The organism is Micromonospora sp. NPDC020750 (genome assembly GCF_044334565.1).
Lineage (GTDB): Bacteria > Actinomycetota > Actinomycetes > Mycobacteriales > Micromonosporaceae > Micromonospora.
The window spans coordinates 1-453,489 of sequence record NZ_JBIRTH010000002.1; the positions used below are offsets into that span (position 1 = coordinate 1).

At 73.3% G+C, this 453,489-nt stretch carries 418 protein-coding genes, 4 tRNA genes, 1 rRNA gene, 1 other RNA gene, 15 pseudogenes and 2 riboswitches; of the genes and pseudogenes, 259 read left to right on the plus strand and 180 right to left on the minus strand.

The window, feature by feature from the left end; all coding sequences use genetic code 11:
- Nucleotides 1–93: ribosomal RNA gene (gene rrf, locus ACH4T9_RS05085) — 5S ribosomal RNA — on the plus strand; the annotation flags it as partial.
- 252 nt (nt 94–345) lie between these two features.
- Nucleotides 346–972: an NADPH-dependent F420 reductase gene (locus ACH4T9_RS05090; RefSeq protein WP_396670711.1), complete on the plus strand. Its 627-nt coding sequence runs from the start codon at nt 346–348 to the stop codon at nt 970–972.
- A gap of 95 nt (nt 973–1,067) precedes the next feature.
- Here the strand turns inward: ACH4T9_RS05090 and ACH4T9_RS05095 are convergent, their stop codons facing one another.
- Nucleotides 1,068–2,882: a VanW family protein gene (locus ACH4T9_RS05095; RefSeq protein ID WP_396670710.1), complete on the minus strand. Its 1,815-nt coding sequence runs from the start codon at nt 2,880–2,882 to the stop codon at nt 1,068–1,070.
- A gap of 699 nt (nt 2,883–3,581) precedes the next feature.
- Between ACH4T9_RS05095 and ACH4T9_RS05100 the strand changes: the two genes are divergently transcribed.
- Nucleotides 3,582–4,124: a DUF6230 family protein gene (locus ACH4T9_RS05100; protein ID WP_396670774.1), complete on the plus strand. Its 543-nt coding sequence runs from the start codon at nt 3,582–3,584 to the stop codon at nt 4,122–4,124.
- Between the two features lie 78 nt (nt 4,125–4,202).
- Nucleotides 4,203–5,798: a DUF6114 domain-containing protein gene (locus ACH4T9_RS05105; protein ID WP_396670709.1), complete on the plus strand. Its 1,596-nt coding sequence runs from the start codon at nt 4,203–4,205 to the stop codon at nt 5,796–5,798.
- Nucleotides 5,799–5,903: 105 nt separating this feature from the next.
- On the opposite strand, the gene ACH4T9_RS05110 is transcribed toward ACH4T9_RS05105, so the two are convergent.
- Both ACH4T9_RS05110 and ACH4T9_RS05115 read right to left on the minus strand, forming a co-directional pair.
- Nucleotides 5,904–7,574 (minus strand): DUF885 domain-containing protein, encoded by a 1,671-nt coding sequence (locus ACH4T9_RS05110; RefSeq protein WP_396670708.1) that lies wholly within the window; start codon nt 7,572–7,574, stop codon nt 5,904–5,906.
- Between the two features lie 52 nt (nt 7,575–7,626).
- The gene (locus ACH4T9_RS05115; RefSeq protein ID WP_396670707.1) at nt 7,627–8,226 is read right to left on the minus strand and encodes a Uma2 family endonuclease; all 600 of its coding nucleotides are present in this window, start codon (nt 8,224–8,226) and stop codon (nt 7,627–7,629) included.
- 116 nt (nt 8,227–8,342) lie between these two features.
- On the opposite strand from ACH4T9_RS05115, the gene ACH4T9_RS05120 reads away from it, so the two are divergent.
- On the plus strand, nt 8,343–9,410 hold the full coding sequence (locus ACH4T9_RS05120; RefSeq protein ID WP_396670706.1) for a DMT family transporter: 1,068 nt from the start codon (nt 8,343–8,345) through the stop codon (nt 9,408–9,410).
- Here ACH4T9_RS05120 and ACH4T9_RS05125 read toward each other — a convergent pair whose 3' ends face one another.
- The 3 genes from ACH4T9_RS05125 to ACH4T9_RS05135 form a co-directional block, all read right to left on the minus strand.
- Nucleotides 9,411–10,475, minus strand: a complete 1,065-nt coding sequence (locus ACH4T9_RS05125) for a PHP domain-containing protein (RefSeq protein ID WP_396670705.1) — start codon at nt 10,473–10,475, stop codon at nt 9,411–9,413.
- Between the two features lie 70 nt (nt 10,476–10,545).
- Nucleotides 10,546–13,449 carry a glycosyl hydrolase gene (locus ACH4T9_RS05130; protein WP_396670704.1) on the minus strand — a complete coding sequence of 968 codons (2,904 nt, stop codon included), beginning with the start codon at nt 13,447–13,449 and terminating at the stop codon, nt 10,546–10,548.
- Nucleotides 13,450–13,657: 208 nt separating this feature from the next.
- Nucleotides 13,658–14,419, minus strand: a complete 762-nt coding sequence (locus tag ACH4T9_RS05135) for a M23 family metallopeptidase (protein ID WP_396670703.1) — start codon at nt 14,417–14,419, stop codon at nt 13,658–13,660.
- A gap of 136 nt (nt 14,420–14,555) precedes the next feature.
- Here ACH4T9_RS05135 and ACH4T9_RS05140 point away from each other — a divergent pair, with 136 nt between their 5' ends.
- The 4 genes from ACH4T9_RS05140 (at nt 14,556) to ACH4T9_RS05155 (ending at nt 16,631) form a co-directional block, all read left to right on the plus strand.
- Nucleotides 14,556–14,945 carry a hypothetical protein gene (locus ACH4T9_RS05140; RefSeq protein ID WP_396670702.1) on the plus strand — a complete coding sequence of 130 codons (390 nt, stop codon included), beginning with the start codon at nt 14,556–14,558 and terminating at the stop codon, nt 14,943–14,945.
- A 174-nt stretch (nt 14,946–15,119) separates the two neighbouring features.
- The gene (locus ACH4T9_RS05145) at nt 15,120–15,287 is read left to right on the plus strand and encodes a hypothetical protein (protein ID WP_387026420.1); all 168 of its coding nucleotides are present in this window, start codon (nt 15,120–15,122) and stop codon (nt 15,285–15,287) included.
- A gap of 128 nt (nt 15,288–15,415) precedes the next feature.
- Entirely contained in the window at nt 15,416–15,946 is a 531-nt protein-coding gene (locus ACH4T9_RS05150; protein WP_396670701.1) for a tRNA adenosine deaminase-associated protein, read from the plus strand.
- A gap of 211 nt (nt 15,947–16,157) precedes the next feature.
- On the plus strand, nt 16,158–16,631 hold the full coding sequence (locus tag ACH4T9_RS05155; RefSeq protein WP_396670773.1) for a nucleoside deaminase: 474 nt from the start codon (nt 16,158–16,160) through the stop codon (nt 16,629–16,631).
- A 132-nt stretch (nt 16,632–16,763) separates the two neighbouring features.
- Here ACH4T9_RS05155 and deoD read toward each other — a convergent pair whose 3' ends face one another.
- The gene (gene deoD, locus ACH4T9_RS05160; protein WP_396670700.1) at nt 16,764–17,471 is read right to left on the minus strand and encodes a purine-nucleoside phosphorylase; all 708 of its coding nucleotides are present in this window, start codon (nt 17,469–17,471) and stop codon (nt 16,764–16,766) included.
- A gap of 75 nt (nt 17,472–17,546) precedes the next feature.
- Between deoD and ACH4T9_RS05165 the strand changes: the two genes are divergently transcribed.
- Nucleotides 17,547–17,633, plus strand: a tRNA-Ser gene (locus ACH4T9_RS05165).
- Nucleotides 17,634–17,707: 74 nt separating this feature from the next.
- Here the strand turns inward: ACH4T9_RS05165 and ACH4T9_RS05170 are convergent.
- Nucleotides 17,708–18,463: pseudogene (locus tag ACH4T9_RS05170) on the minus strand (tyrosine-type recombinase/integrase); the annotation flags it as partial.
- 25 nt (nt 18,464–18,488) lie between these two features.
- Here ACH4T9_RS05170 and ACH4T9_RS05175 point away from each other — a divergent pair.
- The 4 genes and pseudogenes from ACH4T9_RS05175 to ACH4T9_RS05190 form a co-directional block, all read left to right on the plus strand.
- Nucleotides 18,489–18,950: pseudogene (locus tag ACH4T9_RS05175) on the plus strand (IS5 family transposase); the annotation flags it as partial.
- 445 nt (nt 18,951–19,395) lie between these two features.
- Nucleotides 19,396–19,638 carry a hypothetical protein gene (locus tag ACH4T9_RS05180; protein WP_396670699.1) on the plus strand — a complete coding sequence of 81 codons (243 nt, stop codon included), beginning with the start codon at nt 19,396–19,398 and terminating at the stop codon, nt 19,636–19,638.
- Between the two features lie 237 nt (nt 19,639–19,875).
- Nucleotides 19,876–21,012, plus strand: a complete 1,137-nt coding sequence (locus tag ACH4T9_RS05185) for a YaaC family protein (RefSeq protein ID WP_396670698.1) — start codon at nt 19,876–19,878, stop codon at nt 21,010–21,012.
- A gap of 205 nt (nt 21,013–21,217) precedes the next feature.
- Complete coding sequence (locus tag ACH4T9_RS05190; protein ID WP_396670697.1) at nt 21,218–22,249, plus strand: hypothetical protein; 1,032 nt, start codon at nt 21,218–21,220, stop codon at nt 22,247–22,249.
- Between the two features lie 477 nt (nt 22,250–22,726).
- Here the strand turns inward: ACH4T9_RS05190 and ACH4T9_RS05195 are convergent, their stop codons facing one another.
- The 9 genes from ACH4T9_RS05195 to ACH4T9_RS05235 all read right to left on the minus strand — a co-directional run bounded on the left by ACH4T9_RS05195 (nt 22,727) and on the right by ACH4T9_RS05235 (nt 31,128).
- Complete coding sequence (locus ACH4T9_RS05195) at nt 22,727–23,518, minus strand: ABC transporter permease (protein WP_396670696.1); 792 nt, start codon at nt 23,516–23,518, stop codon at nt 22,727–22,729.
- Entirely contained in the window at nt 23,515–24,471 is a 957-nt protein-coding gene (locus ACH4T9_RS05200) for an ATP-binding cassette domain-containing protein (protein WP_396670695.1), read from the minus strand. The genes ACH4T9_RS05195 and ACH4T9_RS05200 overlap by 4 nt, the downstream gene beginning before the upstream one ends.
- A 25-nt stretch (nt 24,472–24,496) precedes the next feature.
- Nucleotides 24,497–25,345, minus strand: a complete 849-nt coding sequence (locus ACH4T9_RS05205; protein ID WP_396670694.1) for a DUF4097 family beta strand repeat-containing protein — start codon at nt 25,343–25,345, stop codon at nt 24,497–24,499.
- A gap of 77 nt (nt 25,346–25,422) precedes the next feature.
- On the minus strand, nt 25,423–25,941 hold the full coding sequence (locus ACH4T9_RS05210; RefSeq protein WP_396670693.1) for a ribbon-helix-helix protein, CopG family: 519 nt from the start codon (nt 25,939–25,941) through the stop codon (nt 25,423–25,425).
- Nucleotides 25,942–26,217: 276 nt separating this feature from the next.
- A complete protein-coding gene (locus tag ACH4T9_RS05215) occupies nt 26,218–26,769 on the minus strand; it encodes a DUF5872 domain-containing protein (RefSeq protein WP_387026436.1) in 552 nt (183 codons plus the stop codon).
- 150 nt (nt 26,770–26,919) lie between these two features.
- Nucleotides 26,920–29,019 carry an NACHT domain-containing protein gene (locus ACH4T9_RS05220; RefSeq protein ID WP_396670692.1) on the minus strand — a complete coding sequence of 700 codons (2,100 nt, stop codon included), beginning with the start codon at nt 29,017–29,019 and terminating at the stop codon, nt 26,920–26,922.
- Between the two features lie 80 nt (nt 29,020–29,099).
- A complete protein-coding gene (locus tag ACH4T9_RS05225; RefSeq protein ID WP_396670772.1) occupies nt 29,100–29,633 on the minus strand; it encodes a hypothetical protein in 534 nt (177 codons plus the stop codon).
- A 32-nt stretch (nt 29,634–29,665) separates the two neighbouring features.
- Nucleotides 29,666–30,280, minus strand: coding sequence for a hypothetical protein (locus ACH4T9_RS05230; protein ID WP_396670691.1), 615 nt, complete (start codon nt 30,278–30,280; stop codon nt 29,666–29,668).
- A gap of 335 nt (nt 30,281–30,615) precedes the next feature.
- Nucleotides 30,616–31,128 (minus strand): NUDIX domain-containing protein, encoded by a 513-nt coding sequence (locus ACH4T9_RS05235; protein ID WP_396670690.1) that lies wholly within the window; start codon nt 31,126–31,128, stop codon nt 30,616–30,618.
- Between the two features lie 549 nt (nt 31,129–31,677).
- Here ACH4T9_RS05235 and ACH4T9_RS05240 point away from each other — a divergent pair.
- Nucleotides 31,678–31,944, plus strand: coding sequence for a hypothetical protein (locus ACH4T9_RS05240; protein WP_396670689.1), 267 nt, complete (start codon nt 31,678–31,680; stop codon nt 31,942–31,944).
- A 221-nt stretch (nt 31,945–32,165) separates the two neighbouring features.
- On the opposite strand, the gene ACH4T9_RS05245 is transcribed toward ACH4T9_RS05240, so the two are convergent.
- Nucleotides 32,166–32,253: transfer RNA gene (locus tag ACH4T9_RS05245), tRNA-Ser, on the minus strand.
- 82 nt (nt 32,254–32,335) lie between these two features.
- Here ACH4T9_RS05245 and ffs point away from each other — a divergent pair.
- The 4 genes from ffs (at nt 32,336) to recR (ending at nt 35,997) form a co-directional block, all read left to right on the plus strand.
- Nucleotides 32,336–32,425: signal recognition particle sRNA small type (gene ffs / locus ACH4T9_RS05250), an RNA gene on the plus strand.
- A gap of 107 nt (nt 32,426–32,532) precedes the next feature.
- Nucleotides 32,533–34,971: a DNA polymerase III subunit gamma and tau gene (locus tag ACH4T9_RS05255; protein WP_396670688.1), complete on the plus strand. Its 2,439-nt coding sequence runs from the start codon at nt 32,533–32,535 to the stop codon at nt 34,969–34,971.
- A 111-nt stretch (nt 34,972–35,082) separates the two neighbouring features.
- The gene (locus ACH4T9_RS05260; RefSeq protein ID WP_201754419.1) at nt 35,083–35,391 is read left to right on the plus strand and encodes a YbaB/EbfC family nucleoid-associated protein; all 309 of its coding nucleotides are present in this window, start codon (nt 35,083–35,085) and stop codon (nt 35,389–35,391) included.
- A 12-nt stretch (nt 35,392–35,403) separates the two neighbouring features.
- Nucleotides 35,404–35,997 (plus strand): recombination mediator RecR, encoded by a 594-nt coding sequence (gene recR, locus ACH4T9_RS05265; protein ID WP_350881190.1) that lies wholly within the window; start codon nt 35,404–35,406, stop codon nt 35,995–35,997.
- Nucleotides 35,998–36,491: 494 nt separating this feature from the next.
- On the opposite strand, the gene ACH4T9_RS05270 is transcribed toward recR, so the two are convergent.
- Both ACH4T9_RS05270 and ACH4T9_RS05275 read right to left on the minus strand, forming a co-directional pair.
- Complete coding sequence (locus ACH4T9_RS05270; protein WP_396670687.1) at nt 36,492–36,722, minus strand: hypothetical protein; 231 nt, start codon at nt 36,720–36,722, stop codon at nt 36,492–36,494.
- A gap of 18 nt (nt 36,723–36,740) precedes the next feature.
- Nucleotides 36,741–37,103, minus strand: a complete 363-nt coding sequence (locus ACH4T9_RS05275; protein ID WP_396670686.1) for a hypothetical protein — start codon at nt 37,101–37,103, stop codon at nt 36,741–36,743.
- A gap of 311 nt (nt 37,104–37,414) precedes the next feature.
- Here ACH4T9_RS05275 and ACH4T9_RS05280 point away from each other — a divergent pair, with 311 nt between their 5' ends.
- The 7 genes from ACH4T9_RS05280 (at nt 37,415) to ACH4T9_RS05310 (ending at nt 44,631) form a co-directional block, all read left to right on the plus strand.
- Nucleotides 37,415–37,849, plus strand: a complete 435-nt coding sequence (locus ACH4T9_RS05280) for a hypothetical protein (protein WP_396670685.1) — start codon at nt 37,415–37,417, stop codon at nt 37,847–37,849.
- A gap of 59 nt (nt 37,850–37,908) precedes the next feature.
- Nucleotides 37,909–38,379, plus strand: coding sequence for a hypothetical protein (locus ACH4T9_RS05285; RefSeq protein WP_396670684.1), 471 nt, complete (start codon nt 37,909–37,911; stop codon nt 38,377–38,379).
- 316 nt (nt 38,380–38,695) lie between these two features.
- Nucleotides 38,696–40,360 carry an ABC transporter substrate-binding protein gene (locus ACH4T9_RS05290; protein WP_396670683.1) on the plus strand — a complete coding sequence of 555 codons (1,665 nt, stop codon included), beginning with the start codon at nt 38,696–38,698 and terminating at the stop codon, nt 40,358–40,360.
- Nucleotides 40,361–40,438: 78 nt separating this feature from the next.
- Entirely contained in the window at nt 40,439–41,443 is a 1,005-nt protein-coding gene (locus tag ACH4T9_RS05295; protein WP_396670682.1) for an ABC transporter permease, read from the plus strand.
- Nucleotides 41,440–42,402 carry an ABC transporter permease gene (locus tag ACH4T9_RS05300; protein ID WP_350881200.1) on the plus strand — a complete coding sequence of 321 codons (963 nt, stop codon included), beginning with the start codon at nt 41,440–41,442 and terminating at the stop codon, nt 42,400–42,402. The genes ACH4T9_RS05295 and ACH4T9_RS05300 overlap by 4 nt, the downstream gene beginning before the upstream one ends.
- A 10-nt stretch (nt 42,403–42,412) precedes the next feature.
- A complete protein-coding gene (locus tag ACH4T9_RS05305) occupies nt 42,413–43,531 on the plus strand; it encodes an ABC transporter ATP-binding protein (protein ID WP_396670681.1) in 1,119 nt (372 codons plus the stop codon).
- Nucleotides 43,528–44,631, plus strand: a complete 1,104-nt coding sequence (locus tag ACH4T9_RS05310) for an ABC transporter ATP-binding protein (RefSeq protein WP_396670680.1) — start codon at nt 43,528–43,530, stop codon at nt 44,629–44,631. The genes ACH4T9_RS05305 and ACH4T9_RS05310 overlap by 4 nt, the downstream gene beginning before the upstream one ends.
- A gap of 49 nt (nt 44,632–44,680) precedes the next feature.
- On the opposite strand, the gene ACH4T9_RS05315 is transcribed toward ACH4T9_RS05310, so the two are convergent.
- On the minus strand, nt 44,681–45,106 hold the full coding sequence (locus tag ACH4T9_RS05315; RefSeq protein WP_396670679.1) for a hypothetical protein: 426 nt from the start codon (nt 45,104–45,106) through the stop codon (nt 44,681–44,683).
- Nucleotides 45,088–45,723 carry an HNH endonuclease family protein gene (locus ACH4T9_RS05320; protein ID WP_396670678.1) on the minus strand — a complete coding sequence of 212 codons (636 nt, stop codon included), beginning with the start codon at nt 45,721–45,723 and terminating at the stop codon, nt 45,088–45,090. Before ACH4T9_RS05320 ends, ACH4T9_RS05315 begins: the two co-directional genes overlap by 19 nt.
- A gap of 166 nt (nt 45,724–45,889) precedes the next feature.
- Here ACH4T9_RS05320 and ACH4T9_RS05325 point away from each other — a divergent pair, with 166 nt between their 5' ends.
- Nucleotides 45,890–47,344 (plus strand): MFS transporter, encoded by a 1,455-nt coding sequence (locus ACH4T9_RS05325; protein WP_396670771.1) that lies wholly within the window; start codon nt 45,890–45,892, stop codon nt 47,342–47,344.
- Nucleotides 47,345–47,381: 37 nt separating this feature from the next.
- Here ACH4T9_RS05325 and leuA read toward each other — a convergent pair whose 3' ends face one another.
- The 3 genes from leuA to ACH4T9_RS05340 form a co-directional block, all read right to left on the minus strand.
- The gene (leuA, locus tag ACH4T9_RS05330) at nt 47,382–49,139 is read right to left on the minus strand and encodes a 2-isopropylmalate synthase (RefSeq protein WP_396670677.1); all 1,758 of its coding nucleotides are present in this window, start codon (nt 49,137–49,139) and stop codon (nt 47,382–47,384) included.
- Nucleotides 49,140–49,459: 320 nt separating this feature from the next.
- Complete coding sequence (locus ACH4T9_RS05335; protein WP_396670676.1) at nt 49,460–50,143, minus strand: nitroreductase family protein; 684 nt, start codon at nt 50,141–50,143, stop codon at nt 49,460–49,462.
- Nucleotides 50,144–50,228: 85 nt separating this feature from the next.
- On the minus strand, nt 50,229–51,017 hold the full coding sequence (locus ACH4T9_RS05340; protein WP_396670675.1) for a hypothetical protein: 789 nt from the start codon (nt 51,015–51,017) through the stop codon (nt 50,229–50,231).
- A gap of 246 nt (nt 51,018–51,263) precedes the next feature.
- Between ACH4T9_RS05340 and ACH4T9_RS05345 the strand changes: the two genes are divergently transcribed.
- Nucleotides 51,264–52,529 (plus strand): aspartate kinase, encoded by a 1,266-nt coding sequence (locus ACH4T9_RS05345; RefSeq protein ID WP_396670674.1) that lies wholly within the window; start codon nt 51,264–51,266, stop codon nt 52,527–52,529.
- 5 nt (nt 52,530–52,534) lie between these two features.
- Entirely contained in the window at nt 52,535–53,599 is a 1,065-nt protein-coding gene (locus ACH4T9_RS05350; RefSeq protein ID WP_396670673.1) for an aspartate-semialdehyde dehydrogenase, read from the plus strand.
- Nucleotides 53,600–53,750: 151 nt separating this feature from the next.
- Here the strand turns inward: ACH4T9_RS05350 and ACH4T9_RS05355 are convergent, their stop codons facing one another.
- Complete coding sequence (locus ACH4T9_RS05355) at nt 53,751–55,127, minus strand: diguanylate cyclase (protein WP_396670672.1); 1,377 nt, start codon at nt 55,125–55,127, stop codon at nt 53,751–53,753.
- A 268-nt stretch (nt 55,128–55,395) separates the two neighbouring features.
- Here ACH4T9_RS05355 and ACH4T9_RS05360 point away from each other — a divergent pair, with 268 nt between their 5' ends.
- The 5 genes from ACH4T9_RS05360 (at nt 55,396) to ACH4T9_RS05380 (ending at nt 58,798) form a co-directional block, all read left to right on the plus strand.
- Nucleotides 55,396–56,040: a histone deacetylase gene (locus ACH4T9_RS05360; protein ID WP_396670671.1), complete on the plus strand. Its 645-nt coding sequence runs from the start codon at nt 55,396–55,398 to the stop codon at nt 56,038–56,040.
- A 196-nt stretch (nt 56,041–56,236) separates the two neighbouring features.
- Nucleotides 56,237–56,695: a lamin tail domain-containing protein gene (locus tag ACH4T9_RS05365; RefSeq protein ID WP_396670670.1), complete on the plus strand. Its 459-nt coding sequence runs from the start codon at nt 56,237–56,239 to the stop codon at nt 56,693–56,695.
- Between the two features lie 198 nt (nt 56,696–56,893).
- A complete protein-coding gene (locus tag ACH4T9_RS05370; protein ID WP_396670669.1) occupies nt 56,894–57,367 on the plus strand; it encodes a hypothetical protein in 474 nt (157 codons plus the stop codon).
- Nucleotides 57,368–57,507: 140 nt separating this feature from the next.
- Nucleotides 57,508–58,002 (plus strand): GNAT family N-acetyltransferase, encoded by a 495-nt coding sequence (locus ACH4T9_RS05375; protein WP_396670668.1) that lies wholly within the window; start codon nt 57,508–57,510, stop codon nt 58,000–58,002.
- Between the two features lie 136 nt (nt 58,003–58,138).
- Nucleotides 58,139–58,798, plus strand: coding sequence for an HNH endonuclease family protein (locus ACH4T9_RS05380; protein WP_396670667.1), 660 nt, complete (start codon nt 58,139–58,141; stop codon nt 58,796–58,798).
- Between the two features lie 135 nt (nt 58,799–58,933).
- Here the strand turns inward: ACH4T9_RS05380 and ACH4T9_RS05385 are convergent.
- Nucleotides 58,934–59,010, minus strand: a tRNA-Pro gene (locus tag ACH4T9_RS05385).
- A gap of 343 nt (nt 59,011–59,353) precedes the next feature.
- Entirely contained in the window at nt 59,354–60,247 is an 894-nt protein-coding gene (locus tag ACH4T9_RS05390; protein WP_396670666.1) for a metallophosphoesterase, read from the minus strand.
- A 25-nt stretch (nt 60,248–60,272) separates the two neighbouring features.
- Between ACH4T9_RS05390 and ACH4T9_RS05395 the strand changes: the two genes are divergently transcribed.
- Both ACH4T9_RS05395 and ACH4T9_RS05400 read left to right on the plus strand, forming a co-directional pair.
- The gene (locus ACH4T9_RS05395; RefSeq protein ID WP_396670665.1) at nt 60,273–60,728 is read left to right on the plus strand and encodes a GatB/YqeY domain-containing protein; all 456 of its coding nucleotides are present in this window, start codon (nt 60,273–60,275) and stop codon (nt 60,726–60,728) included.
- A gap of 64 nt (nt 60,729–60,792) precedes the next feature.
- The gene (locus ACH4T9_RS05400) at nt 60,793–61,434 is read left to right on the plus strand and encodes a vancomycin high temperature exclusion protein (protein WP_396670664.1); all 642 of its coding nucleotides are present in this window, start codon (nt 60,793–60,795) and stop codon (nt 61,432–61,434) included.
- Between the two features lie 158 nt (nt 61,435–61,592).
- On the opposite strand, the gene ACH4T9_RS05405 is transcribed toward ACH4T9_RS05400, so the two are convergent.
- A complete protein-coding gene (locus tag ACH4T9_RS05405) occupies nt 61,593–64,028 on the minus strand; it encodes a penicillin-binding protein (protein WP_396670663.1) in 2,436 nt (811 codons plus the stop codon).
- A 397-nt stretch (nt 64,029–64,425) separates the two neighbouring features.
- Between ACH4T9_RS05405 and ACH4T9_RS05410 the strand changes: the two genes are divergently transcribed.
- Nucleotides 64,426–64,743 (plus strand): WhiB family transcriptional regulator, encoded by a 318-nt coding sequence (locus ACH4T9_RS05410; RefSeq protein ID WP_350881258.1) that lies wholly within the window; start codon nt 64,426–64,428, stop codon nt 64,741–64,743.
- A gap of 6 nt (nt 64,744–64,749) precedes the next feature.
- Here the strand turns inward: ACH4T9_RS05410 and ACH4T9_RS05415 are convergent, their stop codons facing one another.
- From ACH4T9_RS05415 to ACH4T9_RS05425, 3 genes and pseudogenes are all read right to left on the minus strand, one after another.
- On the minus strand, nt 64,750–65,901 hold the full coding sequence (locus ACH4T9_RS05415) for an ArsA family ATPase (protein WP_396670662.1): 1,152 nt from the start codon (nt 65,899–65,901) through the stop codon (nt 64,750–64,752).
- Nucleotides 65,902–65,954: 53 nt separating this feature from the next.
- Nucleotides 65,955–66,932: an ArsA-related P-loop ATPase gene (locus tag ACH4T9_RS05420; protein ID WP_396670661.1), complete on the minus strand. Its 978-nt coding sequence runs from the start codon at nt 66,930–66,932 to the stop codon at nt 65,955–65,957.
- A 78-nt stretch (nt 66,933–67,010) separates the two neighbouring features.
- Nucleotides 67,011–67,574 (minus strand): annotated as a pseudogene (locus tag ACH4T9_RS05425) (hypothetical protein); the annotation flags it as partial.
- Between the two features lie 638 nt (nt 67,575–68,212).
- Here ACH4T9_RS05425 and ACH4T9_RS05430 point away from each other — a divergent pair.
- The 7 genes from ACH4T9_RS05430 (at nt 68,213) to ACH4T9_RS05460 (ending at nt 76,151) form a co-directional block, all read left to right on the plus strand.
- Nucleotides 68,213–68,698 (plus strand): hypothetical protein, encoded by a 486-nt coding sequence (locus tag ACH4T9_RS05430; protein WP_396670660.1) that lies wholly within the window; start codon nt 68,213–68,215, stop codon nt 68,696–68,698.
- Between the two features lie 44 nt (nt 68,699–68,742).
- Entirely contained in the window at nt 68,743–68,898 is a 156-nt protein-coding gene (locus ACH4T9_RS05435; protein ID WP_013736319.1) for a DUF4177 domain-containing protein, read from the plus strand.
- 5 nt (nt 68,899–68,903) lie between these two features.
- Nucleotides 68,904–69,365 carry a RidA family protein gene (locus ACH4T9_RS05440; protein WP_396670659.1) on the plus strand — a complete coding sequence of 154 codons (462 nt, stop codon included), beginning with the start codon at nt 68,904–68,906 and terminating at the stop codon, nt 69,363–69,365.
- 122 nt (nt 69,366–69,487) lie between these two features.
- Nucleotides 69,488–70,300, plus strand: a complete 813-nt coding sequence (locus ACH4T9_RS05445; protein WP_396670658.1) for an MBL fold metallo-hydrolase — start codon at nt 69,488–69,490, stop codon at nt 70,298–70,300.
- Complete coding sequence (locus tag ACH4T9_RS05450) at nt 70,297–73,875, plus strand: adenylate/guanylate cyclase domain-containing protein (RefSeq protein ID WP_396670657.1); 3,579 nt, start codon at nt 70,297–70,299, stop codon at nt 73,873–73,875. The genes ACH4T9_RS05445 and ACH4T9_RS05450 overlap by 4 nt, the downstream gene beginning before the upstream one ends.
- A 183-nt stretch (nt 73,876–74,058) precedes the next feature.
- Complete coding sequence (locus tag ACH4T9_RS05455) at nt 74,059–74,538, plus strand: hypothetical protein (RefSeq protein ID WP_396670656.1); 480 nt, start codon at nt 74,059–74,061, stop codon at nt 74,536–74,538.
- Nucleotides 74,539–74,567: 29 nt separating this feature from the next.
- Nucleotides 74,568–76,151 carry a serine/threonine-protein kinase gene (locus ACH4T9_RS05460; protein ID WP_396670655.1) on the plus strand — a complete coding sequence of 528 codons (1,584 nt, stop codon included), beginning with the start codon at nt 74,568–74,570 and terminating at the stop codon, nt 76,149–76,151.
- Here the strand turns inward: ACH4T9_RS05460 and ACH4T9_RS05465 are convergent.
- Both ACH4T9_RS05465 and ACH4T9_RS05470 read right to left on the minus strand, forming a co-directional pair.
- Nucleotides 76,138–76,491: a hypothetical protein gene (locus ACH4T9_RS05465; RefSeq protein WP_396670654.1), complete on the minus strand. Its 354-nt coding sequence runs from the start codon at nt 76,489–76,491 to the stop codon at nt 76,138–76,140. The two genes, ACH4T9_RS05460 and ACH4T9_RS05465, sit on opposite strands and share 14 nt — an antisense overlap.
- Before the next feature lie 138 nt (nt 76,492–76,629).
- The gene (locus tag ACH4T9_RS05470; protein ID WP_396670653.1) at nt 76,630–77,106 is read right to left on the minus strand and encodes a MarR family winged helix-turn-helix transcriptional regulator; all 477 of its coding nucleotides are present in this window, start codon (nt 77,104–77,106) and stop codon (nt 76,630–76,632) included.
- A gap of 78 nt (nt 77,107–77,184) precedes the next feature.
- Here ACH4T9_RS05470 and ACH4T9_RS05475 point away from each other — a divergent pair, with 78 nt between their 5' ends.
- The 4 genes from ACH4T9_RS05475 to ACH4T9_RS05490 all read left to right on the plus strand — a co-directional run bounded on the left by ACH4T9_RS05475 (nt 77,185) and on the right by ACH4T9_RS05490 (nt 82,266).
- Nucleotides 77,185–78,120 carry a zinc-binding alcohol dehydrogenase family protein gene (locus ACH4T9_RS05475; protein ID WP_396686815.1) on the plus strand — a complete coding sequence of 312 codons (936 nt, stop codon included), beginning with the start codon at nt 77,185–77,187 and terminating at the stop codon, nt 78,118–78,120.
- 220 nt (nt 78,121–78,340) lie between these two features.
- Nucleotides 78,341–80,152 carry an alpha/beta hydrolase gene (locus ACH4T9_RS05480; protein WP_396670652.1) on the plus strand — a complete coding sequence of 604 codons (1,812 nt, stop codon included), beginning with the start codon at nt 78,341–78,343 and terminating at the stop codon, nt 80,150–80,152.
- Nucleotides 80,153–80,284: 132 nt separating this feature from the next.
- Nucleotides 80,285–81,223: a transporter substrate-binding domain-containing protein gene (locus tag ACH4T9_RS05485; RefSeq protein WP_396670651.1), complete on the plus strand. Its 939-nt coding sequence runs from the start codon at nt 80,285–80,287 to the stop codon at nt 81,221–81,223.
- Nucleotides 81,223–82,266, plus strand: coding sequence for a hypothetical protein (locus ACH4T9_RS05490; RefSeq protein WP_396670650.1), 1,044 nt, complete (start codon nt 81,223–81,225; stop codon nt 82,264–82,266). The genes ACH4T9_RS05485 and ACH4T9_RS05490 overlap by 1 nt, the downstream gene beginning before the upstream one ends.
- Before the next feature lie 12 nt (nt 82,267–82,278).
- Here ACH4T9_RS05490 and ACH4T9_RS05495 read toward each other — a convergent pair whose 3' ends face one another.
- Nucleotides 82,279–83,019: a hypothetical protein gene (locus ACH4T9_RS05495; RefSeq protein ID WP_396670649.1), complete on the minus strand. Its 741-nt coding sequence runs from the start codon at nt 83,017–83,019 to the stop codon at nt 82,279–82,281.
- 149 nt (nt 83,020–83,168) lie between these two features.
- Here ACH4T9_RS05495 and ACH4T9_RS05500 point away from each other — a divergent pair, with 149 nt between their 5' ends.
- Nucleotides 83,169–83,618 carry a helix-turn-helix transcriptional regulator gene (locus ACH4T9_RS05500; RefSeq protein WP_396670648.1) on the plus strand — a complete coding sequence of 150 codons (450 nt, stop codon included), beginning with the start codon at nt 83,169–83,171 and terminating at the stop codon, nt 83,616–83,618.
- 5 nt (nt 83,619–83,623) lie between these two features.
- Nucleotides 83,624–84,034, plus strand: coding sequence for a VOC family protein (locus ACH4T9_RS05505; RefSeq protein ID WP_396670647.1), 411 nt, complete (start codon nt 83,624–83,626; stop codon nt 84,032–84,034).
- Nucleotides 84,035–84,158: 124 nt separating this feature from the next.
- Here ACH4T9_RS05505 and ACH4T9_RS05510 read toward each other — a convergent pair whose 3' ends face one another.
- Complete coding sequence (locus tag ACH4T9_RS05510; protein ID WP_396670646.1) at nt 84,159–84,977, minus strand: peptidoglycan DD-metalloendopeptidase family protein; 819 nt, start codon at nt 84,975–84,977, stop codon at nt 84,159–84,161.
- A gap of 217 nt (nt 84,978–85,194) precedes the next feature.
- Here ACH4T9_RS05510 and ACH4T9_RS05515 point away from each other — a divergent pair.
- Both ACH4T9_RS05515 and ACH4T9_RS05520 read left to right on the plus strand, forming a co-directional pair.
- Nucleotides 85,195–85,368, plus strand: a pseudogene (locus ACH4T9_RS05515) (sigma factor); the annotation flags it as partial.
- A gap of 379 nt (nt 85,369–85,747) precedes the next feature.
- Complete coding sequence (locus ACH4T9_RS05520; RefSeq protein ID WP_396670645.1) at nt 85,748–85,981, plus strand: hypothetical protein; 234 nt, start codon at nt 85,748–85,750, stop codon at nt 85,979–85,981.
- 101 nt (nt 85,982–86,082) lie between these two features.
- Here ACH4T9_RS05520 and ACH4T9_RS05525 read toward each other — a convergent pair whose 3' ends face one another.
- On the minus strand, nt 86,083–86,439 hold the full coding sequence (locus ACH4T9_RS05525) for a hypothetical protein (RefSeq protein WP_396670644.1): 357 nt from the start codon (nt 86,437–86,439) through the stop codon (nt 86,083–86,085).
- A 65-nt stretch (nt 86,440–86,504) separates the two neighbouring features.
- Nucleotides 86,505–86,699 carry a hypothetical protein gene (locus tag ACH4T9_RS05530; RefSeq protein ID WP_396670643.1) on the minus strand — a complete coding sequence of 65 codons (195 nt, stop codon included), beginning with the start codon at nt 86,697–86,699 and terminating at the stop codon, nt 86,505–86,507.
- A gap of 114 nt (nt 86,700–86,813) precedes the next feature.
- On the opposite strand from ACH4T9_RS05530, the gene ACH4T9_RS05535 reads away from it, so the two are divergent.
- The gene (locus ACH4T9_RS05535) at nt 86,814–87,740 is read left to right on the plus strand and encodes an endonuclease/exonuclease/phosphatase family protein (RefSeq protein ID WP_396670642.1); all 927 of its coding nucleotides are present in this window, start codon (nt 86,814–86,816) and stop codon (nt 87,738–87,740) included.
- 30 nt (nt 87,741–87,770) lie between these two features.
- Here the strand turns inward: ACH4T9_RS05535 and ACH4T9_RS05540 are convergent, their stop codons facing one another.
- The 3 genes from ACH4T9_RS05540 to ACH4T9_RS05550 form a co-directional block, all read right to left on the minus strand.
- On the minus strand, nt 87,771–88,007 hold the full coding sequence (locus ACH4T9_RS05540) for a hypothetical protein (RefSeq protein ID WP_396670641.1): 237 nt from the start codon (nt 88,005–88,007) through the stop codon (nt 87,771–87,773).
- 72 nt (nt 88,008–88,079) lie between these two features.
- Nucleotides 88,080–88,424 (minus strand): transposase, encoded by a 345-nt coding sequence (locus tag ACH4T9_RS05545; protein ID WP_396670640.1) that lies wholly within the window; start codon nt 88,422–88,424, stop codon nt 88,080–88,082.
- Between the two features lie 94 nt (nt 88,425–88,518).
- Nucleotides 88,519–89,418 carry a sulfotransferase domain-containing protein gene (locus ACH4T9_RS05550; RefSeq protein ID WP_396686821.1) on the minus strand — a complete coding sequence of 300 codons (900 nt, stop codon included), beginning with the start codon at nt 89,416–89,418 and terminating at the stop codon, nt 88,519–88,521.
- 157 nt (nt 89,419–89,575) lie between these two features.
- Here ACH4T9_RS05550 and ACH4T9_RS05555 point away from each other — a divergent pair.
- A pseudogene (locus ACH4T9_RS05555) lies at nt 89,576–89,830 on the plus strand (endonuclease/exonuclease/phosphatase family protein); the annotation flags it as partial.
- A gap of 93 nt (nt 89,831–89,923) precedes the next feature.
- On the opposite strand, the gene ACH4T9_RS05560 reads toward ACH4T9_RS05555, so the two are convergent.
- From ACH4T9_RS05560 to ACH4T9_RS05570, 3 genes are read right to left on the minus strand one after another with little or no spacing between them, the layout of a single operon-like run.
- Complete coding sequence (locus tag ACH4T9_RS05560; protein WP_396670768.1) at nt 89,924–90,172, minus strand: hypothetical protein; 249 nt, start codon at nt 90,170–90,172, stop codon at nt 89,924–89,926.
- Nucleotides 90,173–90,189: 17 nt separating this feature from the next.
- The gene (locus ACH4T9_RS05565) at nt 90,190–90,408 is read right to left on the minus strand and encodes a hypothetical protein (RefSeq protein ID WP_396670639.1); all 219 of its coding nucleotides are present in this window, start codon (nt 90,406–90,408) and stop codon (nt 90,190–90,192) included.
- The gene (locus ACH4T9_RS05570; protein WP_350881307.1) at nt 90,405–90,590 is read right to left on the minus strand and encodes a hypothetical protein; all 186 of its coding nucleotides are present in this window, start codon (nt 90,588–90,590) and stop codon (nt 90,405–90,407) included. Before ACH4T9_RS05570 ends, ACH4T9_RS05565 begins: the two co-directional genes overlap by 4 nt.
- A 216-nt stretch (nt 90,591–90,806) precedes the next feature.
- Here ACH4T9_RS05570 and ACH4T9_RS05575 point away from each other — a divergent pair, with 216 nt between their 5' ends.
- The gene (locus tag ACH4T9_RS05575) at nt 90,807–91,637 is read left to right on the plus strand and encodes a helix-turn-helix domain-containing protein (RefSeq protein WP_396686816.1); all 831 of its coding nucleotides are present in this window, start codon (nt 90,807–90,809) and stop codon (nt 91,635–91,637) included.
- A gap of 14 nt (nt 91,638–91,651) precedes the next feature.
- Nucleotides 91,652–91,885: a DUF397 domain-containing protein gene (locus tag ACH4T9_RS05580; protein ID WP_396670637.1), complete on the plus strand. Its 234-nt coding sequence runs from the start codon at nt 91,652–91,654 to the stop codon at nt 91,883–91,885.
- Nucleotides 91,886–92,096: 211 nt separating this feature from the next.
- Here ACH4T9_RS05580 and ACH4T9_RS05585 read toward each other — a convergent pair whose 3' ends face one another.
- The 10 genes from ACH4T9_RS05585 to ACH4T9_RS05630 form a co-directional block, all read right to left on the minus strand.
- Complete coding sequence (locus ACH4T9_RS05585) at nt 92,097–93,401, minus strand: DNA sulfur modification protein DndB (protein WP_396670636.1); 1,305 nt, start codon at nt 93,399–93,401, stop codon at nt 92,097–92,099.
- Between the two features lie 659 nt (nt 93,402–94,060).
- Nucleotides 94,061–95,224: an acyl-CoA dehydrogenase family protein gene (locus ACH4T9_RS05590; RefSeq protein WP_396670635.1), complete on the minus strand. Its 1,164-nt coding sequence runs from the start codon at nt 95,222–95,224 to the stop codon at nt 94,061–94,063.
- Nucleotides 95,221–97,212, minus strand: a complete 1,992-nt coding sequence (locus ACH4T9_RS05595; RefSeq protein ID WP_396670634.1) for an acetyl/propionyl/methylcrotonyl-CoA carboxylase subunit alpha — start codon at nt 97,210–97,212, stop codon at nt 95,221–95,223. The genes ACH4T9_RS05590 and ACH4T9_RS05595 overlap by 4 nt, the downstream gene beginning before the upstream one ends.
- A 13-nt stretch (nt 97,213–97,225) precedes the next feature.
- Entirely contained in the window at nt 97,226–98,827 is a 1,602-nt protein-coding gene (locus tag ACH4T9_RS05600; protein ID WP_396670633.1) for an acyl-CoA carboxylase subunit beta, read from the minus strand.
- Nucleotides 98,824–99,963 carry an acyl-CoA dehydrogenase family protein gene (locus ACH4T9_RS05605; protein WP_396670632.1) on the minus strand — a complete coding sequence of 380 codons (1,140 nt, stop codon included), beginning with the start codon at nt 99,961–99,963 and terminating at the stop codon, nt 98,824–98,826. Before ACH4T9_RS05605 ends, ACH4T9_RS05600 begins: the two co-directional genes overlap by 4 nt.
- The gene (locus ACH4T9_RS05610; RefSeq protein ID WP_396670631.1) at nt 99,960–101,723 is read right to left on the minus strand and encodes an acyclic terpene utilization AtuA family protein; all 1,764 of its coding nucleotides are present in this window, start codon (nt 101,721–101,723) and stop codon (nt 99,960–99,962) included. The genes ACH4T9_RS05605 and ACH4T9_RS05610 overlap by 4 nt, the downstream gene beginning before the upstream one ends.
- Nucleotides 101,720–102,577: a TIGR03084 family metal-binding protein gene (locus tag ACH4T9_RS05615; protein ID WP_396670630.1), complete on the minus strand. Its 858-nt coding sequence runs from the start codon at nt 102,575–102,577 to the stop codon at nt 101,720–101,722. Before ACH4T9_RS05615 ends, ACH4T9_RS05610 begins: the two co-directional genes overlap by 4 nt.
- 41 nt (nt 102,578–102,618) lie before the next feature.
- Entirely contained in the window at nt 102,619–103,224 is a 606-nt protein-coding gene (locus ACH4T9_RS05620) for a TetR/AcrR family transcriptional regulator (protein ID WP_396670629.1), read from the minus strand.
- A 672-nt stretch (nt 103,225–103,896) separates the two neighbouring features.
- A complete protein-coding gene (locus ACH4T9_RS05625) occupies nt 103,897–104,640 on the minus strand; it encodes a metallophosphoesterase family protein (protein ID WP_396670628.1) in 744 nt (247 codons plus the stop codon).
- Nucleotides 104,641–104,735: 95 nt separating this feature from the next.
- On the minus strand, nt 104,736–105,413 hold the full coding sequence (locus ACH4T9_RS05630; protein WP_007073398.1) for a Crp/Fnr family transcriptional regulator: 678 nt from the start codon (nt 105,411–105,413) through the stop codon (nt 104,736–104,738).
- A gap of 217 nt (nt 105,414–105,630) precedes the next feature.
- On the opposite strand from ACH4T9_RS05630, the gene ACH4T9_RS05635 reads away from it, so the two are divergent.
- The 6 genes from ACH4T9_RS05635 to ACH4T9_RS05660 all read left to right on the plus strand — a co-directional run bounded on the left by ACH4T9_RS05635 (nt 105,631) and on the right by ACH4T9_RS05660 (nt 111,015).
- Nucleotides 105,631–106,323 (plus strand): adenosylcobinamide amidohydrolase, encoded by a 693-nt coding sequence (locus ACH4T9_RS05635; RefSeq protein WP_396670627.1) that lies wholly within the window; start codon nt 105,631–105,633, stop codon nt 106,321–106,323.
- Between the two features lie 55 nt (nt 106,324–106,378).
- On the plus strand, nt 106,379–107,539 hold the full coding sequence (locus ACH4T9_RS05640) for a CapA family protein (RefSeq protein WP_396670626.1): 1,161 nt from the start codon (nt 106,379–106,381) through the stop codon (nt 107,537–107,539).
- A 106-nt stretch (nt 107,540–107,645) separates the two neighbouring features.
- A complete protein-coding gene (gene nth, locus ACH4T9_RS05645) occupies nt 107,646–108,434 on the plus strand; it encodes an endonuclease III (RefSeq protein WP_396670625.1) in 789 nt (262 codons plus the stop codon).
- Nucleotides 108,431–109,084 (plus strand): TlpA family protein disulfide reductase, encoded by a 654-nt coding sequence (locus ACH4T9_RS05650; protein ID WP_396670624.1) that lies wholly within the window; start codon nt 108,431–108,433, stop codon nt 109,082–109,084. The genes nth and ACH4T9_RS05650 overlap by 4 nt, the downstream gene beginning before the upstream one ends.
- On the plus strand, nt 109,081–109,779 hold the full coding sequence (locus ACH4T9_RS05655; protein ID WP_396670623.1) for an NUDIX hydrolase: 699 nt from the start codon (nt 109,081–109,083) through the stop codon (nt 109,777–109,779). The genes ACH4T9_RS05650 and ACH4T9_RS05655 overlap by 4 nt, the downstream gene beginning before the upstream one ends.
- A gap of 57 nt (nt 109,780–109,836) precedes the next feature.
- Nucleotides 109,837–111,015 carry a MarP family serine protease gene (locus ACH4T9_RS05660; protein WP_396670622.1) on the plus strand — a complete coding sequence of 393 codons (1,179 nt, stop codon included), beginning with the start codon at nt 109,837–109,839 and terminating at the stop codon, nt 111,013–111,015.
- Between the two features lie 37 nt (nt 111,016–111,052).
- On the opposite strand, the gene ACH4T9_RS05665 is transcribed toward ACH4T9_RS05660, so the two are convergent.
- The 4 genes from ACH4T9_RS05665 to eccCa form a co-directional block, all read right to left on the minus strand.
- Nucleotides 111,053–111,760: a phosphatase PAP2 family protein gene (locus ACH4T9_RS05665; RefSeq protein WP_396670621.1), complete on the minus strand. Its 708-nt coding sequence runs from the start codon at nt 111,758–111,760 to the stop codon at nt 111,053–111,055.
- Nucleotides 111,761–111,790: 30 nt separating this feature from the next.
- A complete protein-coding gene (locus tag ACH4T9_RS05670; RefSeq protein ID WP_396670620.1) occupies nt 111,791–112,603 on the minus strand; it encodes a phosphatase PAP2 family protein in 813 nt (270 codons plus the stop codon).
- 71 nt (nt 112,604–112,674) lie between these two features.
- Nucleotides 112,675–114,048, minus strand: coding sequence for a type VII secretion-associated serine protease mycosin (gene mycP, locus ACH4T9_RS05675; protein WP_396670619.1), 1,374 nt, complete (start codon nt 114,046–114,048; stop codon nt 112,675–112,677).
- A gap of 109 nt (nt 114,049–114,157) precedes the next feature.
- Nucleotides 114,158–118,144 carry a type VII secretion protein EccCa gene (eccCa, locus tag ACH4T9_RS05680; protein WP_396670618.1) on the minus strand — a complete coding sequence of 1,329 codons (3,987 nt, stop codon included), beginning with the start codon at nt 118,142–118,144 and terminating at the stop codon, nt 114,158–114,160.
- Between the two features lie 101 nt (nt 118,145–118,245).
- On the opposite strand from eccCa, the gene eccD reads away from it, so the two are divergent.
- Nucleotides 118,246–119,646 carry a type VII secretion integral membrane protein EccD gene (eccD, locus tag ACH4T9_RS05685; RefSeq protein WP_396670617.1) on the plus strand — a complete coding sequence of 467 codons (1,401 nt, stop codon included), beginning with the start codon at nt 118,246–118,248 and terminating at the stop codon, nt 119,644–119,646.
- Nucleotides 119,647–119,679: 33 nt separating this feature from the next.
- Here the strand turns inward: eccD and ACH4T9_RS05690 are convergent, their stop codons facing one another.
- Nucleotides 119,680–120,186, minus strand: coding sequence for an inorganic diphosphatase (locus ACH4T9_RS05690; protein ID WP_387014221.1), 507 nt, complete (start codon nt 120,184–120,186; stop codon nt 119,680–119,682).
- 155 nt (nt 120,187–120,341) lie between these two features.
- Here ACH4T9_RS05690 and dacB point away from each other — a divergent pair, with 155 nt between their 5' ends.
- The 3 genes from dacB to tilS all read left to right on the plus strand — a co-directional run bounded on the left by dacB (nt 120,342) and on the right by tilS (nt 124,377).
- Nucleotides 120,342–122,156: a D-alanyl-D-alanine carboxypeptidase/D-alanyl-D-alanine-endopeptidase gene (dacB, locus tag ACH4T9_RS05695; protein ID WP_396670616.1), complete on the plus strand. Its 1,815-nt coding sequence runs from the start codon at nt 120,342–120,344 to the stop codon at nt 122,154–122,156.
- An 81-nt stretch (nt 122,157–122,237) separates the two neighbouring features.
- Nucleotides 122,238–123,305 carry a zinc-dependent metalloprotease gene (locus ACH4T9_RS05700; RefSeq protein ID WP_396670615.1) on the plus strand — a complete coding sequence of 356 codons (1,068 nt, stop codon included), beginning with the start codon at nt 122,238–122,240 and terminating at the stop codon, nt 123,303–123,305.
- 10 nt (nt 123,306–123,315) lie between these two features.
- Nucleotides 123,316–124,377 (plus strand): tRNA lysidine(34) synthetase TilS, encoded by a 1,062-nt coding sequence (gene tilS / locus ACH4T9_RS05705; RefSeq protein ID WP_396670614.1) that lies wholly within the window; start codon nt 123,316–123,318, stop codon nt 124,375–124,377.
- Nucleotides 124,378–124,475: 98 nt separating this feature from the next.
- Here tilS and ACH4T9_RS05710 read toward each other — a convergent pair whose 3' ends face one another.
- On the minus strand, nt 124,476–125,438 hold the full coding sequence (locus tag ACH4T9_RS05710) for a GlxA family transcriptional regulator (RefSeq protein WP_396670613.1): 963 nt from the start codon (nt 125,436–125,438) through the stop codon (nt 124,476–124,478).
- A gap of 152 nt (nt 125,439–125,590) precedes the next feature.
- Here ACH4T9_RS05710 and ACH4T9_RS05715 point away from each other — a divergent pair, with 152 nt between their 5' ends.
- From ACH4T9_RS05715 to folE, 4 genes are all read left to right on the plus strand, one after another.
- Nucleotides 125,591–125,728, plus strand: a complete 138-nt coding sequence (locus ACH4T9_RS05715) for a hypothetical protein (RefSeq protein WP_396670612.1) — start codon at nt 125,591–125,593, stop codon at nt 125,726–125,728.
- Nucleotides 125,729–125,827: 99 nt separating this feature from the next.
- The gene (gene hpt / locus ACH4T9_RS05720; RefSeq protein WP_161686501.1) at nt 125,828–126,400 is read left to right on the plus strand and encodes a hypoxanthine phosphoribosyltransferase; all 573 of its coding nucleotides are present in this window, start codon (nt 125,828–125,830) and stop codon (nt 126,398–126,400) included.
- A gap of 440 nt (nt 126,401–126,840) precedes the next feature.
- Nucleotides 126,841–128,856, plus strand: coding sequence for an ATP-dependent zinc metalloprotease FtsH (gene ftsH / locus ACH4T9_RS05725; RefSeq protein ID WP_396670611.1), 2,016 nt, complete (start codon nt 126,841–126,843; stop codon nt 128,854–128,856).
- Nucleotides 128,857–128,927: 71 nt separating this feature from the next.
- Nucleotides 128,928–129,554: a GTP cyclohydrolase I FolE gene (folE, locus tag ACH4T9_RS05730; RefSeq protein WP_396670767.1), complete on the plus strand. Its 627-nt coding sequence runs from the start codon at nt 128,928–128,930 to the stop codon at nt 129,552–129,554.
- A gap of 105 nt (nt 129,555–129,659) precedes the next feature.
- Here folE and ACH4T9_RS05735 read toward each other — a convergent pair whose 3' ends face one another.
- The gene (locus tag ACH4T9_RS05735) at nt 129,660–130,634 is read right to left on the minus strand and encodes a hypothetical protein (RefSeq protein WP_396670610.1); all 975 of its coding nucleotides are present in this window, start codon (nt 130,632–130,634) and stop codon (nt 129,660–129,662) included.
- Nucleotides 130,631–133,453 carry an FtsK/SpoIIIE domain-containing protein gene (locus ACH4T9_RS05740; protein WP_396670609.1) on the minus strand — a complete coding sequence of 941 codons (2,823 nt, stop codon included), beginning with the start codon at nt 133,451–133,453 and terminating at the stop codon, nt 130,631–130,633. The genes ACH4T9_RS05735 and ACH4T9_RS05740 overlap by 4 nt, the downstream gene beginning before the upstream one ends.
- A gap of 311 nt (nt 133,454–133,764) precedes the next feature.
- Between ACH4T9_RS05740 and ACH4T9_RS05745 the strand changes: the two genes are divergently transcribed.
- Entirely contained in the window at nt 133,765–134,328 is a 564-nt protein-coding gene (locus ACH4T9_RS05745; protein ID WP_396670766.1) for a hypothetical protein, read from the plus strand.
- Between the two features lie 6 nt (nt 134,329–134,334).
- Here ACH4T9_RS05745 and ACH4T9_RS05750 read toward each other — a convergent pair whose 3' ends face one another.
- Genes ACH4T9_RS05750 through ACH4T9_RS05780 form a run of 7 tightly spaced genes read right to left on the minus strand, consistent with a single transcriptional unit; the run spans nt 134,335 to nt 142,790 of the window.
- Nucleotides 134,335–134,934 carry a hypothetical protein gene (locus ACH4T9_RS05750; protein ID WP_396670608.1) on the minus strand — a complete coding sequence of 200 codons (600 nt, stop codon included), beginning with the start codon at nt 134,932–134,934 and terminating at the stop codon, nt 134,335–134,337.
- Between the two features lie 13 nt (nt 134,935–134,947).
- The gene (locus tag ACH4T9_RS05755; protein ID WP_396670607.1) at nt 134,948–136,099 is read right to left on the minus strand and encodes a M23 family metallopeptidase; all 1,152 of its coding nucleotides are present in this window, start codon (nt 136,097–136,099) and stop codon (nt 134,948–134,950) included.
- Nucleotides 136,096–136,653, minus strand: a complete 558-nt coding sequence (locus ACH4T9_RS05760; RefSeq protein ID WP_396670606.1) for a hypothetical protein — start codon at nt 136,651–136,653, stop codon at nt 136,096–136,098. The genes ACH4T9_RS05755 and ACH4T9_RS05760 overlap by 4 nt, the downstream gene beginning before the upstream one ends.
- The gene (locus tag ACH4T9_RS05765) at nt 136,650–138,647 is read right to left on the minus strand and encodes an MFS transporter (protein ID WP_396670605.1); all 1,998 of its coding nucleotides are present in this window, start codon (nt 138,645–138,647) and stop codon (nt 136,650–136,652) included. Before ACH4T9_RS05765 ends, ACH4T9_RS05760 begins: the two co-directional genes overlap by 4 nt.
- A 1-nt stretch (nt 138,648) precedes the next feature.
- Nucleotides 138,649–142,053 (minus strand): ATP-binding protein, encoded by a 3,405-nt coding sequence (locus ACH4T9_RS05770; RefSeq protein ID WP_396670604.1) that lies wholly within the window; start codon nt 142,051–142,053, stop codon nt 138,649–138,651.
- A 49-nt stretch (nt 142,054–142,102) separates the two neighbouring features.
- On the minus strand, nt 142,103–142,465 hold the full coding sequence (locus ACH4T9_RS05775) for a hypothetical protein (RefSeq protein WP_350881378.1): 363 nt from the start codon (nt 142,463–142,465) through the stop codon (nt 142,103–142,105).
- 10 nt (nt 142,466–142,475) lie between these two features.
- Entirely contained in the window at nt 142,476–142,790 is a 315-nt protein-coding gene (locus ACH4T9_RS05780) for a hypothetical protein (protein ID WP_350881380.1), read from the minus strand.
- A gap of 354 nt (nt 142,791–143,144) precedes the next feature.
- Here ACH4T9_RS05780 and folP point away from each other — a divergent pair, with 354 nt between their 5' ends.
- The 7 genes and pseudogenes from folP (at nt 143,145) to ACH4T9_RS05815 (ending at nt 147,949) form a co-directional block, all read left to right on the plus strand.
- The gene (folP, locus tag ACH4T9_RS05785) at nt 143,145–144,038 is read left to right on the plus strand and encodes a dihydropteroate synthase (RefSeq protein WP_387014251.1); all 894 of its coding nucleotides are present in this window, start codon (nt 143,145–143,147) and stop codon (nt 144,036–144,038) included.
- Nucleotides 144,035–144,388: pseudogene (gene folB / locus ACH4T9_RS05790) on the plus strand (dihydroneopterin aldolase); the annotation flags it as partial. The gene folP and the pseudogene folB, both read left to right, overlap by 4 nt.
- Before the next feature lie 137 nt (nt 144,389–144,525).
- Nucleotides 144,526–145,053: a 2-amino-4-hydroxy-6-hydroxymethyldihydropteridine diphosphokinase gene (folK, locus tag ACH4T9_RS05795; RefSeq protein ID WP_396670603.1), complete on the plus strand. Its 528-nt coding sequence runs from the start codon at nt 144,526–144,528 to the stop codon at nt 145,051–145,053.
- 19 nt (nt 145,054–145,072) lie between these two features.
- Nucleotides 145,073–145,612, plus strand: coding sequence for a DUF3180 domain-containing protein (locus tag ACH4T9_RS05800; protein ID WP_396670602.1), 540 nt, complete (start codon nt 145,073–145,075; stop codon nt 145,610–145,612).
- A gap of 118 nt (nt 145,613–145,730) precedes the next feature.
- Nucleotides 145,731–146,948 (plus strand): ABC transporter permease, encoded by a 1,218-nt coding sequence (locus ACH4T9_RS05805; RefSeq protein WP_396670601.1) that lies wholly within the window; start codon nt 145,731–145,733, stop codon nt 146,946–146,948.
- A 129-nt stretch (nt 146,949–147,077) separates the two neighbouring features.
- On the plus strand, nt 147,078–147,386 hold the full coding sequence (locus ACH4T9_RS05810; RefSeq protein WP_396670600.1) for a hypothetical protein: 309 nt from the start codon (nt 147,078–147,080) through the stop codon (nt 147,384–147,386).
- 62 nt (nt 147,387–147,448) lie between these two features.
- Nucleotides 147,449–147,949, plus strand: coding sequence for a hypothetical protein (locus ACH4T9_RS05815; RefSeq protein WP_396670599.1), 501 nt, complete (start codon nt 147,449–147,451; stop codon nt 147,947–147,949).
- 50 nt (nt 147,950–147,999) lie between these two features.
- Here the strand turns inward: ACH4T9_RS05815 and ACH4T9_RS05820 are convergent, their stop codons facing one another.
- Nucleotides 148,000–148,989, minus strand: coding sequence for an ATP-binding cassette domain-containing protein (locus tag ACH4T9_RS05820; protein ID WP_350881394.1), 990 nt, complete (start codon nt 148,987–148,989; stop codon nt 148,000–148,002).
- A 2-nt stretch (nt 148,990–148,991) separates the two neighbouring features.
- Between ACH4T9_RS05820 and ACH4T9_RS05825 the strand changes: the two genes are divergently transcribed.
- The 4 genes from ACH4T9_RS05825 (at nt 148,992) to ACH4T9_RS05840 (ending at nt 153,566) form a co-directional block, all read left to right on the plus strand.
- A complete protein-coding gene (locus ACH4T9_RS05825) occupies nt 148,992–149,675 on the plus strand; it encodes an ABC transporter permease (protein WP_396670598.1) in 684 nt (227 codons plus the stop codon).
- Between the two features lie 94 nt (nt 149,676–149,769).
- Entirely contained in the window at nt 149,770–150,495 is a 726-nt protein-coding gene (locus tag ACH4T9_RS05830) for an ABC transporter permease (RefSeq protein WP_396670597.1), read from the plus strand.
- A gap of 326 nt (nt 150,496–150,821) precedes the next feature.
- Nucleotides 150,822–151,688, plus strand: a complete 867-nt coding sequence (locus ACH4T9_RS05835) for a glycine betaine ABC transporter substrate-binding protein (protein WP_396670596.1) — start codon at nt 150,822–150,824, stop codon at nt 151,686–151,688.
- 102 nt (nt 151,689–151,790) lie between these two features.
- Nucleotides 151,791–153,566 carry a hypothetical protein gene (locus ACH4T9_RS05840; RefSeq protein WP_396670595.1) on the plus strand — a complete coding sequence of 592 codons (1,776 nt, stop codon included), beginning with the start codon at nt 151,791–151,793 and terminating at the stop codon, nt 153,564–153,566.
- Nucleotides 153,567–153,612: 46 nt separating this feature from the next.
- On the opposite strand, the gene ACH4T9_RS05845 is transcribed toward ACH4T9_RS05840, so the two are convergent.
- Complete coding sequence (locus tag ACH4T9_RS05845) at nt 153,613–154,782, minus strand: NADH-quinone oxidoreductase subunit D (RefSeq protein WP_396670594.1); 1,170 nt, start codon at nt 154,780–154,782, stop codon at nt 153,613–153,615.
- Nucleotides 154,779–155,813: an SAM-dependent methyltransferase gene (locus ACH4T9_RS05850; protein ID WP_396670593.1), complete on the minus strand. Its 1,035-nt coding sequence runs from the start codon at nt 155,811–155,813 to the stop codon at nt 154,779–154,781. Before ACH4T9_RS05850 ends, ACH4T9_RS05845 begins: the two co-directional genes overlap by 4 nt.
- Nucleotides 155,814–155,867: 54 nt before the next feature.
- Between ACH4T9_RS05850 and ACH4T9_RS05855 the strand changes: the two genes are divergently transcribed.
- From ACH4T9_RS05855 to ACH4T9_RS05905, 11 genes are all read left to right on the plus strand, one after another.
- On the plus strand, nt 155,868–157,142 hold the full coding sequence (locus ACH4T9_RS05855) for a phytase (protein ID WP_396670592.1): 1,275 nt from the start codon (nt 155,868–155,870) through the stop codon (nt 157,140–157,142).
- A 143-nt stretch (nt 157,143–157,285) separates the two neighbouring features.
- Nucleotides 157,286–158,263 carry a Rossmann-like and DUF2520 domain-containing protein gene (locus tag ACH4T9_RS05860; protein WP_396670591.1) on the plus strand — a complete coding sequence of 326 codons (978 nt, stop codon included), beginning with the start codon at nt 157,286–157,288 and terminating at the stop codon, nt 158,261–158,263.
- A 58-nt stretch (nt 158,264–158,321) separates the two neighbouring features.
- The gene (gene panC / locus ACH4T9_RS05865; RefSeq protein ID WP_396670590.1) at nt 158,322–159,170 is read left to right on the plus strand and encodes a pantoate--beta-alanine ligase; all 849 of its coding nucleotides are present in this window, start codon (nt 158,322–158,324) and stop codon (nt 159,168–159,170) included.
- A gap of 26 nt (nt 159,171–159,196) precedes the next feature.
- Nucleotides 159,197–159,622, plus strand: coding sequence for an aspartate 1-decarboxylase (gene panD / locus ACH4T9_RS05870; RefSeq protein WP_350881414.1), 426 nt, complete (start codon nt 159,197–159,199; stop codon nt 159,620–159,622).
- Between the two features lie 113 nt (nt 159,623–159,735).
- Entirely contained in the window at nt 159,736–160,632 is an 897-nt protein-coding gene (locus ACH4T9_RS05875; RefSeq protein WP_396670589.1) for a septum formation family protein, read from the plus strand.
- An 80-nt stretch (nt 160,633–160,712) separates the two neighbouring features.
- Complete coding sequence (locus ACH4T9_RS05880; RefSeq protein ID WP_396670588.1) at nt 160,713–162,407, plus strand: L-aspartate oxidase; 1,695 nt, start codon at nt 160,713–160,715, stop codon at nt 162,405–162,407.
- 41 nt (nt 162,408–162,448) lie between these two features.
- Nucleotides 162,449–163,354: a carboxylating nicotinate-nucleotide diphosphorylase gene (gene nadC / locus ACH4T9_RS05885; RefSeq protein WP_396670587.1), complete on the plus strand. Its 906-nt coding sequence runs from the start codon at nt 162,449–162,451 to the stop codon at nt 163,352–163,354.
- Between the two features lie 89 nt (nt 163,355–163,443).
- Complete coding sequence (locus ACH4T9_RS05890; protein ID WP_396670586.1) at nt 163,444–164,202, plus strand: type III pantothenate kinase; 759 nt, start codon at nt 163,444–163,446, stop codon at nt 164,200–164,202.
- Nucleotides 164,203–164,394: 192 nt separating this feature from the next.
- Entirely contained in the window at nt 164,395–165,903 is a 1,509-nt protein-coding gene (gene lysS, locus ACH4T9_RS05895; RefSeq protein ID WP_396670585.1) for a lysine--tRNA ligase, read from the plus strand.
- A 114-nt stretch (nt 165,904–166,017) separates the two neighbouring features.
- Complete coding sequence (locus ACH4T9_RS05900) at nt 166,018–166,362, plus strand: Lsr2 family protein (RefSeq protein WP_396670584.1); 345 nt, start codon at nt 166,018–166,020, stop codon at nt 166,360–166,362.
- A gap of 545 nt (nt 166,363–166,907) precedes the next feature.
- Nucleotides 166,908–169,439, plus strand: a complete 2,532-nt coding sequence (locus tag ACH4T9_RS05905; protein WP_396670583.1) for an ATP-dependent Clp protease ATP-binding subunit — start codon at nt 166,908–166,910, stop codon at nt 169,437–169,439.
- 159 nt (nt 169,440–169,598) lie between these two features.
- Here ACH4T9_RS05905 and ACH4T9_RS05910 read toward each other — a convergent pair whose 3' ends face one another.
- Nucleotides 169,599–170,510 carry an A/G-specific adenine glycosylase gene (locus ACH4T9_RS05910; RefSeq protein WP_396670582.1) on the minus strand — a complete coding sequence of 304 codons (912 nt, stop codon included), beginning with the start codon at nt 170,508–170,510 and terminating at the stop codon, nt 169,599–169,601.
- Between the two features lie 96 nt (nt 170,511–170,606).
- On the opposite strand from ACH4T9_RS05910, the gene ACH4T9_RS05915 reads away from it, so the two are divergent.
- From ACH4T9_RS05915 to ACH4T9_RS05925, 3 genes are all read left to right on the plus strand, one after another.
- Nucleotides 170,607–171,119: a glycine cleavage system protein R gene (locus tag ACH4T9_RS05915; protein ID WP_396670581.1), complete on the plus strand. Its 513-nt coding sequence runs from the start codon at nt 170,607–170,609 to the stop codon at nt 171,117–171,119.
- The gene (locus tag ACH4T9_RS05920; protein WP_396670580.1) at nt 171,116–171,676 is read left to right on the plus strand and encodes a peptide deformylase; all 561 of its coding nucleotides are present in this window, start codon (nt 171,116–171,118) and stop codon (nt 171,674–171,676) included. Before ACH4T9_RS05915 ends, ACH4T9_RS05920 begins: the two co-directional genes overlap by 4 nt.
- 161 nt (nt 171,677–171,837) lie before the next feature.
- Nucleotides 171,838–172,587, plus strand: a complete 750-nt coding sequence (locus tag ACH4T9_RS05925; RefSeq protein ID WP_396670579.1) for a hypothetical protein — start codon at nt 171,838–171,840, stop codon at nt 172,585–172,587.
- 51 nt (nt 172,588–172,638) lie between these two features.
- On the opposite strand, the gene disA is transcribed toward ACH4T9_RS05925, so the two are convergent.
- From disA to ACH4T9_RS05945, 4 genes are all read right to left on the minus strand, one after another.
- The gene (gene disA, locus ACH4T9_RS05930; protein ID WP_387014323.1) at nt 172,639–173,823 is read right to left on the minus strand and encodes a DNA integrity scanning diadenylate cyclase DisA; all 1,185 of its coding nucleotides are present in this window, start codon (nt 173,821–173,823) and stop codon (nt 172,639–172,641) included.
- A gap of 142 nt (nt 173,824–173,965) precedes the next feature.
- Nucleotides 173,966–175,414 carry a DNA repair protein RadA gene (gene radA, locus ACH4T9_RS05935; protein WP_396670578.1) on the minus strand — a complete coding sequence of 483 codons (1,449 nt, stop codon included), beginning with the start codon at nt 175,412–175,414 and terminating at the stop codon, nt 173,966–173,968.
- A gap of 91 nt (nt 175,415–175,505) precedes the next feature.
- A complete protein-coding gene (locus ACH4T9_RS05940) occupies nt 175,506–176,276 on the minus strand; it encodes a hypothetical protein (RefSeq protein ID WP_396670577.1) in 771 nt (256 codons plus the stop codon).
- A 136-nt stretch (nt 176,277–176,412) separates the two neighbouring features.
- On the minus strand, nt 176,413–177,243 hold the full coding sequence (locus ACH4T9_RS05945; protein WP_396670576.1) for a UbiA family prenyltransferase: 831 nt from the start codon (nt 177,241–177,243) through the stop codon (nt 176,413–176,415).
- A 45-nt stretch (nt 177,244–177,288) separates the two neighbouring features.
- Here ACH4T9_RS05945 and ACH4T9_RS05950 point away from each other — a divergent pair, with 45 nt between their 5' ends.
- The 3 genes from ACH4T9_RS05950 (at nt 177,289) to ACH4T9_RS05960 (ending at nt 180,111) form a co-directional block, all read left to right on the plus strand.
- Nucleotides 177,289–178,059 (plus strand): methyltransferase domain-containing protein, encoded by a 771-nt coding sequence (locus ACH4T9_RS05950; RefSeq protein WP_396670575.1) that lies wholly within the window; start codon nt 177,289–177,291, stop codon nt 178,057–178,059.
- A gap of 194 nt (nt 178,060–178,253) precedes the next feature.
- The gene (locus tag ACH4T9_RS05955) at nt 178,254–179,312 is read left to right on the plus strand and encodes a type III polyketide synthase (RefSeq protein WP_396670573.1); all 1,059 of its coding nucleotides are present in this window, start codon (nt 178,254–178,256) and stop codon (nt 179,310–179,312) included.
- A 133-nt stretch (nt 179,313–179,445) separates the two neighbouring features.
- Nucleotides 179,446–180,111, plus strand: a complete 666-nt coding sequence (locus ACH4T9_RS05960) for a hypothetical protein (RefSeq protein WP_396670572.1) — start codon at nt 179,446–179,448, stop codon at nt 180,109–180,111.
- An 8-nt stretch (nt 180,112–180,119) separates the two neighbouring features.
- On the opposite strand, the gene ACH4T9_RS05965 is transcribed toward ACH4T9_RS05960, so the two are convergent.
- Nucleotides 180,120–180,851 (minus strand): hypothetical protein, encoded by a 732-nt coding sequence (locus ACH4T9_RS05965; RefSeq protein ID WP_396670571.1) that lies wholly within the window; start codon nt 180,849–180,851, stop codon nt 180,120–180,122.
- A 328-nt stretch (nt 180,852–181,179) separates the two neighbouring features.
- Here ACH4T9_RS05965 and ACH4T9_RS05970 point away from each other — a divergent pair, with 328 nt between their 5' ends.
- The 5 genes from ACH4T9_RS05970 to ACH4T9_RS05990 all read left to right on the plus strand — a co-directional run bounded on the left by ACH4T9_RS05970 (nt 181,180) and on the right by ACH4T9_RS05990 (nt 185,793).
- On the plus strand, nt 181,180–181,665 hold the full coding sequence (locus ACH4T9_RS05970) for a CarD family transcriptional regulator (RefSeq protein WP_350881453.1): 486 nt from the start codon (nt 181,180–181,182) through the stop codon (nt 181,663–181,665).
- A 54-nt stretch (nt 181,666–181,719) separates the two neighbouring features.
- A complete protein-coding gene (ispD, locus tag ACH4T9_RS05975; protein ID WP_396670570.1) occupies nt 181,720–182,415 on the plus strand; it encodes a 2-C-methyl-D-erythritol 4-phosphate cytidylyltransferase in 696 nt (231 codons plus the stop codon).
- Between the two features lie 16 nt (nt 182,416–182,431).
- Nucleotides 182,432–182,914 (plus strand): 2-C-methyl-D-erythritol 2,4-cyclodiphosphate synthase, encoded by a 483-nt coding sequence (gene ispF / locus ACH4T9_RS05980; protein ID WP_396670569.1) that lies wholly within the window; start codon nt 182,432–182,434, stop codon nt 182,912–182,914.
- Nucleotides 182,915–182,921: 7 nt separating this feature from the next.
- Complete coding sequence (locus tag ACH4T9_RS05985) at nt 182,922–184,037, plus strand: tetratricopeptide repeat protein (protein WP_396670568.1); 1,116 nt, start codon at nt 182,922–182,924, stop codon at nt 184,035–184,037.
- A gap of 178 nt (nt 184,038–184,215) precedes the next feature.
- The gene (locus tag ACH4T9_RS05990) at nt 184,216–185,793 is read left to right on the plus strand and encodes a chitinase (RefSeq protein ID WP_396670567.1); all 1,578 of its coding nucleotides are present in this window, start codon (nt 184,216–184,218) and stop codon (nt 185,791–185,793) included.
- A gap of 108 nt (nt 185,794–185,901) precedes the next feature.
- Here ACH4T9_RS05990 and ACH4T9_RS05995 read toward each other — a convergent pair.
- The 4 genes and pseudogenes from ACH4T9_RS05995 to ACH4T9_RS06010 form a co-directional block, all read right to left on the minus strand.
- A pseudogene (locus ACH4T9_RS05995) lies at nt 185,902–186,058 on the minus strand (homogentisate 1,2-dioxygenase); the annotation flags it as partial.
- An 80-nt stretch (nt 186,059–186,138) separates the two neighbouring features.
- Nucleotides 186,139–186,342 carry a hypothetical protein gene (locus tag ACH4T9_RS06000; RefSeq protein WP_396670566.1) on the minus strand — a complete coding sequence of 68 codons (204 nt, stop codon included), beginning with the start codon at nt 186,340–186,342 and terminating at the stop codon, nt 186,139–186,141.
- Between the two features lie 101 nt (nt 186,343–186,443).
- The gene (locus tag ACH4T9_RS06005) at nt 186,444–187,373 is read right to left on the minus strand and encodes a hypothetical protein (protein WP_396670565.1); all 930 of its coding nucleotides are present in this window, start codon (nt 187,371–187,373) and stop codon (nt 186,444–186,446) included.
- Between the two features lie 60 nt (nt 187,374–187,433).
- Nucleotides 187,434–188,600, minus strand: a complete 1,167-nt coding sequence (locus ACH4T9_RS06010; RefSeq protein WP_396670564.1) for a homogentisate 1,2-dioxygenase — start codon at nt 188,598–188,600, stop codon at nt 187,434–187,436.
- Nucleotides 188,601–188,694: 94 nt separating this feature from the next.
- Between ACH4T9_RS06010 and ACH4T9_RS06015 the strand changes: the two genes are divergently transcribed.
- From ACH4T9_RS06015 to ACH4T9_RS06035, 5 genes are all read left to right on the plus strand, one after another.
- A complete protein-coding gene (locus tag ACH4T9_RS06015; protein WP_396670563.1) occupies nt 188,695–189,561 on the plus strand; it encodes a hypothetical protein in 867 nt (288 codons plus the stop codon).
- On the plus strand, nt 189,558–190,754 hold the full coding sequence (fahA, locus tag ACH4T9_RS06020) for a fumarylacetoacetase (RefSeq protein WP_396670562.1): 1,197 nt from the start codon (nt 189,558–189,560) through the stop codon (nt 190,752–190,754). Before ACH4T9_RS06015 ends, fahA begins: the two co-directional genes overlap by 4 nt.
- 198 nt (nt 190,755–190,952) lie before the next feature.
- On the plus strand, nt 190,953–191,162 hold the full coding sequence (locus ACH4T9_RS06025) for a DUF397 domain-containing protein (protein WP_396670561.1): 210 nt from the start codon (nt 190,953–190,955) through the stop codon (nt 191,160–191,162).
- A 120-nt stretch (nt 191,163–191,282) separates the two neighbouring features.
- Nucleotides 191,283–191,765, plus strand: a complete 483-nt coding sequence (locus ACH4T9_RS06030) for an SRPBCC domain-containing protein (RefSeq protein ID WP_396670560.1) — start codon at nt 191,283–191,285, stop codon at nt 191,763–191,765.
- A gap of 49 nt (nt 191,766–191,814) precedes the next feature.
- Nucleotides 191,815–193,068, plus strand: a complete 1,254-nt coding sequence (locus ACH4T9_RS06035) for a pyrrolo-quinoline quinone (protein ID WP_396670559.1) — start codon at nt 191,815–191,817, stop codon at nt 193,066–193,068.
- 36 nt (nt 193,069–193,104) lie between these two features.
- Here the strand turns inward: ACH4T9_RS06035 and hisC are convergent, their stop codons facing one another.
- From hisC to hppD, 4 genes are read right to left on the minus strand one after another with little or no spacing between them, the layout of a single operon-like run.
- Entirely contained in the window at nt 193,105–194,208 is a 1,104-nt protein-coding gene (gene hisC / locus ACH4T9_RS06040; protein WP_396670558.1) for a histidinol-phosphate transaminase, read from the minus strand.
- A complete protein-coding gene (locus tag ACH4T9_RS06045; RefSeq protein WP_396670557.1) occupies nt 194,205–195,311 on the minus strand; it encodes an RDD family protein in 1,107 nt (368 codons plus the stop codon). The genes hisC and ACH4T9_RS06045 overlap by 4 nt, the downstream gene beginning before the upstream one ends.
- Nucleotides 195,308–196,084 carry an RDD family protein gene (locus ACH4T9_RS06050; protein WP_396670556.1) on the minus strand — a complete coding sequence of 259 codons (777 nt, stop codon included), beginning with the start codon at nt 196,082–196,084 and terminating at the stop codon, nt 195,308–195,310. Before ACH4T9_RS06050 ends, ACH4T9_RS06045 begins: the two co-directional genes overlap by 4 nt.
- 22 nt (nt 196,085–196,106) lie before the next feature.
- A complete protein-coding gene (gene hppD / locus ACH4T9_RS06055) occupies nt 196,107–197,312 on the minus strand; it encodes a 4-hydroxyphenylpyruvate dioxygenase (RefSeq protein WP_396670555.1) in 1,206 nt (401 codons plus the stop codon).
- Between the two features lie 139 nt (nt 197,313–197,451).
- Here hppD and ACH4T9_RS06060 point away from each other — a divergent pair, with 139 nt between their 5' ends.
- The 3 genes from ACH4T9_RS06060 to ACH4T9_RS06070 all read left to right on the plus strand — a co-directional run bounded on the left by ACH4T9_RS06060 (nt 197,452) and on the right by ACH4T9_RS06070 (nt 201,270).
- Nucleotides 197,452–197,955: an Lrp/AsnC family transcriptional regulator gene (locus tag ACH4T9_RS06060; protein ID WP_396670554.1), complete on the plus strand. Its 504-nt coding sequence runs from the start codon at nt 197,452–197,454 to the stop codon at nt 197,953–197,955.
- 109 nt (nt 197,956–198,064) lie between these two features.
- Nucleotides 198,065–199,525, plus strand: coding sequence for a PQQ-binding-like beta-propeller repeat protein (locus ACH4T9_RS06065; protein WP_396670553.1), 1,461 nt, complete (start codon nt 198,065–198,067; stop codon nt 199,523–199,525).
- A gap of 80 nt (nt 199,526–199,605) precedes the next feature.
- Complete coding sequence (locus tag ACH4T9_RS06070; protein WP_396670552.1) at nt 199,606–201,270, plus strand: fumarate hydratase; 1,665 nt, start codon at nt 199,606–199,608, stop codon at nt 201,268–201,270.
- 78 nt (nt 201,271–201,348) lie between these two features.
- On the opposite strand, the gene ACH4T9_RS06075 is transcribed toward ACH4T9_RS06070, so the two are convergent.
- Nucleotides 201,349–202,644: a hypothetical protein gene (locus ACH4T9_RS06075; RefSeq protein ID WP_396670551.1), complete on the minus strand. Its 1,296-nt coding sequence runs from the start codon at nt 202,642–202,644 to the stop codon at nt 201,349–201,351.
- A gap of 395 nt (nt 202,645–203,039) precedes the next feature.
- Between ACH4T9_RS06075 and ACH4T9_RS06080 the strand changes: the two genes are divergently transcribed.
- The 3 genes from ACH4T9_RS06080 to ACH4T9_RS06090 all read left to right on the plus strand — a co-directional run bounded on the left by ACH4T9_RS06080 (nt 203,040) and on the right by ACH4T9_RS06090 (nt 208,416).
- Nucleotides 203,040–206,021 carry a BTAD domain-containing putative transcriptional regulator gene (locus ACH4T9_RS06080; protein ID WP_396670550.1) on the plus strand — a complete coding sequence of 994 codons (2,982 nt, stop codon included), beginning with the start codon at nt 203,040–203,042 and terminating at the stop codon, nt 206,019–206,021.
- Nucleotides 206,022–206,056: 35 nt separating this feature from the next.
- On the plus strand, nt 206,057–207,466 hold the full coding sequence (locus ACH4T9_RS06085; RefSeq protein ID WP_350881497.1) for a class II fumarate hydratase: 1,410 nt from the start codon (nt 206,057–206,059) through the stop codon (nt 207,464–207,466).
- Between the two features lie 506 nt (nt 207,467–207,972).
- Nucleotides 207,973–208,416, plus strand: a complete 444-nt coding sequence (locus ACH4T9_RS06090; protein WP_396670549.1) for a pyridoxamine 5'-phosphate oxidase family protein — start codon at nt 207,973–207,975, stop codon at nt 208,414–208,416.
- A gap of 89 nt (nt 208,417–208,505) precedes the next feature.
- Here ACH4T9_RS06090 and ACH4T9_RS06095 read toward each other — a convergent pair whose 3' ends face one another.
- A complete protein-coding gene (locus ACH4T9_RS06095; protein WP_396670548.1) occupies nt 208,506–209,051 on the minus strand; it encodes a CGNR zinc finger domain-containing protein in 546 nt (181 codons plus the stop codon).
- Between the two features lie 75 nt (nt 209,052–209,126).
- Here ACH4T9_RS06095 and ACH4T9_RS06100 point away from each other — a divergent pair, with 75 nt between their 5' ends.
- The 3 genes from ACH4T9_RS06100 (at nt 209,127) to ACH4T9_RS06110 (ending at nt 212,668) form a co-directional block, all read left to right on the plus strand.
- Nucleotides 209,127–210,101, plus strand: coding sequence for an EamA family transporter (locus tag ACH4T9_RS06100; protein WP_396670547.1), 975 nt, complete (start codon nt 209,127–209,129; stop codon nt 210,099–210,101).
- Between the two features lie 39 nt (nt 210,102–210,140).
- The gene (locus ACH4T9_RS06105; protein ID WP_396670546.1) at nt 210,141–210,842 is read left to right on the plus strand and encodes an HAD family hydrolase; all 702 of its coding nucleotides are present in this window, start codon (nt 210,141–210,143) and stop codon (nt 210,840–210,842) included.
- Nucleotides 210,843–210,991: 149 nt separating this feature from the next.
- Nucleotides 210,992–212,668, plus strand: a complete 1,677-nt coding sequence (locus tag ACH4T9_RS06110) for a S8 family serine peptidase (protein ID WP_396670545.1) — start codon at nt 210,992–210,994, stop codon at nt 212,666–212,668.
- A gap of 64 nt (nt 212,669–212,732) precedes the next feature.
- Here ACH4T9_RS06110 and ACH4T9_RS06115 read toward each other — a convergent pair whose 3' ends face one another.
- Both ACH4T9_RS06115 and ACH4T9_RS06120 read right to left on the minus strand, forming a co-directional pair.
- Nucleotides 212,733–213,998 carry an endonuclease domain-containing protein gene (locus ACH4T9_RS06115; RefSeq protein ID WP_396670544.1) on the minus strand — a complete coding sequence of 422 codons (1,266 nt, stop codon included), beginning with the start codon at nt 213,996–213,998 and terminating at the stop codon, nt 212,733–212,735.
- Nucleotides 213,999–214,224: 226 nt separating this feature from the next.
- Entirely contained in the window at nt 214,225–214,914 is a 690-nt protein-coding gene (locus tag ACH4T9_RS06120; protein ID WP_396670543.1) for an IclR family transcriptional regulator, read from the minus strand.
- A gap of 62 nt (nt 214,915–214,976) precedes the next feature.
- Here ACH4T9_RS06120 and cysS point away from each other — a divergent pair, with 62 nt between their 5' ends.
- Nucleotides 214,977–216,392 carry a cysteine--tRNA ligase gene (cysS, locus tag ACH4T9_RS06125; RefSeq protein WP_396670542.1) on the plus strand — a complete coding sequence of 472 codons (1,416 nt, stop codon included), beginning with the start codon at nt 214,977–214,979 and terminating at the stop codon, nt 216,390–216,392.
- Nucleotides 216,392–217,525: a 23S rRNA (guanosine(2251)-2'-O)-methyltransferase RlmB gene (gene rlmB / locus ACH4T9_RS06130; RefSeq protein ID WP_396670541.1), complete on the plus strand. Its 1,134-nt coding sequence runs from the start codon at nt 216,392–216,394 to the stop codon at nt 217,523–217,525. Before cysS ends, rlmB begins: the two co-directional genes overlap by 1 nt.
- A gap of 189 nt (nt 217,526–217,714) precedes the next feature.
- Here rlmB and ACH4T9_RS06135 read toward each other — a convergent pair whose 3' ends face one another.
- Complete coding sequence (locus tag ACH4T9_RS06135; RefSeq protein ID WP_396670540.1) at nt 217,715–218,806, minus strand: ABC transporter ATP-binding protein; 1,092 nt, start codon at nt 218,804–218,806, stop codon at nt 217,715–217,717.
- Nucleotides 218,807–219,170: 364 nt separating this feature from the next.
- Between ACH4T9_RS06135 and ACH4T9_RS06140 the strand changes: the two genes are divergently transcribed.
- From ACH4T9_RS06140 to ACH4T9_RS06155, 4 genes are all read left to right on the plus strand, one after another.
- A tRNA-Thr gene (locus ACH4T9_RS06140) sits at nt 219,171–219,247 on the plus strand.
- Between the two features lie 162 nt (nt 219,248–219,409).
- Nucleotides 219,410–219,808 carry a helix-turn-helix domain-containing protein gene (locus ACH4T9_RS06145; protein ID WP_396670539.1) on the plus strand — a complete coding sequence of 133 codons (399 nt, stop codon included), beginning with the start codon at nt 219,410–219,412 and terminating at the stop codon, nt 219,806–219,808.
- A gap of 35 nt (nt 219,809–219,843) precedes the next feature.
- On the plus strand, nt 219,844–220,263 hold the full coding sequence (locus tag ACH4T9_RS06150; RefSeq protein WP_396670538.1) for a VOC family protein: 420 nt from the start codon (nt 219,844–219,846) through the stop codon (nt 220,261–220,263).
- Between the two features lie 63 nt (nt 220,264–220,326).
- Nucleotides 220,327–220,950 (plus strand): histidine phosphatase family protein, encoded by a 624-nt coding sequence (locus ACH4T9_RS06155; RefSeq protein WP_396670537.1) that lies wholly within the window; start codon nt 220,327–220,329, stop codon nt 220,948–220,950.
- Between the two features lie 54 nt (nt 220,951–221,004).
- On the opposite strand, the gene ACH4T9_RS06160 is transcribed toward ACH4T9_RS06155, so the two are convergent.
- The gene (locus tag ACH4T9_RS06160; RefSeq protein ID WP_396670536.1) at nt 221,005–221,547 is read right to left on the minus strand and encodes a hypothetical protein; all 543 of its coding nucleotides are present in this window, start codon (nt 221,545–221,547) and stop codon (nt 221,005–221,007) included.
- A 167-nt stretch (nt 221,548–221,714) separates the two neighbouring features.
- Between ACH4T9_RS06160 and ACH4T9_RS06165 the strand changes: the two genes are divergently transcribed.
- Together ACH4T9_RS06165 and ACH4T9_RS06170 are read left to right on the plus strand one after the other, a co-directional pair.
- Nucleotides 221,715–224,093: a M4 family metallopeptidase gene (locus ACH4T9_RS06165; protein WP_396670535.1), complete on the plus strand. Its 2,379-nt coding sequence runs from the start codon at nt 221,715–221,717 to the stop codon at nt 224,091–224,093.
- A 128-nt stretch (nt 224,094–224,221) separates the two neighbouring features.
- Complete coding sequence (locus ACH4T9_RS06170; RefSeq protein WP_396670765.1) at nt 224,222–224,995, plus strand: enoyl-CoA hydratase/isomerase family protein; 774 nt, start codon at nt 224,222–224,224, stop codon at nt 224,993–224,995.
- A 132-nt stretch (nt 224,996–225,127) separates the two neighbouring features.
- Here the strand turns inward: ACH4T9_RS06170 and ACH4T9_RS06175 are convergent, their stop codons facing one another.
- From ACH4T9_RS06175 to ACH4T9_RS06190, 4 genes are all read right to left on the minus strand, one after another.
- Nucleotides 225,128–225,571 (minus strand): HNH endonuclease, encoded by a 444-nt coding sequence (locus ACH4T9_RS06175; RefSeq protein WP_396670534.1) that lies wholly within the window; start codon nt 225,569–225,571, stop codon nt 225,128–225,130.
- A gap of 222 nt (nt 225,572–225,793) precedes the next feature.
- Nucleotides 225,794–227,005 (minus strand): hypothetical protein, encoded by a 1,212-nt coding sequence (locus ACH4T9_RS06180; RefSeq protein ID WP_396670533.1) that lies wholly within the window; start codon nt 227,003–227,005, stop codon nt 225,794–225,796.
- A gap of 77 nt (nt 227,006–227,082) precedes the next feature.
- Nucleotides 227,083–228,624: an FAD-dependent oxidoreductase gene (locus ACH4T9_RS06185; protein WP_396670532.1), complete on the minus strand. Its 1,542-nt coding sequence runs from the start codon at nt 228,622–228,624 to the stop codon at nt 227,083–227,085.
- 70 nt (nt 228,625–228,694) lie between these two features.
- Nucleotides 228,695–229,177 (minus strand): MSMEG_6728 family protein, encoded by a 483-nt coding sequence (locus tag ACH4T9_RS06190; RefSeq protein ID WP_396670531.1) that lies wholly within the window; start codon nt 229,175–229,177, stop codon nt 228,695–228,697.
- An 80-nt stretch (nt 229,178–229,257) separates the two neighbouring features.
- On the opposite strand from ACH4T9_RS06190, the gene ACH4T9_RS06195 reads away from it, so the two are divergent.
- The 3 genes from ACH4T9_RS06195 to ACH4T9_RS06205 are packed head-to-tail and all read left to right on the plus strand — an operon-like array spanning nt 229,258 to nt 231,939.
- Nucleotides 229,258–231,063, plus strand: coding sequence for an NAD-binding protein (locus ACH4T9_RS06195; protein WP_396670764.1), 1,806 nt, complete (start codon nt 229,258–229,260; stop codon nt 231,061–231,063).
- A gap of 52 nt (nt 231,064–231,115) precedes the next feature.
- Nucleotides 231,116–231,589, plus strand: coding sequence for a hypothetical protein (locus ACH4T9_RS06200; RefSeq protein ID WP_396670530.1), 474 nt, complete (start codon nt 231,116–231,118; stop codon nt 231,587–231,589).
- A complete protein-coding gene (locus ACH4T9_RS06205; protein WP_396670529.1) occupies nt 231,586–231,939 on the plus strand; it encodes a hypothetical protein in 354 nt (117 codons plus the stop codon). Before ACH4T9_RS06200 ends, ACH4T9_RS06205 begins: the two co-directional genes overlap by 4 nt.
- Here ACH4T9_RS06205 and ACH4T9_RS06210 read toward each other — a convergent pair whose 3' ends face one another.
- The gene (locus ACH4T9_RS06210) at nt 231,940–232,731 is read right to left on the minus strand and encodes a phosphatase PAP2 family protein (protein WP_396670528.1); all 792 of its coding nucleotides are present in this window, start codon (nt 232,729–232,731) and stop codon (nt 231,940–231,942) included. It lies immediately after the preceding gene.
- Between the two features lie 77 nt (nt 232,732–232,808).
- Here ACH4T9_RS06210 and ACH4T9_RS06215 point away from each other — a divergent pair, with 77 nt between their 5' ends.
- Complete coding sequence (locus ACH4T9_RS06215; protein WP_396670527.1) at nt 232,809–234,032, plus strand: DUF4032 domain-containing protein; 1,224 nt, start codon at nt 232,809–232,811, stop codon at nt 234,030–234,032.
- Between the two features lie 302 nt (nt 234,033–234,334).
- Here ACH4T9_RS06215 and nagA read toward each other — a convergent pair whose 3' ends face one another.
- Genes nagA through ACH4T9_RS06230 form a run of 3 tightly spaced genes read right to left on the minus strand, consistent with a single transcriptional unit; the run spans nt 234,335 to nt 237,290 of the window.
- Nucleotides 234,335–235,444, minus strand: a complete 1,110-nt coding sequence (gene nagA / locus ACH4T9_RS06220; RefSeq protein ID WP_396670526.1) for an N-acetylglucosamine-6-phosphate deacetylase — start codon at nt 235,442–235,444, stop codon at nt 234,335–234,337.
- The gene (locus tag ACH4T9_RS06225; protein WP_396670525.1) at nt 235,444–236,364 is read right to left on the minus strand and encodes an ROK family protein; all 921 of its coding nucleotides are present in this window, start codon (nt 236,362–236,364) and stop codon (nt 235,444–235,446) included. The genes nagA and ACH4T9_RS06225 overlap by 1 nt, the downstream gene beginning before the upstream one ends.
- Complete coding sequence (locus tag ACH4T9_RS06230; protein ID WP_396670524.1) at nt 236,361–237,290, minus strand: SIS domain-containing protein; 930 nt, start codon at nt 237,288–237,290, stop codon at nt 236,361–236,363. Before ACH4T9_RS06230 ends, ACH4T9_RS06225 begins: the two co-directional genes overlap by 4 nt.
- 197 nt (nt 237,291–237,487) lie before the next feature.
- On the opposite strand from ACH4T9_RS06230, the gene ACH4T9_RS06235 reads away from it, so the two are divergent.
- The 16 genes and pseudogenes from ACH4T9_RS06235 (at nt 237,488) to ACH4T9_RS06310 (ending at nt 248,295) form a co-directional block, all read left to right on the plus strand.
- Nucleotides 237,488–238,273 (plus strand): DeoR/GlpR family DNA-binding transcription regulator, encoded by a 786-nt coding sequence (locus tag ACH4T9_RS06235; RefSeq protein WP_396670763.1) that lies wholly within the window; start codon nt 237,488–237,490, stop codon nt 238,271–238,273.
- Between the two features lie 184 nt (nt 238,274–238,457).
- Nucleotides 238,458–239,381: an ATP-binding cassette domain-containing protein gene (locus tag ACH4T9_RS06240; protein ID WP_396670762.1), complete on the plus strand. Its 924-nt coding sequence runs from the start codon at nt 238,458–238,460 to the stop codon at nt 239,379–239,381.
- The gene (locus ACH4T9_RS06245; RefSeq protein ID WP_396670523.1) at nt 239,378–240,397 is read left to right on the plus strand and encodes an ABC transporter permease subunit; all 1,020 of its coding nucleotides are present in this window, start codon (nt 239,378–239,380) and stop codon (nt 240,395–240,397) included. Before ACH4T9_RS06240 ends, ACH4T9_RS06245 begins: the two co-directional genes overlap by 4 nt.
- Nucleotides 240,398–240,521: 124 nt before the next feature.
- Nucleotides 240,522–240,974 (plus strand): DUF3263 domain-containing protein, encoded by a 453-nt coding sequence (locus ACH4T9_RS06250; protein WP_396670522.1) that lies wholly within the window; start codon nt 240,522–240,524, stop codon nt 240,972–240,974.
- 88 nt (nt 240,975–241,062) lie between these two features.
- The gene (locus ACH4T9_RS06255) at nt 241,063–242,016 is read left to right on the plus strand and encodes a hypothetical protein (protein ID WP_396670521.1); all 954 of its coding nucleotides are present in this window, start codon (nt 241,063–241,065) and stop codon (nt 242,014–242,016) included.
- 171 nt (nt 242,017–242,187) lie between these two features.
- Nucleotides 242,188–242,697: a GNAT family N-acetyltransferase gene (locus ACH4T9_RS06260; RefSeq protein WP_396670520.1), complete on the plus strand. Its 510-nt coding sequence runs from the start codon at nt 242,188–242,190 to the stop codon at nt 242,695–242,697.
- A 280-nt stretch (nt 242,698–242,977) separates the two neighbouring features.
- Entirely contained in the window at nt 242,978–243,436 is a 459-nt protein-coding gene (locus ACH4T9_RS06265) for a hypothetical protein (RefSeq protein ID WP_396686817.1), read from the plus strand.
- Nucleotides 243,437–243,438: 2 nt separating this feature from the next.
- Nucleotides 243,439–244,587: an SRPBCC family protein gene (locus ACH4T9_RS06270; protein WP_396670519.1), complete on the plus strand. Its 1,149-nt coding sequence runs from the start codon at nt 243,439–243,441 to the stop codon at nt 244,585–244,587.
- Between the two features lie 35 nt (nt 244,588–244,622).
- A pseudogene (gene gvpJ, locus ACH4T9_RS06275) lies at nt 244,623–244,826 on the plus strand (gas vesicle protein GvpJ); the annotation flags it as partial.
- Between the two features lie 168 nt (nt 244,827–244,994).
- A complete protein-coding gene (locus tag ACH4T9_RS06280; protein ID WP_396686822.1) occupies nt 244,995–245,750 on the plus strand; it encodes a GvpL/GvpF family gas vesicle protein in 756 nt (251 codons plus the stop codon).
- 3 nt (nt 245,751–245,753) lie between these two features.
- Entirely contained in the window at nt 245,754–246,047 is a 294-nt protein-coding gene (locus ACH4T9_RS06285) for a gas vesicle protein GvpG (RefSeq protein ID WP_396670518.1), read from the plus strand.
- A 16-nt stretch (nt 246,048–246,063) separates the two neighbouring features.
- Nucleotides 246,064–246,417 (plus strand): gas vesicle protein, encoded by a 354-nt coding sequence (locus tag ACH4T9_RS06290; RefSeq protein WP_396670517.1) that lies wholly within the window; start codon nt 246,064–246,066, stop codon nt 246,415–246,417.
- A 1-nt stretch (nt 246,418) separates the two neighbouring features.
- Nucleotides 246,419–246,619, plus strand: a pseudogene (gene gvpJ / locus ACH4T9_RS06295) (gas vesicle protein GvpJ); the annotation flags it as partial.
- A 157-nt stretch (nt 246,620–246,776) separates the two neighbouring features.
- Nucleotides 246,777–247,625, plus strand: coding sequence for a GvpL/GvpF family gas vesicle protein (locus tag ACH4T9_RS06300; RefSeq protein WP_396670516.1), 849 nt, complete (start codon nt 246,777–246,779; stop codon nt 247,623–247,625).
- Nucleotides 247,619–247,879: a gas vesicle protein gene (locus tag ACH4T9_RS06305; RefSeq protein WP_396670515.1), complete on the plus strand. Its 261-nt coding sequence runs from the start codon at nt 247,619–247,621 to the stop codon at nt 247,877–247,879. The genes ACH4T9_RS06300 and ACH4T9_RS06305 overlap by 7 nt, the downstream gene beginning before the upstream one ends.
- Complete coding sequence (locus ACH4T9_RS06310; protein WP_396670514.1) at nt 247,876–248,295, plus strand: gas vesicle protein K; 420 nt, start codon at nt 247,876–247,878, stop codon at nt 248,293–248,295. The genes ACH4T9_RS06305 and ACH4T9_RS06310 overlap by 4 nt, the downstream gene beginning before the upstream one ends.
- Nucleotides 248,296–248,372: 77 nt before the next feature.
- On the opposite strand, the pseudogene ACH4T9_RS06315 reads toward ACH4T9_RS06310, so the two are convergent.
- From ACH4T9_RS06315 to ACH4T9_RS06350, 8 genes and pseudogenes are all read right to left on the minus strand, one after another.
- Nucleotides 248,373–249,995, minus strand: a pseudogene (locus ACH4T9_RS06315) (AAA family ATPase); the annotation flags it as partial.
- A gap of 95 nt (nt 249,996–250,090) precedes the next feature.
- Nucleotides 250,091–250,670, minus strand: a pseudogene (locus ACH4T9_RS06320) (ATPase); the annotation flags it as partial.
- A gap of 143 nt (nt 250,671–250,813) precedes the next feature.
- A complete protein-coding gene (locus tag ACH4T9_RS06325) occupies nt 250,814–251,689 on the minus strand; it encodes a hypothetical protein (protein WP_396670513.1) in 876 nt (291 codons plus the stop codon).
- A gap of 44 nt (nt 251,690–251,733) precedes the next feature.
- A complete protein-coding gene (locus tag ACH4T9_RS06330) occupies nt 251,734–252,519 on the minus strand; it encodes a GTP-binding protein (protein ID WP_396670512.1) in 786 nt (261 codons plus the stop codon).
- On the minus strand, nt 252,497–252,985 hold the full coding sequence (locus tag ACH4T9_RS06335; protein ID WP_396670511.1) for a DUF742 domain-containing protein: 489 nt from the start codon (nt 252,983–252,985) through the stop codon (nt 252,497–252,499). Before ACH4T9_RS06335 ends, ACH4T9_RS06330 begins: the two co-directional genes overlap by 23 nt.
- Complete coding sequence (locus ACH4T9_RS06340; protein ID WP_387014522.1) at nt 252,982–253,455, minus strand: roadblock/LC7 domain-containing protein; 474 nt, start codon at nt 253,453–253,455, stop codon at nt 252,982–252,984. Before ACH4T9_RS06340 ends, ACH4T9_RS06335 begins: the two co-directional genes overlap by 4 nt.
- A complete protein-coding gene (locus tag ACH4T9_RS06345; protein WP_396670510.1) occupies nt 253,452–256,322 on the minus strand; it encodes a nitrate- and nitrite sensing domain-containing protein in 2,871 nt (956 codons plus the stop codon). Before ACH4T9_RS06345 ends, ACH4T9_RS06340 begins: the two co-directional genes overlap by 4 nt.
- On the minus strand, nt 256,309–257,544 hold the full coding sequence (locus tag ACH4T9_RS06350; protein WP_396670509.1) for a hypothetical protein: 1,236 nt from the start codon (nt 257,542–257,544) through the stop codon (nt 256,309–256,311). The genes ACH4T9_RS06345 and ACH4T9_RS06350 overlap by 14 nt, the downstream gene beginning before the upstream one ends.
- 375 nt (nt 257,545–257,919) lie before the next feature.
- On the opposite strand from ACH4T9_RS06350, the gene ACH4T9_RS06355 reads away from it, so the two are divergent.
- From ACH4T9_RS06355 to ACH4T9_RS06365, 3 genes and pseudogenes are all read left to right on the plus strand, one after another.
- Nucleotides 257,920–260,790, plus strand: coding sequence for an alpha/beta fold hydrolase (locus ACH4T9_RS06355; RefSeq protein WP_396670507.1), 2,871 nt, complete (start codon nt 257,920–257,922; stop codon nt 260,788–260,790).
- Nucleotides 260,790–261,662 carry an ABC transporter permease gene (locus tag ACH4T9_RS06360; RefSeq protein WP_396670506.1) on the plus strand — a complete coding sequence of 291 codons (873 nt, stop codon included), beginning with the start codon at nt 260,790–260,792 and terminating at the stop codon, nt 261,660–261,662. Before ACH4T9_RS06355 ends, ACH4T9_RS06360 begins: the two co-directional genes overlap by 1 nt.
- A 377-nt stretch (nt 261,663–262,039) precedes the next feature.
- Nucleotides 262,040–262,276: pseudogene (locus ACH4T9_RS06365) on the plus strand (PIN domain nuclease); the annotation flags it as partial.
- Nucleotides 262,277–262,328: 52 nt separating this feature from the next.
- Here the strand turns inward: ACH4T9_RS06365 and ACH4T9_RS06370 are convergent.
- The gene (locus tag ACH4T9_RS06370; protein ID WP_396670505.1) at nt 262,329–262,787 is read right to left on the minus strand and encodes a GNAT family N-acetyltransferase; all 459 of its coding nucleotides are present in this window, start codon (nt 262,785–262,787) and stop codon (nt 262,329–262,331) included.
- A 184-nt stretch (nt 262,788–262,971) separates the two neighbouring features.
- On the opposite strand from ACH4T9_RS06370, the gene ACH4T9_RS06375 reads away from it, so the two are divergent.
- Nucleotides 262,972–263,421, plus strand: a complete 450-nt coding sequence (locus ACH4T9_RS06375; RefSeq protein WP_396670504.1) for a DoxX family protein — start codon at nt 262,972–262,974, stop codon at nt 263,419–263,421.
- A 15-nt stretch (nt 263,422–263,436) separates the two neighbouring features.
- Here ACH4T9_RS06375 and ACH4T9_RS06380 read toward each other — a convergent pair whose 3' ends face one another.
- Both ACH4T9_RS06380 and ACH4T9_RS06385 read right to left on the minus strand, forming a co-directional pair.
- Nucleotides 263,437–264,147 (minus strand): hypothetical protein, encoded by a 711-nt coding sequence (locus tag ACH4T9_RS06380; protein WP_396670503.1) that lies wholly within the window; start codon nt 264,145–264,147, stop codon nt 263,437–263,439.
- A 236-nt stretch (nt 264,148–264,383) separates the two neighbouring features.
- Nucleotides 264,384–264,839 (minus strand): hypothetical protein, encoded by a 456-nt coding sequence (locus tag ACH4T9_RS06385; RefSeq protein WP_396670502.1) that lies wholly within the window; start codon nt 264,837–264,839, stop codon nt 264,384–264,386.
- A gap of 197 nt (nt 264,840–265,036) precedes the next feature.
- Nucleotides 265,037–265,168: riboswitch (SAM riboswitch) on the plus strand.
- 12 nt (nt 265,169–265,180) lie between these two features.
- Between ACH4T9_RS06385 and thrC the strand changes: the two genes are divergently transcribed.
- From thrC to paaN, 3 genes are all read left to right on the plus strand, one after another.
- Nucleotides 265,181–266,467 (plus strand): threonine synthase, encoded by a 1,287-nt coding sequence (gene thrC / locus ACH4T9_RS06390; RefSeq protein ID WP_396670501.1) that lies wholly within the window; start codon nt 265,181–265,183, stop codon nt 266,465–266,467.
- Nucleotides 266,468–266,855: 388 nt separating this feature from the next.
- Complete coding sequence (locus tag ACH4T9_RS06395; protein WP_396670500.1) at nt 266,856–267,875, plus strand: GNAT family N-acetyltransferase; 1,020 nt, start codon at nt 266,856–266,858, stop codon at nt 267,873–267,875.
- A gap of 121 nt (nt 267,876–267,996) precedes the next feature.
- Complete coding sequence (gene paaN, locus ACH4T9_RS06400) at nt 267,997–269,670, plus strand: phenylacetic acid degradation protein PaaN (protein ID WP_396670499.1); 1,674 nt, start codon at nt 267,997–267,999, stop codon at nt 269,668–269,670.
- 120 nt (nt 269,671–269,790) lie between these two features.
- On the opposite strand, the gene ACH4T9_RS06405 is transcribed toward paaN, so the two are convergent.
- Nucleotides 269,791–270,384, minus strand: coding sequence for a GNAT family N-acetyltransferase (locus ACH4T9_RS06405; protein ID WP_396670498.1), 594 nt, complete (start codon nt 270,382–270,384; stop codon nt 269,791–269,793).
- A 224-nt stretch (nt 270,385–270,608) separates the two neighbouring features.
- Between ACH4T9_RS06405 and ACH4T9_RS06410 the strand changes: the two genes are divergently transcribed.
- Nucleotides 270,609–270,812, plus strand: coding sequence for a cold-shock protein (locus tag ACH4T9_RS06410; RefSeq protein ID WP_007073263.1), 204 nt, complete (start codon nt 270,609–270,611; stop codon nt 270,810–270,812).
- 1,068 nt (nt 270,813–271,880) lie between these two features.
- Nucleotides 271,881–273,503, plus strand: a complete 1,623-nt coding sequence (gene groL, locus ACH4T9_RS06415) for a chaperonin GroEL (protein WP_396670497.1) — start codon at nt 271,881–271,883, stop codon at nt 273,501–273,503.
- Between the two features lie 75 nt (nt 273,504–273,578).
- On the opposite strand, the gene ACH4T9_RS06420 is transcribed toward groL, so the two are convergent.
- From ACH4T9_RS06420 to ACH4T9_RS06430, 3 genes are all read right to left on the minus strand, one after another.
- On the minus strand, nt 273,579–273,824 hold the full coding sequence (locus tag ACH4T9_RS06420) for a hypothetical protein (protein ID WP_396670496.1): 246 nt from the start codon (nt 273,822–273,824) through the stop codon (nt 273,579–273,581).
- A gap of 194 nt (nt 273,825–274,018) precedes the next feature.
- Entirely contained in the window at nt 274,019–274,957 is a 939-nt protein-coding gene (locus tag ACH4T9_RS06425) for a GNAT family N-acetyltransferase (RefSeq protein WP_396670495.1), read from the minus strand.
- A 157-nt stretch (nt 274,958–275,114) separates the two neighbouring features.
- Nucleotides 275,115–277,604 carry a S8 family serine peptidase gene (locus tag ACH4T9_RS06430; RefSeq protein ID WP_396670494.1) on the minus strand — a complete coding sequence of 830 codons (2,490 nt, stop codon included), beginning with the start codon at nt 277,602–277,604 and terminating at the stop codon, nt 275,115–275,117.
- A gap of 27 nt (nt 277,605–277,631) precedes the next feature.
- Between ACH4T9_RS06430 and ACH4T9_RS06435 the strand changes: the two genes are divergently transcribed.
- Nucleotides 277,632–279,500 (plus strand): glycerol-3-phosphate dehydrogenase/oxidase, encoded by a 1,869-nt coding sequence (locus tag ACH4T9_RS06435; protein WP_396670493.1) that lies wholly within the window; start codon nt 277,632–277,634, stop codon nt 279,498–279,500.
- A gap of 24 nt (nt 279,501–279,524) precedes the next feature.
- Here ACH4T9_RS06435 and ACH4T9_RS06440 read toward each other — a convergent pair whose 3' ends face one another.
- Nucleotides 279,525–280,925, minus strand: coding sequence for an FAD-binding oxidoreductase (locus tag ACH4T9_RS06440; RefSeq protein WP_396670492.1), 1,401 nt, complete (start codon nt 280,923–280,925; stop codon nt 279,525–279,527).
- 35 nt (nt 280,926–280,960) lie between these two features.
- Here ACH4T9_RS06440 and ACH4T9_RS06445 point away from each other — a divergent pair, with 35 nt between their 5' ends.
- On the plus strand, nt 280,961–281,233 hold the full coding sequence (locus ACH4T9_RS06445; RefSeq protein WP_396670491.1) for a DUF4031 domain-containing protein: 273 nt from the start codon (nt 280,961–280,963) through the stop codon (nt 281,231–281,233).
- Between the two features lie 276 nt (nt 281,234–281,509).
- On the opposite strand, the gene ACH4T9_RS06450 is transcribed toward ACH4T9_RS06445, so the two are convergent.
- Complete coding sequence (locus ACH4T9_RS06450) at nt 281,510–282,172, minus strand: metal-dependent phosphohydrolase (RefSeq protein ID WP_396670490.1); 663 nt, start codon at nt 282,170–282,172, stop codon at nt 281,510–281,512.
- Between the two features lie 66 nt (nt 282,173–282,238).
- On the opposite strand from ACH4T9_RS06450, the gene ACH4T9_RS06455 reads away from it, so the two are divergent.
- Nucleotides 282,239–283,498 (plus strand): aromatic acid exporter family protein, encoded by a 1,260-nt coding sequence (locus tag ACH4T9_RS06455; RefSeq protein ID WP_396670760.1) that lies wholly within the window; start codon nt 282,239–282,241, stop codon nt 283,496–283,498.
- 6 nt (nt 283,499–283,504) lie between these two features.
- On the opposite strand, the gene ACH4T9_RS06460 is transcribed toward ACH4T9_RS06455, so the two are convergent.
- On the minus strand, nt 283,505–284,776 hold the full coding sequence (locus tag ACH4T9_RS06460) for an aminotransferase class V-fold PLP-dependent enzyme (RefSeq protein ID WP_396670489.1): 1,272 nt from the start codon (nt 284,774–284,776) through the stop codon (nt 283,505–283,507).
- Nucleotides 284,777–284,823: 47 nt separating this feature from the next.
- Nucleotides 284,824–284,943, minus strand: a riboswitch (SAM riboswitch).
- A gap of 24 nt (nt 284,944–284,967) precedes the next feature.
- On the opposite strand from ACH4T9_RS06460, the gene ACH4T9_RS06465 reads away from it, so the two are divergent.
- Nucleotides 284,968–286,461: a PrsW family intramembrane metalloprotease gene (locus tag ACH4T9_RS06465; RefSeq protein ID WP_396670488.1), complete on the plus strand. Its 1,494-nt coding sequence runs from the start codon at nt 284,968–284,970 to the stop codon at nt 286,459–286,461.
- Nucleotides 286,462–286,515: 54 nt separating this feature from the next.
- Here the strand turns inward: ACH4T9_RS06465 and ACH4T9_RS06470 are convergent, their stop codons facing one another.
- Together ACH4T9_RS06470 and ACH4T9_RS06475 are read right to left on the minus strand one after the other, a co-directional pair.
- Nucleotides 286,516–286,683, minus strand: coding sequence for a hypothetical protein (locus ACH4T9_RS06470; protein ID WP_350888362.1), 168 nt, complete (start codon nt 286,681–286,683; stop codon nt 286,516–286,518).
- Nucleotides 286,684–286,820: 137 nt separating this feature from the next.
- Entirely contained in the window at nt 286,821–287,168 is a 348-nt protein-coding gene (locus tag ACH4T9_RS06475) for a GroES family chaperonin (RefSeq protein ID WP_396670486.1), read from the minus strand.
- Between the two features lie 141 nt (nt 287,169–287,309).
- Between ACH4T9_RS06475 and ACH4T9_RS06480 the strand changes: the two genes are divergently transcribed.
- The gene (locus ACH4T9_RS06480; RefSeq protein WP_396670485.1) at nt 287,310–288,671 is read left to right on the plus strand and encodes an AI-2E family transporter; all 1,362 of its coding nucleotides are present in this window, start codon (nt 287,310–287,312) and stop codon (nt 288,669–288,671) included.
- Nucleotides 288,672–288,769: 98 nt separating this feature from the next.
- Here ACH4T9_RS06480 and ACH4T9_RS06485 read toward each other — a convergent pair.
- Nucleotides 288,770–290,959: pseudogene (locus ACH4T9_RS06485) on the minus strand (ATP-dependent DNA helicase); the annotation flags it as partial.
- A gap of 110 nt (nt 290,960–291,069) precedes the next feature.
- Between ACH4T9_RS06485 and ACH4T9_RS06490 the strand changes: the two are divergent.
- From ACH4T9_RS06490 to ACH4T9_RS06505, 4 genes are all read left to right on the plus strand, one after another.
- Nucleotides 291,070–291,576, plus strand: a complete 507-nt coding sequence (locus tag ACH4T9_RS06490) for a DUF402 domain-containing protein (RefSeq protein ID WP_396670484.1) — start codon at nt 291,070–291,072, stop codon at nt 291,574–291,576.
- Between the two features lie 139 nt (nt 291,577–291,715).
- Nucleotides 291,716–292,672, plus strand: a complete 957-nt coding sequence (locus ACH4T9_RS06495; RefSeq protein WP_396670483.1) for a PPK2 family polyphosphate kinase — start codon at nt 291,716–291,718, stop codon at nt 292,670–292,672.
- Nucleotides 292,673–292,826: 154 nt separating this feature from the next.
- Nucleotides 292,827–293,453, plus strand: coding sequence for a DUF47 domain-containing protein (locus ACH4T9_RS06500; protein WP_161686268.1), 627 nt, complete (start codon nt 292,827–292,829; stop codon nt 293,451–293,453).
- A gap of 4 nt (nt 293,454–293,457) precedes the next feature.
- Entirely contained in the window at nt 293,458–294,465 is a 1,008-nt protein-coding gene (locus ACH4T9_RS06505) for an anion permease (protein WP_396670482.1), read from the plus strand.
- Nucleotides 294,466–294,512: 47 nt separating this feature from the next.
- Here ACH4T9_RS06505 and ACH4T9_RS06510 read toward each other — a convergent pair whose 3' ends face one another.
- Complete coding sequence (locus tag ACH4T9_RS06510) at nt 294,513–295,481, minus strand: Gfo/Idh/MocA family protein (protein ID WP_396670481.1); 969 nt, start codon at nt 295,479–295,481, stop codon at nt 294,513–294,515.
- Nucleotides 295,482–295,562: 81 nt separating this feature from the next.
- Between ACH4T9_RS06510 and ACH4T9_RS06515 the strand changes: the two genes are divergently transcribed.
- A complete protein-coding gene (locus tag ACH4T9_RS06515; RefSeq protein WP_396670480.1) occupies nt 295,563–296,396 on the plus strand; it encodes an NUDIX hydrolase in 834 nt (277 codons plus the stop codon).
- A 118-nt stretch (nt 296,397–296,514) separates the two neighbouring features.
- Here ACH4T9_RS06515 and pstB read toward each other — a convergent pair whose 3' ends face one another.
- The 7 genes from pstB to ACH4T9_RS06550 all read right to left on the minus strand — a co-directional run bounded on the left by pstB (nt 296,515) and on the right by ACH4T9_RS06550 (nt 303,760).
- Entirely contained in the window at nt 296,515–297,291 is a 777-nt protein-coding gene (pstB, locus tag ACH4T9_RS06520; RefSeq protein WP_387014599.1) for a phosphate ABC transporter ATP-binding protein PstB, read from the minus strand.
- 20 nt (nt 297,292–297,311) lie between these two features.
- Nucleotides 297,312–298,400, minus strand: a complete 1,089-nt coding sequence (gene pstA / locus ACH4T9_RS06525; protein ID WP_396670479.1) for a phosphate ABC transporter permease PstA — start codon at nt 298,398–298,400, stop codon at nt 297,312–297,314.
- On the minus strand, nt 298,397–299,488 hold the full coding sequence (pstC, locus tag ACH4T9_RS06530; RefSeq protein ID WP_396670478.1) for a phosphate ABC transporter permease subunit PstC: 1,092 nt from the start codon (nt 299,486–299,488) through the stop codon (nt 298,397–298,399). Before pstC ends, pstA begins: the two co-directional genes overlap by 4 nt.
- 46 nt (nt 299,489–299,534) lie before the next feature.
- On the minus strand, nt 299,535–300,641 hold the full coding sequence (gene pstS, locus ACH4T9_RS06535; protein ID WP_396670759.1) for a phosphate ABC transporter substrate-binding protein PstS: 1,107 nt from the start codon (nt 300,639–300,641) through the stop codon (nt 299,535–299,537).
- A 283-nt stretch (nt 300,642–300,924) separates the two neighbouring features.
- On the minus strand, nt 300,925–301,851 hold the full coding sequence (gene mshD / locus ACH4T9_RS06540; RefSeq protein ID WP_396670477.1) for a mycothiol synthase: 927 nt from the start codon (nt 301,849–301,851) through the stop codon (nt 300,925–300,927).
- A 130-nt stretch (nt 301,852–301,981) separates the two neighbouring features.
- Complete coding sequence (locus tag ACH4T9_RS06545) at nt 301,982–302,872, minus strand: polysaccharide deacetylase family protein (RefSeq protein ID WP_396670476.1); 891 nt, start codon at nt 302,870–302,872, stop codon at nt 301,982–301,984.
- Between the two features lie 219 nt (nt 302,873–303,091).
- Nucleotides 303,092–303,760, minus strand: coding sequence for a winged-helix domain-containing protein (locus tag ACH4T9_RS06550; protein ID WP_396670758.1), 669 nt, complete (start codon nt 303,758–303,760; stop codon nt 303,092–303,094).
- Between the two features lie 298 nt (nt 303,761–304,058).
- On the opposite strand from ACH4T9_RS06550, the gene ACH4T9_RS06555 reads away from it, so the two are divergent.
- The 5 genes from ACH4T9_RS06555 (at nt 304,059) to ACH4T9_RS06575 (ending at nt 307,612) form a co-directional block, all read left to right on the plus strand.
- Nucleotides 304,059–305,114, plus strand: a complete 1,056-nt coding sequence (locus tag ACH4T9_RS06555) for a hypothetical protein (RefSeq protein ID WP_396670475.1) — start codon at nt 304,059–304,061, stop codon at nt 305,112–305,114.
- A 148-nt stretch (nt 305,115–305,262) separates the two neighbouring features.
- The gene (locus ACH4T9_RS06560) at nt 305,263–306,051 is read left to right on the plus strand and encodes a DUF2993 domain-containing protein (RefSeq protein ID WP_396670474.1); all 789 of its coding nucleotides are present in this window, start codon (nt 305,263–305,265) and stop codon (nt 306,049–306,051) included.
- A 111-nt stretch (nt 306,052–306,162) separates the two neighbouring features.
- A complete protein-coding gene (locus ACH4T9_RS06565; protein WP_387016000.1) occupies nt 306,163–306,234 on the plus strand; it encodes an Ms5788A family Cys-rich leader peptide in 72 nt (23 codons plus the stop codon).
- A gap of 205 nt (nt 306,235–306,439) precedes the next feature.
- Nucleotides 306,440–307,288: a sulfurtransferase gene (locus tag ACH4T9_RS06570; RefSeq protein ID WP_396670473.1), complete on the plus strand. Its 849-nt coding sequence runs from the start codon at nt 306,440–306,442 to the stop codon at nt 307,286–307,288.
- A gap of 3 nt (nt 307,289–307,291) precedes the next feature.
- The gene (locus tag ACH4T9_RS06575; protein WP_396670472.1) at nt 307,292–307,612 is read left to right on the plus strand and encodes a DUF1416 domain-containing protein; all 321 of its coding nucleotides are present in this window, start codon (nt 307,292–307,294) and stop codon (nt 307,610–307,612) included.
- A gap of 50 nt (nt 307,613–307,662) precedes the next feature.
- Here the strand turns inward: ACH4T9_RS06575 and ACH4T9_RS06580 are convergent, their stop codons facing one another.
- Together ACH4T9_RS06580 and ACH4T9_RS06585 are read right to left on the minus strand one after the other, a co-directional pair.
- Nucleotides 307,663–307,923: a hypothetical protein gene (locus tag ACH4T9_RS06580; protein WP_396670471.1), complete on the minus strand. Its 261-nt coding sequence runs from the start codon at nt 307,921–307,923 to the stop codon at nt 307,663–307,665.
- On the minus strand, nt 307,920–308,306 hold the full coding sequence (locus ACH4T9_RS06585) for a DivIVA domain-containing protein (protein WP_396670470.1): 387 nt from the start codon (nt 308,304–308,306) through the stop codon (nt 307,920–307,922). Before ACH4T9_RS06585 ends, ACH4T9_RS06580 begins: the two co-directional genes overlap by 4 nt.
- 242 nt (nt 308,307–308,548) lie before the next feature.
- On the opposite strand from ACH4T9_RS06585, the gene ACH4T9_RS06590 reads away from it, so the two are divergent.
- Nucleotides 308,549–308,788 carry a winged helix-turn-helix domain-containing protein gene (locus ACH4T9_RS06590; protein ID WP_396670469.1) on the plus strand — a complete coding sequence of 80 codons (240 nt, stop codon included), beginning with the start codon at nt 308,549–308,551 and terminating at the stop codon, nt 308,786–308,788.
- A gap of 386 nt (nt 308,789–309,174) precedes the next feature.
- Complete coding sequence (locus ACH4T9_RS06595) at nt 309,175–309,357, plus strand: GntR family transcriptional regulator (RefSeq protein WP_396670757.1); 183 nt, start codon at nt 309,175–309,177, stop codon at nt 309,355–309,357.
- Nucleotides 309,358–309,532: 175 nt separating this feature from the next.
- On the opposite strand, the gene ACH4T9_RS06600 is transcribed toward ACH4T9_RS06595, so the two are convergent.
- A complete protein-coding gene (locus tag ACH4T9_RS06600) occupies nt 309,533–309,952 on the minus strand; it encodes a hypothetical protein (protein WP_396670468.1) in 420 nt (139 codons plus the stop codon).
- An 80-nt stretch (nt 309,953–310,032) separates the two neighbouring features.
- Between ACH4T9_RS06600 and ACH4T9_RS06605 the strand changes: the two genes are divergently transcribed.
- Complete coding sequence (locus ACH4T9_RS06605; protein ID WP_396670467.1) at nt 310,033–310,239, plus strand: hypothetical protein; 207 nt, start codon at nt 310,033–310,035, stop codon at nt 310,237–310,239.
- A gap of 317 nt (nt 310,240–310,556) precedes the next feature.
- Here the strand turns inward: ACH4T9_RS06605 and ACH4T9_RS06610 are convergent, their stop codons facing one another.
- The 3 genes from ACH4T9_RS06610 to ACH4T9_RS06620 are packed head-to-tail and all read right to left on the minus strand — an operon-like array spanning nt 310,557 to nt 311,661.
- On the minus strand, nt 310,557–310,979 hold the full coding sequence (locus ACH4T9_RS06610; protein WP_350888336.1) for an SHOCT-like domain-containing protein: 423 nt from the start codon (nt 310,977–310,979) through the stop codon (nt 310,557–310,559).
- A gap of 11 nt (nt 310,980–310,990) precedes the next feature.
- Nucleotides 310,991–311,248, minus strand: coding sequence for a hypothetical protein (locus tag ACH4T9_RS06615; RefSeq protein WP_396670466.1), 258 nt, complete (start codon nt 311,246–311,248; stop codon nt 310,991–310,993).
- On the minus strand, nt 311,248–311,661 hold the full coding sequence (locus ACH4T9_RS06620; RefSeq protein ID WP_396670465.1) for a DUF2089 domain-containing protein: 414 nt from the start codon (nt 311,659–311,661) through the stop codon (nt 311,248–311,250). Before ACH4T9_RS06620 ends, ACH4T9_RS06615 begins: the two co-directional genes overlap by 1 nt.
- 107 nt (nt 311,662–311,768) lie before the next feature.
- Between ACH4T9_RS06620 and ACH4T9_RS06625 the strand changes: the two genes are divergently transcribed.
- Complete coding sequence (locus ACH4T9_RS06625; RefSeq protein ID WP_396670464.1) at nt 311,769–312,620, plus strand: hypothetical protein; 852 nt, start codon at nt 311,769–311,771, stop codon at nt 312,618–312,620.
- A gap of 31 nt (nt 312,621–312,651) precedes the next feature.
- Here the strand turns inward: ACH4T9_RS06625 and ACH4T9_RS06630 are convergent, their stop codons facing one another.
- Entirely contained in the window at nt 312,652–313,014 is a 363-nt protein-coding gene (locus ACH4T9_RS06630) for a DsrE family protein (RefSeq protein WP_350888332.1), read from the minus strand.
- A 23-nt stretch (nt 313,015–313,037) separates the two neighbouring features.
- Between ACH4T9_RS06630 and mtfM the strand changes: the two genes are divergently transcribed.
- The 6 genes from mtfM to ACH4T9_RS06660 all read left to right on the plus strand — a co-directional run bounded on the left by mtfM (nt 313,038) and on the right by ACH4T9_RS06660 (nt 317,488).
- Nucleotides 313,038–313,142 carry a small membrane protein MtfM gene (gene mtfM / locus ACH4T9_RS06635; protein ID WP_036376929.1) on the plus strand — a complete coding sequence of 35 codons (105 nt, stop codon included), beginning with the start codon at nt 313,038–313,040 and terminating at the stop codon, nt 313,140–313,142.
- Between the two features lie 55 nt (nt 313,143–313,197).
- On the plus strand, nt 313,198–313,791 hold the full coding sequence (locus ACH4T9_RS06640; RefSeq protein WP_396670463.1) for an FABP family protein: 594 nt from the start codon (nt 313,198–313,200) through the stop codon (nt 313,789–313,791).
- Between the two features lie 110 nt (nt 313,792–313,901).
- Nucleotides 313,902–314,333: a Fur family transcriptional regulator gene (locus ACH4T9_RS06645; protein WP_396670462.1), complete on the plus strand. Its 432-nt coding sequence runs from the start codon at nt 313,902–313,904 to the stop codon at nt 314,331–314,333.
- Nucleotides 314,330–315,442 (plus strand): YgfZ/GcvT domain-containing protein, encoded by a 1,113-nt coding sequence (locus ACH4T9_RS06650; RefSeq protein ID WP_396670461.1) that lies wholly within the window; start codon nt 314,330–314,332, stop codon nt 315,440–315,442. Before ACH4T9_RS06645 ends, ACH4T9_RS06650 begins: the two co-directional genes overlap by 4 nt.
- A gap of 56 nt (nt 315,443–315,498) precedes the next feature.
- Nucleotides 315,499–316,329, plus strand: a complete 831-nt coding sequence (locus ACH4T9_RS06655; RefSeq protein WP_396670460.1) for a 3-keto-5-aminohexanoate cleavage protein — start codon at nt 315,499–315,501, stop codon at nt 316,327–316,329.
- A gap of 199 nt (nt 316,330–316,528) precedes the next feature.
- On the plus strand, nt 316,529–317,488 hold the full coding sequence (locus tag ACH4T9_RS06660; RefSeq protein WP_396670459.1) for an asparaginase: 960 nt from the start codon (nt 316,529–316,531) through the stop codon (nt 317,486–317,488).
- A 52-nt stretch (nt 317,489–317,540) separates the two neighbouring features.
- On the opposite strand, the gene ACH4T9_RS06665 is transcribed toward ACH4T9_RS06660, so the two are convergent.
- Entirely contained in the window at nt 317,541–318,338 is a 798-nt protein-coding gene (locus ACH4T9_RS06665) for an alpha/beta fold hydrolase (RefSeq protein WP_396670458.1), read from the minus strand.
- 112 nt (nt 318,339–318,450) lie between these two features.
- Here ACH4T9_RS06665 and ACH4T9_RS06670 point away from each other — a divergent pair, with 112 nt between their 5' ends.
- The 4 genes from ACH4T9_RS06670 to ACH4T9_RS06685 all read left to right on the plus strand — a co-directional run bounded on the left by ACH4T9_RS06670 (nt 318,451) and on the right by ACH4T9_RS06685 (nt 321,084).
- Nucleotides 318,451–319,068 (plus strand): helix-turn-helix domain-containing protein, encoded by a 618-nt coding sequence (locus tag ACH4T9_RS06670; protein ID WP_396670457.1) that lies wholly within the window; start codon nt 318,451–318,453, stop codon nt 319,066–319,068.
- Nucleotides 319,065–319,802, plus strand: a complete 738-nt coding sequence (locus tag ACH4T9_RS06675; protein ID WP_396670456.1) for a hypothetical protein — start codon at nt 319,065–319,067, stop codon at nt 319,800–319,802. Before ACH4T9_RS06670 ends, ACH4T9_RS06675 begins: the two co-directional genes overlap by 4 nt.
- An 80-nt stretch (nt 319,803–319,882) precedes the next feature.
- Nucleotides 319,883–320,200 (plus strand): DUF2516 family protein, encoded by a 318-nt coding sequence (locus ACH4T9_RS06680; protein WP_396670455.1) that lies wholly within the window; start codon nt 319,883–319,885, stop codon nt 320,198–320,200.
- Nucleotides 320,197–321,084 (plus strand): alpha/beta fold hydrolase, encoded by an 888-nt coding sequence (locus ACH4T9_RS06685; RefSeq protein WP_396670454.1) that lies wholly within the window; start codon nt 320,197–320,199, stop codon nt 321,082–321,084. The genes ACH4T9_RS06680 and ACH4T9_RS06685 overlap by 4 nt, the downstream gene beginning before the upstream one ends.
- A gap of 7 nt (nt 321,085–321,091) precedes the next feature.
- Here ACH4T9_RS06685 and ACH4T9_RS06690 read toward each other — a convergent pair whose 3' ends face one another.
- On the minus strand, nt 321,092–321,784 hold the full coding sequence (locus tag ACH4T9_RS06690) for a DNA polymerase beta superfamily protein (RefSeq protein ID WP_396670453.1): 693 nt from the start codon (nt 321,782–321,784) through the stop codon (nt 321,092–321,094).
- A gap of 77 nt (nt 321,785–321,861) precedes the next feature.
- Between ACH4T9_RS06690 and ACH4T9_RS06695 the strand changes: the two genes are divergently transcribed.
- Entirely contained in the window at nt 321,862–322,779 is a 918-nt protein-coding gene (locus tag ACH4T9_RS06695) for an SDR family oxidoreductase (RefSeq protein ID WP_396670452.1), read from the plus strand.
- Nucleotides 322,780–322,809: 30 nt separating this feature from the next.
- Here the strand turns inward: ACH4T9_RS06695 and ACH4T9_RS06700 are convergent, their stop codons facing one another.
- Nucleotides 322,810–323,787 carry a helix-turn-helix transcriptional regulator gene (locus ACH4T9_RS06700; RefSeq protein ID WP_396670451.1) on the minus strand — a complete coding sequence of 326 codons (978 nt, stop codon included), beginning with the start codon at nt 323,785–323,787 and terminating at the stop codon, nt 322,810–322,812.
- Between the two features lie 64 nt (nt 323,788–323,851).
- Between ACH4T9_RS06700 and ACH4T9_RS06705 the strand changes: the two genes are divergently transcribed.
- From ACH4T9_RS06705 to ACH4T9_RS06715, 3 genes and pseudogenes are all read left to right on the plus strand, one after another.
- Nucleotides 323,852–324,721 (plus strand): EI24 domain-containing protein, encoded by an 870-nt coding sequence (locus ACH4T9_RS06705; protein ID WP_396670450.1) that lies wholly within the window; start codon nt 323,852–323,854, stop codon nt 324,719–324,721.
- Between the two features lies 1 nt (nt 324,722).
- Nucleotides 324,723–325,236, plus strand: a pseudogene (locus tag ACH4T9_RS06710) (O-acetyl-ADP-ribose deacetylase).
- Between the two features lie 103 nt (nt 325,237–325,339).
- Entirely contained in the window at nt 325,340–325,864 is a 525-nt protein-coding gene (locus ACH4T9_RS06715; protein WP_396670449.1) for a hypothetical protein, read from the plus strand.
- 52 nt (nt 325,865–325,916) lie between these two features.
- On the opposite strand, the gene ACH4T9_RS06720 is transcribed toward ACH4T9_RS06715, so the two are convergent.
- The 5 genes from ACH4T9_RS06720 to ACH4T9_RS06740 form a co-directional block, all read right to left on the minus strand.
- On the minus strand, nt 325,917–326,813 hold the full coding sequence (locus tag ACH4T9_RS06720) for a GNAT family N-acetyltransferase (RefSeq protein WP_396670448.1): 897 nt from the start codon (nt 326,811–326,813) through the stop codon (nt 325,917–325,919).
- The gene (locus ACH4T9_RS06725; RefSeq protein ID WP_396670447.1) at nt 326,810–327,226 is read right to left on the minus strand and encodes a RidA family protein; all 417 of its coding nucleotides are present in this window, start codon (nt 327,224–327,226) and stop codon (nt 326,810–326,812) included. The genes ACH4T9_RS06720 and ACH4T9_RS06725 overlap by 4 nt, the downstream gene beginning before the upstream one ends.
- A 59-nt stretch (nt 327,227–327,285) precedes the next feature.
- On the minus strand, nt 327,286–328,293 hold the full coding sequence (locus ACH4T9_RS06730) for a LacI family DNA-binding transcriptional regulator (protein WP_396670446.1): 1,008 nt from the start codon (nt 328,291–328,293) through the stop codon (nt 327,286–327,288).
- A 19-nt stretch (nt 328,294–328,312) separates the two neighbouring features.
- Nucleotides 328,313–329,692: a GH1 family beta-glucosidase gene (locus ACH4T9_RS06735; RefSeq protein ID WP_396670445.1), complete on the minus strand. Its 1,380-nt coding sequence runs from the start codon at nt 329,690–329,692 to the stop codon at nt 328,313–328,315.
- Between the two features lie 128 nt (nt 329,693–329,820).
- Nucleotides 329,821–330,579, minus strand: coding sequence for a maleylpyruvate isomerase family mycothiol-dependent enzyme (locus ACH4T9_RS06740; RefSeq protein ID WP_396670444.1), 759 nt, complete (start codon nt 330,577–330,579; stop codon nt 329,821–329,823).
- A 68-nt stretch (nt 330,580–330,647) separates the two neighbouring features.
- Here ACH4T9_RS06740 and ACH4T9_RS06745 point away from each other — a divergent pair, with 68 nt between their 5' ends.
- Nucleotides 330,648–331,739 (plus strand): UDP-N-acetylmuramate dehydrogenase, encoded by a 1,092-nt coding sequence (locus ACH4T9_RS06745; RefSeq protein WP_396670443.1) that lies wholly within the window; start codon nt 330,648–330,650, stop codon nt 331,737–331,739.
- A 7-nt stretch (nt 331,740–331,746) separates the two neighbouring features.
- Here ACH4T9_RS06745 and ACH4T9_RS06750 read toward each other — a convergent pair whose 3' ends face one another.
- On the minus strand, nt 331,747–332,526 hold the full coding sequence (locus ACH4T9_RS06750) for a class I SAM-dependent methyltransferase (protein ID WP_396670442.1): 780 nt from the start codon (nt 332,524–332,526) through the stop codon (nt 331,747–331,749).
- A 42-nt stretch (nt 332,527–332,568) separates the two neighbouring features.
- On the minus strand, nt 332,569–333,336 hold the full coding sequence (locus ACH4T9_RS06755) for an SDR family oxidoreductase (RefSeq protein ID WP_396670441.1): 768 nt from the start codon (nt 333,334–333,336) through the stop codon (nt 332,569–332,571).
- 190 nt (nt 333,337–333,526) lie between these two features.
- Between ACH4T9_RS06755 and mshA the strand changes: the two genes are divergently transcribed.
- The 3 genes from mshA to ACH4T9_RS06770 all read left to right on the plus strand — a co-directional run bounded on the left by mshA (nt 333,527) and on the right by ACH4T9_RS06770 (nt 336,709).
- Nucleotides 333,527–334,891, plus strand: a complete 1,365-nt coding sequence (mshA, locus tag ACH4T9_RS06760; RefSeq protein ID WP_396670440.1) for a D-inositol-3-phosphate glycosyltransferase — start codon at nt 333,527–333,529, stop codon at nt 334,889–334,891.
- 97 nt (nt 334,892–334,988) lie between these two features.
- Nucleotides 334,989–335,525 carry a YbjN domain-containing protein gene (locus ACH4T9_RS06765; protein WP_396670439.1) on the plus strand — a complete coding sequence of 179 codons (537 nt, stop codon included), beginning with the start codon at nt 334,989–334,991 and terminating at the stop codon, nt 335,523–335,525.
- A gap of 188 nt (nt 335,526–335,713) precedes the next feature.
- Nucleotides 335,714–336,709 (plus strand): hypothetical protein, encoded by a 996-nt coding sequence (locus ACH4T9_RS06770; protein ID WP_396670756.1) that lies wholly within the window; start codon nt 335,714–335,716, stop codon nt 336,707–336,709.
- A gap of 538 nt (nt 336,710–337,247) precedes the next feature.
- On the opposite strand, the gene ACH4T9_RS06775 is transcribed toward ACH4T9_RS06770, so the two are convergent.
- Together ACH4T9_RS06775 and ACH4T9_RS06780 are read right to left on the minus strand one after the other, a co-directional pair.
- A complete protein-coding gene (locus ACH4T9_RS06775; protein ID WP_396670438.1) occupies nt 337,248–338,558 on the minus strand; it encodes an MFS transporter in 1,311 nt (436 codons plus the stop codon).
- A gap of 78 nt (nt 338,559–338,636) precedes the next feature.
- Nucleotides 338,637–340,022 (minus strand): MDR family MFS transporter, encoded by a 1,386-nt coding sequence (locus ACH4T9_RS06780; RefSeq protein ID WP_396670437.1) that lies wholly within the window; start codon nt 340,020–340,022, stop codon nt 338,637–338,639.
- Nucleotides 340,023–340,173: 151 nt separating this feature from the next.
- On the opposite strand from ACH4T9_RS06780, the gene ACH4T9_RS06785 reads away from it, so the two are divergent.
- Complete coding sequence (locus tag ACH4T9_RS06785) at nt 340,174–340,941, plus strand: phosphoglyceromutase (protein ID WP_396670436.1); 768 nt, start codon at nt 340,174–340,176, stop codon at nt 340,939–340,941.
- 61 nt (nt 340,942–341,002) lie between these two features.
- Here the strand turns inward: ACH4T9_RS06785 and phoU are convergent, their stop codons facing one another.
- Nucleotides 341,003–341,656 (minus strand): phosphate signaling complex protein PhoU, encoded by a 654-nt coding sequence (gene phoU, locus ACH4T9_RS06790; protein WP_396670435.1) that lies wholly within the window; start codon nt 341,654–341,656, stop codon nt 341,003–341,005.
- Nucleotides 341,657–341,868: 212 nt separating this feature from the next.
- On the opposite strand from phoU, the gene ACH4T9_RS06795 reads away from it, so the two are divergent.
- Both ACH4T9_RS06795 and ACH4T9_RS06800 read left to right on the plus strand, forming a co-directional pair.
- On the plus strand, nt 341,869–343,170 hold the full coding sequence (locus ACH4T9_RS06795; RefSeq protein WP_396670434.1) for a sensor histidine kinase: 1,302 nt from the start codon (nt 341,869–341,871) through the stop codon (nt 343,168–343,170).
- 22 nt (nt 343,171–343,192) lie between these two features.
- On the plus strand, nt 343,193–343,876 hold the full coding sequence (locus ACH4T9_RS06800) for a response regulator (protein WP_396670433.1): 684 nt from the start codon (nt 343,193–343,195) through the stop codon (nt 343,874–343,876).
- A gap of 60 nt (nt 343,877–343,936) precedes the next feature.
- On the opposite strand, the gene ACH4T9_RS06805 is transcribed toward ACH4T9_RS06800, so the two are convergent.
- Nucleotides 343,937–344,743, minus strand: coding sequence for a hypothetical protein (locus ACH4T9_RS06805; protein ID WP_396670432.1), 807 nt, complete (start codon nt 344,741–344,743; stop codon nt 343,937–343,939).
- Nucleotides 344,744–344,817: 74 nt separating this feature from the next.
- On the opposite strand from ACH4T9_RS06805, the gene ACH4T9_RS06810 reads away from it, so the two are divergent.
- Both ACH4T9_RS06810 and ACH4T9_RS06815 read left to right on the plus strand, forming a co-directional pair.
- A complete protein-coding gene (locus ACH4T9_RS06810; protein WP_396670431.1) occupies nt 344,818–345,762 on the plus strand; it encodes a Ppx/GppA phosphatase family protein in 945 nt (314 codons plus the stop codon).
- 76 nt (nt 345,763–345,838) lie between these two features.
- Nucleotides 345,839–346,645 (plus strand): sugar phosphate isomerase/epimerase family protein, encoded by an 807-nt coding sequence (locus ACH4T9_RS06815; protein ID WP_396670430.1) that lies wholly within the window; start codon nt 345,839–345,841, stop codon nt 346,643–346,645.
- Nucleotides 346,646–346,776: 131 nt separating this feature from the next.
- Here ACH4T9_RS06815 and ACH4T9_RS06820 read toward each other — a convergent pair whose 3' ends face one another.
- Genes ACH4T9_RS06820 through ACH4T9_RS06830 form a run of 3 tightly spaced genes read right to left on the minus strand, consistent with a single transcriptional unit; the run spans nt 346,777 to nt 348,806 of the window.
- Nucleotides 346,777–347,349: a CGNR zinc finger domain-containing protein gene (locus ACH4T9_RS06820; protein ID WP_396670429.1), complete on the minus strand. Its 573-nt coding sequence runs from the start codon at nt 347,347–347,349 to the stop codon at nt 346,777–346,779.
- A gap of 19 nt (nt 347,350–347,368) precedes the next feature.
- Nucleotides 347,369–348,535 carry a glutathionylspermidine synthase family protein gene (locus ACH4T9_RS06825; protein WP_396670428.1) on the minus strand — a complete coding sequence of 389 codons (1,167 nt, stop codon included), beginning with the start codon at nt 348,533–348,535 and terminating at the stop codon, nt 347,369–347,371.
- A 1-nt stretch (nt 348,536) separates the two neighbouring features.
- On the minus strand, nt 348,537–348,806 hold the full coding sequence (locus tag ACH4T9_RS06830) for a hypothetical protein (protein ID WP_396670427.1): 270 nt from the start codon (nt 348,804–348,806) through the stop codon (nt 348,537–348,539).
- Between the two features lie 109 nt (nt 348,807–348,915).
- On the opposite strand from ACH4T9_RS06830, the gene ACH4T9_RS06835 reads away from it, so the two are divergent.
- Both ACH4T9_RS06835 and ACH4T9_RS06840 read left to right on the plus strand, forming a co-directional pair.
- On the plus strand, nt 348,916–349,836 hold the full coding sequence (locus ACH4T9_RS06835) for a proline dehydrogenase family protein (RefSeq protein WP_396670426.1): 921 nt from the start codon (nt 348,916–348,918) through the stop codon (nt 349,834–349,836).
- 62 nt (nt 349,837–349,898) lie between these two features.
- Nucleotides 349,899–351,203, plus strand: coding sequence for a hypothetical protein (locus tag ACH4T9_RS06840; RefSeq protein WP_396670425.1), 1,305 nt, complete (start codon nt 349,899–349,901; stop codon nt 351,201–351,203).
- A gap of 22 nt (nt 351,204–351,225) precedes the next feature.
- On the opposite strand, the gene ACH4T9_RS06845 is transcribed toward ACH4T9_RS06840, so the two are convergent.
- The gene (locus ACH4T9_RS06845) at nt 351,226–352,221 is read right to left on the minus strand and encodes a helix-turn-helix transcriptional regulator (protein WP_396670424.1); all 996 of its coding nucleotides are present in this window, start codon (nt 352,219–352,221) and stop codon (nt 351,226–351,228) included.
- Nucleotides 352,222–352,283: 62 nt separating this feature from the next.
- Between ACH4T9_RS06845 and ACH4T9_RS06850 the strand changes: the two genes are divergently transcribed.
- The 9 genes and pseudogenes from ACH4T9_RS06850 (at nt 352,284) to ACH4T9_RS06890 (ending at nt 364,778) form a co-directional block, all read left to right on the plus strand.
- A complete protein-coding gene (locus ACH4T9_RS06850) occupies nt 352,284–352,859 on the plus strand; it encodes a DinB family protein (RefSeq protein ID WP_396670423.1) in 576 nt (191 codons plus the stop codon).
- Nucleotides 352,856–353,317, plus strand: coding sequence for a VOC family protein (locus ACH4T9_RS06855; protein WP_396670422.1), 462 nt, complete (start codon nt 352,856–352,858; stop codon nt 353,315–353,317). Before ACH4T9_RS06850 ends, ACH4T9_RS06855 begins: the two co-directional genes overlap by 4 nt.
- Nucleotides 353,318–353,402: 85 nt before the next feature.
- Nucleotides 353,403–353,560, plus strand: a pseudogene (locus tag ACH4T9_RS06860) (ABC transporter ATP-binding protein); the annotation flags it as partial.
- Nucleotides 353,561–353,992: 432 nt separating this feature from the next.
- Nucleotides 353,993–360,745, plus strand: a complete 6,753-nt coding sequence (locus tag ACH4T9_RS06865; protein WP_396670421.1) for an RHS repeat-associated core domain-containing protein — start codon at nt 353,993–353,995, stop codon at nt 360,743–360,745.
- Nucleotides 360,746–360,783: 38 nt separating this feature from the next.
- The gene (locus ACH4T9_RS06870) at nt 360,784–361,362 is read left to right on the plus strand and encodes a hypothetical protein (protein ID WP_396670420.1); all 579 of its coding nucleotides are present in this window, start codon (nt 360,784–360,786) and stop codon (nt 361,360–361,362) included.
- 557 nt (nt 361,363–361,919) lie between these two features.
- Entirely contained in the window at nt 361,920–362,129 is a 210-nt protein-coding gene (locus tag ACH4T9_RS06875) for a helix-turn-helix domain-containing protein (protein ID WP_007465625.1), read from the plus strand.
- A 237-nt stretch (nt 362,130–362,366) separates the two neighbouring features.
- Nucleotides 362,367–362,468 carry a 30S ribosomal protein bS22 gene (locus tag ACH4T9_RS06880; protein WP_007465623.1) on the plus strand — a complete coding sequence of 34 codons (102 nt, stop codon included), beginning with the start codon at nt 362,367–362,369 and terminating at the stop codon, nt 362,466–362,468.
- Nucleotides 362,469–362,586: 118 nt separating this feature from the next.
- Complete coding sequence (locus tag ACH4T9_RS06885) at nt 362,587–363,660, plus strand: NAD-dependent epimerase/dehydratase family protein (RefSeq protein WP_396670419.1); 1,074 nt, start codon at nt 362,587–362,589, stop codon at nt 363,658–363,660.
- Between the two features lie 233 nt (nt 363,661–363,893).
- On the plus strand, nt 363,894–364,778 hold the full coding sequence (locus ACH4T9_RS06890) for a lysophospholipid acyltransferase family protein (RefSeq protein ID WP_396670755.1): 885 nt from the start codon (nt 363,894–363,896) through the stop codon (nt 364,776–364,778).
- A 94-nt stretch (nt 364,779–364,872) separates the two neighbouring features.
- Here ACH4T9_RS06890 and ACH4T9_RS06895 read toward each other — a convergent pair whose 3' ends face one another.
- From ACH4T9_RS06895 to ACH4T9_RS06905, 3 genes are all read right to left on the minus strand, one after another.
- Complete coding sequence (locus ACH4T9_RS06895; protein WP_396670418.1) at nt 364,873–365,748, minus strand: HAD family hydrolase; 876 nt, start codon at nt 365,746–365,748, stop codon at nt 364,873–364,875.
- Between the two features lie 200 nt (nt 365,749–365,948).
- Nucleotides 365,949–366,842 carry a DUF5667 domain-containing protein gene (locus ACH4T9_RS06900; RefSeq protein ID WP_396670417.1) on the minus strand — a complete coding sequence of 298 codons (894 nt, stop codon included), beginning with the start codon at nt 366,840–366,842 and terminating at the stop codon, nt 365,949–365,951.
- A 374-nt stretch (nt 366,843–367,216) separates the two neighbouring features.
- Nucleotides 367,217–368,179 (minus strand): ECF subfamily RNA polymerase sigma factor, BldN family, encoded by a 963-nt coding sequence (locus tag ACH4T9_RS06905; protein WP_396670416.1) that lies wholly within the window; start codon nt 368,177–368,179, stop codon nt 367,217–367,219.
- An 884-nt stretch (nt 368,180–369,063) separates the two neighbouring features.
- On the opposite strand from ACH4T9_RS06905, the gene ACH4T9_RS06910 reads away from it, so the two are divergent.
- From ACH4T9_RS06910 to ACH4T9_RS06920, 3 genes are all read left to right on the plus strand, one after another.
- Nucleotides 369,064–369,243, plus strand: a complete 180-nt coding sequence (locus ACH4T9_RS06910; RefSeq protein ID WP_396670776.1) for a hypothetical protein — start codon at nt 369,064–369,066, stop codon at nt 369,241–369,243.
- Complete coding sequence (locus ACH4T9_RS06915) at nt 369,233–369,487, plus strand: glutaredoxin family protein (RefSeq protein ID WP_350887738.1); 255 nt, start codon at nt 369,233–369,235, stop codon at nt 369,485–369,487. The genes ACH4T9_RS06910 and ACH4T9_RS06915 overlap by 11 nt, the downstream gene beginning before the upstream one ends.
- A gap of 66 nt (nt 369,488–369,553) precedes the next feature.
- Nucleotides 369,554–370,204, plus strand: a complete 651-nt coding sequence (locus ACH4T9_RS06920) for an HAD family hydrolase (RefSeq protein ID WP_396670415.1) — start codon at nt 369,554–369,556, stop codon at nt 370,202–370,204.
- A gap of 10 nt (nt 370,205–370,214) precedes the next feature.
- Here ACH4T9_RS06920 and ACH4T9_RS06925 read toward each other — a convergent pair whose 3' ends face one another.
- Nucleotides 370,215–370,871, minus strand: coding sequence for a response regulator (locus ACH4T9_RS06925; RefSeq protein WP_387016010.1), 657 nt, complete (start codon nt 370,869–370,871; stop codon nt 370,215–370,217).
- A 47-nt stretch (nt 370,872–370,918) separates the two neighbouring features.
- Entirely contained in the window at nt 370,919–372,214 is a 1,296-nt protein-coding gene (locus ACH4T9_RS06930; RefSeq protein ID WP_396670414.1) for a sensor histidine kinase, read from the minus strand.
- Between the two features lie 352 nt (nt 372,215–372,566).
- Between ACH4T9_RS06930 and ACH4T9_RS06935 the strand changes: the two genes are divergently transcribed.
- From ACH4T9_RS06935 to ACH4T9_RS06960, 6 genes are all read left to right on the plus strand, one after another.
- A complete protein-coding gene (locus ACH4T9_RS06935; RefSeq protein ID WP_350887746.1) occupies nt 372,567–373,340 on the plus strand; it encodes a redox-sensing transcriptional repressor Rex in 774 nt (257 codons plus the stop codon).
- On the plus strand, nt 373,337–374,680 hold the full coding sequence (locus ACH4T9_RS06940; RefSeq protein ID WP_396670413.1) for a glutamyl-tRNA reductase: 1,344 nt from the start codon (nt 373,337–373,339) through the stop codon (nt 374,678–374,680). Before ACH4T9_RS06935 ends, ACH4T9_RS06940 begins: the two co-directional genes overlap by 4 nt.
- Nucleotides 374,677–375,645, plus strand: a complete 969-nt coding sequence (gene hemC, locus ACH4T9_RS06945) for a hydroxymethylbilane synthase (RefSeq protein WP_396670412.1) — start codon at nt 374,677–374,679, stop codon at nt 375,643–375,645. Before ACH4T9_RS06940 ends, hemC begins: the two co-directional genes overlap by 4 nt.
- Nucleotides 375,642–377,222 (plus strand): uroporphyrinogen-III synthase, encoded by a 1,581-nt coding sequence (locus ACH4T9_RS06950; protein WP_396670411.1) that lies wholly within the window; start codon nt 375,642–375,644, stop codon nt 377,220–377,222. Before hemC ends, ACH4T9_RS06950 begins: the two co-directional genes overlap by 4 nt.
- Nucleotides 377,223–377,240: 18 nt before the next feature.
- Entirely contained in the window at nt 377,241–378,224 is a 984-nt protein-coding gene (gene hemB / locus ACH4T9_RS06955) for a porphobilinogen synthase (RefSeq protein WP_396670410.1), read from the plus strand.
- A 644-nt stretch (nt 378,225–378,868) separates the two neighbouring features.
- A complete protein-coding gene (locus ACH4T9_RS06960) occupies nt 378,869–379,369 on the plus strand; it encodes a multiprotein-bridging factor 1 family protein (RefSeq protein ID WP_396670409.1) in 501 nt (166 codons plus the stop codon).
- A 56-nt stretch (nt 379,370–379,425) separates the two neighbouring features.
- Here ACH4T9_RS06960 and ACH4T9_RS06965 read toward each other — a convergent pair whose 3' ends face one another.
- From ACH4T9_RS06965 to ACH4T9_RS06975, 3 genes are all read right to left on the minus strand, one after another.
- The gene (locus ACH4T9_RS06965; protein ID WP_396670408.1) at nt 379,426–382,701 is read right to left on the minus strand and encodes a lamin tail domain-containing protein; all 3,276 of its coding nucleotides are present in this window, start codon (nt 382,699–382,701) and stop codon (nt 379,426–379,428) included.
- Between the two features lie 122 nt (nt 382,702–382,823).
- On the minus strand, nt 382,824–383,840 hold the full coding sequence (locus ACH4T9_RS06970; RefSeq protein ID WP_396670754.1) for a GNAT family N-acetyltransferase: 1,017 nt from the start codon (nt 383,838–383,840) through the stop codon (nt 382,824–382,826).
- Nucleotides 383,841–383,912: 72 nt separating this feature from the next.
- Complete coding sequence (locus ACH4T9_RS06975; protein WP_396670407.1) at nt 383,913–385,484, minus strand: lytic murein transglycosylase; 1,572 nt, start codon at nt 385,482–385,484, stop codon at nt 383,913–383,915.
- A gap of 38 nt (nt 385,485–385,522) precedes the next feature.
- Here ACH4T9_RS06975 and ACH4T9_RS06980 point away from each other — a divergent pair, with 38 nt between their 5' ends.
- Nucleotides 385,523–385,738: a zinc ribbon domain-containing protein gene (locus ACH4T9_RS06980; RefSeq protein ID WP_396670406.1), complete on the plus strand. Its 216-nt coding sequence runs from the start codon at nt 385,523–385,525 to the stop codon at nt 385,736–385,738.
- Nucleotides 385,739–385,952: 214 nt separating this feature from the next.
- Nucleotides 385,953–388,835, plus strand: coding sequence for an ATP-binding protein (locus ACH4T9_RS06985; protein WP_396670405.1), 2,883 nt, complete (start codon nt 385,953–385,955; stop codon nt 388,833–388,835).
- A gap of 54 nt (nt 388,836–388,889) precedes the next feature.
- Here ACH4T9_RS06985 and ACH4T9_RS06990 read toward each other — a convergent pair whose 3' ends face one another.
- Nucleotides 388,890–390,557 carry a glycoside hydrolase family 10 protein gene (locus ACH4T9_RS06990; protein WP_396670404.1) on the minus strand — a complete coding sequence of 556 codons (1,668 nt, stop codon included), beginning with the start codon at nt 390,555–390,557 and terminating at the stop codon, nt 388,890–388,892.
- A 332-nt stretch (nt 390,558–390,889) separates the two neighbouring features.
- Here ACH4T9_RS06990 and ACH4T9_RS06995 point away from each other — a divergent pair, with 332 nt between their 5' ends.
- The gene (locus ACH4T9_RS06995) at nt 390,890–392,377 is read left to right on the plus strand and encodes an amino acid permease (protein WP_396670403.1); all 1,488 of its coding nucleotides are present in this window, start codon (nt 390,890–390,892) and stop codon (nt 392,375–392,377) included.
- A 20-nt stretch (nt 392,378–392,397) separates the two neighbouring features.
- Here the strand turns inward: ACH4T9_RS06995 and ACH4T9_RS07000 are convergent, their stop codons facing one another.
- From ACH4T9_RS07000 to ACH4T9_RS07010, 3 genes are all read right to left on the minus strand, one after another.
- Entirely contained in the window at nt 392,398–393,123 is a 726-nt protein-coding gene (locus tag ACH4T9_RS07000) for a methyltransferase domain-containing protein (RefSeq protein ID WP_396670402.1), read from the minus strand.
- Between the two features lie 111 nt (nt 393,124–393,234).
- A complete protein-coding gene (locus ACH4T9_RS07005; RefSeq protein WP_350887773.1) occupies nt 393,235–393,552 on the minus strand; it encodes a hypothetical protein in 318 nt (105 codons plus the stop codon).
- A 39-nt stretch (nt 393,553–393,591) separates the two neighbouring features.
- A complete protein-coding gene (locus ACH4T9_RS07010; RefSeq protein WP_396670401.1) occupies nt 393,592–395,229 on the minus strand; it encodes an ABC-F family ATP-binding cassette domain-containing protein in 1,638 nt (545 codons plus the stop codon).
- A gap of 108 nt (nt 395,230–395,337) precedes the next feature.
- On the opposite strand from ACH4T9_RS07010, the gene ACH4T9_RS07015 reads away from it, so the two are divergent.
- From ACH4T9_RS07015 to ACH4T9_RS07030, 4 genes are all read left to right on the plus strand, one after another.
- Nucleotides 395,338–396,102, plus strand: a complete 765-nt coding sequence (locus ACH4T9_RS07015) for an ROK family protein (protein ID WP_396670400.1) — start codon at nt 395,338–395,340, stop codon at nt 396,100–396,102.
- 110 nt (nt 396,103–396,212) lie between these two features.
- On the plus strand, nt 396,213–396,581 hold the full coding sequence (locus ACH4T9_RS07020) for a tetratricopeptide repeat protein (protein WP_396670399.1): 369 nt from the start codon (nt 396,213–396,215) through the stop codon (nt 396,579–396,581).
- 146 nt (nt 396,582–396,727) lie between these two features.
- On the plus strand, nt 396,728–396,982 hold the full coding sequence (locus ACH4T9_RS07025) for a Smr/MutS family protein (protein ID WP_117664998.1): 255 nt from the start codon (nt 396,728–396,730) through the stop codon (nt 396,980–396,982).
- Between the two features lie 314 nt (nt 396,983–397,296).
- Complete coding sequence (locus ACH4T9_RS07030; RefSeq protein ID WP_396670398.1) at nt 397,297–397,659, plus strand: hypothetical protein; 363 nt, start codon at nt 397,297–397,299, stop codon at nt 397,657–397,659.
- A gap of 340 nt (nt 397,660–397,999) precedes the next feature.
- On the opposite strand, the gene ACH4T9_RS07035 is transcribed toward ACH4T9_RS07030, so the two are convergent.
- Entirely contained in the window at nt 398,000–400,396 is a 2,397-nt protein-coding gene (locus ACH4T9_RS07035) for a M28 family peptidase (RefSeq protein ID WP_396670397.1), read from the minus strand.
- Between the two features lie 273 nt (nt 400,397–400,669).
- On the opposite strand from ACH4T9_RS07035, the gene ACH4T9_RS07040 reads away from it, so the two are divergent.
- From ACH4T9_RS07040 to ACH4T9_RS07070, 7 genes are all read left to right on the plus strand, one after another.
- The gene (locus ACH4T9_RS07040) at nt 400,670–401,869 is read left to right on the plus strand and encodes a fused response regulator/phosphatase (protein WP_350887781.1); all 1,200 of its coding nucleotides are present in this window, start codon (nt 400,670–400,672) and stop codon (nt 401,867–401,869) included.
- On the plus strand, nt 401,866–403,623 hold the full coding sequence (locus ACH4T9_RS07045) for an ATP-binding protein (RefSeq protein WP_396670396.1): 1,758 nt from the start codon (nt 401,866–401,868) through the stop codon (nt 403,621–403,623). Before ACH4T9_RS07040 ends, ACH4T9_RS07045 begins: the two co-directional genes overlap by 4 nt.
- The gene (locus ACH4T9_RS07050) at nt 403,620–404,072 is read left to right on the plus strand and encodes a response regulator (RefSeq protein ID WP_387014811.1); all 453 of its coding nucleotides are present in this window, start codon (nt 403,620–403,622) and stop codon (nt 404,070–404,072) included. Before ACH4T9_RS07045 ends, ACH4T9_RS07050 begins: the two co-directional genes overlap by 4 nt.
- On the plus strand, nt 404,065–404,874 hold the full coding sequence (locus tag ACH4T9_RS07055; protein ID WP_396670395.1) for an inositol monophosphatase family protein: 810 nt from the start codon (nt 404,065–404,067) through the stop codon (nt 404,872–404,874). Before ACH4T9_RS07050 ends, ACH4T9_RS07055 begins: the two co-directional genes overlap by 8 nt.
- 282 nt (nt 404,875–405,156) lie before the next feature.
- Nucleotides 405,157–406,119, plus strand: coding sequence for a coiled-coil domain-containing protein (locus ACH4T9_RS07060; protein WP_396670753.1), 963 nt, complete (start codon nt 405,157–405,159; stop codon nt 406,117–406,119).
- A 36-nt stretch (nt 406,120–406,155) separates the two neighbouring features.
- Nucleotides 406,156–407,709 (plus strand): fused MFS/spermidine synthase, encoded by a 1,554-nt coding sequence (locus ACH4T9_RS07065; RefSeq protein WP_396670394.1) that lies wholly within the window; start codon nt 406,156–406,158, stop codon nt 407,707–407,709.
- 70 nt (nt 407,710–407,779) lie between these two features.
- Nucleotides 407,780–409,453: a protein kinase gene (locus ACH4T9_RS07070; protein WP_396670393.1), complete on the plus strand. Its 1,674-nt coding sequence runs from the start codon at nt 407,780–407,782 to the stop codon at nt 409,451–409,453.
- A 47-nt stretch (nt 409,454–409,500) separates the two neighbouring features.
- Here the strand turns inward: ACH4T9_RS07070 and ACH4T9_RS07075 are convergent, their stop codons facing one another.
- Together ACH4T9_RS07075 and ACH4T9_RS07080 are read right to left on the minus strand one after the other, a co-directional pair.
- On the minus strand, nt 409,501–410,130 hold the full coding sequence (locus ACH4T9_RS07075; RefSeq protein WP_396670752.1) for a potassium channel family protein: 630 nt from the start codon (nt 410,128–410,130) through the stop codon (nt 409,501–409,503).
- 28 nt (nt 410,131–410,158) lie between these two features.
- On the minus strand, nt 410,159–411,493 hold the full coding sequence (locus tag ACH4T9_RS07080; RefSeq protein WP_396670392.1) for a TrkH family potassium uptake protein: 1,335 nt from the start codon (nt 411,491–411,493) through the stop codon (nt 410,159–410,161).
- Between ACH4T9_RS07080 and ACH4T9_RS07085 the strand changes: the two genes are divergently transcribed.
- Entirely contained in the window at nt 411,473–412,150 is a 678-nt protein-coding gene (locus ACH4T9_RS07085; RefSeq protein ID WP_396670391.1) for a type II toxin-antitoxin system RelE/ParE family toxin, read from the plus strand. The genes ACH4T9_RS07080 and ACH4T9_RS07085 overlap by 21 nt on opposite strands.
- Before the next feature lie 583 nt (nt 412,151–412,733).
- Here ACH4T9_RS07085 and ACH4T9_RS07090 read toward each other — a convergent pair.
- Nucleotides 412,734–412,973 (minus strand): GntR family transcriptional regulator, encoded by a 240-nt coding sequence (locus tag ACH4T9_RS07090; protein WP_396670390.1) that lies wholly within the window; start codon nt 412,971–412,973, stop codon nt 412,734–412,736.
- A 289-nt stretch (nt 412,974–413,262) separates the two neighbouring features.
- On the opposite strand from ACH4T9_RS07090, the gene ACH4T9_RS07095 reads away from it, so the two are divergent.
- From ACH4T9_RS07095 to ACH4T9_RS07110, 4 genes are all read left to right on the plus strand, one after another.
- Nucleotides 413,263–413,613 (plus strand): DivIVA domain-containing protein, encoded by a 351-nt coding sequence (locus ACH4T9_RS07095; protein WP_396670389.1) that lies wholly within the window; start codon nt 413,263–413,265, stop codon nt 413,611–413,613.
- Complete coding sequence (locus tag ACH4T9_RS07100; RefSeq protein ID WP_396670388.1) at nt 413,610–413,957, plus strand: hypothetical protein; 348 nt, start codon at nt 413,610–413,612, stop codon at nt 413,955–413,957. Before ACH4T9_RS07095 ends, ACH4T9_RS07100 begins: the two co-directional genes overlap by 4 nt.
- 117 nt (nt 413,958–414,074) lie before the next feature.
- Complete coding sequence (locus tag ACH4T9_RS07105) at nt 414,075–416,234, plus strand: DEAD/DEAH box helicase (RefSeq protein WP_396670387.1); 2,160 nt, start codon at nt 414,075–414,077, stop codon at nt 416,232–416,234.
- A gap of 284 nt (nt 416,235–416,518) precedes the next feature.
- On the plus strand, nt 416,519–417,535 hold the full coding sequence (locus tag ACH4T9_RS07110; protein ID WP_396670386.1) for a hypothetical protein: 1,017 nt from the start codon (nt 416,519–416,521) through the stop codon (nt 417,533–417,535).
- Between the two features lie 163 nt (nt 417,536–417,698).
- Here ACH4T9_RS07110 and ACH4T9_RS07115 read toward each other — a convergent pair whose 3' ends face one another.
- Entirely contained in the window at nt 417,699–418,115 is a 417-nt protein-coding gene (locus ACH4T9_RS07115; RefSeq protein WP_350887816.1) for a helix-turn-helix domain-containing protein, read from the minus strand.
- 289 nt (nt 418,116–418,404) lie between these two features.
- Between ACH4T9_RS07115 and ACH4T9_RS07120 the strand changes: the two genes are divergently transcribed.
- A complete protein-coding gene (locus ACH4T9_RS07120) occupies nt 418,405–418,857 on the plus strand; it encodes a hypothetical protein (RefSeq protein WP_396670385.1) in 453 nt (150 codons plus the stop codon).
- Between the two features lie 27 nt (nt 418,858–418,884).
- Here ACH4T9_RS07120 and ACH4T9_RS07125 read toward each other — a convergent pair whose 3' ends face one another.
- The 4 genes from ACH4T9_RS07125 to ACH4T9_RS07140 all read right to left on the minus strand — a co-directional run bounded on the left by ACH4T9_RS07125 (nt 418,885) and on the right by ACH4T9_RS07140 (nt 423,470).
- Nucleotides 418,885–420,036 (minus strand): class I SAM-dependent methyltransferase, encoded by a 1,152-nt coding sequence (locus ACH4T9_RS07125; RefSeq protein WP_396670384.1) that lies wholly within the window; start codon nt 420,034–420,036, stop codon nt 418,885–418,887.
- A gap of 131 nt (nt 420,037–420,167) precedes the next feature.
- Entirely contained in the window at nt 420,168–421,886 is a 1,719-nt protein-coding gene (locus ACH4T9_RS07130) for a DEAD/DEAH box helicase (RefSeq protein ID WP_396670383.1), read from the minus strand.
- 652 nt (nt 421,887–422,538) lie between these two features.
- Nucleotides 422,539–422,766 (minus strand): DUF3107 domain-containing protein, encoded by a 228-nt coding sequence (locus ACH4T9_RS07135; protein WP_387014848.1) that lies wholly within the window; start codon nt 422,764–422,766, stop codon nt 422,539–422,541.
- Nucleotides 422,767–422,831: 65 nt separating this feature from the next.
- A complete protein-coding gene (locus ACH4T9_RS07140; RefSeq protein ID WP_396670382.1) occupies nt 422,832–423,470 on the minus strand; it encodes a TetR/AcrR family transcriptional regulator in 639 nt (212 codons plus the stop codon).
- Nucleotides 423,471–423,619: 149 nt separating this feature from the next.
- Here ACH4T9_RS07140 and ACH4T9_RS07145 point away from each other — a divergent pair, with 149 nt between their 5' ends.
- From ACH4T9_RS07145 to ACH4T9_RS07170, 6 genes are all read left to right on the plus strand, one after another.
- Complete coding sequence (locus tag ACH4T9_RS07145) at nt 423,620–426,805, plus strand: hypothetical protein (protein WP_396670381.1); 3,186 nt, start codon at nt 423,620–423,622, stop codon at nt 426,803–426,805.
- Nucleotides 426,806–427,004: 199 nt separating this feature from the next.
- Nucleotides 427,005–427,979 (plus strand): alpha/beta fold hydrolase, encoded by a 975-nt coding sequence (locus ACH4T9_RS07150; RefSeq protein WP_396670380.1) that lies wholly within the window; start codon nt 427,005–427,007, stop codon nt 427,977–427,979.
- A gap of 107 nt (nt 427,980–428,086) precedes the next feature.
- Complete coding sequence (locus ACH4T9_RS07155) at nt 428,087–428,956, plus strand: DUF3152 domain-containing protein (protein ID WP_396670379.1); 870 nt, start codon at nt 428,087–428,089, stop codon at nt 428,954–428,956.
- A 167-nt stretch (nt 428,957–429,123) separates the two neighbouring features.
- A complete protein-coding gene (locus ACH4T9_RS07160) occupies nt 429,124–429,951 on the plus strand; it encodes a DUF3152 domain-containing protein (protein ID WP_396670378.1) in 828 nt (275 codons plus the stop codon).
- Nucleotides 429,952–430,060: 109 nt separating this feature from the next.
- The gene (moeZ, locus tag ACH4T9_RS07165) at nt 430,061–431,242 is read left to right on the plus strand and encodes an adenylyltransferase/sulfurtransferase MoeZ (RefSeq protein WP_396670377.1); all 1,182 of its coding nucleotides are present in this window, start codon (nt 430,061–430,063) and stop codon (nt 431,240–431,242) included.
- A gap of 128 nt (nt 431,243–431,370) precedes the next feature.
- Entirely contained in the window at nt 431,371–431,685 is a 315-nt protein-coding gene (locus ACH4T9_RS07170; RefSeq protein WP_396670376.1) for a hypothetical protein, read from the plus strand.
- A gap of 47 nt (nt 431,686–431,732) precedes the next feature.
- Here the strand turns inward: ACH4T9_RS07170 and ACH4T9_RS07175 are convergent, their stop codons facing one another.
- Nucleotides 431,733–432,977, minus strand: coding sequence for a glutamate-5-semialdehyde dehydrogenase (locus ACH4T9_RS07175; protein WP_396670375.1), 1,245 nt, complete (start codon nt 432,975–432,977; stop codon nt 431,733–431,735).
- A 36-nt stretch (nt 432,978–433,013) separates the two neighbouring features.
- Complete coding sequence (proB, locus tag ACH4T9_RS07180) at nt 433,014–434,171, minus strand: glutamate 5-kinase (protein ID WP_396670374.1); 1,158 nt, start codon at nt 434,169–434,171, stop codon at nt 433,014–433,016.
- 36 nt (nt 434,172–434,207) lie between these two features.
- Here proB and ACH4T9_RS07185 point away from each other — a divergent pair, with 36 nt between their 5' ends.
- The 6 genes from ACH4T9_RS07185 to ACH4T9_RS07210 all read left to right on the plus strand — a co-directional run bounded on the left by ACH4T9_RS07185 (nt 434,208) and on the right by ACH4T9_RS07210 (nt 440,314).
- Entirely contained in the window at nt 434,208–434,519 is a 312-nt protein-coding gene (locus ACH4T9_RS07185) for an MGMT family protein (RefSeq protein ID WP_396670373.1), read from the plus strand.
- 32 nt (nt 434,520–434,551) lie between these two features.
- Entirely contained in the window at nt 434,552–435,961 is a 1,410-nt protein-coding gene (locus tag ACH4T9_RS07190) for an MFS transporter (protein ID WP_396670372.1), read from the plus strand.
- Nucleotides 435,961–437,502, plus strand: a complete 1,542-nt coding sequence (locus ACH4T9_RS07195; RefSeq protein ID WP_396670371.1) for a pyridoxal phosphate-dependent decarboxylase family protein — start codon at nt 435,961–435,963, stop codon at nt 437,500–437,502. Before ACH4T9_RS07190 ends, ACH4T9_RS07195 begins: the two co-directional genes overlap by 1 nt.
- A gap of 62 nt (nt 437,503–437,564) precedes the next feature.
- Nucleotides 437,565–438,125, plus strand: a complete 561-nt coding sequence (locus ACH4T9_RS07200; protein ID WP_396670370.1) for an NADH-quinone oxidoreductase subunit B — start codon at nt 437,565–437,567, stop codon at nt 438,123–438,125.
- 159 nt (nt 438,126–438,284) lie between these two features.
- Entirely contained in the window at nt 438,285–439,601 is a 1,317-nt protein-coding gene (locus ACH4T9_RS07205; protein ID WP_396670369.1) for a DUF2252 domain-containing protein, read from the plus strand.
- 5 nt (nt 439,602–439,606) lie between these two features.
- Nucleotides 439,607–440,314 (plus strand): hypothetical protein, encoded by a 708-nt coding sequence (locus ACH4T9_RS07210; protein WP_396670368.1) that lies wholly within the window; start codon nt 439,607–439,609, stop codon nt 440,312–440,314.
- Between the two features lie 26 nt (nt 440,315–440,340).
- Here ACH4T9_RS07210 and ACH4T9_RS07215 read toward each other — a convergent pair whose 3' ends face one another.
- Entirely contained in the window at nt 440,341–441,387 is a 1,047-nt protein-coding gene (locus ACH4T9_RS07215; RefSeq protein ID WP_396670367.1) for a glucose 1-dehydrogenase, read from the minus strand.
- Nucleotides 441,388–441,555: 168 nt separating this feature from the next.
- Between ACH4T9_RS07215 and ACH4T9_RS07220 the strand changes: the two genes are divergently transcribed.
- Together ACH4T9_RS07220 and ACH4T9_RS07225 are read left to right on the plus strand one after the other, a co-directional pair.
- Nucleotides 441,556–442,335, plus strand: a complete 780-nt coding sequence (locus ACH4T9_RS07220) for an NADH-quinone oxidoreductase subunit C (RefSeq protein WP_396670366.1) — start codon at nt 441,556–441,558, stop codon at nt 442,333–442,335.
- A complete protein-coding gene (locus ACH4T9_RS07225) occupies nt 442,335–443,297 on the plus strand; it encodes an NADH-quinone oxidoreductase subunit H (RefSeq protein WP_396670365.1) in 963 nt (320 codons plus the stop codon). Before ACH4T9_RS07220 ends, ACH4T9_RS07225 begins: the two co-directional genes overlap by 1 nt.
- 137 nt (nt 443,298–443,434) lie before the next feature.
- Here the strand turns inward: ACH4T9_RS07225 and ACH4T9_RS07230 are convergent, their stop codons facing one another.
- Nucleotides 443,435–444,460, minus strand: a complete 1,026-nt coding sequence (locus ACH4T9_RS07230) for a glutathione S-transferase family protein (RefSeq protein ID WP_396670364.1) — start codon at nt 444,458–444,460, stop codon at nt 443,435–443,437.
- A gap of 147 nt (nt 444,461–444,607) precedes the next feature.
- On the opposite strand from ACH4T9_RS07230, the gene ACH4T9_RS07235 reads away from it, so the two are divergent.
- Entirely contained in the window at nt 444,608–445,030 is a 423-nt protein-coding gene (locus ACH4T9_RS07235) for an ester cyclase (RefSeq protein ID WP_396670363.1), read from the plus strand.
- Here ACH4T9_RS07235 and ACH4T9_RS07240 read toward each other — a convergent pair.
- Nucleotides 445,011–445,586 (minus strand): Uma2 family endonuclease, encoded by a 576-nt coding sequence (locus tag ACH4T9_RS07240; protein WP_396670362.1) that lies wholly within the window; start codon nt 445,584–445,586, stop codon nt 445,011–445,013. The genes ACH4T9_RS07235 and ACH4T9_RS07240 overlap by 20 nt on opposite strands.
- Before the next feature lie 105 nt (nt 445,587–445,691).
- Here ACH4T9_RS07240 and ACH4T9_RS07245 point away from each other — a divergent pair, with 105 nt between their 5' ends.
- The 7 genes from ACH4T9_RS07245 to htpX all read left to right on the plus strand — a co-directional run bounded on the left by ACH4T9_RS07245 (nt 445,692) and on the right by htpX (nt 453,429).
- Nucleotides 445,692–446,369 (plus strand): NuoI/complex I 23 kDa subunit family protein, encoded by a 678-nt coding sequence (locus ACH4T9_RS07245; RefSeq protein WP_396670361.1) that lies wholly within the window; start codon nt 445,692–445,694, stop codon nt 446,367–446,369.
- Nucleotides 446,366–446,905 (plus strand): NADH-quinone oxidoreductase subunit J, encoded by a 540-nt coding sequence (locus tag ACH4T9_RS07250; RefSeq protein WP_396670360.1) that lies wholly within the window; start codon nt 446,366–446,368, stop codon nt 446,903–446,905. Before ACH4T9_RS07245 ends, ACH4T9_RS07250 begins: the two co-directional genes overlap by 4 nt.
- Nucleotides 446,902–447,282 carry an NADH-quinone oxidoreductase subunit NuoK gene (gene nuoK / locus ACH4T9_RS07255; RefSeq protein ID WP_396670359.1) on the plus strand — a complete coding sequence of 127 codons (381 nt, stop codon included), beginning with the start codon at nt 446,902–446,904 and terminating at the stop codon, nt 447,280–447,282. The genes ACH4T9_RS07250 and nuoK overlap by 4 nt, the downstream gene beginning before the upstream one ends.
- Nucleotides 447,279–449,186: an NADH-quinone oxidoreductase subunit L gene (locus ACH4T9_RS07260; RefSeq protein ID WP_396670358.1), complete on the plus strand. Its 1,908-nt coding sequence runs from the start codon at nt 447,279–447,281 to the stop codon at nt 449,184–449,186. Before nuoK ends, ACH4T9_RS07260 begins: the two co-directional genes overlap by 4 nt.
- Complete coding sequence (locus ACH4T9_RS07265) at nt 449,183–450,688, plus strand: NuoM family protein (RefSeq protein WP_396670357.1); 1,506 nt, start codon at nt 449,183–449,185, stop codon at nt 450,686–450,688. Before ACH4T9_RS07260 ends, ACH4T9_RS07265 begins: the two co-directional genes overlap by 4 nt.
- A gap of 214 nt (nt 450,689–450,902) precedes the next feature.
- The gene (locus ACH4T9_RS07270; protein WP_396670356.1) at nt 450,903–452,375 is read left to right on the plus strand and encodes an NADH-quinone oxidoreductase subunit N; all 1,473 of its coding nucleotides are present in this window, start codon (nt 450,903–450,905) and stop codon (nt 452,373–452,375) included.
- A 175-nt stretch (nt 452,376–452,550) separates the two neighbouring features.
- Entirely contained in the window at nt 452,551–453,429 is an 879-nt protein-coding gene (gene htpX, locus ACH4T9_RS07275) for a zinc metalloprotease HtpX (RefSeq protein WP_387014911.1), read from the plus strand.
- Nucleotides 453,430–453,489 lie beyond the last annotated feature (60 nt).

Genomic DNA, 453,489 nt, shown 5'->3' on the forward strand with positions numbered 1-453,489 from the left:
ACGCCCGGTTACATTCCGAACCCGGAAGCTAAGCCCTCCAGCGCCGATGGTACTGCACTCGGGAGGGTGTGGGAGAGTAGGACGCCGCCGGACATTTTTCGGTCAGGGCCACCCCTTCGGGGGTGGCCCTGACGCGTTTCCGTGACCATTTCCGTGAACGCCTCCCGTCGGTGCCACCGGGCTCGGTAGCGTCGCTGAGGGACGCGCCGACGCGGCGTTCCCCGCGATCGTGGCCGGAAAACCGTACGTGGCGTATGCCTCCAGCACTCTTGGGACGCGCGGGTCGGGGTACCTGCCCACAGTTCGACCGGATCTGACCGCCGACAGGCGGAGGCAGGAGTGGTCATGAAGATCGGAATTATCGGGTCGGGGCACATCGGTGGCACCCTCACCCGTCGGCTGCGCGCCCTGGGTCACGACGTGACGGTGGCCAACTCACGCGGGCCGGCGTCCCTCACCGAGCTTGCCCAGGAAACAGGGGCGACCGCAGGGACCGTGGAGCAGGCCGCCGACCATGCCGACCTGGTGGTGATCGCGATTCCGCTGCTGGCGGTGCCGGCGCTGCCCGCGGAACTCTTCGAGGGCAAGGTCGTAGTCGACGCCGACAACTACTACCCGCAGCGGGACGGGGACATCGCCGAGCTGCTGGACCGCAGCCTCAGCTCCAGCCGGTGGACCGCCGAGCACCTCAAGGGCGCCCGGGTGGTGAAGGCGTTCAACAACATCCAGGCCCAGCACCTGCTGGAGAACGGTCACCCTGCCGGCGCGGCCGATCGGATCGCCCTGCCGGTGGCCGGCGACGACGCCGAGGCCAAGCGGATCGTGATGGAGCTGGTCGACGCACTCGGCTTCGACCCGGTCGACGCCGGCACCCTCGACGAGAGCTGGCGGCAGCAGCCGGACACCCCCGTCTACGGCACGAACCTCGACGCGGCCGGCGTACGCCAGGGGCTGGCCGCAGCGCGGCCCTGAGCGACCGCCGGGGCGACGTTCCGCGTACCCGATAGAGAAGAATGCCCCGCTGGCGTTGCCGGCGGGGCATTCGTGTGCTGGGGTCCGACGGGCGCTCAGTCGCCGGCCCGGCCGCAGACGTAGCGGGGCTCGGCCAGGTATCGCCAGGTGAACTTCTCCCGCTTGATTACCTTGCCGGCCTTCTTGATGATCCGGAAGGCGTCCTGGGTGAAGCCGTCGATGCCGTTGCTGGAGATGCAAGACGGGCCGGCTTCCAGCTGGATCGTCTTCGGGCTGGTGATGCCCCGGCGGGGGCCGTACTCCGTCTTGACGCTGTCGTAGATCTTCGTGCTCCAGATCGACACAGTCACCGAGCCGGCGGTGTGCGAGGTGTCGATGAGGACGCCGTACGGGGTGTTGTTGCGGAACTTGAAGTCGAGGTTCGGCCAGAAGATCGTCGACTCGATGACCGCCGGGTACCGGCTGAACCAGTACGAGTGCGGCTTGTGCTCGACGTCTTCCAGCCCGGCGTAGTAGGTCGCGTTGAACAGGGTGGTGGTGAACTGGGAGACGCCGCCGCCCACACCGGGGACGAGCTTGCCGTCGAGGATCACCGGCGCGTCCTGGTACCCCTGGTCGTAGCCGCGCTCGCCGGTGTGGCCGTTGAGCGAGAACGTCTCGCCGGGCAGCACGACGGTGCCGTCGACCTCCTTGGCGACCTGGACGATGTTCTGGCTGCGGGGCGAGGAGAGGCCGCCGGTGAAGTGGGTGGTGAAGCGGGACACCCGCTCCTTGATGCCGAGCCCGGCCAGCTTCGCCGTGGTCACCTTTGGCTGGGTCTCCGTGAGCTGGCCGGTGACGGTGCGGTCGTCGGTGCGGGGCAGCACGGCGAGCAGGTCGCGGCTGAGTGCGGTCGCGTCGAGCTGCTTGCCGGGCCGGCCGTCGATCGGCGTCGGCTTGCCGCCGGTGACGGTCATCCGGGCGTCGCGGGGTTCCACCTCGATGGCGTCCAGCTTGCCGCCGAGGGCGGAGCGTAGCCGCTTCACGTCGATGCGGGGGCTGAGCTTCCCGCTGTCGTCGGCGGTGAAGCGCAGGCCCCGGGCGATGGCGGTGGGCGGGATGGTGACCGCGCCCTTGGGCGTGCGGAGCGTCACCGGGGCGGCGACAGCGGGGCGGGCCAGCTCGGCGACGAGCCGGCTGACCTCCTCGTCGGTCGTCGTCGGCCGGGTCTCCACCAGCGGCACGGTCACCGGCTGGCCGGTGAGCCAGCCGTCCCGGACCGCCTGGGCCGAGCGCTGCGGGTCGAGCGCGAGGCCGGGTTTCGGGCGGACCGGCTTCGGGGTCGTACCGGTGAAGATGATCGCCGGCACGGTCCATTCGCGGGTCTGGTCGCCGGCGGCCTTGCGCAGGGCGGCGTCGAGCCGGGCGGGGTCGACGGTCACCACCGGCGCGACGGTGCGGGAGCCGACGAGGCGGCTCACCGGGTGGGCCCGTGCTTTGGCTGCCGCGTCGACGGTGGCCTCGACGTCCACCGTGAGCCCCACGTCGGCGGGCTTGACCTCGACGGTCCGTTCCCCGACGGTCAACCGCAGCGGGGCGGTGAGAGAGCTGGCCCGGTCCAGCTCCGTGCGCAGGTCCCGGATCGCGTCGGTGCGGCTGCGTCCGCCGAGTTCGGTGCCGAGGACGCTGGTGCCGCGCGGGACGTCGCCGGCGTAGGCGTACGCGCCGGCACCGGCCACGGCGCCCAGGACCACCGTGGTGACGCCGGCGGCAAGCAGGATCCGCAGTCGCCGGGAACGGGGGCCCGGCCCGCCGCCGCCGGGGACGGTCGCCGCGCTGGGCTCCGGCTCGTCGTCCGGCCAGCTCACCGCGGTCACCTTGACGGTGGGCCGGTCATCGGCGGGCGGTCGTGTTTCGCCGTACAGAGTCACAGCAACCTCGATCGGTACGTACCACGTGGGGTGGCCCCCACCCGGAGGACACCTACGGTAACCAACGGCCGGGCGGAGCGGCAGTCTGCGCCCCGGCCTCGTCCGCGCAGCGTGTCGACGCCCGCCGCACCGGGTGTGCGTCGCCGCCCCGGTGCCGGTTCGTTCCGGGCCAGGCGGCCGTTGCAGGGTGGGCGGAGACGGACGAGCGGATGCTGGCGTACGGAGGCGGATGTCTCGACCGGGCGGCCGCGCTGCGCGGGGACCCGGAGTGGGCCTCGGCGCGGCTGGCGGAGCCGGCGAATCACTTGCAGCGACTTTTCAGCCTCTCGTTACCAAAAAGTTACCGCCGGGTCTCGCGACTACCCCACGTGAAGCATTGGGCGCACCCTGTTGCACTCTGCCCGATTTGCCCGGGTGGATTCTCCGGCGGGCGTTGACTCATGGTGATCGATGTCGATCTCCGTGTCGCGAGATGGTTACCGGTCAGTAGCAAGGGGCTTGTGAGCCGGCTCCCTTCGCGGGAGCATCCAATCCGCAGCCCGCGCCGTCCGCCGGGTACGGCGGACCCCGGCACCACCACCCGCAGCTTCCCCTCCCGAGCGGCCACCGCGCTCGGTGGGCTCCGTCCCAGGAGGACCCGTGAAGGAATCGGAAGACCGTCTGTCGCAGGGCGGCACCCGTTGGTGGCGTTTCGCCGCGATGATGGTGCCCGCGACCGCCGTCGCCGGCGCCATCGTCTTCGGCATGGCCAACGGCGCGATCGCGGCCTCGTTCGCCGTCTCCGGCCAGACCTTCAAGGTCGGGGCCTCGAAGCTGGAGGGCGACGGCTTCAAGCAGTACGGCGGGTTCGTCAGGGAGAAGGACGGCACCGCACACCCGGTGGCCGTCTCCGAGATCACCAGCGCCGAACTCTACGACCTCTGCCAGTCGGTGAAGGTGCCGGACATGCCGATCGTGCTCACCATCAACGCCGGGGGCGGGGGCAAGCCGGCGACCGCCAGGGGCCTGCTGATCGACATGGACTCCCTCGGTGGCGACGCCACCTTCGAGAACATCAAGATCGGCCGGGACGCCACCGACCTGAATTCCGGGGCCACCCCCAAGTCCTTCGGGCAGAGCGCCGACCACGTCACGATCATCGGGGTCGAGCAGGTGACCCGCTCCACCAGCGCCGCGATCTTCACCCTCAACGGGCTGAAGCTGAAGGTCAACATGGGCAAGGACGCCAAGGAGTGCTTCTGAGCCGCCCCCGACCGTGGAGGGCGCCCTCCACCGGCCTCGGTCCTGCCCCGTGACCAGCGAACACCGCCAGGAGGAGTAGTGACGACCGCCAACCCGCAGCACGCCCGGTCGGGCAGGCTCAGTCAGGCGTGGCGCGGCTTCCGCCGCTGGCGACGGAGCCGACCCTTCTGGGGCGGGCTGTTCACCGCGCTGGCCGGGGTGGAGATCTTCTTCACCACCCAGATGAGCCTCAGCGACCTCACCTTCCAGACGGGGCCGACCGGCTTCCTGTCCTGGCTGATCCCGGTCATCCTGGTGGCCTGCGGGATGCTGATGTGGTTCACCCCGCAGCAGCGGATGTTCTACGCGATCGTCGGCGCGGTCACCGCCGTCTTCTCACTCATCGGGGTCAACCTCGGCGGCTTCTTCGTCGGCCTGCTGTTCGGCATGGTCGGCAGCGCCCTCGGCTTCGCCTGGGTGCCGTACCGCCGGCCGGCCACCGCCACCGCACCGGCCGAGCCGGACCCGACCGCCCGGCCGGACGACGGTGAGCGCGACGACGAACCGGCGCTCGTCGACGAGCTGATGCCCCGGTCGGAGCCGGGCGAGGACATCACCGGCCCGCTCACCGACACCCCGCCCCGACCCCGAAACCCGCTGCGCGAGCCGTCGCCCGCCGACCGGGACCACGACAGCACCCAGTTGCTGCCGCCGGTCGGGCCGGTCGGCCGGCAGCAGGGCGGCCCGTACCAGGACTCGAAGCTGCTCGCGATCACCCTGGTGCTGCTCAGCGTCTCGGCCGTCGGGGCGCTCGCGCTGCGCGACCACAGCCCCGTGCAGGCCGCGCCGGCCACGCTCTGCCCCACCCCGTCACGGACGAGCGCGAGCCCGACCGCCGTGAGTCCGTCGGTGTCCGACCCGGCCGGCGAGAGCCCCACCTCCACCCCGAGCCCGAGTCCCAGCCCGGGGAAGACACCGGGCGGCAACCTGATCACCGACACCATCGACGGCATCGGCGACCTGCTCACCGGCGGCGACGGCGCGCCGGCGGCCGGCGGGACCGGGGCCGCCGGGGTAACGGCGCGGGCCACCACTGCGGCGACCGCCGCCCCGACCCGCAGGCCGACCTCGTCGGCCGAGCCCACCCCGGACGCACCGGCCGGCACCGGCAAGCCCACCCCCGACGGCCCCGGGTGCGCCACCCCGAAGCCCACCGATCCGGGCGAGGTGAAGCCCGGCAAGCCGCTGCCCCGGATCGCGGCCGAGCCCGGCCAGCCCCGGGTCGCGGCGGAGCCGTCGAAGCTCACCGGCTCCGAGGTCACCATGACCGGGCTGCGGTTCGAGGGGATCGTCGAGCTGGACACCGGCGCGGGCAAGCTCAGGACGCTCAAGTTCAGCATGGACAAGGCCGTCACAGACGACTTCCTGCTCCAGGCCGGCGGCCCTGGCGGGAAGACCATGCGGTACGCCACCGACCGGCTGACCGTCCAGGGCGACGTGGCCTTCTACGCCACCCGGTTCGTCGGGCGACTGCTCGACATCAAGATCACCCTCGCTCCGGACCTGCCGTTCCCGGACGGGATCCCGATCACCTCGCCGATTCCGATCACCTTCACCGACCCGGTCATCGACCTGGCGTACGTCGACAGCGACGTCCTGACCGCGAAGCCGGAACTCAAGCTCAGCCTGGCCTGACCCGGCCACCCGCCGGACGGGGACCAGCGGCCACGCCGGCCCCGGACACCGCGCGGCGGCCGGGAGCCAAGGGTTCGCCCCTGGCCCCCGGCCGCCGTCGTCGCCTCAGATCCGGGCCAACGCCCGGCGTAGCGGGTCGAGCCCCAGCGCCCCGAGGTCCAGCGCCTGCCGGTGGAACTCCCTGAGGTCGAAGTCGGCGCCCTTGCGGGCCTTGGCGTCCTCGCGGGCCTGGAGCCAGATCCGCTCGCCCACCTTGTACGAGGGGGCCTGCCCCGGCCAGCCGAGGTAGCGGTTCAGCTCGAAGCGCAGGTTCTCGTCCGGCACCCGGCAGTGCGCCCGCATGAACTCCCAGCCCAGTGCCGGGGTCCACCGCTCCCCGGGGTGGAAGCCGAACGGGTTGTCCTTCGGGATCTCCAGCTCCAGGTGCATGCCGATGTCGACGATCACCCGGGCGGCCCGGAACGCCTGCCCGTCGAGCATGCCGAGCTTGTCGCCCGGGTCATCCAGGTAACCCAGCTCGTCCATCAGCCGCTCCGAGTAGAGCGCCCAGCCCTCGCCGTGCCCGGAGACCCAGCAGAGCAGCCGCTGCCAGCGGTTGAGCAGGCCGGCCCGCACGGCGGTCTGCCCGATCTGGAGATGGTGGCCCGGGACGCCCTCGTGGTAGACCGTGGTCACCTCGCGCCAGGTGGAGAAGTCGGTGATTCCCTGCGGCACCGCCCACCACATCCGCCCGGGGCGGGAGAAGTCCTCGCTCGGGCCGGTGTAGTAGATCGCTCCGTCGCTGGTCGGGGCGAGGCAGCACTCGATGCGGCGGACCTGCTCCGGGATGTCGAAGTGGGTGCCGTGCAGCTCGCTGACCGCCTTGTCGGCAAGGGCCTGCATCCAGTCCCGGAACGCCTCCTTGCCCTGGATCGTGCGGGCCGGGTCGGCGTCCAGCGCGGCCACCGCCTCGTCGACGGTCGCGCCCGGCCCGACGATCCGGCCGGACACCGTCCGCATCTCGGACTCCAGCCGGGCCAGCTCGGCGAACCCCCAGGCGTACGTCTCGTCGAGGTCGACCTTCGCGCCGAGGAAGTACTGCGAGGCCAGCTCGTACCGCTCCCGGCCGGCGGCCTGCTTGTCCCGCCCGAACGGGGCCAACTCGTCGCGGAGGAACTGGCCGAACCCGGCGGTGGCCGCGGTGGCCGCCGCCGCGCCCCGGCGCAGCTCCGCGCCGAGCGTGCCGTCCGCGCCGAGCCGCTCGACCAGGCCGTGGAAGAAGTTGTCGCCGTTTGGATCCGTCCAGACGTCGCACTGCTTCGCGACCTCGACGAGTTGGGTCTTCGAGCTGACCTTCCCGGACGAGGCCGCCTCACGCAGCGTCGTCTTGTAGCCCTCCAGGGCGCCGGCGAACCGGTTGAGCCGGGTGGCGATGTCGGCCTGCGCGTCGGCGCTCCCGGTCGGCATCAGGTCGAACACCATGCGGAGTTCGTGCAGGCCGCTGGCGATGACGTTGACCTCGCTGGTCGTCTCGCCGGTGTCGTACCGGGCGAGGTCCAGGCCGAGGCGCTCCTGCATGGCCTCCTTGGCGGTCCGCTCCGACTCCGACTCGGGTTCGGTGACGTCGAGATCGGCGAGGGTGCGCCGGGTCAGGTCGGCCCGGGCCGCATAGCCCTCCGGCGACAGGTCGTCCAGTTGATCGTCGTGTCCGGCGATGCCGACATAGGTCGCGCCGGTCGGGCTCAGCGGAGCCCAGTCTGCGACGTACCGGTCGGCGAGGTCATCGATTCGTCCCACGGCTGCGACCCTACGCGACCACGCCGCCGCCCCGTCGACCTGTTTGGCGTGTTCAGGGCAGCAACCCGGCCGGGTCGAAGTCGATCGGGAACGGCGCGTCGGCCTGGAGCCGCTCCCCGCTGACCGCCCGCGTGACGGTGTCGTAGCCACCGAACTTGCCGAGGGTGAACAGCTCGACCGCCGCGTGCCGCAGCCGGCGGGAGATCTCGACCCGCATGAAGTACGGCACCCGACCCTCCGCGCACCGGCGCGGCTTGTCGACGAAGTCCTGCCGGCGGCTGCCGGGCGAGACGAACTCGACGGCCATCGTGCACAGATGGACCGGGATCCACCGGTCCTCCTCGTCGGTCTTCGGCAGGTCGTGCAGCACCGTGACGTCCGGCTGGATCCAGCGCTGCGGCGCGAAGGTCAGGTTCACCTGGCCGTACACATAGAAGCCGGCGGCCTCGGCGGTGGGCCCCAGGATGCGGATCAACTTGCCCTCGCCGTAACTGTTCGTGCCGACCTCAGCGGGCGTCATGACCAACCTTCCGTCGATGCACTCGTACCGCGCATCGGGCAGCTCCGGCAGCGGGAGGTAACGCTCCGCGAGCTGGGTCGTCCAGATCCCGTCGAGGTCGACGAGCGGGTCGAAACGCATCGGCATCGCCATCGGGGGCACCTCCTCGGCTGGTCAACGCACCACCACTCTAGGTGGTTTCTGTGGCGCGGGACACGACGGCCGAAAAGCGCGGGACTTCGTCGTACGGCTCCGGCAGAGTGTCAGGAGTGACACCGGACATCACCCCTGACAGGTCGGCGCTGCGCAGCTGGCTGCCGGGTTTCCTCGCGCTCGCCGCGATCTGGGGCTCCAGCTTCCTGTTCATCAAGATCGGCGTCCGCGAGCTGCACCCGCTGCACCTCACCCTCTACCGGGTCGCCGCCGGGGCGCTGACCCTGCTCGTCGTGCTCCCGCTGCTGCGCGACCGGCTGCCCCGGGAGCCCCGGGTGTGGGCCCACCTCTTCGTGGCCGCGGCCCTCGGCGTGGCCCTGCCGTTCACCCTCTTCGGGTACGGCGAGCAGCGGGTCGAGTCGATGCTCGCCGGGATCTGGAACGCCACCACGCCGCTGGTCGTGCTGCCGATGGCGGTGCTGGTGTTCCGCACCGAACGGTTGACCCGGCGCAGCGCGGTCGGGCTGGGGCTGGGCTTCGCCGGGGTGCTCGTGGTGCTGGGCGTCTGGGAGGGCGTCGGCGGGGCGCACTTCACCGGCCAGCTCATGTGCCTCGGCGCGGCGGTCTGCTACGGCATCGCCATCCCGTACCAGAAGCGGTTCATCGCGGGCAGTTCCCACTCCGGGGTGTCGCTGTCGGCGGCCCAGCTTCTGCTGGCGACCGCCCAACTCGCCGTGGTGGGGCCGCTGGTGGCGGGGGCGCCGCCGCTGCCCACCGGCCTCTCGGCCGAGGTGCTCGCCAGCGTGCTCGCGCTGGGCGCGCTCGGCACCGGGCTCGCCTTCGTGATCAACCTGCGCAACATCCGGGTCGCCGGGGCGAGCACCGCCTCCACGGTGACCTACCTGATTCCGATCTTCGCGGTGCTGATCGGGGCGCTGGCGCTCGACGAGCGGCTGAACTGGCACCAGCCGGTCGGCGCGCTGGTCGTGCTGGCCGGGGTGGCGGTGACGCAGGGCCTGCTCGGCCGGCGCAGGCGACCGGCGGGGGCTCCCGGCCCGACCGGGACTCCTCCCGGCCCGGCGGCGGTCGGGAAGACGGCCGCCCCCGCGGTCGACGGGCGGGCCACCCCGGCCGCCGACGGGGGCGGCCGGGGTGTGCCGGCCACCGGGCCCGCCGTCGGCTGATCAGCCCCGGGCCCACTCCACCAGGCGGTCCGCCGGCCAGGTGTTGACCACCCGATCGGCGGGGACGCCGCACAGCGCCGCCCGCTCGCAGCCGAACCGCTGCCAGTCGAGCTGCCCCGGGGCATGGGCGTCGGTGTTGATCGCGAACCGGCAGCCGGCCTCCAGGGCCCGGCGGATCAGCCGCTTCGGCGGATCCTGCCGCTCGGGGCGGGAGTTGATCTCGACGGCGACGTCGTGCTCGGCGCAGGCGGCGAAGACGGCGTCCGCGTCGAAGTCGCTCTCGGCCCGGGTACGCGGCCGGTGCGCCCGGTCGCCCGGCCCCTTCACCCCGGCGGGACGGGAGGCGACCATCCGGCCGGTGCAGTGGCCGAGGATGTCCAGGTGCGGGTCGGCGATCGCGGCCAGCATCCGCCGGGTCATCCTGCCCCGCTCGTCGCTCAGTCCGCTGTGCACCGAGCCGACCACCACGTCGAGGCGGGCCAGCAGCTCCTCGTCCTGGTCGAGTGAGCCGTCGGCGAGGATGTCCACCTCGATCCCGGTGAGGATGCGGAACCCCTCGGGCAGCGCCGCGTTGACCGCCGCCACGTGGTCGAGTTGCTTGCGCAGCCGGTCCGCGGTCAGCCCACGGGCCACCTTCAGGCGGGGGGAGTGGTCGGTCAGCACGACGTACTCGTGGCCCAGCTCGACCGCCGCGAGCGCCATCTCCTCGATCGGCGAGCCGCCGTCGGACCAGTCGGAGTGGGTGTGGCAGTCGCCGCGCAGCGCCGTGCGCAGCGCGGTGGCCGCGGCGTCCAGGTCGGTGCCCTCCGTGGCGACCAGTCGGCGCAGGTAGACCGGCTCCTCACCGGCCAGCGACTCGGCGACGCAGCGTGCGGTGACGTCGCCGACCCCGGCCAGGTCGGTGAGCGTCCCGGCGCGGGCCCGCTCGGCGGCCTCCTGTGCCGGCAGCGCGGCCAGGACCTTCGCCGCCGACCGGAACGCCCGGACCCGGTACGTCGCCTCGTTGGCCCGTTCCAGCAGGAAGGCGATGCGGCGGAGGTCGGCGACGGGGTCCCGGGCGGTCATGTCCTGCAACCTACGCGCCCGCGCCGCCGGTCGGGGACGACCGGCGGCGCGGGGGTGGTGGTGCGTCGGATCAGGAGTACGGCAGTTTCACGACCGACTGGTTGCCGAGCCCGAGGGTGGTGGGGTTGTTGCCGATCGCCGACCAGACCTCCACCCTGACCGTGCCGCCGGTCAGGTTGCCGAGCGTCCCGCTGCTGGAGGCCAGCCCGGCGGCCTGGGTGTAGTGCTCGTATCCGGTGACCGGGTCGGTGGCGAAGTAGCGGTACGTCTCCACCCGGTCCCAACTCCCGTTGCCGGTCAGGTCGTAGGAGACCCGCACCTGCACCCCGTTGCCGACCGCGGCGCCGGCGTCGAGGAACAGGTCGAATGACGTCTGCCCGCCGACGTACCCGAGGTTGAGGCCGGTCGCGGTGAACACCCGGGCGTTGGTCGGGGTGCCGTCGTGGTTGCCGTTCGCCGCCACCACCGTCGTGGTGGCCGCGCCGCCGGCCGCGCCGAGGCCGCCGCCGGTGAGCAGGTACCGCGTCGACGAGCCGGACGGCGACGGGGTGGTGGTGGGGGTCGGGGTCGGCGTCGGGCTGGTCGGAGTCGGGGTCGGCGACGGCCCCGGGCCGCCGCCGGTCGCGTTGCCGCCGCTCCAGGTGTACGCCCCGGTGGTGGCCGTCTTCCCGGCCGCCACCGCGAGCGTGGTCCCGTCGGAGAACCGGACGGTGATCGGCGCCGCGGTGATGTTCGACGCCACGTACGTCCGTGCCCCGTTGCGGGTGAAGACGGCGCTCAGCGGGTGGTTCGCGCTGACCGTGGTGTCGACGGTGCCGAGCGCGGCGAGGTTGCGGATCCAGTGGAAGGTGTGCGCCCGGCTCTCGCCCTCCTCCGGTGTGTAGCCGGGGTTCGCCCGCAGGCTCGACAGCGCCGCGTTGCCGTCGCCGAGCGCCTGGAACTGCCAGAGGATGTCCTGCCACACCGTCGGCTGCCCGCCGTTGTTGCGGACCAGTTCCGCCCAGTTGGTCCGGACGTACGCCGGGTCGTAGCCGAGGTAGAGGTGGCCGCCGGTGACCGGCAGCAGGTTGATGCCCTGGATCATCTCCGGCTCGGCGCTGAACCAGGTCGAGTACGCCCCGCCGTCGCCCCACACCATGCCGACCGTGGAGTGCCCGAAGGCGGCCGGGAAGTTCTCGTTGGCGTGGTCGAACCAGTACTCCTGGATCGTCGCCGCCTGGGTGGTGTAGAGGAAGATGCCGGCGTCGCGGACGGCGGTGTCGCCGGTGGCCTGGCCCCACTGGATCAGGGCGTTGGCGAAGTTCATCCCCTCCGACGAGGACTCCTGGTTGTTGCCGGCGCCGAACGAGCCGTGCCCGGAGGCCCAGTCGTGGCCGGCGTAGATGTCGAAGTCCCGCAGGTACGGGAACCGGGTGTCGTTGCGGTCGTAGTTGTCGGCGTCCCGGATGAGCAGGTCCACCATGCCGCCGTAGCGGGCGTCGGTGGCCCACTGCGGGTCGTACTTGGCCAGGGTGGCCGCCGCGGCGATGAAGTAGCCGTAGTGGAAGTGGTGGTCGTTGAGCTCCTGGTCGGACCCGTACGACGCCGGGTAGCCGATCAGGGTGCCCCAGTTCTGGTCGTAGTAGAAGACCTTCGCGGCCTTGCCGGGCGAGGCGGTGAACCAGTCGGTGAGGGTGGCCCGGATGGCGTTCAGCGCGCTGTCCCGGGTGGCGGTGTCGTTGACCAGGTCGGCAACCTCGGCGATCCGGGCGGCCCGGCCGAGGCCCTTGCCGGTCCAGTACGTGTCCCCGCCCCGCTGGTCCATCGGGTTGCCCCGGACGGCGGCGAGCTGGTCGCGCAGCGTGGTCAGGTCGGCGCCGGAGCCGTCGCCGACGGCGGGCAGTTCGGGCAACACCCCCTGGAAGGTCATGGCGGTGCGGAACTGGCTGACGCCGGTGAGCACCTTCATCCGGCCCCGCGCCGACGGGTAGCTCTGGGTGATCGGGGTGGACCCGGTCAGCGCCTTCCACTGGTGCGGGTAGAGGCTCACCACGGTCTGGGTGGCGGTGCCCTCCCGGGCCGTGGTGGTGAACGCGTACGTGGTGGTCATCCGGCTGCTCGCCTGGTCGTAGGCGTACGAGACCCGGGTGCCGGTGACGTGGGCGTGCGCGTACCGGCCGTAGGAGGCGGCCAGGTCGGCGCGCTCCTGCGCGGTGCTGCTCGCGGTGGTGGGCAACAGGGCGAGGGAGAAGTAGCCCTTGCCGGCCAGCGTGGACGAGATCCGGCCGCCGCTGACCGTCCAGCTCGCCCCGGTCGGGGCGTATCCGACGTAGTCGTGGCCGGCGACGGTGAAGCCGATGGTGGCGCCGCTGTTCGACCAGACGGTCGGGGTGCTGTTGGCGCTGACCACCGCGTCACCGCCGGTGGTCTGGAAGTACGCGAGCGGCAGCCCGTGGCCGATGGTGGCGCGCATGGTCCGGGCCCCGTCGCTCCAGTACGGAGTGACGGTCCAGTCGGTCCAGTTGGCCACCTTCACGGTCGGCGCGGCCAGTCCGGCCACCCCGACGCGGATGTCCTGCACGTACGGGTAGTGGAACTCGCCGACGCCGGTGGCGGTGCCGCTGATCGCCGGGGTCGAGTTGGCGGAGAAACCCAGCCCGTCGGTGAACGTGTCGTAGGAGAGCGGATGGGCGTGCAGCGGCTCGCTGTAGGCGCAGTCGGTGCGCTTGAACAGCAGCGACGACCACCAGTCGTTGGTGGGCACGGCACCGGCGGGCGCGTCGGCGGTGACGAACTGCCGGGGGTTGGTGGAGAGCTGGCCGCACCCGGAGGGCAACGGGCCGACCGGGGTGGTGGTGTAGCTGCCCGCGCCGACCGGGGCGGCCTCGGCGGGGGCGGTGTCGGCGGCGACGGCGAGGCCGCCGGCGACGAGGGCGAGGACGGTGGTCGAGGCGAGGGCCCAGAGGCGGTGGCGGTGTGGTGCGGGAGGTGTCACGGGTGCCTCCATCGCGCGGGGACGCCGGACCGGCCGGCGGCGGCGTTTGGTGGTAATCGGGAGGTTCGTCTTCTGTGAGAGCGCTCTCTCATCAATGGACGTTAACCGCTTGCCAAGACATGCGTCAATGTGTCCGACCGGTTAAGCCGTGATGTCGCGATTGGCCGAAGGGCGGGCCCGCTCCCGTCGGGCGGCCCGTCCGGGCTGGTCAGCCCGCTGTCGGGGCCTTCGGGCACCCGTGTTTCCGCCGCCACGCGCCCACCTCGGCGGCCGGCTCCCGGTTGCCGTGCCGCCGCCACGAGTCGAGGTAGCGGGCCGGCCAGACCACCCCGCGCCGGATCCACCAGTCGCCCCGGCCCGTGCAGGCAGGCGAGATGCCGAAGTGCACATGGCAGACGTTGTTCGCGTTGCCCGTCCGTCCCACCCTGCCGATCTGCTGGCCGGCCCGCACCCGGTCCCCCGCGTCGATCCCCGAGGTGATCGCGCTGAGGTGCGAGCCGTAGTAGCGCACCCCGTCGTCGCCCAGCAGCGACACCGACAGGCCCCCGTTGTTCGGCCCCAGCGGTCCCCGCCGGTCGAACCGGTCCACCCGACTCACCTCGAGAATCGTCCCGTCGGTGACCGCCACCACCGGATCGCCGCAGTCGGCGAAGATGTCCGTCCCGGGGTACGCGGAGTGGGTCGGGTGGTAGTCGACGTTGCTTGCGCGCACCGGGAAGACGTGCCGCAGGCCGGCCCGGGTCGGCGAGGCCGACGCCGACGCCGACGGCCGGGCGGCCGTCGGCGCCGGCGAGGCCGTCGGCGTGGCCGGCTGATCGGCGGTGGCCGGGGCCGTTGGCCCGCCCCACCCGCCGCTGCTCGGCGCGGCGGACGGCGGCGCCGAGCAGCCGGCGGCCAGCACCGGCGCGAGCAGCAGCAGGACCGGGTACGCCGCACGCTCGCTGCGCCGGCGCGAGAAGGGCGAGGACATCCGATCATCCTGACAGAACGGTTACGGTTGGGCCGGTACGGTCCGGGGCGCCGCCGGCACCCGTCCCGCGCGCCGGCCGGACCGCTCAGGCTGGCCGACCGCTCGGTGCGGTAGCGCCGGCTCGGAAGGAGTGACGGTGACGACGTGGCAGCCTGCCCTCCCGACCCACCCGGAACCGGGGCGCCCCGGTTCGCGTACCCCCTCGGGGCTCTTCCCCTCCGGGCCGCCGGCCCGGCCGACCTGGCGCGAACCGCACCCCGTCACCGGGGCGGGCGTCGCCTCCGGCGGCGCGCTCGCCGCCGCCTGGCTGGTGCTGTTCGGCCTGCTCGGCCGCGACGTCCCCGGATACGCCTGGTGGACCGTCCTCGCCGGCGGGCTGGCCTGGCTGGCCGCCCTGGCGCTCGTCCGGTTCGGCGACCGGGGGGTGGCCACCGGGGTCGCCATCGTCACCGCCGGAGGCTGGAGCGTCGCCGCCGCCGTGGTCGCCGTGCGCTGGGCGAGCGTCGGCGACTGGCCCCTGTGGTGAGACCGCAACGGGCGGCGCGAGGTCGGTGACCGCACCCCGCCGCGCCACCACCAGCCCTGCGGCAGGGACCCGCCGCCGGCTCCGGCCGGGTCGCCGAGCACCGACGGTCACGGCCCGGCTGCGCACGGAAGTCCCGTCTTGACGTACCCGCTCCGACGGCGCACCCTCGGCGGTATGGCCTGGACCACCTCCCGCCCCGATCCCGAGCGGAGCCGCCGCCGCCTACAGATCCTCGCCGAGCTGGCGGGGGCCCGGGCGGTACGCAGGCAGGACCGGCCGCAGCGCGCCCGCACCGAGCAGTTGCGGCAGCTGATCGCCACCCGGCGTCGCGTCGACGGCTGAACCGGCACACCACACTTTCCACGGATTGACCGGCCCTTCGGGGCGTTGACCGGTCGCGTGCCGATCCGACCGGTTACCGTGCACGCGTAACAAGTCGGCGAGTAGTGCCGAGGCTATTTGGGGGGACCGTGTCGTACTTCGCTGCCGCCGTGGTGCGCGACGAGGGCGGCTGGACTGCCGCCGAGGTGAACCTGCGCGGCGCCACCGACATCGACGAGGTCGCCGACCGGCTGCGCGACGTCGAGCCGGACGCCGACCTGTCGCTGCTCTTCGTCGAGGCCGACGATGCCTACCTGGTCGTCCTGCGCCTCGACGAGGCCGAGGACCTGCGGGTCTTCGGATCCGACTCCGCGTACGCCGAGGAGTCCCGGCTCGGCGCCCTGCTGGTCGGGGACCTCAAGGGGTCGGTCACCGACTTCGACGACACCGAGGAGCCCCGGTCGAACGCGACCGGAGGCGACGACGACAACGAGCAGCCGGCGGTCGACCCGGAGGCCGACCCGGTCGGCGACGCGGACCTCCTGGCTGACCTGGGTATCTCCGCGCAACGGCTGCTGGCCCTCTGCACGCACGAGGGGATGCTGCCGGCCGACGTCACCGCCGAGGTGTGTCAGATCCTCGGATGCGTGGACGAGGTCGAGGAGTTGCGTGGCGTCTGATCCGCCGCCCTCCACCGACGGGGCCGGGCTGGCCGGGGGCGGGTCGGCGGCGACGGGTGCCGCCGAGCCGGCCGATGCGACCGACCCGGCGCTGGGGACCGTGCGACCGGGCCAGCCGGCCCCGGGCGCGGTCGGGCGGGTCGGCCCGGGCGCGGACGAGGGCCTGGCGGAGCTGGACGGGCCCGGCCGCCGGCAGCGGCACGAGCTGTGGATGCGCCGGGCGCTCCAGGTGGCCGTCACCGGCCCGGAACCGACCGTCACCGGCCCGGCGGCGGGGGACATGGCGGCGGAGGCCATGGGGGTGGACGACGTGCCGGTGGGCGCCGTGGTCTACGGCCCGGACGGGACCGAGCTGGCCGCCGGGCGCAACGAGCGGGAGCTGACCGGGGATCCGACCGCGCACGCGGAGGTGCTGGCGCTGCGCCGGGCCGCCGAGCGCCTGGGCCGCTGGCGGCTCGACGACTGCACCCTGGTGGTGACCCTCGAACCGTGCACGATGTGCGCCGGGGCGATCGTGCTGGCCCGGATCCCGACCGTGGTCTTCGGGGCGTGGGAGCCCAAGACCGGGGCCGCCGGCTCGCTCTGGGACGTGCTGCGCGACCGCCGCCTCAACCACCGCCCCGAGGTGTACGGGGGAGTGCTGGAGGCCGAGAACTCCGCCGTCCTGCGAGCCTTCTTCCGCTGAAGCGCGGCTCCGCCGGTGGCGTGGCCCGTGGGCCGTGGGCAGGATCGCGCTCGATCCCGGATGTGGTGTCCTCCGGGGCAACCGGACGCCACCGTTTCCCGGATCGAGCGCGACCCTGGGGTACGGGAGTGGTCAGGCGATGATGGTGTCCAGGCCGATCTCCACCATCTGGGAGAAGGTCTGCTCGCGCTCCTCCGAGGTGGTCTTCTCGCCGGTCTTGATGTGGTCGCTGACCGTGAGGATGGTCAGCGCCCGGGCCTTGAACCGGGCGGCGATCGTGTAGAGCGCCGCGGACTCCATCTCCACGGCCAGCACGCCGTAGTCGGCGAGCGTGTCGTACAGGTCGGGGCGGTCGGTGTAGAAGGCGTCCGCCGCGAGGATCGGGCCCACCCGCATGGCGACGCCGCGCCGCTCGGCCACCTCGACCGAGGTACGCAGCAGCCCGAAGTCGGCGACCGGGGCGTAGTCGATCAGCCCGTCGAAGCGCATCCGGTTCATGTTCGAGTCGGTGGAGGAGCCGATCGCCGCCACCACGTCCCGCAGTTGGAGGTCCTCGGCGAGCGCCCCACAGGAGCCGACCCGGATCAGGGACTTCACGCCGTAGTCGTTGACCAGCTCGTGGGCGTAGATGGAGGCCGACGGCATGCCCATGCCGGAGCCCTGGACGGAGACCTCCACGCCGTTCCAGCGGCCGGTGAAGCCCAGCATGCCCCGAACCGTCGAGTAGCACCTGGCACCCTCGAGGTAGGTCTCCGCGATCCACTTGGCCCGCAGCGGGTCACCCGGCATCAGGACCCGTTCGGCGATCTCTCCCGGCTTCGCGCCGATGTGCGTACTCATGGCAAAGATCCTGCCAGGCCGGTCCGGGTGATACCGGTTCGGCGTCCAGACCCGGCGTCCTGTACCCTTCTCGGCGGTGGCGTGTCCGAGTGGCCTAAGGAGCACGCCTCGAAAGCGTGTGAGGGTTTACGCCCTCCGCGGGTTCAAATCCCGCCGCCACCGCTCGTGACATGCGAGAACGCCCGGACGATCCGCGAGGATCGGCCGGGCGTTCTGCATGTGGTCTCAGTTTGTGCTCAAGAGGCCGTCTCCGACTCCTCTGCCGGGCTGTCCCAGAGCAGCCGGCCGACGCGCTTGGCGATGTCTCGACGCACCTGCGAGGTGAGGTGCTGGTACCGGGCGGCCATCGCCGAATTCGACCAGCCCATGATGCCCATCACCGCTCGTTCGGCCACGCCGAGGATCAGTAGCACCGTCGCGACGGTGTGGCGGGCGTCATTCAGCCGGCCGTCTCGCAGTCCGGCGAGCTTGAGTAATCGTTTCCACTCGTCGTAGTCCGTCCGCGGGTTGACCGGGCCGCCGGTTGGCGTGGCGAACAGCCAGTCGCCACCCTCCCAGAGCTGGGCGGCAGTGAAGCGCTCCTGCTCCTCTTCCCCGCGGCGCTTGCGGAGCAGCGCCACCAGCTCGTCAGGCAGCCCGATGCTGCGCCACCCGGCCCGCGACTTGGTCTCAGCGGTGTCCGCGCGTACCTGTCGGCGATCCGGGCAGTGCCCGCCGTGCTTCCGTCCGCACGGCGAACTGCACCCGTGCTTCCACCTCGGCCGCTGTCGGCCGCGCCGAACGGTCAGCGTCCCGGCGTCGAGGTCGACGTCTGACCACCGCAGGCCGAGCGCTTCCCCTTGGCGTAGGCCGAGGGCCAGCGCGACCGCCCACCGCGCGCTGTAGCGCCGACCGCGGGTGGCAGCCATCAACCGTTGTACGTCGGAGACCGAGTACGGCTCGATTTCACTCTCTGGTGGGCGGGGAGCCTTGGCGAGGGTCGCCGCGTTCTTACAACTCCTAACTCAAGGGCGGCCCAAAACAGGTCCGAGCCCGGTCGACCGCCGCAAGCCGGGCTCGAAACACCACGTCATCACCGACGCGGGCGGCATCCCCCTCGCCGCGAGTCTGACCGGCGGCAACCGTCACGACGTCACCCAGCTCATGCCCCTGGTCGACAAGCTTCCCAAGATCAGGGGCATCCGCGGCCGTCCCCGGCAACGACCGCAGCGGCTCTACGTCGACCGTGGCTACGACTACGACTGCTACCGCCGACAGCTTCGGGCCAAGGGCATCACCCCGGTCATCGCCCGACGCGGCATCGGACACGGCTCTGGACTCGGCGCCCGACGGTGGGTCGTCGAGCAGACCATCGCCCTGCTGCACTGGTTCCGCCGCCTGCGCATCCGCTGGGAGATCCGCGACGACATCCAAGAAGCCTTCCTCACCCTCGCCTGCGCCATCATCTGCTGGCGCCGACTCCAAAACTCAAAGAGTTAGGAGTTGTAGTGCTGAGGAGTTGGGGTCCTCTCCCATTCGACCACCACCAGCATCGGATGCCGGCTGGTTCGAGGAGGAGCCACAGCCCATCGCGGTATGGGTGCATCCCGTCAGGAAGGCCGACCATGCCCTTCTCGCTCTGTCGCAGTGGAGCCGGATCGCCGTGGAGGCGCAGGCACCTGTCGTAGGCGATAGCCTGCGTGACATGCCCGGTGAGTACTGAGAGCTTGGCGAAGTCATGGAGACGTCCGTTCGGTCGGCTGTCGGTCTTGACCTCGATCGCAAGTAGGTTGCCGGCCGGACCTCGGTCGCGCCGTCGATGGAAGACGAGGTCCGGGACAACCTTCCGGGCCCGCAAACCCTTACCAACCAGTCTTTTCGTCACATGACCAGCGCGCTCATAGTCCTGGTCGAGCACTAGGCCGTCCTGCGACAGAGGAGCTAGGTGCCTATCGAGGTAGACCATCAGGCGGCCGACGACTGCGCGTTCAGTCGTTCCGAGCAGATTCGAGTCGCGAGTGTAGAGGTCATCCATGGCAGCCCGAACCGCATCCCAGAGCTGGATGAACGATGGAATGGAATCCTCCCTGAGGTTGCCGTCGATCGGCACCCCAGTCGCACGCCAATCAACCCCGAGTGGTCCACCGACTGGCCGCTGCGCTGTCGCCACACCTCATTATTGCGCTGAGCACCGACGGCCGCGGCCTGCGCCGAGCAGCCAGGCGAGCAAACGGCGGTGTGGCGAAGGGCCCGACGGCCGGCATCAGCCAGGCATTCGTCGGACCATCAGCCACGGACACGGTACGCCTCGCTCTCAGCCGTCCCCGGGAGAGCAACCTAGCGGCAGGGTGCGACACGGTGGAAGGCGTGGGTTCGGTGGTCAGAGGGGGAGTGAGAGGCAAATGATGCCAGTTTAGACGGTCCCGTGGCTGTTGAGATGAAATGGGGCCCTGACCTCTATCCGACGAGCACTGCCGGATATGTGGCTGGACACCCGACCCCGCAGCAGTTCAAGATCGTGCTTGTGAGAATCCGTACCGACGACATCTGGTCGGAGCTGCGCGGTACCCGGTATAACCCACCAGGGGCGGCAGCTGGTGATGATCGTCGTCGTGCAACATATGTTGCTGCTTTGCAGCAGGCTGAGGAGCTGTTCCGAGCGGCCCGGACCGCTGGCCCTGCATCGAGTCCGCTCTTGCAGTTCTACGGCCTGTCACAGGCAGGACGCGCCATTGCCGCCGCAGCCGAAGATTCGGGTGATGGTGAATGGAACCTGTCCGGCCACGGAATCCAAGCACGGAACCTGACTGCCGACCTGCCGGACATTGCGGTCCTCACCGACACGGCAGACAAGCCCCGATCTAGGCAGACCAGTTTCGTCCGCCTGTCGTTGATCCTGGGTTCCCCGTTGTGGGGCAAGCCCCAGGCACCGACGTTCGCCCAGCTATGGGATACCTTGCCAGAGCTCATCAATAAGCCGCTGAGGGCCAGTGGCGACCGTCGGACTGCCCTGATCGCCGATCCTCTAAGCGGGGCGGAGCAGCACCCCCTGGTTAGTGCCGATGTGTCCGGCATTCCTGGATACCTAGCCCGATTGGACGCAACCGCCGATGGCTTCCACAAATTTATGGCGGCTTACCCGACGGCTGTCGGTTACGTCCCGGTTACTACCCAGCTAGGCGTGCCACAGTATTGGAGCGAGGCAGGCTACGACACAGTTCGTGTCCGGCTCAACTGGTACGCGGGACCGAAGTACCCAGTCGCTGAGGAGGTTCGTCGCGACCAGCTCCATGCGGTGCTCACTCCTTACGGTCAAGGCTCGTACTATCTTCTGCCCGAGGTTCTGCCGGGAACAGGTCCGCTCCATCCGCTGATGGCCTGGTGGGTCGTGCTTTACACCCTGTCGATGCTCGCGCGCTATCAGCCGGCAGAGTGGGCCGCCTGCATTGACATCAATGCAAGTCCATATGCGGCGGCCGTCGAGTATTTGCTGCACGAATCCCGCACGGCCTTGCCTGATTTGCTGCTTATAACGTTGCGACAAGTCGCGGGCGCCTGCTAAGAGCCCAACTCGAAAATAGGTGGTGACCGTGCATCTGCTATCCAGTAGACACCGATCGGAGTTCCTGGCAACGCCGTCGTTGGTGCGGATGACGATGGCTAGGGGGCAGGGCGGTGGGCGGGAGCCAACTCTGCTCATAAAGGCCGAGTCCTTGCTCCTGAAGTATCTCATGATGAGCTCCACCTTGGATCTAGTCACAATCCGCGTGCGTGACAACCTGGCCGTATTTGGGGTGGATATGAAGGACGACCCTGAGCGGTCTGGCATGGCTTGGTCTTACATAGAATCAGACGATGAAGCTACCGCGCTCAAGTTGGCCCTTGTAAGTAGTCAATGCGAAGTCTTTCTTTTCAACGAGCTTGCAGTAAACGTTGCTTATGCCAGATTTAATCTTCGCATCAAAGCGGGAGATCTCAACGAGTTCATGCACGGGACGGAGATTTTTGACTCGGGTATGGAGGGGTGGGAAGCGGCCGCGCGTGAAGCGTTTAACGCGTGGCGCAAGGGGGCGGCAGAAACCGTAACTGTGGAAGGCGAACGTATTTCGTCCTGGACGACAATCAACGCGAATCTCATTCTTAATCGCGGCGGCGCAAGTGGGCTCTCTATCTCCTTGGACAATGAGGGATTGCACCAAGAAAAACTGGCGGTCTGGCTGGTGGATAACCTCCATCCTGCAGGTGTCGTGCACAGCCCCCAGGTGGAGGAGAACGGTCAGTACCGCGAGTTGACTGATTTGCTACTAGCGTACCCCCTCGGGTGCTTCTTCGTCGAATCTAAGACGTTGACGATTTTTGGGCGACCAACGCTTCCCGACCGGAGGCGCCTGTCTCGGGATATAGCGAAGCATGTCGAGAAAGCCTCCAAACAGCTTTTGGGGGCAGTGCGCAGTGTGCGGCGTGGCTTGCCGGTCCTCGACGAAGCTGGCAGACAACTTCCGGTAAGCACCGATCAACCTCCACACCTAATCGTTTTGGTTCCAGACTTATCCCTCCTTGCGGGGGCTGACAAGTATGACTCCTCGTTCTTCGCCGGAATTGCCGAAGAGAATGAAGTTTTCTTTCATATCCTGGACCCCGTCGAATTGCTTAGAGTCGTTCAGGCGGCCGAGATGATCGCGGATCTTGGTGACGGGTCAACCACCAAAATGATGGCCTTCGACTTCTATCTAATGGAGCGAGTAAAATACTCCATGAACGCTCAAGATCCCAATTTCCGGGTACTCTTCCGGGGGTAGGCTTGGCCGAATACGTTCGGCGAATATCCCCTATTGCTCTGAGGTCTTGGTCAGCGGCAGGTCGTCGTGACGCTGGTGCCCGAGCTGGGATGAGATGCACGGTGGCGCGGGGCGTTTGAACGAGTGAGGGCCGTTCATGCCGGCTGGGCCTTATCCCGAGCTAGGGCCGCAACCTCGAGCTAGGCAGGCCGGCTTCCCGCACTTGGCCGCGCACCTCCCTTCAAACTGGCACGCGTGGTCTCAGTTCCGGTCTCGTTCACACATGTACGGCCTCGTTTGATCGCAGTTGGGGAGAGCCGTCGTCCGCTGGTTGGTACGTGCTCGACCCTTCACGAACGGAACCTTGCAGACCTCGATAGCGTGTGAGGGTTTACGCCCTCCGCGGGTTCAAATCCCGCCGCCACCGCCATATAGCAGGGCGAAATGCCCGGCGGCTCCGCTCGGAGCCGCCGGGCATTTCCTCGTCCAGTCTTAGCTTTATCGGGTGGACTCGCGGTTGAACAGCTTCTTCGACCAGAGGTAGCCGCCGAGGGTGATGACGACGCACCAGCCGATGGCGATTACGGCGCTGTTCCCGATCGGAGTGCCCATCAGGAGACCGCGAATGGTCTCGATGAGCGGGGTGAACGGCTGGTACTCGGCGAACCAGCGCAGCGCGGTGGGCATCGAGTCGGTCGGGACGAACCCGCTGCCGAGGAACGGAAGCAGGATCAGCGGCATGCCGACGTTGCTCGACGACTCGACGGTCTTGCTGGCCAGACCGAATGCGACCGACAGCCAGATGAAGGCGAAGGCCATCATCACCAGGACGCCGGTGAGGGCGAGCCAGTCGCCGAGACCTGCCGACGGCCGGAAGCCGATGAGCAGTGCGACGCCGATGACCGCCGCGATGCTGAGCATCGTCTGGACGAGACTGCCGACGACGTGCCCTGTCAGGACGGAGATGCGGGCGATGGCCATGGTGCGGAACCGGTCGACGATGCCCTCGGTCATGTCCATGGCGACCGAGATGGTGGTGCCCTGAACCGCGGCGGTGATCGTCATCAGGATGATCGCGGGGGTGACGTAGTTGACGTACTCCGCCCGCCCGCCGGAAGGGCCGCCGAGCCCGGCGCCGAGTGTGCCGCCGAGGACGTAGACGAACAGCAGCAGGAAGACGATCGGCATGCCGATGAGCATCACCGTCATGGACGGATAGCGCACCATTCGCTTGAGGTTGCGGCGCAGCATCGTCGCCGAGTCGGTCAGTGCGTACGACATGGTGCTCATCGCGTGGCCACCTTCTCGTTCCTGGGGTTGCCGGTGAGGGCGAGGAAGACGTCGTCGAGGTCGGGGGTGTGCATGCTCAGCGAGTCGACCTCGACCGCGTTCTCGTCAAGCCGGTCGAGCAGGGCCTTCAGCGCACGGAGGCTGCCGTCGTGCGGCACCCGCAGGGCGAGCGCGTCGCTGTCGCGGGACGTCTGGCCCACGGCGCGTACGGCGGACTCGAGGTCGCCGAGGCCGGCGAACCGCAGCAGGATGTGGCCGCCGGGGATGCGGCGCTTGAGTTCGTCCGCGGTGCCTTCGGCGACGATCTTGCCGTGGTTTAGTACCGCGATCCGGTCGGCGAGCTCGTCGGCCTCCTCCAGGTACTGCGTGGTGAGGAAGATGGTGACGCCACCCGCGACCAACTCCCGCACGATCTGCCACATGCCACGGCGGCTGCGCGGGTCCAGCCCGGTGGTCGGCTCGTCGAGGAAGATCACCTGGGGTGTGCCGACCAGGGTCATCGCGAGGTCAAGCCGCCTGCGCATGCCGCCGGAATAGGTCGCGGCCGGCTTCTTGGCCGCGTCGACCAGGTCGAACTGGTCGAGCAGTTCGGCCACTCTGCGCCTGCCCGCCGCCCGGCCAAGGTGGTGCAGGTCGGCCATCAGGGTCAGGTTCTCCTGGCCGGTGAGCAGGTTGTCGACCGCAGAGAACTGGCCGGTTACGCCGATCGCGGCGCGGACCGCGTCGGGCTCGGCGGCCAGGTCGTGGCCCGCGATTCGCGCGCTGCCCCCGTCGGCGCGGATCAGCGTGGACAAGATCTTGACCGTGGTGGTCTTGCCCGCTCCGTTCGCGCCGAGCAGCGAGAAAACGGTGCCCCGCGGGACGTTCAAATCGATTCCGTCGAGCACGACGTGGTCGCCGAACGACCTGCGTAGTCCGGTCGCCGTGATCGCCGACTCCGATGGCATGGTCATGGGAGGTCCCCTTCGAGAGTTCTGGTCAGGAACGGCGGACGGTGATGTCGCCGAAGGAGGTGTTCGCACGGACTTCGACGGTCTCCTCGGACTTCTCCGGTCCTTGGGCGATGTCGGCCAGCGCGTTGTGCACTCGCCCGTGCCCGGTTTTCAGGTCGAGCCAGGCGGCGGTGCCCGTGGCGACACCGATCTCCAGGTCGCCGGTCGCGGTGTGCAGCGTGACCGAGCCGCGCGCGACCTCGCCGATGCGAATGGTTCCGTTGGAGGTCTTGGCTTCCACTGCGGCCTCGGCCCGGTCGACGGAGATGTCGCCGTTGGCCGCACGTACACGCAGTTCGCCGGTGACGGTGCCGATGTCGGTGTTGCCGTTGGAGTTCTTGATGACCGCGGCCCCGCCGATCTCGCCGATGTGAACCCGTCCGCTGCCGGTGGCGACTTCGGCGTTACCGGCGATCGTGTCGACCGCGATGTGGCCACCGGAAGTGTCCAGGCGAAGCTGGCCGATCCGGTCGAGTCGGAAGTGACCGACGGACGTCTTGAACCGGCACTCCCCCAACACGCCGGTGCTGTGGAAGTCCCCGACCGACACGTCACCGTGCACCGCCGAGCCAGTGGGGAGTTCGACGAGCACGGCGACCGACCTGGTCTTCTTGGAGAAGTCGAACACCCGGGCCTTCGGCCCGCGCACGGTCAACGTGCCGTTGGCGTACTCGACGCGGGTCTGCTGCGCGGCCTCCACGTCGGAGTTGTCGGACTCGTCGCTCGGCCGTACCTCGACGACGGTGTCGGTGCGGTCGCTCGCGATGAGCCGCACGTCGCCGACGGAGATATCAATCGTGACGGAGATCGGTTCCGGGGTGGCGAAAACAGGCATGGCTGTCCCCTCGAGATGAGTCGGAAGAGCATCCCCGCTGGTAGGGGACGTGAAAGGAAGGTGGGGGCCGGGTTCGGCTAACGCGCCCAGCCGGTGTAGCGCTGCGCACTGGGCTTGCCGCGCCGGTCGGAGACGTGGTCGCGCTCCGAGGCTCGCAGCGCGGTCGAGGCGGCACGCACCAGCCACGCGTTGACCGACCGGCCCTCCTTGCCGGCCGCTTCCTCGACGGCGGCCTTGAGCTGCTCCGGGAGTCGGACGTTGATGCGCGTCGTGGCACCGTCCTCGAAGCCCATCGCGGCATCGTCGGCCGGCGCCGCGCCCCGGTCGGTCGGGTCTTCCCGTGGCTGCTCCACCTGGTGAGGTGCCACGACGAATTCCGGGTCACGGCCACGCAGGCGAACCTGGACCGAGCCGGGAGCCAGCTCCCTGGTGATCTCGTCGGCGGCGGCCGACAGTGCTTCGAGCAGGGCGAGCCGGATCGCCGACTCCATCGACACGGTCAACCGCTCGATCAACGCGGTGTCGTTGTCACCACCGGTCTCCGCGGCCGTCAGCAGCTCACGACCCAGAGAGGCCACGTACGGGGTCAGGTTCATGGCACCACTATGGCACACGATGGCACCATGGGCAACCAATCTGGCTCAGATTGGCAGCAGGCTGGCTCCAGGCTCGCGTTCGGTAACTCCCGGCGGTCGAGTTCTAGCCGAAGGTTCAACTCCCTCCGTCACCGCTCCGGAAATGCGAGAACGCCCGGACGATCCGTCAGGATCAGCTGGGCGTTCTCGTTTGTGGTCTCCCCAGGGTCCCGGTCGGGGGAACACAAGGGCCGACCGAATCATCGCGTTCCGGTGACTGGCTCACGGCCACGCCGCTCAGCGCCGGGCGAGTGCCGACTCCAGTCGCTGGATGAGCGTCTTGCGCCCCTTGCCGTCGCGCTCGTGCCGCAGTGCGGTCTTGAGCTGACCCGTATCCAGGTCGCGGACGAGCTTGGCCGCCTCGGCGACCGGCAGCTCCGACAGCCGTTCGGCAGAGGTGGCGTTCCGGCGGGCGCGTTTGGCCGGCCCGGTGTTGGACACGTACTGCTTGCCGGACCTTGATGCCTTGCGCTTCTTGGCGTCAGTCTCGCGCCGTTGCTTGTCGGAAAGCTGTTCCCAAGCATGTTTGGGTAGATAACGGTCCGTCTCGCCCGCTCGGCGGGCACGGGTGCCGCCGTCCTTGGTCTGCCAGTGCTCGCCGCCCCAACGTTGCAGGGACTTCTGGCGTTCGTCCTTCGGGCCTTCGAAGCCGCCGCCGCGCTTCTCGTATTCCCGGGTGAGCAGCTGCGACTTGCGCGCCGACCACTGCCCCGGCCGGCCGCCCTTGTCGGAGGCCTTGATCTCCTCCTTGATCTGCTCCCTGAGCTCGGGCTTCGTGTATTGGGCCATGCTCGGCGGTTACCCGGCACCCCGGGGCTCATGCTTCGTCCGGGAAGGGCCAGCAGCACCGGCGCCGGGCCTCCGGCGGCTCACCTCTGGGTTGCCGCGGTAGCCGCCGTCAGCCATCACCGGACGCCTGTTCAGCTTCTCCTCGATCGTTCAGCCGTCCTTGAGGACGATGCTGTCGACGGGTGGCGGCCGGAGCGGCCTCAGCCGTCCCGCCGCCACCTGGTCCGCGAAGAACTCCAGCAACTCCCGGTGGACGAAGATGTATCCGTCTCCGACGTCACGCAGGAAGAGGCACTGCACCGCGTAGTCGAGGAACGGCCGTAGCGGCCGGGGCAGCTCGTTGTCGCGGGCGAGTTGCCGGCGGACCAGCCACTGCTCCACGATCGGCCCGACCGCGACTGACACCAGCAGGTACAGCGCCGCCGCCGTCCCGACGAGCAGGCCGTACCGGACGCCGTCGGCGTCGGTCCGTGGCCAGGTGACGAGCACCCCGGCCGGGGCGCCGGTGATCACGCCGAGGGCCGGTGCCACGCGAAGGGCGAAGCGGAGCCGCTGGCGCAGCGCGGGGCTCGGGATCTCGCGGCGCGGGGCGCCCCCGGGAGGCCCCACGACGTAGAGGTGGAACGCCACGGTGTTGCCGACGCCCAGGGCGAGCAGCGCGGCCAGCGCGAAACCGATCCAGTACGCCAGGCCGGTGAGCAGGCCCGCCCAACCGCCGGAGAGGCCGAAGACCGCCCCGACCGCGAGCGTGCCGGCGACGAACGATCCGCCGACGGCCGGCTTGTACAGGACATCCGTGAACTCCTCGGCCGTGGCGGTCAGCCAGTTGACCCGGATCGCACGACGGCCCTCGGGCGGTCGTCCCCACCGCGCGATCAGGGTGAGGTTGTCGTACTCGCCGAAAGTGAGGCCGAGCGCCGTCATGACGGCGGCCACCGGGCCGGCGGGGACGCCGGCCCAGCCGGCCAGCAGCGCACCACAGAGCGCGACCAGCAGACCCACGGCGATGCTGGACGCGGTCCGGCTGCGCAGGTCGGCGTTCCTGCGCGGCCAGGTTCGTGACCAGTCCGGTGCCACCAGGTCCAGGACGAAGATGGACTGCTGTCGTTCCCGCATCTGGTGGCCGAGCAGCGAGAGGTACCGGGTGGCCTGCTCGGGACGGTAGCCGGGGTGCGGCCGGTGGCGCAGCATGGTCTCGGTGTACCGGGCGAAGAGCCGGTTCCGCCGGCTGCCGGTGCCGGTCTCCGGGCCGGGTCCGTCGGCGTAGGCCAGCGCCATGATGCTGAGCAGCAGCGGCGACCCGGTGAACTCCCACAACTCCTCGTCCGCCGCGAGGGCGGCCCGCAGGCCGGCGAGGGCGGGCCCGGACCGGTCCAGGTGTCGCTCGATCTGCGGCCGGGTCAGCGGCTCGATCGTCACGGTGCCGTAGACGGGCAGGCTGGTCCGGAGCCTTTGGTACTCCGCCGCACGGCAGCAGAGGGCGATCGGGGTGAGGGGCTGCTGGGCGTGGAACGCGGCGATCGCCGCCACGCATTCGTCGCGGCGCGCCTCGACCACCTCGTCGAGGCCGTCGAGCAGGGGCAGGATCTCGCCGCCCGCGACCCAGGCCGCAGCCTGGGCCGACGGTATCCCGTACCGCTCGGTGAGCTGCTCGGCGAGCCACTGGGCGAGGGGCTGGCGGCGCGTCGCCCACGACGAGAGGTTCAGGACCACCGGGACGGGCGCGTCCCGGTCCGTCTCGGCCCCGTCGAGCAGCTCGCGCGCGAGTTCGAGCAGCGTGGTCGTCTTGCCGGCCCCGGGTGCCCCGAGGATCACCATGGCCCGGTCGAGCCGCTCGAAGAGCGCGGCGACCGACGTCCGGTCGTCGAGGACACCGGTGAAGCCGTCCCGGTGGCTGGCCCGCAGCGTCCACGGGTACCGGCGGTCGTCGGTGGACGCCGTGATGCCCAGTTGGAGCCGCGCCTCCACGTGCAGCGAGCGGTCCAGCACGCTGGTGATCCAGTAGCGGCGTACCCGGTCGAGCAGCACCCGGCGGGCCCGCGCCGCGCTCGCGCCGCCGACCGGACCGGGCTCGCGGGCCCGGCGGATCTCGACCGCCGTCAGCGCCGTGGCCACGAAGGCGAGCAACGGCCAGGCGAGCCACAGGTACGGGGACCAGCGGTCGGGCAGCACCCCCGTGGCGACGTTGGTGACGACCCCCAGCAGGGTCACGCAGACCACCGTGAGGACGATTGTGGTTACCCGACGCATGCGTCGTCTCTACCGTCCGCCGCCGTGGCGCACAACCCGTGATCGGGTACGCCCTCACACCGGGCGGGCGGTCGCTTCGGTCAGCAGGGGCCGTGGCCCTCGGCGAAGAGGCGGCGGGCCCAGTTGGCGTACCCCGCGATGATCTTCCGGACCGTGCGGCCGTCGTGCAGGAAGAGGTACGCGCGGTCGCCGCGTCGGGCCAGCAGGCCGTCGAACCGGTACGTCCCGTGTGGAGCGACCAGCCGGCTGACCTGCGCGTAGCGGGCCCCGACCTGGCCGACGGGTGTACCGACGGTGACGCCCTCCGGGGTGCGGACCGGGTCGTCGAGCCAGAGCAGCACCAGCCGGTCGTCGACGAAGACCGGGCTGGTCTCCTCGTGTCCGGCGAGCGTCGGCCCGCACGCGTCGACCTCGGCGCGGAGTATGCCGCGCCGGGTCAGGTCCGCCCCGGTGTCGCCGAACTCGACGTTGCGCAGCCCGCGTAGGTTGACGACCTCTGCGGGGCGGTCCGGGCGGCCGACGCCGGACGGCGGGTCGGGCGGGCGAAGGTCGCCGCCGACCTTATTCGGCCCCTGTGGACATGCGCCGCTGCCGGCAATCGAGGCAGCTGCCAGTAGTGTCGCAATGAAAACGAATTGTCGCAATCTCATGGAATCCCCCAGTCCCCAACGGGACCGGGGCGCTCAGGTTGCTGCCGATCGACGGATTCCCTGATTTCCCATTCCTCGGCCAGCTCGTCCCAGTAGTCGGCGGTCAGTCCGCGCCGGCCGTGGATCAGCCAGCCGTCGGTGTTCCGCTCCAGGTGCAGGCCCAGCTCGGCGAACGGGTCGATCCACCGGCCCGGCTCCGCGCCGAGGCGGGCCAGCGCGGCGTTCAACGGCCACTGCTCGCGCGGGGAGCCCAACACGTCGTCGAAGCGCGGCCCCCAGCTCACCGCGCCGCCCAGCCAGACCACCGACGCCTGGCGGCCGACGCCGCCGGAGAACTCGGCCTCCAGGTACGCCACCGGCCCGAGCCGCGACCACCCGGCGAACAGCGCGTTCAGGGCCGGCGAGAGCACCAGCTCGAACGGCTGGTCGGGGCCGGGCCTGTCCACGACGAAGTCCGGCAGCGCCCCGGTGAGCTCCTCGACGAGCTGCGGGGTGACCGGCAGCAGCGCGAAGTCCTGGCGCAGCGCGGCGAGCACGGCGTGGTCCAGGTCGGCGGTCTGCTCGCGGAGCAGCTCGCCATCGGCGACGACGGCGCTGAGCTGGTAACTCATCGGCCCCCTCCGGCGACTGCCAGCGCTCGTCACCGGCGAATGTCCACAGCCTGTGGATAGAACATTTGTACGACCGGGAACGGAGTGCCGGCGCTGCCCCGGAACGTACCGGGTGTGCGACGGATCAAACGAGCTGATCCAGTCCGAGGTCGACTCGTCCGTGGCCCTGCGGTGGCCTGCCGACGTGGACCGGCCCCAGCCACACCAGCCCAGTGCCTTGGTCGCCGACGTCGAACTGCTCCGCAAACCTGGACCATGCGAGGGGATGACCGGATCGCCGCGCCCCACCTCCTAGCGGCACCCGGCCCCGCGCCCGGCATGGGCGCGGGCTGACGTCAGGAGCCGTTGACGAGGTAGCGGGGCGAGCCGGTGGCCAGGGCGATGACCGCCTGGTCGAGACGTTGCCAGACGTAGGGGCGCAGCAGCCTGGCGGCGTCGGGGAGCGGGGTGAACCGGCAGTCCGACAACTCGCCGTCCGTCGGGCGTAGCTGATCCGCGCCCGCCTCGACCGTGCCGCCGTCGAAGATGAACATCAGGCTGTCGTCCCACGGATCGTGGGGTGGGACCCAGTCGACGACGAGTAGCATCCCCATCCGTACCACCAGCCCCAGTTCCTCGCGCAGTTCCCGTTCGGCCGCGTGGTGCGGCGGCTCGTTCGCCTCCGCCATACCGCCGGGAAGGTCCCAGTCCGGCTTGTAACGCGGGTCGACCAGCAAGACGTCACCCCGACGGTTGCGGATGAGGACGTCCGCGCCCACCCTCTTGCGGGCCTGCCGGGCGTTGCCCTCGGCGAGGTACGCACGCCACGCGGCCGGGTCCCGCTCGTACAGAGGTATGTCGTCCGCCACCCGATCATTGTCGGCCCTGCGGGTGCTTGGCAGTCTCGGTGGCGCGACCAGGCGATCCCGCTCGGCGGCCTGGCATGGGGCGCAGCGCCCACTGCTGTTGTCGCGCGCCAACCTCCCGCCGCACCGGGGACAGACGGATCGCGTCGCCATGGACGGTGGCTCCTTGGGTTGCTGCGGACTCAGACCCTGATTCAACTGCTCGAAAGGGCTGGGCGGTATGCATGCCGTGTATATGGGGAGCATTCCGAAGACGTCGGCGTGGTGACCATCTCGGCTACGACTCCGGCACCGAAAACGACAGCGACCACCGGCAGGGGTAGGTCGTGGTGGTCGCGAGGGTCGCGCCCCTCCTCGCTGCCGGAGCAGGGCAGGGCAGGGCAGCATCCCGCTGGTCCATCGCCACTCGCGTTCGCGCTGCCTGAGCAGACAAGGCGAGCCGCGAGCGCGACCACCGCGCGGGCCGATTGTATATTGACCTCGATGGCGAATAGTTTCTGCTCCCAAGAAAGGACACGAGTGAAACGTCGACTTCTGCATGCACTGGCGGCCATGACTGTCATAATCGCCGGTACGGGCGTGGTGGCCACGCCAGCCTCGGCGAGCGACGCGTGGGGCATTGTCTGCAACCTCAGGGAGAACACCTGGCTCCGTGCCGCACCCCAGAGCGGCTTCGTGCTGCGCACCCTGACGGCCGGGCGTGGATTCCGCTGGCACGGTCAGGTCTGGGCCGTCGACGCCGACTCCTGGCTCTACGGCCATGGCGCCGAGGATCCGTCACTGGACGGTTGGGTGCCGGCCGGCAACACCACCTGCTGAACCCATAGCTGACAGGGGTGGCCGCAGTCGCCTCTTCGCCGCAGACCCCTACCAGACGCCATCGCTGTCCGCCTGAACGCTGTGTTGCCGGCTGGTCCAGGCGAGCTGTGGTTAGGAGCCCTCGCCGACAGCGCATGACGCTTGAGTCGGCCGACTGAGACCAGAGACGAGTCAGGGCCGGTCCCCGGTGGGGCCGGCCCTGCTGTCGTGCCTGGTGAGGCTGGCGGAGGATACGAGATTCGAACTCGTGAGGGTGTAAACCCAACACGCTTTCCAAGCGTGCGCCCTAGGCCTCTAGGCGAATCCTCCGTGGGACAGGATACAGGTCCGTCGTGGCCCCACCACCCCACCACCCCCCGAAGATCGACCGGCGGTCGGGTAGGGTGGGTCTCACCTCCCGTGCGGCGGTATCTCGTGAACCTCCCCAGGGCCGGAAGGCAGCAAGGATAAGCGAGCTCTGCCGGGTGCACGGGAGGCCTTTTTGTCTCCGGGCGCCGGTACCGTACCCGAGGTCAGGGTCACGGGGTGGTGGGTGGTCACGCGTGCCCGACCGGCGCAGAATGGCTCGGTCGAGAGGAGGCGGGACGGGTGGCACTGGCGCTCTACCGCAAGTACCGGCCGCGCACCTTCGCCGAGATCATCGGGCAGGAGCACGTCACCGAGCCGCTGTCGCAGGCGCTGCGCAGCGGGCGGCTCAACCACGCCTACCTCTTCTCCGGCCCGCGCGGCTGCGGCAAGACCTCCAGCGCACGCATCCTGGCCCGCTCGCTGAACTGTGAGCAGGGCCCCACCCCGGAGCCGTGCGGGCAGTGCGAGTCCTGCCGCTCGCTGGCCACCGACGGCGGCTCCATCGACGTGCTGGAGATCGACGCGGCCAGCCACGGCGGCGTCGACGACGCCCGGGAGCTGCGCGAGAAGGCGTTCTTCGCGCCGGCCCACAGCCGGTTCAAGATCTACGTCATCGACGAGGCGCACATGGTCTCGTCGGCGGGCTTCAACGCCCTGCTCAAGCTGGTCGAGGAGCCCCCGGAGTACGTCAAGTTCATCTTCGCCACGACCGAGCCGGAGAAGGTCCTCGGCACGATCAAGTCGCGGACCCACCACTACCCGTTCCGGCTGATCCCGCCGAAGGTGCTCCGGCCGTACCTTGAGCAGCTCTGCGAGGCCGAGGGGGCCACCGTCGAGCCGGCGGTCTTCCCCCTGGTCGTGCGTGCCGGCGGCGGCAGCGCCCGGGACAGCCTCTCCGTGCTCGACCAGCTCATCGCCGGCGCGGGTCCGGAGGGGGTCAGTTACGCCCGGGCCGCCGCGCTGCTCGGCGTCACCGACTCGGCTCTGATCGACGAGATGTGCGACGCGCTGGCCGCCGGGGACGGCGCGGCGGCGTACGCGACCGTGGACCGGGTGGCCGAGGCCGGGCACGACCCGCGCCGGTTCGCCTCGGACCTGCTGGAGCGGCTGCGCGACCTGATCGTGCTCCAGCAGGTGCCCGATGCCGCCACCAAGGGCCTGATCGACGGGCCGGCCGACGAGATCGAGCGGATGACCGCCCAGGCCCAGCGGCTCGGCCCGGCCACCCTGTCCCGGTGCGCCGACATCGTGCACAACGGCCTGGTGGACATGCGCGGCACCACCGCGCCCCGGCTGCTGCTGGAGTTGATCTGCGCCCGGATGCTGCTGCCGGGGGCGGACGACTCGACCGGTGCCCTGCTTCAGCGCCTGGAGCGGATGGAACGCCGGCTCACCCTCGGCGGCACCGAGTCGCCGCCGGCCGCCGCCGGCCCCGCGCCGGTCGCCCCGGCCCCTCCGGTACGCCCCGAGCCGGCCACCCCGCCTGCGGCTGCCGCGTCGTCCGCGCCGGCGGCGGCGTCCGCCGCCCCGGCGGGTGGCCCGCCTCCGCCCGCCGCTCCCGTGGCGGCGGCTCCGGCCGCCCCGGTCGCGCCTCGGCGGGAGGTCCCGCCGGAGGCGGTCATGCCCGACCCGGGCACCCTCGCCCCGCCCCGTCCCGGCGCGGCTGCCCCGGGAGCGCTGGACGCCGTGGCGGTGCGTCGGGCGTGGCCCGAGGTGGTCGGCAAGGTCAACCGGACCAACAAGCGGATTGCGGCGCTGATGCGTGACGCGGTGGTCCGGGAGTTGGACGGCGACGTGCTGCTGCTGACCGTGAAGTCGACGGTGCTGGCCAAGATGATGTCCGACCATGCTCAGGTGCTCACCGACGCCCTCTACGAGGAGTTCGGCGGGCGTTGGCAGATCCGCTGCGAGGTCTCCGGCGAGCGGGGCGGCGGCGGCCCTCGGGCGGCGGCTCCCGCGGCGGCCCGCCCGACCCCACAGGCACCGACCGCCCCCGCCGCCCGCCCGACGTCCGGCGTACCGAACGGCCGGGCCGGCGCGGCTCCGGGCGGGCCGGCCACGTCGGCCGGTGGGAACGAGGAGTGGCCCGAACCGGCCCGCCCCGGCGGGGCCGCGCCGGCCGTGAACGCGACCCAGGAGGACGACTGGCCGGAGGCGGCCCGCCCGGGCGGGACCGACCCCGCCGGGCCGCCCGCTGACGGCGCGGGGGCGACCGTCCCGCCCCGGACCCCCGCCGCCGCTGCCCCGACGCGTGAGCCCGCACCCGCCGTCCCGGCTCGGGGCGCGGGCCCGGAGCCGACCGTCCCGCCGGCCAACGGCTCCGCCGGCAACGGTGGCGGTGCGGGCGGTGCACCGGTCAGCAGCGCCATCGCCGCCGCGCGGGCGGCGGCGGCCGGCCGCGGCCCGCGTACCCAGAACGGGGCCCGGCGGTCCGCGGACGCGGACTGGGCCGGCGAGCCGCCCTACGACCCCGACTACGACGGGCCGGTGCGCGGCGGTGGACGCCCTGGTCCGGCTGCGCCGGCCACCCCGAGCTACGAGGGCTTCGACCCGGGCGACGAGCCGCTCGACGAGGTGATCGACGAGCGGACCGCCCGGCAGTCCAGCGAGGAGCAGGCGGTGCAGCTGCTCCGGGAGGCGTTCGGCGCCGAGAAGATCGACGAGGTGGACGCCCGCTGACGCGGGTGTCGCCCGTACCCGAGAACGGGCCACGCCCCCGACTAGGCTGGGCGCGGCCGAGCAGACGAGTGTGAGAAGGAGCCATCCGTGCGCCCAGGTGGACAGCCGAACATGCAGCAGATGCTGAAGCAGGCGCAGAAGATGCAGCAGCAGATCGCCAAGGCCCAGGCCGAGCTGGCCGAGGCAGAGCTGACCGGCACCGCCGGCGGCGGCCTCGTCACCGCGACCGTCTCCGGCTCCGGCGACATCAAGAGCATCAAGATCGACCCGAAGGCGGTCGACCCGGAGGACGTGGAGACGCTGGAGGACCTGGTGGTCGCCGCGCTGCACAACGCCGCCGAGGCGGCCCGGGTGCTGACCGAGCAGAAGATGGGTCCGGTCGCGGGCGGCGCGGGCGGCCTCGGCCTCCCCGGTTTCTGAGCCGGCGACCAGATGTACGAAGGTGCCATCCAGGACCTGATCGACGAGCTGGGGCGGCTGCCGGGCGTCGGCCCGAAGAGCGCCCAGCGGATCGCCTTCCACGTCCTGTCGGCGGACCCGGCCGACGTCAACCGGCTGGCCGGCGCGCTGCGCAAGGTCAAGGATCTGGTGCGGTTCTGTACCACCTGCTACAACGTCGCCGAGTCCGAGCAGTGCCGGATCTGCCGGGACCCGCGCCGCACCGACGAGGTGCTCTGCGTGGTCGAGGAGCCGAAGGACGTGGTGGCGGTCGAGCGGACCGGCGAGTTCCGGGGCCGCTACCACGTGCTCGGTGGGGCGATCAACCCGCTGGAGGGGATCGGCCCGGACAACCTGCGCATCCGGGAGCTGCTGACCCGGCTGAGTGGCGGCGCGGTGCGTGAGCTGATCCTCGCCACCGACCCGAACACCGAGGGCGAGGCGACGGCGACGTACCTGGCGCTGATGGTCAAGCCGATGGGCATCGCGGTGACCCGGCTCGCCAGCGGCCTGCCGGTCGGCGGCGACCTGGAGTACGCCGACGAGATCACCCTCGGCCGCGCCTTCGAGGGCCGCCGGGCGGTCTGAGAGTCCGGTTCCCGATGGCGAAACGGTGGGCCGCTGGTGGCGTGGGTGGGCCGCTGGTGGCGTGTCGGTGACCTCCGTCGCGAGGCTGGTGCTTCTCGCACCCCGCGACGGCGGTCACTGTGCGGAGAATCTTGATACCTGTGCTCGGACTGGCGGTGCTGATGCCGTTGGTCCCTCACGGACGACCGGCATCGGCGGCACCCCCCACTCCGGCCCGGACCGAGCGCCGCCGCCCCACAGGACGACCGTAGCGCGCCGGTGGCGCCCGACCGCGTCCTCGAATTTGACCGGAGTCTCGGGCCTGGCTGGCGACGGTCCACCGACCGGGCGGTCACCACCTCTGCCGACGAGACCGGCCTGCACGTGCTCGTGGCGGACACCAAAGCGGCGTACCAGTGGCGGACCGCCGCGACTCTCGCCGAGCCGGGCGTGACGACGGACCAGTGGACGGGCCAACTCTGCGTCACCGGCTCCGGCCGGCGAGCCGTCGTGGTCTACGCCCCGCGACAGTTCGCCAACAAGGAGAACCTGCTCAACGCGGGCGCTTTCGCGGCCGTGGTGGACCTGAGCACCGGCGTGGTCACCAAGCTGCCCGAGCGGTACTCCCTGGCGTACCACAACCCGGGCTGCGCGGCCGGTGAGAGCGTGGTGCTGACCCGGCTGGAGTTGCCGGCCACGGCGAATGGGAACGCGGCGGCCCGGACGGTGCTCACCACGGTGGACACCCGCCGGCCCCTCGCTGGTCACCGGGTGTACGCGTCCGGCCAGCTCACCTCGGCTGTCCCGGTCGAGGGCTCGATCCTCGCCGCGAAGGGGGACGCGCTGGTCACGGTCGACAGGAAGGGGACGGTGCGGCCAGCGGCCCGGACCGGTGGGACGCCCTTCCGGCTGATGCCGGACGGGTCGCGGGGCGTCGCCTTCCAGGTGGCCCGGACCGACAAGGTCGACCTGCTCCGCTGGACCGGCGGCCGGCTCGCCACCGTGGCCACCGTGCCGAGCGGGACGGTGAAGCTGCGGGCCAGTGGGCAGGGCCGGGTCTTCGCTGTGGGGGCCCGGGCCGGCGCGAGACTCGCCGGACGGAGCCTGCCACCCGGCTGGCGTTCCATCGACGCGCCACCTGACAGCGACGTTTCGCGGACCGGGGACCTGGTCGTGACCCGGGCGGGCACGGGTCGGGAGGCCGCAGGGCCGACGGCCGGCGGCGGAACCGGCGACGGCCGGGCGGACCGGGTCCGGATCACGGCCCGGGTCCGCAGCGGCGCGCAGGTCGAGTTCGACGTGGAGCCGTCGGTCGGCGCGGCCGGCCGGCGGCTGTCGCCCGCCGTGGGCGGGACGATCGGCGTGGAGGAACCGCGGGCCACGCTCACCGGTCCCGACCCTGCCACGGTCGCCTGGGGACGAGGACCGTTCCTGCGCGGTGCCCCGCAACGACCCGATGACCCAGGCGTACCAGCCCAACCGGGAGCAGATGGAGTGGGCGGCCGACCTGGCGGTACGGGGGCAGCTCACCTTCCAGCGGCCGGCCAACTGGTCGAACAACGGGCTGCCGGCGTACTCCCCGCAGGGGATGTTCCCATCGCTTGCCCTCTCCGGCGGCGGGTTCGTGCCGGCGCAGGTGTTCCTCGGGATCCTGGCACAGGAGTCGAACCTGCTGCAGGCCAGCTTCCACGTGGTGGACGGCCTCGCCGGCAACCCGTTGACCAGCCTGGGCTACTACGGGCTCGATCTGATGAACCCCGACGTCACGAAGAACGTCTGCATCAGCCGGGCGTCCTTCCACTCGAAGGACACCGGTGCGGTGACGTATGCCAACGCCGTATCCTCCCGACTGTCGGCGGTGGGCTACAACTGATCCAGGCCCGTGGGCACCTCGCCGATCGGCGAGGTGCCCACGGACATCGGGAGGTGGCTGTGAAACGGCGGCCGGATGAGCGGGAGCCTCTGGCACCGGGGGTCCTGACGGCCCTGCTGCTGATCGCCTTCGTGGGCGGTGCGGTGTGGCTGGAGGCGAAGGCGCGGCAGCACGGAAAGGCCAGCCGGGCGGGCGAGGCGCGGGCGGAGGCGGCGCTGGCACAGCGAGCGCGGGAGTACGGCGACGCGGTGCTCGCCACGGGGGCGACGGCCCCGACCGACGACCGTGTCCTGGCGATCGCCGACGAGATGGGTGTGGAGGTGCGGGAGATTCACCGGACGCCGGACCTGTCCGTGGTCCTGCACGACGCCCAGGGGCACGGCCCGGGTCCCCTGCCCACCGTCGTGACGCAGTGCCACCGGATCACGTTCCGCCACCCGGCGGTGGCGACCCCCGCCGCGCAGGTCGAACTACTGCCGACCTGTCCGACCGTGACCGCCATCCCGACTCCCTCCCGTTCTGGATCCTGATCCCGCATTCGCCGCTGGCTGAAGTACGCCGGCCGTCGGTCCTTCCGGCGTCCCGATTCACTGTGGGGTGTCTGACATCTGGTCGGACGGGGGCGACGGTCGATGTAACAAATTCGCATCTATGAACCGGTGCATATCGTCCCTTTGGTGGCGGCCCGCCGGGCCGGCGCGTGCGGGGCGCACCGGTTAAGACACGATCCGATACCAACCGCTTCCTCGGCGGTTTCCCGGGGGTCCGAACGGCAGCTAAGGTCACGCCCATCGGTGACCCCTGTCACCACGTTGTCCGTACCCCCAAGGACGAGGTGAAGCACCCATGCGTGCACCCAGGCCGAAGGTCGCAATTGCGGCCGTCGCGGTCGCGGCCCTCGCGGTAGCAGGCTGCGCCGAGAGCGACCGCGATGACAGTTCCGGCGGTAGCAAGAAGGACACTCTGGTCTTCGGCGTGGCCGGCGACCCGAAGGTCCTCGACCCCAGCTTCGCCAGCGACGGCGAGTCGCTGCGCGTGGCGCGTCAGGTCTTCGAGACCCTGGTCCGGCCGGAGGAGGGTGGCACCAAGGTCACCCCGGGGCTGGCCGAGTCGTGGACCCCGGACGCAGCCGGCACCACTTGGACGTTCAAGCTCCGCTCGGGCGTGAAGTTCCACGACGGCGCCGACTTCAACGCCGACGCCGTGTGCGTGAACTTCAACCGCTGGTACAACGCCAAGGGCCTCATGCAGAGCCCGGACGTGACCGCGTACTGGCAGGACGTCATGGGCGGGTTCGCCAAGAACGAGAACGCCGACCTGCCGCCGAGCCTGTTCAAGTCGTGCACCGCCAAGGACGCCACCACGGTCGACCTGGCGTTCACCCGGGTCTCCAGCAAGATCCCGGCCGCGCTGATGCTGCCCTCGTTCTCCATCCACAGCCCGAAGGCGCTGGAGCAGTACGACGCCAGCAACGTGGGTGGCACCGCCGAGGACATCAAGTACCCGGCGTACGCGATGGAGCACCCGACCGGCACCGGCCCGTTCAAGTTCAAGGCCTGGGACGTCGCCAACAAGACGCTCACCATCGAGCGCAACGACGACTACTACGGCAACAAGGCCAAGCTGAAGACCCTGATCTACAAGACCATCTCGGACGAGAACGCGCGCAAGCAGGCGCTGCGCTCCGGCGACATCCAGGGCTACGACCTGGTCGGCCCGGCCGACGTCGAGCCGCTGAAGTCCGAGGGCTTCAACATGCTCACCCGCCCGGCGTTCAACGTTCTCTACCTGGCGATCAACCAGAAGGGGAACCCGAAGCTCGCCGACGTCAAGGTTCGCCAGGCGATCGCGTACGCGCTCAACCGCCAGGCACTGGTCGACTCGAAGCTGCCCCCGGGCGCCAAGGTCGGCGTGAACTTCATGCCGGACACCGTCGAGGGCTTCAACGGCGACGTGGCCAAGTACGACTACAACCCGGAGAAGGCCAAGGCGCTGTTGGCCGAGGCCGGCGCGTCGAACCTGACTCTGCGGTTCCACTACCCGACCGAGGTCACCCGGCCGTACATGCCGAACCCGAAGGACATCTTCGAGCTGCTCTCGGCAGACCTCAAGGCGGTCGGCATCAAGGTCGAGGCCATCCCGCTCAAGTGGAGCCCGGACTACCTGAACGCCACCACCTCGGGCAACAAGCACGACATCCACTTCCTCGGCTGGACCGGTGACTACGGCGACGCCTACAACTTCATCGGCACCTTCTTCGACCGGCCGAAGGACGAGTGGGGCTTCACCGACAAGGCCCTCTTCGACCAGTTCAAGGACGCGGACACCACCGCCGACCAGGCGGCCCGGGTGGAGAAGTACAAGGCTCTGAACAAGGCCATCATGGAGCTCGTGCCGGGTGTGCCGATCTCGCACTCGCCGCCGGCGATCGTGTTCGGCAAGGACGTGACCGGGATCAAGGCGAGCCCGCTCACCGACGAGCGGTTCGCTACCGCCGAGTTCAAGTCCTGATCTGACGCAACGAACGCGGGCGGGTGCTGTTACCACGGCACCCGCCCGCACCCCTCCGCACCCCTTTCCGAGGCCGCCGTGTTCCGGTTCATCGTCAGACGCCTGCTACAGCTCATACCGACGCTGATCGGGCTCTCCCTTCTGCTGTTCATCTGGCTGCGCCGGCTGCCGGGCGGCCCCGAGACCGCCATCCTGGGTGAGCGCGGCACGCCGGAGATGCGCGCCGCCATCCGCCGCAACTTCGGTCTCGACGAGCCGATCCTGATCCAGTACGGCCGGTTCGTCCGGCGGCTGATCAAGCTGGACCTGGGCACCTCGACCTCCACCAAGCGCCCGGTCGTCACCGAGTTCATCGAGCGGTTCCCCGGCACCGTCGAGCTGACCGTGATGGCCATGGTGATCGCGATCGGGATCGGCATCCCGCTGGGCTACCTGGCCGCCCGCCGTCGGGGCCGGATGCTCGACCACCTCTCGGTCGGCGGGTCGCTGATCGGCATCTGCATCCCGGTCTTCTTCCTGGCGTACGTGCTGAAGGCGATCTTCTCGGAGAACCTCGGCTGGTTCCCGTCCAGCGGCCGGCAGGATCCGACCCTCGGGGCGACCCGGATCACCAACTTCTTCGTCTTCGACGGGCTGATGACCCGGGAGTGGGACGCCGCCGCCGACGCGCTCTGGCACCTGGTGCTGCCGGGCCTCGCGCTGGCCAGCATCCCCCTGGCGATCATCGTCCGGATCACCCGGGCCAGCGTGCTGGAGGTGCTCAACGAGGACTTCGTCCGCACGGCCGAGGCCAAGGGCCTGACCGAGAACACGGTCCGCCGCCGGCACGTGCTCCGCAACGCCATGCTGCCCGTGGTCACCTCGATCGGCCTGCTCACCGGCGGCCTGCTCTCCGGCGCGGTGCTGACCGAGACCGTCTTCGCCTTCAGCGGCATCGGGGCGTTCGTCGCCGAGGCGATCGGCCAGCGCGACTACCCCGTGCTGATGGGCTTCATCCTGATCATCGCGGTGGTGTACGTGCTGGTGAATCTCCTGGTGGACCTCTCATACAGCGTGATCGACCCGAGGGTGAGGGTGCGATGACGGCCATCAGCGGCAAGAAGCGCGAGAAGATCGACCGGCTCGCCGAGTTGGCCGCCCGGGACGACGAGCGCGGCGTGAGCCTCTGGCAGGAGGCGTTCCGCCGGCTGCGGCGCAACCCTGCCGCCATCGTCGGCGCGGTGATCCTGGGCCTGTTCCTGCTGGTCGCCATCGTCGGGCCGTTCCTGGTCCCGCACCCGGCGGACGCCCAGCTCTGGAAGGGCGAGATCCGGGACAACATCGGCTACTTCCCGGGCCCCCGGGCGGAGAACTGGTTCGGCGTCGACCACATCGGCCGCGACGAGTTCAGCCGGATGATCGTCGGTGCCCGGCAGACCCTGCTGGTCGGCATCATCTCCACCCTGATCGGGCTGGCCGTCGGGTCGCTGCTCGGCGGCGTCGCCGGCGCCGCGGCCGGCCTCGGCGGCAAGTGGGGCCGGGCCCTCGACAACGTCATCATGCGCTTCGTCGACATGCTGCTGGCCATGCCGAGCCTGCTGCTCGCGATCAGCATCGCCGCGCTGCTCGGCTCCGGCCTGACCACCGTGATGATCGCGGTCGGCGTGGTCTCCGTGCCGGTCTTCGCCCGGCTGCTGCGCGGCTCGATGATCTCCCAGGCCAACAGCGACTACGTGCTGGCCGCGACGTCGCTGGGCGTGAAGAAGCCGAAGATCGCGCTGACCCACGTGGTGCCGAACTCGCTCGCCCCGGTGATCGTCCAGGCGACGCTGACCCTGGCCACCGCGATCATCGAGGCCGCCGCGCTCTCCTTCCTCGGCCTCGGCAACAACGACGCGTCCATCCCGGAGTGGGGCGTCATGCTCGCCGACGCGCAGCGCTACCTCGACGCCGCGCCCCGGCTGGCCGTCCTGCCCGCCCTCGCGATCATCGTCACCGCGCTCGGTTTCACCCTGCTCGGCGAGGCGATGCGCGAGGCCCTCGACCCGAAGCTGCGGAAGTAGGCCGTCTGTCATGGCACTGCTCGAAGTGGACGACCTCTCCGTCACGTTCGCCCGGCGCGGTCAGCGCACCGTGCACGCCGTCGACGGGGTGTCCTTCGCGGTCGACGCCGGCGAGGTGGTCGGCCTGGTCGGCGAGTCCGGCTGCGGCAAGAGCGTCACCTCGTTGGCCATCATGGGCCTGCTGCCCAAGCAGCCCGGCCTGAAGGTCGGAGGCAAGGCGGTCTTCGACGGCACGGACCTGCTCCAGCTCGACGACCGGTCCCGCCGGGACATCCGGGGCCGGGACGTCGCGATGATCTTCCAGGACCCGCTCTCCTCGCTGAACCCGGTGATCCCGATCGGGTTGCAGGTGACCGAGGTGCTGACCCGGCACCGGGGGATGCGGGGGGAGGCGGCCAAGAAGGAGGCCGCCGACCTGCTCGACCGGGTCGGCATCCCCGACCCGCGCCGCCGGCTCAAGGAGTACCCGCACCAGCTCTCCGGCGGCATGCGGCAGCGCGCCCTGATCGCCATGGCGGTGGCCTGCCAGCCCCGGCTGCTGATCGCCGACGAGCCGACCACCGCGCTGGACGTCACCATCCAGGCGCAGATCCTGGAGCTGCTCAAGGACCTGGTCCGGGACTCCGGCACCGCGCTCGTGATGATCACCCACGACCTGGGGGTGGTCGCCGGCATGTGCGAAACGATCAACGTGCTGTACGGGGGCCGGGTGGTGGAGACGGCCCGCCGTCGCCCGCTGTTCCGCGAGCCGCGGCACCCGTACACGGTGGGTCTGCTCGGCTCGGTGCCGCGCCTGGACGCCGGGCGTGGCGAGCGGCTGAACCCGATCCCCGGCTCGGTCCGGGACCTGCTGGCCTGGCCGGACGGCTGCGCCTTCGCCCCACGCTGCACCCGCCGCATCGACGAGTGCGTGGGGGAGCCGCCGGAGCTGGTGCTCGCCCACGACGGCCGCAGCTACCGGTGCCTCAACCCGGCCCCGGTCCCCGGCACGGTGCCCCCGGGCGTCACCGGCGGCCGGGCCGCGACCGCCCCGGGCACCGCCCCGGCGGCCGGTGCCGCCGCCCCTGCGGCGGCCGACGACGCGACCACGGGTTCGGTGCCCGCCCCGCGCGAGGAGGAGAAGCCGTGACCGAGAGCGACATCCTCGTCGAGGTCCGCGACCTGAAGGTGCACTTCCCGATCAAGCGGGGAATCCTCCTCGACCGGGTGGTGGGCCACGTCAAGGCGGTCGACGGGGTCGACCTGAGCATCCCGCGCGGGAAGACGTACGGACTGGTCGGCGAGTCCGGCTGCGGCAAGTCCACGCTCGGCCGGGCCCTGCTACAGCTCACCCCGCCCACCGCCGGCGAGGTCCGCTTCGACGGCGTCGAGCTGACCACGCTTCCGGCCGGGAAGCTGCGCGCCATGCGCCGACGGATGCAGATGATCTTCCAGGACCCGATGTCGAGCCTGGACCCCCGGCAGAACGTCGAGTCGATCCTGGTCGAGGGGTTGCAGACCCACGGCATCGGGACCGACCGGGACGACCGGCGGCGGATCATCGGCGAGACCCTCGACGCGGTGGGGCTGCCCCGCTGGGCGCTGTCCCGTTACCCGCACGAGTTCTCCGGTGGCCAGCGGCAGCGCATCGGCATCGCCCGGGCCCTGGTGCTCGGCCCCGAGCTGATCGTCGCCGACGAGCCGGTCTCCGCCCTGGACGTCTCCATCCAGGCCCAGGTGGTGAACCTGCTCGACGAGCTTCAGGACAACCTCGGCCTGACCTACCTGTTCATCGCCCACGACCTTGCCGTGGTCAAGCACATCTCCGACGTGGTCGGCGTGATGTACCTGGGCGCGCTGGTCGAGGAGGCACCGAGCGACCGGCTGTACAGCGAGCCGCTGCACCCGTACACCCGGGCGCTGATGTCGGCCGTGCCGGTGCCGGACCCGGACGTGGAGGACCGGCGGGAGCGGATCCTGCTCGCCGGGGACCTGCCGTCGCCGGCCAACCCGCCGTCGGGCTGCCGGTTCCATACCCGCTGCCCGTGGGCCCAGCCCACCCGCTGCGCCGACGAGCGGCCGGCGCTGCGGGACATCGGCGGCAGCCGGGTCGCCTGCCACTTCGCGGAGCAGATCGCCACCGGCGAGCTGCGCCCGCACAAGGTGAGCGTGCAGATCGTCCGGCCCGAGGACGAGGGTGCGGCCCCGGCCGTCGTCTCCGCGCCCACCGAGCCCGGCTCGTACGTGTGAGCGAGGGGCCCTTGTCGGCGCGGCTCGCGTCGCGGGGGCCCCGGCCAGGTCAGCCCTCCGGGCGGTTGAGCAGGCCGACCGCGATCGTGTGTACGGCGTCCAGCCCGGCCGGGTCGGCCAGCGGGGCCGTTCCGCCGGTCACGACGTACCACTCGTCGGCCTCCCGGTACTGCACGCGGAGGACGACCTGGCCGTCGGCGTACTCCGTGCGCAGGGTCAGTTCACCGGTCACCACGCCGGCCTCGTCGGTCATCACGCCGCCCGGGCCGGGGACGACATCGGCGGTACGGTTCTGCGCCCCGCCGCCGGCCGGAGCGCCCGTGGGCGGGGACGCCGCGGCGCTGGTGGCCCCCGCGTCGGCGGACATGCCGGCGCCCGAGACGTCGGCCGGACCCGTCGGGGTGCCGTCCGCGATCATCCCGGCCGTGGTGGCACCCTCGCTCGTCCCGGCCCCGGTCACGGCTTGCTCGCCCATGTGCAACCCTCCAGCATGTCGGTCAGGGCGGCCTTCTCGGCACTGGTCACCGTCAGCCGCCAGTGGTGCTTGACCGTCACCCAGTTCTCGGCGTACTTGCACCAGTACGATCGGTTCGCCGGTTTCCACTGGGACGGATCCTGGTCACCCTTTGCCCGGTTGGAGGAGGCGGAAACCGCGAAGAGCTGCGGTCTCGTGAGATCGTTCGCGAAGTCGCCCCGCTTGGCGTCGTCCCACTCGTCCGCCCCCGAGCGCCACGCGTTGGCCAGCGGCACGGTGTGGTCGATGTCCACGTCCGAGGGGTCGGTGAAGACCCGGCCGTCGTACACGCTCTCCCAGTGGCCGGCGACCACGTTGCAGCCGGAGAGCCGGATGTCCTCACCGTCGCGCTTGAGGACGCTGTCCCGCACGTCGCAGTTCTTCCCGGTGTTCCGCCAGTGCGGGAAGTGGTCGCGGCTGTAGCCCTTCATCGAGCCGGCGCTGGCGACGGTCAGCTGGCCCAACTGCTCGCTGACGTTGCCGCCGCCGCCGCTGGGCGGGGCCTCGGGCTCGTCGACCGCCGAGCAGCCGGCGGACACGAGGGCGAGCGCCGCGGCAAGCACGGCAGCCCCGGCCACACGACGTCCTGATCTGGTTCGCACAGACGACACCTCTCCAGCTTGCGGGCTCCCGGCGATTGCGCACAGTACCCCGGCACCGTTTCCATGAATCGTGGCGTCCGGCAAATCGACCGGAGGAGGATGGATACCCGTGACCGAATCCGCATCCCCGTCCGCGCTCCGGATGGGCACCCCTGCCGCCCGGGGGACGCTGCTCGCCGCGATCCTCGCCTCCGGCATGGTCTTCCTGGACAGCACCGTGGTCAACGTGGCCCTGCCCCGCCTCGGCGCGGAACTCGACGCCACGGTGGCCGGTCTCCAGTGGACCGTCAACGGGTACCTGCTCATGCTGGCCGCGTTCGTGCTGCTCGGCGGGGCGCTCGGCGACCGGTTCGGGCGGCGGCGGGTGTTCCTGATCGGGGTGGTCTGGTTCGCCGTCGCCTCGGCGCTGTGCGGCCTGGCCCAGGGCACCGGCTGGCTGGTCGCGGCCCGGTTCCTCCAGGGCGCCGGGGGTGCGCTGCTCACCCCCGGCTCGCTGTCGGTCATCCAGTCCAGCTTCCACCCCGACGACCGGGGCCGGGCGATCGGGGCATGGTCCGGGCTGGCCGGGGTCTCCACCGCGCTCGGCCCGCTCGTCGGGGGCTGGCTGATCGACGCCCTGTCCTGGCGGTGGATCTTCTTCATCAACCTGCCGCTGGCCGTGCCGGTGGTGCTGGCCGCGCTGCGCTGGGTGCCGGAGAGCCGCGACGAGGACGCCTCGCGTACCGGGGCCGGGCGGCGGCGGTTCGACGTGGCCGGCGCGCTGCTCGGCGCGCTCGGCCTGGGCGGCGTCACGTACGCCCTGATCGACGCGCCGGCCCGGGGCGGTTCGCTGCCGGTGTTGGCGTCGGCGCTGGTCGGGGTGCTCGCCGCCGTCGCGTTCGTGCTGGTGGAACGGCGTCGGGGCGACACCGCCATGCTGCCCACCGCCTTGTTCGGCAGCCGGCTCTTCTCGGTGCTGAACGTCTTCACCGTGATGGTGTACGCGGCGCTGGGCGGGTTCACCTTCTTCCTCGCCGTGTACCTGCAGAACGTGGTGGGCTGGTCGGCGCTGCTCACCGGCCTGGCCACCGTCCCGATGACGGTCCTGCTGCTGGTCGGCTCGTCCCGCGCCGGGGCGCTGTCGGCCCGGATCGGCCCCCGGCTGCCGCTGACCGTGGGCCCGGTGGTGGCCGCGATCGGCCTGCTGCTGCTGCGCGGGGTGCGGCCGGGCGCGTCGTACTGGACGGATGTGCTGCCCGGAGTGACCCTCTTCGGCCTGGGCCTGACCCTGGTGGTGGCGCCGCTGACCGCCTCGGTGCTGGCCGCCGTGGCGGACCGGTTCGCGGGGGTGGCCAGCGGATTCAACAACGCGGCGTCCCGGGCCGGCGGCCTGCTCGCGGTGGCCGCGCTGCCCCTGCTGGTCGGCCTCAGCGGCACCGGGTACGAGCAGAAGGCGGCGCTGACCGACGCGTTCCGGGGCGCGCTGGCCTGGTGCGCCGGGCTGCTGCTGGTCGGGGCGGCGCTGGCCGGGCTGTTGATCCATCGCCCGCCCCGCGAGGCGCCAGGCTCGCAGCCGTGTCCGTCGCTGCCCGCCTCGACCCCACCCGACAGCCGGTAGGCGGCGCCCGGCGGGTGCCGGACGCCGCCGGGCGACCTCAGGCGCGGGCGCGGTTGACGGCGCTGGTGACCGCCTTCACGGAGGCGGTGACGATGTTCGCGTCCACCCCGACGCCCCACACGGTGCGGCCGTCGACCTCGCACTCGACGTACGCGGCGGCCTGCGCGTCCCCGCCGGAGGAGAGCGCGTGCTCGTGGTAGTCGAGCACCCGTACCGCCACGCCCACCGATCCGAGCGCGTTGACGTACGCGTCGATCGGGCCGTTGCCGACGGCGGCCAGCGACCGGACCTCACCGCCGACGCCCACCCGGGCCTCGATCTCGACCTTGCCGTCGGCGGTGCCGATGGCGTAGCCGGCCAGGGTGACGGCTGGGTCGGGCTGGTGGTCGAGCAGGTAGTGGCCCGCGAAGATCTCCCACATGGTGCTCGGGTCGACCTCGCCGCCGTCGTGGTCGGTGACCTGCTGGACCACGCCGGAGAACTCGATCTGGAGCCGGCGCGGCAGGTCGAGCTGGTGTTCGCTCTTCATGATGTACGCGACGCCGCCCTTGCCGGACTGCGAGTTGACCCGGATGACCGCCTCGTAGGTCCGGCCCAGGTCCTTCGGGTCGATCGGCAGGTACGGCACCGCCCAGGTGTGCTGGTCGACCGGCACACCCGCCGCCGCCGCGTCGGCGTGCAGGGCGTCGAAGCCCTTCTTGATCGCGTCCTGGTGGGAGCCGGAGAACGCGGTGTAGACCAGGTCGCCCGCGTACGGGTGGCGCTCGTGCACCGGGAGCTGGTTGCAGTACTCCACGGCCCGCTTGACCTCGTCGATGTCAGAGAAGTCGATCATCGGGTCGATGCCCTGGGAGAACAGGTTGAGCCCCAGCGTCACCAGGTCGACGTTGCCGGTGCGCTCGCCGTTGCCGAACAGGCAGCCCTCGATCCGGTCGGCGCCGGCCAGCAGGCCCAGCTCGGCGGCGGCCACGCCGGTGCCCCGGTCGTTGTGCGGGTGCAGGCTCAGCACCAGGCTGTCCCGCCGGGGCAGGCGCCGGTGCATCCACTCGATCGAGTCGGCGTACGCGTTCGGGGTGGCCATCTCGACGGTCGCCGGCAGGTTGATGATCAGCTTCCGGTCCGGCGTCGGGTCGATCGCGTCGATCACCGCCGAGCAGACCTCCAGCGCGTACTCCAGCTCGGTGCCCGTGTACGACTCCGGAGAGTACTCGTAGTAGATGTCCGTGTCCGGGGCGTGGATCTCCGCGTACTTCTGGCAGAGCCGAGCGCCGGTGGTGGCGATGTCGGTGATGCCGTCCCGGTCCAGCCCGAAGACCACCCGACGCTGGAGGGTGGAGGTCGAGTTGTAGAAGTGCACGATCGCCCGCTTCGCGCCGCGCAGCGACTCGAAGGTCCGCTCGATCAGGTGCTCCCGGCACTGGGTGAGCACCTGGATGGTCACGTCGTCGGGGATCAGGTCCTGCTCGATGAGCTGCCGCACGAAGTCGAAGTCGGTCTGGCTGGCCGACGGGAAGCCGACCTCGATCTCCTTGTAGCCCATCTGCACCAGGAGCTGGAACATCCGGCGCTTGCGCTCCGGGGACATCGGGTCGATCAGCGCCTGGTTGCCGTCGCGCAGGTCGACGGCGCACCAGCGGGGCGCCGCCTCGACGTGCCGGGTCGGCCAGGCGCGGTCGGGCAGGTCGATCCGGAACTGCTGCTGGTACGGCTGGTACCGGTGGTACGGCATCCGGCTGGGACGCTGCTGGGCGATCGGATCGGTGTCAGCGTCGGTGGTGCCGGTGGGTTGAGCCATGACGGAGTGCTCCCCTGAACATGTGGCGTCAGCAATCGGAAGGTCGGCGACGATGCCGGGTCGGCGCGAGGCGCCGATGAGAAAGCTCGAATGTGCTGGACGGCGCGGTTCGACTCCGCGACGAGGTGCCGGCCGGTCAGGCCTCGTCGCGGCGACCAAGGAGAAGGTGCGCCTGCCACATGACAGAGTGACCCTACGTGATGAGGTGAGGGGTGGGAAGGTCGGTCCGGAGTTTGAGATCGACGTCGCAGCCGCCGACCGGTCCACGCCGGCCGGGTCAGGGCGACCGGGTCAGGGCGACCGATCTCCACGCCGGCCGGTCAACACAGCAGCAGCTCGGCCAGCGGGCGGCGGCGGCGCAGGCCGGTCTCCTGCCGGCGCAGCTCCTCGGGCAGGCTGAACGGGTCGCCGAGCCGGCCGACCGCCGCCACCACCAGGGGGCGGATCCCGGCCGGCAGATCCAGGTCGGCGGTGAGCCCGGCGGCGTCGAAGGCGGCCAGCTGGCGCACGTACAGCCCGAGCGCGGTGGCCTGCACGGTGAGGTGCGCCACCGCCTGCCCCAGGTCGTATGCGGCTCGGCCGGCGGGACCGGGCGCCGCCGGCCCGCGATGGCCGCCGACCCCGGCCGACCGGTCCGGCCCGGGGGCGGGGCCCCCCGCGCCGACCCCGTCGGCCGCTCCCGCGCCGTCGGCGTCGCCGGCCCCGGGCGGGCGGCCCGGCGCCGCGGCGACGGCCGGGTCGGCCGTCAGGTGGGCGCCGAGCAGCAGGGTGGCGGCGTGCCGGGCCCACCGCTGCTCGGCCGCCGGCAGGTTGACCAGGATCCGCTTGTACGTCTCGTCGTCGCGGTGCCCGAGGGCGAACCGCCACGGTTGACGGTTGCCGGCGGAGGGCGCCCAGCGGGCCGCCTCCAGCAGCGAGTCCGCCTCGGCGGAGGACAGCGCGGCGGTCGGGTCGAATGCCCGGGGGCTCCAGCGGAAGGCGAGCAGCGGGGTGAGGTCGGCCATGGGGCAAGCGTCCCGTATCGGGCATTTTGCCCTTAGGCCGGGGGTGAGGAAATGTGGTCAGAAGCACCCGTAACGGGAGGAAGGGTCAGGGCGTTCCCGTGGACCGGGGCGTCGGCTCGTCCACGTTCGGCGCCGCGACACCGAGCGGCTCGCCGTCGGTCACCGGCCCGGCGAGCTGCACGGTCGCCGGGGCCGACGCGGCCGGACCGGCCAGGACGAGGGTGCCGGTCACGGTCCGCACGGCGGTCGGCGTGCCGTCCGGGGCGTAGCAGTAGATCCCGACGTCCAGCGGGGGGTTCAGCGAGGCCGAGGTCGAGTCGACCGAGTAGCAGGCCCCGGTCGCCCCCGCCGGCGGCCGGGCCGGGGAGACCGCCAGCGGGGCCAGCCGGTCGGTGAGCACCTCCAGCCAGTCGGTGAACGGGTGCTGCACCCGGGGATCCAGCCGGCTCGGGACGGTGTCGTCCGGGTCGCCGAGGCGTACGCAGCTCGCCGGCTCGCGCCGGGCGGCCGACGGCAGGCCGCACTGGAAGAGCCCGTCGGTGGTGCCGGCGAACGAGACGTCCGCAGTTCCGCCCAGCGCCCCACCCGGGACGTCGACCCGCCAGGTGCCGTCGTTCGCGCTGGTCACCGTGATCGTGCGGTCGGGGCCGTCGCCGGTGAGGGTGTACCGGGCGGTGAAGTGCCGGTCCTGGGCCGCCGCGGCCAGGGCGGCCAACTCCTCACGGGCGGAGTCGATGGCGGCGGGCGCTGGGTCGCCCGACGGCGGCGAGGTCGTCGCGGCGGGCGGGTCGCCGACGCAGGCGGCGAGCAGGGCCGGCAGGGTGAGCGTGAGGGCGCCGATCAGGCGCCGGGCCACGCGGAGGTGGGCATGCACCGGGTCATTCTGCGGTGTGCCGCCCCCGCCCGGGGACCCCTGCGACGCCGGTCGGCCGGCGTGTCGCGTACCCCCTGCCGACCTGGTGGGACGGCGGCCGGGCCGGCCCGCGTCGGCCGGATGGTGGGATCACCCGATCCGGCCGTGTGGGGCGCCAGATACCCTGATGTGGTCTGACACGCGCCGCCGACCGGTTTCCCGGCGGCGTCGGCATGCTCAGGGACTGCTGGGAGGGAGTGCGCCGTCGTGGCACTCGTAGTGCAGAAGTACGGCGGGTCCTCCGTCGGGAACGCCGAGCGGATCAAGCGGGTGGCCGAGCGGATCGTCGCCACCCGCAAGGCCGGCGACGACGTGGTCGTGGTCGTCTCCGCGATGGGTGACACCACCGACGAGCTGCTCGACCTGGCCAACCAGGTCAGCCCGCTGCCGCCGGGCCGTGAGCTGGACATGCTGCTCACCGCCGGGGAGCGGATCTCCATGGCGCTGCTCGCCATGGCCATCCACAACCTGGGGTACGAGGCCCGCTCGTTCACCGGCTCGCAGGCCGGCGTGATCACCACCTCGGTGCACGGCCGGGCGCGGATCATCGACGTCACCCCGGGGCGGCTCAAGGGCGCGCTCGACGAGGGCGCGGTCGTCATCGTGGCCGGCTTCCAGGGCGTCTCGCAGGACACCAAGGACGTCACCACGCTCGGCCGGGGCGGCTCGGACACCACGGCGGTGGCACTGGCCGCCGCGCTGCACGCCGACGTCTGCGAGATCTACACCGACGTCGACGGCGTGTTCACCGCCGACCCGCGGATCGTGCCCAACGCCCGGCACATCCGGGACATCACCTACGAGGAGATGTTGGAGCTGGCCGCCTGCGGCGCCAAGGTGCTGCACCTGCGCAGCGTCGAGTACGCCCGGCGCGCGGGGTTGCCGATCCACGTCCGTTCGTCATACTCGACCAACACCGGCACCATGGTCACCGGATCGATGGAGGACCTTCCCGTGGAACAGGCACTGATCACCGGGGTCGCCCACGACCGCAGCGAGGCGAAGATCACCATCGTCGGGGTCCCGGACGAGCCGGGCGCCGCCGCGCGGATCTTCGACACCGTCGCCGGTGCCGAGATCAACATCGACATGATCGTGCAGAACGTCTCCACCGAGGGCACCGGCCGCACGGACATCTCGTTCACCCTGCCGAAGACCGACGGCCCGACCGCCATGGCCGCGCTCAGCAAGATCCAGGAGCCGGTCAAGTTCAAGGGCCTGCTCTACGACGACCACGTCGGCAAGATCTCGCTGGTCGGCGCGGGAATGCGGTCGCACCCGGGCGTGGCGGCCGGCTTCTTCGCCGCCCTCGGCACCGCCGGGGTCAACATCGAGATGATCTCCACCTCCGAGATCCGGGTCTCCGTGGTCTGCCGGGACACCGACCTCGACAAGGCGGTCCGGGCCATCCACGACGCCTTCGAGCTGGGCGGCGACTCCGAGGCCGTCGTGTACGCGGGGACCGGGCGGTAGCGGCGATGCCGTCGCTGCCCACCCTTGCCGTGGTCGGGGCGACAGGTGCCGTCGGAACCGTGATGTGCGAGCTGCTGTCGTCCCGGCGCAACGTCTGGGGCGAGATCCGGCTGCTCGCCTCCGAGCGGTCGGTGGGGCGGCAGGTGCGCTGCCGGGGCGAGGAGTTGACCGTCGGCGCGCTCACCCCGGAGGCGTTCGACGGCGTCGACGTGGCGATGTTCGACGTGCCGGACGACGTCTCCGCGCAGTGGGCACCGGTCGCGGTCAGCCGTGGCGCGGTGGCGGTGGACAACTCCGGGGCGTTCCGGATGGATCGGGACGTCCCGCTGGTGGTCCCCGAGATCAACCCCGAGCAGGTGCGTAACCGGCCGAAGGGGATCATCGCCAACGCCAACTGCACCACCCTCGCCATGATCGTCGCGATCGCCCCGCTGCACCGCGAGTACGGCCTGCGCGAGCTGGTGCTCGCCTCGTACCAGGCGGTCTCCGGGGCGGGCCGGGCCGGGGTGGACGCCCTGCACCTCCAGCTCGGCAAGATCGCCGGGGACCGGGCGCTCGGCTCCCGGCCGGGTGACGTGCGGCAGGCCGTCGGCGACGAGATGGGGCCGTTCCCGGCCCCGGTGGCGCTCAACGTGGTGCCCTGGGCCGGCTCGCTCGCCGACGACGGCTGGTCGTCCGAGGAGCTGAAGATGCGCAACGAGTCACGCAAGATCCTCGGGCTGCCCGACCTGAAGGTCTCCGCGACCTGCGTCCGGGTGCCGGTGGTGACCGGGCACTCGGTGGCCGTGCACGCCGTCTTCGCCACCGAGGTGGACGCCGAGGGCGCCCGCGAGGCGCTACGCAACGCCCCCAGCGTGATCCTCGTCGACGACCCGGCCACCGGGGAGTTCCCGATGCCGATCGACGCCGTCGGCACCGACCCGTCCTGGGTCGGCCGCATCCGCCGCGCCGTCGACGACCCGCGCGCCCTCGACCTCTTCGTCACCGGCGACAACCTCCGCAAGGGCGCCGCCCTGAACACAGCCCAGATCGCCGAACTCCTGGCCAAGGAACTAACCCCCCACCCCTGACCCCTCCCGCCCCCGACCCCCCGCCCCCGACCCCCCACCCCCGACCCCCCACCCCCGACCCTCCCGCCCCCGCACTTTCAGAGAAAGAGTGCCTCTGCGGCGGCGGATGGCCACGCATTCACTGAAAGTGCGGGCGATGGGGTGGGGTGGGTCAGGTGGTGGATAGGTGGACGGCGTCGCGGCCCTGGCGCTTGACCGCGTAGAGGGCCTGGTCGGCGCGGCGGAGGGTCTGCTCGGGCGACTCGCCGGGGTGGGACAGTGCGACGCCGACGCTGATCGTGCGACCGGTGCCCCGGGCGGCCTCGGCCAGCCGCTCGGCGATCCGGACCGCCTCCTCGGGGCGGCTCACCTCGATCACCGCGACGAACTCGTCCCCGCCGATCCGGTACAACTCGTCGCCCTGACGCAGCGCCGCCTCCAGCGCCCGGGCCAGCCCGACCAGCAACCGGTCGCCGGCCTGGTGGCCGTACGTGTCGTTGACCGCCTTGAAACCGTCCACGTCGATCGCCAGCAGGGCCGTACGCCCCGGCGTGGCACGAGCGATCCGCTGCCCGAACGGCCCGGTGTGCCGCAGCCCGGTGAGCGGGTCGGAGCTGGCCTGCTCGCGCAGCCGGGCCAGCGTGCGTAGCCGGTCCAAGCAGGTCCACGCCTGCCCGGCGAGCAACTCCATCAGGTTGACGGTGGTCGGGTCGGGCCGCAACAGCCGCTCATCGGCGACCAGCAGCACCCCGCCGGAGGCCGGGGGGCCGACCGGCACCGCCACCAGGGTGCGCACTCCGGCGTCGGCGAGCGGGCGGTACTCCGCCGTGGGCGGGTGCCCCGTCTCCCCGAGGGTGTAGCCGGTGCCGTGCCGGTGGGTCCGGGCGATCATCCCGTGCAGCGCCGGGGCGTCCATCTCGGTCAGCTCGGCCCGGACGCGGGACTCCAGCTCGCCGGTCGCGCCGGTGGGAGCGCCCAGCCGGGGGCCGGTCTCGCCGGCCAGCAGCAGCACCGCCGCGGAGAGGGTGGAGACCTCCCGGGCGGCGCAGATCGCCGCGGTCATCAGGTCCCACTCGGTGGGGGCTGTGGTCAGCGCGGCGGCGTGCCGTAGCAGCTTCTCGCTCCGGCTCTCCGCCGGTGGGCCGCCCAGCGCCGTGATCCGCGCGCCGAGCCGGCCGGCGACGCGCTCGGCGGTCTGCCGCCACAGGTCCAGCTCGACCGGCCCGCTCCACTGGAGGTCGAGCACTCCGATCGGGCGGCCCGCCGGGTCGAGCACCGGCACGCAGATCTCGGCGGTCACGTCGGGGCGGGCCGGGAGTGAGTCGGGGGCGGCGGCGACGTCGGGGACGGTGGCGCCGATGCCGGAGGCGTACACCCGGCCGACGATGCCGGCTTCCGGCGGGACGGTCGAGAAGACCTGCCAGGCCCCGGTTGCCGCGACGCAGCGGAGCCGGTCCGGCCCTGGGAGCAGGACGGAGATGGTGGCCGGCGCGTACCGGGCGAGCGCGGTGACGGTCCACCGGCACGCCTCGACGGCGGTCGACGCCATCGGCAGGCGGACCGTGACGTCCCGGACGAGCCGGTGGTGATCTACGCGCACGTGGGTCCAGACAGGGGAGGGGCGGCTGTCCGATCAAGCGTACTCACCGCAGCTCAGGGGTGGTCTTTCAAGATCAGTTCCGTCGTACACATGTGCTATCCACAGGGTGTGGATGGAGCCTGTGGATGCAGGCGGCTGGCGTTAGCCTGGACCCTCCGGTCGACGTGGAGGACTCGATGCTCATCGCCCAGCTCAGCGACACCCACCCGACCGGGGCGTGCTGACGGCCGTGGACGCCCTGCTCTGGTACGTCGCATACGGGTCCAACATGCACGCCGACCGGCTGAACTGGTACCTGGGCGGGGGCCGCCCCCCGGGCGGGCTGCGGACGTACCCCGGCTGCCGGGACTGCCGGCCGCCGCGCCGGTCGGCGGCGGTGCTGGTGCCCGGCGGGATCTACTTCGCCGGGGAGTCCCGGGCCTGGACCGGCGGGATGGCCTTCTACGACCCGGAGCTGCCCGGGGTGGCCGCGGCCCGGGCCTGGCTGCTCACCACGGAGCAGTTCGCCGACCTCGCCGCGCAGGAGATGTACCGGGAACCCGGCGCGGACCTTGACCTGATCAAGGTCGCCGTCGCGCGGGGGCGGGCGACCCTCGGCCCCGGCCGGTACGAGACGCTGGTCCGCACCGGCGTCCGGGACGGCGTGCCGATGCTGACCTTCACAGCGCCCGGGCGGGCGGCGGACGTCGAGTGGAACGCGCCCGCGCCGGTGTACCTCGCGATGCTCGCCGGGGGCCTACGCGAGGCGCACGGCTGGGACGCGCCGCGGATCGCCGGCTACCTGGCGGACCGGCCCGGGGTGGCCGGCCGGTGGGAGCTTCCCGCCATCGAGTCGTTGGTCGCCGGGGCACTCGACGGGTGACGCGCGGCACCGTTCGCGTCGGGCCCGGGCGCCGTTCGCGCCGGCCGGGGACGCCATTCGGCCGCGATCGGTCGACCCGCGGCCGGTAGTTGGCGGTGCGGGCTTCGCACAGTCCATAGTGGCCGGACGAGTCGGTAGCCTCGTGCACGTTCCACGCCGGCACCGCCAGAGGCCGGCCGTCTACAGGTGGGGGATCGTGTTGAAGAAGAGGCTGATCGGTATCGCCATGGCCGTCGCCGTCGCCGTCACCGGCTCGTTCGCCGTGGCCGGGCCCGCGCAGGCCGCCACCCCGGCCCTCCAGATCACGAAGGCGTACTACGACTCGCCGGGCACCGACAACCGGTCGAACAGCAGCCTCAACGCCGAGTACGTGAAGCTGACCAACCGCCTGTCCTCAACCGTCAACCTGAAGTCCTGGACCCTGCGCGACAAGTCGAGCCACGTCTACAAATTCACCAGCGACTTCCGGCTCGCCGCCGGCGCCAGCGTTTACATCCACACCGGCAAGGGCACAAACACCTCGACCGACCGCTACTGGGGGTCGGGTGCGTACATCTGGAACAACACCGGTGACACCGCGTACGTACGCAACTCCGCCGGCACCCTGATCGACTCCTGCTCGTGGGGGAGTAGCGGCAGCTACACCAACTGCTGACCGCGGGGGCCGGACCCGTCCGGTCGGTACGGCGGTCGGCTCTCGTGAGGGGGGAGCCGACCGCCGTACCGTCGTATCAGCCGAGCAGGCCGCGGCGCAGCTCGGGGGCGAGCGTCGCCAGGGCGGCGAGGAACGCCCCGAGGGAAGCCCGTAGAGGTGGCCCGCCGCCGGCCGCGCCGATCTGCGATCCTGGTCGGGATGACGACGACCTGGCGACACCTGCCCGCACCGGCCCGCGAGATCGCCGTGGCGGCCACCGAGGCCGTGGACGCGGCCCGGGCCCGCGACCGGGAGGCGTACGACGAGGCGGTCGACCGGCTCGCGGCGGCGGACCGGTCCGGCCTGGTGCTGGGCGCGGTGGTCCGGCTGCTGCTGGAGGAGACCCACCCCGACGGGCTGGACGGCGACGACATCCGGCAGGTGCTGGAGGCCTGCGTGCGGGGCGCGGCGAGCTGGCAGCCGGACGTCGACCCGCACGTGGTGCTGGTGCTGTTGGCCGGCGCCCTCGGCGTGTACGACCCGGACGACGACGCCACCCCGCCCGACCCGGCCGCACTGGCCCGACACGCCCCGCTGCTGCTCGCCGACCTGCTGGCCGGGATCGACCGGCCGCTCGACGGCTGGCTGACCGCCGCGTTCGCCGAGATCCGGCGCACGGAGCTGCACGACTGAACCGCGGAGGGGCCGGCGTGGTCGCCGAGCCCCAGTGCGTCGCGGGCGGTCAGGGGGACCCCGGTACGGGTGTGGCGGCGGGCGCATCAGACCGTGGCGGCTACCGTCGGAGCCAGTCGCCTGATCCGAGGGAAATGCGGATGCTTCTTCGTGACGTCGACGCCGGTGACGTCGACGCGTACCGCCGGATGCGCTGCGATCCGGTGATGATGGCCGACCTCGGCGGGCCGATGCCGCCGGAGTCCGTGCCGGGCCAACTCCGGCATGACATCGACCTGGTGGCGCGGGGCGTCGGGCTGATCAGGATGATCGTGCCCGACCCGGCCGACCCGTCGACGGTGGCCGGCACGGTGACCCTCCACCGGCACGAGATCGACGGCGAGCCCGGTGGCGAGATCGGCTGGATGGTGCTGCCGGAGTGCCAGGGGCGGGGAGTGGCCAAGCGGGCGGTCCGGCTGCTGCTCGAGGAGGCCCGCGAGGACGGGCGCTGGTCGCGGGTGCACGCCTTCCCCGGGGTCGGCAACGGTCCCTCGAACGGCATCTGCCGGTCGCTCGGGTTCGTTCTCCTCGGTGAGCGCGAGACGCCGTTCCGGGGCCGGATTTTCCGTACCCGGCACTGGGTGATCGACCTCTGACCAGGTGACCGGTCCCGGTCGGGACGCTGCCGCCCGGCGGGTTCGCGGAGGGTTCACCTGGGAGTCCCGGTTGTGGGAATGCCACGTCTGTCTATATACATGACGGACGATAGTTCGCCGACCCGGACGGAGCACCATGAACCGTACGCTGCGCATGGCCGCGACCACCCTCGCCGCCACTCTCGCCGCCACCGTCGGACTGGCCAACCCCGCCTGGGCCGCCAGCTACTCCGCCCCACTGCGGACCGCGGTCGCGGCCTTGCCGGTAGCCACCGAGGTACGCACCGGCTACAGCCGGGACCTGTTCCCGCACTGGATCGACGCCGACGGCGACCGCTGCAACACCCGCAACGAGGTCCTGCTAGCCGAGGCGGTCTCCGCGCCGACGGTCACCGGCACATGCACCCTCTCCGGCGGGCGCTGGTACTCCTACTACGACAACGCCTACTGGACGGCGACCGGCGACGTCGACATCGACCACATGGTCCCGCTCGCCGAAGCCTGGGACTCCGGCGCCCGCAACTGGTCCACCAGCCGCCGCCAGGCGTACGCCAACGACCTGGGGGACTCCCGCCCGCTGATCGCCGTGACCGACAACGTCAACCAGTCCAAGGGCGACCAGGACCCGGCCACCTGGATGCCGTCGTACAGTTCCGCCCGGTGCCGCTACGTCAAGGAGTGGGTGGTCACCAAGACCCGCTGGCGGCTCACCGTCGACACGGCCGAGAAGAACGCCCTGACCAGTCTGGCCAATTCCTGCTCCAACGTCACCATCTCGGTCACGTACGCGTACTGACCCGTCATGCTGCCGGCCCGTCAGCCACACCGCGACGGCACAGCGTTGACAGCCGTCCACCGCTGCCCTGTCGCTCACGTGGTCACCCAGAACGCACTAGAGGGCACATCCATCGATCGGATGTGCCCTCTTACCTGGTCGGGGTGGCCGGATTCGAACCGACGACCTCTTCGTCCCGAACGAAGCGCGCTACCAAGCTGCGCCACACCCCGAGGCGTGCGGACAAATACTAGCCCACCCCGTCCGATGGTCAAACTCGGTACCCCGTCCGCAGCTCGCCACCCCGCCGGGCCCCGGGCTGCCCAGGGGTCGATGTCGCAGACGACTCAGCTCCAAAGGTGCGCCGACCAGCCTGCCGTCCCCGCCGGGCCGCCGCCTAGGGTGGCGGATGCGCCCGACGAACCCGTCGCCCGAGCCTGACCGCCCGCCGGCCAGCCCGGGGCGGTGCCCGTAACTGGCCGGCGGTAGCGCACACGGGGCAGCGCCCAAGCGGCGCAGATCACACCCCGACCCGGATCGCCGGGCCATGCCGGGCCGCGCCGATCCCCGCGTGGGTCAGCGGGGAATCAGGGTGAGGATGCTTGCCTCCGGGCGGCAGGCGAACCGGATTGGCGCGGTCGGGTGGGTGCCCAGGCCGGCGGAGACGTGCAGCCAGGAGTCGGAGCCGGGCCAGCGGTGCAGGCCCTTCGCCATCGACCGGGGCAGCCCGCAGTTGGTCACCAGCGCCCCGTAGCCGGGCACGCAGACCTGGCCGCCGTGGGTGTGGCCGGCGAGCAGCAGGCCGAAGCCGTCCTCGGCCATCCGGTCGAGCACGGCCGGCTCGGGGGAGTGGGCCAGGGCGATCGACAGGTCCGCCGAGGCGGAGACCGGGCCGGCGACGGCGGGGTAGTCGTCCCGCGCGACGTGCGGGTCGTCGACCCCGACCAGCTCGATCAGCCGGCCGCCTGCCTTGACCGTCGTCCGGGCGTTGTTCAGGTCCGCCCAGCCGGCCCCGGTGAGGACGTCACGCAGCTCCTCGTACGGCAGCTCGACGCCCTCGGTGTACTCCCGGTCGGGAAGGAGGTAGCTGAACGGGTTCTTCAACACCGGCCCGGTGTAGTCGTTCGAGCCGAAGACGAACGCGCCGGGCAGGTCCAGCAGCGGGTGTAGGGCGCGCAGCACGCCGGGCACCGCGCCCGGGTCGGCCATGTTGTCCCCGGTGACCACGACCAGGTCCGGGTCCAGCGCCGCGAGCGACGCCACCCATTCCTGCTTGCGTCGCTGCTCCGGCATCATGTGCAGGTCCGACAGGTGCAGGACCCGCAGCGGCTCGGCGTCGGCCGGCAGCACCGGGACGTCGAACCGACGCAGGGTGAACATGTTGCGCTCGATGAGTGACGCGTACGCCAGGGTTGCCGCTCCGGCGGCGGCGGTCCCGAGGGCGAACCGGAATAGTGTGCGCTTTCGCATGCCAACCAGGGTAGTTTCACCGTTCATGAGCACGCTGAAGGACCGCCTCACCGCCGACATGCGCGCCGCACTCAAGGCGCGCGACGAGCTGACCACCTCCACCCTGCGGATGGCGCTGGCCGCCGTCGGCACCGCCGAGGTCGCCGGCAAGGTCAAGCGCGAGCTCACCGACGACGAGGTGCTCGCGGTGCTGACCAAGGAGGCGAAGAAGCGGCGCGAGGCCGCCACCGCCTTCGCCGAGGCCGGTCGCGCCGAGCAGGCCGCGAAGGAGACCGCCGAGGGCGAGGTGCTGGACGGCTACCTGCCGAAGCAGCTCTCCGACGAGGAGTTGGCCGAGCTGGTCGCGGGGGCGCTGGCCGCCGGCGGGTTCAGCGGCAAGGCCCAGATGGGCCAGGCCATGAAGGCAGCCCAGGCCGCGGTGGCGGGCCGGGCCGAGGGGGGCCGGGTGGCCGCCGAGGTGCGCCGCCAGCTCGGCCTCTGACGTGGCGCCCCCGGCCGCGCGGATCGGCCGGGCGCGTCGTCTGCTCGGGGGACGGCGACGCCTGATGCGCCTGGCCGCCGCGGGCGTCGTCGTACTGCTTCTCGTCAGCGCCCCCTGGCTGTGGACGAAGATTGCCGCGCACGGTCACGTGTACGGCGAGGCCGATGCGCCGGCTGCGGACGTCGTCATCGTCCTGGGGACCGAGGTGGCGGCGGACCGCCGCAGACCGGCGGAACGGCTCGCCGGCCGCCTGGAGACCGCCGCCGCGCTCGTACGCGACGGACGGGCCCGGGTCATCCTCGTGTCCGGGGACGGTGGCGGCGCGTCCGGCGACGAGCCGGCGGTGATGACGTCGTACCTGACGGGGCTCGGCGTCGACCCGCGGCGCGTGGTGGCTGACCCGTTCGGCCTGGACACCTATGACAGCTGCGCCCGGGCGCGCGAGGTGTACGGGGTCACCCGGGCGCTGATCGTGACGCAGTCCTACCACCTGTCGCGGGCGGTGACGCTGTGCCGGCACCTCGGTCTCGACGTCGACGGGGTGGCCGCCCGCTGTGCCGGCTGCGCTGCCACCCTGCTCGCGGAGAAGGCGGTTCGCGACTACTTCGCCAGCGGGAAGGCGGCGTGGGACGCTGCGCGGCGCAGGCCGCCAGCGGTCCGCTCGCCCGCAGACCCTGCTGTCCAGGATGCGCTACGGGACAGCTGAGCCCGTTCGGGCCGCACCGGCCGGGACTGTCGTGGTTGCGCCTCTGCTGAGTGGTGTACCGGTTGCGGTGATCCAACTCATGGCCGGTGACGGAACGGGAACGGGCGGGCACCCCCGAAGGGATGCCCGCCCGTCGCATCGTGCCCAGAGCTGGTGGGTCAGCCGGGGCGACCCGGGCGGCCGCCCTGGCCGGGCGCGTTGCCGGTGCCGTCGTTGTTCGGCGGGTTGACCGGTTTGCCGCTGCCGCTGCTGACCTCGATGGTCACCACTCCGCCCTTGATGGTGCGGCCGTTCGGGCTGGTGCCTGCGGCCTTGCCGGCCGCGCAGCTCGACGCCACCCGGCCGGAGGAGACCACCACGTCGAAGCCGGCGCCCTTGAGCCGGTTCTTGGCGGTCTCGAGGTCCTGGCACTTCACGTCGGGGATCGAGCGCTGGTCACCCTCCATGATCTTGCCGCTGGGCGGGGTGAACTCGATGCCCTTCTTGCCCTTCATGGCGTCGCGCAGCGTCTCGTAGACCGGGGGGTTGATGCCCGTCGAGACGTCGTGACCCATCTTCTGGTTGGTCTGCGGCCAGTCCGGGTCGGCCTGGATGCCGGCGACCGCGTACTGCTTGGTCATCGCGACCAGGGAGGAGGTCTTCTCCGAGTCGGTGGTGCCGGACTTGCCGGCCACCGGCTTGCCGACGATGCTGCGCACGTTCGGGGCGGTCGCGCCGGCACACTTGGAGGTCGACGAGCGGTCGCCGACCGGGCAGCGGGCCGCGTCCACGGCGGCCCGGGCGACCTCGGTGCTGATTCGCTGCTCGCACCGTGGGTTGGCGATGTCCAGCTTCTTGCCGTCCGGGCCCTTGATCTCCTGCACCGGGATCGGCTCGCAGTACTTGCCGTCGGCCGCCAGGGTTGCGTACGCGTTGGCCAGGTCCAGCGGCGTGGTGGCCGAGACGCCCAGGGTGAACGCGCCCCACTGGTGCGCCGCCTCCTTGTTGTTGGCGAACTTGGCGTCCTCGTCCGAGCGGAACTGGATGCCCAGCTTCTGCGCCGCCTTGACCACGTTCTCCGAGCCGACCTGCTGCTGGAGCGGGACGAAGAAGGTGTTCACCGATCGACCGAACGCGCTCCACATGTTGTGCACGCCGGCCATCGACTCCACGGAGTTGGTGGGGCAGTAGAAGTGCGTGCCCGGGCAGGCCGCGTTGCTGCCGCTGTCGATGATGTATTCCGACTTGAACTGCTTCGGTGAGTTGATCGTGTAGCTGAGCGGGATGCCCTTCTCCAGGGCGGCGACGATCGTGAAGATCTTGAAAGTCGAGCCGGCCTGGTACCCCTTGATGTCGCCGCCGCCGGTGAGCAGCGGGATCACCGTGTTGGGATAGTTGCCCCGGATCTTCTTCTTGGCCTTCGCCGGGTCGCTGTTGATCTTGTTCTGCGGCTTCTTCGGATCGTCGATCTTGAAGTTCCGGTTCACCGCGAGCGCCCGGACCCGCCCGGTGCCCGGCTCGATCGCCGAGACCATCCGGGCCGCCTTGCTGTTGACCCCGAGGCCCTTGCGGACCGCCTTGTCGGCACCGTTCTGCGCCTGCACGTCGAGGCTGGTGACGATGGTGTAGCCGCCGCTCTTGAGCCGCCGCTCCCGGTCGTACGAGGTCGAGCCGAACGTCTCCTGCTGCAACCACCAGCGGTAGAAGTAGTCGCAGAAGAAGCCCCACTCCTTCTTGTTGGTGGCGACGCAGCCGTTCGGGGTCTTCTTGTCCTTGACCACCATCTTGGTGGCCTTGGCAGCCTCGCCCTCCTCCTTGGTGATGGCGCCGATGTCGACCATGTTCCCGATGATGTAGTCACGTCGGGCGAGGGCCAGCGGGTACCCGGCCTTGGTGGTCGGGTCGTTGGTGGTCGGGGCCTTCACCATGCCGGCCAGCATGGCCGCCTCGTCGATCCTGAGCTTGCTCGGCGGCTTGCCGAAGTAGACCTGGCTGGCGGCGTAGACGCCGTACGCGCCGTTGCCGAAGGCGGCGATGTTGAGGTAGCGCTCCAGGATCTCGTCCTTGGAGAGCTCCTTGTCGACCTGGAGGGCCAGCCGCATCTCCTTGAGCTTGCGGGCGCTGGTGTCCTCGGTCGCGGCGACCACGTCGGCCGGGTGGGTGGCCGAGTACGCGATGGCCAGCCGGACGTACTGCATCGTCAGGGTCGACGCCCCCTGCTGGGAGTTGGCGCCGGACTGGTTGTTGACGAACGCGCGGGCGATGCCGTTGAGGTCGACGCCGTTGTGCTTGTAGAACTCGTGGTCCTCGGCGGCGATGATCGCCTTCTGCATGTACGGCGAGATGTCGGCGAGCTTCGCGTTGCGCCGGTTCTCGTCGTACATGGTCGCCAGCGGTGTCTTGCCGTCGGAGGCGAGCAGGTGGCTGATCTGGGGCGGGAGGCCCACCATCAGCTCCTTGGGCAGCGCTCCGAAGGTCTCCGCGCCGGCCTTGGCGGCCAGCCCGGACATCGCTACCGCGGGGAAGGCCGCCGCCGCGACCACCACGCCGGCCAGCAGGCCACAGATGAGTAGCGATGCGGCGTTGGTCAGCACATTGTGGTCACGTTTCCGCATCCAGGTCACCTCGACAGGGTACGCGAGTAGGGAATGAGGGGCGCTGGGGCGTCTTTCTCCCATTTCCTGCGCGCGCCGACCTCGTTGTGCTAAACGCACGAACCCTGGTGCGAGGTTGCGTGGATCCGGCGACGAGTCTTCACCGATCGGAGGAGCGGCGCGGCGTTTTCACGTACCCCGGCCGGGTAGACGGGGGCCGAAGGCCCGGGAAGCCGGGAGTGTCCGTAATAGTGGATTTTGCCGACAACGTTGCGTAATCAGTCGACTACAGAGCATGATGGTGGCGGTGACCCAGCCACGCGTCGTCCGGGCCGCCCGGGGGGTCGGGCGGACGGCAGGAGTATTCGACGGCTGGTCGCGCGACGTCGGTAGGTACTGCAAGGGGGGACGTGTACACATGGGCATGATCACTGACTGGCCGTCGCTGGCGGCGTGTCAGAACGGGGACCCGGACGCGCTGTTCGTACAGGGCGCTGAACAGAACGTGGCGAAGCGGATCTGCCGGAGCTGCCCAGTTCGGTACGAGTGCCTGGCCGACGCGCTCGACAACCGGATCGAGTTCGGGGTGTGGGGTGGCATGACCGAGCGGGAACGCCGGGCCCTGCTGCGCCGGCACCCCCAGGTCGCGAGCTGGCGGAAGATGTTCGAGGCGGCCATGAAGAAGAACGCCAAGGACAAGCCCGGCAAGGACAAGGTCCTGGTCACGGCCGGTTGACGCCGGTCACGGCCGGCTGATCGCCGCGCCGATCGTCCGCAGCCCGTCGATGTCGTGCACGTCGGCGGGCTGCGCCGTCACCGACACCGCCGGCACCTGCGGGAACGCCTCGCTGAACCGGGCCGCCACCCGCTGCTCGCGGTGCGCCTGCTGGGCCAGCGCGGCGTGGGCCCGCAGCACGTCGACGGTCCCGGACTGCCCGCCGGCCTCGGCCAGCCGGTCGGCGGCGGCCAGGCTGGTCGCCGCGTCCAGGGTGTCGACCGCCGGCCGGTGCACCCGGTTGAGCACCAGGCCGGCCAGCGGCATCCGCTCCTCGCCCAGCCGCCCGGCGAAGTACGACGCCTCCCGAACCGCGTCCGGCTCCGGGGCCGCGACCAGCAGGAAGGCCGTCTCCCGCGCCTGCAGGATCCGGTACGTCTGCTCGGCCCGCTGCCGGAATCCGCCGAACATCGAGTCCAGCGCGGCCACGAAGCCGGACAGGTCGGTGAGCAGCTGAGCGCCGAGCACCTTCTGCACCACCTTCGAGAACATGCCGAAGCTCGCGGTGACGAGGCTGAACATGCTCCGGCCCCCGCTGCGCGCCGGCGCCATCAGCAGCCGCAGCATCCGCCCGTCGAGGAAGCGGGACAGCCGGGCCGGCGCATCCAGGAAGTCCAGCGCCGAGCGGGACGGCGGGGTGTCCACCACGATCAGGTCCCACTCGCCCCGGGCGTGCAGCTGGCCGAGCTTCTCCATCGCCATGTACTCCTGCGTGCCGGCGAACGTGGAGCTCATGGCCTGGTAGAAGGGGTTGGCGAAGATGTCCGCCGCCTTCGCCGGGTCGGTGTGCTGGAGCACCACGTCGTCGAAGGTCCGCTTCATGTCGAGCATCATGGCGTGCAGCTCGCCCCCGCTGGCCTCGACGTCGATGTCCTTGACCTGGCGGGGTGTGTTGTCCAGCTCGGTCAGGCCGAGCGACTGGGCCAGCCGGCGGGCCGGGTCGATGGTGAGCACCACCGTACGCCGACCGTGCTGCTCGGCGGCCCGCAGCGCGAGCGCGGCGGCGGTGGTCGTCTTGCCCACCCCGCCCGCCCCGCAGCACACCACGATCCGCACGCCGGGGTCGGCGAGGATCTGGTCGACGTCCAGCTGCGGCGCCGCGTCTTCGGAAGGCACCAATCGAGCGTATCGGGCTTCGGGGGATCTCCGCGCCGTGCTGGCTGCAGTGTGCGTCACTCCGCCCGGACGAGCGCCCGGGCCAGCGTCTCGAGGCCCGCCCGGTCGACCCCGTCGGGCAGCAGCGGCAGCTCGGTCAGGGTGAGCCCCAGCTCGACCAGTTCGGTGCGGAGCGAGTCCTCCAACTCCCGGCGGATCAGCTGGTCGCGCGCCTCGGCGGCGAGCCCGGCGACGGTGTTCCGGTCGGCGGGCAGCCCGGCGGCGACCAGCCCGCGCTTCAGCTCCGCCGCGCTCACCGCCCGGCCCGCGGGTCGCGGCGGCCGGGCCGCGTTGACGATCACCCGGCCCACCGGGAAGCCGAGCTGGGTCAGCTCGGCGATCGCGTCGACGGTCTCCTGGACCGGCATCTCCTCGAGGAGCGTCACCACGTGCACCGCGGTCATCGGGGAGCGCAGCAGCGCGGCGACCCCCTCACTCTGGGTCTTGATCGGGCCCACCTTGGCCAGTCGGGCCGTCTCCGCCGTCACGTTGAGGAACCGGCCGATCCGCCCGGTCGGCGGCGCGTCCAGCACCACCGCGTCGTACGCCCGGCGCTGCCCGGCGGTGCGGGTGGTGGCCTCCTTGACCTTGCCGGTCAGCAGCACGTCGCGCAGGCCGGGGGCGATGGTGGTGGCGAAGTCGATCGCGCCGAACTTGCGCAGCGCCCGGCCGGCGGCGCCGAGCTTGTAGAACATGGCGAGGTACTCCAGCAGCGCCTCTTCGGCGTCCACCGCCAGGGCACGCACCTCGCCGCCGCCAGGGGCGGTGGTCAGGTGCCGCTCGGCGTACGGCAGCGGGTCGGTGCCGAAGAGCTGGGCGATGCCCTGCCGCCCCTCGACCTCCACCAGCAGGGTGCGCCGGCCCTCGGTGGCCAGCGCCATGGCCAGCGCCGCCGCCACGCTGGTCTTGCCGGTGCCGCCCTTGCCGGTCACCACGTGGAGGCGCGCCGGCCACTCGGCGCCGGTCGGGTCGGCCCGCCGTTCAGCTGCTCGCACCCGTCGAGCCTATCCACCCGGCGGCCCGGGCGACGGCGGCCGGCCCCTGGTGGTCCGGGCCGGCCGCCGCCCGAGCGGTCAGGCGATCTCGCAGACCCACCAGCCGGTCTTCCGCACGACCGTGAAACGGAGATCCTGGTCGGCGACCTTCTCGTCGGACGTGGTCATGGTCACCTTGGTGCTGACCGTGGCCCGGTCGCCGGTCTGGTTGTCCACCTTCGGGGTGGGCCAGGAGAACCGGGAGCTCTTGTGCTGCTCGACATACCCGCGCACCTCCGCCACCTTCGCAGCGATCTTCTTGTCGTCCCGCGACGCGGCGCAGACGTGGCTGGCAGCCTTCTTCGCGTCCCGCTCGCGGTAGACGCTGATGAGGAAGGCGTCCACCGCCTCGGCCGGCTCCTTCGCGCCCTCGCCACTCTCGACGTTTCGCAGGGTGAGGAAGGCGGCGGCTCCACCGCCGCCGCACAGCAACAGCGCCAGGGCGGCCACGATCGAGACGATCAGCACGCCGCGCCGCTTCTTCGGCGCTGCCGGGGCAGCGGCGGGGTACGGCGGGGGCGGCGGGATCGCGCCCGACGCGGGGCTACCCGGGCCGCCGGGCGCAGCGAACTGGGCCGGGCCGCCGAACTGGGGTGGTCCGCTGACCTGGGGTGGTCCGCCGAACTGGGCGGGGCCGCCGACCTGGGGTGGTCCGCCGAACTGGGCGTGGCCGCCGACCTGGCCGGATGTGGTGCCGGGCGGGAGGTGGCCGGGCGGGACCTGGCCAGGAGGGAGGTGGCCGGGCGGGACCTGGCCGGGCGGGATCTGGCCAGGAGGGAGGTAGCCAGGCGGGGCCTGCTGGGGTGGGGCCTGGCCGGGCGGGCCGGGGGCGCGGTCGCCGGAGGGCGGACCGCTGGGCGTGCCGGTGGCGTCGCCGTCGGGCGGTTGGGTCATGTCGATCCCCCGGGGTGCGGCCCGTCGTCGTCGCTCGGACGCGAGGGCTGGTCGAACGAAGGCGGACGGGCCGTGCGCGTCGTCCGTCGGAAGGGTAGCGGTGAACGGCCCGGCGGGTGGGTCCCCGGGCCGGGTGGGGCGCTGCTTCGATCATGGAGTGCCGATCCCCGCCATCCGGTACCGGACCCCCGATCTGTCGCATATGTGACTTGAGGTGCCCGGACATGCGCGTCCCGTTGTTCCTGTCGGGAATCGGTCCTACGTTCGTGCCGGCGCGGGGGACGGATCGGCAGATGTCCGAGCCACATGGTGACGACTTGATCAGGTGCGAGGCCCGGAGGCAGTACATGCGCGACACCGAGAACATCTCCCGAGCCCAGTTCCCGCCCTGCGGCAGCGCCCGGCGGGGCGGGACCGGTTCCGCGGGCGAGGAGGGACCGGTCACGGGCCTGCCGTTCAACGAACGGTCCTACCGGCGGCTGACCGACCCGGGGGAGATGCTGCGGACCCTGAGCCGCCCGGCCGAGCGCTCCCGGGACGAGGAGGAGCCGGGGTACGTCATCCATCTGCCGATCCGGGTGGCAGACCTGGCGGCGGCGGCGGCGCTGGCCGGCAAGGTCGCGATCTCGCTGGGCTTCCTGCCCGAGCTGGACGCCGGCGAGACCACCGTCTCCACCGCCGACGACCAGAACAACCGGCACCGGGTCTTCTGCGACCTCCTGCTGCCCGACCGGTCCCGCTGCCCCCAGCGGTACGACCACGAGGGGCCCTGCGGCGAGCCGCCGGCCGCCCCGGAGCAGCGTCCCGCGCCGCCCGGCGGCGTCGGATCGTAGGCTGTGGGCGGAAACGTCACCGCCTTCTAGGGAGCCCTGCGCCGATGCAGAAATGGGAATACGCGACCGTGCCACTGCTGGTCCACGCGACCAAGCAGATCCTCGACAACTGGGGTGAGGACGGTTGGGAACTCGTGTCCGTGGTCCCCGGCCCCAACCCGGAGCAGCTCGTCGCGTACCTCAAGCGCCCGAAGGCGTGAGCGACGTGAGCAACGGACCACACGCCAAGCTCGCCGAGCTCGGGCTGACCCTGCCCGAGGTGGTGCCCCCGGTGGCCAGCTACGTGCCGGCCGTCCAGTCCGGGCAGCACGTCTACGTCTCGGGGCAGCTCCCCGTGGCGCAGGGCAAGCTGCTGGCCACCGGGAAGGTGGGCGCCGGGGTCTCCGCCGATCAGGCCAAGGACCTGGCGCAGCGGTGTGCCCTGAACGCCCTCGCCGCCGTCGACGCGCTGGTCGGCCTGGAGAACGTCGTCAAGATCGTCAAGGTGACCGGGTTCGTGGCGAGCGCCCCGGGCTTCACCGGCCAGCCGGGCGTGATCAACGGCGCGTCCGACCTGTTCGGCGCGGTCTTCGGCGAGGCAGGCCGGCACGCCCGCTCCGCAGTGGGTGTCGCCGAACTCCCCCTCGACGCCCCCGTCGAGGTCGAGCTGATCGTCGAGGTCGCCTGATCCCCCGCCGCTCCCCGCGATCATGCACTCAGCGCCCGGATCAAAGCCGTGAACGGGCACAAATCCCGAGCCGTAAGTGCAAGATCGCGGGGAGCGGCGGGCGGGGTCGTACGATCGCTGACATGACGGGGCACATCACGGCGGCCGTGGGGGCGCTGGCGGGCGAGCTGCCCGGGTGGGTGACGCTGCTGCGCGCGCCGAACCCGGGGCCGATGACCCTCGACGGCACCAACACCTGGGTGCTGCGGGCCGGCCCCGGCGAGCCGGCCGTGGTGATCGATCCCGGGCCGGCCGACGACGGGCACCTGGCCGCGATCGCGGCGCACGGCCCGGTCGCCACCGTGCTGATCACTCACGGCCACCCGGACCACACCGAGGGCTCGCCCCGGCTGCGCGAGCTGCTCGGGGGCGCGCCTGTGCGGGCCGTCGACCCGGCGCACAGCCACGGCGGGCCGCCGCTCGACCCGGGCGGCGACCTAGACCAGGCGGGCCTGGTCATCCGCCCGCTCCCCGCGCCGGGCCACACCGCCGACTCGATCTGCTTCCTCGTGGAGCACGACGGCGGGCGGGTGGTGCTCACCGGCGACACCATCCTGGGCCGGGGCACCACCGTCGTCGCCCACCCGGACGGGCACCTCGGGGACTACCTGACCAGCCTGGAGCTGCTGTCGACGTACCGGGGGGTGCCGGCGCTCCCGGGGCACGGCCCGGCGCTGGCCGACTGTGGGGTCGCCGCCGAGTTCTACCTCGCCCACCGCCGCTCCCGGCTCGACCAGGTCCGGCGGGCGGTCGCCGAGGGAGTTACCACCGCGCCCGAGGTGGTGGCGCGGGTGTACGCCGACGTGGACCGCTCGCTGTGGTGGGCGGCCGAGTGGTCGGTCCGGGCCCAGCTGGAGTACCTGGGGGTCGCCCCGGACGGGGTGGAGCGGCCGTGACCTGCCCGGTCTGCGGCACGCTGGCCGTCCCGGGGGCGCGGTTCTGCCACAACTGCGGCGTCGCCCTGCCGGCCGCCGCCGCCCTGCCGACCGCCGAGCGGCGGGTGGTCACCGTGCTCTTCGGCGACCTGTCCGACTTCACCTCATGGTCGGAGGACCTCGACCCGGAGCGGGTCGGCGCGGTCACCGACCGGGTGCTCGCCTCCCTCGCCGGGGCGGTGAAGACCTTCGGCGGGCACGTCGACAAGCTGACCGGCGACGGGATCATGGCGGTCTTCGGCGCCCCGGTCGCCCACGAGGACGACGCCGAACGGGCCGTCCGCGCCGCGCTGTCCATGCAGCGGGCGGTGCGCCGGGTGCTCGACGACGAGCGGGGCGGCGGTGCGCCGCTCGGCCTGCGGGTCGGGCTGAACACCGGCGACGTGATCGCCGGCATCCAGGCGGCGATCGAGTACACGGTCATCGGCGACACGGTGAACACCGCCGCCCGGCTCGCCGACGCCGCCGCCGTCGGCGCGGTCTACGCGGGAGCCCGTACCTCCGCCTCGACCCGGCACGTGGCGTCCTGGCGGACACTGCGCCCACTGCGGCTCAAGGGCAAGCGTGAGCCGGTCGAGGCGTACGAGCTGCTCGGCCTGCTCGACGCGCCGGGCACCCGGTCCGGCCTCGGCGACGAGGCGCCGTTCGTCGGCCGGGAGACCGAGGTCGGCCGGGTGGCCGGCCGGCTCGCCGAGGTGATCGACCGGGGCGAGCCCCGGGTGCTGCTGATGACCGCCGAGGCGGGGATCGGCAAGTCCCGGTTCTCCGCCGAGGTGGAACGCCTCGCCGCCGGCTACGACGTCGGCGCAGGCCGGTACGCCACGCACACCGGCGCCCGGGTGCTCTCGGTGCGCTGCGCCGCGTTCGGCGAGCGCCGCCGGCTGGCGCCCCTGGCCGACCTGGTCCGGGCCGCCGTCGGCCTGCCCAGCGACCCGGCCACCGCGCTGACCCGCCCGGCCGTGGAGGAGCGGCTGCGCCGGCTCGGCCACCGCCTCGGCCGGCTCGGCGACGACGTCGCCCCGGTCGCCGTCGACCAGCTCCTGGCCCTGCTCGGGTACGCCGACCTGCCCGCCGGGAGCCCGGCCGACCAGGGCGAGTGGGGTTCCGCCCAGCCGCCCGTCGACGCGGACGCCGTGCCGAACGCGGTGGCCGACCTGCTCAGCGCCCTGGCCGCCGAGGCGCCCCTGGTGGTGATCGTCGACGACCTGCATGACGCCACCGCCGAGACCATCCGGGCGCTCGGGCTGGCCCTGTCCCGGATCACCGGCCCGGTGCTGGTGCTGCTGCTCGGCCGCCCCGAGCTGGTACGTACCGCCGGGGCGCTGACCCGGGTGGCGGACGCCGAGGTCCACGCGCTGCCCCCGCTGCGCGGCGCCGATGCGGCCCGGCTGCTCACCAGCTACCTTGGCGGCGGGAAGCTGCCACAGCCCGACGCCGACCGGCTGCTCATCACGGCCCAGGGCAATCCGTTCTACCTCGCCGAGCTGGTCACCCTGCTGATGGAGCGGGGCGCGCTGACCGCCGTGGCCGACCGGTCCGCCCCCGCCAACGCAGGCTGGCGGCTCGCGCCCGGCTCGCTCGGCAGTCGGCTGCTCTCCCGGGACCTTGCCGCCGTGCTCGCCGCCCGGATCGACGCGCTGCCGCCGGACGCCCGGTCGGTGCTGCGGGACGCCGCCGTGGTCGGCGACACCGTGCCGGCGGGTGCCCTGGAGGCGCTGCGCGAGCAGCGCGCCGGGTGGGCCGGCCGGCCGGCTGCCGTGGTGGCCGTGGAGCTCGACCGGGCCGTCGAGGAGCTGCTGCAACGCCGGATGCTGCACCGGACCCGCACCGGCTACTCCTTCGCCACGCCGCTGATGCGGGAGGCCGCGTACTCCGGGGTGAGCAAGGCCGAGCTGGCCGAGCGGCACGCCGCGCTGGCCCGCTGGGCGGTGCCCGGCGGGCCCGCCGCCCCGGGCGGGTTCACCGACGCGGCCCGGGACGCGTTCGTCGCCGAGCACGTGGAGCGGGCCGCCGCGCTCGCCGACGCGGTGAAACTGCGCCCGGACGCGCCGGCGCGCACCGTCGCCACGCTCGGGGTGACCGCGCTGGGCCGGGCCGCCCGCCGCTCGTTGCAGGCCGGGGAGCCGGCCGTGGCCGTCGAGTACGCCGAGCGCGCCGCCGAGCTGGCCCGGGACGGGTTGCCGGCGGCCGACCGGGTGGCGCACGCCCGCGCCCTGCTCCAGGTGGGCCGGGCGGCCGACGCGCTCGCCTACGCGGAGAAGATCGCCGCCAACGCCGGGGACGACGCCGTCGCCCGGACCAGCGCCCTGCTGCTCGCCGGGCAGGCCCACCAGGCCCAGGGCGACCAGGCCAGGGCGGCGGCCTGCTGGCAGGAGGCGTTGCAGGTGGCCACGGCCGGCGAGCTGCCGGCCCTGCGCGCCTCGGCGATGCGCCGGCTCGGCATGGCCGACTTCGTGGCCGGCCGGCTGGGTCAGGCGAGCAGCCGGCTCGCGGCGTCGTACCAGGTCAGCCTGACCGCGCAGGACCGGCGGGGGCAGGCGTGGTCGTTGCAGAACCTGGCCTGGGTGACCACCACCCGGGGTGACTTCGCCGGCACCGACGCGGTGCTCGGCCGGGCCGCCCGGCTCTTCGCCGAGTTGAAGGACCCGTACGGCCGGGCCTGGCTGCGCGGCACCACGGCGTTCGCCCGGCTGCTCGCCGGCCGGCTGGGGGAGGCGTGCCGGCTCGCGCGGGTCTTCCTCCCGTTCGGCGAGCGGGTCGGTGAGGCGTGGGCGGTCGGCACGCTGCGCGCGGTCGAGGCGTTCGCCGGCGCGGAGCTGGGCGAGATCGCCGAGGCCGACCGGGCGGCCCGCCGGGCGTACCGGGACTTCGCCGAGGTCTCCGACGACTGGGGGCAGGGCTTCGCCCTGGTGGCGCGCGGGGTGGTCGCCCGGGGGCTGGGCGAGCCGGAGCACGCCGCGGACCTGCTCGGCGACGCGATGTCGTACGCCGAACGGACCTCGCACCCGCTGCTCACCGGGATGGCCGGCACGCTGCGCGGCTTCGTGGCGCTGGACATGGGCGACTGCGACACCGCCGAGCGCTCGGCGCGCGCGGTGCTGACCGCCGTCGAGCCGCACAACCCGCAGGCGCCCGCTCAGGTGGGCCCCCGGGTGCTGCTGGCCACCGCCCGGCTGGCCGCCGGTGACTCCGCCACCGCCGTGGGGCTGCTCGCCCCGGTGGCCACCGCCTCCACGAACGCGCCGTCGTTGCTGTTCTCCCGCCGTCAGACCATGGCCCGGTACGCCTCGGCATTGCTCGCCCACGGCCAGCACGAGCAGGCCCTGGACTGGGCCCAGCGGGCGGTTGCCGTCCCGGCGGAGGACGTGCGCAGCCAGGTGATCGCGGCGAGCGTGCTGGCCGAGGCGCTGGACGCCTGCGGCCGGCCCGCCGAGGCGCTAACCAGTGCCGAGGAGGCCGTCCGACTGGCGTACGCCACGGAGCAGCGCAGCGAGCGGCTGGCGGCGGACGCGTTGCGGGTCCGCCTGCGGGGGTGAGCGAGACGCCGGTCCGGTGCGTTCGGCGCGTCGCGGGGGCCTCGTCGCGTCCCGCCGGACGGCCGGCCCCCGGGTCGGTTAGTCTGCCGGTTCCGCCGATGCGACGGCGGGTGGCACCGGTTACGGTGTCATTTCCGAGTGGCGGTCCACTGTGGCGACCGTGCCGGTCCTGGGGAGGACGCGATGAGGCTGCCACGCTCCAGCGCCGGCTGGACGATCGCGGTCTTCGGCGTCCTGGCGCTGCTGATGGGCGCGCTCGGGCTGCTCTGGCCGGAGGCCCAGCTGCGGATGCTCGGCTTCGAGGTGCCGCAGAGCCGGGCCGCCGGTGACTACACGGGCACCTTCCTGACCGCGTCCTCCATGGCGTCGTTCAACATGGGGGTCTACTACCTGCTGGCGACCGCCACCGAGTGGCGGCCCTTCTACCGGTTCACGGTCCTCTTCCGGCTGGTCACCTTCACCGTGTTCACCATCGCGGTGCTGGCCGACATCGCGCCGGGCCGGTTCTTCACGGTGGCGCTCTGGGAGGGGCTGGGCGCGGTCGCGACCGCCGTGGCCCTGCGCTGGGACGCCCGCCGGCCTGCCACAATGCCACCGGCCACGAACGGCGACCGGTCGGGCGCGGTGGACGGTGTCGTCCCGCCCGCTGGCGCGAACCGCTGAGCGGCCGGGCCGTTGGGTATTTTCGAACAGTGACCGACACCTCGCCCGGCGCCCTGCGGCTGCCCATCGTGCCCGGTCTAACCGATTTGGAGGCATTTGCCCGGGGTGGCTATGCCACCGTGTACCGGGCCACCCAGATCTCCGTCGGGCGCGAGGTCGCGGTCAAGGTGGAGAACCGCACCCTGGACAACGACCGGGACCAGGCCCGGTTCCTGCGCGAGGCCCGGGCGGCCGGGAGGATGTCGTCGCACCCGCACGTGGTGGACCTGTTCGACGTCGGGGTCACCGTCGACCGGCACCCCTATCTGATCATGGAGTTGTGCGACGGGTCGTACGCCGAGCGGATGCGCACCTCGCCGCTGGGCCCGGCGGAGACCCGCGACCTCGGTGTGAAGATCGCCGACGCGCTGGCCCACTCGCACGCCAACGGGGTGCTGCACCGCGACGTCAAGCCGGCGAACATCCTGCACTCCCACTTCAACCCGGCGGTGCTGGCCGACTTCGGGCTTGCCGTGCTGGCCGAGGTGCGTGACGCGTCGGTCACCCTGGAGGTGCTCACCCCCGCGTACGCGCCGCCGGAGATGTTCAACCACAGCCCGCCGTCGCCCGCGGTCGACGTGTACGCCCTCTGCGCCACCCTCTACGCCGTGATGCACGGTCGCCCGCCCCGCTGGCAGTCCGAGCGCAACCCCAGCCTGGTCACCGTGCTGGAGTTGTTCCACCAGCCGATCCCCGGGCTGCCCGGGGCGCCGGAGGAACTGCTCGACGTGCTCCGGGCGGGCATGGCGAACGACCCGGGCGCCCGCCCGTCCGCGGTGGAGCTGCGCGGCCTGCTCGCCGCCCTGCCGCTGGACCCGGTCAGCGCGCCGGTCAGCGGGGCTCCCGTGTCCGGCGGCCCGTCCTCGGGCGGCCCGTCCGGCCCGACGACCGGCACCGTCACCGGCAGCCCGTCCACCTCGGGCGGCCTGTACGGCACCAGCCGGCCGGGCCCGCCCGCCCAGCGTCCCCCGGTCGAGGACGACCACCCCACCGTGTCGACGACGTCCGGCCGGCGCTGGCGGCGGCGCTGGTTCCTCGGCGGGGCCGGGGCGCTCGCGCTGGCCGCGTCGGCCGGCGGCGGAGCCTGGGTGGCCGGTGGCGCCCCGGCCGTCCTGACGCCCACGCCGGTCGCCAGCGCGGTCGCCACGTCGGCGATCGGGCCGTGGGGCGCGCTGCCGGGCTGCGTGCCGGGTTCGCCGGGAACCGGCGGGCTGCCGACGGGCGCGCGGTGCGTCGCCGAGCTGGAGTGCTTCGGGCCGGTGCGTCTGGTGCGCGGCACCCGGGCCGAGGCCCCCCGGCTGCCCTGCGACGGCCGGCACACCTGGGAGACCTACGCGGCCGGCGAGCTGCCCGCCACCCTGGTCGGCGCGGGACACGCCCAGGTCAGCGCCGACCCGGCCGTGCGGCGGGTCTGCAACCCGATGACGTTCCGGCTGACCAGCGGCATCGCGTCCACCAGCGGCTGGCACCTGGAGGTGCTGCCGCCGGAGGAAGCGGACACCGACCGGACATACCGCTGCCTGGCCGGGCGCGGCGTCGACGGGCTCGACGAGCCGACCCTCACCGGTCGCTGAACCCGCCCTGGTGCCGGCGGCGTTCCTGGACCGCCCGGAGCGCGCTCCGGCTGTCCAGGGCCTCCAGCGTGTCCGCGTCGACGCCACCCAGGCCGGCGATCCCCGGGGTCGGCCACTCCGCCGGCCCGTCGCCCGTGCGCTCGCGGGCCTCGTCGCGGCGCTGCCGCGCCTCCGTCACCAACACCCCGGCGACCATCACCAGCAGGACGCAGAGCAGGGCGAGCACCACCGCCAGGATGCTGCGCGGACGCCACCAGGCCAGCGTTACCAGCAGGGTGAGCGCCGCGACCGAGGCGGCGACCGCCCCGGCGAGCGCGTCGGGCCGAGGGAATCGGGTCACCCGTCAAGGATGGCAAAGCCGGCGCGCGTGTCAACCGCCGTCCCGGGCTGCGACCTTCCCGGGCCGCTCGCCCGAACGGCCGGATGCCCTTCCGCAGTGGACGACGGCGCAGCCGGACGCGAGGCGCGGCGGAGGGCGTCATCGACCAGGCGTCTCGTCCGATGGTTGACAGGCTTCGACTGGCGACACGATGCGTTCGAGCAGGCGGACGAGTTGCTCGCGTTCAGCTGCGGTAAGAGCGGCGGTCAGTTGGTCGTTGGCGTCGTCGCCGAGTTTCTGGGTGCGCCGCAGGAGCCGGGTGCCGGCCTCGGAGATGGACACGGCGTTCTTTCGCCGGTCGCCCGGGTCGGGAGCCCGAACGATCAGGCCGTCTTCGTGTAGATCGTTCAGGATCGCGACCATGTCCTTGGGGTCAACCCGCAGGGACCGGCCAAGGTCGGCCTGTGAAACCGGCTCCCGCTCCGCCACGGCGCAGAGCACCGCGTGGTGCATCATTCTCACCCCCGCCTGCGCCAACGCCTCGGCCACGAGCCGGTGACCACGAGCTGCGGCGCGACCCAGCAGCCAACTGGGCAGGGTGCGGATACGTGCGGGAGCCTGCGAACCGTCTGTCACCCCGCCATGCTAACTATCCGTTGGGACTCCCCAAGGATATTCGATACCATGGGGTACACCCAACATTCTGGAGGGGGCATGCGTCGAGTCCGCTACTACCAGCACGGCGGCCCGGAGGTGCTCCGCCTCGAATCGGCACCCACCCCTCGGCCGGGGCCTGGCGACCTCCTGGTGCGCACCGAGGCGATCGGCGTGACGCTGCCCGTGGTCCGAAAGGTCCGAGACGGCGGCGACAGCGCGTCACTACCCGGCATCCTCGGCGGCGAGATCGCCGGCCGGGTGATCGCCATCGGCTCGCAGGTGTCCGGCTTCGCAGTCGGTGATCGCGTCACCTCGTTGACCTTCACCGGCTCCTACGCCGACGAAGTGCTCGCCCCGGCCTTCATGGCAAGCCGCATCCCGGACGATGCCAGCGCGAAACAGGCGGTGGCGCTGGTACGCAGCGGGCATGTCGCGCTCGCCGCCCTGGCCGCCGCCCGCGTCACACCCACCGACTCGGTGCTCGTCACCGGAGCGGCCAGCGGGGTGGGCCACCTCGCGATCCAGCTTGCCAAGCACAGGGGAGCCGGACGGGTCGTGGCGGCCGTCAGCTCCCGGGCCAAGGCCGACTTCCTGTACGGCCTCGGCGCCGACCACGTCGTCACGTACGGCAGCGACAACTGGGGGGACCCCGTCGACGTCGTTCTCGACGGCGTCGGAGGTGACCTTCTCCGCCCCGCCGTGGCAGCACTGCGCCCTGGTGGATGCCTCGTCTTCTTCAACTCCGGGGGCGGCACCATACCCGCCTACGAACTGCTCGCCGGCTCCAAGACCATCACAGGGCTGGCCATGGCCCACTTCGCCCAGACCCACCGCGAACTCTACGACCAACACCATCAGCAACTGTGGCAACTCAGCCGAACGACTCAGCTACGTGCCGCCGTACACGCGGAGATACCCCTCGCCGATGCTGCGACAGCACACCGCATCATCGAGGCTCGCGCGAACCTCGGCAAGGTCGTCCTCATCCCCTGACCGATCCGTGGCGGCTGGTCGTCAAGCACTCCGGAAACCACGCACGGCTCACAGCGGACGAGCGCCGGTGCAGCGTCAAGGCTGCGGGATCCGTTACAACAGTCGGGGAAATGACCCTTTCCTGGGCCTTTTGTGGGCGGTACTCCTGGGCTCGGGTCCCTAGAGTGACGCAGGTCGAGGTTTTCTCGACGCGTCCTGTTCCCCACCGGAAGGCAACCGCATGCCACGGAGAACCCGGTCCCTGGCCGCAGCAGGAATCGCCGGCGTCGTCCTCGCCGGAACGGCGTTCGCGCCCGCCTCGGCGGCGCCGACCACCACCGGCTGGGGTCGTCCGGCCACGTCGGACCGGACCGACCCGGTCGAGGCCCGGCGGGTCGACCGCGTGCCCACCCCGAAGCTCGACTGGTACGCCTGCTACGACTACGCCGAGTGCGCCACCGTCGACCTGCCGCGCGACTACGACTCCCCGACCGGCGCCACCACCGAGGTGGCGGTGCTGCGGGTCAAGGCCCGCGACCAGCAGCGCAGGATCGGCAGCCTCTTCGTCAACCCGGGTGGCCCCGGCGGCTCCGGGACGGACATCGCGCTCGCCGCGCCGTACTTCCTCGGCGACGACCTGCTGGACCGGTTCGACATCGTCGGCGTCGACCCGCGCGGCGTCGCGGCCAGCCAGAACGTCCGGTGCTTCCCGTCGGTCAAGGAACAGACCAAGGCGTACGCGGGGCTGAACGTGGCCTTCCCGTGGACGAAGGCCGAGGAGAAGGCGTACGTCGCCGCGTCGAAGGCGGTCGGCAAGGGCTGTTCCACCACCGGCAGGCCGCTGACCGGCGCGATGTCCACGGCCGAGGTCGCCCGGGACATGGACGTGCTGCGGCGGGCGGTCGGCGACCCGAAGCTGAACTACCTCGGCTTCAGCTACGGCACCGCCCTGGGCCAGTACTACGCCAACATGTTCCCCGACCGGGTTCGCGCCCTGGTCGTCGACGGCGTGCTCAACCCGAACGCCTGGGTGGGGCAGGGCAAGGCGCGCAACCAGCTCCAGGAGACCCGGCTGCGCAGCGCCGACGGCGCGTACGCGGCGCTGCGCGAGATCCTGGTGCGCTGCGACAAGGCCGGGGCGGAGGCCTGCCCGCTCGCGGCCGGCGACCCGGTCGCCTCGTTCGAACTGGTGGCGAAGCGCCTGCGCAAGAAGCCGGTGGTGCTCACCGACCCGGACACCGGGGAGACGTTCACGGTCGGCTACGCCGACTTCGTCGGGGCCGCGCTGAACGCCCTCTACAGCCCGTCCGGCTACGAGGACATCGTCGCGATCATCGCCGAACTGCTGGTACTCACCGACCCCGCGTCGGCCACCGCCGCCCGTCGCGCCGAGGCCCGGACGGCGATCGCCCGGCGGGCCGCCACCGCCCGCCAGCAGGTGCGTCGGGGGTACGACTTCCCGTACAACAACGGCCTGGAGACGTTCCTCGGGGTGGACTGCACCGACGCGTACCACCCGAAGGACGCCGGTGCCTGGCCGGCGCTGGCCGCCAAGGAGGACGAGCGGGCACCGTACTTCGGCCGGCTCTGGGCCTGGATTGCCGCGCCGTGCGCCCGCAACACCTGGACGGTCCGCGACGAGGACGCCTACACCGGCCCGTTCACCAGGCGGACCAGCGCCCCGGTGCTGGTGGTCGGCAACTACTGGGACCCGGCGACCAACTACCAGGGCGCGGTCGGCTCGGCGGCGCTGCTGCCGAACAGCCGCCTGCTCAGCAGCGACAGTTGGGGGCACACCGCGTACGGCACCTCGGCGTGCGCGACCGGCGCGATCGACGCCTACCTGATCAGGGGCACCCTGCCGGCCAAGGGCAAGGTCTGCGTCGGTGACATCCAGCCGTTCGCGGAGCAGCCCGGGGAGGCGGCGGCCGAGCGGGCCCCGGCGTCCAAGAGCGCCCTGGCCAACCGGGGCGCCCCGGCCCGGGGCGAGTCGAAGCGGCTGCCGCCGGTGGTGGCCCCGCTGCCCGGGATCGGATCGCTGACCGTCCGTTGAGGACAACTCGGGGGTACGGCGGCGATCGGTCGTCTGTCGTACCCCCGGGCCTGGCCGCGCGGATGACCACGCGGATGGACGTGAGCCGCTACTCTCGGTGTCCCGCAGGTGCACCCGTCAGCGAGGTCGCCGATGAAAATGTTCCTCACCCGGTCCCGGGTCCGCTCGGTCGCCACCACCCTGGCGGTCTCGCTGACCCTGACCCTTGCCGCTGCCGCCGGTTGCGACAGCCGGCAGGAGCCGCAGATCCCGTCCGTGAAGGAGACGCTGAGCAAGACGCACATCTACGGCCAGCCGACGCTGAAGATCGGCGTCTCCACCACCGGCCCGCTGATGGGCGAGCTGCACGGCGGCACCTACAGCGGGTTCGACGTCGAGATCGCCCGGTACATCGCCGCCCAGCTCGGCTACGAGGGCGACAAGCGGATCGAATGGGTGCCGGTGGCCACGGAGGACCGCATTCCCGCCCTCCAGGGTGGAGCGGTCGACCTGGTGGTCTCCACCTTCTCGATGACCGAGGAGCGCGAGAAGCTGGTCAGCTTCGCCGGGCCGTACCTGGTGACGACCCAGGAGGCGATGGTCCCGACCCGGCTGAAGGACAGCATCCACACCATCGAGGACCTGCGCGACCCCCGCTACAAGGTCTGCACCAGCGGCGGCTCGACCACCGAGGCCGAGCTGGGAAGGCACCAGATCAGGGTGTTCGTGGTCAAGGAGGTCGGCGACTGCATCGACGGCATCCTCGAGGGGCGCTACGACGCGGTCAGCTCGGACGAGACCATCCTCGCCGGCTTCCTCTCCAAGCACCCGAAAGACTTCACGATCATCGACATGCCCTTCGGCACCAGCGAGCAGATCGGCGTCGGGGTGCCGATCAGCGACCCGGCGCTGCGCGACCTCGTCGCGTTCTTCCTCGACAAGAGCTACCAGCAGGGGCGTAAGGGGCTGAGCAGCCCCTGGCTCACCGCGTACCACCAGACCCTCGGGCCGTGGCTGAGGGCACCCAAGGTCCAGCCCCCGCCGCTGAAGGTGCCGGAGCTGGTGGACTTCGATGACAAGGCACCCCGGTAATGACCGCCCCGCCCGTCACCGACGCCGACGTGGACGCCGGAACGCCGACGCCCCGGCCCGGCGAGGCGCGGCACCTGGACGAGCGCCGGGCCCGGGCCAGCCAGTCGTTCTGGACGGCCGTGGTGGCCGTGCCCGCCGTGTTCTCGGTGCTCCGGCTCGGCGTGGAGGCCGGCGGGGAGCTTCAGACCACCCTGCTGCTGGTCGCCAACGTCGGGCCGGTCAACCTGCTCGCCGGCTTCCTCACCACGGCGGCCCGGTTGCTCTCCACCGGCCTGGTCGCGGTGTTCGCCCTCGGCGCGGTCCTCGGGGTCAGCGTGGACCGGCTGCCCGGGTACCGCCGCCCGCTCTTCGCCCGCTGGGCGGACATCACCCCGGCCTGGTTCGTGGTGGCCAGCTTCCTGCTCGCCCTGATCACCTGGCCGCTGCTCTACCTGCCGCTGCTGCTGCCCGCGTTCGCCGCCGCGTTCCAGCTCCGCCCGGAGCGGCTGCACGACCTGCGCGCGGCCCGGGCGCTGATCGTCGCGGCCCTGCTCGGCGGGTACCTTTTCCTGCTGACGCCGACCCTGCTCGACGCCTGGCAGCAGCGGGAACAACTGGTCATGGCGCTGCTCGTCGTCCCGCCGGTGCTCGCGCTCGGCATCGCCGGGCCGCTGCCCGGGGCGGTGATCCGGCCGCTGGCCTCGGCCACCGAGGCCGCCGTGCTGGCCATGCTGGTGTGGGCGGCGCTGCCGGTCATCAGTACGCCGGTGCTGCCGCTGACCGTCAGCACCGTGCAGACCGAGTCCGGCGCGATGGAGGACGTGCGCGGCCACGTGGTCGTCGTCGACGACGTGAACATGGTGCTGCTCCAGGAACAGGGCGGCGTGCGGTACGTGCCGATCGACCAGGTGAAGGCGCAGGTGCTCTGCCCGAGCGAGGAGGAACTGCCCCGGCACCGGTTGCGGGTGCACCACTTCCACGTGGAGGACTCGCTGCTGGAGGGGCTCGGACGCCGGGTCCGCCCGCTGCACCGCATCGACGCCGCCTGCCGCGCGACGGGCTGACTTCTCCTTCGGTCAGCGCTCGGGGACGGCGTCCGGCAGCACGCCTTTCCTGAGCAGGCTCTCCCCGATGAGGCAGGCGTGCTCGGCGGCCTCGGCCAGTTCGGCGGCGATCTCCGGACTGGCCGAGGCAACCGCTGCGGACAGCAGTACGTCGACCGGCGTCGGGCCGGCCAGCCAGCGTCGCATCGACTCCTCCGCGTCGCCGTGCAGGGAGCCGCCGTACGACCAGTGGTCGATGACGTCGGCCAGGTGTCGGGCGGGGGCCTCGCCCGGGACGCCCGCGAACCCGGCCAGATACGGCCCGACGTCGACCCCCAGCTCAGCGACCGCGTCCAGCAGGTCCTGAGCGGGCGGGGCGGACGGGTACCCGTCGAGGGTCCGGCACCACCAGACGTGCACGAAGTGCTCGACCGCGTCCCGCTCAGCGGCCGGCCAGTTTTGCCACCGGCCGCTGATCCGGCGGGTCACGCGGTCCGGCCAGAGCCAGTGCTCCATCTCGCCGGTCGCGTACGCCTCCAGCAGCCGGGGCAGCAGGTGCGGGAACTCCGTCTCGTCCCCCCAGGTGCCCGGGTTCATCAGGTAGGTGCCGAGCTGGTCCGGGGTCAGCTTCCGCAGCGGCGTACGCGCGAACAGCGCCACGTCGGCCGGGTCCACGCAGTGCTCGCAGGCGGTCATGTCGGCTGGCAGCGGGTGGTGGGCGAAGGCGGCGTACAGCCGCTCCACCGCCCGCTCGAACTCGACATCCTCCCGCACGACCCCAGTATCCCGGCCCGGTCAACGCGAATCTTGGAAGGAAATGGCCCCTCCGGGGGCCCGCTTCCTTCCAAGATCTCGATCGTCCCGATCTTGACGGCCGTCGGCGGTGCTGGGTGACTCACGGTGGGCGTGGCAGGATCGCGCAGGTGACCAGCAGACCCACCGCCGCGCAGCACCTGCTCGACCTCGCGCGGCTGCGCCGTGTCCGCGACCGGATCGACCGGGAGTACGCGCAGCCGCTGGACGTCGAGGCTCTCGCCCGGGGCGCGCACATCTCGGCCGGTCACCTCAGTCGCGAGTTCCGGCTCGCCTACGGTGAGTCGCCGTACAGCTATCTGATGACGCGGCGGATCGAGCGCGCGATGGCGCTGCTGCGCCGCGGCGACCTCAGTGTCACCGAGGTCTGCTTCGCGGTCGGCTGCTCGTCGCTGGGCACCTTCAGCACCCGCTTCACCGAGCTGGTCGGCGTGTCGCCCAGCATCTACCGCCGCGAGGCGGCAGCCGCGACGGCGGGCATCCCGTCGTGCGTGGCGAAACAGGTGACCAGACCGATCAGGAATCGAGAAGCGCAGGTCACGGCGCTGCACCTAGCCTGATTACCATGGATATCACCATTCACACGACCTTCCTGCCGCACACCGACCCGGACGCCTCCCTGGCCTTCTACCGCGACACCCTCGGCTTCGAGGTCCGCAACGACGTCGGCGGCGGCAAGATGCGCTGGATCACGGTCGGCCCCGCCGGCCAGCCCGGCACGTCCATCCTCCTGGCGCCGCCGGCCACCGACCCCGGCATTACCGACGACGAGCGCCGCATCATCACCGAGATGATGGCCAAGGGCACGTACGGCTGGATCATGCTGGCCACCCCCGACCTCGACGGCGTCTTCGAGAAGCTGCAGGCCGGCGACGCCGAGGTCGTCCAGGAGCCGACCGAGCAGCCGTACGGCACCCGCGACTGCGCCTTCCGCGACCCCGCCGGCAACCTGATCCGCATCCAGGAGACCCGTTAACCGTACGGCGATCGCGCAGTCCCGACCTGCGTGGACGGCACGGTGAAGGAGCCCGCACCAGACGTCGGTGGCCGCCAGCCTGGCGGCCACCGAGGTTCTGCTCGGGCTCCTTCGGCGGCTCCGGTCAGCCGTTCTTGCTGACCGGAGCGCTACCCACCACGTACCTGGTGCCGACCTCGACGCTGTTGGGGATCTCGCGGCTGGTCTGCGAGTCGCAGTTGACGATGTTCCAGTGCAGGTGGGGGCCGGTCACGTTGCCGGTTGCCCCGGATGTTCCGATCCGCTGTCCCTGGGCTACGCGGTCACCGTTGTTGATGATGGTGGCGCTCAGGTGTGCGTACTGTGAGCATCGGTTGTTGCCGTGGTCGACGAGTGCCATGATCCCGCCGCCGCCCGCCCAGCCCTCGAAGCGGATGGTGCCCGCGGCGGACGCGAGGATCGGCACGCCAACCGGCATGCCGAAATCGATGGCGTGCCGGTTGTAGGCATCGTTGTGGGAGAAGTTGCTGCCCGCCGCCTGGGTGATCGTGTAGGCACGTCCAGCGCCGAACGGCAGCTTGAACTGGGCGGAGCTTCCGCAGAGCGGGACGACGGGACCGTTCGAGCCGGTCTCCAGGAATCCGTCGGTGAGCCACCCGCCGCTCGAAAGCCGATTCCAGATGTTGGTGACACCGGCGAAGCCCTGGACGGAATCCCCCCGAACGTGGCAGGTGATGGTGACGACGTTGCCGTTGGGGACACTGCCGATCACCGCCCCGCTCAACGCCGGGGCGTTACGGATGTTCAGCGGAAGCCCGCTGGGCACATGCACCCTGACCTGGGCGGCGGCGTGTGCCGGTACGGCGGACAGGGCTATGGCCAGACAGGAAACCACGGCAGTGACCAGGATCTGCGTTAAGCGGCGCAGGGGACTCACCTCCGACGAGCCCACCGAGGCGGGCAATCGACGATCTTCGACAGGGGGATGGTATAGACCGATGGTGGTCAGGTCGAGGGGGCGAGGGCCAGGCCAGCTGGGGCGGCTGGTAGCGCCCTGGATCGCCGGAAGGCGTTCTCGGTCCGGGCTGCAGTCGATGAGGCCTTCGGCGTGACGAGGGTGTGCCGGTCAAAGTGCCCAGTCTGTGTCTACGGAGGGGTCGCACCACAACGTTTGATAGGGCGTGACGTTCGAGGAGTACGCCTTCGCCCGCAGCCCGGCGCTGATGCGACTGGCCCGCCTGCTCACGGGTGATGAGCACCGGGCTGAGGACCTCGTCCAAGAGGCTCTCGCCAGGGCGTATGCCCGCTGGGGCTCGACGGACCCGGCGTCTTCGCCGAAGGTTCGCTCGTGGTGGGTGAGGTGTCCGGTCGTTGGTTCACCGTTCGGGCGCAGCGAACGCCCGCCGGGGCCAGGGGCGGGACAGGTGAACTCGCCGCCGGACCGTATCGGGTGCGCCGGCAGGGCAGCGCGGTGCTGCAGATGTCGGTCAGGCCGTGCCAGGTCGAGGTGTTCCTCAAGGGCCGGGGGAGGGCTACCCGGAGGTGGACGGCCTGATGGTGCTGGGCGGGTACCGGGCGGCCAACGACATAGACGACGCCAACACCTGGTGACGCGAGGGAGCGGACCGGTCAGGAATCAAGAAGCGTGGGTCGTCGTGCCGCGCCTAGCGTGATGGCCATGAACATCACCATTCACACGAGCTTCCTTCCGCACGATGATCAGAGGAGATTCCGTTGAGCTGGAACAAGGGGGTTCGACAGCTCCACCGGTGGGTGTCCATCGCCTTCACGGTGACCGTGGTCCTCGGCTTCGTCGCGGCGAGCGGGGCGCTGCCCGACTGGGTGTTCTACCTGCCGCTGCTTCCGCTCGCCCTGCTGCTCTTCACCGGCCTGTACATGTTCGTGCTGCCGTACGCCGCCAAGCGGCGCGGCGGGCGAGGCGCGGTGTCGAGGCCAGCCGCGTCGTGACGGCCCGGCCGCCGACGTCGAGTGGTGGCTCGGGGATGTCCTGCCCGTGCATGCTCCTGAGGCAGAACGGGGACCGGTCGGTTCACGGCCGAGCCGGCCGGTCAGTGGCAGAGCACCGCCACGTTGACGAAGAGGCCGCACGAGGCGATCGTCGTCAACGTGATCGCGCCGGCCGCCCGGAGCGCGAAGTCGGCGCGACCACGTCCGCGCCGGGTGATCGACAACGTCTGTTCCAGGACGACCAGGACCAGCCAGCCGAACAGCAGGACCATCAGGTAGAAGTCCCAGGCGGGATTCGCGAACGCGCTCGCGTTGCCGTTTCCGCCGTAGTTGGGGCAGTCCTCGTAGCGGGTGATCGGCTGGAGGACCGCCAGCAACGCGAGGAAGAAGGCGCCGCCGAGGAGACAGACCCGGAAACCGCTGAGACGGGAGGGCCGCTGGCGGTCTTCGACCATCATCAGCTCAGCCTAGTGCGGGCCGGAGTTTGGCAAATGTTGGAGTTTGCTGTCACAGCAAACTCGCGCTACGAGCAAACTCGATGGCGCGAGGAGGCGGATCCGGGTGGACTCGGTCGTCGTACCGGAACGGTTGGTGGTTGGAGGACCAACCCCGCCGGCTGTACGAAGATCGACCGTTGCGCCACCGCGTCGCCCTTGGCGTTGAGCTGGTAGCCGTCGAGCCAGATCCAGCCGTCGTAGGTGATCCAGTCCTTGTGCACCCTGCAGGCTCCGTGATCGGGCTGTGGGGTCCACTGTGTAGGGCTCGCCTGATCGATCTGCTTGTGTCATCATCTCCGATGAATCGGTGATGATCAGTTCGTTGGGGGAGACGCATGCGGTTGATGAGGCTCTGTGTCGCCGTGTTCGGCGCGTTCGTCCTCGCCCTCACCTCGGCGGTCCCGGCCTCGGCGGCCACCACGGCAACGTACGACCTCTGGGTCTGGAACGTCGCGGGCTGGACCATGCACCGGGCCTCGACCACCGACGGCCTCATTCCGGCCCTGACCGGCTCGATCCGCGCCCGGGGCGCCGAATTCGTCGGCCTCAACGAGCTCTGCTACCAGCAGTACCAGGCGATCGTCGCCGATCTGAGGGCCTCCGGCTGGCCGCAGGACTCCACCAACTTCGCCCGCTTCGAGTCGTCCCGCGACACGGTCTGCAACGGGCAGGCGTTCGGCAACGCCATCTTCAGCAAGGCGCCGCTCGGTGCGGCGAACCGCTACACGCTGCCATCGGACGGCAGTGCCGAGCGGCGGACCCTGCTCTGCGCCCCGCTGTCCGCCCGCCCGCACCTGCGGTTCTGCGCCACGCACATCACGCCGTCGAACACGGTCATCAACGGCACGGCGATCAACGTGCAGCAACTGAACTCGGTACGCAGCCGGCTGGAGGCCTTCGCGGCGAGCGGTGACACGGTGCTCATCGCCGGGGACTTCAACGCCCAGCCCAACTATGGCCGGCTGAACAACTGGTACGCGCCAAGTCTCAACGTGGCCAACAACGCCAGCAACACCGGCTTCTACCGGGAGTTGGACGACCTGGACTCCCGCTGCGTCGGCTACGGCGAGACCACCGTCGCAGCCGGCAGCACCGGCGGGCCGTGCGGCCTCGGCAACAAGATCGACTTGATCTTCGTACGGGAGAACAAGCTCGCGGGCAGCTACACCGCCGACTCGCTGGCCATTCCGACCACCTGCACGATCGGCGCCTGTTCGGATCACCGCGTGGTGACTGGCACGGTGACGGTCAGCATCAACTGAGCATGGCCGTGTCCTGCTGACCCGGGCGCACTAGGCTCGCGCAACGGATCTGCGCGGTCCCGGGCGGTGTGCCGGGAGTGGCTGCGTCTGGACGATCAAGCCCGCCGGCTGTACGAAGATCGACCGTTGCGTCACCGCGTCGCCCTTGGCGTTGAGCTGGTAGCCGTCGAGCCAGATCCAGTGGTCGTAGGTGATCCAGTCCTTGTGTACCCGGATCAGCCGGAAGAAGATCGGCTGAACGAACTGCGGGCTCGCCGCCCGGGTCACGTGAGCCGCCGCGGTCGGCGATCGCGTGGATCTTGGAGCCGGGCTTGCCTCGGTCGACCGGGCTGGGTCCGGTCAGGTTTCCCTTTTGACCGCCCGTACGTTCATGGCGTCGATGCTCGCCCGGGACCAGTCGATCTGCCCGGCCGCACCGAGGACGTCGAGCACGGCCCGGTGCAGAGCGGGCATCACCCCCGCCGCGACCCACTGGGCGAACCGGCGGTGCGTGGTGCACCAGTGCACCGGGAACGAACCGGGCAGCTTGCGCCGGGAGCAGCCGGACTCCAACACGTACAGAATCGCCGCGAGCGTCGCCCGATCATCGCTACGGGACCGCCCACCACCTTGATGCCTTTCCGGGTGCGGGGGCAGCAACGGCTGCGCGAGGTGCCACAACGCGTCCGGGCAGTACTTCTCCACAATCCACACCCAGTCAACGAACGACCTTGCACTTCAACAACCCCAACTGACACACGGTCTAAGGCGGGATAGCGAGGAGGATAACGGCGTAGGGTCAGCGGGCGGGGACGATGGGGCCGCGGTGCAGCCAGTCGATGAGGTCGGGCTCGGCCAGCTTCGCGACCCGATCCTCGTATCGTCGCAGGTCATCTTCGTCGAGCAGGTCCCGCCACCGGCCGCTGACACCCTGGTTGAAGAACCGCTTCGGATCGCTCCACATCGCCGCGACCGGGGTCAGAGCCTCCGCCCGGCCGCGCATCGAGTCGAATGTCGCTGCCCGCACCAGATCCGGCCACCGCGACTCCGGCACCTCGATTCCGAGGCGCCCGGCGAGGAACCTCATCTGGCCTTCAAGATCTGACTTCAGATCGTCGTAGTGCAGCAGCAGCACGTTGGGCCGCTCCCGCTCGGCCCAGAACCCCGACAGGTGGTGCAGCATCGACGGCAGGCCCACCTGCACATTGGTGTCCTCCAGCCAGGCCCAGAACCGGTTGTACGCGGACTCCGCAGGCGCCGGAGCCGTACCGGCGGGCTCCTGCGCCGGGTTACCGCCGGCCGCCAGCATCGCGTCGAAGGCCTCCTGGGCGACGTTCTGGGAATGGGCGTCCCAGGAGATCGCGACGTCCCGCGGATCCCGACCGACCGCGACGTAGGTCACCCCATCATGGATGGGCAGCCCGTCGAAGGGCGTATGAGTCTTGATGAAACGGCGATGCCGCTGCGCCTCGTAGAACGCGAAGATGTCGTCCCGGCTGCGAGTCAACATGTCGAGCCAGTAGGTGAGGTCGTCCAGCTGTGCCGGCAGCTCCGGTGTCTGGAAGATCAGCAAGGCGCAAATCGTCTGGGTCCACGTCGTCCCGCACTTTGCGGGGGTCGAAACCACGATGTCACCTTCGCGGAGCGGAAAACCCTCCCACCGTCCGCTGTCCATGAGCTCGTTCTGGTACCGAACCATCGGTTGGCGCAACGGTCCTCCCCGCTTTCCGTTGGTCCATCCATAGTCGACTTAACCTATCGAACCGGGCGACCGTCGACCAGCCTGCTGGTCGATTCGAAGATCCCGGCACCCTCGTACGCCTTCGTCGCGCTCTCTGGTGCGATCGGGCTGCTGTAGCAACACCGGTTTCTACCGGGAGTTGGACGACCTGGACTCCCGCTGCGTTGGCTACGGCGAGACCACCGTCGCGGCCGGCAGCACCGGCGGGCCGTGTGGCCTCGGCAACAAGATCGACTTGATCTTCGTACCGCAGAACAAGCTCGCGGGCAGCTACACCGCCGACTCGCTGGCCATTCCGACCACCTGCACGATCGGCGCCTGCTCGGATCACCGCGTGGTGGTGGGCACGGTGACGGTCAGCATCAACTGAGCATCCTCGCCCCGCCCCACGCCTCCACGGCTGGTCCATGGCGAGCGCGGCGGAGAGGCTGAGAATGGCCGTGTCCCTGCTGACCTGGGCACACTAGGCTCGCGCAACGGATCTGCGCGGTCCCGGGCGGTGTGCCGGGAGTGGCTGCGTCTGGACGATCAAGCCCGCCGGCTGTACGAAGATCGACCGTTGCGCCACCGCGTCGCCCTTGGCGTTGAGCTGGTAGCCGTCGAGCCAGATCCAGTGGTCGTAGGTGATCCAGTCCTTGTGCACCCGGATCAGCCGGAAGAAGATCGGCTGAACGAACTGCGGGCTCGCCGCCCGGGTCACGTGGAAGACCATCCCGGCGCGGTAGTCGATCACGTCAGCCACCCGAGGAACCGGCGGTGGAGCGTCCCCGCCGGGGCCCAGCTCATGTCCTGGCTGGCGGCCACGAGGTACGAGCCCATGTAGAGGGCCAGGGCGATCGGTGAGGCCGCGTACTCCTGGAGCAGTTCGTGTCGGCGGGTGGCGCAGGGCCAGGGGGCGGCGCAGCCGGCGCAGAGCCAGATGGGCAGGACGGGGCCGTGCTCGGTCACTGGTCCTCACCCGGCCAGTGGCCCCGGTTGATCGGGATCTTGTGTCTGTGCCGGCAGGGCAGCTCGTTGCCGCACTTGCAGACGTACCGCCACCTGATCCACGACCACACCGGCTTGTGCCGGCGGGCCAGGGTCATCGCGACGGCGGCCAGGTACTGGCCGTAGGTGACGCGTCTGCCCATCCCATGCCTCCTCGGGTGAGGGGCGTGGCAGCCGGGCCACGAACGGTCATCCGACCACCACACCCAGCAACACCGTCCCACGCACGGCAGCAATCCGCAATATGCGGACTACCGATTCCGGTTGGCCTGTTGCGAACGGAATTCTCGTCGGCTAGTGGCAAGATGGCGGCCATGCCCCCACGTCAGAGCCCCACTGTCAGACGCCGACGGCTGGCGATGACCCTGCGACAGCTCCGAGACCGAGCCGGCATCACGTCGTCGGAAGCGGCCCGGCGGGTCGACCATGATGCGAGTTGGTTGAGCCGGATCGAGACAGCCGAGGTCAGGCCGCATCCCAACGACGTGCGGGCGCTGCTAAACCTGTACGGCGTGGACGGCGACCAGGCCGAAGCTGTCATCGCGGTAGCCCGACAGGCGCGGCAGCGCGGTTGGTGGCAGCGGTACAGCGACGTGCTGCCCGACTGGTTCGCGACCTACGTCGGGATGGAATCGGAGGTGTCCGCGCTGCGCATCTACGAGTGTCAGATGGTGCACGGACTGCTCCAGACGGAGGACTACGCCCGCGCTGTCTTCCGAGGCGCTCCCGTGCCGATGCGTGAGGAGGAGGTGGAGCGACAGGTCGCGCTGCGGATGGAACGGCAGACCATCCTCGGTGGTGAGGACCGGCCGGTGCTACGGGTGGTCCTTGATGAGGGTGCCGTGCGCCGTGCGGTCGGGGGACCGAAGGTGCTCCACGCCCAGATCATGCAGCTCATCGAGCATTCCACCCGTACCCGCCTTCGGGTCCAACTTCTGCCGTTCGGAGCGGGCACTGGGTTCGACGGCAGCTTCACCATCCTCGACTTCCCGCACATGCCTGAGCCGTACCCGGACGCTGCCGAGGACCGCTTGGTCTACATCGACACCCTCACGGGGGCGCTCTACTTGGAGCGACCGGCGGAAGTCGCCACGTACGCCACCGCATTCGAGCAGCTCTGTGCTCTCGCCCTCTCGCCCGCAGCCACCCGGGATACGCTTCGTGCGATTGCTCAGGAGTTGGCCGGTTAGCAAAGAGGTGTGGCGTGGACTTGTCTCGCGCGGTGTGGAAGAAGAGCACGCGCTCTGGATCGTCCGGTAGCTGCGTCGAGGTGGGTGACAACTTACCCCAGATTATGGTCCGCGACAGCAAGGACCAGCAGGGTCCGGTGCTGTGCTTCGCGGCAGAACAGTGGACCAGGTTTCTTCAGGGCATCAGGGCTGGCAAGTTCAACGCCTGGGAAACGGTCGAATACCGGATGGCTCCGCTGAGTGGTTGACGGCTTGACGTGAGCAAGCCGCTCCAGTGCGCCGAGATTGCGTTAGAGGCTGGGACGAGGACCTCAACTTTCTACCTGATGCCTGTCGGGTGACTGAGTATCAACAGCTGGGGCGGACGACCGGCGGAGTGTGCGTGAGCCCGCGTACATTGGGAAAACAAGGAGCCCTCTCCACGTGTATGTGGAAGAGGGCTCCTGTGTTGCTGGTAGATCAGATGGCGACTGGGGCCTTTTTGTGCCAGTCTGTGATTACCTTGGTCAGATGCACGACGTTCTGCTGACGCATGATTGGGGCGGAGGCATTCGGCTCGAAGTCCTCGTTCGCGGCCGTGGTACGCCAGATGCTGTCCTCGGTGACCGGGGCGGTCATGTGCCGGTCGAGCCGCTTGAAGAACTCTTGGATGTCACCGTCCTCGGCTCCGTCCTCCCGCAGGTTGCGGTAGACGCCGCCTAGGACGCGGAGCATGCCCACCGACCCCAGAAGCGAGGAATCGCGCAGCCTCATGGCCTTTGTGGGGGGCGCCGGCGGCTCGTTCTTCTTTTTCTCGGAGAGCGCGGGATCGTAGTTGTCCACGTCCTCCTCGGTGATCTCCGCAAGCGCGGTAAAAGCGATGGAGATGACATCCAGGAAGCCGCGAACGCTTTCGATGACCTCGTTGTCGGTCAGTGACTCGACCTTCTTGCTGACGCGGCCACCGGGACCGGCGATAACGGCCCGCGTGATGTCGGCGACGTGCTTGGCCCCCATCAGGTTGCGGTTGGCCAAGGTCATCCGGTCTCGCTCGATGTCGATCTTGCCCAGGAACAGGGGGTGGGTGACGATGTCGCTGAGCGTGCGGTTAGCGATACGCGATGTGTCGAAGCGAGCCCGGACGGCGCCGGAGATGCCCTTGGCGTTGTCCGCGACATCGACGAACATCTGCTGGCCGCTGACGCCGTCGGGCTCCACGTAGATGTCAACGCCGACGAACTCGTCCTTGAGTCGCTGCATTCGGCCGATCAGGGCCTCGCGGTCCTGCTCCAGCTTTGCCTTCTTGGCCTCGTTGGCGCGGTAGATCTCCCGGTCGATGCGGGAAACCTCGTCCGTGATGCGCTTCTTTTCCAGGTGCACCCCAAGGATGCGGTGCTGGCCGTCGATCGTGATCAGGCGTCCGATGCCGCCGATGGACCACGGGACGGTGAGGTAGCCGACCGAGCCGTCTTTGCTGATCGGCTCGAAGCGGCAGCCGCCAGTGTCGCGGATGAGGAGGGCCGGGGCCACCCAGCGAGGGTTGTCGGCAAGGTACTGGCCGAAGCCCTTGGCGTGGTTGATATCCACCTTGCGGTTGTCCGGGTCTGGCTTTGCCGGGTCGGGGATGGTGAGGATGACCGAGAGGTCGGCGAGCGGGATGCGCATCGTGTAGACGGTCCGGCCGCCCTGGCTGGTGCATATCGCCAGGTAGGTGGACTCCTCACGCACCAGGGAGAGGCGCGACGAATCGACAGTGATGGTCGACGGGTCGACAGCGATGGTCACAAATAGCTTCCTTTCCGATCAGCTAAAGTCCTATGTGGACTGCACATCACTCAAGATATGCAAACGTATTACTAGTCGTCAAGTTGGCGTGCTGGTTTCTAGATATAGATGCTAAAGCACCCATCACGCCAGGCAATCGGGGCGCGCAAAGGCCTTCACTGGTCAGGCGTATCTGGTGACCCCGGGCCGAGCTGCGCGAGCGCGACATCGGGCTGCACGCCATCGAGCAGGCATCGACACCGCCACCATGGAGGGCTGGGCGATGATCGGCATGCTGTCCGTGCTCGCCAAGCGGAGGGCGCGGTGGGGGCCCCGCACGTGCGGGGACGACACTGCTTACCTGCAGTCTTACGAGCTGAAGGGTGCCAAAAAATTGAGTCGGCTGAAACGGGCCGCCAGGAGTTCCGACTCCTTGCGCAGCTCCCTAACGGCCATGCTGGACACGGTACAAACCCGCACGAGACCCTGATACAAGATCATTGGCCGAGCCTGTCGGTCTCGCCCGGCGAACGAGCACCCACGGAGCAACGTAGATCCGTAGTGACGGTCGACTCAAGAGATTCCCAGCCACAGCCACCTTAGATGAACGGATTTGCAATGGTCTGGGGGGCAAAGTCCGCTGCAATGACCGTAAACCTCGCTGGCCCTGCCCCCGCACCTCAGTACGACTTGTCCTGTCCCAGCACGTGCTGAGCCACGAAGTTCAAAATCATCTCCCGACTCACCGGGGCGATTCGCCCAGCCCGTACCGCCCCCAACAACGTCGCCACCCCGTACTCCGTCGTCATCCCCGCCCCGCCCAGCGCCTGCACCGCCGTATCCACCGCCAACGCGGCGGCCTCCCCGGCCGCGTACTTGGCCATATTGCCGGAGACGCCGGCCTCCAGGTCCCGCCCCGCGTCGTACAGCGTCGCCGCCTTGTGAATCATCAGCCGGGCCAGCTCCACCTGCACCGCCGCGTGGGCGAGCGGGTGTGACACCCCCTGGTGCGTACCGATGCTCCGACCGCCCCAGACCTTTCGCGTAGCCGTGTACTCGCTGGCCCGCTCGATGGCGTACCGGCCGGTGCCGACGCCCATCGCCGCGACCGTGATCCGCTCCGGGTTCAGGCCGGCGAACAGCGCGGGCAGGCCGGCGTCCAGCGACCCGCCGACCAGGGCGTCGGCGGGCAGCCGCACGTCGTCGAGGTAGAGCAGGAACTGGTTCTCCGGGGAGACGATCTCCATGTCCAGCTTGGACCGGGTCAGCCCGGCCGCGTCGGTCGGCACCACGAACAGCGCGGGCTTGAGCTTTCCGGTGGACGAGTCCTCGGTGCGGGCCACCACCAGCACGTACTGCGCCTCGTCGACGCCCGAGATGTAGCACTTGCGGCCCGAAAGCAGCCAGTCGTCGCCGTCGCGGCGGGCCACCGTGCCGAGCCGGTGGAAGTTGGACCCGGCCTCCGGCTCGGTGATCGCGAAGACCACCTTGAGTGTGCCGTCGGCCATGCCGGGCAGGAAGCGTTCGCGCTGGTCCTCGGTGCCGTGCTTGGTGATGATCGTGGCGACGATGGCGGGGGAGACCACGAGCAGCAGCAGCGGGCAGCCGGCGGCGGCCAGTTCCTCGCAGACGATGGCCAGCTCGGTGATGCCGCCGCCTCCGCCGCCGTACCCGGTGGGGATGTTGACGCCGAGGTAGCCGAGCCGGCCGGCCTCGTCCCACAGCTCGGTGGTGTGCCCGCCGGCCTTCGCCTTCTCGACGAAGTAGCCGTGGCCGTACTTGCGGCCCAGCGCCCGGACGGCGTCGCGGAGCTGGTCCTGCTCGTGGGTGAGGTCGAAGTTCATCGGGGGTCCTCCTCGCAGTTGACCACGGCCAGCACGGCCCCGGTGTCGACCTGGCCGCCGGCCGGCACCGGCAGCTCGGCCACCACGCCGTCGGTCGGGGCGAGCACGGGGTGTTCCAGCTTCATCGCCTCCAGGGTCAGCAGCAGGTCACCGGCGGCGACCCGCTGACCGACCTCGACGTGTACCCGGGCCACCGCGCCGGGCAGCGGCGCGAGCAGCGACCCGGCGGCCAGCTCCACGGTGGGCAGCGGAAAGCGCGGCAGCTCGGCCAGGCTCGCCGCCCCGTCCGGGCCGTCCACGAAGACCGCCGACCCCACCCGGTGTACGCGGAAAGCCCGCCGCACCCCGTCGACGTCGAGCGTCACCCGGTCGTGGGTGGCCCCGACGAGGGCGACGGCCGGCGGGTTGTCGCCGGAGCCGTCCCCGGCCACCGGATGCGTCGACCACTCGGCGAGCGTGCCCGCGCGGTCCAGCCGGTACCGCACCTCGATCTCGCCGTCTGGGCCGATAAACCGGGTGACCTGCGGGAAGGCCGGCACGTTGCGCCAGCCCGAGGGGAGCCCGGCGAGCACGGTGGCCGCCGAACGGCGGGCCGCCGCCGAGGCGAGCGCGGCGGCGAGGGCCGCGAGGGGCACCCCGTCGGGCGGCAACAGCGGGGCGAACACCCCGTCGTGCCGGTCCAGGAAGCCGGTGTCGACCTCGGCGGCGCGGAACTCGGGGCTGCGCAGCACCCGTACCAGCAGGTCCCGGTTGGTGGTCACCCCGTGCAGCTCGGCCCGGGCCAGCGCGCCGGACAGCAGCCGGGCCGCCTCCGCGCGGGTCGGGGCCCAGGCGACCAGCTTCGCCAGCATCGAGTCGTAGTGCACGCCGACCGTCGAGCCGTCGACCACTCCCGAGTCGAGGCGCAGTCCCCGGGTCGGGGCGAACTCGCCCACCACGCCGGGAACCGCGAAGCGGTGCAGGGTGCCGGTGGCGGGCCGGAAGCCCTGGCCCGGGTCCTCGGCGCACAGCCGCACCTCGATCGCGTGGCCGGTGACGGGCGGGGTGGCCGCCAGCGGCAGCGGCTCGCCCTCGGCGACCAGCAGTTGCAGCCGGACCAGGTCCAGCCCCGTGACCGCCTCGGTGACCGGGTGCTCCACCTGGAGGCGGGTGTTCATCTCCAGGAAGTAGAACTCCCCGTCGGGCGCGAGCAGGAACTCGACCGTCCCCGCGCCGACGTAGCCGACCGCCCGGCCGGCGGCGACCGCCGCGGCGTGTAGCCGCTCCCGCACCCCGTCGGGCAGGAGCGCGGGGGCCTCCTCGACGATCTTCTGGTGCCGGCGCTGGATCGAGCAGTCCCGCTCGCCGAGCGCCAGGATCGTGCCGTGGGTGTCGCCGAAGACCTGCACCTCGATGTGCCGGCCCCGCTCGACGTACCGCTCGACGAAGACCGTGCCGTCGCCGAACGCCCCGGCCGCCTCGCGCCGGGCGGAGGCCACGGCCTCGGCCAGGCCGGCGGCCTCCCGGATGATCCGCATGCCCCGGCCGCCGCCCCCGGCGGACGCCTTCACCAGCACCGGGAAGTCGGTGATCTCGTCGGCCTCGGTCCAGGTCGGCAGCATCGGCACGCCCGCGTCGGCGAGCAGCGCCTTCGCCGCCATCTTGTCGCCCATCGCGGCGATCGCCTTCGCGGGCGGGCCCACCCAGGTCAGCCCCGCGTCGGTCACCGCCGCTGCGAACTCGGCGTTCTCGGCGAGGAAGCCGTAGCCCGGGTGCACGGCGTCCGCGCCGGACTTCCGGGCCGCGTCGAGGATCAGGTCGATCCGCAGGTACGTCTCGGCGGGCGTGTTCCCCGGCAGGCGTACGGCCTGATCGGCCTCGGCGACGAACGGCGCGTCGGCGTCGGCGTCGGCGTGCACGGCCACCGTCTCGACGCCCAGCATCCGGCAGGTGGCGAGGACCCGGCGGGCGATCTCGCCCCGGTTGGCCACGAGCAGTCTGGTGATCATGAGTGGCAGCCCCCTACATCCGGAAGACGCCGAAGCCGTCGGCGCCCCTCACCGGTCCGTTGTGGATCGCCGACAGGCACAGCCCGAGGACGGTACGGGTGTCCCGGGGGTCGATCACCCCGTCGTCGTAGAGCCGGCCGGAGAGGAAGAGCGCCCCGGACTGGGACTCGATCTGCTGCTCGACCATCATCCGCATCGCGGCGTCGGAGTCCTCGTCGTACTCGCTGCCCCGGGCGGCGGCGGCCTGCCGGGCCACGATCGACAGCACCCCGGCCAACTGCGCCGGCCCCATCACCGCCGACTTGGCGTTCGGCCAGGTGAACAGGAACCGTGGCTCGTACGCCCGCCCGCACATGCCGTAGTTGCCGGCCCCGTACGACGCGCCCAGGTTGACCGTCAGGTGGGGGACCTTCGAGTTCGACACCGCGTTGATCATCAGTGCGCCGTGCTTGATGATGCCGCGCTGCTCGTACTCCGTGCCGACCATGTAGCCGGTGGTGTTCTGGAGGAAGACCAGCGGGGTGTCGGAGGCGTTGGCGAGCTGGATGAACTGGGCCGCCTTCTGCGCCTCGTCGCTGAACAGCACCCCCCGGGCGTTGGCCAGCACGCCGACCGGGTACCCGTGCAGCTCGCCCCAGCCGGTCACCAGGGCCGTCCCGTACGCGGGCTTGAACTCGTCGAACTCGCTGCCGTCGAGCACCCGGGCCAGCACCTCGCGCGGGTCGAACGGCACCTTCAGGTCGGCGCTGGCGATGCCGAGCAGCTCCTCCGGGTCGTACTTCGGCGGCTGCGGGACCGGGTTGCGCGGCGGCGGGCCCTGCTTGCGCCAGTTGAGCCGGCGGACGCACTGCCGGGCCAGCCGGATGCCGTCCCGCTCGTCCTCCGCCAGGAAGTCCGCGAGCCCCGACTTCGATGCGTGCATCGCCGCGCCGCCGAGGGACTCGTCGTCGGTGACCTCGCCGGTGGCCATCTTCACCAGGGGTGGGCCGGCCAGGTAGACCTGCGACCGGTCCCGGATCATGATCACGTGGTCGGACATGCCCGGCACGTACGCGCCGCCGGCCGTGGCGTTGCCGAAGACCACGCTGACCGTGGGGATCCGCTCGGCCGAGAGCCGGGTCAGGTCGCGGAACACCCGGCCACCCGGGATGAAGATCTCCGCCTGGGTGGGCAGGTCCGCCCCGGCGCTCTCCACCAGGTTGATCATGGGGAGCCGGTTGGTGAGGGCGATCTCGCCGGCCCGCCGAGTCTTCGCGAGCGACCACGGGTTCACCGCTCCGCCGCGTACCGTCGGGTCGTTGGCGACGATCAGGCACTCCACACCCTCGACCACCCCGATGCCGGTCACCACGCTGGCCCCGACCGGGAAGTCCGTCCCGTACGCGGCGACCGTCGACAACTCCAGGAACGGGCTGTCCTGATCGAGCAGCAGCTCGATCCGCTCCCGGGGGAGCAGCTTGCCCCGCCTGTGGTGCCGGGTCACGTACTTCTCGCCGCCGCCCGCGCGGGCCCGATCGAGGGCCGCGTCCAGCTCGGCGAGGCGTTCCAGCAGGGCCTCCCGGTTGGCGGAGCAGACCGGCGAGGACGGGTCGAGCGCGCTGTCCAGTGTGGTCACAGGCCCATGCCCTTCGCGATGATCTCGTTCATGATCTCGGTGGTGCCGCCGCCGATGCCGAGGATCCGGGCGTCCCGGTAGTGCCGCTCCACCTCGGCGTCGCGCAGGTAGCCGTACCCGCCGTGCAGTTGCAGCGAGGCGTCGACGACGAAATCGCAGGCGGCCACCGCGACGTTCTTCGCCATCGCCACCTCGGTCACCACCGGCTCGCCGGCAGCCACCCGCTCGGCCACGTCGTGCACGTACGCGCGGGCCGCCTCGGCACGGGTGTGCATCTCGGCCAGCCGGTGCCGGATCAACTGCCGGCTGGCCAGCGGCCGGCCGAACGTGGACCGGTCCCGGCACCAGCCCACGGCCAGCTCGACGCAGCGCTGCGCGGTCGCGTACGCCTGGGTGGCCAGCGACAGCCGCTCGGCGGCGAAGTGCTGCACGATCGCCAGGAATCCGGTGCTCTCCTCGCCGATTCGGTTGGCGACCGGCACCCGCACGTCGGTGAACGCCAGCTCGGCGGTGTCCGAGCAGTGCCAGCCGAGCTTCTCCAGCCGCCGGCCGACGGTGAACCCGGGCGTGCCCTTGTCGATCACCAGCAGGGTGAGCTCCCCGCTGCCGGGGAAGCCGGTGCAGACCGCCGTGGTCACGAAGTCCGCCCGTACGCCGCTGGTGATGTAGGTCTTCGACCCGTTCACCACGTAGTGGTCGCCGTCGCGGCGGGCGTGGGTGCGGATCGCGGCGACGTCCGACCCGCCGTCCGGCTCGGTGATGGCCAGCGCGCCGATCATCGCCCCGTCGAGCGTGGGCCGGACATACCGGTCGACCAGGTCGTCGTCGCCGGAGGCCACCATGTGCGGCAGCGCGATGCCGTGCGTGAACAGCGCCGCGACCAGCCCGGACGAGCCGCCCGACCGGATGATCTCCTCGGTCACGACGATCGAGTCGAGCAGGTCACCGCCGCTGCCGCCCACCCGCTCGGGGAACCCGATGCCGAGCAGGCCCAGCTTCGCGGCGGTGGCGTGCAGCTCCCGGGGCACCTCGCCGGCCCGCTCCCAGCCGTTCAGGTGCGGCAGCACCTCCTTCGTGACGAAAGCCCTGGTCAGCTCACGTAGCTGCCGCCGTTCCGGGGTGTCCACGATGCTCACCGGGTCACCTCCCCGGCCGGCCCGGCGTTCCCGGCCGGCGGCCCGGTGCTCCCGGGCGGTGGCCCCGCGTTCTCGGGCGGCGGCCCGGTGGGCAGGTCGGCCGGCAGGTCGACCACGCGGGAACGGAGCAGCTCGCCGAGCGCCTTCGCCTGCGGGTCGAACCGGGTGGAGGCGGCCACCCCCTGCCCCAGCAGCCCCCGGACCACGAAGTTGACCGCCCGCAGGTTCGGCAGCTCGTACCGTTCGACGGTCAGCGGGGCCGTCTCCGGCAGCAGCTCGGCCAGCCGCTCGACGGTCAGCCAGCCGCACAGCCACGCCCAGGACGCGTCGGTGCGGGCCCAGACGCCGAGGTTCGCGTCGCCGCCCTTGTCGCCCGAGCGGGCCCCCACCAGCTCGCCCAGCGACCCCCGCCGGGTGGCGCGGGGGGCAGGCCCGTGTGCCGGCGGAGGCTGCGGTGCGGACGAGGCCGGCGCACGGGTGGTCGGCGGAGGCGCGATCGGGACCCGCTCGCCGGACGGGAGGACGGCGACGTGTTCGACCCCGCCCTGGGGCACCGCGTCGGCGGTGAACACCCCGTACGGGGTTGCGTCGCCGGGCAGCGTGGTCAACGTGCATCCCGGGTAGGAGGCCAAGGCCAGTTCCACCGCGGCGGCCGAGAACGCCCGTCCGGCCCGCGCCTTGTCGCCGTCGCGCAGGTGTACGTGCAGCAGCGCGCTCGCCGCCTCCGTGTCGCCCACGTCCGGGTGGTCGGTGCGGGCCAGGACGAACTCCAGCCCGTCCGTCCCGACCGCCGCCTCGACCTGCCCCCGGACCAGGGCAGCCTTGGCCGGGATGTCCAGCCCGCACAGGACGAACGTCATCGAGTTGCGGAACCCGCCGAGGTTGTTCACCCCGACCTTGAGGGTGTCCGGCGGAGGAGTGCCCCGGACCCCGGTGACCCGGACCCGGTCCGGGCCGTCCGCGATCAGTTCGACGGTGTCCAGCCGGGTCACCACGTCCGGGCCCAGGTAGTCCGGGCCGCCCACCTCGTACAGGAGCTGGGCGGTGACCGTCTCCACGGTGACCGCGCCGCCCGTGCCGGGGTGCTTGGTGAGCACCGACGAGCCGTCCGGATGGATCTCCGCGATCGGGAAGCCGGGGCGGTGGCCGCCGTCCGGCAGCTCCGTGAAGAAGCTGAAGTTGCCGCCGGTGACCTGCGTCCCGCACTCGATCAGGTGCCCGGCGACGGTCGCCCCGGCCAGCGCGTCGAGGTCGCCGCGCCCCCAGCCGAACCGGGCGATCGCCGGCCCGACCGCCAGGGACGCGTCGGTGACCCGGCCGGTGACCACCACGTCCGCCCCGGCGTCGAGGCAGGCGGCGATCCCGAACGCGCCCAGGTACGCGTTCGCGGTGAGCGCGTCCGGGCGGGCGAGGGCGTCGCCCTCGACGTACCCGATCCGGGCGGTGAGGCCGAGCCGGCCGGCGAGCGTGCCGATCGCGGCGGCCAGCCCGGCGGGGTTCAACCCGCCGGCGTTGGTCACGATCCGCACCCCGCGCTCCAACGCGGTGCCGAGGCAGCCCTCCAACTGGCGCAGGAACGTCTTCGCGTACCCGAGGCCGGGGTCGCGCAGCCGGTCCCGACCGAGGATCAGCATGGTCAGCTCGGCCAGGTAGTCGCCGGTCAGCACGTCCAGCTTGCCGCCGTCGAGCATCTCCCGCCAGGCGGTGGACCGGTCGCCGTAGAAGCCGGACGCGTTGCCGACCCGCAGCGGCGCGGTCACGCCGTCGCCCCGGCGCCGCGTGGCCCGCCGGACGGCGCCGTCGGCCCGGGGGAGGCGGCCGACCCGGCCAGTGGCTCGCGGCCCGCGCCCGGCGGGCCGGCGAACGCCTGCGCCACGTCGAGCCACTCGTCGGCGACCGGCCCGACGGCGACCAGGGCCAGGTCGGCGCGGTGCCGGCGCTGGGTGACCAGCAGGCAGAAGTCGCGCGCCGGCCCGGTGACCCGGTCGGCGGCGTCCGCCGGGCCGTGGGCCCAGGTGCCGCCGCCCGGCGCGGCGAGTTCCAGCCGCACCGGTGCCGTCGGCGTCGCCCGGCCGTGGGCCGCGAAGCCGTGCCCGAGGGTACGGAAGCCGAGGTGCGCGACGTGCCGGAGCCGGGCGGTCGGGGCCCGGGTGATCCCGAGCGCGTCGGCCACGTCCTCGCCGTGCGCCCAGGTCTCCATGATCCGGGCGGTGGCCATCGAGGTGGCCGACATCCGGGTGCCGTACCAGGGCAGCTTTTCCCCGGCCGGGACGGTGACGAGGGCCTGGACCAGCGCGGCGCGGCCCGCCCGCCAGCGGGCCAGCAGCTCGGCCGGCGGGGCGAGGAACTGCTCCGCGCCGTCATCGACCAGCCGGGTCGGGTCGGGGGCCGAGGTGACCGAGGCGAAGAACGCCCCGGGGTCGGTGGCGGCGAGCAGGGCGACGTGGTCGGTCCAGGCCAGGTGGGCGAGCTGGTGGGCGACCGTCCAGCCGGCGGCCGGGGTGGCCCGCTCCCAGTCGCCCGACGACAGGGGGGCGACCAGGGCGTCCAGCTCCCCGGACTCACCGGTCAGGTCGGCGAGCAACTGCGTGAGCAGGTCCGTGCGGTCGACCATGGGACCTCCAGGGCTGGTCGGGACGGGCCTCGGCGGCCCGGTCAGGGCGTGAGCAGGACGGCGAGTTGGCGTTTCCAGGTGCTGAGCAGGGCGGTCCGGCGGGCCGAGTCGTCGGTGAGCAGGTTGGCCACCCCGAGCCCGCGCAGCAGGTCGAGCGTGGCCTGCACGGCCTCCCGGACGCCGGGACGGCGCTCGTCGACGCCGAGCAGCGCGACGGTCAGCCGGTGCATCTCCCGGCCCACCCGGGCCTCCAGCGGCACCAGGGCGCTCCGCAACTCGGCGTCGGTGCGGGCGGCGACCCACAGTTCGAGGGCGGCGACGAAGAGCGGCCCGGTGAACGCCACGCCGAGCAGGTCGACCACCCGGTCGAGCCGCTGCGGCCCGGCGGGCAGCGCCTCGGCCTCGATGCGCAGCTCCTCGGCCCGGCGCTCGGCGAGGTGCGCGACCGCAGCGGTGACCAGGGCGGCCTTCGTGGGGTAGTGGTGCAGCTGGGCGCCCCGGGAGACGCCGGCCCGGGCCGCCACCACGGTGGTGGTCGTGCCGGACCAGCCGTGCTCGACGAGGCACTCGACGGTCGCCTCCAGCAACCGGGCCTGGGTGGCGCGGCTGCGCTCCTGCTGGGGGACGCGGGTCGATGCGACGGTCACGGGGACAGCGTGCCGCCGCCGAAACAAACAGTCAAGCCTGACTTTTTTCGCCCCCGGAGCGTCGCCGCGTATCCGCCGCGCACCCGCACCCGCACCCGCTCGCCCGCGCACCTGGACTGTCCGCCCGCACATCCGCCCGTGTGTTCGCCCGCGCATCCGGTAGGCCGGCGATCGTTGGCCGAGCTGCGGTACGGCAGGGGGATCGACATGCACACGTGGCCCAACCGTGACCCGTGCTCCGCTCCCTATGGAGCTGCCCGCATGAACGGGGCTCTTCAGGGCGGGGTGGTGGCGGGTGTGGGGCTGCCCGCATGAGCGGGGCAGCCCAGGGGCGGGTGGTGGCGGGGCGGCAGGGGCGGGGGCGCGTCTGCTCCGGGTCGCGCTGCCCGCTGGGCGCGTGGGCGGGGCAGCTCCATAGTGCCCGCGAGGTGGTGTCTCCTCCGCGCGGTTGCGAGGGCGGAGCGAGAAGCGAGAAGTGAGAAACGCGCGGGGCAGGGCGGGACGGACACCCGTTGGCCGCGGCCGGTGGTCGCCAACCCTCCCCGGGCGGCTCGGTGCGGGGCAGACGGCTCGGTGCGGAAAGACGGCTCGAGCGAGGCAGGCGGCTCGGGCCGGGCATCCCGGCCTGGATCGCGCGGGCGGCGGGTGCTGGGTCAGGTGTCGGGTGTCGGGTCAGCGGCCGTCACGGGGGCCGAAAACGGCGAGCGCGTCGGCGTCGCTGTGCCGGGAGCGTAGGTACTCGTCGGCCCACGCGGCGGCGTCCGGGAAGCCCGACTCCGCCGCCACCCGGGTGCACGCGGCGTCGACGTCGAACGCCGTCCGCCGCAGCTGAACCCCGGGTCCGAGCAGCGCCCAGTCCGCGCCGGGGCCGCCGTACGGCATGCCGATGCTGCCCGGGTTGACCACCAGGCGGCGGTCGACCAGCCGGGCGAACGGCATGTGGGTGTGCCCGCAGACCACCGTGCGGACCTCGGCCGGGACCCCGGCGAGGACCTCGGCCCAGCGGGCCAGCCGGGAGTCGACGAGGACGACCTCCTCGTCGTCGCGGGGCGTGGCGTGGCAGAAGAGCACCTCGCCCAGCCCGGCTACCGGCAGGGTGACCGTCAGCGGGAGCCCGGCCAGCCGGGCGACCTGGTCCTCGCGGAGCTGTTCAGCGGCCCAGTTCGACACGTCGATCTTGGATGGTGTGCCGGCCCGCGCCTCGACCAGTTCCCGGTCGGCGTTACCGCCCACCCAGCGGACCCGGTCACCGAGCCCGGCCAGCAGGTCCAGCACCTCGACGGGCTGGGGGCCGGCGGCGATGTCGCCGGTGAGCACGATCAGGTCGGCGGCGGCGACGTCCGGCTCGGCCAGCACCGCCTCCAGCGGGGCCAGCGCGCCGTGGATGTCGGACAGGACCGCGACATGTTCCAGCATCGCCCCACCGTCTCGCCCGCCGGCCGTGCCGTCCAGCGATTCTGCCCCGGGCAGACAGGACCGGGACACGACGGGGCAGGGCCGAGCGGGCGCGGTCAGACGCGGGCGCGGCGGGCCAGGCGCTCCGGGTCCAGGATGATGATGCTCTTGCCGTCCAGCCGCAGCCAGCCGCGCGAGGCGAAGTCGGCGAGCGCCTTGTTGACGGTCTCCCGGGAGGCGCCGACGAGCTGGGCGATCTCCTCCTGGGTCAGGTCGTGGGTCACCCGCAGCACGCCACCGTCGCGGGTGCCGAACCGGCCGGCCATCTGGAGCAGGTTCTTCGCGACCCGTCCCGGCACGTCGGTGAAGATCAGGTCGGCCAGCGAGTCGTTCGTCCGGCGCAGCCGGCGGGCCAGCACCCGCAGCAGCTGTTCGGCGATCTCGGGCCGGTTGTTGAGCCACGGCCGCAGGGCCTGCTTGCGCAGCCGCACCAGCCGGGTGTCGGTCACCGCGGTGGCCGTGGCCGTCCGGGGGCCCGGGTCGAAGAGCGACAGCTCGCCGACCATGTCCGACGGGCCCATCACGGCGATCAGGTTCTGCCGACCGTCGGCGGCACGCCGCCCGACCTTGATCTTGCCGGACAGGAGGATGTAGAGACTGTCGCCGGGCTCGCCCTCGTTGAACACGACCTCGCCCTTGCGGACCTCGATCGTCTCCATCTCCTTGGCGAGCGCCTCGGCAGCCTCCGGGTCGACCCCCTGAAAGATTCCGCTGCGGGCCAGAACCTCGTCCATCGCGCACCTCCGCCTACGCGTGCCGTCCGTCGGCCGGGTCCGCCGTCCGCTGATCCCTCGCGCGAGGCCAGTCTAGGCGCACGTGAGCAGCAATCAGAGGTGCACCCCTGGAATCTTGATCGTTGGACGTAACCTGCCCGGCCTGATCAACCACTATGATCGCCGGTCCGAAGGGCCCCAGCCGTCCTCGACGCGCCCGGGACGTAGGGTCTGCGGCGTGCTGACCGAGCCGACCCTGACCACCCGCCACGAGGACGGGTGGGACGTGCCGCTGCTCGTCTGGCGCGCCGACCGGCCGCTGCTCGCGGTCAGCTCCGCGCCGCTCGGCGGTGGGATAGGCGTACGGGACTGGGTGGTCAACGCGACCGTGCCGATGTCGTACCACCGGGACGACCCGGCCGGGCACCTGGCCGAACTGGCCGGCCGGCTCGGCCTGGACGGGCCCGGCGTCGGGCTGCTGACCGGGGTCGACGTCGCCGAGGTGATCGCCCGGACCGACACCGGGGTGCGGGTCTGGGCCACGGTGGGGCTGGGCACCCCGCTCCAGGCGGCCGAGCCCGCTCCCGCCGAGCCCGCTCCTGCCGAGCCCGCTCCCGCCAGGGCCGGGACGCGGGTCGGCACCGTCAACATCGTGGTCCAGGTGCCCGCCCGGCTCGGCGACGCCGCGTTGGTCAACGCGGTGGCCACCGTGACCGAGGCGAAGGTGCAGGCGATCCGGGAGCTGGGGCTGGCGGCCACCGGCACCCCCACGGACGCGGTCACCGTGCTCTGCCCGGTCGACGGGGCCCCGGCCGCGTACGGCGGGCCCCGCTCCACCTGGGGGGCGCCGCTGGCCCGGGCCGTGCACGCCGCCGTGCTGGCCGGCGGGGCGGGTCTCGTGGTCCCGTGGTCGCAAGGACGTACGGCCTGAAGTCCGACCGATCGGCCATCGTCAGCGCGTTGTCCGCGCGGTAGGGTCGCGGGCGATGTATGCTGCCGCCCCCTCCGGAATCCGCTCGCGTCGACGGGTCACGCCCGCCCTCGGCCTGCTGCTCACCGCGCTGCTCGCCACCGGCTGCGCGCAACCCGGCGACGAGCCGGTCTGGCAACCCGGGACCGCGGGCGGCAAAACCGGCACGGCCGGTGCCCCGACCCCGACCCCGGCCGGCACGCCGAAGGGTGAGGCGAAGAGCGTTTCGCTCTCCGCCACCGGCGACATCATCATGGGCAACGCGCCGAACCGGCTCCCGCCAGGCGGCGGGAAGGGGTTCTTCGACTCGGTCAAGGACGCCCTCGCCGCCGACCTGGTGATGGGCAACCTGGAGGAGCCGCTGACGGTGGACACCGGCACCGGCAAGTGCGGGGCCAACTCGACCCGGTGCTTCCAGTTCCGCGCCCCGCCGGAGTACGCCGCCCACCTGCGCGACGCCGGGTTCGAGCTGCTCAACCAGGCCAACAACCACGGGTACGACTACGGCCCCAAGGGCTACCAGAACACCCAGCGGGCGTTGGAGAAGCACGACCTGGCGCACACCGGCGCGCCCGACCAGATCACCGTGGTCGAGGTCGAGGGCGTCAAGATCGCCGTGGCCGGCTTCTCGTCGTACGTCTGGTCCAACAGCCTGGTCGACATCGACGCCGCCAGCGCGGTGGTCAAGAAGGCCGCCACCATGGCCGACCTGGTCGTGGTGCAGGTGCACATGGGCGGCGAGGGAGCCGACAAGACCCGGGTCCGGCCGGGCACCGAGATGTTCCTCGGCGAGAACCGGGGCGACCCGGTGAAGTTCTCGCACGCCATGATCGACGCCGGGGCGGACCTGATCGTCGGCCACGGCCCGCACGTGCTGCGCGGCATGGAGTTCTACCAGGGCCGGCTGATCGCCTACAGCCTCGGCAACTTCGCCGGCGGCGGCAACTCGCTGAGCAACAACGGCCGGCTGGGCTGGGGCGGCGTGCTCAAGGTGTCGCTCAAGCCGGACGGAAGCTTCGCCGGCGGATCGTTCGCCTCGACGTACATGAACTCGATCGGCAAGCCGACCATGGACCCGGACGACCGGGGCCTCGGCCTGATCAAGCAGCTCACCCGGACGGACTTCCCGCAGACCGGCGCCCGGTTCGACGACAAGGGCCGCATCACCGAGGGGTGACCGGGCGCGTCACCCGCCCGGGTGACCCGGCCGCACCCGCCGCAGGGCGACGCGCCGCCCGTGTGCGCACGACGAGTCGTCACCGGGTCGACGTAGGCTTTCCGTCGTGACCACCAGTCCCCCCGGAGCCGCCGAGACCGCACTCGGCCGCACGCGCCGCGCCCGGAAGATCGGCCGGGTGCTGACCGAGACCCACCCCGACGCGCACTGCGAGCTGGACCACGCCAACCCGCTGGAGCTGGCCGTCGCCACGATCCTGTCCGCGCAGTGCACGGACAAGAAGGTCAACGAGGTCACCCCGAAGCTGTTCGGCCGGTACCCGACGGCAGCCGACTACGCCGGCGCCGACCGGTCCGAGCTGGAGGAGCTGATCCGGCCCACCGGCTTCTACCGAAACAAGACCGACTCGCTGATCAAGCTGGGCCGGGGCCTCGTCGAGCGGTACGACGGTCGGGTGCCGGGGAAGCTCGCCGACCTGGTCACACTGCCCGGGATCGGCCGCAAGACCGCCAACGTCATCCTCGGCAACGCCTTCGACGTCCCCGGCATCACCGTCGACACCCACTTCCAGCGGCTGGTGCACCGCTGGCGGCTGACCGACGAGACCGACCCCGTAAAGATCGAGCACGCGATCGGCGCGATGTACCCGAAGCGCGACTGGACGATGCTGTCGCACCGGATCATCTTCCACGGCCGGCGGGTCTGCCACGCCCGCAAGCCGGCCTGCGGGGCCTGCACCCTGGCGAAGCTCTGCCCGTCGTACGGCACGGGGCCGACCGAGCCCGCCCCCGCCGCGAAGCTGCTCAAGGGCCCCCGGGCGCGGGACCTGGCCGCCGCCGCAGGCGTCGACCCGGAGCTGGTGCCGCAGCAGGCGGTCGTGGCGGAGGCGCCGTGAAGCGCCGCCTCGCCGCCCTGCTCCTGCCGCTGGCCCTGCTCGCCGCCGGCTGCACGGCCTCCTCCGGGGAGCCCGCGCCGCCCGAGCCCCGGAAGAACACCCGGCCGTCGCCGTTCGCCGCCTGCGCGGCCCTGACCGCGCCGCCGGCCACGGCGACGCCGACCGCGTCCGGAGCCGTGCCGTCCGCGTCCGTGCCGTCCGGGGCCGGTGCTGCCCCGGCCGGCGGGTCGGTGCTGCCCGAGTTGACGCTGCCCTGTTTCACCGGCGGCGACCCGGTCGCGCTGCGGGACGTCCGGGGGCCGGCCGTGATCAACCTGTGGGCGTCCTGGTGCCCGCCCTGCCGCAAGGAGCTGCCTGCCTTCCAGCGGCTCAGCGAGCGCGGGGCCGGCCGGCTCCAGGTGGTCGGGGTGAACGCCCGGGACGGCCGGGACGCCGCCCAGTCGATCGGCGAGGACTTCGGCATCCGCTTCCCGGTCCTGTTCGACCAGGGCGACAGCCTGAGCCGGGGGCTCAACCGCAACGCCATCCCGCTGACCGTGTTTGTCGACGCCGACGGCCGGGTCCGGCACGTCGACACCTCCGGCGCGCTGGACGACGCCCGCCTGGCCGAGCTGGTCCGCCGACACCTCGGGCTGACGGTGTCCGCGTGACCCGGCAGCCCCCGCCCTGGATCGACCCGCTGCTGGCCCGGCTCGGCAGCGCGCGGGCCGAGGACTTCACCCGGATCGCCACCCCGAGCAGCGGCGGGCGGGAGAGCGCCGTGCTGGTGCTGCTGGCCGAGGAGCCGGGGGCCGGCCCGGACGTGCTGGTCCTCCAGCGCGCCGCGACCCTGCGCAACCACGCCGGGCAGCCGGCCTTCCCCGGCGGGGCGGCCGACCCGACCGACGCCGACTCCGCCGCCACCGCGCTGCGCGAGGCCAACGAGGAGGTCGACCTCGACCCGGCCAGCGTCACCGTGCTGGCCGAGCTGCCGAAGCTGTGGATCCCGGTCAGCGACTTCGTGGTGACCCCGGTGCTCGGCTGGTGGCACCGACCGCACCCGGTGCACCCCCGGGAACCGGCCGAGGTCGCGCACGTCGCCCGGCTGCCGGTCGCCGAACTCGTCGACCCGGCCAACCGCATGCGGGTACGCCACCCGAGCGGCTGGATCGGCCCGGCCTTCTCGGTGCGCGGCATGCTGGTCTGGGGCTTCACCGCCGGGGTGCTCGCCACCCTGCTGGAGATGGGCGGCTGGTCCCGACCCTGGCCGCGCGACCGGGTCATGGACCTGCCGCCCACCGGTGCCGCCCCGGCGCCGTCGGCCGGCACCGACTCCGTCGACGAGATGGCCGGCCCGCTCACCTGACGTCACGTTCCGCGAGCGGCGGTCCGCCGCCGAGCCCGGTGCCCGTACCCTTGGGGCGTGTCCGCCGTGGATCTCGTCCTGCTACTGCTCATGCTCGTGTTCGCGATCAGCGGATACCGTCAGGGCTTCGTCATCGGGGTGCTGTCGTTCTCCGGCTTCTTCGTGGGCGCCCTGGTCGGCCTCCAGGCCGGCCCGCTGCTGGCCCGCCAGTTCGCGGACAGCGGCGCCCGCGTACTGATCTCCCTCGTCGCGATCTTCGGGCTGGCCGTGGTGGGCCAGGCGCTGGCCGGTTGGGTCGGCTCCCACCTGCGCCAGACGATCACCAGCGACGTCGGCAGGCGGGCCGACGACATCGGCGGGGCGCTCGTCTCGCTCGTCGCCGTCATGCTGGTGGCCTGGCTGGTGGCCGTGCCGCTGGGCTCGTCGTCGCTGCCCTGGCTCGCCTCCTCGGTGCGCAACAGCGCGCTGCTCACCGTGGTCGACCGGGTGCTGCCGGACAAGGCGCAGGAGTTGTCCAACGCGCTGCGGGACACGGTCGACACGAACGGCTTCCCGGACGTCTTCGGTGACCTCGCGCCCACCCGGGCCCGGCAGGTCGATCCGCCCGACCCGGCGCTCGCCGGCTCCCAGGTGGTCGCCAACGGCCGGCGCTCGGTGGTCAAGGTGCTGGGCTCCGCGCCGAGCTGCGCCCGCCGCATCGAGGGCTCCGGCTTCGTGTACGCCGACGACCGGGTGATGACCAACGCGCACGTGGTGGCCGGCACCCGGTCGGTGGCCGTGGAGCTGGACGGCAACCGGTACGACGGAGAGGTCGTCGTCTACGACCCCGACCGGGATCTGGCCGTGCTGCGGGTGCCGGGCCTGCCCGGCCCGTCCCTGCGCTTCGCCGCCGGCAACGCGGGCAGCGGGGCGGACGCGGTCGTGCTGGGCTTCCCGCTGGACGGGCCGTACAACGCCCAGTCGGCCCGGGTGCGGGACGTCGACCGGATCACCGGTCCGGACATCTACTCCTCGGGCGACGTCACCCGGGAGATCTACACGATCCGGGCGCTGGTCCGCAGCGGCAACTCCGGCGGCCCGCTGCTCTCCTCGAACGGCCTGGTGCTCGGGGTGATCTTCGCGGCGGCGGCGGACGACCCGAACACCGGCTTCGCGGTGACCGCGGCCGAGGCCCGCCCGGTGGCGCTGGCCGGCGCCGAGCGCACCCGCGCCGTCGGCACCGGCGACTGCACCTGACGCGGCCCCGGCTGCACCTGACGCGGCCCCGACCCGGTCAGGCCGCGGGGACCTTGGTCGTCCGTCCGGCGGCGGGCAGCTTCTCCCGGCCCCACCGCACCCCGCGGTCCAGCACCGCCCGCGCCATGATCAGCACACAGGTGCCGCCGTTGAGGAACGACGCCACCACGTCGCTCGGGTGGTGCATGCCCCGGTACATCCGGGTCAGCGCGACGCCGACGGGCACCAGCACCAGCAGCGTCCACCAGGCGACCTTCGCCGGGGTGCTGCGCGCCCGCAGGGCCAGCAGCACCGCGATGCCGACGTAGAGCGCCACCGCGGCCGAGGTGTGCCCGGACGGGAAGCTGGAGGTGGGCGGGGAGGTGTCCATGTGCTCGACGGCCGGGCGGCGGCGGTCGATGGCCATCGTGGTCAGCAGGAAGACCAGGGCCTGCGCGCTGACCGCCGCGCACAGGAAGACCGGTTCCCGCCAGCGGTGCAGCACCAGCCGCAGGACCACCGCCACGATCGCGGTGACCAGCACGATGGCCTGGGTGCTGGCCAGCGTGCTGAACACCAGCGAGACGTTGTTCCAGACCTCCGTGCGGTCGGCGGCCAGCTCACGGTTGACCGCGTCCTCGGCGGTGAACGGCCAGGTGCGCTCGAACACCCGGGTGACGAGCACCCCGAGCAGCACCATGACGGAGAGCAGCAGGCCCACGGGGAGCACCACCCGCTTGAGACTCTGGACCAGCACATCGGACATGGCACCGCCAGTACCCGACCGGGCCGGCCGCTACGCCTGCCCGCCGCCCGGGCCCGGCCGGCACGCCCCGTCGGCCAGTTCGGGCTCGACGCCCTCCGTCGCCGGGTGCGACGGGCGGCGGCCCGTGCGGGCCCGCCAGGTGCGGAAGGCGGCCGTCGTGGCGGCCACCGTCGCAGCGCCCAGCAGCCAGCCGCCGACCACGTCGCTGGTCCAGTGCACGCCCAGCGCCACCCGGCTCACCCCGGTCAGGCCGGCGACCACGACGGCGGCGGCCCACAGCGCCCACCGTGCGGCGGGGCGCTCCCGGGCGTACGGGAGGAAGGTCAGCATTAGCACCCCGGCGGCCAGGGTGGCGTTCAGCGCGTGCCCGGAGGGGAACGAGTAGCCGGCGGCCCTGGCCACCGGGTCGAGCAGGTCCGGCCGGTCCCGGCCGACCAGCAGCTTGAGCAGCGCGTTGAGCAGCCCGCCCACGGCCATCGTGGTGACCGCCCACCAGGCCAGCCGCGGGGCGTGCCGGGTGAACAGCCACACCACCACGGCGAGCACGGCGACCCGCAGCGGGCCGGGGCCGAAGGCATGGGTCCACACGGTCATGAATCCCACCCAGCCGGGATGGTCGACGGCATACCCGTGCAGGGCGTGGGTCACCGAGGCGTCCAGCCGGTGCAGCGGTGCCCAGGAACCCAGCACCAGCAGGGCGAGCAGGGCGAACGGCACCAGGACCAGGAAGGCCGCGCCGGCGGCGAGGGTGAGCCGCAGCCCCAGCGACCGGTCCTGGTCGAGGCGGCGGGCCCGCCACGACGGGGACGTTGACCCGGGAGTGTGCTGACCGGACGTGCTCATGCCACATCCCTACCCGGCCGGGTGCCGGATCAGGCCGGCCAGCGCCGATGGAACCCGACGGCGGCCATCGGTCAGCGGACCGACCGGCGGAGGCGACGGCCCACCAGCACGGCCCCGGCGGCCAGGGCGACGGCGACGGCGACGCTCGTCCAGAGCCGTTCCGGGTCGGAGCCGTCCGACCCGCCGGCCGGCCGGGCCGTCCAACGGGTCTGCTGGCGGGGCGCGGTGAAGCCGAGCGGGTCCGCGCCGGCTCCGGCGACCGGCTCCTCCTCGGTGGTACCGGGTGCCGGACCGAAGCCCACCACGCCCGGGGAGGAGTGGTCGTCGAGCGGGTTGCGCCGCACCGACGGCACGTCTGCGGTGAGCGCGGCGACCGGGTCCACCATGCCGTACCCGAAGCGGTCGTCGCGGCCGGCGGGCCCGATGTCCCGCGCGGTGCTGATCAGGCGGTTCACCACCTCACCTGCGGACATCTGCGGCCAGCGGGCCCGGATCAGGGCGGCGGTGGCGGCGACGAGCGGGGTCGCGAAGCTGGTGCCCTGCACCCGCCAGTACCCGCCCGGCCGGGCCCCGACCAGGCCGGTGGCCGGCGCGGTGAGGATCGTGGCGTGGCCGGTGATCGAGCCGGACCAGAGGTTGTCGCTGGCGCGTTCCAGGCCGGCGACGGCGATCACGCCCGGCTCCCGGGCCGGGTACCAGACCTTGGTGTCGGAGGACGCGGCCAGGTTGCCCGTGCAGGCGACCACCACCACGTCCCGGGCGAACGCGTAGTCCAGCGCCGCCGCCAGGGCGGGGCTGTCGCCGCCACCGCCGAGGGACAGGTTGATCACCCGGGCGCCGTTGTCCACGGCCCAACGGACCCCCTTGGCGACGATCATCGCGTCGTCGTACCGGTTCTCGTCGTCGAGGACCCGCACCGGGAGGATCTTCGCGTCGGGGGCCAGCCCGACCGCGCCGCGTTTGTCGTCGTCGCGCCCGGCGATCAGGCCGGCCACCGTCGTGCCGTGCCCGACCGGGTCCGGGCCGTCGTCGGTGTCGCCGTCGTCGACCAGGTCGATGCCGGGCAGCACCTGACCGGCCAGGTCCGGGTGCGAACCGTCCACCCCGGAGTCGATCACCGCCACGGTGACGCCGCGCCCGGTCGAGGTACGCCAGGCGGTCGACGCCCGCAGCTCGTCGAGCTGCCACTGCTCGTCGCGGACCTGGTCGAGCCGCGCCGGCGTGTCCACCGGCGACACCCGCCAGGGTGTCGCCCCGACCGGCGGCGCGGCGAGCGGGGCGTGGCGGGCGGGTGCGGCGTGGTGGGCCGGCGCGGCGAGCGCCGACGGCGGAACCGGACCGATGAGCGACACCGCGAGCGCCGTCGCGCCGAGCAGCGCGTGGCGGCTGAGCCGTCGCGCCGTCGTCGAACAGCCCTGCCGATCCCCAGTCACATTCCCAGCCATTCATCGCGACGGACACATGCTGCTCGGAGATTACCGGTTTTCCCCTCCGCCACACGCCGATCCAGCAACAGGTCACCGGAACGCCGCCGGCCCCGGCCGGTGCTGGCGTTCACTGCGGAGGGAGATGGGCGAGCTGGACCAGGCGTACGCCCTCCCGCCGGGTCACCAGCCGGGCCCGTCCGGGCGGGAGCGGGCCGGGCCGGACCTGGCCGACCAGCGGCCCCTCGTCCGAGCTGCCGGCCATCACCAGGCCGGGGGCGGACAGCTCGCGCAGCCGTTGGAGGAACTGGTCGTAGCCGCGGGTCGCGCCGCCGGCGCGGCGGGCCAGCACCAGGTGCAGGCCGATGTCCCGGGCCTGCGACAGGTACTCCTCCAGCGCACGCAGCGGGTTGACCGGCCCGCTGGCCACCAGGTCGTAGTCGTCGACCAGCACGAACAGTTCCGGCCCCGACCACCACGACCGCTCCCGCAGCTGTGCCGGGGTGATGTCCGAGCCGGGCAGCCGGCGCTGCATGTACCCGGCGGCCGCCTCGACCAGGTCGACGGTGCGGGCGGCGTCGGTGCCATAGCCGATTTCGTGCTCCGTGTCGATGGCGCCGAGCAGGCTGCGCCGGTAGTCCACCAGGATCACCCGGGCCTGGTCGGGGGTGAACCGGCCCACGACGGTGGCGGCCAGCGCCCGTAGGAACGACGACTTGCCGCACTCGGCGTCCCCGAAGACCAACAGGTGCGGTTCGGTGGCGAAGTCGAGCACCACCGGACGCAGGTCCGCCTCGGCGATCCCGACCGGCAGCGCCAGCCCGGTCGTGCCGGCCAGGTCCAGCTCCGCGTACGGCAGCACCGGCGGGAGCAGTCGGACCCGGGGCGCGACCGGCCCGGTCCACGCCCCGGCGACCGCCTTCACCAGCGTGGCGGTCTCCCCGTCCGGCCCGGCCAGCCGGGGCAGCGCGGTGAGGAAGTGCAGGCCCTCGCCGGTGATGCCCCGGCCGGGCGTCTCCTCCGGCACGCCCGCCGCAGCCGCCCGCCGGACCAACAGCGAGTCCGACGGGTCGCCGAGCCGCAGCTCCAGTCGGGAGCCGAACAGGTCCCGGACGGCGGGCCGGAAGTCCGTCCAGCGCAGCGAGCCGGCCACCACGTGCAACCCGTACGACAGGCCCCGGGTGGCCAGCTCGGTGACCAGCGGCTCCAGGTCGTCGTACTCGGCGCGCAGGGCGCCCCAGCCGTCGACCACCAGGAACACGTCGCCGAACGGGTCGGTGGTCGGCTGGCCGGCGACGGCGAGGGCGGCCCGACGCTGCCGGTACGCCGCCATCGACTCCACCCCCAGCGCGGCGAAGCGGCGCTCCCGGTCGGCCAGCAGGGTGGCCATCTCACCGACGGTGCGCCGCACGGCGGTCGGGTCGGTCCGGCCGGACACCCCGCCGACGTGCGGCAGGTCGCGCAGCGCGGCCAGCCCTCCGCCGCCGAAGTCCAGGCAGTACACCTGCGCCTCGACGGGCGTGTGGGTCAGCGCCAGCGCGAGGACCAGCGTGCGTAGCAGGCCCGACTTGCCGCTCTGCGGGCCGCCGACCACGCCGACGTGCCCGGCCGAGCCGCCGAGAGCCAGCCAGAGCAGGTCCCGACGCTGCTCGAACGGCTTGTCGACGACGGCCACCGGCACCTGGAGCGCGCCGTGCAGCTCCGGGTTGGCGGAGCCCAGCCCGCGCGCCGGGTCGGCGCCGACCGGCCCGAGCAACTCGTCGAGGGTGGGTGCGTCGCCCAACGGTGCCAGCCACACCTGATGGGCCGGCGGGCCCTGCCCGGCCAACCGCCCCACCAGCACGTCGAGCAGGCTCGCGGCGCCGGTGTCCGCCTCGGCGGCGGCCATCGGGGCGGGAACGGCCGGCTCCGACACCGGCACCGCATGGGTGGAGAAGGCGAGCAGGCGGGGCACGCCGGCCCCGCCGCGCCCCGCCGCGCCGTCGGGGCGACGCAGCGCCCCGGAAACGTACGCGGCCTTGAAGCGCACCAGCGGCTCGGTGCCGAAGCGCAGGTAGCCGTGCCCCGGCGAGCGGGGCAGCTCGTGCGCGTCGGGCACCCCGAGGACCGTCCGCGACTCCAGCGCCGAGAAGGTGCGCAACCCGATCCGGTACGACAGATGGGTGTCAAGGCCGCGCAGCCGCCCCTCCTCCAGCCGCTGACTGGCCAGCAGCAGGTGCACCCCCAGCGACCGGCCCAGGCGGCCGATCTGCACGAACAGGTCGATGAAGTCCGGCTTGGCCGAGAGCAGCTCGGAGAATTCGTCGCAGATCAGCAGCAGCGACGGCAGCGGGGCCAGCGGATTGCCGGCGGCCCGGGACCGCTCGTAGTCGCGCAGGCTGGCGAAGTTCCCGGCCCGGCGCAGCAGCTCCTGGCGGCGGACCAGCTCCCCGTTGATGGCGTCGACCATCCGGTCCACCAGCGGCAGCGCGTCCGCCAGGTTGGTGATCACCGCGGCGGTGTGCGGCAGCCGGTCGAACGAGGCGAAGGTGGCCCCGCCCTTGAAGTCGACCAGGACGAAGTTGAGCTGCTCGGAGCTGTGCGTGGCGGCCAGCCCGAGGACCAGGGTGCGTAACAGCTCGGACTTGCCGGAGCCGGTCGCCCCGATCAGCAGCCCGTGCGGGCCCATCCCGTCCTGGGCGGACTCCTTGAGGTCCAGCTCGATCGCCCCGCCGTCGGTGCCCACCCCGATCGGCACCCGTAGCCGGTCCCGGGCCGACCGGGGCCCCCAGCCCTGCTCGGCGCTGAAGCCGGCCGGGTCGCCGATGCCGAGCAACTCGGGCAGGCCCAGCTCGGCGTTGACCGGGGCGTCCGGCCCGCGTACGGCGGTGGCCAGCCGCAACGGGGCCAGCCGGCGGGCGACCGCCTCCGCGTCGGCGGGCGCCAGCCGGTCGGCGGCGCCCACCTCGGCGTGCCCCTCGACGGAGTGCGAGTCCAGCCGGCCGCCGCGCAGGTCGAGCAGGAGTGCGTACCGGTCGAGCAGGCGCGGCGGCGGGGTGTCCAGGTCGACGATGGTGACCGCGTCGATGCCGCCGTCGCCGACCAGGTCGGTGGCGCCGGTGAGGTCGCCGCCGTCGAGCACCACCACGACGTGCGGGCCGTCGGTGGCCGGGCCGGCCGGGCTGAACCGGGACCGGCTGGCCAGCACGTCGTCGAGGAGCCGTTCCAGCTCGGGGGCGGAGCTGGTGACCAGGCGGACCGGGCCGACGGCGTCGACGCGGGTGGGGTGATGGGCGTGCGGCAGCCACTTCACCCACTCCCAGAGGGCTCGCCGCTCCGGGCCGGCGCAGACCGCGACCAGCAGCTCGTCCGGGGCGTGGAAGACCGCGAGCTGGGTGAGCACGGCCCGGGCCAGGGCCTGGGCGTCGGTCGAACCGGTGTCGGGCCGCACGCGCCCGTCGGCGCCCCGGGCGGCCGACTCGCCCCGGACGTAGACCCGGGCGAAGCTGCGCAGCGACAGCGCCACCGGCAGGTCCGGCACCACCGAGTACGCGTCCAGGAACCGGCGCAGCGCGCCGGCGGTCATCGGCTCCAGCTCCTCCAACGGCCGGGTGACCGGCGGGACCAGCGGGGTGGCCAGGGTCTGCGGGCCGAGGCCCACCCGGACCACGGCGAAGTCCGGGTCGGCCGGCCGGCGCTCCCAGATCCGGTGGCTGTCCACGGTCGACCAGAGTCGGCCCGGGTCGGGGTGCCGGTAGTGCAGCCCGGCCCGTTGCTGCCCGGCGGTCCGCCTGACCCGGCGGCGCAACGCGGTGAGGTGCCGCAGGTACTCCCGCCGGGCGGCCATCATCTCCGACTTCTTCGGGGTGCCGGAGGCGCTGCCCCACGAGGTCACCAGCATCGCCACGGAGGACAGCCCGAACATCCCCCCGACCACGTACGAGTAGGCCCCGCCGCCCCGGCCGAACATCATCGCCATCGCGACCGTCCCGCCCAGCATGGGCAGCACCATCAGCGCCTGCTGCCAGCGGCTGCCGGTGACGGCGGGGATCTCCGGCGGCGCCTCGACGGGCAGCTCGCCGACCGGGATCTCCGGCGCGGGACGCCGGGGCGGTCGCTTGATGACGACAGTGGACACACGCCCTCCCCAGAGCGCTCGGTAACCCGAGCCTGGCTCATCGTAGGTAAAGTCCTGTCGTCCGCGCAGCCGCCATCCCCCCTCGATACGGAGAAGCGTCGATGACTACCGGGCTGGCCCGTGTCACGATCAGCGCCCCCCAGCGCCGGGTCGACGTCGCCCTGCCGGAGCAGGTCCCCCTCGCCGAGCTGCTGCCCGAGGTGCTCCGGCACGCCGGTGAGGGACTGGCCGACGACGGGGAGCGGCACGGTGGCTGGGTGCTGCGCCGCACCGACGGCATGGTGTTGCTCACCGCCCAGGCGCTGCTGCCCCAGGGGGTCCGCGACGGCGAGGTGCTGCACCTGGTGCCGGCCCGCGCCGAGTGGCCCGAGCTGGAGTACGACGACGTGGTCGAGGCGATCGTCGACGGGGCCCGCCGCCGGGGCGCGGCCTGGTCGCCGGCCGTCACCCGGGCCGCGGCCCTGGCAGGGGCGGCCGTCCCGCTCGCCGTCGGGCTGCTCGCCGTGCTCGCCGCCGAGCCCGGGCACCGGGCCGGCTGGCAGGTCGCGCTCGCGGTGGCGCTGCTGCTCACCGTCGCCGGCACGGTCGCCTCCCGGGCGTACGGCGACGGCGCCACCGGCGCCACGTTGGGCGGCTACGCCCTGCCGTACGCCGCCACGGCCGGCGCCCTCGCGGTCAGCTCCGGCGACCAGGTCGGCGCGTTTGCGCCGCTGCGCTGGCTGGGCGCCCCCGAGCTGCTGGCCGGCACGGTGGCGCTGCTGCTGGTGGCGCTGCTCGGCCTGCTCGGGGTGGCCAGCCGGGTCCGGGTCTTCGTGGCCGGCGTGACCGTCGGGGCGGCCGGCGCGCTCGTCGCGCTGGGCGGCCTGGCGCTGCCGGCCGAGGGCGCCGCGGCGGTGCTGTTCTGCGTCCTGGTCTTCGCGCTGGGCGGGCTGCCGCTGCTGGCCATCCGGTTGGGCAGGATGCCGCTGCCGCCGATCACCCTGCCCGGCGACGGGAGCCCCGGTGCCGAGGCCGCCCGGGACCTGCCGGACCGGGCCCGGGTGTACGCCGCCGTGGCCCGGACCGAGGAGATGCTGACCGGGATGCTGATCGGGCACGCCGTACTGGCTGCCGGGGCGGCGGCGGTGCTCGCCGCGACGGGCGGGACGGCCGGCCGGCTGCTGGTGGCGGTCGCGTCCGTCGTGCTGCTGCTGCGTTCCCGGCTATTCGTGGCGCTGCGCCACCGGGTGCCCCCGGTGGCCGCCGGGCTGGCCGGGGCCGCCCTGCTCGGCGGGGTGCTCGCCGTGAACTCCGGTCCGGCCGGAGGGCTGCTGCTGGCCGTCGGCGGGCCGGTCGTGGCCCTGGTCGCCGTGGTCGCCGGCACCACCTCCGCCCGGCGGCCCGTGTCGCCGTACGTCGGTCGGCTGGCCGACCTGACCGACACCGCGCTGGTGGTCTCCGTGGTGCCGGTGGCCTGTGCGGTGCTCGACCTGTACGAGCGGGCCCGGGGGCTGCTCGGCTGAGCGGCTCCCGGGCCCGTCGACGTCTGCCGGCGGTCAGTGCAGGGACTCGCCGCGCTCCTCGGCCTCCTTGGCACGCCGGTACGAGTTGTGGATCTCGGCCTCGGCCTCGACCCGGCCGACCCAGGTCGCGCCCTCGACCGACTTGCCGGGCTCCAGGTCCTTGTACACCTCGAAGAAGTGCTGGATCTCCAGCCGGTCGAACTCGCCCAGGTGGTGGATGTCGCGCAGGTGCTCCTGACGCGGATCCTCGTAGGGCACGCAGAGGACCTTGTCGTCCCCGCCCTTCTCGTCGGTCATCCGGAACATGCCGATGGTGCGGCAGCGGATCAGGCAGCCGGGGAAGGTGGGCTCGGGGACCAGCACGAGCGCGTCCAGCGGGTCGCCGTCCTCGCCCAGGGTGCCCTCGATGAACCCGTAGTCCGCCGGGTACTGCGTGGACGTGAAGAGGGTGCGGTCCAGCCTGATCCGGCCGGTCGCGTGGTCCACCTCGTACTTGTTGCGGTGACCCTTGGGGATCTCAACCGTGACGTCGAAATCCATCTTCCACGCTCCCTCGTCTGCCCACGCTGGCTAACGGAAACCAGTGGCGCCGCTCTCCAGGCAGGTGAATGCCCACCCGTCTGCTCCGGCCGCCGCATAGTCTTCGGACCGAAGTAGTGTCACCCAAGCTGTTTTCCAAGCGGGAGGAGGGGGCTGTGGGGAGGGAAGATTCACACTACCGCCCGGAGGGGGTTGACGGGCGAAAGGGCGGGCATCCGGGTTCCGGGGGCGCGACCGGGCGGGTCCCGGTGCCCGAGGCGCACCTGCCCCGTACCCCCGTGCCGCCCCCCGCCGACGACTTCGACCCCGAGGCCACGGCCCCGATCATCAGGGCCGGGGAGCGGCCTCCGCCGCCCGTGTGGCGGCCCTCGGATCGGGCGCCCATAGCCGACCGGGTGCCGGCCCCGGCCTTCCCCGCCGCCGGCTTCGACGCACCCATGCCGGAACCGGCAGCGGCCGGTGGCGCCGGCGGCGGGCCGCCGGCCGGGCCGCCCCCGGGGCACGACCGGCCGCCGGCCCGCCGCCGGCGCCTCCCGCTGGCCGTGCTGGCCACCGTGGTGCTGCTCGCCCTGGTCGGTGCCGGGCTGGCGGTGGTCCGGCCCGGCCCGGTCGCCGGCTGGCTCGGCGCGGACCGGGCCACCCCGCAGGCGACCGGCGAGGCCACCGAGCCGGAGCCGGTCCCGGTGCTCTCCGGCCCGGACGCTAACGCCCCCGAGCCCACCCCGGACGGGGTGCGCGCCGCCCTCGAACCGCTGCTGCGGGCCCCCGAACTGGGCAGCCGGGTCAACGTGTCGGTGGCCGACGTGACGACCGGCCGGTCGCTCTACTCGCAGGGCGGCGACGCCGGCACCGTCCCCGCCTCGGTGACCAAGCTGGCCACCGCCGTCACGGTGCTGGAGGCCCGCGGGCCCGACCACCGCATCCCCACCCGGGCGGTGGCCGGCGCAAACCCGGGAGAGGTGGTCCTCGTCGGCGGCGGCGACCCGACCCTCGCGGTGGACGGCGACGGCTTCTACCCCGACGCGGCCCGCCTCGACGACCTGGCCAAGCAGGTCAAGCAGGCGCTCGGCGGCACCGCGCCGACCCGGGTCACCGTCGACTCCTCGCTCTTCCCCGGCCCGGTGTACGGCCCCGGCTGGGACCCGGACATCCCCACCGGCGGGTTCGGCGCGGCGATCAGCGCGCTGATGACCGACGGCGCGCGCCGGGACCCGCGGGCCGCGAAGAAGAACTTCGACGCCGGCCACGGCTGGGCGGAGCGGGTCCCGCAGCCGGACCTGGTGGCCGGCCGCGCCTTCGCCAGGCTGCTCGGGCTCAGCAGCGCTGCCCCCGAGGTGACGCGGGGCACCGCCCCGGCAGCCGGCGCGGCCCCGTCCGCCGCTGCCCCCGCGCCCGGCGCCGAGCTGGGCAAGGTCGAGTCGCTGCCGATGATCCGGCTGGTCGACCTGATGATCACCGACAGCGACAACGTGATCGCCGAGGCGCTGGCCCGGCAGGTCGCGCTGGCCCGTGACCAGCCGGGGTCCTTCGTCGGCGGGGCGGCGGCGATGGACATCGTGACCGGCGAGCTGGGCCTGTCGGCCAACGAGATCACCCTTGCCGACGGCAGCGGGCTGTCCCGGAGCAACCGGATCAGCCCGTCCCTGCTTACCGACCTGATCTCGCTCGCCGGCAACGGAACCCACCCGGAGTTGGCCGCCATCTTCGGCGGCCTGCCGGTCGCCGCCTGGTCGGGCACCCTCGGCGGGCGGTACCAGGTACCGGCCACGGTGGCCGGGGCCGGCGTGGTCCGGGCCAAGACCGGGACGCTGACCAGGGTGCACGCCATCGCCGGGCTGGTCACCACCGCCGACGGCCGGCTGCTCACGTTCGCCCTGCTCACCGACCAGGCGCCGCCCGACTCGCTCGACGACACCCGGCGGGCCCTCGACCGGATCACCTCCGCGCTGGCCCGCTGCGGCTGCCGCTGAGCCGACCCGGCCCCCTTTTGTGGAGGCATGTCCTGTCATCGGCGAAAGGTGGGGGTGTTCCGGCGCGGGTACGGTGGGTGCATGGCGCAGTTCGTGGACTGGGATCTGGCCGCCGCGACCGCGGGGGCGTTGAGCAAGTCGGGGCCCCGGGTGTCGTACGCCGAGGCCGCCGAGGTGGTTTCCGAGCTGCGGCGACTGACCGACGAGGCGGCCGGGCACGTGGCCGACTACACGGGGCTCCGCTCGCAGGTGGTGCACCCGCCGGTGCGCGTGGTGGACCGACGGGACTGGGCGGCGACCAACATCGCCGGCCTGCGCGAGGTGATCACCCCGCTGGTCGGCCGGCTCGCCGGCGACAAGCAACCCGGCCCGCTCACCGAGGCGATCGGCTCCCGGGTCACCGGAATCCAGGCCGGCACCGTGCTGGCGTACCTGTCGGGGCGGGTCCTCGGCCAGTACGAGGTCTTCTCCGGCGACCCCGGCCAACTGCTGCTGGTCGCGCCGAACATCGTCGAGGTGGAGCGGAAGCTGGGGGCCGACCCGCGTGACTTCCGGCTCTGGGTGTGCCTGCACGAGGTGACCCACCGCACCCAGTTCACGTCGGTGCCCTGGATGCGGGCGTACTTTCTCGGCGAGGTGCAGGCGTTCGTGGACGCCTCGCAGGGCGGCGAGCACCTGGTCGAGCGGCTGCGCCGGGGGGTGGCCACCCTCTCCGACGCGGTCAAGGACCCGGAGAGCCGGGCCAGCGTGCTGGACATCGTGCAGACCCCCGCCCAGCGGGCCGTACTCGACCGGCTCACCGCGCTGATGACCCTGCTGGAGGGGCACGCCGAGTTCGTGATGGACGGCGTCGGCCCGCAGGTCATCCCCAGCGTCGAGCGGATCCGGGCCGCGTTCAACCGGCGCCGGGAGACGGGCAACCCGCTGGAGAAGGCGATCCGCCGGTTGCTCGGCGTCGACGTCAAGATGCGCCAGTACGCCGAGGGCCGCAAGTTCGTCCACGGTGTCGTCGAGCGGGTCGGCATGGACGGCTTCAACAAGATTTTCAACTCCCCGCTGACCCTGCCCCGGCTGGATGAGCTGGGCGACCCGGACGCCTGGGTCGCCCGGGTGCACGGGCCGGCCGGCGCCACCCCGACCGTCGGCTGACCGTACGCCGATGGCCGCGCTCGCCCCGTCGGTCGCCGCGGTCCGGCTCGCGGTCCGCCGCGCGCTGACCGGGCTGGCCGGGGACGGGCCGGTGCTGGTCGCCTGCTCGGGCGGGGCCGATTCGCTCGCCCTGGCCGCCGCCACGGCGTTCGTTGCGCCCCGGCTCGGCCGGCGGGCCGGGCTCGTCACCGTCGACCACGCCCTCCAGACCGGCTCCGACCAGCGGGCCGCCGCCGTGGCGGCCTGGGCCGCCACGGCCGGGTTCACGCCAGCCGAGGCGGTACGGGTCGACGTCGACGGCCGCCCCGGAGGGCCGGAGGCGGCCGCCCGCCAGGCCCGTTACCAGGCGCTGGTCGAGGCGGCCCGGCGGCACGGGGCGGCGGCACTGCTCACCGGGCACACCCGCGACGACCAGGCGGAGACGGTGCTGCTCGCGCTGGCCCGGGGCGCCGGCCCGCGTGGGCTGGCCGGGATGCCGCCCCGCCGGGACCTGTCCGGCGTGCCGCTGCTGCGCCCCCTGCTCGACGTGAGCCGCGAGCAGACCCGCAAGGCGTGCGCCGCCCTCGGGTTGACCCCGTGGGAGGACCCGCACAACACCGACCCGTCGTACGCCCGGGCCCGGGTCCGGTCCGACGTGCTGCCCGCGCTGGTCCGGGCGCTCGGCCCCGCAGTGCTGGACAACCTCGCCCGGACTGCCCGCCTGGTGGCCGCCGACACCGCCGCCCTCGATGCTCTGGCCGCCGACGCCTTGGCCGCGCCTGCCCCTGCGGTACCGGCCGATCCGGCCGCCGTCGGCGGGGCGAGGGGGCCGACGCCGGCGGGTGTGCGGGTGCCCGACGGCGGGTTGTCGGTCGAGGCGCTGGCCGGCCTCGCCCCGGCAGTCCGGACCCGGGTGCTGCACGCCTGGGCCCGGGAACTCGGCGCGGCACCCGCCGCGCTGTCCCACCGGCACGTCGCCGCGCTGGACGCACTGGTCACCGACTGGCGGGGGCAGGGCGCGACCCATCTGCCCGGCGGCATCCGGGTGGTCCGCCGTGCCGGCCGGCTCACCGCCGCCGGCCCGATCGCCTGACAGCTCACCGGCCGCCGACCGGTCGGCTGCTCGGCTGAGGTCGGCCGCTCGGCTGTTGGTGGTGGCCGGTGGGTCAGGGTCAGCCGTTGGCCGGTGGGTCAGGCGATCGTGGCGCGGTCGCGGAAGGTGGCCCGGTAGGCGTGCGGGGTGGTGCCCAGCCGGCGGGTGAAGTGGTGGCGTAGGGCAGCCGCGTCGCCGAAGCCGGCCCGGCCAGCCACGCCCTCCACGCTCAGGCCGGTCTCCTCCAGCAGCCGCCGGGCCAGCAGCACCCGCTGGTTGGTCAGCCAGTCGTGGGGCGTGGTGCCGGTCTCGGCGCGGAACCGGCGGGCGAAGGTGCGCGGGGTCATCCCGGCCCGGGTGGCCAGCCCGTCGACGGTGACAGGGCGGTCCAGGTGACCCATCAGCCACTCCAGCACGGGTTCCAGGGTGGGTGCCTCGGGGGCCTTCGGGATGGGCGCCTCGATGTACTGGGACTGGCCGCCGTCGCGGTGCGGCGGGACGACCATCCGGCGGGCCAGCCGGGTGGCGGTGGCCGAGCCGTGCTCCTGGCGTACGAGGTGGAGGCAGGCGTCGATGCCGGCGGCCGTGCCGGCGCTGGTGAGCAGCCGGCCGTCGGCCACGTAGAGCGAGTTGCACCGGACCCGGGCCCGGGGGTGGCGGCGCTGCAACTCGTCGACGTACCGCCAGTGGGTGGTGCACTCCCGGTCGTCGAGCAGCCCGGCCGCACCGAGCACGAACGCCCCGGAGCAGACGCTCAACACGTACGCGCCGCGCGCGTCGGCCCGGCGCAGCGCGTCCAGCACGGCGGGGGACACGTCCGTGTCGCCGTTGTGCGCGGGCACCGCGACCATGTCGGCGTCCTCGATGGGCCCGAGGTCGGCGTGCGGGGTGAGGTGGAACCCGGCGGAGGTACGCACCTGGGCGCCGTCGGACGTGCAGACGGTGAACCGGTAGCCGGGGAAGCCGTCGGCGGTCCGGTCGGTGCCGAAGACCTCGGCGAGCACCCCCAGCTCGAACGGGGCCACCCCGTCGAGCGCGAGGATGGCGACGGATCGGAGCATGTGACGAGGGTAACCGTACGGGTGGCAGGAAATCGAGGTCTGGTGGCATAACTGCCACTGTCTGGCGGGTGGGCAGGCGCGCAGACTGGTTCCAGTCCGGTGCGCACCGGCGGCGAAAACATCCGATAACCCCCGCGAAAGCGAGCGCCGCCATGGCATTCCTGCCGTTCCTGCTCTTCCTGCTCCTCCTCGTCGTCGCGTCGGTCGCCGGCCTCGTCGCCGACACCCGGGACTCGGCCGACTGGAAGCCCACCGACGAGGGCCGCCGGTGGCGATCCAGTATCTGCTGACCCGGTTCGCGCCGAATGCGGAGAAAATCCCGGCGGGACCGCGTCGAAAGGGGCGGCCCCGCCGACGGAGGGCATCCGGCATACGGCAGGCTAGGAGCCATGGCTGACGGCTCCTGGTACGACGCCGACATCGACCACGTGATCATTTCCGAGGCGCAGATCCGCGAGAAGACGGCGGAGCTGGCCAAGCAGGTCTCGGCTGACTACGCGGGCGTCGACGGGCTCCTGCTCGTCTGCGTGCTCAAGGGCGCGGTCATGTTCATGGCCGACTTCGCCCGGGCGCTGGGCCGGCAGGGTCCTCCCGCCGAGCTGGACTTCATGGCCATCTCGTCGTACGGCCAGGGCACCACCTCCTCCGGCGTGGTCCGCATCCTCAAGGACCTGGACCGCGACATCGCCGGACGGCACGTGGTGGTCATCGAGGACATCGTCGACTCCGGGCTCACCCTCTCCTGGCTGCTGCGCTACCTGGAGTCGCGCTCGGCGGCCAGCGTCGAGGTCGTCGCCCTGTTCCGCAAGCCGGACGCGGTCAAGGTCCCGGTGCCGGTGAAGTACGTCGGGTTCGACATCCCCACCGAGTTCGTCGTCGGCTACGGCCTCGACTTCGGCGAGCGGTACCGCGAGCTGCCCTACGTCGGCGTGCTCAAGCCCGAGGTCTACGCACGGGCGTGAGGCCGCGTCGTCGGCCAGGCCGGCGAGGGTCCGCTTGACCGAGGACTACGCACGGGCGTGAGGCCGGCTCGTATCGGCACCCGTCAAGCGGACGTTCAGCGCGTTCTCAGCTGATCGGTCTACGGTAGGGGTCGGTGGCGTGGAGTAGCTATCCACGCCCGGCCCTTCGACCCGCGTGACCGGGCGGTCGGGTGGCCGGGCGCGGAACTCCCGCCACGCCGGCTGAAACCCGGTTCGCCTTACGCGTAACTGCTGGGCTCGCAAGCTCACATGTCGCGCGCACGGTGTACCGTCGAGTGACCGTGGTGCGGCAGTTGCGCACCCCGGGGTCGAGGCCGGCCCGCACGGCGGCTCCGGCCGCCGCCTCGGCGGCGACAAGCCATTCAGACGGTCAGGACGTCGATCAGGAGGATGCGGGCGCCTCGGCGCTCGACGACAGTATGGAACGTACGCGTTTCTTCCGCCGACCGGTGGTCTGGATCATCCTGGTCATCCTCGGCGCCGTTGTGCTCAGTCAGCTGTTCACCGCTGGTCCCAGCTACCACCGCGTGGACACTTCCGTTGCGCTCGATCAGCTGCATACCGCGAAGATCAAAAAGGCGGTCTTCCAGGACAAGGAGCAGACGCTCCAGCTCGACCTGGAAAACAAGACCAAGTTCGGTGACACCGACACCGACCGGATCGAGGCCCAGTTCCCGTACGAGGTGGGCGGCCAGGTCTGGAACGAGGTCCTCGACGCCAAGGCGGCCAACCGGGTCACCGGCCCGGCCGACACCAAGGTGTCGTCCGACAGCATCTGGGTGAGCCTGCTGGTCAACCTGCTCCCCATCGCGCTGCTCGTGCTCCTGCTGCTGTTCTTCATGTCGCAGATGCAGGGCGGCGGTTCCCGGGTGCTCAACTTCGGCAAGTCCAAGGCGAAGATGATCACCAAGGACACCCCGAAGACGACCTTCGCGGACGTCGCGGGCGCCGAGGAGGCCGTCGAGGAGCTGCACGAGATCAAGGACTTCCTGCAGAACCCGGCGAAATACCAGGCCCTGGGCGCCAAGATCCCGAAAGGTGTGCTGCTCTTCGGCCCGCCCGGCACGGGTAAGACGCTCCTCGCCCGCGCCGTCGCCGGTGAGGCCGGGGTGCCGTTCTACTCGATCTCCGGCTCCGACTTCGTCGAGATGTTCGTCGGTGTCGGCGCCAGCCGGGTCCGCGACCTGTTCGAACAGGCCAAGACGAACGCCCCGGCGATCGTCTTCGTCGACGAGATCGACGCCGTCGGTCGCCACCGCGGCGCCGGCATGGGCGGCGGCCACGACGAGCGCGAGCAGACGCTCAACCAGCTGCTCGTCGAGATGGACGGCTTCGACACCAAGGGCGGGGTCATTCTGATCGCCGCCACCAACCGGCCGGACATCCTCGACCCGGCGCTGCTGCGCCCGGGCCGCTTCGACCGGCAGATCCCGGTGGACGCCCCCGACATGGAGGGCCGCAAGGCGATCCTGCGGGTGCACGCCAAGGGCAAGCCGTTCGCCCCCGACGTCGACCTCGACGCGGTGGCCCGGCGGACCCCCGGCTTCAGCGGCGCCGACCTGGCCAACGTGATCAACGAGTCCGCGCTGCTCACCGCCCGCAAGGACGAGCGGGCGATCAGCAACGACTCCCTGGAGGAGTCGATCGACCGGGTGATCGCCGGCCCGCAGCGTCGGACCCGGGTGATGGGCGACCAGGAGAAGAAGATCACCGCGTACCACGAGGCCGGGCACGCGCTGGTCGCCTGGGCGCTGCCGCACGCCGCGCCGGTGCACAAGGTGACGATCCTGTCCCGTGGCCGCTCGCTGGGCCACACCCTGGTGCTGCCGACCGAGGACAAGTACACCCAGACCCGCGCCGAGATGATCGATACCCTGGCGTACGCGCTGGGCGGCCGGGCCGCCGAGGAACTGGTGTTCCACGAGCCGACCACCGGCGCCGGGAATGACATCGAGAAGGCCACCGGGCTGGCCCGCGCGATGATCACCCAGTACGGCATGAGCTCCAAGCTCGGCGCGATCAAGTACGGCACCAGCGGGGACGAGCCGTTCCTCGGCCGCAACATGGGCCACGAGCGGGACTACTCCGACACGGTGGCCGCCGAGATCGACAGCGAGATGCGGGCCCTGATCGAACTGGCCCACGACGAGGCCTGGGAGATCCTGGTGGAGTACCGGGACGTCCTGGACAGCATCGTGCTCGAGTTGATCGAGAAGGAGACCCTCTCCACGGCCGACATGGCCCGGATCGCCGGCCGGGTGGTGAAGCGCCCGCCGATGGCCCCGTACAACGGCTTCGGCAAGCGTCTACCCTCCACCGAGCCCCCGGTGCTCACCCCGACCGAGAAGGACGCGCTCAAGGCGCAGGCTCAGGCCGACGGCGCGTCCGTCGGCGGCGGCACGCCCAGCTCGAACAACTCGGACGGTACGCACTGAGTACCGACCCGGAGGTCGGTCCAGAGGTCCCCACCCAGGGAGCCTCGTCGACCGAGCCCGACACCGACGGGCTGGACTACCTCGCCGCGCGCCTGGTCAACGGAAGGTTGACCGGGCGCCCGGTCGAGGAGGCCGTCGACCTGCCCCGGATCGAGAAGGCGGTACGCGAGATCCTGATCGCGGTCGGGGAGGACCCCGACCGCGACGGGCTCGTCAAGACCCCGGCCCGGGTCGCCCGCGCGTACGCCGAGCTCTTCGCCGGCCTGCGGGTCGACCCGGCGCAGGTGCTCAGCACCACCTTCGAGGCCAACCACGAGGAGTTGGTGCTCGTCCGGGACATCGACGTGATGAGTCTGTGCGAGCACCACCTGCTTCCGTTCCGGGGCAGCGCCCACATCGGCTACATCCCCGGAACGGACGGCCGGATCACCGGCCTGTCCAAGCTGGCCCGGCTGGTCGAGGTCTTCGCCCGCCGTCCCCAGGTGCAGGAGCGGCTCACCTCGCAGATCGCCGACCTGCTGATGAGCAAGCTGGCCCCGCGCGGCGTCGTGGTGGTGCTCGAGTGCGAGCACATGTGCATGGCGATGCGCGGCATCCAGAAGTCCGGGGCGAAGACGATCACCTCGGCGGTGCGCGGCACGCTCCAGAACGACGCGAAGTCCCGGGCCGAGGCGATGGCCTTGATCATCCACCGCTGACCGCGGGATTCGCCAGCGGGCGACGCCGGGTCGCTGGACCTCACGGAGTCCGCCCAGGTCGGGATGGGCCCGCACGGGCGCGCCGCGTCCGGCCCGGCGGGCGGGTCAGCCGGCCAGCATCGCCAGAACGAGTCCCGCCGTGGTCGACACCGCCGGGACGAGGCAGACCAGGGCACCCCACCGGGGGGTCCGGTCCACTCGACCACCGGTCGCCGGGTTCGGCACCGCCCCGACGGCCGCCGCTGGATCGTCCACGGCACCGCCCCCGCCGGTCCGACGGCCTGACGCGCGGACTGCCGCCAACGACACGCCCGTCGGGTCCACCCGACCACGGGAGCCGGCAACCACCGGGACACCCGGGGCGGACTCCGTCGGGCCGTCGGCCGTGCCGCCGGGCGTACCCGGGCTCGAAGTCCGGCGGGTGGCTTCCCCGGCAGCCGCTGGACCGGTCGGCCCGTCGAACAGCCGGCCGACGGCGAGCCAGCCGGTGACGAAGGCAGCCACCGGCATCGGCACCCCACAGATCAACGCGACCACGCTCGCTGGGCCGGTGCCGGTAGCCAGGTAGAGCACCACCTGGAGCAGCGGTACGACCAGTGCCAACGGCCCGTACACCAGCAGGTTGCGGACCTTCGGCGGCCAGGCCCCCGGGCGGAGCGGGCTGCGCGCGGCCAGCACGCCGTCCGCCGCGTCCGCCCAGCCCCGGGCCGCCCGCAGCGCGCCCAGCACCGCCGTCGGCCCACCCACCATGCTCCGGGCCGCCTCCGTCAGCTCGGGCGGCGACGGCACCAGCACCATCGGGGGTACGCCCAGCTCTCGCAGCCGGGACCGCTGCGGGGCGAGTCGCTCGCGTACCGCGGTCAGTTCCTCCCGGGCGGCCCGGACCGCGCGGGCCTGCTCCGTCGCGGCGGTCGCCGCGCTCCGGCGCACCCCGTCGAGCTGCCGGGCCGCGGCGACGTACTCCGTCCAGGCGGTCGCGCCGTCGGCGGGACGGGGCGGTGCGGGATCGGCACCGGAACGCTGCCTGACCGGGGCGGCAGCCGTCGCCGCATCGGCGATGCTGGTCGGCTCCCGGCTCATGCGCTCTCCCCAGTCCCTGCGGCGTCAGCCCCGCCTGTGGCCTCGGCTGCGTCCCCGCCTCCGGCGTTGTTCACGGCATCGGCCCCGGTGCTGTTCGCGGCATCGGCCCCGTTGCCGGCGTTGTTCGCGGCGTCGGCCCCGTTCGCGGCGTTGGTTCCGTTCCCGGGGACGGACCCCACCGGGGGTTCGGCGAACGGCACCAGGAGGACGCCCCGCTCGTCCGGGCCGTCCCAGAGCATGGCCCGGTTCTTGCGGGGACGCCACTGCACCGGGTGGCCGAACACCGCCGTGAGCTGCGTTCCCGGCACGCCCACCGCCACGACGGCAGCGAGTTTGTCGACCTCGCCCTCGGCCTGGACGACCGCGGTGAACGGCGGCACCGTGCGCCACCAGCCGAGCAGGTGCCGGCCGGTCGGAGGGCCCTCCCGCAGCAGGGCCCGCAGCCGGTCCGGCGGCAGCTCCTGCGGGGCGGGTCCGTCGAGACCGAAGACCACCAGGTAGCCCGGCTCGTCGGTGTCCAGCGCGGCGAGCAGGCCCGGCAGGCCGACCCGGTCCACCCGATGCTGGCCGGCGAGGTCGGCGGCGAGCGCGTCGGCCACCGGCACCGCATCGGCGCCGAGCGTGGCCATGACGAACCGTCCCGTGCCGGGCCGGTGGTGCGCGGCGACGCTGCGGGCTGCGGTCGCGAGCAGCGCGGCGGCCTCCACCCCTGGGCCCAGGACAGCGATGTTGCGGCCGGCGGCCGGGCCGATCGGCACCGCCACCGTCGACCGGGACAGGTCCACCGCACGGCCGAGCAGGGCGGCCGGTCCACGGGCCCGACCCGCGAAGGCTGCCCGGTAGCGGGGGTCGTTGCGCAAGAGCGGACGCGCCCAGCCGGCGAAGACGACCGGGGGCGCGGATCGCTCCGCCCGGGCCTCCCAGAGCCGGTGTCGCAGCTCCGCGATACCCTCCGGGTCCTCGTGAGGGTCGGGGAACCGGACCATCCGCTCATGCCCCCGGGTCGCGCCCCGGGGCCCGCCGAGCCCGCCCGCCGTGTTCACCACCGCGCTGCCCACCGGCAGGCCGGCGGCGGCGTCGTTGCTCGGCTCCAGCACCGGGCCGCCGCCGGCAAGCGCCACCCGCACCGGAAACTGCCCGAGCATCGAGTCTCGGGTCGTCTGCCCACCGGCGATCCCGAGGTCGCCCTCCCCGGCCAGGACCAGGTGGACCCCGTACGCCCGGCCCGAGCGCGCCAGGGTGTCCAACCGGGCTGTCGCCTCGGCGGCCAGCCGGTCCCGGTCCGCGAGGAGCAGCGGGAGGTTGTCGATCACGCACACCACCCGGGGCAGGGACTGGTGCTCCCGCAGGGCGGTGAACCGCTGGCCGCCGGCGCGCTGCCCGGCCTCCTCTCGACGCTGGACCTCCGCGGCCAGCTCACCGAGGAGGTCCAGCACGTACTCCCGGTCGGCGGCCATTCCCGCCGTACGGACCTGGGGCACCCAGGACCGGTCCCGCTCGGTCTGGAGAAACTCCGCGAACGATTCGCCCTCACCGAGGTCGGCCAGGTGCAGGACCAGCTCGTCCGGGCCGTACCGGGCGGAGAGACCGAGCAGCACGTTGGTGAGGAAGGCGGCGCGGCCTGCGGCGGACCGGCCGCTGACCAGCCAGTGCGGGGTCAGCTCGGTGAAGCCGACAGTCACCGGCCGGCCGCCGGCGTCCCCGACAGTGGTGGCGATCCCCTCCGCCGAACTGGCTGTGCACAGTGGCTCGTCCGGGTCGGGGAGCAGGTCGGCCAGGCTGAGCCGGGAGCCGGCCTCCACCTCCTCGGCGAGCCGTCGGCAGACCTCGTCGACCAGTGCCGGGGGTGGATCGTCGTCGACGAAGACGGGCGAGTTGAGCCCTCCGGGCGGCTCCGCGCCCGGGCCGGCGAACGAGGTGCCGGGAGGGTCGCCCAACAGCGAGTACGCGTTGCGTACGGACAACGGGGTGGCCTGCGGCAGGGGGGCGCGGGTCGCGTACGGACCGGCCGGGGGCCAACCCGCCACGACGAGGTGTAGCCCGGCGGCGCGTCCCTGCTCGGCCAGCGCCTCGATCCGCCCCAGGTCGGTCGGCCCGGTCAGCTCGGGCAGCGCGGCGACGACCAGCAGCAGCGTTCGGTCGTGGCGGCGCGGTCGGCCGGTGCCCGGAGCCACCCACTGTTCCGCCTCGGTGAGTACCGCCCGTAGCCCGGCGACGTCCACCGCAGGTGGGGGTAGCAGCCCGGCGTCCGCGAGCGCCGAGAACGGCGCGAAGGTGTCGGGCAGCGCTACGGCCGGCCCGGCACTCGCATTGGTGCGCATCGTGTCGCTGGTGCGGACCGCGTCGCTGGTGCGGACCGCGTCGCTGGTGCGGACCGCGTCGACGGCGCGGACCAGCAGGCAACCGGCGGGCGTCGCCGCGAGCAGGCGAAGCAGAATCGCCCGGAGCAGCCCGGCCACCCGCGGGTCACGAACGTCGGTGTCGATCGCCAAGTGCCCTGTTCCGAGCAGCGGCACCAGCGCGGGGAAGCGCGCGTCCTCCAGCGGGGCGGCGGTGCCGACCCGGACGAAAGCCGGTGGCCCCTCCCCCGAGGGAGCCTCCGCGGCGACCGTCTCCAGTGGTTCCCCGGCCCAGCCGGGCGCCAGCAGGGCCGCCGTGCTACGGAGCCGGTCCGCGAGCTCGTACTGCCGGCGCTGGTCGGCCGGCGCGGGCCGGATCTCGTCCAGAATGCCGGCCGCTGCGGTGGCCGTCGCCTCCGCCCTCCGGTGCAGGGCAGCGGCGCGGTTTGTGCGTGTCCTCGGACCGGCCACCGCGTCCACCCCTCTTCCCGAGGCTGGCAACCCCTCCCCGCGCAGTGACCGTATCCCAGGTCGGCGCCCCCCTCCGGGATGCGCCACGGCGCTGCGCCCAGGTGCCGGGTGATTACCGGCACGAGGGCTTTCCGGTGGTGGTGGTGCGGGGTGGCTCCTCGCGTCGAGAGCGCCGGTCCCCTCATCACGGCGCGGCCACGCCCCCGTCCTCAGCGATCGGGCGCGCAGCGGGCCGGGCCAGTCGTGCCCCGGTCATGATCGGTGGCGTCTGGGGCATTGGGTACGAGGCGTCCAGCCGATAGCCTCAAGGGGTGGAATCAGTGCAGCCCTCCGCCGGTTCCCAGGTCTCCCGCGTACCGGCGCAACGGACCCCGCCGGAGCAACTGGCGCCCCCGTCCGGGGCACCGGCGCCGGTCCGTCCGCCGCGTCGGTTGCGCACCGTCGTCACCGTGGTCGCCGGGGTGGTCGGCCTGCTGATGCTCGGAGGCGTGGCGACCGCCTTCGTCCTGTACGAACGCGCCACCACCCCGGACCGCAGCGCCCCCGATGTGGTGGTCGACAACTACCTGCGCGCCTTCCTGGTGGATCGCAACGATGTCAGAGCCGAACAATTCACATGCTCCGTCAACCCTCCGCAGCTGAACGAGCTTCGGGCACTTCGCGACGACCTCCTCGCGCGAGAGAAGCGCTTCTCCACGACGATCTCGGTGAGCTGGGGCAGATTGGACGTCCACAACCAGGGCGACATGGCTCAGGTGGATGTCGACTTGATTATCTCTGCGCACGTGGACGGGATTTCACAGAGCGATCGACAACCGTGGCAGTTCAACGTCAGTCGTGTGGATGACGGCTGGAAAGTGTGTAACGGAGCTCCCGCTGCCTGAGGTGCATCACTCGATCCAGAGCAGGTGGACCGGGACCTCCAGGGTCGTCGGGGGCTGTCCTCGCCAGGCCCAGCGGTACCACTCCAACTCCGGAGTGACCCGCACGCAGATGTCTCCGTCCGTGCCCGAGTAGGTCTCGGTCACCGCACGCAGGTCCCGTTGCTCCCCGGTGTCCGTGACGTGTACGACTCGCCGCCCGGTGACAACGCCGGCATCGAACACCGGGGTCGGCGCGCGGTGGGTCGGCGCGTCCAGAGACACCAGGTGGACACCGGATTCCTGGGGTGCTCCGCCGCCCGGCCGGGTTCCGACGGACTCCACCCAGACCCGCTCGACCGGCACGAGTGGAGCGAACACCTCGACCTGCTCGGACTCGGCGCGATACCACTCCTGCTCCGGAATGACCGGTACGTAGGTGCGGCTGTTCTGCACCACCCGCTCGTCGGCACGCAGGTCACCGCGCCAACCGAGGCCCGGTAGCCCGATCAGGACCCGCTGACCGCGTAGGTCGACCCGGACGGTCGCGGGCACGATCTCGATCGGCCGGGGTCGCAGAGGGGCCCAGTCGGGTTGGTCGGCGAAGGGGTCGGGGAATGGCCCGGTCATGCGCCCCAGGGCCTCACGCCTTGCCGTTCAGCGGCGCGCCCCGGTCCCGCATGAACGACACCGGGTCGACGGCACCCCGGCTGGAACGATCTCCGTCGAGGTGTACCTCGAAGTGCAGGTGTGGCCCGGAGGAGTTGCCGCTGGTGCCGACCTCCCCGATCACCTCGCCGGCCTTCACGAGTTGACCGGGAACAACCCGGGGTTTGACGATCATATGGCAGTACCGGGTGACGTATCCGCCGGCGTGCAGCATGTCGACGAACCAGCCGCACCCGCCCTTGCCCGGCCAACCGTCCACGTCACAGCTCCGGCCGCCGCGATGGTCGGGGTCGCAGCGGGCTACCAGCACCCGGCCGGTGGCGGCGGCGCGGATCAGGGTGTGCTTCGGCGCGCCGATGTCGACGCCGTTGTGGCTGGGCCGACTCGCGGTCCGGAACCCGGACCCGACGCCACCGGGGATCGGCGCGGTCCAGCCCGAGGCGGCGATCTGGCCTCGGGTGGCCGCGTTGCAGATGTTCTGCTTCGCCACCTGCACCGTGCGGGCTGCGCCCCCGGCGAGCGCGTCCACGATCTTGCTGGCCAGTTCCTCGTGCTTGGCGTAGGCATCCGGGAAGGCACTGACCTGCACCCGCTGGGCGGCCCGGGTCAACGACATCTGCTCCCAGTTGGGGACCTTTACCAGCTTCTCGTAGAACTTCCGGGACGTGTAGGCCGGGTCCTGCAACTGTGCCGGTGAGCCCCAGCCCTGGCTGGGGCGTTGCTGGAAGAGGCCCACCGAGTCATGGTCGTTGCGGCTGCCGAGGTGGGGGAGGTTGCGCAGACCGGACTCCTGCATGGCGGTGGCGATCGCGACGACCCATCCCCGGGGCGGAACCTTCATGTCGGAGCCGACCTTGATGATGACGGCGGCGTTGCGGATCTGACTGTCGCCGTACTGGGCGAAGCGCGGCATCTTTCCTGACACGTTGACCTGGTGCGTCCGTCCGCAGCCGGACCGGGCCTCGGGGGAGAGGTCATCCCCACCGCCGCTCAGTTCGGTGAGGAAGAACGCCGCCGTGCCGCCGGTGCAGCAGAGCAGCGTGAGGGCCGCGGTCAGCGCGGCGGCCAGGGCCCCGACGCGCAGTTGCCGGCGGCGTGGGGCCCCGCCTTCGAGGTGATCGCTCATGTCCGCTCCCAGTCCACAGCGTCGACCAGCCACTGCCCGTCCGGAGCCACGAGCTCCAGCCGTAGACGCCCCGAGTCGAGCGGCACCAACACCTCCACGAAGCGCTCCGTCCGGGGCCGGAGGCTCGGTTCTCCGGTCGTCCGCTTCGCCGGGACCCCCGCCGGATCGGCACCGGCGAGTTCCTCGGTCAGTTCCGGCGTGGAGAGCGGGCGCAGGGCGGCATGCCATTCGTCGGCCCTGTCGTCGCGACCACCGAGCCAGGCGGCGGTGAACCTGTCCGCGACCTGCTCGGGCGGCGGTGCGCCCGGACGGCTCACCGGGGACGGGGGCGTGGTGCTCCCGACCACGCCGTCGTCCCCGGCAGTCGGGTCGACTGTGGTGATCGGCTCACTCGGTCGGTTGCTCAGGCCCGTCGCCGGGCCCACCGAATCGGAGAAGAGCCGCGCCGCTCCGAGAACCCCCACCACGAGGACGCCGATGGCCAACGCGATGCCCAGCCGGGACCTCAGCGCCTTCGTGAACAGGAATTCAATCGCCCGTCGCATCACACTCACCGCGCCTCGGTGCGGATCCGCGGCGCGGTGGGCCGCGAGGTCGCGGGCTTGGTGGAGCCGGGACGGTAGATGACGAAGGACGGGTTTTCCTCGGGCACGTCCGGCTCGGTCCATGTTGCTGGCTGGCGACGCCGGGGCTGGGGCGCGGTGGGACGCGCGGTGCCCTGCTGTTCGGGCGAGGTGGCCTCATCCGAGCGGTCGCTGCCGTCCGGTCGCTGCCGCTCGCTGGCCGTGGCGGTGCCGGTGGCCGTGCCGGTGGCGGTGGTGGTGGCGGCGGTGGTCGTGGCGGCCTTGGCCTGGCTCGGATCCTCGTGCCGGGCCTCCGGCCGGAGGCTGCGCTGCTCCAGTCCCACGCCTCGCCGCCGGGCCAGGGTGGGCTCGGCGGTTCCGCCCGGTTCGGCCACGTCCAACCGTGCGGCTGTGCGCATGTCCCGGAAGAACCGACGATGCCACGAGCCGGCCGAGCTGACGGCCTCGCTGCTGTCCTTGCCGCCGAGCTGGGTGATCCGACGGTACGGGCGCAGCAGCAGCCAGCCGACCACCCCGCAGAGCCACACCAGCACCACCTGGAGCCAGCCAGGCAGGGTCGCCGTGCTCATGATCAGGTCCACGGCGAAGAGGTAGATCGCGGCCCCGGTGCCGAAGATGGCGATGTTGAACACCGCGGCGACGACGGCGTTGGCCAGCCGCCGCAGTCCGGCGCTCGCCGGACGCATCAGGCCCACGGTGCCCAGGATCGGGGCCGCGATCACCGCCCACCGGAAGATGAGGAAGCCCAGCAGGACCAGTAGCGAGGCGGTGAGGTCGAACATCGCGAAGAGCAGCGCGGCGAGCACTGCGATGAAGCCGGAACCGACCCGGTCCATGTCCCGGACGCCCTGGAGGTACTCGTACGCCTCCGGGTCCTCGTCCTTGATCTGCTGCGCGACCCGCGCCCACTGTTGCTGCTTGGCGTCGATGGTCGCCTCGCGCGTCTTCGGATTGGACCGGAGCTTTTCCGCCTCCTCCCAGGAGATCGACTTCGCGTCGTAGAGCACGGGGCCGTACTTCTTGGCCGTCTCGCTGTCGGCCGATCCGAGCACTCCGCGCAGCCAGTTCCGGTAGAGCATGGACTCGGTGGCGGTGTCACTGGCCCGGACGGCAGGGGGGCGCTTGTCGATGCAGGCATCAGGGCTCGGCAGAGCGCACTTGTCCGCTGGAATGTCTCTGGTCGCGGGGCCGACCGCGTCGTGGACGACGCCGAGGGTGGTGACGAGCGTGCCGTCGGCGATGTTCGCGGACTTGACCGGCCAGGCGGCCAGGGCCGTAACAGCCACCATCACCAGCAGGGCCCAGCCCGCAGTGGTCATGGCGTTGCTCATGTCCGACTGGCGGGAGCGCCAGAGCAGGTAGAGGCCCACCACGCACAGCGTGACGATGCCGAAGACGCTGAACACTTTCTGGTAGACGGCCTTGGTAGCCTGCTCGACCAGCGGGTCGGCCCAGCCCCACATCGACCGGGGGTCCCAGGCCCGTTCTCGCAGCGCGTTCGAGCCGCCGATGATGGCCGTGGCGATCATGAACTCGCCGTTCGCCACGGTAGTGGTGAACTTGTAGTCCGGGTGGATGACCGCGGAGGCGCAGCCGCCCGGGATGTCGTACGTCGGGTAGCTGTATCCCGCGTACCCGTAGTCGCTGTAGAGGCCCTTCGGGCCGGGCAGTTTGGCGGAGTCCGGACGGGCGGCGAACCAGCCGGCGAGCCCGGAGTCGGGTGCGGCGGGGACCGGTGCGTTGCGGCACTTGACTTGGTCTTTGCTGACCTCGGTCAGCTTGCCGACGCAGGTGCGGAAGTCGGCCTGCCACTCCTGGGTGGTGCACAGATCCGCGCGGGCCTGGGCCGTCGGCGGGGCTGCGTACGCCGGGTCGCCGCCCACCAACGGCCAGGCGACGGTGGCCCCGGCGAGTACGCCGAGCGCGAGCAGGAACGCCGCTAACCGGGCCCGCACCCTCGCCATGTCACGCCTCCAGGTCCGGGAGATTGGTCGGCAGTTGCCCAGCCGTCGCGGCGACTGCGGCGGGGGTGGTGTCCAGGTGATCCAGCAGCCCGTCGACGTACGACACGTCCACCCGGACCTTCTGCACCCGCCCGTCGACGTCGCGCATGACGAACTCGCGGAAGCCGAGCCGGACGGCCGAGGTGGCGTCCGCGGTCGACAGCGAGGCCAGGGTGGCCTCGTACCCGTCGTTGACCGGGACGCGGAGCAGCCGCAGCGCCTCGGAGGCGATTTCGGTGTCCTCGGCGATCCGGCCGACGAAGACGGTGGAGACGAGGTTCTGGACGTCGAGGCCGAGGATGTCCCGCGGGTTCTGCGAAGCGACCAGGGCGGCGAGGTTCCACTTGCGGGAGTCGCGGGCGAGTCGGACCAGGAACGATCGGCCGGAGCGCCAACCCTCCATGAAGTGCGCCTCGTCCAGGCCTACCAGTTTCCGCGATGACATCGAACCGCCGTAGCAGCGGCGTACCGCCAGCCGGTGGGCGGTGTGCAGCATGGGCAGCGCGAGGGCCTCCTCGGCCGACCAGTACTCCCGTTCGATCTTGAGGTCGGGCAGCCGCAGCCCGGCCATGGTGATCACGGTGAGCGCCGCGTCGGCACCGAGCAGACCCTCCGGCGGGCGGCCGAAGAAGAGCATGGCCAGCGGCATTTCGGCCGTGTCCAGCAGCAGGTTGGCCAGTTCCTTGCCGGCGTCGGCGTCGAGCTGACCCAGGCAGGCGACCACGTCGTCCAGGGTGGACGTCTCCTCTGCCGGCACCTGGCGCACGGCGTGCCGGAACAGGGTGGCGGTGGACGCCTCCCGGGCCACCTGCGGCGGCACCAGCATCATGCAGATGTCCTGTACCAGCATGCGGCGCTCGGCGCGGGCGTTGGAGATCGCGATCTCGAACTCCCGGTCGCCGGTCGCGCCGGCGCTGAACTCGCTGCGTAGCGGCGTCGGGATGAGCGCGTACGGTGCCAGCGTCCCCTGCTCGGAGCCGGTCAGGTTGAGCACCCGCGAGTACGGCCGCAGCTCCGGCATGTTGCACAGCCGGGCCAGCGGCCCGGACGGGTCGAGCAGGGTCACCTGCACCCCGCGCCGGGCGGCGAGGTAGCCCAGCGCGCCGAGCAGCGTCGACTTGCCGCCGCCCGGCTCGGCGACGAAGACCGCGAGCCCGGAGCGTTCCCGCACCTCCATCGGGAAGTGCATGTCGAGGAAGACCGGCCGGCGGCAGGTGCCGGCGGTCCGCCCGATGAGGTCGCCGCGCCGGTCGCCCACCGTCGACGCGGCCTGTGGCAGCGCGGCGGCGAGCAGGTTGACCGGCATCCGGCGGACGTAACCGGTGTTGGCGATCGGCTCGCCGGGGATGAACTCCCGGGCCAGCCAGTCCTGGTTCTTCGGGTGTTGCAGCGAGACGCGCAGCTCCCGGGAGTAGAGCTGGATCAGCCGGCGGGCCCGTTCCAGGCACTCCTCCCGGGTCCGGCCGCCGACCGCGATCCGGTGCCAGCCGTGCGCCCGGGCGGAGTCCACCGGCAGGCCGGTGGTCATCTCGTCGCCGATCACCAGCGCCCGCTTGGCCAGTCGCTCCAGCTCGGGCGGGGCGTCGATGCCGTGTTCGGCGTAGTCGAGCTGCTGGGAGCGGATCATCCGCAGCCGGTGCTCAAGGTTGCGGAACGAGTCACCGGAGCCGAGGATGTCGACCCGGGTGGAGATCTCCATCGGCCAGGGCAGGCGCTCGTGGAAGTGCAGCCAGGGCTCGTGCCGCTCGGGGATCTCCAACGGCTCCATCCGGCCGACCGCGAGCACGGCCACGTGCCGCTCCTCGCCGGTCATCCGGTTGACCAGCTTCACCGTCGACCCGTACGGGGTGCGGTAGCGCTCGACCTGCTCGGTGAGGGCGAGGAGGTCTCCGCGCTCCCACCGGCCGTTGGTGATGGGGGAGAGGGTGCCGGGTGGGGCCATGCACAGCGCGACCGAGCGGTAGAGCAGCCACTCAAGCTCCTGCGCGGTCACCCGCCGCCCGCGCATGCCGAACGCGCCCAGCACCTCGTCGAACTGTTCGACGGTGCGGCCGAGCTTGCGGCGCTCGCCTTCGGCGACGCCCCGGCCGAAGGTGCGCAGCAGTCGCTCGGTGAGCGAGTCGCCGAGGGAGCGCCGCGCGAAGGTGACGCCGAGGTACGTCTGCCCCTCGGCGTGGTTGACAGAGAGCAGGTGCCGCTGGGCCGCCACCAAATGGTCGCCCCAGCCGGCGGTGCCCGGCACGTCGGGCAGCGGGGCTGCGGTGTGCGTGTCGATGGTGCGGGCCCACTCGTCGGCCGGGAAGGGCCGGGTGGTGCGGCGCAGGTGCAGCCGGAATCCGGCGAGCCCGGCGTACTGCTCGGAGATGGCGGCGAGCAGCGCCTCCCGTTCGGCGTCCGGCCGGAACGCCCAGCGCACCTCGGGCAGCCAGTACCAGGCGGTGACGGTGTTGGGGGTGAATGTCAGGTGGCCGGCGATCTCTGTGATGGCCAGTTCGACCGACGGGTCCCGATCCCCGAACTTGATCTTCGGTGCCCGGACCGGCTTGGCCTGCCTGGCCGGTTTCGCGGCCTTCCCGGCCTTGTCGGGCCGGGCCGGCTTGCCTGGCCGGTCGCGCCGGTCGACCGTGCGCTGGCGGGGCGGCGTGGCCTCCCGGCTGGCCGGCGCCGGTGCCGGCTCGGGCGCGTGGCGGGTCGCCAGCTCCGGTTCCCGGTGCGGTTCGGGCATCCGGTGCGGGGGCCGCTCCGGCTCCCGGACGGCGGGCGGCGCGACGTCGCGCCAGCCGTACGTCTCGTCGTCGGGGTCAGTGACCTGGGTGACCGGGGGCGGGGGCAGGTCGGGCCCCGCGGCGGGACGGACCGCCGGGAGCCGGTCCACCGGCTGCTGGGGGACCCGGGCCCGGCTCTGCGGGGCGGGTGCCGGTGCCGGTACCGGGGTGCGCTCGACCGGCGAGGGGGACCGCTCGACGGGGGCCGGCTGCACCTCCGCGCGGGCGGGCGGCGGTACGGCGGCCACCTGCTGGTGGGGGATCGCGGGCAGGTCCCGGCCGGTCGGTCGGGGCGGGGCCGGCAGCGCGGGCCGGGACGCCACCGGGTGGGCGCCGCCGAACAGGTCGAGGAACGGGGAGTCGATGTCCGCGTTCTCGGCGACCATCGGCGCGGGCGGCTCCGGTGCGCCCGGGCGTCCCGGTGCGGGGCGTGGCGCCTGGAAGACCCCGACCCGGCCGTGACCGGGCGTGGTGGCGAGCGCCGGGTCGAGGGCGACCTCGTCCAGCTCTTCGCCCACAGGGTAGTCGAACGAGCGCGCACGGTTACCCTGCGGTGCGGTGTGGCGTCCTGCCGGGGAACCCGGCGTGGAAGAGCGGCTCATGCCACCGCCTCACCCGAGTGCCGCGACCGCCCGATCGGTGTACGCCCGGTCATGCCAGTTCCTCCCGGATCCTGATCCGGCTCGCCACCATGCGCGGGTCGCGCTGCTCGACGGCCGACTCCCGGGTGCGTCGCCAGTCGGTCAGCGCGGTACGGATCACCATGCGCGCGGGCCGGTCCGGGTCGACGTACCGGAAGATGAACGAGGTGCTCACGATGGCGAGGGCGATCTCCCAGGCCGGGAAGAGTTCGACCCGCAGCGTGAACAGCCAGTGGATGAACATGTAGAGGGGTACGAGCAGCATGAACAGGCCGTACTGGGCGTACGGCAGGTGCACGGGCAGGGTGTAGCCGGGCGGCCCGAGGTAGACCAGGCGGGCCCGGTAGATGTCGTCGTCGGTGCGCAGCCGCATTTGCCCGCGCCTATTCGAAGATCAGGTCGATCAGGTAGTCACCGATGAAGAAGAGTGTCGCCGCCCCGGCGATGAAGGCCAGCCCGACGATCGCGATGGCGGAGCTGGTCAGCACCTTGGAGATCTCACCGCGGCTGGCCCGGCCGATGAAGATGACGCCGAGCACGGCCAGCAGGATCGGAGCGATCTTGCTGGCGAAGAAGGTGACGATGTTGTTGGTGTCGATGCCCTTGGGCGCCGGCTCGGCGAGTGGAGTCGACGCCAGGGTGTGGAGCGCGTGGCTGACGGCGGACGTCGTCGTCTCCATGAGCTCGATGGCGATCACTGGAACCTCCCCATGTCGCGGCCGGCGAAGCCGCGGCGGTGCAGTAGGCAAGCCTGGCGGGATGGTGCTTACTAGGCGCAGCGTCGGCGACCCTGCGTCCGTTGCCCACCACGGAGGGTGGTGAGCTTTGGGGGGATTTTTCCCGCTTTGACCCTCCCTCCAGGCTTCGCCGTCTCACTGCTGGGCAATTCCAAAGGGTACGGGCCGCCCCCCTTTGCGACAAGCCGCGAAGACTCGACCCGGAACGACCCGGACGTCCGATCGTACACCTGTTCCAATGCGCATGTCAGGGCCGTTCGTGCTGCGACGGACCGGGCCGCCGGGAGCCGCCGGAACGACCGGTACCGTGCAGTCGTGACCGATCTGGTGCGGGCGCAGGCCCCGGTGGTGATGGGTGTCCTCAACGTCACGCCCGACTCGTTCTCCGACGGCGGCCGGTACGCCGACTTCACCGCCGCCGTCGCACACGGGGTGCGACTCGCGGTGGACGGCGCGCACCTGGTGGACGTCGGGGGCGAGTCGACCCGCCCCGGTGCGGACCGGGTGGACGCGGAGACGGAGGAGGCCAGGGTGCTGCCGGTGATCCGGGAGCTCGCCGCCGCCGGCGTCGCGGTCAGCATCGACACCAGCCGTGCCCGGGTCGCCGAGGCCGCCCTCGCGGCCGGGGCCGCCGTGGTCAACGACGTGTCCGGAGGTCAGGCGGACCCGGACATGGCCCGGGTGGTCCGCGACGCCGGCTGCCCCTGGGTGCTGATGCACTGGCGGGGGCACTCCCGGGGGATGCGCGAGCTGGCCCACTACACCGACGTGGTGATCGATGTCCGGGCCGAGCTGGCCCAGCGGATCGACGCCGCGCTGGCCGCCGGTGTGCCGGCCGACCGCATCGTCGTCGACCCGGGCCTCGGCTTCGCCAAGACCGCCGAGCACAACTGGCAGCTCACCGCCCGCCTGCCCGAGCTGCTGGAGCTCGGTTTCCCGCTGCTGTTCGGGGCCAGCCGCAAGTCGTACCTGGGCCGGCTGCTCGCCGACGCCGACGGCGTCCCCCGGCCGACCGCCGGGCGGGAGGCGGCCACCGTCGCCACCAGCCTGCTCGCGGTGGCGGCGGGCGCCTGGGGGGTACGCGTGCACGACGTGCTCGGCACGGTCGACGCGCTGGCCGTCTGGCGGGCCGGCGGCCGTCCCCGCCTCGTGTCCGACCGGGCCGGCGGTAAGCGGATCGACGGAATCCAGACGGAGGGGGACCGGTGACCGACCGGATCACGCTGACCGGCCTGCGGGCGCACGGGCGGCACGGCGTCTACGACTTCGAGCGCGAGCGGGGGCAGGACTTCGTCGTCGACGCCGTCCTCGAACTGGACCTCGCGCCGGCCGCCCGCTCCGACGACGTGACCGACACGGTGCACTACGGCGAGCTTGCCGACCGGCTGGTCGAGGTGCTCACGGGGGAGCCGGTCAACCTGATCGAGACGCTCGCCGACCGGCTCCTCGCGATCTGTCTGGCCGACCCCCGGGTGGTCCGGGCGACGGTGACCGTGCACAAGCCCGAGGCCCCGGTCCCGCACGCCTTCACCGATGTCGCGGTGACCATGACCCGGACCCGTTCCGGCCCGCCGGCCCACCCGCCCGGCGGCGGCCCGACGTCGACCACCGGCCGCACGGCGCCGGCGCAGCCCCAACCGGAGCCGCAGCCGCAACCGGAGCCGCCACCCCCGTCCGCCGGGAACGGGGGTGTGGCGTGACCCGCGCCCTGCTCTCCCTCGGCAGCAACCTCGGCGACCGGGTGGCCCACCTCCGTTCGGCCGTGGACACCCTCGGCGAGGCGGTGCTGCTGGTCTCCGGCGTCTACGAGACCCCGCCGTGGGGCGACGCGGACCAGCCGGCGTACCTCAACGCGGTGGTGCTGGTCGAGGACCCGGCGGCGGCCCCACGGGACTGGCTGACGCGGGCCCGGGCCGCCGAGCGGCGGGCCGGCCGCGAGCGCGACCCGCAGCGCCGGTTCGGTCCGCGCACGCTCGACGTCGACGTGGTCGCGGTGTGGGACGACGCGGGTGAGCCGGTGCGCAGCGACGACCCCGAGCTGACGCTGCCGCACCCCAGGGCCCACCTGCGGGCGTTCGTGCTGCGGCCGTGGATCGACATCCAGCCGTACGGGCGGCTGCCCGGGCACGGTTGGCTGACCGATCTGCTGAACGCCGAACCGGTGGCCGGTGACGCCCTGGAACTGAGTCCCCGGCCGGATCTGGCGTTAGAGTCGTCGACATGAGCCAGTGGAGCCGGCCGGCATGACCCAGGCACAGTCCCCACCGCCGCGCGGGACGGACCCCGAACGGTCCAGGATGGGCCCCACCCGGATCTCCACCCTGGTCGTCGCCGGACTGGCCGCCGCAGCGGTGGCCTGGCTGGCGATCAGCGGCTTCTACTACGAGGGCTTCCCCCGCCTGCCGTGGCTGCCCGTCGTCACGCTGGCCGCGCTGGCGGTGCTGGAGGCGTACGCGGCGGTCAACACCCAGGGCCGGCTCAAGCGCAAGCCGGGCCGTGACCCGGTCAACCCGCTGCTGGTGGCCCGGTTCGTGGTGCTGGCCAAGGCGTCCGCGCTGGCCGGGGCGATCTTCGCCGGCTGGTGCGCCGGGCTGACCGGGTGGCTCTTCGTGGAGCGCACCCAGGCGGCCACCGAGGACCGCCCGGCCGCCGGGGCGGGGCTGCTCGCCTCGCTCGCGCTGGTGGCCGCCGCGCTCTGGCTGGAGCGGGCCTGCCGGGTGCCGGACCAGCCGGAGGACGAGCGTGACACCGGCGATCGGGAGAGCCGCCCGGGTCGACGCTGAGCGCGGGGGTTACGCCCGGCCCGGCGCGCAGGTACCGTGCCTGGCGACCGGTGAGCAACGGCCGCCCCGGTCCGCCCGCGTCGGACCCTGCGGCCGTGACCTGGGGAGGGCACGCGTCATGGGGTACGACGATCCGGGCCGCGACGCCCCGGTGCAGCCCTCGTCGGGCGTGCCCGCGGCGGTGCTGGAGAACGTCTTCGACGACCCGACGCACGGCGAGCCGGGGCGGGATCGAGTCGCCGTGCACGTCACCTGGGAGCTGGTGCTCGCCGCCGGCCTGGCCGTGCTGACCTGGCTGCTGTGGCGGGACGACCCGGCCGCGCTGCGCGACGACGGCCTGCGGGTCCTGCTGGTCGACGTGGTGGCGGTGGGGCTGCTCGTCCTGGCCGCCGGCCTGAGCCTGCGGACGGCGGCGGTGAACCTGGCGGTGGGCCCGGTCGCGGTCGCCGCCGCACTGCACTTCGCCGAGCAGGGCGACCGGGGGGTCGAGGTCGCGGTGGGCCACGCCGCGGCGGTGGCTGCTGTCGGCGGTCTGCTGGTGGGGCTGGCCGTGGTCGTGCTGCACGTGCCGGGCTGGGCGGCGAGTCTGGCCGGCGCGGCCGGCGTGGTGGTCTACATCGAGCGGCGGGCCACGCCGGTCCTCGTGCAGGGTGGGTATGACCCCCGCGACAGCGCGTTCTACCTCTTCGTCGGCTTCGCCGCGGTGGCGGTGCTCGGCGGCTTGTTCGGGGCGATCCGACCGGTGCGCCGGCTGGTCGGGCGGTTCCGGGCGGTGGCCGACCCGGCCCGCCGCCGGGGCGGGGCGGCCAGCGCCGTCGTCGTGGTCTCGTTCGTCCTGTCCACCGTCCTCGCCATGCTGGCCGGCATCCTGATCGCCGGCAACGGCGCCGGGCCGGTCGTACCGACCGAGGGACTGGGCTGGACGGTGCTCGCCGTGGGCACCGCGCTGCTCGCCGGCACCAGCGCGTACGGCCGGCGCGGCGGGATCTTCGGGACCCTGCTCGCGGTGAGCCTGGTCACCGTCCTGCTCGCCTGGTCCAGGGCCCGGGGCTGGCAGGTGAGCCGGTGGACGGTGGGCGGGGCCGCGCTCGGCGTCGGCCTGGTGGTGACCCGGCTCGTCGAGGCGTACGGGCGACCCCGGTCGGCGGGTGCCGACGTGGAGGCCCGTTCGGGCGGCGACGGCGCCATCAGCTCCGGCTGGTCGGTGCCCCGGCCGGCGCCGGTCGAGGACTGGCCGCCCGCCCTGCCGACCCGGTCCGACGACACACCCGCGGACCCCTGGGACGCGTCCCGTTGGGACACCCACCCTCCGCGCTGGGACGGCGGCGACCGCTGACGCCCCGCCCGTACACCGCCGACGGATACCCGGCGCGCACGGCGTCGGCGTACGCCGCGTGGCCGCCCACGCCCGGCCCGCGCCGCGTCCGCCGCGCCCCCGGTGATCTCGGCGGTTAGGCTCGGCGGCATGACCGAGACACCTTCCACCGGCACCGGCGGGAACACGTTCGAGGAGCTGGACGCGCTCTCCACCGAGGAACTGCGGGAGCGGGCGTTCGCGCTGGCCCGGGAACGTCGTGACGTCGGGTTCTACTGGTCGGTGCTGCGCCACCTGCCCAACGCCGACGAGGCCGCCGTGTTGGACGGTGCACCGAACTCGGTCGGCCCGACCATCGACGAGGCGTCCGCGCTGTGGCGGGAGCTGACCGGGCACGGCTACGAGGAGTCGGCTCCGCTGCTGCGGGCCAAGTTCATCGACTACCTGATGAAGCGCTAGCCGGGCCGACCGTGGTGACCCGCAGGTTTGCCCGTCGGGGCGTACCGGGAACTGGTCGCGCCATGCCTCCCACCAACCGCTCCGCCACGGTCAGCAGGTACGGGACCGCGGCCGGCACCGGCATCCTCGCGGTGCTGGTGCTCGTCGGGGTCTGCGGCAGCCCGTTGTACGTCGGGTGGGCGGAGGACAGCACCGACCCGAACGGGGCCGGCGGTTGGTTCCTGCGGCTGCTCGCCTGGCCGGCCTGGCGCCTCAGCTCCGACGACCCGGGGCAGGGGGTGCTCGCCACCGACCTGCGGGCCATCCTGCTGGTGATCCTGGCGGGGGCCCTGCTCTACCTGCTCCCGGCCTCGCAGGTGGCCCGGGTGCAGGGGTCGTTCAGCCAGTTCTTCTCCGGCTGGGGGGCGTACGTGCTGGCCGCCGGCCTGGCCGCGCTGGTCAGCACGCTGCTAGGGCCGGACCCGTCGCTGCTCGCCGCGCTGCAGGCCGCCGGCACCGGTGCCACCTACGGCTTCCTCTCCGGCTGGATCATCGGCACCGCCAGCCTGGGCGGCCGGGCCTGACCCGGCGGCCGGGCCGGGCCGCGGGCGGGGGACCCGGCCGCCCGGCGCGGTCAGCGTCCCGCCCCCAGCGCGCGTTCCCGGGTGAGCACGCCGGCCGGCCGGCCGTCGGCGGTCACCAGCGCCCGGTCCGCCCCGGCGGTGAGCATCACGGCCAGCGCGTCGTACGCCGACGAGCCCAGCGCCACCTCGGGCAGCCCGGCGGGGTCGGCTGGTGCCGGATCCAGCGCGTCCCGGGTGACTGGGGTCACGGCGAGCGCGCGGATGCCCCGGTCCTCGCCGACGAACTCCCGGACGAACGGGGAGGCGGGCGCCCCGAGCAGGGCCGCCGGGGTGTCGTACTGCTCCAGCCGGCCGCCCTCGGAGAGCACCGCGATCCGGTCGCCGAGCCGGACCGCCTCGTCCAGGTCGTGGGTGACCAGCACGATGGTCTTACGAACCTCCGCCTGGAGCCGGAGGAACTCCTCCTGCAACCGGGTCCGCACGATCGGGTCGACGGCCGAGAACGGTTCGTCCATCAGCAGCACCACCGGGTCGGCGGCCAGCGCCCGGGCCACCCCGACCCGCTGCCGCTGGCCGCCCGACAGCTCGTGCGGGTAGCGGCGACCGAACTGCCCCGGGTCCAGCCCGACCAGCTCCAGCAGTTCCTCGGACCGGCGGCGCACCCGGTCCCGGGCCCAGCCGAGCAGCCGGGGGACGGTGCCGACGTTCGCCAGGACCGTCTGGTGCGGGAAGAGGCCGACGTTCTGGATCACGTAACCGATCCGGCGGCGCAGCTCGACCGGGTCGACCCGGGTCACGTCCTCGTCGCCGAGCAGGATCCGGCCGCCGGTCGGCTCGATCAGCCGGTTGATCATCCTGAGCACGGTCGACTTGCCGCAGCCGGACGGGCCGATCAGCACCACCAGTTCCCCGGCCCTGACCTCCAGGCTCAGCTCGCGGACCGCCTCGGTGCCGTCCGGGTAGCGCTTACGGATGCCCTCCAGAGCGATCGACGCGGCACTCTGGCCGGCGTCACCGGTGGTTCCCGGGGTAACGTCCACGCATGTCCTTCCGCCTGAGCTACCGGGCCGACCCGGGTAACCCGTGGTTCTCCTGGCAGTTCGTGCGGGACAACTCTGACACGATCCTCGCCGCGCTGCGCGACCACGCCTCGCTGACCGCGCGGGCGGTGCTGATCGCCGCGCTGGTGGCCCTGCCGCTCGCCCTGGTGGCCCACCGGTTCCGCCCGCTCGCCGGCCCGATTCTCGCATTCACCGGCGTGCTCTACACGATCCCGTCCCTGGCGCTGTTCGCCTTCCTCGCGCCGTACCTGGGGATCGGGGCGGTGACCGTGCTCAGCGTGGTGGTGCTGTACGCGCTGCTGGTCATCGTCCGCAACGCCGTCGCCGGGCTGAGCCAGGTCCCGCCCGAGGTCCGCGAGGCCGCCGAGGGCATGGGATACGGCCGGTGGGGCCGGCTGCTGAGGATCGAGCTGCCACTGGCCCTGCCCGGCATCCTCACCGGTCTGCGGCTGGCCACCGTGTCGACCGTGGCGCTGGTGACCGTCGGGGTGGTGGTCGGCCGGGGCGGGCTGGGACAGCTCATCTTCGCCGGCTTCCAGAACAACTTCTACAAGGCCCAGATCATGACCGGCACGCTGCTCTGCGTCCTGCTGGCCCTGGTGCTGGACCTGATCCTCGCCGGGATCGGCCGGGCGGCCACCCCCTGGCTGCGCGGGATGCGATGAGCGGCCACTGGACGGGCCCGGCGAGCAGCCATGACACGCCCCCGGCGGGCGACCTGGGGGCGGGGCCGACGAACGACCGCAGGAGGGTAATCCGGTGAGCAACCCGGTCGGCCAGGCGGTGCTCTGGCTCAACGACCCGCTGAACTGGACCAACCCGGGCGGCGTCCTGGACCGGCTCGGCGAGCACCTGAGCATCTCGGCGGCGGCCGTGCTGCTCGGCTGTCTGGTGGCCTGGCCCGTCGGGCTCTGGCTCGGGCACACCGGGCGGGGCGGCGGGCTGGTCGTGCTCGTCTCCAACGTCACCCTCGCCGTGCCGACCCTGGCCCTGCTGACCATCCTGCCGCTGACCTTCCTCGGCTTCGGCCGACCGTCGGTGGTGGTCGCGCTGGCAGTCTTCGCGGTGCCGCCGCTGTTGGCCAACGCGTACACCGGGGTGCGTCAGGCCGACCCGGAGGCCCGGGACGCGGCGCGCGGAATGGGGCTGTCCGGCGGGCAGGTGCTGCGCCGGGTCGAGCTGCCGCTTGCGGTGCCGTACCTGGCGGCCGGCTTCCGGACCGCGACGGTGCAGGTGGTGGCGACGGCCGCGCTGGCGTCGTTCGTCAACGGCGGCGGCCTCGGCCAGATCATCCGGACCGGATTCGGCCTGGACATCGCCGCCGGGGGCGGGCAGATCATCGCCGGGGGCCTGCTGGTGGCCGGGCTGGCGGTGCTGGCCGAACTGGTGCTGGCGCTGGTCGAGCGGGTGGTCACCCCGCGCCCGCTGCGCCCGGCCCGGCGTCGGGCGAACCGCCGCGCCGCGGACGCCGTCGCCGGCACCTGAGGGCAGGGCCGTCCGACCGCCCTCGTACGCCTCCGGTGTGACGATCCGGTGACAAAGCGCGCCTCGGGTTGGCGGGGTCGGCCGTCAGGATGTTGGGTGGAAGATCGCGGGCGATGAACAAGAGGGGTCGCCCGTCGGACACGCGGCCGGCCCGAACGGGCCGCGCCGGGACACGGAAGGCGGGCTTGATGCGCGCACGTACACGCCTGGCAATCGGCGCGATCGGCGTCCTTACCGCGGCCGGGTTTCTCACCGGTTGCGGGGACGCCGGGTCCTCCGGGACCGAGGCGCCCGAGCAGGGCGCGTCGGGAGCCGGGTGCGCCCCGGTGGCTGGTGATCAACTGGTCGTCCTGACGGATGACAAGAAGCTGCAGAACAGCGACAACATCCTCCCGGCGATCAACGCGAAGGTGGCCAAGCCGCAGCTGGTGGCGGCGCTCGACAAGGTCTCCGCGGCGCTGGACACGCCGAAGCTGATCGGCCTCAACAAGGCCGTCGTCGTGGACCGCAAGACCTCCAAGGTCGCGGCGGAGGAGTTCGCCGCGGCGAACAACCTCACCCAGGGGCTGGAGAAGGGGCCGGGCGGCACGATCGTGGTGGGCGCCGGCAACTTCAGCGAGAGCGAGACCCTCGCCGAGCTGTACCGGATCACCCTCACCGCCGCCGGCTACCAGGTCAAGGTGCAGCAGATCGGCAACCGGGAGCTCTACGAGCCGGCCCTGGAGAAGGGCGAGATCCAGATCGTCCCGGAGTACGCGGCGACCATGGCCGAGTTCCTGAACACCAAGGCCAACGGCAAGGACGCCCCGGCGGTCTCCTCGCCCGAGCTGGACAAGACCGTGGCCGCGCTCAAGGCCAGCGGCGAGAAGGCCGGCCTCGCCTTCGGCGCGCCGTCGGCCGCCCAGGACCAGAACGCGTTCGCCGTCACCAAGGCCTTTGCCGACAAGTACGGGGTCAGCACCCTCTCCGACCTGGCCGCCAAGTGCTCCGGCAGCGCCACCGTGCTGGCCGGCCCGCCGGAGTGCCCGCAGCGGCCGATGTGCCAGGCCGGCCTGGTCAAGGTCTACGACTTCAAGGCCGGCTCCTTCAGCTCGCTGGACGCGGCCGGTCCGCAGACCAAGACCGCCTTGACGACGGGGAACGCCAGCGTCGGCCTGGTCCTCTCCTCCGACGGGGCCCTCGCGGTCGGCTGACCCACCACCGGTCGTCGGCGGCCCCGCGCCGCCGGCGACCGGTGCCCGTCAGGGCGTCCGCCCCGTTCCCAGCCGTTGGAACTCTCGGTAGGCTGCACACCCATGCCCGACCCGGTTGCCGTCACCGACAGGCGTGAGTCCCGTCTGCTGCCCGTGCTCTTCTGGACCGGCGTGGCGTTCGCCCCGGTCGCGGCGCTGATCCTGTTGGTCGCCGACGGCAACGGGCCGCTGCGGTTCGCCGCCGTGCTCGCCGTCACGGCCGTGGTGCTGATCGGTCTCTCGATCGCCCTGCGCACGGACGGCGGCGGCAGCCGGGCCGAGATCGAGGCCCTTTACGACGACATCGAGGAGCTGCGCCGCGAGCTGCGCGGCGAGATCGCCGCCGCCGGGCAGCGCGGCAACCAGGCGCTCGACGCGTCCCAGGGGGCCCAGGACCAGGTTGCGGCGCTGCGTCGCCGGCTCGACGCCGTGGCGACCGCCGCCGCCCCCGAGCCGTCCGCCGAAAGGCCGGCCGGCGCCGGCCGCGCCCGGGTCCCGCTCGCCGAGGCGTACGACGACGCGCGCCGCCCCCAGGACATCGACGAAGCCCATTCCGGGCGGGTCCGGGTGCCCGGGACGGCCCACGATGACGAGCCACCCGTCCGCCGGCCCCGGCCGACCCCGCGTTCCGGGGCCGAACGGCCCGTCCAGCCCGGCGGCCCCGGACCGGCGCCCCGGCCAGCCGAGCCCGACGCCCGATCGTCCGGGCCGGGTGCCCCTGAGCCGGCTGCCCGCCCGATTGCCCCCGAGCCCACTCCCCGCCCAGTCGGGCTGGTCCGGCACACCGAGACCGTGCACGTCACCACCCGGCACACCGTCGTCGACGGGCCGGAACCGGGCATGGGCCTGTACGGTGCCGGTCCCGCCGGCCGGTGGCCGTCCACGCCGCAGGAGCGACCGTGGGCCAGCGCGGTCGCCCCCGAGCCGGAGGACCACTGGGCCGGGCACGCCGACTCGTCCGCCCGTACCCGTCCCGAACCGCCCGACGACCGCTCCCGGCCGCCGCAGCCGACCGAACGGCACGCGCTCGGCCGCTCCGCCGCCCGTGCGGCGCCCGCCTGGCCCGTCCCGGGTGAGGAACCCGCGTGGCCCGTGTCACGGGACGAACCGGGCCGGACGGCCCTGCGCGACGAGGCCCTGCGTGGGGCGGCATCGCGCGACGGGGCCGCGTGGGCCGGCCGGCCCGACGACGCAGGCGGGGCGGGTCAGTACGGCGATGCCGGCCGGGTGGGCCGGTACGACTACGCCGACCGGTCCGATCACCACGACGGGCGCGGCCACGCCGACGGGCCGGACTGGGGACGCCCCGCCGACGGGCCGGGCTGGGGAGATCACGTCGACGAGCCCGGCCGGGCAGGCAGGGCCGACGAGTCCGGGGGAATGCGGGCGGGTGTGCCCGACGGGGCCCGGCCCGCCGACCGGGGCTCGTGGGACGCGCCGGGTTGGTCCGCCGGTGCCGGGCGTGCCCGCCCGTACCAGCCCGAGCCGGCACCCGCCGGACCCGGCCAGTGGTCGGAGCTGCGGGCCGGGGACCGCTGGGCGGAGGTGCACGACGACGAGCGGGGCCGGGAGGTCCGGGTCGGAGAGCGGCGAGCCACGGCGCACGCCGACGGCAGCGGGTACCGGGTCGAGGACCGCTGGGCGTCGGTGCGGCGGAGCGAGCCCCGCCCCGGACGCAGCCAGGGCGAGCAGCGGTGGGACGAGGATCCGGGCGGCCGACGGCCGGACCCGGAACGGACCGGCCGGCATCAGAACGCCGACGGGGAGTGGTCCGGCCATCCGCCCCGCGACGACCCGCCCCGCGCCGGTGGCGCCCGCTCGGCGGACCGCCGGCCCTGACCGCCGGCCGACCGGCCGCCGACGGAGCGCGGCGTACAGCGCCCGGCTACTTGTCGATGTCGCCCACCACGAAGAACATCGAACCGAGGATGGCGATCAGGTCCGGCACCAGGCAGCCGGGCAGCAGCGTCGCCAGCGCCTGCACGTTCGCGTACGACGCGGTGCGCAGTTTCAACCGCCACGGCGTCTTCTCGCCCCTCGACACGAGGTAGTAGCCGTTGATGCCGAGCGGGTTCTCCGTCCACGCGTAGGTGTGCCCCTCCGGGGCCTTCACCACCTTCGGGAGCCGGGTGTTCACCGGCCCGGTGAGCCGGTCCACCCGGTCCAGGCACTGCTCGGCGAGGTCGAGTGAGGCGTACACCTGGTCGAGCAGCACCTCGAACCGGGCGTGGCAGTCCCCGGCGGTCTTGGTGACCACCGGCACGTCGAGCTGGCCGTACGCCAGGTAGGGCTCGTCGCGGCGCAGGTCCAGGTCCAGCCCGGAGGCCCGGGCGACCGGGCCGGACGCGCCGAACGCGGCGGCGTCGGCGGACGACAGCACCCCCACCCCGACTGTGCGGGCCAGGAAGATCTCGTTGCGTCGGATCAGGTTGTCCAGGTCCGGCATCCGGCGGCGCACCTCGCCGATCGCCGCCCGGGCCCGACCCGTCCAGCCGGCCGGGACCTCCTCCTTCAGCCCGCCGACCCGGTTGAACATGTAGTGGATCCGGCCGCCGGAGACCTCCTCCATCACCGCCTGGATGGTCTCCCGCTCCCGGAACGCGTAGAACATCGGCGTGATCGCGCCGATCTCCAGCGGGTACGAGCCGAGGAACATCAGGTGGTTGAGCACCCGGTTCAGCTCGGCCAGCGCCATCCGCAGCCAGGTGGCCCGCTCGGGCACCTCCATGCCCATCAGCCGTTCGACGGCCAGCACCACGCCCAGCTCGTTGGAGAACGCCGACAGCCAGTCGTGCCGGTTGGCCAACACGATGATCTGGCGGTAGTCGCGTACCTCGAACAGCTTCTCCGCGCCCCGGTGCATGTACCCGACGATCGGCTCGGCGGCGATCACCCGTTCCCCGTCGAGGACCAGCTTCAGCCGCAGCACCCCGTGCGTGGACGGGTGCTGCGGGCCGATGTTGAGCACCATGTCGGTGCCGAGCTGCTCCCCGCCGGCCCCGGTGCCGACGGTCAGCTCGCGCAGGTCACCGGTGTCCGTGGTCATGCCCGTCATCGTGCCATGAGCGGATCGACGGTGACGCCGACCGGTTGGAGCAGCCACCGGTGTCCGCCGAGCCCGGCCGGGTCGGTCAGCTCGGCGACCGCCGACGCGGCGGCGAGCGCCCGCACGTACCGGGCCGGGTCGGTGGCGGCCAGGCTCAGCGGCGGTCGCCCGCCGTCGGCCCCGAGCGCCCGCAGCGCCTCCCGCTGCGCGAGCAGGGTGTACGCGCGACCCGCGACCCGCGCGCCGGCGGCGGCCACGGAGTCCATGGCGACGTGCGCGGTGACGTCGCAGGAGCCGTCGGGCACCGGGGGCACCTGTCGCCCGTCCCGGTAACCGGTCAGCGTCCGGCCGACGGGCCGGGACCGGCGCGCGTGCCCGTAGTCGACGGCCACGGCCAGCCCCCGGTCGAGGTGGCCCACGGCGCGGGCCCAGGCCTCGTCGCGTTCCCTGCCCAGCTCGACCTCCACCCCGTCGAGCGGGGGGCGCGTGGGCGCCCCCGGGACGGGCCACCACCGGGCGAGCCAGTCGGCGTCCTCGGCGCTGAGCGGGTCGCCGGTGGACTCGTCGCCCGTCGCCGGGTCCACCAGCAGATAGCGCCAGCCGTCCCCGGTGGGCACGGCCAGGTCCAGCGGGACGTTGTCGAGCCACTCGGTGGCCACCAGCAGCCCGGTGATCCCGGCCGGGATCTCGTCCACCCAGTCGACCCGCGCCGGCAGGCCGTCCGGGCGGGGGGCCCTCTCGACGGCGGTGAGCCGGAGCCGTCGGGCCAGCGGTGCGGGCCCGTCGGGTTCCTCGGGAAGCGCCGCGAGCAGCGCTCGCAGCAGCTCGCCCCGGCCCGCGCCCACGTCCACCAGGTCCAGGGTGGGCGGTCGGCCGAGGGCCCGGTCGACGGCGCGTACCAGGCGCAGGAGGCAGGACGCGAGCACCGGGGAGGCGTGCGCGCTGGTGCGGAAGTGGGCCGCCGGTCCGGGACCGGCGACGAAGAAGCCGCCGGGCCCGTACAGCGCCCGGTCCATCGCGTCCCGCCAGCGCGGCGACATCAGTTCATTCCACGTTCAGGGGCCGTCATCGTGCCGACCCTACGGTCTGGTGGCATGAGACGAATCGCGATCCCCGCGCTGGCGGTCGTACCCCTGTTGCTCGCCGGCCCCGCCGCCGCCGCGCCGCCGGCCGGCGGCACGCCGCGTCCGGTGCGGGCGGTGGTCGAGACCCCCGCCCTGTTCGACGACGCGGCCGGTGGCGACGCGGACGCCGACGACCCCGCGATCTGGGTGCACCCGACCGACCGGGGCGGCACGCTGGTGGTCGCCGCCGCCAAGAACGGCGGCCTGCGGGTGTACGACCTGGCCGGCCGCGAGCGGCAGGCGATCCCCACCCCGCCGGCCCCCGGCCCGGACGACGAGGCCGGCCGGTTCAACAACGTCGACCTGGTGGCCGGCTTCCGGCTGGGCGGCCGGCAGGTCGACCTGGCCGTGGTCACCGACCGGGGTCGCGACCAGCTCAGGTTCTACCGGATCGACCCGGCCACCCGGCTGCTGACCGACGTCACCGCGCCGGACGTGCCGTTCGCGTTCAGCCGGGACCAGGCCGAGGTGAACGAGCAGCGCACCGCGTACGGGCTGGGCACGCACGTCGACCGGGCCGGGGTCGCGTACGCGGTGGTCAGCCGGCGCAGCACCACCCAGGTGGGGACGTTCCGGCTGGTCGAACGGGCCGGCCGGGTCTCCTACCGGCCCGTGGACCGGCTCACCCTGCCCGCCACGTTCACCCTGCCCGACGGCACCGCCTGGTCGCCGTGCACCGACCCGGGCGACGGGCCGCAGGTCGAGGGGACCGTGGTGGACCCGGACACGGGCGTGGTGCACCTGGCCCAGGAGAAGGTCGGCCTGTGGCGGACCCGGCTGGTCGGCGGTCGGTTCGCCGAGGCCCCCCGGTCGGTCGAGCGGGTCCGCGAGTACGGCGTCCCGGCCGCGTTCGACCCCGTGGCGGACGACTGCGTGACCGACCACGCGGCCGATCCCGGCTTCGGCGGCCGGATCGCCCAGGACGTGGAGGGGCTGACCATCCACCGGACGGGACGCTTCGCCGGCACCCTGATCGTCTCCAGCCAGGGCGACGACACCTTCTACACGTACGACCGGCGCACGGGCCGGCCGGTCGGGCGGTTCGCGGTGGTCGACGGGGCGGTGGACGGCTCCCAGGAGTGCGACGGGGCCGCCGTGGTCGCCACCGGGCTGCCGGGCTTCCCCGGCGGCCTGCTGGTGGTGCACGACGGCCGCGAGACCCCCGGGACGCCGGGCGTGGACGGCGCGGCCCGGCCGGCGACCAACTTCAAGTTCGTCGACGCCGGCTTCCTGCGTCGCCGCTGACCGCCGCGGCCGGGTCGCCGCGCGTCCGCGCGGTGACCCGGCCGCAGCGGTGAAGGTTTTCACACACTCTTGTTCCGGCTCCTTAACCACGGCGCATACTTGCCATCGACCGGTACCCCCTTTTCGAGGACTGGATCGTTGCCATGAGCGCACCGCTGCGCCCGCGTCCGGCCGTGCCCTCCAGGGCCGCCGTACCCGCGGGCGGCGCCCCTGCCGGCGCCCCGCTCGTCTTCCCCCGCGTGCTCACCGTCGGTGTCATCGGCGCCGGCCGGGTCGGCGCCGTGCTGGGTGCCGCGCTCGCCGCCGCCGGACACCGGGTGGTCGCCGCCTCCGGCGTCTCCGGGGCGGCCAAGGCCCGGATCGCCCTGCTGCTGCCCGAGGCCCGGAACCGCTCCGCCACCTCCGTGGCCCGGGCCGCCACCGACCTGCTGCTGATCGCCGTCCCCGACGACGCGCTGGCCGGGGTGGTGGCCGGGCTCGCCGAGACGGGCGCGCTGCACCCCGGCCAGGTGGTCGCGCACACCTCCGGCGCGCACGGGCTGGGCGTGCTCGCCCCGGCTGCCGCCGTCGGGGCCCGTCCGCTGGCCCTGCACCCGGCGATGACCTTCACCGGTACGCCCGACGACCTCGGCCGGCTCGCCGGAATCTCGTACGGGGTGACCGCCCCGGCCGAGCTGCGTCCGCTCGCCGTCCGGCTGACCGCCGACCTCGGCGGGGTGCCGGAGTGGGTGGCGGAGGCCGACCGGCCGCTGTACCACGCGGCGCTGGCGCACGGCGCGAACCACCTGGTCACCCTGGTGAACGAGGCGGCCGACCGGCTGCGCGACGCCGGGGTGGGCCAGCCGGAGAAGGTGCTCGCCCCGCTGCTGCGGGCGGCGCTGGAGAACGCGCTGCGGCTCGGCGACGACGCGCTGACCGGCCCGGTGTCCCGGGGCGACGCCGGCACCGTACGCCGGCACCTGGAGCGGCTGGCCGCGACCGCGCCCGAGTCGGTGGCCCCGTACCTGACCTTGGCCCGGCGGACGGCGGACCGGGCCATCGCGGCGGGCCGCCTACGCCCGGCGGACGCCGAGTCGCTGCTCGACGTGCTCAGTGGGACCCATCGGGAGGTGGCAGCGTGAGTGTGAGGAGTGAGCCGATCTTGCGAGCCCCGCAGTCGCGAACCGAGGTGGCAGCACAGTGACCGAGTTGGTGCGGACCCGCGAGGAACTGGCGAAGGCGCGCGCCGGGCTGACCGGCACGGTCGGGGTGGTGATGACCATGGGCGCGCTGCACTCCGGGCACGAGACGCTGCTGCGGGCCGCCCGGGAACGGGCCGACCACGTGCTGGTGACGATCTTCGTCAACCCGCTCCAGTTCGGCCCGAGCGAGGACTTCGACCGGTACCCGCGCACCCTGGCGGCGGACCTGGAGGCCTGCCGGCGGGCCGGAGCGGACCTGGTCTTCGCGCCGGACCGGGAGGAGATGTACCCGGACGGTGAGCCCCGGGTGCGGGTGAACCCGGGCCTGTTCGGCGAGGACCTGGAAGGGCTGAGCCGGCCGGGCTTCTTCCACGGGGTGCTCACCGTGGTGCTCAAGCTGTTCCAGCTCACCCGCCCCGACCTGGCGTTCTTCGGCGAGAAGGACTACCAGCAGCTCACCCTGGTCCGGCGGATGGCCCGGGACTTCGACCTGCCGGTCGAGGTGGTCGGCGTGCCGACCGTCCGGGAGCCGGACGGCCTGGCCCTGTCGAGCCGCAACCGCTACCTCTCGGCGCAGGAGCGGGAGGCGGCGCTGAGCCTGTCGGCCGCGCTGCGGGCCGGCGCGGACGCCGCCGACCGGGGACTGGACGCCGGCGCGGTGCTGGCCGAGGCCCACCGGACGTTCGGCTCCGGCGCGGCCGGGGCCCGGCTCGACTACCTGGTGCTGACCGACCCGGACCTGGAGCCCGGCCCGGTCGCCGGCCCGGCCCGGCTGCTGGTCGCGGCCTGGGTCGGCGCCACCCGGCTCATCGACAACGCGGCGATTCGGCTCGCCCCCCGCTCCTGACCTCTCCGCGCGCGAAAGGCACCCCGATGTTCCGCACCATGCTCAAGTCGAAGATCCACCGCGCCACGGTGACCCAGGCCGACCTGCACTACGTGGGCTCGGTGACGGTGGATCAGGATCTGCTCGACGCGGCCGACCTGCTCCCGGGCGAGCAGGTGGCGATCGTGGACGTCACCAACGGGGCCCGGCTGGAGACGTATGTGATCCCCGGCGAGCGGGGCAGTGGCGTGATCGGCATCAACGGCGCCGCCGCACATCTGGTGCACCCGGGCGACCTGGTCATCCTGATCTCGTACGGGCAGCTGGACGACGCCGAGGCGCGGGCGTACCGGCCCCGGGTGGTGCACGTGGACGCCGACAACCGGGTGGTCGAGCTGGGCGGCGACCCGGCCGCGGTGGCGCCGGGCACGGCCGGCGATCCGGTCCCGAGCCCGCTCGCCGTCGTCGGCTGACCGGCCGGTCGGGTCGGCCGTCTGCGAACTTCGGCTCGTACGCGGTCTGTCACCGATGGTCATCTGTGGTTACTCTGAGGTCGCCGTCGTGAGCTGGTGGCTGGGGAGGCCCGATGCGCCGTGCGATGACGACCCTGTGCGCGGCCCTGGCCGCGGCGGTCGTGCTGGTCGGCTGTGGTGCCTCCACGGGGCTCGACGGCGACCTCACCGACGACTGGGCGGCCCTCGCCCCGGCCGGGCCGTTCACCCCGGCCGCGGGGGTGTGTCAGGTCGCCGACTTCACCGAGACGGTCACCCTGGCGGCGTACGCGCCGGTGGACTGCGCCGTCGCGCACCGGGTGGAGACCGTGTACGTGGGCGCGTTCCCGGCGGAGCGGGCCGCCCCGCCGGCCGGTGGGTCGACGGAGCTGCGCGGCGCGTTCGCGGACTGCGACGCGAAGGCCACCGGGTACGTGGGCGACGACTGGCGGGCGGGCCGGCTCCGGCTGGCCGTGGCGCAGCCGTCGAAGCCCGGCTGGGCGTCCGGTGCCCGCTGGTACCGCTGCGACCTGACCGAGGTGAGCACCGCCGAGGCGGGGGCCGTGCCGGTCACCCGCACCGGCAGCCTGCGCGACGCGTTGAAGGTGGCGTCGCCGCTGCGGCTGGGCTGCCAGCGCACCAGGTTCGCCGGGACGCGGGGGAAGCAGGTGCTGACGCCGGTCGGGTGCGCCACCCGGCACGACGCCGAGTTCGTCGGGGTGTGGAAGGCGCCGGACCGGCCGTACCCGGCCCGGGACGCCGACTGGGCCCCCTTCTACACCGGCTGCCGCTCGGTGCTCGCCCGCTACGTCGGCGTGCCGGACGACGGCGACCTGAGTTACCGCAGCGGCGTGATGATCCGCCCGCCCGGAGCGGGCCGGTGGCGGGTCGGCGACCGGGGCGTCCGCTGCTACCTGTGGCTCAGCGACCGCTCGGTGACCGCCTCGCTCAAGGGGGCCGGCCCGGCGGGGATCCCGGTTCGGACGAAGTAGCGGCGCCGGGCGTCGTAGCCGAAAACCGCTCGTCGTGCCCCCGCCGCCCGGGGCGAGGAACCTTCGGGTTGACTGTGCTCATGGACGTACCGACCGTCGACCTGCCCGCCCTGCCGTCGCTGCTGGCCGCGCCCGCGCCCGGCTGGGTGGAGACCACCGACGTGGTAGTGGTCGGTTCCGGGGTGGCGGGGCTCACCGCCGCGCTGCACCTGCGCGAGGCCGGCCTGCACGTCACCGTGGTCACCAAGGTCAACATCGACGACGGCTCGACCCGCTGGGCGCAGGGCGGCATCGCCGCCGTGCTCGACCCGGCGGACACCCCGGCGGCGCACGCCTCGGACACGGAGCTCGCCGGCGTCGGGCTGTGCGACCCGGCGGCCGTGCGGGTGCTGGTGGCGGAGGGGCCGACCCGGCTGCGGGAGCTGATGCGCATCGGCGCGGAGTTCGACCGCCATCCGGACGGCTCGCTCATGCTCACCCGCGAGGGCGGGCACCGGGCGGACCGGATCGTGCACGCCGGCGGGGACGCCACCGGCGCGGAGGTGCAGCGGGCGCTGCACGCGGCGGTCCGGCGCGACCCGTGGATCCGGCTGTTCGAGCACGCCCTGGTGCTGGACCTGCTGCGCGCCCCCGGTGACGGTCCGGGCGGGCTCGGCCCGGCCTGCGGGATTACCCTGCACGTGCTCGGCGAGGGCAGCGAGGACGGTGTCGGGGCGATCCTGGCCCGGGCCGTGGTGCTGGCCACCGGCGGGATGGGGCAGATCTTCTCGGCCACCACCAACCCGGCGGTCTCCACCGGCGACGGGGTGGCCCTCGCCCTGCGGGCCGGTGCGACGGTCACCGACGTGGAGTTCGTCCAGTTCCACCCGACCGCGCTGATCACCCCGCCCGGGGCAGGGGTGCCCGGGGCCGGCCGGGCCCAGCAGCCGCTGGTCTCCGAGGCGCTGCGCGGTGAGGGCGCGCACCTGGTCGACGGCGACGGCAAGCGGTTCATGGTCGGCCAGCACGAGCTGGCCGAGCTGGCGCCCCGGGACGTGGTGGCCAAGGGCATCCACCGGGTGCTGCTGGCCACCGGCGCCGACCACGTGTACCTGGACGCCCGGCACCTCGGCGGGGATTTCCTCGCCGGGCGCTTCCCCACCATCGTGGCGTCCTGCCTGGCCATCGGGGTGGATCCGGCCACCGGCCTGATTCCGGTCGCCCCGGCCGCCCACTACGCGTCGGGCGGCGTCCGCACCGACCTGCGCGGTCGCACCTCCATCCCAGGCCTGTACGCCTGCGGCGAGGTGGCCTGCACCGGCGTGCACGGCGCGAACCGGCTGGCCAGCAACTCGCTGCTGGAGGGGCTGGTCTTCTCCCGCCGGATCGCCGAGGACATCGCCGCCGGCCTGCCCGACCAGGCCCAGCCGGCGGCCACCGGCGCGTGGGCCGGCGGGGGCGGCTGGGTGCTGCCCGCCGACGGGACGCCGGCCCTGCAACGGGCGATGACCCGGGGCGCCGGGGTGCTCCGCTCGGCGCGGACCCTCGCGGGCACGGCCGAGGACCTCGGCGGGCTGGGCGCCGGCCGGGGTGTGCCCCGCACCGTCGACTGGGAGGCGACGAACCTGATCACCGTGGCGTCGGCCCTGGTCGCCTCCGCGTACGCCCGCCAGGAGACCCGGGGCTGCCACTGGCGGGAGGACTTCCCGACGGCGGACGAGCGGTGGCTGGGCCACCTGGCCGGCGCGATCGGGTCGCAGGGCCGGTTGACGTCCCGCTGGGAGGGGACATGGTGAGTTCTTGCGAGCCCCGTAGTCGCGAACCGAGGGAGTTTTCAGTGAGGGAGACGACGGAGCAGGCGTTGCGGGCCGGCGGGCTCGACCCGGCCGAGGTGCGGCGGGTGATCGTCAACGCGTTCACCGAGGACCTCGGCCCGGACTTCCTGGACGTCACCAGTGTCGCCACCATCCCGGCCACCCAGACGGACACCGCCGACCTGGTCGCCCGCGCCGACGGGGTGGTGGCCGGGCTGGCCGTGGCGGCGGCCGTGTTCGAGGTGGTCGGCGAGGTGACCGGGGCCGACGGGGGCGCAGGTGCCGCCGAGGTGTCGCTGGTGGCCCACGACGGCCAGCGGGTGGCCCGCGGCGACGTGCTGGCCACCGTGACCGGGCCCACCCGGCTGCTGCTCACCGCCGAGCGGACGGCGCTCAACCTGCTCTGTCGGCTGTCCGGGGTGGCCACCCACACCCGGGCCTGGGCGGACGCGCTGACCGGCAGCAAGGCGATGGTGCTGGACACCCGCAAGACCACCCCGGGCCTGCGGGCGCTGGAGAAGTACGCGGTGCGCACCGGCGGCGGCACGAACAAGCGGATGGGCCTGTACGACGTCGCGATGATCAAGGACAACCACAAGTTCGCGGCCGGCGGTGTCGCGGCGGCCTACCGCCGGGTCCGGACGGCCTTCCCGGACGTGCCGGTGCAGGTGGAGGTGGACACTCTCGCCGAGGCGCTGGAGGCGGTCGAGGCCGGCGCGGACTTCCTGCTGTTGGACAACATGACCCCGGCAACGCTGGCCGAGGTCGTGGCCGCGGTGGGCGACCGGGCCGAGCTGGAGGCCACCGGCGGGCTGACCCTCGACGTGGCCGCGCGGTACGCGGCGACGGGGGTGGACTACCTGTCGGTGGGCGCGCTGACCCACTCCTCGCCGATCCTGGACGTCGCGCTGGACCTGCGGACGCAGTGAGCCGGGCCAGGGCGCTGCCGCCGGCGGGCCGCCTGCCCGTGGGCGGCCGGTCCGTGCCGTCCGGCGAGTCCGGCGTCTAGGCTGCGTGCGTGCTGCTCTGCATCGACATCGGAAACACCAACACCGTGCTGGCGACCTTCGACGGCGACAAGCTGGTGCACTCCTGGCGGGTCAAGACCGACGCCCGCTCGACGGCGGACGAGCTCGGCCTGATGTTCCGGGGGCTGTTGGCCGGTGACGCCGTGGAGATCACCGGGGTGGCAGCCTGCTCGACGGTGCCGGCCGCACTGCGCTCGCTGCGCAACATGCTGGCCCGGTACTACGCCGACCTGCCGAGTGTGATCGTCGAGCCGGGGGTGCGCACCGGCGTACAACTGGCGATCGACAATCCCAAGGAGGTCGGCTCGGACCGGGTGGTGAACACGCTGGCCGCGTACACCCTTTTCGGCGGGCCGTCGATCGTGGTGGATTTCGGCACCACCACCAACTTCGACGTGATCAGCGGGCGGGGGGAGTTCCTCGGCGGCGCGTTCGCCCCGGGCATCGAGATCTCCTTCGACGCGCTCGCGGCCCGCGCCGCCCAACTGCGCAAGGTGGAGGCGACCCGGCCCCGGTCGGTGATCGGCAAGAACACGGTCGAGTGCCTCCAGTCCGGCCTGTACTTCGGCTTCGCCGGCCAGGTCGACCGGATCGTCGAGCGGATGGTCGAGGAACTGGGCGAGGTGAAGGCGGTGATCGCCACCGGCGGGCTGGCGTCGGTGGTGATCGGCGAGTGCCGGGCCATCACCCACCACGAGCCGATGATCACCCTGATCGGGCTGCGGATGGTCTACGAGCGCAACGTCTGACCCGCGACACACCCTCCCGACGTGAGCGGGGAACCCGCGCCACCCCGTTCCCGCCACCACGCGGCGGCACCGAACGGCAGGGCGGCAGTGGGGTCGATCAGGGCGGGCAGGTTATCCCGTAACGACCGCCGGAACGCTTGAGTACGCTCGGGACCTGACCCCGCCGAAATCTCCCTACTGAGGAAGCGTGCCGTGACCGAGCAGAACGCCGTGCCAGTCGACCCCGCCGACGACCTTCCCGAGCAGATGAAGGTCCGCCGGGAGAAGCGGGACCGGATGCTCGCCGAGGGCGTCGAGCCGTACCCCGTCGGATACCCCCGGACCAGCACGCTGGCGGAGATCCGCGAGAAGTACGCCGACCTGCCCACCGACACCGCCACCGGCGACCGGGCCTCGGTCACCGGACGGGTGATTTTCGTCCGGAACACCGGCAAGCTGTGCTTCGCGACCCTGCGCGACGGCGACGGCACCGAGCTCCAGGCGATGCTCTCCCTGGACCGGGTCGGCGCGAAGCGGCTGGAGGACTGGAAGCGCCTGGTCGACCTGGGCGACCACGTCGGGGTGACCGGCGAGGTGATCACCAGCCGTCGGGGTGAGCTGTCGGTGCTGGTCGAGCAGTGGGCGGTCACCGCCAAGGCGCTGCGACCGCTGCCGGTGGCGCACAAGCCGCTCAGCGAGGAGGCCCGGGTCCGTCAGCGGTATGTCGACCTGGTCGTCCGCCCCCAGGCGCGGCAGATGGTGCGGACCCGGGCAGCCGTGGTGCGCAGCCTGCGTGACTCGCTGCACCGGCAGGACTTCATCGAGGTGGAAACCCCGATGCTCCAGTTGCTGCACGGCGGGGCCGCCGCCCGGCCATTCGTGACCCACAGCAATGCGTTGAACACTGATCTGTATCTCCGAATCGCGCCGGAACTGTTTCTCAAGCGGGCCGTCGTGGGCGGCGTCGACCGGGTCTTCGAGATCAACCGCAACTTCCGTAATGAGGGTGTCGACTCTTCGCACTCGCCCGAGTTCGCGATGCTCGAGGCGTACCAGGCGTACGGCGACTACGACACCATGGCCGCGCTCACCCGCAATCTGGTGCAGCAGGCGGCGATCGCGGTCGCCGGGTCGACCGTGGTGACGCACGCGGATGGTCAGGAGTTCGATCTGGGCGGCGAGTGGCGTTCGGTGACGCTCTTCGGGGCGCTTTCCGAGGCGCTCGGCGAAGAGGTCACTGTCCGCACCGAGCGGGCCCTCCTGGTCGAGTACGCCGACAAGGTCGGCCTGGCCGTCGACCCGAAGTGGGGGCCGGGGAAGCTGGCCGAGGAGCTCTTCGAGGAGCTGGTCGTGCCGGGGCTGCGAGCGCCCACCTTCGTTCGGGACTACCCGGAGGAGACCAGCCCGTTGACCCGGGCGCACCGCGGCGAGCCGGGCCTGGCCGAAAAGTGGGACCTGTACGTCCTCGGGTTCGAGCTGGGCACGGCGTACTCGGAGCTGGTCGACCCGGTGGTGCAGCGGGATCGGCTGGTGGCCCAGGCGCAACTCGGCGCTCGGGGCGACGACGAGGCGATGCGGCTGGACGAGGACTTTCTCCGGGCCATGGAGTACGGAATGCCGCCGGCCGGGGGTATGGGAATGGGAATCGACCGGCTGCTGATGGCGCTCACCGGCCTGGGAATTCGGGAAACCATCCTCTTCCCGTTGGCCCGGCCCGAGTAGGGGTTCCGGGCCTCGGACGGTGTTGGATACCGCATCCTATTGACGTGACAAGCGTCGGGCGGGTTATTGTGCTGTCAGTTTGCAGGAACACCCTGCTCGAAAGGAATGTGGGACGTGGCCAAGCAGATCATTCACAAGCTGGTCGATGACCTGGACGGCGGGGACGCTGACGAGACAGTCAAGTTCGCGCTCGACGGTGTTCAGTACGAGATCGACCTCTCCAAGGCGAACGCCGAGAAATTGCGTGGTGCTTTCGCACAGTACGTCGGCGCCGGCACGAAGGTGGGCCGGGGCGGCGTGGTGGTCGGCGGTCGGGCCGCGCGCGGTCGGGGCGGTGCCACCGCCGATCGCGAGCAGAACAAGGCGATCCGGCAGTGGGCCAAGGGGAAGGGCAAGGACATCTCCGACCGGGGGCGCATCCCCCAGGAGATCGTCGACGAGTTCCACGCCACGCGCTGAGCGAGGACGCTGCGGGGTCACGGCCGGGTGCCGAAGGGCGTGGCCGGGGATCTCGGGGGCGGACCCGACACGGGGGACGCGGGCGACACCGACGCCGGACCGGAGCATGTCTCCGGCCCGGCGTCGCCGTTCCCGGGCCTGGCCTCCTCGGCGTCCCGGCGGCTTGTCGGGTGGGAAGAGCCGGGACGGTCCGGGCGTTGTCCACAGCCGGTGGAGAATCTGTCCACAGCCTGTGGACAACCGCCGTCGGGGGCGACCGGAGCCGCCGCAGGGCCCCTGAGGGGCCTGTGAGGGCCGCGGAAGCCGGCCCGGCCGGCGGTCCGAATTTCGCTCTGCGCGTACAGCCGGGGGTACCGGAACAGCGCCTGAGCGCGGACGGTTGTCAGAAAGGACGCTTGCCGGGCTCCCGCCGAGGACACACGACCTCAGCGGAGTCGGTCCGCGGCGATAGAGTAAGGAGGCACGGACGCCCATCCCGGACGTCCGCGCACCGGCCCCGCCGAGATCTGACATCAAGGCGCACGGCACGTGAGGAGCACGAGGGCATGTTCGAGCGGTTCACCGACCGAGCGCGACGGGTTGTCGTCCTGGCCCAAGAAGAGGCCCGGATGCTCAACCACAACTACATCGGGACGGAACACATCCTGCTGGGCCTGATCCACGAGGGTGAGGGTGTCGCGGCAAAGGCCCTGGAGAGCCTCGGCATCTCCCTGGAGGGCGTCCGTCAGCAGGTCGAGGAGATCATCGGCCAGGGCCAGCAGGCGCCGAGCGGGCACATCCCGTTCACGCCTCGGGCGAAGAAGGTGCTGGAGCTGTCGCTGCGCGAGGCGCTGCAGCTCGGCCACAACTACATCGGCACCGAGCACATCCTGCTCGGCCTGATCCGCGAGGGTGAGGGTGTCGCCGCCCAGGTCCTCGTGAAGCTCGGCGCTGACCTGAACCGGGTCCGCCAGCAGGTCATCCAGCTGCTCTCCGGCTACCAGGGCAAGGAGCCGGCCGCCGCCGGGGCCGCCCCGGGCGAGGCCGCGCCGTCGACCAGCCTCGTGCTGGACCAGTTCGGCCGGAACCTGACCCAGGCCGCCCGCGAGGGCAAGCTCGACCCGGTCATCGGGCGCGAGAAGGAGATCGAGCGGGTCATGCAGGTGCTGTCCCGCCGCACCAAGAACAACCCGGTCCTGATCGGTGAGCCCGGCGTCGGCAAGACCGCCGTGGTGGAGGGCCTGTCCCAGAAGATCATCAAGGGCGAGGTGCCCGAGACGCTGAAGGACAAGCAGCTCTACACCCTCGACCTCGGCGCGCTGGTCGCCGGATCCCGCTACCGCGGTGACTTCGAGGAGCGGCTGAAGAAGGTCCTCAAGGAGATCCGCACCCGCGGCGACATCATCCTGTTCATCGACGAGATTCACACCCTCGTCGGAGCGGGCGCGGCCGAGGGCGCGATCGACGCGGCGAGCATCCTGAAGCCGATGCTGGCCCGGGGTGAGCTGCAGACCATCGGCGCGACCACCCTGGACGAGTACCGCAAGCACCTGGAGAAGGACGCCGCCCTGGAGCGGCGGTTCCAGCCCATCCAGGTGGGTGAGCCGTCGCTGGCCCACACCATCGAGATCCTCAAGGGCCTGCGCGACCGCTACGAGGCGCACCACCGCGTGTCGATCACCGACGCCGCCCTGGTGGCCGCCGCGACCCTGGCCGACCGCTACATCTCCGACCGCTTCCTGCCGGACAAGGCGATCGACCTGATCGACGAGGCCGGTGCTCGGATGCGGATCCGCCGGATGACCGCGCCGCCAGACCTGCGGGACTTCGACGAGCGGATCGCCCAGGTCCGCCGCGACAAGGAGTCCGCGATCGACGCGCAGGACTTCGAGCGGGCGGCCCAGCTCCGCGACAAGGAGAAGCAGCTCCTCGGCCAGAAGGCGCAGCGGGAGAAGGAGTGGAAGGCCGGCGACCTGGACGTCGTCAGCGAGGTCGACGACGAGCAGATCGCCGAGGTCCTCGGCAACTGGACCGGCATCCCGGTCTACAAGCTGACCGAGGAGGAGACCTCCCGCCTGCTGCGCATGGAGGACGAGCTGCACAAGCGCGTCATCGGCCAGGAGGACGCGGTCAAGGCGGTCTCGAGGGCGATCCGGCGGACCCGGGCCGGCCTGAAGGACCCGAAGCGGCCGTCCGGCTCGTTCATCTTCGCCGGCCCGTCCGGCGTCGGTAAGACCGAGCTGTCCAAGGCGCTCGCCGAGTTCCTGTTCGGCAGCGAGGACGCCCTGATCCAGCTGGACATGTCCGAGTTCCACGACCGGTACACGGTGTCCCGGCTCGTCGGCGCCCCTCCCGGCTACGTCGGCTACGACGAGGGCGGGCAGCTGACCGAGAAGGTGCGCCGCCGGCCGTTCTCGGTGGTCCTGTTCGACGAGATCGAGAAGGCCCACCCGGACGTCTTCAACACCCTGCTCCAGATCCTGGAGGACGGGCGTCTGACGGACGGTCAGGGCCGGATCGTGGACTTCAAGAACACGGTCATCATCCTGACCACCAACCTGGGCACCCGTGACGTGGCCAAGGCGGTGTCGCTGGGCTTCCAGGCGTCGGACGACTCCGAGTCCAACTACGACCGGATGAAGCAGAAGGTCAACGACGAGCTCAAGCAGCACTTCCGGCCCGAGTTCCTGAACCGGATCGACGACACCATCGTCTTCCACCAGCTGCGTCAGCAGGAGATCCTGTCGATCGTGGACATCATGATCGCCCGTATCGAGAGCCAGATGCGCAACAAGGACATGGGCCTGGAGCTGACCGACAACGCCAAGAAGTACCTGGCGCTCAAGGGCTTCGACCCGGTGCTCGGGGCGCGTCCGCTGCGTCGGACGATTCAGCGTGACATCGAGGACAACCTGTCCGAGCGGATCCTGTTCAACGAGCTGACCCCGGGTCAGATCGTGGTCGTGGATTGCGAGGGCGACCCGAACAACATCGACAAGTCCCATCTCGTCTTCCGGGGCACCGACCGGCCGGAGGCCGTGCCGGACGCTGTCCCGGCGGACCTCGGCGGTACCGCCGCCGCGGGCGCGGACGAGTAGGCGACAGCGCTGAGGTAGGCGACAGCGCAGGAGGGCGACGGCCCCGGTCGGCGAGAGCCACCGGGGCCGTCGCCTTTCGTCGTGCGCCTTTCGTCGTGCCGTTCCCACCCCGACGGATCGTCCCGGGGCGGCGGGCCGGGCCCCGGCCGGGTCGGTGGGTCAGCCGCCCGTGGGCAGCGCCGGTGCCGTGGGGCCGTCGCCAGCCAGGCGGAACTCCGCCTCGCCGACAGGCTCCACCAGGCCGTCGGTGACCAGCCCGGCCAGCGCCCGGGAGCGCTGCACGTCGTCGGTCCAGACCTGGTCCAGCCGCTGGTGCGGCACCGGGCCGGTGGCCTCCCGCAGCACCGCCAACAGCAGTCCGCGTACCTGCCGGTCGGTGCCGGCGTACCGCTGGGGCCGGCGGGTCGGGCCGGCCGGGGCCGCCTGGCCGGACGCCCGCCAGGCGCAGACGGACTCCACCGGGCACCCCGGGCAGCGGGGCGAGCGGGCGATGCAGACCATTGCCCCCAGCTCCATGAACGCGGCGCTCGCCAACGCGGCGGCGGCCGGCTCCGAAGGCAGCAACTCCTCGGTGGCCACCAGGTCGGCGGGGCGGGTGGCCGGGCCGGCGTCCGGCTCCCCGGCGATCGCCCGGCAGACCACCCGACGCACGTTGGTGTCCACCACCGGGTGGCGCTGACCGTACGCGAAGACGGCCACCGCGCGGGCCGTGTAGGTGCCCACTCCGGGCAGCGCCAGTAGCTGGTCCAGCCGGTCCGGCACCGTGCCGCCGTGCCGCTCGACGATCGTCACCGCGCAGTCGCGCAGCCGCACCGCCCGGCGGGGGTAGCCGAGCCGCCCCCACATCCGGATCGCCTCGGCGGGCGTGTCGGCGGCCATCGCGGCGGGGGTCGGCCAGCGGGCCAGCCACGCCTGGAATGCCGGCAGCACCCGTACCACCGGCGTCTGCTGGAGCATGACCTCGCTGACCAGGATCGCCCATGCGCCCACACCGGGCACCCGCCACGGCAGGTCGCGGGCATTCTGCTCGTACCACCGGCTGACCAGGGTGGCGAAAGTGGGTTCGGACATCGCGTCGCCGATCATGTCACGGGCGATCTTCCCGCAGGTTGGGCGGGCCGGGCGGGGCGGTGCGGGGGACGGGACCGGATCGGGCAGAATGCCCGGATGAACGAGCTCGCGATCACCGTCATCGGCCGGGACCGGCCCGGCATCGTGGCCGACGTCGCCGAGGTGCTCGCCCGGCTCGGCGCGAACCTCACGGACTCCACGATGACCCGGCTGCGGGGTCACTTCGCGATGACCCTGATCTGCGTCGGTCCGGCCACTGCCGACGTCGAGGCCGGGCTGGCCCCACTCGCCGCCGACGGTCAGCTCCTGGCCACCGTGCGGGCGGTCACCCCCGACGGCGCGACGCCGCCGACCGGTGAGCCGTACGTGCTCTCGGTGCACGGTGCGGACCGGATGGGCATCGTCGCGGCGATGACCCGGGTGCTGACCGACGTGGGCGGCAACGTCACCGACCTGAGCACCCGGCTGACCGGCTCGCTCTACGTGGTGGTGGCCGAGGTCGAGCTGCCGCCGGGCTCCTCCGACGAGGTGGCCGGCCGGCTGGCCCGTAAAGCCGCGGAACTCGGCGTCGGGGTCAGCCTCCGCCCGGCGGACTCGGACCTGCTGTGACCGCGGAGTACGTCGGCCTCGGCGACTGGACAGCCGAGGCGTTGGCGGCGCCCGGCGAGGTACGTCCGGTGGTCTCCGCCCCGGACCCGGTGCTCGGCAGGCCCGGGTCGGAGGTGGACCCGACTTCCGACGAGGTGGTCCGCCTCGCCGCTGACCTGGTCGCCACGATGCGCGTCTCGCCGGGCTGCGTGGGCCTCGCCGCGCCCCAGGTCGGCGTGAGCGCCCAGATGTTCGCGGTCGACATCACCGGGCACCCGAAGGCGGTGACCGTGCACGGAACCTTCGTGCTGTGCAACGCCCGGGTGGTCGAGGCGAGCCGGTGGAAGGCAGGCCGGGAGGGCTGCATGTCGGTGCCCGATCTGACGGGCGACGTCAAGCGGGCCAGCCGGCTGGTCGTCGAGGGGGTGCTCCCGGGCACCGGCGCGCCGGTGCGGCTGGTCACCGACGGGTTCGAGGCGCGGGCGGTGCAGCACGAGATCGACCACTGCGCCGGCCTGCTCTTCCTCGACCGGGTGGCCGGTGCGCACGCGATCTACCAGCGCAAGGTGTACCTGTGAACCTGGCCGGGCGGGGCCTGGGCCGGGAGGCGGCCCGCCCGGACTCGCGGGCGGGCCGGGGCGGGCGGCCGTCGTGAGTGGAGAGTCGTACCGGTGACCGGAGGGTGGTCCGGCGCGTCGCGCCGGACGAGGGTGGGGCACGCCGTTACGGTGGAGGCATCATGCGTCTGACGGTCGGCCCCCTGCCATCCGCTGTGTACTGGCGGCGTCGAGCCGTCGTGGTCGGAGCGGGGCTTCTCTTCCTGATTGTCCTGCTCTATTCCTGCAACAATGCGGGTAACACCGGCACCACCCCACAGTCGAAGATGACACCCACACCGACTGCGGCCCCGGCTGCCGGCGACCCGTCCGTGGCCCCGGACCCGAGCGGCTCGGTGCTGCCCCCACAGACCGGCGCCTCTGGCGGCCCGGATGACTCCGGCAGCAACGCCGGCTCGTCCGGCGCTCCGCGCGACCCGGGATCCTCGGCCGGTCCGGCCGGGAACGATGCTCCGGCAGCCCCGGGCACCGACGTCGGGGCATGCACCGACGCGGAGATCTCGGTGACGCCGGTGGCGGCGCCGTCGTCGGCGCAGCGGGGCGCTGTGGTCAGCCTGCACCTCAAGATCAAGAACCGGTCGAACCGCACCTGCAGCCGGGACGTCGGCGCGGACTTCCAGGAGCTGTACGTGAAGTCCGGCGCGGAGAAGGTCTGGTCCTCCGACACCTGCGGCAACGTGAAGGGCTCGGACGTGCAGTCGTTCACCCCGGGCTTCGAGCGGTCGTACCAGGTGGACTGGAACGGCAAGGACACCAGCCGCTGCAAGGACGGGCTGGCGAACGGCCCGTTCCCGCCGGCCGGGAGTTACCAGGTCTTCGGGCGGCTGGACACCAAACTGAGCGAGCCGGTGAAGTTCACCGTCACGGGCTGAGCCGAACGGCCCGCCGTGCGGGTCGGGCCAGGCGGGGCGGGTCAGGGCGGGTCAGACGTAGCGCTCCAGGATGGACGCCTCGGCGAGCCGGGACAGCCCCTCCCGGACGCCCCGGGCCCGGGCGTCACCGACACCCTCGACGGCCTGTAGGTCCTCCACGGTGGCCCCGAGCAGCCGCTGGAGGCTGCCGAAGTGCAGCACCAGCCGGTCGACGATCGCCACCGGCAGGCGGGGGACCTTCGCCAGCAGCCGGAACCCGCGTGGGCTGACCGCCGCGTCCAGCGCGTCGGAGGCCGCCGGGTAGCCGATCGCCTTGGCCACCGTGACCAGGTCGATCAGCTCGGTGGAACCCAGCAGGTCCAGCTCGACCAGCGCCTCGTCCAACGTGCGGGGCTTGCGGCCGGTGGGCAGGTAGTCCCGGATGACCAGGGTGCGGTCGGCGTCCACGCCGGCCATCAGCTCGTCGAGCTGGAGGGCGAGCAGCCTGCCGTCGGTGCCCAGTTCCACCACGTACCCGGCGATCTCGTCGGCGATCCGGCGGACCATCTCCAGCCGCTGCACCACCGCCACCGCGTCCCGGACGGTGACCAGGTCCTCGATCTCCAGGGCGGACAGGGTGCCGGAGACCTCGTCGAGGCGCAGCTTGTAGCGCTCAAGCGTGGCCAGGGCCTGGTTGGCCCGGGACAGGATGGCCGCCGAGTCGTCCAGCACGTGCCGCTGGCCGTTGACGTAGAGGCTGATGATCCGCATCGACTGGCTGACCGAGATGACCGGGTAGCCGGTCTGCCGGGCCACCCGCTCGGCGGTGCGGTGCCGGGTGCCGGACTCCTCGGTGGGGATCGACGGGTCCGGCATCAGGTGCACGGCGGCCCGGACGATCCGGGTGCCGTCGCTGGACAGCACCACCGCGCCGTCCATCTTGCACAGCTCGCGGACCCGGGTCGCCGAGAACTCCACGTCCAGCGGGAAGCCGCCGGTGCACAGCCCCTCGACCACCTTGTCGTAACCGAGGACGATCAACGCGCCCGTCCGGCCGCGCAGGATCCGTTCCAGGCCGTCACGCAGCGCGGTGCCGGGCGCCATGAGCGCCAGGTTGGCCCGTAGCGGGTCCCCACTCGCGCCGCTGGCACTCCCGGTCACGCTGACGCTGATCGGACGGGCGGGCGAGCCCACGGCGCCGGTGCGGGCGTGGGGTGTCGCGCCGGCGGTTTTGCTGGCATCGCGGTCGATCGGCACCCGCACAGTCTACGGACTGGCGTGCGGTGGGTGCTGTCGTGGTTACTGTGATGTGTCACGACGGCACCCGATGGACACGCCGGGCGCTCTGCCGCGCTTGTCCGGTATCGCACGGGCGGTCCTGCCCGGTCGCCACCGTCGGTCACTCCGCGGATGCGCGGGCGGCACACTGGAGCGCCGAGCGCACGTCGGTGACCTCCATCACCCGCATGTTCTCCGGGCCCGCCCCGACGCTCTCCGGGCCGCATCCGGTCGGGACGAGCGCCACCCGGAACCCGAGCCGGGCCGCCTCGGCCAGCCGGCGTGGCACCGCGCCGACCCGGCGCACCTCTCCGGTCAGCCCGACCTCGCCGATCGCCACCAGGTGCGGATTGATGGCCAGGTTGAGCCCGCCGGAGGCGACCGCCAGGGCGACCGCGAGGTCGGCCGCCGGCTCCACCACCCGGATGCCCCCGACGGTGGCCGCGAAGACCTCCCGGTCGTGCAGGGTCAGCCGCTCGGCGCGACGCTGGAGCACCGCCAGCACCATCGCCAGCCGGGCCCCGTCCAGCCCGGACACCGTGCGCCGGGGCGAGCCCGCGACCGTCGCGCCGATCAGCGCCTGGACCTCGGTGACCAGCGCCCGCCGACCCTCCATCGCCACCGTGACGCAGGTGCCCGGCGTCGGCTCCGAGTAGCGGGTCAGGAACAGCCCGGACGGGTCGGCGAGGCTGCTGATCCCGCCCTCGTGCATCTCGAAGCAGCCGACCTCGTCGGCGGCGCCGTACCGGTTCTTCACGCCGCGCACCATCCGTAGCGAGGAGTGCTTGTCGCCCTCGAAGTGCAGCACCACGTCGACCAGGTGCTCCAGCACCCGGGGGCCGGCCACCTGGCCGTCCTTCGTGACGTGACCGACCAGCACGGTGGCGAGGCCGCGCTCCTTGGCCACCGCGACCAGGGCGGCGGTGACGGCCCGCACCTGGGTCACCCCGCCGGGCACCCCCTCGGTGCCGGGGGTGGAGATGGTCTGCACCGAGTCGAGCACCAGCAGCCCCGGCTTCACCGCGTCCAGGTGGCCGAGGACCGCGCCCAGGTCGCTCTCGGCGGCCAGCCAGAGCTGGTCGTGCAGGGCGCCCATCCGCTCGGCGCGCAGCCGCACCTGGCTGACCGACTCCTCGCCGCTGACCACGAGCGACGGGCTGCCGGCGGTGGCCGCCCACTGCTGGGCCACGTCGAGCAGCAGCGTGGACTTGCCCACGCCCGGCTCGCCGGCGAGCAGCACCACGGCGCCGGGCACCAGGCCGCCGCCGAGCACCCGGTCCAGCTCGCTGACCCCGGTCGGCCGGGCCCTGGCGGGGGCGGCGCTGATGGTGGCGATGGGACGGGCCGGCTCGGCCGGCAGCCGGGAGCTGACCACCCGGCCGGCGACGGTCGGACCGGTCACGGTGGACTCGACCACCGAGCCCCACTCGCCGCACTCCGGGCAGCGCCCCACCCACTTCGGGGGCTGGTGCCCGCAGGCGTCGCACTCGTAGGCCGGACGGGGCTCGCGGGCGGCCCGGCCCGCGCGCGGGGTCGCTCGGGAGGAGGGTGTCGCTCGGGGCGTCGTCACACCGGAACGCTAGTCCCCCCGTACGACGAAACACCGCCGGCGTGGCGGGTGCCACGCCGGCGGTGCCGTCGACGGTCGGTGGTGCGGGGCGTCAGCCGCCGTGGCCCGCGCCGGCCTCGGTGCCACCCTCCTCGCCGTGCGAGCCTTCGCGCTCGACGATCTGGGAGGGCTGCGGGAGCGGGGTCAGCGGGACGCCGATCGGGGCCGGGGTGCTGAGGGTCGTGCCGTTGCCGAAGTCGAAGGTCAGGTTGACCTGCTGCCCGACGAGCAGGTCCTCGTTCAGACCGACGAGCTGAAGGGACCGGCCGCCCTGCACGTTGAGCTGGACGTAGCTGAGGGCCGGGATCTCGATCCTGGCCGGCTCGCCGGCGGGGGCGGACGGGCTGGCCGACGCGGACGGGCTCTCCGACGCGCCCTCGGACGGGGACGGCGAGCCGCCCTCCGACGCGCTGGCCGACGGCGAAGCGCTGGCCGACGGCGATGCGCTGGCTGACGGCGATGCGCTGGCCGACGCGGACGGGCTGGCGGACCCGGACGCGCTGCCGGTGATCACGATCTCCCGCGCGCTGTCCGTGGTGACGGTCACCGTCACCGGGCTCTGCGTGTCGTTGTAGAGCACCGCGTTGACGGCGGCGTTCCCGCCGGACCGGTATTCACCGCCGCCCGGGTACTCGACGTACAGGCTGCGGACCTTGTAGCCGTTGTCCGAAGTCTGGACGTTGACGCCCTGGACCGACGGGGTCTTGTTGGCGGTCTCGGCCACCTGGCCGGCGCCGCAACCGGTCGCCAGCAGGCCGGTCGCCGCCGCCACGCCGGACAGCAGCAGGGCCGCCCGCCGGGAACCCCTGATCGAGCGCGTCACGTCGGTCCTCCTCGTCATGATCCCCACCCGGCCGTCACCGGGCACGGTGGCCATACCCGCGCAGACCGGCTTCAGGGTAGTTGGGGTTGATCGGGAGCCGCACGCCGACCCGGTACCACCACCTTCCCGGGGGCGCTCAGACCACCCGGCCGTTCGCCACCAGCAGCACCACGTCGATCAGCGCCACCAGCATCACCGCCCGGAAGGCGGCCACCCCCCGGCGGGCGCCGCGGCCGGCGTACCAGGTCAGGGGTGGCACCAGTGCGGCGGTCGCGACGGCCGACAGCCCGGCCCACGACGGCGGCCCGGGCGGCCCGACGACCAGGGTGACGGTCGCCGCGAGCAGTAGCCCGGCGGCGGCCACCCGGCTGCCCGCCGCGCCGAGCCGGTGCGGCAGCCCGCGCACCCCGGTCCGGGCGTCATCGGCCAGGTCCGGCAGCACGTTGGCGAAGTGCGCACCGGCCCCGAGCAGGGCGGCGGCGGCCACCAGCCAGGCCGGCGGGGCGGGCGTGCCGGGCAGGGCCAGCACCACGAAGGCGGGCAGCGCCCCGAAGGAGACCGCATAGGGCAGCACCGAGACCCGGGTCGACTTCAGCGGCCAGTTGTAGGACAGCGCGGAGACCAGGGCCACGGCCGCCCAGACCGCCGCCGTCCGGTTGGTCGTCGCCGCCGCCAGTCCGAACGTGGCCAGGGCCGCCGCCCCTGCGGCCAGGCCGACCGCCCGGGTGCTGACCGCGCCGCTCGCGACCGGCTTGTCGGTACGTCCCACCGCGGCGTCCCGGTCGGCGTCCAGGTGATCGTTGGACCAGCCGACCGCGAGCTGGCTGGCGAGCACCGTCAGCGCCACCACGGCCACCCCGGACGGGCGGTGCCCCACTCCCTGGGCGAGCAGCCCGGCGACCACGGTCACCGCCACGGCGGGCTCGGGATGACTTGCCCTGACCAGCCCTAACACCGTCGTCGACATAAGGGAAGTCTGGTCGTTACCGTCCAGTCGTGCCACGCTCGTGCCATGCGCGACGGTTCGTCCCGGGTGTCCGACCGCCCCCGCCTGTTACCCCCGAACGATCCACGGCAGTACGACGACCTGGCCGACGAGTGGTGGCGTCCCGACGGGGCGTTCGCCATGCTGCACTGGCTGGCCCGGGCCCGGGCGGCCCTCGTGCCGCCGGCCGCCCGGCCCGACGCGCTCCTGGTCGACCTGGGCTGCGGCGCCGGGCTGCTCGCCCCGCACCTGGCCGACAGGGGCTACCGACACGTCGGGGTCGACCTCACCCGCTCGGCCCTGGCCCAGGCCGCGCGGCACGGGGTGACCCCCGTCAACGGCGACGCCACCGCCGTGCCGCTGGCCGACGGCTGCGCCGACGTGGTGGCCGCCGGTGAGCTGCTGGAGCACGTACCCGACTGGCGGCGGGCGGTGGCCGAGGCGTGCCGGCTGCTCCGTCCGGGCGGGCTGCTGGTCCTGGACACCCTCAACGACACCGCGCTGAGCCGGCTGATCGCGGTCGAGATCGGCGAGCGGTTGCCGACGGTGCCCCGGGGCATCCACGATCCACGGTTGTTCGTGGACCACCGGGAGTTGGTCGCCGAGTGCGCCCGGCATGGCGTCGACCTGCGGGTCCGGGGCGTCCGCCCGGGGCTGGTCGGGACGCTGGCCTGGCTGCTGCGCCGGATCCGCTCCGGTGGTCGTCCACGGCCGACGACGGTCGGTCGGGCGCCACGGATCAGGCCGACTCGGTCGACTTCGGTGCTGTACCAGGGGTGGGGGGTCCGGCGCGGGTAGCCGGGTCGGTGTCGGGGTACTGGGGGCACCGGGAAGGGCCACCCGAGGGTGCGCGTCGTGGGTGTCCCGCCCGCGACCCGGGCGGCGTCCCGGACCGCGGCGGCCGGCCCCTCGTTGGTGAACGTGAGGAAGGCGGTCCCGTGGTCGTCGGACGAAGGCGACACGGGGACGACATGGGGGTTCGCGGACGAGAGGTGGGGAACGTGGCCGTACCGGTGATCGCGGGCATGGGGACGGCGCAGCCGCCAGGTGCCGCGCAGGACGAGCTCTGGCAGGGCTTCTTCTCGAAGCACTTCTCGGGCCGGACCCGGGCGCTGGCAGAACGGATCTTCGCCAACTCCGGGGTGAACCGGCGGCAGGCGGCGGTCAACCCGTTGCTGGAGGACGTCTCGGACTGGTCGACCGAGCGCCGGCTGCGCCGCTACCAGGTCGAGGCGCTGCCGCTGGGCAAGGAGGCGGTCGGCCGGGCGCTCACCGCCGCCGGTCTGGACGCCCGCGACATCGGCCTGTTCGTCGTCTGCTCGTGCACCGGGTACGCCACCCCTGGGCTGGACATCCTGCTCGCCCGGGACCTGGGCATGGCCCCGGACACCCAGCGCATGTTCGTCGGGCACATGGGCTGCTACGCAGCCCTGCCGGGGCTCGGCGCAGCCGGCGACTTCGTCACCGCACGGCAGCGCCCCGCGCTGCTGCTCTGCGCCGAGCTGACCAGCCTGCACATCCAGCCGGCCACGGCCCGGTTGGACACCCAGCAGATCGTCTCCCACGCGCTCTTCTCGGACGCCGCCGTCGCCGCCGTGGTCCTCCCCGGTGGCCGGGGGTACGCGCTGCGTGAGGTCACCTCGGTCACCGACACCTCCACGGCCGACCACATGACCTGGGAGGTCACCGACACCGGCTTCCGAATGGGACTGTCGCCGCAGGTGCCGCAGGTGCTCTCGACCCACGTCCGGGGTCTGGTCGACGGCCTGTTGGCCCGGCACGGCACCCGGCTCACCGAGGTGGACGGCTGGGCGGTGCACCCGGGCGGCCCGCGGATCCTCGACGTGGTGGAACGCGAGCTGGCGTTGCCGTCGCGGGCGCTGGCCGCGTCCCGGGCGACGTTGCAGGAACACGGCAACTGCTCCTCGCCGACGGTGCTGCTGATCCTCGACCGGCTGTTGCGGGCGGCACAGCCGCCCGACCGGGTGCTGATGCTCGCCTTCGGACCGGGCCTGACCCTCTACGCGGCCCTCCTCGAGGGCTCCGCCTGACCGGGTCGCCGCCCCGCTTGAGGCCCGGGCCGCGTTGCCTGACCGGCCCGGGCCGCCCCGGCTGACCGCGCGGCCGTCCGGCAGGACTCTTGCCGGGTCTCGGGGTCGGCGGGGACTGGCTAGGCTCGACCGCGTGGTGGGCAGCGACGTGGTTGACCGGCTCCGGGGCGGAGGGCTCGCCGCGCTGGCCGTCCTCGTCGTGGCCGTCGGCGCCGGATGGTGGCGGGCCGTGGCACCTGCGGTCGATCCGACCGGCGGCCCCGCCACGGCGTCCGGGGACGACGAGCGGCGCGGCCCCGGTGACGGGACCCGGCGCACCGGGTCCGGGGCGACGTCCGGCGACCCGGGCCGGGTGCCCCGGGGCGACGCGCGGCTGGTCGTCACCGTCGACCCGGCCGGCCGGGTTACCTCCGTCGTCACCGACCCGGCCACCGGACGGGTGGTCCAGCGGTACGACGCGGGCACCGGCCTCGGCGAGGCCACCGACGGCGGGTTGACCGGGACCGTCTGGCAGGCCCGGCTGGCGCTGCGCCCCGGCCAGCCCTCGCAGCGACGGGTCGTCGCGGCCACCACGGGAGTGCACCTGGTCCAGTACCGGTGCGTCGGTCCGGGGCAGCTCCTGCTGGTGACCGTCCGCTCCGGCCACCGGGACAGTCGCCGGGCGAACTGCGACGGTTCGCTTGCCACGACGTGGCTGAGCCGCGGGAACGGCCCGGTCCGGATCGAGCTGGCCGCCGCCGCCCCGGGGATCGTCCCGATCGTGGTCGACGCCCGGGTGGTGGCCCTGGCGTTCTGGTGAGCCAACGGTCAGGAACCGAGGCGGGCCAGGTCGGCGCGGTAGTCGTCGGCGGAGCGCAGGTCCGGCACCACCCGGACCGGGTTGCCGGTGCGGCCGACCAGCAGCGCGGTGGCGGTGCCGGGGCGGGGTGGCACGCGCAGGAACGCGCGCAGCCCGCCGCCCGGGTCGGCGAGGGCGCGCACGGTCGCGCCGGCCGGCACCGGAGTGGGGCGCAACGCGCGGGTGCCGTGGACGGTGACCACGGTGACCCCCGACGGCGCGAGCGCGGCGGCCTCGGCCACCCGGTCGGGGCAGGGGCAGGCGTCCACCAGGACGATCACTGCGGGGAGCAGCGCGCGTAACGACACGATCGAGTCGTCGGCGTCGACCAGTTCCAGGGCCGGCAGCGCGCGACCGGTCAGGTCGGTCGCCGTCGGGTACGGCACGACGGTGGGGCGGTCGCCTGAGCGGGGGGCGCGTGGCCAGGTGACGGCGAACAGCCCGGCGGTGGTGGTGAGCAACGCCACCAGCAGCACCAGCAGCGGCAGCCCGAGCGGCATCCGGCCGTCCCTCGGGACGGCCAGGCCGAGCAGCCGCCGCCACCGGTTCCGGCCGGCCTGCGGGCGCAGCTCGAGCCGGACCTGCGCAGCATCCTCGGCCAGCGCGGACGCGTCGTCCGGCACCACCACCCGCCCCCACTCCGGGGGCAGGCCGGGAAGGCCGTCGGAGGGGCCGTGACCATCTGCGTCGGGCATGCCCATCGGACCCCCTCGAACCGGCTCGGTGTGCGGACATCGGTTCGCCTCAAGGGTCCCGCACCGGCCCCTCCTCCCGCTACATCTGAGCGGGGCTGGTGCGGCCGGGCTACCATGGAAAGAGCGCATCGCCCACAAATCCACGCTCCGCCAACCCTCCACCGGGGGGTCACCTATCGGTTACGGAGCGTGTTCAGACCATCGGTTTGGCCGCCTGTCAAGCTGAAGAAAGACCTCTCACAGGGCCCCTGAGCTGCGCCAACGGTCAGGACAGCGGTGGGACATCGGTGCCTGAGCGTGTTACCCTAGACACAGCGAAAGGGGTTTCGAACCTATGGTTTTCAGTGTCGGCGAGACCGTTGTTTACCCCCACCACGGGGCCGCGCTCATCGAGGCAATCGAGACTCGGGTCATCAAGGGCGAGCCCAGGGAGTACCTCGTCCTGCGGGTCGCGCAGGGTGACCTGACGGTCCGGGTGCCCGCTGAGAACGCCGAGATCGTGGGCGTGCGTGAGGTGGTCGGCGAAGAGGGCCTCGGCAAGGTCTTCGACGTTCTCCGGGCTCCGCACACCGAGGAGCCGACCAACTGGTCGCGGCGTTACAAGGCGAATCTGGAGAAGCTGGCCTCCGGCAACCCGCTGAAGGTGGCCGAGGTCGTCCGCGACCTGTGGCGTCGGGAGCGGGAGCGGGGCCTGTCGGCGGGCGAGAAGCGCATGCTCGCCAAGGCACGCGACATTCTCGTCGGCGAGGTCGCGCTGGCCGAGAAGAGCACCAAGGACGGGGCGGAGACGTTGCTCGACAAGGTGCTGACCGAGGGCTAGTCCGCACAGCATCGTCGTACCCACCCCGCAGCAGAGAAACCCGAGGACCGCGACGTGACCGCGCAGCTCAATCCGCGCGGTGACGTCGCGGTCCTCGTGCCTGCGGCCGGTGCCGGCGTGCGGCTCGGCCCGGGCGTCCCCAAGGCCCTGCGCCTGCTCGCCGGGGAGCCGCTGCTCGTGCACGCGGTCCGCCGGATCGCCGCCGCCGGCTCCGTGCACACCATCGTGGTGGCCGCACCGGCCGGTGAGGTCGGGGCGGTCCGGCGGCTCCTCGCCCCGGTCGCCCCGGTGCTGGTCGTCCCCGGCGGGGCGGAACGGCAGGCGTCGGTGGCCGCTGCGCTCGCGGCCGTCCCCGCAGGCCCGGGGATCGTGCTGGTGCACGACGCGGCCCGTGCCCTGACCCCGCCCGACCTGGTCGAGTCGGTGGCCGGGGCGGTCCGCTCCGGGCACGACGCGGTGATCCCCGTCCTCCCCGTGGTCGACACGATCAAGGAGGTCGGTGCCGGCGAGGTGGTCCTCGGCACCGTGGACCGGTCCGCCCTGCGGGCCGTGCAGACGCCGCAGGGGTTCCGCCGGTCGGTGCTGGCCGCAGCCCACGCGGCGGCCGGCGACCCGCTCACCGACGACGCCGGCCTCGTGGAGAAGCAGGGCATCCCGGTGGTGTGCGTCCCCGGCTCCGAGTACGCGTTCAAGGTCACCCGCCCGTTCGACCTGGCGCTCGCCGAGCACCTACTGGCCACGGGCGCGTGACGCGTACCCTCGGCGCATGATCGTTCCTCGGGTGGCCATCGGCACCGACGTGCACGCCTTCGCGGCCGGCCGACCCTGCTGGGTTGCCGGCCTGCACTGGCCCGACCAGGACGGCCTGGCCGGTCACTCCGACGCCGACGTGGCCGCGCACGCGGCCTGCAACGCGCTGCTGTCCGCCGCCGGGCTGGGCGACCTCGGGTCGAACTTCGGGGTGGCCGAGCCGGAGTGGGCGGGCGCGTCGGGGGTGGCGCTGCTGACCGAGAGCGCCCGCCGGGTCCGGGCGGCCGGCTTCCAGATCGGCAACGTGTCGGTGCAGGTGATCGGCAACCGCCCGAAGATCGGGCCGCGCCGGGCCGAGGCCGAGGCGGTGCTGTCCGAGGCGGTCGGCGCCCCCGTCACCGTCTCCGCCGCCACCACCGACGGGCTGGGCTTCACCGGGCGCGGCGAGGGTTTGACCGGGATCGCGGTCGCCCTGGTCCACCAGGCCCCTGCCGTCTAGGCCCGCGATGTCCAGCGACGCCACCGCCCAGGGGTATCTCCAGCGCGCCCAGCTTCTGGCGGACCTCGGGCGCTACGACGAGGCGGCCGGCGAGGTCGGCCTCGCGTTGGCCCTGGAGCCGGCGAACGCCGCCGCGCTGACCACCCTCGGGCGCGTGCACCTCGCCGCCGGGCGGCCCGCCGAGGCGCGCGCCGCCGCCGACGCGGCCCTGGCCGTCGCCCCGGACGCGGTCGGCCCGCTGGTGGTGCGTGGGCTGGCGCTGGCTGACCTGGACGAGTACGCCGAGTCGGCGAGCACCGCCGACCGGCTCCTCACCGTCGGCCCCGCCGACGCGTACGCCCAGCGCAGCGCCGCCGCGATCCTGTCCGGCTCGCGCGGCGGGCAGGCCGCTCTCAACGCGGCCTGGCGGGGCGTGGAGTTGGCCCCGGAGGAGCCACAGGGGCACCTCGTCCTCGCCCTGGTCGCCGGCCGCCTGCGGCTCTACGACCTGGCCGAGCGGGCGTACCGGGAGGCGCTGCGGCTCGACCCGGAGCTGGCCGGGGCCGGCGACGAGCCGGGCATCGTCCGGCTGGAACGGCGCCGGTACGCCGAGGCGCTGGCGGAGCTGGCAGAGACCGTCCCGTTCACCCCAGCGCCGTCCGACCCGAACCGGAGCGGAGCCGACCCGCGTCGGGGCGAGGCCGACCCGCATCAGGACGGAGTCGGCCCGCGGCGGGGCGAGGCCGACCCGCATCAGGACGGAGTCGGCCCGCGGCGGGGCACCACCGATGAGCTGCGCCGCCTGGTGCTGTACGGGGCGGGTTGGTCGCTCGTGGGCACCGTCCTGGTGGCGATCGCGGCGGCCGGCGCGGCCGGCCCGTCCCGCTTCCTCGCGGTGCTGGTGGCGCTGAGCGGGGCGTTGGTGGGCTGGCTGCTCGCGGCGCGGGTGCCGGGGCTGACCCGTACCGTGCTGCCGGGCCTGCTGCGCTCGGATCGGTCGCTGGCCCTGGCCGTGTACGGGGTGGCCGCCGCGCCGGTGCTGCTCGTGCTCTACGCGGTGGTCGGCACGCCCTGGCCGCTGGTGCTGACGATCGCCGTCACCGCCGTGGCCGAGTTGGCCGTGTTCTCCCGTACCGTGCGCTGAGGCCGTGGCCGGCGGGCCCGTGGCCGGCCTCCTCGGCGCCCGTCGGCGCGGATCCGGCGCAGCGCCGACGATCGGACCTCGTTGTGGACCAGCTCTGGACATTTACAGTTAACAAACCTAATAATTAGCCACCCGTCGATACGCCTCCGGCGGGGCGATCCCCTACCGGGAGGACCGGATGCAGCGCAGTCCCCGAACACCGCTCCTGGCCGTCCTGGCGGCCCTCGCCACCGCCGCCGCAGCGACCCTGACCCTCGCCACCCCGGCCCTGGCCGCCGGCCCCACGGCCGCCTTCACCAAGACCTCCGACTGGGGTGCCGGCTGGGAGGGCCGCTTCACCATCACCAACGGCGGCCCGGGCACCGTCACCGGATGGCAGGTCGCCTTCACGCTGCCGACCGGCACGACGCTCGGCTCGTACTGGGACGCCACGGTGAGCAGCGCCGGCCAGCGACACACCTTCACGAACCGGTCCTGGAACGGCACCGTCGCGCCCGGCGCCTCGGTGTCGTTCGGCTTCCTGGCCACCGGCGCGGGCTCCCCCACCGACTGCACCCTCAACGGGGCACCGTGCGGCGGCGGCATACCCACCTCCCCGCCCACCACGACCCCGCCCCCGACCACTCCACCCCCGACCACCCCGCCCCCGACCACCCCGCCCCCGACCACCCCACCCCCGACCACTCCGCCCCCGACGACCCCACCGCCGACCACCCCGCCGGTTGGTGGGCTGCCCAAGCACGCGCTGATCGGCTACCTGCACGCCAGCTTCGGCAACGGCGCGGGCTACCTGCGGATGGCCGACGTGCCCGCCGACTGGGACGTCATCAACCTCGCCTTCGGCGAACCCACCTCGGTCACCTCCGGCGACATCCGCTTCCAGCTCTGCCCCGTCACCGAGTGCCCCGGCGTGGAGACCGAGGCGGAGTTCACCGCGGCGATCCGGGCCAAGCAGCAGCAGGGCAAGAAGGTGCTGCTCTCGATCGGTGGCCAGAACGGGCAGGTGCAGCTCACCACCACCGCCGCCCGCGACACCTTCGTCCGGTCGGTCTCCGCGATCATCGACCGGTACGGCCTCAACGGCCTGGACATCGACTTCGAGGGCCACTCCCTCTACCTCAACACCGGGGACACCGACTTCCGTAACCCCACCACGCCGGTCGTGGTCAACCTGATCTCGGCGATCCGCACCCTCAAGCAGCGCTACGGGGCGGGCTTCGTGCTCACCATGGCCCCGGAGACGTTCTTCGTGCAGCTCGGCTACCAGTTCTACGGGTCGGGCCCGTGGGGCGGACAGGACCCCCGGGCCGGGTCGTACCTGCCGGTGATCCACGCGCTGCGCGACATCCTCACCGTCCTGCACGTGCAGGACTACAACTCCGGCCCCATCGTCGGGCTGGACAACCAGTACCACACCATGGGCAGCGCCGACTTCCACATCGCGATGACCGACATGCTGCTCACCGGGTTCCCGGTCGCCGGGAACGCCAACGCCGTCTTCCCCGCCCTGCGCGAGGACCAGGTCGCCTTCGGCGCACCATCCTCGACCAGCGCAGGCAACGGATACCTCGCACCCGCGGGCGTACAACAGGCGGTGACCTGCCTGGTCAAGGGCCAGAACTGCGGCGGGTACGCCCCGCGCAGCGGGACCAACCCCGCCTTCCGGGGCCTGATGACCTGGTCGATCAACTGGGACCGGTACTACTCCTGGGAGTTCCGGCTCAGCCACGGCCCGTTCCTCAAGGCGCTGCCCTGACCCGGAGCCCGAAGAGGATGCCCTGACCCGTCGCCGGACGCCGCCCGCAGTGGTGGCGGCCGGCGACGGCAGTCGGCCCGGTCACGGCCACCCGAGACCGGAGGCGTCCTAGCCGCGGCGGGACCAGGTCCAGGCGTAGCCACTCGGTCGCGGCGTCGCAGAGGTCGAGGGGGCGGAACGTGTCGACCATGACGGCCAGCTCGTCGAAGGCTTGATCCCTACGCGGGCGGGCCCCGGCGAACCCTTGACGTGGCTCCGGTCCGTACGGGTCTGGATCTTGGAAGCAAGTGGCCCCTCCGAGGGCCGAAATCTTCCAAGATCTGCCTGTTTACCTTTGGCGGGGTCTCATGTCCAGGTTGCCCTTCGAAGCGTCGGTGATGTCAGAGCGAGCGCGGCTGCCGTGGCCAGGGCCACGGAGCACGCGACGAGGATCGTGCTCGCGGTGGTCGCGTCGGTCACCGTGCCGCCGAAGAGCAGCAGGAGCACTCGCGGAAGGGTGATCGCGGTCAACATCAGGCCGACGATCGCCTCTTCCGCCTTCTGCAACATCGTCGTGGTTCTCCTGCCTGCGATGCTCCTGGGGCGCGGCACACCCTCGGCCCTCAAGCAGGTCGAGGGTCAAGCCGTGTCTCAGCGAGTGACGCAGGCGCTCAACCCGTGGCGAGGGCGGTGAGGCGGTCGACGGAGACGCAGGAGGTCAGGCAGCGTTCCTTGGCGTCGCTGGTGAGCCGGGCCGTCCAGGTGGTGAACCCGCCGTCGCCGAACTCGACGGTCTCGCCGCCGTGCGTCGCGGTGAGCCCCAGCGCCGCGCCGACGTAGTAGCCCCGCCCGCCCGTGCGGTCGGGCTCCTCCACGAGTGGCACGCCGCCGGCCGCCAGGGTGGGCAGAACCGTGTCGGCGACGCGCTCCCGTAGCACGGGGGAGTCGAGAACGGTGAACCGCAGCCGGGGTGCGGCGGACGGCACCAGGCGGGCGAGGACCCGCTGCCAGTAGTCGAGGTGCAGCGTCAGCAGCCGGGCCTCCGTGCGGCCCGAGCCGGTGTCGCGGGCGCTGGACACCAGCGCGAAGAGCCGAAAGTGCGTCTGCATCCCCGCGTCGAACCGCTGCGCCCGCAGCACCCGATGGCTGGCCGCGAGGTGCACCTCGCCCGGACCGCCCCCGCGCAGCCGCCGGTCGGCGGCCTCGACCGCCAGCGCGTTGGTGGGGTCGCTGAGCACCTCCAGCGAGCGGGTCGCCGTGACGATCCGGTTCTGGCTGCCGGGGGTGACCGCCGCACAGGTGCCCAGCGGCACGACGGGGGACAGTTCCACGCCCGCGACCTCGGCGGGCAGCAGGTCCCACAGCAGCGCCTGCACGGCGGCCGTCGCACGTGGATCGCGGTCGGCCGGGCGTACGAAACGGTCCTCCCGCCAGCGGCGCAGCACCTCGGGCGGCCGCACCCGCGCGGCCCGCGTCTGGGCCAGGGAGAGCAGGAGCGTGGTCAGGTCCGAGGCCGGCAGGGCATCCAACGTCCCGCGTACGCCGTCCGGCAGCGCGGACCACACCCGCCGCTCGGCGTCCGACATCCCGTCATCGCTCATCCGGGCAGGATGGTCGACGGCGGCCGGCCCGGTCCATCGACTTTCGCCGGCCTGCGTCGGCTATGCGCGGCGCGCCCAGGTCCAGGCGTAGCCCGGGTCCTCGCACTCGGTCGCGGCGTCGCACATGTCGAGAGGGCGGAACGTGTCGACCATGACGGCCAACTCGTCGAAGAAGTCGGCGCCGATCGACCGCTCGGCGGCCCCCGGCTGAGGGCCGTGGGTGAAGCCGGACGGGTGCAGCGAGATCGAGCCCTGTTCGATGCCGGAGCCGCGCCGGGCCTCATAGTTGCCGCCGGTGTAGAAGAGCATCTCGTCGGAGTCGACGTTGTGGTGGTTGTACGGGACCGGGATGGCGTCGGGGTGGTAGTCGACCTTGCGCGGCACGAAGGAGCAGATCACGAAGTTCGGGCCCTGGAACGTCTGGTGCACGGGCGGCGGCTGGTGGATCCGACCGGTGATCGGCTCGAAGTCGTGGATGGAGAACGCCCACGGGTAGAGGTGCCCGTCCCAGCCGACCACGTCGAACGGGTGGTTGGCGTAGACGTACCGGGTCCACCCGCGCCGGTGCCGGACCAGCACCTCCACGTCCTCGCCGTCCACCTGTAGCGGGGCGTCCGGCCCCCGGACGTCCCGCTCGCAGTACGGCGAGTGCTCCAGGAACTGGCCCCGCACCGACAGGTAGCGCTTGGGCGGGCCGATGTGCCCGGTGGCCTCGACGGCCAGCAGCCGGACGGGTTGGCCGCCGGCCGGCACGAGGCGGTGGATGGTCGAGGTGGGGATGACGACGTAGTCACCGGCGACCGCGTCCAGCACGCCGAACGGCGATTCCACCCGCAGTGCGCCGGACTCGACGTACAGGCAGTGGTCGCCGGTGGCGTCGCGGAACAGCGGGGAGGGCCGGTCGGCGAGCACGTACGCGATCCGGACGTCGTCGTTGGCGAGCAGGTACCGCCGGCCGAGCACCGGGTCGGCCCCGGCCCCGTCGAGCTTGTGGGTGCGCAGGTGGCGGGGCTTGAGCGGCAGGTTCGGCGCGCGGGTGACGGCCTGCGGGGTGTACTCCTCGGCGGCGACGATCGCGGTCGGGGCGTACCGGTGGTAGAGCAGGGACGAGTCGGAGGAGAAGCCCTCCTGGCCCACCAGTTCCTCCGCGTAGAGGGTGCCGTCGGGCTGCCGGAACTGGGTGTGCCGCTTCCGGGGCACCTCGCCGACTCTGCGGTAGTACGGCATGTCGCCTCCCGATTCGTCCCGTTCACCGGCCGTTGGCGTCCGATAATCGGACGCTGTTGTCCGTTCCTTGTAGCGTCCCGTAAGTTCTTGTGTCGTGTCAACGCAGGTGCCCCGCCTCTTCGCCGGACTCGTCGACGACGCCGCCGTCTTCCCGCCCGGCAGCGCGACGCTGCCCGACGCGGTCGCCGCCCACCGCCGCCACCGCGACTCCTGGTACGCCGGCCTGGTCGGCCCGCTGCTCGTCCCCGCCTCGGCCGTCGTCGCCGGCGAGCTGACCCCGCTGGTCGACCCCGCCGAGGGCCTCGTCGTCGGGCTGATCGGCGACACCGGCGTCGAAGGGCTGCCCGCCGCGCTGTCGTTCCTGGCCCCGGCCGGCGTCACCGCCCGCCAGGTCGAGGTGGCGGTCGCCCGGCGCGGCGAGGACCCGCAGCCCGGCCTGGCCGAGCTGCTGAAGCTGACCGGGCGGTGGGACGGCGTCGACGTCTACGCCGAGATCCCGCTGACCTTCGGGCTGATGGGGGCGCTGGACACGGTCGCCGCCGCCCGCGCCGACGGGGTGCCGGTCGCGGCCAAGTTCCGCACCGGCGGGCTGGCCGCCGAGCTGTTCCCGACCCCGGTCGAGCTGGCCGCCGTCATCTGCGCCTGCCGGGACCGGGGGCTGCCGTTCAAGCTGACCGCCGGGCTGCACCACGCCGTGCGGCACCGGGACCCGGAGACCGGCTTCACCCACCACGGCTTCGGCAACGTGCTCGCCGCGGCCCTCGCCGCCGCCGACGGGGCCGAGGTGGCCGAGGTGGCCGTCCTGCTGGCCGCGACCGACCCGGCGCCGCTGGTCGAGCTGGCCCGCACCGGGCGGGACGGCGACCGGCCGCTGTGGGTGGGCTTCGGCTCGTGCAGCATCGAGGAACCACTGACCGATCTGATCCGGCTGGGGCTGGTGAACGGGGGGTACGACGGATGACCTGGGTGACGGAGGCCGAAGGCTCGGCGTACGGGGTGCGCAACCTGCCGTACGGGGTGTTCCGGTGGGGCGGGGACGATCCGCGGATCGGCGTACGCATCGGGAAGTTCGTGCTCGACCTGGCCGGCGCCGAGGCGGCCGGGCTGGTGCTGGCCGCCGGCGCGTTGGGCCGGCCCTCCCTCAACGCGTTCCTGGCGCTGGGCCGTCCACAGTGGACGTCCGTGCGGCAGCGGGTCACCGAGCTGCTCACCGACGAGGCTCACCGGGCGGCGGTGGAACCGCTGCTCGTCCCGCTCGCCGAGGTCGAGCTGCTGCTGCCGTTCGAGGTGGCCGACTACGTCGACTTCTACTCCTCCGAGCACCACGCCGGGAACGTCGGGCAGATCTTCCGCCCCGGCCAGCCGCCCCTGCTGCCGAACTGGAAGCACCTGCCGATCGGATACCACGGTCGGGCCGGCACCGTGGTGGTCTCCGGCACTCCGATCGTCCGCCCCACCGGGCAACGGGCCACCCCGCAGGGCCCGGTCTGCGGCCCGTCCGTACGCCTCGACATCGAGGCCGAGGTCGGCTTCGTCGTCGGCGTGCCGAGCGCGCTCGGTGACCGGGTCGCGGTGGCCGACTTCGCCGACCACGTCTTCGGGGTGGTGCTGGTCAACGACTGGTCCGCCCGGGACATCCAGGCCTGGGAGTACCAGCCCCTCGGCCCGTTCCTCGGCAAGTCCTTCGCCACCTCCGTGTCGGCCTGGGTGACCCCGCTGGACGCGCTGGCCGACGCGTTCGTGCCCGCGCCGGACCAGGACCCGCCGGTGGCGGAATACCTGTGCGACGTGCCGCACGTCGGGCTGGACCTGCGGCTGGCGGTGGAGTGGAACGGCGAGCGGGTCAGCGAGCCGCCGTTCGCCACCATGTACTGGACCCCCGCCCAGCAGTTGGCCCACCTCACCGTCAACGGCGCGTCCCTGCGCACCGGCGACCTGTACGCCTCCGGCACCGTGTCCGGTCCCGAGCGGGGGCAGGTCGGCTCGTTCCTGGAGCTGACCTGGGGCGGTACCGAGCCGGTCAAGGTCGGTGGCGAGACCCGGACCTTCCTGGAGGACGGCGACACCGTCACCCTCACCGCCACCGCGCCCGGCCCGGACGGCACCACCGTCGCCCTCGGCGAGGTCACCGGGACCGTCCACCCGGCCCGCTGACCGGGGCCGAGCCGCCCCGCCGCGCCACCGGAACGCGGCTTCGACGCACCACCGAACCCCGATCGCACCCGCTGTGCGATCGGGGTTCGGCGTAGCCGCGTTTAGCGTCGGGACCGTCCGTCGCGGCGGCCCCGGCCGGCGGCGCAGCGCAGCGGCGCCGGCTGTCGTGGACGTCTCAGCGGACAGAAGGTAAAGAGCATGACCGATCTCGCGGGCGCCGTCTGGCGCACCAGCAGCCGTTCCAACGACCAGGGACTGTGTGTGGAGGTGGCGGACAACCTGGTCGACACCGCCGGCGTGGTCGCGATACGCGACTCGAAGAACCCGGCCGGGCCGGCGCTGGCAGTGAGCCCGCCGGGCTGGACCGCCTTCGTCGACGCCATCCGGGTCGGGCGGTTCCGGGTCTGATCGACGCCCGGGGAGGCCCGGTCCCGCCTCGCCCCGGGACGGCCCCCAGCGGCGGAATTCCCGCCGCTGGGGCCCCGCCGCACGCTCACCCACCGTACCGTGGAGGACACGGGAGGTGTCATGTCGACGGTCACGGTCACCCAGTTCATCCAGGCACCCGCCGTCGACCTGTGGCGGATCCTGGTCGACCTGCCGGCCCGCGCGGACTGGCTCTGCACGGTCGGCCAGGTCGAGCTGCTCACCCCGGGCCGGCTCGCCCCGGGCACGGCCTGGCGGGAGACCCGCACCCGGCCGGACGGCGGCGGACAGGCCGAGGAGTTCGTTGTGTTGGAGGCCGTGCCGCCCCGCCGGCTGGTGCTCACCTCGCTCGGCATCGGCGTGAGTTACCGGACCACCTGGACGCTGCATACCGTGCGGCGCCGCCGCCGGTCCTGCACCGCCGTCACGGTGCGCCAGGAGGCGGTGTCCACCGCCCCGTACGGTCGCGTCCTGGCCCTGCTCTTCGGCAGCCTGGCCGCCCGCGCGGTCGAGGGAGCCTTCCGCCGGGACCTCGCCGACCTCGCCCGCGCTGTCGACCCGGCGGCTGCCGCGGAGGCGGCCTGACCGGGGCGACGGCGGCCCTCCTGGGTAGGGTGCCGGGCGGAGGTGCGGCATGGTGTTCGCGAGGGGGCGGCGGCGGGTCGCGATGGCGGTCGCGGCGCTGGTCGGTGCCGGGGCGGTCGCGGTGGTCGTGCACCGGGTGCTCGCTCCCGCCGAGGTCGACACGCCCGCCCGGGCCGGCTACCCGGCGGCGGTCACCCCCGCGGTCGGGGTGGTGGGCCGGTTGCCGGTGGCCCCGCTGATCGTGGACGGCCGGCTCCGCGTCTACGCCGCCACCCGTCAGGTGTACGCCGACCAGCCGGCCGACAGTCGGTACCGGGTCACCCCGTACTGGTCGTACCGGCGCTGGCCGGCCGAGGTCAGCGGGGTGGTGGCGGAGGGGACCACCGTGGTCAGCCGGTGGTCGGACGGAAAGCTGGTGGCGCTGGACGCGCGTACCGGCCGGGTGGCCTGGGAGGCCGACGGCCCCGCGCCCGCCGAGGGCTGGACCGCCCGCCGCACCGGGGCCGGGGCGGTCTGGGACCCGCCAGGGCTCTTCCTCGCCCGGGCCTCAGACGGCCGGCCGGTGCTGGTGGTCTCCGGGGCGGACGGGGTGCGCGGCATCGCGCTCGCCGACGGCCGGCAGCTCTGGTCGGCGGACGTGGACGGCGGGTGCCGTGCCGACGTGGCCACCACGGCGGCCGGGCAGCTCGTCGCCGTGGACCGCTGCGCCGGGCCGGCAACCGTGGAGTTCCGCGACGTGGTCACCGGGGCGCAGACCACCCGCTGGGCGCCCCCGGGAGCGACCGCCGAGCTGGCCGTCACCCCGGTCGGGTGCGTGAGCCACCGCTCCCGGTGCCGGGGCCTGCGCACCACCGGCCCGGCCGGCGGGGCGGGACGCGGCTGGCTGGTCGGCGCCGGTCCGCCGGCGGCCGCCCCGGCCCTGGACCCGGCGGGGTCCGAGCTGGACGGCGAGCGGGTCGTCGCGGCGGCCGACGGGGCGGTGAGCGGGCGGGCCGCCCGGACCGGCGAGGAGCTGTGGCGTCGGGCCGACCTGGGGCCGGCCCGGATCATCGCCGCCCAGCCCGGCCGGGTGCACCTGCTCACCGAGGCGAACGACCTGGTCACCCTGGACCCGAGCTCGGGCGCGGAGCGCTCCCGCTTCCCGCTGGACGTGGGCCGGGACGGCATCGGCTGGGTGCCGGGTCTGGCGTACGCGGGAAGCGGCTACGTGGCGATGGAGCGGCTCCGCGAGCCGGCCGACCCGGACGCCGACGACCAGCGCTACTTCCTCATGTCCGAGCCGGTGGTGCTCGCCGCCACCTGAGCGAGCCACACAACGGACACCGCCCGGCCCCTGCCGTCACGACAGGGCGGACTCGGCCACCGCGAGGAAGGCGTCGTTCTCCGCCGGGGTGCCGATGGTGACCCGGACGCCGTCGCCCGGGAACGGCCGGACGATCACCCCGCGCACCTCGCAGGCCCGGCCGAACTCCACCGCCCGGTCGCCCAGCGGCAGCCAGACGAAGTTCGCCTGGCTCGACGGCACGTCCGGGACGAGCTTGCGCAGCGCCTCGGTGACCCGGTCCCGCTCGGCGACGACGAGCGCGCAGCGTCGCTGGACCTCGTCGGCCTGGGCCAGCGCGGCGAGCGCACCGGCCTGGGCGGCCATGCTCGTGGAGAACGGGGTGACCACCTTTCGCACGGCGGCGGCCACCTCGGGGGCGGCGACGAGGAAGCCGATCCGCAGGCCCGCCAGCCCCCACGCCTTCGACAGGGTGCGCAGCACCACCACGTTCGGCCGGTCCAGGTAGGTCAGGCCGTCCGGCACCTCGGGGTCGGTGACGAACTCCCGGTACGCCTCGTCGATGACCACCAGCACGTCGTCGCCGACCGAGTCGAGGAACCGGTCCAGCTCCGGACCGCGCACGGCCGTGCCGGTCGGGTTGTTCGGGTTGCAGACCAGCACCATCCGGGTCCGGTCGGTCACCGCCGCGGCCATCGCCGTCAGGTCGTGCCCGTGCCCGGCGTCATTGGGCACCCGCACGCTGGTCGCGCCGCTGGTCGCCGCGATGATCGGGTACGCCTCGAACGAGCGCCACGAGTACAGCAGCTCGTCGCCGGGCAGGCAGGTGGCCCGGACCAGGTGCTCGGCCAGCGCCACCGACCCGCAGCCGGTGGCGATCCGGTCGGCGTCCACCCCGTACCGCTCGGCGAGCGCCGCGCGGAGCGCCACCACGCCCATGTCCGGGTACCGGTGCGAGCCGGCGACCGCCTCGGCGACCGCCTCCACCACGCCGGGCAGCGGGCCGTACGGCACCTCGTTGCTGGCCAGCTTGATCGCCTCGGCCAGGCCCAGCTCGCGGGCCAGGTCGGCGGGGCTGCGGCCGGGCACGTAGTTCGGCAGCGCGTCGAGGTCGGCGCGGGTCAGTCGCAGCGGCGGCTGGCGGCGTCCGGTGTCGGTCATGAGGTGTCTCCCGGGGGGTTGGCGGGGTCTTTCGGGGCGGCGGATCCAGTGCCGGCACCGGGGACGCGGGGGAGCTGGACCACCACGGTCTGCGCGCGCTTGTCGTGCAGCGCTTGGCGCAGCGGATGGTCGAACAGCGGCGACAGCGCGTCGACGAGCTGGAGCAGCAGGCCGAAGCCGCAGCAGTACCAGAGCAGGGTGGGCAGGCCCAGCGTGCTCCACCGGCGCAGCGCCCGGCCGAAGCCGAGCGGCTGGTCGGCCTCGACCGGCACAGCCCGTACGCCCATCATCCGCTTGCCGAGGGTCTGCCCGTTGCCGGCCATCGTCGGCACCTCGTAGGCGAACCAGAGCGCGGTGGCGATCAGCAGGATGGCGACCTGGAGCCCGCCGGCCTGCTCGCCCGGCTGGGGCAGCCCCTCGGTGGACGAGTCGCCGGCCATGGCCCGGCGCAGCACCTCCCGGAAGTACGGGGTGATCTCCTCGACGTACCGGTAGACGAACCAGCCGTTGACGACCGCGTTGAGCAGGAACACGACGCCGAAGTCGATCAGCCGGGCGATCAGCCGGGCACCGAAGGAGGCCAGCGGCAGCCCGTGCGGGCGGGGCACGGGTGGGCGCCCGGGCCAGTTCGGGTACGGCCAGCCGGGCGGCGGCCCCTGCGGGTGCCCGTACCCGGGTGGCGGGCCGTGCCCGTGGCCCGGGCCCTGTTGCGGGCCGCCGACCGGTCCCTGCTGCGGGCCGGGTCCCGGCCAGCCGGGGAACGGGCCGGGCCCGGACGGCCCCAGGGCGCCGGGCGACCCGGGCTGCTGCACCGGGGGCATGGCCTGCTGCCCGTGCGGCGCGGCCTGCTGCCCGTGCGGCGCGGCCTGCTGCCCGTGCGGCGCGGCCTGCTGCCCGTGCGGCGCGGCCTGCTGCCCGTGCGGCGCGGCCTGCCGGCCGGGCGGCGCGGCGGGGCTGGCCGGGGGCGGGGGCTCGACCGGGGGTGGGCCCTCCGGCGGGGTGGCGTCGACCGGGATCGGCGCTCCGATCCATCCCCCACCGTCCCAGTACCGCCTGGTCTCGCGGTCGGCGGGGTCGACGTACCAGCCTGGTTGCACGCTCACGGAGCAACCTTAACGACGACCGTCCGGGCGAACTTGTCGTGGAGGCACTGCTGCCAGGGCTTGTCCCACAGCTGCCAGAGCCCGTCGACGTAGCTGAGCCCGGGCACGAACATGGCCCCGACGAACTGCACCAGGTACCGCCGGCCGGCCGTACCACGGTCCAGCGTCTGGTTCGGGTCGAGCGGGACGACCCGGATCTTCATCACCTTCTTGCCCAGCGTCTGGCCGGTCCGGCGCAGGTACTCGACGTGGTAGAGCCAGTAGAGCCCGAGCATCAGGACGAGGAGCCCCAACTCGGCCAGGAGCAGCGGCAGTATGAAGCCGGTGATGAAGTCGCCCGCGTCGGCCGCGTAGTACGTGCCAGCCGGGTGGTCCTGGTCGATGCCGCCGAAGATCGTGTACGCAAAGATCATGAAGACCGGCAGGAACAGCACCACGGCGACCAGCCCGGCGACGGCGCTGTCGATCAGGTAGGCCAGCAGGCGGTCGCTGAAGCTGGCCAGCGGCTGCCCGCCGGGGCCGACCGGCACCGGCGGGAACCCGGGACGCGGCGGCGGGGCCCAGCCGGGCGGCGGGGCGTAGCCGGGCGGGCCGGTCCAGCCGGGCGACGGCGGCGGGCCGGCGACGGCGCCCGGCGGGGCGTACCCGGCGGGGCCGGGCTGCGCCGGGACGGCGTACCCCTGCGGGGCCGGGGCGGGGGGCGGCGCGACGCCACCGGCGGCGGGCGGCTGCCCACCGGCCGGTGGCGTCGGGTACGTCGGAGGCTGGGTCACGCTGGACAGTGTCGCAGGTGGGCTACAGGTTGCCCCGCTTCTCCTGCTCCCGCTCGATGGCCTCGAACAGGGCCTTGAAGTTGCCCTTGCCGAAGCCCAGCGAGCCGTGCCGCTCGATCAGCTCGAAGAAGACCGTCGGGCGGTCCTGCACCGGCTTGGTGAAGATCTGGAGCAGGTAGCCGTCCTCGTCCCGGTCGACCAGGATCTTGCGGGCCTTCAGCTCCTCGATCGGCACCCGTACGTTGCCGATCCGGGCGCGCAGCTCCGGGTCCTCGTAGTACGAGTCCGGGGTGTCCAGGAACTCGACGCCGGCCGCGCGCATAGCGTCGACGCTGCCCAGGATGTCGTTGGTGGCCACGGCGATGTGCTGGGCGCCGGGCCCCTGGTAGAACTCCAGGTACTCGTCGATCTGCGACTTCTTGCGGGCCACGGCCGGCTCGTTGAGCGGGAACTTCACCTTCCGGGTGCCGTTCGCGACGACCTTGCTCATCAGGGCCGAGTAGTCGGTGGCGATGTCATCGCCGATGAACTCCGCCATGTTGGAGAAGCCCATCACCCGCTTGTAGAACTCCACCCACTCGTCCATCCGGCCCAGCTCCACGTTGCCGACCACGTGGTCGACGGCCTGGAAGAAGCGCTTCGGCTGGAGACCGGCGTCGATCATCGGCTGCCGGTCCACGATCGGGCCCCGGGCCACGAAGCCGGGCAGGAACGGGCCGGTGTACCGGGAGCGGTCGACCAGGGTGTGCCGGGTGTCGCCGTACGCGGCGATGGCCGCCATCCGCACGGTGCCGTGCTCGTCGGAGACGTCGTGCGGCTCGATCAGGCCGGTCGCGCCCTGCGCGGTGGCGTGCGCGTACGCGGCGTCGACGTCCGGCACCTCCAGCGCGATGTCGCTGACACCGTCGCTGTGCCTCGTCACGTGGTCCGCGCCGGTCGCGTCCGGGCGCACCGCGCCGGTCAGCACGAACCGGGCCGAGCCGCTGGTCAGCACGTACTCGGCGTGGTCCCGGTAGCCCTGCTCCGGCCCCCGGTACGCCACGCAGGTCATGCCGAACGCGGTCGAGTAGTAGTGCGCGGCCTGCTTGGCGTTGCCGACCAGGAAGTGCAGGTGGTCGAGCCCCCGGACCGGGAACGGGTCGTGGCTGATGTCGTGGTCGACTGCGCCGACCAGCACGTCGACGTCGATGTCCTCGGTCGACTGGGGTCGGTCGATCGCCTGGGTCATGGTGACCTCCCTTGCGTACCGGCCGGCCTCGCGGGCCGCCGTCGGTGGGTTGTCTGGCGAGGATCGCCGGATTGCGGGTGGTTGGGCAACAGTTGGTCGAATCCCTGGTCAGGTTGCGCATTCGGTATGGTCTGCACCCGTGACTGCTGTGCAGGATGTCCAGCTCGACGAACTCGACGCGCGACTCATCGGGCTGCTCGCCGAGGAGCCCCGGATCGGGGTGCTGGAGTGCTCCAGGCGGCTCGGGGTGGCCCGGGGCACCGTCCAGGCCCGGCTCGACAAGCTCGTCGACCGGGGCGTGATCGGCGGCTTCGGGCCGGACGTCTCCCCGGCCGCGATCGGTTTCGGGGTGACCAGCTTCGTCACCCTGGAGATCAGCCAGCGGCTCGGGCACGACGCGGTCACCGCACACCTCGCGGCGATCCCCGAGGTGCTGGAGGCGCACACCATCACCGGCTCCAGCGACCTGCTCTGCCGGATCGTCGCCCGGTCCAACGCCGACCTCCAGCGGGTGATCGACCAGATCGTCTCGTACGAGGGCATCCGCCGGGCGTCGACGATCATCGCGCTCGCCCAGCAGATCCCGTACCGGGTGCTCCCCCTCGTCCGCTCCGCGGCCCGGGAGACAAGGGCACCCGCTTGACGTCCCCGGTGGAGCAGGGGCCCTCTTAACACGTCCGCCGCGCAGAAAGCACCGCGACACGGGCGCGCGGGCACTCGACCCGGCGGTGATCGTCGTTACCGTGTCCGGTGTGGCGAAGGTGGGCGGCCTCAGGTTGCGTGGTTGGCTGCTGCTCGCCCTCGTCACGGTGGTCGTCCTCGCCGCCGCCGGGGTGTGGAACCCGTGGCCCGGGGTGTGGGACTGGGTCGACCGCAGTGAGCCGATCTCCGAGCCCGACGTGGTCTGGCAGCAGCGGATCGGCGGGACCCCGAAGAGCGTCACGATCGCCGGCGGCGCCGTCGTCGTCGAGCAGCGTACCCGGGTCGAGGCGCGCAGCCTCGCCACCGGCGTCCAGCTCTGGGAGCGCAAGGCCGACTGGTCCGCCGTGGCCGGCGGCGACCGCGACCCGGTCGTCGCCGTGGGCAAGCTCCTGGTCAAGGGGTACGAGCTGCTCGACCCGATCACCGGGGCGACCCGCCGCCGCGACGACGACGCGGTGGCCGTGTGGACGTACCGGAACCTGCTGCTCGACGCCCGGTGCACCGAGGCGACCGACTGCACGCTGAGCGCCTGGGACCCGCGCGGCACCGCGCCCCTGTGGACGGCGTTCCTGCCCGGCGTCAGCACCGGCCTGTTCGCCGACAACCCGGACCTGCTCGGCACGCGCCGGCTGAGCACCACCCGGGTCGACGACGGGGTGGCCGGCCCGGAGGCGGTGCCCCCGCTGCTCGGCTTCCCGGTCGACGGCCGGGTGCACGTCGTGGACACCGCCACCGGGCGGGTGCTCCAGGACGTCGAGCCCGGCCGGGACGAGCGGCTCGCGGTGGTCGGCGGCCGGATGCTGCGGATCCGGGCGGTCTCCCAGGACGGGGCGTGCGCGTTCACCCTCACCGCCCACGACCCGACCACCGGTCGGGAGGTGTGGCGGCGCACCGGGGTCAACCTGCGCACCGCCGACAGCGCCGGCTGCGCCCAGCGGGAGGACCCGCAGGGCGCGCGGAACGTGCTGATCGGCGTCGCCCCGAACGGCCGGGAGGCCGTCATCGACGGGTACGACGGCCGGCTGCTCCAGGTCAACGGCGAGGGGGAGAAGCTGATCGCGGTCGACGACCGGTACGCGCTGGTGCGCACCGCCGACAAGCGGTCGATCGTCGCCCGGGAGTTGGGCGGGAACCGGACCCGGTGGACCCGGGCGGCCGGCGGCAGGAGCGGTGGGACGCTCACCCCGTACGCGGCGGTGCTCGCCGAGGAGAAGCCGAACCGGCTGATCGCGCTGGACCCGCGTACCGGTAAGGAGCTGTTGGTGCTGCGGACCTCGGCGAACGCTCTGGCCATCGGCCCGGCCGGCATGGTCATCGGCGAGGGCCGGGAGATCGGGTACGTCCGTTTCGGCGCGGGCGGGGCGGCCCCCGCGCGGCCGTCCGGCGACGGTGGCGTCCCCGGCCCGGGCGGCCCAGGCCCGGGTGACCCGGGCGGGGGCACCGACGGGGGGCCCGGCGATTGCGGGCCGAAGCGGGAACTCTGCCCCGAACGGGACGACAAGGACGGCTGAGTGCGACGGGTGAGAGCGGCGTCCCAGGACCGACCCGTCGGGTGTCCCCGATCGGCCGGCCTGCCCTAGGCTTTCCGCTCATGAGCAGTGCCGCGTTCTCCTACGCTCCCTTGCTGCCGACCGGGCCCGATCAGACCGAGTACCGCCTGGTCACCGACGAGGGCGTCGACGTCGTCCACGGGCCGGGCGGGCGCCGTTTCCTGACCGTGGAGCCGGCCGCGCTGACCGCGCTGACCGCCGAGGCGATGCACGACATCGCCCACTACCTCCGCCCCGCGCACCTGGCCCAGCTCCGGTCGATCATCGACGACCCGGCGGCCTCACCGAACGACCGGTTCGTCGCGCTGGACCTGCTGCGCAACGCGAACATCGCCGCCGGCGGGGTGCTGCCGATGTGTCAGGACACCGGCACGGCCATCGTGATGGGCAAACGCGGCCGGCACGTGCTGACCGACGGCGGCGACGCCGAGGCGATCTCCCGGGGCGTGTACCAGGCGTACACGAAGCTGAACCTGCGCTACTCGCAGCTCGCCCCGCTGACCATGTGGGACGAGCGGAACACCGGCAGCAACCTGCCGGCGCAGGTGGAGATCTACGCCGAGGATCCGGACGGCCACCCGGACGCGTACAAGTTCCTGTTCATGGCCAAGGGCGGCGGCTCGGCCAACAAGTCGTACCTCTACCAGGAGACCAAGGCGCTGTTGAATCCGACGCGGATGATGCAGTTCCTGGAGGAGAAGCTGCGGCTGATCGGCACCTCGGCCTGCCCGCCGTACCACCTGGCCGTCGTCATCGGCGGCACCAGCGGCGAGTACGCCCTCAAGACCGCCAAGTACGCCTCGGCGAAGTACCTCGACGCGCTGCCCACCTCCGGCTCGATGACCGCGCACGGCTTCCGGGACCTGGAGCTGGAGGCCGAGGTGCTGGAGCTGACCCGCAACTTCGGCATCGGCGCGCAGTTCGGCGGCCGGTACTTCTGCCACGACGTGCGGGTGGTCCGGTTGCCCCGACACGGCGCGTCCTGCCCGGTGGCGATCGCCGTGTCCTGCTCGGCGGACCGGCAGGCCGTCGCCAAGATCACCCCGTCGGGCGTGTGGCTGGAGCGCCTGGAGACCGACCCGGCGCGGTACCTGCCCGACGTCACCGACGAGACGCTCGACGCGTCCGAGGTGGTCCGGGTCGACCTCAACCGGCCGATGGACGACATCCGCGCCGAGCTGTCCAAGTACCCGGTGAAGACCCGGCTGTCGCTGACCGGCCCGCTGGTCGTCGCCCGGGACATCGCACACGCGAAGATCGCCGAACGGCTGGACGCGGGCGAGGCGATGCCGCAGTACCTGCGCGACCACGCGGTCTACTACGCCGGCCCGGCCAAGACCCCCGAGGGGTACGCCTCCGGCTCGTTCGGCCCGACCACGGCCGGCCGGATGGACGCGTACGTCGAGAAGTTCCAGGCAGCCGGGGGCTCCATGGTGATGCTGGCCAAGGGCAACCGGTCCGCCCAGGTGACCCGCTCCTGCCAGCAGCACGGGGGCTTCTACCTCGGCTCGATCGGCGGCCCGGCCGCCCGGCTCGCCCAGGACTGCATCCGCCACGTCGAGGTGCTCGAATACGCCGAGCTGGGCATGGAGGCGGTCTGGAAGATCGAGGTGGAGGACTTCCCGGCCTTCGTCGTCGTCGACGACAAGGGAAACGACTTCTTCGCCGAGGTCACCAAGCCCGTGCTCACCGTCGGCCGCCGCTGACCGGTCGGGCCACCGAAGTCGTCGCACGCGAAAGGGGCGCCGGGCGGAAGCCCGACGCCCCTTCGTCGTCAACCTGCGTCAGGTCGCCCGGCCGACGAGGAACGTGCCGCTGAAGGTCTCCGACACGACCCCGTCGCCGGTGCGGGTGTAGACGGCGACCCGGTGGATGCTGGCGGTCGTCGGGGTGTAGGTCACCGACGCGGAGCCGTCCGTGCCAGCGGCGACCGTCTGGGTGGGGCGCCCGTCGAACGAGTAGACGTACTCCGTCACCCCGGCCATCCCGGGCCCGAAGACGAACGTGCCGGGCGTTCCGGCCACCGCGCCCAGCTTGCCGATCGGGTACTCGACGGAGCTGACGGTCGGCTTGGTCGCCAGGTAGAAGCGACGGTGGGCCTCGCCCGAGGGCAGGTCGCCGGCCGTGCGGCTGCGCACGTACACGTCGTTGTAGCCCGGCCGGGTCGGCGTGACCGTGACCGTGGCCGTGCCGTCGACGGCCGCGCCCACAGTCTGCTCCGGCCCGTCGTTGAGCCGGTAGGTGTACTCGACCACGTCATCCATGCCCGGCGCGAAGGTCAGGGCGCGCGGCTGGCCGTACCCGGCGGTCGGGTTGCCGTCGGTGATCGTCGGGCTGGTGACGCGTACCCGGAACGTGTAAGTGGTGGCGGGCGACACGTTGCCCGCCCGGTCCACCGCCCGCACCGACAGGACCCGCGGCCCGTCGTCGTCCGGCGTGATGGTGACCGTCGCCGAGCCGCCCGGCTGGTCGGGGGCCACGTAGCTCGTCGGCCCCCCGGACAGGTCGTATCGGAACTTGTCGGTGTCGGTGTCGCCGTTCGCGGCGAAGGTGAACTGGCCCGGGATGCCCGGCCCGCCGTACCAGCCCAGGTCGGCCGGGTAGTCCGGCGAACTGACCGTCGGCTGAGCCGGTTGGGTGGTGTCGACGGTGAACCGACACTCCGCCGACCAGGCCGAGGCGGCGTCGGCCGAGTCGGTGGCCCGCACGGCGAACGCGTACGTCCCGCCGTCGACCAGGGAACCAGCCGGGATGTCGTACCGGAACTGGCCAGGCGCGGCCTTCGCCGAGGACGTCCACTCGGTCCGCTGCGTCGGCTGCTCGACGGGCCACCAGGCGAAGGTCGCGGTGACCTGTTCCACGGCCGCCGGCTGCGCGTCCGGGTCGCTGACGGTTGCCCTGAAGTACGGCGTGGTGGTGCTCACGGCCAGGCCGGCGGCACAGGTCAGGTCGGCGACGCTGAGGTTGCCCGGCACGTCGGGCGCGGTGTTCGCCGACGCGGTGGCCGGGCCTGCGGTGGCCAGTGCCCCGGTGCCGGCGAGTAGGGCGGCGAGCCCTACGGTGACGAACCGGCGCGGCATGCGCCGGGGACATTCGGAAGGTACCCCGCTGGAACCCCCGTTGACCTGCACGATGCTGCCCTCCACTGAGGCCGGGATGATTGAACGATCTTAACTTCGTGAGTGTTCTTCCGTGCAGATATTTCGGCTGGCATCGATGCCTTGGCCATCCGGGAAGGAGATGCGGTGGGGCCGGTGAAAGAGGGAAAAAGCCAGGCGGCGACATCGGTGCGCCCGCCCACCGAAGTGGACGGGCGCACCGCCCCCGTCGGATGCCGTGGCCGACAACCACGACCGATTGTGCGGGCCGGCGCTGCCGATCCGCTCTCATCTCGCTATCGGCCTGCAGGTGGCGGCCCGTTATCGCCGGGTTACGCTGCTGGAAGTTCCACGAGGCCAGCGGGGGGCATCCGGTCATGCGGTTCGGGATCCTGGGACCACTGCGGGTGGGCGGCGGCGAGGCCACCGTCACCGCGGCCCGGGACCGCACCGTGCTCGCCCTGCTCCTGCTGCGTTCCGGCCGGGTGGTGCCGGCCGAGGAGCTGATCGACGCGGTGTGGGAGGACCGGCCCCCGGCCACCGCCCGGGCGCAGCTCCAGACCTGCGTGTCCCGCCTTCGCCGGCGCCTCACCGAGTTGGGCGTGCCCGCCGACCTGATCCTCACCGACCCGGCCGGCTACGGCATCCGGGTCGCCCCGCCCGAGCTCGACGCGGAGCTCTTCGCCGAGCGGGTCGACGCCGCCCGGGCCGCCGTGGCGGCCGGCCGGCTGCCGGAGGCGCAGCGCCAGTTCCGGGCCGCGCTCGGCCTGTGGCGCGGGGCCGCCCTGAGCGGTGTCACCAGCCGCACGGTCCGACGCCGTGCCCAGGTCCTCGATGAGCAGCGGACCGCCGCGCTGGAGGAGTGCGTCGACGTCGAGCTACGGCTCGGCCGCGCCGGCGACCTCGTCGACGAGCTGACCGAGGCGGTGGACCGCAACCCGCTGCGGGAGCGGCTGCGCGGCCAGTTGATGCTCGTCCTCTCCACGGTCGGTCGGCAGGCCGACGCCCTGGCCGTCTACCGCGAGGGCCGACGGCTCCACACCGAGGAGCTGGGCATCGAGCCCGGCGCGGCGTTGCAGGAGCTGCACCAGCGGGTCCTCGCCGGCGACCTGGCGATGGCCGGTTCCGGCCGAGGGCCGGCCGCCCCGGTGCGGGGCCTGCCCCGGGCGATCAGCGACTTCACCGGGCGGCAGCAGACAATCGCTCGGCTGGTCAAGGAGATCGAGGAGGACGACGCCCGGGTCCAGCTCATCGACGGGATGGCCGGCAGCGGCAAGACGACCCTCGCGGTACACCTGGCCACCGCCCTCGGCGACCGCTACCCGGACGCGCACCTGTTCGTCGACCTGCACGGGCACAGCGAGCGGGAGCCGCTGTCGCCGGCCGCCGTGCTGGCCGGGTTGCTGCGCCAGCTCGGCGTGCCCGGCGAGCGCGTCCCCAGCGACGCCGACGAGCGGGCCGCGCTCTGGCGCAGCGAACTCGCCGGCCGGCGGGCCGTGGTGGTGCTCGACAACGCGGCCAGCGCCGCGCAGGTGGGGCCGCTGCTGCCCAGCGGCCGGGGCTGCCTCACCCTGATCACCAGCCGGCGGCGGCTGACCGGTCTGGACGGCGGGAAGCCCTCCTCGCTGACCGTCCTGGAGCCGGACGAGGCGGTTGAGCTGCTCGCCCGGGTGGCGGGCGTCGACCGGGTGGCCGCCGAGCCGGTCGCCGCCGCCGAGGTGGTCCGGCGTTGCGGCCACCTCCCGCTGGCGATCCGGCTCGCGGGCGCCCGGCTCGCCCACCGGCCGAGCTGGCGGGTCGCCGACCTCGCCGCCCGGCTGGCCGCCGGACGCGACGCCCTCACCGAGCTGGTCGCGGGCGAACGCTCCGTCGGCCAGGCCTTCGCCCTGTCGTACGCGCAGGTGAGCCCGGCGGCGCAGCGGATGTTCCGGCTGCTCGGGCTGCACCCGGGGGCGTTCTTCGACAACCGGGTGGCGGCGGCGGTAGCGGACCTCCCCGTGTCCGACGTGCAGGACCTGCTCGACGATCTGGTCGACGCGCACCTCGTCGAGGAGCCGGAGCGGGGCAGGTTCCGCTTCCACGACCTGGTCCGCGACTACGCCCGGCACCGGCTGGCCGAGCCGGGGGCGGTCGAGGCGCGGGGAGCGGCGTTGGAGCGGCTGCTCAACTTCCACCTGCACACCGGCGCGGAGCTCGACCGCCTGGTCAACCGGTCGGCCAGCAACGCCCCCTTCGCGCTGCCGCCGGTGGGGCGTCCCGATTTGGTCCGCTGCTGCCTGACCGATGGCCAGGACTGGCTGGACGAGAACCGGGCGACGCTGGTGGCGCTGGTGCGGCTGGCCGAGCAGGAGGGCAGCGACCGGTACTGCTGGCAGTTGGCGCGGGCCTGCTGGAGCTACTGGTTCTCCGAGGGGCACCTCGACGAGCTGATCGAGGCGCACGAGGCCGGGCTGCGCGCCGCCGAGCGGCTGGGCGACGACGTCGCGATCGCCACCATGCACAACTACCTCGCCTCCGGCCACCACCGCCTTGGCCGCTACCGGGAGGCGCTGGCGTCGATGAAGGTCGCCCTGCGGTTGCGGGAACGCCTGGGCGACCGGATCGGTCAGGCGGGCACCCACAAGAACGTGGCCGCGGTCCTCTCGGTCACCGGCGACCTCACCACGGCACTGGCGCATCTGGACACGGCGCTGGCGCTGCTGCGGGCCGAGAGGCACGACGGCGGGATCGTCGCCACCTTCACGAACCAGGCGTCGATCCTGTTGATGTCCGGCCGGCCGGAGGAGTCCCTGGCGGTCTCCCGCCGGCAGCTCGCCCTGGCCCGGTCCGGCGGCACCCTCTACGACGTGGCGAACGCGGTGGGACACGTCGGCATGGCCCGGGCCCGTCTGGGGCACGGCGAGGTGGCCGTGCGTCGCCTGCACGTCGCGCTGCGACTCAAGCACCGGCTCGGCAACCGGTACGGCGTCGGCGAGCTGCTCAACGAGATGGGCGTCATCGAGCGCGCGGCGGGTCGTCCCGAGGGCGCGGCGGCCCGGCACCGGGAGGCGCTGGTCGCCATGACCGAGGTGGGCGACCGGGCCGGGCAGTGCGCGTCCCGCAACCTGCTGGCCCGGGCGCTGCTCGACCAGGGGGATCGGGCCAGCGCTCTGGACCTGTACCGCCGGGTGCTCGGCGACGCGCTGCGGCTCGACGTCCGCTACGAGCAGGGCCGGGCGCTGGACGGCATCGCCCGCTGCCTGCGGCCCGTCGACCCGGCAGCCGCCCGGTCCCACTGGCACCGGGCCCTGGGGCTGTTCCGGCAGGTCGGCTCGCCGGACCGGCACGAGGTCGAGCGGCTGCTCGCCGGGTTGGACTGAGCGATCATCTGCGGCCCGGCGGCGGTCGGGGCAGGATGGTGGGCGTGACGACTCCAGAGGCAGCGGGCTACCGGATCGAACGCGACTCGATGGGCGAGGTGGAGGTGCCCGCCGAGGCGCTGTGGCGGGCGCAGACCCAGCGCGCGGTGCAGAACTTCCCGATTTCCGGGCGGGGGATCGAGCCGGCCCAGATCAAGGCCCTGGCCCAGATCAAGGGCGCGGCTGCCCAGGTGAACGGCGAGCTGGGCGTGATCGACGCGGACGTGGCCGCCGCGATCGCCGCCGCCGCCGCGCACGTGGCCGACGGCGGGTACGACGACCAGTTCCCGATCGACGTGTTCCAGACCGGCTCGGGCACCTCGTCCAACATGAACACCAACGAGGTGATCGCCACCCTGGCCGGCCGGGAACTGGGCCGGGACGTGCACCCGAACGACGACGTGAACGCGTCCCAGTCCAGCAACGACGTCTTCCCGTCCTCGATCCACCTGGCCGCCACCCAGTTCGTCGTGGAGGACCTGGTGCCGGCGCTGACCCACCTCGCCGAGGCGCTGGAGGCCAAGTCGGCCGAGTTCGAGACCGTGGTCAAGGCCGGCCGCACCCACCTGATGGACGCCACGCCGGTCACCCTGGGCCAGGAGTTCGGTGGGTACGCCGCCCAGGTCCGCTACGGCGTCGAACGGCTGGAGGGGGCGCTGCCCCGGCTGGCCGAGCTGCCGCTCGGCGGCACCGCCGTGGGCACCGGGATCAACACCCCGTTCGGCTTCGCCGCGGCGGTGATCGCCAAGCTGCGCGAGTCCACCGGCCTGCCGCTGACCGAGGCGCGCAACCACTTCGAGGCGCAGGGCGCCCGGGACGCGCTGGTGGAGACGTCCGGGCAGCTCCGGACCATCGCGGTCGGCCTCTACAAGATCGCCAACGACATCCGGTGGATGGGCTCGGGCCCCCGGGCCGGCCTGCGCGAGCTGCGCATTCCGGACCTCCAACCCGGCTCGTCGATCATGCCGGGGAAGGTGAACCCGGTGGTCGCCGAGGCCGTCCGGCAGGTCTGTGCCCAGGTGGTCGGCAACGACGCCACGGTCGGCTTCGCCGGCTCCCAGGGCGACTTCGAGCTGAACGTCATGCTGCCGGTGATGGCCCGCAACCTGCTTGAGTCGATCCGGCTGATCGCCGCGTCGAGCCGCCTGCTCGCCGACCGCTGCGTGGCCGGCCTGGTCGCGAACGCCGACGTCTGCCTGGCGTACGCCGAGGGCTCGCCGTCGATCGTCACCCCCCTCAACCGTCACCTCGGGTACGACGAGGCCGCCTCGATCGCCAAGGAGGCGCTGGCCAAGGAGATGTCCATCCGGGACGTGGTGATCGCCCGGGGACACGTGGCCGACGGCAGGCTCACCGCGGACCAGCTCGACGAGGCCCTCGACCTGCTCCGGATGACCCATCCCTGAGCCCGCCGGCCACGGGCGGGACCCTGTGGGCCGGCCCTTTGGAGCTGCCCCGTTCACGCTACCGGCCCGGCCCGGCCGGCGTCCTGGCTCGGCTCCGCTCCGGTGGTTGGTCGCCGTAGCTGCGGGGTGGTAGCCAGAACGGGGCAGCTCCAAAGGCGACGACCGCAGTGTCCGTCAGCCCGGCGTGGGGTCCCCGGATCATCCGAGCGACAGGGGCAGGAAGTCATACCGGGCCGGGCGACCGAGGGTCCCGGCTAGGGACGATCAAAAGGGCAACGGGGGAGAGAGCCATTCGATCGTCCGCTCTCTACAGTCGGTGCTCGGGTGGAACGGACGGGGCGTCCCGGTCGAGCAACTGCTCCGCGCGGTGGCCCGGGGAGACGTCTGATAAGGGCGCCGCTGCTTTCGGAAGGGTCTCCGACGGCCGCGGGAGCCGTTCCGCGCTGGGCCTCCGGCAGGTGGCGGAGCATCGGTGGAGACCATCATCAGTGTGGAGGGCGGTTGTGGTGACCGATGAACAGACGACGACAGCGGCCTTCCCGGTCGCGGTGACCGGACAGGCGGTGCTCGATCCGGAGATCCTGGAGAGGCTCGAGCGGGAACGGATCGTCTGGCTGTGCACGGTGCGACCGGATGGGTCGCCGCACGTCACGCCGGTCTGGTTCCTGTACCGGGACGGCGAGTGGTGGATCTGCACGCAGGAGCGGAACCGGAAGACCCGTAACATTGTTGCCGATCCCCGGGTGTCGCTGGCGCTGCCGGACGGCGTGTACCCGGTGGTGGCGGAGGGCGCGGTCACCATCGTACGTTCGTCCTTCCCGGAGTGGGCCGTCGACGGATTTCGCCGCAAGTACGACTGGGACGTCACGGCCACGGCCGGGCCTGCCGGGGACAACATCCTGCTTCGCGTCGCCGTCTCCCGTTGGCTGATGACGGACACTTCCTCCTGATCGCGCTTTCCCGGCCGCCCGGCGGCTGCGCCGGTCGGCGTGGACGGGGACGCCCCGGTCGTGGAGGGCAGGTAGCGGCGTGACGTGGGTCAGGGACGGGGGGCGGCCCTGCGGGCCCGGTAGGCGGTGACCGCGGCGCGGTTTCCGCAGCTCGCGTCGCAGTACCGCCGGGAACGGTTCTTCGACAGGTCGACCAGCACGTTGTCGCAGTCCGGGTGGTCGCACACGCGTAGTCGGCTCAGCTCGCCGCTGCGTACCAGGTCGGCCAGGGCCATCGCGGCCTCGACCGCCATCCGGGTGGCCAGCGGTGCGTCCCTGGGCACGGCGTGCAGGTGGTACGGCTCGTCGTCGTGCCGGACGAGCTGCGGCAGCGCCCCGGCCTCGCGCAGCAGCCCGTTGACGATGGCGACGATCCCGTCGGTGTCGGCGTGCCAGATCCGGCGCAGCCGGGGGCGCAGGTCCCGGACGGACCGCAGCTCCGCGTCGGTGTGCTCGTGCCGGCCGGTCCAGCCGTGCGCGGCGAAGAACGCGTCCAGGGCGGCCACGTCGGGTAGTGCCTCGCCGTGGTCGCCGGTGGTGTTGACCAGGGCGGCGGTGGCGATCAGCCCGTACTCGGTGTCATGGGCGAAAAGCAACTTGACTCCTGTCAGGCGACCCGCCTAGCGTCATCGGTGTAAGGCTACTTCACCCATGACGGACTGAGGAATTCGATGCGTCCACGACCCGCCGCCGGCACCGGTCTCGGCCTGGCGCTGCTGTCGGCCGTCACCTTCGCCACCTCGGGCACCTTCGCCCGGTCGCTGATCGAGGCCGGCTGGTCCGCGGAGGCTGCGGTGGTCGCCCGGGTCGGCATCGCCGCCATCATCCTTGCGGTGCCAGCGGCGTTGGCCCTGCGCGGCCGGTGGGGCGTGCTGCGGCGCAACCTCGCCCCGGTCGGCGTCTTCGGGCTCCTCGGCGTCGCGCTCGCCCAGGCGTGCTTCTTCAACGCCGTCCGCTACCTCCCGGTCGGCGTGGCGCTGCTGCTGGAGTACCTGGGCATCATCCTCGTGGTCGGCTGGATGTGGCTGGCCCACGGGCAGCGTCCGCGCCGGCTGACCGTGGCCGGGGCGGTCGCCGCGCTGGCCGGTCTCGTCGGCGTCCTCGACCTGACGGGCGCCGGCCGGCTCGACCCCGTCGGCGTGCTCTGGGGGCTGGGCGCGGCGGTCGGGCTGGCCGGGTACTTCGTGGTCGCCGGCCGCCTCGACGACGGCCTGCCGTCCGTGACGATGGCCAGCGCCGGCATGGCCGTCGGCGCGGGGGTCCTGCTCCTGCTGGGCCTGGCCGGGGTGCTGCCGCTGCGGGCCACCTTCGGCGAGGTGACCTTCGCGGGGCAGCGCACCAGTTGGCTGGTCCCCATTGCCGGTCTGTCGCTGGTCGCCGCGGTGGTCGCGTACCTGGCCGGGATCGCCGGCACCCGGATCCTCGGGGCCCGGCTCTCCTCGTTCGTCGGGCTGACCGAGGTGATGTTCGCGGTGCTCATCGCCTGGCTGGTGCTGGGCGAGCTGCCGACCGTCGTGCAACTGTTCGGTGGCGCCCTGATCGTCGCCGGGGTCGCCCTGGTCCGCCTCGACGAGCTGCGCGGGTCGCCCGTCGACGACCGGCCGGGCGACCGTCCCGTCGAGCCCGCGCTCGCCGCCGAGGGCTGACGCCCCCACGGTCACGCCGGTGGGTGGAAGGCTGGCCGGATGCTGACCCATGTCGTGTTCGACGCCGACGAGACCCTGATCGACCTGCGCCCGGCGGTCACCGGCGGACTGGTGGCCGTACTGGAGGAGATGCGGAGGCTGACCCCGGCGGCGGCCGGGATCAGCCTCGCGGACCTGGAGTCCGACTGGCACGCGGTGTTCCGTGCGATGAGCGCCGCACCCGTCATGGAGATCCGGCGGGCCGCGCTGGCCCGGTCGCTCGCCCGGGCCGGCCTCGACGCGCACCTGGACGACGTCGCGGCGATCTTCTTCGCCCGGCGCTTCGCGCTGACCCGCCCCTTCCCCGACGTGCTGCCGGCGCTCGCCGCGCTGCGCGGCCGGTACACCCTGGGCTACGCCACCAACGGCAACAGCCGCGCCGAGCGTTGCGGCCTCGCCGGCGAGTTCGCCTTCGAGTTGTACGCGCACGAGAACGGCCTGCCGAAGAAGCCCGCTCCCGAGTTCTTCGCTGCGGTGGTCGACGCTGCCGGGGTGCCGCCGGAGCGGATCGTGCACGTGGGCGACTCGCCCAGCCACGACGTGCTCGGGGCCCGGCGGGCCGGGCTGCGGGCGGTCTGGCTCAACCGCCCCGGCCTGCCCCGCCCGCCCGGCGTGCCGGCCGACGCCGAGGTCTGCACCCTGGCCGACCTGCCGGACGCGGTCGACCGGCTCTGCGCCGGCCGCGAGATGAGCGAGGCGTAGCTCCTTGCCCGCCGGGGCGCTCGCCGACGCCGCGATGACAGTGAGCCGGCGAAAGCCCGAATGCCGTGTAATACGGACGCCCATCTGGCGGAACGTCCAGCGGTGATATGGGATGACTGCCACGTCCCTCAACGAGAGGATCTGATGTGGTGAGCAAGCGCTTCACCGCCGGTGCCGTCGCAACCGCAACGGCGTTGGCACTCACGGTGACCGGAGTGGTGGGCACGGCGAACGCCGAGCCGACCGCGACCCGGGAGTTCACCGTCGTCGCGGAGGCCGGCGTCTCCGCCGACGCGGCGATCGCCGCCATCACCGCCGCAGGCGGCACCGTGGTTTCCCGCACCGACGAGGTCGGTCTGTTCCAGGTCACCAGCGACCGTACCGACTTCGCCAGCCGGGCGACCGCGAACGCGGCCCTGCTCGGCGCGGCCGAGCGGAGGGCGATCGGCCGCAAGCCCAAGCTCGACCGGGTCGAGCAGGAGCACCTCCTCGCCCAGACCAAGGCCAAGGCCAAGGCGAAGGGTGCCGTCGCCAAGCGGGGCAAGAAGATGGACCCGCTGGACGAGAAGCTCTGGGGACTGGAGATGATCCGGGCCGACGAGGCCCGCAAGGTGGAGCCGGGCGACCGTCGGGTCACCGTCGGCATCCTGGACACCGGTGTCGACGCCAGCAACCCCGACCTCGCGCCGAACTTCAGCTGGTCCCTGTCGCGCAACTTCGCCCCGGACATCCCCGAGGTCGACGGGGAGTGCGAGGTCGCGAGCTGCCTCGACCCGGTCGGCACCGACGACGGCGGCCACGGCACCCACGTCGCCGGCACCATCGGGGCCGCCGCGAACGGCTTCGGTCTCTCCGGCGTCGCCCCGAACGTCACCCTGGTCGAGCTGAAGGGCGGCCAGGACTCCGGCTACTTCTTCCTCGACCCGGTCGTCAACGCCCTGGTGCACGCGGGCAACGTCGGCCTCGACGTGGTGAACATGTCCTTCTACGTCGACCCGTGGCTCTACAACTGCACCGCGAACCCGGCCGACTCGCCGCAGGCGCAGACCGAGCAGCGGGCGACCATCGAGGCCATGAAGCGGGCGCTCGACTTCGCCCACCGCAAGGGCGTCACCCTGGTCGGCTCGCTGGGCAACAACCACGAGGACCTGGGCGCGCCGCGCACCGACACCTCCAGCCCGGACTACGGCGCCGACCCGTACGACCGTCCGATCGACAACGCCACCTGCTGGGACCTCCCGGTGGAGGGCCCGCACGTGATCGGCGTGTCGGCGGTCGGCCCCTCCGGCAAGAAGGCCGACTACTCGAACTACGGCACCGAGCAGATCTCGGTCGCCGCGCCGGGTGGCTGGTTCCGCGACGGCTTCGGCACGGACACCTACCGCCTCGACGCCAACATGATCCTCTCCACGTACCCGAAGCACGTGCTCCAGGAGGAGGGGTCGGTCGACGAGAACGGCAACATCGTCGAGGGCTTCGAGGAGTCGGTGTTCAAGCAGTGCAAGGCCAACGGCGACTGTGGGTACTACACCTACCTTCAGGGCACCTCGATGGCGTCGCCGCACGTCAGCGGCGTCGCCGCGCTGATCGTCAGCAAGTACGGCAAGAAGACCCGGGATGGCCTGGGCATGGACCCGGCCAAGGTCGAGCGGCAGCTCTACCGCACCGCCACGGAGCGTGCCTGCCCGGAGCCGCGCCTGCAGACGTACACCAACGAGGGCCGGGACGCCGAGTTCAACGCCTACTGCGCGGGCGACTCGAAGTTCAACGGCTTCTACGGCCACGGGATCATCGACGCGTACGCGGCGGTGAAGACCCGCAGGTGACCACCGGTGCCACCGGGAGGGCCCGGGCGACCACGGTCGCCCGGGCCCTTCGTCGTCCCGGGGATCAACGCCGCCAACCCCGGGCGGCCAGGGCGGCATGGACCTCCCGGGTCAGCGCGGGGAAGTCGTGCCGGAGGCGGCGGCCCGGCGCGTGCAGCACGATCCATCCCGCGCAGACGAGCTGGTTGAGCCGGCGGCGGTCGCGGTGCAACTGCTCGGCGTCGACGTGCGGGTCGCCGTCGTACTCGACCGCGACGCGGAACTCCGGCCAGGCCAGGCCCGGATGCAGGACGAGCCCCGAGGCCAGCCGGACCGGGTGCCGGGCGACCGGGCGGGGCAGCCCGGCGAGGACCAGCCGGACCCGCAACTCGGACTCCGGCGGTGACTGCGCCCCGGGATCGGCCAAGCCGAAGACCCACCTCGCCCGCCGGCCCCCGGGCCGGTCCGCGTTGCGGACCCCGATCGCGGTCAACGCGTCCCGGGTGGTCAGGCCCTTGCGGAGCAGGCTGTCGACGATCCCGACGGCCCGGAGGGGCTCCAGCCAGACGGCGGTCTCCCAGGCCGCCGTCGCCGGATCGGTGCGGGGGAGCGCCCACGCCGCCGCCGCGACCGCGATCGGCGCCGCCCCGACGACGGTCGGGTCTTCCGGGCGCCCCGCAGCGCCCGCGACTCCCACGGCGCCCCGGCCGAGACACGGCCCGGCGCGAGCGGCGTCGCGCGGTGTTGGTGTCGAGCGGGTGGCATCGCGCGGCTGCGGCGTCGGGCGGATGGCACCCGGGGCGGGCGATGATGCTGCCCCGATCGTGGCCGGGCCGTGAGCCGGCAGCGAGGAGTGGGCGTACAGCGGAACGTGGGCGGACAGCGGAACGTGCGGGGACAGCGGAACGTGCGGCGGGAGCGGGGCAGGGGCGGGCAGTGGGGCAGGGGCGGGCAGTGGGACGGGAGTGAGTAGCGCTGCGGGGGCCGGTGGCGAGGTGGCGGGGCGCAGGTCGGTCAGGTGCACCCGGAGCCCCCGCTGGCTGCGCAGCCCCGCCGCGCGGGGGCTGGCCACGTGCACCTCGTCGGAGAACCCGGCGGCGTGCTCGACCCCGTACAGCAACGCCGCCGACGGGCCGGCGAGCGCCGAGCCCGGGTGCAGTTGCAGGGACGCCGCCCGGCAGGCCAGCGTGTGGTCCAGGTCGAGGCGGGAGTCGGCGTAGATGTCGCGGCGCAGGTTGACCCAGGCCGAGCTGCGTAGCTTGTGCGCGGTGACGAGGCCCAGCCGGATCGCCTCGGAGGCGCGGAAGACCTGCCAGGCGAGGGCGGACGGGCGATCAGGGTGTCGGGGCATGCGCCCAGGCTCCCGGCAGCCGCCGCGCCTGGATACCCCTGTGGACAACGCCCCGCCCGGTCGACCGATCCCCCTGTGGACAACCAGCCGGATGCCCTCCGGCTGTGCTAATGGCCTCCTCCCGACGCGTCGGGGCCCGGCGGCCGGCATCAGGGGGGCGAGGGCGGTGGCGACGGCGCTGGCCGCCGTCAGGGGGCGAGGGCGGTGGCGACGGCGCTGGCCGCCGTCAGGGGGCGAGGGCGGTGGCGACGGCGCTGGCCGCCGCGAGCACCTGCTCGCCGACCACCTCCGGGTCCAGCGGAGCCAGCGCGACCACCCCGACGCTCGCCTCCAGGCCCGGCACGCCGAGTACCGGCGCGGCCACCCCGTACGCGCCGGGCTGCAACTCGCCGCTGGTGGCCACCGGGTCGGCGGAACCCGACCGGCCGCCGAGGATGGCCCGACCGGCCGCCCCCCGATCCAACGGGTGCCGCGTCCCCGTCCGGTACGCCACGTGCAACGACGTCCAGCTCGGCTCCACCACCGCCAGCGCGACCCCCTCGCCGCCCTCGACCACGGTGAGGTGGGCGGTCGCGCCGGCCTGTTCGGCGAGCCGGCGCAGGGCTGGCAGCGCGCCCTCGGCGAGCAGCGGCTGGGCCCGGCGGGCCAGGTGCAGCACCCCCGCGCCGAGGCGCAACCGGCCGTCGCCGTCCCGCCGTACCATGCCGTGCCCGCTCAGTGCGCCGACCAGCCGGTAGACGGCCGCCCGGCCGATGCACAGCAGGTTCGCCGCCTCGGTGACGGTCAGCCCGCCCGGGGCGTCGGCGACCAGGTGCAGCAGCCGCAGCCCCCGGTCCAGCGTCTGGGCCGTCTCGCCCCCGCGCGGCCCGTCGCCGGGTCGCGCCGTCGTGCCGTACTGCCGTGCCGCCTCATCCACGAGGGCAGCGTACGACCCGGCACCGGGCGTCCCGGGAATGCGTGGACGGCTACCCTTGTGAGGTGACGCTACGCCTGTATGACACTGCCACCCGATCGGTGCGGGACTTCGTCCCGCAGGAAGCCGGCAAGGTGGGGGTCTACCTGTGTGGTCTCACCCTCCAGGCACCCCCGCACATCGGTCACCTTCGCTCCGGCGTCAACTACGACGTGCTGCGCCGCTGGCTGCTGGCAAAGGGGTTCGAGGTCCGGTTCATCCGCAACCTGACCGACATCGACGACAAGATCCTGGTCAAGGCCGTCGAGCAGGGCCAGCCGTTCTGGTCGATCGCGTACGCCAACGAGCGGGCGCTGACCGGCGCGTACCAGGCGCTGAACGTGCTGCCGCCGACGTACGAGCCGCGGGCCACCGGGCACGTCCCGGAGATGCACGAGCTGATCGCGAAGCTGATCGACACCGGGCACGCCTACCCGGCCACCGACGGCTCCGGCGACGTCTACTTCGACGTGGCCTCCTGGCCGGCCTACGGCGCGCTCTCGGGCCAGTCGCCCGACGCCATGCAGGCCGCCGGTGACGTCCAGGAGCGGGGCAAGCGTGACCCGCGCGACTTCGCGCTGTGGAAGGGCGTGAAGCCCGACGAGCCGGCCGACGCGTACTGGCCCTCGCCGTGGGGCCGTGGGCGGCCCGGCTGGCACATCGAGTGCTCGGCGATGTGCTGGCGCTACCTGGGCGCCGAGTTCGACATCCACGGCGGCGGGCTCGACCTGACCTTCCCGCACCACGAGAACGAGATCGCCCAGTCGCAGGCCGCCGGCCTGCCGTTCGCCCGTTACTGGGTGCACCACGGGCTGCTCAGCATCGGTGGCGCGAAGATGGGCAAGTCGACCGGCAACGCTCTCGACCTGGCGTACGTCGCGTCGCTCGGGGTGCGCCCGATCGAGCTGCGTTACTACTACGCGGTCGCGCACTACCGTTCGTTGATCGACTACACCGAGGACTCGCTGCGCGAGTGGGCGACCGGCTTCCGGCGGATCGAGGGGTTCGTCCAGCGGGCCGCCGAGCGGGTCGGCCCGGGTGAGTTCGGGAAACTGCCGGAGGACTTCGTCGCCGCGATGGACGACGACCTGAACACCTCGGCCGCGTTCGCGGTGCTCCAGGAGATGATCCGGGACGGCAACAGCGCGCTGACCTCCGGCGACGATGTGACCGTCCGCACGGCGCTCGCCTCCGTGCGGGCGATGCTGGATATCCTCGGGATCGACCCCCTGGACGAGGCCTGGACGGGCGGCGGTCGCGTGGATGACCTGCGCGACGTGATGGACTCGCTGGTCGCGCTGGCCCTGGAGCAGCGCGCGCAGGCCCGCAGCCGCAAGGACTGGGCTGCCGCGGACGCCGTCCGCGACCAGCTCAAGCAGGCCGGTGTGATGATCGAGGACACCCCCCAGGGCCCCCGTTGGACTATTGGAGAGCAGGACTGATGGCCGGCAACTCGCAGCGCCGTGGCCGGCGACTGACGTCGAAGGCAGGCGCCCCGAAGGGCTCCGGAGGCAAGAACAAGGACTCCCTCGCGGGCCGGGGCAGGACCCTGCCCGCCGACGAGCGCCCCTGGCACAAGGGGTACTCGGGCACCGAGAAGCTGCCGCAGCGGACCGCCTGGAAGCAGGACAAGGAGCTCCGGGCGGCGGCCGAGGAGGGGCGTGCCCCGAAGATCGGCAAGCCGGGAACCAAGGACACCACCTGGGGCAGGGGCGGCGGTCGGGGCGTTCCGGTCGGCCGGGGCGGCGGGGCCGCCGGCCGGGGCGGAAAGCCGACCGGCCGCACCGGCCCCCGGGTCGCGCCGGGCCGCAAGTCCAACCCGTCGAAGGACAGCCCCGAGCTGCTGGTCGGGCGGAACCCGGTGCTGGAGTCGCTGCGCACCCAGGTGCCGGCCACCGCGCTCTACATCGCCCAGGGCATCGAGAGCGACGACCGGATCAACGAGATCATCCGCACCGCCGCCGACCGGGGCATCGCCCTCCTGGAGATCAGCCGGGCCGAGCTGGACCGGATGACCGGCGGCGTGCTGCACCAGGGCGTCGGCCTTCAGGTGCCGCCGTTCGCGTACGAGTCCTTCGACGACATGGTCGCCGCGTCGCTGGAGCAGACCGCCCCGCTGCTGGTAGCGCTGGACGGCGTCACCGACCCGCGCAACCTCGGCGCGGTGATCCGGTCCGCCGCCGCCTTCGGCGCGCAGGGTGTCTTCGTACCGGAGCGGCGGGCTGCCGGGATCACCGCGACCGCCTGGCGGACCAGCGCCGGCGCGGCGGCGCGGGTGCCCGTCGCCCAGGTCACCAACCTGACCCGGTCGCTCAAGGCATGCCGGGACGCCGGCTTCATGGTCGTCGGCCTTGACGCCGACGGCGAGACCGACCTGTACGACCTGGAGGCCGCCGTCGGGCCGCTGGTCGTGGTGGTCGGCTCGGAGGGGCGCGGGCTGTCCCGGCTGGTCGGCGAGACCTGCGACCTGACCGTGAGCATCCCGATGATCTCCGAGGTGGAGTCGCTCAACGCCAGCGTCGCCGCCGCGGTGGCCCTCGCCGAGGTGTCCCGCCGCCGGGCCGCCGAGGGCTGATCCCGCAGACACGGAAAGGGGCGGTCCGCCGAGATGCGGGCCGCCCCTTCCGCCTGTCCGGGGCCTACAGCTGCCGGCTCCAGACGAAGATGATCAACGTTCCGTCACCCCGCGACCGGCCGCCCCTGACCGAGTAGCCCGACGATGGGGGTGCCCACCGACCGGCGGGCACCCCCATCGCGTCGTACGTCAGACCCGCTTGCCGGTGGCGGCGTTGAAGACGTGGGTACGGCCGGTCCGCGGCTTCACGAACACGGTGTCACCCATGTTCGGCATGGTGCGCCGGTCGGTGCGGACCACGAAGCGCTCGTTGTGACCCTCCATCGCGGCGTGGCCATAGACGTTGACGTCCGAGCCGAGGTCCTCGACCAGCTCGACCACGACCGGCATGCCGCCCTCGGTCGGGCTCACCATGTCGCAGTCCTCCGGGCGGAAGCCCACGGTCACCTTGCTGTCGCCGCCCTCGGCGCGGGCCGCCTCGACCTGCTCGCGGGTCAGCGGGATGTCCAGCTCCGCGAACGTCGCGCCCTGCTCGTTCAGCGGGACGGTCTTGATGTTCATGGCCGGGGAGCCCATGAAGCCGGCGACGAACACGTTGGCCGGGGTGTCGTAGAGCGCCCGGGGGGTGTCCACCTGCTGAAGGACGCCGTCGAGCATGACGGCCACCCGGTGGCCCATGGTCATGGCCTCGACCTGGTCGTGGGTGACGTAGACCATGGTGATGCCGAGCTTCGCCTGCAGCGACGCGATCTGGGTACGGGTCTGCACCCGGAGCTTGGCGTCGAGGTTCGACAGCGGCTCGTCCATGAGGAAGACCTGCGGCTCGCGGACAATCGCCCGGCCCATCGCGACCCGCTGGCGCTGACCGCCGGAGAGGGCCTTCGGCTTGCGGCTGAGGAACTCGTCCAACTGGAGCAGCCCGGCCGCCTCCTTGACCCGCCGGTCGATCTCGGCCTTGGGGATCTTGCGCAGCTTCAGCGCGAACGCCATGTTCTCGTACACCGACATGTGCGGGTAGAGGGCGTAGTTCTGGAAGACCATCGCGATGTCGCGGGACTTCGGCGGGAGGTGGGTGACGTCGCGCTGGTCGATGTAGATCGCGCCGTCGTCGACATCCTCCAGGCCGGCGAGCATGCGCAGGCTGGTGGACTTGCCACAACCGGAGGGGCCGACGAGGACGAGGAACTCGCCGTCGCCGATTTCGAGGTCGAGCTGATTCACTGCGGGACGCTCGGTGCCCGCGTAGATCCGGGACGCCTTCGCGTAAGTGACCGTGGCCATGGTGGAGCGCTTCCTCTCACCGGCAGGAACGTGCCGGACGATCCGAGTGAAGGAGCAACCGGTGCCCTGTGGCGCCGGCCATCCGGGCGACGTTCCGGCAGCGGGGGCCGCCGGAACTGTCATCCGTGTCACTGCACCGTAAACGGGTTTCCGCAACCTGCCAACACGAGAACCAGCGGATGCGACGGACGGCATTCACATTCCGGGCAGTCGGGCACAGCCAGGCATCAATCTCCGCGTGGTTCCGCCCACCCGCCGTCGGATGACAGCCGGCAGGGTCGGCAAATCGGCGTTTTCCGTGCTGGGAGGGCCTGCCGAGGGACAAGTCCCGAGGTCTGTCGCTTATGCTGACCACGCACGACCTGCCCCTGTAGCTCAGCTGGCCAGAGCACTCGCCTTGTAAGCGAGATGTCGCCGGTTCGATCCCGGCCGGGGGCTCCAATTTCACAAGGCGTTCGATGGCACCCGCCGCCATTGCTCGCCGGAGTTTAGGCAGCGCTGACAGTAATCGGGCTCGCGGGCGGCCGGGCGGACCCGAAGACCAGTGTCCGGTCGCCGCCGAACTGCTCCGGCGCCTGCCGGTCGACGTTCAGCGGAGGTGGGATGAGCCGCGCGGTGGAGGAGTCCAACCGGGCCATGCTCCGCGCCCGGGACGCCATGGACCGGGCCTACGCCGAGTTGCTCGACATCCCGGCCCTGGCCCGGATCGCGCACGTCTCCGAGGCGCACTTCATCCGCACCTTCCGCGCCACCTTCGGCGAGACCCCGCACCGGTACCTGCAACGGCGTCGGGTCGAGCGGGCCATGTACCTGCTCGCCCAGACCGACCGGGATGTCACGGAGGTCTGCTTCGCGGTGGGGTTCAACAGCCTCGGCACCTTCAGCCGGACGTTTCGCCAGATCGTCGGCGAGTCGCCGACGGATTACCGCCGGCGCAGGGTGCCGGCGGACGTGCCCGCGTGCTTCGCCAAGGCCTGGATGCGACCTAGCAGTTTTGGATAAGCAGCGGGTCGGGGCGGTCGAATAGCGTTCTCGGCATGACGATGAACGCGATCAGCCGCTCCCAGATCTACGTGCTCGACCAGGACGAGGCCCTCGACTTCTACGTCGGCAAGCTCGGCATGGAGGTCAACACCGACCAGGACCTCGGCTTCATGCGCTGGCTGACGGTCAACCTGCCCGGCGACCCGGAGCGGGAGATCCTGCTGGAGACGCCCGGCTCGCCGGCCCTGGACCCGGCCACGGCAGAGCAGGTCCGCGAGCTGCTCACCAAGGGGGCGCTGGGCGGCTACCTCTTCATGACCACCGACGACGCGCACAAGACGTACGAAGACCTGGTTGCCAAGGGCGTGGAGATCACCGACGAGCCGACCGAGCGCCCGTACGGCATCGACTTCGGCGTCCGGGACCCGTTCGGCAACAAGATCCGTATCGGTCAGATGTTCCCGCGCGGCTGAGCGGGGCGGGTGGGTCGGGAGGCGCGGGTTAGCATCGCGCCTCCCGACCCGTACGAGGTGACGATGGCGAGCCGCCTGCTGTTCCTGGCCCGGCACGGTGAGCAGGACCGGCCCGCCGGCACGACCGACGACCCGCCGGAGGTGGGGCTCTCCGCCCGGGGCCGGCGGCAGGCGGCCCTGCTCGGCGAGCGGCTGGCCGGGGTGCCCTTCACCGCCGTCCACCACGGGCCGCTGCCCCGGGCCGCGGAGACCGCCGGCCTGGTCGCCCGGTCGCTGCCCGGGGTCCCGGTGTACGCCACCGAACTGGCCGGCGATCACCTGCCGCACGACACCGACCCGGCCGGCCTGCCCTCGGCGTACGCGAGGCTCCTGGCGGGGTTCTCCGCGAGCGAGCGGGTCGACGGGCCGCGGCTGACGGCGGCGGCCGTCGCGCGCTTCGCCACCCCGCCGGCCGACGGAGACGACCGGGTGCTGGTGGTCACCCACACGTTCCTGATCGCCTGGCTGGTCCGGCACGCGTTGGATGCCCCGCCCGGGCGTTGGCTGGGGCTGAGCCACCACAACGCCGGGCTGACCGTGATCCGCCACAGCTCGGCCGGGCCGCCGACCCTGGTCGCCGTCAACGACGTGGCCCACCTGCCGGCCGAGCTGCGCGGCACCGGGCTGCCCCCGGACTACCGGTTCTGACGCCCTCCGGGCGGAGCCCGCCTCGACGAAGCGCTCCTCCGGCCCGGCGGCGGGTCAACCGGCGGCGGTGAGCACGAGCGCGGCCAGCGCCGACGCGGCCTGTGGCGGCGTGCCCGCGACCGGGCAGTCGGTCCAGTCGACCGTGGCGGTGCCGACGGTGAGCCGGTATTCATAGGCGTCGGAGCAGCGGCCGGCGGCGTCGGCGGTGCCACCCTCGGTGAGCCGGGGCTCGGCGGCGAGCCGCCGCAGCCGGTCGAGATCCGCGGCCGTGAGCCGGCCGGTGCGCCGGGTGCCGGCGCGGTCGACCGCCGTCCATCGGCCGTCCGGTTCGACGGTGACCGTGTCGCTCCCCCCGGCGAAGCCGCCCGATCGTCGGACGACCACCCGGGCGGCCGGGGCCGGGGACGCCTCGGCCGGGACGTTGGCGCCGGGGGTCCCGGCAGTGGTGCCCGGCGCGGCGGTCGTCCCGGGGGAGGCGGGCGGCGAGACGGTGGCGGACGGCGGCGGCGCGGGGGTGCCGGGATCGCCGGCCGCGCATCCGCTCGCCCCAGTCAGCAGCGCGGCGATCATGGCGATGCGGAGGGGGGTCGATCTCATGCCCGTCGGACGTGTCCGGACTCCGCCCGGTTCCGTCACCTTGTCCTCCTCATCCGTTCGGCCAGTGTTGGAGTCCGGAAGTGGTTGCCCCCTTCCCCTTTCGTCGAGAGATCACTATATCTACATGCGTGACTACCCCCGTCACACATTCCTTGCCAGGAGGGCACGTGAAGAAAACCCTCGCCGCCGCTAGCGCAGCGTTGCTTACCGGCGGCCTGCTCACCTGCGTCGCCACCACGGCGCAAGCGGCAGCCCCCACCCCGGATTCGTCGGCAGCCCGTGCCGACTCGGTCCTCCGCAGCAACCCCGGCGCCGTCCAGGGCGCCAGCGGAGAGGCGTACCAGGCAGTTCGGACCAAGGTGGACGCCGACGGCGCTTCGCACACCCGCTACTCCCGGACCTACCAGGGCCTGCGGGTCTACGGCGGTGACTTCGTCATCCACGCCAAGGCGAACGGCGAGTACGCCGGGGCCTCGGTGGGCCTCGCGGCCCCGCTGACCCTCGCCGCCAGCCCGAAGGTCACCTCGGCCAAAGCCAAGGAGGCCGCGCGCAAGGAGTTCTCGGGCTCGCTCACCGCCGTGGGCGCCCCGGAGTTGTTCGTCGACGCCAGCTCCGGCAAGGGCCGGCTGGCCTGGGAGACCGTCGCCTCCGGCTGGAAGGCCGACAAGCAGACCCCCTCGAAGCTGCACGTCATCACCGACGCGGTCACCGGCAAGGTGATCGGCTCGTACGACGAGATCGAGACGGTCACCGGCAGCGGCACGGGCATCTACACCGGCACGGTCAGCGTCGACACCACGCTCTCCGGCAGCACGTACCAGATGATCGACCCGGTGCGCGGCAACGGCCGTACCTGTGACATGAACAACGGCACGTCGACCTGCACCACGTTCACCGACGCCGACAACGTCTGGGGCAACGGCGCCAACACGAACCGGCAGTCCGCCGGCGTGGACGCCCACTTCGGCGCCGCGATGACGTTCGACTACTTCAAGAACACGCACGGCCGCAACGGCATCTTCGGCAACGGCGCCGGCGTGCCGAGCCGGGTGCACTACGGCAACGCCTACGTCAACGCGTTCTGGGACGGCGCGCAGATGACGTACGGCGACGGCTCCGGCAACTCCCGCCCGCTGGTCTCCCTCGACGTGGCCGGCCACGAGATGAGCCACGGCGTGACCGAGGCGGTCGCGGGCCTGGTGTACTCCGGCGAGTCCGGTGGCCTCAACGAGTCCACCAGCGACATCTTCGGCAACATGGTGGAGTTCTACGCCAACGCGCCGAGCGACCCGGGCGACTACCAGGTCGGCGAGAAGATCAACATCAACGGGAACAACACCCCGCTGCGGTACATGTACAACCCGACGCTGGACGGCTCCTCCGACTCGTGCTGGTCGACCAGCACGAAGAACAAGGACGTGCACTACTCCTCCGGCGTGGGCAACCACTTCTACTTCAACCTCGCCGAGGGCACCGGCGCCACCGCGTACGGCACCTCGCCGGTCTGTGGCTCCGCCCCGGCGGTGACCGGCATCGGCCGGGCCAAGGCCGAGAAGATCTGGTTCCGGGCGCTCGACGTGTACTTCACCTCCAACACGTCGTACGTCAACACCACCACCCCGGCGAACACCTCCCGCGCGTACACCCTCAAGGCAGCGACTGACCTGTACGGCAACTGCTCCACGGAGTACAAGGCCGTCCAGGCGGCGTGGACCGCGGTGAACGTGGCCGGCAACGACGCGCCCTGCTCGTCGACCGGTAACGACTTCTCCGTCACGCTGTCGCCGACCTCCGGCTCGGTCGCCCCGGGCGGCTCCGTCGCCACCACCGTGGCCACCGCCACCACCAGCGGCACCGCCCAGACCGTGACGTTCTCCGCGTCCGGCCTGCCGACCGGCGCGACCGCGTCGTTCAACCCGACCTCGGTGACCTCGGGCGCCTCGTCCACCCTCACCATCGCCACCACGTCCGGCACCCCGGCCGGCACGTACAACGTCACGGTCACCGGCACCGGCACGGTGCCCCACAGCGCCACCTACACGCTGACCGTCACCGGCACCGGCGGCTGCACCGGCGCGGGCCAGAAGCTCGGCAACCCCGGCTTCGAGTCCGGCAACACGGTGTGGACGGCCAGCTCCGGCGTCATCGCCCAGCACGGCACCAGCCAGCCCGCCCGCACCGGCACCTACAGCGCCTGGCTGAACGGGCGCGGCACCACCAACACCGAGACGCTCTCCCAGTCGGTGAGCCTGCCGGCGGGTTGCAGCTCGTACAACTACAGCTTCTGGCTGCACATCGACTCGGCCGAGACCACCACCAGCACCCAGTACGACAAGCTCTCGGTGCAGGTGCTCAACTCGTCCGGGACGGTGCTGGCGACCCTGGCCACCTACTCGAACCTGAACAAGGCCGCCGGGTACAGCCAGAAGTCCTTCTCGCTGGCCTCGTACGCCGGCCAGACCGTCACCCTGAAGTTCACCGGCACGGAGGACTTCTCGCTCCAGACCTCCTTCGTCGTCGACGACACCGCGGTCAACGTCGCCTGACGTAGCCGTACCCCGGCGGGCCCGGCGGCCACCCCACACGGGTGGTCGTCGGGCCCGCCTCGTTATGGTCGCCGTACCGGCCCGACGCTCCCGCGCCGCGGACCGGGGCAGGCGAGGCGAGGGAGTTGGTGGGGGTGTCGGACGCGGAGCTGACCGTCGGGACGGCCGGGCCGGTGGCCACGATCGTGATCTCCAATCCGGGGCGGCGCAACGCGATGACCGCCGCGATGTGGCGGCAACTGCCGGTGCTGCTGGACCGGCTGGAGGCGGACGAACGGATCCGCGCGCTGGTGCTCACCGGCGCGGCCGGGACCTTCTGCGCCGGGGCCGACCTGGGTGACCTCGACGAGCTGCTGGACGCCGGGGACGCCAGCATCGCTGTGGCCGCCGAGGAACGGCTCGCCGCCTTCGCCCGGCCGACCGTGGCCGCGATCGAGGGCGCCTGCGTCGGGGGCGGCTGCCAGCTCGCGGTCGCCTGCGACCTGCGCCTCGCCGCCGCCGACGCCCGGTTCGGCGTGCCGCCGGCCCGGCTGGGCCTGGTCTACCCCGTGCCCACCACCCGGCGGCTGGTCCGGCTGGTCGGCCCGTCCGCCGCGAAGCACCTGCTCTTCACCGCCGAGCTGATCGACGCCGAGCGGGCCCTGCGGATCGGGCTGGTCGACGAGGTGCTGCCGCCCGACGGGCTCGCCGCCCGGGTGGGCACGGTCACCGCCGCGATCGCCGAACGCTCGCGGCTCACCGTCGCCGCCGCCAAGGAGATCGTCGACGAACGGGCCGACGAGGACCGGATCGCCTGGTGGCACGGGCAGGTCCGGGCCAGCGGGGAGGCCCGCGAGGGCGTTGCGGCGGCCAACGAGCGCCGGCCGGCCCGGTTTCGCTGGACCCCGCCCGCCGCTGGCTGACCCCGGGCGCGACCGCCAGGGGACGGCCGGCGCGACGCCGGCTCTCCACGACCGTCCGTCGACGCGGGGGCCGGCGGGTGCCGCGCCGGGGCGTACCCCTGACGCGGCCCCCCGTTCCCGCCGGCCGGTCCGTCACCGCCCGGCGAGCGCCGCCCAGCTCGGCACGACCGGCTCGTGCCGCAGCGGCATGCCCGCCTCGGCCGGCGTCCGGTCGCCCTTGCGTTGGTTGCAGCCGTAGCAGGCGGCGGTGGTGTTCCGCCAGGTGTTCCGACCGCCGCGCGAGCGGGGCAGCACGTGGTCGACGGTGCCGGCCGGCCCGCCGCAGTAGGCGCAGCAGTGGCCGTCGCGGCGCAGCACGCCCGCCCGGGACCAGGCCGGGCCGGCGCTGAACCGCCAGCGGGTCACCACGTACCGGACGAGGCGGACCACCCGGGGGACCGGGAAGACCCCGATCACGCGGTCCGGCTCGGCCTCGTGGATCTCGGCGACCCGCCGGCAGAGCATCCGGATCGCGTGTTGCACGGTGACCCGGTGCAGCGGGCCGAGGTCGGCGTTGATGACGAGAACGGCGTCCACCGGGCACTCCCTCCAGGATCGACGGTGGGTGGGCCGGCCGGCGGGGAGCCGTCCGGTCCAGCTGGGGACGGGGCGGCTCGACGCGTGCGGGCACGCGTCAGCCGGGCCACCCGTCCCGGGGGGCCTCACTGCGACAGCCATCGACGGGCAGCATTGTCGACACCGTGCTGAAGTGCGACAACGGCATGACTTGCTCCCGCCGGGCTGGTTGACCTTGCGCGATCACGGTAGGTCGGCGGGGGTGAGGCCGGCAACGTATTTCGATCCGCCCGCGACCTCGCCGGGCCCGCGCTGGCGGCGGGACCGGGCGGTGGCGCGGGCGGTGGCCAGCGGCCGGGTCACCCGGTCGGCCATCCGGACGGTCAGCTCGCCCTCCAGCAGCGGCCGGTTCACCTCCCCGGCCACCGCGAGGGCCGGCCCGGACACCGTCCGCCAGACCGCGGTCAGCCCGGCGCCCAGGCCGACCAGGGCGACGGCGGCCCGGGTGGCGGGGGAGCCGGCCGCGGCGGCGGCGCTCACCCCGACCACGGCGAGGAGCACCACCAGCAGCGGGGCCAGTACCGGCCAGAAGATGCCCCGGGCCGCCCGCGCCACCAGCTTCCGGTCCCGGATGATCACGTTTCGCGCGACGACCGCGTAGTCCTCCTCGTCGAGGAGGTCCCGGGGGTGCAGCCCGCCGGTCAGCACGCTGCGCCACAGGTCGCCCTGGTTGCGCAGCTCGCGGGCCAGCTCGCCGAGGCCGGCCTCGGCCGGGTCGCCGACCCCGGCCCGGGTGACCGCGTCGGCCCATGCCCGCAGCGACCGGCGCACCACCGCGGCCGAGTACGGCGGCAGCACGCTGGCCAGCTCGTCGAGCCAGCGGCTGATCTCGATCTGCCGGCCGGCGAAGCGCCACGGCACCTGGTCGGCGTCGCCGCGCCGGACGGTGTCGGCCAGCGACCTGCCGAGCCGGTAGGCAAGCCCGACCCGGTGGTTGGTCGCCATCGCCCAGCGCAGCACGTCCACGTTGAGGTCGTCGAGGGCCAGCAGCAGCGTCCCGGCCCCGGCCGGCAGGGCGGCCCGGGTGTCCCCGGTGGACGGGACGCCGCCGCCCGGGGCGACCGTGGGCGGCGCGGCGGTGCCGCCGCGGGTCAGCCCGGCGATCTGGGCGAGCGCCACGTCGATCCCGTCCAGGTACATCCCCAGCCGCCGCCGGCCGGACATCTCGGTGAAGTTGGTCAGTTTCGCCGGCGGCTGCGCCGGCCGCCCGTCCGTCGACAGGTCGGCCGTCCGCGCGTGGTGGTACGCGTCCGCCAACCACCAGCCCAGCCGCAGCGCCGTCACGATGCAGGCCCGCTCGTCGCGCAGCAGCCCGTACGCGTCGTCGTACCGGCCGCCGCCCGCCTCGTCGCCGGGCGGCCCGCCGGCCGCGTCGCGCCGGTGCACCGTGGACACCCTCTCGACCTCCCGTGCCGGCGACGCCGGTGGATGTCAGCCGAGGATAGATCAGATTTGCGGCAGTTTGTGGTGAATCAGGGCTTTTGCGGCCCTCGCCGCGCGAGCAGGCCGCGCGGGCGGACCGAGCGGACGGGCTCGGCCGCGGCCCCCTCGGCCCGCAGGATGTGGTTCGCCGCGATGATCCCGGTCGCCGCCGCCCGCTCCATCAGCGCGCTCGGGAAGTCGGTCCGGACGCCGTCGCCGGCCAGGTAGAGCCCGTCGGCGCCGGTGCGCACCCCCGGCCGCCACGCGTGACCGCCCGGGGCGAACGCCGGGGCCCGCGCCTCCACCCGGGCCCGCAGCTCGCGCACCCGCAGCCGGGCCGCCTCCGGCCAGAGCGCGACCAGCTCGACCCGCATCCGCTCGGCCAGCTCCTCGGCCGGCACCCCCTCGTCGCAGGCGTACGCGTGCAGCTCCACCACCGAGCCGCCGGTGCGCTCCGCCCAGCGGCGCGACTCGTCCTCCAGCCGGTGGTACAGGGTCACCGAGTCCAGCGTGGGCTGCCGGGACACCCCGCTGAACACCGCCCGCCCCCCGTCGACGTCCCCGTCGCACCAGTACCGCGCCACCGCGTACGGCGGGCCGGGGGCGCCGAACGCGGGCATGGCCGCCACCAGCTCCGGGGCGGCACCGGCGAGCACCGGCGAGGCGCCCACCAGCAGGGCCAGCGCCGGTGGGTCGACGGCCAGCACCACGTGCCCGGCCGGGTACGCCGCGCCGTCGGCGGTGGTCACCCGCCAGCCGTCCGGGCCCCGGTCCAGCCGGGTCGCGGCGGCCCCGGTGACCACCCGTCCGCCGTGCTTATCCACGTGCCGGGTCAGCGGCTGCCAGATCGCGGTGGCGTAGTCCGCGTCCGGGCAGTCGAAGGTCAATCCCTCAGGGTTGCCGAGCAGGTAGAAGTGGAACTGGGCGATCATCTCGGCGGCCGACATCTCCGCCTCGTGGTTGAAGAACGAGTGGGAGAAGACCTCGAACAGCATCGCCCGGGCCCGGTCCGGCAGCCGCAGCGAGGTGAGCAGTTCGTCGGCGGTGGCGCCATCGAACTCGGCGTACGTGCGCACCGGGTCGTAGGTGAGCAGCGGCAGCGCGGCGTCCCGGTCCATCCCGCGCAGGTCGGCCAGGCGCAGGCTCGGGCTGCGCAGCAGCAGGGCGAGCAGGTTCGCCGGCGGGGCCGGCGGCAGCTTGCCGAACTCCTCCGTCGGCCACTCGGCGCTCAGGACCGGGTACCCGGGAACCGGCCTGAGGAACGCCAGCCCCGGGTCGATCCGGCGCAGGATCGACCGCCAGTTGTAGTACTGCCGGAAGAACGCGTGGAAGCCGTGCTCGTTCACCTGGGTGCCGTCGGCCAGCGGCTCCGGCCACGCGCCCAACCGGCCGCCGAGGGTCGACGCGGCCTCCAGCACGGTCACCCGCACCCCGCGCTCGGCGAGCACCACCGCCGCCGACATGCCGGCGATCCCGCCGCCGACCACCACGGCCTCGACCGGGAGCGACACGCGCGGGGCGGCACCGCCGCCCGGGTCCACCACGTGTTCCCGTACGCCGATGAACCGGCCCACCAGCCGCGACAGCGCCATGCGACTCAGTCTGCCCGAGGGGCGGGGGAGGGGCCGCTTCCGACGCGGGGCGGCCGGCGAGGGCTTCCGGTCACGACGGGCGGCAGTGCGGCTCGCGGTCGGAGGCGGGCCAGACGTACTCCAGGCCGGGCCCGACGTCGTCGAAGAACGGACGGTAGTGCTCCGGATCCTTGCGCAGCAGCGAGGAGCGGTGGCTGCGGTGCAGGTCGTCGCGGCCCAGCCAGGGCGGCAGCTCGCCGGCCTGCGCCAGCACCTCCTGGGTGCGCACGGTGACGACGCCGCAGGCGGCGGCGAGGTCGGTGGCCAGCGTCGCCGCGCAGGTGTCGGCCCGGCCCGGCTCGCACCACACCGCGCAGACGTCCAGGCCGTAGCGGACCAGCGCCTCCTCGTACCCGGCCCACATCTTGACCGCCGGGTGGTTGCGCCAGCCGTACCCCGGCCAGGTCAACCCGCGCAGCACCTGGATGGCCTCCACCCGCTGCTTGCCCAGCCGCCTCTGGTCCAGCGTCCGGGCGCTGGCCAGGAAGTCCGGGTACGGCAGGAACGTCTGCATGCCGCTGCTCTACCCGTACCGGGCCGCGACATTCGTTCATGATCGTGTGGGGCTGCGCGGTCGCCCGTCGGCTGACTACGATTCGGCGCATGGCGGAGCCCCTGCGTGACCGCGCGCGTCGCGCCACCGGGTGGCGGCTGCGGATGAACGGGGAGAACCGCCCGCACTACGTCGTCTGCGGGTCGGACCCGCTGGCGTACTGGGTGGTGCGGGCGCTGCTCGCCACCGAGCTGGACACCGGCCGGATCCGGATCACCCTCGTGGTGCCCGAGCGGCGCCGCTCCGAGGGCCCGGACGGCCGGGACGTCGACGGCATCCAGGTCGTCCGGGCGGACCGGCTCGACGAGGCGACGTTCCGCCGGGCCGGGCTGGCCGGCGCGGACGGGCTGGCCCTGCTGCACCAGGACGACGTCGGCAACATGCACGCCGCGCTCTGCGCCCAGGAGGTGGAGCCCCGGCTGCGGCTGGTGGTGCGCATGTTCAACACCAGCCTGGCCAACGGGGTGCGGCAACTCTTCCCCGACTCGGCGGTGCTCTCCGACGCGTCGATGGCCGCCCCCGCGTTCGTGGCCGCCGCGCTCGGCGAGGTCGCCCCGACACACTTCCGACACGGCGGACGCACCCTCTACGTGGCCCGCCGCACCGACGTCCGCCCGCAGGACGTGGTGTGCGGGGTGGCCGACACCGGCGACCCGTCCCGGCCCCGGGTGCTGCCCGCCGACGAGGCGACCGCCGACGTGGTGCTCGCCGAGGCGACCGGCCAGCCGCCCGGCACCGAGTTGGCCGCCCGCAGACTGGTCCGCGCCCGGCGCCGTCGCCAGCCGGTCGCGGTGCTGCTCCGCGCGGTCCGCAGCTTCGCCACCCGCAAGATCGGCATCGCCGTGCTGGTGCTGCTCGCGGTCATCGCCGCGCTGGGCTGGCTCAACTCCCGTGCGGCCGGGGTCAACTGGGCCGACGCTCTCTACCTCACCCTGGTCACCACGCTCACCGGCGAGGATCCGGACGTCACCAAGCCCGTCGCCGCGCAGGTCATGCAGGTGGTGCTCAACCTGGCCGGGCTGGCGCTGATCCCGCTGATCACCGCCGTGGTGGTCGACGGGATCGTCAACGCCCGGCTGGCCCTGCACGCCGGGCGGATCCAGCCCGACCGGTCCGGGCACGTGGTGGTCGTCGGGCTGGGCAACATCGGCACCCGGGTGATGGCCCAGCTGCACGACTTCGGCGTCGAGGTGGTGGCCATCGACCGGACCCCGGACGCGCGGGGCGCCTCGCTGGCCCACCGGCTCGGGGTGCCCGTGCTGGTCGGCGACGCGGCGCTGGAGGAGACGCTGCGATCCGCCTCCGTGGAGACCTGCCAGGCGCTCGTCGTGGCCTCCACCGACGACGGGGTCAACCTGCGGGCCGCGCTGAACGGTCGGGGGCTCAACCCGGACCTGCGGGTGGTGCTGCGGCTGTTCGACGGCGATTTCGCCGAGCGCATCCAGAAGGCGTTCGGGATCGGCATCTCGCGCAGCGTGTCGTACCTGGCCGCGCCCTCGTTCGCCGCCGCCCTGCTGGACCGGGCGGTGATCGCCACCATCCCGGTGGGCCGGCACGCGCTGCTGGTCACCGAGGTGCCGGTGGCCGCCGGGTCGCCGCTGGACGGCCGCCCGCTCTCCGCCGTGGCCCACCCCGGCGAGGTACGCCTGCTCGCGCACGCCCGCGCCGGGCTGAAGGCGGACTGGTCGGCCGATTCCCGCCTGGTGATCAGCGCCGGTGACCGGTTGACCGTGGTGGCCCGCCGGGCCGGGCTGACCGCCCTGCTGCGCGAGACCACCCCGCCCCCGCCGGACCACCCGCCCGACGCTCCCGCCGGCCCGCCCCCGCCCCGGGCGAGCGGGGAATGAGGGGATTCCCGAATTCGTGCCTTCCGGCGGCCTCCAAGGTAGTGTGGAAGTCATGGCCGCCGCGTACGAGGAACTTCCATTCAGCGATTTCCTGCACAAACCTGCGGCTGGGGCAGACCGGCTGGAGTCGGTACGCGCGCTGCGGCTGCGCCGACGGGGGGCCGGCGATCTCGCGTTGACGCGTGCTGACCAGTTGGAGCGGGACGCCGTCGTCATCGATTTAACGGCCCGGCTGCTGGCCGGGCTGGTCCGCACCCAGCCGTCGGACGCCGTGCGCCGGGTGCTCGGCGAGGCGCTGCCGTGGGTCTCCTTCCTGCCCGAGTCCGACGTCGACCAGTTGCTCACCGAGTTGATCGAGGTGGCCCAAGGCGCCGCGTCGCTGGAGAACCTGTCACCGGTGGCGGTGCTGCTGGCCCAGTGGCGGCACACCGCCGAGATCCACGCCGACCCGGCGCTTCTGGAGATGCTGACCCGCGAGCCGACGGGAGATCTCGGCCCGGTGCCCATGCCCGAAGGGCGGGAGTGAGCCCGAAGCGCGGAGACCGGGCGGCACCGCCAGCCGTCGGCGTCGAGTTCGAGCTCCGCTTCGCCGACTCCGCCGCCGCAGACGGCTGGGAGCACCTTGCCCGTCAGGTGCCGGCGAATCTGAGGCGTGCCTACGAGGCTCTGCGGGCAGCTCCCCGGGCGAGGAACACGCCGGAGCGACAGCACCGCCTCAAGGGCTCACTCGCGTCGGCCGTCTGGAAGGGCCAGGAGTTCGAGCGCTGGCAGTACGAGGTGACCGGCGGCGGGCGAATCTGGTACCTGATCGACGACGAGCGTCGTACGGTCTGGCTGACCTACGCCGGCGTCGGCCACCCGCGCGAGACTGCCTGATCAGCGCCCTCGGCGGTGGACGCCGTACCCGGTGAACAGCGCGGGCCGGCTCCAGGCGCCCAGCCGTCCGGGCAGCGGAACGTCGTCCCACGGCACCCGGCGCAGCAGCCGGTCGAGGAACAGCCCGAGCAGGAGCCCGGCGATCGAGTCGGTCAGCCAGTGCCAGCCCAGGTAGGTGGTGGTGCAGAGCACGACCACCGGCGGCACCGCCCGGACCACGGTGACCAGCGACGGCGGGACGGTCCGGTTGAAGGTGGCCAGCAGCGGCGCCAGCAGCAGCGCGATGACGCCGTACCAGACGATCGCGTTGGCGACGTGCCCCGACGGGTAGGACTGGGCGAACCGCACCGGCAGGTCGTGCTGGAACAGTGGCAGGGTCGCCTCGGCGGGCAGGAACGGCTCCTTGACGCTGGCGCTCGGCGCGGGCCGCGCGGTCCACACCTTCAGGGGGCCGATGGTGAAGGACGTGAGCACGAAGGCGAGCACCGGCGGCAGCACCGGCCGCACCGACCGCGCCCGGACCGCCAGCAGCACCCCCATGCCCAGCGCGATCAGGGTCAGCGGGCTGCCCTGGCCCAGGTAGTTGAACACGACCGCGACCCAGTACGCCGCCGTGGGCCGGTGCGCCTCGGCCCAGTCGGCCACCGCCCGGTCGACGCCGAACAGCCGGTCGGCGGCGAGCGCCGCCGTCAGACCGACCAGGGCGGCGACCAGCAACGCGTCCCACCACCAGCCCGCCGGCCGTACGGGCCGGAGCTGGACTTTCCGCCGTACCGCTTGGGTTTCCCGCACGCGACCACGCTACCGGCCCGCCGCCCGCAGGCTGTGGGGCGAGCCACGAAGAGAGGCGCTCGGCCGGGTTACCCGGCATGCTTGTCGGCGTGCGGATCACCTCTGCCCTTGTGGACCCGGCGTTGCTCGACCTCCCCTGGTCGACCCCGCTGGAGAAGTGGCCTGCCGAGCACCTGGTGGCGCTGCCGCAGGGCATCTCTCGGCACATCGTCCGGTTCGTCCGGTTCGGTGAGTACGTGTATGCGTTCAAGGAGACCCGCGAGCGGATCGCCGAGCGGGAGTACGACCTGCTGCGGGCCCTGGAACGGATCGACTTCCCGTCGGTCGAGGCGGTGGCGGTCGTCGCCGACCGGCAGACCGAGGACGGGGAAACCCTCGAATCGGTGCTGATCACCCGGCACCTACAGTTCTCGCTGCCCTACCGGGCGCTCTTCTCGCACACCCTGCGCCCGGAGACGATGGGCCGGCTGCTCGACGCGCTGGCCGCCCTGATCGTCCGGATGCACCTGACCGGCTTCTTCTGGGGCGACTGCTCGCTGTCCAACACCCTGTTCCGCCGGGATGCCGGCGCGTTCGCCGCCTACCTCGTCGACGCCGAGACCGGGGCGCTGCACAACGCCCTGTCCAACGGCCAGCGGGGCGAGGACCTGGAGATCGCCCAGGTGAACATCTTCGGCGAGGCGCTCGACCTCCAGGCCGCCGGGCTGCTGCACGAGTCCATCGACCCCGAGGTGGTCTGCGAGGAGGTCGTGCAGCGCTACGAGCGGCTCTGGCACGAGATCACCTACGAGCAGCAGATCGAGCGGGAGGCCCGGCACGACATCGAGGGCCGGATCCGGCGCCTCAACGAGTTGGGCTTCGACGTGGCCGAGGTGGCCCTGTCCACCATCGCCGACGGGCGGTACCTGATTCGGCCGAAGGTGGTCGACGCGGGCCACCACCACCGCCGGTTGCTCCGTCTTACCGGCCTGGACGCCGAGGAGAACCAGGCCCGCAGGCTCCTCAACGACCTGGACGCGTACCGGGCGGAGAGCGACCTGTCCGACGAGCAGCAGGCAGCCCACCGCTGGCTGACCGAGGTGTTCGAGCCGGTGGTCCGGGCGGTGCCGGCGAACCTGCGGCGCAAGCTGGAGCCGCAGGAGCTGTTCGCGCAGATCATCGAGCACAAGTGGCTGTTGTCCGAGCGGGCCGGCCGGGACGTCGGCATGGGCCCGGCGGTGCAGTCGTTCCTGTCCGACGTGCTGGTGCACCGCCCCGACGAGCAGGCCGTCCTCGGGGTCGAGGTCGACGCCCTCGGCTGAGCGGCCGTCGGGCCGCGACACGTGCCCGGCGCGGAAACGCCCAGGGCAGGTGTCGCGGGGGTGTGCCATCACGTCCAGCGGGTCTGCCAGGTCGGCCCCTTTGGAGCTGCCCGCATAAACGGGGCAGCCGCAGACGGGGCCGAACCGGGCCCTGCCCGTCGGGCGTGGGCGCGTGGGCGGGGCAGCTTCAAAGGGGCCGCACATGTTCCTGCCCGTCCGGCGTGGGCGCGTGGGCGGGGCAGCTTCAAAGGGGCCGCGCCGGGCCGGGTCGGCCCCGACCCGCCGTCCCGACCGGCGGGGCGTCACTCCAGCCAGGAGCCGCCCTTCATCACCCGGACCACGTTCAGGTCGTCGTCGAGGACGACCAGGTCGGCGCGGAGGCCGACCTGGAGCGCGCCGACCCGGTCGCCGAGGCCGATGGCCCGGGCCGGGGTGGTGGCCACCATCCGGCAGGCGTCCGCCATCGGGATGCCGGCGTGCACGGCGTGCCGCAGGGCGGCGTCCATGGTGAGGGTGCTGCCGGCGATCGCGCCGCCCCGGGTCAGCCGGGCCACCCCGTCGGCCACGGTCACGGACTGGCCGCCCAGCTCGTACTCGCCGTCGGGCATGCCGGCGGCGGCCATCGCATCGGTGATCAGGGCGGCCCGCTCCGGGCCGGCGGTCGAGGTGGCGAAGGTGAGCATCCCGGCGTGCAGGTGTACCCCGTCGGCGACCAGCTCGCAGACCACGCTCGGGGCGTCCAGCAGGGCCACCACCGGGCCCGGCTCGCGGTGGTGCACCGGGCGCATGCCGTTGAACAGGTGAGTGCCGACGCTCGCGCCGGCCGCCACCGCGGCCCGGGTCTGGTCGTACGTGGCGTCGGTGTGGCCGACCGCGGCGACCACCCGGTGGGTGGTGAGCAGCTTGATCGCCTCCAGCGCGCCGTCCCGCTCCGGGGCCAGGGTGACCATCCGGACCGCGCCGCCGCCCAGCTCGATCAGCGCGGCCAGCTCGTCGGTGGACGGGTCGCGAAGGAACTCCGGGTTCTGCGCGCCGCACCGGGCCGAGGAGAGGTACGGCCCCTCGAAGTGGACGCCGGCCAGCACGCCCTCCTCGACGAGCGGCCGGAACGCGGCGGTGGCGTCCCGCATCAGCTCGTACGGTGAGCTGACCAGGCTGGCCAGCAGCGTGGTGGTGCCGTGTCCCAGGTGGAAGGACGCCGCCTGCCGGGCGGAGTCGGCGTCGCCGGTGGTGAACGTGTGCCCGCCCCCGCCGTGGGTGTGCATGTCCACGAAACCCGGCACGATCCAGTGCCCGTCGCGCGCGGACGGATACTCGGCGACGGCGGTGATCCGGTCGCCGTCCAGCTCCACGCAGCCCTGCCGGACCACGCCGGTCGGGGTCACCACCTTGCCGTTCACCCGAAGCGCCATCACTTCTCCAGACTGTCGAGGGCGAGCAGGGCGGCGCCGAGGCAGCCGGCCTCGTCGCCGAGGGCCGCCGCGACGAGACGCGGCTCCCGGTGGAAGGTCATCCGCTCGTGCAGCGCCGCGCGCAGCGGGTCGAACAGGAGGGGTCCGGCCTGGGCCAGGCCGCCGCCCACCACGACAGTCTCCACGTCGAACAGGGACTGGCCGGTGGCCAGGCCGTCGGCGAGCGCCTCGACGGCCTCCGCCCAGACCCGGGTCGCCGCAGGCTCGCCTGCTGCGGCCCGGTCGGCCACCTCGGCAGCGGTCGCGGGGACGCCGGTCAGCTCGGCGTACCGGCGGGCGATCGCCGAGGCCGAGGCGACCGCCTCCAGGCAGCCGCGCCGGCCGCAGCCGCAGCGCGGGCCACCGGGGCGGACCAGGATGTGCCCGATCTCCCCGGCGGCGCCGTGCGCGCCGGTGGCGGCCGACCCGTCGACCACGTGCGCGGCGGCGATGCCGGTGCCGATCGCCACGAACAGCACGTGCCCGGTGCCCCGGCCCGCGCCGAGCCGGGCCTCGGCCAGGCCACCGGCGCGCACGTCGTGGCCGAGCGCCATGGGCAGCCCGAGCCGCGCCACCGCCAGGTCCCGCAGCGGTACGTCCCGGAAGCCGACGTTCGCCGACCACACCGCCACCCCGGCGGCCTCGTCGACGACGCCGGGGACGGCGACGCCGAGCGCGACCGGCTCGAACCCGTCGGCCCGCGCCTTGCCGGCCAACCCCTCGGCGACGTCCAGGATGGTGTCGACCACCGCGTCCGGGCCCCGGCCCGCATCGGTGGGGTGGCGCTCGGCGCGCAGGGCGCCGCCGTCCCGGCTGACCAGGGCGCACTTCATCCCGGTGCCGCCCACGTCCAGCGCGACGACGACGTCGACTGGGCTCACGTGAGCACCACGGAGCGGGTCAGGTGCCGGGGCGCGTCCGGGTCGAGGCCGCGGCTGGTGGCCAGGGCGACGGCGAAGCGTTGGGCGAGGATCAGGTCGGCCATCGGGTCGACCGGGGTGCGCCCGGCCGCCCAGCTCGTGAGCACGGTGTGGCAGCCGTGGGTGCGGCTGTGCACGAAGGCGGCCCCGGTGGCTGCGACGTCCTCGGCCAGCCCTTCGGGGATGTCGCCGAACGCCCAGACCAGCCGGCCCGGGGCGGCGATCGAGATCGGGCCGTGCCGGTAGTCCATGGCCGGGTACGCCTCGGCCCAGAAGGTGGCCGTCTCGCGGCACTTCAGCGCGGCCTCCTGGGCCAGGCCGACCGTCCAGCCCCGGCCGAGGAAGGTGACCTGCTCGACCTGGGCCGGGTCGATCGGCAGCGGGGCCCGGACGGTGACCTCGGCATCGGCGGAGAGCGCGGCGAGGTTGTGGCCGAGGTGGGCGCGGAGCAGGGCCAGCGCGGTGGTCGCGAACCGGGTCTGCACGACCGAGCGTTCGTCGGCGAACGGCATGGTGATGGCGGCGGAGGCGAACTCGACGGCCGGGGAGCCGGGGTCGCCGACGATGACGGTGGTGGGGAGTTGGCCGCGCAGCGCGGCGAGCAACTCCAGTACCTCGGTGGTGGTGCCGGAGCGGGTGATGGCGATCAGCCGGTCGTAGCGGCGGCCGGGCGGGAACTCGGACGCCTGGAAGGCGTCGGTCTCGCCGTGGCCGGCGGCCTCACGCAGCCCGGCGTACGCCGTCGCCATGAACCACGACGTGCCGCAGCCGACGATGGCGACCCGCTCCCCGGGGCGCGGCAGGTGCTCGGTGACCGTGGGGGCCAGCAGCGCAGCCTCCCGCCAACAGTCGGGCTGACTCGCGATCTCCGCGTGGACGAACGCCATGAGAACTCCTCACCGGGCGGCCGTGCGCAATACGGCGCAATATGGCCGTCTTTCGCGCGTTATTCTGCGCGAGACATCGCGACCCTGGCAACCGGCTGCCCGATCGCGCAGAGCGAAGTTTTGCGCCTAGGTAGTTTCGCGCACTACTGTGCACGCAATCAATCATCCTTCGTGCAGAATCGGTGGAGGCACCCGCGGTGGACCGGTACGCCCGATGGAACGCGCTGCTGGAGATGCTCACTGACAACGGCCGGGTGAGCGTCGAGGATGCCGCGGGGCGGCTGGCCGTCTCCCAGGCCACCATCCGGCGCGACTTCGACCAGCTCGCCCAGCAGCAGATGATCACCCGGACCCGGGGTGGCGCGGTGGCCAACGGCGTCTCCTACGACCTGCCGCTGCGCTACAAGACCGCCAAGCACTCGGCCGAGAAGCAGCGGATCGGCGCCGCCGCCGCCGCGCTGGTCTCCCCGGGCACCGTGGTCGGCCTCAACGGCGGCACGACGAGCACGGAGGTTGCCCGGGCGCTGGCCGTTCGGCCGGACCTGAACACCAACGCCGAGGGCGCCCAGCTCACCGTGGTCACCAACGCGCTCAACATCGCCAACGAGCTGCTGGTCCGGTCCCGGATGAAGGTGGTGGTGGCCGGCGGGGTGGTCCGCCCCAAGTCGTTCGAGCTGGTCGGCCCGCTGGGCGGGGCGCTGCTGCGCGAGGTCACCTTGGACGTGGCCCTGCTCGGGGTGGACGCGATCGACCCGCAGCTCGGCGCCGCCGCCCACCACGAGGGCGAGGCGGCGATGAACAACCTGATGGTGGCCCGGGCGAAGCGGGTGGTGATCATCGCGGACTCGTCCAAGCTGGGCGGGCACGCGTTCGCCCGGATCTGCCCGGTCGACCGGGTGGAGACGCTGGTGACCGACTCCGGCGCGGATGCCGGGTTGGTCGACGCGTTCCGGGCGGCGGGCGTGCACGTGATCTGCGCCTGAGTGGCCGACACGCCGAACTGCATACCGGGTATTGCGGGCCGGTGTATACCGCGTATGGTGTGCCTCGTCACCTGCAGCTATCGGGGGAGGCGCAGCTTTGCCTGCTGTCCTGGAAATAGAAGGTCTACGCAAGACGTACAAGAGCCGACGCCGGGGCGTGCGACATGCCCTGGACGGCTTCGACATGCTGGTCGAGCAAGGCCAGGTGCACGGCTTCCTCGGCCCCAACGGGTCGGGGAAGACCACCACCCTGCGTACCCTGCTCGGTTTGATCCGGCCCAACGGCGGCCGGATGGCGATCCTCGGTCAGGAGGTGCCGGCCGCGCTGTCCGCCGTGGTCGGCCAGGTCGGCGCGATCGTGGAGAGCCCGCAGTTCTTCCCGCACTTCTCCGCCCGCGACACGCTGTCGCTGCTCGCCGGGGCCGGCGAGGTGCCGCAGAATCGGGTCGACGAGGTGCTGGAGCTGGTCGGCCTGCGGGACCGCGCCGGCGAGCGGGTCAAGACGTACTCGCTGGGCATGAAGCAGCGGCTCGCGGTCGCCTCGGCCCTGCTCAAGAAGCCGAAGCTGCTGATCCTGGACGAGCCGGCCAACGGCCTCGACCCGGGCGGCATCCGGGAGATGCGCACCCTTATGCGCGATCTGGCCGCCTCGGGGATGACCGTGGTGCTGTCCAGCCACATCCTCGGCGAGATCCAGCTCATCTGCGACTCGGTCACCATCATCTCGCTCGGCCGGCGGGTCGCGTTCGGCCCGGTCGACGAGGTGCTCGCCGAGCACTCCGGCGGCGCGGTGCGGGTCCGCCTGGAGGCGGCCACCGACCTGCCGAGGGCAGCCGACGCGCTGACCCGGGCGGGCGTGGCGGTGACCGCCCAGCCCGATCACCTGATGCTGGCCGGGGTCGACAAGCCGGCCATGGTGAGCCGGCTGCTCGCCGAGCAGGGCCTCTACGTAAGCGAGTTGGCCCCGGTCACGGTCGACCTGGAGAGCGTCTTCCTGGAGCTGACCGCGACCGCCCCCGTGCCGGGGCAGCATCGCCAGGTCGACGAGTCCACGAAGGTCGGCGGCACGGGTCAGCCCGGCGCCGTCGGAGGAGGTTGGGGCGCATGAGCCTCTATCGCACGGAGCTGCGCCGGCTGGGCAAGCGGCGCTTCACCCGCTGGGCGACGCTGCTCGGCCTGCTGGTCCTCGGGGCGGTGCTCGTCGGGGTCTTCTTCACCAACCAGAAGATCGGCGCCGACCAGCAGGCCGCCGCGCAGCGCCAGGCTGAGCAGCAGTACCAGGAGCAGGTGCGCTGGGCCGAGCAGGAACGGGCGGCCTGCGTACAGGCCAAGGCGTCCGGCCAGGAGCAGTCGGAGGGCCGGTACCCGCCGGACTGCGCGATGATCGAGGGTCCGCCGCGGGAGAGCATCCAGGCGGAGTGGTTCCTGCCGTCGACGTTCGACTTCCGCGGCAGCTTCGAGGAAATGATCGTCACGTTCACCGCGATCCTGGCGGTGATCGGGTTCGTGGTCGGCGCCTCCTTCGTCGGTGCCGAGTGGAGCTCCGGCGGGATGATGAACCTGCTGCTCTGGCGGCCCCGGCGGCTCACCGTGCTGCTGACCAAGCTGGCGGCGCTGCTGACCGGGCTGGTCGCCCTGACCGTGGCCGCCGCGGCGGTCTGGACCGCCGGGTTCTGGCTGGTCGGCACGCTGCGCGGCAGCACCGCGAAGATGACCGGCGGGACGTGGCAGTCGTTCGCGCTGACCGGGCTGCGCGGGCTGGTGCTGATCGTGGTCGCGGCGACCATCGGGTTCGCGCTCGCCTCGCTCGGCCGGCACACCGCGATGGCCCTCGGCGGGGCGATCGGGCTCGCCGTGGTCGGCCAGTTCGGCGTCGGCATCCTGCTGTCGATGGCCGGGACCCGGTTCATCGAGGCGTGGCTGCTGCCGACGTACGGGTTGGCCTGGATGCAGAAGAAGGTGACCCTGGAGAACTACGAGGCCTGCAACGCCACCTACTACGGGGAGTGCAAGCCGGACACCCTCGATCTGACCTGGCAGCACGCCTCGATCCTGCTCGCCGTCGGGCTGGTGGCCGCCCTCGGCGCGGCGCTGGTCACCATGCGCCGCCGCGACGTCGCCTGACCGGGTTCCGCCGGGGCGACCCGGACCGCACGTCCGATGCGGTCCGGGTCGCCCCTGGTTAGGCTGGTGATCCCCTGGTCGGCGTGCCTCTGCCGGCCCTTCGCACGCCCGCGTGAGGAGCGCCATGCCGCCTGCCGACGCCTCCCCGGCCGCCACCGAACGGCCCGAGCCGGGACGCCCCGGCGACGGCGACCGGGCGATTCCGGGCGTGGAGGCTCCGGAGGGCGCGGGCGGCCGGGAGCAGGTCGTCCCGCTGCCCCGGTCCGCGCCCGAGTCCGTCGCGCCGGCGTCCCCGCCCGAGTCCGTCGCGCCGGCGTCCGAGCCACCCGCGCCGGCCCCCGGCGCCGCCGGTCTCACCGAGCGCGAGCGGCGCATCCTCGCCTTCGAACAGCAGTGGTGGCGGCACGCCGGCGCGAAGGAGCAGGCAATCCGGGACGGCTTCGGCCTCTCCGCGACGCGCTACTACCAACTTCTCAACGGGCTGCTGGACAACCCGGCCGCCCTGGCCGCCGAGCCGGTGCTGATCGGCCGGCTGCGCCGCCTGCGCTCCTCGCGGGCCCGCAACCGGCGGCGCTGACCCGGCCCGGCCGGCCTTGTGGCTCGTCCCGGCCGGGAATGTCCCCGGCCGGGCCGGGTAGCCGGCGCGGTGGCGGAAGGAGCGGAGGATGACGGCAGGGCACCGGGGCGTACCGGTCGGCAGGGATCGTGCCGGGCGGGCGGACACCACGACGGCGGAGGCGGCGGCCGGGCCGGGGACCCGCGCCGGGTCGGCGGGACCGATGATGCGGGTACGGTCGGCGTCCGCTCCGGCCCCCGGCCGAGCGGTCAACGAGGATCTGGTATTCCGGTTCGGCCCCCTGGTCGGCGTCCTGGACGGGGCGACCGTACCGGAGGGCTTCGACACGGGCTGCCGGCACGGGCCGGCCTGGTACGTCCGGCACCTCGCCGCCCGGCTCGGGCTGGCCACCGCCGCCCGCCCGGCGGCCACCCTGATGAGCAGCCTCGCGGCGGCGATCCTGGCGGTTCGGGCGGACCACGGCGGCGACTGCGACCTCGACCACCCCGGCACACCCTCGTCGACGGTCTGCCTGCTGCGCGCCGGCGGGAACGAGGTCGACTGGCTGGTGCTCTGTGACAGTCCCCTGGTGCTCGACGTCGGCGGTCGGGTCGACGTAATCGCCGACGACCGGCTGGAGACCGCGGTGGCCGACCTGCGTCGGACGGTGGGCACCCTGCCGGAACCGGCCGGCGACGGCGACCGGACCGACCGGTTCCGGCGGGCCGTGGGGCTGCAACGGGAGCGGATGAACCGCACGCACGGCTACTGGGTCGCCGCCGCCGACCCCGACGCCGCGTACCACGCGCTCACCGGGACGGTGCCGCTGCGCGGGCCGGGCGGCCTGCGCCGCGCCGCCCTGCTCACCGATGGCGCATCCTGCGCGGTGGAGCAGTTCGGGCTCTTCGACTGGGCGGGGTTGCTGGACCTGGTCACCGCCGAGGGGCCGGGCGCGCTCGTCGACCGGGTCCGCGCCGCGGAGCGCGACCGGCCCGACCGGTTGCGCCGGCACAAGCCCACCGACGACGCCTCGGCCGTCCTCTGCGAGTTCGACCCGGCGTGACGGTTCGCCGGGCGGCGGCCGATGCCCGCGGCGGCCCCGCCTCGGCCGGGCCGCCGCCCCGCTGCGGCGGGGGCGCAGACCGGGTGCGACCAGGTCGTACCCGCGCCGGACCGGGGGAGCGGTACGGCAAAGGGTGGACTCGGGCGGGTGCGGACCGGCAGACTGCGGCACGTGACGGGTGCGGTGCGGCTGGAGCCGGTGGGTGAGCGGAACCTTGAACCGCTGCTCTCGGTGGCGGTCGCCGAGGCCGAGCCGGACGACGTGATGCCCCCGGTCGACGCGCCGGCCGGGTGGTCGCACGCCCGCCGGCAGGCGTTCCGCGACTACTACCGCACGGGCTTCGCGGGCCTCGCCGGCCCGTCCCGCACCGCGATGTACGTCGTGCTGGTCAGCGGCGAGGTGCTGGGGATGATCCGGATGACCCGCCGCGCCGAGCCGGGGACGGTGGAGGCGGGCGTCTGGCTCGGCCGGTCCGCCCGGGGGCAGGGCGTGGGCGCGGCGGCCCTGCGCGAACTGCTCAACCTCGCGGCGGCGGCCGGAATGCACACTGTCGTGGCGGAAACCACGCGGGACAACGCCGGGGCCATTTCCGTGCTCCGCAAGTGCGGCGCGAAATTGATCGAGGACGGCGACACGGTGCGGGCGGAAATCAGTCTAGACGCCACTCCGCCCACTTTCTGAGCCCACTCCGAAAACGATTGTCTCCCGTGGCCGGGATCGTTTCGGCTGTCGTCTTCACCCTCTCCCGCGAGGTATCCGACCGGCCCTCCTGATGCCCCCGTCGGGTCTGTCCAGCGAGTGTCACCTGACGTTTCGCGGCAACGCCGACGGGTACTGCCCGCCCGTCCGCTTGAAGCGGGACGTCCAGGCAGAGGCCGCTGTTGCGCTGATCCCCGGTAGCTGTTTTCCGGGCCTTTCCCGAAATGGGCTTTCCCTCCTACCGGGGAGCTAAGGAGAACTGATGAAGAGCGGAGCACGAATCGGACTCGCAGTCGGTTTCGGCTATCTTCTCGGTCGCCGGCGTAAGCTGCGCACCGCCCTCGTCCTGGCCACCGCCGTGGCGGCCGGGCGGGCCAGCCGCAGTCCCGGTGGGCTGTTGAAGCAGGGCCGGGAACTGCTTCAGTCGTCCCCCCAGTTGAGCGGCCTCAGCCGCCTCGGCGGGCCCCTCGTCTCGGCCGGCAGGGCCGCCGCGACTGCCGCGGCCGGCAACAGCATCGAGGCCGTGAGCGGCCGGTTGCGCGGCCGCGCGGACGCCCTGCGCCGGAGGTCGTCCGGCGCGTCAGGGGGCAACGACGGCCGACGCGAAGAGTCGGGCCAGGGCCAAGGCCAGGGGCAGGGGCAGGGGCAGGGCCAGGGCCAAATTCAGGGGGACGGGTCGAAGCCCGGAACCGAGGACACCGACAGCCGGCGGGGACGGTGACCATGGCCGAGAACATGAAGCCGGGTGGCCTCGCCGGCAGGGCCTGCGACCAACTCGGCGGCGAGCTGCGCAACCTCGCCTCGGCGATCGGTGAGCGCGCGGTGACGGCGGTGACGGAGAAGGTAACCGGCGCGACCGGGCGGCTCAGCGAGTACGCCCAGCAGGGCGGCGGCCCTGGCCTGATCGCCGCGGCCACGGGCACCCAGAAGCTCGCCGAGGGCAAGGCCCCGGTGAAGGCCATGTTCCATGCCGGCCTGGCCGGCGGTAAGGAGAAATTGATGTCGGCTCTCGGCAGAGGCGGCAAGGGAGGCGGCAAGGGAGGCTCGAAGAAGCTCAAGGTCACCAACATCATCGAGTCGATCGAGGTGGGCGTGCCGATCCGGGTCGCGTACGACCAGTGGACGCAGTTCGGCGACTTCCCGAGCTTCATGAAGAAGGTCGAGACCGTCGACACGGACGGCGACGAGAAGCTGACCTGGAAGGCGCAGGTGCTCTGGTCGCACCGGACCTGGGAGTCGACCATCGTCCGGCAGATCCCGGATCGGCTGATCCACTGGCGCTCGAAGGGCGAGAAGGGCTCGGTGGACGGCACCGTCAGCTTCCACGGGCTGACCCCCGACCTGACCCGCATCCTGGTCGTTCTGGAGTACCACCCGCAGGGCTTCTTCGAGCACACCGGCAACCTCTGGCGGGCCCAGGGACGGCGGGTGCGGCTGGAGCTGAAGCACTTCGTCCGACACGTGATGACGCAGACGGTCCTCGACCCGGACTCCGTGCAGGGCTGGCGCGGCGAGATCGAGGACTCGGAGGTGGTGCGGGACCACGAGACCGCCCTTCGCGAGGAGCGCGAGCAGCGGGAGCAGCGGGAGCAGCGCCCCCGCCCCCGCGACGAGGAGTACGACGAGTACGCGGACGAGGGGTACGACGAAGCGGAAGCGGAAGAGGAGGAGCCGCCACCGCGCCGCCGCCAGCCGGAGCAAGCCCGCCGCCCGCAGCGTCGCGAGGAGCTGGAACGCCCCCGCCTCCGGGAGCCCCGGGAGGAACCGGCGCCCCGGGAGGAGCCGGAACGTCCCCGCCCGGCGGCCCGCCGCCGTCCGGAGCCGCCCTGGCGACCCGTGGTCCGACGACGGCGACAGGAGCGGGGCGAGTGACGGTCGCCACGGGAGGCGCCGGGGGTGGCGGCGCGCTGGAGCAGGCCGGCGGCGCGGTCGGAGGACTGGCCGACGTGGTGGAGACCGTGCTCGACAAGGGCGTGGTGATCGACGCCCAGGTCGCCGTCGGAGTGCTCGGCATTCCGCTGCTGGAGATCAACGCCCGGGTGGTGGTGGCGAGCATCGAGACGTACCTGTGCTTTGCCGAGATGGTGGACCGGCTGGACATCTCTGCCGCCGAGGGCGACGGGCTCGCGGGCCTGGTCGGGAACGTCTCCGAAGCCGCGCGGGGCTTGCCGCCGACCCCGGCGACGCGGCCGGCGGAACCGCCCGGGAGCTGGGCGGCGCGACCGGCGGCGTCGGGGAGGCGGCCCGGCGAGCGCGCCGGGGGAACGGGGGGCGGTGACGTGGCCGACGGGACGGGACTGTTCGTCTACGGCATCGTGCCGTCCGACGTGGAGCCGACCCCGGACGCCGCCGGGGTGGGCGACCCGCCGAGCGAGGTCGCGGCGATTCGGCACGGCGAGCTGGCCGCGCTGGTCAGCGAGGTGGGGCTGGAGGAGCCGCTGGGCCGGCCGGCCGACCTGACCGCGTACCAGGAACTGCTGGACGGGACGGCGGCGGTGGCGCCGGTGCTGCCGGTGCGCTTCGGCACCGTGGTCACCGGCCCCGACGCGGTGACCGAGCTGCTCACCGCCCACCACGACCGGTTCGCGGCGGCCCTCGACGGGTTCGAGGACCGGATCGAGTACATGGTGCATGCCCGCTACCACGAGCAGCCGCTGCTCGCGGAGCTGCTCGCCGCCGACCCGGAGGCCGCCGACCTGGCTCGGCAGGTACGCGGGCAGCCGGAGGCGGCGACCCGGCCGCAGCGGATCCGGCTCGGCGAGATCGTCAGCCAGGCGGTGGAGCTGCGCCGGGAGGCGGAGAACCGGCACGTCCTGGACGCCGTGACGCCGCTCGTGGTGGACAGCGCGGTCCGTCCGCCGAGCAGCGAGCTGGACGCGGTGAACCTGGCGTTCCTGGTGGACTCCGCGCGGGCGGACGAGTTCGCCGACGCGCTGGAGGCGTACGCCGGGCGGCGTCGGGACCTGCTCCGGATGCGGCTGCTCGGCCCGCACGCCCCGTACGATTTCGTCGCCGCGCACCAGCTGGCGGGCTGACCGGTGGACATCCTCTGGGCGCTGCTGACCCTGCCGTACGCCCCGGTGCGCGGGTTGACCGCGGTGGTGAAGGTGATCGCCCGGGAGGCCGAGTCCCAGCAGCGCAACCCGGCGAACGTGCGCCGGGAGCTGGAGGAACTCGACCGGGCGGCGGCGGCCGGCGACATCACGGAGCGGGAACGGGACCGAGGCCAGCAGCGGGTCCTCGACCGGCTGACGCCGACGGGCGGGCGCGGGACGAGGCGGGCCGACGGCGGCGCGCGGAGGCGGGCCGGCAACGGCAGGCGGAAGGGGTGACAGGGAGGTGAGCGGGATGACCCAGGGACGGATCCGGGACGTCGGCGCGCCGGCGGACGGGTGGCCGGGGGAACGTGACGACGACCGGTACGACGACGAGGAGTACCCCGAACCGCTGCCGGCGGCCGAGGCGGCGCGCGAAGGGCTGCGCCTGATCACCACCCTCGCCGGCCGGGAGCCGCAGGGCGTCGTCTCGCTGGAGTCCACGGACGAGGGCTGGCGGGTGGGGGTGGAGGTGGTCGAGGATCACCGGATTCCCGCCTCCACCGACCTGCTCGGCCTGTACGAGATCGACATTGACGTCGACGGGGAGCTGCTCGGGTACCGGCGGGTGCGCCGCTACCAGCGCGGGAAGGGCGAGGTGGGCTGAGATGACCAGTCCGCGCACCCCGTCTGTGGTGCAGAACTCCGGCCAGGTGCTGCCGGCCGGCCACGAGCCGGCGAACCTCGGCGACATCCTCGAACGGGTGCTCGACCGGGGCATCGTGATTGCCGGCGACATCCGGGTCAGCCTGCTCGACATCGAGCTGCTGACGCTGAAGCTGCGCCTGGTCATCGCGTCGGTCGACACCGCGCGGCAGATCGGCATCGACTGGTGGGAGCACGACCCGTGGCTCAGTTCGCGCGCCCGCCCGCCGGTGGAGCCGGGCCCCCGGGACCCCGAGGAGGTCGAGGCCGAACGGCGGCCCCGGGTGGCCCGGCGGGCCGCCGTGTTGAGGGAGGACCGCGATGAGCTGCACGGCTGAGCCGCTTCCGGGTGACCCGGAGCCCGCCGGGGACGCCGCCGGGCGCTGGCTGCACGGGGTGGCCCGCGAGGCCGACCGGGCCATGCTGGCCGCCGTCACCGGGATGGACGGCGGGCCGCTGCGGGCCGTGCCGGCCGCCGGCCTGGTCGCCGTGGTGAGCACCGCGCCGCTGGCCGAGTACGGCGAGGAGGCGCTGCGCCGCAACCTGGAGGACCTGACCTGGCTGGAGCGGGCCGCGCGCACGCACCACGAGGTGGTGGCCGCGCTGTCCCGGGCCGGCGCGGTGGTGCCGACCCGGCTCGCCACCGTCTACCGCGACGAGCGGGGCGTCGCCCGGCTGCTCGCCGAACGCCGGGCCGAGCTGGCGGCCACCCTCGACCGGCTCACCGGCCGCGCCGAGTGGGGCGTCAAGGGGTACGCCGTGCCGGGCGCGACCGTCCACGCCGCCACGGGTGGTGGGGCCGCACCCGAGGGGGCCGGGGTCGCGTACCTGCGGCGGCGCCGGGCGGAGCTGACGGCCCGGGACGAGGGGCAGCGGGCCGCCGCCGAGGCCGCCACAGCCGTGCATGACGCCCTCGCCGGGTACACAGTGGCCGCCCGCCGGCACGCTCCGCAGGACCGCCGGCTCTCCGGTGCGCCCACCGCGATGGTGCTCAACGGGGCGTACCTGGTGGACGTCCCCACCCTCGGCGGGTTCACCGGCCTGGTCGCCGCGCTGGCCGGCCGGCACCCCGAGGTGCGCCTGGAGCTCACGGGCCCCTGGCCGGCGTACTCCTTCGCCGAGGACCGCCCGCCGGAGCCGGCGCTGACCGTCAAGGATCCGGCATGGTGACCACCGCCCTCGCGCCGAGCAGCGCGGACGACCCGCTGGCGTACCGGTCGGTGGCGCTGGTGGACGTGCTCGACCGGGTGCTCGCCCGGGGCGTGGTGGTCTCCGGGGACATCACCATCGCCATCGCCGACGTCGACCTGGTGCGGATCTCCCTGCGGGCGCTGGTCGCCTCGATCGGCGCGCTCGTCCCGCCGGAACCGCCGGTGACAGCGGGGCCGTACCCGCCCGGCCTGGCCGACGGGGTGGCGGAATGACCGGGATCGACCCCGATCGGGACGCCCGAGTCCGGCGGGACGGCACGGCCGGGCCGGACGGGATCGTCCGGTGGGAGGAGGCGAGGGAACTGGCCGCCGCCCTCGACGAGCCGCAGTGGCGGGCGCCCCGGGTGACGCCGCTGGATCGGCGGCTCGCCGTGGACCGGGACTCCGTCGAGCGGGGACTGGCCAGCCTCGTGCTCACCGTGATCGAACTGCTGCGACAGCTCATGGAACGCCAGGCGCTGCGCCGGGTCGAGGTGGGCGACCTCACCGGCGAACAGGTGGAGCGGATCGGCGTCACGCTGATGGCGCTCGAGGAGCAGATGACCGGGCTGCGGGAGTACTTCGGCCTGGCCCCCGAGGACCTGAACCTGGACCTCGGCCCCCTCGGGCCGCTGCTGCCGACGGACTGACCACCCGCCCCGACCGGCGACCGCGTGGCGGACCGCCCCCGCCGCGACCGGCCGACCGCCCCCGCGCCGGCCCGTCCTCAGCGCGCCGCCCGGGCCTCCGCGTACGCCGCCAGCCAGGCGACCTGGTCGGGGTCGAGGGACGGCCGGACCCGCCGTCGCGCGGACTCGACGTGCCCGGCGGTGATTGTCGACGCGGTCATCGACTCCCGCATCGCGGCGAGCGCGGCCTCCCGGACCAGCGCCGCGCAGTCGGCAGCCGAGAAGCCGTCCAGCCCGTCGGCGAGCGCGGCGAGGTCGACGTCGTCGGCCAGCGGGACGTTGCGGGCGGCGGCGCGCAGGATCTCCGCCCGGCCCGCCCCGTCCGGCGGGGGCACGTACACCAGCCGCTCCAGCCGGCCGGGCCGCAGCAGGGCCGGGTCCACCAGGTCGGGGCGGTTGGTCGCGCCGACCACCACCACGTTGCGCAGCGACTCCACCCCGTCCAGCTCGGTGAGCAGGGCGGCGACCACCCGGTCGGTGGTGCCCCCGTCGCTGGCCTGCCCGCGAACCGGGGCGAGCGCGTCCACCTCGTCGAGGAACACCAGCGTCGGGGCGGCCTCCCGGGCCCGGCGGAACAGCTCCCGGACCGCCCGCTCGCTCTCGCCGACCCACTTCGACAGCAGCTCCGCGCCCTTCACCGAGAGCACGTTCGCCCGGCCCGACCCGGCCAGCGCCGTGACCAGGTACGTCTTGCCGCAGCCGGGCGGCCCGTAGAGCAGCACCCCGCGCGGCGGCTGCACCCCGAGCCGGGCGAAGGTGTCCGGGTAGGTCAGCGGCCAGAGCACCGACTCGGTCAGCGTCTCCTTGACCTCGACCATGTCCCCCACGTCGTCGAGGGTGACGTTGGCCAGCTCCAGGGTGGACCCGGCCATCGTGGTCGGCCGGACCACCTCCAGGGCGGCGGTGAAGTCGGTCATCGCCACTGTCGGCGACTCGGCCGACTTCTGCCGCAGAGCCGCCCGCACCCCGGCCTCCCGGACCAGCGCGGCCAGGTCGGCGGCGACGAACCCCGGGGTACGCCCGGCGACCTCGTCGAGCCGGACATCCCCGGCCAGCGGCACCTGTCGGGTCAGCACGGTGAGCTGCTCCCGGCGCAGTGCCTGGTCGGGCAGGGGGACGGTGATCCGTAGCGAGAGCAGGTCCGGCCCGCGCAGCGCGGGGTCGACCGCCTCGGGACGGCTGGTCGTGCAGACCACCGCAGTCCCGGCCCGGACGGTCTCGGCGAGCAGCTGCCGGAAGACGGTGGACAGCGGTCCGGGGTTCTCGGCGGGGGCGAGCGCCTCCACGTCGGTGACCAACAGCACGGCCGGGCCGTTTCCGCGTACCTCGTCGGCGGTGGCGCGCAGCCGTCGCGCCGCCGCGTCGTTGGTGAGCGCCGCCAGCTCGGGGGCCCAGAGCGGGCGGACGGTCGCGCCCACCCGGGCGGCGACGGCCCGGACCAGCGCGGACTTGCCCGACCCGGCGGGCCCTGCGACCAGCACCCCGAGCGACACGGCGGTGCTCAGCCGGCCCAGCACCTCCCGGTGGTGGAACCCGAGGTCGAGCAGCTCGGTCAACTCCTCGGCCTGGGCCCGCAGCCCGGGCAGCTCGTCCACGCCGGGTGCGTCCTCGGCCCCGCCCGCATCGTCGGGCCGGTCGGTCGGCTCGTCGGTCCCGTCGGCCCGGTCGGCCGAGGCGTCGGCCCGGCCAGCCCGGTCGGCCGTACCGCCGTCCGGCCCGGTGCCGGGCCGGGCCGCGCCGGGCGGGCCGCCGTTCCGGGTGGTCTGGCCGTGCTCCCAGCCGACCACCGTGTCCATGGTGACCAGCGCCCCGAAACCCGGCTCGGCGGCGGTCACGGTGAGCAGGGTGCTGGTCCAGGCGTACCCGACGGTGCTGGACAGGCTGCGGCGGGCCGCCTCGACGAGAGTGCGTACGGAGGCGTCCGGCAGCACGTCCTGGGGCAGCAGGGAGACGTCGTCCCCAGCGGTCACCACCTTGCCGAGCAGGGCGAGCCGCAGCATCTCCGGGGAGACGGCGGCGACCACCTGGACCGGCCCGGCCAGGGTCACCCGGCGGGCGGGGACCACCGGCGCCCGGCTCACCGTCACCTGCCCGCCGTCGCGGATGCCGAGGTTGCCCAGCAGCAGATCGTCGGCGTAGAGCAGGGCGGTGCTCGCGGCCGGCCCGGCCGGGGCGACGATGCCGGCGGTCACCCGCCGCCCGGCCAGCCGGACCGGGTCGCCGGGCCGCAGCGCCAGTGCGGTCAGCACCTCCGGGTGCAGCCGGACAACGCCGCGCCGGGCGTCCAGCGCGGCGGGGCGCAGGCTGGCGGTGAGGGTCAGGTCGGGTGCGGCCATCGCCCGAGGGTAGCCGCCGGGAAAAGGAAGACCCCGCACAAGCGCCGCCGAGCGGGCCGGACCGCCCCACGCTGTCGCCCACACGTTCGTGGCCCGTCGGTGTCGGCCGTCGGATGAGAGCGGTGGGGTTCAGGGCGGTGGAGTCAGGGGCGGTCGCCGGGGCCACCGAGCAGGGACTGGTCGCGCCGGATCAGCTCCGCAAGCCGGGCCGTCGGGTCCGCCGTGAGCTGGTCCGGTTTGGGCACCCACGCCGGCACGGTCCTTACCGACAGCGGCCAGACCGGCGGCGGGACGGTGGCCGCCTCCGCGCCGACCGTCACTTGCCCGCCCGACCAGCCGACCCGCAGCGGGTACGCCTGCCCGTCGTGCTCCACCCGGACCGTGACCGTCACGCCGGGGTGCGTCGCCACCACCCGGGCGACCGCCTCGGCGACCTCCGCCACCGGGTCCCGCCCGACGGACGCGTCCATGGTGCCGCCGGCAGTCCCTGCCGTGCCGCCGGCAGTCCCTACCCCGCTGTCCGTCGTGCCGCCCACCGTGCCGGCCGTCGTGCCGCCCACCGTGCCGGCCGTCGTGCCGCCCACCGTGCCGGCCGTCGTGCCGCCCACCCCGCCGGCCGTCGTGCCGCCCACCCCGCCGGCCACCGTGCCGCCCACCGTGCCGGCCGTGGGGCCGGCTGGCAGGGCGCGGAGGGTTCCTGCCCGGCCCGGCGGGCCGGCCAGCCGGGCCGCGTCCCCGCCCGCCCGGTCCGGCGTGGTGCCGGTCGCCGCCCCGTTCGGGCCGACGTCACCGCCCTCCGGGGGAACCGGGACGGGGTCGCTCACCGGCCGGCTCGGGACGGTTGCCCCGCCCGGCCGGCCCCGCCCGGCGTCGCTTCCCGGCGGCACCCCGGCGGCGTCGGCGGCGGACGGGGCTGCGGCCTTCCGGCCGGGCTCCTCGGCCGGCTCGGTGCCCCGCCGCCGGAGTGCCTCCTCGCGCCGGGCCAGCCGGGCGAGTGTCTCGTCCAGGTCACCTCTCATGTCGCCATCCCTTCCGGTGAGTCGGATCCCGAGGCAGGGCTCGTTCAGTCCCGTCCCTCCCGGGTGGCCCGGTCCAGCGCCCGGTCCAGGACGACCAGCAGGGCGTCCCGCACCGAGAGCCGGTCCCGGGCGTCGAACCGGATCAGGGGCACCTGGTCGCCGATGGCCAGGGCCCACCGGATCGAGGTGAGGTCCAGGGCCAGCCGGCCGTCGAAGGCGTTCACCCCGACCACGAACGGCAGCCCGGCCCGCTCGAAGAAGTCGATCGCCGGATAGCAGTCGTCCAGCCGGGTGCTGTCCACCACGACCAGCGCGCCCAGCGCTCCCCGGGCCAGGTCGTCCCACATGAATCCGAACCGGGCCTGGCCGGGGGTGCCGAAGAGGTAGAGCTTGAGGCTGCGGTCGATGGTCACGCAGCCGAAGTCCATCGCCACCGTGGTGGTGGTCTTGCCGGACTGACCGCCCGGGTCGTCGATGCCGATCCCGACGCTGGTCATCTCCGCCTCGGTGGTCAGCGGCGTGATCTCGGAGATGGCCCCGACCGTGGTGGTCTTGCCGACCCCGAACCCGCCGGCAATGAGGATCTTGACCGGGATCGGTGGGGCGACCCGGCCCGGACCGCGGTCCGGCGCGGCGTGCTGCGGCCCGGCCGGCGGCCGGTACGGCGGCGGAGCTGTCGGCGGTGGGGCCGGCGGCGGTGGGGCCGGCGGAGTGGCCCGTCCGGTGGCCGGCGCGGTGCCCGCCGGAGTGCCGTAGCGGGTGGTGGCGCTGTTGGCGGCGAGCCCGCCGAGCGGGGCCGCCGGCCATTCAGGAGATCGCACGGAGTCCATCAATCACTCGCAGGATGAGGTCGGGGTCAAGGGCGTCCTCGGCAGTGCCGACGTGCACGTCGAGGTGGCCGGCGCCCCGCAGGTCGCCGACCAGGACCCGGGTGACGCCGAAGTGCATGCGGGTCCGGGCCGAGATCTCGGCGACCGAGATCGGCTCGCCGCAGAGCGCGATGATCGCCTGGAGCTCCGGGGCGAGCCGGGACGCGGGCGTGGCGTTCCACCCGCCGGCCTCGGCCCGGGCGGTCACCTGGGTCTCCAGTCCGATCGCCGGGTCCGCCCCGGCCACCCGGCCGGCGGTCAGCACGAACGGGCGTGGGCCGGCCGGCCGCTCCGGCTCGGGGGCGGCCGGCGCGCCAGGGACGCCGTCCGGCCCGCCGTCGCCGCCCGGGGACGACGCCCGCAGGTAGGGCCGGATCCGGACCGTGGGTTCCGGACCCGGCCCGGTGCCGGCGGCGTCCGAACTCACTGCTGGACGGCGTTCTTCAGCTCGACGATGAGTCGTGGGGTGAGGGCGCCGCCGGCCCGCCCGGCGAAGAGGGTCATCTCGTACGCCACGGTGCCGAGGTTCGCTGACCGGTCGGCGACGACCCCGAGCACGGATCCGCTGCTGATCGCGCTGATCAACAGGTAGCCGTCGGTCATGTCGACGATCACCCGGTTCAGCCCGCCGAGGGCGTACCAGCTCGCCGCGCCGCCGGCGAGGCTCGTCATGCCGGAGACCACGGCGGCGAGGCGTTCGGCGTTCGACCGGTCCTTGATTGCCGACATGGCCATCAGCAGCCCGTCGGAGGAGACCGCGATCGCCTCCATCACCCCGGCGGTGCTGGAGGTGAAGGAGTCCAGCAGCCAGTTGAACGTCCGGGCCTCGGGGCTGAGGTCCCCGGCGCCGGGGTGGTTCTGGTGCTCGACGTTGTCGTGCAGGAACGGGCTGGTCACCGTGTTGATCCCTCTTCATGGCGGCGGGCTGGACAGACTTCGCGCAGAGCACGGGCGACGCCCGCCTCGAACTGGTTGATCAGGTCCCGCACCTCGGCCGGGTCGCCGGGGTCGGAGACCGGCAGGGGTCGGGGCGGCGAGACGGTCAGGTTGGCGCCGGGGACCCGCCGGCTCAGCCGGGGCGAAACCGGCGGCGCGTCCGCCGCGGTCGGGGCGGGCGTCGGGGCCCGCAGCCCCGCCCGGCGTACCCCGGCCTCGAACGCCTCGACCAGGGCGCGGGCGGCGGCCGGATCGGCGGTGGACGCGTCCACCGGGCCGGCCACCGGCCCGGTGCGGGGCAGGCTCGCCCCGGGGATGCGCTGCCGGATGCCCGAGCCGCCGCGCAGGGCGCCGGCCACCGACCCACCCGGCCCGGCGACCGGCGGGGCTGACCCGGTGCCCGCCCCCGCCCGGGGCGTCGGCCAGGTCGGCGGCCCGATCTGTGGAGCGGTCGGCGGGCCGGGTGGGTCGCCGGGCCTGCCGAACAGCGGCCCGGCGGGGAAGGAGATGCCCCGGGTCCGCACGGGCAGCGGCGGCGCGGCGGCGGGGCCGGCCCCGCCGACCGCCGCGCCGTCACGGGGCGGCCGGGCCGCGCCGGACGCCGCCGGGGGAGCGGCGGCATCGGACACGACCGGCGTGACGTCGGCGGTCGGCGGGGTGATCACGGGTGGCGGCGGGCCGGCGGCGGGAGCTCCGGTCCGGCCCGGCCCGGCGGCCAGGGCCCCGGCGCCGGCCCTGAAGGCGTTCCAGGACTGTCCGGACTCCATGGACCGGGTGGCCCGGCTGAGCAGCTCGGGGTCGAACCCGGGCGACGCCGTCGGGTCGAGCGGGTCGGCCCCGACCGTCGGGTGGGGCGACGCGGCGACGGCGGCCAGGGCCCGCCTGGGGCCGATCGGCTCCGGCCGGGCGGGGGTGGTCCGTCGGTCCCGGTCCGGCACCGACGCCCGGGCCACGTTGGCCCCCGCCCGGTCGGCCGGCGGTACGACCAGCAGCGCCGACGGGACCTCCAGCCGGGCGGTGACCCCGCCGACAGCGGTCGGGACGAGGTCCACGGTCCAGCCGTGCCGGCGGGCCAGCCGGCCCACCACGAACAGGCCGAGCACCTCGGTCGGGGCGAGGTCGAGCCGCTCCCGGCGGGTGAACCGGGCGTTCGCCTCGGCCAGCCGCTCCTCGGTCATCCCGATGCCCCGGTCCACCACCGACAGCCGGACCCCGCCCTCGGTCGGCGCGGCGGTGACCGTAACCCGGGTGTGTGGCGGGGAGAAGACGGTGGCGTTCTCCATCAGCTCCGCCGCCGCCAGTACCAGGTCGCCGACGATCGCCGGTGCCGCGGACACGCCGGGCGGGACCTGCACGTCGACCCGGGTGTAGTCCTCGATCTCGCCGAGGGCGAGGCGTACCGCGTCGGCCAGCGGCACCGGGGCGACGTGCGCGTCGGCGTCGGTCGACCCGGAGAGCACGACGAGGCTGCCGGCGTTGCGGCGTAGCCGGCTGGAGACGTGGTCGAGGCGGTACAGGTGCTCCAGCCGGTCCGGGTCGGTCTCCTGCCGTTCCAGCTGGTCGATGAGCGCGAGCTGCCGGCCCACCAGGTTCTGTGTGCGGCGTCCCACGTGCCCGAACATCTGCGCCACGTTGCGCCGCCCGGCGACCTGCCGCTCCACCAGCCGCGCCGCGGTGGTCTGCACCCGCTCGAACGCGCGGGCCAGGTCGCCGACCTCGTCCCGCCCCCGGACGTCGACCGGGTCGAGGCGGATCGGCGGGACGCTCTCGATCTCGTCGTCGGCGATCCGGACCAGTTCGGCTTCGGCGGCCCGGGCGACCCGATCGGCGCTGTGGGTGAGCCGGGTCAGCGGGCGGGCCACCGTCCGGGCCACCGCCACGCTGAGCAGCACCACGACCAGCAGGATGGCGAACGCCACGTCGCCGACCAGCCAGGCGGCGACGAGCGCCCGCTGCTGTTCGGCCCGTACCTGCGTGGTGACGTCCGCGATGATCTTCTTCTCGACGAACTGGCCGAGGGTGATCATCGAGCGGACCGACGGGAAGAGCGTGTCCAGCGGGATCATGGAGATCGCGGCGACGGGGTCCCGCACGCTGTGGGCGAGGAACGCCGGGCTGGTCCGGGCGGCCACCGCCGCGTCGTCGAGCAGGGCCAGCTGGTGCTGCTCCGGGGTGATCAGGCTGCGGAACCGCTCGTTGTTCACGTTCAGCTTGGCCATGCAGGCGAGGTAGCTGGCGGAGACCTGCGGGTCGCCGGTGGCCCGGACCAGGACGATCAGGGTGGCGCACGCCCCGATCCACTCGTCGGCGCGCAGCAGCGCGTCCAGGGCCAGCACCTGCTGGCCGATCGTGGTCGTGGTGTCGACCTGCCAGGGCAGCCGCAGCGACTCGATCAGCGTCATGGAGACCGGGCCGAAGGTCTCCATGACCTGCGTGGGGGTGGCCCGCCCGGCCAGCACGGCGGTACGCAGGTCGGCCAGCCGCCGCACCCCGTCCAGGGCGGTGGCGACCCGGGCGGGGAGTTGGTCGCCCAGTTCGGCGCGCAGGTCGGCGACCCGGTCGTCCACGGTGGCCGACGCCTGGATCAGCTCGGTGCGGGTGACCCGGCCGAGCAGCAGCCCGACCGAGAGCAGGCGCTCCTGCTGGATGCCCTGCACCAGCGTGCCGACCCGGTTGGCCACTCGGACGCTCTCGGCGGTGTCCGCGGCCCGCCCGGCAGCGGCGATCCGGTCGAGCACCACCGGCACGGCGAGCCCGACCATGCTGAGCAGCGGAATGATCACCAGCAGGGCGAGCTTGCCCCGGATGCGGAGCCTACCGAGCAGCATCGAAGGGCCCCCACCGTGCGGTGCCGGCGGCGCGGCCTAGCCCGGCCGGCTGGAGCGTCCGGGGCTCGGCCGGGGCTAGCGTGCCGAGCGGGGCGGGCCCCCGGGGCTCGCCCGGCGGTTCCCAGCCGGTGCCACCCGGCGACGCGCCGGCGTCCTCGTCGGCCCGGTGCTCCCCGACGGCCCGACGGCGGGCCCGACGGTACGCGGCGACCAGCATCGCCGCGAGCGCGGCGACCAGCAGGACGGCCGCCCCGAGAGCTGCCCCGGCCAGCCACCGCTCCCGGTCGAGCCGGTCGATCCGTTCCCGCAGCAGCACGTCCAGCTCGTCGAGGATGACCGGCTGGAGCTGCCTGGCGGCGCTCTGCGCGTTGTTCCGGGCGGCGGTGAGTTCGGTCAGCCCGCCCAGCCCCGGGGCATCCTCGGTGCCGGCCCGGCCGGTCGGGGCGGAGAGCGCGGCGAGCCGCTCGACGGCCCGCTGGTAGTTGTCGAGCGGGGTGAGCACGTTGGCGCCGAGTTTGGTGCTCTCCGTGCTGTCGACCGCCGCGCGCAGGTCGGTGACCAGGTCGGTGGCGGGAGTGAGGGCGGCCACCCGCAGGCCGGCCAGCTCGGGCCCGGTGCGGATCCGCTCGGCGGTGGGGCGGCGGGCGGCGAGGGTGGCCAGGTCGGCGAGGCGGCCGGCGGTCACGAGCGCCTCGGGCAGCTCCTCGCTGACGGCGTCCTGGAGGAAGAACGAGTCCGACTGCGGGTCCCGCATCAGCCCGGAACCCTCCCGCACCTTGCGGTGCAGGGCCAGCAGCAGGTCGGTGACCTCGCCGTACGCGACGAAGGCTGCCTCCGGATCGGTCAGCGCCCGGTCGGGCAGCGCCTCCAGCTTGGCCCGGAGCCCGGTCCACCGGTCGTGGGTGCGTAGCTGGTCACCGATGCGGGTGTCGACCGAGGCGGCGTCCTGCACCGCCCGGTTCAGCGCCTCGCGGGACGCGGTCCGCCCGGTGACGGCCGCTGACTGGGCGTCGACCAGGGCCAGGGTGACGGGGCCGAGGGCCCGCAGGTACTCCACGCCCATCCGCTCACGGACCGCCAGCCCCCGGTCGTCGTTGGTGAGCCGCCGCTGCTGGGCGAAGAGGAACGCCACCGGCACGAGCAGTGCCACGACGAGCAGCAGCGGCAGCACGCGACCCGGGAGGGCGGGCCGTCGGGGGACCCGCTCCGCAGGGACGGTCATGGATGGCTCCTCCGGCGACGGCGGGGGACGGGCAGGGTGTCGGGGGTCGCCGATGCAGTCCCGCTCACCGGACCGGAAAACTAACTGACCAGGCAGGGCCGGCAGAGCCGCCGGTCGGTCAGTTTTGCGTCACTTCGAGCGATGTAACGCCGTGTGCAGCCCAGCCGCACTCTTGGTGCATACGGTTCGGTGGACATGGATGGATCGGATGTGATTTTGGGAGGAACATCGGAATTCACGTGATCCGAATTCATCTCACTGGGCCGCGCCGTACCCTGCGCGGTCGATCCGATCCGGCCGCCGATCGGCCTCACCGGACGGACGTACGGAGGATCTCAGCCAACGCTCAGGAATTGCCCCGTACCGTTGTGCCCCATGAGATCGCCGTTGCCGGTCGCGCCGGTCCGACGGGCCCTGGGCACCCGCCGCCGCCGGATCGTCGCCGGGTCGGTGGTGGCCGTTCTGGTGGCCGCCGTCGCGGTGTGGGCGACCCGGTCCGACGAAGCCGGCTTCCGCACCGAGTCCGCGCTGGTCACCGTCCGGTCCGGGCCAGCAGGCGACGAGCCGGTGGACCTGGACACCACGTTCTACCTGCCGGACGACGCGTCGGCCGGCCGCAAGGTGCCCGCGGTGCTGCTCGCGCACGGCTTCGGCGGCACCAAGGAGTCGGTCCGGGCCGACGCCGAGGACCTGGCCGCTCAGGGGTACGCCGTGCTCGCCTGGACCGCCCGGGGCTTCGGTCGCAGCGGCGGCCAGATCCACCTGGACAGCCCCGACCACGAGGTGCGGGACGGCGAGCGCCTGCTCGACTGGCTGGCCGCCCGACCGGAGGTGCGCACCGACGCCCCCGGCGACCCCCGGGTCGGCGTGGTGGGCGGCTCGTACGGCGGCGGCCTGGCCCTGCTGCTGGCCGCCCAGGACCGGCGGGTCGACGCGATCGTCCCCATGATCACCTGGAACGACCTGTCCCGCGCGTTCCTGCCGGAGAGCACCGGCAAGGACGCCACCTCCGGCGTGTTCAAGAAGGGCTGGGCCGGGATCTTCTTCGGCGGCGGTGGCAACGCCGGCTCCGGCCCCGCAGGGCTCTCCGGCACCTCGGCCGCCGAGCCGGAGGGTGCCCCCGCCTCGGCCGGGCCGCCCAGCCCGGCACCGGGCTCGGGGCCGGGCACCGGCTCCGGGCGCACCCCGGCGGGCGCGGCGGACCCGGCGTGCGGCCGGTTCGCCGCCGACGTCTGCGCCGCGTACCTGCGGATCGCCACCACCGGCCGGGCCGAACAGGCCGACGTGGAGCTGCTGCGCCGGTCCAGCCCGGCCCCGGTGCTGGACAAGATCAAGGCGCCGACCCTGCTGGTGCAGGGGGAGGCGGACAGCCTCTTCCCGATCGCCGAGGCGGACGCCAACGCGCGCGGCATCGCGGCGAACGGCACCCCGGTCCGGGTCGCCTGGTACACCGGCGGCCACGACGGCGGCGCGGGGCCGCGCAACGACTCCGACCGGGTGAAGTACCTGACCGTCCAGTGGCTCGACCACTACGTCAAGGGCGAGGGGTCGGCCCCGGGCGACGACTTCACGTACTCCCGGATCGCCGGCTTCGACGCCCTCGACCGCGGCCTGGTCGCCACCGGCTTCCGCACCGCCGACTACCCCGGCCTGGCCGGCGACGGACGTCGCGAGGTCGCGGTGACCGGCCGGGCCCAGCCCGTCGCGAACCCGCCGAACGGCAACCCGGCGGCCATCTCGTCGGTGCCGTTCGCCGGCGCGCTCGGCTCGCTGCTGGACGGGGTGGCCGGCGACGTCCCAGGCCAGCACGCCCGGTTCGAGTCGGAGCCGCTGGCCGAGGCGGTGGACGTGGCCGGCGCGCCGACGGTCTCGATCCGGGCGGCGTCGCCCACCGGCGAGGCGGTGCTGTTCGTCAAGCTCTACGACGTCGACCCGACCGGCGCGGCGACCCTGCCGAACGGGCTGGTCGCCCCGGTCCGGCTCACCGGGCTGCCGACGGAGGTCAATGGCGCGACGCCGGTCACCGTGACGCTGCCGGCGATCGTCCGCCGGATCGAGGCCGGGCACCGGCTGCGGATCACGGTGGCCACCACCGACCAGGCGTACACCACGCCGGTCGAGCCGACCGTCTACACCGTGGCGGCCGGCGACGGCCCGGTCGTGCTGCCCACCGTGGCCGGCGAGCCGATCCCCACCACGGCCGTCGTCTGGCGCTGGGTGCTCGCCGGGCTGCTGGCCGCGATCGCCGTCGGGCTCGTCGCGGTCGTCCTGCTGGCCCGCCGCCGGCACCGCCGCCAGGACAGCTCGGTCCACCCCGAGTACGCGGGCGTCCCGCTGGCCGTCCGGCAGCTCCGCAAGGAGTACGCCGACGGCTTCGTCGCCGTGTCGAACGTCGACTTCGAGGTGCACCCCGGCCAGGTCGTCGGCCTGCTCGGGCCCAACGGCGCGGGCAAGACCACCACCCTGCGGGTGCTGATGGGGCTGACCCAGCCGACCGCCGGGGAGATCTACGTCTTCGGCCGCCGGTTGGTGCCCGGCTCGCCGGTGCTGTCCCGGATCGGGTCGCTGGTCGAGGGCCCCGGCTTCCTGCCGCACCTGTCCGGCCTGGACAACCTCAAGGCGTACTGGCGGGCCACCGGCCGGCCGTGGGCGGACGCGCACTTCGACGAGGCGCTGGAGATCGCCGGGCTCGGCGACTCGGTGCACCGCAAGACCCGCAAGTACAGCCACGGCATGCGACAGCGGCTGGCCATCGCCCAGGCGATGCTCGGCCTGCCCGAGCTGCTGGTGCTCGACGAGCCGACGGACGGCCTGGACCCGCCGCAGATCGCCGAGATGCGCCGGGTGCTCCAGCGCTACGCCACCGACGGGCGGGCCGTGCTGGTCTCCAGCCATCTGCTCGCCGAGGTGGAGCAGACCTGCACCCACGCCGTGGTGGTCAACAAGGGGCGGATCGTGGCGTCCGGCCCGGTCGAGGACATCGTCGGCGAGTCGCCGAGCGTGCTGCTCGACGTCACCGACCCGGCCGCCGCGCGCGAGGTGCTGGGCCGGCTCGACGGGGTCACGGTGCTGCCGGACTCCGACGGGAACCTGGTGGTGGACACCAACGGCACCGCGCGCAGCGAGGTGGTGGCCGAGCTGGTCCGGGCCGGGATCGGGGTGGACCGGGTGGTGCCGCGCCGCCGCCTGGAGGACGCGTTCCTCGCCCTGGTGGGCGAGAACTCTCGGGGAAGCGGGGACCGGTGATGAGGCAGTCGTCCTCCACGGTGGGCGCGGCGGCGGGCTACCGCCCCTCGGCCACCCTGCCGTTCGCGGCGGAGTTCCGCCGGCAGGCGTCCCGGCGGCGTACCCAGCTCGCGCTCGGGTTCATGGTGCTGCTGCCGCTGATCATCCTGATCGCGTTCCAGTTCGACTCCGGCGAGGACGACCGCAACGGCGGGGGCGAGTTCGCGAGCCTGTCCGACCTGGCCACCTCGGGCGGGCTGAACTTCACCCTCTTCGCGCTGCTGGTCTCGGCGTCGTTCCTGCTGGTCGTGGTGGTGGCGCTGTTCTGCGGCGACACGGTGGCCAGCGAGGCGAGCTGGGGCAGCCTGCGCTACCTGCTGGCCGTCCCGGTGCCCCGGGCCCGGCTGCTCGCGGTGAAGCTGGTGGTCGCGCTCGCGTACTCGGGGCTGGCCCTGCTGCTGCTCGCCGGCACCGCCCTGCTCGCCGGCACCCTCCGGTACGGCTGGGAGCCGCTGAGCAGCCAGGTGGCGGCCCAGTTGGAGCCGGGGGAGGGGCTGCTGCGGCTGCTGGCCGTGCTCGGCTACCTTGCGGTCGTCCTGCTGGCGGTGGCCGGGCTGGCGTTCCTGCTCTCGGTCGTCACGGACGCGGCGCTCGGCGCGGTCGGCGGTGCGGTGCTGCTGTGGATCCTGTCCAGCATCCTGGACCAGATCACCGCGCTCGGCGGGATCCGGGCGTTCCTACCCACCCACTACGCCAACGCCTGGCTGGGGCTGCTGTCGACGCCGGTGCAGACCGACGACGTGGTGCGCGGCTGCATCTCGGCGATCGCCTACGCCACGCTGTTCTGGTCGCTGGCCTTCTGGCGCTTCACCCGCAAGGACATCACGAGCTGACGGCCGCTCCCGGCCGATCGCCGGCCTGTCAGGCACGTTGCGCTCAAGCAGGATTTGCCGGGTCCGGCCCGCACGGGCCGTCGTGGTCGGGCGGGCGTGGGCAGCGGTCGGGGCCGTCGAGGCGGGCGTCCCACCAGACCGGGTACGCGCGACTAACGGTCCTCCTCGGAGAGGGCCGCAGGCGAGCGCGACCGCCACCAGCGAAGGATCGATCGCCGTTTGCCGGTGAGCGGAGATCGGGTAGATCTTGGAAGATTTCGGCCCCCGGAAGGGCCGTTTGCTTCCAAGATCTCCCCGTTCGGGGTCCCGGCCCCCGTGAGAGTCCGGGTCAGCCGGGGGACTTGGGCTGGGGGTTGCGTCGTCGGTTAGGTCGAGCGCAGCAAACCACCGGCAAACCTGTTGGACTGGTGGACCTCGCCGAACGGGTACGGGACATGGGCTTGCGCGAGCTACCGGTGACCCATGCCCGCGCGATCGCCGTCGGCCGACTCCCGTTCCATCACCGTGATCCCTTCGATCGGATGCTGGTGGTGTAAACGGTCACCGAAGGCTTGACGTTGGACACCGGCGACGCGTCGATCGCGCTGTATGACGTGGACGTCCTCAAGGTGTGACCTGGTCCGGGTTCTGTGCCGACATCTCACGAGGCCCGTCTCGGGTGCTGCTTCACCCGGTAACAGGTGAATCGCCTGCGTGAACTACGGGATTCGCCGTGACCAGTCGCTTGTGGAAGTGGTGCTTCGCGGTGCCGTCCGGCATCTCCGGCGTACGCCCGACCTCCTGATAGCCGTGACGGTGATAGAAGCCGGGCGCGTGGAAGGACATGGTCGCCACGACGACCCGGTCGCAGCCGCGCTGCAGGATCTCGTCCTCGGCTGCGGCCAACAGGCGACGACCCAGGCCACGGCCTCGCTGCTCCGGCTCCACCCACAGGGAGGTGATGCCGCCGCAGCCGCCCCAGGTCCACCCGGTGATCCCGCCGAGAAGGGTGCCGGCGTCATCGGCCCGGATGGAGAACGGCGTCTCGTCGTCCGAGGCGATGGAGGATCGGTTGATGGCGTCCAGTTCGTCTGAGAGGCGACGTTCCAACTCGGGGTCGTCCTGGCCGGTGAGCAACGTGGTCATGACCGGATCCTGACGCCCGATCGGAATCCGGGCATCCCCATTTTCGATCGCCGTGCCCCGGCCGGCGCCGGAGCGGCCGACGTGCCGACGTCGTGGGAGCCTTCCCGATTGGAGGGATTTCGTGGACACCTCCCGCCCTTGCTCGCATGCTGGATGCATCGATCAGCATCGTTGGAGGTGTCGCATGAAGTTCGACCGACTCGGCGGACTCGTCCTGTCCCTGTTCCGCATGGTGGTCGGCCTGCTCTTCCTGTGCCACGGGCTGTCGTCGCTGTTCGGCGTGCTCGGCGGTGCCCGGGGCGCCGGCCAGGCCGTCCCGTTCGGCGAGTGGCCGGGCTGGTGGGCGGCGCTGATCCAGGCAACCTGCGGCGTGCTGGTGCTGGCCGGGCTGTTCACCCGGCCCGCCGCGCTGGTCGCCTCGGGCTCGATGGCGTACGCCTACTTCGTGGTGCACCAGCCCGACGGGCTGCTCCCGCTGCGCAACGGCGGCGAGCTGGCGGCGCTGTTCTGCTGGTCGTTCGTGCTCGTCGCGGTGCTCGGCCCCGGCACCTGGGCGTTGGACAGCCTGCTCCGCCGCCGTCGGGAGCCCGCCGTCGCGGCCCCGGTGCCGGGCAAGCGGTCCGTGCCGGCTTGAGTCGCACCCCCGCCGCTACGGCTTGTACGGCGCGTCGGTGTGGCTGACCTCGGTGAACGTGCTGCCGGAGAGCTGGTAGTACGAGGTGCGTCGGATGTCCAGCTCCGCCATGCCCCGCTCGGCGGAACGGGTCAGCCAGACGACCTTCGCCCGGCCGCCGGACACGGTGATCGAGACGACCGGGGTCCGGTCGTCCAGTTCGGCCAGGCTCCGGTAGACCGGCTCACCGTCGGCGTTGCGCCACACCACCAGCGTGTAGAAGGTGCCGCTGCCCCCGCTCTTGAGGGCGACCGCGCCGACCGCGTCCGCCGCGCCGTCGCCGTCGAGGTCGCCGATCCCGCAGGGCTTCTGGAGGGTGACCGTGTCGCCGTCCTCGCCGGACCAGACGCCCTCGGCCAGCGGGAGGTAGTCGGCGTACCCCTGGTAGGGGACCTTGGTGCTGCCGACGTGGGCGCCGGCGAGCTGCTTGCAGGTCAGCGCGGGCACCTTCTTCGGCGCGGGCTTCGGCGGCGCGGCGGTGGTGCCGGCGACGGTCGGCTCCGGCGGGGCGGCGGGGCCTGTCGTCGCCGGGGCCGGCTCCGGGCCGTCCTCCGCCGGGGCGGCCGGCTCGTCGGCGGCCGGAGCGGTGGTCGTACCCGCCGAGGAGGTCGACCCCCCGGCGTCGCAACCCGCGGTCATCAGGCAGGCCAGGGCGAGGATCGCGAGGCTGGGCAGGGTCCGGCGCATCGGCCAGTTCCTCTCTCGGGGGTGGGCTTCCCGCACGGTAGCGACCCCACGCCACCCGCATCGTCGGCCCCACGCCACCCGGCCGGGCCCCGTCTCCCGTCCCCCCGCTGTTCCCGGTGCGCGCACTTTCACGGAATGTGTGGCATCCGCGCGCGCCATAGCCACACATTCCGTGAAAGTGCGCGCAGGGGAGGTGGGGTGGGGGGACGCGGGGCACGACCGGCCGTGTCACCCGATCAGCCCCCGCACACCCGCCACTGGTCACCCTCCTTGACCAGGCTGATGACCCTGTTCCGGTCCGCGATCTTGACGGTCACCTCGGCGCTGGTGTCGCCGTTGCTGGTGTGCACCTGGGTGTTGGTGACGCGGTACTCGTCCAGGGGCGGCTCGGCCTGCCGGGCCCGGGTGAACTGCGCCTCGGTCTGCCGGCTGCGCAGTCGCTCGCAGAGCCGGGCGTACGCGGCCGGGTAGTTGCCCGCCTTCGTGTCGTCCAGGTATGCGGTCGCGGCGTCCCGGGCCGGCGTGATGGTGCCCTGCACGGTGCGGAACAGCCAGAGGCCGCCGCCGACCGCTCCGGCGCAGCAGAGCAGCGCCACCACGGCGACCACGATGATCACGGTGCGGGTCGTCCGGCTGAGCCCGCGGGACTTCTGGGGCGGCCCGGGGAAACCGGGCGACGGGGGGTACGTCACGCGGTGAGCGTAGAAACCCCAGGCCAGCCCCCATGCAGGCCCCCCTTGGAATCGATCAAGGCCAACGTTGCGGGCGGTGGTGTCGTCGACTCCCACGGTGACGGTGTGATTAATTCAATGCCCAGGGGCGGCCCATACGCTGGAACCTCGGGTGGCGGAGCCGGCGATCCGCCGTAGACTCGTGCGCACAACTGAATACCTCATCCAGAGGGGCAGAGGGATACGGCCCGACGAAGCCCCGGCAACCACCCGCGCGCTCGATGACGAGCGGTGCGGACAGGTGCCAATTCCGTCCCCGCCGCAGGGTGCGATGCGGGGAAAGATGAGAGGACCTTCTCGACATGACGTCGACCCTCGCCGCGTCCGGCATCGACACCACCGCCAGCCCCGCCCGCGCCCTGGTCTGCCGGGCCTGCACCGCGCGCTACCCGCTCGCCGCGCAGCACGCCTGTTACGAGTGCTTCGGCCCTCTTGAGGTCGACTACGACGCCGCTGCCCTGGCGCGGGTGACCCGCGAGCAGATCGAGGCCGGCCCGCAGAACATCTGGCGGTACGCCGCCCTCCTCCCGGCCGGCCAGGACCCGGCCACCCGGGTGACCGTCGACCCGGGGCTGACCCCGCTGGTCGCCGCGCCCAACCTCGCCGCCGAGCTGGGCATCACCGCCCCGCTCTGGGTCAAGGACGACAGCGCGAACCCCACCCACTCGTTCAAGGACCGGGTGGTCTCGGTGGCCCTCACCGCCGCCCGGGCGCTCGGTTTCACCCGGTTCGCCTGCGCCTCGACCGGCAACCTGGCCAACTCGGTCGCCGCGCACGCGGCCCGCGCCGGGGTCCCCTCGGTCGTGTTCATCCCCAGCGACCTGGAGGCGGGCAAGGTGGTCACCACCGCCGTCTACGGGGGCGAGCTGGTCGCCATCGACGGCTCCTACGACGACGTGAACCGGCTCTGCGGCGAGCTGGTGGAGACCGACGAGTTCGAGGACACGGCGTTCGTCAACGTCAACGTCCGCCCGTACTACGCCGAAGGCTCCAAGACCCTCGGGTACGAGGTGGCCGAGCAGCTCGGCTGGCGCATCCCGGCCCAGGTGGTCATCCCGATGGCCAGCGGCGAGCTGCTCACCAAGATCGATAAGGCGTTCAGCGAGCTGGTCGAGATCGGCCTCGTCGAGGCCCCGGCCGGCGGCTGGAAGGTCTTCGGTGCCCAGTCCGCCGGCTGCAACCCGATCGCCGCCGCCCTGCACGCCGACACCGACACCATCACCCCGGTCCGGCCGACCGGCATCGCCAAGTCGCTCAACATCGGCGATCCGGCCGCCGGCCTGTACGCCCTGGAGGCGGTCCGGCGCACCGGCGGCTGGATGGAGTACGCCGACGACGACGAGATCCGCGACGGCATCCGGCTGCTGGCCCGGACCACCGGGGTGTTCGCCGAGACGGCCGGTGGGGTGACCGTCGCCGTGCTGCGCAAGCTGGTCGAGTCCGGCCGGCTCGACCCGACGGCGGAGACTGTGGTGTTCAACACCGGCGAAGGGCTGAAGACCATCGACGCCGTCGCCGCCCAGGTCGGCCCGACCCACCGGATCAGGCCCTCGCTGCGCGCCGCCCGGGACGCCGGTTTGCTCGGCTGACCTGCCCGATCTCGATCGACCCTGGCGCGGCCTGCGGCCCTTCCCCGCCCCGGCCCGGAAGCACGCCGCGCGCCGCGCCCCACCGGCCCTGCCCGCCGCCCCGGCCCCGACCGTCCGGTGGACGGGTGGATCGCCCGGACGGGGGATGGGGCGGATCCCCCGAGTAACCGACTTTTAGCCCTGCGTGAGAGAAACCCGCCACCGGGGACTTGACGACAGGAACCGGACGGCGCAGGATGCTCGGTGCGGGAGGGCGTTTCGCCGAAGACTTTTTAGTTCTTGCGACCCAACGCCGAAGGCGTTGTGCGATCGTCCCTCCCGACCACGTCCGATCGGGCCGGCGATTAATTCGCTGGCCCGATCGTGTTTCCCGGGTCACCCTCAGTCCATGGGCATCACGATCACGCCGATCGACCCGGCCGACCAGAGTGCGGTCGACGCGGCGTACCGGATCAGGGCGGCGGCCGACGCGGCGGACGTCCCCGACTTCCCGCCGCTGTGTCGGCGACGGCTCGAGGCCGGGCTCCGCCACCCGATGCCGGGCGGAGCGCCGGTCTGGGCGCTCGCCCGCCGCGACGGCGTGCCGGCCGGCTACCTCGCCCTGGACCTGCCGCAGCTCGACAACACCGACAACGCCGCCGTGGACCTGTTCGTGGACCCGGCGCAGCGCCGGCACGGGGTCGGCCGGGCGCTGCACGAGCACGGCCTGCGGGTGCTGCGCGAGCGGGGGCGCAAGCGGGTGGTCGGGATGGCCGTCTCGGCCCTGCCCGACGGGCCGGGACGCGACGGGGCCGGCGGAGCGTTCGCCGCCGCGGTGGGCGGCCGGCCGGTGCTTCCCGAGGTCCGCCGCCGGCTCGACGCCGCCCGGCTCGCCCCGGCCGCGCTCGACGCCCTGCTCGCCGAAGCCCGGCCCCGCGCCGCCGGCTACCGCACCGTCCGCTGGCGGGGGCCCGCCCCCGAGGAGTACGTCGCCGACGTGGCCCACCTCGACGGCCGGCTGATGACCGACGCCCCGCTGGGGGACCTGGAGTGGGAGCCGGAACGGGTCGACGTCGAGCGGGTGCGTGGCGTCGAGCGGGCGCTCGATGCCCGGGGCCGCCGCCGCTACCACCACGGTGCGGTGCACGTGGCGTCCGGCCGGCTGGTCGCCTGGACGCTGCTCGACGTCGGCCCCAGCGCGTCGTGGCACGCGTTCCAGCAGATCACCATCGTCGACCCGGCGCACCGGGGGTACCGGCTCGGGCTGCTGACGAAGGTGGAGAACCTGCGGTACGGCCTCGCCCACGAGCCGGAGCTGCGCTTCGTGGACACGTTCAACGCGGCGGCCAACGGACACATGATCGACATCAACGAGCGGCTCGGCTTCCGTCCCGTCGACGCCTGGACCGACTGGCAGCTCACCATCTGACCGGGCCGCCGTGCGACCGCCCGGCTGTTCAGCGCCGCGCCGGCCCGGGCGGCGTCCCGGAACGCCGGCGGCGGTCGTCGGCCCCTACTGTCCGGTTCGCGGCTGGGGCATGATGGCGGGCATGACGGAGACCCCGCATCCCCTGCACGACAGGCACGCCGACACCCTCAACCGGGCGCTGACCGCGATCGCGGAGCGTGGGTACTGGTCCGCCTACCCGGAATCACCCAGCCCCCGGGTGTACGGCGAGACCGCCGCCGCCGACGGCAAGGCAGCCTTCGAGGCGTACCTGAACGGCGACTTCCCGCTCGACCAGCCGGGCGCCGGTGACCGGGTGGCCACCGAGGCGAGCCCGTTCGGGCTGGAGCTGAACGTCCGTTACCCACACGCCGGCGCCGACGAGCTGGTCGCCGCCGCCTCCGCCGCGCTGCCGGCCTGGCGCGACGCCGGCCCGCAGGCCCGGGCGGGGGTCTGCCTGGAGCTCCTCGACCGGTTGCACAAGCACGTCTTCGAGCTGGCCAACGCGGTGCAGTTCACCAGCGGACAGGCGTTCGTGATGGCCTTCCAGGCCGGTGGGACGCACGCGCTGGACCGGGCGCTGGAGGCGATCGCCTACGCGTACGCGGAGATGACCCGGCACCCGGGGACGGCCGGCTGGGAGAAGCCCGCAGGCAAGGGCGACCCGCTGCGGATGACCAAGACGTTCCACGTGGTGCCGCGCGGGGTGGCCCTCGTCATCGGCTGCAACACCTTTCCGACCTGGAACTCGTACCCGGGGCTGTTCGCCTCGCTGGTCACCGGCAACCCGGTGGTGGTCAAGCCGCACCCGCGCGCGGTGCTGCCGCTGGCCATCACCGTGCGCTACGCCCGGGAGGTGCTCGCCGAGGCCGGCTTCGACCCGAACCTGGTGCTGCTCGCCCCCGAGGCCCCCGGCGAGAAGCTCGCCTCGACGCTCGCCCTGCACCCGGCCGTGAAGATCGTCGACTTCACCGGCTCCACCGAGTACGGCGACTGGCTGGAGGCCAACGCCCGGCAGGCGGCGGTCTACACCGAGAAGGCTGGCCTGAACACGGTGGTGATCGACTCCACCGACGACTTCGCCGGGATGTGCCGCAACCTGGGCTTCACGCTGACCCTCTACAGCGGCCAGATGTGCACCACCTCGCAGAACATCCTGATCCCGTCGGATGGCATCGCCACCGACCAGGGGCACAGGAGCTTCGACGAGGTGGCCGCCGGGATCGCCGCGGCGGTCGGCAAGATCACCGCCGACCCGGCCCGGGGCGTCGAGCTGACCGGGGCGATCGTCAACGACGGGGTGCTGGAGCGCCTCGACGAGGTTACAAAGGTCGGCGAGGCCGTGCTGGAGTCGCGGGCCGTCGAGCACCCGTCATTCCCCGGCGCGGTGGTCCGCACCCCGACGATCGTGAAGCTGGCGGCCGGCGACACCGGGACGTACTCGCGGGAGTGGTTCGGGCCGATCTCGTTCGTCATCGCGACCGACTCCACCGCGCACGGCCTGGAGATCCTGCGCTCCACGGTGGGGGAGAAGGGTGCGCTGACCGCGGCCGTCTACTCCACCGACGAGGCGGTGCTGGACGCCGCCGAGGCGGCTGCGGTCGACACCGGGGTGCACCTGTCGTGCAACCTGACCGGGGGCGTCTTCGTGAACCAGTCGGCGGCGTTCTCCGACTTCCACGGCAGCGGCGCCAACCCGGCCGCCAACGCGGCCCTGACCGACGGCGCGTACGTGGCGAACCGGTTCCGCGTCGTGCAGAGCCGCCGCCCCGCCTGACGGGCCGCCCAGGGGCCCCCTCGGCGCGCGGGCGTCGGGCCGGGCCCCTGGGCACCCCCACACCCCGCGCCGGGCGTCGGGCCGGGCCCTGGGCACCCCAACCCTCAAGCGCCGGGGCGCTCAGGCCGGGCGGCGCATCTGGAGCTCGCGCAGGGCGGGAATCACCGGGTGGGGGACCCGGACGCCCGTGTCCACGAAGCCCAGCCTCTGATACGCCCGGTAGGCGCGGTCGTTGCCGACCACCACCTCCAGCATCAGCTCCGGCCGGCCGCACTCGCGGGACCAGCCGGCCACCGCGTCGATCAGCTCCGCGAGCAGGCCGGTGCCCCGCCGCTGCGGGGTGACGTAGACGGCGTACACCACGGTCAGGCCCGGCTCGTCCGGGGCGACCGTGCCGCCGGCGTGCCCCAGGAGCCGGCCGGCGGGGCCGCCGGGTCGGTCGGTGCCCGGGTCGGCGACGAACTGCGCGGTGTGCCGGCCGACGGCGACCGAGGCGATCCGGGCCGCGTAGTCGGCGTGCGGACGGGCGGCGGCGTCCGCCAGGGTCTCCAGGAAGGCCAGCGGGGCGTCGGCGAGCATCTCAAGGCGCAGCGCGCGCATCCGGGCCGCGTCCCACGGGGTCACCCGGTGGACGACGGTCGCCCGCGTGGCCGGGGCGAGCGTCCTGTCCGGCGCGGGGCGCCCGGCGGCCGCCGGGCGGGGACCTGCTGTCATTCCGCATGCTTACCGCAGTGACGCCGGCCTATGCGCCTCCGGGTCGAGGTCGGTCCGATATTGCCTGATTTGCGGTCGTGCGCCTGCGTGACGGCTCGTGTACCGTGCGATTTTGGTCACTGAATTCAGGGTCGTCGTCGACCCCGAAGCCGGTGGTCCGGGGCCGCCGGTTCGCGCCGGCGTCCCGCCGCTTTGGCAGGCCGCGCGACGTGAGGAAGTGCACCGTGGCACAGGGCACCGTGAAGTGGTTCAACGCCGAAAAGGGCTATGGCTTCATCGCCGTCGACGGGGGGCAGGACGTCTTCGTCCACTTCTCCGCGATCGAGATGGACGGCTACAAGGCGCTGGACGACGGACAACGGGTGGAGTTCGAGATCGCCCAGGGGCAGAAGGGCCCACAGGCCGAGCGGGTCCGCGTCGTCGCCTGACCGCCCGCCCAGGTCCGGGGCCCGCGGCTGGGCGGGCCCGGGCCGACCCGCCCGCGACCGCGACAACGGGGCACCCCAGCCGGCCCCGCCAGCCGGACGCCGTGGCCGAGTGCGTCAGCCGGCCGCGGTGGCCCCGGGGCGGGCTGGCGACGCGGGACTGGGCCTCGACGCGGAACTGGGCCTCCGGTGCGCCGACGCGCTGCGCCCCGCCGATGGGTGCCGACCCGGCGGGTACCCAGTCGAGCCCTGCCGGCGGGTGCCGACCCGGCGGGTGCCCAGTCGAGCCCTGCCGGCGGGTGCCGACCCGGCCGGTACCCAGTCGAGCCCCGCCGACATCTTCGCCGACGCCCGCCCTGCTGCTGGTGGCCCGCCCCGTACCTCGATTCCGAACCGCACCCCGCCAGCCCGCGCAAGTTCAGGGAATGTGTGGCCTTTCGGCGCTCCATGACCACACATTCTCTGAATTTGCGCCGATCGGGGGGCCCGGCGCGTAGCTCGGTCCCGGCCGGGCCTGCCATGACGCCGGTTGCCCCGTCGCTCCCGGGCCCGCAGGTCGATGGCTGCCTCGGGTTTCCCGGCCGCCCGGCAGGTCCATTCGTCGACGGCGACGGTATCCCCGAGCGCGGCCAGTACGGCCAGCGCCACCGGGGCGCTGACGGTTGCGGAGCCGGTTCGGCCTGGCCGTCACGTAACCGGGCGACGGGCGTGCGGGGTCCGGTGACCGTCGTCGGTAGGTGGGTGAACTTGGCCGAGTCGGCGGGCGGACAGCGCTGGTCAGGGCTCGCAAACCGGGTCCGGACCCGGCATCGTGCTTGCACTCGGCAGGGGAGAGTGCTAAACAAGTCATTGGCACTCGCATACCGTGAGTGCCAATGGTCGGGACGGTGGGGCCACGGGCTCCCGGCGGGCAACCGCCGGGTGGCGCATGGCCGGTCGTCGCGGGCTATCCGGCCCGGCCGAGGAGACGTCGTCGTCGCCAGGTGGCGACGTCCCAAGGTGCGTACACCAGGCGGCCCATCCGGGACACACACTCGGGTGGCCCGTGAGTGTCCAGGAGGACAACGCCGTATGGCCAAGATGATCGCGTTCGACGAAGAGGCTCGCCGTGGCCTCGAGCGGGGCATGAACCAGCTCGCCGACGCCGTGAAGGTGACCCTCGGCCCCAAGGGCCGCAACGTGGTGCTCGAGAAGAAGTGGGGTGCCCCCACCATCACCAACGATGGTGTGAGCATCGCCAAGGAGATCGAGCTCGAGGACCCGTACGAGAAGATCGGCGCTGAGCTGGTCAAGGAGGTCGCGAAGAAGACCGACGACGTTGCCGGTGACGGCACGACGACGGCGACCGTCCTGGCCCAGGCCCTGGTCCGTGAGGGCCTGCGCAACGTGGCCGCCGGCGCCAACCCGATGGCCCTGAAGCGGGGCATCGAGGCCGCCGTGGCCAGCGTCTCGGAGGAGCTGTCCAAGCTCGCCAAGGACGTCGAGACCAAGGAGCAGATCGCCTCCACCGCCTCCATCTCCGCCGGTGACAGCACCGTCGGTGAGATCATCGCCGAGGCGATGGACAAGGTTGGCAAGGAAGGCGTCATCACCGTCGAGGAGAGCAACACCTTCGGCCTGGAGCTTGAGCTCACCGAGGGCATGCGCTTCGACAAGGGCTACATCTCCGCGTACTTTATGACCGACCCGGAGCGTATGGAGGCCGTCTTCGACGACCCGTACCTCCTCATCGTCAACAGCAAGATCGCCTCGGTGAAGGACCTGCTCCCGATCCTGGAGAAGGTCATGCAGTCGGGCAAGTCGCTGCTGATCATCGCCGAGGACATCGAGGGCGAGGCCCTGGCCACCCTCGTGGTCAACAAGGTCCGTGGCACCTTCAAGTCGGTCGCCGTCAAGGCGCCGGGCTTCGGTGACCGCCGCAAGGCCATGCTGGCTGACATCGCCATCCTCACCGGTGGCCAGGTCATCAGCGAGGAGGTCGGCCTCAAGCTGGACGCCGTCGGCCTCGACATGCTGGGCCGCGCCCGCAAGGTCGTGGTGACCAAGGACGAGACCACCATCGTCGACGGTGCCGGCGACGCCGAGCAGATCCAGGGTCGGGTCAACCAGATCCGGGCCGAGATCGACAAGAGCGACTCCGACTACGACCGCGAGAAGCTGCAGGAGCGCCTGGCCAAGCTGGCCGGCGGTGTTGCGGTGATCAAGGTCGGCGCGGCCACCGAGGTCGAGCTCAAGGAGCGCAAGCACCGCATCGAGGACGCCGTTCGCAACGCGAAGGCGGCCGTCGAGGAGGGCATCGTCCCGGGTGGTGGCGTCGCGCTGGTGCAGGCCGGCAAGACCGCCTTCGAGAAGCTGGACCTGACCGGCGACGAGGCGACCGGCGCGCAGATCGTCAAGATCGCGCTGGACGCCCCGCTGCGGCAGATCGCCGTCAACGCCGGCCTCGAGGGTGGCGTGGTCGTCGAGCGCGTCCGCAACCTCGACCCGGGCCACGGCCTCAACGCCGCCAGCGGCGAGTACGTGGACCTGCTGGCCGCGGGCATCATCGACCCGGCCAAGGTCACCCGGTCGGCGCTGCAGAACGCCGCCTCCATCGCGGCGCTCTTCCTCACCACCGAGGCCGTCGTCGCGGACAAGCCGGAGAAGGCCTCGGCTGCCCCGGCTGGCCCGGGTGGCGGGGAAATGGACTTCTGAGTCCAGCTCCACCGAACGCCGAAGGGGCGGGCCGCTGACACGGCCCGCCCCTTTCGTCGTCTGCCGGCCCGCCGGTCACGTCGGCAGGGGTCGCTGGTTGCGTCGCTTCCGGGCCCGGTCGTACGGCGGGTCAATGCGGATCGGCTCGTCCACCAGGACCACCGGCTCCTCGGCCGGGGGCTCGTCGTCCTCCGTCATCTCCGCGAGCTGCTCGGCGTCGCCGTAGTCCAGCCGGTCGAACGGCAGCTGCCCCGGGATCTCCTCGACCGGCACCCAGGTGGCCGGCTGCGCGTCGTCGGTCTGCTCGTCGTCCGTGGCCATGACCGCCTCCTCTACCCAGACGGTAGGGGCCGTCGATGGCCGACGCGGCCGAACGGCGCTATACAGGCCCATGCCCGTTTCGCCGCCCGGCCTGCCAACGCGGCGTCCGGCGGCCCGGCCTGCACGCACCCGGCGGCCCGGCCTGCCACGCAGCCAGCACTCGGCGGCCCGGGCACCGGCCCGGGCGTCCCCGCTCATCCGGTGGCCGGCAGCGCCTTGCGGTACAGGAAGAAGACGCGCTCGATCCGGGCCCCCGCGCTGCCCGAGTAGAAGGGCACCGGGCCCACCCAGCCGATCTGGGCGGATTCCACCCCCTCGGCCCGCTGGTCGCGCAGGCACCGGCGCAGCAGCACCCCGCCGATCCCCGTGCCCTCCGCCTCCGGGGCGGTGCCCATGGGGCCGAACCAGCTCGGCCGGGACGAGCCCCAGGCGGCGAAGCCGAGAACCGTGCCGGCCCGTTCCGCCAGGTGTGCCCCGGCGCCGGGGCGTCCCAGCGAACCGGCCAGCTCACTGTCCCACGCGCCGCCGAACGTGGACCGGGCGAACGCGGCCAGCGCCGGCAGGTCCGCCGGCTCGGCGCGCCGCACCGTGACGCCCCGCTCGGCCAGCCGCCGCTCCGCCGGCTCCGTCGTCCGCAGCGCGGGCGATTCGTCGTACGACAGGTCGGCCGTCATGTTCCACGCCGTGCGGTCCTGGGCGTAGCCCAGCGCCAGCGCGGCGCAGACCGCCGGGGTGTACCGCACGTCGATCCCCGGCCAGGCGTAGTACGGCGGGTTGCCGGCCAGCAGCACCTCGGTCGCGCCCCGCCCGGCGAGGTCGCGCTCGGCCCGGTCCAGCAGGGCCCGCCCGACGCCCCGACGCCGTCGCTCGGGGGCCACCGCCACCAGGTCGACGTGCCCGACCGGGGGCTCCCCGCCGGAGAGTGAGGCGATCAGCGCGCCGACCAGCTCCGTCCCGTGGTACGCGCCCAGCCCCAGCACCGTCCGGTCCGCCCCGGCGCGGGTGTGCAGGGTGTCCACCACGGCCCCCGCCTCGGCCGCGTCCTCCGGCAGGTCCAGCGCGCGCCGGCACAGGTCCACCACGGCGGGCAGCGCGCCCGGGGTCAGCTCGGCCAGGGTGGTTTCCGCGTCCATGGTCGCCGACCCTAGATCACCGACCGGCCCGCCGCACCTGCCGGCCCGCCGCACCTGCCGGCCCGCCGCACCCGGCGGGCGGGTGGCGGCGGGGGTGAGAGGCCCGCGCCGTGGGCGTCGACGAGGGACCCGAGTCATCCGCCGAGGGCGGCGCGGGTCATCCCTCTCGGGCGGCGCGGACGGCCGCGTACGCGTCGACGAGGCCAGCGCCGGTGATGTTCGCGTCGCCGCCGCAGGCGTCCGCCGGGTTGCGGGAACGGTACGTCGCACCGGCCGGGGTGGCGGTGTCCCGCAGGATCCGCCGGGTCCGGTCCAGGTCGCCCACCAGTGCCGGGTTCGCCGACCACATCAGCGCCACCACCCCGGCCACCTGCGGGGCCGCCATCGAGGTGCCGTCCAGCCTGGCGTACGTGCCGCCCGGCATCGCGGAGAGCACCCCGACGCCCGGGGCGACCAGGTCCGGCTTGCTCCCGCCGGGCACCGGCCCCCGGCTGGAGAAGGGGGCGACCTTCCGGTCCCGGTCCACCGCCCCGACCGTGAGCACGTCCGGGTACGGCGCCGGGGGGTCCTCGATCGACCCGCAGTGCGGCCCGGTGTTGCCGGCCGCCGCGACGACGAAGATGCCGGCCGCGTCCAGCGCCGCCGTCGCCGCCCGCAGCGCCGCCGGGTCGCAGCCCTCGATCGGCGGGCAGCCCCACGAGTTCGTCAGCACCTGTGGGGCCCGCTCGGGCCGTCCGTCGGTGAACGGGTCGCCACCGGTCGGGAACGGGGCCAGCATGAACTGGAGGCAGTCGAGGTAGCGGGCCGGGTTGCCGAGGTTGCGGTCCAGGTTCACGCAGCCGACCCAGCTGGCACCCGGGGCCACCCCGATGCCGCCGCGCCCCACCGCGCTGCCCGCCGTGTGCGTGCCGTGCCCGCCCTGGTCGGTCGGCGTCGTCGTGTGGTCCCACGGGTCGTACCAGGAGTCGTCGCCGCCCCGGAAGCCGGCGGCCAGCGCCGGGTGCCGGCCGTCCACCCCGGAGTCGGAGCTGCCCACCACCACGCCGGCACCGGTCACCCCCAGCCCGGACCAGACCCGGTCCGCGCCGATCAAAGACACGTTCCAGGCCGGCCCGGCCGGTGCCGGGGCGTCGCCCCGGCTGGTCGGCGCGGCGGCCGGCAGCGGGCGCAGCCGCTGGCTGACCAGCACCCGGGCCACCTCCGGCCGGCCGGACAGCCAGGCCCGCACGGCCGGGCCGCCGTCCACCTCGATCGCGTTGACCAGGTAGTACGGAGTCGGGCCGAGCCGCAGCCGGGCCAGGTCGTGGCGCAGGTCGGGCTGGGTGCGCTCGGCCGTGGCGACGAGCCGCCGGTAGACCTCCCCGGCCCGGGCGTCCCGGCCGGCCCGGCCCGGTGCGCCGGCCGGGATCCCGCTCAGGTCGGCCTGCTCGTGCAGCACCACCAGCAGCCGCTCGCCGTGCAGACCGGGCCGGCCGGGACCGAGGTAGACCGCCGCCGCCCCGGCGAGCAGGACCACGGCGACCGCCGCCGCCACCGGCCGGCTGGGCGTCCCGCCGCGCGGGCGGGCCAGCAGCACGCCGTACGCGACGGACAGCACCGCGGCCACCGCGAGCCCGGCGGCGGCGGTGGCCGCCACCCAGTACGGCACGTCGCGGGTGGCCGCCAGGACGAGGGTGTTCTCCTCCGGGTCGACGAAGGCCAGCGGCCCGAGAACGCCGAGCCCGACGAGCCAGCGCGCCGGGCCGGGCCCGGCGGACCCGCCCGCACGGGCGGCGGGGGCCTGGAGGGCGGCCAGCACGAAGCCCAGCGGTGGCAGGGTCAGCAGGGCGGGCAGTTGCGCCCCGGACTGCCCGGACCCGGCGGCGACGAGCAGCAGCGCCACCCCGGCGACCGCACCGCCGACCAGCACCAGCCGGGCTGGCCGGGGCGGACGGCCGACCGCGAAATGCGCCCAGAACCGGGCGTCGAGCAGCGCACCGGCGAGGACGCCGACCGCCGCGGCGGCGACCGCCGCGAGGACGGTCTCCAGCAGCCCTCCGAGCGCCCCGAGCCACGCCCAGGGCAGCACGGTCGCCACCCCGGCGGCCACCGCCAGCAGCGTCACCGTCCCGTTCCCGCAGGCGGCCGGCGGCACCGGGGCGGGCCGTCCGGACGTGCCCGGTTCACCGACCGCCCCGGCACCCGGGGACGCCTGGGTGCGGCCCCTGGCGAGCCGGCCGAGCACGGCGGCGAGCAGGCCGGCCGCCACGGCCAGCGCGGCGAGGTACGCCTCGTGGTGCACCGGCGGCAGGGCGCGCAGCAGGGTGAGCGCGCCGACGGCCAGCACCCCGGTGAGCCAGGCCCGGCCGGTGGCCCGGATCGTCCCGGACCGGGGCAGCAGCGTGAGCAGCAGCGCCGGCACGCCGGCCAGCAGGACGGTGACGCCGGCCACCACCGGCCAGAGCCAGACCGCCCGGTCCAGCCCGCTGATCAGCAGGATCTGGTCGGTCAGCCAGCCGGCCAGCTCGGCGGAGACGGTGACCGCGACAGCCCAGCAGCCGACCAGCACCGCCGCCACCACGGGCCACGGGCCGGGGCCCGACGGCGGCGGACCCGGCACGGCCGGAGGCAGGGGCTGGCCTGCGAACGGTGGGGGGTCGACCTCCATCCCCAGACAGTACGGCGTGATCACGACATGCCGCGGGACGGCCGGGACGGTTACCGTGGACGGGTGCGTGACCCCAACGTCTCCCGAACCGTCGCCGGTCAGCTCTCCCCGGCGCGCCGCGCCACCGACCTGCGCCGGCTGCGCGCCGAGCGGTTCGACGTCCTGGTCATCGGCGGCGGCGTCACCGGTGCCGGGGCGGCGCTGGACGCGGCCTCCCGAGGGCTGAAGGTGGCCCTGGTGGAGGCGCGCGACTACGCGGCCGGCACCTCCAGCCGGTCCAGCAAGCTGATCCACGGCGGCCTGCGCTACCTGGAGCAGTTGGAGTTCCACCTGGTCCACGAGGCGCTCACCGAGCGGGGGCTGCTCGCCACCCGGCTCGCCCCGCACCTGGTCCGGCCGGTGCCGATCCTGATCCCGCTGCCCGCCGGCCGGGGCGCACGGGACGTGCCGGCCCGCACCTTCCGCCGGTCCTACTACGGCCTCGGCGTGGCCGCGTACGACGCGTTCGCCGGGCTCTTCGGGGGCGGCCGGGGCATGCCGCTGCACCGGCACCTCACCCGGGAGGGGGCGCGGCGGATCTTCCCGAGCCTGCGCGCCGACGCCTTGGCCGGGGCGATCCGCTACTACGACGGGCAGGTCGACGACGCCCGGCTGGTGGTCACCCTGGCCCGCACCGCGGCCAGCCTCGGGGCGACCGTGGTCAACAGCACCCGCGCGGTCGGCCTGATCCGGCAGGCCCGCGAGGTGACCGGCGTCCGGGTCCGTGACCTGGAGGCCCCACCCGGCTCGCCCGACGCCGAGTTCGAGGTGCGCGCCCGTACGGTGATCGCCGCCACCGGCGTGTGGAGCGACGACATGTCCCGGATGCTCAACGACGTCGGGCTGCGCCCCGGCTTCCGGGTCCGGGCGTCCAAGGGGGTGCACCTTGTGGTGCCCCGCTCGGCGATCACCGGCGAGACGGGGCTGATCCTGCGCACCGCCACCAGCGTCCTGTTCGTGATCCCCTGGGGCGGGCACTGGATCATCGGCACCACCGACACCGACTGGCGGCTGGACCGGTCCCACCCGGCCGCCTCGGCCCGCGACATCGCGTACCTGCTGGACCAGGTCAACACGGTGCTGGACCGGCCGCTCACCACCGCCGACATCGAGGGCGTCTACGCCGGGCTGCGCCCGTTGCTGTCCGGCGAGGCCGACTCCACCTCCAAGCTGTCCCGGGAGCACGCCGTCATCGAGCCGATGCTCGGGCTGCTGCTGGTCGCCGGGGGCAAGTACACGACGTACCGGGTGATGGCCTCCGACGTGGTGGACCACGCGGCCCGCCGGCTCGGCGGGGTTCGCCCGTCGCGCACCGCCGACCTGCCGCTGCTCGGCGCCGACGGGTACGCCGCGATGTGGCGGGACCGGGCCGACCTGGCCCGCCGGCACGGGGTGCCGGTCGGGGTGGTCGAGCACCTGCTGGAGCGGTACGGCACCCTGACCCTCGACCTGCTCGCCCTGGTCGATGCCGATCCGCTGCTGGCGTCCCCGCTGGCCGGGGCCCCGGAATACCTCGCGGCCGAGGTGACGTACGCGGCCCGCGCCGAGGGGGCGCTGCACCTGGAGGACGTGCTGACCCGGCGTACCCGGATCTCCTTCGAGACCACCCACCGCGGCCTGGAGTCCGCCGAGCACGCCGCGGAGCTGATGGGCGCGGTGCTGGGCTGGGACGCCGCGACCCGGGCACGCGAGGTCGAGCACTACCGGGCGCGGGTGGAGGCGGAGCGGCAGTCCCAGCTGATGCCGGACGACGCGACCGCCGACGCGGCCCGGCTCGGCGCGCCGGACGTGCGGGGCTTCGCGGCGGACCGGGGCGCCGACGGCGATCCCGTCGAACTCCCGTCGTTCCCCCGGTGACCGACCCCCCGCCGCAGGCCGGGGTCAGAGCACCTTGCCGGGGTTGAACAGCCCCTCCGGGTCCAGCGCCGCCTTGATCGCCTGGTGCACCCGCACCCCGACCGGCCCGATCTCGCGGGCCAGCCAGTCGCGCTTGAGCAGCCCCACCCCGTGCTCTCCCGTGCAGGTGCCGCCCAGCTCCAGGCCGAGCCGCATGATCTCGTCGAAGGCCCGCCGGCCCCGGTCCAGGCTGGCCGGGTCGGCGCGGTCGACCACGATGTTCGGGTGCAGGTTGCCGTCGCCGGCGTGTCCCACCACGCCGATCGGCACGGCGCACTCCTCGGCGATCCGGGCCACCCCGTCGAGCAGCGCGGCGAGCGAGCCCCGGGGGACGGCCACGTCGTCGATGATCAGCCCGCCGTTCCCGCCCGGGTACGCGTCGGCGGCGAACTTCTCCATCGCCGGGTGGGCCAGCCGGCGGGCCTGGAGCAGCGCCGCCGCCTCCGCCGCGTCGGTGGCCGCGTACACCTCGTCGGCCCCGGCCGCCTCGCACACCTCGGCGATCCGGGCCAGGTCCTCGGCGGCCCGCGACCCGGTGTCCACGGCGGCGAGCAGCAGCGCCTGCGCGTCGGTGCGCAGCCCCATCGGCTGGTACGCCTCGATCGCCGCCAGGTGGGTCCGGTCGAGCAGTTCCAGCAGGCTCGGGGTGAGCCCCTTCGCGGCGATCTCCGCCACCGCCACGCCGGCCTCCGCCGTGGAGTCGAATACGGCGACGAGGGTGAGCGACGCCTCCGGGGCGGGCCGCAGCGCGACGGTCACCTCGGTGACCACCCCGAGGGTGCCCTCCGAGCCGACGAAGAGGCTGGTCAGGTCGTATCCGGCGACGCCCTTGGCGGTGCGCCGGCCGGTGCGCAGCACCTCGCCGGAGGCGAGCACCACCTCGAGGCCGAGCACGTACTCGGTGGTCACGCCGTACTTGACGCAGCACATGCCGCCTGCGTTGGTGGAGACGTTGCCGCCGATGGTCGACGACTCCCACGAGCCGGGGTCCGGCGGGTAGTACAGCCCCTCCCGCCGCACCGCCCCGGCCAGCGTCGCGTTCACCACGCCGGGCTGGACCACCGCGATCCGGCTCACCGGGTCGATCTCCAGGATCCGGTCCATCGCCACGGTGCTCAGCACGATCGCGCCGTCCACCGCGTTCGCCGCGCCGGCCAGCCCGGTCCGCGCCCCCTGCGGCACCACCGGTACGCCGTACCGGGCCGCCGCCCGGACCACGCCGACCACCTCGTCGGTGCCGCGTGGACGGACCACCACCAGCGGCGTCCCGGAGGCGCACAGGTCGGCCTCGTCCCGTTCGTGCATCCGGAGCAGGTCCGGGTCGGTCAGGACGGCGTCGTCGCCGAGCACGGCGCGCAGGTCGGCGAGGAGGGGTGAGGCAACCATGCAGCAGAGGCTAACCTCCGGCTAGTTTGGCCACCATGCTCTATCTTGACCGGCCCGCCTGGCCGGCGCGCGGGCGACTCTGGTCGCATCTGATCAGCGACGTCTCGCCCGCCGAGCTGCACGCCTTCGCCGAGGCGCTCGGCGCGTCCCGCCGCGCGTTCGACCGCGACCACTACGACATCCCCGCCGAGCGGTACGCCATGGCGGTGCACCTCGGAGCCAGGGTGGTCCCCAGCCGTGAACTGGTCCGCCTCCTGCGTGCATCCGGCCTCCGCCGCCCCAAACACCTGACCCACCCCACCCCCTGACCCACCCCACCCGCCCCGTCCCACCGCGCGACCCCCCTACCGCGTGGCCACCCATTGCCCCACCGCGCGACCGCCCACCGCGCGACCGCCCACCGCGATCTTGCACTTGCGGCCCCAGTTTTGCGCCTTAGGTGGCATATGTGCGGGCCGCAACTGCAAGATCGCGGGCGCGGGCCGCGGGCGCGGGCCGCGGGCCGCGGGCCGCAACTGCAAGATCGTGGGGGCGAGGGCGGGTCGCGGAGCGCGGAGCGCGGGGAGAGGTGGGGTGGGGGCGGGTTAGTGGAGGGCGGTGAGTTCGCGGTGGAGGTTGGCGCGGGCCGGGTGCTCCCAGCGGGCGGCCAGGGTGGGCAGCCGGTAGAGGGTGGGCAGGGACAGCAGGCCGTCGAGCACCGAGGCCCGCCCGGCCCGGAACACCGGCTCCGGCACGTGCGCGTACTCCCGACGGACGGCGGCGGCGTACCGGTCGTACTCGTCGGGGGGACCGGCCAGCACGGCCAGGTCGGCGTCGCAGAGCAGCGCGCCGTCGCGGTCTCCGGCCGCGACCGCGTGCCCGGCGGTGAGCAGCACCAGCCGGCGGACCTCCGCCACCGCCACGGTCGGCACCCCGACCCCGGTCAGCAGCGCGTCGGCGAGGTCGGCGCTGGCCCGCTCGTTGCTGTCCCCGCCGGCACGCGGGTCGTAGATCGCGTCGTGGCACCAGGCGGCGAGCCGGACCAGGTCGGGGTCGTCGGCCAGTTCGGCGTGCGCGTCGACGACATCGAGGACGGCGGTCAGGTGCCGGGCGGTGTGGTAGTGCCGGTGCGGTTCCCGCCAGCGGGCCAGCAGGCCCGCCCCGGCGTCGGTCAGCGCCAGTGAGTCCCCGGCCCCGGCGCCCCGGGCCGCCGCCCGCCACCGGCCGATCAGTTCTGCCGCTCCCCGGCGGCCGTCCGAGCCCGTCATCTGGCCGAGTCTGCCGGAGCGGGCGAGGATTCACCGCCCTCACGGTGGGTAGTCCCCGCCATGGCCGTGGCCCGGGATCGCCGATCGTCGCTGCTGCGGCGCGCCGGCCTGCACGACGGCGTGGCCGACATCGACTCGGCGCGGATCTCGGCGGCGATGGAGGAGCTTCGACGTCGCAGCAGAGCCACCCTGCACGATCGGCTGCACCGGGTCCGGATGGCGATGGGCCTGGCCGTGCAGGCCGGGCTGGCCGCCGCGCTGGCCTGGGCCATCTCCCACCACCTGCTGGGAAACCCGCAGCCGGTCTTCGCGCCGATCTCGGCGGTCGGCGCCCTGGCCGCGTCGGTCGGTCAGCGGCTGCGCCGGACCGTCGAGCTGATCGTCGGGGTGGCGGTCGGGGTGTTCCTCGGCGACCTGCTGATCTACCTCGTCGGCACCGGTGGCTGGCAGCTCGGGCTGGTGGTGACGGCGTCCATCGTGCTGACCCTCTTCTTCGGCGGGAGCGTGTCGGTCGTCATCCAGGCGGCCGCAACCGCCGTGCTGATCGTCACGCTCAGCCCGTCCACGGAGGACCTGGAGATTCCGCGCTTCGTCGACGCCTTCATCGGCGGCGGGATCGCGCTCGTGGTGACGGCGGTCCTGTTGCCGCTGAACCCGCTGCGGGTGATCAACCGGGCCGCCCGGCCCGCGCTGGACCTGCTCGCCGATCAGCTCGACGCCGCCGCCGAGGCGCTGCGCGGGCAGGACCGGGACAGCGCCCAGCGGGCCCTCGAACGGCTCCGCGAGAACAAGGAGGAGCTGAGCACCCTCATCGAGGCGATCGAGGGCGCGAAGGAGACCAGCATCCTCTCCCCGGCCCGTTGGCACCGGCGCAGCGAGCTGACCCACTACGCCGAGGCGGCCGACCCCATCGACCGCGCGATGCGCAACAGCGGGACCCTGATCCGGCGTTCCGTGACGATGATCGAGGACGGGGAGCCGGTGCCGGAGCCGATGCCGGATGCGGTGGCCCACCTCGCGGAGTCGGTCCGCCTGCTCCGCCACGAGTTCGCCATCGGGGCGGAACCGGAGAAGGCCCGGGAACGGTCCCTGCGCGCGGTCAGTGAGGCCGGCCGGGCGTACGCGCAGGGGGTCGGGTTCTCCGGCAGCGTGGTGATCGCGCAGGTGCGCACCACCGCCAGCGACCTGCTGGTCACCTCCGGCATCGACCAGGAGGAGGCCAACCGGCTGATCCGGGTGTCCTTCGGCGAGCAGGAGAAACCGACCGTCGGCCCGGCCGAGAGCGTCCCCGCCCCGAAGCCGCCCACGGCCCCGCCGCTGGGCTGAGGCGCCTCAGCCCAGTTCGGCGAGGGCGGTGAGCAGGCTCTCGACGTGCTCCGGCGTGCTGCCCAGGCCGATGCTGGCCCGCAGGGCGGTCGGGGGCAGGTCCCGGTGCCCACTGCGCCCGGCGGCCTCGGTGAGCAGCCGACGGGCCAGCGGATGGGCGCAGAACAACCCGTCGCGGACCCCGATGTCGTACCGAATGGCCAGCTCCGCCGCGACCTCGGCCGAGTCCCGGCCGGCCAGCACGAACGAGACGATGCCCACCCGGGGCGAGTCCGGGCCGAAGGTGCGCAGCTCCACCACGTGCGGCAGGGCCGCCAGCCCGGCCCGCAGCCGGGCCAGCAGCGTCTGCTCGCGGGCGTGTAGCGCGACCCGGTCCGCCCCGGCCAGCGCCGCGCACACCGAGGCGAGCGCGACCGCGCCGAGCAGGTTGGGGGTGCCGGCCTCGTGCCGGGCCGGGCCGGTGGCCCAGCGCACATCGTGGGTGGCGGCCCCGACGTGACTGGTGGCGCCCCCACCGGCCAGGTACGGCGGGGCCGCGTCCAGCCAGTCGCCCCGGCCGAGCAGCACCCCCGCGCCGAACGGCGCGTACAGCTTGTGCCCGGAGACGGCCAGGTAGTCCACGTCCAGCGCGGCCACGTCGACCGGGGCGTGCGGGGCGAGCTGGGCGGCGTCCACCGCGATCCGGGCGCCGTGCCGGCGGGCCACCCGGGCCAGCTCGGCCACCGGCCAGCGTTCCCCGGTCACGTTGCTCGCCCCGGTCACCGCCACCAGCACCGGCGGGCGGGCGGTGGCGCCCCGGCGCAGCTCGGTCAGCGCCGCGTCCAACGCCCGAACCGCCTCGGCGGGGGCGGCCGGCACCGGCAGCCGCACCGAGCCGCGCGGCCAGGGCAGCAGGTTGGCGTGGTGCTCCCCGGCGAACGTCACCACCGTGGTCCCGGTGGGCAGGGTCCGGGCCAGCAGGTTCAGCGCGTCGGTGGTGTTGCGGGTGAACACCACGTGGTCGTCGGCGCGGGCGCCGAAGAAGTCGCCGACCGTCTGCCGGGCCCGCTCGTATTCCAGCGTGCAGCGCCGCGACAGCGCGCCGGCGCCGCGGTGCACGCTGGCGTACCAGGGGAGCAGCTCGGCCACCGCGTCGGCCGCGGCCCGCGCGCACGGCGCGCTGGCGGCGTAGTCCAGGTTGATCTGGCCCGGCACGCCGAGCACGTCGAGCGGCCGCGACGACGCCGACACGGTCCGCGCGGGCGGCGGCGTGAGCGAGGGTACGAGGGTGACGGTCATGGCACGACCTCCGGGTCCGGGGACCCCGGGTGACAGCACCGGGACGGGGTCCGCGCTTGCCCAGCGCCGGACAGGGCTGGGCCCGGTCATCACCCGGGGCACCCCACCGCGAACTCGACGAGGGTTGCCGGCCAGCAAGCCGGGGCTTGACGCTGGCGCTCGTGACCTGACGACAGGATAACGGTCGACCGATGCGGCCGGAACAGCCAGCGGGGGATGACTACGCTGATGTAATGGCCGACACCCCGCCCGGCGGCGCCGCGTCGCCGTGGACCCCGCACGATCTCCCTTCGCAGCCCGGTGGGGCCGCCCCCCGGATGCCGGTGCGCCGGCTGGGCTGGCGGCGGGTCCTGGTGGTGGTCCTGGTTGTGCTGCTGATCGCGGCGTGCGCGGTCTACATGCTCTTCAAGCTCGGCTTCAACCTGGGGCCGGAGGCGCTGCTGATCGGCGTGGTCGCCGCGATCCTGCCGGTGCCGGTGCTGGTCTCCTGCTTCCTGTGGCTGGACCGGTACGAGCCGGAGCCGTTGAAGTATCTGATCTTCTGCTTCGTCTGGGGCGCGTTCGTCTCCACGGCCGCCTCGCTGACCGTCAACGGGTTCTTCGCCGCCCGGTTCGCCGACTGGGGGCTGCCCGACGCGTTGACCGCGGTGCTGGTCGCCCCGTTCATCGAGGAGTTGACCAAGGCGATCGGCCCGATCCTGCTGCTGATCTTCCGCCGCCGGGAATGGTCCGGCATCACCGACGGCCTGGTCTACTGCGGGCTGTCGGCGGTCGGCTTCGCCATGGTGGAGAACATCCTCTACCTGGGCGGTTACGGCTACGCCTCCGGCGTCAACGAGTACGGTCCGGCGACCGGGGCGCGGCAGGTCATCGCGATCTTCATCGTCCGGATCCTGCTGTTCGGCTTCGCCCACCCGCTGTTCACCTCGATGACCGGCGTGGGTCTCGGCATCGCCGCCCGGACCGCCGACCGTCGGGTGCGCTTCCTCGCCCCGGTCGCGGGCCTGCTGCTGGCGATGATGCTGCACGGCACCTGGAACCTGCTGCCGTCACTGGCCCAGGCCACCGGCCAGACGATGGTCGCCCTGTACGGCTACCTCGGGGTGATGGTGCCGATCTTCTTCGGCATGGTCGGGTTGGCGGTCTGGCTGCGCGGCTGGGAGGGGCGGCTGACCGAGCGCACCCTGCCCGACTACGTGCGGGCCGGGTGGCTGACCCCGCCGGAGGTGGCGGCGCTGGGCAGCCTGGGCCGGCGGCACGCCGCCCGGACCTGGGCCCGGCGGGTGGCCGGCGACGCGGGGCTCAAGGCGATGCGCGGGTACCAGTTCTCCGCCACCCGGCTGGCGCTGCTGCGCGACGGGATGCACCGAGGGCTGGACCGTCGGCCGGCTGACCGGGAACGGACCGCGTGGGAGGAACGGGAGCTGCTGGACGCGATCACCGCGTACCGGTCCTTCTTCGTCGGCCGGGATCCGCAGGTGCCGGTCGGGAGCTGGGACGGCCACCGCTACCACCTGCGGTTCCCCGACGGGTCGCAGCGGCCGGTCGACGCCCCGGACGAGCCCGTGGTGCCGATCCCGGTGGTGCTCGCCCCGCCGCCGCCCCCGGCCCACCCGGGGCCTTACGGCCCGCCCGGCTGGTACGGTCCCCGCCCGGGCGCCCCCTGGCCGCCGGGCGCCGCCTGACGGGGCGGGTCAACCGGTCAGGCGGGTGCTGCCTGACGGGGTCGCAGCGGCCGGTCAGGTCATCAGGCCGGTGAGGAAGTCACCGATGCCCACGGCCATCGCCGCCAGGCCCGCCCCGATCGCCTTGCACATCTGCGCCGCGCTGTCCGGTCGGAAAGCCACGAAGTAGATCAGGAACGCGACGCTTCCCCAGAGGAGAACCTTCTTCACGAATACCGGCACGATCCCTCCCCAGGGCGCTGGACGTGCCTGGCTTCCCGTAGTCGGCAGCCGCAAACGACGCGTCGCCGACCGGGGTGGACGACGGGGGAGGCCGGGACGGACCCGGGGGAGGAAAGCGGAAGGGCCTGCCGGAGGCGTTACAGGTACAGGCCGGTGGAGCCGTTCGACTCCGACTCGATCCGTTCGGCGGCTACGGCGTGCACGTCCCGCTCGCGCAGCAGGACGTACCCCCGGCCGTGCAGTTCGACCTCGGAGCGGTCGTCGGGGTCGAAGAGCACCCGGTCACCGGAGACGATCGAGCGGACGTGCGGCCCCACTCCCACGGCGGTCGCCCAGGCCAGTCGCTTACCCACGGCGGCGGTTGCCGGGATCACGATGCCGGCGGTGGAGCGGCGCTCACCCTCGCTGCCGTCCACCTTCACCAGCACGCGGTCGTGCAGCAGACGGATCGGCAGGCCGGAGTCGAGGTTCTGGTCGACGGTCACGACGGAACGGTACCGCGTCCGACCGGGCCGCCCCGCTGGTGGTTGCGCGGACGCCGATCGGGGCAATGTGTGGCGGAACCGCCCTAGGCTGGGGCGACGGACGTATCCTGTCCCCCCTGTCCTCCGGGCAGGTTGATTCTGATGCGGGAGGTGCGCTTGAGCCGCTTCGAGCGGGTACGGGGACGGCTCCGCCGCGCGTACGAGTCGGGCCGGGAGTCGGTGCGGCGGGCCCGCGCCGACCCGACCACCGTCGCCGACGGCGGGCCGGGCCGCGCCGGGGCGACGGGCGGCGTCGACTCCACCGGGGAGGCCGGGGTGGCGTCCCCCACCTCGCCGGGCCCGGCGGCCCCGCCGTCGGCGACGGTGGTCGGCGTCGAGCCGCCCGCCGCGATGCACAACTCCACCGCCAGCCGGGACGACGCCGACGTGCCGCACGCCCTGCGGATCGCCGCCGCCTGGTCGTGGCGGCTGATCGTCGTAGGTGTGGTGTTCTGGGCGCTGCTGAAGATCGTCGCCACCATCAGCATCGTGATCATCCCGCTGGCCATCGCGCTGCTGCTCTCGGCGCTGCTCGCGCCGGCCGTCGGCTGGCTGCTGCGGGCGCGGCTGCCCCGCTCGCTGGCCACGGCGGTGGTGCTGGTCGGCGGCCTGGCCGGCGTCATCGGCACGCTGACGCTGGTGGTGAACGAGTTCATCAAGGGCGTGCCGGAGCTGAGCAAGAAGTCGTCCGAGGGCGTCCGGCAGATCCAGGACTGGCTCAAGACCGGCCCGTTGCACCTGTCCGACAGCCAGCTCACCCGGTACATCGACGAGGCGCAGGACTGGATCAACAACAACACCGAGAAGTTCACCAGCGGGGCCGTCTCCACCGCGGCGACCCTGGCCGAGGTGCTGACCGGCATCGTGCTGGTGCTCTTCGCCACCTTCTTCTTCCTGCGCGACGGCAGCCGGATCTGGCGCTTCCTGGTCCGGCTGCTGCCGGTGGCCGCCCGGTGGAAGGTCGACGACGCCGGCCGGGCGTCCTGGGAGACCCTGGGCGCCTACGTCCGGGCCACCGTGCTGGTCGCGTTCATCGACGCCGTCGGCATCGGCGCCTTCCTGGTCTTCTTCGACATCCCGTTCGCGTTCCCGCTGGCCGCGCTGGTCTTCCTCGGGGCGTTCATCCCGATCGTCGGGGCGGCGCTCTCCGGCGTCGTCGCGGTGCTGGTCGCGCTGGTCGACAGCGGCCCGGTCACCGCGCTGATCATCCTGGGCGTGGTGATCGGCGTGCAGCAGGTCGAGGGCCACATCCTCCAGCCGCTGATCATGGGTCGGGCGGTGGCGATCCACCCGCTCGCGGTGATCATCGGCATCGCGGCGGGCGTGGTGCTCGCCGGGATCACCGGGGCGCTGGTCTCGGTGCCGCTGATCGCGGTGCTCAACACGGCGGTCCGCCGGCTCGCCGCGCGTACCGTGCCGGACACCCCGCCGGACGCCGTGGTGGTCGCCTCGAAGGCGCCCTGACCGTCCCGTGGAGCCACCGGGCCCGTCCCCGCCGTCGCGCGGGGGCGGGCCCGTCTCTCGTCGGGCGCGCGTGCGTCAGGACCGGCCGGGCGCGTGCGTCAGGACCGGCCGAGGCGTTCCAGGGCGCCCCGGGCGACCTCCGGGCGGGTGGTGTACCAGAACGGGGGCAGCGAGCGGCGCAGGAACGGGCCGTAGCCGCGCGCCGTCTCCAGCCGCGAGTCGAGCACCGCGACCACGCCCCGGTCCCCGGTGGCCCGGATCAGCCGGCCCACCCCCTGGGCCAGCCGGACGGCGGCGATCGGCACGCTCACCGCGGCGAAGCCGGAGCCGCCGCCCGAGTCCACGGCTGCGGCGCGGGCCGCCGCGAGCGGCTCGTCCGGGCGGGGGAAGGGCAGCCGGTCGATCACCACGAGCTGGCAGGCGTCGCCCGGCACGTCCACGCCCTGCCACAGGGACATCACCCCGAACAGGCAGCTCGACCGCTCCTCGCGGAACCTGCGGACCAGCAGCGGCAGCGACTCCTCGCCCTGGAGCAGCACCGGCAGGTCGGTCCGCGCCCGCAGCAGCTCCGCCGCCTGCTGCGCGGCCCGCCGCGAGGAGAAGAGCCCGAGGGTACGCCCACCGAGCGCGCCGACCAGCGCAAGCAGCTCCTCGCCGGCCGCCTCGGGCAGCCCGGAGACGCTGGGGCGGGGCAGGTGCGCGGCGACGTACAGGATGCCCTGCCGGGCGTAGTCGAAGGGCGAGCCGACGTCGAGCGACCGCCAGCCCGGCCCCTCGGTGGCCGGGACGGTGCCGGTGGTGGGGCGGCTGCCCGGCGCGGCGGCGACCGGGGCGGCACCGGGCGGGGCGTCACCACGGGCCGTGGCGACGGCCAGCGCGGCGGCGGCCGGGGACGGCGGGGAGGGCGTCGGCGCGTCCAGGCCCAGCGCCCGGGCCACCGTGTCGAACCGGCCGCCCAGCGCCAGGGTCGCCGAGGTGGCGACGACGGTGCGCTCGTCGTAGAGGTGGGTGGCGAGGGTGCCGGCGACCGAGAGCGGGGCCACCACCAGGGCCCGGCGGCTGCCGTTGTCCGGCTTCTCCACCCAGGCCACGTCGTGCTCGGCCTCCTCCAGCAGCCGCTGGGCGGTGGCGGACAGCTCGTCCAGCACCGCCTTGGCCTGCTGCTTGCGCACCGGGTCCGGGTCGTCGGACTTGACCTCGCCGATCGCGTCCAGCGCGGCCCGGGTGGCCGCGTCGAGTAGCGTGCACGCCTCGCGCAGTGGCCCCGGCAGCCCGGCGGTGAGCCGGCCCGCAGGCACCTCGGCCAGCCCGACGGCGAGGGCGTCGCCGGCCTCGGTGAGCCGCTCGGCGACCTCGGGGCGCAGCAGCGGGCGGGCCCGCCGGGTGGACCGGTCGATCAGCTCGGGCACCAGCTCGGCCTGGGCGGCGGAGGAGACCCGGTCGGCCAACTCGTGCGCCTCGTCCACGATGAGCAGCTTGTGCGGCGGCACGATGTGCCGCCCGGCGAGCATGTCGACGGCGAGCAGGCTGTGGTTGGTGACCACGAGGTCGGCCTCGCGGGCCCGGGCCCGGGACGCCTCGGCGAAGCACTCCGCGCCGAACGGGCAGCGGGACGCCCCGACGCACTCCCGGGCCGGCATGGACACCAGCCGCCATGCCTGGTCGTCGACGCCCGGGTCCAGCTCGTCCCGGTCGCCGGTCTCGGTCTCCAGCGCCCAGTCCCGCAGCCGCTGGATCTGCTTGCCCATCCGGCCGGCCTCGCCGAGCCACTTCCCGCCCCCGCCGCCGGCCCGGGGCTCCACGGCGTCGAAGAGGGTCTCCGTCGGCTCGTCCTCGGTCGAGTTGTCCAGCCGGGCCAGGCAGAGGTAGTGGTGCCGCCCCTTGAGCACCGCGAAGGTGGGCCGCCGGCCGAGCACCGGCTCCACCGCGTCGGCGAGCCGGGGCAGGTCGTGGTCGACGAGCTGGGACTGCAACGCCAGGGTCGCGGTGGAGACCACCACCGGGCCGTCCACGGTCAGCGCCGGGGTCAGGTAGGCCAGCGACTTTCCGGTGCCGGTGCCGGCCTGCACCAGCAGGTGCTCGCGGGAGGTCACGCACTCCTCGATCGCGGTGGCCATCTCCTGCTGGCCGGGGCGGGCCGCCCCGCCGGGGACCGCGCCGACCGCCGCCGCGAGCAGCTCCCCGGCGCTCGCCCGCTTCCCGCGCCGCCGGGATGCGCTGCGGGGGAGGGCGGAACCGGGAGCGGTGCGCGGCGGAGTCACCGTGCGACGGTACCCGCCGCCGTCGACGCCGGGCACGCCCCGCCCCGCGTGGCGGGGTCACCCTACGGAATCCCACGGGCCGCATCCGGTTACTTCTCCCGCGCGACGGATGGGCGGTATCGACTAGGGTGCGACTCATGCCGAGCGACGTGGTCCGCGTGATCTACCGCAAGTACGACGGCAGCGCCCACCGCGACTACCCGGCCCGTCGGCTGGCCGAGGACGATCTCGGCGTCTGGCTCGGCGTGCCGGCCGGCACCGAGTCGGTCTACCACGGCCGGCCCTCGGTGGAGCAGATCCCCTTCGTGTTGCTGGTGCCGCGGCACGCCTGGTGGACGGGGATGTTCAACCCGCCGCCGCGGACCAGCGAGGTCTACTGCGACATCACCACCCCGGCCCGGTGGGAGGGCGACGACACCGTCCACCTGGTCGACCTGGACCTGGACGTGGTGCGCCGCCGGGGCACCGGGCTGGTCGAGCTGCGCGACGAGGACGAGTTCGCCGAGCACCGGGAGCGCTTCGGCTACCCGGCCGACCTGGTCGCCGAGGCCGAGGCCGCGTCCCGCCGGCTGCTGGTCGCGCTCGGCGACGGCAGCGAGCCGTTTGCCACGTCGTACCGGAAGTGGCTGGCCCTGGTGGTCTGAGCCCGCCCCTCCGTCCGGGGCGTCACCAGCGCGGTGGCCAGGCTCCCCGGCTTCCCGACGCCCCACCCACCCCGAACGTGACCCCCACCCCTCGGGCGCTCACCGGGCGGGAGCGGGTGGGGTGGGCGATGATCCGGGGATGGACGAGTTCGGTGGAGTGGAGGTCGTGGCGCCGGAGGGCGGCACGGTGCGGGAGCTGTTGCGGGTGGGCGGCGGGGCGGTGGACCTGGGGGCGGTCGATCCCCGGTCGACGCCGGGGCTGCCCGCGGCGGCGGGCCGCGGCGGCGCCCGCAAGGCGTGGGCGCGACAGCAGGTGGAGTTGGCCGGTGTGGGGCTGGGGCGACAGCAGGAGATGCTGTTCGCCGCGGCCAAGGGCGCGGCCGGACCGGATGCCCCGGCGAGCGCCCCGACGACCGCTGACGCGGGCCTGGGGCGGGGTCGCCCCGGGCGGGTGCTGCTGGTGCTCCAGGCCATGGACTGCGGTGGCAAGGACGGCACCATCAAGCGGGTGGCCGGCGCGATGAATCCGCTCGGGCTGCACATCCGCTCGTTCGGCCCGCCCACGGCCGCCGAGCGGCGGCACGACTTCCTGTGGCGGGTCCGGCGTGCCGTGCCGCCGCCCGGGTACGTCGGGATCTTCAACCGCTCGCACTACGAGGACGTGCTGATCGCCCGGGTGGAGTCGCTGGTGCCGGCGGCCACCTGGCGGGCCCGGTACGACAAGATCAACGCCTTCGAGCGGGAGCTGACCGACGCCGGGGTGGCCCTGGTGAAGGTGATGCTGCACATCTCGTACGCCGAGCAGGGGGAACGGCTGTCGGCGCGGCTGAGCGACCCGGCCAAGCACTGGAAGTACAACCCGAGCGACCTGGACTCCCGGGCCCGCTGGGACGACTACCAGGCCGCGTACGCCGAGGCCCTGGAGCGGTGCGGCACGGACGCCGCGCCCTGGTACGTGGTGCCGGCCGACCGGAAGTGGTACCGCGACTGGGCGGTGGCCCATCTGCTGCGGGAGACGTTCGGTGACCTGGATCTGGGGTATCCGCCGGCGGACTTCGACGTGGCGGCTCAGCGTAGGCGGTTGTGCGGTGATTGACCGGGTCAAGGTGAACGACAGGTGAACGACCAGTAAATGGCGGCTGGCCGAGGGTGGGCCGAGGAATTCGTGGTTCCGCCGTTTCCTAGCATTCCCACTGCAGGCACCCCCGGGGCGTCCGCCGTCCTTCCACCGACACGACGAGGTCCAGGCTGTGAAGTTTTCCTTCCGCCCCACCGAGGGCGCCTTCTACGAGCTCTTCACCAGGGCCGCGCAGAACTTGGTACGGGGCACCGCGCTGCTGAACGAGCTGGCCCTGCCCGGCGTGGACGTGCAGTCGGTCAGCGAGCGGCTCACCGAGGTCGAGCACGACAGCGACCAGATCACCCACGACCTGTACAAGAAGATCAACTCTACTTTCATCACCCCGTTCGACCGCGAGGACATCTATCGCCTGGGCTCGCTGCTCGACGACGTGATGGACCACCTGGAGGCCGTGGGCAACCTGCTCTACCTGTACGGCCTGACCAAGCTGCCGTCGCTCCCGCGTGAGCTGCACGACCTGGTCAACGTGCTGGACCAGCAGGCCAAGCTGACCGCCGAGGCGATGCCCCGGCTGAAGTCGATGAAGGACCTCGAGGACTACTGGATCGAGTGCAACCGGCTGGAGAACGACGGCGACCAGGTGTACCGGATGCTGCTGGTCCGCCTCTTCTCCGGCGAGTACGACGCCCTGACGGTGCTCAAGATGAAGGAGGTCGCCGACGAGCTGGAGGCGGCCTGCGACGCCTTCGAGCACGTGGCGAACACCGTCGAGACCATCGCGGTCAAGGAGTCCTGATCCTGTGACTCCCGAACTCATCGCCGTGCTGGCGGTGATCGCGGTGGCCCTGGCGTTCGACTACACCAACGGCTTCCACGACGCCGCCAACGCGATCGCGACCAGCGTCTCGACGCGCGCCCTGACCCCCCGGGTGGCGCTCGCCCTCGCCGCGGTCGGCAACTTCGTCGGCGCCCACTTCGGCGCCGGCGTCGCCAAGACCGTGGGCGACGGCCTGGTCACCCTGCCCACCGGCGTGGCCAGCCTGGGGGTGCTCTTCGCCGGGGTGCTCGGCGCGATCGCCTGGAACCTGATCACCTGGTACTTCGGCCTGCCGTCGTCGTCCTCGCACGCGCTGTTCGGCGGCCTGGTCGGGGCGACCCTGCTGGCCGCCGGCGGGGTGGTGCAGTGGGGCACGATCGGCGCGAAGATCCTGCTGCCGATGGTGCTCTCGCCGATCATCGGCCTGACCCTGGGCTACCTGCTGATGCTGGCGATCCTGTGGATCTTCCGCAACGGGCAGCCGGGCAAGCTCAACCGGGGCTTCCGCTGGGCGCAGACCGCGTCGGCGGCGGCCATGTCGGTCGGCCACGGCATGCAGGACGCCGCGAAGACCATGGGCATCGTGGTGCTCGCCCTCTACACCGGTGGCTTCCAGGACGACAAGACCCACATCCCGGGCTGGGTGTTCTGGACCTCGGCGGCCATGCTGGCGGCCGGCACGTACGCCGGTGGCTGGCGGATCATCCGGACCCTGGGTCGCAAGATCATCGACCTGGGTCCGCCGGAGGGCTTCGCCGCCGAGACGGTGGCCAGCGCGGTGCTCTACTTCAACGCCCTGGTGCTCCACGCGCCGATCTCCACCACCCACACGATCACCTCGGCGATCATGGGCGTGGGGGCGACGAAGCGGCTCTCCGCCGTGCGCTGGAACGTCGCCGGCAACATCGTGATCGCCTGGGTCATCACGTTCCCGGCCGCGGCGCTGATCTCCTGCGTCGCGTACCTGCTGGTCCGCCCGCTCTTCGGCTGACCGCCGGTTCGGAGGGGCTCCCCGCGTCGACGGGGAGCCCTTCCGACTCACTTGTAGCGCACGCCGATCTGCTCGCGGACGGCGTCCAGCAGGGCCATCACCTCAAGGGTGGTCGAGTGCGGGACGAGCGGGCTCTCGGTCAGCCCTGCGGCGAGACAGCGCTGCACCTCGGCGGCCTCGTACTGGTAGCCGCCGCCGGTCAGGTCGGCGGGGATCGTCTCCGGGGCGGCCCCGGCCCGGTGCAGGGTCGCCGACGGCGGCCGGAAGAACGGCGCGGGCAGGTCGATCCGGCCGGCGGTGCCGGTGATCGAGGCGACCATCGGGGTGGCCCCGATCATGCCGCAGCTCAGCGTCGCCACCGCCCCCGAGTCGTACCCGAACACCATGCCGGTGTTCTCGTCGACCCCCTCGGGGCCGAGCTTCGCCCAGGCCCGGACGTGCTGCGGGACTCCGAGCAGCAGGTGGGCCAGGCTGACCGGGTAGACGCCCAGGTCGAGCAGGGCCCCGCCGCCGAGCGCGCGGGACCGCATCCGGCTTTCCGGCGCGAACGGCCCGGCCGCCCCGAAGTCCGCCTGCACGCCGGTGACCCGCCCCACCGCCCCCTCGGCGATCAGCTCGACCACCCGCAGGATCAGCGGGTTCGTCCGCATCCACATGGCCTCCATGAGGAAGACCCCCCGGGCGCGGGCCGCCTCGACCAGTTCGGTGCTGTCCGCCAGGTCGAGGGTGAACGGCTTCTCCACCAGCACCGCCCGGCCGGCGGCCAGGCAGGTCATGGTCGCCTCGTGGTGCGCGACGTGCGGCGTGGCCACGTAGATCGCGTCCACCTCGTCGTCGGCGGCCAGATCCGCCCAGGAGCCGTACGCCCGCTCCGCGCCGTGCCTGTCGGCGAACCGCCGCGCGCCCTCCGGTGTCCGCGAGCCGACCGCCACCAGCTCGGCTCCCGGCACCAGCCGGAGGTCCTCGGCGAAGCGGCCGGCGATGTGGCCGGTGGCCAGAATCCCCCAACGTGTCATGCGCCCACGCTAGCCGGGGCCGGTCCGGGCCCCGACGTCCGCCGAATCGGGCGACCCACCCTGCGGGACTAGGCTCGACGTATGACGATCGACAGCGACGGCTTCGCCGCCCCGCCGGCCCTGGTCGAGCACGCCCGCCGGTTCCGCGCCGAGGGCAACCCGCCGGCGCGGCCCCGGGTCTCGGCCACCGTGCTGCTGCTCCGCCCGGCCGGCGCCGACTTCGAGGTGTACGTCATCCGCCGCGTCGCCGCGATGGTCTTCGGCGGCGTGTACGCCTTCCCCGGCGGCGGGGTGGACCCGTCGGACTCCCAGGCCCATCTCGACTGGGCCGGCCCGGAGCCGGCGGCGTGGGCCGGGCGGCTGGGCGTCGCGCCGGACGCCGCACAGGCCGTGGTGTGCGCCGCCGCCCGGGAGGTCTTCGAGGAGTCCGGGGTGCTGCTGGCCGGCCCGGACGCGGCGACCGTGGTGGGCGACGTCAGCGGCGACGACTGGGAGGCCGCGCGGCAGGACCTGGAGGCCCGCCGCCGGGGCTTCGCCGACCTACTGGCCGGCCGGGGGCTCACCCTCCGGTCGGACCTGCTGCTGCCGTGGAGCCGGTGGATCACCCCGGAGTTCGAGCCGCGCCGCTTCGACACGTACTTCTTCGTGGCTCTGCTGCCGCAGGGGCAACGGACCCGGGACGTCTCCGGGGAGGCCGACCACACGATGTGGGTCCGCCCGGCGGATGCCCTGGCCCGGGCGGAGGCCGGCGAGCTGACCATGCTCCCGCCGACCCTGGTCACCCTGGCCCAGGTGGCCGCCGCCGGTGACCTCGCCGGGGTGGCCCGCGCGTCCGCCACCCGCGACGCCGCCACCCCGATCACCCCCCGCCTGGACCTGCCGGAGGACGGCGAACCCCGCTTCGTGCTCGGCTGAGCGCCCACCCCCTCCTCGCCGATCTTGCACTTCCGGCCCGGTCAAATCCGGCACACCACCCGAAACGGGGGCCGCAACTGCAAGATCGACGGGGTGGGGTGGGGCGGGGTTGGTGGGGTCAGCCGAAGCGGCCGGTGATGTAGTCCTCGGTCTTCTTCTGCGACGGGTTGCTGAAGATCTTCTGGGTGTTGTCGTACTCGATGAGTCGGCCCGGGTCGCCGGTCTTCTCGATCGAGAAGAACGCCGTGCGGTCGGAGACGCGGGCGGCCTGCTGCATGTTGTGCGTGACGATGATGATGGTGAACTTGTCCTTGAGCTGGAACATCAGGTCCTCGATGGCCAGCGTGGAGATCGGGTCCAGCGCGGAGCAGGGCTCGTCCATCAGCACCACCTGCGGCTCGACCGCGATCGTCCGGGCGATGCAGAGCCGTTGCTGCTGGCCGCCGGACAGGCCCGCGCCCGGCTTGCCGAGGCGGTCCTTCACCTCGTCCCACAGGTTCGCCGAGCGCAGCGCCCGCTCGGCGGCCTCGTCCAGGATCGACTTCTTCCGCACGCCGTTGAGCCGCAGCCCGGCCACCACGTTCTCGTGGATGCTCATGGTGGGGAACGGGTTCGGCCGCTGGAAGACCATGCCGATCGTCCGGCGCACGGCGGTGACGTCCACGTCGCGGTCGTAGATGTTCTGCCCGTCGATGGTCAGGTCGCCCTCGACCCGGGCCCCCGGCAGCACCTCGTGCATCCGGTTGATCGACCGCAGGAACGTCGACTTGCCGCAGCCGGACGGCCCGATCAGGGCGGTCACAGTCTTCGGCTCGACGGTCAGGTTGATGTTCTCGATCGCCTTGAAGGCGCCGTAGTAGGCGGTGACGTTCGAGGCGTCGATGCGCTTGGCCATGGTGGTGGTACCTCCGGGGTTCATCGGCCGAGCCGGTTCCGGCGGGCCAGCAGCTTCGCCGCGACCGTCAGGATCAGCACGAGGGCGACCAGGGTCAGCGCCGCGGTCCAGGCCCGTGCCGGGGCGTACCGCGACGCGTCACCGGCCTGCTGGTAGACGAAGAGGGCCAGCGACGACTGGTTGTTCTCGAACGGGTTGAAGTTGATCGCCGCGCCACCGCCGGCGACGAGCAGCACCGGCGCGGTCTCGCCGGCCGCCCGCGCGACGGCGAGCATGACGCCGGTGACAATGCCGGGCAGCGCGGTCGGCAGCACGACCCGCAGGATGGTCTTCCACTTCGGCACGCCGAGGGCGTACGCCCCCTCGCGCAGCGGCGCGGGGACGAGCCGGAGCATCTCCTCGGTGGAGCGGACCACGGTGGGCAGCATCAGGACGCTCAGCGCGAGCGCGGCGGCGAAACCGGAGAAGCCCGGCCGGCCGTCGTTGAACACCGGCGAGACGACCAGCACCCAGAACGCCAGCACGAACAGGCCGGAGACGATCGACGGGATGCCGGTCATCACGTCGACGAAGAACCGGATCGCGAAGGCGAACCGGCCCCGGCCGTACTCGACCACGTAGATGGCGCAGAGGACGCCGAGCGGGACGGTGATCAGCGCGGCGATGCCGACCTGCTCCAGCGTCCCGACGATCGCGTGGTACGCGCCGCCGTTCGGGTCCCGGGCCCCGATGTTGTTCATCGAGGTGCCGAAGAAGTCGCCGTCGAGACGCTCGACGCCCTTGCTGACCAGCGTCCAGACCACCGAGGCGAGGGGCAGGACGGCCAGCACGAACGCGGAGTGGATCAGCGCGCTCCAGGTGCGGTTGCGGGCCGACCGCCGCCCCTCGACGGCGTTGCTGGCCGCGAAGAGGCCGGCCAGGTGGAGCAGCGCGGCGAGGACGACGACGAGGACCGGGCCGCCGATGCCGGCGCCGTACACGATCGCGGTGGCGACCACGAGGGCCGCCAGGGCGATCGCCGGGGCGGCGTACCGGGGCAGGCGCTTGGCCCGGAGGTCGGGCGGCTGGGCCGGGGGCCGGGTGTGCTGGTTGGCGACGGTGGTGCTCATGCGGCCGACTCCGTGAACTCCCGGCGGCGGTGGACGATCGCCCGGGCGGTGATGTTGACGATCAGCGTGATGGTGAACAGCACCAGGCCGGAGGCGATCAGCGCGCCCCGCCCGGTGTCGTTCGCCTCGCCGAACGCGTTGGCGATGTTGGCGGCGATAGTGTTGCCGCCGTTCTCGATGAGGTTGAACGAGATGCCGAAGGTGATGCCGAGGGTCATCGCCAGCGCGATGGTCTCGCCGAGCGCCCGGCCCAGGCCGAGCATCACCGCGGCGATGATGCCGGGGCGGCCGTACGGCAGCACTGCGGTGCGGATCATCTCCCAGCGGGTCGCGCCGAGCGCGAGCGCCGCCTCCTCGTTCGCGGTCGGGGTCTGGAGGAACACCTCGCGGGAGAGCGAGGTGATGATCGGCAACACCATGATCGCCAGGACCAGCGAGCCGAGCATGATCGACTTACCGAACGGACCGTCGCCCCCGAAGATCGGGATCCAGCCGAAGTACTGGTTCAGCCAGGCGGAGAAGTCCCGGACCGGGGTGACGAAGACGTCTCGTCCCCAGAGCCCGAAGACCACGCTCGGCACGGCGGCGAGCAGGTCGATCAGGAAGCCGAGGGCGGTGCCGAGCCGGCGCGGGGCGTAGTGGGAGAGGAAGAGCGCGATGCCCAGCGCCACCGGCACCGCGATGAGCAGGGCCAGCGCGGAGCTGAGCACCGTACCGAAGGCGAGCGCGCCGATGCCGAACTTGGGGGCGGTGTCGTTCGGCGACCAGCCCTCGTACGTCCAGAAGTTCGCGGTGTTGGCGCGCAGGGCCGGCACCGCCTTGGCGATCAGGAAGACCGCGATGGCGGCGATGATCACCAGGACGGTGGTGCCGGCGGCCAGGGTCAGACCGCGGAACGCGCGCTCCGCGCCGAAGGCCCGCGCCCGGGGTAGGCCACCGCCGCCGCCGAGGCCGTCCCCGCCCGGGGTACGGGTGCTGACTGGTGACTCGGCCACACGCGCCGATGCGCCGGCGGGCCGCTCCTGGCCTGAGGCCACGCGGATCCCGCCGGTGCCGGCGTCGGCCGAGCGGTGAGGGGTTTCACCCATCTGCTCGCTCGCTTCGAGTTGAGGGAGGTGGTGTCGTGGCGTGGGGTCAGGAGAGGTTCTTGACCGCGGCCTCGACCCTGGTCCGGACCGATTCCGGCAGCGGGGCGTAGCCCAGGTCGGTCAGCTCGGCCTGGCCCTCGGCGCTGGCCGCGTGGCCCAGCAGGCCCTTGACCAGCGGCAGCTTGTCGGCCGCGAGGCCCTTGCCGCAGACGATCTCGTACGTCACCAGGACGATCGGGTACGCCCCGGCCTCCTTGGTGTTGTAGTCGACCGACATCTTGAGGTCGTCGCCCTGGCCCTCGATCTTGGCCCCGGCGATGGTCTTGCCCGCGTTCTCGGCGGTCAGCTCGGCGAACTCGCCCGCGCCGTTGCCGATCTTCGCCATCTTCAGGCCGGCGTTCTCGGCGAAGGACCACTCCATGTAGCCGATCGAGCCGTCGGCGCCCTTGACCGAGCTGGCCACGCCGTCCGAGCCCTTGGCGCCGGTGCCGCCCGGGGCCTTCCACGCCTTGGCGTTGTCGAAGGTCCAGTCCGCACCAGCGGTCTTGGCCAGGAACTTGGTGAAGTTGTCGGTGGTGCCGGACTCGTCCGAGCGGTGCACCGTCTGGATGGTGGTCGACGGCAGCTTGGCGTCCGGGTTGTCGGCCTTGATGGCCGGGTCGTCCCACCTGGTCACCTTGCCGGCGAAGATCTTCGCCAGGGTGGCCGGCTTGAGCTGGAGGTCGTCCACGCCGCTGACGTTGTGGGCGACGGCCACCGGGCCGATCACCATCGGCAGGTGGACGGCCTTGCCGCCGGAGCACTTGGCGTCGGCCTGCGGCTGCTCCTCCGGCTTGAGGGCCGAGTCGGAGCCGGCGAAGTCGGCGGTGCCGGCGATCAGCGCCTGGATGCCGGCGCCCGAGCCGGACGGCTCGTAGTTGATCGTGCTGCCGGCACACTTCTGCTGGTAAGCCTTGATCCATTCGGCCATGGCGTTCTTCTGGGCCGAGGAGCCCTGCGCGTTCAGGGTGCCGGTGGCGCAGTCGGCCGCGGCGGCCGACCCGGAGGCGGAGGCGCCGCCGGCGGGCTCGTTGTTGTCCGAGCCGCATGCACTGAGACCGAGCACCGCAGTGAGAGCGAGGCAGGCGATAGTGCCGTGCCGCTGGAGCTTCACCTGAGGGTTTCCCTTCACGTCTGGACGGGCCGCTCCGGATGGGGGCCCGGGGGCCGGCGTGACCGGCTGACCTGAAAGCTAGGAGCGCCAGGTAGCCGGATCGCCCGTCAGAAGTGAACGAGGGGTGAACAGGTGCGGCCGGACAGATGGCCATGGGCCGAGGACGGGTTGTCCAATTAGTGAACGCGCGGCTCGGGATCGCTGTTAGTGCGATATCAGCCGTCAGCGCGTCGAGGTCTCCGTGTTGCCTCGCCGTGACGTGCTGGTTGGGGGGTTGGTGGCCTCAGCCGAGGTGGTAGTTGACGTGGGCGCACCAGCGGGCGAAGCCGGTCCGCTCGTACAGCGCGACCGCCGCGGTGTTCGACTCGTCGACGAAGAGCATCACCCGGTCCAGCCCTCGCCGGTCCCGCAGGTGCGCCAGTCCCGCCGCGGTCAGCGCCCGGCCCAGGCCGCCGCCGTGCGCCGCCGGGTCGACCCCGAGCACGTAGACCTCGCCGATCCGGGCCGACCCGGGCCGCTCGTGCACCTTGGTCCAGTGGAAGCCGAGCAGCCGCCCCGTGGCGGACTCGACGGCGAGCAGGAAGCCGGCCGGGTCGAACCACGGCTCGGTGAGGCGTAACCGCAGGTCGGCTGCCGTCCACCGGCCCTGCTCGGGGTGGCTGGCGAAGGCCCGGGCGTTGAGCGCGAGCCAGGCGTCGTCGTCCGCCCCGGGGACGAACGCGCGCAGGACCACCCCGTCGGGCAGGGGCGGCTCGGCCGGCGGGTCGGCCAGTGGGCGACGTAGCTGCCAGAGCACCCGGGACCGGGTGAGGCCGAGGTCGACGGCCAGCGCGGCGGCGGACGGGTGGTCGCCGTGCGCCCAGGCCCGCACCGGCCCGGTGGCCGCGTCGAGCGCCGCCCGGGCCAGCACCCGGCCGGTGCCCCGCCGCCGGCGGGTGGGGTGGACGGCCAACTCCACGCCGACGCCGGCCGCCGGGTCGGTGGTGTCCAGGTGGGCGTAGCCGGTCAGCGTCCCGTCCGGCGCGCGGGTGGCGAGGTGGACGGCCGGGGCCCGCGGGTCACGCAACCGCAGCAGCGTGTGCTCGTCGAACGGGTCGGCCCCGTCGGCGTCCCCGGCCGCCCGGGCCAGGGCCAACACGTCGGCCGCCTCGGCCGCCGTCAGCGCCGCGCTGTGGGTCACCCGGTCGGTCGTCAACTCGGCGCTGCTCATTCCGTAACCGTAACGGGTGCGGCCCGGGCCGTGGCCGCTCCGCCGGCGGCACCCCGCCACCACGACCCCCGCCACCATCGCCTCCGCCTCCGCCGGTGGTCGGGGTGTCCCCTGCCGGCGGGGTGGTCGCTCAGGTGGCGCCGGTGGGGACGGGCAGGGCCTCCAGCCGGAACCGGCCGGTCAGGTCCGGCAGGAGGCCGTGCAGCGAGTCCACGGTGCCCTGCCGGTCGCCGCCCGCGTCGTGCAGCAGTACGACCGCGCCGGGCCGCACTTCGGCCGAGACCACGGCGGCGATCCTCGCGGCCCCCGGCGCCCTCCAGTCCGACGGGTCGACGGTCCAGTGCAGCGGGATCATGCCGATCTCCTCGGCCACCGACACCACCTGGTAGGTCCACGCGCCGCCGGGCTGACGGAAGTAGCCGATCGGGGCGCCGGGCACGGCGTCCCGGATCGCCGCGTTGGTGCGCAGCAGGTCGGCGCGGATCACGTCCGGCGACCGCTTGCCGAGCAGCACGTCATGCTGCCAGGAGTGGTTGCAGAGGGTGTGCCCGTCGGCCACGATCGCCTGGATCAGGTCGGGGTGGTTCCGGGCGTTCTCGCCGACCACGCAGAAGGTGGCCTTGACGTCGTAGTCCCGCAACAGGGCCAGGACCTGCGGGGTGTACCGCGGGTCGGGCCCGTCGTCGAAGGTGAGCGCCACCATCGCCGAGCCCGTGCCGGCCCGGGCGCCGAACAGGCCGTCGCCCGCTGTCTCCGACGGTTGCCCGGTGGCGTCGGCCTGGCCGCCCACGGTGGGACTGGGAGTGGGCTTGGCAGGACCGGAGGTCGGGGCCGATGGCCGGGGGCGGTCCCCCGGCGGCTGGTCGGCGTACGGCGGGTCGTCCGCGTGCGCCGAGACTCCCGTGGGGTGTGGCCTCGGCTCGGGGGCCATGCTCTGCCCGAGCGCGTACGCGGAGCCGAGCAGCGCGACCACCACGACCGCGGCGAGCCCGACGAAGCGTCCGCCCGCTGTGGGGGTCATCAGCCGACACCGCCGCTCGGGCACCGGGACCGGCCCCTGTTCGCCCCCGTGGTCATCGCACGCACCGTCGCCCCTTCCGCCGTCAACCCGGCAGTCAGAATAAGACCGACGAGTCGTGCAAAAAGGGCAAATTGGGAACAGTGTGGCCGGCAGGACACCCCCGGCCGGACCCGCGAGGCCCCCGACCCGGCCGATCGTGACTCAGGCCGGGATCGTGACTCAGACCGGGATCGGGGCGTGCTCGGGCTCGGGCAGCGACCGCGACGGCGGCACGACGAACTTGTAGCCGACCTGGCGGACCGTGCCGATCATCGACTCGTACTCCGAGCCGAGCTTGGCCCGCAGCCGCCGCACGTGCACGTCCACCGTCCGGGTGCCGCCGAAGTAGTCGTAGCCCCAGACCTCGCGCAGGAGCTGGTCCCGGGTGAACACCCGGCCCGGGTGCTGGGCCAGGAACTTCAGCAGCTCGAACTCCTTGTACGTCAGGTCGAGCGGCCGGCCCTTGAGCTTCGCGGCGTAGGTGTCCGGGTCGATGGTCAGCTCGCCCGCCCGGATCGAGCCGCCGGCCCCGGCCGTGGCGTTGCTCAGTCGACCGACCGCCAGTCGCAACCGGGCCTCGACCTCGGCCGGCCCGGCGCCGGCCAGGATGACGTCGTCGACGCCCCAGTCGGCGTTCAGCGCGATCAGCCCGGCCTCGGTGACCACCGCGACCAGCGGCACGCCGAGCCCGGTGGCGTGCAGCATCCGGCAGGTGGCCCGGGCCTCGCTCAGCTCCGTCCGGGCGTCCACCAACACGGCGTCCGGACTGGGCCCGGCGACCAGGGTGCGGACGTCGCGCGGCGCGGTGCGCACAGAGTGTGGCAGCAGGTCGAGCGCCGGCAGAACCATCGATGGTTCGCCTGCGCGTGCGGTCACCAGCAGCAGGATCTCCACACGATCACCTCCGTCCCGGCGGCCCTGCGGCCGCGCGCGACCAGCGACACTCCCTGGTAGGGGTGGCGCTGAGAACTTGCGTGGGTCCCGGCGTCGCTGACGGGCGGGTATCGGCTTGAGCGTAACCGACCGCCCCGGCTGCGCTTCCGTTCCGCTTCCCCTTTGTCCGTCTTGCCCGCGATCACGTCGCAGGTTTTAACGTTGCCGAAACCGTGGTCACCACGGTGGTACCCGGGTCTGGCACGATCGGGACGTGTATCCCCCGACCTCCTCCGAGGCCGGCCGGGACCCGTGGGTCGACGACGACGTCCCACCAGGGCCGGCCGGTCGCGCGCACCCACCGGTCCCGCGCACCGGCCCGGACGTCGACGCCGACGGTCCCCCGGCCCGGCGGGGTCGCCCCCGCCGGCTACGCCGCAGCGGCGACCCGGGCTGGCGACCCGACGACGAGGCCGACGACGACGTCGACGAGGAGGAGTTCGAGCCGGTCGAGGTGCACCGGCCGCTCTCGCTCACCATCGCCGGGTTCGCCGCGCTGCTCGGCGTCGGCCTGGTGCTCGGCGCGCAGACCGCCGGGCCCGGGCACCGGTTGCCGTTCGCGTTCATCATCTTCGGCGTGCAGCTGATCTTCGTCCTGGCCTGGACGATGGCCATGCGCCCGCCCGCGCTCCTGCTGGTCGCCCTGGTCAGCGGGGTGGTGGCCGCCGCCGCCGACACCGCCGCCGTGCAGTCCGACATCGCCGGCCTCGCCCCGCTCGGGTACCTGGCCGCCGGCGGCTTCCTGCTCGGCGTGCTCGGGCAACTCGTCCGCCGGGTCGACCGGGTCCGGGTCACCGACTCGCTCGGCACCACCCTGCTGATCGTGGTCGGCGTGGTCGCCTTCGCCACCCTCATCGTGCTCAGCCGGATTCCGGCCGGCACCCAGGCGATCACCGTCTGCCTCACCGCCACCGGTGTCGCGCTGACCGTCGCCCGGCTCACTGACGCGGTGCTGCCCTGGCCCCGGCTCGCGCCGCAGGTGCCCCGGGGCGCGGCGGGCGTGGTGGCCGGCGCGATGGCCGGCACCCTGGCCAGCGCCGTGCTGGGCAGCTACCTGGTCAGCTTCACCCCCACCAGCGGTGCGGTGATCGGGCTGGTCGCCGCCGCCACCGCCGTGCTGGCCGACCTCGCCGTCGGGTACGCCGAGGCGGGCCGGCTGATGGCCGGCGAGCCGCCGACGATGTGGGCCGCCCGGCACATGCAGGGCCCGCTCGGCGGCTTCGCACTGTCCGCCCCGGCGGCGTACGCGATGTGCGTGTTGTTCCTGTGAGCGACCGGGCGGCGGCGCCCGCCCGTCGCCCGGTCTCGGCCAACGGTTGAGGGTTCCCCCTCCCGGGTACTGTGCGGTGCGCCGCAGGGCGGCAGAAACCGGACCGTCGACGTCCCACGGGCGCCGGCCAGGACAGAAGGAGGCGGGCGTGGCGGAGGCCTACCCGGCGCACGAGGAGCGCCCCCGGCGACGTGGGCGCAAGGTGCTCATCACGCTCCTGGTCCTGCTGGTGATCCTGGCCGGGCTGCTGGTGGCCGCCGACCGGATCGCCGTCGGGGTCGCCGAGCGGGCCATCGCCGACCAGGTCACCAAGGAGATCGCCAAGCAGGACGCGCAGTCCTCGGCGCCCGAGGTCGAGGTTGGCGGCTTCCCCTTCCTCACCCAGGTGCTCGACGGCAGGTACGAGCGGATCACCATCAAGCTGCGCGACGTGCAGGGCGCGGTGCGGGGTGACGCGGTCAGCCTGCCGACGCTGGACGTCGACGCCCGCAACGTGCGGGCCTCCCTGGACACCCTGCGCACCCAGCAGGGCGACGTGGTCGCCGAGACCGTCGACGGCACCGGCACCATCACGTACGACAGCCTGGCCAAGCTCCTCGACCGGCCCGGCCTGACCCTCGGCGAGCGGGACGGCCAGCTCGCCGTCACCGCCCCGGTCGACATTCTCGGGCAGAAGCTGACCGTCACCGGCACCGCCAAGGTGACCGTCGGCAAGGAGGGGCAGGTGTCGTTGAGCTTCGCCGACCTCGACGCCGAGGGGTTGCCGAACATCCCGCTGGCCCGCACCCTGCTCAACAACTACGCCAAGGGCATCTCGATCGACGTGCCCCTGCCCGAGCTGCCGTTCCAGCTCGTCGTTCGCGAGGTCAGGCCGCTGCCCGGGGGGCTCGCGGTGACCGCCGCCGCGAAGGACGTCCCGATCAACTCGGCCGGCTGAACCGCCCGACCCCCGGCCGGGACGGTGTCGCCCGGCCGGGACGGTCGTCCCGGATGCTGGTCGGGCCGGTGGCACTCCCCGGGACGGCTGGTAGCCTCCCTGTTCATGGGGATGCACCTCACCAAACGGCGCGCGATCGACCTGTGTCGCGTGGCCACCTGCCTGTGTCGCCCCGTCATCTGACGGCGGGGCTGTCCTCGGCCGCCTGACGGCGGCCACCGGCCACAGGGTCTGCGTACCCTCCGGTTCTCCCCCTCTTCGCCCGGCAGCGGCGCCGTCGCACGAACCCGTGATCCCGTCCTTCCCACTGGGTCCCGCGCGTGGTGCGACAGTCACCTACTTCGATCCCGCGCAGGCTCACCATCCATCCTCACCAGGGAGTGATCTGATGAGTCGCGACACCGCACTCGTCTCGGCCGAATGGGCCGAGAAGAACATCGACGCCCCGGGCGTCGTCTTCGTCGAGGTCGACGAGGACACCTCGGCCTACGACACCGGTCACATCGCCGGCGCGATCAAGCTGGACTGGAGGACCGACCTCCAGGACCAGGTCCGCCGGGACTTCGTCAACAAGAGCCAGTTCGAGGCGCTGCTCTCCGAGCGCGGCGTCGGCAACGACGACGTCGTCGTGCTGTACGGCGGCAACAACAACTGGTTCGCCGCGTACGCGTACTGGTACTTCAAGCTCTACGGCCACCGCGACGTCAAGCTGCTCGACGGCGGTCGCAAGAAGTGGGAGCTGGACGCCCGACCGCTGGTCACCGACGCGGTGACCCGGCCGAGGACCGAGTACGTCGCGCAGGAGCCGGACAACACGATCCGCGCCTTCCGCGACGAGATCGTCGACGCGATCGGCACCAAGAACCTGGTCGACGTGCGCAGCCCCGACGAGTTCGCCGGCCGGCTGCTCGCCCCCGCCCACCTGCCGCAGGAGCAGGCCCAGCGCGCCGGGCACATCCCCACCGCGATCAGCGTGCCGTGGTCCAAGGCGGCCAACGAGGACGGCACCTTCAAGTCCGACGACGAGCTGCGCAAGATCTACGCCGCCGCCGGGCTGGACGACGGCAAGGAGACCATCGCCTACTGCCGGATCGGCGAGCGCTCCTCGCACAGCTGGTTCGTGCTCCAGGAGCTGCTCGGCCACCCCAACGTGAAGAACTACGACGGTTCCTGGACCGAGTACGGTTCGCTGGTCGGCGTGCCGGTCGCGCTCGGCGACGAGCCCGGGGAGGCCTGAGCCATGACCGCTCCCACCGCTGCCGGGTGCGCCGCGCCCGACCAGGCCGCCCCGCTGCCGGCCAGCCTGGACCTGGAGAAGGAAACCGTCATCACCGGCGTCGTCCGGTCCGAGGCGGGCGAGGTCATCGCGGGCGCGTACGTCCGGCTGCTCGACTCGACCGGTGAGTTCACCGCCGAGGTGGTCACCTCCCCGGCCGGCCAGTTCCGCTTCTTCGCCGCGCCCGGCACCTGGACGCTGCGGGCGCTCTCCCGACACGGCAACGGCGACGCCACCGTCACCGCCGCCCGTGGCATCAACGAGGTCGCCGTCACGGTCGCCTGAGTGTGTGTCGATAAGGCCCCCTGCTGTCGCTTCGTGCGCGGCAGGGGGCCTTATCGACACCTGAGGTTGTGGGTGCAGCCGTCCGAATGGCCGGGTCGCAGCAGGCAGCGTCGCCGGTGTGGCAGCCGCCGGTCGCAGAACACCTGATGCTGCCCGCTGAGGTCGCCCTCGGCGGAGATGGTGGTCTCGCCGACCTGCACCTGCGGCAGGAACCCCAACGAGCGGGTCAGCGCGCGGGCGAGGACGTGCGCGGCGGCCAGGTCGGCCGCCAGCACCGTCAGGTGTACGACGAACCGCTCGGCCTCGCTCACCGGTACGCCCGTGGGGCGACCGGGTGCGGTCGTGGGGCGACCGGGTGCGGTCGTGGGGCGAACCGGGACTGCCAGTCCCGCAACGTCTGCTTGATGCGGGCGTTCTCGTCCCGGGTGCGGTCCAGTTCGGGGGTCAGCGCGGCGAGGTTTTCGGCGACCCGGTGCAGGAAGGCGCTCACCTCGTCGGGGTCCAGGCCCCGGTGGACCAGCGTGAACTGCCGCTCCCGGACCCGCCCGGCGCACACGGGCCGGTACGCCGCCGAGCGATAGTGCCGGCCGGTGTTGCCCGCGCCGACCGGCCGTCCCTGTTCGGGTTGTCGGTGCCGGGCGGCTGTGCCTGCTGGACGGCTGTCGCGGCGGAGACGTCGGAACGGGTTGCGCACAGTCGGTCCACCTTCCCGAGGTGCCCCTGTCCGGGGCGGTGTGGGGTCGGGGCGGGCCGTCATTCCTGCGACGGCCCGCCCCGACGGGGGAGTGAGCGCTGCCCGTTGCCACGCGAGGAGGCTCGACAGCCAACTTATTCGCACCTCTCGCATGAGTCAACGGTGACACACGGTGTTTTTGTCGTCGCTTGTCGAACGCGCAGGCCTCGTGATCAAATCGGAGTTGCCACGCGAGGAGCGCCATGCCTGCTATGCCCGATTACCTCAGGATCTCTACCGGAATTATGGAAGCTGTGCGGTCTGGCAAGTTGAAGCCCGGCGACAAGCTTCCGTCCATCGCTCAACTGTGTGAGCAGCACAAGGTGGGCCCATCCACCATCCAGCAGGTGTTCATTCGGCTGGAGGCCCTGGAAGTAATAGACCGACACCAGGGCAAGGGAGTGTTCGTCACCGATCCCGATACCTGGATGCGGAAGCCTTAGCCTGCCACGCTCGGCGCTGCCGGCTTGAGGCCAGGCGGTTGTGCATGGCTGGATGGGCGTTGTCGTGTGCGGCCCGCCCGCCCCCGCCCCGTGCGCTTTCTCATGGGCCGGCCCTTGATCGTCTGCTGGTCACCGGCGCGACACGCCGGGCAGGGTGCCGGTACGCGACAGACGATCACCGTGGCTGGCCGTCGGGCACGGCTGGCGTCGGCAGCATCCGCGGGCGGGATCGGCAGGAGTTGGAGCGGTGACCAGCGGGGCTCCCGTGGGGCGGGACCGGCGGCGGGACGGGGCGACCGGTTGCGCGGTGACCGCCGCACCGGGAGCATCCGCGCACGCGGCTTCGATATGCGCGGTACCGGACACTCCGCGACTATGCCGGGGGCCTGAGGAAGTGCCAGCCGGGTGACAAGCTGCCCTCGATCAGTGAGCAGTGTGGCCGGTTCAAGGTCAGTGCGTTAACGATCAACCTTCTCAACGTGCGGCTAAAGGCGCTCGGGGTGATCAGCCGTCACCAGGGCAAGGGCATCTTCGTCACCGATCCGGAGACGTGGCTGCGTAAGCCCTGACCGGTAGCTGACACTTCTTCGGGTCCGCCATGGGCTTGCCCAGGCGGCCATCGAGCATCGTCTTGATAGACCGGCTGTGACGCCGCGTGACGCCCGGTCAGCGGCAGATCCGGGCACCCGACTTGGATCGTCGAGGCGATCGAGGCCGGCTGCGCAGCCCTGAGTTGAGGCGTGGTCACTCCCGGCCGGCGAGCGCCAAGGCGACGTCCAGCTCGTGCTGCTTGGCTGGAGATAGGGTGCCAATCCGCTTGAGCAGCGACTCCTCGCCGACAGTCGTGCCCCAGGTGCAAAAGATCTTCCCGGCCTTGGGCAATGCCACTCGGACCACGCCGCTCTCCGCCAAGCCCTCCTCGGCTCCGAAGAAGACCTCGATGCCGATGGCTCGTGGCTCCGGCCCGGCCTCCTCGAGGATTCGGCGTCGCTCGTCGATGTCGACCGCCTGCTCGCCGGACATCAGGACGAACCCGAGCTTCTGCGCCGGGGTGGCCGGCTCGACGATCTGCATGGCCAGGAACTCCGGCCCCGCACCTCCCGAGAGCAGCACGACGGGCCGCTTGTCGTCGATCTGAGCCCACCAAACCTCGCCGCGCTCCACATGCCCTCCTCGCACCCGGCCCGTGTCAGCGCTGCCCACCTGGCTCGCGATGCCATTCCCTGTATATCAAGGATGTTCGGGTGCACGCTCATCGGCAGAAGCGGATGGGCCGATCCGCTCAACGCCGTATCGCTGGCGAGTCGATCGAGCGCATCCTGGAAGAGATCGAGGAGGCGGCGGACGCGGCGATCGCCAGTGCTGTCGTGGCGCGTCGATCGTCCGAAGGGCCCGGGATTCCCTGGGTGCAGGCAGTCCGGGCGATTCCCTCAGGAGGGATCCGTTCCTGACGCCAACCGCTGCGCATCGGCTCGGGCCGGTCGTCCTCAGGGGTGACCGGCCCGAGCCGTGACCGTTGCGGCGCCCGCCCGCCTCCACGGGTACCCGGCCAGGACGTGCGCCCACCTCGCCGGGGTCCGGCCCCCGCCGTACGAGGGTGAAGAGAGCCGGCCTCGCGCGGACCTCGCCGCTCCCGGTGTGAAGTCGGCCCGACCGGATGCGCGGCTAGACTTCAGGTTGGCAGTTCAACCGTGCACTGCTGTGGCGGGCGCGGCCTCGGGAGGGTGTTCCAGCACCCTCTCGGGGGTCCGTCCGACTCCGACGGCGCCTACTCGCAGAAGACCCGCACTTTGGCATCGGGCTGGTCCACCTCCACGGTCATCTCGTCGAGGTGCTCCACGAGCGCCTCGAGCTGTTCGGGCTTGAGCTGCGTCAGGTCGAACGGCACACCCGACTTGTTCAGTTCGGTGTTGGCCTGGCCGAGTGCCTGCGGCGGGATCAGGGCCGCCAGCCGTACGCCGGCCCGCAGCAACTGCAGCGGCACCCGCACGTTGACCCGTCCCGGCTCGCCGTTCTCGACGGTGTCCACCAACACCCGCAGGTACTTCGCCCTGCCCTTCGGCCGGGCGTCGAGGCTCGACGCCGCCTCCGGCTGGTCCCGTTCGAGCGCGGCGATGAGCTGCTCCGCCTCCTCTGCGGTGATCTTGCCCTCGGCCAGCATGTCGAGGATGTCCTTGCGCTGTTCGTTCATCGGAACCTCTCCTATCGGATGGTTACGAGCACAGCCGAACGGCCCTGCTCGATGTCGACCCGGGTGCCGGGCAACGCGGAGATGACCCGCCAACCGGTGCCGAGCGCGCCCACCACACTGATGCGGTACACGAGGCAGGCCACGGCCGCCACCAGCACGACCAGGACCACGACCGGCGAGAACACGAGCACTACGGGGAGCACCGGGACCCAGATCCGGATGGGACGACCGTCCGGGCGTTTGACCCGTACGGTCAGCAACTGCGGCATCACGTGCGGCCCTCCAGTTCGGACAGCGCCTGCTGTGTGGTGATCTCGCCGCGGCGCAACCGATCGATGACGTCGGCCCGCGACGGCGCCGGATCCGTCTCGACGAAGTCGAGCATCTGCATGATCCGGTTCAGTCGTGACTTGATCGTCGGGTAGCTCACCCCGAAGATCCGCTCCATCTCCTTGATGGACCCGTGACACCGCACGAACGCCGTGACGAAGACCTGATCCTCGACGTTGAGCTGAGCCAGCTGCGGTAGCTCGAACTCGCCCTCGATCGCGACGCCGTTGCCTGCCAGGCGCACCCGCTCGACGACGAACGGCTGGCCCCGGGTCAGGTTCGTGAGTTCCTGCCAGTCCATCGCCTGCTCTGTCATATCTAAATTTGTACCCCGCTCAACTTCAACTTTCAATATGTTGATCTTAATTTTCTTAAGCAAGCGCTTCGGTGGTCGCCTGCACCGGCGGGTGGAGCCGGCGTGCCGGCCGGGGTGGCGACACCGCGTGACACGATGTCCCGGTGAGTGGTGCTGCCCAGGCGGGATACGCCCCGCCGACCGGTCCCCGAGAGCCGACGCCCGCCCGCCGTCGGTCCCACTGGCTGCTTGCCGTGACCGTGGCCTGGGCGGTGCTGCTCGGCGTACTGACTTGGGTGTCGGTTCGCGACGACGGGCCGACCGTGCGCGAACAGCGCACCCTGGCCCAGGCCGGGCCGGTGGTTGACCGCGCGGTGGGCGAGCTGGTCGCGGCGGCTGCCGGGGACCGGGCCGTCGCGCTCGTACCGGACCGGATCGAGCAGGGCTGTACGGTGACGCCTCTGCTCGACGGCGCGACGCTGGCGCGCGCGGTGGAGGTCGTCGCGCCCGGCGCGGACCCGCGCGCCGTGCTCACCGAGATCGCCGACCGGCTACCGGCCGCCTGGCGGGCCGGCGTCCGGGTGACCGGCGACGGCCCCCGGTTACGTGCCGACGCGGGGGAGTTCGTGCTGGTGGAGGGGCGTCCGGCCGGTGACGGCCGGGTCCGGCTGAGCGTCCGCACCGGGTGCCGCCCGGTGGGCGACGGCTACCGCGCCCCCGCCGCCCAGGGCGGCCCGGAGGTGGCCGCCCTCGCCGCCGCCCTGCGGGCACTCGGCACCCCGGCCGCGCCGGCTCCCGTGCTGGTCGCCGCGCCGTGTCCCGGCGGTGGGGGGCCGGCCCGCACCGCCCGCGTCACCCTCGACCCCGCCCCGGCCGAGCCGGCCCGCGCGCTCGCCCCGGTCGCCGCCGGTGCCGTCCTTTTCGACGCCACCGAGGGGTACGCCTACCGACAGGGCCCGGTCACCGTGGCCCTGGCCGGCACCGAGCTCACCGCCAGCACCGGCTGCGGAGGCTGACCCACCTGGCGGCGGGTCAGGGGACCGGCCGTCAGTAGACGAGCGCCTGCGCCCCTTCGGCCATCGCCTCCTCGACGAAGACCGCCGCCCCGGCGATCCGTACGCCGGGCAGCACGTCGTCCGGGCCGATGTCCCGGCGGGCCGCGCACTGCGTGCAGGCCGTCACCTTGCCGGTGGTCATGATCACGTGCAGCAGCTCGGCCAGCGGCGCGGAGTGCGGCAGCTCGAACTCCTGCGCCCGTCCCGGCAGCGCGAACCAGGTCGACTCCCCGGTCAGCCAGAGTGAGACGTCCACCCCGGACGCGGCAGCGGTGGCGGCGACGGTGAAAGCCTGCGCGCACCGCTCGGGCGCGTCCGCGCCGGCGGTGACCTTGACGACGAGAGTGCGGGCCATGACGCCAGCATAGGATGGCCCGGATGGTTACCGAGATCGGGTTCGTCAGCTTGCTGGTCGCCGGCCTGGGCGCACTCGCCGGTGGCCTGGTCTACCTTGCCGTACGCATGTCGAGAGGACGTTGGTGAGCGCGAGGAGTGAGCCGGGTCTGCGAGCCCCGCAGTCGCGAACGGAGATAAACCTGTGAGCGGCGAGAATGCTCTACAGCCTCCGTGGTTGAACGCCCCCCCGGTCGACCCGTACCCGTACGAGGAGAGCCACGACCTGCGGGTGGGCCCGAAGCTGCACCCGACGCTGGACGGACTGCTGCCCTACGTCGGGGTGTGGCGGGGTCGGGGTCGGGGCGGGTACCCGACGATCGAGGACTTCGACTACGCCCAGGAGATCCGGATCAGCCACGACGGCCGGCCCTTCCTGTCCTACGAGTCGCGGGCCTGGATCCTCGACGAGGAGAGCCGGCCGGTGCGCCCCGGCGGCCGTGAGGTGGGCTGGTGGCGTCCGGTGCTCGACGGCGACGGCCGGGCCACCGACGAGCTGGAGGCCCTGATGTCCGTGCCGACGGGCGTGATGGAGCTGCACATCGGCAAGCGCAAGGGCACCCAGTTGGAGTTCGTCACCGACGCCGTGGTCCGCACCTCCACCGCCAAGGAGGTCACGGCCGGGCACCGGCTTTTCGGCATCGTCGAGGGTGCCCTGCTGTACGCCCAGGACATGGCCGCCGTCGGCCACCCCCTGACCCCCCACCTCTCCGCCCGTCTCCTCCGCACGGCCGGCTGACCCCACCCCACCATCAAGAGGTTTGCGTCACGCCGGGCCGCCCCGTGACGCAAACCTCTTGATCAATGGGAGCGGAAGCGGGGTTGGGGGTGAGGGCGAACTATAGTCGGGTGGTGCCCGAATCCTCCCTTGCGGAAGTGCTCCGCGCCCGTGGGCTGCGGCTGACGGCGCAGCGGCAGTTGATCCTCCAGGCGGTGCTGGACCTTGGGCACGCCACCCCGGAGCAGGTGCACGGTGCGGTCCGCAAGGTGGCCGCCGGCGTCAACATCACCACCATCTACCGGACGCTGGAGCTGCTGGAACGCCTCGGCCTGGTGACCCACACCCACCTGTCGCACGGCTCGCCCACCTACCACGCGGCCGGTGAACACCAGCACGTCCACCTGGTCTGCCGGGAGTGTGGCGCGATCGACGAGATCGACCGGGAGCTGCTCCGGCCGCTCGCCGACCGGCTGGCCGGCGAGCGGGGGTTCCGGGTGGACATCGGGCACGTGGCGCTCTTCGGCGTCTGCGGTCGTTGCGAGGACGGGGAGCGGAAATGATCGACATCGCGGGTGCGGTCGCGGCCGAGGCCATCGACGAACAGACGCGGGACCAGCCGGATCCGGCGCACCGGGCGGCCGGGGTGCGCGGGGTCGCCGCCCACTACGGCGACCCGATGCGGGAGCAGCGCACCCTCGACACCGCCGTGGGCCTGGTCGACCGGTCGCACCGGGGGATCATCGCCGTGCCCGGCGAGGAGCGGATCGGCTGGCTGCACACCCTCACCACCCAGCACCTGGCGACGCTGAACGCCGGCGAGGGCACGGAGCTGCTGGTGCTCTCCCCGCACGGCCACGTCGAGCAGCACGCGATGGTCGCCGAGGACGGCGAGACCACCTGGCTGGACACCGAGCCGGGCGCCACGGGCGGTCTGCTGACGTACCTGGAGCGGATGCGGTTCTTCAGCAAGGTCGAGCCGCGTGACGCCACCGCCGAGCACGCACTGCTCTCCCTGGTCGGCCCGGAGGCGACCGGCGCGCTCGGCACGCTGGGCGTGACCGGGCTGGCCGAGCCCGACGCCGTCGGGGTGCCGGGTCCGAAGTTCCGCTCCGGCGAGATGCCGTCCCGACCCACCGTCCGGTACGCCGTCGCGCCGCTGCCGATCGGTGGGTGGGCCCGCCGGGGCCCGCTCGGCGTGGACCTGCTGGTGCCCCGGGTGGCCATGGACCAGGTGGTCGCCGAGCTGCGCGGTGCCGGGGTGCCGGTGGTCGGGCTGTGGGCGTACGAGGCGATCCGGGTGGCCGCCCGGCGGGCCCGGGTCGGGGTGGACACCGACCACCGGACCATCCCCGCCGATGTGGACCTGATCGCCCCGGCCGTGCATCTGGACAAGGGTTGCTATCGGGGCCAGGAGACCGTCGCCCGGGTGCACAACCTGGGCCGGCCGCCGCGTCGGCTCGTACTGCTGCACCTGGACGGGGTGACCACCGACCTGCTGCCGGCCGCCGGCACCCCGGTGACCCTGGACGGCCGGGCGGTCGGTTTCGTCGGCACCGCCGTGCACCACCACGAGCTGGGCCAGGTCGCCCTGGCGGTGGTCAAGCGCAACGTCGGAGACGACGCCCGCCTCCTGGTCGGCGAGACGGCCGCCGCGATCGACCCTTCCTGAATCGGCGTTCAGTCAGACGGTCGACCTGCCCGGGCGGGCCGTCTAGGATCGCCGACATGACGACAGGGACGTTGATCACGGTTGCCCCCACCGGCGCGGAGTCGGCGAAGGCGGAGGTCCCGGCGCTGCCGGTGACCCTCGACGAGCTGCTGTTGACCGCGAAGGAGTGCGAGGCGCTCGGCGCCGCCGTGATCCACGTCCACATCCGCGACGACGACGCGCGGCCCACCCTCGACCAGGGGCGGCTGCGGGAGACGGTGACCGCGCTGCGGGAGAGCACCGACCTGGTCGTGCAGCTCTCCTCCGGCGGGGCGGTGACCGACCCCGAGGCCGACCGGCTGGCCGTGCTGGACGCCGGGCCGGACATGGCCTCCTGCACCATGGGCACGCTCAACTTCGGCGACGACGTCTTCCTCAACCGCTGGGAGTTCATCGTCGGACTGCACACCCGGATGCAGGAGCGCGGCATCGTTCCGGAGTACGAGATCTTCGACCTCGGCCACCTGACCGCCCTGCAACGCCTGCTCGGCAAGTACGGCCTGCCGCACGGCGGGCACGTGCACGTCGACTTCGTGATGGGGGTGCCGGGCGGCATGCCGGGCACCACGCAGGCGCTGGCCGCCGCCCACCAGGCGCTGCGCGACCTGCCGGAGGGGACCACGTTCTCGGCCACCGGCATCGGCCGCAGCAGCATCCCGGTGATGCTGGCCTCGCTGTCGGCCGGCGGGCACCTGCGGGTGGGGATGGAGGACACCGCCACGTACGCGAAGGGGCAGCCCGTCGAGTCGAACATGCAACTCGTGGCGCGGGCGGTCGGCTTCGCCCAGCTCGCCCAGCGCCCGCCGCTGACCACGGCGGCGGCCCGCGAGCTGCTCGGCCTCTCCTGACCGGGCTCGCCGCGGTGACCCGCGAACTTTCCTGACCACGACGGCGGCCCGCGACCCGTTCCGCAGGCCACGGCGGGGCGGGGCGGCGTCGGCTTCCGCCGGTAAGTCCCGCTTCGGCCCGCGCCCCTGTCGTCGGGCGGGCAGCCGGCCTGCTCACCCTCGTTCCGGCCGCCGCCGCCCAGTCGGTACCGTCCACGTTGTGAGAACGACGTACGAGGGCGGCGCGCCGCTCGCCGAGGTGGTCCGCTCGGGATTCGTGGAGGGGCTGCACCGCGGCTCGGTGGCGGTGCTCGACGCGGCCGGCGAGCCGGTGGCCGACGCCGGGGACGTCACCTCCCCGATCTTCCCGCGCTCGGCGAGCAAGCCGATGCAGGCGATCGGCATGCTCCGCGCCGGGCTGCCGCTGAGCGACCCGGCCGACGTGGCGCTGGTGTCGGCCAGCCACGCGGGGGAGGAGTTCCACGTGGCCCGGGTGGGCGAGCTGCTGGCCGCCGGCGGGCTGGACGAGTCCGCCCTCGGCTGCCCACCCGACCTGCCGATGGGCGAGCTGGCCCGGGAGGCCGTGCTGCGGGCCGGCGGCGGGCCCACCCGGGCCCGGATGAACTGTTCCGGCAAGCACACCGGCATGGTGCTCACCTGCCTGGCCGCCGGCTGGCCCCGGGAGGGCTACTGGCGTCCGGAGCACCCGTTGCAGCAGCGGCTGCGGGAGACCGTCGAGGAGTTCGCCGGGGAGCGGGTGGCGGCCGTCGGGGTGGACGGCTGCGGGGCCCCGGTGCTGGCCGTCTCGCTGACCGGGCTGGCCCGGGCGTTCCTGCGGCTGGTCACCGCCGAGCCCGGCTCGGCGGCGCGGACGGTCGCGGACGCCATGCGGGCGTACCCGGAGGTCGTGGGTGGCACCTGGGCGGAGGACAGCAGGCTGATGCGCGGCCTGCCCGGCGCGCTCGTCAAGATCGGCGCGGAGGGGGTGATCGCCGCCGCGCTGCCCGGCGTCGGCGCGGTCGCCGTGAAGATCGACGACGGGGCGGCGCGGGCCCGGATGCCGGTCCTGGTCTCCGCGCTGCGCCGGCTGGGCGCCAGGGCGCCGGTCCTTGACGAGTACGCCGAGCTGCCGCTGCTCGGCGGTGGCCTCCCGGTCGGGGCGGTCCGCCCGCTCTGGTGACCGGGCGGGCGCCCTCGCCGGGCGGCTCTTTCTCACACCAGGAGGTCAGTTCTCACCTGAGAAAGTCGAGCAGGGCGGGGTTGACGGCGTCCGGGCGCTCCAGGGGGAGCAGGTGGCCGGCGTCGGGAACGTCCGGCAGCCGGACCGCGCCGGGGACCTCGGCGGCGATCCGGTCGGCGAGCCGGCGGATGTCCGGCACGTCGGCCGTCCCGGCGGCCACCAGCACCGGTACGCGCAGCTCGCCGAGCCGCTCGATCGCGGGCGGGTCGAGCTCGGCCACGTCCACGGCGCTCAACGCCAGCTCGGCGGCGAGCGCCTGCCGGTCCATCTCCTCGGCGAACCGGACCAGCGCCGGGTCGACGTCCTCCGGGCGGCGGCCCGGGCCGACCACCCAGAACCGCACCTCGCCGGCCGCGCCGGCCGTGAAGTCCTCGGGGTCGGTCTCGCCGACGAGGTCGTCCCAGAGGTCGTTGGTCTCCTCGGACCACTCGTGGCCGCCGATCGCCGTGCCGAGGAGCGCGAGCGCGTGGATCCGCCCCGGGTGCGCCAGGGCGGTGTCGACCGCCACCGCCCCGCCGAACGAGCAGCCCACCAACGCGGCCCGGGGCAGGTCCAGCGCGTCCAGCAGCCCGACGACGTCGTCGTGGTGGGCGAACGCGTCGGGAGGCAGTTCGGAGTCGCCGTAGCCGCGCAGGTCCACGGTGATCACCCGGTGCCGGGTGGCCAGGGCGGGCACCTGCTCCCGCCACATCCGCCGGTCGGCGATGCCGGCGTGCAGCAGCACGACGGGGGTCCCGCTGCCGGTGTCGTCGTACGCGAGGTTCGCGCCGTTGATCTCGATCTTCGTCACGACGGGAAAAGGTACGGACCGGACAGACGGCGCGCAAACCGGTTCTGAGACCTCGCTAACTCTGGCTAGCATTCTGCTTGCAGGAGCTAGCGGTGCCGGTTAGCGTGGGGCCATGGCCAGCTCCAAGGACCTACCCGATGTCGGCGGGTTCATCCGTGACCTGCGACGCAACGCGAAGATCTCGTTGCGGCAGCTCGCCGAGCAGGCGGGCGTCAGCAACCCGTACCTAAGCCAGATCGAGCGCGGCCTGCGCAGGCCCAGCGCGGAGGTGCTCCAGCAGCTCGCCAGCGCGCTGCGGGTCTCCACCCCCGCGATGTACCTGCGCGCCGGACTGCTCGACGACAAAGAGGGGCAGGGCGTGCTCGCCGCCATCGCGGTCGATCCCGATTTGACCATGGCGCAGAAGCAGTCCCTCACCCAGATCTACGAGACGTTCCGCCGGGAGAACGCCCGGCTCGCCGAGGCGACGGCCGCCGCCGACGCCCCGGCGACGGCCAGCGCGCCACAGGCCCCCGCCACGGTGGCCCCGGCCGCGACCGGGCCCACCACGCCGGAGGGCACCCCGACCGAGGCGGTCCTGGAGTCGGTCGCCGTCACCGAGGCGGGCTCGGCGCCGGCCCCGCGCAGCAACAGCCCAGCGAGGAAGGCCGCCCCGCAGGCGGCCGACAGGACCGCCGCCGCGGTCGACGAGGACAAGACCGCTGCCGCGGTCGAGGAGGAGAAGTCATGACCCAGCCGAAGACCAACCGCATCCCGGCCCCGCTCTACGCCGCCGCCGGCGCCGGTGACCTGGCGATCGAGCAGCTGCGCAAGCTGCCGACGGTCGTCACCGACCTGGGCGGCAAGGTCGTCGCCGGACTCGGCGGCAAGGCCGTCGTGACCGGCTTCGAGCTGCGCCAGAGGGCCACCGAGACGCTTCGCACCGCCAACCAGACCGCCACCGAGCTGAGCGGGAAGGGCGTCCAGGCCGAACTGAACCGCCTGCGCGAGGCGGCCGACGTCAACCGGCTGCGCGAGGCCGCCGACCTCGACCGGATCCGCGAGCTGGCCGCCCGCAACGCCGCCGTCGTCGTCGCCGGCGCGCAGGCCGCCCAGGTGCGGGCCCTGGCCGCGTACGGCGAGCTGGTCGCCCGCGGCGAGCGGGTGGTCGGCGCCGGGGTGCTGGACGCCGCCGACGCGGTCAACGCCGACATCGAGGCGACCGAGGCGGAGCTGACCGCGACCCCGGCGGCCACCCCGACGGTGACCGAGGCCCCGGCGGCGGCGAAGACCGACGTCCCGACCCCGGCCGACGTGGCCGAGGTCGTGGAGGCCAAGCCGGCCGCCGCGAAGACCCCGCGTACCCGGGCGACCAAGGCGACCGCGGCCAAGGCGACCGGCAAGGCGGCTCCGCAGGCCGCCGCCGACACCCCGTCGGCCATGCTGCCGAAGACGACCCGGCGCACCCGCCCGGCCGCCGAGTAGCCAACCCGCCGACCCGTGCGGCACGACCCCGGATGCGTCCTGACGGACGGATCCGGGGTCGTCGGCATAAGCTTGCCGGCATGGCCAACGCCGCGCCGATCTTCGCCTTCGAGGTCCAGTACTGGATCACCATGCTGTTGCTGGTGTTCGCCCTTGTCATCGAGGGGGTGGCACTGGTGCACGCGATCACTCAGCGCGGCGAGGGCTTCGCCGCGATCGGCACCCTGCCCAAGGGCGGGTGGATCGCCATCCTCGCGGTCTGCCTGGTGCTCACCCTGCTGACCAACAACGTGCTCAACATCTTCGGCCTGATCGGCATCGCCGCCGCCCTGATCTACCTGCTCGACGTTCGGGCCGGGCTGCGCGACCTGCACGGCGGCCGGGGGTCGTCCTGGTGAGAGGGTTCCGCTGGCCCCCGCCGCCGGACGGTGGGCCACGGACCTGGGGCCCGGGCCCGGGTGCCCCGCGCACCGGCCGGCCCGCCCTGCCCGAGCCGGAGACCGAGCTGGTCACCACCCCGCACGGGGTCCGGCTCGAACAGCTCGTCACCGGCGTCGGCGTCCCGGCCACCGTGTTCGCGCACGGGCTGGGCAACGGCATCGCCACCACCCGCCCGTTCGGCAGCGGGGTCACCGGCCGTAAGGTCTTCTTCCAGTTCCGGGGGCACGGCCGCTCCGACGCGCCGCCCGGCCCGTGGAGCTACCTGGACCTGGCCCGTGACCTGCGGGCCGTCGCCGACCTCGGTGGAGCCACCCGGGCGTTCGGGGCCAGCCTCGGCGCGGGCGCGCTCTGCCGGCTGCTGGCCGAGAGCCCGGAGCGCTTCGAGCGGCTGGTCTTCTTCCTCCCGGCCGCGCTCGACCGGCCGCGGGGCCAGGTTGCCCGGGACCGGATCACCGACCTGGTCGCCGCGGTCGAGAGCGGCGACGCCTCGGCCGTCGCCGACGTCGTCGCGGTCGAACTGCCGCCCGCCGTGCGCAACACCCCCGCCGGGTGGGCGTACCTGCGGCAGCGGTTGGACCAGCTCCTGCGCGACGGCCTCGCGGCGGGCCTGGCCGGGCTGCCCGACCAGGTTCCGCTCGACGACCGGGCGGCGCTGGCGGCGGTGGACGCCCCCGCACTGGTGCTCGCCTGCACAGGCGACGACCTGCATCCGGTCGAGGTCGCCGAGCAGCTCGCCGCCGCCCTGCCCCGGGCCACCCTGCACGTGTACGACCGCCCGGGCGTGCTCTGGTCGGAACGCGCCGACCTGCGGGAACGGATCTCCACGTTCCTCAACGGGTGACCTGCTGTCAGCCGGTCAGCTCCGGCGGCAGGTGGGCGGCCCGCACGTCGAGCAGCCACCGCTCGACCGTGGCCTCGTCGGGCCGGTCCGGCAGCGGGGTACGCACGGCGTCGAAGTCCCGTTCCGCGTCGGCGATCAGGGCCCGCGCCTCGTCCAGCTCGCCGCCGGCCACCCGCTCGCCGAACGCCCGGAACCGCTCCGGGTCGGCCAGCCGGATCTCCAGGACGCCGGTGGCGTACAGCAGTTGGCCCTGGTGCACCAGCCGGGCCAGGTGCCGGGCGTGCTTGGCCGTCCGCCGCCGGGTGTCGGCCGAGAACGTCCCGTCGCCCCGCGAGACCAGCTTGCGGAACTGCTGGGTGGCGTACCCGAGGTAGGCGTCGCGGACCCGGGGCGCGCTCAGGAACGCCGAGCGGATGGCGACCAGCCGGTCGCCCAGCTCCGTGCGGGTCTCGTAGCAGTCGTCGGGCAGCCACATCAGCTCGGTGGCGGTCGGGTTGCCGCTGAGCGCGAGCCGGGCGTACTTGCCGGCCTCGTGCAGGGTGACGTCCGGGTCGGTGGTGACCAGCGACTCGCGGGGCGGGCGCAGCCCGTGGAAGGCGACCGTCGGCGCGGCGTACACCCCGATCCGGTCGACGTCGGACCCGGGCCCGGCCAGCCCGTACGCGACCGAGCCGACGACGCCGGAGAGCAGCAGGTGCATACAGCCGAGCATGACGCAGGACACCCGTCCGCGAAACCGGACTTCGGCTGTCAGGTATTGCTGTCAGGGTCGACCGCATGACGACGAAACCCCTGTCAGGGAAGATTGCGCTCGTCGCCGGGGCGACCCGGGGCGCCGGCCGGCAGATCGCGGTCCAGCTCGGCGCCGCCGGGGCCACGGTGTACGCGACCGGCCGCAGCAGTAGGGCCGGGCGTTCGGAGCTGGACCGGCCGGAGACCATCGAGGAGACCGCGGAGCTGGTCACCGCCGCCGGGGGCACCGGCATCGCGGTCCGGGTTGACCACCTCGTCCCCGACCAGGTCCGCGACCTGGTGGCCCGGATCGACGCCGAGCAGGGCCGGCTCGACGTGCTGGTCAACGACATCTGGGGCGCCGACCACATGGTCACCTGGGAGAAGCCGGTCTGGGAGCAGCCCCTGGAGCCCGGCTTCCGCACCCTGCGGCTGGCGGTCGACACCCACATCGTCACCAGCCACTTCGCGCTGCCGCTGCTGATCCGCCGCCCCGGCGGGCTGGTGGTGGAGATCGGCGACGGGACCCGGGAGTACAACGACGCCCACTACCGGCTGTCGGTCTTCTACGACCTGGCCAAGACCTGCGTGAACCGGCTCGCCTTCACCCAGGCGCACGAGCTGGAGCCGCACGGCGGCACGGCGGTCGCGCTCACCCCCGGCTGGATCCGCTCCGAGTACATGCTGGAGCGCTTCGGGGTGACCGAGGAGAACTGGCACGACGGCGCGGCGAAGGACCCGCACTTCCTCATCTCGGAGACCCCGGCCTATGTCGGGCGGGCGGTGGCCGCGATGGCCGCCGACTCCGACCGGGCCCGCTGGAACGGTAAGTCCGTCTCCAGCGGCGAGCTGGCCCGGGTGTACGGCTTCACCGACCTCGACGGCAGCCAACCGGACGGCTTCCGCTACATCAGCGAGGTGGTGGACGGCGGCAAGCCAAGCGACGTCGCCGACTACCGCTGACCGTCCCGCCCCCGCCGCATGACGGCCCGGTCACTGCGCCCCGCCGTACAGCGCGGCGAGCCGGGCGGCGGCGTCGGCCACCCGCTGCCGCAGCTCGGGCGGGTCGAGCACCTCCACCTCCGGCCCGAGCCGCAGCAGCAACTCGTACGCCACCTCGACGGACTCGACGGGCAGCCGGGTGACCACCCAGCCCTGCCCGTCGGGCTCGCCGGCGGCGCGGGTCGCCTCGGCGTACCCGAAGGGGGCCTCCGGGGCCCGGCGGAGCGCGCGCAGGCCGGCGGGGCTGAGCCGGACGCCGACCTCGGCCCGCTGCATGCTCCGCAGGAACGCCTCGGCCTGGTCGCGCCAGTGGCCGCCCAGGTCGAAGCCCTCGTCCCGGTCGAACGTCTCCTCGGCCGTCAGCACGTCGGCCACCCGGTCCACCCGGTACGTCCGGGTGGCGTCGCCGAGCCGGGCGACCAGATACCAGACCCCGCTCTTGAGCACCAGCCCGTACGGCTCCACCCGCCGGACGACCTCCCGCTCGCCGCGCCGGTAGCGCAGCTCGACGACCCGGTCCCGCCACACCGCCCGGGCCAGCTCGGCCAGCCATGGCGGCGGCGTCGCGTCCCGGAACCAGCCCGGCACGTCGAGGTGGAACCGCTGCCCGACGCGGGCCGGCGCGTCGCGCAGCGCGGGCGGCAGCGCGGCCAGCACCTTCAGCTCGGCGGAGGCGACCGCGTCGGCCAGCCCCAGGTCCCCGGCCGGGCCGGGCAGGCCGGTCAGGAAGAGCGCCTCCGCCTCGTCCCGGGTCAGCCCGGTCAGCCGGGTCCGGTACCCGCCGATCAGCCGGTACCCGCCGGAGCGGCCCCGGTCGGCGTAGACCGGCACCCCGGCGGCGGAGAGCGCCAGCACATCCCGGTACACGGTCCGCTCGGAAACCTCCAGCTCCCGGGCCAGCTCGGCGGCCGTCATCGTCTCCCGGGACTGGAGCAGCAGCACCAACGAGATCAACCGAGAGGCCCGCACCCACCCATTGTGTCGGGCGGGGACGACGGGCCGGATGTGCCGGTCGCCGTTAGGCTCAGCGGTCGTGAACGTACCCAGCAACATCACCGCGCCGGTGACCGGCGCCGTCGGTCGGTTCTTCTCCGGGGTCGGCCTGCTCCTGCGCGGCCTCGGCCTGTACGTCCGCAGCCCCGGCCTGATGCTGCTCGGCATCGTCCCGGCGCTGCTCTCCGGGGCGCTGTTCGTGGGAGCGTTCGTCACCCTGGTGTACTTCGTGGACGACCTGGCCGCGCTGGTCACCCCGTTCGCCGACGACTGGTCGGCCACCGCCCGCAGCCTGGTCCGGGTGATCGCCGGGCTGGCCTTCCTCGGGGTCGGCGGGCTGCTCGGGGTGCTCACCTTCACCGCGGTCACCCTGGTCATCGGCGACCCGTTCTACGAGAAGATCTCCGAGCGGGTGGAGGAGCGGTACGGCGGCACCCCCGGCGCGGTGGAGGTGCCGTTCTGGTCGTCGCTGCGCCGCAGCCTCGTCGACTCGTTGCGACTGGTTGCGATCTCCGTGCTCGTCGGCATCCCGCTCTTCGCGGCCGGGTTCATCCCGGTGGTCGGCCAGACGGTCGTGCCGGTGATCGGGGCGGCGGTGGGCGGCTGGCTCCTCGCCCTGGAGCTGACCGGGGCGGCGTTCTCCCGGCGCGGCATGCGGCTGCCGGACCGCCGGGCCCGGCTGAAGGTCGACCGGCCCACCACCCTCGGCTTCGGGGTGGCCGTCTTCGTCTGCTTCCTGATCCCACTCGGGGCGGTGTTGATCATGCCGGCGGCGGTGGCCGGCGCGGCCCTGCTCACCCGCCGCTCCCTCGGCCAGCCCGTCGAGGAGCCGCACCGGTCCGCCGGTGGGCCGACCGGGCAGCCGCACCGGCCTTTCGAGGCGCCGCACCGATCCGTCGGGGAGGGCTGAAGTGGAGATCATCCTGGCCGAGGGGGACATCACCGCCCAGCGGGTCGACGCGATCGTGAACGCGGCCAACTCCTCGCTGCTCGGCGGCGGGGGCGTGGACGGCGCGATCCACCGGCGGGGCGGCCCGGCCATCCTGACCGAGTGCCGGGCGCTGCGCGCGTCCCGGTACGGCCGGGGCCTGCCGACCGGCCAGGCGGTCGCCACCACCGCCGGTGAGCTGCCGGCCCCGCTGGGTGGTGCACACGGTCGGGCCGGTCTTCTCGGCCACCGAGGACCGGTCGGCGCTGCTGCGGGACTGCTACACCAACAGCCTGGCGGTGGCCGACGGGCTGGGCGCCGCTACGGTGGCGTTCCCGCTGATCTCGGCCGGCATCTACGGCTGGCCGGTGGAGGACGCCGTACGCCAGGCCCTCGCGGTGCTGCGTGCCGCGTCTCCGGCGCACGTCACCGAGGTCCGTCTGGTCCTCTTCGGGGCCGAGACGTACGCGGCGGCCCGGCGGCTCGCCTCCTCCTGACCGGCGGGGCATGTCCGAACAAACAACGCAAAAGCGGACACGGGCGGCGTGAGGCCCTATCTTGATAGGTGCAAAAGGTGCAAAGCCGTCAGGAGTGCGTCGCGTGGAAGCTGCCCGGCTCAGGTCCGCCGTCTGGGTGACCACGGCCTGTCTGCTGGTGCTCGGCGCGGCCGACCTGGCCCGGGCCAGGTCGCGGGAGGCCGTGCCGGCCGGTGCTGAGCGCCCCATGCCGCTTCCGCCCGGCCCCCGGACCACGATCGGGCTGGACCCCGCCGCCGGGCCCATCGTCGCGGCCACCCAGGAGCGTGCCTGCACGCCGGAGCTGGGCGGCGGCCCCCACCCCGACGAGGACGTCTGGGTGTTCGGCCTGCCGGCCGGTGCGGTCGCGGCCCGGTTCATCGCGGTGACGCCCGCGTTCGCCACCGGAGATCAGGGGCGGGTCGTCACCGCCGTCCCGGCCGAGGGCGGCGCGATCGTCGACGATCATGGCGCCAGTCTGGCGTGGCTCCGCCTGCCGGCCGGCTGGACGCTGGTGGGCGGTACGGCGACGATCGCCGGGGACGCCGACAACTTCGTGCTCGCCCGCGTCTGCGCGGCCAGTCGGCCGTCGCCCCCGGGGTCGCCCTGAGCGGGGTACGCCCTCGCCGCCGCCCCTCCGAAGGTCGATCTCCGCGCCGATGTCAGGACAGCTCGCGCCGGCAGGACCACTGGGTGGCCACGGGCCGGTACCCCAGCCTCTCGTTGATCGCCAGCATCGGCGCGTTCGCCGCGTCGTTCGAGGTGTACGCGACGCGTACCCCCGAGGCGGCGGCCCGGTGCAGGGCGTTCGCCTTCGCCAGCCGGGCCAGCCCCCGGCCCCGGTGCTGCGGCACCGTGGCGGTGTAGTCCGACCACATCCGGTCGCCGTCCCGCTTGACCAGGCTGAACGCGACGACCGCACCGTCGGCCTCGACGGCGGTGCTGGCCTCCCGGTCCAGGCCGAGGTTGTCCCAGACCTCGTACCGGAAGCTCTCGTAGCTCATGGCGTCCCTCGGCACGTCGCCCGGCTCGTCGACGGCCGCCGCCCGGTTGGCCAGGTAGACCTGGTACGGGTCGAGCCCGCTCAGCGGGCACAGGCGTACGTGCGGGGGCGCGGCCGGCGGCGGGGGAGCCGAGCGCAGCTCCACCGCCGAGTAGCGCAGCTCCCGGCCCGCCGTGAAGCCGTGCCGACGGGCGAACGGCAGCCCGTCGGCCAGCGCCCAGCCGTGCACCCGGCGGATGCCGAGCGGGGTCAGGTGGTCCAGCGCGGCGGCCAGCAGCCCGGAGCCGATGCCCCGCCCCCGGTGCCCGGGGTGGACGTGCAGCAGCGACACGTCGCCGGACCCCACCTCGGACGTCTGACCGTCGCGGTACGCCGACACCCAGCCCACCACCGCGCCGTCGACCTCGGCCACGAAGGCAGTCCAGTCCTCGCCGGGCGACGGCTCGGTGATCATCTTCCGGGTCGAGGCCACACTCCGCACGAGGTACGGGAACACGAGCGCCCGCAGGGCCACCACGTCGGCGGCGTCCTCAGGCCGGGCGACGCGGATCGTCATCGGGTCTCATCCCGGACGGCGGCGACGGCCTCCACCTCGACGAGCTGGTCGGTGTACCCGAGCACGGCCACCCCGAGCAGGGTGCTCGGCGGATCGTGGTCGCCGAACGCGTCCCGGACCACCTCCCACGCGGCCACCAGGTCGACCTGCCGGGGCGACGCGACGTACACGGTGGTCTTGACGACGTCGGCGAGGCGGGCCCCGGCGGCGGCGAGCGCGACCTCCAGGTTGGCCATCACCTGCCGGGCCTGGGCCGCCGGGTCGCCCGGCGCGACCGTGCGACCCTCGGCGTCGAGCGGGCAGGCCCCGGCGGTGAACACCAGCCGGGCCGGCGGGTCGACGGTGGCCGCGTAGGCGTACTCGGCGGCGTCGGACAGCTCGGGTACGCGCACCAGCGCCACGGCATCGCTCATCCGCGCGACGCTAGTGCGCCCGCCGGCCCCGCCGCCACGGCATTACCGCGCACCACGGCTCACGCGGAGGCGCGGACGACCAGTTCCGTGGGGAGGACGAGGGCCACCTCGACCTCCTCGCCGGCAGCCATCCGCAGCAGTTGGCGGGCGGCCTCCCGGCCCAGTTCCAGCAGCGGCTGCCGCACCGTGGTCAGCGGTGGCTCGGTGTACGCGGCGGTCTCGATGTCGTCGAAGCCGATCATCGCGACGTCTTCGGGCACCCGCCGACCCGCCTCGCGCAGCGTCCGCATGGCCGCGTGTGCCATCAGGTCCGACGCGGCGAAGACGGCGTCCAGGTCGGGGTGGGCGTCGAGGAGCCGGCGCATGGCCGCCGCCCCCGACTCGCGGGTGAAGTCCCCGAACGCGACCCGCTCCGGCAACCCGGCCTCGGCGACCGTCTCCAGGTACCCGGTGAGCCGCTCCATCCCGGCGATCATGTCCTGCGGGCCGGCGATGGTGGCGATCCGCCGCCGCCCCGAGTCGAGCAGGTGCCGTACCGCCCGGGTCACCCCGCCGACGTGGTCGACGTCGACGTACGGCACCCCGACGTCGCCGAGCGGGCGGCCACTGCACACCACCGGGATGCCCAGCCGGGCCAGCTTCCCCGGCAGCGGGTCCGCCCCGTGCAGCGAGGCGAAGATCGCCCCGTCGACGTGCCGCCCGGTGGTGTACCGCTCCACCCGGGCGTGCCCGGCCGGCGAGCCGGCCAGCATCAGCACGAGCTGCTTGTCGGCCGCCTCCAGCTCCTGGGCGACCCCCCGGATGATGCTCGGGAACACCTGGTCGTCGGAGAACACCCGGGTCGCCTCCTCGGGCAGGACCAGGGCGACCGAGTCGGTCCGCTGGGTGACCAGGCTGCGGGCGGCCAGGTTCGGCACGTACCCCAGCTCGGCCACCGCCAGGCGGACCGCCTCCTGGATCGGCTCGGCGACGGTCGTGGAACCGTTCACCACCCGCGAGACCGTCGCCCGGGACACGCCGGCCCGCCGGGCCACCGCCTCCAGGGTCGGCCGCTGGACCGTCGTCATCGGAGTGCTCACCACCTCGTCACAGCCCGTTCCGGGAGATCACCCCCTGGTACCACCGGGCGCTGGCCTTCGGTGTGCGCCGCTGGGTCAGGTAGTCGACGTGGACGATCCCGAACCGCTTGCGGTACCCCTCGGCCCACTCGAAGTTGTCCAACAACGACCATACGAGATAGCCGCGCAGGTCCACTCCCCGGCCAATGGCTTCGTGTACCGCCCGAAGGTGCCCGTCGAGGTAGGCGATCCGGTCGGTGTCGGCCACCGGAGTGGCCCCGTCCGGCCCTGCCTCGCCGCCCCGGTCCGGGAACGCCCCGCCGTTCTCCGTGATCATCAGCGGCAGGCCCGGGTAGTCGGCGGCGAGCCGCTCCAGCAGGCGGGTGAGTCCGGCCGGCTCGATCATCCAGCCCATCTCGGTCAGCGGCCCGGTCGCCGGCAGGAACTCCACCGCCCGCTCGGTCCCCGGGTACGCCCCGCCGCCGGCGCCGTCCGGCCGGCCGGCCACGTACGTCGGGGCGTAGTAGTTGATCCCGAGCAGGTCGATGGGGGCGGCGATCAACTTCTCGTCCCCGTCCCGGATGAAGGTCGGCTCCACCATCCGGGAGACGTGCTCCAGCACATCGGCCGGGTAGCCGGCGCCGGTCAGCGGGTCCAGGAAGATCCGGTTCTGCAACCCGTCGACCAACCGGACCGCTGCGGCGTCCGCCGCGCTGTCCGGGTCCGCCGGCTGCACGTCCGCCGGGTTCAGCGTGATCCCGACGACCTCCGCGCCGGCCGCGCGCAGCGCCCGGGCCGCCAGGCCGTGCCCGAGCAGCAGGTGGTGCACGGCGGCGAAGGCGGCCCCCGCGTCCCGCACGCCGGGGGCGTGCACCCCGTTGCCGTACCCGAGGTAGGCCGAGCACCACGGCTCGTTGAGCGTGGTCCAGGTGCGGATCCGGTCGCCGAGCCGGCCGTGCACCGCCGCCGCGTACGTGGCGAGGTGTTCGGCGGTCTCCCGGTTGGCCCAGCCGCCCCGGTCCTGGAGGGTCTGCGGCAGGTCCCAGTGGTAGAGCGTGACGATCGGGTCGATGCCCCGGTCCAGCAGCGCGTCGGTCAGCCGGTCGTAGAAGTCCAGGCCGCGCGGGTTCACCGGCCCGGTGCCGTCGGGCTGGATCCGCGACCAGGCGACCGAGAACCGGTACGCCCTCAGCCCCAGCTCCGCCATGAGGGCCACGTCGTCGGCGTACCGGTGGTAGTGGTCGCAGGCGACATCGCCGGTATGGCCGGCGAAGACCTTGCCCGGGGTACGGCTGAAGGTGTCCCAGATGGACGGGCCCCGGCCGTCGTCGCGGGCCGCGCCCTCGATCTGGTACGCCGCAGTGGCCGCACCCCAGACGAAGCCTTCGGGGAATCGGAGTTCACTCACGCCTTGACCGCACCTTCCATGATCCCGCCGCTGATCTGTTCGGATGCTCCGGGTGTCTAAGAGAGCGCTCTCACAAGAGAGTGGTGGTCCGGTCACCGAATGTCAAGAGAGCGCTCTCAAAGCGCGCCTCAGCCGGTGCGGAGGCCGTCGAGCAGCGTCCGGTCCCCGGCCACGCCAAGGGTGTCGAAGCTGACCCGGCCCATCAGGGCCAGCAGCAGGTCGCTCGCAGTCCCCGTGACCTCGGCCCGGGCGTGGTGCTCGTCGTGGTCGAGGATGGTGTCGGTGTCCAGCAGCGCGACGCCCTCGCCGCGCAGCCGCAGGTACCAGTCCTGGCCGGCGTCGGGCGCGGAGAGGTGCACGACCCCGTGCCACCGGCCGGTCGCCGTCCGCTTGCCGGCGGGCAGCCAGGTGTCCAGCACCTCGCTCACCCCGTCAGCCGCGAGCTTGGCCTCGATCGGCTCGCCGGCGGCGATGGCGAGCTGGGCGTCCCAGCGGTGCACCGACGTCTCGTGCGCCACCCGGCGGGGCCAGAACCCCGCCTTCTTCGGCTGCGGCGCCCAGTTCCACGCCGGGGCCTCCGGGTCCAGCCCGTCGAACGTGGTCATCAGCCGGTCGTACCCCTGTTGGAAGAACTGCAACGGGGTCAGCTCCGGCGGCGGCCCGCCCGCCTCGACACCCTCCGGCCGGGTGGTGCTGTTGGCCGTGACGTAGATCTGCACCCGGCGGTAGACCTCGCCGAGGTGCAGGGTCAGGTCGGTGATCGTCCAACCGGGGCAGGAGAGCACGGGTGTCTCGGGAGGCGCTTCCGCGACGGCGGCGGCGAACGCGGGCCCCTCCGCCCGGAGCGCGCCGATCCAGAAGTCCTTCGTGCCGTGCAGTCTGCTCATCAGGATCCTTCCGGGCGACCGGGCCACCAGTGGGTGCCACGGCTGCCCCTCAGCCTAGGGTGAAAGGCGTGTCAGACGTTAGTGCCCAGCCGGCCACCGAAATCCACGCCGCCGACCCGATGTCGTTGGCGAGATACACCACCCTGCGCCTCGGTGGCGCGGCGGGACGGGTCGAGACCGCCGCCAGCGCCGAAGAGATCGTACAAAAGGTGCAGCAGGCGCGCCTACGGGACGACCAGGTGCTTGTCCTCGCCGGGGGCAGCAACGTGGTGATCGGCGACGCCGGCTTCCCCGGCACCGTCGTGCTGGTGCGCTCCCGGGGGCTGCGGGTGGTCGCCGAGGACGCCGACACCGTCACCGTACGGGTGGAGGCCGGCGAGCCGTGGGACGACCTGGTCGCCGCGACCGTGGCCAACGGCTGGTCCGGGTTGGAGTGCCTGTCCGGCATCCCGGGCTCCGCCGGCGCCACCCCGATCCAGAACGTCGGCGCGTACGGCCAGGAGGTGGCCGAGACGATCACCGGCGTCCAGGTGTACGACCACGCCGACGGCACCGTGGGCCGGGTGGAGGCGGCCGACTGCGGCTTCGCGTACCGGTCGAGCATCTTCAAGTACAGCGAGCGCTGGGTGGTGCTCTCGGTCGACTTCCGGCTCGCCCGGTCCCCGCTGTCCGGCCAGGTCCGCTACGCCGAGCTGGCGCGGGCGCTCGGCGTCGAGGTCGGCGACCGGGTGCCGCTGGCCGACGCGCGGGCGACCGTGCTGCGGCTGCGGGCCGGCAAGGGCATGGTGCTCGACGCCGGTGACCCGGACACCTGGTCGGTGGGCTCGTTCTTCACCAACCCGGTGCTGGACCGGGAGGGCTACGAGCTGCTGCGCGAGCGCGCCGCCGACCTCGGCGAGCCGCCGCACTGGCCAGGGGCCGGCGACACGGTCAAGGTCAGCGCGGCCTGGCTGATCGACCGGGCCGGGTTCGCCAAGGGCCACCCCGGCCCGGAGGGGGTGGCCATCTCCGGCAAGCACACCCTCGCCCTCACCAACCGCGCCGGCACCGCCAGCACGGCGGCCCTGATCGCCCTGGCCCGCGACATCCGCGACGGCGTCCACGCCCGCTTCGCGGTCACCCTCCACCCCGAACCCGTCCTCATCAACTGCACCCTCTGACTTACCGTCAGGTGGGGGCGACGGCGGGCCAGGGGACGGTCAGTTCGCCGAGGCGCCAGCGGCGGGGGCGGTGCTCGATCGGCCAGCCCGAAGCGCGGGTCGCCGCGACCGCGTGCAGCCAGCGCTGGCGGGGGCCGAAGGGGGCGTAGGGGGCGGCGGCCCGCCAGGCGTCGTCCAAATCGCGGAGCAGGGCGTGGATGGGTTCGCCCGGCACGTTGCGGTGGATCAGTGCCTTCGGCAGCCGCTCGGCCAGCTCGGCGGGGCTGGCCAGCGTGGTGAGCTTGGCGGCCAGGGTGAGCGTTCGCGGGCCGGCGGCGTCGACCAGCACCCAGCCGCCGAGCCTGCCCAGTTCGTCACAGGTGCCCTCGACCAGTGCCCCGCCCGGGGCCAGCCGGTCGGTGACCGTGCGCCAGGCGTCGGCGACCTCGCCCTCGTCGTACTGGCGGAGCACGTTGAACGCCCGGACCAGGACGGGCCGCAGCCCGGCCAGCTCGAACCCGCCCCGGGCGAAGGTGAGCCCCGGCGGGTCGGCGGCGGGCCGGGCGGCGGCGACGCGTACCGGATCGATTTCCAGCCCGACCACCCGCACGTCGGCGCGGACCCCGGCGGCCAGCCGGGCGCGCAGCTCCACGGCGGTGACCGGCGTGGCGCCGTAGCCGAGGTCGACCACCAGCGGGTCCGGCGCCGCCCGGAGCCGGCCGCCGCACGTCCCGACGATCCAGTTGTCCACCCGGCGCAGCCGGTTGGGGTTCGTCGTGCCCCGGGTGACCACGCCCTGGGGTCGCATCAGCGCCGCCCTCGTCCCCGGGACCGGATCACTCCGGGTGCCTCACGGGTTCGTCCGATGCACCTTGTGCTGGGCGGCCTGGGCCAGCGGGCGGACCACCAGCCGGTCGATGTTCACGTGCTGCGGGCGGGTCGCGCACCAGGCGATGCAGTCGGCGACGTCCTCGGCGACCAGCGGCTCGGCCACCCCCGCGTAGGCCGCCGCCGCCCGCCCGGCGTCGCCGCCGAAGCGAACCAGCCCGAACTCGTCGGTCCGCACCATCCCCGGATCGATCTCGATGATCCGGACCGGCCGGCCGCACAGCTCCAGCCGCAGCGTGCCGGCGATCGCCGTCTGCGCGTGCTTCGCGGCGGAGTATCCGCCCCCGCCCTCGTACACGATGAAGCCGGCCGTGGAGGAGACGACCACGACGGTGCCGGCGCCGGACGCCTCCAGCGCCGGCAGCAGGGCCTGGGTGACCCGCAGGGTGCCGAGCACGTTCACGTCGTACATCCACTGCCAGTCGTCCACCGAGCCGGACTCCACCGGGTCCAACCCGCGTGCGCCCCCGGCGTTGTTGACCAGCAGGGTGACCGGGCCGGGAGCCGCCGCGGCGGCCTCGGCCAGGCCGTCGACCGACTCCTGCGAGGTGACGTCGCACTCCACTGCGGTGGCCGCCCCGCCGGCCGCCTCGATTCCGGCGACCAACTCGGCCAGTCGGTCGGTGCGGCGGGCGGCGGCGAGCACGTGGAATCCCTCGGTGGCCAGCCGGCGGGCGGTGGCCGCGCCGATCCCGCTGGACGCCCCGGTGACGATCGCGACAGAGGTCATCCGGCCATTCTCACCGGTCGGGCCGGTCCGGTGCCAATGGGCGGGCGCGCGGCGCGATGAGGTCCGTCACGCTCGGGGGTTGGCGGGACGCATTTCCGATACCCGATGGGGAAGATGACACCCGGCGCGCAGGTTGACCGAGAAGCGCCGGTCGTGCGGGACGGCGTCAACCGTGACAGAGGGAGCGGACGTGGCGGAATTGCACACCGGTATCGGTCGTCAGCGAGGTGCCCGGCCGTGGCCGCTGCCCCGGCGTATCGCCACCCTGTCGGTGCACACCTCACCCCTGCACCAGCCCGGCACGGGCGACGCGGGTGGGATGAACGTGTACATCCTGGAGGTCGCCCGGCGGTTGGCCGAGGCCGGCGTCGAGGTGGAGATCTTCACCCGGGCCACCTCCGGCGACCTGCCGCCGGTGGTGGAGATGGCACCCGGCGTGCACGTCCGGCACGTCACCGCCGGTCCCCTCGAAGGGCTGACGAAGGAGGAGCTGCCCGGCCAGCTCTGCGCGTTCACGGCCGGGGTGCTACGGGCCGAGGCGGCCCGCCCACCGGGCCACTACGACCTCATCCACTCCCACTACTGGCTCTCCGGGCAGATCGGCTGGCTGGCCAAGGAACGCTGGGGGGTGCCGTTGGTGCACACCGCCCACACCCTCGCCAAGGTGAAGAACGCACAGCTTGCGGTGGGGGACCGGCCGGAGCCGAAGGCCCGGGTGATCGGCGAGGAGCAGGTGGTCGCCGAGGCCGACCGGCTGGTCGCCAACACCGAGGTCGAGGCCCGCGACCTGCTCCACCGGTACGCCGCCGACCCGGCCCGGGTCGCCGTGGTCGAGCCCGGCGTCGACCTGGGCCGGTTCCGCCCCGCCGCCGGGGACCGGCACGCCGCGATGCTCGCCGCCCGCCGCCGGCTGGGGCTGCCCGCCGAGGGGTACGTGGTGGCCTTCGTCGGTCGGATCCAGCCGCTGAAGGCCCCCGACGTGCTGATCCGTGCCGCCGCCGCGCTGCGTGAGCGCGACCCGCTGCTCGCCGACGAGCTGACCGTGGTGATCGTCGGCGGCCCCAGCGGCAGCGGGTTGGACCGGCCGACCGCCCTGATCGAGCTGGCCGGCTCGCTCGGGGTCGCCGACCGGCTGCGCTTCCTGCCGCCGTGCACGGGCGACGACCTGCCGGCCGTGTACCGGGCCGCCGACCTGGTCGCGGTGCCGTCGCACAACGAGTCGTTCGGGCTGGTCGCCCTGGAGGCCCAGGCGTGCGGTACGCCGGTGCTGGCCGCCGCCGTGGGTGGCCTGGTCACCGCCGTCCGGGACCAGGTCAGCGGGGTGCTGATCGACGGCCACGACCCGGTCGACTGGGCTCGTGAGCTGGCCCGCCTGTTGCCCGACCGGGTGCGCCGGGCCACCCTGGGCCTGGGCGCCGAGCGGCACGCCCGCAACTTCTCCTGGGACCGGACGGTCTCCCACCTGCTCAACGTGTACGGCGAGACGATCGCCGAGCGGCGCGGCCGGATGGCCGCCCAACTCGCCGGCGACCCCGCCCTGAGCTGTTCGTGGTGAGACGGGGCAGGGCCCCGCGTCCATGGAGACCTCCGGTGCCCCTTCGCCGGCGGCGACCGTCCGGTGGGCGGGGCGGGGCGGCCGTAGAGTGGGGCGGATGAGCAGCGCGAAGAGCGAAGTCGCCGCCCTGATCGAGTCGGTGTGCGCGGAGCGGGAGCTGGTCGCCGAGTCCACCGGCGAGGCGTCGTACGCGGTCACCCTGCCCGGCACCCACAAGCTCAAGACGGTCTGCAATCTCATCGTCGGTGAGCACGCGCTGCGGGTCGAGGCGTTCGTGATGCGCCAGCCGGACGAGCGGCGCGAGGAGCTGTGGGCGTGGCTGTTGCAACGCAACGCCAGGATGTACGGGGTGTCCTTCTCCATCGACGCGGCCGGCGACGTCTACCTGACCGGCCGGGTCAACCTCGGAGGGCTCGACGAGGCCGAGCTGGACCGGCTGCTCGGCGCAGTGCTGACGTACGCCGACGAGTCCTTCGACACGATGCTGGAGATCGGCTTCGGCGCCGCCATCCGGCGGGAGTGGGAGTGGCGGGTCAAGCGCGGCGAGTCGACCGCCAACCTGGCTGCGTTCGCGCACCTCTTCGAGCCGTCGCCGGCGACGTCGGCGCAGGCGGGGGGTTCGGAGCCGTCCTGAGGGGTATGCCGCACCGCGCGGTGCGGCACTGGGACCGACCGCGCGCCGAGGACGGACTGTCGAGGAGCGTGCATCCCATGGCTCAGCGAAACAGCTCAGGTCGCGGCGGGACTGCGACCAGGACGAAACGGCAGGCGGGCAACCAGACCCCGAACACGCCGGGGATCTCCGAGTCGGAGATCTCCCGGATGAGGGCCGACGACATCCGTGGCCAGTTGCGTCGCCGCGGCGTCTCCGGGATCTCCGCCCTGCGCAAGCCGGAACTGGTGAAGACCCTGACCCGGACGCTGCGCGCCGAGGTCCGCTCCGGCGGCGCGGCGCGGGGCAGCACCGGGCCGGCGGGCCGGGCCCGTGGCACGAAGACCGCAGCCGGCGCGCGCAAGGCGACCGGGGGTGCCCGCAAGGCGGCTCCGGCCCGGGCGAAGGCTACGGGGTCGCGGGCGAAGGCAGCTCCGGCCCGGGCCAAGGCGGCCTCCGCCCCGGCCCGGAAGGCAGCCCCGGCCAAGGCGGCTCGGGCCAAGGCGGCTCCGGCGCGGGCGAAGGCTACGGGGTCGCGGGCGAAGGCGGCTCCGGCCCGGGCGAAGGCGGCTCCGGCCCGGGCGAAGGCGGCCTCCGTCCCGGCCCGGAAGGCGGCCCCGGCCCGCAAAACGACCACGACGGCGGCCGGTAACCGGCGGGTGGCCCCCGCCGGGGCCCGGAAGGCCGCCGCGAACCAGCGGCAGGCCGTCCCGTCGGCGGCCGGCCGGTCGGGCACCAACCAGCGGCAGGCGCCGGCCCCGGCTAGCCAGGGTGCCCCGAACCGGCAGCGGTCGGCCGTCCGGACCGGAGGTTCGACGTCCCGCTCGGTGCGGTCCTCGCAACTCATCACGTCGCTCCAGGACCGGCCGGAGCGCCCGGGGCGCAGCCTGGTCACCACCGACCACGACGTGATCCGGCGCTGGGCGCAGGAGCGCGGCGCGCGGCCGGCCACGGTCGCCGGGACCGAGCGGGAGGGTCGGGCGGGGGTGCTGACGTTCAACATGCCGGGCTACCGGGAGAGCAGCCGGATGCGCGAGATCACCTGGGACGAGTGGTTCGACACCTTCGACGTACGCCGGCTGAACCTCATCTACCAGGAGCAGTTGCGTGACGGACGGCAGAGCAACTTCTTCCGCACGGAGTCGCCCGATCGGGCTGACGCCTGAGGGTTTGCGGGAATGCCCGGCGGGTAGACGCTGTTGGCCCAAGCGAGGCCGGGTCCCGGTTCCGGACGACGGTGCTGTGACCGGCGAGACAGCCGATCCGGGTTGAATCCGCAATCTGGGCGAACTAGCTTTATTGCACCGCGCCAAGCTCGGAAACGTTCGGGGGAGCGGCGGATCGATCAGATCCGTGCACGGGCGAGGCGCAGGGGAACGGATGGGTCACACCGTTGGGGGACGGTGCCATCCGGGGGATCCGGCGGCGCGAGCGGGCGACGCTTACGGGGGTGAGGGTCGCCCGCCGCCGCCGGGCACGTTGCGAGCGTCCACCACGGCCCAAGGTCGGGGTGGACGCTTTGCGCGTTCCTGAACCCGCCCCCCGCCCCCTCTCGGGGCCCGCGCCGGAACATGGCCCGGCATGATCGTCTGCTGGATACCGACACGACACGCCGGGCCCGCTGTCGCTCAACGACAGACGATCATGAAACCACCCCGTTACCGGGATTCGCGTCCAGTCCGGGGCGGATGTCCGTTTGTCTGGTTAGTTGGTGGCCGGGGGGCTGCCGGCCCCGGCGGCGGCCCCGGCCAGGGGCTGCCCTTCCCCATGCCGCAGGGCGGCCACGCGGCGTTCCCGAGGCGGGCCGGCCAGGAGGTGGCCCCCGGCGGCCAGCAGGCCCAGCGCGCCGACGATCAGCCAGTGCAGGTCGCCGAGGTGCTGGAGGCTGAGCCCGCCCAGGGCCGGCGCGACGAACGACGCCGCCGGGAAGGCCAGGTAGAACACCGACTGGTAGCGGGCGCGCAGCCCGGGCGGGGCGAGGTCGGCGTTGATCTGTGCGTTCGGCGGGGCGGCGAGCATCGAGCCGGCCGTCCAGACCACCGCGGCGGCCAGGTACGCCGGCAGCGTCCCGGCGAAGGCCAGGGCACCGAAGCCGAGGGCGAGCAGCGTGGTCGACGCGGCGAGCACGACGCCCTTTCGGTACCGGTCGACCAGCCGGGGCACGAAGAGTTGGCCGAGCACGATGAGGGCACCGCCGAGCGCCACCACCGTCCCGTACGCCGACGGCCCCAGCCCGTCCGCGCGCATCGCCAGGGGCATGATCGTCGAGGTCTGCATGGTGAGCACGGCCAGCACGAAGGTGAGCCCGACGAAGACCAGGAACGTCCGGTCGGTGAGCGCGGTGTGCAGCCCGGGCCGGCGCGGCCCCCGGGTGCCTCCCCTCCGGGCGGTCCGGTGGCCGTCCGGGGACGGGGTGGCCCGGGTGCGGGCGAGGGTCTCGGGGACCTTCCACCAGATCACGACGGCGGCGGTCAGGGTGGCCCCCGCGTCGACCAGGAACAGCGCCAGGAAGCTGGCCTCGGCGAGCAGGCCGGCCAGCAGCGAGGCCACGGCCATGCCCAGGTTGAACGCCCAGAACTGGAGGTTGAACGCGCGGGAACGGCGGTGCTCCGGCACCACGTCGACGATCGCGGCGACGAAGGCCGGGCTGGGCATGGAGTGCACCACCCCGACCAGGGCGGCCAGCGCGGCGATTGCGGCCAGGTGCCGGCTGAAGGCCAGCCCGACCATCAGCCCGGCGGTGGCCAGGTGCGCGGCGAGCAGGGTGGCCCGCCGTCCCCACCGGTCGGCCAGCACCCCGCCGAGCAGCACGCCAACCGCGCCGCCGGCCCCGTAGGCCCCGACCACCGCGCCGGCCAGCGCGGCGCTCGCCCCGCGCGCCTCGGCCAGGTACAGCGGCAGGAAGAGCATGGCGAACGCGCCGGCCCGGTTGATCAGCAGACCCGCCCAGAGGTACCAGAACGTGGCGGGGAGACCGCCTGCGGAGTCATGCCACCAGCGCCGCAGGGGATGCATCCGACCTCCCGGTAAAGCTTGTTGACAATTCCGTCGACGGTAGGAAAGCCAGGGCCGGGCGCGCCAGCGTGTTCCTGGTCACCGGGTCGGGGCGGCCCGGCGGCCCCGGTCGGGCTCCGGGGCGTACCCGTCGGTGGCGGACCCGACCGGCTCGGCGGGCGCGGTGGCCGCGGCCTCGGCCTCGGCCGCCTGGGGCGCCGGGGGCCGGACGACGGTGACCGGCTCGACCGGCGCGGCCGGCGGGCGCAGCGCGGCGGCCCGCCGCTCCCGGGCCGGGCCGGAGACCAGGTGGCCGACCGCCATCGCCGCGCCGAGCGCCGCGCAGCCCAGCCAGAGCGCGCCGTTGCCGGCCTGCTGCCGGACCAGGCCGCCGAGCAGCGGGGCGGCGGCCCCGGCGAGCTGCCAGGACAGCGAGAACACCCCCTGGTACCGGCCGCGCAGGTCGGCGGGGGAGAGCTCGGCGATCAGGGTGGAGTTGGACGGCGAGTTGAGCATCTCGCCGACGGTCCAGACCAGCACGGTCAGCGCGTAGAACCAGGCGACGTCCGCGAACGCGGTGAGCCCGAAGCCGACCCCCATCACCACGGCGGCCAGGGCGAGCACGTGCGAGCGGCTGCGCCCCCGGATCAACCGCGGGACGAAGAGCTGCCCGGCCACGATCAGCACCCCGTTGAGCGCGATCACGGTGCCGTAGGTGGACGGGCTCAGGCCGTCGTCGCCCATGGCGATCGGCAGCATCGAGATGTGCTGGAGGAAGACCAGCGCGCCGAGCAGGTTGAGCGCGACGAAGCCCAGGTACACCCGGTCGGTGAGGATGGTGCGCAGCGCGCCCCGGGGACGGGCCGCCTCGGCGGCGAGCGTGACCGCGACGGCCGAAACCCGGGTCTCTCGCACCTTGACGAAGATGATCACGGCCGTGGCCAGGGTGGTGATCGCGTCGATCACGAACAGCAGCAGGTAGCTGGCCTCGGCGGCGAGCCCGGCGAGGATCGCGGCGCTGGCGAAGCCGAGGTTGATCGCCCAGTAGTTGAGCGAGAACGCGCGCAGCCGGTCCCGCTCCGGGACGACGTCGATCATCATGGCGCCGAACGCCGGCCGGGCCGCCTCGGCGAACAGGCCGAGCAGCAGCGCGCCGACGGCGACCGCCCAGAGTTCCCGGGCGAAGCCGAGGGCGAGCATCATGCTCGCCGCGCCGAGGTGGGCGGTGAGCAGCGTAGGTCGCCGGCCCCACCGGTCGGCGAGCGTCCCGCCCAGCGTGGTGCCGACCGCGCCGCCGACGCCCCAGAGGCTGAGCACCAGGCCGGCCGCGAGCTCGTCGAAGCCGCGCTCCTGGGTGAGGTAGATGGCCAGGAAGATCAGGACGAACGAGCCGAGCCGGTTGATCAGGGTGCCGGCCCACAGGTACCAGAAGGTTCTCGGCAGTCCGCCGGTGGTGTCCCGGAACCAGCCCCGCATCGTCCGCACGCTCGCGCCCCCGCCTCGGTAATGACCGACCTATCTAAAGCGCCTTACAACCTAGTCTCGCCCGTGATCGCTGGTCACCAGCTTTTCCACGTGGTGGTCGTCACCGCCCGTCCCCGCGTGTCCACCGGAGGCGTACGGCAGGATGATCGGCATGACTGCGAGCGAAGGGCCCACCATCGGGACGCTGGTCCTGCTGCGGCACGGCGAGAGCGACTGGAACGCGAAGAACCTCTTCACCGGCTGGGTCGACGTCGACCTGACCGCCAAGGGTGAGAACGAGGCGCGGCGCGGCGGCGAGCTGATGCGCGAGCACGGCCTGCTGCCGGACGTGGTGCACACCAGCGTGATGCGCCGGGCGATCCGCACCGCCGAGCTGGCGTTGAACGCCGCCGACCGGCACTGGATCGCGGTGCGCCGGTCGTGGCGGCTCAACGAGCGTCACTACGGCGCGTTGCAGGGCAAGGACAAGAAGCAGACCCTGGACGAGTACGGCGAGGAGCAGTTCATGCTCTGGCGCCGGTCGTACGACACGCCGCCGCCGCCGATCGCCGACGACGACGAGTGGTCGCAGGTCGGCGACCCCCGGTACGCGCTGCTGCCGGCCGAACTGATGCCGCGCACCGAGTGCCTCAAGGACGTCGTCGAGCGGATGCTGCCGTACTGGTACGACTCGATCGTGCCGGACATCCTGGCCGGCCGGACGGTGCTGGTGGCCGCGCACGGCAACTCGCTGCGCGCCCTGGTCAAGCACCTCGACCAGATCAGTGACTCCGCGATCGCCAAGCTGAACATCCCGACCGGCATCCCGCTGCGCTACGACCTGGACCCGCACCTGCGCCCGCTCACCCTGGGCGGGACGTACCTCGACCCGACCGCCGCCAAGGCCGCCGCCGCCGCGGTCGCGAACCAGGGCCGCTGACGACGTCGGAAGGGGCCCCTGCCGACGCCTCGCGCGCGGCAGGAGCCCCTTCCGGACCGGCTCACTCGGCCGACGCGGCGGGCTCCCCGGTGATCAGGTAGACGACGCGCTCACCGGCGTTGACCGCGTGGTCGGCGAACCGCTCGTAGAAGCGGCCCAGCAGGGTGGCGTCGATCGCCGTCTCCACCCCGTACGGCCAGTCGTCGCCGAGCAGCACCGCGAACAGGCTCTTGTGCAGGTCGTCCATCGTGTCGTCGTCGCGGTCGAGTTCGGCGGCGAGATCGGCGTCGGGCGCGGCCAGCACCTTGCCGATCTTCTCGGCCATCCGGTCGGCGATCGACGCCATGTCGGTGAAGACCGTCCGCAGCTCCGCCGGGACCGCCGGGGACGGGTGCCGGCGCAACGCGGTCTTCGCCACGTGGTCGGCCAGGTCGCCCATCCGCTCCAGGTCGGCGGCGACGTGCAGGGCGGTGATCATGGCCCGCAGGTCGGAGGCGACAGGCGCCTGCCGGGCGAGCAGGTCGCAGACCCGCTCCTCGACGTGCCGGTAGAGGTCGTCGATTTCGGCGTCCCGCTCGATCACGGTCTCGGCCGCCTGACGGTCGGCGGTGAGCAGGGCGCGGGTGGCCTCGCGCATGGCGGCACGGATGGCCTCCGCCATGTCCACCAGCAACTGGCTGACGATCTGGAGGTCGGCCCGGAACTCGTCGCGCATCATCACGTCCTGTGGTCGGTGGTCGCCGGCCCGGCGGTCCGGGCGTCGGCGCAGGGGTCGAGCAGGTGCGCGACCACCGTAGGTCGGGGGAGATGCCCGGAGGTGAACGCCGGTGAACGGCGCGGGACCGAGGAGTGAACATTGCCGGAAGCGAGGGCGCTTCATCCCGTTTATGGCGATACCCCGGTGAACAATGACCCTACGATCGCCGGGTGGAATGGGCGGTGACGGCGGCGATGGTCGTGGCGCTGGTGGCCGGGCTGGCCATCGGGGCGCTGCTGCCCCGGCTCGTGGGGGCGTGGCGCCGCCGCGGCCCGGCCGCCGGGGGCAGCGGGTTCGGCCGCCTGCTCCGGACCTGGGGGAGGCCCGCGATGGTCGACGATCAGCAGACCGTCCTGTCCAGCCTCGGCCGCCGGACGGTGGACTCGCTGCGCGCCGGCGTCGTGGTGCTCGACACCGACGACGTGCCGGTACTGGTCAACCCGGCGGCCCGGGCGATGGGGCTGCTGCGCGCCGGGGCCACCCCCGGCACGATCGCCGCGCACCCGCTGATCCGTACGCTGGCCGGGCAGGTGCGCCGCACGGGCGCGCGGCGCGAGATCGAGCTGGACCTGCCGCGTGGCCGCGACAACGCCGGCCCGGGCCCGCTCGGCGTGCACCTGCGGGCGATGGCGGTCGGCGGCGGGCACGTGGCGGTCGAGGCGGTCGACGTCACCGAGTCGCACCGGCTGGCCCAGGTCCGCCGGGACTTCGTGGCCAATGTCAGCCACGAGTTGAAGACCCCGATCGGGGCCCTGCAACTGCTCGCCGAGGCGCTGTTGGACGCCACCGAGCCGGCCGGCGCGGCGGCCATCGACCTCCCCGAGGACCTGGTCGCGGCCCGCCGGTTCGCCGAGCGCATCCAGCACGAGTCGACCCGGCTGGGCCGGCTGGTGCAGGAGCTGCTGGAGCTGACCCGGCTCCAGGGGGCCGAACCGCAGCCCGCGCCCGAGCCGGTCGCGGTGGACTGGGTGGTCGCCGAGGTGCTCGACCGCACCCGCACCAGCGCCGCCGCCCGCCGCGTCGAGGTGATCATCGAGGGCGAGCGCGGGCTGACCGTGTACGGCAGCGACTCCCAGATCGCCACCGCCGTGGCCAACCTGGTCGAGAACGCCGTCAACTACTCGGGCGAGGACACCACGGTCCGGGTCACCGCCCGGGCCGAGGGCGAACACGTCGCGATCTCCGTCGCCGACCAGGGGATCGGGATCGCGCCGACCGACGTGGAGCGGGTCTTCGAACGGTTCTACCGCGCCGACCAGGCCCGGTCCCGGGCCACCGGCGGCACCGGGCTGGGCCTGGCGATCGTCAAACACATCGTCAGCAACCATGGCGGACGGGTCGAGGTGTCGAGCACTCTGGGGGGTGGGTCGACGTTCACCCTCCGGCTGCCCGCCCGTCCACCGGACGACCTCCTGCCGACAATGCCGTCCGGTGGGATCGAGGCCGGCCCGGCCGAGCTCCGGCAGGCATGACCGCGATGAAAGGACAAATCTGTTGAGCCGCGTTCTGGTGGTCGAGGACGAGGAGTCGTTCTCCGACGCCCTGTCGTACATGCTCCGCAAGGAAGGCTTCGAGGTCTCGGTCGCGGCCACCGGCCCGGCAGCCCTCACCGAGTTCGACCGGACCGGCGCCGACATCGTGCTGCTCGACCTGATGCTGCCCGAGATGTCCGGCACCGAGGTGTGCCGGCAGCTCCGCCAGCGCTCGCACGTGCCGATCATCATGGTCACGGCGCGGGACAGCGAGATCGACAAGGTGGTCGGCCTGGAGATCGGGGCCGACGACTACGTCACCAAGCCGTACTCGCCCCGGGAGTTGGTCGCCCGTATCCGGGCGGTGCTGCGCCGGCAGAGCCAGGAGGCGACCGACTCGGGCACGCCGACCCTGACCGCCGGCCCGGTGCGGATGGACATCGAGCGGCACGTGGTCACCGTGGACGGGGGCAGCGTGCAGCTTCCGCTCAAGGAGTTCGAGCTGCTGGAGCTGCTGCTGCGCAACGCCGGCCGGGTGCTGACCCGGGGGCAGCTCATCGACCGGGTCTGGGGGGCCGACTACGTCGGCGACACCAAGACCCTGGACGTGCACGTGAAGCGGCTGCGCTCGAAGATCGAGCCGGAGCCGTCCGCGCCGCGGTTCATCGTCACCGTCCGCGGACTGGGCTACAAGTTCGAGCCGTGACCGGGCGGTGCCCCGCGCCGGGCAGCCCCGACGTGCCGGCCGGCTGACCGTTGCGGGGCCTCAGCCGCTGGCCGGGTGCGGAGCGACCTGGCCCTGGCGGATCCGGGCCGTGCACAGCTCGGCGAGCTTCGCGTACGCGGGCGCGCCGATCAGCGCGGTCAGCTCCGGGCCGTACGAGACGTACATCGACTCGGCGCCGACGTGCGCGTCCGTCGACGAGGTGCACCACCAGTCCAGGTCGTGCCCGCCCGCGCCCCAGCCCCGGCGGTCGAACTCGGTCAGGGTGGAGATCAGCACCTTGGTGTTGTCCGGGCGCTTGTGCCACTCCTGGTCCCGCCGGACGGGAAGCTGCCAGCAGACGTCCGGCTTGTACTCCAGCGGGTGCACCCCGTCGCGCAGCGCCTGGGCGTGCAGCGCGCAGCCGCCGCCGGCCGGGAAGTCGGCGTCGTTGAGGAACACGCACGGGGCGTCGACGTCGCGGGTGGCGGTGCGCCGGGCGGGGTTCTCGCCGTCGATGGTGTCCTCGGAGGTCCAGTTCCTGAACCCGCGCCGGAAGTGCTGCCAGGTCCCCGGGGTGAGCCGCCTGACCGCCGCGCGGACCCGCTTCTCGTCGTCCGGGTCGGTGAAGAACGCGCCGTGCGAGCAGCAGCCGTCGGCGGCCCGGCCGGCGACGATGCCGTGGCAGCCCTTGCCGAACACGCACGTCCAGCGGGACAGCAGCCAGGTCAGGTCGGCCCGGACCACGTGCGTGGCGTCGGCCGGGTCGACGAACTCGATCCACTCCCGGGGGAAGTCCAGCCCGACCTCCCGGCTGCGCGGGTCGTCGGGATCGTCGACCAGGGTCCGGATCTCGATCTGGCTCGTCACCCGGCCCAGCGTACGCCCGGTCGCCCGGTCCCACCGGCGAGCCGACGATCCGGCCAGGCCCTACTGTCTTCAGCATGCGACTGGGAGTCCTCGACGTCGGGTCCAACACCGTGCACCTGCTGGTGGTCGACGCCCACCGCGGCGCGCACCCCTGGCCCGCGCACTCCGAGAAGGTGGTGCTCCGGCTCGCCGAGCAGATCGGCCCCGACGGCGCGCTCACCGAGGCGGGGGCGGACGGCCTGGTCAAGGCGGTGGGCGCGGCCCGGGCCGCCGCCGTCGGGCTGGACGCCGCCGACCTGATCGCGTTCGCCACCTCCGCCGTGCGCGAGGCCACCAACGCGCAGGAGGTGCTGGCCCGGGTGCGCGACGAGACCGGTGTACGCCTGGAGGTGCTCTCCGGCGCGGACGAGGCACGGATGACGTTCCTCGCGGTGCGGCGGTGGTTCGGCTGGTCGGCCGGGCGGCTGCTGGCGCTGGACATCGGCGGCGGCTCGCTGGAGATCGCCGCAGGCATCGACGAGTACCCGGACGTCGCGGTGTCCCTCCCGCTCGGCGCGGGCCGGCTGACCCGCGACCGGCTCCGGGTCGACCCCGACAGCGCGGCCCCGCCGTCCGCCGAGGCCGTGGAGGAACTCCGGGAGTACGTCGACGGGCTGCTCGACCCGGTGGCGGAGAAGATGGCCGAGATCCACTGGGAACGCCCGGTGGCCACCTCGAAGACGTTCCGCACGCTGGCCCGGCTGGCCGGCGCGGCCCCGTCCGGTGCCGGGCTCCGGGCCCGGCGCAGCCTGACCCGGGACGGCCTGCGGCAGGTGCTCGGCTTCGTCCGGCACATCCCACCGCGCCACCTGTCCGAGCTGGAGGGGGTGAGCGTCGGACGGGCACACCAACTGCTGGCCGGGGCGGTGGTGGCCGAGGCGGTGATGCGCCGGCTCGACGTGCGGTCGCTGGAGATCTGCCCGTGGGCGCTGCGCGAGGGGGTCATCCTGCGCCGGCTGGATCAGCTCACGCCGATGTGAGAAACCGTGGCCGTTACGCGGTGGTTTGCGACCGCTCGTCACGATGCCGCAACCGGACCGGGCTACGCTGGCTGGTGTGACTTCCCGCGTGCCGGTGCTCCTGTCCACTTCCTCGGTCTTCCCTGAGCGGACCGCGGCGGCGTTCCAGTTGGCCGCGGCGCTCGGCTACGACGGCGTCGAGGTGATGGTCTGGACCGACGCCGTGAGCCAGGACGCCGGCGCGCTGCGCGGCCTGGCCGAGCACTACGGGGTGCCGGTGCTCTCCGTCCACGCGCCCTGCCTGCTGGTCACCCAGCGGGTGTGGAGCCCCGACCCGTGGGAGCGGCTGCGTCGGGCCGGCGAGCTGGCCGAGACGCTGGGGGCGCCGACCGTCGTGGTGCACCCGCCCTTCACCTGGCAGCGGGACTACGCCCGCAACTTCGCCGACGGGCTGGCGACGATCGCCGACCGGTTCGACGGCCTGCGCTTCGGGGTGGAGAACATGTACCCGGTGCGGATGGCCGGCCGGCAGTTCGTCCCGTACGTGCCGGGCTGGGACCCGACCGAGACCGGCTACCCGTCGTACACGCTCGACCTGTCGCACTGCGCCGCGTCGCACACCGACTCGCTGGAGATGGCCGACCGGATGGGCGGTGCCCTGGCCCACGTGCACCTCGGCGACGGCACCGGCGAGGGGCGCGACGAGCACCTGGTCCCGGGGCGAGGCACGCAGCCCTGCGCCGAGCTGCTCCGGTCGCTCGCCGGGCGCGGTTTTACCGGCTCGGTCGCCGTGGAGGTCACCACCCGGGGCGCGAGGAGCCGCGCGGTCCGCGAGGCCGACCTGCGCGAGGCCCTGGACTTCGCCCGCGCCCACCTAACCGCCCCGTCCCCGATCGACGCCTGACCCACCCCGGCCCGCCCGGCGCACAGCGACCCTCTCCGCACTTTCAGGGAAAGAGTGGTTATTCCGACCCGGATGGCCACTCTTTCCGTGAAAGTGCGGGGGCGGGCCGTGGGGGTGAGGGTGGGGCGGGGTCAGCTCACCGGGGTGAGGGACTCGTCGGCCGGCGCGGCGACCTGCTCGCCGATCGCCGCGCGCTTGCGGGCCCGGTGCGCGGCCACGTGCGAGCGGGTCGCGCAACGCTCTGAGCAGAACCGCCGGCAACAGTTCGACGAGGTGTCCAGGTAGACGTTGCCGCAGCGCTCGTCGGCACAGACCCCGAACCGGGCGCTGCCGTACTCGCAGAGCCAGACCGACAGCCCCCACGCGGCGCCGGCCAGGTACTCCGCGCTCACCGACGCGCCCCGGCTGGTCACGTGCATGTGCCAGTCGCTGGAGTCGTGGCCGGAGATGCGCGGCTGAACCGGGTACGCCTCCAGCAGCGTGTTCAGCTCGGCCACCGCCTGGACGTCCCGCCCGGAGGTGCCGTAGTCGAAGATGTCGCGCAGGCGCTTCTGTGCCCGCCGGAAGATCGCGAGGTCCCGCTCCGCGACCTCGTCGCGCATCCACGCGTTCTCGTCAGGGAAGATGGCCCGCAGGTCGTCGAGGTCGTCCAGTCGGGCGTTGACGAGGTCAACCCCGGTCCGGGCGTACGCGTCGAAGTTCACGCCTTCAACCGTAGACGACTCAGGGGAGTCGCGGTGTATCGATGTAGTGCGGCAGGAACCGGGCGTAGCCGTCGGTGATCAGACTCCGGCTCTCCCGGACCCCCGCGCCGGCCGGCTGTCCGTCGACAATCCAGCTGCCCAGCACCACGTGGTTGCCGGCGAACTCCGGCAGGGCCCGGAACTCCTGGTAGCAGAAGCCCTCGTCGCCGTAGATGCCCGGATTGGTGATCTCCTGGCCGCCGGTGACGATCCGCACCGAGCCGCCCTCCCGGCCGAGCAGCGGCTTGGCCACGTACTCGGTCATGCCGCGCGGCGAGTCCAGGTATGCCGGCAGCAGGTACTCGTGGCCGGGGTACAGCTCCCACAGCACGGCGAGCAGCGCCTTGTTGGACAGCAGCAGCTTCCACACCGGCTCGATCCAGGTGGTCGGGGTGCCCGGGTCCAGCGCCAGCGGGCCGTACGGCTCGGCGAGCATCCACTCCCAGGGGTAGAGCTTGAAGCAGGTGGTGACCGGACGGTCGGCGGCGTCGACGAAACGCCGGCCGTCCCAGCCGACGTCCTGGATCGGCAGCAGCTCCGCCGCGAGCCCGGCCTGCCGGGCCGTCTCGGCCAGGTACCCGGCGGTGATCTGGTCCTCGCCGGACTCCTCCTCGTTCGACCAGGCCACGTGCACCTGCTTGTCGTGCAGGTCGGCGCCGAACCTCGCCCAGGCGGCGACGAGCCGCTCGTGCAGGCTGTTCCACTGGTCCGCCTCGGGGCGGGTCTGCTCCAGCCAGTACCACTGGACGATGCTCGCCTCGACCAGCGAGGTCGGGGTGTCGGCGTTGTACTCCAGCAGCTTCGGCGGCCAGGTGCCGTCGTAGCAGAGGTCGAAGCGGCCGTAGAGGCTCGGCGGCGCCTCGCGCAGCGACCGGGCCACCGCCTCGGCCGCCCAGGCCGGGATGCCCAGTTCGGCGTACCGGTTGCGGGCCACGATGTGCTCGGCGGCGGCGACGGACATCCGGTGCAGCTCCGCGGTCGCCTCCTCCAGCCGGAGCACCTCCTCCAGGCCGAAGACGTACGCCGCGGTCTCGTCCCAGTACGACATGATCCCGCCGTCGGGCAGTTCGGTGTCGATGTAGACCAGGCCCTGCGAGCGGACGGTGGCGTCCCAGTCCGGGCGGGGGGTGACCGCCTCGCGCCGCACGTCAGCCCCCGCAGGAGGCGAGGTGGGTGCCGAACCCGCCGCGCTCCGGCACGGCCGCCGTGACCGGCCCCGAGTCGGTGCGGGCGGCGGTGGCGGCGGCCGGCACGTTCATCGCCAGCGCCACGGTCGTCCCACCACCGACCGGCCCGAGCGCGCAGTCGTCATCGTCGTCGGAGGACATGTTGCAGCCGGAGAGGGTGAGCGCGAGGGCGGTCAGCGCGCCGAGCTGCACGGTGGCCGACCGGAGTCGGCGTCGGGGACGTTCTTCCACGTGGATTGTTGTAGCCGATCCGCGCCACCTCGGCAGCCCGGGGGCACGGGGCCGACGTACGGTGCCCGCCTCCCGACGCGGGGACACGCCCGGGCGTTACCCTCGGCTCATGCTCCGTTCCGTCATCCTTGCCGCCTCCCGGTCATCCCAGGTCGAGCGGCTCGTCGCGACGGCCCCGTTCACCCGGGACGTCGTCCGCCGTTTCGTCGCCGGCTCCGGCACCGACGACGCGTTACGCGCGACCCGCGAACTCGTCGCGGACGGCCTCGCGGTCACCCTCGACAACCTCGGCGAGGACACCGTCACCGCAGAGCAGGCCACCGCGACCCGGGACGAGTACCTGAGGCTGCTGAGGCTGCTCTCCGACGCCGGGCTCACCCCCGCCGCCGAGGTCAGCGTGAAGCTCTCGGCGCTCGGCCAGATGTTCGACGAGCAGCTCGCGTACGACAACGCGCGGGCGATCTGCGCGGCGGCGGACGAGGCCGGCACCACGGTCACCCTGGACATGGAGGACCACACCACCACCGATTCGACCCTGGACGTGCTGGCCAGGCTTCGCAAGAGCTTCCCGTCGACCGGCGCGGTGCTCCAGGCGTACCTGCGACGGACCGAGTCGGACTGCCGGGAGCTGGCGTCGGTCGGGTCCCGGGTGCGGCTGTGCAAGGGGGCGTACAAGGAGCCGGAGTCGGTGGCGTACCAGTCCGCCCGCGAGGTGGACAAGTCGTACGTGCGGTGCATGAACATCCTGATGTCCGGCGACGGGTACCCGATGCTGGCCACCCACGACCCGCGCCTGATCGCCATCGGCGAGGACCGGGCCCGCTGGTTCGACCGGGGGTCCGACCGCTTCGAGTTCCAGATGCTCTACGGCATCCGGCCGGAGGAGCAGGCCCGGCTGGTCGGCGAGGGCTACCGGGTCCGCACCTACCTGCCGTACGGCACCGACTGGTACGGCTACCTGATGCGCCGGCTCGCCGAGCGCCCCGCCAACCTGGCCTTCTTCGGCCGGGCCCTCGTCTCGAAGAAGTAGGCGGGCCCGGACGGCCGTGGCGGCGCTCGCCCGAACGGCGCGGAGGTCGTAACCTTCGGCGGGTGACCGATGGGCTGGACAGGTGGGACGAACCGCGGCGACGCAAGCCGTGGCCGCTCCTGGCCGCCCTCGGCGTGGTCCTCCTGCTGCTCACCTGCGGCCTCCCGGCCGTGCTGCTGGTCGGCGTCCTGCACGAGGCCGCCGGCCGGTCCGTGGTCGGCAGGCTCGGGCCCGCCGACGCGGCCGACCCCGCCACCCTGGCGGCCGGTCAGCTCGGCGAGCGGATCGCCGCCCAGCTCGACCGACAGGCCACCGCCCTGCTCGGCGGCGACCGGGCCGGGTTCCTCGCCGTCGCCGAGCCGGCCGCCCACCCCGCCCTCACCCGCCGGTACGGCGCCCTGCGGGCGCTGCGGGTCACCGTCTGGCGGCCCGAGCAGACCGGCCTGCCGACCCTGGTCCCCGGCCGGCCCGACGAGTGGCGGATCATGGTCCGCTTCCAGTACTGCCTCGTGGTGCCCGGCTGCCGGCCGAGCCCCGTGCTGATCAACACCCGGTGGCGCGACGCCGCCGGGGCGCCCCTGCTGGTCGCCATGGAGGAGTCCCGGTCCGTCGAGACCGGCACCCGGCCGTGGGAGGTCAGCGAGCTGGTGGTCGCGGTCGGTCCGCGTACCGTCGTGGCCACCACCCCGGCGCTGCGCGGGAAGCTGCCCGGCCTGCTCCGCCAGGCCGAGACGGCGGCCCGGGTCGCCGACGGGTACGCGGTCGGGGGCGCCCCACCCGACCGGTACCGGGTCTTCTACGCCGGCCGCGCCGAGTGGCTGAGCTGGTACGGCGGCGGCCGGGCGACGTGGACCGGCGGGTACGCGGTCACCGTCGGCGGTGGCCACTACGAGGTGGTGCTCAACGCCGACGGACTTTCCGCCACCGGCGCTGACGACCTGCTCCGGCACGAGCTGACCCACGCCGCGTCCCTGCCCGAGCGCGGCTACCCGGGCACGTCCACCTGGTGGCTGGTGGAGGGGATCGCCGAGTACGCGGGCAGCGGCGCAACGCCGGTCGGCCGGTACGAAGGGCTGGCCAAGGTGCGCGGGATGCTCGCCCCGGGCGGCGGCTGGAACGGCCGGCTGGACGACCTGGCCCCGGCCGACGACGCCCCCGCCCAGCGGGTCGGCGGCAGCTACGGCGTCAGCTACCTGGCCGTGCGGCACCTCGTCGACCGGTTCGGCGAGCAGCGGGTCCTGGCGTTCTTCAGGGCGGTGGTGCACGACCGGCGGACGCCGGAGAAGGCCTCCGTGCAGGCGTTCGGTGAGCTCTGGGCGGGGCTGCACGACGAGTGCGTCAACTACGCCCGTTCGACGGCCGGCTGACCGGGCCCGGCCTGGTCGCGGCTCACGGCTGCCCCGTGTCCGGCACCGGTGAGATCGCGCCACCGGCCGACAGCAGTCTCTCCGCCAGCGCGCGACAGCGGCTCCCGAGCTCCGGGGGGTCGAGCACCGTGAAGTCGTGCCCCAGCAGGACCATGTGCATGAGCACGAAGTCGAGGCTGCCGGCGCCGCTGAGCACCTCGCAGAGCTCGCTCCCCCGCCCTCGTACGACGGCCGCCGACGCCGGGATCTGCGCGCGCACCGTGTCGGCCGACGCGTGTACGAGGAAGCGCGCCCGGTGCGGGTAGACCCGGCTCGCCACACCCTCCTGCACGTACGTCGCCGCATCGGGTGCCGCGCGCGGGCGGAAGCGCCAGGTCCGTGCCGCCACCTCGGTCATCCGGTCGACGCGGAAGCTGCGCCAGTCGTCGCGGTCCAGGTCGTAGGCGAGGAGGTACCAGCGCCGGTCGGAGGCGACCAGGCGGTAGGGCTCGACCCGCCGCCGCGCCTCGCTCCCGGACGGGTAGTCGAAGCCGGCCTCGACCCCGTCGCGGCAGGCTCGGGCCAGCGTCATGAGCACCTCGGGGTCGACCGGCGGGCGGCCGCCGCTGAAGGACTCCACCGAGCCGGAGAGCGCGCGCACCTCGTGCCGTAGCCGGGTGGGCAGCACCCCGTCGAGCTTGGTCAGCGCCCGGAGTGCGGCGTCGCCGACGCCGGCGACCCCGCCACCCGCGCCGGCGAGCAGCGAGACCGCGATGGCGATCGCCTCCTCGTCGTCGAGCAGCAGCGGCGGCAGGTCCTGTCCCGGGCCGAGCTGGTAGCCGCCGCCGACACCCTGGCTGGCATGCACCGGATAGCCGAGCGTGCGCAGCCGCTCGACATCACGCCGTACCGTGCGCGGCGTGACCCTGAGCCGGTCGGCGAGCTCGGGGCCGGTCCAGACCTGGCGCTGCTGCAACAGCCCGAGCAGGGTGAGGACCCGCTCCGTCGTACCCCGCTCGTCACCGCGCGCCACGCCCATGTCGCCCACCCTGCCAGAGATAGCGGACCGATCCTGTCCGCCAGGGGTGTCAGGGTGACTCCATGGACGCAGACGCACTCGACTGGAACCGGACGCTGCGCGAGCAGTTCGAGTTCCACTGGAACCATCAGCTCCGAGCCCGGCTCGCCGGCCTCACCGACGACGAGTACTTCTGGTCGCCGGCGCCGGACGCCTGGAACGTGCGCCCGCGCGGCAGCTCGACCGCGCCCGTGCAGGGCGGTGCCGGGGACTTCACGATCGACTACGCCTTTCCCGCGGCAGTCACCACCATCGCCTGGCGGCTCGGCCATGTCATCGTCGGCGTGCTCGCCACGCGCAACGCCGCACACTTCGGCGCGCCGGCGGCGTCGTACGAGACCTGGGAGTACGCCGGCAGCGCGGCCACCGCGCTCGACCAGCTCGAGGCCCAGCTCGACGTGTGGCTGACCGGGGTACGCGACCTCGGCGAGGCCGGGCTCCGGGTGCCGGTCGGCGCGAAGGAGCCCTTCCCCGAGTTGCCCATGGCCGCTCTGGTGCTGCACATCCATCGCGAGCTGATCCACCACCTGTCCGAGGTCTGCCTGCTGCGCGACCTCTACCCGCATGCGGAACCCGCTACGAACGGAATAGCCCGATGAGCCGCCAGTTCCAGGTCACCTTCGACGCACACGACCCGCGGGCGCTGTCGTTCTTCTGGCGCGACGCGCTGGGCTACGTCCATCCCGGCCCGCCCGGGGTCGACCTGCCCGAGGACGCCGACCCGATGGCCGCGTGGGACGACTTCCTCGCGCGGATCGGCGTGCCGGAGGAACAGCGCAACACGAGTTCGGCGATCGAGGATCCGGACGGGCGCGGCCCGCGGCTCTTCTTCCAGCAGGTGCCGGAGGACAAGGTCGCCAAGAACCGCGTCCACCTCGACGTCCGGGCGGCTCCCGGCCTGCGGGGGGAGGAGCGGATGGCGGCGCTGGAGGTCGAGTGCGACCGGCTCGCCGCGCTGGGAGCGACGCGGGTACGTCGCTACGAGCCCGATCCCCCGATGGGCTCCGGCTTCATCGTGATGACCGACCCGGAGGGCAACGAGTTCTGCCTGGACTGATGCAGCTCAGCCGTGGTCGCGGGAGCCGCGGCCGGTCCTGCGGCCGAGGTGTGGCCCGGCGGTGGCGAGGTGCCCCAGCCCCCGTGATCGACCGCTGTCGGGGCGGCCGGGTGGGCCTGCGACACTAGTCGCGCTCCCAGCGCGGAGCCCTGGTGCGCGTCCGGAAGCGGACCAGGGCACCCGTCCGGTGGCTCCGGTGGCGCCGCCGGAGCCACCGGACGCCTTCCGCGCCGGTCGGCGTAGAGCACGAGAGTGCCGTTCACGCTGTGCCCGATGAGGGGCCGCAGTGAACCAGCCCGACCAACCCCCTGGACCAATCTGTGTCGCGACCTGTCGTCCCTTTCGGACTCGCTGCGACGGTTTCGGTCGATGTGATATTTATCTATCCTTTCCGAGGCGCGATCTTTGGACGGGCCCCACGTGAGACATTGTCGGCGCCATGGGGTGCGCATCTGGTTACCCTGTGTGACTTTCCTTGTATCTCGCAGAGGTGGGGTTCGAATGGTCGGACACGGGGGCTTTCGCCTGCTGTCCCAGCCCAGACGGGTGGTCGCGGCGATCGCGGCGACGTCGCTGGCGGCGGGGCTGTTGTCGGGTTCGCCGGCATCGGCGAAACCGGTGGACGACGGGCAGGCGAAGCTGCCCGCTATGTCGCCGGGCCGGTCGGTGAAGGGGGTGAAGCCCCTTCCGACGAACTTCGTGGCGCCGCCTGACCAGGCGAGGTCGAACCACCGGCCGTCGCGGACGGCGTGGCCGAAGGCCGCATCCGCGCAGGTGGACCTGGCGGCGTCGGCGTCCACCACCGGTGCGCGGAAGGCGGTGCCTGCGAAGGCGCGGGCGGCGGGGACGCCGGTGTGGGCGCAGCCGGTCGCGGCGAAAGGCGGTCGGTACGCCGGCCCGCAGCGGCTGGAGGTCACCGTCGTCGACCGGGTCGCGGCGGAGGCTGTCGGCTTGGACGGGGTGCTGCTGTCGGTGGCTCCGTCGGCCGGGACCGCCAACGGCACCGTGCGGGTCGGCGTGGACTACGCCGAGTTCGCCGAGGCATACGGCGGTAACTACGGCTCGCGGCTGAGGCTGGTGCGGCTGCCAGGGTGTGCCCTGACCAGCCCGCAGGTCGCCGAGTGCCGCGCCGCGACCCCGCTGCCGTCGACCAACGACGTCGCCGCCAACTCCGTGTCGGCGGAGGTCCCGCTGACGGCCGCCGGTCCCGCCGCCCGCGCGGCGGACACCGCGACGGTGCTGGCGGCCGTCGCGGCTGTTGGGGACGAAGGCGGTGAGGGTGGCACCTACGCCGCGACCGAACTGTCGCCGTCCCAGTCCTGGACCGCGGGTGGTAGCACCGGCTCGTTCAGCTACTCCTACCCGGTGGCGCTGCCGTCTACCCGCTCCAAGTTGGTGCCGAAGGTCGCACTGTCGTACGACTCGGGTGCGGTCGACGGGCAGACCTCCTCGACCAACGCCCAGGCGTCGTGGGCCGGTGACGGATGGACCACTCCGAGGTCGTACGTCGAGCAAACCTTCGTTTCCTGCAAGGACGATCCGGGTGGCAGTCCCTCCCCCGTCGAGACCTACGACCGTTGCTACACCGGCCCGATCCTGACCATCGCGTTGAACGGCTCGTCGAGTTCGCTGATCTGGGATGCCACCAAGGAGGTGTGGAAGCTCCAGAACGACACCGGAGCCGTGGTCACCCAGGTGACAAACTCGGGCAACGGCAGCGGGACCTACAACACCGACTACTGGCGGGTCACCGAGCGCGATGGCACGGTCTACGAGTTCGGTCGCAACCGTTTGCCGGGCTGGACCGCCAGCAAGGCGGAGACGAAGTCGGTCGACCACACCCCGGTCTACTCGCCGCACTCGGGCGATCCCTGCTACAACTCGGCGGGTTTCTCCTCGTCGGTGTGCACGATGGCGTACCGATGGAACCTGGACTACGTCAAGGACGTCCACGGCAACGCGATGGCCTACTACTACAACCAGGCCACCAACTACTACGGCCGTAACAAGGGTGTCACCGACGTCACGTACGTCCGGGACAGCAACCTCGCCCGGATCGACTATGGCTTCCGCGACAACGGGGCGTACGGCACCGTGCCGAACCAGGTCGTCTTCAACACCGGCGACCGCTGCCTGTCGGGCACCTGCCAACCGCTGAACTCCGCGAACAAGGCGAACTGGCCAGACGTGCCGTTCGACCTGGTCTGCAACTCCGGCACCGACTGCCAGGCGTGGAGCCCGTCGTTCTTCTCCACCGCCCGGCTGACCTCCATCGAGACTCAGCAGTACGACACCGCCACCTCGACCTACAAGAAGGTGGACTCGTACGCGCTGGCGCACACCATGCCACCCACCGGCGACGGCACCTCCCCGACGCTGTGGCTCACCTCGATCACCCGCACGGGCCACGACACCACCTCGGGCGGTTCCACCACGGCCGTCGCGCTGCCCTCGGTGTCGTTCAGCGGGATCAAGCTGGCCAACCGGGTCGACACCACCGGCGGCCTGCCGAGCTTCTACCGGCAGCGCATCTCGGCGATCACCACGGAGATCGGCTCCGTCATCTCGCCCAGCTACGAACTGCCCCAGCCGTGTACCGCCCCGGTCACGACCAGCCCGGCCTCGAACACGAAGTCCTGCTACCCGGTCTACTGGACGCCGGAGGGGTACGTCAACGAGATCCGGGACTGGTTCCACAAGTACGCCGCCACCCGGGTCACCGCCACCGACCTCACCGGGGGCGCCCCCGCCACGTCCACCAGCTACGAGTACGTGGGCGGTGCCGCCTGGCACTACGACGACAACGAGGTGGTCAAGGCCAAGTACCGCACCTACGGCCAGTTCCGCGGCTACGGCAAGGTCCGGGTGCGCGGCGGCGACGGGGTCAACGATGCCCGCACGCTGTCCGAGACGGCGTACTACCGCGGCATGAGCAAGAACAACAACACCACGGTCGTCAACGTCACCGACTCGGCCGGCGGGAATCACGAGGACGTCGACCAACTCGCCGGCCGCGAGTTGGAGTCCACCCGCTACGTCGGCGACGGCGGCCCGGTGGACAGCTCGGCGGTCACCTCCTACTGGGTGTCGGGAGCGACCGCGACCCGCACCCGCACCGGTCTCTCCCCGCTGACCGCGACGATCGCAGCCCCGGTGCGGATCTGGCGGCGGCAGGCGGTCACCACCGGTGGCACCACGACCTGGCGATACAGCGCGACCGACAACTCGTACGACGCGTCCACCAGCTCGGCCACCTTCGGCCTGCTCAAGCACACGTACGAGCATGCGGTGCCGGTGAACGCCGCCTACGACCGGTGCACCACCACGTCCTACGCCGCACCGAACACCGGACTCAACCTCGTCGGCCTGACCAGCGGGACCGAGACGGTGTCGGTAACCTGCGGCGGCTACGCCCAGGGTTCGTCGGCCACGGTGCCGGGTGCCATGAACGCCCTGACCGCCCCGGCCACGGTCAGCCGGCCGGCGCAGGTCCTCTCGCACGTCCGCACCTTCTACGACGACCCGGCCTTCGCCACCACGTTCCCGCAGGCCGCCGCGCCCACCAGGGGCAACGTCACCATGGTCCGGAAGGCCGCCGACTGGGTCTCCGGCGCGTACGTCTACCAGACCACCGACCGGGCGGAGTTCGACGCGTACGGCCGGGCTACCGGCAGCTGGGACGGCAACGGCAACAAGAGCACCGTCAGCTACACCGACAACGCCGTCGGCCTCACCACCGCCCTGATCGCGACGAACGCGGAGGGCCACGCCACCGCCAACACCGTCACGCCGATGCGGAACCTGACCACCGCCAGCACCGATCCGAACGGGATCGTGAACCGCAGCCAGTACGACGCGCTGGGCCGGCTCACCGGGGTCTGGCTGGCCTCCCGGGCCATCAGCAACCCCGCCCACGTCAAATACACCTACACGGTGTCGAAGACCGGGCCGACGGCCACAACGGCACAGACGCTCAACAACAACAGCGGCTACCAGAAGACGACCACCATCTTTGACGCGCTGAACCGGGTGCGGCAGACCCAGGCGGAGACCCCGCAGGGCGGCCGGATGGTCACCGACACGTTCTACGACAGCCGGGGCTGGGTGCGCGCGACGTACAACGGCTGGTGGGACGCTTCCGTCACGCCGAACACCACCCCGGTTTCCGCCGACAACCTGCTGAAAAAGGCGCTGAACCAGACCTTCAACACGTACGACGGCCTCGGTAGGGTCACCCTGGCCGAGAGCGCCCGCGACGGCGTGGTCAAGTCGGCTACCAGGACCGTGTACAACGGCGACCGGACGACGGTGATCCCGCCGACCGGCGGCACCACCACGGCGGTGGTGACCGACCCGATGGGCCGGACCGAGAAGCAGCTCCAGTACACCTCGGCGCCGACGTTGAGCAGCCCGGCCAGCCCGTTCACCGGGATCTACCACCTGACCGGCGGCACGACGGTCGCCACCAGCTACGGCTACGACGGCGGCGGTAACCAGGCCACCCTGACCGACACCGACGGCAACGTCTGGACCAGCCAGTACAACCTGCTCGGGCAGGTGGTCAGCAAGGACGACCCGGACGCCGGCACCAGCACCATGCATTACGACGGAGTCGGCAACATCGTCGAGACCACCGACTCCAGGGGCAGGACGACGTCGTTCACCTACGACAAGATCAACCGCAAGACGGCCCACCACGCTGCCGCCGTGTCGGCGCAGGCGACGGGCAATCAGCTCGCTGCCTGGGTGTACGACAACGACAATCTCGCCGTAGCCTTGATGACCAACCCGATCGGCAAACTGACCACGTCGACTGCCTTCCGCAACGGTGCCGCGTACAGCACGCAGTGGACCGGCTTCAACGCGTTCGGCTCCTCGACCGGCGAGACGGTCACCATCCCCGCCGTGGAGGGGCTGCTCGGCAACACCTACGGCTACACCCACAGCTTCAACAGCACTACGGGCAAACCGTCCGGTGACAGCTACCAGGCCCGGGGCGGTCTGCCTGCCGAGAGCACCCTGCGCGGCTACGTAGGCAACCTGGACATGCCCAGCGGCCTTGCTGGCCTCGCGACCTACGCCAGTTCGACGGATTACGACGCCTGGGGCCGGGTGACCCGGGGCGTCGTCGGCCCGAGCAACAGCGCGGCCTCCGTCGTCAACACCTACGACGACCACAACAGCCGGCTCCAACAGCAGTCGGTGACGAAAACGACGACCACGACCAGCGATGTCGGTAGGAAGGACTACGAGTACGACCTGTACGGCAACATCCTCAAGACCGTCGACACCCGCTACCTGCCGGGCGCGGCCTCCGAGACCGGGTGCTACCGGTACGACGCACTGCGGCGGCTCACCGGGGCATGGACCGCGACCGACGACTGCGCGGTCACCCCGACGACGGGCAACCGTGCCATGGTGGGCAGCGGGATCGGCGCCACCAGCGCCTACTGGACCGAGTGGGAGATCAACTCGCTCGGCAACCGCACCAAGCAGACCCAGTACTCGCTGACCGGCGGCACCGACACCGCCACCACCTACGCCTATGACGGCAACGGCGGCGGGCAGCCGCACACCGTGACGGGTACGACCACCACGGGCGGCCTCACCGGCAGCACCTCGTACGCCTACGACAGCGCCGGCAACATGACCACCCGTCAGGCCGGCCAGGGCACGCAGACCCTCGCCTGGGACGACACCGGGGAGTTGACCTCGGTCACCGGCGGCACCGACGGGGACAGCACGTTCCTGAACGACGCCGACGGCAACCTGCTCATCCAGCGGGACCCCGGGGTGACCACGCTCTACCTGTTCGGCGAGCAGATCACCCTGAACACCACCACCCAGACCCTGAGCGGTGTCCGGTACCACGCGCTGCCCGGCGGGGCGGCGGCCTACCGGACGGGCAGCGGCACCGCGTACGGCTTCATCGTGCCGGACCACCAGGGCACGCCGAGCCTTTACCTCAACAACACCGCCCAGGTGCCGACCTGGCGGCAGTACACCCCGTACGGCGCACCGCGTGGCGCCACCGTGTCGGCGCCGGACAACCGGGGCTTCCTCAACCAGCCGCTCAACCCGACCACCGGCCTGACCCAGGTCGGCGCCCGCAACTACGACCCGACCATCGGCCGTTTCGTCTCGCTGGACCCCCTCCAGGATCTGACCGACCCGCAGCAGTGGAACGGCTACTCATACGCCAACAACTCCCCGGTCACCTCCAGTGACCCGTCGGGAATGATCCCCGAAGACTGCAGGGACCACGACTGCCGCGGCTATGACCCCATTAACGGCTGCCCGTACGGCTGCGGTACGCCGGAGAACATCAAGTGGGGCGACGACAACGGCAAGACAACCACCAAGTCCAGCAAGGACAACCACCCGCGGGACCTGGGATATGGCATCCGGGTGCCGGAGAGCGTGCCGTTCGACGAGTTCATGCGTCGCTGGCGCGAGCAGCGGGCCAAGTGGTTCTCGGAAAGAAGCCAGGGCAACAACACGGACTGGATGCGCGTCGACACCGCCGTACTCGCCATGAACATCTGCGCCGAGATGGGCAGGCCCGGCGGGTGTAAGCAGTGGATCGAGAAGGAACTCTGGGAGACCCTCTACCAGTGGGGCGTTGACAACCTGCCGATGGACGAGAGCCCTGGCATGGTCGGCGGCATAGGCAAGGGTGGAGGCAAGAGCGGCGGCAGAGGCACCGGATCGCGTCGCGGCGGCTGCATGAGCTTCAGTGGTGACACCGAGGTCCTCATGGCCGACGGCACCACCAAGAAGCTCGAAGAGATCCAGGCCGGTGATGAAGTTCTGGCGTCTGACCCCGAAACCGGCGAGCAGGGGCCGCGCACCGTCACCCGCGTCTGGGTGCACACGGACGACCTGGTCGATCTCGATATCGGCGGCGCTCTCCTAACCACCACCGAGGACCACCCGTTCTGGAACCAGACCGACCGCGAGTGGCAGTCTGCGGAGGCTCTCGACCAGGGCGATTTGGTAGCTGGTCCGTATGGTCACTTTGCCCCCGTGGGATACCTCCGGCCGGCCTCGGTCAGGACGGCATTGGCATACAACCTGACCGTTGACGGCATACACACCTACTATGTTCTGGCCGGCGAAGCGCCTGTCCTGGTGCACAACACGGACGGGCAGCCGGTACCAAAAATCATCCAGCGGGGAATTCAGCAGATCATGGATGGAACGTTGCAGCAGCGCGTCAATCCGGATGGGTCGTTGGATGTGTATCAAGGTGGCAACAATCGAAAGACGCAATGGTGGGCTGGTGCTCAGATCTACGCACCGGATCCGAACAACAACGCTTATCGTATCTTGAAGAAGGGTGATAAGTTCGCTTATGTGGCTCCGGATGGAAAGAACCCGACCGGGCATAACTACAACAAGCTGACTCCCTACGTTCCCGGGTGTTGAGGTTGATGCGACATCAAAAGCAGCTGTCAGGTCAACTCGTGGCAGAAATGGAAAACTTCGGTTTCAAGTTCCTCGGCTTCCAAAAGTCGACCGGGATACCAAGTTTCGCTGCCTGGATGGTGGCGTCCTGTCGACCGAACGAGGGACGGCGAGACCGAATTGTGGCACTTGCCGACCCGGATCAGGTCTCCAAGGCCAACGCGGATTGGTATTCGTTGTCGGAGGAATCTGGTCTGTTTGCGGACAGGCGCTTCCTGGTCTCGCTTGAGGTTCCTCTCATGGCACCTGAGGGGGGCGATGAGGAGGTGGGTGAGCTTGTATGGGGCTTGGTTGAACTGGCCGAGGAGTGGGACGTCATGGGCGTCGGAGCGGCGTCAGGCGTTCTCGGCTGGGGGTTCGGCTGCCCCGGATTTGCAATGTCCTCGGTGAGCGGGTCAGTTTTCGTTCAAGGAACCGTTTGGCAGGACAGCATCGGAATCGCCGTTCTGCCCTCCCCCTTTCAAATTCCTTCTCTCCGCGAGGTTGTCCGTCGAAATGTGGGGAAGTCGTACCGTACGACGGCGGAGAACGAGGATGCCATGGCCTGGCTCGCCCGTGGTGCATGGTTGGATGACTAATCAGGGGGCCTGAAGCGAGCATCCGTGGCTTGCGGCGTCGCCGCAGGCCTGGAGTTGCCGTTCACATATAAGTGGTTGGCGGTCATGATTTCAGGCGTGCGGCACCGTGGCGAACGCCGCATGATCGACCGCACTCCGGGGCGGAGACTAGGAGCCTGAGACACTGTTCTCGCTCCCAGCGCGGAGCCCCGGTCCATTCCGGAGTGGGCCAGGGCACCCGTCCGGTGGCGCCGCCGGCGCCACCGGACGCCTTCCGCGCGCCGGATCTTCGGTGTCGACGTGCCGTGTCACTGACATGGTGTTATCCGAGTGCGGCGGTGCCCCAGGTCAGTGACACGAAGTCGATCATGGACGACAGGAGCGGGGCGGCGGGGATGATCAGCGGAAAGTTCCAGATCAGAGCCGAGGAAACACCCGTCAGGACATGATCAGTTGTGGGAAGGGATCGCGCCGGTCACAGCCGTCCCGCTACCGTACTGGTAACACGCGCGTAGCCCGTCCTGGCGGGAGCATCCCGTCCGGCGGCACGCGCCGGGCATGGGATGGGTCGGTGAGCCATGGCCGGGTCACAGTCCGACGGTCGGCTGTCGGAGGTCAAGTTCCTCACCGTCGCCGAGGTGGCGACGGTGATGCGGGTGTCCAAGATGACGGTCTACCGTCTCGTGCACAGCGGTGAACTGACCGCCGTGCGGGTCGGCCGGTCGTTCCGCGTGCCCGAGCACGCGGTGCACGAGTACCTGCGGGGCGCCTTCCAGGAGACCGCCTGATCCGTCCGTTTTGATCCGTTCCGGGCCGCCCGGCCGGATGCGACGTAACGGGCATCGACGGGGGCGCGTTGGTCCTGCTGACGCTCTCCGGTTACCCTGGACCGGACCGTGACCTGACACCGGTGCGCCCCACCGCCCGCCAGTCGGTCCGGTCCGTTGTCCGCAAGCGGTCGTCGACGCCACTACGTGGTGTCATCCGGTCCGTCCCGCACGTTGCAATCGAAAGGCTGTCGTCGTATGGGCTCGGTGGTCAAGAAGCGCCGTAAGCGCATGGCTAAGAAGAAGCACCGCAAGCTGCTGCGCAAGACCCGCGTCCAGCGTCGCCGTCTCGGCAAGTGACCCGGGCCGGGCCCTGGCCCGGCAGCGCGTCACTTGCCAACTGTCGACCCTCGGAGGCTCAGGTGATCAGGCCGCGGTTCCCCCGGCTCGATCTCCCCTGTCGAGGTAGGTGCACGACATGACCCCCGGTGGCACCTCAGGTGCCCCGGGGGCGGTTGTCGTCACCGGGACCGGGCGCTACCTCGGCGCCCACGTCGCGGCCCGGCTCGCCGCCGACCCGCGGATCGAGCGGGTGATCGGCGTCGACCCGGCCGATCCGAACCCGGAGCTGGCCGGCCTGCTCGGCGGCGTCGAGCTGATCCGGATCGACCTCGACTCCCTCGGCAGCCTCCTCGCCGACCTCGACGTCGACGCCGTCGTGCACCTGGCCCTCGCCACGGCCCCCGACCAGCAGCAGGGCGGGCGGTCGGCGATGAAGGAGCAGAACGTCATCGGCACCATGCAGCTCCTCGCCGCCTGCCAGCGGGCGCCCCGGCTGCGCAAGCTCGTGGTCCGCTCGTCGACCGCCGCCTACGGGGCGTCGTTCCGCGACCCGGCGGTCTTCACCGAGGAGACCGAGCCGCGCGAGGTGCCGCGCGGCGGCTTCGGCCGCGACATCCTCGACATCGAGGGGTACGTCCGCGGCTTCCGCCGCCGCCGTCCCGACGTCACCGCCACCGTGCTGCGGTTCGCGCCGTTCATCGGCTCCACCGCCGACACCACGCTGACCCGGTACTTCTCCCAGCCGTTCGTGCCCACGGTGTTCGGGCGGGACCCCCGGCTGCAGTTCGTGCACTTCGACGACGCGCTGGAGGTGCTGCACCGGTCGGTCGCCGAGGACCACCCGGGGACGTACAACGTGGCAGGGCCGGGTGTGCTCGCCCTGTCCCAGGCGATCAGGCGGGCCGGCCGGGTGGGCGTCCCGGTGCTCGAACCGGGCCTGTCCGGGGCCGCCGCGATGGCCCGCAACCTCGGCTTCGGCCGGTACGGCCTGGACCAGGTCGACCTCTTCGTGCACGGCCGGGTGGTCGACACCTCCGCGCTGAAGCGCGAGTACGGCTTCACGCCCCGGTCAACCGTCGCCGCGTTCGACGACTTCATCCGCGCCCACCAGGGCGGGGTGGTGGTCACCCGGGAGTACCTCGCCGCCGCCGAACGGGCCGTCCTCGACGGCATCCGCCAGGTGCGCGCGGCCGTACGGGAGCAGCCGTGAGCCGGCCGGACGAGCAGGGCGGGAGGGCCGGGGCCAACGGCCGGTACGACGTACCGCCGGTCTCGGCCGGCCAGAACGGGGAACCGGCGCGGCGAAACGGCCATCACCCGGCCCCGGACGCAGCCCTGATCCCGGACGCCGAACCGGCCCCGGACACCGCCCCGACCTCGGACACCGAACCGGCCTCGGGCACCGCCCCGACCTCCTCGGACGCAGTGTCGACGGGTGAGCCGGTGGCTTCCGGGCCGCGGGAGCCGGCGGTCCCGGACGGGCCCGGCGACGTGTGGGACCGGCGGGTCGCGTCCGGGCTGGCGTTCCTGCGGCGCCGATTCTCCGGCGACTACCCGGTGGACGAGTTCGGCTTCGACCCGGACCTGACCGAGTCGGTCTTCCACCCGCTGCTGCGGATGCTCTACCGGGACTGGTTCCGCACCGAGGTCACCGGCCTGGAGCACGTCCCGGCGGACGGGGCCGGCCTGGTGGTCGGCAACCACTCCGGCACGGTGGCGCTGGACGCGCTGATTCTCTCGGCAGCCCTGCACGACCAGCACCCGGCCCACCGCTACCTGCGGCTGCTCGGGGCCGACCTGGTCTTCCGGATGCCGGTGCTCTCCGCGGTCGCCCGCAAGACCGGCGGGACGGTCGCCTGTAACCCGGACGCCGAGCGGCTGCTCGGCTCCGGCGAGCTGGTGGGCGTCTTCCCCGAGGGGTTCAAGGGCGTCGGCAAGCTCTACTCCGACCGGTACAAGCTGCAACGCTTCGGCCGCGGCGGGTTCGTCTCGGCGGCGCTGCGCACCGGCACCCCGATCGTGCCGGTGGCCATCGTGGGCGGCGAGGAGATCTACCCGATGCTCGCCGACATCAAGCCCCTCGCGCGGCTGCTCAAGCTGCCGTACTTCCCGGTCACGCCGACGTTCCCGTGGCTCGGCCCGCTGGGGATGGTGCCGCTGCCGAGCAAGTGGCTGATCGAGTTCTGCCCGCCGATCCCGACCGCCCACCTCACCGACTCCGCCGACGACCCGCTGGTCGTGTTCAACCTCGCCGACCAGGTGCGGGAGACCATTCAGCAGACCCTGCACAGCCTGCTGGAGCGCCGCCCCGATCCCTTCGGTCCCTAACCCGCCCGGCCTCCCTCTCAAGGCGTTGATCAAGAGGGTTGCGTCATCCCACGAGGGATTCCTGACGCGAACCTGTTGACCAACCCGGGGTGGGTCAGTGGGCGTGGCGGCGGCGGTGCAGGGCTAGGCCGGCGCTCACTGCGCCGGCCAGCACCCCGGCCGCTGCCGTCGACGGCAGGGCGATCCTGGCCGCCCGCCGGCCGGTGCGGAAGTCCCGTACCTCCCAGCCCTCCTGCCGGGCCTGCCGCAGCAGGGCGCCGTCCGGGTTGATCGCCACCGCCCGGCCGACCGTGGAGAGCATCGGCAGGTCGTTGGCGGAGTCGCTGTAGGCGGAGCAGCGGGACAGGTCCAGCCCTTCGACCTCGGCGAGTTGGGCCACCGCCTCGGCCTTGGCCGGGCCGTGCATCAGGTCGCCGACCAGCCGGCCGGTGTACGCGCCGTCGACCACCTCGGCAACGGTGCCGATCGCCCCCGTCAGGCCCAGCCGGGCCGCGATCACCCGGCCGATCTCGACGGGCGCGGCGCTGACCAGCCAGACCCGCTCGCCGGAGTCGAGGTGCCGCTGCGCGAGGCGGCGGGTGCCGGCCCAGATCCGGGGGGCCATCAGCTCGTCGAAGATCTCCTCGGCGAGCCGTTCCACGTCGTCCACCCGCCAGCCCTCGACGAAGGCCAGGGCGGCCTCCTTGGCCTGCGACATGTCCCCGGCGTGCTCGGTGGCGAGCACCCGGAACCGCAGCTGCCGCCAGGCGAACCGGGCCAGGTCGCCGGTGGTGAAGTACTTCCGGGCGGCGAGCCCGCGGGCGAACCAGTAGATCGACGCGCCCTGCATCATCGTGTTGTCCACGTCGAAGAACGCGGCGGCGCCCGGGTCGGGGGCGATCGGGGTGGCCGGCGCGGCCTCGGTCTCCGCCCAGCCGGCCGTGTGACCGTGGCGGTCGGTGCTGACTGTCACCCTGCGGGTACGGGCCACGCGACCTCCCTCGCTCGACGACCACGACCAGTGCCTTCCGCGAGAGTAACCGGGCCGGGTGGCCCCCCGGCCCGTCGAGCGGGAACTGTGGCGCACAATGCCCGTCCGCTGGTGAGAGGCCCTGTCGGCACCCCGTGGCGGGCTGGGCCGCGAGCCGAGGGCCGTCGCGCGGTGGGTCGGTGGGTCGGCGGGGCGGTGACTCAGCGGTCGCCGGGACAGGCCGCGGGGGTCGGTCCGAGAGCGTCGCTGCCGGCCGGGGCGGGCAGCTCGCAGTCGATGGCCGCACGCAGCGCGTCGGAGCGCTTCCGGATCGCGTCGAGCAGGGCGAGCGACCGGCGGATCCGGTCCCGCTCCGCCCGGCTGGCCCCGTCGAGCAGGTCGCCGACCGCGCGGCGCTGCCCGGCGACGAAGGTGTTCACCGCGTCCAGGCCGGCCGGGTCGGTGCGCTGCGCGGCGGCGCTGGTCAGCAGCCGTACGCCCTGGCGGCTGTCCGAGTCCATGTCGTCGAGGACGGCCTCGAACCCGAGCCGGTCCCCGCGCAGCGCGGCGGCCTCGTCGAGCCGGGTGCGGGCGAAGTCGAGGAAGAGCTGGCCACGGCTGAGGTTCGAGCTGGCCAGCGCGAGCTGGGCCCGTTCCGTGGAGCGCTTCATGCCGTACAGGGCGTCGCCGGGCACCGCGTTCTCGCTGGCGGCGGAGATGCCGGAGACGGCGATGGCGCCGGCGGCCACCCCGACCAGGATGGCGCCCCGGGCGCGGGCCCGGCGGGCGGTCACGGCGGGCAGGAACGAGCCGCGCTGCCCGGCGCCGACCGCGCCCCGGTGGCCGGCAGGCCCCGCCTCGGTCGACCCGGTCGCCGTGACGCCGACACCCTCCCGTTCGGCCGTGGCGACGAGCATCGCCCGTAGCCCGGTGCGGAAGCCGGTGTCGATCTCGACGGTCGGGGGATCGGCGCTGAACTGCCGGCTGACCGCGACGAGCGCGGCGAGCTGGTCGTCGGCCCGGGACCTGACGTGGTGACGTCGGCCGCCGTTGGCTTCGTCGAGAAGCTGCGCGAAGCGCTCGGCGCGCCGGCGGGAGAAGAGGTCACTGTCCACCGCAGGCACCTCCTCTCGCTGGTCACGGCCGGTCGGCCGCTGTCCTCACCAGCGACCGGCGGCAGCGCGCGCCGACGAACGAAAGGCCGTGGTCGGCCGCGCTGTCCGGACCGTGGGGCCCGGGGATGCCGGGGCAACCACCGGTCGCACCCGGAGAAACGCTCCGCGCCGGGCACGGGTTACGGGGCCGGCGGGAGCGAAACCACGAAGAGTGATGGTCGTCACGCCCCGGTGAGCGTCGATCCATTCGTCCGGGGGGTGGGTGAGCAGGGCAGCCGTCGCTGCCGCCGGTGTCGACCGGAAGTTCCGCGTGCCGCGGCGGCCGGATCGGTGCGGACCGGGGAACCGGGTCGGGGCTCGCCGCAGCGGTCGGATCAGGGCTGGAAGCCGTCCGGCAGGAGCCGGGCCAGGGCCCGGACCGCACGATACTGCAACGCCTTGATCGCGCCCTCGTTCTTGCCCATCGCCCGGGCGGTCTCCGCGACCGAGAATCCCTGGAGGAACCGCAGCACGATGCACTCCTGCTGCTCCGGGTTGAGCTGCTTCACGGCGGTGAGCAGCGCGACGTTGGTGATGTGCTCGACGACGGCAGCCTCCGGGCTGCCCTCCGGCCCGCGGTCCTCCCGGTCGGCGTCCAGCACGTCGCCGGTGGTGACCTCCAGCCGGTACCGCCCGGACTTGAAGTGGTCGGCGACCAGGTTCCGGGCGATGGTGACCAGCCACGCGCCGAGGTCCCGGCCCTGCCACGTGAAGCTGCCGATCCGCTTGAGGGCACGCAGGAACGTGTCGGAGGTGAGGTCCTCGGCGAGCTGCCGGTTGCCCACCCGGAAGTAGACGAAGCGGAAGACCGTGTCCACGTACCGGTCGTAGATCAGCCCGAACGCCTCGGACTCGCCGGCCTGGGCGCGTTCGATCAGCTTCCAGACCTCCGTGGCCGGGTCGGACGGGTCGGGCCGGCTCGGGTAGCCGGTCGACGTGCCGCCAGGCCCGGCGGGCGGCCCGGCCGGCGGCCCGGCGGGCACCGCCGGCAGCACCGCGGTCTCGGTCGCCGCCGGGTCGGTCGCCGATGGCGTGTCGCCGGTGCGCCGGCCCTGGGCCGGCATCATCGGCCTGGCCGGCGAGGCGACCCGGCCGCCATTGCCCCCGGGTGCGGCCGGGCGAGGTGGGGCCTCGTTGTGGTGCGAGCGGTTGGGCAGGCGTCTGGACGCCCCGTCGCCGCGCACAGGTTGGCTCCACATGTCGTCCGAGCCGCGCGGCGCGCCCAGCCGTTCGTTGAGGGCGGCGCGGGCCGCCCCGGCCAGCCCGCCCGGTCGCTCTGCGTAGCTGAAACTGGTCACCGTGCCTCCCCGGTCCGGTCCCACGCCGGCCGCCGGCCCGCCGCCGTGCGGGCGGGGCCATGGTGGTCGGGCAGGATCCTTCCGGGACATGCCGACGGGCGGCAGATCCCATTGAGGTGCTGGTCCAATGCACTCACAGGCACGGGGGCCTCCTCGGGCTGAGGGGTGTCGACTCACGGCAAATGGGGTGAGCCGACCCGAGTGATGATAGGGCCAACGTCACCCGCGCGTGGCAAGTCCGTTACACAGAGCGGAAGTATTTCCCGACCCGTCGTACCAATGGCGGACCGGTTGTCCGTCGCGCGTGGTTGACTTTCGCCCGGGGAGCTGGTCCGCAATGGAACCCCAGGTCACCGGGCTGATGCCGGCCCCTCCGGCGGGCCCCCGGACGGCGTGCGGCCGGGCCGGCGCGACGATGCCGGCGAGGCCCGGACGCGGCGTCGGGCCCGGCTCGGGCAGGGCCGGTTGGCGGAGGCTACGCCAGACTCCGCCACCGTGCAGGACGTAGCCGACGACTCCGCGCCGAACCTCGTCGGCCGGCTCCGCCGGGCGGCGGTCGGCCACGGCGGCCGTCCCGCGTCGCGCTGGCGGGACACCACTGTGACCTGATCACTACCGGACGCCTCGGTGGCCGCGGTCACGCCCGCCCCGGCCGCGCTCGGCCGCCCGACCGTCCCGGCACCTCGCTCACCCTCCGTGCCGGCCGACGACCCACTGCCCGCCGACGGCTGGTGGGCTTCAACGTCTACCCGCACGAGGTGGAGGCGGTGTTTGCCGGCGCATCCGGGGGTGGCCGAGTCGGCGGTACCGGGTGTGCCGCATCCGCGGACCGGGGAGACTGTCCGGGTGTACGTGGTGCCGGCGCCGGGGCGCCCGGTGACCGGGTGGAGCTGCTCGCCCACTGCGCCCGTAACCTGGCCCGGTTCAAGTGCCCGACCGCCGTCGAGTTCGTCGACGCGCTGCCGTACTCGGCGATCGGCAAGGCGCGCGAGACCCAGCTCAGGCCGGCACCGTCCCCGGCGGCGCCGGCCGACATCCGCACGGAGGTTCCCGATGTCCAGTGACGCCCGACTCGCCCTGATCACCCGCCCCGGCTGCCACCTCTGCGAGGACGCCAAGGTGGCGCTCGACCGGGTGGTGGCGGTCACCGGGGACCGGTGGATCGAGCGGGACGTGACCGGCGACGTGGAACTGGAGCGCGAGTACGGCGACCGGCTGCCGGTGGTGCTGCTCGACGGTAAGGAGCACGGCTACTGGCGGGTGGAGGAGGAACGGCTGCTGCGGGACCTGACCACCCCGCAGCTCTGAGGCCCGCGCCGCCGGTCTTCCGCCCCGCCCTTCCCCGCGCGTCGGTGCGGGTCCTATCGTGCTGGGATGACCCCTGCGCGTCCCCATCTCGTGTGGGACTGGAACGGCACCCTGCTCAACGACCTCGACCTGGTGGTGGCGGCCACCAACGCCGTCTTCGCCAGCGTGGGCGGCCCGACGGTCAGCGCGGACGAGCACCGGGTGCGGTTCCGCCGCCCGATCGCCGACTACTACGCCGAGGTGCTCGGCCGGGCCGTCGACGACGCGGCGTTCGGCGAGCTGGACCGGATCTTCCACGACGCGTACCGCAGCGGGCTGACCACCTGCGTGCTCGCCGACGACGCGGCGGTGGCGATGGCGGCCTGGCCGGGCGGCCAGTCGCTGCTGTCGATGTGGTTCCACGACGAGCTGGTGCCCGCGGTGCACACCCACGGGCTGACCGACCGGTTCGCCCGGGTGGACGGGCTGCGCGCCACGGTCGGCGGGGACCGCAAGGCCGAGTCGCTGGAGCGGCACCTGACCGAGCTGGGGATCAACGGCCGCGACGTGGTGCTGATCGGGGACTCGATCGACGACGCCGACGCCGCCGAATCGGTCGGCGGCCGGGCCGTGCTCTACACGGGCGGGTTCACCGACCAGGCCCGGCTGCGCGCGTCCGGGCACCCGGTGGCCGACACCCTCACCGAGGCGGTCACCCTCGCCGCCACCCTCCGATGACCGGGGCCGGTCAGGTGCGCAGGTAGGTCAGCACGGCCAGGACGCGGCGGTGCTGGGTGGTGTCCGGGGGCAGGTCCAGCTTGGTGAAGATGTTGCGGACGTGCTTCTCCACCGCCCCGTCGGTGACCACCAGTGCGCGGGCGATGGCCGTGTTGGAGTGCCCCTCGGCCATCAGGGACAGCACCTCGCGCTCGCGGGGGGTCAGTTCGCGCAGCGGGTCGTCGCGTCGACGGCGGACCAGCAGCTGGCCCACCACCTCCGGGTCGAGCACGGTGCCGCCCGCGGCCACCCGGGCCAGCGCGTCCATGAACTCGTCGATGTCGGCCACCCGGTCCTTGAGCAGGTAACCCACCCCGCCGCCGCCGGACCCGCCGGTGGTGGCGAGCAGGTCGTCGGCGTACGACACCTCGACGTACTGGGAGAGCACCAGGACCGGCGTACGCGGGACCAGCCGGCGGGCCTCCACGGCGGCGCGCAGCCCCTCGTCGGTGTGCGACGGCGGCATCCGCACGTCGACGATCGACACGTCCGGACGGTGGGTCACCACCGCCTCGACCAGCGCGTCGCCGTCGCCGACGGCGGCCACCACCTCGTGCCCCTGTTCGGTGAGCAGCCGCACCAGCCCCTCCCGGAGCAGCACGGCGTCATCCGCGATGACCACCCGCATGATGCTGATGTCTACCACGTCCGGGCAGGGAGCCGGGCCGTCGACGCTCACAGCGGCAGTTCCGCGCGGACCTCCGTCGGGCCGCCGGCCGGGCTGACCACGTCCAGCCGGCCACCGGCCGCCCGCACCCGGTCGGCGATTCCGGCCAGGCCGTGCCCCTTGGCCAGGTGCGCCCCGCCGTGGCCGTCGTCGGTCACGCCGACGGTCAGCCGGCGCTCGTGCCGGGTCACCGCGACCGCGCACTCCGTCGCCCCGCTGTGCTTGGCGACGTTGGTGAGCGCCTCGGCGACCACGAAGTAGGCGGTGCTCTCCACGGCCGGGTCGAGCCGTCCGCCGGGGACCTCCAGCTGAGGGTCGATCCGCAGCTCGACCGGGACCAGCCCGCGCCCGGCCAGGGCCGCCAGGGCGCTGGGCAGCCCGCGGTCGACCAGGATCGGCGGGGCGATGCCCCGGGACAGGGCGCGCAGCTCAGCGAGGGTGTCGCGGGTCTGGGTGACCGCCTCGTCGAGGGTCCGGCCGGCCGCCTCCGGGTCGGTGGCGAGCTGCTGGCGGGCCCGGCTCAGGTCCATCGCCAGCCGGACGAGGCGCTGCTGCGGGCCGTCGTGGATGTCCCGCTCCAGCCGGCGCAGCGCGGCGGCCTCGGCGGAGACGGCGGCCCGCTTCTGCTCCTCCAGCACGGTGATCCGGTTGCGCATCTCGGCCACCCCGGTGAGCAGGGCGCGGGCGAAGCCGGCCTGGAGCCGCGCGCACCCCCGGACCACCATCGGCAGGGTGATCAGGAAGAACACCCCGATCGCGGTGTTCAGCCCGATCCGGGCGGCGGGGGAGTCGCCCAGGCCGAGGAGCTCGTTGAGGCCCTGGTTGTCGGGGCTCTGCGGCAGCGCCCAGTCGTACGCCCAGTAGAGGCAGCCGAGCAGGGTCCCGGCCCACCAGACGACGGTCACCACGAAGGTGAGGAGGGACACGATCAGCTTGAGGATGCCGTGGGCCAGGTCGAGCCAGGACTGGGCGTCCCGGATCGGCATGAAGATCCGCCGCCAGGCGCCCGCCCCGGGTTCGGGCTGCCGGTAGTCCGGCCGGATCCGGGCCTGTCCGAGCACGGCGGGCAGCCGCAACCGCTCGATGTCGGCCAGCCCACGGGCGGCGTACAGGGTGCCGGTGAGGACCGGCAGGCCGATCACGGTCACCACCAGCCCCAGGCCGAGCGCCAGCCCCACCAGCAACACCACGAAGCTGGCCAGCGCCAGGGGCAGGCCGAGCAGCACATAGTTGGAATCGTGCAGGAGTTGGCGGGGGACGCTGGGCGAGGTGGTGGGCGGGTCGGCGACGGTAGCGGCGGTCATGGTTCGAGGCTAGGCAGCCGGACCGTTCGGCCCCATCCCGCCGCCCGGCCTCTCCCCTGTAGGGGCAGCCCTACCAGGTGCCGCCTGGCCGACGCGCGATTGGTGAGGGAAGTCGGGATTGAGCAATAATCGGCGGGGCGGTGCGGGGCCGCCGTATCGATCTTGTGGAACGGAGGGGCAGGTGGAGGCGGGTCGGGGGTCTTCAAGATCGCGATTTGTGCGTCTGTTCACAAGCGCCTACTCTGTAGTTCCGACGCGTCCTGCTAGCACAGCCGGCAATCTCGGTCGTCAGCGGGAGTCCCGATACGGCCGGCCTCTTGAGCTGGCCGAGGATCGCACCGCACGGAGTCTCATGAGTCAGCAGCACCGTCACCCTGGCGCGCCCGGCCGCGCCGGTGCCGTACCGGCGCTTCCGGACCTGCCCGAGGCGACCGTCGCGCGGCTTCCCGAGTACCTTCGCGCCCTGCACAACCTCGCCGAGTCCGGCCATGAGACCGTCTCCAGCGAGGGCCTGGCCGCCGCTGTCGGGGTCAACTCCGCCAAGCTCCGCAAGGACCTGTCCCACCTCGGCTCGTACGGCACCCGGGGGGTCGGCTACGACGTCGCCCTGCTGGTCGACCAGATCGAGTTCGTGCTCGGGCTCACCCAGCGGCGGGCCGTCGCCCTGGTCGGGGTGGGTAATCTCGGTCACGCCCTGGCCGGCTACGCCGGCTTCGCCAGCCGCGGTTTCCGGATCGCCGCGCTGCTCGACGCGGACGCGTCCCGAGTCGGCGAGGAGATCAACGGGATGGTCGTGCGGCACGTCGACGAGCTGCCCGCCGTCGTCGCCGAGGAGTCCATCGCGATCGGCGTGATCGCCACCCCGGTGCCCGCCGCCCAGGCGGTCGCCGACCAGCTCGTGGCCGTCGGCGTGACGAGCATCCTCAACTTCGCGCCGTGCGTACTCTCGGTGCCGGAGGGGGTCGACGTGCGCAAGGTCGACCTCGCCATCGAGCTCCAGATCCTGTCCTTCCACGAGCACCGCAAGGCGTCTCTGACCGCGCTGCCCGCCACCGGCGGCTCCGCCCTCACCGCCCTGCCCGGCGGGCTCGCGGCCACCGATCCCCAGGAGGCGATCGGCACGTGAAACTGCTTGTCGTCGGCGCGTCCTACCGCACCGCTCCCGTCGCCACCCTGGAACAGCTGGCAGTCGCCCCCACCGACCTCACCCGCACCCTGGACCGCCTGGTCGCCCAGCCGTACGTGAGCGAGGCGGTGCTGGTCTCCACCTGCAACCGGGTGGAGGTCTACGCCGCTGTGTCCGGCTTCCACGGCGGGCTCGGCGACATCTGCGCCGTTCTCGCCGAGCAGGCCGGCGCCCCGGCCAGCAGCCTGGCCACTCACCTCTACGTGCACTACGACGCCGTCGCCGTGGACCACGTCTTCCGGGTCGCCGCCGGGCTGGACTCGATGGTGGTCGGCGAGGCGCAGATCCTCGGCCAGCTCCGTGACGCGTACCACTGGGCGACCGGCGCGGACTCGGCCGGCCGCCTGCTGCACGAGCTGATGCAGCAGGCGCTGCGGGTGGGTAAGCGGGCACACGCCGAGACCGGGATCGACCGGGCCGGCCAGAGCGTGGTGAGCGCCGCGCTCGGCCTGGCCGCCACGCAGCTCGACGGCGAACTGGCCGGGCGCCCGGCCCTGGTGGTCGGGGCCGGTGCGATGGGCGCGTTGGGCGTGGCGAGCCTGTCCCGGCTCGGCGCGGGCCCGCTCACCGTGACCAACAGGGGGGCCGACCGGGCCATGCGGCTGGCCGAGTCGTACGGGGCCAGCGCGATACCCATGGCCGAGCTGACCGACGTGCTTTCCACAGTGGACATCGTAGTGGCCGCTACGGCGGCGACCGAACCGGTCCTCACCCGCGACGTGGTCAGCCGGGCACTCGCCGACCGCGACCCCGACCGGGGGGCACTCGTGCTGCTCGACCTCGCCGTCCCGCGCGACGTGGAGGCGGGCGTGGCCGCACTGCCCGGCGTCGAGGTGATCGACATCGACCGAATGGCTGCGATACTGGCCGACGGGCCGGCTGTCGCCGACGCCGCGGCCGTCGAGCGGATCGTGGCGGGTGAGGTCGAGTCCTTCCTCACCTGGCTGCGCGGCGCCGACGTCGCCCCGACCGTGGCCGCGCTGCGCAGCCGGGCCGAGGACGTGGTGACCGTCGAGCTGCGCCGGCTGGCCCAGCGCCGCCCCGAACTCAGCGCCGACCAGCGGGCCGAGGTGGCCCGGACGGTGCACCGGGTGGTGCAGCGGCTACTGCACCAGCCCACGGTGAAGGTCCGCCAGCTCGCCGCCGAGCCCGGCGGCGACCAGTACGCCGCGCTGCTGCGCGAGCTGTTCGACCTCCAGGTCCCGCAGACCTCCCCGGTCGACACCGTCCCCGACGTGGTCGACACCGACCCCACCCCATACCCCGGAGGCGAGAGATGACCGCCCCCCTGCGCCTCGGCACCCGGGGCAGCGCGCTTGCGATGGCCCAGTCCGGCCACGTCGCGGCCGCGCTCACCGAAGCGACCGGCCGAAAGGTGGAGCTGGTCGAGGTGGTCACCGCCGGTGACCGCTCGGTCGCCCCCGTGCACCGACTCGGCGTCGGCGTGTTCGTCTCCGCGCTGCGCGACGCCCTGGCCGCCCGGACCATCGACTTCGCGGTGCACTCCTACAAGGACCTGCCCACCGCGGCGGCCCCCGGGCTGCACATCGCGGCGGTGCCGGCCCGGCAGGACCCGCGCGACGCGCTGGTCGCCACAGGCGGGCGCACCCTCGCCGAACTGCCGCCCGGCGCGGTGATCGGCACCGGCGCGCTGCGCCGCATCGCCCAGCTGCACGCGCTCGGGCTCCAGTTTGAGGTCACCCCGATCCGTGGCAACGTGGACAGCCGCCTGGCGCGGGTCCTCGGCCCGGATGCCGACCTCGACGCGGTCGTCCTCGCCCGGGCGGGGCTGGCCCGGCTCGACCGGGCCGGCGTGATCACCGAGACGCTCGACCCGATGCTCATGCTGCCCGCGCCCGCCCAGGGCGCGCTGGCCGTGGAGTGCCGGGTCGACGACCCGGACCTGGTCGAGCTGCTCGCTGCGCTCGACCACGCACCGTCCCGTGCCGCGGTCACCGCGGAACGGGCGTTGCTGGCCACCCTGGAGGCCGGGTGCAGCGCACCCGTGGCCGCCTATGCGGAACTCGCCGAAGGTGACGTCGGCGAGGAGATATACCTGCGCGGGGCGGTGATCAGCCCGGACGGTTCCAGAGACCTTCGGCTGTCCCGCACCGGAACGCCCGCCGACGCGGCGGAGATCGGCAAGGCACTCGCCGCTGAACTCCTCGACCTCGGCGCCGACTCGATCCTCGGCCTAGACGGACACGCCGGCCCGGGGACCCAGCAATTTGGGAGCACAGAATGACCCGCACCCGTAAGCCCGTCGGTCGCATCGCGTTCGTCGGGGCCGGTCCCGGCGACCCGGGCCTGCTGACCCGCCGGGCGCACGACGCCCTGGTGGACGCCGACCAGGTGGTGTACGACCGGGGAGTCCCCGAGTCGCTGCTCGACGCCGTCCGCGCCCAGGCCCGGTCCGACGCCCAGTTCACCCCGGCGGAGGGCGTGCCGGGAGACGTGGCGAAGGTGCTGATCTCGGCCGCCCGCTCCGGCCAGAACGCGGTGCACCTGGTCGCCGGTGACCCGTTCGGCCACGACTCGGTGGTCAAGGAGGTGCAGGCGGTCGCGCGTACCGCCGCGCACTTCGAGGTGGTCCCGGGCGTCGGCCAGGCCGAGGGCGTCGCCACGTACGCGGGCGTGCCGTTGCCGGGCGTCCGCACCGCCGCCGACGTCGAGGACGTCACCACGCTGGACTTCGACGCGCTGGCCGCGGCCGTGGGCCGGGGCTCGCTCGCGCTCGCCGTGGACGCCGGCGACCTGGCCGCGGTCCGCGACGGCCTGCTCGCCGCCGGGATCGACGGCACCACCGGCGTCGGGGTGACCGGCGACGGCACCGGCGACACCCAGTACACGACCACGTCGACCGTCGACTCGTTCGTCGCGGCGGCGCTCGGCTTCACCGGCCGGGTGGTGCTCACCGTCGGAGAGGGCGTCGGCCAGCGGGACAAGTTGAGCTGGTGGGAGAACCGGCCGCTGTACGGCTGGAAGGTGCTCGTCCCCCGGACCAAGGAGCAGGCCGGCGCGATGAGTGCCCGGCTGCGCGCGTACGGGGCGATCCCGTGCGAGGTGCCGACGATCGCGGTCGAGCCGCCGCGCACCCCCGCCCAGATGGAGCGGGCGGTCAAGGGCCTGGTCGACGGCCGGTACGCGTGGGTGATCTTCACCTCGGTGAACGCCGTCCGGGCGGTCTGGGAGAAGTTCGCCGAGCACGGGCTGGACGCCCGGCACTTCGGCGGGGTCAAGATCGCCTGTATCGGCGAGGCCACCGCCGACGCGGTCCGCGCGTTCGGCATCCAGCCGGAGCTGATCCCCGCCGGGGAACAGTCCTCCGACGGGCTGCTGGCCGAGTTCTCGCCGCACGACGAGATCCTCGACCCGGTGGGCCGGGTGCTGCTGCCGCGCGCCGACATCGCCACCGAGACGCTCGCCGCCGGGCTCACCGAGCGCGGCTGGGAGGTCGACGACGTGACCGCGTACCGGACGGTGCGGGCCGCCCCGCCGCCCGCCGAGATCCGGGACGCGATCAAGTCGGGCGGGTTCGACGCGGTGCTGTTCACCTCGTCCTCCACCGTCCGGAACCTGGTCGGCATCGCCGGGAAGCCGCACGCGCGTACCGTTGTCGCCGTCATCGGGCCCAAGACGGCGGAGACCGCGACGGAGTTCGGCCTGCGGGTCGACGTGCAGCCGCAGCACGCCTCGGTGCCCGACCTGGTCGAGGCGCTCGCCGCCTACGCCGTCGAGCTGCGAGAGAAGCTCGCCGCCATGCCAGCCAAGCAGCGCCGCGGCTCGAAGGTGCAGGGGCCGACGGCCCTGAGGTTCCGCTAGTCGCCAGGGAGGCCCCTCATGTCGTACCCCGAGATCCGGCCCCGCCGGCTGCGTCGCACCGCAGCCGTGCGGCGGCTGGTCTCCGAGACCCGCGTCGACCCGGCCGAGCTGGTCGTGCCGATGTTCGTCAAGGAGGGGCTGACCGAGCCGCGGCAGATCGCTTCGCTGCCGGGGGTGCTCCAGCACTCCCGGGACTCGCTGCGCAAGGCGGCGGCCGAGGCGGTCCAGGCCGGCGTGGGCGGGATCATGCTGTTCGGCGTGCCCGCGTCGCGTGACGAGCGCGGCTCGGGCGGCACCGACCCGGCGGGCATCCTCAACGTCGCCATCCGGGACGTGGTCGCCGAAGTGGGCGACGCGACCGTGGTGATGAGCGACCTGTGCCTGGACGAGTTCACCTCGCACGGGCACTGCGGGCTGCTCACCGCGGACGGCGCGGTGGACAACGATGCCACCCTCGCCGCGTACGCCGAGATGGCGGTGGCCCAGGCCGACGCCGGGGTCGGGATGGTCGGGCCTTCCGGGATGATGGATGGCCAGGTCGGTGTGGTCCGCCGGGCCCTGGACGCCGCCGGGCACACCGACGTCGCCGTGCTCGCGTACGCGGCGAAGTACGCCTCCGCCTTCTACGGCCCGTTCCGCGACGCCGTGGAGTCGGCCCTCGACGGCGACCGACGCACCTACCAGCAGGACCCGGCGAACCTGCGGGAGTCCCTGCGCGAGGTCGCGCTGGACGTCGCCGAGGGCGCGGACCTGGTGATGGTCAAGCCGGCACTGCCCTACCTCGACGTGGTGGCGGCGGTCCGGGCCGCCGTGGACGTCCCGGTCGCCGCCTATCAGGTCTCCGGCGAGTACGCGATGGTCGAGGCCGCCGCCGCGAACGGCTGGATCGATCGGGAGCGGGTGATGCTGGAGACGCTCACCTCGATCCGCCGGGCCGGCGCCCAGGTCATCCTCACCTACTGGGGGGTCGAGGCCGCCACCCTGCTCCACCAGCGTTACTGAGCCGCGCCGCGTCGTCCTCGCCGGCCGGCGAGGACGACGCGGCGGCATCGTGCGCGTGCCTGGTGAGCACAGCGATCGCGTGAGGGTTGACGGCCCAGCAGCGCGGCGAAGCGGTCCGGCTGCTGGATCCGGGCAGGGGATGGATTGCGCACCCCGACCGGCAGGTGCTGGAACACGACGAGCGCGGCGGTGTCGCCGGTGCCGGTGTCGGTGTCGCGCGGTTGCACCGCCCTCGCCTGATCGTCGCAGGTACCGAGCGGGCCATTCGGTTCCCCAATCCGCTACTCGGCGTTACCTTGACTAATCTCCGCCCACCCCTCCTCGGTTCCTTTGCTCTGCTGCAGCGGAGGCAACAGTTACTCAGTGTCCATGCTTGCGCACAGGGGCCCGCGTGGCCGATTGGACATCGGTCCTGTTCGCAGCTGGTGTTGCCTGGATGGCAGCAGAGCAAAGTGCGCGCGGGGGGGTGTTGGCGGGTCGGGTTGGCGTAACGCAGAGTGGTTTTCCGGCTCGGCTTACTTTCATTACCCAGCGTGTCGAGAGATGCCCCGCAACCAGGATGCGACGCGTTGATGAGGGCAAGTTGTCCACAGGTTTGTCCACAGGGATTGTCGACCGCCTGCCGGGGTCGGCAGGCTCCCGGTATGGCTTCCGCACTTGATCCACCACCGCCCGGTCCGACGGTCGGGCCTTTCCCCATCGCCGGGCTGGTGCGCAAGGCTCGCCGCATCGCCGGCCTGGGGCAGCGCCAGATGGCGCGCTTCGCGAAGGTGGCGCCGTCGACCGTGGGCCGGGTGGAGACCGGTGCCATGACGCCCAGCCTCGCGGTGCTGGAACGACTCTTCGGCGCGGCCGGCCTTTACCTCGCCGTCGTCGACCAGGACGGCCGGGTGATCCAGCCGATGGCGGACTGGGACGACACCCGCGACGGTGCGGGGCGACGCTACCCGTCCCACCTGGACACAATTCTCGACCCCGAGCCGGGCGACTGGTGGGCCGACATTTACGGCCTGGCCCGGCCACCGGAGACGTTCCACCGCTGTCCGGTGGACCGCGAGGCGCGTCGGCGGCGCAGTCAGTGGGAGGTGAGGGTGGCGCAGCACCGCAACGTGCCGCCGCCGAAGGACATGCGGGAGCGGTACTGAGACGGCCCCCGCCCGGGCGGGTACCCGGGCGGGGGCCGTCGTCGGCCGGAGCAGGATCAGTCGTCGTTGGCGATGGTGCCCACGGCGAGCGGGTCGGCCAGGCGCAGGCCCGGAACCCCGGCCACCAGGAGGTTCACCTTCTCGTCGGCCTCCCGCTTCCGGTCACCGCGCACGGTCACCGCGAAGGTCAGCGAGGTCTGCCCCGCCGCGAGCGTCTTGCAGCCGACGTACGGGTCGTAGTCCGACCCCGCCTGCGCCGTGGTGCCGAACGTGGCGGCGCAGACCAGCACGGGCTGGGACAGCGGCCGGGACACGGTGACGCTGAACGTCAGCGGGCGGGTGCCCTTGTCGCCCTCGACCACCGTCGCGTCGCCGACGCTCAGCGACGCCCGGGACCGGAACCGGGCCACCTGCGGGTCGTGGTCGCTGGAGCCGCGCGACCCGTCCCCGGTGAACTCCGCCGGCCAGTCGGCGTTGATGTGCGCCGCCCGCACCTGGACCAGGTCGTCGCGCAGCGCGTCGTTGACGAACAGGTGGTCCAGCGTCTGCGCCTGCCCCTCGAAGCTGTACGAGTACGCGGACGACGGCACGTCGGCGACCAGGTCGTCCCAGAGGCTGTGCAGGCCCGCGTCGTACAGCGAGGCGAGCTGGTCCGACGGGGTCGGGTCCGCCCCGGTGGCGATCGGGTCGTCCGGGCGGGGGAAGACGTTCAGGTCGCCGCCGTAGACCACCCGGGAGTTCCGGTCCGAGTTGTGGATCGCGGTGACGAGCGCGGCACCGTACGCGGCCTGCTCGGCGCGCTGCCCGACCCGGCTGTCCGGCCCGGACGAGAAGTGGTTGCTCAGCGCCCACAGGTGGTACCCCTCGGCACCGCCGGGGGTTGCCCGGACCAGGAACTTGCCGAGCTGCGGGGCCCGGGTGTAGACGTTGTTGCCGTCCTTACCGGTCGAGGTGTCGGTGTCGGCCGGCAGCACCGCGTTGAGCGCCTTCGGGTTCTGCACGTCCGCGTTGGACGGCAGACCCGCCGACCGGTACGGCACCACCGGCGCGGAGCCGAGCAGCGGGTCTGCGGCGGTCGCCGTCGCCAGCGACAGCCGGTCGGTGCGGTACAGGAACCCGGCGGTGATGCCCCGGGCATCCGCGCCGGTCCGGTCGTACGCGGCGGCGTACGCCGGGCCGCCGGCGGCGGCGATGGTCAGCGCCAGGTCCTGGAGGGTGTCCGGGGCGCCGTCGGCGTTGTCGGTGTCCCCGCAGACCAGCTCCGTACCGGAGACGGAACAGATGTCCTGGTCCTCGGCCTCCTGCACCAGGATCAGGTCCGGCGCGTGCAGGTCGGTGCGGATCTGGTCGGCGAGCGAGGCCAGGTGCTCCCGGTAGTCGGCCTCACTGGCCGGCACGTAGTCGAACGGCGGGCGGACCCCGGTGCAGCCGGGGTTCCCGGTGAAGTCGCAGCCGTCGAACGGGTCGTCCCGGTGGTCGTACAGGTTCTCCACGTTGTACGTCGCGATCGCGATCTCCTGCGACCGGTCGGCCGGCTTCGGCGGGTTGTTCCGCGACGGGTCGGCCCCGGCGGCGAAGACGGCCTTCTCGACCTGGACGCCGTACTTCTCGAACGAGTAGTAGATCGCGCCGTACGCGTCCTCGCCGAGGGTGTCGAAGGTCCTCGACGGCGGCAGGATCGCGGTGCTGTCCCCGGCGGTGCCCTTGACGCCCATGCTGCCCAGCATGATCCGCTGGCCGTTGCCGTCGTCGAAGCGCCGGGTCGGGTCGTTGTCCAGCGGGTGCGCGTCCCGGAACACCCGGCGGGCGTACTGGTCGGCGCGGTCCAGCAGCGGGTCGTCCCGGTCGACCACCCAGGTCTCGGCGTCGGCCGTGGACGGGAAGACACCCCGCCCGCTCACCGCGCCGCTGCCGGCGCGGACCCGCAGCCGGGCACCCTCGTGCCGCTCCCAGAACCGCTGCGCGGCGGCCATGTCGGCCGGGGGCACCGCGTCGTCGACTGTGACGACGGCGTTCACGTCCAGCCCCGAGGCGACCTTGCGGACCAGGGAGGCACCGGAGAGCTGGGTGGAGTTGAAGTACTCCGACACCCGGGCCCGGAGCACCACCTCGTCGCCGACGGTCGGCACGTAGCCGCCGGGCAGCGAGGGGAACGAGCCCACGAAGACGAAGATGCCGTCCGAGGACGTCGGGTCGGCGTCGGTGGCGTCGGCACGGCTCTGTAGGAAGAAGCCGCGCTGCTCCGCCCCGGCCGAGGTGCGGGCCAGCGTGAGCTGGGTGATCACGCCCCGGACGTCGTACAGGCTGCTGCTGGTGCCGTTGCCGGAGGCCGGCGCGAGCGGCGACCGGTCGGCCGGGCCGGCCTCGGCGTCGGTGGTCGGGCCCTGCACCTCGCCGACGGTCAGCTCCCGGGTCACGGTCACGGCCAGCGTGCAGGTGGCGGTGCCGCCGTCGGCGTCGGTGGCGGTCAGGGTCACCGTGTACGCCCCGGCGGCCAGGTCGGCGCTGGTGGCGACGGTGGCACGGGCGGTGCCGCCGACGGCGTCGGCCGGGGTGAACCCGGTCCGGGTGATCGAGCCGGTGGCCGGGGCCGGGCTGACCGAGGTGACCGCCAGGTCGACGATCGCGTCGTCAGGGTCGGTGGCGGTGACCTCGCGACTGGCGGCGGTGCCGGCCGCCGTGGTCAACGCGCCCCCGCAGGTGACGGTGGCGGGCTGGTCGACGGGGCCGCCCCCGTCGACGGTGTGGGAGCCGAGCCCGTCGAAGGTGTCGGTGGCGAAGCCGGCCCACTGGGCGGCCGGGGCGAACGCGTCCGACGGGTCGGTGTCGCCGGAGGTCACCGTGGGCAGCCGGCGCAGCGTGTTGTCGGCGGTGCTGGTGAGGCCGCTGCCCCACTCGGCGCCCGGATCGACGCCGACCTGGCCGATCGAGTCGACCACGGCGTCGCCCCTGCGCAGCACGATCGCGTCGTCGCCGTTGAACAGGCTCGCGGTGGTGGTCTGGTCGGCCTGGGCGAGGATCGCCGGGACGGCGGAGGCGGCGGCGAACACGAACGTGTCGCCCGGGGCCACGGTGCCGGTCAGCGCCAGGGTGGTCGCCGTGGTGCTGCCGTTGAAGTGGAGCTGGAGCTGGTAGCCACCGCCGGCGAGGTCGACAGGGGCGCCGGTGCCGTTGTACAGCTCGATCGCCTTGTTGTTCGACGAGCCTTCGACGTATTCGGAGATGAACAGGTCGGTGGGCGCGGCGCTGGCCGCGGGGGGTGCGATGCCGATGACCGGGATGGTGACGGCAGCGGCGGTCGCTAGCGCGGCGTATCTGCGGCGCGTGCGCATGGGGCCTCCACGATGGATGGTCGGGAACCAACGCACGTTAAGGCGCGGCGCTGTCCGCCGTCCATCCCCCTAGGGCGCATTGGTGGATACCCGACCCACGCCCTTCTGCGCCGGTTGCCGGGTCAGCGGGCCGGGTCGAGGTGGTGCACCAGCTCGGCCACGTCCGCGCTGTACTCGCACCACTCCCGGTCGGAGCGGTACCCCAGCTCGGCGTTGACCTTGAGCATCGCCTCGTTGGCCTGCGCGTTCCAGGTCTGCACCTCGGCCAGCTCCGGCTCGGCCGAGCGCAGCTCCAGCAGCATCCGCGCCTTGATCGCCCGGTCGATGCCGTAGCCCCGGTGGCCCTGCACCACGATCGTGTCGTACTGGTCGGCGCGGGTCGGGTGCTGCGCCGGAACCACCACCTCGGTCAGCCCGGCCACCTCGCCGGTGCGCTCGTGGATGGCGAGCACGATGTACGGCTTCATCCCTCGCCGGTGCAGCGTGTCCAGGCTGTCCCGCAGCCGCTGCGGGTCGTACGAGCTGGGGCGCAGCTCGCCGTCGTCCACGTCGCGCACCTCGGCCTTGGCCCGCGCGTACGCGTCGATCAGGTCGTCGGGCGGGCCGCCGGGGCAGAACTCCAGCCGGTACCCCGCGCCGACGGCGGTGGCCATCTCGGCCAGCGCCGTCCAGTCCACCGCGGACAGGTCCAGCACGCTACGGGTCTCCACGTACTCCCGGGAGAAGCCGAGCGCCTCGTAGAACGCCACCGCCGGGGTCTCGCCGACCACCTCGACCCCGATCGACCGGAACCCCTCCTGGTAGACCCGGTGGGCGACCAGCCGGACCAGGTCCCGGCCCAGGCCGGTGCGGCGCGCCGTCGGGTGTACCAGCACCTCCAGCACGCCGATGTCGCCGAGCAGCAACACGTGGACGTGGCCGAGCATCGCGCCGGGCCCGCCCCCGGCGGTCGGCTCGGCCTGGACCACCCAGGAGATCCGCCGCTCGCCGGGCATCACCTCGGAGAGGTACTCCCGCAGGGAGCTCTCCTGCCACGGCGGATCCTGCGGGAGGTCGGCCGCCAGCACCGCGTTCAGCGTGTCCAGCAGCGACGCGATTTCGGCGGACGACGCGGTCCGGGGATCCCACTCGCGCACCATCACCCGTCTAGCTTGCCGCTAACGGCAGCGTGACGGAAGTGTCCAGTTCGCCAATGTATGTGGATGATCACGTCACGTGCGACTGGCCAACCCGTACTCGTTGGCCTTGTCGAAGACGTCCTGGGCGTACCGGCGTACGTCGTTGTACGACAGGATGGACCCCCACCAGTCGCCCGGGACGGTCAGATTCCGGCCGCCCTTGCACAGGTAGTTGCCGGCGGCCAGGGCGGCGTCGTCGAGGTCGTGCGGGTCCTTGCGGCCGTCGTTGTCCGCGTCCGCGCCGATCTCCTGCCAGGTGGTCGGGATGAACTGCATGGGCCCGATCGCCCGGTCGTAGACGGTGTCCCGGTCGTAGAGCCCCCGGTCGGTGTCCAAGATCTTCGACCGGCCGCCGTTGCCGTCGAGCGGGTCGCCGATGATCTCCGGGAGCGCCCGCCCGTCCGTGCCGAGGCTGGCGCCGTTGGCCTGGCCGTGCCGCGACTCGACGTACCCGATGGCGGCGAGCGTGGTCCAGCTCAGCCGGCAGCCGGGGGTGCTCTGCGCGAGGACCAGCTCGGCGTAGCCGTACGCCTGCACGGCCACCGGCGAGATGCCGGCCTTCGCCCCGGTCTGTTGCGCCCACCCGGCGAGCGCGTCGGCGGGCCGGCCGGTCACCACCGGCCCGCTTGGCAGGCCGCCCAGGCCCGGGGTCGCGCCGGGCAGCGCCGTCGCGCCGGGCGGCAGCGCGGTGCCGGTGGCGCCGGGCACCACCCCGCCCGGTGGCGCCGCCGTGCCGCCCTCCGGGGTGGTGGCGGTCGCGTCGACCGCGACCGGACGGGACTCCGGCGCGGTCGCCGGCACCAGCAGCGCGCCGGCCGCGGCGGTCGCCCCGACCAGGGCGAGCAGGAACAGCCCGGGCAGGGTGAGCCGGCCGCTCGGACGCCGGGACCAGGCCCGGGTGGCCTGTGCGGCGGCGAGGGCCGCCTGCCGGGGCGGAGGCATGCGTACGGCGTGGGCGAACGGCACCCGCCGCCGGGACCTCCTCGCCCGCCCGTCTCCGGCCACGACCGTCGCGTCGGCCTTCTCGGTCTTGTCGGCTATGTCGCTCCCGGCGGCCTTCTGGTCCGCGTCGGCCTTGCCGGTCCCGGCGGCTTTCCCGTCGGCGTCGGCCTTCCCTGCGGTGTCGGCCTTCGAGGTGCTGTCGGCCACCTCGGAGCCGTCGGTCTCCTCTGCGGGGCCGGCCGTTCTCCCCGTCGGGTCGGCGGCGTCGGCCGTTGCTGCCGTGGTGGCGGCCGTCGCCGACGGGCCGGGCTCCGGCTTCTCTTCCGGGTGGGTGGGGTCGCTCTGTCCAGCCGTGCTCGCGGCCGTCGCCGTCGTGCCGGCCTCCGGCCCGGTCACCGCTGCGGCGTCGGTCTGGCCGGCGTCCGCCGGTCCCGAGGCGTCGGCGGGCCGGGGAGCGGTGGGTTGGGGGGCGGTGGGTTGGGGGGCGGTGGGTTGGGGGGCGGCATCGGTGGGTGCCGTCGACCGTAGCCAGGGCCGGCGGGGGCGCGGCAGCCAGGCGCCCACCGCCGGGCGCCCGCCCGGGTCCTCGGGCGGCGCGGCCGGCCGTAGGGGTCGAACCGTCGACTTGTCCTCGCCGTCCACCACCCGTCGAGTATCACCCATGTCCCGCGTCCCGTCAGGACCGGTCGTACTCTTGTGCCATGCCCCGGTACGAGTTCCGCTGTCGCGCTTGCGGCGACACGTTCGAGATCAACCGTCCGATGGCGCGGGCCGGTGAGCCGGCGCCCTGCCCGCAGGGGCACGACGACACGGTCAAGCTGCTCTCCGCGGTGGCCGTGACCGGTCGGGGCGGTGCCGGCACGTCCGCGCCGGCCCCCTCCGGCGGGGGCTGCTGCGGCGGGGGCTGCGGCTGCTGATCCCGCCCGCTCCGGCCGCCGGTTCCGCCCGCCGGCACCGTCGGAGCAGCGCCGACGCTCGTCGTGCTCTTCGCGCGGGGCGTACCGCCCGGCCTGCCGGTTACGGCCCTCGATGGAACCTTGGGTCTGATTCCGCCCGGCCGTTCTCACGATGCGTGACGGCGCGACCATGGGGCAGCATGAACCCGTCGTAACGGGGGCGGAGGTTCGACTTATGTCGCCAGGGAACCACCTCCCGAGCGGTTGGGTGACCTTCGTGTTCACCGACATCGAGGGTTCGACACGGCTGGCCCAGCTGCTCGGCCCGGAGTACCGCCCGGTGCTGCGGGAACACCGCCGCCTGCTGCGCCACACCCTGGCCGGCACCGACGGAGCGGAGCTGCTGACCGAGGGCGACTCGTTCTTCATCGCGTTCCCCGACGCCGGCGCGGCGCTCACCGCCTGCCTCACCGCACAGCGCGCGCTGTCCACCCACGACTGGCCGGCACCCGAGGCCGCGCCCCGGGTCCGGATGGGCCTGCACACGGGCTGGGCCGAGCCGCGCGACGGCGAGTACGCCAGCGCCGAGGTGCACCGGGCCGCCCGGGTCGCCGCCGCCGCGCACGGCGGGCAGGTGCTCTGCTCGGGGGCCACCGCCCGGTACGCCGACCCACTGCCGGCGGGCGCGTCCCTCATCGACCTCGGGCTGTACCGGCTGCGGGGCTTCGACGACCGGGAACGACTGTTCCAACTCGTCGCGCCCGGCCTGGAGCGGCAGTTCCCCCGGCCGCGCACCGCCGACGCGGTGGCGCACAACCTGCCGACCCAGGTCACCTCGTTCGTCGGCCGGGAGCCCGAACGGGCCGAGCTGCGCCGCCTGGTCGAGCGGCACCGGCTGGTCACGGTGCTCGGCGCGGGCGGGGCGGGCAAGACCCGGCTCGCCGTCGAGCTGGCCACCGGGATGGTGGAGGACCACCCGGACGGGGTCTGGTTCGTCGACATCGCCGCGGTGACCGACCCCGGGCTGGTGGCGTTCGCGGTCGCCGCCGTACTCGGGCTGCGTCCGGAGCCCGGCCGCCCGATGGTGGCCACCCTCGTCGAGTACGCCGCCGCCCGCCGGATGCTGGTCCTGCTCGACACCTGCGACGCCCAGCCGTCCGCCTCGGCTGAGTTGATCTCCCGGCTGCTCGCCGGCGGGGGCGGGACCCGGGTGCTCGCCACCAGTCGCGAGTCGTTCGGCCTGCCCGGCGAGGTGGTGTGGCGGATCCCGCCGCTGTCCGTGGAGTCCCGGCCCGACGGCGCGGAGAGCGATGCGGTGGCGCTGCTGCTGGACCGCACGGTGGCGGCGCGGGGCGGGCGGCAGCCGGCTCCGGCCGAGGCGGCGGACCTGCGGCGGGTGGTGCAGCGACTGGACGGTCTCCCGCTCGCCATCGAGCTGGCCGCCGCCCGGCTGCGGGTGCTCTCCGTGGGGCAGCTCGCCGAGCGCCTGGACGACGTGCTGGGCACCCTGGACGCCGGCCGGGACGACCTCGGCCCGCCCCGGCCCGAGCCCGGCTGGACGGGCAACCAGCAGGACACCGTCGACCTGGTGGCGGCGTCCCGGGGCAGTGCGCCGCCCACCCCGGCCGTCCGGGCGATGCAGCGCTCGGCCCGGGAGCGGCACCTCACCATGCAGGCCACCGTCACCTGGTCGTACCGGACGCTCGGGCCCCGGGCGGCCCGGCTGCTGCGCTGGCTCGCGGTTTTCGCCGGGCCGGTGGACCTGCCGACCGTGGAGTGGTTGCTCGACGACGACCCGCTCGACCCGCTGTCGGTGCTGGTCGACAAGTCGATGATCCAGGCCGAGCCGCACGCCGCGGGAGGCACCTACCGGATGCTCGACCCGATCCGGGCGTACGCGGCGCGCCGACTGGTGCAGGCAGGGGAGGAGCGGGCCGCCCGGGACCGGCACCTCGCGTGGTCGACGCACGCGCTGCGGCGGGCGCACCTCGGCCCGGACGGCCGGCGGGTCACCCTCTCCCTGTACGCCCTGGACCCGCTCGCCGGCGAGCTGCGGGCCGCCCTGCGCTGGTGTGCCACCGGCGGCAGCGCCCGGGCGGGGCTGCGCCTGGCCGGTGGGCTGGACCAGTGGTGGCGGGAACGTGGGCTGGCCCGGGAAGGGCGGCTCTGGCTGTTCCGGCTGTACGGCCGGATGGCCGAGACCGGGGAGGTCGTCCCGGATGACGAGCTGGCGGCGGCGTACCACATGCACTCGCTGCACGCCGGTGCGGACGGCGAGTTCACCGAGGAGCTGCGCTACTCCCAGCGGGCCGAGGCGGCGGCCCGGCAGGCCGGCGACGCCGGCCTGCTGGCCCGGGTGCTGGCCGGGCGGGCGGGGCCGCTGATCGACCTGGGACAGTTCGCCGAGGCCGAGCGGGTCTGCCGGGAGGTCATCGACTGGGCGCACGAGCGGGACGTCGTTTCCGACGGGCTGCTCGCCGTGTTCAGCCTCGCCGAGCTGCTCTGGCGGCGGGGCGCCCTGGCGGAGGCGGCGGAACTGCTCGGCGCGGCCCGCCCGGTCGAGGCGGCCCGCCCGGCCGACCGGGGACGCCGGTCGGTCGACATGCTGCTCGGCATGGTGGCGCTGGCCCGGCGTGACCTGGTCGCGGCGCACGAGCACCTGCTGGTCGCGCTGCGGTCCCGGATGACCCACGGGTTCCACCGCCGGGCCTGCGACACCCTCAACGCGATCGCGGTGCGGTGCGCCGCCGGGGACGACCCGCTGACCGCCGCCCGGCTCTTCGGCGCGGCCCAGGCGATCCGGGCGAGCATGCGGTCGACGCCCGGCATCTGCGGCCCGTACTGGCTGGAGCAGCAGGCGGGGCTGCGCCGGACGCTGGGCGACGCGGCCTTCGACGACGCGTACGGCGAGGGCGGCGAGCTGCGGCTGGAGGAGGCGGCGGCGCTGGCGCTGGCGGTGGAGCACCCCGACCTGGGCGCGGACTCGGCCCGGTTCCGGAGCACCGGCCCGGTCGTACCGCGCCAACTCGGCTCCCGAACCGGACCGCCGCTCGGCGGGCCACCCGGAACGCGCCTGACCCGAGCCGCCCCCCCGCCGGCGGCCGGTGACATCAGTTGAGACAGGCGAATGCCCCGGGTCGCTGGAGGCGGCCCGGGGCATTCGCTTCTGCTGTCAGCGCACGAAGCGCGGTGGGCTGACGAAACTCTCGTTGTACAGCCGGTCCAGCGCGGTCACGTGGTACGTGTACCGCTGGCCGGCCTCGGCGGTGGCGTCCACCCAGGACTGCACCGCGCCGGGGGTGGCCCGGACCGTGCCGACCAGGTGGGACGCGTCGGCGAAGCCGCACTTCCCGACCAGGCCGTTCCCGTCGAACCGGTAGATCGCGTACGAGGCCGCCTTGCCGAGCGGGCCCACGCCGTCGGCCAACTGCCGCCAGCTCAGCCGCACGCCGTCGTCCTGCCGCTGCGCGCCGGTCACCACCGGGGGCAGCAGCGGCTTCGCCGCCAGGTGCGGCATCGCCGGCACCAGGGCCGGGCGGGAGTAGTGCTCGGCGGCGTAGATGTCGGTCGCGCCGAGCCGGTTCGCCCGCACCTGCACGGCGGAGAAGTGCGAGTTGCCGAGCACCTCCGGGTACGACCGGTTGAGCGTCAGGTGGTCCGACAGCTCGCGCGGGTTCATCCAGAACGACCCGTACGCCGGGTCACCGCTCTTGTAGTCGGCCTGCCCGATGTAGAGCTGCACGCGGGTGCCGCGCACCGTCTCGGCCCACCACGGCACCAGCCGGGCGTAGTCGGCGGCCGGGTACTGGCCGATGTACCAGTAGAGCTGCGGCACGATGTAGTCGATCCACTCCTCCTTCACCCACTTGCGGGTGTCGGCGGAGATGATGTCGTACGACTGGCTGCCGGTGGTGTCCGAGCCGAGCGGGTCCGCCGACTTGTTCCGCCAGATGCCGAACGGGCTGGCCCCGAACTTCACCCACGACTTCGCCGCCTTGATCTTGGCGCTCATCTCCTGCATCAGCAGGTTGATGTTGTCGCGCCGCCACTCGGCCCGGTCGGTGAAGCCCCGGTTGAACTCGGCGAACGTCGCGTCGTCCGGCACCTGGTGGGTGCCGCTCGGGTACGGGTAGAAGTAGTCGTCGAAGTGCACGCCGTCGACGTCGTACCGCTTGACGGCGTCCATCATCGCGGTCTGGACGAACTCGCGGACCTGGGGAATGCCGGGGTTGTAGTAGAGCCGGCTGCCGGCGACGCCGGCCGGCGGGTACGCGAAGGTCCACTCCGGGTGCTGCCGGGCCGGGTGGTTCGGGGCGAGCTGCGAGATGTCCGCACCCGCGCCGCCGGGAGCCGGCATGGAGACCCGGTACGGGTTGAACCAGGCGTGGAACTCCAGGTTGCGCTTGTGCGACTCGGCGACGAGGAAGGCCAGCGGGTCCCAGCCCGGGTCCTGCCCGCGCACCCCGGTCAGGTACTCCGACCACGGCTCGTGCGGCGAGGGCCAGAGCGCGTCGGCGGTGGGCCGGACCTGCACCACCACCGCGTTGTGGTTCAGCTTCTTCGCCAGGTCGAGCAGGCCCAGGTACTCCGCCTGCTGAGCGGCGATCCGGTCCGGGGAGGTCTGGGACGCCTTGCTCGGCCAGTCGATGTTGACCACCGACGAGATCCACATGGCCCGGAACTGTTGCTTCGGGGTGGCCGGGTCGGTGGTGCAGGAGGTGGTGGTGGCGGCGTCGTTCGCGTCGGTCCCCGCCGCGCTGGCGGCCGTGGGGGAGACGGCGACGAGCGCCCCGAGCAGTGCTACGGCCAGCCCGGCGGCTCTGAGCCGAGTTGCCTTCATCCGGTGCGTCCCTTCGTTGGGGCTCGGCGTGACGGGGTCGGGTGGCGACGGACCCCGCGCGGCCGACCCCGGCCGTTGCGCGTGGCACACACCATCGGCAACATTCGCCGATGGGAATCTGTCGCTGGTAGGAAATTTTCACACCGGGTGGGGGTGGCGCAAGCCCTCCGGCCAGATCCGCGCCGACCGGCCACCCGATCGCCCCGGACGTGACCCGACCCGCCCGCCGGACCGTGACCTCACCGACACCGACGGTCGGGGTTCGCGGCTCGGCCGGCTGGGTAGCTTGGCCGGTCACCGGCCGCCGCGGTGGTGGTCGCACGGTGGGAGGGGTGAGCGCGGTGTCCGTGCTGCGTACCAAACCGATCAGGGACGTGATGGCCCAGGGAGAGGCGGACGGCAGCGACGGCGGGCCCGGCCTGAAGCGCCGGCTCGGCGCCGTCGACCTGACCGGCTTCGGCATCGGCATCGTGATCGGCACCGGCATCTTCACGCTCACCGGCATCGAGGCCCGGGACAGCGCCGGGCCGGGCGTGGTGATCTCGTTCGCCATCGCCGGGGTGGTCGCCCTGCTCGCCGCCCTCTGCTACGCCGAGCTGGCGTCCAGCGTCCCGACCGCCGGCAGCGCCTACACCTACGCGTACGCGACCATGGGCGAGATCGTCGCCTGGATCATCGGCTGGGACCTGCTGCTGGAGTTCGCCCTCGGCGCCGCGGTGGTGGCCCGGGGCTGGTCCGGCTACCTCGCCGAGCTGTTCAACCTGCCCACCGCCTGGTTCGGCGAGCAGGGCAGCGTGGTCAACCTCGGAGCGATCGGCATCGTCCTGCTGCTCGGCGTCGTGGCGGTCATCGGCATCCGCGAGTCCGCCCGGGTGACCAACCTGCTCGTGTTGGTCAAGGTGGCCATCTGTGTGTTCGTCGTGGTCGCCGGCCTGTTCTTCGTGAAGGCCGCGAACCTCACCCCGTTCATCCCGCCGGCCGAGCCCGCCGGGGCCGGCGACGACGGCATCAAGCAGCCCGTCACCCAGGCGCTGTTCGGGCTGGAGCCGTCCGTCTTCGGGTTCGCCGGGGTGCTCAGCGCCGCCGCGGTGGTCTTCTTCGCGTACACCGGCTTCGAGGCGGTGGCCAACCTCGGCGAGGAGACCAGGCGGCCCAAGCGCGATCTTCCCCTGGGCCTGCTCGGCACCCTGCTGATCTCCACCGTGCTGTACATCGGCGTCTCGCTCGTGGTGGTCGGCATGGTCCCGTACACCGATATCGACCGGGGTGCCCCGATCGCCTCCGCCTTCAACGCGGTCGGCGCCGGCTGGGCCGGTGTCCTCGTCTCCATCGCCGCCGTCGCCGGCCTGACCAGCGTGATCCTGGTCGAGCTGGTGGCCATGGGCCGAATCGGCTTCGCGATCAGCCGGGACGGGCTGATCCCACCGTCGATCGCCAAGATCCATCCGCGCTGGGGCACCCCGTACCGGATCTCGGCCGTGATGACCGTGGCCGTGGCGCTGCTCGCCGGCTTCCTGCCGCTGTCCGCGCTGGCCGACCTGGTCAGCATCGGCGCGCTCTGCGCGTTCGTGCTCGTGTCGGTCGCGGTGCCGATCCTGCGCCGTAAGCGTCCCGACCTGGAACGGCCCTTCCGGGTCCCGTTCTCCCCGGTGCTGCCGATCGTCTCCGCGCTGGCCTGCTTCTACCTGATGCTCAACCTGTCGGTGGAAACCTGGCTCCGGTTCCTGATCTGGATGCTGCTCGGAACGCTCATCTACTTCGGCTACGGCTACCGCCGCAACCGCCTCGCCACCCAGAGCCCCTCCCATCCCAACCCCTGACCACCCCCACCCCGGGTGGGTCAGGTGAAGAAGCGGGAGAGGTGGCGGGTCGTTGGTGGGGTGGCGTTCGGGGGGAGGGGGGTGAGGTCGGCGAAGATGCTGGCCCCGTCGCAGCCCACGTGCAGGGGGTACCAGCGCGGGGTGCCCGGCGGGCGCTGGAGGCAGATGCCCTTGAACGTCTGCACGTCGAGCAGCCGGACATGGGTCGGGTCGGCCACCGCGTTCACGTGCTGCCACCAGGGGCTCATCACGTGCAGCACGCCGCCCGGCCGGAGCACCCGGTGACACTCGTCCAGCAGGGGCAGGAAGTCGATCAGGTGCTCCAGGATGTGCACCGCGAAGAGCACGTCCACCGAGTCGTCGGCCAGCGGCAGCGAGCCGGAAAGGTCGGCCACCGCGTCCACCCCCGGGGCGGGGAAGAGGTCCAGCCCCAGGTTGCCCGGGTACTGCTTGGTGCCGCCGCAGCCCAGGTCGACCACGACCGGGTCCCGGCCGGCCACCCGGACCCGGCCCCAGACCCCGAACACCCCGGCGAGCCGGCCGACCAGGTCCCGGACCCGCCGGAGCTGCCCCGCGTCGTCGACCTCGCCGGTCAGGTGGGCCACCCCCTGGTCGAAGCGCACCCGCACCGCGAGGTCGCGCAGCCGGTCGTCGTGGGACGCCTGATCCGCCCACGCCTCGGCGAGGAAGTCGTCGACCGCCCGCAGCCGTTCGGCCGAGGGCGGGGTCAGGGCCAGCGCGACCATGGGCCACCTCCGCCGGCCGCGTTACCCGGATCCGCCGCGGCTATGCCCGCCGCGGCGGACCGTTCCGGGCGGATCACCCCGGGAGGGCGGCGGATAACCCCGGGTGGCGGATCAGCCGGGGAGGCGGCGGGCCGGGCGGCCGGGGCCCCGGATCCGCTGCCGGGGCGACGGGGTGGCCGCCTTGGGCCGCTTGAGGTGGTACCGGTGCAGCTCGCTGCTGCCCGGCATGGACGGATCCTCGCTCATCGACACCAGCTCCCAGCCCTGGTCGCCGGCCCGGTTCAGATGGGCCAGCGACGTGTCGCCGTACGGGGTGACGTCGACCATCGAGCCGTCCGGGCCGTACCAGACGAAGACGATCTCCCAGCCGGTGTCGGTGCTGGCCGCCTGGCGACGGCGGACCAACAGCGCGTACTCCCACTTGAGCATGGGGTCATTGTCACCCCGGGACCGCCGGTCGGCACGCCGTCAGTCCTCGGCGATCCGCCCCGCGTCCACCCGCACCCGGCGGTTGACAGCCACCGCTTCGAGCATCCGCCGGTCGTGGGTGACCAGCAGCAGCGTCCCCGGGTACTCGGCCAGCGCCGACTCCAACTGCTCGATGGCCGCCAGGTCGAGGTGGTTGGTCGGCTCGTCGAGCACCAGCAGGTTCACCCCGCGCCCCTGGAGCAGCGCCAGCGCCGCCCGGGTCCGCTCGCCGGGCGACAGCGACGCCGCCGGCCGCAGCACGTGGTCGGCCCGCAGGCCGAACTTGGCCAGCAGCGTCCGCGCGTCGGCCGGCGCCAGCTCCGGTACGGCCAACTGGAACGCGTCCAGCAGGGGCTGGCCGCCGAGGAACAGCCCTCGGGCCTGGTCGACCTCGCCGACCACCACGCCGGGGCCCAGCGCGGCGTGCCCGGCATCCAGCGGCAGCCGGCCCAGCAACGCCCCGAGCAGGGTGGTCTTGCCGGACCCGTTCGCACCGGTGATCGCCATCCGGTCGGCCCAGTCGACCTGGAGGGTCACCGGGCCGAGGGTGAAGTCTCCCCGGCGTACCACGGCGTCGCGGAGCGAGGCCACGACGGCGCCGGCGCGGGGCGCGGCGGCGATCTCCATCCGCAGCTCCCACTCCTTGCGCGGCTCCTCGACCACGTCCAGCCGCTCGATGAGCCGCGCGGTCTGCTTGGCCTTCGCCGCCTGCTTCTCGCTCGCCTCGGAGCGGAACTTGCGGCCGATCTTGTCGTTGTCGGTGGCCTTGCGCCGGGCGTTCTTCACGCCCTTCTCCATCCAGGCGCGCTGGGTGCGGGCGCGGGCCTCCAGCCCGGCCCGGGTGTCGGCGTACTCGGCGTACTCGTCGCGGGCGTGCCGGCGGGCCACCTCCCGCTCCTCCAGGTATGCCGCGTAGCCGCCGCCGTAGTGCCGGACCTGCTGCTGGTGCAGGTCCAGCTCCAGCACCCGGGTCACCGTGCGGGTGAGGAACTCCCGATCGTGGCTGACCAGCACCGTGCCGGCGCGGAGCCCGGTGACGAACTGCTCCAGCCGGTCCAGCCCGGCCAGGTCGAGGTCGTTGGTGGGCTCGTCGAGCAGGAAGATGTCATACCGGCTGAGCAGCAGCGAGGCCAGCCCCGCGCGGGCCGCCTGCCCGCCGGAGAGGCCGGTCATCGGGTGGTCCAGGTCGACGGCGAGGCCCAGCTCGGCGGCCACCTGTTCGGCCCGCTCCTCCAGGTCCGCCCCGCCGAGGCCCAGCCAGCGCTCCAGCGTGTCGGCGTACGCGTCGTCGGCCCCCGCCGCACCGGCGGTCAGCGCCTCGGTGGCCGCGTCCAGCGCAGCCTGGGCGGCCGTCACCCCGGTCCGCCGGGCCAGGAAGTCCCGTAACGTCTCGCCCGGCCGGCGCTCCGGCTCCTGCGGCAGGTGCCCGACCGCCGCGGTGGGCGGGCTGAGGGTGACGCTGCCGGCCTCGACCGGCAGCAGCCCGGCAAGGGTACGCAGCAGCGTCGACTTGCCCGCCCCGTTCACCCCCACCAGGCCGACCACGTCGCCCGGGGCGACCACCAGGTCCAGCCCGGCGAAGAGCAGCCGCTCCCCGTGCCCGGCGTCGAGATCCTTGACCACCATCGTCGCGCTCATGAGAAGGCGAGCCTATCGGTCGCGCCCATCGGCGTTCGGCGGCCGGTCCGGCGGTCGGTTCCGGCACCCGGCACCCACGCCCGTCCCGCGCGGGGCAGACTCACCGGGGTGGCGACGACTCTGGCGATCGACTGCGGCGGCGGCGGCATCAAGGCGTCGGTGCTCGACGGGGCGGGGACGATGCGGGCCCGGCCGCTGCGGGAGCCCACTCCGTACCCCCTGCCGCCCGCGCTGTTCGTGAAGACCCTGCTGGACCTCGGCGGCCGGCTGCCCACGGCGGACCGGGTGACCGTCGGGATGCCCGGCATGCTCCGGCACGGCGTGGTGGTGGCCACCCCGCACTACGTGACCCGGGCCGGCCCCCGCAGCCGGGTCGACCCCGACCTGCTGGCCGAGTGGTCCGGCTTCGACGCGCGTACGGCGGTCGCCGACGCCTTCGGGCTGCCCGCCCTGGTGCTCAACGACGCCGAGGTGCACGGTGCCGGGGTGGTGGCCGGCACCGGCCTGGAGCTGGTGCTGACCCTCGGCACCGGGCTGGGCAGCGCCGTCTTCGACGGCGGCGTGCTCGCCCCGCACCTGGAGCTGTCCCACGCCCCGGTGCGCTGGGGCACCACCTACGACACGTACGTGGGGGAGCCGGAGCGCCGCCGCCTCGGCGACGCGTTCTGGTCCCGCCGGATCCGGCAGGTGGTGGACGGGCTGCGCCCGGTGTTCCACTGGGACCGGCTCTACCTGGGTGGGGGCAACTCCCGGCTGATCCGGCCCGAGCAGCTCGCCCGGATGGGCGACGACGTGGTGGTGGTGCCGAACACCGCCGGGATCGTCGGTGGCGTCCGCGCCTGGGACCTGCACAGGGGAAGGACGCCGGCCTGACCGTGCCGTCGTCGACCCGGTCCGGCGGGTTTCGCCGCAGGAACACTCGCGTTCCGCGCGGTGTTGTGCCAGCGTCGGATCAGTGACGGCGCGAGACGAGGAGGTGGGTCATGGATCTTCTGGCGGAGTACCGGCGGGCGACCATGTTCTTCGAGATGGGTGACGCGTCCGGAGCGGTTCGGCTGCTGGAGCCGATCGTCGAGGCCGAGCCGGGCAACTCCTCGGTACGACAGCTGCTGGCCCGGGCGTACTTCCAGACCGCCCAGCTCCACCGCGCCGAGGAGCAGCTGCGCGAGCTGGTCGACCGGGACCCCAGCGACCACTACGCGCATCACGTGCTCGGCCGGACGCTGGAGCGGATGAACCGCCCGACGGACGCGCTGCGGCACCTGCGCATCGCCGCCGCGATGCACTCGACGAACACCGACTACGCGACCGCGCTGCACCGGGTGGAGAACCGGGTCAACGGCGGTCGCTGAGGTCGGAGGCGGGCGGAACACCGACGGGCGGCCGGCACGGAGCCGGTGCCGGCCGCCCGGGCCCGCCCCGGGAGGCTGCTGGCCCGACCCGGCGGGGCCGGCCTAGCATGGGCTGCCATGGGACGTGCGCAGGTGGTGGAGGCGGGATGAAGCTCAAGCTCGACCTGCACGACATCTTCAACAAGGGCCAGGACATCGACCGCGCGCTGCGCGGGATCATGGACGAGGCGGTGGCGAAGAAGGCCACCCTCGTCGAGATCATCCCTGGCAAGGGTTCCGGCCAGCTCAAGAAGCGGGTGCTGCGCTTCCTCGACCAGAAGGACGTCAAGCAGCTCTACCACCGGGTGGAGAAGGACTCGAAGAACTTCGGCCGACTCTTCATCCACTTCCGCTGGAAGTGAGACCCCCAGCTTTCCGACCTCCCGCGTGATCCCGGGTATGGCTTCTGACCCGACGGCCTGGAGGCGGCCCAATAGTGGCTGGGCAAGCCGGGTCCCCTCAGCGAGGATTGGGGGCTCTTGCCCGATCGAGGAGGGGAGCCGGAGCGCCCGCCGGAGGCGCAGTAACCGCGGCCCCTTGATCGCCGCCAGCTCGCCAACGCGGCGGCGTGCGCTCCCCTACTGCCTGTGTCGGGTGGCACCGTTGTGAAGATGAGGCAAGATCGCAAGTATTGCCAGGGTGTCGTGGGCGTGGCATTCCGAGGGGGCGCAGTGCGGTGACGACGAACGAACCCATCGTATTCGATCAGGTGCAAATCGGGCGAGGGTTGCTCCCGTTGGCCCAACACGGTTACGTGGTTGTCGAGCAGGGTGTGCTCCGCCTGCTGGGAAGCAACCGGCAACTGATTGACCACGCGCCGCTGGCCGCCATCACGGTCGCGCCGATCCGCTTCACGAGGGGCCAAGCCGTGGCGCTGACCATCAACGGCACAAAGTACAACGTCTCGCCCGGTTGGGGTGCCCACGTGGGCAGCCTGATCCTGCCCGGCGACACCAGACAGGTCAAGACGGCGGCGGCGTACCTGGTACGGCTAGTCGAGGCCGCCCGCCGGCAGGGGGCGCCATCGCCGGGCTGGTGACCTGAACCGGCGGCCCGTCAGCGTGGGGTGTACCGCAAGCACCACTGCGAAGGATGCACGTACGCGTGGCCTGGGCCGGTTCGTGCGCTTCCGCTGGAAGTAGCGACGCCATGGCCCGTGCCCGCTGTGCAGGGGCTTCCCGGGGGCGCTGAACCGATGAAGGTCGACCCGCCCCGGCGACTACGCCCGACGCCCATCCGTCAGGCGACGCAGGCCAACCCCGGCCGGCCCAGCCGGCCAAGGCGCCCTGCGCCAAATTCACGGAAAGAGTGGCCATTCCGCACGGAATGGCCACTCTTTCCGTGAATGTGCGTGCCTACAGGGACGTGAATGTGCGTGCCTACAGGGGGTAGGTGCGGGCCACCGCGAGCATCTCCGAGCTGTGTGAGCCGGCCACGCCGACGTTTGGCGGGCGGGGGCGGAAGCCGGGGACGGCGTCCAGGCCGTCGCTGGCGTCCATCGCCCGCAGCGTGGTCGGCCGGGTGCCGGACGTCAGCACCAGGGTGATCTCGATGCCCTCCGGCGGCGGGGCGTGGAAGACGATCCCGAAGCCCCACTGCGCGTCGTCGGCGGGCCGGCCGGCGTCGATCCGCCGCCCGTTCACGGTCGCCGACTCGACCACGGTCGCGCCGTTGACGTGCAGCGTGGCGAGCCGCACGGGCCGCTGTGGGGTGAGCCGCACCCGCACGGTCCGCCGATCAGAGGAGGCAGAGCCGGTACCGGTGTCGGCGAGGATCTCCAGCTTCGGCGCGGGCGCGTTCGCCGCCTGGGCCGGACCGCCCCGCAGTTCGGTGTCGCCGAGCCCGGGGAAGTCCCCGACCTCGGCCACCCCGTCGACGTACCCGTCGGTCCAGGGCTGGGGGTCGGTCTCGCGGCTGAGCCAGCGGGCCTGCCCGGTGCCGGCGTCCAGGGCGTACATCAGGTGGGTGGGCACCGGGTGGGCGGCGTCGAACCGGTCGACGGCGAGCCCGACCCCGGCGAACACCGCCGCCGCGAGCCCGGCGGCGACGGCCGGCAGCGCCCCCGCCCGGCGGGCCCGGGCCGCGACCATGCCGCGTTGCCCGCCGGCCTCCGGGTGCAGCAGATCCACCACCGGCAGCGCGGCGAGCCCGAGCAGCACCGCGAACAGGGCCGCGACGCCGCCCATCGCCATGCCGAGCGCCGGGAAGAGCAGCACCACGGTCGGCAGCAGGATCACCACGGCGACCGCGCCGGCCAGGGTCACCGCGACCACCGGCCAGGGGCCGTCGATCCGGGTGCCCAGGGCGACCAGCCCGGCCGCCGCGCCGGCCAGGGCCGGCAGGGTCGTCAGGTACGCCCCGCCGGGCACCAGCAGCGCGAGCACCACGCCGAGCACGGCCAGCCAGCCCAGCCCGCCGATCGCCAGGGCGGCCGGTCCGACCCGGCGGCGGGTCAACGCGTACCAGGCGACCAGGATCGCGGCGGCGAGCGCCACCACCGCGAGCCGGTACCAGGTCGGCCGGTACGGGTCGAGCAGTTCGGCGTAGCCGGGCCGCACGGCGGTGATCCCCGCCCAGAGCAACTGCGCGGCCAGCGGGGCGGCGACGATCGGCACCAGCGCCAGCCCGAACCCGGCGGCGAGTCGCCCGTACGTGGTCCGGCCGCGCCGACGGGCCAGCCAGCCGAGCGCGGCCACGGCGACCAGCGCCGCCAGCGCCAGCGGCAGCACCAGCCAGCCGGGGTAGCGGACCAGGCCGCCGGGAACGGGGAAGTACGTGGCGTCGTGCCCGGAGCGCAGGTCCGTCAGGTCGGTGCGGCCGAACTCGCGGGCCAGGCCGAGCGCGTTGTCGCCGTGCTGCTGGAGGCTGGCCCGGTCCATCGCGGCCGGGGTGTCCAGCGGGGTGTGGTAGATCGCCCCGCCGTCGATGTACGCCGAGTTCAGCCCGGCGAACCCCGCCCGGTCGAGGAACGCGGTGAAGTCGGTGTCGTTGGGCAACGCCCGGTAGATCTCCACCGCGAACGAGGTGCCGACGGGGTGTGGGGCGGCCCGGCCGAAGACGTCCACCAGCTTCGCGTTGTCCCGGGACGTCTCGAACATGATCACCGGGCCGGTGGAGCCGCGCGCCTCCAGGTTGAGCACCACCCCGCCGTCGGCGGCGAGCGGATGGTCCGCCGCGAACGCGGACGCCCCGCACAGGCATGCCTCCTCGGCGTCGGTGAGCACGAAGACCACGTCGTTGCGGGGGCGGGGACCGGCGGCCATCGCCCGGGCCACCTCCAGGATCGTGGAGGTGCCCGCGGCGTCGTCGTTGCCGCCCGGCCCCGACTGCACCGAGTCGTAGTGGGCGACCAGGAACACCTTCCCGGTCGGGTCGGTTCCGGGCAGCCGGGCCACCACGTTGCGGACCCGGGCCAGGGTCGCCCCGGCGGCGGCCCCGCTGAGCTGGCCGGCCTCCTCGGCGACGGTGTCCTGCACCGTGGTCTCCAGGCCGAGGCCGCGCAGCACGCTCTCCACGTGCGCGCGGACTTGGTCGTTGGCCGGGCTGCCGGCCGGGTGCGGCCGGGCCGCGATGGCCTGCACGTTCTGGTACGCCCGCCCGGCGCTGAACGCGTCGGCCGGGGCGTCGGCCGGGGCCGGGTCGGGGGTGTCCAGGTCGTACGCGACGGTGCCGCCGACCGCGAGCAGGGCGCCGAGCGCGGCCAGGGCGGCGAGCGACCGGCGGCGGGGCCGGGTCAGCGCCCGCTCTGCGGCGCGGGTGGGGGGCGGTGCGCCCACGGGGTCTCCTCGGGGGTGGGGCCAGGGTGGGCACCATCCTGCACCGCCGGAGCCGGCAGCGGGAATGCCCGGCAGGTCACTTGTTCCCGTTGCCCGCCCGGTTCGTGACGGATGGCATGCCGCCCGTGCCGGGCCCGTCGTGTTGTGTGCGACCGTTGTCTAATACAGGATCAGCAGGGCACTCGGAAGGAGCCCGACATCACCAGCGATCTTCCGCGTCTCGCGGCGGTGACCCGGCCGCACCGGGGGCCCGGCCATGCCGGTCCCTCCGTCGTGCCGTACCCGCACGGCGGCCTCGGCCGGCACCCCAACCTGCCGCCCGGCGAGCGGCTGCGGGTGCTGCTGGTCGAGGACGACGAGGGCGATGCCTTCCTGGTCAGTGAGCTGCTCGCCGAGACCAACTCGATGATCGAGCTGTCGGTCGCCAGCAGCCTGCGCGAGGCCCGGAAACGGGTGATGGGCGTGGACTGCGTCCTGCTCGACCTCGGCCTGCCCGACGCCCAGGGGCTGGACGGGCTGCGCCAGGTGCTGGACATGTCCAGTGGTGCCGCGGTGTGCGTGCTGACCGGCCGCTCCGACGAGCACCTGGGCATCGTCGCGGTCGCCGAGGGCGCACAGGACTACCTGGTCAAGGGCCAGGTCGACGGCGTGCTGCTGACCCGGGCGCTGCGCTACGCCGTGGAACGCAAACGGGCCGACGAGAACGCCCGGCGGCTGCGCGAGGTGGAGCTGCGCCAGGCCGAGTCGGCCCGGCTGGAGCGGGGCCTGTTGCCCCAGCCGCTGATGTCGACCGACCAGGTCGCGGTGCACACCTTCTACCGCCCCGGCCGGCACGCGGCGCTGATCGGCGGCGACTTCTACGACGTGGTGCAGACCCGGCCGGACCGGGTCGACTTCATCGTCGGCGACGTCTGCGGGCACGGGGTGGACGAGGCGGCCCTCGGGGTGGAGCTCCGGGTCGCCTGGCGGGCCCTGGTGTTGGCCGGGGTGCCCGACGACGAGGTGCTGCCCGCCCTGGAACAGGTGCTGATGAGCGAGCGCCGGCTCCAGGAGATCTTCGCCACGGTGGCCACCGCCCGGCTCGACCTGGCCCGCAACGCCGCCACGGTGCGGCTCGCGGGGCATCCTCCGCCGCTGCTGCTGTCCGGGGGTAGGGTCGCGCCGGTGCCGGCGCCCGGCGGCCTGCTGCTCGGCGTCCGACCGCGCCGGCCCATCGCCTTCGACCTGGAGTTCGACACCGATGACTGGTCCCTGCTGATGTACACCGACGGCCTGATCGAGGGCCGGGTGGGTGACGGCGACGAACGGCTCGACGTCTCCGGCCTGACCGCCCTGCTCGGCGAGCCGGACAATCTGGCCGTGCCGCTGGCCGAGCTGCCGGCCTGGCTGGTGGGGCGGGCGGAACAGATCAACGGGGGGCCGCTCGCGGACGACGTCGCCATGCTCCTGCTCACCCGGGGCGGTGGCCGGTGACGGCGCGGCAGCCGAGCTGGACCCTGCGTCGCCGGGTCGTCGCGCTGCTCACCGTGGTCGGCGTGCTGCTCGGTGCATCCGTCGCGGTCGAGATCGCGGTGGCGGCGAAGAACCGGGCGCACATCCACACGCTGCTGGACCGCACCGGCCCGCTGCGCATCCAGTCGCAGGAACTGTTGAACGTGCTGGTCGACCAGGAGACCGCGGTGCGCGGCTATTCCGTCACCGGCGACCGCGAGGACCTCGAACCGTACGTCCAGGGTGTCGAGCGGGAGCGGCAGCTCTACCGGTCGATGGAGCCACTGATCGATGTCCACCCGGGGCTGGCCAGGGAACTGGCATCGGTCAAGGTCGAGGCCGCCGACTGGCGCCGTACGGTCGCCGAGCCGGTGATCAGCACCACCGAGCGGTCCGGCACGGCGGCCGGGCAGGCGTTGATCACCGACCAGGCCCGGCAGAGCTTCGACAAGATCCGCGCCTCGGTCGCCCAACTCCAGCAGGGCATCCTCGACCAGCGGGAGAAGGGCGCGGCCGACATCTACCGCACCAGCTCGATCCTGGTGATGCTGCTGATCGCGGCGGCGCTGGTGGTGGTCGTGGCCGGCGCGGTGCTGCTGACCTCGCTGAACCGGATGGTGGTCCGGCCGCTGACCAGCCTCGCCGAGCAGGTCCGCGAGGTGGCCGAGGGTGACTACCAGCACCGCATCGCCGGGTCGGGCCCCCCGGAGTTCCAGCAGCTCGCCGACGACGTGGACGCGATGCGCCAGAAGATCGCCAAGGACCTGGCGGAGGTGCGCGAGGCCCGGGCGAGCATCGAGTGGGTCAACAGCCAGCTCCAGAAGCAGGCCGAGGAGCTGGTCCGCTCCAACCGGGACCTGGAGCAGTTCGCGTACGTCGCGTCGCACGACCTGCAGGAGCCGCTGCGCAAGGTGGCCAGCTTCTGCCAGCTCCTTCAACGCCGGTACGCGGGGCAGCTCGACGAGCGGGCCGACCAGTACATCGCGTTCGCCGTGGACGGCGCGCAGCGGATGCAGCGCCTGATCAACGACCTGTTGGCGTTCTCCCGGATCGGCCGGCTCACCACCGGCTTCACCGAGGTCGACCTGAACAAGGTGATGGGCGACGTGGCCGGGCAGACCGAGGCCGCCCGGCAGTACGCCGACGCCGAGCTGACCTGGGGTGAGCTGCCCACGATCCGCGGCGAGGAGCCGCTGCTGACCAACCTGCTGGCCAACCTGGTCAGCAACTCGATCAAGTTCCGCCGCCCGGACGTGCCGCCGAAGGTGCACGTCTCCGCGCGGCTGGTCGACGACGAGTGGGAGATCCGCTGCCAGGACAACGGCATCGGGATCGAGCCGGAGTTCGCCGACAAGATCTTCGTGATCTTCCAGCGGCTGCACTCCAAGGACGCGTACCCGGGCACCGGCATCGGCCTGGCGATCGTCAAGAAGATCGCCGAGTACCACGGCGGCCGGGTCTGGGTGGACACCGACACCGCCGAGGGCACCGCGATCCGGTTCACCCTGCCGGCCCTGCCCGAGGACGTGGAGGCGGCGCGGGCGGCCGAGCAGCAGGCCGCCGAGGGCCCGGCCGGCGAGGTGGCGGACGCCGGGGAGTCGGCCGCCGCCGCGGACCCGGCTGTCGAGGGCGCGGCCGGGGTGGAGCCGCCCCGCCAGGGCGGGTCACGGGCGGAGAGGGCCGACGAGGCCCCGCAGAGCGACAGCACGGGTGGCGTTAAGGAGACGGTGAGATGACCGCGCCAGCGGACGGCAAGAGCCCGATCGAGGTCCTGCTGGTCGAGGACGACCCGGGTGACGTGTTGATGACCCAGGAGGCGTTCGAGGAGCACAAGCTGCGCAACCGGCTGACCGTCGTCTCCGACGGCGACGAGGCGCTGGCCTACCTGCGGCGGGAGGGTCAGTTCGCGGACGCCGTCGCGCCGGACCTGATCCTGCTCGACCTCAACCTGCCCCGCCGCGACGGCCGGGAGGTGCTGGAGGAGATCAAGCGGGACGAGCAGCTCTGCCGCATTCCGGTGGTGGTGCTGACCACGTCCCAGGCCGACGAGGACATCCTGCGCAGCTACCAGCTGCACGCGAACGCGTACGTCACCAAGCCGGTGGACTTCGAGCAGTTCATCTCGGTGGTCCGGCAGATCGACGAGTTCTTCGTCAGCGTGGTGAAGTTGCCGCCGCGTGGCTGACACCCTGCTGGACGACGTCGCGGAGCTGCTGCACCGGGCCGCGGCGGACGTCGTACTGCCGATGTTCGGGAAGCTGGACGTCGCCGACGTCGCCGAGAAGGCGCCCGGCGAGCTGGTCACCGTCGCCGACCAACGGGCCGAGGAGCTGATCAGCGCCGGGCTGCGCCGGTTGCGCCCCGGCTCGCTGGTGGTCGGCGAGGAGGCCGCGGCCGAGGACCCGGGCCTGCTGGATCACCTGCGCGACGACGGGGACGTCTGGCTGGTCGACCCGATCGACGGAACCTCGAACTTCGCCGCCGGGAAGCGGCCGTTCGCTCTGATGGTGGCGCTGCTGACCGATGGGGCGCCGGTCGCCTCGTGGGTGCTCGACCCGCTCGCGGAGACGCTGGCCGTCGCCCGGGCGGGCGAGGGGACCCTCGTGAACGGCGGCCCGGTGCGTACCGCCGAGGAGGTGCCGCCGTTCGGCAGCCTGCGCGGTACCGCGATGACCCGGTTCCTGCCGCCGGAAACCCGGCGGCGCGCCGAGGCCGGCGGGGAGCGGATCGGCGAGCTGCTGCCCGGCCAGCACTGCGCCGGCCGGGAGTATCTCGACCTGCTCGTCGGCTCCCAGCAGTTCGTGCTCTTCTGGCGCACCCTGCCCTGGGACCACGCCCCGGGGGTGCTGCTGGTCCGCCAGGCCGGCGGGGTGGCCCGCCGGTTCGACGGCAGCGAGTACCACCCGGCCGAAGAGGGCCGGGGCCTGCTGGTCGCCGCGAACGAGCGGGTGTGGGCCGAGACCCGCGACGCCCTTGAGCTGGCCTGACCGATCCGCTGCGCGACCGGTCGGCAACCCTGCGCCGACATCGGTTTCGGGCGATGTCACGGGCCAGGCTGCGGGCCGCCGGTCCGGTATCCTGACCGGCGGTCTCCGCCCCGCAGGCCGCCACCCGGCGCCGGTGGAGGACGCCGCCGCGCCGAGGACGACCGGGCTCGGCGGTCGAGGGAAGGGACGCTGCCCGTGCCCAGTACCAGCCTCATCCGGCGTCGCGGCACCGGTCCGCTGAGCGTGCCGCCCGGCCGTCGCGGCACCGGTCCGCTGACCGTGCTGCTGGTCGCCGTCGCGCTGCTGCTCGGCGTCGGCGTGGTGCCCGCCTCGGCCGAGCCGAACGAGGGCGGAACGAAGCAGCTACGCGACGCGCTGGAGGCCGCCGCCAAGGGGCACATCGAGGCCAAGGCGAAGCTGGACAACTCCAAGCGTCGGCAGCTGTTGCTGGCCGGCCAGCTCAAGGCGGTCGAGACCCGGCTGGTGGAGCTGACCGCACAGGTCGGCGAGGTGGCCGTTCAGTCGTACCGACTGGGGCGGGCGAGCGCCCCGGCGCTGCTGCTGCAGAGCGCGTCACCGGAGTCGTTCCTGCGTCGCGCCGCCGAGCTGGACGTGATGGCCCAGCGCGACAGCCGCCGACTGCGCGACCTGGCCCAGGCCCGGGACGAGGCGACCCGCGCCAAGATCGGCATCGACACCGAGGTCCGCGAGCAGAAGAAGCAACTTGCCGCGCTCGACAAGAAGAAGCGGGAGGCCGAGAAGGCACTCGCGACGGTCAGCTCCGGCAGCGGCGCCGGGTTCAGCGGCGGCTCCTCCTCGGCCAAGCCGGCCCCGCGCAACTCCGACGGGTCCTGGCCCTCGGAGTCCTGCTCGGTCAACGACCCGACGACCTCCGGCTGCATCACCCCGCGCACTCTGCACGCCATGCAACAGGCCAAGGCCGCCGGCTACAAGCGGTACGTCTCCTGCTTCCGCAGCGGCGGCGGCGGCGAGCACCCCAAGGGGCGGGCCTGTGACTTCTCCGCCGCCACCAGCGGCTTCAAGGACGAGACGGCCAGCGGCGGGGACAAGGCGTACGGCGACAGCCTGGCCAACTACTACAAGAACAACGCCAGCCGGCTCGGGGTGCTCTACGTGATCTGGTACCGGCAGATCTGGATGCCGAACACCGGGTGGCGGGCGTACAGCGGCAGCGGCAGCCCCGCCGCCGACCACACGAACCATGTTCATCTCTCGATGTACTGACCCGAACTGCCAGGTCCGCTGCGTACCATCGCGACGGTGAGCAGCTCATCCTCCGACGTCGCGGTGGACTCGGCGCGGCCCGCGCCGCCCGCCGGCCGCGCGCTGCCCAACGGTCTCGCCGCGTTCCTGGTCTTCCTCTCCAGCGGCGCGGTGCTGGTGCTGGAGACCGTCTCGCTGCGCCTGGTCGGCCCGTACGTGGGGGTCACCCTCCAGGTCACCAGCTCCGTCATCGGCATCGCGCTGGCCGCGATCGCGTACGGGGCGTGGACCGGCGGCTGGCTGGCCGACCGGCGGGACCCGCGCACCCTGATCGCCCCGGCGCTGGTGCTCGCCGGCATCGCCACCGCGATCACCCTCCCGGTCGTCCGGTACGCCGGCGAGCTGCTGCGCGGCGGGGCGGCCAGCGCCGTCCTGCTGCTCACCGCGCTCGCCGTGTTCGTGCCGGCGGCGCTGCTCTCGGCGGTCACCCCGCTGGTGGTCAAGCTCCAGCTCGCCGACCTGCGGCGCACCGGCCAGGTGGTCGGCCGGCTCTCCGGCATCGGCACCCTCGGCGGCATCACGGCCACCCTGTCGACCGGGTTCGTGCTGGTGGCCGCGCTGCCCAGCACCGCGATCGTGCTCGCCCTGGCGGTGCTGCTCGGCGTAACCGGGCTGGGCCTGGGGGCGTACCTGCACCGGCTGGGGCGTGCCGGGTTGCCCGGTCCCGGCCGGGCGAAGGTCGCGGCGGCGGTGCTGGGGCTGGTCGGGGCGGGGCTGACCACGGTCGCTCCGAACCCGTGCGACGTGGAGACGGCGTATCACTGCGCGTCGGTACAGACCGATCCGGATCGCCCGTCCGGGCGGACGCTGCTGCTCAACTCCGCCCAGCACTCGTACGTCGACCTGAACGACCCGACCCATCTGAAGTACGCGTACACGCAGTGGATCGGCGCGGCGGCCGACGTGGCCGCGCCGGCCGGGCAGCGGCTCGACGCCCTGCACCTGGGCGGCGGCGGGTTCACCGTGCCGCGCTACCTGAGCGCCACCCGCCCCGGCACCGGCAACCTGGTCTTCGAAATCGACGGTGGCCTGGTCGAGCTGGACCGCGAGAAGCTCGGCGTACGCCCCGGCCCGGACCTGCGCACCGAGATCGGCGACGCCCGGGTGCTGGTCGGCCGGGAGGCCGCCGACAGCCGTGACCTGGTGGTCGGCGACGCCTTCGGGCACCTCGTGGTGCCCTGGCACCTGGCCACCCGGGAGATGGCCGACGAGGTCGGCCGGGTGCTGCGCCCGGGCGGGATCTACGTGCAGAACGTCATCGACTACCCGCCCGGCCGGTTCGTCCGCAGCGAGCTGGCCACCGTCGCCGCCGCGTTCCGGCACGTCGCCCTGGTCGCCCCGCCCGACGCGGTCGCCGGGCTGGTGGGGTCCAACTTCCTCATCGTCGCCTCCGACGCGCCGCTGCCGCTGGCCCCGCTGCAACAGCGGGTGGCCGGGCTGCCCGAGCCGGCGGGCGTGCTCTCCGGCGAGGTGCTGGACGCGTTCGTCGGAGACGCGCTGGTACTCACAGACGACTACGCCCCGGTGGACCAACTGCTCGCGACCGCCTGATCGGGTGATTAGTCGACCGATTCTGACCGCCGGGGGTTAGGAATGCCCAGGGCGGGCAAAAACTCCGACCATGGGTGGAGCGGTCCGTAACGGCGCACAGCTGCTCGGTGAGCGATACCGGCTGATCGAGCAGCTCGGCGCGGGCGGCATGTCCGTCGTGTGGCGGGGGTACGACGAGGTGCTGGGCCGGCAGGTGGCGGTGAAGGTGCTCGCCTCCCGGCTGGCCAGCGACCGGGCGTTCCGGCACCGGATCCGGATCGAGGCGCAGGCCGCCGCGCGGCTCTGCCACCCCAACATCACGGGAGTCTACGACTACGGCGAGTCCGAGCAGGTCGGGCTGACCGTGCCGTACGTCGTCATGGAGCTGATCGACGGCGGCCCGCTGAGCGCCCGGCTCGGCCGGGGCGGGACGCTGCCCTGGCGGGAGGCGGTGACGATCGGCGCGGAGGTCTCCTCGGCGCTGGCCGCCGCGCACGCCCGGGGCGTGGTGCACCGGGACGTGACCCCGGGCAACGTCATGCTCACCCCGACCGGGGTGAAGGTGGTCGACTTCGGCATCTCGGCGCTGGCCGGGGAGAGCGAGAAGGGGCCGGACGGCACCCTGCTCGGCACCCCCGCGTACCTGGCGCCGGAGCGGCTGGACAACGGCCAGGTCTCCCCGGCCACCGACGTGTACGCCGTCGGCCTGCTGCTGTACCGGATGCTCACCGGCCGGCTGCCCTGGCAGGCGAGCACCACCACCCAGATGCTCCGCGCGCACCTGTACGCCGAACCGGAGCCGATGCCCGAGGTGCCCGGCCTGCCCGACGAGGTGGCCGAGCTGGTGCGCCGCTGCCTGGCCAAGAGCCCCGCGGACCGCCCGGCCACCGCCGAGGTGGCCCGCACGCTCGCCGAGGCCGCCGGGATGCTGGCCGCGGTGCCCGTGTCGCCGGCCCCCGGGTCGGCCGACGGGACGCAGCTCGACCCGGCCGTGCTGGCCAACGCCGGCACCACGATCCTGCCCTGGTCGACCGACACCGACGCGCTGCCGTTCTCCGGGCGTACCCGTAGCCGCCGGGCCGCCACCCGGCGGCGCAGGGTCGAGGCGGGGGTGGCGGCGGCGGGCCTGGTCGCGGTGACCGCGACGATGTGGGGGGTGACCTCCCGCAGCCCGGCCAGCGGCGGCGTGGACCAGCCCACCGAGGCCCGGATGGGGCTGACGGGGGCGCCCCCCTGCGCCGTCGACTACGCGCTGCGCAAGGACTCCGGCAAGGACTTCTCGGCCGAGTTGACCCTGACCAACAGCGGCGACCGCGAGCTGCGCGACTGGACGATGAGCTTCACCTTCCCCGGCCAGCAGACGGTGACGAAGGCCGACCCGGCCGTCCGGCAGCAGGGCCGCACCGTCGAGGTCCGGCCCGCCGCGACGCAGGCCGCGCTGGCCCCCGGCGCGGCCCGCAAGGTCGCCCTCACCGGCCGGTACACCGGCGCGAACCCCCTGCCGGTGGAGTTCCGCCTCGGCGACACCGCCTGCCGGGTGCAGGTCTCCGGGGTGGCCGGGTCGCTGCCGACCACCGTGTCGACCACCAAGGCCCCGGCGAAGCTCACCAAGCAGAAGGCGACGGTCGCGAAGGCCGGTTCCGGGTCCTCGGCCGGGGGTGGCTCCGGTGGCGGGTCCAAGGCCAAGGCCGAGAAGCCCGCGAAGGCCGAGAAGCCCGCCAAACCCGGCAAGGCCAAGGGGGCTGACAAGGGAAAAGGGCAGTGACCACGGGGAAGGGGGCCGGTAAGGGCAAGGGCAAGGGCAAGTGATCGTCAGGTCAGCGAGGCGAAGCGCTGCACCTGGGCGATGCTCCCCTCCACGACCAGCACGCTGCCTGCGGTGAGCACGGTGGCCGGGTCCGCGTACCGGAACCGCTCACCGGGCAGCTTCGCGCCGACCACCATCACCCCGTAGCGGTCCGCCGGGGCCAGCTCGCGCAGTGGCCGCCCGACCAGGGTGTCCGGCACCCGGACCTTGGCGATGGCGAAGTCGTCGCCGAACTCGATGAAGTCCAGCATCTTGCTGACGATGAGGTGCGCCACCCGCTCACCGGTCTCCGCCTCCGGGAAGATCACGTGATGGGCGCCGACCGAGGCGAGGATCTTGGCGTGCTTGTCCGAGGTCGCCCGGGCCCAGATCTGCGGCACGCCCAGCTCGGTCAGCGCGAGGACGGTCAGCACGCTGGCCTCCACCGAGGCGCCGATCGCCACCACCACCCGCCGGAAGCCGGTCACCCCGAGCTGGCGCAGCGCCCCCTCCTCGGTGGCGTCCGCCTGCACCACCCGGTCCAGGTACTGGGACCACCTCTGCACCTGGCCGGCGCCGCGGTCGATGGCGAGCACGTCGTGGTCGAGCTGGGTCAGCGACGTGGCCAGGTGGCAGCCGAACCGCCCGAGCCCGATCACCGCGATACCTCTGTCGTCCGTGTTCCTAACCGACAATGGGTTGCTCCTCCGGGTAGCGGTACAGGCGCCGTCGGGTGTTCAACGCGATCGCGGACCCGAGGGTGAGCGGGCCGACCCGACCGACGTACATCAGCAGGGTCAGGACGAGCTGCCCCGGGTCGGCGACGGTCGATGCGACGCCCGTGGACAGGCCGGTGGTGCTGAACGCCGACGTCACCTCCAGCAGCGCCCGGTGGTAGGGCAGTCCCTCGGTCAACAGCAGCAGGACGACCGTGCCGCCGACCACGAGCGCGACGCTGAGCAGCGCCACGGTCAGCGCCTGCCGCAGGCTCGCGGTGGACACCCGGCGGTGCCCCACCGTGACGTCCGGCTCACCGCGCAGCTCGGCCCAGATGGCGAAGCCGAGCAGGAAGAACGTGGAGACCTTGATCCCGCCGGCGGTGCTGGCGCTGCCGCCGCCGATGAACATCAGAGCGATCAGCAGCGGAACGCTCTCCTCGTCCAGCCCCGCGGTGTCGAGGGTGGCGAACCCGCCGGTACGGAGCATCGCGTCCTGGGTGAAGACGGCCAGCACCTTGCCGGGGACGTCGTACGTGCCGATGGTGCGCGGGTCGGACCACTCGGCCGCCAGCAGGCCGACGAAGCCGACCGCCAGCAGCACCGCGCTGCCCCAGACGGTGAGCTTGGTGGCGATCGCCCAGCGGCCCGGGCGACGCCACTCCCGGGTCGCCTCGAACAGCGCGGGGAAGCCCAGCCCGCCGACGATCGTGCCGAGCGCGATCGGCAGGCAGATCCATGGGTCCCGGGCGAAACCGATCAGGCTGTCGGAGAAGAGCGCGAATCCGCCGTTGTTGAACCCCTGCACGGCGTGGAAGAGGCCGTACCAGAGCGCCCGGCCGGGCGGGTAGTCGTAGCCGAGCCAGAACCGGCCGGCGAGGACGGCGGTCATCACCGCCTCGCAGGCGCCGACGGTGGCGGCGATGCGCAGCAGCAGCCGGCGTACGTCGCCGACGCCGAACTCCGCGGTCTCGGCCTGCACCAGCAGCCGGTTGCGCAGCCCGAGCTGCCGGGCGACCACCAGGATCACCAGGGTCGCGCCGGTCAGGATGCCGAGCCCGCCGACCTGGGTCAGCACGGTGATCATCACCAACCCGAACCCGTTCCAGTAGTCCGGGGTGTCGACCACGGTCAGGCCGGTGACGGAGACCGCCGAGGCGGAGGTGAAGAGCGCCGTGGTGAACGGGGTGTAGCGGGCTTCGCTGGTCGCGGCCGGCAGCATCAGCAACCCGGTGCCGAGCAGGATCACCGCCAGGAACCCGAACGGCACCAGCCGGACGGGGTGACGGAGGAACCGGCGCACCAGCCAATCCTCCTGTTACGGCCGGTCGTCGGTGCCGAATCGGGCCAACTGCCAGCCGCCAACCTGGTCGGTGCCGCCATCGACATGGTCACTCAGGAAGGTCCCGCCCTCGGGCGCCCACTGGTTGACCACATCAAGACATCCCGCCACAAGAACATGAAAGAACTCCGCCCTGGCGGCAGCGGCGACAGCGAAGTGCGAATCCTGTTCTGCTTTGATCCGAAGCGGTCGGCGATTCTCCTCATGGCCGGCGACAGGAACGGGCGATGGAAGGACTGGTACGAGACCAACATCCCCCTCGCTGACGACCTTGTACGACACCCACCTACGGGAGCTGAAGGGACAGCGGTGATGGTGAGCAACCGGCAGGACGTACGTACCCGCGCCAACCTCGACGAAGTCAAGGTCGCCGAGCACCGCGACCGCATGATCAGTGAGATCCGGGCCGCCCGCCTGGCTGAGGTGCGGCAGCGCCACGAGATGAGCCAGACCCAGGTCGCCGAGCGCATGGGTGTATCCCAGGCCCGAGTCTCCGCCATCGAGAAGGGCGAGTTGCCGGCAACCGAGATCGGCACGATCGCCAAGTACATTGCTGCCATCGGTGGGCAACTCCAGATCGTCGCCGACTTCGGCGACGAGAAGCTGATCCTGGGCTAGTCGTCAATATCGAGGGCGACTTACCGATACCCCCTTGGACGGCGCGCTGGCTAGACCCCGCAAATGGGCCCCGGGCCCGCATACCGCTCGCCACGACCACGAGCGCAATTTCGACGACATGCCAAGCCGCGACTGACCGCACCCCACCGCGCCCACCGCTCCCCTGGAGATCTTGGAAAGAAACGGCCCCTGGAGGGGCCATTTCGTGCCAAGATCTCCAGGGATCCTGAATAATGGAACGGAATTCCCGAAAATGGACGATCCGACGACGGGGGGTCGGCGGGCCGGGGGCGGGCAGGCGGCGGGCCGGGGCTCGCGAGGCGCGGGGCGGAACGGACAGCCAGACTGCCGCCGTAGCGGGGCGCGACCGGATCGAGCGGCCCGGCCGGGGCCGGCGACGGCGGAACCGGCGGGCCACTCCTCGACGGCCGCACCTGGGGTGAGAGGCCGGCACCTCGCTCGCTCGCGACGGGGGAGCCGTGCGCAGGCGGCCCTTCCTCCGCTGCGGAAGTCGAAGCAGTGTCTTTCAGGCGTCTCCGGTTCCGAGTCGGTTCGGGACGTCAGCCTGAAGCGGGTGGGCGGGCTACGAGGCGGACTGGCCGGGGCGGTCGGCGACGTAGGTCCCGCGCCCGGACTGCCCAATGATCAGGTTGCGGTCGTGCAGCAATGAGAGCGCACGGTAGACCGTGCCGGTGCTGACGTCGTGGATCTTTGCCAGCTCGCTGGTCGAGGGCAGCTTGTCGCCCGGCTTGAGTTCACCGGTTCGGATCTTGTCGGCGATCTCGTCGACGATGCGGCGGAATGACGGCTGTGCTGTGGGCATGGTGAGGACTCCGGTCGATTCGGCAGTCCGATCATGCCCGACCTGCACTAGCAACTGCAATAAGTGCTGGCGACGCGACTCTTCGGAGTCGACTTGCTGTAGCTGCTGTAGTAGGTTTCTGGCTGTTCGGCTCCGGTTGGTTCGGCAAACCTCGGGGGCGGACGCCCAGGTTGGCTCCGGGGTCGTACCGCCGAGGAGGGCTGCGGTCGCGGGGCCGGCGGTCCGGTCCGCATCCCCTGTCTGCGGACCGGGCCGCCTTCCACCGTGCGGCTCGACGAGAGGAGTGACCGTGCGCAATCTGCTGAATCTGGTCCGGTCCGCAACCAGGAGAAGAGACGTGAACCGGCGGGGCCGGCCGACCCGGTCGCTGAACGCCGGGTGGTACCGGCCGGAGTCGATCCGACCGTTGACCGCCGGGCAGGTCCGGGACCGGCGGTTCGCCACGGTACGGCGCGGCCTGGACCCGGCGGAAGTACACGCGTTCCTCGACCTGGTGGCCGGCGAGTTGGCCGCCACCCGCCGCGAGTTGGCTCATACGACTGAGGAGAACGCCCGGATCAAGCGGGCGCTGCGCAGTTGGCACTCGCGCTTCGCGCCGCCGGCCGGGTCCGGCCCACGGCGGGACGGTGGCCGGTGGTGAGCCGGGAACGCTTTGTGGTGCACCTGCCGGTGCTCGCCGCCGACCTCGATGCCGCCCGCGGGTTCGCCCGCGTGATCACCCGGGCGCTCGCCTTCCTGGCCGACGTGGACGGGACGGAGACGACGGTCTCCGAGGAGGACGCCCAGCACGTACGCCACCGGGTCTTCTGCGACCGGCTGCTCGACGGCCGCCGGCGCTGCCCCCTGCGGGCCACCACGAGGGCGAGTGCCGCCTGCCTGGCGGCGCCGGGCGGTGACACATCCCGGAACTGCCGGGCGGTGCCCGCGCCGGTGATCAAGAACCTTGCGTCAGGTCCAGCCCGGCTCATGGCCGAAACCTCTTGATCAACGCGGCGGCGGGCGGCGCGGCGGCGGGCAACGCGGCCGGTGGGCGGCGTGGGCGGTGGGTAAGCGGTGGCGGGCAATGCGGGGGTGGCTGGGTGGCGCTGGTAGACATGTCGGATGAGTCAGGATCGGGCGGGGGTACGGGAACGGGCCGAGGCGGTGCTGCGCCGGCTGGCCGGGGAGCACGCCCGGCTGCGGGAGGACCAGTGGCGGGCCATCGAGGCGCTGGTCGTCGACCGCCGCCGGGTGCTCTGCGTGCAGCGCACCGGGTGGGGCAAGTCGGCGGTCTACTTCGTGGCGACCGCGCTGCTACGGGAGCGCGGTGAGCACGGGCCGACGGTGATCGTGTCCCCGCTGCTGGCGCTCATGCGTAACCAGGTCGAGGCGGCGGCCCGGGCCGGCATCCGGGCCCGCACCATCAACTCGGCGAACCTGGAAGAGTGGGACCAGATCACCGCCGAGATCCACGACGGCACGGTCGACGTCCTGCTGATCAGCCCCGAGCGGCTCAACAACCCGGACTTCCGGGACACCGTGCTGCCGAAGCTGGCCGCGACGACCGGCCTGCTGGTGGTCGACGAGGCGCACTGCGTCTCCGACTGGGGGCACGACTTCCGTCCCGACTACCGGCGGCTGCGCACGTTCCTCAGCAACCTGCCCGAGCGCACGCCGGTGCTCGCCACCACGGCCACCGCCAACGCCCGGGTCACCGCCGACGTCGCCGAGCAGCTCGGCACCGAGCTGGCCGGCGGGGAGCAGGCCGCCGAGCGCCCCGACGTGCTGGTGCTGCGCGGCACCCTGGACCGGGAGTCGCTGCGGCTGGGCGTGCTGGACCTGCCCAGCCCGGCACACCGGATCGGCTGGCTCGCCGACCACCTGGACCGGCTCCCCGGGTCGGGGATCATCTACACGCTGACCGTGGCGGCGGCCGGCGAGACGGCGGAGTTCCTCCGCTCGCGGGGATACCCGGTGGCCTCGTACACGGGGCAGACCGAGGACGCCGACCGGCGGGCCGCCGAGCAGGACCTGCTCGACAACAAGATCAAAGCGCTCGTCGCCACGAGCGCGCTGGGCATGGGCTTCGACAAGCCCGACCTCGGCTTCGTGGTGCACCTCGGCGCCCCGCCGTCGCCGATCGCCTACTACCAGCAGGTCGGCCGCGCCGGCCGCGCCGTCGAGCACGCCGAGGTGCTGCTGCTGCCCGGCGCCGAGGACGCCGCCATCTGGCGGTACTTCGCCTCGCTCGCGTTCCCGCCGGAGGAGCAGGTCCGGGCCGTGCTGGCCGCCCTGCACACCGATCGTCCGTTGTCCACGCAGGCCCTGGAGCCGGTCGTCGACCTGCGCCGGGCCCGGCTGGAGCTGATGCTCAAGGTGCTCGACGTGGACGGCGCGGTGCGCCGGGTGCGCGGCGGCTGGCTCGCCACCGGGGAGCCCTGGGCCTACGACGAGGCCCGGTTGCGCCGCGTCGCCCAGGCCCGCACTGCCGAGCAGCAGGCCATGCGCGAGTACGCGACCACACCCGGCTGCCGGATGCGGTACCTGCGCGAGTGCCTGGACGACGTCGGGGCGGGCGACTGCGGCCGGTGCGACCGGTGCGCGGGGCCGCTGTTCACGCCCGAGGTGTCCGGGCCGGCGCAGGGCGCCGCGCAGGCGTACCTCGGGCGGCCCGGGGTGGAGATCGCGCCGAAGAAGCTGTGGCCGACCGGGCTGGACGCGGTGGGCGTACCGCTGAAGGGCCGGATTCCCCCGGCGGAGCAGGCGCTGCCGGGGCGGGCCGTGGGGCGGCTGTCCGACCTGGGCTGGGGCGGTCGGCTGCGCGAGCTGGTCGGGCCCGACGCGGCGGACGGGCCGGTCCCCGACGACGTGGCCGGCGCAGTGGTCGAGGTGTTGAAGGCGTGGGCGCACGGCGACGCCCCTTGGCCGCGCCGCCCGGTCGGCGTGGTCGCGGTCGGCTCCCGGCGGCGGCCCGCGCTGGTCGGCTCGCTCGCCGAGCGGATCGCCGCGGTGGGCCGGCTGCCGCTGCTCGGCCAGGTGGTCCCCGCCGGGTCCGCCGGCCCGGACGGGCCGCGCGGCAACAGCGCCCAGCGGGTACGCGTCCTGCACGACGCTTTCGCGGTGCCGGACGAACTGGCCGGCGTACTCGCCGGGCTGGACGGCCCGGTGCTGCTCGTCGACGACCTGGTGGACACGGGCTGGACCCTGACCATGGTGACCCGGCTGCTGCGCCGGGCCGGCGCGCCCGACGTGCTGCCCCTCGCCCTGGCCGTCGCCGGCTGACGGAAGCGTGACCTTTGGCTGCCGCTGGGCGGCGCTGCTCGGTTCCTGGCCGGGCCGGCGGACGCGCTCGGTCCCTGGTCCCTGGCCGTCGCCGGCCGGCGCTGCTCGGGTCCCGGCCGGCGGCCCTCGGGCGGAGGCGGTGGGGTTCCCGCGTCGGGAGGCAGCCAGGGCGGCGACCCGGATGCGATCGGGACGGAAAGTTCCCTGGCGGGGCGGATTGCGACCGGTGCCACGCCGCGCGGTCGTTGGCCGGCCGGTGGGGGACCCGGCGGTACCGTGGGGCCATGACCGATCAGCGACCAGGCCCGGCCGAGGTGCCCGCGTCGCCGGTCTCAGCGGCCGAGGGCGGCGTGCCGGAGGCGCCCGGGGGCGGCGTGCCGGAGGCGGCCGGGGCGCTGGTGGACCGGGGCACGCTGCGGCTCGCGCTGGTGGTGGGCGGGCTGATCCTCGCGGTGCTGCTCGGCTTCGGACTCGGGCGGCTCAATCCGGCGCCCGCCGACGCGACCGGGCGGACCTCGACGGCCGCCACGGATCACCCCCACTCGGCCGGCACCGGGGCCCACGAACACGGCACCGACACCGACACCGGCGCAGCGACCGAGGTCGGCGGCCTCGCGGTCGGCTCGGGTGGCTGGACCCTGACCCCGCTGTCCGCCGGCCTCGCCGCCGGGCGGCCGGGCGAGTTCCGGTTCCAGGTCCGGGACGTCCAGGGCCGGCCGGTGACCCGTTTCGCGGTCGTGCACGACAAGCCGATGCACCTGATCGTGGTACGCCGGGACCTCAGCGGCTACCAGCACCTGCACCCGACGATGGGTGCGGACGGCACCTGGTCGGTCCCGCTGACCCTGCCGCAGGCCGGGGCGTGGCGGGTGTACGCGGACTTCACCCTCGTCACCGACGACGGCGGGCAGAGCGCCCGCGTTCTCGGCGTCGACCTCGCCGTCCCCGGCGACCACACGCCCCGGCCGTTGCCCGAGCCGACCCGCACCGCCACCGTGGACGAGTTCACGGTGAGCTGGTCCGGTGAGCCCCGGATCGGCGCGACCCGGCCGCTCCGGTTCGTGGTCCGTGCCGGTGACGCCACCCCGACGCTGGAGCGCTACCTGGGCGCGTACGGGCATCTGGTGGCCCTGCGCGAGGGGGACCTGGGCTACCTGCACGTGCACCCGGAGTCGGGGCCGGCCGCGGACGGGGTCACCTTCCAGCTGGCCGTGCCGGGGCCGGGGCGTTACCGCCTGTACTTCGACTTCCAGGTGGCCGGCGAGGTGCGGACCGCCGAGTTCACCCTCACGGCGCCCTGACCGTCGGCGTCACCCCGGGCAGCCGGCGCGACCGACGAACCGCCTTCGCGTACCGCTCGACCGGCGCGACCGATGACCGCCCACAGGGACGCCGCTCGACCGGCGCGACCGATGACCGCCCACAGGGACGCCGCTCGACCGATGACCGCCTTGGCGGTGCCGATCAACCGGCGCGGCGGACGGGGCGGCGGGCCAGGTAACGCAGCAGGTCACGGATGTGGTGCTTCTCCTCGGCCGGCACCGCCGGGTCGGCCAGCCGCTGGAGGATGACCCGCACGTCGGCCTCGACCGGCCCCTCGTCCCCGCGCCGGCGCGGGGCGGGGCCCGCGTCGGGCAGGCCGAGGGCCCGGAAGGCCGCCGCCACGGGCAGGTCGAGGGCTCCGCAGAAGCCGCGTACCTTCGCCAGCTCGGGATAATCGTGCCAGTCGCCGGCCAGCCAGCGGAAGACGGTGGAACGGCCGACCCCGGTGTGCCCCGCGAGATCGCTGACGGTCCAGCCGCGCTCTTCCCGAGCGTCGTCGATGGCCCGCCGCACGAATCGTGCGAAGGCCATCTGCGGCGAAACCTCTGACGCGGCCATCCCTGCGGGGTCTTCCTTCCCGGCTGGAGCACCGGACGGTGCCCTTTCGAGCGTAGTACCCCCGAAGGGGGAAGCAAGCCGCCGCCCGCCCCTTGATCGTCGTCCGCGCCGCCGCCCCCGGATGACCTGCGAAGATCGCTCATGTTCTCTTGGTGGACGTGCCGGGGCCGGTTTCCGGCGGTCGGGATCGCGACTGTCGGTGCTTGTCGAACGTCAACTAAGCTCGATGCTCGTCCACCTACCGTCCGCGGTCGCCCGTCCCCCACCGGCCGCGTCGATGAGGAGCAGCATGGCCGATCCGAGCCGTCCCCCGCCCTACCGTCCGGGTGCGGTCAGCCTCTTCTTCGTGGCCAAGGCAGGCGTTTTCGCCGCGGGCTTCTGGGTCTGGCTCCTGGTCCTCGTGCTCGGCGGCGACCAGGCCGACGGAGCCCACGTCCTGGCCGCCGCCGGCGCGGTCACCACGACGCTCGTCGGTGTGGTGCTCGGTGCCCGGATGGCGCTGCAACGCAACGCGGCCGTGCGGCACGCCGAGCTCAAACGGCTGCTGGTCGACATCTCCTGGAACGCGTTCGCCGCCGCCGGTAACGCCGAGACCCCGGGCAAGGTGGTGCCCTTCCCGACGGTGTCGTCCGACGGCGAGCGCCTCGGCCGGGGAACCGGGCACCGGGTGTCGATGTTCGACCGCAGCTCCACCAACGAACGAACGCCGGACCGGGACAACAACGGCGAACGTCGCCGCTGACGGGCCGTCGGTGCCCTCGGTGCCGGGTCAACCCTCCCGGGCGGCGAGCAGCGTCTCCAGGCGCGGGGTGACCTGCCACTGGTCGAGCAGGGCGCGGTACTCCGCCCGCTGTCCGGGGTCGGCCGCGGCACCGACCCGGCGGGCCCGGATCAGCAGGTTCCGGGGGGTGTGCCGGGAGTCGACGAACTCCACCACCTCGGTCCGGTACCCGTGCAGCCGCAACAGCGCGGCCCGCAGCGAGTCGGTCAGCACGTCCGCGAAGCGCTCGCGCAGGATTGCCTGCCGGGTCAGCAGCTCGTACGGGGGCGGGGCCGGCCGGGCGCGCAGCTGGGCGGCGAGGTCGTGGTGGCAGCACGGCGCGGCGAGCACCCACCGGGCGTCCCACCGCACGGCGCGGGCCAGCGCCTCGTCGGTGGCGGTGTCGCAGGCGTGCAGCGCCAGCACCAGGTCGGGCGCGGGCTCGACGACCGCGTCGGCGATCGTGCCGGCCACGAAGCTCACCCGGTCGGCCCAGCCCAGCCGCTCGGCCAGCTCGGTGTTGCGCCGCCGCTGGTCCTCCCGCACGTCGACGCCGACCAGCCGCACGTCCAGCCCCCGCTGGGAGAGGTAGCGGTACGCGGCGAAGGTCAGGTACGCGTTGCCGCACCCCAGGTCGACCACCCGCAGCGGGCCGGTGAGGTCGTCCGGCAGGGTGGCGGCCAGCGCCCGCAGGAACGCGTCCACCTGTCGGCGCTTCGCCGCCGAGCCGCCGATCTCGGCGAAGATCTCGTCGCCCGGGTCGAGCAGCCACTCCTTGGCCCGGTCATGGCCGCCCGGCTCCGGTGCGGGACGTGTGGCGGCGACCCGGTGCACCTGCGCCTCACCGGACTTGGTCACCCGGAGTTGGAGCGTCACGTCGGCGGTCTCCACGTGCCAGTTGCCGAACGGCTCGGCCAGCAGGGCGTCCACCGCCGCGCCGGCCTCCGTCCCGGGCGCGACGTTGCGGGTGTAGGGGCGGGCCCCGTCGGAGGTGGCGATCTGCAACCGGGGGCCGGCCTTGAGGGCGACCGGGCGCAGTTCGGCGCGGACCATCGAGGGGCGGAGCCCGCGACGGCGGCCGGCGGCGACCGCCCGGGTCAGCGAGGGGTCGAGCAGCAGCGCCCGGACCTCGGTCAGGGCTGCGTCCAGCGGTTGGGGCATCTCTCCATCTTCCTCGTCGCACTACCTGCCCCGTCGAGCGGCCGGCCCCGTCGAAGGGTGGGCCGGCCGGAACGGGACATCCCCCGCTCCGGGCGGGCCGGTGCGGGGGATGTCGACGTCTGGAACGTGGGTCAGTCGGCGGTCGCCTCGGCAGGCGTACCCGTGCCGGAGCCACCCCGACGGCGCCGGCGGCGGCGCGGCTTGCCCGGCTCCCCGTCGGCGGCGGCCGTGGCCAGCTCGGTGCCGGCCGGCTCGACGAAGATCACCGCGGTCGGCTCGCCGGCCACCACCTCACCGGCCACCACCTCGCCGGCCCGGCGGCGACGCCGACGGCGGGCCGTCCGGGTGCTCTCCTCGGCGGCCTGGTCGACCGGGGCCTCGGCGGCATCCGGCTCGGTGGCCGGACCGGAGCGGCCCTGGCGGCGCTCGCCACGCCCGCGACCCTCGTCACGCCCGCGTGCCTCGTCGCGCCCGCGGCCCTCGCCCCGTCGGGAGCCACGGCCGCCACCGGCGCTCTCACCGCGCCGGGGCCGGCCGCCGAGGTCCTCCTCGACCTCGGCCGACAGCCCGGCCCGGGTCCGCTCCGCCGTCGGCAGCGTGCCGGTGATGTCGGGGGAGATGTCCAGGTCGGTGTAGAGGTGCGCCGAGGTGTGGTACGTCTCCGGCGGCTCCGGCATGTCCAGCCCGAGCGTCTTGTCGATGATCCGCCAGCGGGGCATGTCGTCCCAGTCGACGAAGGTCACCGCGACGCCGGTGGCGCCGGCCCGTCCGGTACGACCGATCCGGTGGGTGTAGGTGTCCTGGTCTTCGGGGCAGTCGTAGTTGATGACGTGGGTGACGCCGCTGACGTCCAGCCCTCGGGCGGCCACGTCGGTCGCGACCAGGATGTCGATCTTGCCGGCCCGGAACGCGCGCAGCGCCCGCTCCCGGGCTCCCTGGCCCAGGTCACCGTGTACGGCGGCCACGGCGAAGCCGCGGAAGTCGAGGTCCTCGGCGACCCGGTCGGCGGCCCGCTTGGTCCGGGTGAAGATCATGGTGAGACCGCGCCCCTCCGCCTGGAGGATCCGAGCCACGATCTCGAGCTTGTTCATCGAGTGGGTGCGGTAGACCAGCTGCTCGGTCTGCGGCGACGGGCCGGTCTCGGCGGTGTGCCCGGCGTGGATCGTCATCGGGCGGCGCAGGAACCGCCGGGACAGGGTGACGATCGGGTCCGGCATGGTGGCCGAGAAGAGCATCGTCTGCCGGTCCTCCGGCAGCATCGCGAGGATCTTCTCGACGTCGTCGAGGAAACCCAGGTCGAGCATGCGGTCGGCCTCGTCGAGGACCAGCGCACGCACCCGGTCGAGCCGCAGGTGCTTCTGCTTCTGCAGGTCCATCAGGCGGCCGGGGGTGCCGACCAGGATCTCCACGCCCTTGCGCAGGGCGTCGATCTGCGGCTCGTACGCCACCCCGCCGTAGATCGGCAGCACCCGGACGCCCCGGGTCCGGCCGGCGGCGGCGAGGTCCTTGGCGACCTGGATGCCCAGCTCGCGGGTGGGGACGACGACCAGCGCCTGCGGCACGCCGTCGCTACCCTCGGCGGGGGCGAAGACCCGCTCCAGCAGCGGCACGCCGAAGCCGAGGGTCTTGCCGGTGCCCGTCGGCGCCTGGCCGATCATGTCGATGCCGCGCAACGCGATCGGGATCGCGTACTCCTGGATGGCGAAGGCGCGGACGATGCCGGCTGCGGCCAGCGCCTCGACGGTCTCCGGCCGGGCGCCGAGCTCGGCGAACGTGGGGGCCTCCGGGCGGACCGGGGCGGTCGGGGCCAGCTCGTGGCCGCCTGTGAGATCGAGAATCTGCTCGCTCATATGGATTTGGGGGTGCCCTCTCGTGGTGCGCCCCTCATGTCCTCAGGGCGCGGTCGGTAGTTGCGCGGGCCACACGGTCGGGGGCGGAAAATCGCCGAGCCGGACCGGGCCGCACGCGCGCCGTGGGCAGTACTACGGGTCAGACCGAACCTCGGTCAGATCGGCGCCCTCGGCAACTGCTCAATACTACCTGAGCCGCCGCTGCGTCGTCCCTGTTCAGGGGTGTGGCCCGGCATTCGGGGGTGCCAAGTGTGACCTGGGACACAGATTGTCTTCCGCGCGCCCGGTCACCCGGGGCGATTTCGGGCACCCCCGCAGCCCCGGAAGGGGCGGTACCGAGCCGAAGGGCTGGCTGGAGGCGGTGACCAAGAAGGCGTACGCGGGCGACGCGGTCAGCGACGACGGGCGACGCGGTCAGCGACGACTCCCCCAGGGGATCGCGGGCTCTCCCCGGTCGGGCGGGGTCGCGGCTCTCCCCGGTCGGGCGGTGTCGCCGCGGCGGACCGGGGCGCGCTCACCGCGCTGGTCGCGCGAGGAGAGGCAGGGGCACTGCCACCAGCGGACCGTACGACGGCGTCCGTGGCGGACCGTACGACGGCGTCCGTGGCGGACGGTGCACGCGTGCCGCACCCCGCCACGGACGCCGGACGGATCAGCGGACGGTGAAGCCGACCGACCGCGGTGACGCCTCGGCGATCTCGACGTAGGCCACCTTGCCGATCGGCACGATGACCCGCCGGCCCTTCTCGTCGGTCAGGGAGAGCGTGCCCTCGCTCTTGGCCATGGCGTCGGTCACGATCTGCTCGATCTCGGCCGGCGACTGCGCGCTCTCCAGAACCAGCTCGCGCGGCGCGTACTGCACGCCGATCTTGACCTCCACGGTGCCTCCTCAACTGGGGCGAAAAAGCCGCCGTGGGAAGGCTATCCGATCTCGCGGCCGGATGTTCAGGCTGACTCACCCTGCAGTGGGAAGCTGGCGATGCCCCGCCAGGACAGCGCGGCCACGAGCGCCTCGGCCTCCGCCTTGGGCACCTGCCGACCATCGGCGAGCCAGAACTGCGCCGCCGTCTCCGCCGCGCCGACCAGCCCCGAGGCGAGCAGTTTGGCGTGCGCCCGACTGACCCCGGTGTCGGAGATGATCGTGTCGGTTATCGCCGCGATGCAGCCCTGCTCCACCCGTTCCACCCGTTGCCGCACGGCCGGGTCGTTGCGCAGGTCGGACTCGAAGACCAGACGGAACGCCTCGCTCTCGTGGTCGATGAAGTCGAAGTAGGCGCGCACCGACGCGCTGACCCGCTCCTTGTTGTCGTTGGTGCCGCGCATGGCGTCGTGCACCTTGGCCAAGATCGCGTCGCAGTGCGTGTCCAGCAGCGCCAGGTAGAGCTCCATCTTGCCTGGGAAGTGCTGGTAGAGCACCGGCTTCGAAACCCCCGCCCGCTCGGCGATGTCGTCCATCGCGGCGGCGTGGTAGCCCTGCGCGACGAACACCTCCTGCGCCGCCGCGAGCAGCTGCTTGCGCCGCGCCGAGCGAGGCAGGCGCGTGGGCCGGCCGGCGGTCTGGGCACCGTTCCCCACAGCCGTCATGGGAACCTCCGAAACTGTTCGTACGAGCCGGCACTTATCGCCCGAACCGGTCGGGGTTTGTGAACCCCTCGCGGAATTGGCCCGCCGCTGTAACTTATCGCCACTGTCACCACACGGTAGCCTCAGCAGGGGCGACCAAGGAGCGCGCGGTGACTGAAACAGGGCAACCCGGTGCCGCCACCCCGGGAGAGCACGGCGACGGGACGGGTCAGCAGGATGACCTGGCCCGTTCCTCCAGCGGATGGGCGCCCCCGGTGACCGGCTGGTCCACCGGCGGCGAGGAGTCGCCGAGCCCCTGGCGCCGGTCCGAGCCCGTCTCCGGCTGGGGCGCCTCGTCACCGCGTTACGGCGACCTTCCGGCACCGCTGCCCGGCCTGCCCCCCGAGCCGGCGCCGCAGGCCCGGGTCAACGGCCATTCGCACGTCAACGGGGCGACCCACGCTGGGGAGGAGTCGCCGGTTGGCCGCCAGGCGCCGGTCAGCGCGCCGCCGCTGGGCGGGGAGCCCGGCCGGAGCGGCGGCGACCGGCTGGCCGTCCCCGCGCAGCGTCCCGCCCCGGCGCTGGAACGGTTGGCCGGCCCGCAGCACGGGGGTGAGGCGGACGCCGCATCCCGGCACGCCTCCGAGGACGCTCCGGCGGCCCCTACCGGCCGCTGGTCGGACGTGAGCGCCCCGTCGTCCGCACCGCCCGCCGTGCAGGTGCCGCCGCCCGGCACGGCCGCCTCCGGCTTCGAGGTGCCATCCGGGCTGCACGCCCCCGTCCCCGACCGTTCCGTCCCCGACCACTCCGTCCCCGACCGTTCCGTCCCCGACCACTCTGTCCCCGAGCCGAGCGCGTCCGCCGGTGCGCCGTCCGACTGGGCCGACCGTCCGTCCGACTGGGCCGACCGCTTCCCGCCCGATGTCGACCCGCGCGGCCACCCGCAGGCAGACCCGTCCGGTGCCGACCGGGCGATCCGCCTGTCCGGGGCGGCACAGGGCGGTCGTCCGGCGGCCGAGCAGGGGCCGGCGCAGGTCGCCGATCCGCCCGGCGGGGGCGGCCCGCCCGCCGCTGGCCACGCTGCCCTGTCGCCCTCCGTCGACCGTGCCGGCTACGTGCCGGCCGCCGTCAACCGCCCGGGTGTCGATGACCGCCCGGCCTTGGGCGACCGCCCGGGTGTCGATGACCGCCCGGCCCTGGGCGACCGCCCGGGTGTCGACGACCGCCGAGCCGCGTGGGAGCGAGCCGGCGAGCGCGCGGCGACCCCCGAGCCGGGTTGGGCCGGCCCCGACTGGAACCGGCCGAGCTGGGGCGGCAGCTGGGCGCCGCCGTGGTCCCGCGAACAGGGCGGTGGCCCCGGCCATCGGTCCCGCGAGGAGGAGGACCCGGCCGCCCGCCGTGCCCGTGGAGAGGAGGATGCCGCCGGTCGTCGGTCCCGTGGGGACGAGGACCCGGCCGCCCGCCGGTCCCGCGAGGAGGAGAGCGAACCGGCCGGTCGCCGGTCCCGCGAGGACCGGGCCGTCGACTGGGCCCCGGACCAGAGCCACGGCCACCAGCCCGAGGTGGGTCGCCCTTATGTTGCGGAGCCGGGCCGCCCATACGCCGCCGAGCCGGGCCGCCCCCACGCTGCGGAGCCAAGCCGCCCATACGCGGCCGAGCCGGGCCGCCCCCATGCTGCGGAGCCGGATCGCCCGTACGTGGCCGAGCCGGGCCGCCCCTACACGGCCGAGCCGGCCCGGCCGTACGAGCCGGTCCGGGCCGAACCCGCCCGGCCCTACGAGCCGCCGCGCCCCGAGGCCGGCCCGCCGTACGAGTTCCCCCGGCCCGAGCCTGGTCCCGGGTACGAGCCGGCCGTCCGGCCGGCACCTGACCAGGTCGAGCGTCCCGCCTGGGCCGGTGGGCGTCCCGCCTCCGCCCCACCAGCCCCACCCGGGCCGTCCGCGCCCGGGCACGACGCCGCGGCCGTCGAATCCGCCGAGTTGCGCGCGGCCCGGCCGTTCCGGCTACGTCCTGTCCCCGATGACACCCTGCCCGCCGAGGCCCCCGGCCAACCGCCGGCCCCCACCAGCGCCGGACCCGCCGCCGTGCCCGCCACGAGCGGGATCGGACGGCTCATCCGGACCCCAGCCGCGCCCGTCCCGACGAGCGCACCCCCGTACGCGGCCCGCCGATCCGCACCCGACCCGGGATCCCCGGCCACCCCGGTCGACGAGGACCGGCAGTCGGACCGCACCTCGGCGGTGTTGCCGCAGCGCGTCCCCGCCGAACCGGACGTGCCCGTCGTGCCGGAGCCGCCAGCCGTGGAGCCACCTGCCGAAACCCCGGAACTCGCCCGCATCGCCACCCATCTGCGCAGGGACGACGAGCCCGCGCCGCCGCAGGAACGGCCCGAGGGGTTTGACGTCAACGCGATCCTCGACGCCGTCCGGGGGGTCGCCGGGGTGCGGGACGCTGCGCTGCGCCATACCCCGGCCGGGGCGCACAGCCTCCGCCTCGACCTCGCCGACGGCGCTGACCCGGCCGAGGTGAGCAGACACGTCGCCCGCCTCCTCCAGGAGCGGATGGGGCTGGCCGCAGCGCCGCAGAACGTCCCGGGGATCCCCAACACCCCGCCGCCCCCGCCGGTGCGGCGCCGCTCGGCGGACCCGCTGCCCGACGCCCGGGTCCCCGAGGCCCGGGGCGTCGGGTCGCGAGTGCCCGAGGGCCGTGCGCCGGCCGAGGCCCCGCCGTACCGGGTCGACCGTCGACCCGAGCCGGCGGGTGAACCGCCGCGCCGCCGCCGCCAGCCGACCGGGCATCGTGGCCGGGCCGTCGTGGAGGAGCCGGGCCAGGTGGCGACGGCCGGTGCCGCGACCGGCAGCCCGGCGACGCTCGGCGCCTCGTACTCGGGCGGTCAGATGACCACGACGGAGACCGCGCCGTCGCGACCGCTGGACACCGGCGGCGTGCCGGGTCCCCGGGTGGTGATCGACCACGTCCAGGTCAGCACGTTCGGCCTCGACGCCACCGTCGAGGTCCGGCTCTTCGCCGGTACGGAGAGCGCGGCGGGGCACGCCACCGGGCCCGCCGTGGACGGCTATGTGCTGCGGCTCTGCGCGGTCGCCGCCGCGGCGGCGGTCGACAAGTTGCTGCGCGGCGGGGAGCAGGACGCCGACCAGGGGCGGTGCTTCGTCGAGCACGCGGCGGTGGTGCCGTTCGGCAACTGCGAGGTGGCCACGGTCGTGGTGCTGCTGGTCTGCGACGGCTGGGTCGAGCAACTCGCCGGGTCGGCGCTGGTCGCCGGCGATCCACGGCAGGCCGTGGTCCGGGCGACCCTGGCGGCGGTCAACCGGCGGCTCGAGGCGCTGCTGGCCTGACCGGTCACCCGGCTGCCGGCCGGCAGGAGGCTGCGGCGGGACAACGGCTGCGGCGGGACGAAGACTGCGGCGGGACAACGGCTGCGGCGGGACGAAGGCTGTAGCGGGACAACGGCTGTGGCGGGACGAAGGTTGGGGTGCGGCGCACACCCCGGACCGGTCCGCTGCCGTCGGGTGCCGGGCCGGGCAGAATTGAGCCATGAAACGCGCCGCCCTCGGGCCGGACCACCTCCTACCCGGGCATGAGGCCCCGCCGCCGTGGCCCGGCCGGGAGGTGCGCCTCGACGGCTCGGTCACCTACGTCCGGGACACCCCGCCCACCGCCCCCGGCGCGGAGCCGGCGCTCTACGTGCACGGCCTCGGCGGTTCGTCGCAGAACTGGACCGACCTGGCCGGGCTCCTCGCCGACCGCCTCGACGGCCAGGCGATCGACCTGCCCGGGTTCGGGCGCAGCGAGCCGGGGCGTCAGTACACGATCCCCGCCTTCGCCGACCGGTTGGTCCGCCTGATCGAGCACGCCGACCGAGGGCCGGTGCATCTGCTCGGCAACTCGCTGGGCGGGGCGATCTCGGTGCGGGTCGCGGCGCTGCGCCCCGATCTGGTGCGCACCCTGACGCTGGTCTCCCCGGCGTTGCCCTTCCTCGACTTCCGTCGGTCGTTGCAGGGCCGGATGCTGCCGGTGCTGGCCGTCCCCCGGGGGGAACGCCTCGTCGGCTGGCAGTTGGCCCGGGTGGCCCCCGAGGCGATGGAGCAGCAGATGATGGAGTCCTCCGTGGCCGACCTGACCCGGATCAGCGAGCAGCGTCGGCGGGAGGCGCTGGAGGAGATCCGGGCGCGCCACCACGTCGAGCACCACGCCGCCGCGTACGTGCGCACCTTCCGAGGGCTGGTGTCCAGCTTCCTGCGTTCGTACCTGCGGGGGTCGGAGTCGCTGTGGCGGATGGCCGCGGCGGTGCCCGCGCCGACGCTGGTGATCGGCGGCTCCCACGACCGGCTGGTCGACGTGCGGGTTGCGCCACAGGCCGCCCGGGTGATCCCGGACAGCCGGCTGCTGATGCTCGACGGGGTGGGGCATGTGGCCCAGATGGAGGTGCCCCGCACGGTGGCCCGGGCGGTGCTCGGGCTCCTCACCGAAACGGAGGACACCGCGGCCCGCCGCGACATGGCAGGCTGACCGGGATGCCCCGATTCCTCTCCCGCCGGGCTCCTCGCACGAGCCTCCCGGCGGCTCTCCTCGCACGCCCCGCCGGTCGCCGGTGGCGGACGGTTCTTTCCCTGGTCATGATCGCCGTGTGCGTGTTGGCCGGGCTGGCTGGACTGGTCGGGCGGCCGTCCGCCGGCCAGGTGGGGCGGTCTGCGGCGGGGGTGGCGGAGGCGACCCTGGGCCAGCCCGCGCCACCGCCCCTGACGGCCGCCCCGGCCGACTCCTCCCGCCCGGTCGGCCCCTCCCACCCGGCCGGCCTGTTCGGCCCGGCCGTCGCGTCTTCCGGGCCGGTGTCCCCCCACCCGGCCGCGCCGCCCTTCGACGTTTCCGCGTCGCCGGTGCTGCGGCTGCCCGGCCCGGTGCCGTCGGCCGGCCGGGGCGGTTTCCGGTACGACGACCGGGCCGGCGAGGTGCTCGGCACGTCCGGCCGGCTGCGCCGCTACCGGGTGGCGGTGGAGCCGGAGACGGGCGAGGACGCGCGGGCGTTCGGCACGGCGGTGCAGGAGGCGCTGGCCGGGCCGGGGAGCTGGGTGGACGGCGGCCGGCTGCGGTTGCAGCGGGTGCCGGGCGGGGCCCGGCACGACTTCACGGTCCACCTGGCCACGGCGCGCACCGCGGGACGGATGTGCGCGGCGGGCGGCGTCGACATCCGGGTGGGCGGCCGGCCGTACACCTCCTGCCGGGCGTCCGGAAAGGTGATCATCAACCTGGACCGGTGGCGGAGTTCGGTGCCGCATTTCGTGTCGGCCGGCGTGCCGCTGTCGGTCTACCGGACGTACGTGGTGAACCACGAGGTCGGGCACGAGCTCGGGCACCACCACGAGCGCTGCCCGAAGCCGGGCCGGCCCGCGCCGGTGATGATGCAGCAGACCCTGTTCCTGCGGGGGTGCGTGGCCAACCCGTGGCCGTACCTGGCCGGTCGCCGGCATTCCGGCCCGCCGCTCTGACCCGGCCCGCCGCTCTGACCCGGCCCGCCGCTCTGACCCGGGCGGCCGTCGACCGGGCGGCGCGGGCCGGCTCCCGGGGCGGCACGTGAGGCTGGCAATGCGAGGGCCTTTCATGGCGACTGTGGTAAATGCCCGGAAATGCCCGCCTGGTCTGGCAGGCTGGTGGCATGACTTCGGCGTCCCCTTCCGGGCCGTTCCGCCCCTCCCGTCCGCGTCCTGACGGGCGCCGGGCGCGGCGGCTCCGCCCGCGTACGCTGCTCGGCGGCCTCGCCGGACTGGTGGCGCTCGTCGCGGCGGCGACCCTGCTCCTCGGCGGCGGATCGCCGGCCGGCCCCGCCGGCACCGGCGAAAGGTGGGCCCTGCCCGGCGGCGGCGTGGGCGACCAGGGCGCTCCGGCCGACCCGGCCGCGCCGCTCGGTTGGCCCAGCAGTGGCCCCGGCCGGTTCGCCCCGGCGGCGGGCCAGACCCCGGTCCGGGGCGCGGACGGCCCGGTGCGCCGCTACCGGGTGCTCGTCGAGCAGGGCACCGGCCAGGACGCGGACGCCTTCGCGGCCACCGTCGACGAGGTGCTCGGCGACGCGCGGAGCTGGATCGCCTCCGGAGAACTGCGGGTGCAGCGGGTAGCCGAGGCGGCCGACGCCGACTTCACCGTCTACCTGGCAACCCCGGTCACCTCCGAGCGGATGTGCGCGCTCGGCGGGTTGAGCACCGAGCGGTACACCTCCTGCCGGCTCCCCGGCCAGGTGATCATCAATTTGGCCCGCTGGATGGAGGCGGTCCCGGACTACGGCGCGCCGCTGGCGGTCTACCGCAGCTACGTGGTCAACCACGAGGTCGGGCACGAGTTCGGCGAGCTGCACGAGGCCTGCCCCGGGCCCGGCGAGGCCGCTCCGGTGATGCAGCAGCAGACGTACGGCCTGGAGGGCTGCGTCGCCAACGCCTGGCCCTACCTCGACGGGGACCGGTACGCCGGGGAGCTGATTCCGGGCGTCTGAAGATATTCCCGCTCCCGCATGTCGGGCGACGTGGCCCTGCTCATGGCCGAAACCGGTCGCGGCGAGCAACAATGGCGCGGTTCCCACCGCCGATCCCGGGGAGTCCACCGTGCCGTTGCCCCCGCTCGTCGAGCCCGCCGCCGAGCTGACCGTTGACGAGATCCGTCGCTACTCCCGCCACCTGATCATTCCCGACGTCGGGGTCGAGGGGCAGAAGCGACTGAAGAACGCCCGGGTGCTCTGCGTGGGCGCCGGCGGCCTCGGCTCGCCGGCCCTGCTGTACCTGGCCGCCGCGGGCGTCGGGACGCTCGGCATCATCGACTTCGACACCGTCGACGAGTCGAACCTCCAGCGGCAGATCATCCACGGCGTCTCCGACATCGGCCGGTCCAAGGCCGAGTCCGCCGCCGCGTCGATCCGCGAGATCAACCCGCTGGTCAGCGTGGAGATCCACAACACCGCGCTGGACCGGGACAACGTCCGCGAGATCTTCTCCGCTTACGACCTGATCGTCGACGGCACCGACAACTTCGCCACCCGGTACCTGGTCAACGACGCGGCGGTGCTGCTCGGAAAGCCGTACGTCTGGGGGTCGATCTACCGCTTCGACGGCCAGGCGTCGGTGTTCTGGGCCGAGCACGGGCCCTGCTACCGCTGCCTCTACCCGGAGCCCCCGCCGCCCGGCATGGTCCCGTCCTGCGCCGAGGGCGGCGTGCTCGGCGTGCTCTGCGCGTCGGTCGGCTCGATCCAGGTCAACGAGGCGATCAAGCTGCTCGCCGGGATCGGGGAGCCGCTGGTCGGCCGGCTGATGGTCTACGACGCCCTGGAGATGGAGTACCGCAAGATCAAGGTTCGGAAGGACCCGAACTGCGTGCTCTGCGGCGAGAACCCGACGGTCACCGACCTGCTGGAGGACTACGAGGACTTCTGCGGCGCGGTCTCCGAGGAGGCCCAGGAGGCGATCGTCGACGCGACCATCACCGCCGCCGAGCTCAAGGAGTGGCAGGACGCCGGCAAGGACATCTTCCTGGTCGACGTCCGCGAGCCGGCCGAGTACGAGATCGTCCGGATCCCCGGCTCGACGCTGATCCCCAAGGGCGAGATCATCTCCGGCGAGGCGCTGGTGAAGCTGCCGCAGGACAAGCAGGTCGTGCTGCACTGCAAGTCCGGCGTCCGGTCCGCCGAGGCGCTCGCCGCGCTCAAGGCGGCCGGCTTCCGCGACGCGGTGCACGTCCAGGGCGGCGTGCTGTCCTGGATCAAGCAGATCGATCCCTCGCTCCCCGCGTACTGAGCCTGACGTGAGGGCCCCTTCCGGACGGAAGGGGCCCTCACCGTTCCTGTCGCTCGGCCGACCGTCCGAGGCGGAAGCACGTTTGCATCGGTAGCGTGGCGACGTGCACACCACCCTGGCGGCCATCCGTGCCTGCCGCTGACCCGCCTGCCGCCCACGGCGGGAGCTTCCGGCGGTTCGTCGGCCGGTACGGCGGCCTGCTCATGTTCGTGGTGTTCGCGGTGCTCGCCGTCGTCCTGCTGGTGGTCTGGCGGACCTGGGACGTGGAGCTGCTGGAGTACGCCTGGTTCCAGCTACTGGTTTTCCTGGTGGTCGCCGCTCCGCTGGTGGCGCTGCGGTTCTGGGGCGAGGGCGCGCTGCCGCCGGCCGGGGGCACGCCGGGCCGGCGACGCCCCCGCGGCCAGCGCGAGAAGCCCCGCCGGTCGGGTCGTCGCCGTCGCTGACCGGCGGGGTGGGACGGGAACCGTGGGCGTTGCCCCGATCCCCGTGTCTACCCCCGCAGGTGGCCGTCGCCGGTGACGACGTACTTGGTGCTGGTCAGCTCGGGCAGGCCCATCGGGCCCCGGGCGTGCAGCTTCTGCGTCGAGATGCCGATCTCCGCGCCGAAGCCGAACTCGCCGCCGTCGGTGAACCGGGTCGAGGCGTTCACCATCACCGCCGCCGCGTCCACCCGGGCCACGAACTCCCGGGCCGCCGACTGCGAGTCGGTGACGATCGCCTCGGTGTGGCCGCTGCCGTACCGGCGGATGTGCGCGACCGCCGCGTCGAGCGAGTCGACGACGGCGACCGAGATGTCGGCCGACAGGTACTCGGTGGCGTAGTCCTCGTCGGTGGCGGGCACCACCGCGTCGGAGTGCGCGGCCACCTCGGGGGAGCCGTGCACGGTCACCCCGGCCTCGGCGAACGCGGCCAGCACCGCCGGCAGGAACGCGTCCGCGATCCCGGCGTGCACCAGCAGCGACTCGGCGGTGTTGCAGGTGGACAGGCGCTGGGTCTTGGCGTTGAGGGTGATCGCGACGGCCTTGGCCAGGTCGGCGGCGACATCGACGTACACGTGGCAGTTGCCCACCCCCGTCTCGATCACCGGGACCGTCGACTCCTCCACCACGGTGCGGATCAGCGACGCGCCCCCGCGCGGGATCAGCACGTCGACCAGGCCCCGGGCGCGCATCAGCTCCTTGACCGAGTCACGGGAGGTGGCGTCGAGCAGTTGCACGGCGTCCGCGGGGAGGCCCGCGTCGGCGACGGCGTCGCGGAGCACCGCGACCAGGGCGGCGTTGGAGTTCGCCGCCGAGGAGGAGCCGCGCAGCAGCGCCGCGTTGCCGGACTTCAGGCAGATCCCGGCGGCGTCCACGGTCACGTTGGGCCGGGCCTCGTAGATGATGCCGACCACCCCGAACGGCACCCGGACCTGGCGCAGCTCCAAGCCGTTGGGCAGGGTCGAGCCGCGGACCACCTCGCCCACCGGGTCGGGCAGCGCGGCCATCTCGCGCAGCGCGTCGGCGATGCCGGCCACCCGGGGGGCGTCGAGGGCGAGCCGGTCCAGCACGGCCGCGCTCAGCCCGGCCTCGCGCCCGGCCGCCAGGTCCGCCGCGTTCGCGGTCAGGATCTCGGGGGTACGCGCCACCAGCGCGTCGGCCATCGCGACCAGCGCGCCGTCCTTGACGGTACGGGTGGCGACGGCCAGCGCCTCCGCCGCGTCCCTGGCCCGCCGGGCCTGCTCGTCGACGCTCATCGTGCACTCCTCACGTGTAGGGGAAGGGCCCCCTGCCTACAGCAGCACCAGGTCGTCGCGGTGGACGACCTCACGTTCGTACGCCGGGCCGAGGGCCGCGGCCAGCTCGCCGGTGGACCGGCCGAGCAGGCCGGGCAGCTCGACGGCGTCGTAGTTGACCAGTCCCCGGGCGACCGGTGCGCCCCCGGCGTCGACCAGGTCGACCGGGTCGCCCGCGGTGAACGCCCCGTCGACGGCCGTGATCCCGGCCGGCAGCAGTGACTTGCGCCGGCCCACCACGGCCGCGACCGCACCCTCGTCGAGGTGCAGCCGGCCGCGCGGGGTGGTGGCGTGGGCCAGCCAGAACAGTCGGGCGGTGGGGCGCCGCCGCCCGGCGTGGAACAGGGTGCCGACCTCCTCGCCGGCCAGCGCCCCGGTGGCCAGCGGCGCGGCGGTGAGCACCACGGGGATGCCGAAGCCGGTGGCGATCCGGGCCGCCTCGACCTTGGTGACCATGCCGCCGGTGCCGACCCCGGCCCGGCCGGCCCCGCCGACCTGCACGCCGGCCAGGTCCCGCTCGTCGCGGACCTCGCTGATCCGGGTCGACCCCGGCCGGGCCGGGTCGCCGGTCCACAGCGCGTCGACGTCGGAGAGCAGCACCAGCAGCTCGGCGTGGACCAGCGCGGCGACCAGGGCGGCCAGCCGGTCGTTGTCGCCGAAGCGGATCTCCTCGGTGGCGACCGTGTCGTTCTCGTTGACGATCGGCACGGCCCGCAGGTCGAGCAGCTTGCGCAACGTCCGGTACGCGTTGCGGTAGTGCGCCCGCCGGGTCACGTCGTCGACGGTGAGCAGCACCTGCCCGACGGTCAGGCCGTGCCGGGCGAAGCCGGCCGCGTACCGGCCGATCAGCAGGCCCTGGCCGACGCTGGCCGCAGCCTGCTGGGTGGCCAGGTCGCGGGGGCGTCGGGTGAGGCCGAGCGGGGCGAGCCCGGCGGCGATCGCGCCGGAGGAGACCAGCACCACCTCGCGGCCGGCGCCGGCGAGCGCGGCGAGGGTGTCGACCAGCGCGTCGACCCGGGCGTCGTCGAGGCCGCCGGACGCCGTGGTCAGCGAGGACGAACCGATCTTGACGACGATCCGCCGGGCCGAGGTGACTGCTTCGCGCACCCGCCCATTCTGCGCGGTCGGTCCCGCCGCCCCCGCGGCCGTTCCCATACTCTGGCCGGTCGGGACAGCTGAGGAGTGGCGCGCGTGACACCGGAGGAGTACGTCGAGGCGGTGCTGGAGCTGGTCGAGCGCATCCCGCCGGGCCGGGTGATGTCGTACGGCGCGGTCGCCGACGCGCTCGCCGAGCGCTCGGGGCGGGCGTCGGCGCGGCTGGTCGGCTCGATCATGGCCAGGCACGGGGGCGGGGTGCCGTGGCATCGGGTGGTGAACTCCGCCGGCCGGCTGCCGCCCGGCCACGAGGTCGAGGCGCGGGCCCGGTTGCGCGCCGAGGGCGCCCCGCTGCGCCCGTCGGGCGTGGACATGGCGGCGGGTTGGTCGCCGGAAGAGGGGATGTGACCCAGGCCATAACGTGAGTAACATTCGGCGTCATGACGCTGTCGCCGGCCGGATCCGGCACGCCCCCCGGGGCACCGACTCGTTGGGCGAACGGCGGGCTGCCCCGCCGGGTGCACCTCGGCTACGCGCTCGGCTCCCTGGCGACCGGAGCCTTCGGCACGGTGCCCGGGCTGCTGCTCCTGCCGTACCTGACCGACACCCTGGGCGTCGCCGCCGGGGTGGCGGCACTGCTGGTGCTCCTGCCGAAGGCGTGGGACGTGCTGGTCAACCCGGTCGTCGGGCGGATCTCCGACCGGACCAGATCGCGCTGGGGCGCCCGCCGGCCGTACCTGCTGCTCGGCGGGCTCGCCCTCGGCGTGCTGTTCGCCGCGATCTTCGCCGGCCCGTTCGGGTCGGGCCCGGCCGCCGCCGGGTACGTCGCCGTCGCGTTCCTGGCCGCCGCGACCGCGTTCGCCTTCTTCCAGGTCCCGTACGTGGCGATGCCGGCCGAGCTGACCGACGACTACGCGGAACGTACCCGGCTGATGAGCTGGCGGATCGCGGTGCTGGCGGTGGCCATCCTGGTCTCCGGCGCGGTCGCCCCGGCCGTGGTGGCCGCCGGTGGCGACGGCGTCCCCGGGCACCGCTGGATGGGCCTGTTCGTGGCCGGGCTGATCGTGCTCGGCGCGGTCGGGGCGTTCCTCGGCACCCGGGGCGCGCCCACCGGCACGGTCGGCGAGAGCGAGCCGACCCTGCGCGCCCAGCTCGCCGTCGCCGGGCGGAACCGGCCGTTCCGGGCGCTGCTGGTCTGCTTCGTGATCCAGTCCGCCGGGGTGGCCACCATCCTGGCCGGGGTCAGCTACTTCGCCGGCCAGGTGCTGCGCGACCCGGACACCGGCCCGACCGTGCTGTTCGCCTGCTTCGTCGGCCCGGCGCTGCTGGTGATGCCGCTGTGGACCCGGGTCGGCGCCCGGGTCGGCAAGCGGGCCGCCCTGGTCGCCGCGTCGGTGCTGCTGGCGGCCGGCGCGACCGTCCTGGTCGCCGCGCCGGTGCTGCCGGCCGTCGCGGTCTATCTGGTGGTCGCGGTGATCGGCGTCGGGTACGCCGGCCAGCAGGTCTTCGCGCTGGCCATGCTGCCCGACTGCATCGCGTACGACACCGCCCGCACCGGCCGGCGGCAGGCCGGCGTGTTCACCGGCCTGTGGACGGCGGGGGAGACCTTCGGCCTGGCCCTCGGCCCGGGCATCTACGGCCTGGTCCTCCAGCTCAGCGGCTACGTCTCGTCCGACACGGGCACGGCGGCGGCCCAGTCCGGCACCGCCCGCCTCGGCGTCCTGCTGGGCTTCACCCTGCTGCCGGCCCTCCTGGTGGCCCCACCCCTGCTCCTCCTACGCCACTACACCCTCACCCGGGCCGACCTCCTCGCCACGCCCACCCTCCACGAGAAGGGCACCACCACCTGATGATCGACGACCAGGACACCGGCCGGGCGCTGCCGGGGCACGGGGTGCCGGCCGAGCGGGTGCTCCGGGAGATCCGGGGGCTGCGCGAGGCCGACCGGCCGACGCACGGAGGGCGGTTGTTCGCGTACGTGTACGACCCCGCAGTGCCGGGGCTGGACGACCTGGCCGCCGCCGCCCACGCCGGCAGCGCGCACGTCAACGGGCTCGACCCGACCGCCTTCCCGTCCCTGCTGGCGATGGAGAACGCGCTGGTCGGGGCGGCGGCCCGGCTGCTCGGCGGCGGCCCCGGCACGACCGCCCCGGACGTCGTCGGCAGCGTCACCAGCGGCGGCACCGAGTCGCTGATCCTCGCCGTCAAGGCGGCCCGCGACGCCCGCCCCGAGATCGGCGAGCCCCGGATCGCGGTGCCGACGACCGCGCACGCGGCGTTCGCCAAGGCGGCCCACTACCTGCGGGTGGCCCTCGACCCGGTGCCCGTCGACCCGGACACGCTGCGCCCGTCGGCCGCCGACGTGGCCGCCGCGATCCGCCCCGACACCGTGCTGGTCGCGTGCTCCGCCCCCTCGTACGCGCACGGCGTCGTCGACCCGGTCGCCGGGATCGCCGAGGTGGCGGCGGCGGCCGGGGTGCGCTGCCATGTGGACGCCTGCTTCGGCGGTTGGACCCTGCCCTGGCTGCGCCGGCTCGGCGCGCCGGTGCCGCCGTTCGACTTCGCCGTCGACGGGGTCACCTCGATCTCGGTCGACCTGCACAAGTACGCGTACGCCCCGAAGGGCGTCTCGGTGCTGCTGCACCGCGACCCGGCGCTGCGCGCCCCGCAGTACTTCGCGTACGCCGACTGGCCCGGGTACACCATGGTCAACCCGGTGATCGCCTCCACCCGCTCGGGCGGGCCGATCGCCGCCGCGTACGCCACCCTGCGCCACCTCGGCGAGGACGGCTACCTGCGGCTGGCCGGTGCGACCCGGGACGCGGTGGCCGGGCTCGCCGACGCCGTGCGGGGCGTCGACGGGCTGCGGCTGATGGCCGAGCCCGAGTCGACCGTGGTCTGCTTCACCTCCGTCGACCCCGGGTTGGACCTGTTCGTGCTGGTCGACGAGCTGACCGCGCGCGGCTGGCACACCCAGCCCCAGCTCACGTACGGCGAGCTGCCGGCCAGCGTGCACCTCACGGTGACCGCCTCGGTGGCCCCCAGGGTGGCGGAGTTCGGCCCCGACCTGGCCGACGCGGTCGCGGCGGCCCGGGCCGCCGGGCCGGTCGAGCTGCCCGCCGAGCTGACCGCGCTCGCCGCGACCCTGACCCCGGACGCGCTGACCCCGGAGCTGGTCGCCGGCCTGGCCGCCGGCCTCGGCCTCGGCGGTACGCCGTCCGGCCTGGGCGGTGTGGCGTCCGGCGGCCCGGCGTCCGGCGGCCCGGCGTCCGGCCCCGGGGCCTTCGCGCCGGACGCCACCGTCAACGCCCTGCTCGACGCCGCCCCACCGGCCCTGCGGGAGCGGCTGCTGGTCGAGTTCGTGGGCCTGCTGCAACGCCCGACCTACTGAGCGGCCCGGCCGGGCCGTCCGGTGGCTGTGGTTGACTGACGCTGGGAGAGAGGGGGCCGGTCGTGCAACTGCCGGGAGTGCTGGGAGAGCCGATCCGGTTCGTGCTGAACTGGGGCCGCCGCTACTCGCTCTGGGTGTTCAACTTCGGCCTGGCCTGCTGCGCCATCGAGTTCATCGCCACCAGCATGGGCCGGCACGACTTCATGCGGCTCGGGGTGATCCCGTTCGCCCACGGCCCGCGCCAGGCCGACCTGATGGTGGTCTCCGGCACGGTCACCGACAAGATGGCCCCGGCGATCAAGCGGCTCTACGACCAGATGCCCGAGCCGAAGTACGTCATCTCGTTCGGCGCCTGCTCCAACTGCGGCGGCCCGTACTGGGACTCGTACTCGGTGACCAAGGGCGTCGACCAGCTCATCCCCGTCGACGTCTACGTGCCCGGCTGCCCGCCCCGCCCGGAGGCGCTGCTGCACGGCATCCTGCGCCTCCAGGAGAAGATCGCCGCCGAGCAGTCAGGCATCGGCGGCGTCCCCCGCCCCGACCCGCTCGCCTCCCCGGCCGGCGGCCGGTCCCCCCGTTCGGTGGAGTCGCTGACCGCCCCACCGACCCGCCTCCCCGACTGAGTCCCACTCCACCCCCGTCGACATGGAGTTGGCGTAGCCCGCCCGGCGCCCCCGCCCCACCTTCGTTGATCATGAAGTTGTTGCCATGACACGCCGGACGGTCTGGTAACAACTTCATGATCAACCAGGGGGTGGCGGGCGGGGGTTAGCCTGCCGGCCATGACCCAGTCCGCGGACGATCGGTCCGCCTTCATCGTTGACGTGCTCACCGAGGAGTTCGGTGCGTCGATGGCGCTCGACCCGGCGGCGTTCCGCCGCAAGTTCCGCAAGATGGCAGCCTCGCCGTTCGCCTTCTACCGGGGCAGCGCCTCGCTCTTCTACGCCGACCAGCGCGGCGACTTCGCCGACGACGCGTTCCTGGACGAGCGCACCAGCCGGGTGTGGATCCACGGCGACCTGCACGCGGAGAACTTCGGCACCTACATGAACGCCTCCGGGCAGCTCGTGTTCAACGTCAACGACTTCGACGAGGCGTACGTCGGGCCGTTCTCCTGGGACCTGAGGCGGCTCGCCGCCAGCGTGGCCCTGCTCGGGTACGCCAAGGCGCTCTCCGACCGGGCGATCAGCGACCTGGTCACCGGCTTCGCCCGGTCGTACCTGACCGAGCTGCGGGCGATCGCCGCCGGCGGGGACGACGCGATCGGTTCGATCACCCTGGACAACGCCGACGGGGTGCTGCGCCGGGTGCTCCAGCAGGCCCGGCTCAACACCCGGGTAGACCTGCTCGCCACGCAGACCACCGTCGACAACTACGAGCGCCGGTTCTCCCTCGGCGACGGGGTCTTCGAGATCGACGACGACACCCGGGCGAAGGTCTGCGCCGCGTTCCAGGACTACCTGGGCACCCTGCCCGAGTCGTCCGCCCGGCTGCGCCCGGTCGCCGCGCACATCAAGGACGTCGTGCTGCGCAAGGGAGTGGGCATCGGCTCGGCCGGGCTGCCGTCGTACAACCTGCTGCTGGAGGGGCACACCCAGGCGCTGGAGAACGACGTGGTCATCTACATGAAGCAGGCCCAGGTGCCGGCGGTGGCCCGGCACATCGACGACGAGCGGGTGCGCGGCTACTTCCGGCACCAGGGGCACCGTACGGCCGAGTCGCAGCGGGCGCTCCAGGCGCATGCCGACCCGTGGCTGGGCTTCACCGAGCTGGACGGGGCCGGCCAGCTCGTCGCCGAGGTCTCCCCGTACGCGGCCGACCTGGACTGGGCGGACGTCAACGAGCCGGAGGAACTGGCCGGGGTGCTGGCCGACCTGGGCCGGGCGGTTGCCCGGATGCACTCGGTGGCCGACGACGAGTCCAGCCACGACCTGGTCGACTACTCCACCGAGGAGGCGATCGTCGCCGCCGTGGACGCCGACCCCGACGGGTTCGCCACCGGGCTGGTCGAGTTCTCGCACGCCTACGGGCTGCGGGCCCGCGAGGACCACCAGCTCTTCGTCGACCTGTTCCGCAACGGCCGCCTGCCCGGCATCTGACGGCCGTGCCACCCCGTCTGCCCCCGTCGGTCGCCTGGAGCCTGTTCGCGATCGCCCTGTCCAGCTTCGTGGTGGGCGTCGGCTGGGAGACGTTCGCCGGCGACAACATGCAGAACCATCCCTACCTGGTCAACGTCCTGTCCGGCATGACGGGCTTCTCCAGCAGCGCCCTGGTGGTGACCCTCGGCGTCAGCCGTTTCCTCCGGCGGGAGTACGTGCGGCGGTGGTCGCCGGTGATGGGTGACGCCGTCGGACAGGTCTCCGAGGACGTGACCGACGTGCTCAGGTGGTTCCTGCTGGAGGGGGCGGTGCTGCCGCGCCAGCCCTGGCGGCGGGGCGGGCCGCTGCTCGACGACGGGCTGTACTTCAGGACCCTGCGACTGGTCAACGAGCACGGGGTGCCGGAAACGGTCGCCCGGGAGCGGCTGGACGTCCTGCTCCGCCTCCTGGACCGGCTGCTCAACCGCTCCGTGCCGGCCTTCGAGAAGACATTCGACGTGGTGGCGGAACCGGCCCTGGACCGGGCCGTCGGCGAGTTGCGACGGACCACCGAGGCGCTGACGGACGGGGTGGAGGGAAACGCGCTCCAGGGCGCCCTGCTGGCGGTGCTGCTCGGCACGGGTGAGCTGTTGAAGGCGCTCACCGCAGGCGAGAACTACCGGCTGCACCGGGCCTCCGTGCTGCGTCGACGGGGGTCCGCCCAACCGGTGTGACCCCGCGTCGGGGAGGGATCGCCCGCTCAGACGGTGAAGTCGAGCACCACCTTGATGTCGTCGACGGTGGGGGTGTACGCCTCGGTGTACGCCTCCACCGGCACCCGGCGGGTGATCAGCGAACCCAGCCAGGCCGGGTCGGCCCGGGCGAGGGCCTCGGCGGCCAGGTTCCAGTGCCGGCGGTTGGCGTTCACCGAGCCGAACACCACGTGGTTCTCCAGCACCAGTTCCCGGTTGAGTGCCCCGGCGTCGAAGTTGATTGTCCGGCCGCCGCTGGACACCCCGGTCAGGCAGATGATCCCGGTCGGACCGGCCTTGCACATCGCGTCCAGCACGACCACCGGCGCGCCGGTGCACTCGACGATCACGTCCGGGTCGAAGTCGAGCTGCGCCACCGACTCCGTGTGGTACGTCGCGCCGAGCGCCCTGACCAGGTCCGGCTTCGGCCCGGTGGTGGCCCGGTCGAGCACGTGCACGGAGAACCCGCGCTGGGTGGCCAGCAGCGCCGCCAGCAGGCCGATCGGCCCGGCCCCCGTGACCAGCACCGTCTGCGGCTGCCACTCGGCGCGGGCGCCGATCCGTTCGATGTGGTCCCACGCCTTCGCCACCACCGCGGTCGGTTCCAGCAGCACCCCGACCGGGGCCAGGGCGGGGTCCAGGCCGACGGCGAACCCCGGCTGTACCCGCCACCGGTCCCGGGCGAAGCCGGGCAGCGCCTTGATCCCGTGCTCGGTGTACCTGCCGTTGCGGCACATGTCCCACTCGCCGATTGCGCAGTTGGGGCAGGGCACCGGGTCCGGGTGCCGGACGATGCCGGCGACCAGGTCGCCGGGTTGCAGCGTGCCGCCCGGGTCCTCCAGCACCCGGCCCAGCGACTCGTGCCCGAGCACCAGGGTCGACGCGCCGGGCGGGGCCTCGCCGTAGTCCCCGGCGACGATCTCGTGGTCGGTGCCGCAGATCCCCACCGCGAGCGCCTCGACCAGGATCGCGCCTTCCTCAGCGGGCGGCTCGGGATGGTCGTGCACCAGGCGCAGTGAGTTCGGGACCCCGGGGGTGACAGTCACGGCGCGCACGACCTCATCCTTCCCCGGCGAGCCGGCCACCGCCGGTGAAAACGGCCATCCGGTCCGCCGGGTAGAGCGGCCATCCGGTCGGCCGGGCCACGCGCACGCGGACTCCGCGCGGCCCGTGGCCGGGGCGGCCCGCCGCGTGGGGCCGGCGTCGGCCATAGGATCAGCGACATGACTCCGGAAGAGGTCGGCCGGCGGCTGGTGGCGCTGCTCGCCCCCGTCGAGGCCACCGCGTCGGTATCCGGCGGCCAGGCGTACGCCCGGGCCACCGTCGACGTACCCCCGGCGAGCTGGCGGGACGCGCTGGCCGCCGCCCGGGACGACGCGGACCTGGCCTGCGACTTCTTCGACTGGCTCTCCGCCGTCGACCAGTTGGCCGACGGTTGCGAGGTGGTGTCCCACCTCTGGTCGACCGGCCACCGGCACGGCCTGCTGCTGCGCACCCGGGTGCCGTGGGACGAGCCACGGGTGGCCTCGGTCGTCGACCTCTACCCGGGCGCGGCCTGGCACGAGCGGGAGACGTACGAGATGTTCGGCGTCGACTTCCCCGGGCACGGCGAGCTGAGGCCGCTGCTGCTGCCGCCGGAGTTCGAGGGGCACCCGCTGCGCAAGGAGTTCGTGCTCGCCTCCCGGGTGGCGAAGCCCTGGCCGGGCGCGAAGGAGCCCGGCGAGTCCGGGGCCGGCGGCGGCCGGCGCCCGATCCGCCCGCCGGGCGTACCGGCTCCGGGGGAGTGGGGGCCGACGCCGACGCCCGCCGGCGCGGCCGGGGTCGGCGAGGGGCCGCGCGGCGGCACGCCCGCCCGACCGGCCCGGGAACGCCCGGCCCGCCCCGCCCCCGGGGCGCGCCCCGGCCCCCCCACCCCGGCCGCCCCGGAGGCCGCTGGCCCCGAGACCGCCGGCCCGGAGAGCCCGGAGAAGAACGCCGACCGTGGGAACGGAGGTACGGCCTGATGCCCGACTGGTTGGAGGCCGTCCTGCGGGTGGTCGGCGTGCTGGCCGCCTTCCTCGTCCTGCCGCTGGTCGTGGGGCAGGCCGAGCACAAGGTGATGGCGCACATGCAGGGCCGGCTCGGCCCGATGTACGCGGGCGGCTTCCACGGCTGGGCCCAGCTCGTCGCCGACGGGGTCAAGTTCGTGCAGAAGGAGGACGTCACCCCGCGCGAGGCGGACCGGGCGGTGTTCCGGCTGGCCCCGGTGGTGGCCCTGGTGCCGTACCTGCTCGCACTGCTGGTGATCCCGCTCGGGCCCGGCGACCTGGTCGGGCAGCCGCTGGACATCGGCCTGTTCTTCGTGCTGGCCGTGGTCGGGGTGGGCGTGCTGGCGGTGCTGATGTCGGCGTGGGCGTCGGCCAACAAGTACAGCCTGCTCGGCGGGCTGCGCGGGGCGGCCCAGCTGCTCGGCTACGAACTGCCGCTGGTGCTGGCCGCAGCGTCGGTGGCCATGGCGGCCGGCACCCTGAGCCTGCCCGGGATCGTCGAGGCGTGGCGGCCGTGGTGGCTGCTCTGGCAGGCGCCCGCGATGATCGTCTTCTTCGTCGCCGGGCTGGCCGAGATCCGGCGGCCCCCGTTCGACATGCCGATCGCCGACTCCGAGCTGGTATTCGGGTACATGACGGAGTACACCGGCCTGCGCTTCGCGTTCTTCCTGCTCGCCGAGTACGTCGGCATCGTGGTGATCGCCGCGCTGACCACCGTGCTCTTCCTCGGCGGCTGGCAGGGCCCGTTCGCCGACGAGCACCTCGGCTGGCTGTGGACGCTGCTCAAGGTCTTCGCCGTCGCGTTCGTGATCATCTGGCTCCGGGTGTCGTACCCCCGGCTGCGCGAGGACCAGCTCCAGCGCCTCTGCTGGCTGGTCCTGGTCCCCGCCTCCCTGGCCCAACTCGTCCTGACGGCCACCATCCGCCTAGCCCTCTAACCCCCACCCCCACCCCACCCCTCCTTCCCGCGATCTTGCAGTTGCGGCCCCGACACAAGGTGCGAAAGGCGCATCACGGGGGCCCAAAGTGCAAGATCGCGGGAAGGGGGAGAGGGGAGAGGGGAGGTCGGGGTGGGTTAGGGGAGTGGGGTGAGCCGCTCGGCGGGGGGTGGGGGTGGGGGTGGGGTGCCGTCGCCGAAGGGGCGGCCGCCGAGCTGCTCGCGGCCGTGTGGGGTGAGCCAACCCGACAGGTCGGGGCCGAGCGGAACGATCCCGGTCGGGTTGATGTCCCGGTGCACCTCGTAGTAGTGCCGCTTGATGTGGTCGAAGTCGATCGTGTCGCCGAACCCGGGCGTGGCGAACAGGTCCCGGGCGTACGCCCACAGCACCGGCATCTCGGTGAGCTTCTGGCGGTTGCACTTGAAGTGGCCGTGGTAGACCGGGTCGAACCGGACCAGCGTGGTGAACAGCCGCACGTCCGCCTCAGTGATCGTGTCGCCGACCAGGTACCGCTGCCCGGCCAGCCGCTCGGCCAGCCAGTCCAGCCGGTCGAACAGCCGGTGGTACGCCTTCTCGTACGCCTGCTGGCTGCCGGCGAAGCCGCACCGGTACACGCCGTTGTTGACGTCGGCGAAGACGACCGCGTTGACCTCGTCGATCTCGTCGCGCAGCCGCTCCGGGTACAGCTCCGGCGCGCCCTCGCGGTGGTACGCCGTCCACTCGGTCGACAGGTCCAGGCTCATCCGGGCGTAGTCGTTGGTGACCACCTGTCCGGTCGGCACGTCCACGATCGCCGGCACGGTGATGCCCCGCTCGTACCCGGGGAACCGGGCGAAGTACGCGTCGGCCAGCCGCTCGATGCCGAGCACCGGGTCCCGCCCGCCCGGGTCCAGGTCGAACGTCCAGCTCCGGGCGTCATGGGTCGGCCCGGCCACGGCCATCGAGATGGCGTCCTCCAGGCCCAGCAGCCGACGCACGATGATCAGCCGGTTGGCCCAGGGGCAGGCGCGACTGACCGCCAGCCGGTACCGGCCCGGCTCGACCGGCCAGCCGTCCCGCCCGTCGGCGGTGATCCGGGTGGCGATGTACCGCTGGTCGCGGGTGAACTCCCTGCCGGGCTCGACGTACTTCCCGTCGGTCGTCGCCTCTGCCTCGTCGCCCACGTCGCCTCCTGGTGTCCGCCGGTCGTTCCCGTCCGTACCATCTTGGCCGATTTCCGGCCTGCGGGCGGGGCCTGGGTCCGCGCGGCCCCCCGGACGCCCGCCCGCGTGCCCCATGGCCGCCCGGTCCCTGGTGGCTAGGCTGCCCGGGTGAACGATGTGGAGGCGGCGGCCCGACGCTTCATCGCCGACGTGTGGAACGGCCGGCGCGAGGAGTCCGCGTACGAGCTGGTCGCGGCGGAGTGCCCGGGGCTGGGCGGAACCGGCCCGGAGGCCGCGCTGGCCTGGCACCGGGAGCGGCGGGCGGCCTTCCCGGACCTGCGCTACAAGACCGTGGACGTGGTGGCGTCCGAGGAGCGGGTGGCCGTGCACTGGCGGGCCGCCGGCACCCAGGCCGGCGCATTCGGGCCGGTGCCGCCCACCGGCCAGGTGGTCAGCTTCTCGGGGGCGTCGTTCCTGCGCTTCGACCCGGCGGGGCGGATCGCCGACGTGTGGCACTGCACCGAGCTGTTCCAGCTCCTCCAGCAGCTCGGCGTCGAGGTGCTTCCGCCGGTCACAGGTGCCGGGGCGTGATCCGGCTGACCGGCAGGTTGACCGGGAACGGCTCGCCGGTGTCCACGAACTTCGTCCAGCGCCCGGTCTCGGTGTAGACCTCGTCCACCGGGTCGATCCGGTGCGTGTGGACGGCCAGCCCGTCGTCCTCCACCTCGATCCGCCAGAAGTACGGGATGCCGGCCTGCGCGTAGAGGGCGGGCTTGAGCACCCGGTCGATGGAGCGGGTGCTGGGGGAGACGATCTCGACCGCGAGCACGACCTCGTGCGCCTCGTACCGCGACGGCTGACGCCGCGCCGCGGCCGACGTGGTGACCAGCACGTCCGGGATGAAGGAGCGGGTGCGGTTGATGCGCACCTCGACGCCCTGGGTGACGTCGTACTCGTCGGGGCAGTCTTCTTCGAGCGCGACCATGAGCCGGCCGGCGATGATCTGGTGTACGCGGGTGGGGGAGGGGGACACGAGGAGCACTCCATCGAGCAGTTCGCGGCGGCGACCGTCCTCGGGCAGCGCGTCGAGGTCGTCGGTCGTCCACCCGCCCTCGGGCGGCTGGTCGCTCTGCAGCGCGGCGGTCATGGGAAAGGCCCTTCCCGGTGTGTCGTTCTCCCCGTCGTCACCGTACCAACGCAATGCGCAGGGTGGTGGTCGCGCGCGCCGGGGGCACAGGGCAGGATGGACGGCATGAGCGAGCGGAGTGTGCCCGGCGAAGGGCTGGCGAAGGGGCTGGCCGTCACGCTGAAGACGATGACCCGCCGCTCGACCACCCAGCAGTACCCGGACGTGGCCCCCGAGCTGCCGCCCCGGTCCCGGGGCGTGATCGCCCTGCTGGCGGAGAACTGCACCGTCTGCATGCTCTGCGCCCGCGAGTGCCCGGACTGGTGCATCTACATCGACTCGCACAAGGAGGAGGTGGCGGTGCCCGGCGCCGCCCGTCCCCGCCAGCGCAACGTGCTCGACAAGTTCGACATCGACTTCTCGCTCTGCATGTACTGCGGCATCTGCGTCGAGGTCTGCCCGTTCGACGCGCTCTACTGGTCGCCGGAGTTCGAGTACGCCGAGTACGACATCAAGAACCTGCTGCACGACAAGGACCACCTCGGCGAGTGGATGGGCACCGTCCCGCCGCCGCCCGCGCACGACCGCAACGGCGAGCCGGCGAAGGAGGAGACCACCGCCGCGCGCAAGGCCGCCGCCCCGGCCACCCCCGCCGTCCGTCCGGCCCCCACGCGGGTACGCCCCGAGCCCGCCCCGGGTGCTGCCGCCGAACCGGGTGCCGCCGAACCGGGTGCCGCCGAACCGGGTGCCGCCGAACCGGGTGCCGCCGAGCCGGGGGCTGCCGAACCGGGGACCGCCTCGTGACCGGTGTGGACGCGCTGCTGCTCGCCCTCGGCGCGGTGGCGGTCGGCGCGGGGGCGCTGGTGGTGACCACCCGGCACCTGGTCCGGGCCGGGCTCTACCTGGTGGTCTGCCTGGGCGCCCTGGCCGGCCTCTTCCTGGTGCTCACCGCCGAGCTGGTGGCCTGGGTGCAGGTGCTGATCTACGTGGGCGCCGTGGTGGTGCTGCTGCTGTTCGCGGTGATGCTGACCCGCGCCCCGATCGGCGCCTCCGACGACCTGGACCGGCCCGGCTGGCCGGCCGCCCTGATCGGCGGCGGCGCCGGCCTCGGGCTGGCCGCCCTGCTGGTCGACGCGTTCCGCTGGACGCGGGTCGACCTGCCCGAGCCGGGCACCGCCGAGCGCCTCGGCGAGCAGGTGTTCGGCTCCTGGGTGCTGCCGTTCGAGGTGCTCTCCGTGCTGCTGCTGGCCGCCCTGGTCGGCGCGATCGTGCTCTCCCGCCCCGACATCGGCCGCCCCGCGGCCGACCGGCCGGCGCCGGCGCCGGGGGGCCGCCGGTGAGGCCCGTCATCCCGTACGTCACCGCCGCACTGCTGTTCGGCCTGGGCGTGTACGGCGTGCTGCGCCGGCGCAACGCGGTGCTGGTGCTGATGGCCGTGGAGTTGATGCTCAACGCGGTCAACCTGGTCCTGGTCACCGCCGACACCACGGTCCGGGCGCAGCTCCCGCACGCCGGCCAGGTCTTCGCCCTCTTCGTGATCGTCCTGGCTGCCGCCGAGATCGGCGTGGGGCTGGCCATCGTGCTCCAGCTCTACCGCATGCGGGCCAGCGTCGCCGTCGACGAGGTGCCGCTGACCGAGCCGCCGCTGGTCGAGCCGACTCCCGGGGCGGGCGCGGCGGCGACCCCGGGCGCGTCGGCCGGCGAGGTGATCCGGTGACCGGCCTGCTCGGCGCGCTGCTGCCGGCCGTACCCCTGGTGGCGGGCCTGGTCGGGCTGCTGCTGCCGCCCTCGCCGCGCGGCGCGACCACCGGGCAGGATCCGGCCCGGCGGGCGGCGATCGGCCTGGGCGTGGCCGGGGCGGCCGGGGCGCTGCTGATCGCGGTCGTCCTGCTGGTCCGCGTCGGACAACCGGTGGAGACCTCGACCACCTGGGTCGACCTGGGCGGGCTGCGGGTCACCCTCGGGGTCCGGCTCGACGGGGCCGCCGCCCTGGTGGCGGTCGCCGTCGCGGCGGTGGCCCTCGCGGTGCAGGTCTACTCCGTCGGCTACCTGAAACGGGGCCCGCACGACGACGTCGAGGTCGACCACCGCTACCCGCCGTACGCGGCGCAGATCAGCCTCTTCACCGCCGCGATGCTGCTGGTGGTGGTCGCCGGTGACCTGATCATGCTGCTGGTCGGCTGGGAGGTGATGGGCCTCTGCTCCTACCTGCTCATCGCCCACGACCGCCGGCTGCCCGAGGCGCCGGCCGCCGCGATGAAGGCGTTCCTGGTCACCCGGGTGGGCGATGTCGGCTTCCTGCTCGGCATCGCGTTGCTCGGCGTCTCGGCGGGCAGCTTCCGGATCGCCGACGTGCTCGCCCACGATTACTCCGCAGGCCTGCTGACCACCGCCTGCCTGCTGCTGCTCGCCGGGGTGGCCGGCAAGAGCGCCCAGTTCCCGCTGCACACCTGGCTCCCCGACGCGATGGCCGGCCCGACGCCGGTCTCCGCGCTGATCCACGCCGCCACCATGGTCGCGGCCGGCGTGTACGCGGTCACCCGGCTCTACCCGCTGTTCGAGCGGGCCCCGACCGCGCTCGCCGTGCTCGGGGTGATGGCCGCGGTCACCCTGTTGCTCGGCGCGCTCGCCGCCACCGCCCAGGACGACCTCAAGCGGGTGCTGGCCTGGTCCACGGTCTCCCAGATCGGCTACATGACCGGCGCGCTCGCCGTCGGCTCACCCACCGCCGCGTTGTTCCACCTGCTCAGCCACGCCGCGTTCAAGGCGCTGCTGTTCCTCGCCGCCGGGGCGGTGATCCACGCCGTCGGCACCACCCTGATGTCCCGGATGGGCGGCCTGCGCGCCACCATGCCGGTGACCTTCTGGTGCACGGTGGTCGGCCTCGGCGCGCTGGCCGGCGTCCCCCCGCTGTCCGGCTTCTGGAGCAAGGACGGCGTGCTCGCCGCCGCCGAGGCCGCCGCGCTGGACGGGGCCGGCCCGGCCCCCGCCTGGGTGGGCTGGCTGGTCTGGCTGGCCGGGCTGGCCGGCGTCGCGGTCACCGCCTGGTACGCCACCCGGCTGCTGCTGCGCGCGTTCCTCGGCGAGACCCGGATGCCGCTGGTGCACCCGCACGACCCGCCCGCGCTGATGCGCTGGCCGGTGCTGATCCTCGCCGTCCCGGCGGCCCTGCTCGGTCTGGCCGCGTTCCTGCCCCCGTTCACCGACCGGCTCGCCGCCGGCGAGGGGGAGTTGGTGCACCTCGGCCCGGCCCTGCTGCTGCCGCTGGCCCTGCTGGCCCTCGGCGCGGGGCTGGCCTGGGCCGGCTGGCGGCGGGACCGGACCGCCGACCCGGCCCGCGCGCTGGGCCCGCTGGGCCCGCTGTTCGCCGCCGGCTTCCGGCTCGACGACGTCCAGCGCGCCCTCGTCGTACGCCCGGTGGTCGCCCTGGGCCGGGCCGCCCGCGCGGGTGACGAACTGGTGATCGACGGCGTGGTGGGGGGCACCGCCCGGGGCGCACGCGGCCTCGGCGGGGCACTGGCCGGGCTGCACCGCGCCGCGCTGCCCCGGGCGGTGGCGGGGGTGCTGGCCGGCGCGCTGCTGATCGGGCTGGCCGCCGTGCTGATCGGAGGGGCCGCATGACGCTCGGACAGGTCCTGCTCGTCGCGGCGCTGGTCGTGCCGGCGGTCGGCGCGGCCGTGGTCGCCGTCGTCCCCGGTGACCGGGCGGCCCGCCTGGTCGGCACGGCGGCGGCGGGGCTGACCCTGCTCGCCACGGTGGCCCTGGTCGTCGGCGACCGGCTCTGGACCGGCTACGGGCCGCCCTCGGCCGTACGCCCCTGGCACCAGCTCGACCTGTCCTGGGTGCCCGGCCTCGACCTGCGCTTCCACCTGGGCGTGGACGGCATCTCGTACCCCCTGGTGGTGCTGACCGCGCTGCTCACCCTGCTCTGCTGCGCGTACACGGTGTGGAAGGTGCCCGCCGGCGGCGGCAGCGGCCGAGCCCTCGTGGCGCTGCTGCTGGTGGTCGAGGTCGGCATCCTCGGCACCTTCCTCGCCCTCGACCTGGTGCTGTTCTTCTGCTTCTTCGAGGTCGTCCTGCTCCCCATGTACGCGATCATCGCCGGCTGGGGCGGACCGGACCGGCGTCGGGCGGCGCGCAAGTTCGCCCTCTACACCCTGCTCGGCTCGGTGCTGCTGCTGGTCGGCGTGTACGTCGTGGTGGCCGCCGCCGGCACCGCCGACCTCGTCGCGCTGACCGGCGGGGCCGGGCTTCCCCGGGGCACCCAGCTCGCCGCGTTCACCCTGTTCGGGTTGGCGTTCGCGGTGAAGAGCCCGCTCTGGCCGTTGCACTCCTGGCTGCCCGACGCGCACACCCAGGCGCCCACCGTCGGCAGCGTCGTGCTCGCCGGGGTGCTGCTCAAGATGGGCACGTACGGGCTGGTCCGGGTCGCCGTCGGGGTGGCGCCGGAGGGGGCCCGCTGGGCCGCCCCGGTGCTCGGGGTGCTCGCCGTCGCGGCGATCCTGATCGGCTCCCTGGTCTGCCTCGCCCAGAGCGAGCTGAAGCGGCTGATCGCGTACTCCAGCGTCGGGCACATGGGGTTCGTGCTGCTCGGGGTGGCCACCCTGACCGCCACCGGCATCCAGGCCGCGCTGATCGGCAACATCGCGCACGGGGTGATCACCGGACTGCTCTTCTTCCTGGCCGGGGCGGTCAAGGACCGGTCGGGCACCGGGGAACTCGCAGAGCTGTCCGGGCTGCGGGAGACCGCGCCCCGGCTAGCCGGGCTGCTCGGCTTCGCCGCCGTCGCCTCGCTGGGCCTGCCCGGCCTGGCCGGGTTCTGGGGCGAGGCGTTCGCCGTGGTCGCCGCGATCGGGCGGGGCGGGGTGTTCTGGACCGTCCTGGGCGTGCTGGCGGCGGTCGGCGGCGCGCTGACCGCCGCGTACCTGCTGCGGCTGCTGCGCCGGGTCACCCATGGCCGGCCCAGCCCCGCGGTCGGCCGGGTCGCCCCCGGCCTCGCCGCCGCCGAACTGACCGCGTGGGCCCCGCTGGTGCTGCTCGCCCTCGCCGTCGGCCTGGCACCCGCCCTGGTCCTGGGCGTCGCCGCCGACCCGGTGGCCGCCCTGGTGGCGGTCCTTCCATGAGCCCCGTGGCGGAGGTCGCGAACGAAGGTGGATTCCGGTGAGTGTGAGGAGTGCAGCGGAGCGGAGCCCCGCAGTCGCGAACGAGGGTGGGTTCCGGTGAGTGTGAGGAGTGCAGCGGAGCGGAGCCCCGCAGTCGCGAACGAAGGTGGGCTCCGGTGAGTGTGAGGAGTGCAGCGGAGCGGAGCCCCGCAGTCGCGAACGAAGGTAGGTTTCGGTGAGTGTGGTGCAGAGCGTCGACAGCGTGGCGCTGCTCCCGGCGTACCTCGCGGCCGGCACGGCCGTCCTGGTGCTGCTGATCGACCTGCTGGTGGCGCGGGCCGCCGCGACGGTGGCGGTGGCCGCCGCCGGGTCGGTCGCCACCGTGGTCGGCTGCGCCGTCGTCGGGGCGGGCGGCGAGCGTTCGACGTTCTGCGTCGGCACCGACTGTTCGTACGTCTTCGGTGGCCGGGCCGCCCTGGTCGGGGCGCTGTTCGCCCTGCTCACCCTCGGGGTGCTGGCGCTGTCCGGGCCGCTGCTGCGCGCCGGCCGGTCGCCGGTGGGCGAGTACTGCTTCCTCCTCGCCTGCTCGATGACCGGCGGCGTGGTGCTCGGCGCGGCCGGCGACCTGATCACCCTGATCGTCGCGCTGGAGACGCTGACCCTGCCGCTGTACGTGCTCGTCGGCCTGCGCCGGGGGAGTCTCGCCAGCGCCGAGGCGGCGGTGACGTTCTTCGTGGTGAGCGTGGTCGCCACCACCCTCACCCTGCTCGGCGCGGCCCTGCTCTACGCGGTCACCGGCGGACTGCACCTGGGCCGGGTCGGCGCGCTGTTCGCCGAGCGCCCCGACCTGCTGGACGTGCCGCTGACCACGTCGGCCGTGGCGCTGGTCCTGCTCGGGCTGGCGTTCAAGGTGGCCGCCGTGCCGTTCCACGCCTGGGCCCCGGCCACCTACGACGGCGCGCCGCTGCCGGTGGCGGCGTACCTGTCGACCGCCTCGAAGCTCGGCGGGGTGGTGGCCCTGCTCGCGGTGGTCCAGCGGGCCCTGCCGGCGGAGGTGACCGGCCCGGTGCTCGCCGGACTCGCCGTGCTCACCATGACCGTGGGCAACCTGGTGGCGCTGCGCCAGCGCCGGGCGGTCCGGCTGCTCGCCTGGTCGTCGGTGGCCCAGGCCGGCTACATCCTCGCCCCGCTCGGCGCGCTCGCGCTGGCCGCCGGCCGCACCGCCGACGCCCGTGCCGCCGCGTACGCCGCCGCCGTCGCGTACGCGGTCTTCTTCGTGGTGCTGGAGCTGGCCGCGTTCGCTGCGCTGGTGGCGCTGCGGCCGGCCGACGCCGACGGCGGCACCCTCGTCGAGCTGCGCGGCGCGGCCCGGCGACGGCCCTGGGTGGGGGCCGCGTTCGCGCTGGCCCTGGTCGGGCTGGCCGGTCTCCCGCCGGGGCTGGCCGGCCTCTTCGCGAAGGTGACGGTGGTTCGGGCCCTGCTGGACGGGGGCGCGGCCTGGCTGGCGCTGGTCGTGGCGGTGAACGCGGTGATCGGCCTCGCGTACTACCTCCGCGTCGCCGCCCTGTTGTACGCCCCGTCGGCCGACGTCACGCCCGTCCCCGCCCGCCCTGCCGGAGCGGTCGCCGTCGCGCTCGCCGCCGCCACCGCCGTCGCGTTGGTCGTCGGCTTCGCCCCGCAGCTCGTGCTGGACCTCGCGGCCCGCTGACCCTGCGTAGACCGAGCCCACTGGGGCGGTCTCAGGCGGATCGCTCCGACCTGGGGCTCAGTAGCCGCTCAGCCTTTACAGGTAACTCACAGTCATTAGGCGGATGGTTGGTGGGTACCGGTTTTGTTGGACCGGTCAGCGGGTCCCGCGTGATCCGCGCACCGAAGGAGCGATCGTGCATCACAACCGTCTGAAGACCGCAGCGCTGCTCGGCCTGTTGACCTCGCTGATCCTCGCGGTCGGCTACTGGTTCGGCGGGAGCGGCGGGCTCGTCATCGCCGTCGTCATCTCGTTGGTGATGAACGGCGTGACCTACTTCTACTCCGACAAGCTCGCGCTGCGCTCGATGAAGGCGCAACCGGTCACCGAGGCACAGTTCCCCGAGCTGTACCGGATGGTCCGCGAGCTGGCCACCGAGGCCCGGCAGCCGATGCCCCGCCTGTACGTCAGCCCCACCTCACAGCCCAACGCGTTCGCCACGGGTCGCAACCCGGCCAACGCGGCGGTCTGCGTCACCCAGGGCATCACCGAGGTCCTCGACTACCGCGAGCTGCGCGGGGTGATCGGGCACGAGCTGTCACACGTCTACAACCGGGACATTCTCATCTCCAGCGTGGCGGCCGGTCTGGCCGGCATCATCACCATGCTGGCCAACCTGGCGTGGTTCATCCCGCTCGGCTCCTCCGACGACGAGGACCGCCCCAACCCGGCCGTGCTGCTGCTCACCCTGATCCTCGGCCCGATCGCGGCCACCGTGATCCAGTTGGCGATCAGCCGCAGCCGGGAGTTCCAGGCCGACGCGTCCGGTGCCCGCCTCACCGGGGACCCGCTGGCCCTGGCCAGCGCCCTGAAGAAGATCCACATGGGTACCCAGGCCCGCCCGCTGCCGGCCCAGGGACAGCTCACCAGCACCGCCCACCTGATGATCGACAACCCGTTCAAGCGGGGCGGCGGCATCGCCGCTCTCTTCTCCACCCACCCCCGGATGGAGGAGCGGGTCGCCCGGTTGGAGCAGATGGCCGCCAGCGCCGGCCCGGTGCAGTTCCAGCGCTGACGCCCGTACCACCCGATCCGCCCGCGCCCGGTCCCACCGGGCCCGGGCGGATCGTCGTGT

Bases quoted from the DNA above. Each gene is read 5' to 3' on its own strand.
- ACH4T9_RS05910 (WP_396670582.1), bottom strand. From the start codon at position 170,510: ATGTCCGAACCCACTTTCGCCACCCTGGTCAGCCGGTGGTACGAGCAG.
- ACH4T9_RS07130 (WP_396670383.1), bottom strand. From the start codon at position 421,886: ATGAGCGAGCAGATTCTCGATCTCACAGGCGGCCACGAGCTGGCCCCG.
- ACH4T9_RS06925 (WP_387016010.1), bottom strand. From the start codon at position 370,871: ATGCGGGTGGTCATCGCGGATGACGCCGTGCTGCTCCGGGAGGGGCTG.
- ACH4T9_RS06250 (WP_396670522.1), top strand. From the start codon at position 240,522: ATGCCGCCTGCCGACGCCTCCCCGGCCGCCACCGAACGGCCCGAGCCG.
- ACH4T9_RS05200 (WP_396670695.1), bottom strand. From the start codon at position 24,471: ATGACCATGCCATCGGAGTCGGCGATCACGGCGACCGGACTACGCAGG.
- ACH4T9_RS07225 (WP_396670365.1), top strand. From the start codon at position 442,335: ATGCCCGACTGGTTGGAGGCCGTCCTGCGGGTGGTCGGCGTGCTGGCC.
- ACH4T9_RS05595 (WP_396670634.1), bottom strand. From the start codon at position 97,212: ATGATCACCAGACTGCTCGTGGCCAACCGGGGCGAGATCGCCCGCCGG.
- eccD (WP_396670617.1), top strand. From the start codon at position 118,246: ATGACTACCGGGCTGGCCCGTGTCACGATCAGCGCCCCCCAGCGCCGG.
- ACH4T9_RS05485 (WP_396670651.1), top strand. From the start codon at position 80,285: ATGAAAATGTTCCTCACCCGGTCCCGGGTCCGCTCGGTCGCCACCACC.
- ACH4T9_RS06005 (WP_396670565.1), bottom strand. From the start codon at position 187,373: ATGAGCGATGACGGGATGTCGGACGCCGAGCGGCGGGTGTGGTCCGCG.
- ACH4T9_RS06750 (WP_396670442.1), bottom strand. From the start codon at position 332,526: ATGCGACCCCAGGGCGTGGTCACCCGGGGCACGACGAACCCCAACCGG.
- ACH4T9_RS06375 (WP_396670504.1), top strand. From the start codon at position 262,972: ATGAAGTTCGACCGACTCGGCGGACTCGTCCTGTCCCTGTTCCGCATG.
- ACH4T9_RS07120 (WP_396670385.1), top strand. From the start codon at position 418,405: ATGGCCGATCCGAGCCGTCCCCCGCCCTACCGTCCGGGTGCGGTCAGC.
- ACH4T9_RS06405 (WP_396670498.1), bottom strand. From the start codon at position 270,384: ATGACAGCAGGTCCCCGCCCGGCGGCCGCCGGGCGCCCCGCGCCGGAC.
- ACH4T9_RS05915 (WP_396670581.1), top strand. From the start codon at position 170,607: ATGAACGAGCTCGCGATCACCGTCATCGGCCGGGACCGGCCCGGCATC.
- ACH4T9_RS06190 (WP_396670531.1), bottom strand. From the start codon at position 229,177: ATGCAGACGTTCCTGCCGTACCCGGACTTCCTGGCCAGCGCCCGGACG.
- ACH4T9_RS05325 (WP_396670771.1), top strand. From the start codon at position 45,890: ATGGGCACCCCTGCCGCCCGGGGGACGCTGCTCGCCGCGATCCTCGCC.
- paaN (WP_396670499.1), top strand. From the start codon at position 267,997: ATGACGGAGACCCCGCATCCCCTGCACGACAGGCACGCCGACACCCTC.
- ACH4T9_RS06030 (WP_396670560.1), top strand. From the start codon at position 191,283: ATGTCGACGGTCACGGTCACCCAGTTCATCCAGGCACCCGCCGTCGAC.
- ACH4T9_RS05905 (WP_396670583.1), top strand. From the start codon at position 166,908: ATGTTCGAGCGGTTCACCGACCGAGCGCGACGGGTTGTCGTCCTGGCC.
- ACH4T9_RS07265 (WP_396670357.1), top strand. From the start codon at position 449,183: ATGACGCTCGGACAGGTCCTGCTCGTCGCGGCGCTGGTCGTGCCGGCG.
- ACH4T9_RS07110 (WP_396670386.1), top strand. From the start codon at position 416,519: ATGACCGATCAGCGACCAGGCCCGGCCGAGGTGCCCGCGTCGCCGGTC.
- ACH4T9_RS05550 (WP_396686821.1), bottom strand. From the start codon at position 89,418: ATGGTTCGGTACCAGAACGAGCTCATGGACAGCGGACGGTGGGAGGGT.
- ACH4T9_RS06010 (WP_396670564.1), bottom strand. From the start codon at position 188,600: ATGCCGTACTACCGCAGAGTCGGCGAGGTGCCCCGGAAGCGGCACACC.
- ACH4T9_RS05125 (WP_396670705.1), bottom strand. From the start codon at position 10,475: ATGACCGCCCGGGACCCCGTCGCCGACCTCCGCCGCATCGCCTTCCTG.
- ACH4T9_RS06690 (WP_396670453.1), bottom strand. From the start codon at position 321,784: ATGCACCTGCTGCTCTCCGGCGTCGTCGGCTCGGTCGCGTACGGGCTG.
- ACH4T9_RS05800 (WP_396670602.1), top strand. From the start codon at position 145,073: ATGACCCAGGCACAGTCCCCACCGCCGCGCGGGACGGACCCCGAACGG.
- ACH4T9_RS05965 (WP_396670571.1), bottom strand. From the start codon at position 180,851: ATGGGCATGCCCGACGCAGATGGTCACGGCCCCTCCGACGGCCTTCCC.
- ACH4T9_RS06380 (WP_396670503.1), bottom strand. From the start codon at position 264,147: ATGCGCCGGACCCTGCCCAGCCTCGCGATCCTCGCCCTGGCCTGCCTG.
- nagA (WP_396670526.1), bottom strand. From the start codon at position 235,444: ATGGCGCTTCGGGTGAACGGCAAGGTGGTGACCCCGACCGGCGTGGTC.
- ACH4T9_RS06255 (WP_396670521.1), top strand. From the start codon at position 241,063: ATGACGGCAGGGCACCGGGGCGTACCGGTCGGCAGGGATCGTGCCGGG.
- ACH4T9_RS05815 (WP_396670599.1), top strand. From the start codon at position 147,449: ATGCCTCCCACCAACCGCTCCGCCACGGTCAGCAGGTACGGGACCGCG.
- ACH4T9_RS05215 (WP_387026436.1), bottom strand. From the start codon at position 26,769: ATGGCCCAATACACGAAGCCCGAGCTCAGGGAGCAGATCAAGGAGGAG.
- ACH4T9_RS05115 (WP_396670707.1), bottom strand. From the start codon at position 8,226: ATGGCGATGCCGATGCGTTTCGACCCGCTCGTCGACCTCGACGGGATC.
- ACH4T9_RS05615 (WP_396670630.1), bottom strand. From the start codon at position 102,577: ATGGTCGACCGCACGGACCTGCTCACGCAGTTGCTCGCCGACCTGACC.
- ACH4T9_RS05925 (WP_396670579.1), top strand. From the start codon at position 171,838: ATGCGTCTGACGGTCGGCCCCCTGCCATCCGCTGTGTACTGGCGGCGT.
- ACH4T9_RS06510 (WP_396670481.1), bottom strand. From the start codon at position 295,481: ATGACACGTTGGGGGATTCTGGCCACCGGCCACATCGCCGGCCGCTTC.
- ACH4T9_RS06915 (WP_350887738.1), top strand. From the start codon at position 369,233: ATGTCCAGTGACGCCCGACTCGCCCTGATCACCCGCCCCGGCTGCCAC.
- ACH4T9_RS06610 (WP_350888336.1), bottom strand. From the start codon at position 310,979: ATGAACGAACAGCGCAAGGACATCCTCGACATGCTGGCCGAGGGCAAG.
- pstB (WP_387014599.1), bottom strand. From the start codon at position 297,291: ATGGCCAAGCGCATCGACGCCTCGAACGTCACCGCCTACTACGGCGCC.
- ACH4T9_RS06810 (WP_396670431.1), top strand. From the start codon at position 344,818: ATGCGACTGGGAGTCCTCGACGTCGGGTCCAACACCGTGCACCTGCTG.
- mycP (WP_396670619.1), bottom strand. From the start codon at position 114,048: ATGGCTGGGAATGTGACTGGGGATCGGCAGGGCTGTTCGACGACGGCG.
- ACH4T9_RS05810 (WP_396670600.1), top strand. From the start codon at position 147,078: ATGACCGAGACACCTTCCACCGGCACCGGCGGGAACACGTTCGAGGAG.
- ACH4T9_RS07160 (WP_396670378.1), top strand. From the start codon at position 429,124: ATGACTTCGGCGTCCCCTTCCGGGCCGTTCCGCCCCTCCCGTCCGCGT.
- rlmB (WP_396670541.1), top strand. From the start codon at position 216,392: ATGGCCGGCAACTCGCAGCGCCGTGGCCGGCGACTGACGTCGAAGGCA.
- ACH4T9_RS05690 (WP_387014221.1), bottom strand. From the start codon at position 120,186: ATGGATTTCGACGTCACGGTTGAGATCCCCAAGGGTCACCGCAACAAG.
- ACH4T9_RS05985 (WP_396670568.1), top strand. From the start codon at position 182,922: ATGTCCAGCGACGCCACCGCCCAGGGGTATCTCCAGCGCGCCCAGCTT.
- ACH4T9_RS05945 (WP_396670576.1), bottom strand. From the start codon at position 177,243: ATGTCGACGACGGTGTTAGGGCTGGTCAGGGCAAGTCATCCCGAGCCC.
- ACH4T9_RS06460 (WP_396670489.1), bottom strand. From the start codon at position 284,776: ATGACCGTCACCCTCGTACCCTCGCTCACGCCGCCGCCCGCGCGGACC.
- ACH4T9_RS06305 (WP_396670515.1), top strand. From the start codon at position 247,619: ATGGTGACCACCGCCCTCGCGCCGAGCAGCGCGGACGACCCGCTGGCG.
- ACH4T9_RS05260 (WP_201754419.1), top strand. From the start codon at position 35,083: ATGCAGCAGATGCTGAAGCAGGCGCAGAAGATGCAGCAGCAGATCGCC.
- ACH4T9_RS07000 (WP_396670402.1), bottom strand. From the start codon at position 393,123: ATGGTCGCGCTGGCCCTGACCCCGCCCTCGGCCGAACGGCTGCGGGCG.
- ACH4T9_RS05665 (WP_396670621.1), bottom strand. From the start codon at position 111,760: ATGTCCGATGTGCTGGTCCAGAGTCTCAAGCGGGTGGTGCTCCCCGTG.
- ACH4T9_RS05805 (WP_396670601.1), top strand. From the start codon at position 145,731: ATGGGGTACGACGATCCGGGCCGCGACGCCCCGGTGCAGCCCTCGTCG.
- ACH4T9_RS06440 (WP_396670492.1), bottom strand. From the start codon at position 280,925: ATGGTTGCCTCACCCCTCCTCGCCGACCTGCGCGCCGTGCTCGGCGAC.
- ACH4T9_RS06975 (WP_396670407.1), bottom strand. From the start codon at position 385,484: ATGGGTGATACTCGACGGGTGGTGGACGGCGAGGACAAGTCGACGGTT.
- ACH4T9_RS06570 (WP_396670473.1), top strand. From the start codon at position 306,440: ATGAGTCGCGACACCGCACTCGTCTCGGCCGAATGGGCCGAGAAGAAC.
- ACH4T9_RS07005 (WP_350887773.1), bottom strand. From the start codon at position 393,552: ATGCTCAAGTGGGAGTACGCGCTGTTGGTCCGCCGTCGCCAGGCGGCC.
- ACH4T9_RS06650 (WP_396670461.1), top strand. From the start codon at position 314,330: ATGATCGACATCGCGGGTGCGGTCGCGGCCGAGGCCATCGACGAACAG.
- mshD (WP_396670477.1), bottom strand. From the start codon at position 301,851: ATGAGCAGCGCCGAGTTGACGACCGACCGGGTGACCCACAGCGCGGCG.
- ACH4T9_RS06740 (WP_396670444.1), bottom strand. From the start codon at position 330,579: ATGAGCAGACTGCACGGCACGAAGGACTTCTGGATCGGCGCGCTCCGG.
- ACH4T9_RS05090 (WP_396670711.1), top strand. From the start codon at position 346: ATGAAGATCGGAATTATCGGGTCGGGGCACATCGGTGGCACCCTCACC.
- ACH4T9_RS07010 (WP_396670401.1), bottom strand. From the start codon at position 395,229: ATGAGCGCGACGATGGTGGTCAAGGATCTCGACGCCGGGCACGGGGAG.
- panD (WP_350881414.1), top strand. From the start codon at position 159,197: ATGTTCCGCACCATGCTCAAGTCGAAGATCCACCGCGCCACGGTGACC.
- fahA (WP_396670562.1), top strand. From the start codon at position 189,558: ATGACCTGGGTGACGGAGGCCGAAGGCTCGGCGTACGGGGTGCGCAAC.
- ACH4T9_RS06085 (WP_350881497.1), top strand. From the start codon at position 206,057: ATGGTGGGCGTGACGACTCCAGAGGCAGCGGGCTACCGGATCGAACGC.
- ACH4T9_RS06575 (WP_396670472.1), top strand. From the start codon at position 307,292: ATGACCGCTCCCACCGCTGCCGGGTGCGCCGCGCCCGACCAGGCCGCC.
- ACH4T9_RS06240 (WP_396670762.1), top strand. From the start codon at position 238,458: ATGCTGGTCGAGCAAGGCCAGGTGCACGGCTTCCTCGGCCCCAACGGG.
- ACH4T9_RS06675 (WP_396670456.1), top strand. From the start codon at position 319,065: ATGACCCAGCCGAAGACCAACCGCATCCCGGCCCCGCTCTACGCCGCC.
- ACH4T9_RS06725 (WP_396670447.1), bottom strand. From the start codon at position 327,226: ATGAGCGATGCCGTGGCGCTGGTGCGCGTACCCGAGCTGTCCGACGCC.
- ACH4T9_RS05505 (WP_396670647.1), top strand. From the start codon at position 83,624: ATGGATATCACCATTCACACGACCTTCCTGCCGCACACCGACCCGGAC.
- ACH4T9_RS07205 (WP_396670369.1), top strand. From the start codon at position 438,285: ATGACCCAGTCCGCGGACGATCGGTCCGCCTTCATCGTTGACGTGCTC.
- ACH4T9_RS05100 (WP_396670774.1), top strand. From the start codon at position 3,582: ATGATGGTGCCCGCGACCGCCGTCGCCGGCGCCATCGTCTTCGGCATG.
- recR (WP_350881190.1), top strand. From the start codon at position 35,404: ATGTACGAAGGTGCCATCCAGGACCTGATCGACGAGCTGGGGCGGCTG.
- ACH4T9_RS06325 (WP_396670513.1), bottom strand. From the start codon at position 251,689: ATGAGAGGTGACCTGGACGAGACACTCGCCCGGCTGGCCCGGCGCGAG.
- ACH4T9_RS06970 (WP_396670754.1), bottom strand. From the start codon at position 383,840: ATGGTGCGCGAGTGGGATCCCCGGACCGCGTCGTCCGCCGAAATCGCG.
- ACH4T9_RS06075 (WP_396670551.1), bottom strand. From the start codon at position 202,644: ATGCCGCGCCGGTTCGTCACCGTAGGGCTCGCCGCCCTACTCGCCGGC.
- ACH4T9_RS05715 (WP_396670612.1), top strand. From the start codon at position 125,591: ATGGCATTCCTGCCGTTCCTGCTCTTCCTGCTCCTCCTCGTCGTCGCG.
- ACH4T9_RS06835 (WP_396670426.1), top strand. From the start codon at position 348,916: ATGCTCCGTTCCGTCATCCTTGCCGCCTCCCGGTCATCCCAGGTCGAG.
- ACH4T9_RS06395 (WP_396670500.1), top strand. From the start codon at position 266,856: ATGGGCATCACGATCACGCCGATCGACCCGGCCGACCAGAGTGCGGTC.
- proB (WP_396670374.1), bottom strand. From the start codon at position 434,171: ATGGGAACGGCCGCGGGGGCGGCGGGACCGACCGCGCAGAATGGGCGG.
- ACH4T9_RS05410 (WP_350881258.1), top strand. From the start codon at position 64,426: ATGGGCATGATCACTGACTGGCCGTCGCTGGCGGCGTGTCAGAACGGG.
- ACH4T9_RS06755 (WP_396670441.1), bottom strand. From the start codon at position 333,336: ATGACCTCTGTCGCGATCGTCACCGGGGCGTCCAGCGGGATCGGCGCG.
- ACH4T9_RS06615 (WP_396670466.1), bottom strand. From the start codon at position 311,248: ATGCCGCAGTTGCTGACCGTACGGGTCAAACGCCCGGACGGTCGTCCC.
- ACH4T9_RS05880 (WP_396670588.1), top strand. From the start codon at position 160,713: ATGGACGTACCGACCGTCGACCTGCCCGCCCTGCCGTCGCTGCTGGCC.
- ACH4T9_RS05575 (WP_396686816.1), top strand. From the start codon at position 90,807: ATGACCCTGCGACAGCTCCGAGACCGAGCCGGCATCACGTCGTCGGAA.
- ACH4T9_RS06155 (WP_396670537.1), top strand. From the start codon at position 220,327: ATGGCGAGCCGCCTGCTGTTCCTGGCCCGGCACGGTGAGCAGGACCGG.
- ACH4T9_RS05845 (WP_396670594.1), bottom strand. From the start codon at position 154,782: ATGACGGGCATGACCACGGACACCGGTGACCTGCGCGAGCTGACCGTC.
- ACH4T9_RS07190 (WP_396670372.1), top strand. From the start codon at position 434,552: ATGACGCTGTCGCCGGCCGGATCCGGCACGCCCCCCGGGGCACCGACT.
- ACH4T9_RS05640 (WP_396670626.1), top strand. From the start codon at position 106,379: ATGTATGCTGCCGCCCCCTCCGGAATCCGCTCGCGTCGACGGGTCACG.
- ACH4T9_RS06080 (WP_396670550.1), top strand. From the start codon at position 203,040: ATGCGGTTCGGGATCCTGGGACCACTGCGGGTGGGCGGCGGCGAGGCC.
- ACH4T9_RS05630 (WP_007073398.1), bottom strand. From the start codon at position 105,413: ATGGACGAGGTTCTGGCCCGCAGCGGAATCTTTCAGGGGGTCGACCCG.
- ACH4T9_RS05395 (WP_396670665.1), top strand. From the start codon at position 60,273: ATGAGCACGCTGAAGGACCGCCTCACCGCCGACATGCGCGCCGCACTC.
- ACH4T9_RS06425 (WP_396670495.1), bottom strand. From the start codon at position 274,957: ATGGACGCGGAAACCACCCTGGCCGAGCTGACCCCGGGCGCGCTGCCC.
- ACH4T9_RS05290 (WP_396670683.1), top strand. From the start codon at position 38,696: ATGCGTGCACCCAGGCCGAAGGTCGCAATTGCGGCCGTCGCGGTCGCG.
- tilS (WP_396670614.1), top strand. From the start codon at position 123,316: ATGGCCGCGCTCGCCCCGTCGGTCGCCGCGGTCCGGCTCGCGGTCCGC.
- ACH4T9_RS05970 (WP_350881453.1), top strand. From the start codon at position 181,180: ATGGTTTTCAGTGTCGGCGAGACCGTTGTTTACCCCCACCACGGGGCC.
- ACH4T9_RS05850 (WP_396670593.1), bottom strand. From the start codon at position 155,813: ATGTCGCCGCGCTGGCGGGACGCGATGGACCGGGCGCTGTACGGGCCC.
- ACH4T9_RS06590 (WP_396670469.1), top strand. From the start codon at position 308,549: ATGCCTGCTATGCCCGATTACCTCAGGATCTCTACCGGAATTATGGAA.
- ACH4T9_RS06930 (WP_396670414.1), bottom strand. From the start codon at position 372,214: ATGACCGCCGCTACCGTCGCCGACCCGCCCACCACCTCGCCCAGCGTC.
- ACH4T9_RS07090 (WP_396670390.1), bottom strand. From the start codon at position 412,973: ATGCCCACAGCACAGCCGTCATTCCGCCGCATCGTCGACGAGATCGCC.
- ACH4T9_RS06515 (WP_396670480.1), top strand. From the start codon at position 295,563: ATGACGATCGACAGCGACGGCTTCGCCGCCCCGCCGGCCCTGGTCGAG.
- ACH4T9_RS06290 (WP_396670517.1), top strand. From the start codon at position 246,064: ATGACCCAGGGACGGATCCGGGACGTCGGCGCGCCGGCGGACGGGTGG.
- pstC (WP_396670478.1), bottom strand. From the start codon at position 299,488: ATGGGTGAAACCCCTCACCGCTCGGCCGACGCCGGCACCGGCGGGATC.
- groL (WP_396670497.1), top strand. From the start codon at position 271,881: ATGGCCAAGATGATCGCGTTCGACGAAGAGGCTCGCCGTGGCCTCGAG.
- ACH4T9_RS06720 (WP_396670448.1), bottom strand. From the start codon at position 326,813: ATGACGATCCGCGTCGCCCGGCCTGAGGACGCCGCCGACGTGGTGGCC.
- phoU (WP_396670435.1), bottom strand. From the start codon at position 341,656: ATGCGCGACGAGTTCCGGGCCGACCTCCAGATCGTCAGCCAGTTGCTG.
- ACH4T9_RS07025 (WP_117664998.1), top strand. From the start codon at position 396,728: ATGAAGCTCAAGCTCGACCTGCACGACATCTTCAACAAGGGCCAGGAC.
- ACH4T9_RS05775 (WP_350881378.1), bottom strand. From the start codon at position 142,465: ATGCGGCTGCGCACCGACGACGACATCTACCGGGCCCGCCTGGTCTAC.
- ACH4T9_RS06145 (WP_396670539.1), top strand. From the start codon at position 219,410: ATGAGCCGCGCGGTGGAGGAGTCCAACCGGGCCATGCTCCGCGCCCGG.
- ACH4T9_RS05990 (WP_396670567.1), top strand. From the start codon at position 184,216: ATGCAGCGCAGTCCCCGAACACCGCTCCTGGCCGTCCTGGCGGCCCTC.
- ACH4T9_RS06495 (WP_396670483.1), top strand. From the start codon at position 291,716: ATGGACGAGTTCGGTGGAGTGGAGGTCGTGGCGCCGGAGGGCGGCACG.
- ACH4T9_RS07220 (WP_396670366.1), top strand. From the start codon at position 441,556: ATGACTCCGGAAGAGGTCGGCCGGCGGCTGGTGGCGCTGCTCGCCCCC.
- ACH4T9_RS05430 (WP_396670660.1), top strand. From the start codon at position 68,213: ATGCGCGACACCGAGAACATCTCCCGAGCCCAGTTCCCGCCCTGCGGC.
- ACH4T9_RS06960 (WP_396670409.1), top strand. From the start codon at position 378,869: ATGGCTTCCGCACTTGATCCACCACCGCCCGGTCCGACGGTCGGGCCT.
- ACH4T9_RS05220 (WP_396670692.1), bottom strand. From the start codon at position 29,019: ATGCGTCGGGTAACCACAATCGTCCTCACGGTGGTCTGCGTGACCCTG.
- ispF (WP_396670569.1), top strand. From the start codon at position 182,432: ATGATCGTTCCTCGGGTGGCCATCGGCACCGACGTGCACGCCTTCGCG.
- ACH4T9_RS05375 (WP_396670668.1), top strand. From the start codon at position 57,508: ATGCTTCTTCGTGACGTCGACGCCGGTGACGTCGACGCGTACCGCCGG.
- ACH4T9_RS06695 (WP_396670452.1), top strand. From the start codon at position 321,862: ATGACGACGAAACCCCTGTCAGGGAAGATTGCGCTCGTCGCCGGGGCG.
- ACH4T9_RS05825 (WP_396670598.1), top strand. From the start codon at position 148,992: ATGTCCTTCCGCCTGAGCTACCGGGCCGACCCGGGTAACCCGTGGTTC.
- ACH4T9_RS06670 (WP_396670457.1), top strand. From the start codon at position 318,451: ATGGCCAGCTCCAAGGACCTACCCGATGTCGGCGGGTTCATCCGTGAC.
- ACH4T9_RS05355 (WP_396670672.1), bottom strand. From the start codon at position 55,127: ATGGCGTCGACCGCCGTCGAGGCGTGCCGGTGGACCGTCACCGCGCTC.
- ACH4T9_RS07245 (WP_396670361.1), top strand. From the start codon at position 445,692: ATGAGCGAGCGGAGTGTGCCCGGCGAAGGGCTGGCGAAGGGGCTGGCC.
- ACH4T9_RS06655 (WP_396670460.1), top strand. From the start codon at position 315,499: ATGACGACAGGGACGTTGATCACGGTTGCCCCCACCGGCGCGGAGTCG.
- ACH4T9_RS05860 (WP_396670591.1), top strand. From the start codon at position 157,286: ATGAGCGCACCGCTGCGCCCGCGTCCGGCCGTGCCCTCCAGGGCCGCC.
- ACH4T9_RS06450 (WP_396670490.1), bottom strand. From the start codon at position 282,172: ATGACGGGCTCGGACGGCCGCCGGGGAGCGGCAGAACTGATCGGCCGG.
- ACH4T9_RS07105 (WP_396670387.1), top strand. From the start codon at position 414,075: ATGAGTCAGGATCGGGCGGGGGTACGGGAACGGGCCGAGGCGGTGCTG.
- ACH4T9_RS05300 (WP_350881200.1), top strand. From the start codon at position 41,440: ATGACGGCCATCAGCGGCAAGAAGCGCGAGAAGATCGACCGGCTCGCC.
- ACH4T9_RS05145 (WP_387026420.1), top strand. From the start codon at position 15,120: ATGGCCTGGACCACCTCCCGCCCCGATCCCGAGCGGAGCCGCCGCCGC.
- ACH4T9_RS05840 (WP_396670595.1), top strand. From the start codon at position 151,791: ATGCCCGACCCGGTTGCCGTCACCGACAGGCGTGAGTCCCGTCTGCTG.
- ACH4T9_RS05205 (WP_396670694.1), bottom strand. From the start codon at position 25,345: ATGCCTGTTTTCGCCACCCCGGAACCGATCTCCGTCACGATTGATATC.
- ACH4T9_RS07125 (WP_396670384.1), bottom strand. From the start codon at position 420,036: ATGCCCCAACCGCTGGACGCAGCCCTGACCGAGGTCCGGGCGCTGCTG.
- ACH4T9_RS05155 (WP_396670773.1), top strand. From the start codon at position 16,158: ATGCGCCGGGCGCTCCAGGTGGCCGTCACCGGCCCGGAACCGACCGTC.
- leuA (WP_396670677.1), bottom strand. From the start codon at position 49,139: ATGGCTCAACCCACCGGCACCACCGACGCTGACACCGATCCGATCGCC.
- hemB (WP_396670410.1), top strand. From the start codon at position 377,241: ATGTCGTACCCCGAGATCCGGCCCCGCCGGCTGCGTCGCACCGCAGCC.
- ACH4T9_RS06000 (WP_396670566.1), bottom strand. From the start codon at position 186,342: ATGTTGCAGAAGGCGGAAGAGGCGATCGTCGGCCTGATGTTGACCGCG.
- thrC (WP_396670501.1), top strand. From the start codon at position 265,181: ATGACGTCGACCCTCGCCGCGTCCGGCATCGACACCACCGCCAGCCCC.
- ACH4T9_RS05490 (WP_396670650.1), top strand. From the start codon at position 81,223: ATGACCGCCCCGCCCGTCACCGACGCCGACGTGGACGCCGGAACGCCG.
- ACH4T9_RS06310 (WP_396670514.1), top strand. From the start codon at position 247,876: ATGACCGGGATCGACCCCGATCGGGACGCCCGAGTCCGGCGGGACGGC.
- ACH4T9_RS05525 (WP_396670644.1), bottom strand. From the start codon at position 86,439: ATGATGGTCGAAGACCGCCAGCGGCCCTCCCGTCTCAGCGGTTTCCGG.
- ACH4T9_RS06845 (WP_396670424.1), bottom strand. From the start codon at position 352,221: ATGGGCGTGGCGCGCGGTGACGAGCGGGGTACGACGGAGCGGGTCCTC.
- ACH4T9_RS06185 (WP_396670532.1), bottom strand. From the start codon at position 228,624: ATGGCGCTGTCGCGGCTGGTGGGCCGGTTCATCGGCGTACGGGAACAC.
- ACH4T9_RS05750 (WP_396670608.1), bottom strand. From the start codon at position 134,934: ATGACCGGGCCATTCCCCGACCCCTTCGCCGACCAACCCGACTGGGCC.
- ACH4T9_RS07140 (WP_396670382.1), bottom strand. From the start codon at position 423,470: ATGACGGCTGTGGGGAACGGTGCCCAGACCGCCGGCCGGCCCACGCGC.
- ACH4T9_RS06265 (WP_396686817.1), top strand. From the start codon at position 242,978: ATGAAGAGCGGAGCACGAATCGGACTCGCAGTCGGTTTCGGCTATCTT.
- ACH4T9_RS05625 (WP_396670628.1), bottom strand. From the start codon at position 104,640: ATGCTGGAACATGTCGCGGTCCTGTCCGACATCCACGGCGCGCTGGCC.
- ACH4T9_RS05400 (WP_396670664.1), top strand. From the start codon at position 60,793: ATGCGCCTGGCCGCCGCGGGCGTCGTCGTACTGCTTCTCGTCAGCGCC.
- ACH4T9_RS05405 (WP_396670663.1), bottom strand. From the start codon at position 64,028: ATGCGGAAACGTGACCACAATGTGCTGACCAACGCCGCATCGCTACTC.
- ACH4T9_RS06355 (WP_396670507.1), top strand. From the start codon at position 257,920: ATGAGATCGCCGTTGCCGGTCGCGCCGGTCCGACGGGCCCTGGGCACC.
- ACH4T9_RS05135 (WP_396670703.1), bottom strand. From the start codon at position 14,419: ATGTCCTCGCCCTTCTCGCGCCGGCGCAGCGAGCGTGCGGCGTACCCG.
- ACH4T9_RS05700 (WP_396670615.1), top strand. From the start codon at position 122,238: ATGGCGCAGTTCGTGGACTGGGATCTGGCCGCCGCGACCGCGGGGGCG.
- ACH4T9_RS07195 (WP_396670371.1), top strand. From the start codon at position 435,961: ATGATCGACGACCAGGACACCGGCCGGGCGCTGCCGGGGCACGGGGTG.
- ACH4T9_RS05765 (WP_396670605.1), bottom strand. From the start codon at position 138,647: ATGGCGAGGGTGCGGGCCCGGTTAGCGGCGTTCCTGCTCGCGCTCGGC.
- ACH4T9_RS07050 (WP_387014811.1), top strand. From the start codon at position 403,620: ATGACCGCGCCAGCGGACGGCAAGAGCCCGATCGAGGTCCTGCTGGTC.
- ACH4T9_RS06980 (WP_396670406.1), top strand. From the start codon at position 385,523: ATGCCCCGGTACGAGTTCCGCTGTCGCGCTTGCGGCGACACGTTCGAG.
- ACH4T9_RS06935 (WP_350887746.1), top strand. From the start codon at position 372,567: ATGAGTCAGCAGCACCGTCACCCTGGCGCGCCCGGCCGCGCCGGTGCC.
- ACH4T9_RS06420 (WP_396670496.1), bottom strand. From the start codon at position 273,824: ATGGCCACGGACGACGAGCAGACCGACGACGCGCAGCCGGCCACCTGG.
- ACH4T9_RS06435 (WP_396670493.1), top strand. From the start codon at position 277,632: ATGCCGCGGGACGGCCGGGACGGTTACCGTGGACGGGTGCGTGACCCC.
- ACH4T9_RS06300 (WP_396670516.1), top strand. From the start codon at position 246,777: ATGAGCTGCACGGCTGAGCCGCTTCCGGGTGACCCGGAGCCCGCCGGG.
- ACH4T9_RS06920 (WP_396670415.1), top strand. From the start codon at position 369,554: ATGACCCCTGCGCGTCCCCATCTCGTGTGGGACTGGAACGGCACCCTG.
- ACH4T9_RS06160 (WP_396670536.1), bottom strand. From the start codon at position 221,547: ATGAGATCGACCCCCCTCCGCATCGCCATGATCGCCGCGCTGCTGACT.
- ACH4T9_RS07240 (WP_396670362.1), bottom strand. From the start codon at position 445,586: ATGACCGCCGCGCTGCAGAGCGACCAGCCGCCCGAGGGCGGGTGGACG.
- ACH4T9_RS06990 (WP_396670404.1), bottom strand. From the start codon at position 390,557: ATGAAGGCAACTCGGCTCAGAGCCGCCGGGCTGGCCGTAGCACTGCTC.
- ACH4T9_RS05335 (WP_396670676.1), bottom strand. From the start codon at position 50,143: ATGGCCGACCTCACCCCGCTGCTCGCCTTCCGCTGGAGCCCCCGGGCA.
- ACH4T9_RS05590 (WP_396670635.1), bottom strand. From the start codon at position 95,224: ATGAACTTCGACCTCACCCACGAGCAGGACCAGCTCCGCGACGCCGTC.
- ACH4T9_RS05735 (WP_396670610.1), bottom strand. From the start codon at position 130,634: ATGAGCCGGGAGCCGACCAGCATCGCCGATGCGGCGACGGCTGCCGCC.
- ACH4T9_RS06855 (WP_396670422.1), top strand. From the start codon at position 352,856: ATGAGCCGCCAGTTCCAGGTCACCTTCGACGCACACGACCCGCGGGCG.
- ACH4T9_RS06215 (WP_396670527.1), top strand. From the start codon at position 232,809: ATGCTTGTCGGCGTGCGGATCACCTCTGCCCTTGTGGACCCGGCGTTG.
- ACH4T9_RS05390 (WP_396670666.1), bottom strand. From the start codon at position 60,247: ATGCGAAAGCGCACACTATTCCGGTTCGCCCTCGGGACCGCCGCCGCC.
- hemC (WP_396670412.1), top strand. From the start codon at position 374,677: ATGACCGCCCCCCTGCGCCTCGGCACCCGGGGCAGCGCGCTTGCGATG.
- ACH4T9_RS06445 (WP_396670491.1), top strand. From the start codon at position 280,961: ATGCTCTATCTTGACCGGCCCGCCTGGCCGGCGCGCGGGCGACTCTGG.
- hppD (WP_396670555.1), bottom strand. From the start codon at position 197,312: ATGACCCAGGCGATCGACCGACCCCAGTCGACCGAGGACATCGACGTC.
- ACH4T9_RS05455 (WP_396670656.1), top strand. From the start codon at position 74,059: ATGAGGCTGCCACGCTCCAGCGCCGGCTGGACGATCGCGGTCTTCGGC.
- ACH4T9_RS05380 (WP_396670667.1), top strand. From the start codon at position 58,139: ATGAACCGTACGCTGCGCATGGCCGCGACCACCCTCGCCGCCACTCTC.
- ACH4T9_RS06985 (WP_396670405.1), top strand. From the start codon at position 385,953: ATGTCGCCAGGGAACCACCTCCCGAGCGGTTGGGTGACCTTCGTGTTC.
- hpt (WP_161686501.1), top strand. From the start codon at position 125,828: ATGGCTGACGGCTCCTGGTACGACGCCGACATCGACCACGTGATCATT.
- ACH4T9_RS06115 (WP_396670544.1), bottom strand. From the start codon at position 213,998: ATGCCCCGACACCCTGATCGCCCGTCCGCCCTCGCCTGGCAGGTCTTC.
- ACH4T9_RS06480 (WP_396670485.1), top strand. From the start codon at position 287,310: ATGCGGGAGGTGCGCTTGAGCCGCTTCGAGCGGGTACGGGGACGGCTC.
- ACH4T9_RS06545 (WP_396670476.1), bottom strand. From the start codon at position 302,872: ATGACCCCCACAGCGGGCGGACGCTTCGTCGGGCTCGCCGCGGTCGTG.
- ACH4T9_RS07020 (WP_396670399.1), top strand. From the start codon at position 396,213: ATGGATCTTCTGGCGGAGTACCGGCGGGCGACCATGTTCTTCGAGATG.
- ACH4T9_RS05480 (WP_396670652.1), top strand. From the start codon at position 78,341: ATGCCACGGAGAACCCGGTCCCTGGCCGCAGCAGGAATCGCCGGCGTC.
- ACH4T9_RS07155 (WP_396670379.1), top strand. From the start codon at position 428,087: ATGATCGCCGTGTGCGTGTTGGCCGGGCTGGCTGGACTGGTCGGGCGG.
- ACH4T9_RS05560 (WP_396670768.1), bottom strand. From the start codon at position 90,172: ATGGTCTTCCACGTGACCCGGGCGGCGAGCCCGCAGTTCGTTCAGCCG.
- ACH4T9_RS06245 (WP_396670523.1), top strand. From the start codon at position 239,378: ATGAGCCTCTATCGCACGGAGCTGCGCCGGCTGGGCAAGCGGCGCTTC.
- ACH4T9_RS05950 (WP_396670575.1), top strand. From the start codon at position 177,289: ATGCGCGACGGTTCGTCCCGGGTGTCCGACCGCCCCCGCCTGTTACCC.
- ACH4T9_RS06885 (WP_396670419.1), top strand. From the start codon at position 362,587: ATGACCCCCGGTGGCACCTCAGGTGCCCCGGGGGCGGTTGTCGTCACC.
- pstA (WP_396670479.1), bottom strand. From the start codon at position 298,400: ATGAGCACCACCGTCGCCAACCAGCACACCCGGCCCCCGGCCCAGCCG.
- ACH4T9_RS05875 (WP_396670589.1), top strand. From the start codon at position 159,736: ATGCGCCGTGCGATGACGACCCTGTGCGCGGCCCTGGCCGCGGCGGTC.
- ACH4T9_RS05350 (WP_396670673.1), top strand. From the start codon at position 52,535: ATGCCGTCGCTGCCCACCCTTGCCGTGGTCGGGGCGACAGGTGCCGTC.
- ACH4T9_RS05755 (WP_396670607.1), bottom strand. From the start codon at position 136,099: ATGAGCGATCACCTCGAAGGCGGGGCCCCACGCCGCCGGCAACTGCGC.
- ACH4T9_RS05535 (WP_396670642.1), top strand. From the start codon at position 86,814: ATGCGGTTGATGAGGCTCTGTGTCGCCGTGTTCGGCGCGTTCGTCCTC.
- ACH4T9_RS05670 (WP_396670620.1), bottom strand. From the start codon at position 112,603: ATGAGCACGTCCGGTCAGCACACTCCCGGGTCAACGTCCCCGTCGTGG.
- ACH4T9_RS05570 (WP_350881307.1), bottom strand. From the start codon at position 90,590: ATGGGCAGACGCGTCACCTACGGCCAGTACCTGGCCGCCGTCGCGATG.
- ACH4T9_RS06105 (WP_396670546.1), top strand. From the start codon at position 210,141: ATGCTGACCCATGTCGTGTTCGACGCCGACGAGACCCTGATCGACCTG.
- ACH4T9_RS06490 (WP_396670484.1), top strand. From the start codon at position 291,070: ATGCCGAGCGACGTGGTCCGCGTGATCTACCGCAAGTACGACGGCAGC.
- ACH4T9_RS06630 (WP_350888332.1), bottom strand. From the start codon at position 313,014: ATGGCCCGCACTCTCGTCGTCAAGGTCACCGCCGGCGCGGACGCGCCC.
- ACH4T9_RS07070 (WP_396670393.1), top strand. From the start codon at position 407,780: ATGGGTGGAGCGGTCCGTAACGGCGCACAGCTGCTCGGTGAGCGATAC.
- ACH4T9_RS06070 (WP_396670552.1), top strand. From the start codon at position 199,606: ATGAGCAGTGCCGCGTTCTCCTACGCTCCCTTGCTGCCGACCGGGCCC.
- ACH4T9_RS06775 (WP_396670438.1), bottom strand. From the start codon at position 338,558: ATGCATCCCCTGCGGCGCTGGTGGCATGACTCCGCAGGCGGTCTCCCC.
- ACH4T9_RS06330 (WP_396670512.1), bottom strand. From the start codon at position 252,519: ATGGACTCCGTGCGATCTCCTGAATGGCCGGCGGCCCCGCTCGGCGGG.
- ACH4T9_RS05770 (WP_396670604.1), bottom strand. From the start codon at position 142,053: ATGAGCCGCTCTTCCACGCCGGGTTCCCCGGCAGGACGCCACACCGCA.
- ACH4T9_RS05305 (WP_396670681.1), top strand. From the start codon at position 42,413: ATGGCACTGCTCGAAGTGGACGACCTCTCCGTCACGTTCGCCCGGCGC.
- ACH4T9_RS06135 (WP_396670540.1), bottom strand. From the start codon at position 218,806: ATGGCCACGGTCACTTACGCGAAGGCGTCCCGGATCTACGCGGGCACC.
- ACH4T9_RS05240 (WP_396670689.1), top strand. From the start codon at position 31,678: ATGACTGTCATAATCGCCGGTACGGGCGTGGTGGCCACGCCAGCCTCG.
- ACH4T9_RS05370 (WP_396670669.1), top strand. From the start codon at position 56,894: ATGACGACGACCTGGCGACACCTGCCCGCACCGGCCCGCGAGATCGCC.
- ACH4T9_RS06230 (WP_396670524.1), bottom strand. From the start codon at position 237,290: ATGGCGTTCGTCCACGCGGAGATCGCGAGTCAGCCCGACTGTTGGCGG.
- ACH4T9_RS05435 (WP_013736319.1), top strand. From the start codon at position 68,743: ATGCAGAAATGGGAATACGCGACCGTGCCACTGCTGGTCCACGCGACC.
- ACH4T9_RS05230 (WP_396670691.1), bottom strand. From the start codon at position 30,280: ATGAGTTACCAGCTCAGCGCCGTCGTCGCCGATGGCGAGCTGCTCCGC.
- ACH4T9_RS06765 (WP_396670439.1), top strand. From the start codon at position 334,989: ATGAGCAGCGCGAAGAGCGAAGTCGCCGCCCTGATCGAGTCGGTGTGC.
- ACH4T9_RS06350 (WP_396670509.1), bottom strand. From the start codon at position 257,544: ATGACCGTCCCTGCGGAGCGGGTCCCCCGACGGCCCGCCCTCCCGGGT.
- ACH4T9_RS06360 (WP_396670506.1), top strand. From the start codon at position 260,790: ATGAGGCAGTCGTCCTCCACGGTGGGCGCGGCGGCGGGCTACCGCCCC.
- ACH4T9_RS05275 (WP_396670686.1), bottom strand. From the start codon at position 37,103: ATGGAACGCCAGCCGGGTGGCAGGCTCCGTCCGGCGAGTCTCGCGCCG.
- ACH4T9_RS07175 (WP_396670375.1), bottom strand. From the start codon at position 432,977: ATGAGCGTCGACGAGCAGGCCCGGCGGGCCAGGGACGCGGCGGAGGCG.
- hisC (WP_396670558.1), bottom strand. From the start codon at position 194,208: ATGACCGACACCGGACGCCGCCAGCCGCCGCTGCGACTGACCCGCGCC.
- ACH4T9_RS05475 (WP_396686815.1), top strand. From the start codon at position 77,185: ATGCGTCGAGTCCGCTACTACCAGCACGGCGGCCCGGAGGTGCTCCGC.
- ACH4T9_RS06770 (WP_396670756.1), top strand. From the start codon at position 335,714: ATGAGGGCCGACGACATCCGTGGCCAGTTGCGTCGCCGCGGCGTCTCC.
- ACH4T9_RS06465 (WP_396670488.1), top strand. From the start codon at position 284,968: ATGCGGCCGGAACAGCCAGCGGGGGATGACTACGCTGATGTAATGGCC.
- ACH4T9_RS06200 (WP_396670530.1), top strand. From the start codon at position 231,116: ATGGCCGCCGCGTACGAGGAACTTCCATTCAGCGATTTCCTGCACAAA.
- ACH4T9_RS06150 (WP_396670538.1), top strand. From the start codon at position 219,844: ATGACGATGAACGCGATCAGCCGCTCCCAGATCTACGTGCTCGACCAG.
- ACH4T9_RS06875 (WP_007465625.1), top strand. From the start codon at position 361,920: ATGGCCGGGTCACAGTCCGACGGTCGGCTGTCGGAGGTCAAGTTCCTC.
- ACH4T9_RS06785 (WP_396670436.1), top strand. From the start codon at position 340,174: ATGACTGCGAGCGAAGGGCCCACCATCGGGACGCTGGTCCTGCTGCGG.
- ACH4T9_RS06100 (WP_396670547.1), top strand. From the start codon at position 209,127: ATGCGTCCACGACCCGCCGCCGGCACCGGTCTCGGCCTGGCGCTGCTG.
- ACH4T9_RS05315 (WP_396670679.1), bottom strand. From the start codon at position 45,106: ATGGGCGAGCAAGCCGTGACCGGGGCCGGGACGAGCGAGGGTGCCACC.
- deoD (WP_396670700.1), bottom strand. From the start codon at position 17,471: ATGAGTACGCACATCGGCGCGAAGCCGGGAGAGATCGCCGAACGGGTC.
- ACH4T9_RS06680 (WP_396670455.1), top strand. From the start codon at position 319,883: ATGGCCAACGCCGCGCCGATCTTCGCCTTCGAGGTCCAGTACTGGATC.
- ACH4T9_RS06730 (WP_396670446.1), bottom strand. From the start codon at position 328,293: ATGACGACGGTCCAGCGGCCGACCCTGGAGGCGGTGGCCCGGCGGGCC.
- ACH4T9_RS05855 (WP_396670592.1), top strand. From the start codon at position 155,868: ATGAGACGAATCGCGATCCCCGCGCTGGCGGTCGTACCCCTGTTGCTC.
- ACH4T9_RS05195 (WP_396670696.1), bottom strand. From the start codon at position 23,518: ATGAGCACCATGTCGTACGCACTGACCGACTCGGCGACGATGCTGCGC.
- ACH4T9_RS06370 (WP_396670505.1), bottom strand. From the start codon at position 262,787: ATGACCACGTTGCTCACCGGCCAGGACGACCCCGAGTTGGAACGTCGC.
- ftsH (WP_396670611.1), top strand. From the start codon at position 126,841: ATGGAACGTACGCGTTTCTTCCGCCGACCGGTGGTCTGGATCATCCTG.
- ACH4T9_RS06880 (WP_007465623.1), top strand. From the start codon at position 362,367: ATGGGCTCGGTGGTCAAGAAGCGCCGTAAGCGCATGGCTAAGAAGAAG.
- ACH4T9_RS05445 (WP_396670658.1), top strand. From the start codon at position 69,488: ATGACGGGGCACATCACGGCGGCCGTGGGGGCGCTGGCGGGCGAGCTG.
- ACH4T9_RS06550 (WP_396670758.1), bottom strand. From the start codon at position 303,760: ATGGTTCTGCCGGCGCTCGACCTGCTGCCACACTCTGTGCGCACCGCG.
- ACH4T9_RS06270 (WP_396670519.1), top strand. From the start codon at position 243,439: ATGGCCGAGAACATGAAGCCGGGTGGCCTCGCCGGCAGGGCCTGCGAC.
- ACH4T9_RS06850 (WP_396670423.1), top strand. From the start codon at position 352,284: ATGGACGCAGACGCACTCGACTGGAACCGGACGCTGCGCGAGCAGTTC.
- ACH4T9_RS07115 (WP_350887816.1), bottom strand. From the start codon at position 418,115: ATGGCCGCGTCAGAGGTTTCGCCGCAGATGGCCTTCGCACGATTCGTG.
- ACH4T9_RS06035 (WP_396670559.1), top strand. From the start codon at position 191,815: ATGGTGTTCGCGAGGGGGCGGCGGCGGGTCGCGATGGCGGTCGCGGCG.
- ACH4T9_RS05710 (WP_396670613.1), bottom strand. From the start codon at position 125,438: ATGCTCCGATCCGTCGCCATCCTCGCGCTCGACGGGGTGGCCCCGTTC.
- ACH4T9_RS06965 (WP_396670408.1), bottom strand. From the start codon at position 382,701: ATGCGCACGCGCCGCAGATACGCCGCGCTAGCGACCGCCGCTGCCGTC.
- mtfM (WP_036376929.1), top strand. From the start codon at position 313,038: ATGGTTACCGAGATCGGGTTCGTCAGCTTGCTGGTCGCCGGCCTGGGC.
- ACH4T9_RS06430 (WP_396670494.1), bottom strand. From the start codon at position 277,604: ATGGAGGTCGACCCCCCACCGTTCGCAGGCCAGCCCCTGCCTCCGGCC.
- ACH4T9_RS07150 (WP_396670380.1), top strand. From the start codon at position 427,005: ATGAAACGCGCCGCCCTCGGGCCGGACCACCTCCTACCCGGGCATGAG.
- ACH4T9_RS05210 (WP_396670693.1), bottom strand. From the start codon at position 25,941: ATGAACCTGACCCCGTACGTGGCCTCTCTGGGTCGTGAGCTGCTGACG.
- ACH4T9_RS06345 (WP_396670510.1), bottom strand. From the start codon at position 256,322: ATGCTGCTCGGTAGGCTCCGCATCCGGGGCAAGCTCGCCCTGCTGGTG.
- ACH4T9_RS06025 (WP_396670561.1), top strand. From the start codon at position 190,953: ATGACCGATCTCGCGGGCGCCGTCTGGCGCACCAGCAGCCGTTCCAAC.
- ACH4T9_RS06950 (WP_396670411.1), top strand. From the start codon at position 375,642: ATGACCCGCACCCGTAAGCCCGTCGGTCGCATCGCGTTCGTCGGGGCC.